Origin of the sequence: Gordonia paraffinivorans (assembly GCF_900683595.1) — a bacterium.
Taxonomy (GTDB): Bacteria; Actinomycetota; Actinomycetes; order Mycobacteriales; family Mycobacteriaceae; genus Gordonia; species Gordonia paraffinivorans.
Genome location: NZ_CAACYD010000005.1, coordinates 172106 through 633478, shown reverse-complemented (window position 1 = coordinate 633478; position 461373 = coordinate 172106). Strand labels below are relative to the sequence as shown.

The following is a 461373-nucleotide window of genomic DNA, read 5'->3' as shown; positions in this document are numbered from 1 at the left end:
TCACCGCGGTGAAGCTGATCCGCGAGAGCGACGACCCGGTGGCGCACGAGGAGCAACGGGAGAGCCGGCTCGAACGCGTCGTGCGGCGGTACCTGCGCACCCACGACGCCTACGACGGCGACAAGCTCCTCACCCGCGTGAACGGACGCCGCCTGGCCACCCCGATGCTCATGGTCCTCATCGTCATCGGCTTCACCGACGTGCTGTTCGCCCTCGACTCGATCCCCGCGATCTACGGACTGACCTCCGAGCCGTACCTGGTGTTCACCGCGAACGCGTTCGCCCTGATGGGTCTGCGCCAGCTGTACTTCCTGCTCGGCGGGCTCCTCGACCGGCTGGTCTACCTCTCGGTCGGGCTGTCGATCATCCTCGCGTTCATCGGCACCAAGTTGGTGCTCCACGCGCTGCACGAGAACACGCTGCCGTTCGTCAACGGCGGCGAGCACGTGAGCGTGCCGGAGATCTCCACGCCCGCGTCACTCGCGGTGATCGTCGGCGTCCTGGCGGTCACCACGGTCGCGAGTCTGGTCCGGAGCCGGCGACGTGCGTCCGAGCCCGCGGCTCACTCCGGAAACGGTCCGAAGACCTGAGTCCATTCGTCGATCTTCACCGCGTCGACCGCCTCGTGCGCCTGGAAGGGGTCGTTGGCGAGCAGCGCCTCGGCCGCGCCGAGATCGGCGGCCTTGACGATGATCAGCGCGCCCGATCCGTCCGGGTACGGCCCGGCGATCAGGACGTTGCCCGCCTTGTTCTCCTCGCCGAGCCAACGTCGGTGCTCGGGACGGTGCTCGTCGCGCAGCGCCGCCTTGGCCGGGCGGTAGGTGTACTGGACGGCGAAGAAGGGCATCGGGTCACTCCTGCGGATCGAGGTGGGCCAACATGCGCGTGTTGCCGAGCGTGTTGGGTTTGACGTAACTGAGGTCCAGGAACTCCGCGACACCGGTGTCGTAGGAGCGGCACATCTCCTCGTACACCTCTCGGGTGACCGGGGTCCCCTGGATCTCGCGGAAGCCGTGCCGGGCGAAGAAGCTGGTCTCGAAGGTCAGCACGAAGACCCGGGCGAGCTCCAGTTCGCGGGCCATGTCCATGAGGCGCCCGACGATCTTGTGTCCGATGCCGCGACCGGCGAACGCCGGGTCGACCGCGACCGTGCGCACCTCGCCGAGATCGGCCCACAGCACGTGCAGGGCGCCGCAGCCCACCACCAGCCCGTCGAGTTCGGCGACCCAGAACTCTTGCACCGACTCGTAGAGGGTGACGAGGTTCTTCTCCAGGAGGATCTTGCCGGCGTACTTGTCGATCAGCTCCTTGATCCGCGGGACGTCGGAGGTTCGTGCGCGTCGGACGACGACCTCGGGGCGGTTTGCCGCACCGGGGGTCGTGGTCGATTCGGGCGCAACGGGTTCCGGAACCCGGTCGGGTTCGTCGGACTCCGACGAGACGTTGGACATGGGAACTCACCTTAGTCCTGTGGCCGCTCCGCGTCCCACGCGTGTCGGCCCGGTTGTCCTCGCAGGCGGTACGGGCCGATACCCTGTGATCGTGCGTATGAGAATTCCCGTGTACCGCGGAGCCCGTCCGCGCCCGGGGGTGTGCTCATGACCGATCGCATCCGACGCGCCGTCGACGAGAACATCCGGCGACCCGTCGACGAGAAGGGCATCGCGAACGTCGGGCGCGAACCCGATCACATCACCGACCCGGTCGACCCGGTGCCGGTGGTGAACATCGCCAACGCGCTCACCGTTTTCCGCATCATCCTGGTGCCGGTGTTCCTGGTCGCGCTGTTCATCGACGACGGCGAGTCCACACTGTGGCGTTCGATCGCGACCGCGGTGTTCGCCCTCGCCGCGCTCACCGACCGCTACGACGGCCATCTGGCCCGCGAGCGCGGACTCATCACCGACTTCGGGAAGATGGCCGACCCGATCGCCGACAAGGCCCTGATCGGCGGTGCGCTCGTCGGGCTGTCGGTCCTCGGCATCCTGCCGTGGTGGGTCACCGCGGTCATCATCGCGCGCGAACTGTGGGTGACCGCGCTGCGCTTCTGGGTGCTGCGGCACAAGGTGATCCCCGCCAGCCGGGGCGGCAAGCTCAAGACGCTGCTGCAGTCGCTGGCCATCGGCATGTACCTGTTGCCGTTCGGCTCGGGCTGGCAGATCGCCGCGGGCGTGGTGATGGGCCTGGCGCTCGTCGTCACCGTCTACACCGGGCTGGACTACACCTGGCAGGCGATCCGCGTTCGCGCGGACGCGGGGGCGAAGCGAGCGGGTGCCGAGCAAGACGGCGCCGACGGGACCGCGGGAAAAGCGTCCGGCGACGCCGGATCCGCCGTGAGCGAACACGGCACCACATCGCCGCGACGGGCCGTCCGGGGAACCGGCGCGGGTCGCTGAGTTCGACTACTGTCGCAACCAACCGCGGTACGGGAACGATCCGACCGCGCGAGGCGTTTGCTGTGGAGATGTCAGCGAACGTTTCGCCGCCCAGGGAGAGGAGACTCGATGGCGATGCTCTTACGTGAGGCGCTCGGTGAGAGCCTGCGTCGGGTCCGCACGCAGCAGGGCCGGACCCTGCGCGAGGTCTCGACCGGTGCTCGCGTCAGCCTCGGATACCTCTCCGAGGTCGAGCGCGGTCAGAAGGAGGCGTCGAGCGAGCTGCTCGCCGCCATCTGCGACGCGCTCGACGTCGAGATCGCGGATCTGCTCCTCGACGTCGGCAACGCGATGCGTCCGGAAGAGACCATGCGTCCTGCCGAGCCCGTCGCCGCGGAGGCCGCCGATGCGGCTCTGAGCGCCACCAAGGTCGTCATCCCGGCTCCGTCGGGTCATCGCGAGACGGCCGCACTCGCCGCCGCCTGAACGACTTGCGGCGCGTGAGTGGTCCAGCAGGGAACCCGTAACCGATAGATTGGTCGCAGAGTTCTCTCGTAAACCGGTGTTGTTTTCTCGCATACCCCTGAATGGAGTGACGTAGAGCATGGCGAACCCGTTCGTGAAGTTGTGGAACTACCTCAAGGCCCTCGGCAACGCGAAGATCGACGAACACGCCGATCCCAAGATCCAGATCCAGCAGGCGATCGAGGAGGCCCAGCGCCAGCACCAGGCGCTGTCGCAGCAGGCCGCGTCGGTGATCGGCAACCAGCGCCAGCTCGAGATGAAGCTCAACCGGCAGCTCGAGGAGGTCGAGCGGCTGCAGGCCAACACCCGCCAGGCCCTCACCCTCGCCGACCAGGCGACCGCCGCCGGTGACACCCAGAAGGCCACGGAGTACACCAACGCCGCGGAGGCCTTCGCCGCCCAGCTGGTGACCGCCGAGCAGAGCGTCGAGGACCTCAAGACCCTCCACGACCAGTCCCTCCAGGCCGCCGAACAGGCCAAGAAGGCGGTCGAGCGCAACGCCATGATCCTCCAGCAGAAGCTCGCCGAGCGCTCCAAGCTGCTCAGCCAGCTCGAGCAGGCCAAGATGCAGGAGCAGGTCAGCGCGTCGCTGAACCAGATGAGCGAGCTGGCCGTGCCGGGCAACACCCCCAGCCTGGACCAGGTCCGCGAGAAGATCGAACGCCGCTACGCCAACGCCCTCGGCTCGGCCGAGCTGGCCAAGAACTCCGTCCAGGGCCGCATGGCCGAGGTGGAGCAGGCCAGCGTCCAGATGGCCGGCCATTCGCGTCTCGAGCAGATCCGCGCCAGCATGCGCGGCGAGCTGCCGTCGTCTGCCGGTGCCGCCACGCCGCCGCTGCAGAAGGGCGAGCCCGCCACCCAGACCCCGCCGGCCACCGAGCCGCCTGCGCAGAACTGATACGTGCATGTAGCACTCGTCGCGGGTTCGGACGCCGGGCACGCGTTCCCGGCGTTCGCCCTCGCCGAGCGATTCGCTGCCGCCGGTCACCGGGCGACCGTCTACACCGGTCTGAACTGGGCTCACGCAGCTCGTCGCCGCGGGATCGACATCGCCGAGCTCCCGGGCCTGGCGGCCGTCGACACCGACGACGACGCCGACGCGGGCGCCAAACTCAGCGTCCGGGCGGCGCGCATGGCGCAGCAGCTGGCACCGGTCCTGTCCGCCACCGGCGTCGACCTCGTCGTCTCTGACGTCCTCACCGTGTGCGGGGGATGGGCCGCGCAGATGTGCGGCCTGCCGTGGCTCGAGTTGTCGCCGCATCCGCTCTACCTGCCGTCGCGCGGGTTGCCCCCGATCGGCTCGGGCCTCGCGCCCGGCATCGGCCTGCGCGGCCGCCTGCGCGACGCGGCGATGCGGGCCGCCACCGCCTCCTCCATCCGCCGGGGCGAGCGCCAGCGTGCCGCCGCGCGGACGACGGTCGGCCTGCCCGCCGCCGACCCCGGGCCCGACGCCCGCCTGGTCGCCACCCTTCCGGGTCTCGAGGTGCCTCGACCCGACTGGCCTGCCGACACCCACCTCGTCGGGCCGCTGACGTGGGAGCCGACCGACGATCTGTTCACCCGGCCCGCCGGGGACGGCCCGCTCGTCGTCCTCGCCCCGTCGACCGCTCGGACCGGGGAAGCGGAGATGGTCGCGGTGGCGCTCGAGGCGCTCTCCGAGCCGGTTCTCGGCCGGTCCGTGCGCGTCGTGGTGTCCGGGCTGCAGCGGCCGTCCGCCGACGATCTCGCACGCTTCGGCGACGCCGAACGGGTGGTGGCGGGCCTCGGGCGCCAGGACGAGATCCTCGCCGACGCCGCCGTCCTGATCTGCGGCTCCGGGCACGGGATTCTCGCCAAGGCGATGACCGCCGGCGTCCCGGTGGTCGCGGTTCCTGGGGGCGGCGACCAGTGGGAGCTCGCGAACCGCGTGCACCGCGCAGGCGCCGGCCGGTATGTGCGTCCGCTCACCGTCGATGGGGTCGCCGCCGCCGTCCGCGCGGTCCTCGACGACCCGGGTTTCGCGCGGTCGGCGCGCGCCGTCGGCGCCAGCGGAGCCGACACCGTCGACCCGATGACCGTGGCCCGGAGGGTGTGGACCGACCGCGTTAGGGTGGGGCGGTGCGCCTGACCGAGTTCAACGAGCTGATGACCACCGAATTCGGTGTGACCAGGGCGGATTCGATCCTCGTCGACCACGTGCTCACCGAGTTCGCCGGCCGCACCGGCGCCCAGGCGATCGAGGACGGCGTCGATCCGCGCGACGTCTGGGTGGCGATCTGCCGCGACTTCGACGTGCCTCGCGAGCGCTGGTGACACGCCGCGTGTCACGCTTGCGATCGAACAGGTGTTCGTTCATGCTGAAGACCAGACGGAACCGCGCGGGCGCCCGCTGCGTCTGAAGGTTCGCCCGGCTCGCGTCCGGCAGATGTCCGGGACGCGTCCCGGCGAGGGGTCCGTTGATTGTCGGACCCTCCCGATACCTTGCAGACATGAACGCCCGGACCACACCGACCACCCGCCGGAAAACCGGCTCACAACCGAGGAGAACTCCCATGGCAGCTGCGCCCCAAGACCGTGAGAAGGCCCTCGATCTGGCCCTCGCGCAGATCGACAAGAGCTTCGGCAAGGGGTCGGTGATGCGGCTCGGCGAGGAGACCCGCCAGCCGATCGAGATCATCCCGACCGGGTCCATCGCCCTCGACGTCGCCCTCGGCATCGGTGGTCTGCCCCGCGGCCGCGTCGTGGAGATCTACGGTCCGGAGTCCTCGGGTAAGACCACCGTCGCCCTCCACGCCGTCGCCAACGCGCAGGCCCAGGGCGGGATCGCGGCGTTCATCGATGCCGAGCACGCGCTCGATCCGGACTACGCCGCCAAGCTCGGCGTCGACACCGACGCCCTCCTCGTGTCCCAGCCCGACACCGGTGAGCAGGCCCTCGAGATCGCCGACATGCTGATCCGCTCGGGCGCGCTCGACATCCTGGTGGTCGACTCGGTGGCCGCGCTCGTGCCCAAGGCCGAGATCGAGGGTGAGATGGGCGACAGCCACGTGGGTCTGCAGGCCCGCCTGATGAGCCAGGCGCTGCGCAAGATGACCTCGGCGCTGAACCAGTCGAAGACCACCGCGATCTTCATCAACCAGCTGCGCGAGAAGATCGGCGTGATGTTCGGTTCCCCCGAGACCACCACGGGCGGCAAGGCCCTCAAGTTCTACTCGTCGGTGCGTCTGGACGTCCGCCGGATCGAGACCCTCAAGGACGGCACCGAGGCGGTCGGCAACCGCACCCGCGTCAAGGTCGTCAAGAACAAGGTCGCCCCGCCCTTCAAGCAGGCCGAGTTCGACATCCTCTACGGTCACGGAATCTCCAAGGAGGGCTCGCTGATCGACATGGGTGTCGCCGAGGGCTTCATCCGCAAGTCCGGCTCGTGGTTCACCTACGAGGGCGATCAGCTGGGCCAGGGCAAGGAGAACGCCCGCAAGTTCCTGATCGAGAACACCGACATCCGCGACGAGATCGAGAAGAAGATCAAGGAGAAGCTGGGCATCGGGCCGACCGTCGACGCCGACGACATCGCCCCGGCGCCGGTCGAGTTCTAAGGCGGACATTGAACGACACACCGGACCCCGAGCAGACGCAGAGGCGTCGGGAGGCAGCTCCCGACCGCAAGGGACCCAGCGCATGGGATTCCGCGCTACGATTGCTCGGGGTCCGAGCGCGTTCCCGGCAGGAAATGCGTGAACGTCTGACGCGCAAGGGATTCGACGCGGACACCGTCGACGAGGTGATGGCCCGTCTCGACCGGCATCAGCTCCTCGACGACTCCGACTTCGCCGCCGAGTGGGTCCGCTCGCGCCACCAGAATTCCGGCAAGGGGCGAGTGGCGCTCAAACACGAGCTGCGCAACAAGGGAATCGCGGAGTCGATCATCACCGAGGCGCTCGGCGACATCGACCCCGACGACGAACGCGAGATCGCCGCGCAGCTCGTCGCGCGCAAGCTCACCCCAACGGTCGTCGAACGGATAGCCGCCGACCGCGCCGAGCGGGACAAGACGATGCGACGCCTCGTCGGGTTCCTCGTCAGGCGCGGTTACCCGCAGTCGATGGCCTTCGACGTGGTGGCCGAGGCGCTCAGGGGCCTGTAAGGGGCCTGAGCGCCCCGGCCCGCGTCACACGGGTTCCCGTCAGAGAAGGTTCTCGGAGGCGGCGAGTTCGGCCTTCTCCGGATCGGCCGGCGGGGCCGACGAGCGGCTTCCCTGGCGCAGCCGTCGCTCGACGACGGTCGCCAGCTTCGACAGCCCGAAGTTGATCAGGATCATGATCGCCGCCACCACGATGAGCGCCGGGATGTAGTTGCCGTACCGCGATGCCGACAGCAGGCCGCTTCGAACGACCTCCGAGTAGCCGATGATGTAGCCCAGCGCGGAGTCCTTCAGCGCCACCACCATCTGCGAGATCAGGGCCGGCATCATCGCCGTGATCGCCTGCGGCAGGAGCACGAGACGCATCATCTGCGACTTGCGCAGGCCCAGCGACAGCGACGCCTCGGTCTGGCCCTTCGGCAGCGAGTTGATGCCGGACCGCAGGATCTCGGCCATCACCGAGCCGTTGTAGAGCGTCAGTCCCGTGACGACGGCGGCGAACGCCAGCATCGAGGACGGGAAGATGCCGTAGATGGCGAACAGGAACCAGGTGAACACCATCAGGATCAGCACCGGGATGGCGCGGAACACCTCGACGAAGAAGCTGGCGACCGCTCGAACCCACAGGTGTTCCGACAGTCGTCCGATGCCGAGGATCGCACCGAGCAGCAGTGACAGCACGATGGACACCGCGGCCGCGGCGAGGGTCCGCCACAGGCCGGGCAGGATGTAGCCCGTCCAGGTCGACCAGGTGACGAACGGACTCCACTTCTCGGCGGTGAACTGCTCGTTGGAGGCGAGCACCGCGATCACATAGACCAGGGCCGCGACGAGCAGTCCGATGAAGACGACCGCCGTGATGCGGTTGCGCGCTCGTGCGCGGGGTCCCGGGGCGTCGTAGAGAACGGTTGATTCGGCGCTCATCGCTTCACCGCCAGTCGCTTGGCGAGGTAGCCGAACACGGCCCCCTCGGTGAGGGTGATGATCATGAAGCCCACGGCGATCACGCCGAAGATCACGAACAATTGGTCGGAGAAGGTCTCGATCTCGGTCTTCATCAGCGCCGCGGCCTCCGCGACACCGATCACCGAGGCGATCGTGGTGTTCTTGGTCAGGGCGATCAGCACGCTGCCCAGCGGCCCGATCACCGACCGGATCGCCTGCGGGAGCACGATGATCCCGAACACCTGCGTGAACGACATGCCCAACGACCGGGCCGCCTCGGCCTGGCCCAGCGGCACGGTGTTGAAACCGGACCGCAGCGTCTCGCACACGAAGGTGGACGTGTAGAGCACGAACGCCAGGACCGCCAGCCAGAAGTTGTTCGACTTGATCGTCGGGGCGAAGGTCAGGCCCAGGTTCTGGTAGAGGCCGATCGCGCAGAACAGCACGACCAGCGTCAGCGGCGTGTTACGGACGACGTTGACGTAGACGGTGGCGAAGCCGCGCATCACCGGGACGGGTGAGACCCGCATGGCGGCCAGGATCGTGCCCCAGATCAGGGAGCCGATCGCGGAGTAGAAGGTCAGCTGGATGGTGACCCAGAAGGCCGGCCACAGCTGCGGCCCCATGCTGTCCCACAGAGAGACGTCGTTCATCCGTTCTCTCCTCTCACTTCAGCCCGGCCGGGCACGGCGTCGACGTCGAATCGAGGAACTCGAGGTCGCCGGGGTCGGGCAGGTACGGGAACTTCGAATCGGGCTCGTCGGCGCGCGCGATGATCTCGTCGACGTAGGTGTCGCCGAGGTTGTCGCGCAGCGCCTTGTTCCAGGCGGACTCGCCGCCGTCGACCGGGGTGAGCATCTCGTCGAGTGCCTTGTTGATCGCCTCGACCGACGCCTCGTCCCCGAGTGCCACGCCGACGCCGTAGCGCTCGGTCGAGAACGGGCTGCCCGCCGTCTTCAGGGCGTCCTTCACGCAGGCGTTCTTCAGGTAGGTCATCGTGACGAGCTTGAACTCGCCCTTCCAGAAGTTCGAGTAGCCGGCGAGGATCGCCTCGTCGGTGGTGAGGGCGTCGACCTTGCCGCGGCGCAGCGCCTCCACGCATGCCGAGTAGGAGTCGTACTCCTGCAGCTGGACGGTGGGCAGCTGGGCCTTGACGTTCTGCGCCGACGTCGACCCGGTGACCGAGCAGAGCTTCTTGCCGTTGTCGAGATCCTCGAGCTGTGTGATCGAGTTGTCGTCGGCGCGGACCATCAGGCCCTGGTAGGTCTGCAGGTACGGGCCGCCGAAGGAGACCTTCTTCGCCCGGGCGGAGGTGATCGAGTAGGTGGCGGCGATCAGGTCGACCTCGCCGTTGTCGATCATTGCCTCACGGCGTGCCGAGGGCGTCTCGCGCCAGGTGACCTTCGGGTGGTCGACGCCGAGCTGGTCGGCAATGTGGTTGACCACGTAGCGCGCGACCGTCGCGTCGAAGCCGGTGACGTTGCCGTTCGGCTCGTACAGGCCGAGACCGGGCTGGTCGAACTTGACGCCGAGGATGACGTTCCCGTCGCGGACCGAGTCCAGCAGGTTGCGCGGATCGGTGCTGCCGCAGCCGGTCAGCAGACCTGCGAACAGCGCGCCGACGGCCAGGATCACGAGCGCGGTGCGTGTGCTCCTCATGTGCATCAGTGCCCCAGGATCTTGCTGAGGAAGTCGCGGGCGCGGTCGGACTCCGGGGAGGTGAAGAAGGTGTCGGGATCGGAGTCCTCGACGATCGCGCCGTCGGCCATGAAGATCACCCGGTCGGCGGCCTTGCGGGCGAAGCCCATCTCGTGGGTGACGACGAGCATCGTCATGCCCTCTTTGGCGAGGGACACCATGACGTCGAGGACCTCGTTGACCATCTCCGGGTCGAGGGCTGACGTCGGCTCGTCGAACAGCATGATCTTCGGGTCCATCGCCAGTGAGCGCGCGATGGCGACGCGCTGCTGCTGTCCGCCCGACAGCTGGGCGGGGTACTTGTCCTTCTGGCTGGCGATGCCGACTCGCTCGAGGAGTTCGAGCGCGCGCTTGTTCGCCTCGTCCTTCGACTTCTTGCGCACCTTGGTCGGGGCGAGGGTGACGTTCTCCAGGATCGTCTTGTGGGAGAACAGGTTGAACGACTGGAACACCATGCCCACGTCGGCGCGCAGTCGGGCGAGGTCCTTGCCTTCCGAGGGGAGCAGCTCACCCTGGATGCGGATCTCGCCGGCATCGATGGGTTCGAGACGGTTGATGGTGCGACAGAGGGTCGACTTGCCCGACCCGGACGGCCCGAGGACGACCACGACCTGTCCGGCCGGGACCTCGAGGTCGATGTCTTTGAGAACGTGCAGCGAGCCGAAGTGCTTCTGCACCCCGCGCATCGAGATCATCGGCTGGGACCCGGGGTCCGCGGACTTGCTCGGCGAAACGGTCATTCTGGCACCCTAACGAAAAAATGTGTCCCCGCCTGGTGTGGGTCACTCCGGTGAGTCGCCGGACGGTGTGACAGACTGGGCGCGCGAGGCGATTTGCGTCGGCCCCGTACCCTGGTAGGAGTGAGTATCGAGTTGTCGGACAGGCCTGACGAGGCCGCATCGACCCCACACCCCCGCAGCTACCAGGTCCGGACCTACGGCTGCCAGATGAACGTCCACGACTCCGAGCGCATCGCCGGCCTGCTCGAGGACGCGGGGTACGTGCGGGCCGACGACGATGCCGACGCCGATCTCGTGGTGTTCAACACCTGCGCGATCCGCGAGAACGCCGACAACAAGCTCTACGGAAACCTGTCGCATCTCGCGCCGGTCAAGTCGCGCCGTCCCGGCATGCAGATCGCGGTCGGCGGCTGCCTCGCGCAGAAGGACAAGGACGCCGTCATCGCCAAGGCGCCGTGGGTCGACGTGGTGTTCGGCACGCACAACATCGGCTCGCTGCCGGCCCTCCTCGAACGCGCCCGCCACAACGAGGAGGCGCAGGTCGAGATCCTCGACTCGCTCGAGCGCTTCCCGTCGACGCTGCCCGCCAAGCGGGAGTCGGCCTACTCGGGGTGGGTGTCGGTGTCGGTGGGCTGCAACAACACCTGCACGTTCTGCATCGTCCCGTCGTTGCGCGGCAAGGAGGTCGACCGCCGTCCCGGCGACGTGCTGGCCGAGGTGCAGGCGCTCGTCGACCAGGGCGTGCTCGAGGTGACGCTGCTCGGCCAGAACGTCAACGCCTACGGCATGTCCTTCGCCGACCCGGACCAGCCCCGCAACCGCGGCGCGTTCGCCGAGCTCCTGCGGGCCTGCGGCGACATCGAGGGTCTCGAGCGCGTCCGGTTCACCTCGCCGCATCCGGCGGAGTTCACCGACGATGTCATCGAGGCCATGGCCGAGACCCCGAACGTGTGCCCCCAGCTGCACATGCCGCTGCAATCGGGCTCCGACCGCATCCTGCGCGCCATGCGACGCAGCTACCGCCAGACCAAGTTCCTCGGCATCCTCGACAAGGTCCGCGCGGCGATGCCGCACGCGGCGATCACCACCGACATCATCGTCGGGTTCCCGGGGGAGACCGAGGAGGACTTCCAGGCGACCCTCGACGTCGTCGAGCGCGCGCGCTTCTCCTCGGCGTTCACCTTCCAGTACTCGCCGCGCCCCGGCACCCCGGCCGCCACGATGCCCGATCAGGTCCCGCCGGACGTCGTCGGCGAGCGGTACCAGCGGCTCATCGCGCTGCAGGAGCGGATCTGCCTGTCGGAGAACCAGGCCCTGGTCGGCAACGAGGTGGAACTTCTCGTCGTCGCCGACGAGGGACGCAAGTCCGCGAAGACCCGGCGCATGACCGGCCGTGCCCGCGACGGCCGGCTCGTGCACTTCACACCCGGTGACGCCGGGTCGGCGATCCGGCCCGGCGACATCGTGCACACCGTGCTGACCGACGCCGCGCCGCACCATCTGATCGCCGATGCCGGGATCCGTTCGCACCGTCGTACGCGTGCCGGCGACTCCTTCGAGCAGAGCCGCACCCCGACGACCCCGCCGGTCGGCGTGGGCCTCGGCCTGCCGGGCATCGGTGCGCCGCCGCCCGTCCCGGCGGCGGACGCCGGTTGCGGCACCTGCGGCTGAGCAGACCGACGAGGTCGGACGAGACCCGACCGGCGACGTGACCTCACGACTCACAACACGAATCGAGGCGATGACATGTCCGAGACCCCGGACCGCAACCCGGGCGACCGCAGCGACGAGGCGTTCAAGGCGTACGAGCGTGACCTGAGGAAGGCCGAGCGGAAGGTCGCCGGCGAGATCGACCCGGGCGCACGCGCGCTCGTCGTCGCGGTCGCGGTGCTGGTGGCGATGGTGTCGCTCGTTCTCCCGCACACCGGATCGGTGTCCGGCCTCGACGTGCTGGCCTACACCGAGTCGGCCGAGGCCGAGCGCGTCACCATCGTCTCGCGCATCTTCGTCTGGCTGGTGGCGCTGTTCGGCATCGTGGCGTCGATGCTCGCGCTGGTGACCCGGCGCTGGGTGCTGGCGTGGGTCGCCTTGTGCGGCTGCGCTATCGCCTGCGTCGCCGGGATGCTCGCCTGGTGGTCGCGCAACACCCCGGGTATCGGCGGCGTCGAGCCGCCGTCGGGCGTCGGCATCGGCCTGATCCTGGGCTGGGTCGCGGTGTTCGTGCTCACCTTCCACTGGTCGCGCGTGGTGTGGGCACGGTCGTCGTACCAGCTCGCGATGGAGGCCGAGCGCCGTCGGCAGGCCGCCGAGCAGGAGGCCTACGCGACGGCGCTCTACAAGAAGAACCCCGACGCCGACGCGTAGTCCTCAGCGGTCGGAGATGGCGCTCTGCGCCGCCTCCGCCCACTCGCGCCACTGCGCGGCCTGCTCACGCAGCTTCGCGGCGTCGCGGTCCTTGCCGCGTTCGGCCGCCTTGCGGGCCTGCTCCTCGAGCTGATCGGCGCGTTCGGCGAACTGGGCCGCGCGTGCCTGCGCCTCCGGATCGGTGCGCTGCCACTGCGCCTCCTCGGCGTCGCGGATGCGCTTCTCGAGCGCCCGCGCGCGATTCTCGAGGGCGTGCATCTGGTCCCGCGGGACCTTCCCGATCTCGTCCCAGCGATCGCGGAACGCGCGGAACTCGCGCCGGGCGGCGTCGAGGTCGGACTCGGGGTCGATCGCTTTCTCCGCGGCCTCGAGCAGCTCGATCTTGGCCTTGGCGTTCGCCTGGTACTCGGCGTCGCGCTCGGACGTGGCGGCGTTGCGCGCGCTGAAGAAGACATCCTGGGCGGCCTTGAACCGCTGCCAGAGCGCCTCGTCGGTGTCGCGCGGCGCACGGCCGGCGGCCTTCCACTCCTGCAGCAGCTCGCGGAACCTCGCCGAGGTGGGGCCCCAGTCCGTCGAACTCGACAGCTCCTCGGCCTGCTTGATGAGCGCCTCCTTGCGCTCCTTGGCCCCGGCGCGCTCCCGGTCGAGCTCGGCGAAGTGGGCGCCGCGACGGCGGTTGAACGCGTCGCGCGCCTTCGCGTAGCGCTTCCACAGGGCGTCGTCGGTCTTGCGGTCGACGCCCTTGATCGACTTCCACTCGTCGAGGATCTCCCGCAGCCGGTCGCCGGCGTGCTTCCAGTTGGTCGCCTCGGCGCCGATCTTCTCGGCCTCGGCCGCGAGCTCCTCCTTGCGGGCGATCGCGGCGGCGCGGGCCTTCTCGCGTTCGGCCTTGATCGACTCGGCGACCTCGTCGGCGCTGCCGACGATCGCCTCGAGACGCCGCTGGAGGGCGGCGACGTCGCCGATGACGTGGGCGTTGGGGAGGTCGGCGAGCAGGTGCTTGGCGGCGGCCTGCGCCTTGCGGGGATCGCCGGACCGCGCGGTCAGCCGCTCCTCGAGGACCTCGACCTCGGTCGCGAGATCCTCGAAGCGCCGTGCGAAGTGGGCGAGACCCTCCTCGACGGTGCCGGCCTGCCACGACCCGATCTCGCGCTCGCCGTCAGCGGTCTTCAGCCAGACGACGCCCGACTCGTCGATGCGGCCCCAGCGGTGGGGGTCGCCGGCGCTGATGTGGTTGATGACGGGCTCGTGGGCGCCCGGCCGCGGGCCGGGCTTGGGACGAGGCCCGGGCTTGGGACGGGACCCGGGGGTCGTCGGCGTGCCGGTGCCGGCGGGGTCGGTGCCCTGGGTTGCCGGGGACGGGTCGATCGGGTTGGTCATGTGCGTGTCCTGCCGCTCAAGGTGCCGCGCGTCACGGCTGCCGGTCGCTGGGGTCGATTCTCGCGGGGCATCGTATCGTCCCCGCGATAGCCGACAGTACGGATCCATTCAAGCAGTTCAGGCCCGTGCATGTGGCGTGCGCGCCGACTCGGCGGGTCCGCGCCGACCGCCGTCGACTAGCGTCGTGGTGTGCTTGCGGTCGTCGTGTTCGTGCCGAGTGCTCCGTTGCTGGTACCCGAGTTGGCCGGTCCGGCCGCGTTCGACACCGAACCGGTGCGGGCCGCGGTCGACGACGTCGTCGGCGACGGGCGCGCCGCCGGGGCCGATCGCTGGATTCTGGTCGGCGCCTCGGACGACCCGGCGACCGGCGTCGTGCAGGAGTCCGGATCTGGTGGGTTCGGGCGTTTCGGCGTCGACGTGCGCGTCCGCCTCCACGACGGCACCGGTCCGCGCATGAGCCTGTCCGCTCTGATCGGGGCGTGGCTGCGCGAGCGCGGCGGACTGGACCCGATGGAACCGCTCATCGTCGGCCGCGACACCGCGCCCGGGGACTGCGCGACGCTCGGAGCGGGTCTCGGGCAGGGACTGCGCGACTGTGCCGACCGGGTCGGGCTGCTCGTGGTGGGCGACGGTTCGTTCGCGCTGACGCCGAAGTCGCCCGGCGGGGAACGCCGCGAGTCCGCGGTCGCACTCAACGACGCGATCGTGGCGGCGGTCGGCGACGCCGACACCCGGACGCTGGCCGCACTCGATCCGCAGGCGTGCGCCGCCGAGGGCGTCGCCGGGCGGGTGGCCTGGCAGGTCGCCGCCGCCGCGGTGGAGCAGGCGGGCCGGCTCGTGGTGGCGAAGACCCGGTACGCCGACGCGCCGTTCGGCGTCGGCTACATCGCCGCCACCTGGACCCTCGACGACCGCTCATGAGGCCGATCGCGGTCGTGGGCCCGACGGCCTGCGGGAAATCCGACCTCGCCCTCGACCTCGCCGAACGCCTCGGCGGGGAGATCGTCAACATCGACGCGATGCAGCAGTACCGCGGCATGGACATCGGCACGGCCAAGGTCCCGGAGACCGAGCGGCGCGGCATCCCGCACCACCAGATCGACGTCCTCGACGTCACCGAGGTGGCCACGGTCGCCCGCTACCAGCAGGCCGCCACCGCCGATGTCGAGCGGCTGCTGGCCGCCGGCCGGGTCCCCGTCATCGTCGGCGGGTCGATGATGTACATCCAGGGCCTGCTCGACAACTGGCAGTTCCCGGCCACCGATCCGCTGGTGCGCGCCCGCTACGAGGAGATGCTCGCCGAGCGTGGAGTGGCGGCGATGCACGAGCTGCTGAAGGAGGTCGACCCGGCCGCGGCGTCGACGATCCTGCCGACCGACGGCCGGCGTATCGTGCGGGCGCTCGAGGTCGTCGAACTGACCGGGCGGCCGTTCGCCGCGTCGCAGCCGCAGATCGGCGAACCCCGGTGGGGGACGGTGATCCTCGCGCTGGACCGGGACACGGCCGAACTCGACGAGCGGATCCGGCTGCGGACGCGGCTGATGTTCTCCACCGGCCTCGTCGACGAGGTGGAGGCGCTGTGCGAGAAGGGGTTGCGCGACGGGCGCACCGCCTCGCAGGCGATCGGTTACAAGCAGGTGCTCGCCGCGCTCGACGGGGAGTACGACCTCGACCAGGCCGAGGAGCTCACCTTCATCGGGACCCGCCGCTATGTGCGCCGGCAGCGGTCGTGGTTCCGGCGCGACCACCGCGCGATCTGGCTCGACGCCGGCGCGCCGGGGCTGCTCGACCGCGCCCTCGAAGCGGCCGACCCCGAGAAGCGAGACACCGAGAAGTAACCTGGACGGCGTGACTTCGGATTCGACAGGCCTGCGGTTCGTCAAGGGGCACGGCACCCAGAACGACTTCGTCGTGCTCGAGGACCCGGCGGCCGAGCTGGACCTCGACCCGGGCCTCGTCGCCGCGCTCTGCGACCGTCAGCGGGGGATCGGTGCCGACGGCCTGCTCCGGGTGGCCCGGTCGGGCGCGCTCGTCGAGCGCGGCGTCCTGCCCGCTCTGCCCGAGGGCGTGGCCGCCGACGACTGGTTCATGGACTACCGCAATGCGGACGGGTCGATCGCCGAGATGTGCGGCAACGGCGTCCGCGTGTTCGCCCACCATGTCCGCGCGGCCGGCCTCGTCGACGCCGACACCTTCACCGTCGGCTCGCGCGCCGGCGCACGGCCGGTGATCATCCACTCCTTCGACGCCACACGCGCGGAGGTCACCGTCGAGATGGGCCGCGCGCGCCTCGAGGGCACCTCGGTCGTGCGCATCGGCGCCGACGCCTACACCGGCGCCAAGGTCGACGTCGGCAACCCGCACCTGGCCTGCGTCGTGGAGGGACTCACCGCGGAGGGACTCGCCGCGGTCGATTTCTCTGCGGGCGTAACCATCGATGCCGGCGACTTCCCGAACGGCGCCAACGTGGAGCTGCTCACCCCGCCGTCCGAGGACGCCGACGGCGGCCTGTACGCCCGGATGCGGGTCTTCGAACGCGGCGTCGGGGAGACCCGCAGCTGCGGAACGGGCCTGGTCGCGGCCACCCGGGCGGCGCTCGACGCACGCGGGCAGGCCACCGGCGCACTCCGCATCGGGATTCCCGGCGGCGAGGTCACCGTCACGATCCGGGAGGACGGGGCGACCCTGCGCGGACCGTCGATGCTCGTCGCCGACGGCGTCCTGCGGCCCAGCTGGGACCGCTGAGCACGATATTCAGGTGCCCGCCGACCCCGCGGCGTGAGACCATGGATCACGTATGACCGAATCATCTGCACAGATCCTCTCCGCCGAAGACCTCGACGAGCGTCCGGACGACGCCCCGACCGTCGGCGAACTCCAACTCTCCGAGCGCGCCTCGCTGCAACGCGTCGCCGGACTCTCCACCGAACTCACCGACGTCACTGAGGTCGAGTACCGGCAGCTGCGCCTCGAGAAGGTGGTGCTCGTCGGTGTCTGGACCGAGGGCACGGCCGCCGCGGCCAAGGCGAACATGGCCGAACTCGCGGCCCTCGCCGAGACCGCCGGCTCCCAGGTACTCGACGCGGTGATCCAGCGTCGGTCCAAACCCGACCCGGCCACCTACATCGGCTCCGGCAAGGCCGACGAGCTGAGCGAGATCGTGCTCTCCAGCGGTGCCGACACCGTCGTCTGCGACGGCGAGCTGACCCCGGCGCAGCTGACGGCGCTGGAGAAGGTCGTGAAGGTGAAGGTCATCGACCGCACCGCGCTGATCCTCGACATCTTCGCCCAGCACGCCTCCTCGCGAGAGGGCAAGGCGCAGGTCTCGCTCGCGCAGATGGAGTACATGCTCCCGCGCCTGCGCGGCTGGGGCGAGTCGATGTCCCGGCAGGCCGGCGGTCGCGCCGGCAGCAACGGCGGCGTGGGGCTGCGTGGTCCCGGTGAGACCAAGATCGAGACCGACCGTCGCCGCATCCGCGAGCGGATGGCCAAGCTGCGACGCGAGATCCGCGACATGAAGAAGGCCCGCACCACCAAGCGGGCGGCGCGCAACCGGTCGTCGATCCCGTCGATCACGGTGGCCGGTTACACCAACGCCGGCAAGTCGAGCCTCGTCAACGCGATGACCGGGGCCGGCGTGCTCGTCCAGGACGCGCTGTTCGCGACCCTCGATCCCACCACGCGCCGCGCCACGCTCGACGACGGCCGCGCGGTGGTCTTCACCGACACCGTCGGATTCGTGCGGCACCTGCCGACCCAGCTCGTCGAGGCGTTTCGGTCCACGCTGGAGGAGGTAGTCGACGCCGACCTGCTGCTGCACGTGGTCGACGGTTCCGATCCGTTCCCGATGGACCAGATCTCCGCGGTGCGTCAGGTGATCAACGAGATCGTCGCCGAGGAGGGCGTCGACGCGCCGCCGGAACTGTTGGTGATCAACAAGATCGACGCGATCGACGGCAATCGGCTCACCGAGCTGCGCGGCGCGGTGGGCGCAGACGCGGTGTTCGTGTCGGCCCGCACCGGGGAGGGACTGCCCGAGCTGTTCGACCGCATCCGCGAATTCGTCGGACGCAGCGACGTGGAACTAACGATCTGCGTGCCGTTCTCGCGCGGGGACCTTGTCTCCCGCGTGCACTCCGAGGGTGAGGTGCTGGACTCCGAGCACACCGAGACCGGAACCACGATGACGGTCCGGGTCCCCGCGTCGCTGGCGGGTGAGCTGGCCCCGTTGCGGGTCTAGCCTCCGTCCTCAGTCCGCGTCGAGATCGGTCTCGATGAGCTCGACGACCTTGTCGAGCGCGGCCTGATCGTCGGCGGTCACCACGACCCTGGTGCCCTTCTCGGCGCCGAGGGTCATGATCATCAGCGCAGAGCCCGCATCGACCGGCTCGGAGCCCTCGAGGGCGAGGGTCACGGTGCTACCGGTGCCGGTGACGGCCTCGGCGATGATCGTGGCCGGACGCGCGTGCAGACCGATCGCGGACGCGACGGTGGCGATGGTGCTGGGCATGGTGCCTCCTGTATGGGGTCGTTCTGTGCGGGGTCTTTGTGTGGGTCGTTGTACGGCCGTGTCGTCGGGGTTCTGTGGGGGCTGTTCGTGGCGGATCGTTCGGTGCGGATCGTTCGGTGCGGATCGTTCGGTGCGGATCGTCCGGCGCGGATCGTCCGGCGCGGACCGGGCGCGCGGGTCGACCTTCAGACTGCCAGGGCCTGCACGTCGGCCCGGGTGAGCTCACGGGTCCGGCCGAACTGCTTCGCCGCGATCACCACGATCGCGCTGAGCAGGGTTCCGGCGGCCAGGGCGACGAGGAACAGCACCCAGTTGTTCATGGCGAAGAAGACGAAGATGCCGCCGTGCGGGGCGCGCAACTCCACACCGAAGGCCATGATGAGCGCACCGGAGAGCGCGCCACCGGCCATCATCGACGGGATGACCCGGAACGGGTCGACCGCGGCGAACGGGATGGCGCCCTCGGAGATGAACGACGCGCCGAGGAGCCAGGCGGCCTTGCCGTTCTCGCGCTCGGGCTCGGTGAACAGGCCCGGTCGCAGCACCGTGGCCAGTGCCAGTGCGAGCGGCGGGACCATACCGGCGCACATGACCGCGGCCATGATCTGGAGCTGCGCGGGACCTGCGGTCGCGGCGTCGGCGATACCGGCGATGGCGAACAGGTAGGCGGTCTTGTTGACCGGCCCGCCCAGGTCGAAGCACATCATCAGGCCGAGCACGATGCCCAACACGATCGCCGACCCACCGGACATCGACTCCAGCCCGGAGTTCATCTGCTCGGTCAGCCACGCAAGCGGCTTGCCGAGCACCATGTAGAGCAGACCGCCGACGACGATGCTGCCGAACAGCGGGATCACCACAACCGGCATCAGCCCTCGCGACCATTGCGGTACCGGCAATCGCGAGATCCACAGGCACACCGCGCCGGCGATGAGACCGCCGATCAGCGCGCCGATGAAGCTCGCGCCGACCGCCAGGGACACGATGCCCGCGACGAAACCCGGAGCGATACCGGGCCGGTCGGCGATGGCGAACGAGATGTACCCGGCGAGGACCGGGACCGCCAGACCCATCACCCCCGAGCCGATCGCGAAGCTCACCGCGCCGAGGTACTGCAGGAGACCGCCGGACGGCAGATCCCAGAGGCTGTTGTTGAGCGCGATGTAGGCCGCGTCGTCGAGTGAACCACCGGCGTCGAGCGTGGTGTTGGCGATCTCGTAGCCGGCCAGCAGGAAGCCGAGGGCGATCAGCAGACCTCCGGCCGCGACGAACGGGATCATGTAGCTGACACCGGTCATCAGCGCCTGCCGGGTTCGGGCCGCGAGACCCGTGCCCGTGCCGCCGGCCGTGGCGGGCGCATCCACCCCCGACACTTCACCGCACCCCTCGACGACGCGTGCCGCGTTCGGATTCCTTGCCGCTGCAACGGCTTCCGCGATCATGGCGTCGGGCTCGTTGATCGCCCGCTTCACGCCGGAGGAGATGACCGGCTTGCCGTGGAAGCGGCCGCGATCCTTCACCCCGATGTCGGTGGCGAAGATGATCGCGTCCGCGGCGTCGATCTGCGCCGGGTCGAACGGCGTGGTCGCCGACGATCCCTGCGTCTCGACAGCGAGTTCGACGCCCGCGCGCTCGGCCGCGTACTTGAGCGCGTCGGCCGCCATGTAGGTGTGCGCGATCCCGGTGGGACATGCGGTGATCGCGAGGAGGCGCGGCCTGGTGGCCTCCTCGGGCGCCGCGGCGGACACCGTCGGCGTGGGAGACTCCTCCGGAGCCCTCGCGGGGGTCTTCTCCGGGGTCTTCTGCAGGGCCTCGTCGGGCGCCTTGTCCGGGGTGGTCTTCTTCGACGCGCCGGGATCGGTCGCCTCGGTCACCAGCTCGATGACCCGTTCGGCCGTCTCCGCCTCCCGCAGTGCTGCGACGAACTCCGGCCGCACCAGCGCACGGGCCAGCGAACTCAGCAGCTTCATGTGCTCGGCGGCGCCGCCCTCGGGTGCCGCGATGAGGAAGACGAGATCGGCGGGGCCGTCGGGGGCGCCGAAGTCGACCTTCCGGGACAGCCTCGCCATCGCGAGACCCGCCGCTGTCACCGACGCGGTGCGCGCATGCGGGATCGCGATGCCGCCGGGAAGCCCGGTGGCGGACTTGGCCTCCCGCTCGAGCGCCGCGCGGGCCAGGTCGGCAGGGTCGGTCGTCCGCCCGGCCGCGCCGAGCGCATCGCTGAGGGCGGTGATGACGGCGGCGGGATCGGCGCCGGCGTCGACGTCGAGACTCACCGTCTGCGCGGTGATGATTCGCTCGGTCATGACATGTCCTTCGCGGGGGATGGGGTGGGGCTGCAGAACTCGGTCACGGTGACCCCGGCCGGGTTCAGCTGGTCGGGCGTCGGGGATGCGGTGCCGGCGAGTGCGGCGGCCGCCGACCCGTAGGCGACGGCGTGACGCAGGCAGTCGGGCGCCGGCGCTCCGGATGATTGTGCGATGAGGTATCCGGCGAGCGAGGAGTCCCCGGCACCGACCGTGCTGCGCGGCGTGACCGGCGGCGGGGTGGCGATCCAGGTGCCGGCCCGGGTGACCAGTACGGCGCCACGGGCGCCGAGGGTGGCCAGGACGTTCCCGCCGATCTGCTCGACCAGTGTCGACGCGGCATCCACCACGGGCCCGAGATCATTGCGCGACAACGCCGCTCGGAACACGGCCGGATCGGTGCCGGTGAGCTCGGCGAGTTCGTCCTCGTTCGGCTTGATCAGGTCGAGTCGGCCGGCGGCCGCGGCGCGCAACGGTTCGCCGGAGGTGTCGACGGCGACGCGGCACCCTGCGGTCATCAGCGCGTCGGCGATGCGGCGATACCAGTCGTGCGGCACGCCCGGTGGCAGTGAACCGCAGAGGGTGACCCAGGCCGCGCCCTCGGCGTGGGTTCGGATCAGCGTGGTGAGCTCGTCGAGCTGTTCCGGCGTGAGCGGTACACCGGGGGCGTTCACCTTGGTGGTCGTGCCGTCGGACTCGGCGATGGTGACGTTCGAACGCACCTCGTCGTCGACGGAAACTGCGTCGTATGGGAGCCCGAGGTCGTCGAGGGCGGCGAGCAGCGGGTCGCCGGGACGCGCGGGGAGTAGCGCACAGGTCGCCAGCCCCGCCGTCGCGACGGTGCGGGACACATTGACTCCCTTGCCGCCCGGCTGCGCCCGGACGACTCCCGCGCGCTGGACCTCGCCGCGACGCAGGGGCCCGCCGAGCTCGAGAGTGCGGTCGAGGCTCGGATTGGCGGTGACGGTCAGGATCACGCGATCACGACCTCGATGCCGCGTGCGGACAGCGCGGCCGAGAACTGCGGGTCGATCCCGGAATCTGTGACGAGGACGTCGATGTCGTCGACGGTCGCGAACCCGGAGAGCTCCTCGCGGCCCATCTTCGAGCTGTCGGCGAGCACGATGACCCGCTGTGCCGCGGCGACCATCGCGGACTTCACCGCCGCCTCGTCGGGGTCCGGAGTGGATAGTCCGTGCGCTTCGGTGAGGCCGTTGGTGCCGACGAACGCGGTGGTGATCCGCATCCGGGACAGTGCGGCCACGGTCTGCGCGCCCACGGTCGCCTGGGTCAGGCCGCGCACGCGGCCCCCGAGTGCGTGCAGGCCGTCGACGTGGCGGGCGGCGAGCAGGCCGGCGATGGGCAGGCTGTTGGTGATGAGGGTCAGTGTGCGATCGCGGGGCAGTGCCTCGGCCGCGCGATAGGTCGTGGTGCCGGCGTCGAACAGGACCGATCCGCCGTCGGGTGGGAGAAAGGACATCGCGGCACGACCGATCGCGGCCTTCTCCTCGGTCTGGGCGGTCTCCCGCTCGGCGACGCCGAGTTCTGCGACGACACGCATCACCTCGGGGCGGACGGCCCCGCCGTGCACGCGCTGCACGTGTCCCGCCTTCTCGAGAACCGCGAGGTCGCGACGAACGGTCTCGCTGGTCACATCGAACTTCGCGGCGAGCTCGGCCACCGATGCCCGGCCCGCGACGCGAACCTCGTCGGCGATGGCCTGTTGTCTCTCCTCGGCGTACACGCTGCTCCGATCTGATGTGGGGTCGTGTTGGTTTCGGTGTTGATGTGATTCTGTTTACGCTTGTTTGTGTTGACAAGTCAAGGCGTTTTTGTAAGCGTGGTCACATGACGCAGACACTGACAGGCACCCCGGTCGTCGGTGGCGTGGCCTACGGCCCCGCGCTCTGGCCGGGGGTGCGGCCCGATTACTCCGCCGAGGCGCTCGGTTCGACCAGCGAGGTGCCGGAGGATCGTCGAGCGGACGAGGTCGAACGGTTCGCCCGCGCCGCAGCTGTCGTGGCCGCACGCCTGCGTGACCGGGCGTCACAGAACACCGGCGCGGCCGCCGAGGTGCTCGCCGCGACGGCAGCGCTCGCAGAGGACCGCGGCTGGGTCGGTGCGGCGACGAAGCTCGTCGAGAAGGGGGTGAGCGCACCGGCGGCGGCCGCGGCCGCAACCGAACAGTTCGCCGCGGTGTTCAGCAGGATGGGCGGCCTGATGGCCGAACGCGTCACCGACCTCAACGACGTCCGCGACCGCGTCGTCGCCGAACTTCTCGGCCTGCCGGAGCCCGGCGTCCCGACGCCGGACGTCCCGTCGGTGCTGCTCGCCGATGATCTCGCGCCCGCCGACACCGCGGGTCTCGACCCCGCCACGACCATCGCGCTGGTGACCCGTCTCGGCGGCCCCACCAGTCACACCGCGATCATCGCGCGCCAGCTCGGGATCCCGTGTGTCGTCGCCGTGCCCGGACTCGGCGCGATCGACGTGGGCACACCGGTTCTCGTCGACGGGACCGCGGGAGAGGTCGTCGTCGCCCCCGACGCCGCGGAGGCGCAGGAGAGGGTCACGGCACATCGACGTCGCGCCGCGCGGATCGCGGGCTGGACCGGACCCGGCCGCACCGCCGACGGCGTCGAGGTCGCCGTCCTGGCCAACGTCGCAGACGGCGCGTCGGCCCGCGCCGCGACGGCGCATCCCGTCGAAGGGGTGGGCCTGTTCCGCACCGAACTAGCCTTTCTCGGACGCGCCGACGAGCCGTCGGTCGACGACCAGGCCGCCATCTACCGCGAGGTCTTCGACGCGTTCGCCGGCCGGAAGGTGGTCGTGCGCACCCTCGACGCAGGCTCGGACAAGCCGCTGCGGTTCGTCGACCACCCGGACGAGGCCAACCCGGCCCTCGGTGTGCGCGGTGATCGGATCGCGTTGGCGCACCCGGAGGTCCGTGAACGCCAGCTCGACGCGATAGCACAGGCGGCGCGGGAGACCGGGAGCCGGCCGTGGGTGATGGCGCCGATGATCGCCTCGCCGGCCGAGGCCGCGGCCTTCGCGGCGCGGGTACGCGCGCGCGACCTCGTCGCCGGGGTCATGGTCGAGGTGCCCGCCGCGGCGATCCTCGCGCCCGCGATCCTCGCCGAGGTCGACTTCGTGTCGATCGGCACCAATGACCTCACGCAGTACACGATGGCCGCCGACCGGATGTCGGCCGACCTCTCCGCCCTCACCGACCCGTGGCAACCCGCGGTACTGCACCTCGTCGCGGCGGTCGCGAAAGCCGGTCGCGCCCTGGGTAAACCGGTGGGCGTCTGCGGCGAGGCGGCGGCCGACCCGGCTCTGGCGTGCGTCCTGGTGGGTCTCGGCGTCACCTCGCTGTCGAGTGCCCCGGCCGCGTCCGCGGCCGTCGGCGCCGCACTCGGCGAGGTCACTCTCACCGCATGTGAGAACGCGGCGGCCGCTGCGCTGGCCACCACCGATCCGGCTGCGGCCCGCGCGGCGGCCGCCGCGGTGCTCGGAAGTGAACCCGAGGGTGTCAGATCCGCCGGATGACGGTGACGACCTTGCCCAGGATGACGGCGTCGTCACCGGGGATCGGGTCGAACAACTCGTTGTGCGGCATCAGCCACACATGACCCTTCTGGCGCTTGAACGTCTTGACCGTGGCCTCGCCGTCGATCATCGCGGCCACGATGTCGCCGTTGTCGGCCACGTTCTGCTGACGGACCACGACCCAGTCGCCGTCGCAGATCGCCGCGTCGATCATCGACTCGCCGACGACCTTGAGCAGGAACAGCGATCCCTCGCCGACGAGTTCGCGGGGGAGCGGGAAGACGTCCTCGACGGCCTCCTCGGCGAGGATCGGGCCGCCGGCGGCGATCCGGCCGAGGACCGGGACGAAGGTCGGCTCGGGGAGCGGCTCGCCGTTGGGGGAGGTCGGGGTCGGAGGCTCGTTCGGGGCTATGTTGACCGCGCGCGGACGGTTGGCGTCGCGCTTGAGGAGTCCCTTGCGCTCGAGCGTGCGCAACTGGTGGGCCACCGAGGAGGTGGAGGTGAGGCCGACCGCGTCGCCGATCTCCCGGATGCTCGGCGGGTAGCCGCGCTCGCGCACCGACTTGCGGATCACCTCGAGGACGCCACGCTGACGCGGCGTGAGGGAGGCCTCCGCAGCCGCGATGTCCTCGGGGCTGACGGGCTCGTCGGCGCCCCGCGGTGGAGTGCGCTTACCGCCGTCATCGCTCATGGTCGGGTTCCTCTCGATTCCGAACGTGCTGGTAGATGGCTTCGACTGGGGACGAGCCTAACCGAGGATCCCGCCGGCATCAAACATTTGTTCGACGTGTCGCGAGACATTGTCGGAGCCGCGTGGTAGAAATCGAACATCAGTTCATCGAACAGGTGATCGACTGTCGAACGGTTCGAACACCCGGTTCGACCGACCACACCGGAGGGCCCCATGCGCACCGCGACTCTCGCCGACCCGATCCGCGTCGACACCCTGCGCCCCGATGTCGTGCGCGCCGGTACCGGCCGCACCCGCCTCGTCCCCGGCGACGCCGATCCCGTCGTTCCCGGTCGTCGCGCCGTCCCGCGCCGGCGCCCGGCGGACAACCGGGCCGCCGACAACCGACCCGCACCGGAGTCGGTGATCTACGGTCCCCGGATCGCCGCGACGCGGTGTGCGTCGCCGGTGGGCACGCGAGGGCGCGGTCTCGTCCCGGCGCGCGTGGATGCCGACGATCGCGCGCTGCGCGTCGCGCCGTCGGCGGCGATCCGCCGTCGTCGCCGGACCGCGGTCGCGATCCTCGCCGGGGTCGGCCTGGCACTCGCGGTGTGGGTGCTGTCGGTCGTCGGCCAGAACTACGCGGCGTCGGTCGCGCCCTCGGCGGTCGGCACCGAGGTGGTCCACGTGCGCTCGGGTGACTCGCTCACCGGCATCGCCGCCCGGGTGGCGCCCGACCTGCCGCGTGAGGCGGTCGTCGAGGACATCATCCGACTGAACGACCTGCCGTCGAGCGGTCTTCGCGTCGGTCAGCCACTCCTGACGCCGAGGTACCGATAGGCCCGACGGTATCCTCGATGTCACAGGGACCGGCCGAGACACGGCCCGACGCGGCGAACGTCGGCGCGGAGAGGTCCCGCGACCCGCGTGAGGATACGATGCGCTGCCCCTTCTGCAAGAACGACGACACCAAGGTCATCGACTCGCGTGTCGCTGACGAGGGACAGGCCATCAGGCGTCGTCGTTCCTGTGTCGCATGCGGCCGCCGGTTCTCCACGGTGGAGAGCGCGGTTCTGGCCGTCGTCAAGCGCAACGGCGTCACCGAGCCGTTCAGCCGCGAGAAGGTGATGCGCGGTGTGCGGCGTGCCTGCCAGGGACGCGATGTCGCCGAGGACGCGCTGGCGCAGCTCGCCCAGCAGGTCGAGGACACGGTCCGGGCCAGCGGTTCGGCCGAGATCCCCAGCAACGAGGTCGGTCTCGCGATCCTGAAGCCGCTGCGCGACCTCGACGAGGTGGCCTACCTCCGGTTCGCGTCCGTGTACCGGTCATTCGACTCGATCGACGACTTCCAGCGCGAGATCGACGATCTCCGGTCGGCCAGGGAGTCAGCCGAGTCGGTCAAGAGTTCGTAGGACCCGCTTCTCCGACACCGGATAGGCGGTGCCGAGCCGCTCGGCGAACAGACTCACGCGGAGTTCCTCCACCAGCCACTGCGCTTCCTCGTTGACGTGGTCCCGGCGATGCTCGGGAACCTGCGTCAGGCGCTGTGCCCAGCGCTCGGTCACCCGATCCACCACGGCCACTCCGGCCTGATCCCGTGCCGCCGAGGCGGGCAGGGCCTGCAGTCGGGCCTGTGCCGCCTCGAGGTAGCGGGGGACGTGTTGCAGATGCCTACGCGGGGTGGCGCCGACGAATCCGTCGAAGACGAGGTTGTCGAGCTGCTCGGCGACGTCGTCGGCGGCCAGCGAGCCGGCGTGGCGGTCGACCGCCGCGCGCACCGGTGCGACCCGGCGGAGAACCTCGACGGCGAGATCGAAGTAGGCGGGCGCGGCCTCGGCGACTCGCGGACGCACCTTCTCGGCCAACGCCCGGAACGCCTCCGGCGACCGGATTCCGGCGAGAGCCGACGGATCGAGCGCCTCGACGGTGTCGCGGATCGAACGCCGCGTGCAATCGGCGAGCAGCGAGTCGAGATCGGGGTACGGACTCTGGCTCAGCGCGAGCCGGTCGGTGGAACCCAGCGATCCGGCGATCCGTCGCTGCAGCGGCGGTATCGCGAGATCGAGAAGAGCCACGATGCCCCTGCGCAGCAACCGGTCCCGGACCTGCTCGGACGCGGCGTCGACGACGACCACACCGCGCGTGCGGCCGGCGTCGTCGGTGACCGCGTCGATGGTCGGATACCTGGTGAGCTGCTGCCCGGCGACCTTCACGGTCTTCTCCGGCGGGAGGGTGCCGATGCCGTCGGCGGTCCACTCCCGGTACAGGGTGTTCTTGACCGTCTTCGGCGCGGCGGTCTTCGTGGTGCGCTGCAACTCGGAGAGCTCGTCCGAGCGCGCGAGCACGTTGCCCTTGGCGTCGACGACGGCGAAGTGCATCCGCAGGTGGGTGGGGATGCGGCCGGTGTCGAAATCCGCCGGGGTGACGGTCATCCCGGTGATCGCCGACAGTTCGCGCGCCAGCCCGGTGACCAGGGGCTCGCTGCGCGGCTTGAGCCGGGAGAGTGCGAGGTCGGCGAACTGCTGCGCCGGCGACATCGATTTGCGCAGACGTTTGGGCAGCGATTTCACCAGTGCAGTGGCGAGTTCGGAGCGCATGCCGGGCACCGACCAGTCGAAACCGACCGGCCGGACATGCGGCAGCAGTGCCTGCGGGATCACCACGGTGACGCCGTCGTCGGGTGCTCCGGGCTCGAAGCGATAGCGCAACTCCAGGCGGGTGTCGCCCTGTTGCCAGGCGCCCGGGTAGTCGGTGGGCGCCACCGAGGTGGTCGACGCCACGTCCTCGGGCTTGAGGTCGAGCAGCGCGGGGTTCTTTCGACGTGCCTTCTTCCACCAGGTGTCGAAGTGGCGGGCCGAGGTGACCTCGGCGCCGATGCGCTTGTCGTAGAACTCGTAGAGTTGGTCCTCGGTGATCACCAGACCGCGCGTCCGCGTGCGGTTCTCGACGTCGGACGCGGCCTCGAGCAGCGCGCGGTTGCGTTCGAAGAACGGATGATTCGTCTTCCAGTCGCCCTCGACGAGGGCATGCCGGATGAACAGCTCGCGCGAGACCACCGGGTCGACCGGCCCGTAGTCGACGCGACGGCGAGCCACCAGGGTGACCCCGTAGAGCGTCACCCGCTCGTAGGCCATCGCGGCCCCGCGCTTGGCCGACCAGTGCGGCTCGCTGTAGGAACGCTTGACCAGATCACCGGCCAGTTTCTCGGCCCAGAGCGGATCGATGCCGGCGACCGTGTGCGCGAACAGGCGTGAGGTCTCGAGGATCTCGGCGGCCATGATGAACGCCGGCGGCTTCTTCGCCAGCGGCGACGCTGGGAAGATCATCAGGGTGGTGTTGCGGGGGCCGGTGTACTCGCGGCCCTCGGTGTTGCGCGCGGCGATGTTCGACAGCAGGCCCGACAGGATCGCCTGGTGGACGGAGTCGGCGTCGACCTCGCCGGGTTCGGCCCCGGGCGGGCTCACCTGCCAGTCGAGGTCCTTGACGATGTCGGTGAGCTGCCGGTGCAGGTCCTGCCACTCGCGGATCCGCAGGTAGTGCAGGAACTCGCGCTCGCACATCTTGCGGAACTGGTTGTTGGAAAGCTCTTTCCGCTTCTCGGTGAGATGTCGCCAGAGTTCGATGTAGCCCAGGAAATCCGATCCGGGGACGTCGAAGCGCCGGTGCAGGGCGTCGGCGGCCTCCCGGTGCTCGGCGGGGCGCTCGCGAGGGTCGGGCAGGCTCATCGCCGACGCGATGACCAGGAGGTGGTCGAGGCACCCTAGATCGTGGCCCGCGATGAGCATGCGGGCGATGCGCGGGTCCACCGGTATGCGCGACATCGTGCGGCCGATCGCGGTCAGGCGCGGGGGAGTGCCGTCGCGTCCCGGCTTGATCGCCCCGAGCTCGGTGAGGACCGCCATGCCGTCGCGGATGGCGCGTTCGTCGGGGGCCTGGACGAACGGGAAGTCGGCGATCTCACCGAGCTTGAGCGAGGTCATCTGCAGGATGACGGCGGCGAGGTTGGTGCGCAGGATCTCCGGGTCGGTGAACGCCGGACGCGATTCGAAGTCGTTCTCGCTGTAGAGCCGGATGCACACGCCCGGTGCGACTCGGCCGCACCGACCGGCGCGCTGGCGGGCACTGGCCTGCGAGATCGGTTCGATGGGAAGGCGATTGACCTTCGTGCGCATCGAGTAACGGCTGATGCGGGCGGTGCCGGTGTCGATCACGTAGCGGATGCCCGGCACGGTCACCGAGGTCTCGGCGACGTTGGTGGCCAGCACGATCCGGCGTCCGTCGGAGGGGGTGAACACCTTCTGCTGGTCGGCGATCGACAGGCGTGCATAGAGCGGCACGATCTCGGCGCCGCCGCGGCGTCCTCCGAGCGTTCGCCGCTTGAGTGCGTCGGCGGTCTCGCGGATGTCGCGCTCGGTGGGCAGGAAGATCAGGATGTCGCCGCGCTCGTGCGCCCACAGCTCGTCGATGGCGGCGTCGATGCCCTGGATCTGGTCGAGATCGGCATGCTCTCCGCCGCCGTCCTCGTCGCCGGTGTCGGGCCGTTCGGACAGGCTCAGCGGGCGGTAGCGGATCTCGACCGGATAGGTGCGACCGGACACCTCGATGACCGGCACCGGGTTCTCCGGCGTGCTGAAATGCCGTGCGAACCGGGCGGGTTCGATGGTCGCCGAGGTGATGATCACCTTCAGGTCGGGGCGCTGGGGGAGCAGCCGCCGCAGATACCCCAGGATGAAGTCGATGTTCAGGCTGCGCTCGTGCGCCTCGTCGATGATGAGGGTGTCGTAGCGGCGCAGCATCGGGTCGGTGGCGATCTCGCGCAGCAGGATGCCGTCGGTCATCACTCGCACGAGGGTGTCGGCGCCGGACCGGTCGGTGAACCGCACCGAGTAACCGACGGCGTCGCCGAGTTCGGTGCCCGTCTCGTCGGCGATGCGCTTGGCCACCGAACTGGCCGCGATGCGGCGGGGCTGGGTGTGTCCGATGGTCCCGAGGATGCCGCGACCGAGTTCGAGACAGATCTTCGGCAGCTGCGTGGTCTTGCCCGAGCCGGTCTCGCCCGCCACCACGACGACCTGGTGGTCGCGAATGGCCTCGGCGATCTCCTCGCGTGCCGCGGAGACGGGCAGTTCGTCGGGGAAGGTCAGCTCGGGAACCGTCGCCTTACGGCGCTCGATACGCTGCTGCGCCTTCGCCACGTCGGCGACGAGCCGCGCCCACTTCTCCGGTTCGGGGTCTCGGCCGAGTTGATCGACGCGGCGTCGCAGTCGGTGCGCGTCGGCGATCCCCACCTCTCGCAGCGACCGCAGGACCTCGGAGCGGGACGGCGAGGTGGCTGGGGAATGAACCGGCATGATGCTCCCAGGATATGGGGCGGTCGGCCGCGCTCCCACCTCGCCCGGCATCATGATGGGCATGTCTGAATCTTCGGGAGCGCTCTGGCACGGTTTCGCCGACATGGGTGCCGTGACCGCCAACGGCCCCTTCGTCGTGACCAGGGGCGAGGGAACCCGCATCTACGACCGGGACGGCAAGGAGTACCTCGACGCGACCGCCGGCCTGTGGTTCACCAACATCGGCCACGGCCGCACCGAGATCGCCGAGGCGGTCTCGCGTCAGCTGACCTCGATCGCGCACTACTCGAACTTCGGCGACATCGCGAGCGACGTCACGCTTCGGCTCGCCGAGGAGCTGGCGCAGATCGCGCCGGTGCCGGGGTCGAAGATCTTCTTCACCTCCGGCGGCAGCGACTCGATCGACACCGCGGTCAAGCTCGCGCGCCGCTACTGGGTCGAGCAGGGCAAGCCGGAAAAGCGCGTCGTCGTCAGCCGCACGAAGGCCTACCACGGCATGCATGCGGCGGGCACCTCGCTGGCCGGCATCCCGCTCAACCACGACGGCTACGGCGAGCTGATGCACGACGTGCAGAACGTCGACTGGGACGACGCCAAGAGCCTGCTGGGTCTCGTTGAGCGCGTGGGCGCGGAGAACATCGCCGCCTTCTTCTGCGAGCCGATCATCGGCGCCGGCGGCATCTACCTGCCGCCCGAGGGCTACCTCGCGGAGGTGCGCGCGATCTGCCGCGACCACGACATCCTCTTCGTCGCCGACGAGGTCGTCACCGGCTTCGGTCGTATCGGCGGCGACTCGTGGTTCGCCTCGGCGCGCTTCGACCTGCAGCCGGACATGATCACCACAGCCAAGGGCCTGACGAGCGGCTACGTCCCGATGGGCGCGGTCTTCGCCGCACCGCGGGTCGCCGAACCGTTCTTCGCCGGCGGCGTGTGGTTCCGCCACGGCTACACCTACGGCGGTCACGCCGCCGCGGCGGCGGCCGCCCTGGCCAACCTCGACATCATCCGGCGAGAGGGGCTGCTCGCCGAGGCGACGCGCCTGGAGGGCGACCTCGCGGCGGCGCTGTCCCCGCTGGCCGAGCTCGACTCGGTGTCCGAGGTGCGGACCGGCCTGGGCGCGGTGACCGCGGTCCAGCTCGCCGACCCGTCGACCGCGCCCGCCGCGGTGCTGAAGCTGCGCGAGCACGGCGTGAGCACCCGCGCCGCCGGTCAGGGCGCGCTCCAGATCTCCCCGGCGTTCGTCATGACCACCGCGGAGGTGGGCGAGCTGGCCGACCGGATCCGGACCGCCCTGAGCTGAGTCTCCGGGCCGGGTTCTCCCGGCCGAACACCGGTCACAATGCAACGAGGCCCGGCTGCCTTTGGCAGCCGGGCCTCGTTGTCACCGGAGAAGCCGTGTGACGCTTTCGATCAGGCGTTCGCGAGGACCTCGGTGGTGGCGAGGGCCTGGGCGACGCCGGCGACGATCGAGGCGACCTTGAGGGCCTCGAGGATGGCCTCACGCTCGACGCCGGCCTCACGCAGGGTGTTCTCGTGAGCGGCGACGCAGTGGCCGCACCCGTTGATCGACGAGACGGCGAACGACCACAGCTCGAAGAGGGCCTTGTCCACGCCCGGGTTGCCGATGATGTTCATCCGCAGGCCGGGACGCAGGTCGTCGTACTTGCCGTCGAGGAAGCCGCGACCACGGTAGAACACGTTGTTCATGCCCATGATCGACGCAGCACCGAGGGCGGCGTTGTAGGCCTCGGCCGACAGGGTGTCGGCGGCCTCGTCGGCGATCTCGCTGAGCACCTTGGCGTTCTTGGTGGCAGCAGCGGTCGACAGCAGGGTGCCCCACAGCTGCTCCTCGTTCAGCACGGTGGTGCGGCTGATCGAGCCGAGGTTGAGCTTGAGGTCCTTCGCGTACTCGGGAAGGGCTTCCTTCAGGTTGTCGATGCTCATCGGCTCTCCTCTCAGACGCCGGCCGACATGAGCTCGCCGGCGTTGATGGTCGGGTCGCCCTTCTTCCAGTTGCAGGCGCAGAGCTCATCGGACTGCAGGGCGTCGAGGACGCGCAGGACCTCGTCGACGTTGCGGCCCACCGAGCCGGCGGTGACCGACACGAACTGGATCTCGTTGTTCGGGTCGACGATGAAGGTGGCGCGATCGGCGACACCGTCGGCGTTGAGAACGCCGCAGGCGGTGGCGAGCTCGCGCTTGATGTCGCTCAGCATCGGGAAGGGGAGGGTCTTCAGGTCCTCGTGCTGTGCACGCCACTGGAAGTGGACGAACTCGTTGTCGACCGAGGCGCCGAGGACGACGGCGTCGCGGTCCTCGAACTCGTCGTTCAGCTTGCCGAAGGCCGCGATCTCGGTCGGGCAGACGAAGGTGAAGTCCTTCGGCCAGAAGAAGACGACCCGCCACTTGCCCGGGTGGTCGTCGGAGGTGACGGTGGTGAAGTAGTCGTCGGGCTGCTGGGCGTTGACCTTGCTGAGGTCGCCGCCGATGACGGCGGTGAGGTTGTAGGCGGGGAACTGGTCACCGATGGTGAGCAGGGCCATGTGTCGCTCCTTCAGCTGGATTGGTGTACCTGAGTTGCACGCGAAGTTCTTTCGCGGCGTACGAGTACTATCGTGCCCGATTTTCGGAAAAAACGAAAGGTGATTAGTAGCACTATACTGATAGCCATGCCCGATAGAACCTATCAGCCGACGATCGCCGGACTCCGCGCCTTCGTGGCCCTCGCGCAACGTCGGCACTTCGGTGCCGCGGCCACCGACCTCGGCGTCAGCCAGCCGTCGCTCTCGCAGGCGATCTCGGCGCTCGAGACCGGGCTCGGCGTCGCCCTGGTGGAACGCACGACCCGTCGCGTGCACCTCACCCCGGACGGCACGGAACTCCTGCCGAAGGCGATCGCGGCGGTGGAGGCGGTCGACCAGTTCACCGCCGCCGCAGCCGGGACCGGGGACCCCCTGAGCGGTTCGATCCGCTTCGGCGTCATCCCCACCGTCGCGCCGTATGTGCTGCCCGCAGTTCTCCGCGGGCTCGCCGACGAGCTGCCGGACCTGCGTCCGCGCGTCGTCGAGGAACAGACCGCACGTCTCGTCGAGCAACTTCGCGGGGGGACCCTCGACGTCGCCCTGCTCGCACTCCCGCTGGATGTGCCGGGGATCGTCGAAGTGCCGCTCTACCAAGAGGATTTCGTGCTCGCGCTGCCCGCCGGGCACACCCTGGCGGGCAAGAAGCGGCTCGATCCCAGCGCGCTGGCGGACCTGCCGCTGCTGCTCCTCGACGAGGGGCACTGTCTACGCGACCAGGCGCTCGAGGTCTGTGCGCTCGCCGGCGTCCGGCCCGACCTCGGGCAGACCCGGGCCGCCTCGCTGACCACCGCCGTGCACTGCGTCGTCGGGGGACTGGGCGTGACGCTGATCCCGCAGACCGCGGTTGCCTCGGAGACGGCGTCGGGCGACCTCGCGATCGCGACGTTCGCCCCGCCCCGGCCCGGACGCCGGATCGGCTTGGTGTTCCGCAACTCCGCGCGGCACGACGAGGCCTACCGGAAGCTGGCGCAGATCATCGGCCGGTTGGTGTCGGCCACCGGTGCGGTGCGGCCGATCTGAGGCCGGCCCACGCGTCGCCGGCCGGTCGGAGTCGACCCGTGGGACTCACTCCGACGCGGCCTCGGCCTGGGAGAGTGCCTCCCACTCGTCGACCAGACTCGAGTCGACCTCGCGCACCATGGTGCCGAGATCGGCGACGATCTGCTCGATCTCCGGGGTCACCGCACTGGTGGGGACTCCTTGGCGGAGAACGCGATAGCAGTCCGACAGGTACCGCAGTACCACTCCCTCGCTGCGGGCGAGGCCGTAGGCGGAGATGAGCTCGGTGAAGGTCATCGCCTTCTCCAGCATCTCGCGCAGCACCGACTTCGGCGACGGCGGGAACGACGACACCCACGGGTGTCCGCGCCGGTAGATGTCGAAGGCGGCGAAGATCTCGTCGCGCAGCGGCTGCGGCCAGGTGATCTCCTCCAGCCGCGCCATGCGTTCCTCGTACTCGATTCCGTCGGCCTTCATCTCCGCGATCGCGGCGTCGCGGGCGGCCTTGCGCTGCGCGATGAGCAGCGGTCGCGGGTCCTCCAGGGTCGACTCCAGGACGGACACGACATCCAGTGCGTACGTGGACGATTCGGGGTCGAGGATCTCGAAGGTGGCCAGTGCGAACGCCGAGAGCGGATTGGTGAGGGCGAAGTTCTCCGGCATGTCGACGCTCAGTGCGATGTGCCGGCCGGTCTCGTCGGGCTCGTCGAGCTGCATGACGATCCCCGCGTCGCGCAGGCCCCGGTACAGCTCGATGGTGTGCTTGATGTGGCGCAGCTGGCGATCGCGCGGCTCGTGGTTGTCCTCGAGCAGATGGCGGACGGCCGCGAAGCAGTCGCCGGGTCGCGAGAGCACCTCGAGCAGCATCGCGGTGGTCATCTGGAAGTGGGAGCGCAGCGGTTCGTCGGGGGCGTCGACGAGCTGGGTGAAGGTCTTCTCGCCCCAGGAGACGAAGCCCTCGGGTGGCTTGCGGCGCACGATCTTCCGCAGCTTCTTGGGGTCGTCGCCGGCCTTCGCGACCGCACGCGCGTTCTCCACGTCGTGCTCGGGTGCCTGGGCGACGACGTAGCCGACGGTGTCGAAGCCGGCGCGGCCCGCGCGTCCGGCGATCTGATGGAACTCGCGCGCCCGGAGGCGGCGCACCCGGCGCCCGTCGTATTTGCTGAGCGCTGCGAAGAGCACGGTGCGGATGGGCACGTTGATCCCGACGCCGAGCGTGTCGGTGCCCGCGATCACCTTGAGCAGGCCCTGCTGGGCCAGCCGCTCCACGAGGCGGCGGTAGCGGGGGAGCATGCCGGCGTGGTGGACGCCGATCCCCGAACGCAGCAGCTTGCTCAGGGTGTTGCCGAAGCCGGTGGAGAAGCGGAAGTCGCCGATGGCCTCGGCGATCGCGGCCTTCTCCTCCTTGCTGCAGATCTTCACGCTGAGCAGGGCCTGGGCGCGTTCGACGGCCGCCGCCTGGGTGAAGTGCACGACGTACACCGGTGCGCGCCCGCGCTCCACGAGATCGGCGATCGTCTCGTGGATCGGGGTCATCGCATAGTCGTACTCGAGCGGCACCGGGCGCTGGGCGCCGGTGACCTCGACGGTCTGGCGGCCGGTCCGCCGGGTGAGGTCGTCGACGAAGAACGACACGTCGCCCAGCGTCGCCGACATCAACAGGAACTGGGTGCGCGGCAACTCGATCAGCGGCACCTGCCACGCCCAGCCGCGGTCCGGGTCGCCGTAGTAGTGGAACTCGTCGGCGACCAGGGTGCCGATGTCGCTGTCGGGCCCGTCGGAGAGGGCGAGGTTGGCGACGATCTCGGCGGTCGCGCACACGATCGGGGCGTCGGGGTTCACCGAGGCGTCACCGGTCAGCAGGCCGACCTGGTCGGCGCCGAACATCCCGCACAGCTCGAAGAACTTCTCGCTGACGAGCGCCTTGATCGGCGCGGTGTAGAACGCCCGCTCGCCGCGGCATCGCGCGAAGTAGAGCGCGCCGGCGGCCACGAGCGACTTCCCCGAACCGGTCGGGGTCGCCAGGATCACGTGGCTGCCGGCGAGCAGCTCGAGCAGGGATTCCTCCTGATGCTCGTACAGGTCGATGCCGCGTTGCGTCCACCATTCGGTGTACCGCTCGAGCGCCAGGTCTTCGTCGTCGACGGGGACCAGCCCGGCCGACTCGGCGGTGGTCAGATCGACGATTGCGGACCCTCGTCTCCGGGTTCGTCGCCGCCGGGGCCGTTCTCGCCGAAGCGGCCTTCGGTGGGTCCGCCCAGGCTGCCGTCGATCGAGCCGCCGTTCCCGGCGTGCTCGGCCAGGAACCGCTCGAGCTCGGCGCCGAGCTCCTCGCCGCTGGGCAGGGACTCCTCGGCAGCGAGCAGCGAGGCGCGCTCCTCGGCCGCCTGGTGGTAGGCGTCGTACTGGGTCTCGAGCGCGGCGACGACCTGTTCGATCTCCGCGTTGCCCTGGACCTCCTGGTCGACCTGTGCCCGGACCTTGTCGGCGGCGCTCTCCAGCGCGGCCAGCGAGAACTCGAGACCGGTCAGCTCCGACACCGCGCCCAGCAGACGGGCGGACGCGGCGGGATAGTTGGTCTGGGCGAGGTAGTGCGGGACGTGGACCGACAGGCCCGACGCCCGGTAGCCCGCCTGGCCCATCCGCAGCTCCAGCAGCATCGACGCGCTGGCCGGCAGTTTCATCGCCGAACCCCACCGCGGCAGGTCGCCGAGCGAATCGGGGTCGGTGCCGTGCGCGGTGATCGACGGCGGCCGCGTGTGCGGCACCGCCATCGGGATCGCGTTGAGGCCGATCACGTCGGTCACGCCGAAGCGCTCGGCCAGCCTGCGGACGGCGTCGACGAACTGTTCCCAGCGCAGGTCGGGCTCGGCGCCGGCGAGCAGCAGGAAGCCGCGACCGGTGGTGTCGCGGATCGCATGGAGCGTCAGCTTCGGCATGTCCACGTCGGTGAACGTCTCGCCGCTGAAGGTGATGGTCGGGCGGCGCGAGCGGTAGTCCATCAGCTCGTCGGACGAGAACGTCGCCACCAGCTCCGACTCGAGGCTCTCCCGCAGATGGGCCGCCGAGAGCGCGACCGCATGACCGGCGTCGGCGAAGCCCTCCAGGGCATGGATCAGCACCGGGCCGGTGCCGTCGGCTCGGCTCACCTGCGGAGCGGGAAAGGCGAGCTCGTACAGCGCGTCGTTGCGCGCCGGATTCTCGTCCACGTCGTCCCTCCTTACACGTGTGGCGGCGTCCACGGTGGACGCCGGAGTCGTCGACGTCCGTGGCGGACGTCATCGAGATCATCGGCCCCCATTGTCTCCTACCGCCATTGTCTCGTACGGCGAGGACATGCGGGCACGGGTGGGCCGTTCGAGGGGATCAACACCCGGAGGCGGCCGGTGATTCCCGGGACGGGTGAGGCGTGCGTGGTGTGTCACCCCGGGCGCGGGACGGCCGCGGTGGCACAGTAGTGCGTTGTGACCCCGGCTACCGCTCACCGTCCCACGTCCACGGCACGTCGTGTGCCCGCGCTGCTGCTGGCCGCCTGCGCCATTCTCGCCGGCGGGGTGCTGTCGGCGTGCTCGGTCAGCGGCGACGCACAGCCGTCGAACGCCGACCTGTCGTCCCGCTCGGTGTCGGCGTCGGACTTCCCGTCCGGCTCGGCCGACCGCATCCCGCCGCCGGCGGTCGGGAACGCGCTCGCCGACGTCACCGGCGCCGCGGTGCCCGGGCAGGCGAAGGACACGAGCTTCGACCCGGCCGACTGCGCGCCCGAGCCGGTCTCGGCCGACGGCGCGGTGGCCTTCCTCGGCTACGGCACGGTGGATCGCTCGACACTCACGACGGTCGTCGCGCACGTCACCGCGCCGCTGGCCGAGGTGGTGGATAGGGCCAGGCGCTGCCCGGAGTTCACCCGCACCACCTTCGGTGCGTCGTCGACGGTGACCACCGAGGTCCTGCCGGCGCCCCCGGCACCCGACGGCGTCGCGACCGCGACGCTCAGGAGGACGATCGTCACCGGCGGCGAGGCCGCGCCGGTGACGACCAGCACGCTGACGCTGCTCGGCGAGCGCGACGACGTCCGCGTCTACGCCGAATACCGTTGGCCCGGAGACTCTCCCGTCGCGCCGGAGGATTCCGCGGCGCTCGACGAGCTGTTCACCAAGGCCCTGGCCGCCGCCTTCGGCTGAGTGCTGGCCGCCGCCTTCGGCTGAGTACAGGCTGTGGATGACCGGAGCCGGGTTGTCCACAGTCGCCGCCGGGGCGGGTCGAGGGCGTCGGCACGCGCCGATGCTGTCGGGCATGTCCTCACTCACCCCGAATTCGTCCTCGCCGCGCGGCCCCCTCGACCCGACGACGCTCCTCACCGCCGTGCCCGCCCTGATCGGTTTCCTGCCCGAGCGGTCGATCATCGTGATCGCGTTCGGCGCGGGTCGCGCGTTGTCGGCGACGATGCGTCACGACCTGTTCCTCGACGGGGCGGGCGCACCCCGACCCGAACTGTCCGGTCTGCTCGCCGATCTCGGGACCATCACCGACTCCTACGGCGTGGAGGAGGTGGCGGTGATCGTCGCCGACGACCGTCACCGGATCGACGGCCCCGAGTACCGGCGGGTCGTCGAACTCGCCGACCGGCATTTCTCCGCGATCGGCGGCGTCGCCGCGGGCTTCGCGCTCGCGGAGTTCCGCGCCGGCGCGCCGTGGACGACGATCTGGTGCCCCGACGACCAGACGTGGGCGGTCGACATGAGCGGAGGACGCAGTGGTCTGCTCGGGGACCCGCACACCTCGCCGACGGCGGTCGCCACGGCGGTGCGAGCCGGGCGGCGCATCCTGGCGCGCCGGTCGGAGATCCGGGCGATGCTCGACCCGCTTCCGGGGGAGTGCAGCCGGGAACGGCCGGACCGCGACTGCCCCGGCTGCGCAGCCGAGGGCGTCCCGAGATCGGGTGCGGCCACGGCGGCCTCACCCGCGGACCTGCTGGAGTGTGCGATCGGGTCGGTCGTCAGGGCGACGGAGCCCCTGGATTGTCGGAGTCTGCCCGTGCTCGACCGCGCCGTGAGCGATGTCCGCGTCCGGGATGCGCTGCTCGGCCTGGCGGTCACCGACCTGCGGGATCGGGCCGAGACGCGGTGGCGCGAACTCACCCGGCGCCTGACCGGCCGCGGCCGGGCGGCCGCCGCGACGCTGCTCGCGCACCTGCACTACGTCGCGGGGGAGGGTGCCTACGCAGGGACGGCCCTCGACGTCGCGCTCGAGGCCGACCCCGGGTACGAGCTGGCGCGGATGCTCGACGAGTGCCTGCGATCGGGACTGCGCCCGGCGAAGGTGGCGCAGCTGGCCGACGTGGGGTACGACGCAGCCGCCCGCGTGGGTGTACGGCTGCCGCCGATCACCAGGCAGGCAGCGGGGTGATCGGCGGAGGTCTCGACTAGACCTTCTCGACGACCTTTTCCACGAACACCGAGTGCGCCATGTCCGGGGAGAGCTCCAGGCCCTCGTGGCCCGGGGTGTTGATGGTGATCGTGCCGGCCTGGTTGGTCACGGTGACACGGGCGTTCGGCACCACGCCGGCCTCGCGCAGCTGCGCGATGAGCGACGGGTCGGACTGCACGTGCTCCGACAGGCGCCGGATGATCACGGCCACGGTGTCGCCCGGCGGGAGCTCGGCGACGCGGGTGGCGCCGTCGTCGGTCGGGGAGAGTTCCACGCCCAGCAGATCCAGGCCCGGGATCGGGTTCCCGTACGGCGACGTCGTCGGGTAGTCGAGGACGGCGAGCAGTCGGCGCTCGACGTTCTCGCTCATCACGTGCTCCCAGCGGCAGGCCTCCTCGTGGACCTGATCCCAGGGCATGCCGATGACGTCGACCAGCAGGCGCTCGGCCAGGCGATGCTTGCGCATGACCGCGATCGCCAGCGAACGGCCCCGTTCGGTGAGTTCGAGGTGACGGTCGCCGGCCACCCGGAGGAGTCCGTCGCGTTCCATCCGGGCGACGGTCTGGGACACGGTGGGACCGCTCTGGTCCAGGCGCTCGGCGATACGTGCCCGCAGCGGCACGATGCCTTCCTCTTCGAGGTCGTAGATCGTCCGCAGGTACATCTCGGTGGTGTCAACCAGATCGTTCACTGTGCCCAATCCCTTTCGTCTCCGCCCAGATTACCCTGCGCACCCCGGGTGACCTCGGACGCTGAGTGCCGGCGACGCGTGCCTCACCCCTGACCGTACCGGGGTGTGCGGCATGTGACACCGATGCCCCGGCTGCGAGGTGAACCACTAGCCTGAAGGCGTGAGCGATATTTCCACTGCCGTCATCTGGAGCGAGGACTTCCTCTCCTATCGATGGGCCCACACCCATCCCATGAACCCGGTGCGGCTGGCCCTGACGATGACCCTCGCCCAGAGCCTGGGAGTCCTCGACGGCATCGAGACGGTGCCGCCGAAGAGCATCGACGACGACGCCCTCACCGTCGTGCACACCCGCGACTACATCGACGCCGTCCGCGCGGTCGGCTCGGGAACGGCATCGCTGTCCGGGCCGCTCCTCGAACGGCTCTTCGGGCTCGGCGACGCCGACAACCCGGTCTTCGCCGGGATGCACGAGGCCGCGCGACTGCTCGTCGGCGGCACATTGGCCGCTGCGCAGGCCGTCGCCACGGGAGCGGCCACCCGCGCGGTCAACATCGGCGGCGGCATGCACCACGCGATGAAGGCCCGCGCCGCGGGGTTCTGCATCTACAACGACTGCGCCATCGCCATCCGGTACCTGCTCGACCAGGGTTTCGACCGCATCGCCTACATCGACGTCGACGCCCACCACGGTGACGGGGTGCAGGTGGAGTTCGCCGCCGACCCGCGCGTGATGACCGTCTCGCTGCACCAGCACCCGGCGACCCTGTGGCCGGGCACCGGCTGGCCGACGGAGATCGGCGACGGCGACGCGCAGGGCACCGCGGTCAACCTCGCGCTCATGCCCAACACCGAGGACCGCCTGTGGCTGCGTGCGTTCCACGCCGTCGTCCCGTCGTTGATCGCGGACTTCAAGCCCCAGATCATCGTCAGCCAGTGCGGCGCCGACAGTCATCGCGCCGACCCGCTCACCGACCTCTCGCTCACCGTGGAGGGCCAGCGCGCGGCGATGATCGCGATGCGTGATCTTGCCGACAAATACTGCGAGGGACGGTGGATCGCCGTCGGCGGCGGTGGCTACGGCGTCGTCAACGTCGTGCCGCGCAGCTGGACGCACCTGCTCGGCGTCGCGCTCGGCCGGGAGATCGACGTCACCACCGAGATCGACGAATCCTGGTGTGCCACAGCAGAACAGATCGCCACCCAGGTCCACACGGACTATGCGCGCCCGCCCGAGCGGGTCATGGGCGACGGCGGCGACGTCGACTTCCAGCCGTGGGACGGAGACGCCGGGCAGGAGCCGCCGGAGGGGGTGAGCGCGACCTCACAGCGACAGACCGATCGTGCGATCCTGTCGACGCGCCGTGCGGTGTACCCTCTGCACGGTCTCGACCCGGAGGATCCACGTGACTGACAAGGACGCCCCGACCCCGCCGAAGTCCGATTCCGCGTCCACCGCGCAGGCGACGGCCGACAAGCCCGAACCGCGCGAGGCGTGGGACTATCCGCGACATTGGATCGCGGACGTGCTGGCCGCCGACGGCGGCGTGGTCCACCTGCGTCCGATCGTCCCCGACGACGCCGAACGGCTCGTCGAGTTCCACTCCAAGCTCTCCGAACGCACCCGCTACATGCGGTATTTCGGTCCGACGCCGACCCTGCCGCCGCGCGAGGTGGCCCGGATGACCACCGTCGACCACAAGCAGCGCGTGGCGATCGTCGCGATGCTGGGCGGCGAGATGATCGGCATGGGCATCTACGAGGGACTCGCCTCCGAGGGCAAGCCCGAGTCCGCCGAGGTCGCCTTCGTCATCGCCGACGAACACCAGGGACGCGGGCTCGGCCCCATCCTGCTCGAGCACCTCGCCGGCGCCGCCGCCGAGAACGGCTTCACCCGCTTCGAGGCCGAAGTCCTCAGCGAGAACCCGAACATGGTGGCGGTCTTCCGCGACGCGGGCTACCAGCTGTCGCGCAGCTTCGACGGCTCCACCGTGCACGTGGAGTTCACCATCGATCCCACCGAGGCCCTGCTGTCGGTGCGCAACGCACGCGAGCGCGCGTCCGAGGCCCGCAGCGTCGCCAACCTGCTGCGCCCGGCCTCGGTGGCCGTCATCGGCGCGTCGACCGACCCGAAGAAGGTCGGAAACGCGTTGCTGGCCAACATCATCGCCGGCGGGTTCACCGGTCCGGTGTTCCCGGTCAACGGCCCCGCCCGCGTCGAGGAGGAGGGAGAGGACCCGAGGCGCTGCGGTCACGGATCGGTCGCGTCGGTGTCCCCGCGACAGCGTCGGGTGCGGCCGCGCCCGCCGTCGGTGCGCGGCATCCGCGCCTACGAGACCGTGCGCGACATCCCCGACCCCGTCGACCTCGCGGTGGTCGCGGTGCCCGCGTCCCAAGTCGACGACGTGCTCGACGACTGTCTGGTCAAGGGCGTGCGCACCCTCGTCGTGGTCTCGTCGGGCTTCGGCGACTCCGGCGAGCAGGAGGGTCTGGAGAACGAGCGGCGCCTCGTCGCCCAGGTGCGCGAGCACGGCATGCGCCTGGTGGGACCGAACGCGCTCGGCGTGGCCAACAACGACCCGGAGATCGCGCTGAACGCCACCCTGGCCCCGCACATCCCGGCCGCCGGGCGCGTCGGCTTCTTCTGCCAGTCCGGCGCCCTGGGCATCGCGATCCTCGACACCGCCGCACGGCGCCAGATCGGCCTGTCGACCTTCGTCTCTGCCGGCAACCGCGCCGACGTCTCCGGCAACGACGTGCTGCAGTACTGGGACAGCGACGCGTCCACCGACGTGATCCTGCTCTACCTCGAGAGCTTCGGTAACCCGCGCAAGTTCTCCCGCATCTCGCGGCGCGTCTCCCGGTCCAAGCCGATCATCGCGGTCAAGTCGGGCAAGGGTGCGATGAGCCCGGTGCGCAAGGCGCGCGCCGCCGCCAACTTCGACGACGAGATCGCGCGCATGATGCTCGAGCAGGCCGGCGTCATCCAGGTCGAGACGATCCCCGAACTCTTCGACTGCGCAGCGCTATTCGCCTATCAGCCGTTGCCGCGCGGTCCGCGCGTCCGCATCATCGGCAACTCCTCGGTGCTCGGCAGCCTGGCCGCCGACACCGCCCGCAGCGGGGGACTCGAGGTCGTCGACACCGTAGACCTCGGTGCGGGCGCCACCGAGGAGCAGTTCGAGGACGCGGTCTCGGCGGCGATGCGCGACCCCGGCGTGGACTCGATCGTGGTCGTGTTCGTCCCGCCGGTGGCGGTCGACGCCGACTGGCACGCGCGGGCGCTGGTGGCCGCGGCGAACATCCCCGACGCCGACGGCGCCAAGCCCATCGTGACGACCTTCCTCGCCGTCGACGGCATCCCGCCCGGCCTCACCAAGCCCGGGCCGAACGGCCTGCCCGAGCGCGGGTCGATCCCGTCGTACGCCAGCCCCGAGCGCGCGGCGACCTCGCTGGCGCGGGCCTGGCAGTACGCGAAGTGGCGTATGCGCCCGGAGTCGGAGATCCACCGGCCCGAGGGCACCGACCCCGAGGCCGCGCGCATGTTCGTGCGCGAGGCCATGGCCGCGCCCGACGGGCACGTGGACGGGGCCCGCACCGCGGAACGGCAGCTGTCCGCGGTGGACTCGGCGAAACTGTTGCGCTGGTACGGGATCGGCGTGGTCCCGTTCCGCGAGGTCACCACGATGCACGAGGCGTCGGCGGCGGCCCGCGAACTCGGGTTCCCCGTGGCGGTGAAGGCGACGTCGTCCAAGTGGCGGGGCCGCCTCGACCGCGAGGGCGCCCGTCTCGACCTCCCGGACGCCACCGCCGTCGTCAACGCGTTCGCCGAGCTGCGCGAACTGACCGGCGACGAGGTGCTGCACGTGCAGAAGATGGCGCCGAAGGGCGTCGGCACGGTCATCCGGGTCCGCGACGACCAGTCGTTCGGCTCGGTCATCTCGTTCGGGTTGTCCGGACGCACCTTCGAACTCCTCGGCGACCACGGCTACCGGGCGATCCCGCTCGCCGAGCTCGACGCCCGAGAGCTGATCGACGAGCCGCGGTCGTCGCCGCTGCTGGCGGGATACCGGGGAGAGGAGCCGGCCGACAAGGAGGCGCTCGTCGACCTGCTGCTGCGGATCTCGACGCTCGTCGACGACATCCCCGAGGTGCGCGAGGTGCTGTGCGATCCGATCCTCGCGTCGGTCGACGGGGCGTCGGTGCTGAACGCGCAGGTACGCGTCGGCCCGGTGCCCGACAGGCGGGACACCGGGCCGAGACGGCTCAACTAGGCGGGGAGAACCCCGGCGGGGTGAGGGTCAGCTGGCGTAGGCGCGGAGACGTTCGGCACGCTCGCCGGCGCGCAGCTTGCCCATCACCTCGCGCTCGATCTGGCGGACGCGCTCGCGCGACAGGCCGAACATGCGGCCGATCTGGTCGAGGGTGCGCGGCTGCCCGTCGTCGAGGCCGTAGCGCATCCGGATGACCTGCTGCTCGCGCTCGTCGAGGGTCGCGAGGACCGCCCGGATGTCGGAGTGCAGGAGACCGGCGATGACCGCGTTCTCGGCGGAGGTGGCCTCGGCGTCCTCGATGAAGTCGCCGAGCGGGGCCTCCTCGTCGTTGCCGACCGGCATGTCCAGGCTCACCGGGTCGCGGCTGTGGTCGAGGAGGTCGGCGATCTTCTCCGCCGGGATGCCCGACTCGTTGGCCAGTTCCTCGTCGGTGGCCTCGCGGCCGAGCTGCTGGTGCAGCTCGCGCTTGATCCGGGCCAGCTTGTTGACCTGCTCGACGAGGTGGACGGGCAGGCGGATGGTGCGGCTCTGGTCGGCCATGCCGCGGGTGATGGCCTGACGAATCCACCAGGTGGCGTAGGTCGAGAACTTGAAGCCCTTGGCGTAGTCGAACTTCTCCATCGCGCGGATCAGACCCAGGTTGCCCTCCTGGATGAGGTCGAGCAGGGGCATACCGCGACCCGTGTAGCGCTTGGCCAGCGAGACCACGAGGCGGAGGTTCGCCTCGAGAAGATGCGCTCGTGCGGCCTCACCCTCACGGACGATGATCTGCAGGTCGCGCTTCTTGGCGGCGGACAGGCGCTTCTTGGTCGCGAGGAGGTGCTTGGCGTAGAGACCGGCCTCGATCTGCTTGGCGAGCTCCACCTCCTGCTCGGCGTTGAGGAGTGCGGTACGGCCGATCCCGTTCAGGTAGACGCGGACGAGATCCGCGGCAGGAGACTGGGCATCGAGATCCTGCTCCGTCATCGCCGGCCGGGTGCCGGCCTCGGACGGCTCGGCGAAGGTGGTGGTGGTCGGGGTCGAACGTGCAACTGTCGAGCGTGACATGCGGCCTCCTGACTTGAGTGCGTTCAATGGGTTCAACGTCCGCTTGCGGGCGATAGTTCCCGGAAGTGGTTCGTCGCAAACCCGACGGAGGCTGGGTCATCCCGCGGATGACCTGCGAAGACGGATCGTCGTCCGATCCGCGGTGCTGAGAAGTTGCTGAGATGTTCTCCCCGCGGGAACGCGGAGGGTACCGCGTCCGGTCGCGGAGGACCGGTCGATCGCGGAGTCGCTCCCGGACGTCAGTTGTCGTCCGGCCGGGGATCGACGACCTGTCCCTCGATGACGCGTCCGGCCGCGCGCGGGTCCTCGGCGGTCCGGTCCGGGCCGCCCTCGTCGAGGCGGCCGGACCGCGAGAGCGACTGCGGGCCGAGCACGTCGTGGGGCAGGTCGTACATGTAGTGCGGGGACTCGCCGCGCTTGCGGGGCGGGCGGTCGTTGGCGATGAGCACGGCCATCCAGGGCAGCGGGATCGACACCGCGACGATCGCCAGCGCCAGCAGCCCCGAGCCGGTCGCGCTGTAGACGATGCCGGCGATCACCAGCGCGGGCACGCGGACGGACATCATGATGAGGTACTTGTGCACACGGGCGCGACGCTGAGCCTCCAGCGAGTCCTCGGCGGCGGTGATCAGGAAGGTCTCGGGGGAGAGGTCGGGGCGATCGGTCCGTCCCCACTGCCCCCCGGGGTCTTCGGTGTCGTGCGGTCGACGGCCGTTCGCGTCCATGGAATCCCCTTGTTCGAACACCGTCTCCACTGTCCCACTTTCGTTCGGCGAATGCACTCCCGGTTCCCGGTGACGCACAATAGAGCAATGGCAACTGAAACCATCGAACGCCCCGATCTCGACGAGCTGACCGACACCGAGACCGACGAGCGGCCCGACGCCGACTCCACCGACTCCGGCGACGACGACCGCCCCAAGTTCTTCCACTACGTCAAGAAGGACAAGATCGCCGAGAGCGCCGTGATGGGCACCCACGTGGTCGCGCTGTGCGGTGAGACCTTCCCGGTCACCCGGGCCGCGAAGCCGGGCTCGCCGGTGTGCCCGAAGTGCAAGAAGATCTACAGCAAGCTCCGCAAGTAACGGCTCACGTCGTCGGGGCCGGTCAGTCGCCGGTGGAATCAGTCCTGCCGGCGGCGTCGCCGGTTTCGTCGCCGCCGCGCGACGGGCGACGGATCGGTCCCGACGAGAGGCGGTCGGGGATTGTCTTGAGCTGATCGGTGATGTCGGAGGTCTGCGAGTTCACCCAGTGACGGACCCGGGTGGTCGGGGAAGCCTTGGCGGGCCAGAACTGCTGCACCGCGGCGTTGAACTCGGCGCCGGCGACGATCCCGAAGCCGAGCGAGAACGCGAACAGCAGGAACGCGATCGGCGTCGCGAGCGCGCCGTAGGAGACGCCCGCCTCGGTGATCTTCGTCAGGTAGATGCGCAGCACGTAGCTCGCCACCCAGAAGAACACGCCGGCCACGATGGCGCCCCCGATGAGCCGATGCCAGGGCAGGGGATCGGGCAGTGCCATGTGGTACAGGGTGGTGAGCACGAGCAGCAGCAGGATCGCGACGGTCGGGAAGTAGCCGTAGTTGATCAGCGTGGTGAGGAACGAGCCCCACGATTCCGGCACGATCTTGCGGAGATAGTTGGGTCCGAGCGCGACCAGTGGGAGCAGGAACACCGCCACGAACAGGAACCCGATGTAGAGGAACAGCGCGAAGAACCGCTGCCACACCGGATGCCGGACCTCGTGCTGGTCGTGGGCCTTCGCGATCGAGGCTATGAAGCACGACATCGCCGACGACCCGGCCCACAGCGACAGGATGAAGCCGACCGACATCAAGCCGATGCGTCCGCGCCCGAGGACGCTGTCGACGGTCGGCGTGATGAGGTCGTCGACGACGGTCTCGGTGAACGTGCGCTCGGCGAAGTCGATGATGCGGTCGTAGACGACGTCGACGGTGTCCGGCCCGAACCAGCCCGACACATAGCCCACCGAACCCAGCAGACCCAGCAGCAGCGGCGGCAGCGACAGCGCCTGCCAGAACGCGGCCTGCGCCGCCCAGCCGATGATGCCGTCGTCGAACGACTTGACCATCGTGCGCCAGATGACGCGGTGGATGTTCGGCAGGATCGGGAGCCCGCGCTCATCGGCGTCGGCCGTCCGTTCCGAGGTCTCCTGCTCCGGTGCCGCCGGGATGGGGTCGGCGGTGCCGCCGCCGGTCGCATACGGCCCTGCGGGGCCGGCCTGCGCCGCGTCGAGGTCGAGGTCGGCGGACAACGGCGCCGGCCGGCGGGCACGGCCCGGGGTCGGGCGGGTGCCGATCGGCTCGGTCACCGCGTTCGACGCCGTCCCGTTCGACACCGTCCCGTTCGACGCCGCCGGATTCGGGCGCCGAACCCCGGTGGCGGCCGGTTGCGGGCGCGCTCGACCCGCCGACGACACCCCGTCGTCGGTCAGCGGGACCGGAGTTCTCTTGCGCGTTGTGATGAGTTCAATATCCCCGATCCGGGCTCCGGCCGGGTATCCGGGTCACCGGGCGAGTCGTTCAGATCACGTACGCCTGCCACCCGTGGCGCGTGCTCCGGGCGGGTGTCGCGATGCGGGCGCCGGCGCGCTCCGGCGGTAAGATCGGCTCGTCCCCTCACGACCGCGGGTTCCGCATGCGAGGGGACGTCTCATGCCCGGCAGGGAACCGAACGCCGTCAGGAGCAGCACACACGTGACGTCAGCCGAACCCTCCACCAGCACTCCCACAGGTTCCGGACCCGCCAAGCCCAACCTCCCGTCGCTGCGCGCGTGGCAGCGTCGCGCGCTGACCAAGTACCTGACGCGCAAGCCGAAGGACTTCCTCGCGGTCGCGACGCCCGGCGCCGGCAAGACCACCTTCGGGCTGCGGGTGGCCCGTGAACTGCTCGACGACCGCACCGTCGACCAGATCACCGTCGTCGCGCCCACCGAGCACCTCAAACACCAGTGGGCCGAGGCCGCCGCCCGCGTCGGCATCGCGCTGGACTCCAACTTCTCCAACTCGACCGGTTCGACGAGCTCCGACTTCCAGGGCGTGTGCCTCACCTACGCGCAGGTCGCCGCCCACCCGGCGAAGCACCGCGTCCGCACCGAGAACCGGCGCACGCTGGTCATCCTCGACGAGATCCACCACGGCGGCGACGCCAAGAGCTGGGGCGAGGCGATCCGCGAGGCCTTCGACGACGCCGAGCGCCGGCTGCTGCTCACCGGTACGCCGTTCCGCTCCGACGACTCGCCGATCCCGTTCGTCACCTACGAACCCGAGCCCGGCGGACTGATGCGGTCCAAGGCCGATCACACCTACGGCTACGCCGACGCGCTCAAGGACGGCGTCGTGCGTCCGGTGGTCTTCCTGGCGTACTCCGGCGAGGCCAGCTGGCGGACCAGCGCCGGCGAGGAGTACACCGCGCGACTCGGCGAGCCGTTGTCGGCCGAGCAGACCGCCCGTGCCTGGCGCACCGCACTGGACCCGCACGGCGACTGGATCCCCGCTGTGCTCACCGCCGCCCACACCCGCCTCGGACAGCTGCGGGCCAGCGGCATGCCCGATGCCGGCGGGCTGGTCATCGCCACCGACCAGTCGACGGCGCGCGACTACGCCGAACTCCTCGAGGCCATCACCGGCAAGAAGCCGACACTCGTGCTGTCCGACGACCCGAAGTCGTCGTCGCGCATCGCCGAGTTCTCCGAGGGCACCGACGAGTGGATGATCGCGGTCCGCATGGTGTCCGAGGGCGTCGACGTCCCGCGGCTGGCCGTGGGCGTGTACGCGACCAGCTCGTCGACCCCGCTGTTCTTCGCCCAGGCCATCGGCCGGTTCGTGCGGTCGCGGCGCCCGGGCGAGACCGCGAGCGTGTTCCTGCCCTCGGTGCCGGTGCTGCTCGACCTCGCCAGCCAGATGGAGGCCGAGCGTGACCACGTCCTGGGCAAGCCGCACCGGGAGAGCAACGGCCTCGACGACCAGCTGCTCGTCGACGCGAACAAGCAGAAGGACGAGCCGGGGGAGGACGAACCCGCCTTCCAGTCGCTGCACGCCGACGCCGAACTCGACCAGGTGATCTTCGACGGTGCGTCCTTCGGCACCACGACCTTTGCCGGCAGCGACGAAGAGTCGGAGTACCTGGGTCTGCCGGGTCTGCTCGACGCCGACCAGGTTCGAGCGCTGCTGCAGAAGCGGCAGGCCGAGCAGGTCGCGGCGCGCGCGACGAAGAAGGCCGCGCCGGAAGCGCAGGAGCAGCCCGTCCGTCGGCCCGAGACCACCGGGGAGAACCTCCACGCGTTGCGCAAGGAGCTCAACACCCTTGTGGCCATGCACCATCACCGCACGGGCAAGCCACATGGCATGGTCCACAACGAACTGCGCAGCCGCTGCGGCGGCCCGCCGACCGCGATGGCCACCGCCGAGCAGCTCAAGGAGCGGATCGCGGCCCTGCGCGAGTGGCGCTGACGGCGACACCGCACGATCGGCGCTCACGAGCGCACCCGACACACGAGAGAACCCGGCCGGAGAGTCTCCGGCCGGGTTCTCGTCGGTCTACGTCTGTGGCTCGCCCGTCGGGCCATGACGAGTGTCAGACCAGTTCACCCTCGGACTCGATGACGGTGGCGCTGAGCTCCACCAGGCGGGCCTCGTGCTCGTTGAAGTGATGGCGGCAGAAGAGGAGTTCGCCGCCCTTGGGCATGACGGCACGGACCTTGGCGGCCGCGCCGCAGCGATCACACCGATCGGCAGCGGTCAGCGGCATGAAGATCGGGGCTGTGGTGGTGGCGATGTCAGTCATTGTTCCTCCGTCCCGGTCGGGCGCCGGTGGCCGGTCGCCGTCCCTTCGAGCCGACACATCCGGGCGATGCGTCAACCTCACTCTGTCAGACGTTCGGCACGTTCGTATTGTTCCGGCAGGTGCCCTCGGTGTGTCGTCACTCACCGTTTACAACCCGCAACACACCGAAAACGTCTGTGATGGAAGTGATGCGGCCCGGATCACATTCCCGGGACGCACCATCCGGATACCCCTCCGGGCGGGTTCCAAACCACCGAACCGCCGTCTTTTCCGGGGGGGGTGGCCTTGACAACGGGTCCGGGGCACCGGCTCAATCGCGTGCGTGCCGACCGATCATCCTGTTCTCACGCATCTGATCACCGCCGACGCCTGGGAGGCGAGCCGGGGCTCGACGCACCTGCGGCCACCGTCCCTCGCCGAGGCCGGATTCGTCCACCTCTCGACGCCGCAACAGGTCCACCTGCCGGCGAACCGGCTCTTCGCCGGGCGGCGGGACCTGCTGCTGCTGGTCCTCGACCCGGCCCGCCTCGACGCCGAGATCCGATGGGAGCCGGGGGTTCCGACCGACCCGGCGTCGATGCTCTTCCCACATCTGTACGGCCCGCTGCCGCTCGACGCCGTCGTCGAGGTGCGTGAGTACCTGCCCGGCCCCGACAACGCATTCGCCCCCGTCGCCGGGTGACGGCGACGGGGGCGAGCGCGAATCCGGGGTGACCCCGACAGGAGGTCAGTCGAGGTAGTCGCGGAGCACCTGCGACCGCGACGGGTGGCGCAGCTTCGACATCGTCTTGGACTCGATCTGACGGATGCGCTCACGCGTCACGCCGTAGACCTGGCCGATCTCGTCGAGGGTGCGCGGCTGTCCGTCGGTCAGGCCGAAGCGGAGACGGACGACACCGGCCTCGCGCTCGGAGAGCGTCTCGAGCACCGACTGCAGCTGATCCTGGAGCAGGGTGAAGCTCACCGCGTCGACCGCGACGACCGCCTCGGAGTCCTCGATGAAGTCGCCGAGCTGGCTGTCGCCCTCGTCGCCGATGGTCTGGTCGAGCGAGATGGGCTCCCGGGCGTACTGCTGGATCTCCAGCACCTTCTCCGGGGTGATGTCCATCTCCTTGGCGAGCTCTTCCGGGGTCGGCTCGCGGCCGAGGTCCTGGAGGAGTTCGCGCTGGATCCGGCCGAGTTTGTTGATGACCTCCACCATGTGCACCGGGATGCGGATGGTGCGGGCCTGGTCGGCCATGGCGCGGGTGATCGCCTGGCGAATCCACCACGTGGCGTACGTGGAGAACTTGTAACCCTTTGTGTAGTCGAACTTCTCGACCGCGCGGATCAGACCGAGGTTGCCCTCCTGGATCAGGTCCAGGAACGCCATGCCGCGGCCGGTGTAGCGCTTGGCCAGCGAGACCACGAGTCGGAGGTTCGCCTCCAGGAGGTGGTTCTTGGCGCGGTTGCCGTCGCGGGAGATCCAGTTCAGGTCACGCTTCTGCGCGGTGCTGATCTTCTCGCCGGACTCCATGATTCGGCGCAGGCGCTCGGTGGCGTACAGCCCCGCCTCGATGCGCTTGGCGAGCTCGACCTCCTCCTCGGCGTTGAGGAGCGCGACCTTGCCGATCTGCTTGAGGTAGGCGCGGACGCTGTCGGCCGAAGCGGTGAGCTCGGCGTCCTTGCGGGCCTGGCGGAGGGCTTCGGACTCTTCCTCGTCCCACACGAAGTCGCCCGACTTCGCGTCGGCCTTCGCGGCCTTGCCCTTGCCCTTGTCGTCGGCCTCGTCGGACTCCTCGTCCTCTTCCTCGGAGTCGTCGGCCTCGTCGGTCTCGTCGTCGTCGACCTCGATGTCGTCGATCTCCACGTCCTCGAGATCGGTGTCGGGCACGTCGATGTCGTCGATCGAGTCGACCTCGTCGGCCTCGACGTTCGGGTCTTCACCCTTGGCCGCGGTGGCCTTCTTGGCCGCCTTTTTCGCCGTCGTCTTCTTGGTCGCCTTCTTCGCTGCGGCCTTCTTCGCGGGCGCCTTACGGGCAGCGGTCTTCTTCGCGGCCTTCTTGGCGGTCCGCTTGACCGGGGTGGAGGCGGTGGTCGACTCGGTCGATTCGGCCTCGGCGTCCCCCTGTTGGGTCTTGGTGGCTGCCACGTACAACCTTTCGAAACTGTCTTCGGTGGTGTCTTCTGTCGGTGTCATGCGCCGGCGCCTGCCAGGCGTCGGAGGTCGGTCGGCGTCGTCGCTGTGACACGTGACGCGGCAGCAGGGGCTGCCGTGGACAAGGGCTTGGTTTCTCGGCTCAGCTGACCGTGACGACCATTGTAACGACATCGTCCGGTCGGGTGTGACAAAGCCCTGGTCAATCCGCGGGCTGGCCCTCGTTCCGGGGACGCCGGGCGAGCGTGCCGGCGCCCGGCTAGATCTTCAGGCCGCGGGTGACGGCCATCGCCGCGCCGACGATACCCGCGGTGTTGCGCAGGGTGGCCGGCACGACCGGGGTTTCATTGGTCAGCAGGGGAATCCACTTGTCGGCTTTGCGGCTGATCCCGCCGCCGGCGATGAACAGCTTCGGCCAGAACAGCGCCTCGTAGGCCTTGAGCACGTCGGACACCTTCTCGGCCCACTTCTCGTAGGACCAGCCCTTCTCCTCCTTCACCCGCGAGGACGCCTGGTGCTCGGCCTCCTTCTTGCCGACCTGCATGTGGCCGAGTTCGGTGTTGGGCACCAGTGTTCCGTCGATGAGGATCGCCGAGCCGATGCCGGTGCCGAAGGTCAGCAACATCACCACGCCGTCGACGCCCTTGCCCGCGCCGTAGGCGTCCTCGGCCATCCCGGCCGCGTCGGCGTCGTTGAGGACCGCGACCTGCCGGCCGCCGAGATGCCGGCTGAACAGCTCGTCGACGTCGGTGCCGATCCAGGCCTTGTCGATGTTCGCCGCGGTCCGCATCACGCCGTCGGTGACCACGCCGGGCAGGGTGATCCCGACCGGGCCGTCCCACCCGAAGTGGGCGACGACCTCGGCGACGCCGCCGGCGACCGCCTCCGGGGTCGCCGGCTGCGGGGTCAGCACCTTGAACCGCTCGCCGACGAGCGCGCCGGTGTCCAGATCGACGATGCCGCCCTTGATCCCCGAACCCCCGACGTCGACCCCGAAACCCAGGTTGGTGGGAGCGGGCGAGCCTGCGGCGGTGGGCGTGTCGGTCATGGTGTGATTTCCCCTTCCGGGACGGTAATGATCGTCACTCAGGCTATCGGCGCGACCGGCAGCCCGCGCGTCATCGGCGTGTCCGATTCGCTCTGGATACGGCACCCCGGGTCGCCGGTGGAGCGGGCGGCGATCGCATGTGCTGACATTGTCTACGTGGAGCAGACGATTCCGGTGGACGAACTGGCCGCCATCGCGGTGGACGTGGCGCAGGAGGCGGCCGCCCACGTACGACGCCGCCGTCCCGAGTTGTTCGGCCCTGGGTTGTCCGGCACGGCGCCTTCCGCAGACGCCCCGCCCGCGTCGACCGAGCCGACGGAAGCGGCCGCTTCGACCGAGTCGGCCGAAGCGGTCGTGTCGACCCAGTCGGCGGAAGCGGTCGTGTCGACCAAGTCGACGGAAACCGACCCGGTCACCGTCGCCGACACCGAGACCGAACGCCTCGTCCGCGAGCGGCTGCGCCGGGCCCGCCCGGACGACGACATCCTGGGAGAGGAGGACGGCGGCACCCGCGCCGTCCCGTCCGGTGTGCGGTGGGTGGTCGACCCGATCGACGGCACCGTCAACTTCATGTACGGCATCCCCGCCTACGCGGTGTCCGTCGCCGCCCAGGTCGGCGGCCGGTCCGTCGCCGGCGCGGTGGTGGACGTGGCCCGCGGCATCGTCTACGGCGCCACCCGCGGCGGCGGGGCGTGGATGTCCGACGGGACCGGCGCCCGCACCGAGCTGCGCTGCAACCCGGTGGAGCGCACCGAACTCGCGCTCGTCGCAACGGGGTTCGGCTATGCCGCCGGACGACGACGCGCGCAGGGACGCATCGTCGCCGAGTTGCTGCCCCGCGTGCGTGACATCCGGCGGGTCGGCGCCGCCGCCCTCGACCTGTGCATGGTCGCGTCGGGCGCGGTGGACGCCCACTACGAGCACGGACTGAGCCCGTGGGACTGGGCGGCCGGCGGACTCATCGCCGCCGAGGCCGGGGCCGTGGTGATCACCCCGCCGCCGGATTCCCGCGCCGACGAGGGGCATGTGACGGTCGCGGTCGCGCCCGGCATCGCCGACGAGTTCCTCGCACTGCTCGACGAGTTGGGCGCGCGCGAACCCATCGCCTGACGTTCGGACTGCGGCCGTCGGGCGAGTGCTGCCGGCGACCTCGGTCGCGCGGCCGCTAGCAGGGAGCGGAGTGGACGGCCTTCACCAACGCCGGATCGGCTCCCGTGTCCGGGTTGGTGGGATCCGCCGAGCGCAACGCCTCGAGGGCGGCCTGTGCGTCCTGGGAGAGTTCGCCGCTCGAGTGGTGGACTCCGAGGGCGACGTCGACCACGGTGCCGCGACGGTCGTCCTCGACGAGCTCCGCGCACGGGAACGCCAGCCACGCGGCCGCGGCGGCGGCCCGACCGGACGGTCCGAATCGGATCTGGCCGACGCAGTTGAGGTCCTGGTTCTGGTAGATCGTGTCGTCGGCGTACGGCGTGTCGGGCGCGGGGGTGAAGCCATGTGCCGCGAGATCCTCCGACACCGACCGGGCGGCGCCGCGTTCGCCGGATGCGTTGAGGACGCGCACCTGGAAGGACGGCAGCGGCGCCGGGGCGACGTCGAGCATCTCGTCTCGCGGCACCCGCGTCAGGGTGGGCGGGGCGGGCTGCGGTGTGCCCGCGTCCGCGGTCTCGGTCACCGACGGCGGGCTGGGCTGGTTGCACGCGGTGGGCACCGACGCGTCGCCGTCGGAGGTGAGGACGACCGACCAGACGATCACACCGAGGACCAGCAGGACGGCGACGGTGATCGCGGCCGGCGCGTACCTGCGGCGCTTGTAGGGGCGGCCCTGTTCGTCGGTCGGGTAGCCGGTCGTGATTTTCGAGACCACCTGGACTGACTCCTCACTGGCGCTGCGAACCGGGCTGATGCCGGGGCGGACGGACCGGCCGGGCCGTTCCCCGCACGATCCGCCGATCACTCTAGAGGTTCCGTTCGCGGGAGGCGGGCATGCCTCGCCGGTCGACGCGCGCCGGGCCGCGAGCACTCGGTCCCACCAGCGTGGGACGACCGTTTTCGGACCTATTCGTGTCGGCGTATTGACGATGGCGGGGGCGTGGTCTATTCTTCGGGCGCCCGCGCTTCCAGCATTGGGGTGCAGCCGATATCTAACCGTGACGGAAGTCACACAATACGCCGGTCCGCCGGGAACGAATTCCGCCCGATCGGACGTTGTCAGTGACCCACCGGCAAGACAATCCCGGCGGAGTCGTGCGCAACCCTGGGTCACGGCCACAAGCCGCGGCCGAGAGCGCCCCCTCACACTCTCAGACAAGAAGGCACACAATGGCTACTGATTACGACGCGCCACGACGCACGGAGACCGAGGACCTCAGCGAAGACTCTCTCGAGGAGCTGAAGGCCCGCCGCAGCGAGGCGCAGGCCGCGGCGGTCGACGTCGACGAGTCCGACACCGCCGAATCCTTCGAGCTCCCCGGCGCCGACCTCTCCGGCGAGGAACTGTCGGTGCGGGTCATCCCGAAGCAGGACGACGAGTTCACCTGCAGCAGCTGTTTTCTCGTCTACCACCGCAGCCGGCTGGCCGAGGAGAACGGCAACCAGCTGATCTGCGTCGACTGCGCCTGATCGACCGGACCGACGACGAGGGGCCTGCGCCATGCGGCGCGGCCCCTTTTTGTCGTCTTCGGGTCTGGTCGTCCTCGGGTCGTCTGTCGGCAGGGGAGCGGGAGCGCCGCTTCACATGCCAGATCTCGGTCGGGACCGGAGCCGGCTAGGTGTACTGACCCGACAGGTTGGGTACGCGGTCGGCGGGTGAGTTGCCTCGGAGTGCGGTGTGGCCGCGTTCGTGATTGTAGATGCGAAGGAACTCGGGGAAGGCCGCGACGCGTTCGGTTTCACTGAGGTAGGGACGGGCGTAGGCCCATTCCTCCTGCAGGGTCCGGTTGAATCGTTCGACCTTGCCGTTGGTTTGCGGCCGGTACGGTCTGGTCCGCTTGTGCTTGATCTTGTTGTCGTGCAACAAGTCCCGAAATATGCGGGACCGGTAACACGACCCGTTGTCGGTCATCACTCGCGCGGTGGTGACACCGATCGAGGCGAAGTGCGCCAACGCCCGAGTCATGAACGCGGTCGCGGTTTCCTTCTTCTCATCAGCGAGGATCTCGGAGTAGGCGTAGCGGGAGTGGTCGTCGACGGCGTGATGCAGATACGCGTACCCCAGGTTGGGGCGGCCAGCAACTTTGCGGGTTCGTCCAGGCTCGCGGTGGGCACTGGAGTTGCGGGTGCCCTGGGCGCGGCCGTGTACGCGATGTCCACCGCCGTCGGGGATTCTGCCGAGCTTTTTGATGTCGACGTGGATCAAGTCTCCGGGCGCTTGGTGTTCGTACCGGCGAATCTCGCGTCTGCGGGCACGTACCGGCGCCCCGGTTGCCGGGTCGATCCACGACAGTCGTAGGCAGCCGTAGCGGGTGAGGATGCGGTGCACCGTGGAGACGTTCAACCCCAGGTGGTATCCGATCCGGGCTGGCCCCCAGCGGCGGGAGACGCGTAACCCGACGACCCGGCGTTCCCGGCGCCGGCTGGTGCGATGCGGACACGATCGGGGCCGGCTGGACCGATCACCCATTCCGGCCGGCCCGTGGTCGCGGTAGCGATCCGCCCATCGCTTGGCCGTGGTGACTGACACGTTGAACCGGTCAGCTGCGCGGCGCAGTGGCCACCGGTCGTCCACAACACACCGAGCCAGACGCAACCGGCCAGTCGGGGACAGCGGTGAATTACGGTGGGACATGAAGACCTCCGGGTTGAGGAGCGGTTCTTAGACAGCTCCACACCTCACTCGGAGGTCTTCCCTATGTCACGTCGACTCGCCGAACTCTGTACCTAACGTTCCGGGTCAGTACAGCTAGGCCCGCGGTTCCGGCCGGTCGGCGGCGGCGTCGGACAGGCCGAGCGCCTCGAGGACCTTCTCCGGGTGGCGCGTGGACACCAGCCAGTACGGCGTGGGGTCGTCCGGGTCGTCGAGGACGAGCAACACCATGGTCTTCACCCAGAAGCGGTGCACGAGATAGGCGGCCGGGTCCAGCTGGCGCCCGAGGGCCGCCGACTTCGCGCTCGGCGGGACGGTCGCCCCGCGGGCGATGACCGAGCGGGGGAGCCGGGCGCGGTGCGCGTGCAGCTCGCCGTCGGCGGTCACCCGGATGCGGGTGCGGCTCATGGAGATCAGGAGCATGACCGCGATCAACGCGGTGGCGACGTAGCCAATGATGCTCCACTTGCTGCCGTGCGCCGACAGCTGGATCTCGTAGCCGACGACCCCGGTCACGACCACTGCGGCCAACCACCACCACCAGGGGACGACCAGTCGTTCGTCGTAGAGGTCGGCGCCGCCGTTGCTGTCTGGATGAGGTGCGCTCACTCGCGTCAGCGTAGTCTGCGTGCGTGACCTCAGATCTCCCCCCTCTGCCGCCCATCGCGGTACGACGCCTCGACCCCGATCTGCCGTTGCCGACCCGCGCCCATCCCGGGGACGCGGGAGTCGATCTGTGTTCGGCGATCGACCTCGAACTCCCCGCCGGCCGCCGGCAGCTCGTCGGCACCGGCATCGCGATCGCGCTGCCGCACGGCACCGTCGGGCTCATCCATCCGCGCTCCGGGCTTGCGGCCCGCGCCGGCCTGTCGATCGTCAACACGCCGGGAACCATCGACGCCGGATACCGCGGCGAGATCAAGGTGTGCCTGATCAACCTCGACCCCGAGCAGTCGATCACCATCTCCCGCGGGGATCGGATCGCGCAGCTGATCGTGCAGCGCGTCGAGCTCCCGGAGTTCGTGGAGGTCGACGAACTCGACGAGACGAGCCGCGGCGAGGGCGGCTACGGCTCGAGCGGCGGACACGCCATCCTGGGTTGAGATCGCATGACGGAGGTCGCCGGGCACACGTCGATTAATGTTCATGACGTGATGCCGGCGACGAGGAGTAGGCGATGACGAACAACACCTCCGACGGGCTGCGGGTCGGCGAGGCTCGCGGTCCCTACGACATCGATGCTCTGGAGACCGATCCCCGGGAGCTGGAGAACTCGCATCTCGACCTGGGGTCGGTCCTCGTCCCGGTCGTCGAGGGCGGCCAGGTCACCGTCGAGATGTCGGAGGACCACCAGCCCCAGAACGTCTATCTCGTCACCCCGATCGGTCGGATCTCGGTGAGCGCCTTCGCCGCCCCCAAGACCCCGGGACTGTGGCGGGAGGTGGTGCGCGAGCTCGCCGAGTCGCTGCGCGACAGCGGGGCCGCCACCAGCGTCGAGGACGGTCACTGGGGACGCGAGGTGGTCGCCGAGGCCGACGGCGCGACCCATCGTTTCATCGGCGTCGACGGTCCGCGCTGGCTCGTTCGGTGCGTGGGCAGCGGGCCCACCGAGGCCGCGGACGACCTCGCCCGCCTCAGCCGGGCCGTGCTCGCCGAGACCGTGGTGCGTCGCGGCTCCGAGCCCTACCCGCCGCGCGACCCGCTGCCGATCGTCCTGCCGCCGGTGCTCGCCGATCAGGTCGCCGCAGCCCGGCAACAGATGTTCGGCGACCAGGAGGGACAGCCCGCCGAGGCCACGGGACAGGTGCCGCAGGCACCCGAGACCGGCGGCGCGCCCGCCCAGGCGGCGGGCGCCACCGTGCTCGGCGACGATGCCTCAGGTGCCGTCGGTGACACCGGAGCGCCTGCGGCCGCCGACCCCGCCGCCGACGAGGAGCCGCCGCTGCCGCCGTCGTCGGGTTCGGCGATGCAGCGGTTCTTCCGCCGTCGGTGACCCGTCCGGGTGCGGACCCCGGCGAGTGTCAACCGGCGAGCGGCTATGAGCCCCTGAGACCCCGGTAGGCCGCCGCGCAACTGTCGCCCAGCAGGGCGGGCTCGCGGCCCCAGCCCTCGAGGGTCACCTCGACGAGCGCCGCTCGCGGTGCCGCGTCACGCCATGCACGCGCCACGGCGAGCGGATGGATCGGGTCGTCGTCGGCCGCCACGATCGCCAGGGGCACCTCGAGGGTCGCGATCCGCCCGAGAGTGGGTGCCGTGTACGACGCCGCTTCGCGGAGCTGGCCGACGAGCGCGGGGTACAGGCGTCGCCACGACCGCGACAACTCCGCGGCGAGCCAGTCGGGGCTGCCGGCCGCCATCGCCGCGATCGTCGCCTCGAGCCCATCGGCCTCGAGGGCGTCGGCGGTGGCGCGTGCGCTTGCCGCCGCGAGCGCGGCGTCGGCAGCGCCGCTCCAGGCCGGCAGTGCGGCGAACACCCCGGCGCATCCTGCGCCGCCTGCCCGCAGCGCCCAGTCCACGGCGATCGCCGCGCCGATCGACACCCCGCCGACCAGAATCCGGCCGTGCTCGGCGGCGGCGCGTTCCAGCCCCGCCACGTGACCTGCGATCAGCGACGCCGTCGGTTCGAGGGCGATGAGGTCGACCCCCAGCGAGCGTGCGGCCGGTCCGAACGCCCGGGTGACGTGATCGGCGTCGGAACCGGTTCCGGGAATCGCCACGAGTGCCGCGGGCTCGGGCGGCCTTCCGGTCGGGGCGTCGGTGATCGGCACGCGACGATCATGCCCTAGGGTGTCCTCCGGACCGGGCCGGAGGTGTCCTCCGGACGGGGTCAGAGGGGCTCCGCCCGTCGGGGGCCGGGGCCCGGCCGTCGACATTGTCACCGGCCGACACCGGGTCTACGCTGGCGGGAGTCACCGATCATGTGTTCGGTGGCGCCGGCACCGCCCGCGTGGGTCACGGTGCCGACCGAAACACCTGGGAGGTTGGGATGCCCACAGCCGGCTATCTCAAGCGACTGACCCGTCGGCTGACCGAGGACCTCGGGGACGTCGACGCCGAGCGCATCGCCGAGGAATCCAAGGCGACCGGCGCCCAACGCGCGTCGGATTGCGCGCGCGGCGACGAGGTCACCATGCACGGTGAGCTCCGCGCGGTCGAGACCTGCTCCCGCGCCGCGAAGGCGGGGGTGAAGGCGGAGTTCTTCGACGGGACCGACGTCGTGCTGCTGAAGTGGCTGGGCCGTAACCGGATCGCCGGACTCGAACCCGGCCGCAAGCTGACCGTGCGGGGCCGCGTCGCCGTCCAGGACGGCCACAAGGTGATCTTCAACCCGTACTACGAATTGCAGGGCACCGACGAGTGACCTTCGATCCCGGGACCGACGAGTCCCAGCAACGCCCCCTCCACGACGAGAACGGGCCTGTGACGAGCGGACCCGATCCCGCGCCGGACACCGAGCCGGAGGTGCCGGCGCCCACGGTTCTCGAACAGATGGGCGGCGTCTCCGGGCTGATCTACTCCACCATCCCGGTGGTGGTGTTCGTGCCCGTCAACTCCTTCTTCGGCCTGCGGGCCGCCATCATCGCCGCGCTGGTGGTCGGCGTCGGGATCTTCGCGGTGCGGCTGCTGCGCCGCGAGCGCCTCACCCCGGCGCTGTCGGGTCTGCTGGGCGTCGCGATCTGCGTGTTCATCGCCCACCGCGTCGGTGACGCGAAGGGGTACTTCCTGTTCGGGATCTGGACCACCCTCGCGTACGCGATCCTGTTCGCCGGGTCCGTCCTCGTCCGGTGGCCGCTGATAGGCGTGGCCTGGCACCTCGTCAACGGCGAGGGGACAGCATGGCGCCGCCATCGGCCGACCTTGCGCGCCTACGACATCGCGACCGCGCTGTGGGCGCTGGTCTTCCTCGCGCGCTATCTCACCCAGTCCGAGTTGTACGACGCCGGCGCGACCGGGTGGCTCGCGGTCACCCGCATCGCGATGGGGTGGCCGCTGACGGCGCTCGTCGTGCTCGCGACGATCCTGCTCGTCCGCCGCGCCGTCCGCGAGGAACACTCCGTCGAGGCCTGAGCGGCGCTCGACCGGGTTCAGCGCGCGATCTTCATCGCCTCGTAGAGCGCGCCCTCGGCCTCCTCGGGCGCGATGAAGATCAGTTCGTCGTCGCCCTCGATCGGGTCGTCGGACTGCGGCACGATGACCCGTCCGCCCCGCAGGATCGTCACCAGCGCGACGTCGTGGGGGAGTTCGAGCCTGCGCACCGGCTTGCCGGCCAGCGGGGTGTTCGACGGGAGCGTGAGCTCCACCAGGTTGGCCTGGCCCTGACGGAACGTCATCAGGCGGACCAGGTCTCCGACCGACACTGCCTCCTCCACCAGCGAGGCGAGCAGCCGCGGCGTGGACACCGCGACGTCGACTCCCCAGTCCTCCCCGAACAACCATTCGTTGCGGGGGTCGTTGACCCGGGCCACCACGCGGTTCACGGCGAACTCGGTCTTGGCCAGCAGGCTGACGACGAGGTTGGCCTTGTCGTCGCCGGTGGCGGCGATCATCACGTCGAAGGTCTGCAGCTGCGCCTCCTCCAGACGCGACAGCTCGCAGGCGTCGGCGAGGATCCACGACGCGCCCGGCACCGAGTCAGGGTCGATGTGGTCGGCCTTGCGCTCGAACAGCGTGACCTCGTGGGCGTTGGTCAGCAACTCACGGGCGATCGAACGCCCGACCGCGCCGGCCCCGGCGATGGCGACCTTCACGACTCCTCCTGCCAGAACGGTTTCGCGGCGACCTCGCGCGCGTACTTCAGGTTGTCGAGCAGGACGGCGCCGTAGACGACGTCGTCCTGCTGCAGGACGGTCTTGGCGTCGGGGAGGATCGGCCGCCCGACCCGGTTGAGGAACGCCACCCTGGCGCCGGTCAGCTCCTGGAACCGGGTGACCGTCACGCCGATCCACGACTCGTCGACGTCGATCTGCGCGATCGCGAGCCCGCCGGAGGGATCGCGCCACTCCGTCGTGGCGGTCTCGCCGAGGGCGGTCACGAAACGCTCGGTGGTCCAGGGCACGGTGGCGACGGTGGGGATGCCGAGACGCTCGTAGACCTCGGCGCGCTTGGCGTCGTAGATGCGGGCGACCACACGCTCGACGTCGAAGGTCTCGCGCGCGACACGGGCGGAGATGATGTTGGAGTTGTCACCGGAACTCACCGCGGCGAAGGCGTCGGCATGCTCGATGCCGGCCTTGACGAGGATGTCCCGGTCGAATCCGACGCCGACGATGGTGCGTCCGGCGAACCCGGAGCCCAGCCGGGCGAAGGCGGAGGGGTCGCGGTCGATGATCGCGACGTCGTGTCCGCGCTTCTGCATCGCCATGGCGAGCGACGAGCCGACGCGCCCGCAACCCATGATGACTACCTGCACGACATTCCTCTCGTGACGCGGCTCGGGTGCCGCGAGTCGAACCTACCCGCCGTGAGGCGGAGGCTCTAGGGTTGCCTGGTGTCCACCCTCACCAAGGTGTCGAAGCGACTGCTGCTCGGCAGACCGTTCCGCAGCGACAAGCTGGGCCACACGCTTCTCCCCAAACGGATAGCCCTACCCGTCTTCGCGTCCGACGCGATCAGCTCGGTGGCCTACGCGCCGCAGGAGATCTTCCTCGTCCTGTCGGTGGCGGGCCTGTCGGCGCTGGCGTTCACCCCGTGGGTGGCCGTCGCGGTCGCGGTGGTGCTCGCGGTCGTGGTCGCCGCCTACCGCCAGAACGTGCACGCCTACCCGTCGGGTGGCGGCGACTACGAGGTCGTCACCCTGAACCTGGGGCCGAACGCGGGCCTCACCGTCGGCAGCGCCCTGCTCGTCGACTACGTGCTGACCGTGGCCGTCTCGGTGACCGCAGCCGCGGAGAACATCGGGTCGGCGGTCGGCTTCGTCGACGACCACAAGGTCTGGTTCTGCGTCGGCGCGATCGTCGTCCTCGCGGCGATCAACCTGCGCGGCATCAAGGAGTCCGGGGCGCTGCTCGCACTGCCGACCTACGCGTTCATCATCGGCGTGTTCGCCATGCTCGTCTGGGGCTTCACCGAGATCTTCGTCCTGGGGGAGGAGGTCCGTTCGGAGACAGCCGATTTCGGGATCCGAGCCGACGACGGTGACCTGACCGGCCTGGCCCTGGTGTTCATCGTCGCCCGATCGTTCTCCTCCGGGTGCGTGGCGCTGACGGGCGTGGAGACGATCAGCAACGGCGTCCCGGCGTTCCGGAAACCGAAGTCGCGCAACGCGGCGACGACACTGGTGATGGTCGGAGCGCTGTCGATCACCCTGCTGCTGGGCATCGTGGTCCTCGCGCAGGAGATCGGCGCGAAGTACGTGATGGACCCGGCCGCCGACCTCGTCGGCGCACCGGACGGTTACCAGCAGAAGTCGATGATCGCCCAGATCGCGCGGGCGGTGTTCGACTCCTTCCCCGCGGGCTTCTACCTCGTCGTGGTGGTCACCGCCCTGATCCTGATGCTGGCGGCCAACACCGCCTTCAACGGGTTCCCGGTCCTCGGTTCGGTTCTCGCGCAGGATCGCTACCTGCCGCGGCAGCTGCACACGCGCGGCGACCGCCTGGCGTTCAGCAACGGGATCCTGTTCCTGTCGGTGGCCGCGATCGTCTTCGTGGTGGCCTTCGACGCGCAGGTGACCACTCTGATCCAGCTCTACATCGTCGGGGTGTTCGTGTCCTTCACGCTCGGCCAGCTGGGCATGGTGCGTCACTGGTCCCGGCTGTTGCGCACCGAATCCGATCCGAGCGCCCGCCGTCGGATGATCCAGTCGCGGATCGTGAACTCGATCGCCTTCCTGCTGACCGGGACCGTGCTGGTCGTCGTGCTGGCCACCAAGCTCACCTCCGGCGCCTGGATCGCGGTGCTGGCGATGGTGGCGCTGTTCGCGCTGATGAAGCTGATCCACCGCCATTACGCCAGCGTCCAGCACGAGCTGGAGCTGGCCGAGGCCGAGGACGAGGGCGTGTTGCCGAGCCGGACCCACTCCATCGTGCTGGTGTCGAGCCTGCACATGGCCTCCAAACGCGCCCTGCGGTACGCGCGGGCGACCAGGCCCGACGTGCTGGAGGCGATCACGGTCAACGTCGACGACCGCGACACCCGAAAGCTGGTCAGCGAGTGGGAGGCCAGCGACATCACGGTTCCGCTCAAGGTCATCGCCTCGCCGTACCGGGAGATCACCCGCCCGGTCATCGACTACGTGCGGCGCGTGCGGCGCGAACACCCGCGCGACGTCGTCACCGTGTTCATCCCGGAGTACGTCGTCGGTCACTGGTGGGAGCAGATCCTGCACAACCAGTCCGCCCTGCGGCTCAAGGGGCGCCTGTTGTTCGAGCCGGGCGTGATGGTGACGTCGGTGCCGTGGCAGCTCAGCTCGTCCGACCGGCGCAAGGACACCAAGCGGTACATGGCGCCGGGCGTGACGCGCCGTGCGCTCGGGGAGACGGAGGAGCGCCGATGAGCGCGGACACGACTGCACGAAGGATCGAGGTCGCCGTCGACCGGCCGGCGAACGGCGGGGAGGCGGTCGGTCGGGCCGACGGCCGGGTGGTGTTCGTGCGCGGCGCGATCCCCGGCGAGCGGGTCGTCGCCGAGGTCACCGACGACCGCCACGACTCGTACTGGCGGGCCGACGCGGTCGAGATCCTCGAACCGTCGCCGCACCGCGTGCCGACGCCGTGTCCGGCCGCGGCCGCCGGTGCCGGCTGCTGCGACCTCGGGCACATCGACCCCGACCACGGGCGGAACCTGAAACAGGCCGTCCTGCTCGACGTGCTGGCCCGCGTCGGCCATCTCGACGAGGCCTCGGTCTCCCACACCGAGCTCGCCGGTCGCGGGGTGGGCCGGTTGCCCGGCCCCGACACCGGCTGGCGGGTGCGGACCCGCCTCGCCGTCGACGGGACCGGTCGCGCCGGACAGCGTGCGTTCCGCGGCGCCGGGGTCGTCCACGAGGCGTGCGTGCAACCCGCGCCGGGAATGGTCGACAACCTCGCCGCCCGCCGCTTCACCCCGCACGCCGAGCTCGCGGTGGTCCTCGACGCCGACGGCGTCCGCCACATCACCGAACTCGCCCCGGTCACCGAGGTGCGCCGGGGCGACCCGCGGCGTCGCGCCCAGAAGAACCGGCAGCGGCGCACCGGACGCCGCGCGCAGACGGTCGTCGAGGGCGCCGCCGCCGCCGTGCGCCGTGTCGGCGGACGCGAGTGGCAGATCCCCGTCACGGGTTTCTGGCAGGCCCACCGCGCCGCCCCGCAGACCTACGCCGACACCGTCGTCGGGTTCGCGCGGGAACACCTCGACGCCGCGCCGCGGATCGCGTGGGACCTCTACGGCGGCGCGGGGGTGTTCGCCGGAGCCCTGCTCGACGCCGACGGGTTCGGCGGGCTGGAACAGGTGCACGTCGTCGACTCCGATGCCGGGGCGCTCGCCGCGGCCGACCAGACCTTCGCCGGCGATCCGGTGACCACCCATCGCGGCGAGGTGGCCGCCTGCCTGGCCGCCCTCGAGGCCACGCCCGACATCGTCGTCCTGGACCCGCCGCGGACCGGTGCGGGGGAGAAGGTGATCGGCGCGATCGCCGCGGCGCAACCGGCCGTCGTGGTCCACGTCGGGTGCGACGCAGCGCGATTCGCGCGTGATCTCGGTCTCTTCGCGCGGGCCGGCTACCGGATCGCCGGGATACGGGCCTTCGACGCGTTTCCGCTGACACACCACGTGGAGGCGGTCGCGTGCCTGGTCCGGGGTCGATGACCGCCCCGGCCGGGGTGCGGTCGGGGCGGCGGAGGGCCATCCGCGACGCGGGACGGGTCCGAATGCTTCCGTAGACTGACGGGTTATGAACCGGGGGATCGACCCCGCCGGTTTCGGACCGGGATTCCACCCGGGTGCGTCACGCGATGGAGGAAACGATGGGTGTGCTCGACCGGATCAACTCGCCGGCCGATCTCCGGTCCCTGTCGGAGACGGAGATGAAGACCCTGGCCGCCGAGATCCGGGCCTTCCTGATCGAGAAGGTGGCGGCGACCGGCGGGCACCTCGGGCCGAACCTCGGCGTCGTCGAGCTCACGCTGGGCATCCACCGCGTCTTCGACTCGCCGCACGACCCGATCATCTTCGACACCGGGCACCAGTGCTACGTCCACAAGATCGTCACCGGACGCAAGGACGGCTTCGACCACCTGCGCCAGCGCGGCGGCCTCACCGGGTACCAGGAGCGGGCCGAGTCCGAGCACGACTGGGTGGAGTCCTCCCACGCGTCGGCGGCGCTGTCCTACGCCGACGGTCTGGCGAAGTCCTTCGAGCTGACCGGCCAGGGCGACCGCACCGTGGTCGCGGTGGTCGGCGACGGCGCCCTCACCGGCGGCATGTGCTGGGAGGCGATCAACAACATCGCCGCCGCCAACCGCCCGATCGTCATCGTCGTCAACGACAACGGCCGCTCCTACGCCCCGACCATCGGCGGACTCGCGCGTCACCTCTCCGGTCTGCGCCTGCAGCCCGGATACGAGCGGTTCCTCGACGAGAGCCGCCGCGTGGTCAAGCAGGTCCCGGTGGTCGGCGAGCCCGCCTACGCAGTCCTGCACGGCATGAAGAGCGGCCTCAAGGACCTGCTGAGCCCGCAGGCGATGTTCACCGATCTCGGCCTGAAGTACGTCGGCCCGGTCGACGGGCACGACATCGGTGCGGTCGAGACGGCGCTGCGCAACGCCCACGACTACGGCGGCCCGGTCATCGTGCACACCGTCACCAGAAAGGGGATGGGGTACGCGCACGCCGAGAACCACGAGGCCGACCAGATGCATGCCACCGGCATCATCGACCCGGTGACCGGCCGGCCGACCAGCGTGGCGCCGCAGGATTGGACCTCGATCTTCTCCGCGGCACTGCTCGAGGCGGGCGCGAACCGTCCCGACGTCGTCGCCATCACCGCGGCCATGCCCGGCCCGACGGGTCTCACCCCGTTCTGCGAGCGCTACCCCGACCGCTTCTTCGACGTCGGCATCGCCGAGCAGCACGCCATGACGTCGGCCGCCGGCCTCGCCCTCGGCGGCCTGCACCCGGTCGTCGCGATCTACTCGACCTTCCTCAACCGCGCCTTCGACCAGTTGCTGATGGACGTCGCGCTGCTCGAGCAGCCGGTCACCGTGGTGCTCGACCGCTCCGGCATCACCGGCCCCGACGGCCCCAGCCACCACGGCATGTGGGACCTGTCGCTGATGTCCATGGTCCCGGGGCTGCGCGTCGCCGCGCCCCGTGACGCGGTGCGCCTGCGTGAGGAGTTCGACGAGGCGCTCGCCGTCGACGACGGTCCCACCGCGTTGCGTTTCTCCAAGGGCGCGGTGCCCGAGGACATCCGGGCCGTCGAACGGCTCGACGACGGGGTGGACGTGCTGCATCGCGCCGACCGCCAGGCCGGTCCGGCCGGCGGCGACGTGCTCATCGTCGCGGTCGGCGCGTTCTGCGCGCTGGCCGTCGACACCGCCGAACGCCTGGCGCAGCAGGGGATCGACGCGACCGTCGTCGACCCCCGCTGGGTCCTGCCCGTCCCGGCCTCGGTGGTCGAGGTGGCCCGCAACCATCGTCTCGTCGTCACGCTCGAGGACGGCTGCGTCAACGGCGGCGTCGGTTCGGCGGTCGCCGGGGCGCTGTCGGCGGCCGAGGTGACCGTCCCGGTCCAGATCAAGGGCATCCCGCAGGAGTTCATCCCGCACGCCTCGCGCGGCGAGATCCTCTCGGACCTCGGGCTCACCGCCCAGGACGTCGCCCGCTCGATCACCGCGACGGTCGCGGGCATGCACGCCACGCCCGGCATGGGGGCCGAGGACGCATCCGACCGGAGCGCGGTCGAGACGCCCGCCGAGGCGCCGGGTCAGGACTGACGGTTCTCCGGCCGCAGCGCGGACCGGGATGCGGCGGCCCGGACCGACGGGCCCGGGCCTGCTCCGTGCGGAAGTCAGTGCAGCGCGGCCAGATTCGAGATCGACCGGTGCACGTCGGACTCGAGGACCTTGGCGACGAGTCGGCCGACCGGCCCGTTGAGCAGACCTCCGGAGATGTCGGCCGACAGGTCGAAGCGCGATCCGTCGGCGATGTCGTCGACCTTCATCGCCAGGTCGATGTGCACGCCGCCGCGACCCTTTCCGGACAGCGCGATGAGCCTCGGCTCGTCGTAGTCGGTGATGGTCCAGTGGATGACGTTGCGGAATCCCTTGACCTTGATCAGCGACGAGATCGTCGTCCCCTCGCCGAGCGTCTCGGGCACGGGGGACTTCCAGCCGCCGAAGATCGTCATCCACTCGTCGAAGCGCGACAGGTCGCTGGCGAGGGCCCACGCCTCGGCGGGCTCGAGGTCGGAGTCGATGCCGACGGAGACTGTGGCCACGGGGTTTCTCCCTGTTCTCTCGGGTGATCGGGGTTCTGTCGCGTCTCGTACCCAGAACCCCGCCCGGTTACTCGGAAGAGTCCGTCGCCCCGTACGTCCCGTCGGTCGTCCCGGCGCCCTCCGGAGCCCCGTCCAGTGCCTCTGCCAGGGCTTCCGCGGTGAGCGAGCGCTGCCATGAGCGGGCACCCGCGGCCGCGAGGTGCGCGTCGACCGCCTCGACGGTGACCGGCCCGGAGATGCCGTCCCAGGCCAGCTGCCGGACGAGGTCGGGCGCCAGGAGGTTCTCCACCGGCAGGTTGTTCTCCTCGGCGATCTCCTTCAGTGCCGGGCGGATCCGCTGCATCCGCGCGGCGGCCTCGGGGTTGCGCTGCTCCCACCGGTTCACCGGGGGCAGGCCGGATCCACCGGTCTTCTTGGAGGGCAGCTCGCTCTCGGGGAGCTCGCGGGCACGCTTGAGCGCGTTGAGCCAGACCCCGGCCTGACGCCGTTGCCGCGGGCCGCCGAACACCGAGAGCCGGGTCAGCTCGGCACTCGTCTTCGGGTCGGCGGTCGCGGCGTTGACGATCGCGGCATCGGGCAGCACCCGGCCCGGGGCGATGTCGCGTCGCTCGGCCAATTGCTCACGGGCGGTCCACAACTCACGTACCGCGGCGAGCGCGCGCGCCGACTTCACCGTGTGGATGTTCGAGGTCTTGCGCCAGCGGTCGGTCCGCGGCGGGGCCGGCGGGCGCGACAGGATGTAGGCGAACTCCTCGCGGGCCCAACGATCCTTGCCGGCCTCGACGAGCGCGGCGTCCATCGCGTCGCGCAGCTCGACCAGTACCTCGACGTCGAGGGCGGCGTAGTTGAGCCAGTCGTCGGGAAGCGGGCGGCGCGACCAGTCGGCGGCCCCGTGCCCCTTCACCAGGCCGAGGCCGAGGAACTGGGCGACCATCGCCGCGAGGTTGACCTTGCTGAGCCCGAGGAGGCGTCCGGCGAGTTCGGTGTCGTAGAGCTCGACGCAGACGAAACCGAGTTCGCGGAGGCAGGGGAGATCCTGGTCGGCGGCGTGCAGGACCCATTCGGGGCCGCGCAGCGCCTCGATGACCGGCGCCAGCGCGTCGGGGTCGGCGATCGGGTCGAGCAAGAAGCTGCCCGCTCCGCGGCGCTTGATCTGGATGAGATAGGCACGCTGCGAATACCGGTACCCGGACGCCCGCTCGGTGTCGACGGCGATGGGGCCCTCGCCGGCGGCGAGCGCGTCTGCGGCGTCGGCGAACTCCTCGGCCGTCGACAACACCGGCGGCACCCCGTCGGCCGGGGTGAGCAGCGGTTCGACCTCCGGGTCGTCGGGCGTCGGCTCCCCGGAGGTGTTCACCGCGCTCACGTGGTGGTGCCCAGCTGGGTCACGCCTGCCGGCGGGAGTCCGGCGGCGGAGGCCAGCACGTCGCAGAACGCCTCGAGGTGGCCGTCGAGGCCCTGGGAGGACAGCGCGGTCCAGCTGGCGCGCACCTCGAGCTGGTGGGCGCGCGGCGGCCCGGCGATGTCGCCGTAACGGACGGAGGTGGTCGAGGTGACGGTGCCGCCGAGGGCGGTGACCACGACTCGGCTCGACGATTCCTCCGGCGTGGCGCTCTCGCCGACCGGGACGCCGAGCGCGTCCGACAGCCAGCTCCACGCGACCTCGGGCAGCAGCGGGTCCATGGCCAGCGCGGCCTCGACCTCGGCCTGCAGGTAGGCGACGAGGCGGATCGTGCCGTTCCAGGCGTCCTGCCCGGCGGGGTCGTAGAGCAGGATGAGGCGGCCGAAGGCCGAACCCTGGGAATCGGTGGGGACGATGTCGGCGTCGTCGGGCGGGCGTACCTCGGCGCCCACGGCGTAGCTGTACGGTGCGAGGCGCTGCGGCGGGCGGATGGGTCCGACCTCGATCTCACGGCGGACCCGGGCAGCGTGGAGCGACTCCACCGCAGCGCGGAAATCAGCAGGCTCGTCCGGAGCTCCCGAAGAAGTCACCGTTCGACCGTAGGTGTGTATCGCCTGGCTGCGGCGGAGGCGCGCCGATCCGAGGCCCCAGTGGTGGGGACGCAGGAGTGGAATCGGACGATTCGGGCCGGAGTCGGACGGGTCGGGGCGGCCCTCACCGCCGAACATGGCAGAGTGATCGGTGATGTCGAACGCAATTGGTACCCGAGTTCATCGGTCGCACCTGCCGCTCGTCGCGGCCGCCACGGGTGGGACCCCGTCACGCCGACCGGTGTGGTTCATGCGGCAGGCCGGTCGGTCGTTGCCGGAGTACCGCGCCATCCGCGCGAACCACGGCATGCTTGAGTCGTGCTTCGATCCGGAGCTCGTCTGCGAGATCACCATGCAGCCGGTCCGCCGCCATGACGTCGACGCGGCGATCCTGTTCTCCGACATCGTCGTCCCGCTCAAGGCCGCGGGCATCGACCTCGACATCGTCGCGGGCACCGGCCCGGTGATCGCCGAACCGGTCCGCACCCCCGCCGACGTCGACCGCATCCCGCGCCTGGAGCCGGCCGCGGTGGGCGCCATCGCCCACGGCGTGCGCCTGCTGCTCGAACAGCTCGACGACGCGGCGCTGATCGGTTTCGCCGGAGCGCCGTTCACCCTCGCGTCGTACCTCATCGAGGGCGGTCCGAGCCGCAACTACGAGCGCACCAAGGCGATGATGCACGGCGACCCGCAGACGTGGTCGAAACTGATGGGCCGCCTGGCCGACATCACCATCGCGTTCCTGCAGGTGCAGCTCGACGCCGGCGTCGACGCCATCCAGCTGTTCGACTCCTGGGCGGGCATGCTGTCGGCCGCCGACTACGAGACCTACGTCGCCCCGCACAGCACCCGCGTGCTGGCCGAGATCGCCCACTACGGCGTCCCCCGAATCCACTTCGGCGTCGGCACGGGCGAGTTGCTCGCTCCGATGGCCCACGCGGGCGCCGACGTCATCGGCGTCGACTGGCGCGTCCCGCTCGACGAGGCGGCCCGCCGGGTCGGCCCCGGCAAGGCCGTGCAGGGCAACCTCGACCCGACCCTGCTCTTCGCGGGCCCGGAGGTCGTCGAGCGCGAGGTCCGCCGCGTCGTCGCCGACGGCGAGCGCGCGATCGCGGCCGGCGCCGTCGGCCACATCTTCAACCTCGGCCACGGCGTCCTGCCCGCCACCGACCCCGACGTGCTCACCCGCGTCGTCGAACTGGTCCACAGCATCTGATGTCCGGCGGGGTGCGCATCGCGGTCGTCGGCGCAGGCGTCTCCGGCCTCACGGCCGCCTACCGTCTGCGACAGCACCTGGGCGCCGCTGCGCGCATCGACGTCCTGGAGGCCTCCGACCGGATCGGCGGCATCCTACACACCGCCACCGTCGGTGGACTGTCGGTCGACGTGGGTGCCGAGGCGTTCATCGTCCGTCGGCCCGAGGCGCTCGGTCTGGTGACCGAGTTGGGGTTGGCCGATCGGGTGGTGTCGCCCACCGGACGCCGCCCCGCGGTGTGGTCGGGCGACCGCCTGCATCCGCTGCCCGCACCCGCGCTGATGGGCATCCCCGCCGCGCCCGAGGCCGTCGCCGGCCTCGTCGAGCCCGCCGACCTCGATCTGGTCCGCACCGAGCCCCAGCGTGCCCTGACCTGGGACACCTCGGCCGAGCCGACCGTCGGCGAGCTGGTCGCCGACCGTTTCGGCGAGTCGGTGGTCGCCCGCAGCGTCGACCCGATGCTCGGCGGCGTGTACTCCAGCCTGGCCGGCGACATCGGCCTGCGCGAGGCGCTGCCCGCACTCGCGGCGAGGCTCGACGCCGGCGCGACGAGTCTCACCGAGGCGGTCAACGCGCTCATCACCGCAGCCACGGGCTCCGGCCCGGTCTTCTGCACGCTCGTCGGCGGCTACCGCGTGCTGCTCGACGCGCTCGTCGCGGCCGCCGGGGTCGAACCCGAGATCGGTTGCGCCGTCACCGGACTCGAGCGCGCCGCGACCGGCTGGCGCCTCTCGACCGGGGACGGGGGAGAGCGCGATTACGACGGCGTGATCCTCGCGATCCCGGCCTGGGACGCGGCGCGGACGCTCGGTGCCGCCGAGCCCGATCTGGCCGGCCGCCTCGCCGCGGTGCAGGGCGCCTCGTCGGTGGTGGTCTCGATCGCACTCGAACCCGGCACACGGCTTCCCGAACACTCCGGCGTGCTCGTGGCGACGGGGGAGGGCCTGCGCGCCAAGGCCTTCACGCTCAGCTCGCAGAAGTGGGGACATCTCTCGCACGACGACGCGCCGGTCTCGGTGCGCGCGTCGTTCGGCCGGTTCGGCGCGCCGGTGCCGGATGCGGACACCCAACCCGGCGTCGACGACAGGTTGCGCACCGAGGCGCTCGCCGACCTCGACCGGGTCTGCGGTGCAGCCGGCGTGGAACCGTTGTCCTCGCGGGTCGTCGACACCTACGTCCAGCGGTGGACCGACGGCCTGCCCGTCTACCGATCGGGGCATCTGGCCGCGATGGAGGCGGCGCTCGGCGCCTGCCCGCGCCGCCTCGCCCTGGCCGGGTCGTCGTACAGCGGCGTCGGTGTCCCGGCGTGCATCGCGCAGGCCGGACGTGCCGTGTCGGCGCTGCTCGCCGACCTCGCGTGAGCCCGACCTGACTGCATCGGCCGGCGGGTGCGGTGGCACGATGTGAGCATGGCCCGCTTGGATTATGCAGAACTCAACTCCACGATCCGCTACGTCATGTTCTCGGTGTTCGCCGTGCGCCCCGGCGAACTCGGTGACGACCGTGACCAGGTGAAATCGGATGCCGCCGACTTCTTCAAGTCCCTCGAGGACTCCGGCGTGGTGGTTCGCGGCGTCTACGACGTCTCGGGCCTGCGCGCCGACGCCGACTTCATGATCTGGTGGCACGCGGCCGAGGTCGAGGCGATCCAGGCCGCCTACCAGCGCTTCCGTCGCGAGACGCTGCTCGGTCGTGCCGCCGACGCGGTCTGGTCCAACGTTGCGCTGCACCGGCCGGCGGAGTTCAACAAGAGCCACATCCCGGCCTTCCTCGCCGGCGAGGAGCCCGGCAACTACGTCTGCGTGTACCCGTTCGTCCGGTCCTACGACTGGTACCTGCTGCCCGACGAGGAGCGTCGCAAGATGCTCGCCGACCACGGCATGGCCGCCCGCGAGTACAAGGACGTCCGTGCCAACACCGTGGCGTCGTTCGCGCTCGGCGACTACGAGTGGCTGCTGGCCTTCGAGGCGCCGGAGCTGCATCGCATCGTCGACCTCATGCGCGACCTGCGGGCCACCGAGGCGCGTCGCCACGTTCGCGAGGAGACCCCGTTCTTCACCGGCCCCCGCGTCGAGGTGTCGGCGCTGATCGACGCGCTGCCCTGATCGGTCCGGGTGGCCCGGGTCTCCGATCCGTCACATATGCGGCGGTCGTCGAGTCGCTTGCCGATTCCGTTCTCGCTCACCCGAAACGGGTGAGCGAGAACGGATTTCGTGAGCGTTGCTCATGTCGGTGCCGATCGGTGCGCTGCTTCGGTGCGTGTTTCCCGTTGTGGCACAGTTGCCTTGGTCAATCGTTCGTATTGTCCGACATGACTGACTCTGTTAATTGTAGAGGCCACCGGCGCGGTCTCGGGTGAGACGCTCGCGCCGTTCCCACAACGCGGAGGCCCTCAGATGACCCGTATCGCCCCGGCCGGCCGAATCGGCGCGGCGCTCCTGTTCTCGGCAGCACTCGTCGGAGGTGTCGGCGTCGCCGATGCCAAGCCCTGTCTCATGCAACTCCCGAACGGGCAGTGGGCGCCCTGTGCGCCTCCGGTGATCTCGACGATGCCGGGTGAGTACGGCGACGCCGGGTCCGGGGCGGTCGAGAGTGAGTCGCCGGAGCTCTCGATGGTGAGCGTCGCGCCGTCCGGAGGTGGCGGCGGCGGGGATGCGTCAGGAGGAGGCGACGCCGACGACGGTCCGATCGGCGAGCACGAGGTGAGCATCTCGCAGCCCGATGACGACCCCAAGGATTCGGGCAGCCCCGGCAGCGTGGACACCCCGCCGAAGGACGAGAAGGACCCGGACAGGCTCAAGGAAGAGCAGGCGCAGAAGGAGCGCGAAGAGCGCGAAAAGGCCGAGAAGGAAAAGGCCGAACAGGCCGAGAAAGAGAAGGCCGAGAAGGAAAAGGCCGATCGAGAGAAGCAGGAACAGGCCGACAAGGAGAAGGAACAGAACCAGCCGTAGGTCCGGCGGCCGGCTCGAAGGCCTCCGAGCGAGTGGCGTTCCCGCACGGGATGCGCTCGCCCGGAGGCCTTCTCGCGTCTACTCGGCCGGTTCGAGTCGAAGACTGATCGAGTTGATGCAGTAGCGCAGGTCGGTGGGAGTGCCGTAGCCCTCGCCGGCGAACACGTGGCCGAGGTGGCTCTTGCAGTTGGCGCACAGCACCTCGACGCGCTTCATGCCCAGCGAGTTGTCCTCGCGCTCGATGACCCGGTCGCCGGCCAGCGGGGAGAAGAACGACGGCCAGCCGCAGTGCGAGTCGAACTTCGTCTCGCTGCGGAACAGTTCGGCGTCGCAGGCCCGACAGCGGTACACGCCGACGGTCTTGGTGTCGGTGTACTCGCCGGTGAACGGCGCCTCGGTGCCCGCCTGGCGCAGTACCCGGTACTCCGCGGGGGTGAGGCGCTTGCGCCACTCTTCCTCGGAGAGGTTCGCGAGGTTCTCGGGCGTGGTGGTGTCGGTGTCGGGCTTGCTGTCGGTCATGAGACCACGGTAGCGCGGAGCGCGGTGGCTGCTCGGCAGGTGCCGGACGACGCTGCGGCCGACCGCCCGGTGGCGCGCGGCGGTGGCCCTACTTCGACAGCGACAGCGAGGCGTCGTCGGTGTTCCGGGGCTCGGCCGCCGGACGGGCGGTCGTCGGGGCCGGCCGCAACTGCCCGTCGGCGACGCCGTCGGCGCGCATGTCCAACCACCGGAACAGCAGCGAGCAGAAGACCGCGATCATCAGCAGCGACCAGCCGTAGGTCACCTTGTTGTACTCGACCATCCAACCGAACGAGGTCCAGCGTTCGGAGTAGAAGCTGTCGAAGGTCATGCAGCCGTAGACGCCGAGCCAGGCCGGCCAGTTGCGCATCGCCGATCCCGGCAGCAGCACGGTCATGAGAAGCGGGAACAGCAGCATCGAGTAGTAGCCCTGGCCCAGCGACCCGACGAGGAAGGTCGTGCACAGGAGCACGCCCGACGACGTCGTCATCCACAGCAGCTCGTTGGTGGTGCGGTAGTAGCGGTAGAGGAACCACAGCGAGAACGCGGCCATCGCGACGAAGGCGATGCGCAGCAGCAGGATGAGCCACGGGTCGACGCCGAAGTAGGCGCCGTTGCCGGCGATCGAGCTGTTGTAGTAGTCGCGAGCCTCACCGAGGTAGGGGACGGTCCGGGCGATGAAGTCCTCGGCGTCGACCGACAGCGGCCACGCGACCGCGGTCAGCACCAGTGGGACGATGATCGCGAACGCGAAGACCCGCCACTGCCGGTTGAGCAGGGGGAGCAGCATCAGCGGCGCGAGCACGGGCTTCACCGCCAGCGTGAGTCCCATCGGCACGCCGGCCCACCAGTCGTGGCGCGACCGCATCAGCATCAGGAACGCGAGCATGCCCAGCAGCACGAACGAGTTGAAGTTCGTGAAGATGAGCGTGTGGGAGACCGACTCGGTGAAGAAGAACACGAACAGCACCGTCGGCATCACCCACGAGTTCAGCCGGTATCCGAACATCCGGGTGAGCAGGTACGCGCAGATCAGCAGTGCCACGACGCTGACCGCGATGAACGCCCACCGGGCACGTTCGTAGTCGATGACCGCCACCGGCGACATCAGCAGTGTCCCCGAGGGCGGGTACAGGTAATGCGGGTCGACGGTGTCGTAGTTCTCGCCGTAGACGGGCAGGTTGTTGAGGAAGTTGTAGGCCGCGGCGTACACCGGCTTGAAGTCGTCGGTGCGGTCGCCGTTCACACCCAGGAACACCGAACGGTGCACGACCATCAGCAGACTGACCGGCCACAGGATCATCGGGATGATCCGCTGCGCACTCATCTGGGGATAGAGGTACCTGTCGAGATTGGCCACCCGCGCACCGTACTACGAGTCGCCTCACGCGCTGGGTAGAACCCCGGGGCGTCGGCGTGCTGCGCGCCGGTTTCCGGCCTCGTGCGACGGCCCGCGGGATCAGGCGGGGCAGCCCCGCTGCGTCGGACCGCCCAGCGGCGCCTTCGCGACGTACTCGGCGACCACGCCGGCGGCGCAGTCGCTGCGGGCGAGGACCGAGTAGCCGAGCCCGTCCCAGCTGACCGTGACCGGCTCCGCGGAGGCGTTCAGGAAGACCGGAGCCAGTGCGTTCGCGCCCAGGCCGCCGTTGATCGGGTCGCGGGTGCCGTTGAGGACCAGCGGGTCGGCGGGCAGCGAGGACGGCGCCCGCACGGCGGTGCCCGCCGCCCAGCCGTTGCACCGCACCAGCGACAGCGCGGAGTCCGATCCGGTCAGCGAACTCTGCTTGGACCAGGCGTCGACCAGACCCGGTACCTCGTTCTGGCCGACCGGCCCGGTGACGTCGTTGCAGCGCGACACGATCGCGCCGTCGGGAAGGCGCAGCGCGTCGGCTCGTTCGGCCAGCCGCACCAGGGCGGCGGTGTTCCCGGAGTCGGCGGCGGAGATGGCGCGGGCGAGGTCGAGGAGCGCGTCGGGACGGTCGGGGGCCAGGGCCAGGGTGGTGGTGATGGCGTTGAGCGCCGAGGTGTCGGAGAGCCCGTCCAGGCGACCGGCCCGGGCCTTGGTCAGCACGCTGTTCATCACGCCGACGCCGTTGGTGCCGAGCGGGCAGCCGTCGAGCGTCGAGCACCGCTGTGCGAAGCCCTGCAGCGCGGTCTGCACGCCCTGGGCGCGGAGCTGGGCGCGGTCGCGGGCGTTGGCCCCGAACGGCGTGGGGGTGTCGAGGATGATGCGCCCGGCGCGGCCGCCGTAGAGCGATGCGTAGGCCAGCACGACGTCGGAGCCCTCGCCGACGCCGATGAGGCCGAGGTGTTCGACGCCCCACCTGCTGCGCAGGGTCTCCAGATCCGACGCGGCGAACCCCGCGGAGAAGTTGAGCTGGTACGGCGTCAGCGTCTCGGTGCATCCGTCCGACGCCGACGAGGCGGCCGACGCCAGCCGGGAGATGCGTGCCTGGGTGGACGCGCCGCGCGGGGTGAGGCCGTTGCTCGCGATCGTCGCGCGCTCCTCGCGCGTCATGCAGTCGACGTCGCCGGACAGCGGGATGCCGCGGTGGTCGACGGCGACCACCGGATGGGTGTCCAGGATCGCCCGGCCCCGGCCCGACGCCAGCACCATCAGGGTGCGCGAGGACGGCATGTCCGAACCGGAGGTCAGCACGAGCGGCGCCGCGTCGGCGGGCGTCTCGGCGGTCCGCGCGCGGGTCACGGCGATGGTCAGCGCCTCGCCGTCCGGCTTGTCGCGGTCGATCGGGGAGCGGTATTCGGCGCACTCGATCGTCACGTCCGCCGGACGCCCGACGGCGTAGCGCTGGGCCGTGGTGCCCGCGCATTCGGTCCACTCGAGATCGGTGGCGGGTGCGGTCAGGGTCGGCGCGGGGTCCGGCGCCGACGAGGACGGCACCGAACCGGCGCCCTTGCCGCCGCCGGGGACGAGGTCGGGGCCGGGGTCGGGGCCCACCGCGCACGACGACACGACCATCGCGACGATCGCACCCATCAGTGCCCCGGGCAATGACGCCTTGACGGCGCGCGCTCTACGCATGACCGCGAGGGTATCTGCTCAGTGGATCGACGAGCGGTCGTGGCGCACCCAGCGGGTGAAGACGAAGCCGTCGTCGTCGGTCATGATCGCCGCCGGGGTCATCCCTCTCGACGCTAGGCCGGCACCGTCGGCCCGCGTGTCCGCCACGATGCGACCGGCGTCGCCTCCGGCGAGGATCGGGCTGGTGGTCAGGCACAGCTCGTCCAGCAGGTCGGCGGCGACGACGGCTCCGAGCAGGTGGGGGCCGCCCTCGCACAGCACGCGTGGCCATTCCCGGCGTCCGCACTCGGCGATGATCTCCTCGGTGTCGACCGTGTCGTCTCCGCAGTCGACGAGGGTCGCCCCGGCGTCGAGCAGCGCCGCACGCCGATCCGCAGGCGCCGCTGCACAGGTCAGCACGACGGTGTTCTCGTGGGTGAGTGGTGCGTAGTCGGGCGGGATCGACAACGAGCGCGACACCAGGGCCAGCGCCGGGGCGGGTGACTGACCGTTGCCGGCGCGGAGCTCGGCGAACACGGCGTCGGGCTCGGGCAGGCGGTAGCCCTCGGTGATCGCGGTCCCGGCCCCCACCAGGATGACGTCGGCGAGTCCGCGCAGCGTCCGGAACACCGCCTTGTCGCCGGGGCCGCCGAGCCCGCCCGAGCGGCCCTCGACCGTGACCGCGCCGTCGATCGAGGCCACCATGTTGGCGCGCACGTAGGGCGTCCGGGCGCCCGGCCCCTCAGCCGCCCGAGGCGGGTAGGGGTACTGCCGCGAGAGCTGCCGCAGCGTCTCCGATTCGCCCTCGTCGGGTGTGACCTGGGTCGCTTTGTGCAGGTGGAACATGGGTCCATCATTCCCCGGGTGGTTAGGCTCCACTCATGGCGGCTCGACTTTGCGATCGCAATCCTGCGACCTCGGCGGATGCACTCATCGATGAGATGGTTCCCCCGTCCACCTTCGATGACGTGAGCTTCGACTCCTACATCCCGGACCCGAACGAGCCGACCCAGGCCGCGGCGGTGGCCAAGGCGCGCGAATTCGTGGAGAGGGCCTCGAAGGCGCGTTCGGGCAAGCGGAAGGGCCTGTTCGGCCGCAAGACACCGACGCAGGGCGTCGGCCTTTACCTCGACGGCGGGTTCGGCGTCGGCAAGACCCATCTGCTCGCCTCGATCTACCACTCGATGCCCGAGCCCAAGTCGTTCGCGACGTTCGTCGAGGTCACCCACGTGGTGGGTGCGCTGGGCTTCACCAACGCCGTCGAGCGGCTGTCCAAGCACACCGTGCTGTGCATCGACGAGTTCGAGCTCGACGACCGGGGCGACACCATGCTGGTCTCGCGCCTGCTCACCGAGCTCACCGCCGCCGGCGTGAACGTCGCCGCCACGTCGAACACGCTGCCCGGCCAGCTGGGCGAGGGACGCTTCGCGGCCCAGGACTTCCTGCGCGAGATCCGCAAGCTGTCGTCGGTGTTCGAGACGATCCGCGTCGACGGCCCCGACTATCGTCACCGCGACCTGCCGCCGGCCCCGGACCCGCGCGCCGACGCCGAGCTGGTCGAGATCGCCGAGAACACCGAGGGCGCGACGCTCGACGACTTCGAAGCGCTGTGCGAGCACCTCAGCAGGCTGCACCCGTCGAAGTACAAGGATCTCGTCGACGGCGTCTCGCTGGTGTGCATCACCGGTGTGCACCCGGCCGAGGACCAGTCGGTGGCGCTGCGCCTCGTGGTGCTCGCCGACCGTCTCTACGACGCGAACATCCCGGTCACGGTGTCGGGCGCCAAGCTCGACGAGATCTTCACCGAGGAGATGCTCGCGGGCGGCTACCGCAAGAAGTACCTGCGCGCCACCTCGCGCCTGCTCGCACTCTCCCGTTTCGCCGAGACGGCGGTCTGAGGGCAGTCCGGACCGATTCGGGACAGGCGCACCGGCGCATCCGCCTCAGAGCGGCAGCGTGTACACGTAGTCGTGTTCGACGCTGTCGCCGAGCGTGAACGTCTTCACCCCGGCGCGGGTGAATCCCATCTTGACGTAGAAGCGCTGGGCCCGGACATTGAGCTGGTTGACGCCCAGCCACGCCAGGACGCTGTCGCGCTCGCGCGCGCGGTCGACGGCGGCGCGCATCAACACGTGCGACGGGGTGTCGCCGGGACGCGAATGATGCTCGGGCGCAACGTACATCTTGGAGATCTCGCTCACCGGCCGCTGCGTCACCACTGCGGCGACATCGGGATGCGTCGGTTCAGCGTGCAGCACGAGGGCGTAGCCGATGATCGGACCGTCCGTCCCCTCGCGCGCGACGAGGACGTCCGCATCGGGATCGGCGATGTGGGCGCGAAAGTTCTTCTCTCCCAGGTTCGCCGCGATGAACGCGGCGATGTCGCCGGGATCGGAGTGCGGCGGGCAGGCGAGCGGGAAGGTCGCGCCGGCCACCTCGGCGACCGGCGCGGCCAGATCCGGGTCGGTGACGGTCTCCACCATCACCGGCGGGTGCGTCGTCGTCACTCCGGTGCGTCCCCCGTGGTGAGCGGCCGGGCGGGATCGGCGGTCCAGGCGTTCATCGAGCCGTCGTAGATCGCGACGTCGTCGCGTCCGAGGGCCCGGAGTGCGAAAGCCGCTGCGGTGGCGGCGATCCCGCCGCCGCAATAGGTGACCGGGCGGACCGAGGCGTCGAGCGCGCCGGCCGCGGCGAACAGTTCCCGGAGCTCGTCGAGGGACCGCAGCTGCCCGTTCTCGTCGACGAGTTCGGGGAACGGGACGTTGACGCTGCTCGGGATGTGGCCCGCAGCGTAGGACTCGCGGTCGAGCGCGTTGATCAACAGCACCGAGTCGTCGCGGGTCGCCGCGACGACGTCGTCGGTCGACACGACGCGCTCCGGACGCCGGTGGGGTGTGAAGGTCGTTGCGGGATAGGTGGACTCACCGGTCTCCGTGGGCAGCCCGGCGCGGGTCCAGGCTGCGTACCCGCCGTCGAGCACGAGGACGTCGTCGAAGCCCTCGAGGCCGAACTGCCACCACAGGCGCGTCGCCCAGATCCCGTTGACGGTGTCGTACACGACCACCGTCGAATCATTGCCGATGCCGGCCGCGCCGACGGTCCCGGCGAACTTCTCCGATGTGGCGGCGGCGAACGGCGCCTCGCCCTCCGGATCGGTGAGCCCGGTGATCTGGTCGATGAACACCGCACCCGGGATGTGGCCCTGGCGGTAGGTCTCGAGGCCGGACTCGACGTGGGCGCCGTCGGCGTCGAAGCTCAGGTGGACCGTGGCATCGACGATCCTGAGGTTCGGCTCGTCGAGACGACCGGCGAGGTCGGAGGCGGAGATCAGCGGGATGGAGGTCATGCCTTCACGGTAGTCAGCGGCTCGGTGTGGAAGTCGGACAGGTCCAGGCGGCGGGTCCGGGACCAGTAGTCGACGATCCGCCAAGGGAGCACCGCGACCACCCGGCCGTCGTCGTTTCGATACCAGTTGGTCATCGCCGGATGCGTCCAGACCATCCGCGCGTGCTGGGCGTCGACGGCCTCGTTGTACGCGTCGGTGACGTCCCGGCGCACCTCCAGTGCGCCCAGACGGTGGTCGATCATCTGCCGGATCGCGTCGCAGACATAGCGGACCTGGTATTCGAGGATGCTGATGAAGCTGCCGCCGTGGCCGAGTGCGGTGTTGGGGCCGGTGAGGATGAACAGGTTGGGGAAGTCCGGGGCGGTGATCCCGAGGTAGGCGTAGGCGTCGTGGTCGCCCCAGGCCTCGACCGTCGTCTTCCCGCTGCGTCCCACGATGTCCATCGGGTAGAGGTAGCGGTCGCTGTGGAACCCCGTGGCGAAGACGATGATGTCGAGTTCGTGTGCGGTGCCGTCGGAGTCGATGAGGCCGGTGGGCGTGACCTCCCGGACCCCGCGCGGGACCAGCGAGACGTTCGGGCGGCGCAACATGCGAAACCACCCGTTGTCCAACAGCATCCGCTTCCCGAAGGGCGGGTAGTCGGGGGTCGACAGTTCGATGAGGTCCTCGCGGTCGCCGAGCTCCGAGCGCATGTAGCGCAGGTAGAACTCCCGGTGGCCGTGGTTGACGGCGTTGATCGACGCGGTGGGCTCGGGCCAGTCGGGATCGATCTGCAGGGTCGGGTGCACCTTGTCGTTGAAGATCCACGACAGCCGCGCGCGGTACCACTCGCGGTAGCCGGGCACGTTGTTCATCAGCCAGTGCACCCGGTCGCCGACGGGGGCGAAGTAGTCGTCGTTGGGGGCGATCCACTGGGGCGAGCGCTGGAAGACCGTCAGCGAGCCGACCTCGTCGGCGATGGCCGGCCCGATCTGCATGGCGCTGGCCCCCGACCCGACGATGGCCACGCGCTTGCCGGTGAGCGCCCCGGGTTCGTCGAGGTGCTCCGGCCACGCGGCCGAGTGGAAGAGCGGACCGGTGAACGTGTCCATGCCGGGCAGGTCGGGGAGCTTGGGGCGGTTGAGGATTCCGACGGCGCTGATGAGGATGCGGGAGGTCAGGGTGTGCTCACGGCCGTCGCGGTCGCGGACGTGCACATTCCAGTGCTGGGTCGCGGGATCGTAGGCGGCCGAGACCACCTCGGTCCCGAAGCGGATGCGGTCGCGCACCCGGTGGTGGTCGGCGAAGGCCTGTAGGTAGCCCTGGACCTCGTCGCGCTTGCCGAAGTGCGTCGACCAGTCATGGTCGAAGGACGAGATCGAGTAGAGATAGCTGGGGGTGTCGACTCCGGCGCCGGGGTAGTGGTTCTCATACCAGGAGCCCCCGACCTCGTCGTTCTTCTCCAGCACGGTGTGCTCGATCCCCGCCTCGGCGAGCTGGGTGGAGATGAGCATGCCGGCGACGCCTGCACCGATGACCAGCGCGGTGATGGCGGTCGAGAGCTCGTCCGGAACGCGCTGCAGGTGCTTCTCGCGCAGGTCGCCGCGGACGATCTCGGCCATCATCGGACCGAACTCGGCGGGAACGTCCTCACCGGCGGTGAAGTTCATCAGCGTCGCGACGAGCTCGTCGTCGACGGGCCGACGCGGGGGAGCGCCCCGGTCGTACCAGTCCTCGAGCGCGTCGACGACCGCGCGCCGGATCTCGTCCTGGACGTCGGCCGGCAGTCCGCCGGTGGCGTTGTCGTCCATCCCGCGGCTCCGGGTGGGTCGGTAGCGGTCGATCAGCCAGCGTCGGTCGCCGGTCATCTCCACCAGCACGGCCAGCAGCGTCGGGATATTGCCGGCGGCCACCGCGGTCGCGATCTCGTCGGTGCTGGGTCGGTTGGCCGTGTCCAGGGGAACGGAACTCATGGTTGGAACTAACCACTGTTAGTCCGCTGGCGTCAAGGCCTGGATTACCTCGCGAAGATCGGTTGACTCCCGAGTGCCCGTATGTAAGTGTGGCCTGAGTCATACTAACAACGGTTAGTGATCTTGGAGGAGAGATGGAACTCAGCGAGGCAATGCGCACGACGGGCACGTGCCGCTACTTCAGCGACAAGCCGGTCGAGGACGAGGTCTTCTACCGAGCTTTCGACGATGCGCGCTTCGGCCCGCAGGGCGGCAACCGCCAGCCCGTCCGATGGGTCGTGGTGCGCGACGACACGAAAAAGAAGCAACTCGCCGACCTCTACCTGCCGTACTGGGAGGCCTACTACGGCGCCGTCGTCGAGGGGTCGAAGAAGGTTGGGGCGATCCCGAAGACGGTCGAGAGCGCGAACTACTTCGCCCACCACCTCGCCGAGGTGCCGGCACTCGTCGTCGTCTGTGCCGAGATGGAGGGACTCCATCCCACCGACCACGAGCTCGGCCGGCTCAGCGTCGTGGGCGGGGCGTCGATCTACCCGAGCGTGCAGAACCTGACCCTCGCTCTCCGCCAGCAGGGCGTGGCCACCGCGCTCACGACGCTGCTGTGCGCCTCGGAGAACGAGGTCAGACAGTTGCTGGGGATCCCGGACGAGTACATCACTGCGGCCCACATCGCGGTCGGGTACCCGCGGGACGGCTTCCCGCGCAAGCTCAGCCGCAGCCCGGTGGAGGAGATCGCCTTCCTCGACAGTTTCGACAACCGGATGTTCGCATGAGCGCCTCCGCCGTGACCGGGGGCCGGGCCCTCACCGGCATCCAGACCTCACCGCTGGGACGCGCGACCATCGGTGACCAGCTGCGCCGCCTGTCCCGCTCGCAGGGCTCCAAGCCCGCGATCATCGCCTACGACGCCGATGGCGGTCGGGTGCCGACGACGTACGCGGAGCTCGATTCGATGGCGAACCGCGTCGCCCACGTCCTGCTCGACCTCGGGGTCGGGCGCGGGGACCGCGTGGCGGTGATGAGCCGCAACCGGGTCGAGACCGTCGCGACCTACTACGGCGCGCTCAAGGTCGGCGCCGCCTACTCCGGCGTGAGTCCGATGTTCCGGGAGCGCGAGATCGCCCAGCAGCTCGGCCATCTCGAGCCCGCCGTGCTCGTCGTCGAGCGCGATCTCGCGCCGCTCGCGGGTCCTGTCGCCGACGGGTTGGGGATCTCGGTGCTGGTGGTCGGGGAGCCGGGGACCGGTGCGTGGAACTCGTTCGACACTCTCGTCGGGCGCGCCGACGACGCCGAACCCGACTGCGAGGTCGACGAACACGACTTGGCGATGGTCGTCTACACCAGCGGGACCGAGGCCACGCCCAAAGGTGTGCAGATCGCTCATCGCAACTACCTGATCTCCACCGCCCCCGCCTACACGTGGGGCCTGCGCTGCCAGAACGACGACGTGTGGCTCTATGTGATGCCGTTTCACACGATCGCCGGCATCGGGTCGCTGACCTCGCTGACGCTCCTCGGCGCGACGCTGGTGCTGCCCGCCGCCGTCGACCCGGCGACGTCGCTGCGCATGATCCGCGACGAGAAGATCACGGTCCTCGCCCAGACCCCCACCTTCTTCATCGCGCTGGCCAACCATCCTGATTTCGGCCCGGACACCGTCGGCACGGTCCGCCGCTGCCTCACCTACGGCGGCCAGGTGTCGCCGCATGCGGTCGACGCCTGGGCGGCCGCCACCCCGGAATCGGTGTGGGGCACCTACTGGGGCCAGTCCGAGCTCACCCAGCTCGGCTCGGTCGGTTGGTTCAAACGACTCGAGGACGTCCCCGACCAGGACCCCACCTGGATCGGAAAGCCGGTCGGCCACCTCGAGGTGAAGGTCGTCGATGCCAACGGCGACGAGGCCGAGGAAGGTGAACTGCTCTGCCGCACACCGTCGGTGATGCTCGGCTACTTCAAGGACCCGGAGCGCACGGCGCAGGTCCTCGAGGGCGGCTGGGTGCACACCGGCGACATCGTGCGCATCGACGCCGACGGCAACATGTTCTTCCGCGACCGTCGCAAGGACATGATCAAGACCGGCGGGTTCAACGTGGCGTCGCAGGAGGTCGAGCGTGTGCTGCAGGCCCACCCCGACGTCGAGCGCGCCGCGGTCGTGGGCCTGCCGGACCCGTACTGGTCGGAGGTCGTCACGGGTTTCGTCGTGCTGCGCGACGGCGCGACGGCGACCGCCGAGGGACTCCGCGATCATTGCCGTGATGAACTTGCCTCGTACAAGGTGCCCAAGTCGGTCCACATCGTCGACGAACTGCCGACCGACGCCCAGGGCAAACTGCTCAAACGCGAGCTGAGGAGAGCCTATGGAACCGGTCAGGGCTGACGAGGTGACCGAGCCCGGGGTCGGGAAACCGACTGCGACGCATGAGCGTCCACGGACGCGTCGGGACGAGATCGTCGAGGCCGCCGCGCGATATTTCGCCGAGCATGGCTACGCCAACGCCGGCATGCGCGACATCGCCGAGGCTGTCGGCATGCGGGGCGCGAGTCTCTACAACCACTTCCACTCGAAGGAGGAGATCCTCTACGCAATCGCCCTGCGTATGACGCAGGACCCGCAGGAGGATCTGCTGCTGCTCGACGGGGACGGCGGTCCGGCGCAGCGCCTCACGGCCCTCGTCGAGGCGCATGTCCGACGCCTGGCCCGTCACCGGGTCGAACACCTCGTGGCCCTGCGCGAACTCAACGCGCTCACGCCCGAGCATCGCCGCGTGGTCACCGACTACCGCAAGTACTACCAGCGGCGTATCCGCGACGTCATCGAGGCGGGCACGCGTCTCGGGGTCTTCACCACCCGCGATCCGTACCGGTCCGCGGTCGCCGTGCTGGACCTGATGAACGGCATCAGTTGGTGGCTGCGCGACGACCACGACGTCGACCAGTTGGTGGCCGACTACGTCGATTTCACGATCCGGGGTGTCCTGCACCACGATCCCGGCTCATGAGCGGTCCACTGACCGGCGTGCGGGTCGTGGAGATGCCCGGGCTCGGACCCACGCCGCACGCGGCGATGCTGCTGGCAGATCTCGGCGCCGACGTCACGCGCATCCGGCGCCCCGGCGCGGAGCCGTCCGGCCCGGACGGGATCGCCGGTGCCGATGCGGCGCTGTACCGGTCGCGTCGCAGCGTCGAGGCCGACCTGAAGGACCCCGAGGACGTGTCCCGGGTCCGTGAACTCATCACCCGGGCCGACATCGTCATCGAGGGCTTCCGGCCCGGGGTCATGGAGCGCCTCGGTCTCGGACCCGAGATCTGCGACGTTGCACCGCGACTCATCTACGCGCGGATGACCGGATGGGGCCAAGAGGGGGATCGGGCGCGGACCGCCGGGCACGACATCAACTATCTGGCGGTCACCGGCGTCCTCGAGGCGATGGGGCCGATCGGCTCGCCGCCGGTGCCGCCGCTGTCCCTCGTGGGCGACTTCGGCGGGGGATCGATGCTGCTCGTGGTCGGGGTGCTCGCGGCGTTACACGACCGAGAGCGCACCGGGCGAGGTCAGGTCGTCGACGCGGCCATGGTCGACGGGGTCGGTCTGCTCGCGCAACTGCAGTGGTCGTGGAAGGCCGCCGGGCGCTGGGTGTCTCGCGAGCGAGGCAACCTGCTCGACGGCACGGCGCCCTTCTACCGCACCTATCGCTGTGCGGATGGTCGGTTCGTCGCCGTCGGGGCGCTCGAGGAGACGTTCTGGCGCAACCTGATCGGGGTGTTGGGCCTCGCCGACCTGCCCGACCGCTGGGATCGAGCGCACTGGCCGGTCATCGGCGAGGCGCTCTCGGCGCGGTTTGCCGGCCGGACGCGCGACGACTGGGTCACCGCGTTCGACGGTGTCGACGCCTGTCTCACACCGGTTCTCGACCTCGACGAGGCGGTCGCCGATCACGACGCCGTCAGACGAGGAAGCCACGTCGAGGTCGACGGAATGGTCCAGGCGGCGCCGGCTCCCCGCTTCTCCAGGACGCCGCTGCCCGTTCCGGCGCCGGCGTCCGCCGTCGACCTCACGGAGGTCCTTTCCGAGTGGTCGGCCGGGAGCGTCGACGCCGTCTCGTAGTCGATACCGGGCAGAACCTCGGCGAGACCGGCGTGTGGGGCCGACTCAGCCGAGATCGCGTCGGGTCAGCCCGACGAATCCGGCCGCGAGGGCGATGACGGCGCACAGCGTGACCACGATGATGCCGCCCGGTGTCACGGCGTCGAGGGGTGCCTGCGGCAGATGCCGGAACGGTGAGGCGAGGAGCATCCGGTCCGGGAGCCGGAAGGACTCGCCGAGGACCTCGGTGACGACACAGTACGCGACGTACGTCCACGCGAGTGCGGCGGCGAGGCGGGGGAGCAGGCCCATCCCCGCGACCGCGACCCCGACCATCAGCCAGATCCCCGGCAGGTACACCGTCGACGCGGCCACCAGCCGCGGGATCTGGCCGGGGTCGTCGGATGCGAGAGCGTGGGCGAGCCCTTCGCCGGCTGCGCCGATCAGCATCACGACGGTGGCGCCGCCGACGGCCATCGCGACGTGACCGGCGAACCAGGCGAGCCGGTCCGTCCTCGCCGCGACGACGAGTTCGACGCGGTCGGAGGTCTCCTCGCGCCGCGCCCGCAGGGCACCGTTCACCCCGTGCGCCGCCGCCAGCAGCGCGGTGATCATGAGGGTCAGCGCGAGATAGGAGTTGACCGCGTCGGCGGCACCACCGGGCAGGAACGCGGCGAAGACGCACCCGACGCCGGCGAGGGCGACGCCGGTCAACACCGAGCCGCCGACGGGGAGCCCGGTGGCGATCGCGGTGACCGCCACCGCCACGGCCACGGCGAGATTCGCGACGCCGGCGAGTGCCAGTGCGGTCGCGACCGGGGCGGCACGCCCGACGCGGGCAGATCGGATGAGTTCGGTTCGGCCGGTCTCCTCGTCGGTGCGGGTGAGTCGGCCCACCAGCAACATCGACATGAGCGCCACGACGACAGCGGCGTACCCGAAGACCTGGAAGACGATCTCGCCGCCGATGTTCTCGAGCAGTTCGACGGGGCCGGCGAATGCCAGTACCGCGGGGTTGGCGCCGATCGTCTCCCTCAGCGCGGCGAGTTCTTCCGGTGTGTCGTAGAAGCTCTGGCTGGCGACGGACTGGACCCCGATGAGCGCCGCGGTGCCACCGACCCAGCAGACCAGTGCCACGAGCTCACGTCTGAGGTGGAACCGGAGGAGGGTTCGGAATCCGATGACGTCGACCGACCTGATCCCGGACATCCGCCGGCCTCAGATCTCGTAGTGCCGGAGGAAGATGTCTTCGAGCGTCGGCGGCGTACTGGTTAGGTCGCGGACGCCGAGGCGGGCGAGTTCACCGACCACCGCGTCGAGCGCGGCCGAGTCGACCGAACACCGGACGCGGTTGCCGTCGGTGACCAGATCGTGCACGCCGTCGATCGTGCCGAGAGATGAGGCGTCGCCGTCCGATTCGGCGACGATCTCCAGCCGACCCAGATGGCGTAGCTCCGACAATGATCCGCTGTCGACGGTCCGGCCCGCTCGGATGAGGGTCACCCGGTCGCACAGTGCCTCGACCTGCGCGAGGATGTGGCTCGACAGCAGGAACGTGCGGCCGCGTCGGCGTTCCTCGTCGATGCAGCGCTGGAACTCGGCCTCCTTCAACGGATCCAGACCCGATGTCGGCTCGTCGAGGAGGAGGAGTTCGGCATCGGAGGCCAGCGTCGCGATCAGCGCGACCTTCTGCCGGTTGCCCTTCGAGTACGCCCGTGACTTCTTCCTGGGATCGAGTTCGAAGCGCTCGATCAGTTCGTCCCGGCGGCGCCGATCCGGCTTGCCACGAAGACTGCACATGAGGTCGATGACCTCGCCGCCGGTGACCCCGGGCCAGAGGTTCACCTCGCCCGGGACATAGGCGATCCGGCCGTGCAGGGTGATGTTGTCGCGCCAGGGATCATGCCCCAGGACGCGGACCACGCCCGAATCGGCGCGCATCAGCCCGAGCAGGACACGGATCGCGGTGGTCTTGCCCGAGCCGTTCGGCCCGAGGAATCCGTGAACCTCGCCCTCCTCGACGACCAGGTCCAGCTCGTCGAGCGCCCGGAACCGGCCGAAGGTCTTGACCAGCCCGGAGATCGAGATCGCCGTCATGGACCCAGCCTAGGACGCACGAATGCCCCGGTCGCGAGGGCGAAAGTCACTCCTCGCGACCGGGGCACCGCGCGGGGTCGGTGGTCGCTAGCCGAAGAGGCCGCCGAGCGAGCCGCCGCCGACGTCGCCGCCGTTGTCGCCGCTGCCGTTGTCGCCGCCGTCTTCTGCTGCGCAGCCGGTGACCGTCATGTGGTGCCACTGGCGGTCACCGATCCACTCGGGACCGCCGTCGCCGAGGTTCCCGGCCGGGCCGAGGACCATGCGGTAGCTGATCTTGTGGGTCGCCGCGTCCGGGTTCGGCAGCGGCGGGTTGTAGTTGTCGGTGAGGTTCTTCAGATCCTTGACGTAGGTCGCCGTCTTACCGGGCGTGCGGTCCTTCACCATCCAGATGTTCCCAGGCTCGTTCTGGCCCATCGTCGGGATGTCGTCGGGCCATGCCGGGGAGTCGGCGATGGTGTTCCCTGCGATCCGGCCGTAGGGGAAGGGAGCTGCCGACGTGGTACGCAGCTCACTCTGGGTGTCGTCGATGATGTAGTCGACGGTGTAGCTGGTGATGTTGGTCTCGTTGTACAGCGTGAACTTGACCTTGCAGTCTCCCAGGTCCTCGGCCCAGAACTGGACCGGTCCGGTGCGCTGTCCCTCATCGGCGGCTTGAGCGACGCCGGGCGCCACCGAGAGCCCCATGCCGGCGGCGGCGAGAGCCGCGAGACCGGCCATGACTGTTTTCTTGTTCCCCATGTATCACTCCGTTGGTTTCTCCCCGACCCCGCAGGCGACGCTAGGTAACGGTCAATTGACCAATTTGTGATCCGCGCTACATGGCATCGAGTTGTCGTTACTGACACGTACTTTTCGCGTATCAAACGATCGACTTGAACAACTGTTCCACTGCACATCGCCTCTACCTGCGGTTTTGCGGCAGAGATGCCGTTCTTCGCGTTGGGAGCAAAGGCGGCAAAACAGACACCCTGCTCGCTCTTGGTTGTTATGGAGATGATTCTTCGGCGTGGCTCGCGCGGTGTCCGGGGGTGTCGGGTTCCAAGGCGCGCCGGCCCTGGAGGCGTTGGCTCAAAGAGGTGGACCGATCGGTCGCGGACACGAAAAAGCCCCGGCCGTCGGCCGGGGCTTTTTCGTTGATGTGGTGCGCGATACAAGGATTGAACTTGTGACCTCTTCCGTGTCAGGGAAGCGCTCTCCCACTGAGCTAATCGCGCGGGTCTCCTTGGAAGTGACCGCGTCTCGCGGGTCTCACCGAGCGGATGACGGGATTCGAACCCGCGACCCTCACCTTGGCAAGGTGATGCGCTACCAGCTGCGCTACATCCGCATGTCTGCGAGCGATCTTGTGGACCGTCTGCTCGCAGTGCGAAGAGAAACATACGCGACGGGTCCCGGTTTTCACAATTCCGCTGGTGGGACGGTCGTAGCGGACTGGGTGAGCTGACCGCCGCCGGCTTTCGCGCACGATGCTTTCGTGGCGCTCGGGGGGTGTGGGGTGTACGGAACCGGGAGTGTCCGTTCTCGGGGCCGGCCCTGTCGGCGCGAGTGCTGGGTGAGGGGCCCTCGAAGGCGGGGCGAAGACAAGGGCGGGGCGCAGACAAGGTCGGGCGAACAGACAAGGCCGGGGTCGTAGACGCAGTAAAGCCCCGAGGACACAGTAAAGCCCCGAGCCGAAGACCCGGGGCTGACTGATCGAACAGTGGTGCGCGATACTGGGATTGAACCAGTGACCTCTTCCGTGTCAGGGAAGCGCTCTCCCACTGAGCTAATCGCGCGAGACCTTGTGAAATTATGGTGTGGAGGTGGCGACGGGAATCGAACCCGTGTACACGGCTTTGCAGGCCGTTGCCTCACCACTCGGCCACACCACCAGATGCGAGTCGACTCGCGCCGAGCGGATGACGGGATTCGAACCCGCGACCCTCACCTTGGCAAGGTGATGCGCTACCAGCTGCGCTACATCCGCATGCCCACGAGCGATCTTGTGGATCGTGCTGCTCGCGGTGCGAAGAGAAACTTACGCGATGCCTTCCGAACTTTACAAATCGGCAGGTCAGGCGGGGTGCAGTGACGCAAATTCCCAGGTTGTGATTCCTCAGAGGGTCCGAAACGGGCGGCTGTGACGTGGCGCACGTGGGCGATTTGGGAACTCGGGGCAAGGCGTGTAACCTTCTGGCTCGTGCACGACGCGCCCACCGCGAGGCGGCGCGACGAACACGGTCCCGTGGCTCAGTGGAAGAGCGTCCCGTTCACACCGGGGAGGTCGCTGGTTCGATCCCAGCCGGGACCACCATCACAAGCATGAAACCCCGTCGGTGACGCCGGCGGGGTTTTTGCATGTGGCGGTCTCTTACGCGGACGACCCCGTTCCCCTCGCGTAGCCTGAGCGTCAACCGATCAGATGACCGATTCCGGGGTGGGGACATGGCGACATCTCCGACGGACACCTCACGAGCGGGCGATACGAGGCCGTCGCGCTCCCGGTGGCATCGCGTTCGTGTGCACGCGCGTCATCGCCGATACATCGTGCGGTCGAGCCCCCGGTGGTATCCCGTCTATCGCGTCGCGGTCGCCGTCGTCGGCACGGTCGTCCTCGCCTGCGGCATCGTCGCCATCCCATATCCGGGTCCCGGGTGGCTGATCGTCTTCCTCGGACTCGGCATCCTCGCCTCCGAGTTCGCCTGGGCGCACGGGCTGCTCACCTTCGTGCGGCGACAGTACGACCGGTGGATGGACTGGATCTCCCGGCAGCACTGGTCGGTGCAGTCGATCTTCTGGATAGGGACGTGCGCGGTGGTCCTGGTGACGCTGTGGTTGCTGAACGCGATCTACACGGTTGCCGGCTGGGTCGACCTCGACCATCTCGGGTGGCTCGCGAGTCCGATCTTCTCCTGATCCGGAGGGGTTCCGTCGGTCGTCGGGCCGCGCGGATACCATCGGAGACGCAACCGTCCGATCCGGACGCGCTCTCGCGTGTCCGAACCCCACTCAAGGAGCGCCCCCGTGCCCGACGACGTCCAGGTGACCAGCCCAGCCACGATCCGTGTGCCGGCTGGGACGACCGCGGGCACCGCAATGCGAGAGCACGACCTGCCCAACAAGGGTCCCGAGGCGATCGTCGTCGTGCGCGACCCCGAGGGCAACCTGCGTGACCTGTCGTGGGCTCCCACCGAGGACACCGACGTCGAGCCGGTCGCGGCGAACACCGAGGACGGCCGCAGCGTCATCCGGCACTCGTGCGCCCACGTCCTCGCGCAGGCGGTGCAGGATCTGTTCCCCGAAGCCAAGCTCGGCATCGGCCCGCCCATCAAGGACGGCTTCTACTACGACTTCCAGGTCGCCGAACCCTTCACGCCCGAGGACCTCAAGGCCCTCGAGAAGAAGATGAAGCAGATCATCAAGTCGGGGCAGCGCTTCTCACGCCGTGTCTACGAGTCCAAGGACGAGGCGCGCGCCGAACTGGCGGGCGAGCCGTTCAAGCTCGAGCTGATCGACGACAAGGGCGCCGCCGACGACGCGGAGGTCATGGAGGTCGGCGGCGCGGAGCTGTCGGTCTACGACAACCTCAACCCGCGTACCGGCGAGCGCATCTGGTGCGACCTGTGCCGCGGCCCGCACGTGCCGACGACCAAGTACATCGCGGCGTTCAAGCTGACCCGGTCGTCGGCCGCCTACTGGCGCGGTGATCAGGACAACGCCGACCTGCAGCGTGTCTACGGCACCGCGTGGGAGTCCTCGGAGGCCCTCGACACCTATCTCGAGATGCTCGCGGAGGCGGAAAAGCGCGACCATCGCAAGCTCGGGTCCGAGCTCGACCTGTTCAGCTTCCCGGACGAGCTCGGTTCGGGCCTGCCGGTGTTCCATCCCAAGGGCGGGATCATCCGCAAGGAGATGGAGGACTACTCGCGGGCGCGGCACGTGGCGGCGGGCTACGAGTTCGTGAACACCCCGCACATCACCAAGGGCCACCTGTACGAGGTGTCGGGACACCTCGACTGGTACCGCGACGGCATGTTCCCGCCCATGCACGTCGACGCCGAGTACGACGAGAACGGCGAGGTGCGCAAGCCCGGGCAGGACTACTACCTGAAGCCGATGAACTGCCCGATGCACAACCTGATCTTCCGGTCGCGCGGCCGGTCGTACCGGGAGCTGCCGCTGCGCATGTTCGAGTTCGGCTCGGTGTACCGGTACGAGAAGTCCGGCGTGGTCCACGGCCTCACCCGCGTGCGCGGCATGACCCAGGACGACGCGCACATATACTGCACCCGGGAGCAGATGCGGGACGAGCTGACCTCGATCCTGAACTTCGTGCTCGGCCTGCTCAAGGATTACGGCCTCGACGACTTCTACCTCGAGCTGTCGACGAAGGACCCCAAGAAGTTCGTCGGTTCCGACGAGGTCTGGGAAGAGGCGACCGCCACCCTCGCCGAGGTCGCGCAGGCCTCCGGTCTCGACCTCGTGCCCGATCCGGGCGGCGCCGCGTTCTACGGCCCCAAGATCTCGGTGCAGGCCAAGGATGCGCTCGGCCGCACCTGGCAGATGTCGACGATTCAGCTCGACTTCAACCTGCCGGAACGCTTCGAGCTCGAGTACACCGCGCCGGACGGCACCAAGCAGCGTCCGGTGATGATCCACCGCGCGCTGTTCGGGTCGATCGAGCGGTTCTTCGGCGTCCTCACCGAGCACTACGCCGGTGCCTTCCCGGCCTGGCTGTCGCCGGTCCAGGTGGTGGGCATCCCGGTCGCCGAGGCCTTCGCCGATCATCTGCAGGGCGTCGTCGACGCGTTGCGGGCCGCGGGCATCCGCGCCGAGGTCGACCACTCCGACGACCGCATGCAGAAGAAGATCCGCAACCACACCACCGGCAAGGTGCCGTTCATGCTCCTCGCCGGTGAGCGCGACGTCGAGGCGCACGCGGTGAGCTTCCGGTTCCGCGACGGCACCCAGGTCAACGGGGTGCCGGTCGGTCAGGCGATCGCGGCGATCACCGAGTGGGTCGGCAGCCGCCGCAACGAGTCGCCGACCGCCGAGCTCATCGAGTCGCGGCTGTCCGCGGGGGTCGTCGATGGCTGAGTCGTCGGGCGAGATCCGCGACCAGGGCGTGGGTGTGGGTGATCGGCTCGAGCGGCTGTGGAGCCCACACCGCATGACCTACATCGCCGACACCAAGCCGGCCGATAAGAGCGGTCACCCGTTCCTCGACATCCCCCGGATGTCCGACGAGGACGGTCTGATCGTGGCGCGCGGGGAGCACGTGTACGCGGTGCTCAACCTGTACCCGTACAACCCGGGCCACACGATGATCGTGCCCTATCGCCAGGTCGCCGACCTCGAGGATCTCACCCCCGAGGAGGCCTCCGAGCTGATTGCGTTCACGCAGAAGATGATCCGCACCATCAAGGCGGTGTCGAACCCGAACGCCTTCAACGTGGGTCTCAACCTCGGCTACGCCGCGGGCGGTTCGCTCTCGGAGCATCTGCACCAGCACATCGTCCCGCGCTGGATGGGCGACGCGAACTTCATCACCATCGTCGGCGAGACCAAGGTGATGCCGCAGCTGTTGCGCGACACGCGCGCGTTGCTCGCCGAGGCGTGGCAGCGCCTCGATGACTGACGGGGAAGGAGCTCACCCATGCTGAGCATTCTGGGACGGGCGTCGGTCTCCAAGGTCACGCTGCCGATGGGACGCGCCCTGATCCGGACCGGGCTCACCCCCGACATCATGACCGTCATCGGGACGCTGGCGACCGTCGCGGCCGCGCTGACGCTGTTCCCGATGGGGTACCTGTTCTGGGGCACCCTGGTCATCTGGCTGTTCGTCATGTTCGACATGCTCGACGGCGCCATGGCCCGGGCCCGTGGCGGCGGCACGCGGTTCGGGGCCGTGCTGGACGCCACGTGCGACCGCATCGCCGACGGCGCGATCTTCGCCGGCCTGGTGTGGTGGTGCACGGTGACCGAGCCGCACCACATCCTGCTGGTCGCGACCCTGATCTGCCTGGTGACCTCGCAGGTCATCTCGTACGCGAAGGCGCGGGCGGAGGCCAGTGGACTGTATGGCGACGGCGGACTCATCGAACGACCCGACCGGTTGATCATCGTGCTGGTCGGCACCGGATTCACCGGCCTCGGCGTCTGGTGGGCCGTCCATGTCGCCATGTGGCTGTTGGCGGTCGGCAGCGTGATCACCGTCGGCCAGCGGATGTGGTCGATCTCGCGCTCGCCCGGCGCCCGCGACCTGATCCCGCTCAAGACCGAGCCCGAACCCGACACCGACACGCCCGACGCCGGATGATCGACCTGTCCGCTCTCACCGCAGATCTGGGCTACCGCGCCGGATGGGCGGCGGTACGCCACGCGCCCGAACGCGTGGCGCGGACGGTCTTCGACCGCGCCGGCGAGTTCGCCGGCCGTCGCGACGGCGGTCCGGAGCAGCTGCGGCGCAACCTGTCCCGCGTGCTGGGCGTCGAGCCCGCCGAGGTTCCCGACGACCTGGTCGCAGACGCGATGCGGTCCTATGCGCGCTACTGGTGCGAGGCGTTCCGCCTGCCCGCGCAGGATCGGGCCACCGCGTCGTCGAGGGTCCATGTGCCGGACGAGGACCGGGCACGTCTGGACGCCGGCCTCGCCAAGGGCAAGGGGGTGATCCTGGCGTTGCCGCACACCGGCAACTGGGACATGGCCGGGGTGTGGCTGGTGCACCACTACGGCCGGTTCGCGACCGTCGCCGAACGACTCAGGCCGGAGTCGCTGTTCAACCAGTTCGTCGCCTACCGGGAGACGCTCGGCTTCGAGATCTTCCCGCTCAGCGGTGGCGAGCAGCCGCCGTTCGCCGCTCTCGCCGAGCGCCTGCGCGCGGGCGGGATCGTGTGCCTGCTGGGCGAGCGCGACATCAACCGACACGGTGTGCCGGTCGAGTTCTTCGGCGAACGCACCCGCATGCCGGCCGGCTCGGCTCGACTCGCGATCGAGACCGGGGCAGCATTGTTCGCGGTCCACCACTGGTTCGACGAGGCACCGTATTCGGCGATGTGCTGCGGCGAGGAGATCGACACCTCCGGCGGCGTCGAGGAGACCACGCAGAAACTCGCCGACGCGTTCGCGGAGAACATCGCCGCCCACCCGGCCGACTGGCACATGCTGCAGCCGCTGTGGGAGGCGGACTGGACCGACCGGCAGAAGGCACGGATGAACGACACCGGGGGAGCGGCATGAGGATCGGCATGATCTGCCCGTATTCGTTCGACGTCCCGGGCGGCGTGCAGGCGCACGTCACCGAACTCGCCGACGTCTTCATCGACCGTGGTCACGAGGTCAGCGTCCTGGCGCCGGCGTCGCGCGGCACGGCGCTGCCGGAGTACGTCGTGCGCGCCGGACCGGCGCTGGCCATCCCGTACAACGGCTCGGTCTCGCGCGTGAACTTCAGCCCGAAGGGTTATCTGCGACTTCGGCGCTGGATCGCCGAGAACGGCTTCGACGTGCTGCACGTCCACGAGCCCAACTCTCCGTCGATCTCCATGCTCTCGCTGATGGTGGCATCCGGGCCGATCGTCACCACCTTCCACACCTCGACGTCGAAGTCCTTGTGGCTCAGCGCTTTCCAGGGGATCCTGCGTCCCTACCACGAACGCATCGCGGGCAAGATCGCGGTGAGCGAGCTAGCCCGTCGCTGGCAGATGGAGTCGCTGGGGTCGGATGCGGTGGAGATCCCCAACGGGATCAACGTGGCGAGCTTCGCCAATGCCAAACCGCTCGAGGGCTATCCGCACCCGGGCAAGACCGTGCTGTTCCTGGGCCGGTTCGACGAGCCGCGCAAGGGCATCGACATCCTCATGCGCGCACTGCCGTCGGTCGTCGAGCGATTCCCCGACATCCGGGTCCTCGTCGTCGGCGGAGGCAACCAGGCGGCACTGCGCCGGCGCGCCGGGACCCTGGCCGATCATCTGGTGTTCCTCGGGCAGGTCGACGACGCGACCAAGGCGCGCGCGCTCGCCTCGGCCGACGTCTATTGCGCACCCAACCTGGGCGGCGAGAGCTTCGGCATCGTCCTCGTCGAGGCCATGGCGGCCGGTGCCGCGGTCATCGCCAGCTCGCTCAACGCCTTCCGGCGTGTGCTCGACGACGGCCGGGCCGGCCGGCTGGTGGAGACCGGATCCCCCGAACAGCTCGCCCGGGGGATCATCGAGCTCCTCTCCGACGACGAGGCGCGCGAGCAGCTCGTCGCCCGCGGACGCATCCGGGCCGACAAGTACGACTGGTCCCGGGTCGCCGACCAGATCCTGCGCGTCTACGACACGGTGACCGTCGGCGCCGGCCCGGTGGTGGTGTCGGACTGATGGCCGCCTGGATCGTCCTGGCGGTCGTCGCCGTCCTCGCGCTCGCCGGCTGGGCGTATCACACCGCCAACCGCCTCGACCGGCTCAACGTCCGCGTCGACCTCGCCCGCAAGTCCCTGGAGTCGAGCCTCGACCGCCGGGCCGTCGTGGTGCGAGCCATCGCCGCCGAGATGGACGCGGCGGCGACCACCGACGACGAGAAGGCGGCCGCGCGCGACCTGGCGGCGCTCGCCGATCGCGCCGAGCGCGCCGCGCCGGAGACCCGGGAGGACGCGGAGAACGCGCTGTCGGTGGGGTTGGCGCGCACCGGCGCGCACCAGCGGTCGCAGGCGCTGGTCGTCGAGCTCGCCGACGCGGAGACGCGGGTGATGATGGCGCGCCGCTTCTACAACGACGCGGTGCGCGACACCCGTGCGCTCGGGGAACGCCGCCTGGTCCGATGGCTGCGGTTGGGCGGCCGCGCGCCGCTGCCGACGTATTTCGAGATCATCGAACGAGTCACACCCGAACGGCAGAAGTGACGCGGTCGGGGTGATCCCTGCCACCGGGGAGAAACCGGTGCTCACCTAGACTGATCGCACAACCGTCGCGGAACCTGCGTCACCGCCCGCGGCGCGGTGAGATCGACCTGACATCTGACACCAGATCGCGATGAGAGCGGTCGTGGACACGAGGAGAAATCAGTGAGTCAAGACGGCGCGACCGTTCCCGAGGTCGGCCAGGGCACCGCCCGTGTCAAGCGGGGCATGGCCGAGATGCTCAAGGGCGGCGTGATCATGGACGTGGTCACCCCCGAGCAGGCGAAGATCGCCGAGGATGCCGGCGCGGTGGCCGTGATGGCTCTCGAGCGGGTGCCCGCCGACATCCGCGCCCAGGGCGGCGTCTCGCGGATGAGCGACCCGGACATGATCGACGGCATCATCAACGCCGTCTCGATCCCGGTGATGGCCAAGGCCCGCATCGGCCACTTCGTCGAGGCGCAGATCCTGCAGAGCCTCGGCGTCGACTACATCGACGAGTCGGAGGTGCTGACCCCGGCCGACTACGCCAATCACATCGACAAGTGGGCGTTCACCGTGCCGTTCGTCTGCGGTGCGACCAACCTGGGCGAGGCGCTGCGTCGCATCACCGAGGGCGCGGCGATGATCCGTTCGAAGGGCGAGGCCGGCACCGGTGACGTGTCCAACGCGACCACGCACATGCGCAAGATCCGCGACGAGATCCGTCGGCTGACCTCGCTTCCGAAGGACGAGCTGTACGTCGCGGCGAAGGAGCTGCAGGCGCCCTACGAGCTCGTCGCCGAGGTCGCCGAGGCGGGCAAGCTCCCGGTCACGCTGTTCACCGCCGGCGGCATCGCCACCCCGGCCGACGCCGCGATGATGATGCAGCTCGGCGCCGAGGGCGTGTTCGTCGGATCGGGCATCTTCAAGTCCGGCAACCCCGCCCAGCGCGCAGCCGCCATCGTGCAGGCCACCACCTTCTACGACGACCCGGACGTGCTGGCCAAGGTGTCGCGCGGCCTCGGCGAGGCGATGGTCGGCATCAACGTCGACGAGATCCCGCAGCCGCACCGACTGGCCGAGCGCGGCTGGTGATCTTTCCGTCGGAGACGCCCCCGGCCGACACGCCTGCGACCGAACCCTCGGCAGGACTCGCGATCCGGGGGCTCTTCGACGGTAGTATCTGCTGATCATGGATGCGGCGACCATCGTTCGAGACGCCTCGGTCTCGGGCACACACATCGTGGGTGAACTGCGGCTCGAGTGGTCGGCGGCCTGCAATGTCGGACGGGTGCGCGAGACCAACGAGGACGCGGCGCTCGTCCTGCCGGGCATCTATCTCATCGCCGACGGCATGGGCGGACACGACAGCGGCGAACTGGCCAGCGAGGCGGCGCTGCTCACCCTCTCGCAGGCGACGAGCGCGGGCGAGCTGGACGCGACGAAGCTGCAGCTCGACGACCTCCTCGTCGCCGCGCAACGACGGATCGGCGAGATCGACACCGAGACCGACCGTCGTGCGGGTACCACGACCACCGGCGCCGTCCTCGTCATGCACGACGACAACCCGCACTGGCTGGTGCTCAACATCGGCGACTCGCGGACCTATCGGTTCCAGAACGGCACCCTGCAGCAGCTCACCACCGATCACTCGCAGGTCCAGGAGTTCATCGACGCCGGATTCCTGACGACCGAGCAGGCGCGCACCGACCCTCGGCGCAACGTGATCACCCGCGCGCTCGGCGCCGGGATGATCGATCCGGTTCCCGACTTCTTCAACACCCCGGCCTTCCCCGGCGACGTGTTGCTGCTGTGCACCGACGGACTCACCGGCGAACTGCCCGACGAGGAGATCGGCGACATCCTCGCGAGCTCCTCGTCGTCGGAGGAAGCGGCCGAACGCCTCGTCGACGCCGCGCTCGCCCTGGGCGCCCACGACAACGTCACCGTCATCGTGGTGGCCGTGCACGAGTCGGTGCCGACGCTGACGATGCCTGCCGTCGACGCTTCCGCGGAGACGTCGACCGACGCCGCGGACGCCGCCGGCGAGAACCCGGGCGCGGAGAGCGCCGGTTGATCGGACGGACCCGATGAATCCTGGTCAGGACAGCCCGGTGTCGCCTGCTGCGCCGGTTCCCGGCACCGGGGCCGCCGCTTCCGGGACCGACGACTCCGCGACATACGTCGAATACTGCGGGGAGCGGACCGAACTCGATCCCGGGCGTCGTTTCTTCATCGGCCGGGAAGCCGACCTGTCGATCGACGACAACCCGTACCTGCATCGCCGGTTCCTGGTGGTGCACAACGAGAACGGGCTGTGGTGGCTGACCAACCTGGGCACCCACCTGTCGGCGAGCGTCTCGGCCGGCGACGTCGGTTTCACAGCGACGCTCGGACCGGGTGCGCGCATGCCGCTGGTCTTCGGCGAGACGACGATCGTGTTCACCGCCGGACCGACCACCTATGAGCTGAGCGTCTTCGCCCGGGCGCCGCAGGTGAAGTCGGTGACTCGGCCGGAGTTCTCCGGCGGCCACACCACGCAGGGCGTGCCGACCCTGACCGAGAGCCAGAAGCTGCTCATCGTCGTGCTCGCCGAGGAGATCCTGCGTCGCGAGGGGACCGGGGCCAGTGCGATCCCGTCCTCGGCGCAGGCCGCCCGGCGGCTGGGCTGGTCGCTGACGAAGTTCAACCGCAAGCTCGACAACGTCTGCGACAAGCTCGATCAGCTCGGTGTGAGCGGGATGCGCGGCGGGGGAGGCAAGCTCGCGTCCAACCGCCGCACGAAGCTCGTCGAGTACGCGATCGCCTCGCGCATCGTCACGCGTGCGGACCTGCCGCTGATCGACGCCGAGGCGGCGCGCAACGCCGCCGGCTGATCCGGCTCGGCCCTCCGCCCGGTAGTGGTGGTCCCCTAGGGGGGCGCATCCGGGTCGCACTCACACGTGCAAGGCTGTGACCTGCGAAAACGGCATGGGGAGTTCTCCCCATCGACGCCGGGCGCGCACGCCCATAATCTTCAACTCATCGCCGGAACGTCCCGGCCAGAAACCATCCGGTTCGAATGAGTGAAGAGGACACACCATGACTGCGATCGCCCACCCGGCCCAGCACCTGCGTGACGCTCGTCGAGACGCCGAGGCGCTCAAGCGCCGCCAGGAGGCCCTCGCGCGCCTCGCGGCCCGCCGGATGCCGCTGCCGGGCCGGCACATCCCGCATCAGGCCGCCCAGCCGGGGCTCGGCCATCGCGCCGGTCATCCGCACCTGCACCGCGTGCCCGCCGCGCCGGCCCGTCCCGCCGTCTCCGACGACGGCTCGCAGGCCGCGAGCGGCCGCGCGAAGCCGAACCTCACCGCTCGCGAGATCGAGGTGCTGCGCACCTGGATGCTCGTCGACTCCAAGCCCGCGGTCGCCCAGGAGCTCTACATCTCGCTGGGCACCGTGAACACCCATCTCACCCGCATCCGCGCCAAGTACGCCGAGATCGGCCGTCCCGCACCGACCAAGGCGTCGCTCGTCGCCCGTGCCATCCAGGACGGCATCATGTCGCTCGACGAGCTCTGACCCGGATTCGCCCCTCACCACGGCGATCGCCGTCACGTGGGCGATACTGGTCGGCGTGGCAGCCATCGAGGACATACTCCAGGTCGAGCAGATCGAGACCGACATCTACCGGGGTGGCGCGTTCCCGAGTCACCTCCAGCGCACCTTCGGCGGCCAGGTCGCCGGCCAGTCGCTGATGTCGGCGACCCGGACCGTGGACCCCGAGTTCCACGTCCACTCGCTGCACGGGTACTTCCTGCGCCCCGGCGACCCGGACATCCCGGCGGTCTTCCTCGTCGACCGCATCCGCGACGGGCGGTCCTTCGTCACCCGCCGGGTCACCGGCATCCAGCGGGGCGAGGCCATCTTCACGATGTCGGCCTCGTTCCACGTCCGCACCGACACCGGCATCGAACACCAGGACCGCATGCCGCCGGTCCCCGAACCCACCGAGCTGAACGACCGGCTCGACGAGATGGGCGAGGAGGAGCGTGCGGTGTTCAAGGAGTGGAGCAACTTCGACCTGCGCGTGGTGCCGCGCGAGAAGATGGTGACGTCGCCGTATTTCGCTGCACAGCAACGGGTTTGGTTCCGATACCGGCACCGGCTGCCGGACGACACGGTGTTCCACGTCGGCACCCTCGCCTACATGAGCGACATGACGCTGCTCGGCTCGTCGCGGGTTCCGCACCCCGATTCCAACCCGCAGGTCGCCTCGCTCGACCATGCCATGTGGTTCATGCGCCCGTTCCGGGCCGACGACTGGCTGCTCTACGACCAGACCTCGCCGTCTGCCGCCGGCGGCCGTGCGCTCACCCAGGGCCGGATCTTCGACCGCTCCGGCCGCATGGTGGCCGCGGTGACGCAGGAGGGCCTCGCCCGCACCGGACGAGAGATGCCCGCAGACCAGCACGCGCGGACCGACCGGTGAGCGCGGCGACACGACCCCGGATCGGGGTTCTCGCACTTCAGGGCGACGTCCGCGAGCATGTCCACGCCCTGCATGCGGCCGGGGCCGAGGCGGTGCCGGTCCGCAGGCAGGCGGAGCTGGACGAGGTGGACGCGATCGTCATCCCCGGCGGCGAGTCGACGACGATGAGCAAGCTGCTCGGCATCTTCGACCTCCACGACCCGCTCGTCGCGCGTCTGCGCGACGGGATGCCGGCCTACGGCTCGTGTGCCGGGATGATCATGCTGGCCTCGACCATCCTCGACACCCGCCCCGACGCACGGCATCTCGACGCCCTCGACATCACGGTGCGCCGCAACGCATTCGGCCGTCAGGTGGAGAGCTTCGAGACAGACCTCGACTTCGCCGGGATCACCGACCGGCCCGGCGCGCAGCGCATGCGCGCGGTGTTCATCCGGGCGCCCTGGGTCGAATCGGTCTCGCCGGATGTGGAGGTCCTCGCGCGTGTGCCCGAGGGACCTGCGCAGGGACGGATCGTCGCGGTGCGGCAGAATAAGGTGCTCGCCACGTCCTTCCACCCGGAGGTGACGGGGGACCGCCGAGTACACGAATATTTCGTGGAGATGGTGCGTCGGTAAGATCGTGCCGAACCAGCGATAGAGCAGACGCCCGCGGCATCGAGCCGCGTACCTGCGCCGGAAAGGATGCGACGGACACATGAGCGGCCACTCCAAATGGGCCACCACCAAGCACAAGAAGGCGGTGATCGACGCCAAGCGCGGCAAGATGTTCGCCAAGCTGATCAAGAACATCGAGGTGGCGGCACGTACCGGCGGCGGAGACCCGGCCGGCAACCCGACGCTCTTCGACGCCATCCAGAAGGCGAAGAAGTCCTCGGTTCCCAACGACAACATCGAACGCGCGCGCAAGCGCGGTGCCGGTGAGGAAGCCGGCGGCGCCGACTGGCAGACCATCATGTACGAGGGCTACGGCCCCAATGGCGTGGCGATCCTCATCGAGTGCCTCACCGACAACCGCAACCGCGCCGCCGGCGAGGTCCGCACCGCGATGTCCCGCAACGGCGGCAGCATGGCCGACCCGGGCTCGGTGTCGTACCTGTTCGCCCGCAAGGGCGTCGTCACCCTGGAGAAGAACGGGCAGACCGAGGACGACATCCTCATGGCCGTGCTCGACGCCGGGGCCGAGGAGGTCACCGATCTCGGTGAGTCCTTCGAGATCGTCAGCGAGCCCGGAGACCTGGTCGCGGTGCGCACCGCGCTGCAGGAGGCGGGCATCGACTACGACTCCGCCGAGGCCAGCTTCCGCCCGTCGGTCGAGGTCGCGGTCGACGCCGACGGCGCGCGCAAGGTGTTCAAACTGATCGACGCCCTCGAGGACTGCGACGACGTGCAGAACGTCTACAGCAACGTCGACGTCAGCGACGAGGTCCTCGCCGAGCTCGAGAACGACTGAGCGTTGCCCGGGGCGTGTTGATCCCCGGGGTTGTCGGACCCTCCCGATAGAATCTCGAACAACTGTTCGCAAGAGGTTCGCTCGGGAGGGTTTTGTGCGCGTCATGGGCGTCGATCCGGGGCTCACCCGGTGCGGTATCGCGCTGGTGGAGTCCGGACGCGGGAGATCGGTGACCGCGCTCGACGTCGACGTGGTGCGCACCCCCAGCGACATGGAGCTCGCCGAGCGGCTGATGAGGGTCTACACCCAGGCGTGTCACTGGCTCGACGTGCATCAGCCGGACGCGGTCGCCATCGAACGGGTCTTCGCCCAGAACCAGGTCTCCACGGCGATGGGCACCGCCCAGGCCGGCGGGGTCATCGCGCTCGCCGCCGGGCAGCGCGACGTGCCGGTCCGGTTCCACACGCCGTCGGAGGTCAAGGCCGCCGTCACCGGCAGCGGTCGCGCCGACAAGGCCCAGGTGACCATGATGGTCACCCGCATCCTCGGGATGCAGACCAAGCCCAAGCCGGCCGACGCCGCCGACGCGCTGGCGATCGCGATCTGTCACTGCTGGCGCGGGCCGATGATGGAGCGGATGGCGGAGGCGCAGAAGAAGGCCGAGGCGGCCGCCGCCCGACACCGGCAGCGGATCGCCGAGGCACGAGAGGGGAGTCGCGCATGATCGCGTCAGTCCGTGGCCCGGTCGTGGAGATCGCACTCGATCACGCCGTGATCGATTGTGCGGGAGTCGGATACCGCGTCCTCGCGACCCCGGCGACGCTGTCGCGGCTGCGCCGGGGAGAAGAGGCGACGCTGTTGACCTCGATGATCGTCCGCGAGGATTCGATGACCCTGTACGGGTTCACAGAGCCCGACGCACGTGCGCTGTTCGCTCTGTTGCAGACGGTCACCGGCGTCGGACCGCGACTCGCGATGGCGACCCTCGCCGTCCTGGAGCCCGATGCGCTGCGCCGTGCGCTCGCCGAGTCCGACACCAAGGCGCTCACCTCGGTGCCCGGGATCGGCAAGCGCGTCGCCGAGCGCCTGTGCGTCGAGCTGCGCGACAAGGTGGACCGCCCGGCCGGGGAACCCGCGGCGGGCGGTGCGGTGGCCGGCGGGGGAGTGCGCGACCAGGTGGCCGAGGCCCTCGTCGGTCTGGGTTTCACCGCCGCACATGCCGAGAAGGCGGTCGCCGCCGTCCTGGCCGACACCCCCGACGCCGACGCGTCCACCGCGCTGCGGCGCTCGTTGACGCTGCTCGGTAAGGCCTCGTGATGACCGACGACCCGGACCGCGCCACCGATTTCGCCGAACGGGAGGTCTCGGCGACGCCGGTCCGCTCCGACGGCGACCTCGACGCCGGGTTGCGGCCCCGGTCGCTGGCGGACTTCATCGGCCAGCCGCGCGTCTGCGAACAGCTCGAACTCGTGCTGCACGGCGCCCGCAAGCGCGGCGGCACCCCCGACCACATCCTGCTGTCGGGACCACCCGGACTCGGCAAGACCTCGCTCGCGATGATCATCGCGTCGGAGATGGGCGCGGCGATCCGCGTCACGTCAGGTCCGGCACTCGAACGCGCCGGCGACCTCGCCGCGATGCTGTCGAACCTCGTCGAGGGCGATGTCCTGTTCATCGACGAGATCCACCGCATCGCCCGGCCGGCCGAGGAGATGCTGTACCTGGCGATGGAGGATTTCCGTGTGGACGTCGTCGTCGGCAAGGGGCCCGGGGCCACCTCGATCCCGCTCGACGTCGCGCCGTTCACCCTGGTCGGGGCCACCACCCGCTCCGGATCGCTGACCGGCCCCCTGCGCGACCGGTTCGGCTTCACCGCGCACATGGAGTTCTACGAGCCCGGCGAACTCGTGCGAGTGCTCAAGCGCTCGGCCGGCATCCTCGGCATCGCGCTGCGGCCCGACGCCGCGGAGGAGATCGCCCGACGCTCCCGCGGGACGCCGCGCATCGCCAACCGGCTCCTGCGGCGCGTCCGCGACTACGCCGAGGTCCGCGGCGACGGCACGGTCACCGTCGACATCGCCCGCGCCGCGCTCAAGGTCTACGACGTCGACGAACTCGGCTTCGACCGACTCGACCGCGCCGTCCTCGACGCCCTCATCCGGGGATTCGGCGGGGGACCGGTCGGGGTCTCCACCCTGGCCGTCGCGGTCGGTGAGGAGCCCGCGACCGTCGAGGAGGTGTGCGAGCCGTTCCTCGTGCGCGCCGGCATGATCGCCCGAACGCCGCGCGGACGCGTCGCCACGGCGGCCGCCTGGCACCACCTCGGGCTCACCCCGCCGGCCGGTGCGATGAACGCGAGCTTCGGCGCCCGCCCCCGGGAGATCCCGACGGGCTCGCTGTTCGACGACCTCTGACCCCGACTGTCCGATCCCGGACGCCGCCGGGGAACCCCGGCACCCCGACCCGGGCGTGAGGTAGCACACCACCTGCAGGGATGACGCGGGCGCCGGACGTGGCACACTGTGTGGAGCACGGCTGAGCCACGAAGATCCCTCACGTCCACTGACGCGGGGTGATGGCTCGCGGTACACCCACGAAATACAAAGGACTGACTCTCACCCATGGACGCTCTGCTCTTCCCCCTCCTGCTGGCACTGCTCGCCGGCTTCATGTTCTTGTCGATGCGGAAGCAGAAGAAGCGTGTCGCCGAAATGCAGGAGATGCAGAGCTCGGTGTCCACGGGTACCCGTATCCAGCTGACCTCCGGCCTGTTCGGCACCGTCATCGACGCCACCTCCTCGGACTACGTCGACGTCGAGATCGCCACCGGCGTGGTGACCCGCTGGAACCGCCTCGCGATCATGCGCATCGTGCCGACCGACGAGGCCGCGGCCACCTACCCGGGGCACACCGCCCCCGAGGACGAGTTCGAGGGCTACTCGGACGACTCGGTGAGCCTGGACAAGCCGTCCTCCGACGAGGGTCGCGACACCGACAAGTGATCATCCGGGCGCCGCGTCGTCGTGACGCGGTGCCCGACACGACCTCCGACGCGATTGTCTGCTCTGAGGTGGCCCGTGTGCGCTCGCGCGCGTACGGGCCGCCCGCGTCGGTCGGGGGTCTTGCGGCCGGATCCACCTCGGCCGGTTGACGTTCCCAGAAGGAGACCAGAACAGCTGTGACAACTCCTCGCTCGACCGGGAAGGCGGCCAGTCCCGCCCGGAAACGGTCGCGACCGAGTCGTGAGACCCCGCCGTGGCGCCCGCTGGTGGCGTTCCTCGCGCTGCTCGCCGTCGTCTACGGACTCGTGTACTTCACCGGCCCCAAGACCCTGGAGCCCAAGCTCGGCATCGACCTGCAGGGCGGCACCCGGGTCACCCTGACCGCCCGCACCGAGGACGGCAAGGAGCCCACCCGCTCCCAGCTCGACCAGGCGAAGCAGATCATCGAGCAACGTGTCAACGGTCTCGGTGTCGCGGGATCCGAGGTGGTCGTCACCGGCAACAACCTGGTCATCACGGTCCCCGGTCAGGACGGCGCGCAGGCCAAGTCGCTCGGCCAGACCGCACGCCTGTACGTGCGCCCGGTCATCGGGGCGGTGCCGGCGACCCCGCAGCCGCCGAAGCCGGAGGAGCCCGAGGACGACAAGAGCACCGACGGCACGCCCACCGAAGAGGCGGCGGCCGCGATCGCCGAGCAGCGCAAGCTGCGCCAGGCCCCCGGCGACGCCTCCCAGCAGCAGTTGGAGGCGCTGCAGCAGTACATGTCGAAGATCGACTGCTCGCCGACCGCCAACGACCCGCTCCTTGGCAACGACAAGCCCGACGAGTACCTGGTGGCCTGCTCCACCGACGGCAAGGAGGTCTACCTCCTCGGCCCGCAGATCATCGACGGCCGCGACATCAAGGACGCCGCCGCCGGCACCGACCCGCAGACCGGCGAATGGGTCGTCACCCTCGAGTTCAAGGGCAAGGCCGCGAGCTTCTGGCCGAAGTACACCGCGCAGGAAGCGCCCAACCGGACGCAGACCGCGTTCACGCTGGACTCGCGCGTCGTCTCCGCGCCCGCCATCAACGAGCCGATCCCGGGCGGCCAGACCCGCATCAGCGGCAGCAGCGCCGACCCGTTCACCGAGGCGTCGTCGAACGAGCTGGCCAACGTCCTGAAATACGGTTCGCTGCCGTTGTCGTTCAACGCCTCCGACGCCGAGACGGTGTCGGCGACCCTCGGCCTGTCGTCGTTGCGAGCGGGCCTGATCGCAGGCGCGATCGGCCTGATCGCGGTGTTCCTCTACGCCCTGGCCTACTACCGCATGCTCGGCATCCTGACGATCCTGTCGCTGGTGCTGTCCGGCGCGATGGTCTACGGCATCATCGTGCTGCTCGGGCGCTGGATCGGGTTCACCCTCGACCTCGCCGGCATCGCCGGTCTGATCATCGGTATCGGCATGACCGCCGACTCGTTCGTCGTCTACTTCGAGCGCATCAAGGACGAGATACGCGAGGGACGCAGTTTCCGGTCGGCGGTGCCCCGCGGTTGGGCGAGCGCCCGTCGGACCATCTGGTCGGGTAACGCCGTCAGCTTCATCGCCGCGGCGGTGATCTACATCCTTGCCATCGGCGAGGTGCGCGGCTTCGCGTTCACCCTGGGTCTCACCACGATCCTCGACGTCATGGTCGTGTTCCTGGTGACGCACCCGCTGGTGGTGCTCGCCAGCCGGTCGTCGTTCATGTCCAAGCCGAGTGTCAACGGTCTCGGCGCGGTCGCCGAGGTGGCGCGCGAACGCAAGGTCGCGGCCCGCCGGCAGGCGGCGGCCAAGGCCGGCGCGACGGCGGCCGGCGCGACGTCGTCGAACCCGGACACCGACACCAGCGAGAAGGGGTCTGCGCGATGACCACACCGGACAACCAGAACCCGGACACCGCCGACACCGCGGTCCTCGACGACGCCACGCCGTCGCAAGGAACCGACGCCGACTTCGTCGCCGACACCAAGCGGTCGTTCTTCTCCCGGCTCTACACGGGTACGGGTGCCTTCGAGATCGTCGGCAAGCGGAAGATGTGGTACATCGTCACCGGCGTGCTCCTGCTGATCTGCGTCGCGTCGATCGCGATCCGCGGGTTCACCTTCGGTATCGACTTCGAGGGCGGCACCCAGATGTCGGTGCCCGTGGTCTCCTCGGAGATCACCGCCGATTCGGTGGAGACCGTAGTGACCGACGCGCTCGGCAAGGAGCCGGAATCGGTCCAGACCGCCGGCGCCGGCAGCAGCGCCACCGTCCAGGTGCGCACCGAGACCCTCGACCTCCAGCAGGCCGAGGCGGTGACCCGGGCGCTCGCCGCCGAATTCGGCCCGGAACTCTCCGCCGCCGAGGTCAGCATCTCCGACGTGAGCTCCACCTGGGGCCGCGAGATCACCGAGAAGATGGTGATCGCGCTGGTCGTGTTCCTGGTGATCGTCTTCGTCTACATCGCGGTGCGCTTCGACCGCGAGATGTCGGTGGCGGCCCTGGTGTCGCTGTTCTTCGACATCGTCGCGACCGCCGGCGTCTACTCGCTCGTCGGCTGGGAGGTCACCCCGGCGACGGTCATCGGCCTGCTCACCATCCTCGGTTTCTCGATCTACGACACGGTCGTCGTCTTCGACAAGGTCGCCGAGAACACCCGCTCGGTCCTGCAGACCACGCGCCGGACCTACGCCGAACAGGCCAACCTGGCCATCAACCAGACCCTCATGCGCTCGATCAACACCACCGTCATCTCGGTGCTGCCGATCATCGCCCTGATGGTCGTGGCGGTGTGGCTGCTCGGTGTCGGCACGCTCAAGGACCTCGGTCTGATCCAGCTCGTCGGCGTCGTGGTCGGCACCTACTCGTCGGTGTTCCTCGCCGCGCCGTTGCTGGTGACGCTCAAAGAGCGTCGCGAGGACGTCAAGCGGCACACCACCCGGGTCCTCAACCGTCGCGCCGGCATCGAGACGTCGGAGCGGGATCGTCCGGTGCGGCATCGTCGCCCGGCGCGCGCCGCGGTGGCCGACACGGACGACACGGAAGCGAAGGTCCCGACGGGCAAACGCCGGCGGAACCGCTAGTCTCACGACGTGTTCGTGAGGCAGCGGGGTGTCATCAGGGTCCTGAGCCTGTTCGTCGGGGTCGTCGCGGGTGCCGGTGTGCTCACCGCCTGCGGCGACGGCGGGCCGCCGACCATCGACTACGTCGTCGACGCGCGGATCTCGGGCTACAACGCCAACACGGTGGACGGCAACGCCGACGGCGTGCTCATGGCGACCACCCGGTTGCTGCCCGGATTCAGCCTGCTCGGGCCGCAGGGCCAGGTGATCCCGGACCGCGACGTCGGCACCGTCACCCAGGTGCCCGACCGGGTGCCGACGCTGCGGTACGAGTTCACACCGGAGGCGAAGTTCTCCGACGGCGTCGCGCTCGACTGTGACGACCTGTTGCTTGCCTGGGCCGCGATGAGCGGCCGGTTCCCGGGATTCACCCCGGCGACGACCGCCGGTTACCGCGACATCGAGGCCGTCGAGTGCGCGCCCGGCGACAAGACCGCGACGGTGCGATTCGCGTCCGGCCGCTTCTACCAGGACTGGCTGTCGCTGTTCGGCGCCGGGACGCTGCTGCCCGCCCATGTCGTCGCCCGCGAGGCCGGGCTCGCCGACGTCGTCGACTCGATCCGCGGCATGGACCGTGCCGCGATCGCCCGCATCGCCACCGCCTGGAACACCGGCTTCGCCCTGACCTTCGGCCCGGTGGACCACGATCGTTTCCCCTCGTCCGGGCCCTACCGGATCGATCGCTACTCGCGATCGGGTGGGCTGGTGCTGGTGCCCAACGATCAGTGGTGGGGTGATCGTCCGGCCACCTCCCGGATCGTGATCTGGGGTCGCGGCACCGACGCCACCCGCCGCCTGCCGGACGGGAAGTTCGACGTCGTCGACGTGACCGCCGGGATCGTCGACGGCGAGATCGCCGGCTCGTCCGGCGCCGACGGTCCGTCGTCGCCGTCCCGGGCGGTCGGGGTCGAGCAGATCGTGCTCGCCGCTCGCGGCGTCTTCGGAGACGCCCGGATACGTCAGGCCTTCGCCTCGTGCGTGCCCCGGCCGGATCTCACCCGCGACTTCTCCAACGGCGCCCAGATGTGGAACCTGCGCGTGCTGGTCCCGGCCGACAACCTCGCCGATCCGATGAACGGCGAGTTCGGGCGCAATTACCGCAAGCCGAATCCCGAACGTGCGCGGACGCTGCTGCGCGAGGCGACGGGGCAGGGTGGCGAGGGTGCGTTGCGCCCGCGGACGGTCCGACTCGGGTACCTCGCGCCGACCGAGCGCTGGAAGCAGATGACCGCGGCGATCGCGGAGTCGTGCCGCGACGCGGGCTTCGTGGTCGAGGACGTCGCCAACCCGGACATGGAGGCCGACGCTCTCGGCAAGCACGTCGACGCGATGATCATCGCCGGCGGGGCGTCGTTCGCGGCCGCCGGTGCTGCCGATCCCACCCGTGACGCCTACGCGCTGCGCAGCGGCGATCCGCTCGACCTGTCGGGCATCCGCGACCCGCAGATCAGCCGTGGGGTCGACCAGTACGCGGTGACCGCATCCGAACCCGAACGGCTCCGGTTGGCCCGCTCCATCGAGAACGCCGCGTGGTCGGCGATGCCGTCGATACCCCTGTTCGCATCTCCCCGGGTGCGGCAGTGGAAGGATCGGATCGGTGGCGTCGTGCCGGGTCTGGCGCGCAGCGGCACCGGGTGGAACATCGATCGTTGGACGATCAAGGAATGACAGGTCGTTGGACGATCAGGGAATGACGGGTCGTCGGACGACCGTGGAGCGAGGGAGTAGACGATGGCCGAGGTGACAGGCGACCGCACCGCCGAGGCGGTGGTACGGGCGCAGGAGGCGATCGCCCGGCACGCGCGTCTCGTCGACGATTTCCCCAGTCCCGGAATCGCTTTCAAGGACCTGACTCCCGTCCTCGCCGATGCGGAGGGGTTGTCGGCGATCGTCACCGCACTGACGCACGGCTGCACCGACATCGACCTCGTGGCCGGCATCGACGCGCGCGGCTTCCTGCTCGGCGGGGCCGTGGCGCGCGAACTCGGGGTGGGGGTGCTCGCGGTGCGCAAGGGCGGCAAGCTGCCGCCGCCGGTGCACTCCATCACCTACGACCTCGAGTACGGCACGGCGACGCTGGAGATCCCGGCCGACGACGGTCTCGGCCTCTCCGGGATGCGGGTTCTGCTCGTCGACGACGTGCTGGCCACCGGCGGCACCGCGGTCGCCGCGGCCGACCTGCTGAACCGGACCGGCGCCAGCGTGGTGGGTGTCGCGGTGATCATGGAGCTCTCCGGCCTCCGCGGACGCGAGACCATCGCCCGCGGCCTCGGTGCCGGTGTCCCGGTGCACTCGGTCGCACTCGACGCCTGACCCGGTGCAACCCGTCGAGCTGTGACGGGTGAGGAACTAGACTCGAATCGACCCACCCGTGGGCCGCTGAAACGTCCACTGTCGAGAGGGGGACCGGTCATGGCCGATGAATCCGGAACCGCCCAGCGCGCGTCGACTCCTGCCGGTGAGTCGGCGGTGACTCCCGCTCGCGGCGTGAACGGCCAGGAATCGTCCTCGTCGTCGCCCGTCTCGGCGTCCACTTCGGCGTCCCGGCGCGTCCGGGCCCGGCTCGCCCGTCGCATGACCGCGACGCGCAGCCAGGTGCGCCCGGTGCTCGAGCCACTGGTCACGCTCCACCGCGAGATCTACCCGAAGGCCGACGTCGCCACGCTGCAGCGCGCCTACGACGTCGCCGAGGAGCGGCACGCCGGGCAGAAGCGCAAGTCCGGGGATCCGTACATCACCCATCCGCTGGCGGTGGCGACGATCCTGGCCGACCTCGGCATGGACACCACGACCCTGGTCGCGGCGCTGCTGCACGACACGGTCGAGGACACCGGTTACTCGCTGGAGGAGCTCGAGAAGGACTTCGGCCCGGAGGTGGCGCACCTCGTCGACGGCGTGACCAAGCTGGACAAGGTCGCGCTGGGCAGCGCTGCCGAGGCCGAGACCATCCGCAAGATGATCATCGCGATGGCGCGCGATCCGCGGGTGCTCGTCATCAAGGTCGCCGACCGTCTGCACAACATGCGCACGATGCGGTTCCTGCCGCCGGAGAAGCAGGCGCGCAAGGCCCGTGAGACGCTGGAAGTCATTGCGCCGCTTGCGCATCGGCTGGGTATGGCGACGGTCAAGTGGGAGCTCGAGGATCTGTCGTTCGCGATCCTGCACCCCAAGCGGTACGAGGAGATCGTGCGGCTGGTGGCCGACCGCGCGCCGTCGCGCGACACCTATCTGGCGCGGGTGCGGGCCGACATCAACAACGCGTTGTCGGCGGCGCGGATCAACGCGACGGTCGAGGGGCGGCCCAAGCACTACTGGTCGATCTACCAGAAGATGATCGTCAAGGGCCGTGACTTCGACGACATCCACGATCTGGTCGGCGTCCGCATCCTGTGCGAGGAGGACCGCGACTGCTACGCCGCGGTCGGCGTCGTCCACTCCCTGTGGCAGCCGATGGCCGGCCGGTTCAAGGACTACATCGCCCAGCCGCGCTACGGCGTCTACCAGTCGCTGCACACCACGGTCATCGGGCCGGAGGGCAAGCCGCTCGAGGTGCAGATCCGCACCCACGAGATGCACCGGACCGCCGAGTTCGGCATCGCCGCGCACTGGCGCTACAAGGAGAGTGGCTACCGCAACAAGTCGGGCAGGAAGACCGACACCGCCGAGATCGACGACATGGCCTGGATGCGCCAGTTGCTCGACTGGCAGCGTGAGGCCGCCGACCCGGGCGAGTTCCTGGAGTCGCTGCGCTACGACCTCGCGGTCCGCGAGATCTTCGTGTTCACCCCGAAGGGCGACGTCGTCACGCTGCCCGCGGGGTCGACGCCGGTCGACTTCGCCTATGCCGTGCACACCGAGGTCGGTCATCGCTGCATCGGCGCCCGTGTCAACGGCCGGCTCGTCGCACTCGAACGCAAGCTGGAGAACGGCGAGGTGGTGGAGGTCTTCACCTCCAAGGCGCCGACCGCCGGGCCGAGCAAGGACTGGCAGAACTTCGTCGTGTCCCCGCGCGCGAAGGCCAAAATCCGGCAGTGGTTCGCCAAGGAGCGCCGCGAAGAGGCCCTCGAGGCGGGCAAGGAGGCGATCGCCAAGGAGGTCCGTCGCGGCGGGCTCCCGCTGCAGCGTCTGCTGTCCGCCGAGTCGATGGCGGCCATCGCCAAGGAGCTCCGCTACAACGATGTCACCGCGCTGTACACCGCGGTGGGGGAGAACCACGTCTCCGCGCGGCACGTCGTCAACCGTCTCGTCGCGTCGCTGGGCGGCATCGAGGACGCCGAGGAGGCGCTCGCCGAGCGGTCCACGCCGTCGACGATGCCGAGCCGTCCGCGTCAGGGCGGCGACGTCGGCGTGGTCGTCGAGGGCGCCGACAACGTGGTCATCAAGCTGGCCAAGTGCTGCACCCCGGTGCCCGGCGACGACATCATGGGCTTCGTCACCCGCGGCGGCGGTATCAGCGTCCACCGCACCGACTGCACCAACGCCGAGTCGTTGCGCCAGCAGTCCGAGCGGATCGTGCCGGTGTCGTGGGCGCCGTCGCCGGAGTCGGTGTTCCTCGTCGCGATCCAGGTGGAGGCCCTCGACCGGCACCGCCTGCTGTCCGACGTGACGAAGGTGCTCGCCGACGAGCGCGTGAACATCCTGTCCGCGTCGGTGACCACCAGCCGCGACCGGGTGGCCATCAGCAAGTTCACCTTCGAGATGGGCGACCCGAAGCATCTCGGTCACGTGCTCAACGTGGTCCGCAACGTCGAGGGCGTGTACGACGTCTATCGCGTGACGTCGGCGGCCTGAGCAAGCGCGCCCGGGTCCTCGGGAAGGCGCGCGTCTGACGATTCCGCGGCGGAGCGTGGTGGTTTCGCGCATTCGGTAGCGCGTTCGTTCCGCCGATCGGTTGAATCGGCGGGATTCCTGTGACGTCTTGCCCCGGAGGGCCGTCTCGCGGACCTGGATTGTCAGGCGGCTCTTCTACGGTGTCCGTGCGAAATCGATCAGGTGCGATTTCGACGACGAGATACCAGGAGTTGAATCGATGACCCAGCCGCCGCCCCGCCTTGACCTCGCGGGAATGGCAGCTTGTCGCAAAGAACCCCGATGCGCACATCGGGGAGCTGTATGCCATCTACGGGCGTGTGGCCCAGGCCGACACTGCGACGGGGTCGTATCAGATGCGCGTGTACACCGATGGTCAACAGGTCGAGACGTACGACTTCGACATCAACACCATCGTGCGGGCAGGAGAGGCATCGTTCTCCGATGTCGTGGAGGACGACCTGGTTGCTCTCTGGGTGAAGGTCACCGGGTCGGAGACGTACGAGACCACCATGGGTGGTGAAGTCACGGCCCCGGCGGTCGAGGCCAACATCATCGAGGTGTACGGAAGCAGCGGTTAGCTGTTTCTGTTCCGTGCCGAAAGCAGAGATCCCGCTGCTGAAAGCAGAGATCCCGTTGCCCGTTGTCCGTCAACCGGAACAAAGAGCAACGGGATCTGTTGCGTCGGTTCGACCTTCGCTCAGTCGACGGTCGCGGTCTCGATCGTCACGTCGACCTTGGGCTTGCCGTCGCCGGGCTGGCTGCCGGCCGGCCCGGGGTTGATGCCGCCGTCGTAGATCTTGTCCAGCACCGGCAGGCCGGCCTCGTCGACGTGGCCGACGATGGAGTAGTCCGGTCCCAGTTCGCTGTCCTGGATGACGATGAACAGCTGGCTCGACCCGGTGTTCGGGTTCTGGCCGCCCTGGCTGCTGTTGGCGATGGCCACGGTGCCGCGCGGGTAGATCACCGGTTGCGACCCGGTCATCGGGTCGGGCTGGCCCACCTTCTTCAGGTCGGTCGGCGGCTCGTCGGGGCTGGTCCAGCCCGGGCCGCTCATGCCGGTGCCGGTCGGGTCGCCGCATTGCAGGATCTTCAGCTTGTCGGCAGTGGTCATGCGGTGGCAGGTGGTGCCGTCGTAGAACTTGTTCTCGATCAGCGAGGTGACCGCGGCGACGTTGCACGGCGCCGAGTCGCGCTCGAGCGTGACCGGCAGGACGCCCTGCGTGGTGGTGAAGGTCGCCTGCTCGGTGCCCTCCTTGAGGACGCGCTCATCGGGCTTGGGGGACTGTCGCTCGTCCTTGGCGGCGGCCTTCAGCTCGTCGAGTTCCTTCTGGTACTGCGGGCGCTGATCGGCCGGGACGGTGTCGGGCACCTTGTCGGGGAGCTGTTCGAACCGGCTCGGAGAATCCTCGAAGGCGCAGGTCGTCCAGCGGGCGGCCTCGCGGTCGTCGGCGACCTTCTTCCAGACGATCGCGGTCACGCCCGCCACGACCGCGACCACGACGGCGGTCGACACCGACGCGATGACGATCTTGCGCTTCCGCCGCGCGAGGCGCTCGGCCTCGAGGCGTTCTTCGAGCTTCCGCTTGGCCGCCTCGCGGCGCTCCTCATTGGTGGTCACGCGGGTGGATCCTCCTGAATCCCGGCACACAGTGCCGTCTGGCTGCGCGGCACCCCCCGGTGCCGACATCTGCGCGGATGACACTTACTCGAGAGGCAAGTCTGCCAGTTGTACCTGAGACGATGCTGCAGCGGGTGGTGGGGGCGGCGTGTGGTGTCCGACGACCGGCGCGGGCCGCCCGGTGCACCGCCTGTCGGGGGTCGTCGGTCACTAGGCCACAATGGAGGGGACCCGCGACCCACAGGAGAGCCATGCTGATCACCGGATTCCCCGCCGGCATGTTCCAGACGAACTGCTATGTGGTGGCCGGCGGGCCCGGCTCCGACGCGGTGGTCATCGACCCCGGCCAGGACGCCGCGCCCACGGTGCGCGAGCTGCTGGCCGAGCACGATCTCACGCCCGTCGCCGTCCTGCTGACCCACGGCCACCTCGACCACACCTGGAACGCGACCCGGCTGTGCGACGAGTATTCCATCCCGGCCTACATCCACGCCGCCGATCGCCCCATGCTGGCCGACCCGACCGTCGGCATCGGCCGCGCGCTGGGCGCGATGATCGGCGACGAGAAGTTCCGGGAGCCGGAGAAGGTCGTCGAGTTCTCCGACGGCGAGCCCGTCGAATTGGCCGGTCTGCGCTTCTCGGTGGACCTCGCGCCGGGGCACACCCAGGGGTCGGTGCTGCTCGGCATCGAGGTGACCGTGCCGGGCGAGGCCGGGCAGGCGCCGCAGACGGTGCCGGTGTGCTTCTCGGGCGACGTGCTCTTCGCCGGGTCCATCGGCCGGACCGACCTGCCCGGCGGCAACCATCAGCAGCTGCTCGACTCCATCGCGTCGAAGCTGCTGCCGCTGCCGGACGAGACCGTCGTGTTGCCCGGACACGGGCCGCAGACCACCATCGCGCAGGAGCGCGCGACCAACCCGTTCCTGGTCGACCTGCGGGCGCCGGGGACCGACACCACCATCGCGACTGACCGACCGAAGGGACGACACGGACTGTGAGCGGCGCATTTCAGGCCCCCCGGGGCATTCCCGACTACTTCCCGCCGAACTCGGCGGATTTCCGGAAGGTGCGGGACACGCTCACCGACGCCGCCCGTCGTGCCGGCTACGGACACATCGAGCTGCCGATCTTCGAGGACACGGCGCTCTTCGCCCGCGGCGTCGGCGAGTCGACCGACGTCGTCAGCAAGGAGATGTACACCTTCGCCGACCGCGGCGACCGCTCGGTGACGCTGCGTCCGGAGGGAACCGCCGGCGTGGTGCGCGCGGTCATCCAGCATGGCCTCGACCGCGGCCAGCTGCCGGTGAAGGTCTGCTATGCCGGCCCGTTCTTCCGGTACGAGAAGCCGCAGACCGGCCGTTACCGCCAGCTGCAGCAGGTGGGTGTCGAGGCGATCGGCGTCGACGACCCCGCGCTCGACGCGGAGGTCGTGGCCGTCGCCGACGAGGGCTACAAGCGCCTCGGCCTGTCGGGCTACCGCCTCGAGATCACCTCTCTCGGCGACGACAAGAGCCGTCCCCGCTACCGGGAGGCGTTGCAGGAGTTCCTGTTCAAGCTCGACCTCGACGAGCCGACCCGCAAGCGCGCGGAGATCAACCCGCTGCGCGTGCTCGACGACAAGCGCCCGGAGATCCGCGAGGCGACCGCCGACGCGCCGCTGCTCCTCGACTACCTGTCCGACGAGGCCAAAGAGCACTTCGACCAGGTGCTGGCCCACCTCGACCGGCTCGGCGTCGCCTACGAGATCAACCCGCGCCTGGTCCGCGGCCTCGACTACTACACCAAGACCACCTTCGAGTTCGTCCACGACGGCCTCGGTGCCCAGTCGGGCATCGGCGGCGGCGGTCGCTACGACGGCCTCATGCGCCAGCTCGGCGCCAAGCAGGACCTGTCCGGCATCGGCTTCGGCATCGGCGTCGACCGCACGATGCTCGCCCTGGAGGCCGAGGGCGTCGCGGACACCCAGGCCGCCCGCGTCCAGGTCTTCGGCGTGCCGCTCGGCTCCGATGCCAAGGCCGAGCTCGTCTCGGTCGCCGGTGCGCTGCGCGCCGCCGGTGTCAGCGTCGACCTCGCCTACGGCGACCGCGGCCTCAAGGGCGCGATGAAGGCGGCCGACCGCTCGGGTGCGCGTCTGGCACTGGTGCTCGGCGAGAACGAGCTCGCGCAGCGTCAGGTCGAGGTCAAGGACCTCGGCAACGGCGAGCAGCACACGGTCGCACTCGACGACGTGGTGGCCGAGGTCGCGCGCCTGCTGAACTGATCGACCGGAAAGCGCCCCCGGAAGGCGCCCGCCAGCGGTCCGCCGGCGACATGACGTCGTCCGCGCGCCGCCGGCGGGTTCTTCTCGGGGGCGCTTCTGGGTTGGCCGGCTCGGCTCAGTTGGTCATCTCGGCGGCGAGCACATCCAGCGTGACCCCGCCCAATGCCAGTGCGCGCGTGTGGAAGTCCTTGAGCGTCCACTCCGGGTGGGCGCGCAGCGCGGCGTGGCGCGTGTCCTCCCACACCCGCTGGCCCAGCGCATACGACGGGGCCTGACCGGGCCAACCGAGGTAGCGGTCGAGTTCGAACCGAAGGACCGCGTGGTCCATGGCGACCGACGCGGTGAGGAACTCCCAGGCCTTGTCGGCGTCCCAGATGCCGCCGCCGAGCGACTCCGGGGCGGGCAGCCGGCAGTGCACGCCGATGTCGACGACCACGCGCGCCGCACGAAGGCGCTGGGAGTCGAGCATGCCCATCCGCTCGCCGGGGTCGTCGAGCCAGCCGAGCTCGTCCATGAGCCGCTCGGCGTAGAGCGCCCAGCCCTCGCCGTGCCCGGAGGTGAACGACGCCAGCTTGCGCCAGGCGTTGAGGTCGGGATCGACGATGGCCGAACCGAGCTGCAGGTGATGGCCGGGGACGCCCTCGTGGTAGACGGTCGTCTTCTCCTGCCAGGTGTGGAACACGGTCTGGTCGTCGGGGACCGCCCACCACATGCGGCCCGGCCGGGACAGGTCGGCGCTGGGTTGCGTGTAGTAGATGATCCCGGTCGAGGACGGCGCGAGCCGGCATTCCAGGCGCGACAGCCGTTCCGGGATGTCGAAGTGCCGCCCGGCGAGCCCGGCGACCGCGGCGTCGGAGGTCTCCTGCATCCACGCGACGAACTCGTGCCGGTCGAAGATCTGGTACTGCGGTTGGCGATCGAGCCACCTGAGGGTCTCGTCGACGCCGCGTCCCGGCAGCAGCTGCTCGGCGATCTCGTGTTGCTCGGCGACGATCTGCTCGAGCCGGGTCATCGCCCAGGCGTAGGCGTCCTCCGGGTCGGCGTCGGCGCCCAGATAGGCCGGGAGGTGCAGCAGGTACCGGTCGCGGCCGACCGCATCGTCGTCGGCGGCGCCCGGCAGCACCTCGTTCTGCAGATAGTTGGCGAAGGTGCCGAACGCGGTGTGGATCGCGTCGAGCGCGGTGTGCAGGGTGCCCGCCAGGGCCGGGTCGGCCTCGATCGGCCCGGTGTTCGCGGCGATGGCGTCGGCGGCGGCCTCGGCCTGGCGCGCCACGGCCACGACCTGGCGCCGGGCCGGCGGGGGACCGTGACGCAGTCGGTGGGCGAGCCCGTCGACCGCGCGGGTCAGCGCCCCGGGGATCGCGGTCAGGCGGGCGAGGAAGACCTCGCGCTGCTCCCGGGTGTCGGTCGGCATGAGGTCGAAGACGTCCCGGATCGCCTGCAGCGGCGAGGCGATGACGTTGCACACCCCGATGTGCTCGCCGGCGTCGGCGAGCGCGAGCTCACGACGCAGCGTCGACGACATCGTCGCGACCGTCACGCGGTCGATGTCGTCGGCGACGGGTGCCTCGGCGAGGGCGGCCAGGGTCTCGGCCGCCACCGCCGCGCGTTCGGCGCAGGCCTGCGCCGAGTAGTCGGTCAGTGCGTCGTCGTGGTCGCCGTGTCCGATCTCGGTGGCGAACACCGGATCGAGCTCGCACAGCCGGTCGAGGTGGGCCTCGGCGATCGCATCCACCCGGGTGGGTTCGCGGGTGTGATCGGCGGATGTGCGTGCGGAGGTGGGGGTCATGGGGTCACGTCGCCGTCGGGGTCTCAGGTGGCCGTGTCGGTCACAGATCGTTGGTGGCGAAGGTGTCGCACTTCTTCGGGTCGCCGGACTGGTAACCGATGGAGAACCACTTCGCGCGCTGTGTCGCCGAGCCGTGGGTCCAGCTCTCCGGGTTCGACCGCGAGCCCTGGATGGTGTCGTCGCCGATCGCCTGCGCGGTCTGGATGACCGACGAGATCTGCTGCTGGGTGATCGGCTGCAGGAGCGCGTCGGGGCCGTCGTCGGCCTTGTTGGCCCACACACCGGCGAGGCAGTCGGCCTGCAGTTCGACACGCACCGATCCCGAGGTGGGACCCTGCGAGCCGAGTCGCTGGCCCCTGGCCAGCGCGCCGGTCAGGTTCTGCACGGCGTGCCCGTACTCGTGGGCGACGACGTACTCCTGGGCGAGGGGGCCGTCGCTGCCGCCCATGCGTCGCAGCTGGGTGAAGAACGACGGGTCGAAGTAGGCGGTGTGGTCGGCGGGGCAGTAGAACGGGCCGGTCGCCGAGCTTGCCGCGCCGCACGCGGTGTTGACCGAGTCGGCGAAGATCACCGTCTTCGGCGCCTCGTATCCGGGCATCAGGTCCGACCACACCTGGTCGAGGCTGACCGTGGTCGCCTTGATCCGGCAGATGGTGTTCTCGTTGGCCATCTCCCAGGTGCAGGCGTCGAGCTGCTGCTGGATCTCCGACGCCGCCGAGGAGGTGCCCTGCTGGGGTGCCGCTTGCGAGCCGAGGAGGTCGCCGGGGTTCACGCCGAACAACAGGGCGACGATGGTGATGAGCAGACCGGCGCCACCGCCGAGGGCTATGCGCCCGCCGCCCCCGCCGCCCCCGCCACCACCGCCGGAGACGTTGCCGGTGTCGATCGATCCGCTGCCTTGGAATGTCACGCGGTCATTCTGGCACGCGGCCTGCCCCGGACAGGCACATCTTCGGGTGGCCGGGTGACGGGCGGGTCGGCCGATACGGCACGATGGGTATCTGGCCTGCGTTTCCGCACGGCCGTCGTCAAGCCGTTCGTTGGGAAGGACTCTCAGTGCTCCGCACGCATTCCGCAGGTTCGCTGCGTCGCGCCGACGCGTCGCAGACCGTCACCGTCGCCGGTTGGGTCGCGCGCCGACGCGACCACGGCGGTGTGGTGTTCATCGACCTGCGCGACTCCACCGGCCTGGTCCAGGTGGTCTTCCGCGACGAGTCGGTCGCCGCGGCCGCACACCGCCTGCGTGCCGAGTACTGCGTCGCGGTCACCGGTGTCGTCGAGGTGCGTCCCGAGGGCAGCGAGAACCCGAACCTCGCCTCCGGCGAGATCGAGATCAACGCCGTCGAGCTCGAGGTGCTCAACGAGTCGGCGCCGCTGCCGTTCCAGCTCGACGAGTCGCCCGGCGAGGAGGCGCGTCTGCGCCACCGCTACCTCGACCTGCGCCGCGAGCGCCCGGCCGCGGCGCTGCGCCTGCGCTCGAAGGCCAACGCCGCCGCGCGTGGCGTGCTCGCCGCCCACGACTTCGTCGAGATCGAGACCCCGACGCTGACCCGGTCGACCCCCGAGGGCGCCCGCGACTTCCTGGTGCCCGCCCGCCTGCAGCCGGGCACCTTCTACGCCCTGCCGCAGAGCCCGCAGCTGTTCAAGCAGCTGCTCATGGTCGCCGGCATGGAGCGCTACTACCAGATCGCGCGCTGCTACCGCGACGAGGACTTCCGCGCCGACCGTCAGCCGGAATTCACCCAGCTCGACATCGAGATGAGCTTCGTCGATCAGGACGACGTCATCGCGCTCGCCGAGGAGATCCTGGTCGCGCTGTGGAAGCTGATCGGCGTGGAGATCTCCACCCCGATCCCGCGCATGACCTACGCCGACGCGATGCGCCTCTACGGCACCGACAAGCCGGACCTCCGCTTCGGCCTCGAGCTCGTCGAGTGCACCGAGTACTTCGCGAACACGCCGTTCCGCGTCTTCCAGGCGCCATATGTCGGTGCGGTCGTCATGCCCGGCGGCGCCTCGCAGCCGCGTCGTCAGCTCGACGCCTGGCAGGAGTGGGCCAAGCAGCGCGGCGCCCGCGGACTGGCCTACGTGCTCGTCGGCGAGGACGGCACCCTGTCCGGTCCCGTCGCCAAGAACCTGTCCGAGGAGGAGCGCGCAGGTCTCGCCGCGCACGTCGGCGCCAACCCCGGTGACTGCGTCTTCTTCGCTGCCGGCGAGGTCAAGTCGTCGCGTGCCCTGCTCGGCGCCGCCCGCGGCGAGATCGCCTCGCGCCTCGGCCTCATCCCCGGCGCCGGGAGCGAAGCGAGCGGGCCGTCCACCTCTGCCGACGACTGGGCGTTCGTGTGGGTCGTGGACGCCCCGATGTTCGAGCCGGCCGCCGAGGCGACCGCCTCCGGCGACGTCGCGCTCGGCCACTCGGCCTGGACCGCCGTGCACCATGCGTTCACCTCGCCCAAGCCCGAGTCGCTCGACGCGCTCGAGTCCGATCCCGGTGCGGCGCTGGCCTACGCCTACGACATCGTCTGCAACGGCAACGAGATCGGCGGCGGCTCGATCCGTATCCATCGCCGCGACGTGCAGGAGCGCGTCTTCGAGATCATGGGCATCAGCCACGACGAGGCGCAGGAGAAGTTCGGCTTCCTCCTCGACGCCTTCGCCTACGGCGCCCCGCCGCACGGCGGCATCGCCTTCGGCTGGGACCGCATCACCGCGCTGCTCGCCGGCGAGTCCTCGATCCGCGAGGTCATCGCGTTCCCGAAGTCCGGCGGCGGCGTCGACCCGCTGACCGATGCGCCCGCGCCGATCACCCCGGAGCAGCGCAAGGAGTCGGGAATCGACGCCAAGCCGGTTCCGCGCGGCGGCGCCGACAAGGCCGAGGCGAAAGAGCAGGGCGAGGCCGCCGAGAACGCGGCCGAGTAACCCTCACCGATCGACGACGAGCGGTGGCCGGACGTGAGTTCGGCCACCGCTTCCTTTCGTGCCGAGGTGATCGGCGCGCAGTCATCGTCCACCTGTGATGAGATTCGCTACATGGCAGCGCGAGCGGGAATCCCGGAGGTGGGTCGATGACGATCAAGGTGGCCCTCGAACACCGGACGAGCTATTCCTTCGATCGCCCGACGAAGATCTACCCGCACGTCGTCCGGCTCCGGCCGGCCCCGCACTCGCGCACCCCGATCGAGGCCTACTCGCTGCACGTCGAACCGGGGGGGAGCACTTCCTCAACTGGCAGCAGGACGCGTTCAGCAGCTACCTGGCCCGCCTGGTGTTCCCGGAACCGTCGACGTCGCTGTCGATCACCGTCGGCCTCATCGCCGACCTCACGGCGATCAACCCCTTCGACTTCTTCGTCGAGGACTGGGCCGAGCACTACGGCTTCGAGTACCCCGACGACCTGCGCCGCGACCTCGAGGTCTACCTCCGGCCGGTCGGGGTCACCGAGGGTGAATTCGCCGGTGCGCCGGTGCATCCCGAGGTCGCAGAGTTTGCCGCGAGGCACAAGCCGATCCGCAGGACGCGCGTCATCGACTTCCTGGTGGCGATCAACCAGGCGGTCTGCGACGCCGTCGGGTACACGGTCCGTCTCGAGGCCGGGGTGCAGACGCCGGAGCACACGCTCGAGTCGGCGATGGGATCGTGCCGCGACTCCGCGTGGCTGCTCGTCGCGCTCCTGCGCGAACTCGGCCTCGCCGCGCGGTTCGTCTCCGGCTACCTGGTCCAGCTGACCTCCGACGTGAAGCCGATCGACGGCCCGTCGGGTCCCGACGCCGACTTCACCGACCTGCACGCCTGGGCCGAGGTCTACCTCCCCGGCGCGGGCTGGGTCGGCCTCGATCCGACGTCGGGCCTGTTCGCCGGCGAGGGACACATCCCGCTCGCGGCGACCCCGCACCCCAGCGGCGCCGCCCCGATCACCGGCGCGACCGGCCCGTGTCACGCCACCCTGGACTTCTCCAACACCGTCACACGCTTCCACGAGGACCCGCGCGTCACGCTGCCGTACACCCCGGAACAGTGGGACCGCGTCAACGCGCTCGGCGCGATGGTCGACGAGCGGATGAGGCGCAACGACGTGCGCCTCACCATGGGCGGCGAACCCACCTTCGTGTCCGTCGACGACCAGACCGCCCCCGAGTGGACCACCGCCGCCGACGGCCCGCACAAGCGCCTGCTCGCCTCGCGGCTCGCCGAACGGCTCAAGGACGACTACGCGCCGCAGGGCCTCGTCCAGCGCAGCCAGGGCAAGTGGTATCCGGGAGAGCCGTTGCCGCGCTGGCAGATCGAGATCGTGTGGCGCAAGGACGGCGAACCCGTCTGGCGCGATCCGTCGCTGCTCGCCGACCCGTGGCCGACACAGGAGGCGGCCGCCGCCGCGATCGAGACCGAGACCTACGGCTCCGATCCCGCGACACTGGACGCCGCGCCCGCCCGGAAACTGCTGTCCGCCTTCGCCGAGACCCTCGGACTCCCGGGCGAGCAGGTGATGCCGGCCTACGAGGACCCGCTGGTCCGGATGCGCGAACTCGCGGGACTGCCGCCCGGCGACCCGGGCTCCGACCCCACTGCCCGCCGCCCGGAAGCTGGCCCAGGCGGAGTTCGACGTCGACCTCGAGGCCCTCGAGGAGGGCGACGAGGAGGAGCTGGCACCGGAGTCCGACTCGGTGGAACGCCGACGGAAACTGCTCGCCCGGCTCGACGCCGCGGTCACCGACCCGTGCGCCTACGTGCTGCCGCTCAACCGCTCAGAGGACGGCACCGCCTGGCAGTCCGCGGTGTGGACGCTGCGCCGCGGCCGCATCGTCCTGACCCCCGGCACCTCGCCGGCCGGTCTGCGCCTACCCCTGAACTCGTTGTCGTGGGGTCCGGCGCCGACGCTGTACGAGGCCGATCCGTCGGCCTCCTACGGCGCCCCTGCCCGCCGACCCGGCCGAGGCGCTCGGCCTCACGGTGAAGGCCGTCGACCCGGCGCAGTTCCTGCCGCGCACCGCGCTGGTCGCGGAGGTCCGCAACGGGGTGACCCACGTGTTCCTGCCGCCGACGTCGACCGGCGAGGAGTTCCTCGCCCTCGTCGGGCTGGTGGAGAGGGCCGCGGCCGTCTCGTCGACCCCGGTCGTGGTCGAAGGCTATGGCCCGCCGTCGGATCCGCGCCTCGCCTCGCTGTCGGTGACCCCCGACCCCGGCGTCATCGAGGTCAACGTCCAGCCCACGGCGAGCTTCGCCGAGCAGTCCGAGCTCCTCGAGTCGCTCTACGAGCACGCCCGGCACGTGCGGCTGGGCACCGAGACCTTCGACCTCGACGGCAGCCACGGCGGCAACCACATCACGCTCGGCGGCACCACGCCCGCGGACTCGCCCCTGCTGCGCCGGCCCGACCTGCTGGTGTCGATGCTCACCTACTGGCAGCGGCACCCGTCGCTGTCCTACCTGTTCTCGGGCAAGTTCATCGGCACCACTTCGCAGGCCCCGCGCGTCGACGAGGGGCGCGAGTCGGCGCTCTACGAGCTCGAGATCGCCTTCGCCGAGATCGACCGTCTCGCCGCCGCGGCCGTCGACCCGCGCGGCACCGGCCCGAAGGGCGCCCACAGCGCCGACGAACCCGAGGCGAATGCGCCGAATCCCTGGGTCACCGACCGCGCCCTGCGGCACCTGCTGACCGACATCACCGGCAACACCCACCGGGCCGAGTTCTGCATCGACAAGCTCTACAGCCCGGACTCGGTGCGGGGCCGACTGGGCCTGCTCGAGCTGCGCGCCTTCGAGATGCCGCCGCACCACCGGATGGCGATGGTGCAGTCGCTGCTCGTGCGCTGTCTGGTGTCGTGGTTCTGGGAGAAGCCCTATCGGGCCCGGCTCATCCGCCACGGCGCCGACCTGCACGGCAAGCATCTGTTGCCCCACTACGTGATCCAGAACATCGCCCTGGTCGCCGAGGAGCTGCGCGAGGCGGGTTACCCGTTCGAGACCGCCTGGCTCGACCCGTTCACCGAATTCCGCTTCCCGCGCCTGGGCACCGTGCAGATCCGCGACCAGGAGATCGAGTTGCGCGGCGCGATCGAGCCGTGGAACACGCTGGGGGAGGAGTCGACCGCGACCGGCACGGCGCGTTACGTCGACTCGTCCGTCGAGCGCGTCCAGGTCCGTGTCCTCGGGGGCGAGGACGATCGATACCTTCTGACCTGCAACGGCTTCCCGGTTCCGCTGCGATCCACCGGGCGCACCGGTGAGCGCGTCGCCGGCATCCGATTCCGGGCGTGGCAGCCGCCGAGCGCGCTGCACCCGAGCATCAGCATCGACACGCCGCTGACGTTCGACCTCGTCGACACCGTCAACGGCCGGTCCGTGGGCGGCGCGACCTACCACGTCGTGCACCCGGGCGGCCGGGCCTACGACCGCCCGCCGGTGAACGCGGTGGAGGCCGAATCGCGGCGCAACGGCCGGTTCGAGGCGTCCGGCCACACCAGCGGCACCGTCGACGTCGGTCTCCTCCGAGAACGCCAGGCGCGCCAGGCGATCGACTTCGGGATCCCCGGGATCCTCGACCTGCGGCGGGCACGTACAGTTCTCCGGTGACCTCTTCGCCGGGCAACGCGTCCGCGGTGTTCGAAGCATCCGCGGTGTTCGATCGTTACCGCGACGAGGGCTACGCGCTCTTCGACCTCGCCGCCTTCGACGGCGCCGACCTGACCGGCACCGATCTCGCGGGCGGCTCCCACTTCGACGAACTGCTCGACCCCTCGGGCAAGGTCCGTCCTGCGTGGGAAGAGCTGGTCCGCAGCTACGAGCAGCGCGGCGAGACCCGCCTGCGGGAGGTCGCCGATCGGCTGGCGGCGGCGGTCCGCGACGACGGCGTCGTCTACAACGAGTTCGACGGACAGAACACGCGCACCCGCGACTGGGCCGTCGATGCCGTGCCCCTCATCGTCGACGGGGTCGAGTGGGCGGAGCTGGAGAAGGCGATCACGCAGCGGTCGATGCTGCTTGACCTGCTGCTGCGCGACCTCTACCGCGACCAGAAGACGATCGCCTCCGGGCTCGTCCCGCCCGAGATGGTGTTCGGGCACCCCGGTTACATCCGCAAGGCGGCCCGCCTCGAGGTCGCCGGACCCCACGCGCTGTTCCTGCACGCGGTCGACGTCTCGCGCACCTCCGACGGCAGCTTCGTCGTGTTCCGCGACCGCACGCAGGCGCCGTCGGGCATCGGCTACTCGATCGTCGGGCGCCGCCTGATGTCGAAGACCTTCCCGCAGCTGTTCCAGGCGTGCGCGCCGCGTCCGATGACCGGTTTCGCCGGGACGATGCGGCTGGCGCTGGCCGAGTACGCCCCGCCCGGCGTCGACGACCCGACCGTCGCGGTCTACAGCCCGGGCAGCATCTCCGAGACCGCCTTCGACCAGGCGTACCTGGCGTCGGTGCTCGGTTTCCCGCTCGTCGAGGGCGCCGACCTCACCGTCCGCGACGGCGCGGTGTACATGCGGTCGCTCGGGCGCTACAAGCGCGTCGACGTGCTGTTGCGTCGCGTCGACGCCGCGTTCAGCGACCCGCTGGACCTGCGCACCGACTCCCAGCTCGGCGTCGCCGGCCTGGTCGAGGCCATCTCGCGCGGCAACGTCACCGTGGTGAACACCCTGGGCTCCGGCGTGCTCGAGAACCCGGCCCTGCACACGGTGCTCGAACGGCTCGCGCCGGTGCTGCTCGACGAGGAGCTCGCCCTCGGTTCGGTCGCCACGTACTGGGCGGGAGACGAGAAGGAGCGCGGCCTGATCCGCGGCCGGCTCGGCGCGCTGGTGGTCACCAACACCCGCACCGACGAGGAGTTCATCGGCCCGCTGCTCGACCGCCGCGCCCGCGAGGAACTGTCGGCCCGGATCGCGGCGGAGACCTGGCAGTGGGTCGGGCGCGAACTCGACGCCTACTCGGTCGCCCCGTCCATGACGTCCGGCCTGCGCGACACGCCCGGTGCCGCGCTGCGTGCCGCACCGGTGGCCGTCCGCGCCTTCAGCGTGGCCCAGGGCCCGACCTACTCGGTGATGCCCGGCGGCCTCGGCGCGGTCCTCGCCGACGGCGTGGAGGGCGCGGCCCACCGCGTCGTCGCGGCGAAGGACGTCTGGGTCACCAGCAGCGTCCTCGGAGGGCACGTGTCCCGGCGTTCGGAGACCCGCACCGAGCCGGCCCCCGAGGTCGTGCCCGTCACCGCCGGGCGTCCCGTCCCGCTCGGGTATTCGGAGGTCGCGGCCGCGGCGAGCCCGCGTGTCCTGGCAGACCTGTTCTGGCTGGGGCGCTACGCCGAGCGCACCGAGCAGGTCACCCGCCTGGCCAAGGTCGCACGTCAGCGCTACCAGGACTTCCAGTACCGGCCGTGGATGAGCGGCACCGCGGCGGTGCCGCTGTTGCTGCACGCTGTCGCGACGATCACCGCCACCGACCGGTACCTGCAGACCTCCGCCCTCCTGGGACCGGATTCCGCGGGCGACGCCGGACGGCAGGCGTCGCCCGAGCAGGTCAACGAGGCGATCGCCAAGATCGCCGACCTGACCGTCGCCCGCACCGTCCCGGGGACCGTCGCCCACGCGGTCGACCGACTCGTCGGCGCGGCCCGCGCGGTGCGCGACCTGATGTCGACCAGCACCTGGATGGTCCTCGCGCCGGTGGAGCGGGTCGTCGCGCACACCTCGCGTCTGGTGGCGCGCTCGCGGGCCGAATCCGAGGCGTCCGGGAACGCCGACGCCGCGCTCGACCTCGGCCCGGACCTGGCCCGTGCGCACGAGGAGATCCTGCACGGGGTCCTCGCGCTGACCGGGCTGCAGGAGGAGTCGATGGTCCACGACGCGGGCTGGATGTTCATGGACCTCGGCCGGCGTGTGGAACGCGCGATCACCCTCGCCGACTTCACCGGCGCCATGTTCGCGGTGTCGCGCGACGACGACGTCGAACAGGCCCTGCTCGAGTCGTTCCTCACGGCCAACGAGTCGGCGGTCACCTACCGTCGGCGCAACCGCGGCCTCTACCGGTTCGAGAACGTGGCCGAACTCCTGCTGTTCGACCCGACCAACCCTCGCTCGATGATCTTCCAGCTGGAGAAGATGCACGAAGACCTCACGTCCGTTCCCGAGCCGCTGCGGTCGACCGGCGCCGAGCGGATGGTCCAGGAGATGATCGGCGACCTGCGCCGCAGCACGCCGACCGATGTCGCCGGCACCGACGACGCCGGACGCCGGACCGAGCTCGAGGAGCTCACCGTCGGCCTGCGCAACCGGTCGCGCGACCTGTCGGACCTGTTGATGCGCACCCGCTTCGCGGTGCCGCGGCAGGCCCGGCCGATCTGGGCGGGAGGCGAGTCGTGACCTCGCGCGTCTACCGGGTCATGCACCGCACCCGCTACACGTACAACGACGACGTCTCCTCGTCGTACGGTCGCTGCTACCTGACCCCGCGAGAACTGCCCGGTCAGCGGGTGCACTCGGCGGTCGTCGAGATCGAACCGGAGCCCGACGACCGCTCGACCGGCGTGGACGTCTACGGCAACCGGGACAGCTACTTCCACGTCCGGACCGCGCACCGGGAGCTCACGGTGACCGCGCACTCGGTCGTCGAGGTCGACCCCGTCGACCAGGGGCTGGTGCTCGGCCCGGCGGCCCGGACGCCGTGGGAGTCGGCGCGGCCGGCGGCGGTGGGCACCCGCGAGGCCCGCTTGGCGGCCGAGTTCGTGCTCGACCTCGACCCGCCGGAGATCACGCCCGCGGTGCGCGAGTACGCAGCGCAGGTGTTCACGCCGGGTCGCCCGCTCGTCGAGGCGGTCACCGACCTGACCACCCGGATCTACACCGACTTCACCTATCGCTCGGGCGCCACCGCGATCTCCACGCGGGTCGACACCGTGATGCGGCGGCGCGAGGGCGTCTGTCAGGACTTCGCCCGCGTCGCGATCGCGTGCCTGCGCTCGCTGGGGCTCGCCGCCCGGTACGAGTCGGGGTACCTGGCCACCGACCCGCCCCCGGGGCAGGAGAAGGTCTTCGGCGCCGACGCCAGTCACGCGTGGGCGGCGGTCTGGCTGCCCGACGACCGCTGGCTGGCCTTCGACCCGACCAACGACAAGCTCGTCGACGAGCGGCACGTCACGCTGGCCTGGGGCCGCGACTACGACGACGTGCCCCCGCTGCGCGGGGTGATCTACACCGACTCGACGAAGAGCCAGATCGACGTCTCCGTCGACGTCAGCCCGATCGAGGATCCCGCCGACGGGCTCGGCGACCGCGCCGACTCACCCGAATCCGGCGCCGCGCGTTGACCGCCCGGCCGGTCCTGCCGCGGACCGCGGCGCCCCGGGCGGTGGCGGTCTGCGCGGTCGCGTCCGGGGCGGTTGCGCCCAGACCGCACCCAACCCGGCACGATTTGTCGGCCGTACCCGGAAATCCCTGCGAACCAGCGGTTTCGCAGCTGCGCCCCGGTCCTGCACGATCCGCAACGTCGTACAGGAGGATGAACAGTGGTGTTGCGGTCACGTTGCAACGGGTACCGTGGGATGCGACATGACGGTCATTACTGAAAGCCGCATCATCAGCGTGGTGCGGGCGGCGGAGTCCCTGCTCTCACAGCGAGCAGGCTCATCGGTCGTTCTCGACGATCCCGAGGATCTCGGCGGAAGCGGCCGGACGACGGTGGTGCGGGTGAGGGTCGCGCAGAATCCCCTCAGCCTGGACCGGTCGCTGGTCATCAAGGCCCTCCCCGAGCACGAGGATCCCAAGGCGTTCCACCGCGAGATCGCGTCGTACAAGTACGCCACCGCGCTGCCCAACGAGTCGCGGCCGGGTCCGCAGCTCATCGCTTCCGACCCCGACCTCCGCATCATGGTCCTGTCCGACCTCGGACACGGCCGGTCGATGCCGGAGATCCTCGACACCGGGGACCCGGTGGAGACCTCCCGCGCGGTCAGCGCGTGGGGGCAGGCGTTGGGTCGCATGCACGCCGCGACCGTCGGCGGCGAGGTCGATTTCCTGGCACTGGTCCGGCGCGGACCGTCCGGCACCGAGGGCCGCGACATCCTGCGTGACGAGGCACGCCGCTCGGTCGAATCCCTCCCCGGGCACGCCGCCGCGCTCGGCGTCGAGGTGCCGCCGCGGGTCGTCGAGGCCCTCGAGACCGCCGCGACCCTCTTCGACGAGGGGGAGCACCGGGCGTTCAGCCCGTCGGACGTCGGTCCCGAGAACATCATGCTCAACGACGAGGGCGTGCAGTTCATGGACTACGAGTGGGGCGGCTTCCGCGACGCCACCCTCGACATCGCCTACGCGGTGGTCACCATGACCGCCCAACTCCCGCCGCGTCTGGCCTCGCACGCCACCGACCTCGAGGTGTCGATGGTCGACGCGTGGCGCTCGGAGGTCAACCCCATCTGGCCGACGCTTGCGCACGAGCGGGAGATGCAGCGCAAGGTGCTCGTCGCCCGTCTGCTGTGGGTCTGGCTGTCCACGGCGTGGATGCTGCCCGGCGGCGCCGACCTGATCGACCCGGACCCGTCCGAGGTCGATGCGAGCGTCGAGATGGCCCCCTTCGATCCCGGGCTGGAGAACTCGGCCGGGGCCCCGGAGCCCGGCACGACCGGCTTCACCCACGACTGGGCCCTGCACACCAACGACCCGCGCGTGCTGGTCGGCCGCTGGACGGATCTCGCGGCCGCCGCGAGCCGGGCCGGCGAGGACGAGGTCTCCGCGTTCGCCTCGGCGACCGGCGCCGCCCTGCAACGCATCTGGCTGGCCTGACGCGCCCGTGGAAGGACTGTTCGACCCGCCGGAGACGCCCGGGCCCGCCACGGGTGCCGAGGGCCTGATCGCGCCGCCGCCGACGGCGCCGCTCGCGGTCCGCATGCGCCCGCAGACACTCGACGAGATCGTCGGGCAGCAGCACCTCCTCGGCGAGGGGTCGCCGCTGCGCCGCCTGATCAACGGGCAGGGTGCGGCGTCGGTGCTGCTCTACGGCCCGCCCGGCACCGGCAAGACCACCATGGCATCGCTCATCGCGCGGGCGACCGGCGGCCGCTTCGAGGCGCTGTCGGCCCTGTCGGCCGGCGTGAAGGAGGTCCGCGCCGTCATCGACGTGGCCCGTCGCCGTCTGATCGGCGACGGCAAGGGCCCGGGACAGCAGACCGTATTGTTCATCGACGAGGTCCATCGCTTCTCCAAGACCCAGCAGGACGCGCTGCTCGACGCGGTGGAGAACCGCATCGTGCTGCTGGTGGCCGCGACGACGGAGAACCCGTCGTTCTCGGTGGTCGCCCCTCTGCTGTCGCGGTCGCTGGTGCTGCAGCTGCGCTCGCTCACCGATGACGACATCCGCGAGGTGCTCAAGCGGGCCGTCGCCGATCCGCGCGGACTCGACGGGCGGGTGCAGGTGACCGAGGCCGCCTACGACCATCTGGTGGCGGTCGCCGGCGGCGACGCGCGCCGGGCGCTCACCGCGCTGGAGGCCAGCGCCGACTCGACCGAGATCGTCGACCTCGCCGACGTCGAGACCGCCATCGACCGGGCCGCGGTGCGCTACGACCGCGACGGCGACCAGCACTACGACGTCACCAGCGCGTTCATCAAGTCGATCCGCGGCAGCGACGTCGACGCCGCGGTCCACTACCTCGCGCGCATGATCGCGGCGGGGGAGGATCCGCGGTTCATCGCGCGGCGGCTGATGATCCATGCAAGCGAGGACATTGGCATGGCCGATCCGACCGCCCTGCAGACCGCGGTCGCCGCCGCGCACGTGGTCAACATGGTCGGGATGCCCGAGGCCAGGCTCGCGCTGACGCAGGCCACGATCCACCTGGCCACCGCGCCGAAGTCGGCCGGGGTGGTCAAGGCGATCGGCGCCGCGCTCGCCGACGTCGAGGCGGGCAAGGCGCGGGCGGTGCCGCCGCATCTGCGCGACAGCCACTACGCGGGGGCCAAGAAGCTCGGCAACGGCGTGGCCTACCGCTACCCGCACGACCATCCCGACGGCGTCGTCGCCCAGCAGTACCCGCCGGACGAGCTCGTCGGCGTCGACTACTACGAGCCCACCGATCACGGCCTCGAGCGCGAGATCGGGTCGCGGGTGGCGCGCCTGCGATCCATCGTGCGCGGCGCCGTGACCCGGCGCCGGAGTCGCTGAACCGCGCCGCCGGCCACGCCGGGGACGTCCCGGCACGGTTCCGGTGAGGCGCCGACGGTACTCTGGGTTGTCGCGTACAACCAACGGCGAGGACGAAACCAACAGTGCAAACGCATGAAATCCGGAAGCGTTTTCTGGACCACTTCATCAAGGCCGGCCACACCGAGGTGCCCAGCGCCTCGCTGCTGCTCGACGATCCCAACCTGCTCTTCGTCAACGCCGGCATGGTGCCGTTCAAGCCGTACTTCCTCGGCGAGCAGACGCCGCCGTTCACCCGCGCGACCAGCGTCCAGAAGTGCGTGCGCACCCTCGACATCGACGAGGTCGGCATCACCACCCGCCACAACACCTTCTTCCAGATGGCGGGCAACTTCTCGTTCGGCGACTACTTCAAGCGCGAGGCCATCAACTTCGCCTGGACCCTGCTGACCAACAGCCTCGAGGACGGCGGCTACGGCATCGATCCCGAGAAGCTGTGGCCGACGGTCTATCTCGACGACGACGAGGCCGAGGCGATCTGGCGGGACGAGATCGGCGTGCCGGCCGAGCGCATCCAGCGCCGCGGCATGAAGGACAACTACTGGTCGATGGGCGTGCCCGGCCCGTGCGGCCCGTGCTCGGAGATCTTCTACGACCGCGGCCCCGAGTACGGCGTCGAGGGCGGCCCGGAGGCCGACGAGGACCGCTACATCGAGATCTGGAATCTCGTGTTCATGCAGAACGTCCGCGGACCGGGCGGCGCGAAGGACGGCTACGAGATCCTCGGCCCGCTGCCGAAGAAGAACATCGACACCGGCATGGGCGTCGAACGTGTCGCCTGCATCCTGCAGGGCGTCGACAACGTCTACGAGACCGACCTGCTCAAGCCGATCATCGACCTGGCCGCCGAACTGACCGGCCGCCGTTACGGCGCCGGCTCGCACGCCGACGACGTCCGTTTCCGCGTCATCGCCGACCACGCCCGCACCTCGGCGATGCTCATCGGCGACGGCGTGCTGCCCGGCAACGACGGCCGCGGCTACGTCCTGCGCCGGTTGCTGCGCCGGGTCGTGCGGTCCATGCGACTGCTCGGCGCCGGGAGCGAAGCGAGCGGGCCGGATCGGATCGGCGCCGGCGACAACCAGCCGACCATGGGCGCGATCATCGGCAAGGTCATCGACCTGATGGCGCCGTCCTACCCCGAGCTCGACGCCGAGCGCGCGCACATCGTCGACGTCGCGGTCGGGGAGGAGAGCTCCTTCGCCAAGACCCTCGCGGCCGGTTCCAAGTTGTTCGCCGACGCCGCCGCGGCCACCAAGAAGTCGTCGCGCAAGACCATCTCGGGCAGCGACGCCTTCACGCTGCACGACACCTACGGCTTCCCGATCGACCTGACCCTCGAGATGGCCGCCGAGGCCGGGCTCGAGGTCGACCAGGAGGGCTTCAGCGCCCTCATGGCCGAGCAGAAGCAGCGGGCCAAGGCCGACGCCAATGCGCGCAAGACCGGCCACGCCGACCTGAGCGTCTACCGCGAGTTCCTCGATCGCGGTCCCACCGAGTTCACCGGCTTCGAGGAGCTCGTGTCCGAGGCCAAGGTGCTCGGACTCGTCGCCGACGGCAACCGAATCCCCGCCGCAGCGGCCGGCCAGGAGCTCACCGTGGTCCTCGACCGCACCCCGCTCTACGCCGAATCGGGCGGCCAGATGGCCGACGTGGGCACCATCACCACCAGTTCCGGTGTGCGCCTTGCCGTCACCGACGTGCAGAAGGTCGGCAAGTCGGTCTGGCTGCACAAGGTCCGCGTCGAGGAAGGCGAGATCGAGGAGGGCGACGAGGTCCTCGCCGCCGTCGACACCGCCTGGCGTCACGGCGCCACCCAGGGCCACTCGGGCACCCACATGGTGCACGCCGCCCTGCGCGAGGTGCTCGGCCCGAACGCCACGCAGGCCGGCTCGCTGAATCGGCCCGGTTACCTGCGCTTCGACTTCCACGCCAACGGCCCGCTGACCGAGTCGCAGCGTCGCGAGATCGAGGAGATCTCCAACGCCGCGGTCGAGGCGAACTACCAGGTCAACACCTTCGAGACCGGGCTGGCCGAGGCCAAGGCGATGGGTGCGCTGGCGCTGTTCGGCGAAAACTACGGCGACGTCGTGCGCGTCGTCGAGATCGGCGGCCCCTTCTCGATGGAGCTGTGTGGCGGCACGCACGTCGCGTCGTCGGCGCAGATCGGTCCGATCACGGTCATCGGCGAGTCGTCGGTCGGCTCGGGCGTCCGCCGCGTCGAGGCCTACGTGGGCATGGACTCGTTCCGCTTCCTGTCCAAGGAGCGGGCGCTGCTCGCCGCCCTGTCGTCGTCGCTGAAGGTGCCCTCCGAGGAGGTGCCCGGCCGCGTCGAGCAGCTCGTCACCAAGCTCCGCGAGGCCGAGAAGGAACTGGCCCGGGTGCGCGCCGAGCAGGCGCAGGCCGCGGTGTCGGGTCTGCTCGACAACGCCACGACGGTCGGCTCGACGCTGGTCGTCGAGGGACGCGTGCCGGGTCTGGACGCCAACGGATTGCGCTCGATCGCGACCGACCTGCGCGGCAAGATCGCCGACCGGCAGGCCGTCATCGCGCTGTTCTCGCCCAGCGGCGAGGGCGCGGATGCCAAGGTGCCCTTCGTGATCGCCACCACCGCCGGCGCCCGCGACGCCGGCATCAAGGCCGGCGACCTGGTCAAGGAGGTCGCCCCGATCGTCGGCGGACGCGGCGGCGGCAAGCCCGACCTGGCGCAGGGCGCCGGCACCGATCCGGGCGGCATCGACGCCGCGCTGCGACGCATCCGCGAGTTCGTCGGCTGATGCCCCCGGAGGCCCACGGGCACGACCAGCGTCCGCGCCTGCCGCGCGGCCGTCGGCTCGGCATCGACGTCGGCAGCGTGCGGATCGGGGTCGCGGTGTGCGATCCCGATGGAATCCTCGCCACCCCGGTGGAGACGGTGCGCCGAACCCCTTCGGGGACGGCCGATCTCGAGCGGATCGCCGAACTCGTCGACGAGTACGAGGCGATCGGCGTGGTCGTCGGCCTGCCGAAGACCCTCAAGAACACCGCCGGCGTCGCCGCCGAGACCGCCCGCGGGTTCGGGGAGCGGTTGGCCGAACGCATCGCTCCCGTCGAGGTGCACTGGCAGGACGAGCGTTTCACCACCGTGACCGCACAACAGGCGCTGCACGCCAGCGGACGGTCGGTGAAGTCCTCGCGCGGCGTCATCGACCAGGCGGCGGCGGTCGCTATTCTTCAGGGATGGCTGGATGCGCGACGGTGAGTCCGACGACCCCTCGACCGAGTCTGGAGGAGAGCCTGCGGTGACCGACGAACGGCGTCGCACACGACATCGCGACCAGGGACGCCGTGCCGAGGGCATGGACCCCGAGCGTCTGCGGTACTTCACCCAACCCGCCGAGGGGACCCCGCACACTCGGCACCGCCGGCGGCGTTCGGCGCAGGCGCCGGGGACGACCGGCCCGATTCCCGGTCTCACGCCGGCGACCCCGCCCGGACAGCGCGCGACCCCGGTTCGCATCCCTCCGGGCGGCCAGATCCCGCAGCAGCCGCGGACGCGGCCGGTCCCGCCGGCGGCTGACGGGCAGACCGAGGCGCGGACGACTCCCCGGGCGTCGCGCCCGGCCGAGCCGCAGCCGCCGCAGCCGGCCGAGCCGCATGCATCGCGCCCGGCGGAGCGGCAGTCACCGCCCCGGCGTCCGGTGCCGCCGCGCGAGGACCGTCCGGTCGCCGAGGCGGAGACCGACACCGACTTCATCGTCGAACGGAGACCGGCACCCGCCCCGGATCGGCGTGTCGACGATCCGCGCGACGCCGACGACTTCCGGGACGTCGAGGTGCCCGAGCCGAGTTCGGCGCAACCCCGGCGCCTGCGCGCGGCCCGCACGGACACCGAGGTGCGGGCCCTCCACGATCCCGGCGAGGACGACGGCTGGTGGCCCGGCGTCGACGACGTCGAGGAGCCGGCCGCCCCGCGTCGCCCGCGGCGTCGCAGCCGCGAGAAGCAGAAGCAGCGGCGCGCCGTGGTCGCCGTGGCGGTCGTCTTCATGCTCGCCCTCGTCGGCGGCATCGGCTACTTCGGCCTGAAGACGCTGGGCGTGTTCGACTCCCGCAAGGACTACACCAACGCCGCCGGGACCTCCGATGTGATCGTCGACATCCCGGACAACTCCACCCTCGCCGACTTCGGTCGAATCCTCGTCGACGCCGACGTGGTCGGCAGTGTCCGGGCGTTCGTGGATGCGGCCGACGGCCGGCCGATCTCGGGCGGCATCTACAAGCTGCGCACCCAGATCCCGGCGTCGACCGCGGTGGAGATGCTCACCGACGAGAGCGCGACGCATCGCGTCGGCCGGGTGGTGGTGCCGCCGGGCCTGCAGCTCGACTCCAAGACCGGCATCGACGGCAAGGTGACGCCGGGCATCTTCCAGCGCATCCAGGACGCGACCACGGTCGACGTCAACGGGCGGTCGGAGGGGGTCACCGTCACCCAGCTCGAGGAGGCCGCGGCGAACTCGACGCCCGAGGAGCTCGGGGTGCCGTCGTGGGCGAAGGAGGCCGTCGAGTCGATGACCGGCGACCACCGCCGCATCGAGGGCCTCATCGCCCCCGCCACGTGGGAGCGGGTCGAGCCGCAGGACTCGCCCGTGCAGATCCTGCACGACATGATCGCCAAGAGCGCCACGATGTTCGAGAGCTGGGGACTGCTCGACAAGAACAACTCCGGACTCCAGCCGTACGAGACCCTCGTCGCCGCGTCGATCGTCGAGCGCGAGGTCCGCCACGAGGAAGACGCGCCGAAGGTGGCACGGGTCATCCGCAACCGCCTCGATCGCGACCAGAAGCTGGAGATGGACTCCACGCAGAACTACACCGCCGACGTGACCAACATCGATGTGCACGGCGACGCCTACAAGGCCGACACCGAGTGGAACACCTACCGGTACAAGGGACTTCCGCCCACGCCGATCGCGTCGGTGGGGATGCCGGCACTCGAGGCCATGCTCGACCCGGCACCCGGACGCTGGCTGTACTTCGTGACCGTCGACACCGCGGGCACCACCCGGTTCGCCGACACCTTCGAGGAGCACAAGCGCAACCGGGAAGAGGCCTGCGACAACAAGCTCGTGTCCACGGGGTGCCAGTGAGCGTCTCACCCCACGGCGGCGGACGCCGCGCGGCGGTCCTCGGTTCCCCGATCGCCCACTCGAAGTCGCCGGCCGTGCATCTGGCGGCCTACCGCGCCCTCGGGCTCGACGACTGGTCCTACGACCGGATCGAGTGCACGGCAGATCAGTTGCCGCAGATCGTGTCCGACGCCGATCCGGCCTTCATCGGCTTCTCGGTGACGATGCCGAACAAGGTGGCGGCCCTGCGGTTCGCGACGGATCGGACCGAGCGGGCCGAGCTGGTCGGCTCGGCCAACACCCTGGTCCGGATCGATGACGGCTGGCACGCCGACTGCACCGACATCGACGGGATGACCGGCGCCCTCGCCGAACTCGGCGTCGACGCCGATCTCGCCGGGGGAGCGGCGCCCGAGGCGGTCGTCGTCGGCGCCGGCGGGACCGCGCGGCCGACCATCATGGCGCTGGCCGGGGCGGGCATCGAGAAGATCGCGATCGTCGCCCGCGACGAGGGCCGCGCCGCCGACACGCTCGACCTCTGCGACCGCCTCGGCGTCGCCCGCGAGTTCGTCGGTTTCGAGGCCGGTTCGGACATCGAACGGCGCGCACGCGAGGCTGCGGTCGTGGTGTCGACCGTTCCCGCGCCCGCCGCCGCAGCCGTGGCGCCTGCGCTGGCGCATGCGGGCAAGGTCGTCGACGTGATCTACGACCCCTGGCCCACCCCGCTCGCCGAGGTCGTGACCGCGGCCGGCGGGACGGTGATCGGCGGCCTGGTCATGCTCCTGCACCAGGCCTTCCGGCAGGTCGAACTGTTCACCGGGCTCCCGGCACCGCGGGAGGCGATGCGCAAGGTGCTCATCCCCAACGGCTGACGTCGCGATCCGGCTGTGGACGCACTCACCGCGATCGGGTGGTGAGCGCGTGATGCTCGGCGGATGTCCGAGCTCGCGATCCTTTCCTGGCTGGTCGTCGTCTCCGTCGGAGACCTGCGCACGCGCCGGATACCGAACGCTCTCGTCTGGCCGCCGATCGTCGCGGTCACGGCGATGGGGGCGGCCGAACCGCCGGTGCTCCTCGCCGCCTGCGCCGCGTCCGCGCCCTACCTGCACGCCTTCCGCGCGGGCACGTGTGGCGGCGGCGACGTCAAACTCGCGTACGTGTGCGGGGGACTGGCGACGCGCTGGGACGCCGCACTGGTCATGGTCGCCGCAGCGGCCCTGCTGGCGCTGGTGGCGGCACTGGCCGCGCGTCGGTCCCGACGCGGCCAACCGCACGCCCCGGCACTCGCGCTGGCGCTGATCGCGGTGTCCGATCCGTTGGGGTGAGGCCCGGCGAGACGCACTGTCGGGCCGGGATGGGGCGCATGGAACAATTGAGAACCGTGCTGCGCTGGATAACTGCCGGAGAATCCCACGGACCCGCCCTGGTCGCCATCGTCGAGGGCATGATCGCCGGGGTCGAGGTGACCTCGACCGACATCGGCGAACAGCTCGCCCGCCGCCGCCTCGGCTACGGCCGGGGCGCCCGCATGAAGTTCGAGGCCGACAAGGTGACCGTGATCGGCGGCATCCGGCACGGTCGCACCATGGGCGGCCCGGTCGCGATCGAGATCGGCAACACCGAGTGGCCCAAGTGGGAGACCGTCATGGCGGCCGACCCGGTCGATCCCGCCGAACTCGAGGGCAGCGCGCGCAACGCGCCCCTGACCCGACCGCGCCCGGGACACGCCGACTACTCCGGCATGCTCAAGTACGGCTTCGACGACGCCCGTCCGGTCCTCGAACGCGCCAGCGCGCGCGAGACCGCGGCCCGCGTCGCCGCCGGCACCGTCGCCCGAAACTTCCTGCGCCAGGTCCTCGGCATCGAGGTGCTCTCGCACGTGATCTCCATCGGCGCCAGCGACCCGTACGTCGGCCCCGCCCCGCGCTATTCCGATCTCGAGGCCATCGACGCCAGCCCGGTCCGCGCCTTCGACGCCGACGCCGAGAAGTCGATGATCGCTGAGATCGAGGCCGCCAAGAAGGACGGCGACACCCTCGGCGGCGTCGTGGAGATCGTCGCGACCGGCGTGCCCGTCGGCCTCGGTTCGCACGTCAGCGGCGAGACCCGCCTCGACGCGCGTCTGGCCGGTGCGCTCATGGGCATCCAGGCCATCAAGGGCGTCGAGGTCGGCGACGGCTTCACCACCGCGCGTCGCCGAGGCAGTGAGGCCCACGACGAGATGGTCCCCGGACCCGACGGCGTCCTGCGCTCCACCAACCGCGCCGGTGGTCTCGAGGGCGGCATGACCAACGGCGAGGACCTGCGCGTCCGCATCGCGATGAAGCCGATCTCGACGGTGCCGCGCGCCCTGTCGACCGTCGACATGACGACAGGGGAGACGGCCAGCGCCATCCACCAGCGTTCGGACGTGTGCGCCGTGCCCGCGGCCGGCGTGGTCGCCGAGGCGATGGTCGCGCTCGTCGTCGCGCAGGCCGCGCTGGAGAAGTTCGGCGGCGACTCGGTCGCCGAGACCGCCGCGAACGTCGCCGCCTACCGGACGGCCATCAGCGCGCGTCCGCCGCGCCCATGACCGGTTCGCCGACCCCCACCCGGCCGACCGCCGGCAAGCGGCCGGCCGCCGTCCTGATCGGCTTCATGGGTGCCGGCAAGTCGACCGTCGGGCGGCTGCTCGCCGACCGCCTGGACGTCGACTTCGTGGACACCGACGTCGAACTCGTCCGGCGCACCGGCCGGTCGATCCCGGAGATCTTCGAAACCGACGGCGTGGACGGGTTCCGGACGATCGAGGAGAACGTCGTGACCGACGTCCTCGAACACCACGGCGGAGTCGTCTCGCTCGGCGGCGGCGCGGTGACCACCCCGGGCGTGCGCGACGCGTTGTCGGGCCACCGCGTGGTCTACCTGCGCGTCAGCCCCGACCGCGGCTTCGAACGCGTCTCGGGCACCGACCGGCCGCTGCTGGCCACGGCCGACCCGGCCGCCCGGTACGCCGAGCTGCTCGCCGAACGCACCGACATCTACTCGTCGGTGTGCACCCTGGAGGTCGACGCGGACGCCGAGCCCGAGGCCATCGCCGACGCGATCGTCTCCGAACTCGCGCGCGAACTCGACGTGACCACCCCAGAGGCGTGAGGACCCCGACAACAACGTGAGGACCACAACATGACCGACACCGAACCCGTCGCGATCCGCGTCAACGCGGGTGCGCCGTACGACGTGACGATCGGACGCGGGCTGCTCGGCGAGGTCGCCGAGGCCGCGACCGGCGCCGACCGGATCGCGATCCTGTACCAGCCGCCGCTGGCCAAGACCGCAGAGCAGATCCGGGAGTTCCTCGCCGACAAGGGATTCGACGCCCACCGCATCGAGATCCCCGACGCCGAGGCGGGCAAGGACCTGTCGGTCGCCGCCTTCTGCTGGGAGGTCTTCGGCCGGATCGGCCTCAAGCGCAACGACAAGGTGATCAGCCTCGGCGGCGGTGCCGCCACCGACCTCGCCGGCTTCGTGGCGGCGACCTGGATGCGCGGCATCGGCGTCATCCACATCCCGACCACGCTGCTGGCGATGGTCGACGCCGCGGTCGGCGGCAAGACCGGCATCAACACCGAGGCGGGCAAGAACCTCGTCGGCTCCTTCCACGAGCCCGACGCGGTGCTCATCGACATCGGGACGCTGGAGACGGTGCCGCGCAACGAGATCGTGGCCGGGCTCGCCGAGGTCATCAAGACCGGTTTCATCGCCGATCCGACGATCCTCGACATCATCGAGGCCGATCCGCAGGCGGCGCTCGACCCGACCAGCCCGGTCCTGCCGGACCTGATCCGACGGTCGGTCCAGGTCAAGGCCGACGTGGTGTCGGCCGACCTGAAGGAGTCCTCGCTGCGCGAGATCCTGAACTACGGCCACACCCTCGGCCACGCCATCGAGCGCCGTGAGCGCTACCGGTGGCGTCACGGCGCCGCGGTGTCGGTGGGCCTGGTGTTCGCCGCGGAGCTCGCGCGGCTGGCGGGTCGTCTCGACGACGCCACCGCCGACCGGCACAAGTCGATCCTGGAACTGGTGGGCCTGCCCACGACATATGACCCCGATGCCTTCGGCGACCTCCTCGAGGGCATGGCCGGCGACAAGAAGAACCGCTCCGGCGTGCTTCGCTTCGTCGTCCTCGACGGCCTGGCCAAGCCGGGACGTCTCGAGGGCCCGGACCCCGGCCTGATGGCCGCCGCCTACTCCGCGGTCGCGGGCGAGCCGCCGAAGAGCGGCTCGGTCCTGCTGTAGCAGACCTCGGCAGACGACAGAACCCCCACGGCCTCGCGGCGGTGGGGGTTCTGTCGTCTCGGTCGTGGGGGGCGGGTCCTACTGGGCGGCCTCGGCGTGATGATCGGTGTGGACCGACCAGTCGTCCTCGGGGGCGTTCTTGTTCTGCTCGCGGCGGATCAGCCAGCGACCGATCGCGGCACCGACGAACGCCGGCACGAACACCAGCAGGGCGGTGAACGACGCGCCCGCGATGAGCTCGACGAAGAAGCTCGCCTGCCCGATCCCGGCGAGCACCGTGGAGCCGAGGATCCAGCAGATCAGCCCGGAGACCACACCGGCGAGCAGGCCGGCCTTGAGCCAGCGGACCGTCAGGTCCTCGTAGTCGTCGGGATCGGGGTTGGCCCGGGCATCCCGGATACCGTCATAACCACCCCAGACCAGCGCGATCAGCACGACCACCGCGATCGCGATGGTGCGCCACACCGTCGAGTGGAGCGGGGCCTCGACCACCGCCACACCGAGCAGGATGCGGGCCAGGACGTGAACAGCGGTGAATGTGACACCGCGCACCAACCACGAAGACATGCGCGCCATATTACTGATGCGTCACGGATCGGTGGAGGGAACGTCGATTCGGCGCCCGGCGAGTCGGCGCCGTAGCGTTGTCATCGTGCCGATCATCCATGACACGGCCGGCCGACGCGACCGGCTGCGAAACCTTCTGCGCGAGCGGTCCGACGCCGGTGGCCCGGTGTCGGCGTTCATCGTCTCCGACCTGGTCAACGTCCGATACCTGACGGGCTTCACCGGCTCCAACGCCGCGGTCCTCATCGACGCCGAGGACCCCGTCGGCGACCGGATCGCCACCGACGGGCGGTACCTCACCCAGGTCGCCGCCCAGGTCCCCGACCTCGAGGCGGTCATCGAGCGCGCCTGCGTCCCGGCGCTGCTGGAGCGGGCCCGCACGGCCGGTGCCGGCCGCGTGGGCTTCGAGGCCGACGCCGTGACCGTCGCCTCGCTCCGGGCGCTGGAGAAGTCGGTCGACGGCGCGCCGGTCGAACTCGTCGGGCTCACCGGCGTCGTGCAGGGGTTGCGCGAGGTGAAGGACGCCGGTGAGGTCGCGCTCATCCGGGCGGCCTGTGCGATCGGCGACGCCGCCCTCGCCCAGATCATCGCCGACGGCGTGCTGCGCGCGGGCACGACCGAGCGGGAGGCGGCGCGCGCGCTCGAGTTCGCCATGTACCGCCTCGGGGCCGACGGCATCGCGTTCGAGACCATCGTGGCCGCCGGTGCGCACTCGGCCATCCCGCACCACCGGCCCACCGGAGCGGTCCTGGCCGACGGCGACCTGGTCAAGATCGACTTCGGCGCGGTGGTCGGGGGATACCACTCCGACATGACGCGCACCTTCGTGCTGGGCCGCGCGGCGGACTGGCAGCGCGAGATCTACGAGCTCGTGGCCCGCGCGCAGGCGGCCGGCCGGGCGGCGCTGCGGCCCGGCGCGGACCTGCGTGCGGTCGACGCCGCCGCCCGCGACGTGATCGACGCGGCCGGGCACGGCGAGCACTACGTCCACGGACTCGGACACGGCGTGGGACTGCAGATCCACGAAGCGCCCGGAATCGGCAAACTCGCGGCGGGTACACTGCCTTGCGGTGCTGCGGTCACCGTGGAGCCCGGTGTCTACCTACCCGGATGGGGTGGGGTCAGAATCGAGGACACCCTGGTCGTCAGCGATGGCGAACCCGAACTGTTGACCACCACCGACAAGACATTCACCGTCCTCTGAACTGCAAGGGAAGAAACACCACATGGCGACCACCGCCGATTTCAAGAACGGCCTCGTGCTGCGCCTGGACGACCAGCTCTGGCAGATCCAGGAATTCCAGCACGTCAAGCCCGGCAAGGGTCCTGCGTTCGTCCGCACCAAGATCAAGAACGTGCTGAGCGGCAAGATCGTGGACAAGACCTTCAACGCCGGTGTCAAGGTCGAGACCGCGACCGTCGACCGTCGCGACATGACCTACCTGTACAACGACGGCACCGACTACGTGTTCATGGACAGCCAGGACTACGAGCAGTTCTCGCTGCCGCCCGAGGTCGTCGGCGACGGCGCGCGCTTCCTGCTCGAGAACATGACCGTCCAGGTCTCGCTGAACGACGGCACCCCGCTGTTCGTCGAGCTGCCCGTCACCGTCGAGCTGGTCGTCGCCCACACCGACCCGGGCCTGCAGGGCGACCGTTCGACCGGCGGCACCAAGCCCGCCACCCTCGAGACCGGTGCCGAGATCCAGGTGCCGCTGTTCATCAACACCGGCGACACGCTGAAGGTCGACTCGCGCGACGGCAGCTACCTCGGCCGCGTCAACAGCTGACCTGTGAAACAACCCGGCACCCGACACAAGGCGCGGCGGCGCGCGGTGGACCTGCTCTTCGAGGCCGAGGCCAAGAAGGTCAGCCCCGCGCAGCTGGTCGCCGAGCGCCGTGAGTACGTCCGCACCGACGAGAGCGTCGGCACGATCCACGACTACACCGCCACGGTGATCGAGGGTCTCGCCGGCGATCAGGCCCAGATCGATGCGGTCATCTCCTCCCACCTGCGGGAGTGGACCCTGGAACGTCTGCCCGCGGTCGACCGCGCCATCATGCGACTGGCCACGTGGGAGCTGTTCAACTCGCTCGACGTCGACCCGATCGTCGTCGTCGACGAGGCGGTCGAGCTCGCCAAGGAGCTGTCCACCGACGATTCGCCGGCCTTCGTCAACGGCGTGCTGGCCAAGATCGCCGAGCTCGCCCCGCAGGTCCGGGCCGCGGCATCGGCCGAGCCCCGGCCCTCGGACGACACCGAGTAGTCGGAGAACAACCCATGCGTCGGTCCCGGTCGGATTCACGGCCGGGACCGATCGTTCTCTGCCCCGGAACGCACCGGGGCGACGCGACGCGTCGAGACTGTGGCGCAGGTCGCGATAATTCGTCTGCCTCGCGGCGCGGTGTAGAGTGACGCGAGACAGACATCCTTTAACGATCCGTCCAGTGAGGCGGAGAAGGAGGTCGGCTTTGGCCAGCCCCGCCCCCAGGGTGCTGCTCGATTCCGCCGACGTGTCGCGCACGATCGCACGTGTCGCGCACCAGGTGATCGAGAAGACAGCCTTGGACTCACCCGACGCGCCACGCGTCGTCCTCATCGGAATCCCCACTCGCGGAACGTCTCTCGCCGAGCGGCTGGGTTCCAAGATCAGCGAGTTCTCCGGCGTCGACGTCCCCGTCGGGTACCTCGACATCACCCTCTACCGCGACGACCTGCGCGCCAAGCCGCACCGGCCCCTGGAACGGACCATGGTCCCGGCCGGGGGAGTCGACGGCGCGATCGTCATCCTCGTCGACGACGTCCTCTACTCCGGACGCACCGTGCGCGCGGCGCTCGACGCCCTGCGCGACCTGGGCCGCCCGGCCGCGGTCCAGCTCGCGGTCCTCGTCGACCGCGGCCACCGCGAGCTCCCGCTGCGCGCCGACTACGTCGGCAAGAACATCCCGACCGCCCGCGACGAGCAGGTCTCGGTCCACCTCACCGAGCACGACGGCGTCGACGAGGTCGTCCTCTACTCCGCGCCCAAAGCTGTTGCGGCCGAGGGTGATCAGTGATGCGGCACCTCCTCTCGACCCAGGATCTCTCCCTCGACGACGCGACCGCCCTGCTCGATGACGCGGAACGGTTCGAGCAGGCCCTCACCGGCCGTGAGGTCCGCAAGCTGCCGACGCTCCGCGGGCGCACCGTGATGACGGTGTTCTACGAGAACTCCACCCGCACCCGCGTGTCCTTCGAGGTCGCCGGCAAGTGGATGAGCGCCGACGTCATCAACGTCAGCGCCTCGAGCTCCTCGGTGAACAAGGGCGAGTCGCTGCGCGACACCGTCAAGACGCTGCATGCGGCCGGCGCCGACGCGCTGATCGTCCGCCACCCGGCGTCGGGCGCGCCCGCGCAGATCGCCGACTGGACCACCGACGCCGAGGGCAACGGCCCGGCGGTGATCAACGCCGGCGACGGCACCCACGAGCACCCGACCCAGGCCCTGCTCGACGCACTGACGCTGCGTCAGCGGCTCGGCTCGCTCGAGGGGCGCCGCATCGCGATCGTCGGCGACGTCGTGCACTCGCGCGTCGCCCGCTCCAACGCGTACCTGCTCTCGACGCTCGGGGCCGAGGTCGTGCTCGTCGCGCCGCCGACCCTGCTGCCCGCCGGGGTGGAGCAGTGGCCGGTCACGGTCTCCGGCGACCTCGACGCCGAACTGGCCGCGGTCGACGCGGTGATGATGCTGCGCGTGCAGGCCGAGCGGATGAACGGCGGGTTCTTCCCGAGCGCCCGCGAGTACTCGGTCCGGTTCGGGCTCAACGACCGCCGCCTCGCGCTGCTCGCCGATCACGCCGTCGTCCTGCACCCGGGTCCGATGCTGCGCGGCATGGAGATCGGCTACTCCGTCGCCGACTCGCCGAAGGCGACCGTCCTCGAACAGGTCCGCAACGGCGTGCACATCCGCATGGCCGTCCTCTTCCGCCTGCTCGTCGGGTCCGACTCGGCGGGAGGCCACCTGTGATCACCACCAGCACGTCAGGAGTATTCCAGTGACCGCCGCGGCAACCGGCTCCGTCCTGATCAGCGATGTCCGCCCCTACGGCGAGGGCGACCCGGTCGACCTGCTCGTCGTCGACGGGACCATCACCGAGATCGGCGCCGGACTCACCGCCCCCGACGGGGCTGAGCGCATCGACGGCAAGGGCGGGGTGCTCCTGCCGGGCTTCGTCGACCTGCACACCCACCTGCGCGAACCCGGCCGCGAGGACACCGAGACCATCCGCACCGGCTCGGAGGCGGCCGCGCTCGGCGGCTACACCGCGGTGTTCGCGATGGCCAACACCAACCCGGTCGCCGACAACTCGACCGTCACCGACAACGTGTGGCGCACCGGCCGCGAGATCGGCATCGTCGACGTCCACCCGGTGGGCGCGGTCACCGTCGGGCTCGAGGGCAAGCAACTCGCCGAGATGGGCATGATGAACGCCGGCGCGGCCGGGGTGCGCATGTTCAGCGACGACGGCAAATGCGTCCACGACCCGCTGCTGATGCGCCGCGCGCTCGAGTACGCGAAGGGACTCGGGGTGCTCATCGCGCAGCACGCCGAGGAGCCCCGGCTGACCGTGGGCGCCGTCGCCAACGAGGGCCCCACCGCGTCCCGGCTCGGCCTGCCCGGCTGGCCGCGCGCCGCCGAGGAGTCGATCGTCATCCGCGACGCCCTGCTCGCCCGCGACGCCGGTGCGCGCGTCCACATCTGCCACGCCTCGACCGAGGGCACCGTCGAGCTGTTGCGCTGGGCCAAGGAACAGGGGATCTCGATCACCGCCGAGGTGACCCCGCACCACCTGCTCCTCGACGACTCGCGTCTCGAGACCTACGACCCGGTCAACAAGGTGAACCCGCCCCTGCGCGAGGTCCGCGACACCCAGGCCCTGCGCCGGGCGCTCGCCGAGGGCGTCGTCGACTGCGTCGCCACCGACCACGCCCCGCACGCCTCCCAGGAGAAGTGCTGCGAGTTCGCCCAGGCCAAGCCGGGCATGCTCGGGCTGCAGACCGCCCTGCCCATCGTCGTCGAGACGCTGGTCAAGCCGGGTCTGCTCGACTGGCGCGGGGTGGCGCGGGTGATGAGCGAACGGCCCGCGCAGATCGTCGAGCTGACCGATCAGGGCCGTCCGATCGCGGTCGGCGAACCGGGCAACCTCGCCGTCGTCGACCCGGACGCCTCCTGGGTGGTGCACGGCGACGAGCTGGCCAGCCTCTCGCGGAACACCCCCTACGAGGACATGACGATGCCGGCCGCGGTCACCGCGACCGTGCTGCGCGGCGTCGTCACGACACGCGAGGGCCAGGTGACCAGATGAGCAGCGCGCCCCGGCGCGGGGTGGTCTCGGGCGTCCTCGTCGTACTCGTGGTCGCCTCGGTGATCGCCACCGTGCTCGGTTACGGCAAGGTCGTCTTCAACGCCTGGTTCATCGGCGTCTGCCTGCTCATCCTCTTCGGACTGCTCGCGATGTTCTACCTGCTCATCCGGGGCCCGAAGACCAAGGCGGCGGCGCAGGCCGAGCTCATCGGCGAGCTGCCGGCGGTCCCGGCCGACCCGGGCGAGGAGCTGCGCGGACCGGACACGGGTCTCTACGTGGGCAGCACGGTCGCGCCGAGCTGGCAGGACCGCGTCGTGGTCGGCGACATATCCGACCGCGCGAACGCGACCATCACCGAGTTCGCGAGCGGTGTCCTGATCGCCCGCCAGGGTGCGAGCGACATCTGGATTCCGCGCGAGTCGATCACCGAGGTGCGCACCGCACGCGGACTCGCAGGCAAGGTCATGAGCGCCGACGGACTGCTGGTGATCCGGTGGGTCCTGCCGACCGGCACCGCGATCGACAGCGGGCTGCGCGCCGATGACAAAACGATCTATCCCGGCTGGGTGGACGCCTTTGCCGGGCAGCATGACAGTGGACAGGGGACACAGGAATGAACACAGCGGTCTTGGTGCTGGAGAACGGCCAGGTGTTCACCGGCCGGAGCTTCGGCGCGACAGGCGAGACCCTCGGCGAAGCGGTGTTCTGCACCGCGATGACCGGCTACCAGGAGACCCTGACCGACCCGAGTTACCACCGGCAGATCGTCGTGGCCACCGCGCCGCAGATCGGCAACACCGGCTGGAACACCGAGGACGGCGAGAGCACCGGAAGCGCGGGCAGCACCGGGGTCGACGGCGACTCCGGGAAGATCTGGGTGGCGGGTTACGCGGTGCGCAACCCCACCCGACGCGTCTCCAACTGGCGTGCGACGACGTCGCTGGAGGACGAGCTCGTCCGCCAGGGCATCGTCGGCATCGCCGGGATCGACACCCGAACCGTCGTCCGCATCCTGCGCGACCACGGGTCGATGAAGGCCGGCATCTTCTCCGGCGACGCGCTCGCCGACACCGACGAGCTGCTGTCGCGGGTGCGTAACCAGCCGGACATGAAGGGGGCGCGCCTGGCCACCGAGGTCACCACCGACACCGGTTACGTCGTCGACCCGATCGGCGATCACCGGTTCACCGTCGCGGCCATCGACCTGGGCATCAAGACGAACACCCCGCGCATGTTCGCCGAGCGCGGCGTGCGCACCCACGTGCTGCCGGCGACGGTCGCCCTCGACGCCATCACCGACCTCAGGCCCGACGGGGTGTTCCTGTCCAACGGCCCGGGCGACCCGGCCACCGCCGACGACGTCGTGGAGCTCACCCGGGCGGTGCTCGGCGAGAACCTGCCGCTGTTCGGCATCTGCTTCGGCAACCAGATCCTGGGCCGGGCCCTCGGCCGCGGCACCTACAAGATGAAGTTCGGGCACCGGGGCATCAACATCCCGGTCGTCGACCATGCCACCGGCAAGGTCTCGATCACCGCGCAGAACCACGGCTTCGCGCTCGAGGGCGAGGCGGGGGAGGAGTTCGACTCCGACTTCGGCCGCGCACGGGTCAGCCACGTCTGCGCCAACGACGGCACCGTGGAGGGCGTCGAGCTGCTCTCCGGGCGCGCGTTCTCCGTCCAGTACCACCCGGAGGCGGCGGCCGGACCCCACGACGCCGCGTACCTGTTCGACAAATTCGTCACCCTGCTCGAGGGTGACCGTGCGCAAGGAGCCAAGGCCTGATGCCGCGCCGCCAAGACATCAATCACGTACTGGTCATCGGTTCCGGACCGATCGTCATCGGCCAGGCCTGCGAGTTCGACTACTCCGGCACCCAGGCCTGCCGGGTCCTCAAGTCCGAGGGCCTGCGCGTGTCGCTGGTGAACTCCAACCCGGCCACGATCATGACCGACCCGGAGTTCGCCGACGCCACCTACATCGAGCCGATCACCCCGGAGTTCATCGAGAAGGTCATCGAGACCGAGCGTGACGCCGGCCATCCGATCGACGCGGTGCTCGCGACCCTCGGCGGCCAGACCGCGCTCAACGCCGCGGTCGCGCTGCACGACCGCGGCTCGCTGGAGAAGTACGGCATCGAGCTGATCGGCGCCGACTTCGACGCCATCCAGCGCGGCGAGGACCGCCAGATGTTCAAGGACATCGTCGAGAAGGTCGGCGGCGAGAGCGCCCGCTCCCGCGTCTGCCACACCATGGACGAGGTCCGCGAGACCGTCGCCGAGCTCGGCTTCCCGGTGGTCGTGCGCCCGTCGTTCACCATGGGCGGCCTCGGCTCGGGCATGGCCTACGACGACGCCGACCTCGAGCGGATCGCCGGCGGCGGCCTGGCCGCGTCGCCGACCGCCAACGTCCTCATCGAGGAGTCGATCCTCGGTTGGAAGGAATACGAGCTCGAGCTCATGCGCGACAACCGCGACAACGTCGTGGTGGTCTGCTCGATCGAGAACGTCGACCCGGTCGGCGTCCACACCGGCGACTCGGTGACCGTCGCCCCGGCGATGACCCTCACCGACCGCGAGTACCAGCGCATGCGCGACCTGTCGATCGCGATCCTGCGCGAGGTCGGCGTCGACACCGGCGGCTGCAACATCCAGTTCGCGCAGGACCCGAGGGACGGCCGCCTCGTCGTCATCGAGATGAACCCGCGTGTGTCGCGCTCCTCGGCGCTGGCGTCGAAGGCCACCGGCTTCCCGATCGCGAAGATCGCCGCGAAGCTGGCCATCGGCTACAGCCTCGACGAGATCGTCAACGACATCACCAAGGAGACCCCGGCCTGTTTCGAGCCGACGCTCGACTACGTCGTGGTCAAGGCCCCGCGGTTCGCGTTCGAGAAGTTCCCCGGCGCCGACGACACCCTCACCACCACGATGAAGTCGGTCGGCGAGGCGATGAGCCTGGGCCGCAGCTTCGCCGAGGCCCTCGGCAAGGTCATGCGCTCGCTGGAGACCAAGGCCGCCGGCTTCTGGACCGAGCCCAACCGGCCCGACCCGAAGACCCTCGACCTGGCCGCGCTCCTCGAGGAGATCAAGACGCCCAAGGACGGGCGCCTGTACAAGCTGATGCTGGCCTTCGAGGCGGGCGCGACGATCGAGCAGGTCTACGAGGCCACCGCGATCGACCCGTGGTTCCTCGCCGAGATCGCCGGCATCGGTGAGCTGGGCGCGAAGATCCGCGACGCCGAGGTCCTCGACGAGGCGCTGCTGCGCGAGGCGAAGTCCACCGGTTTCTCCGACCGCCAGATCGCCGCGCTGCGTTCGGACTTCGCCGACGAGGCGGCGGTGCGCGCCCATCGGCTGTCGCTGGGCGTGCGCCCGGTGTACAAGACCGTCGACACCTGTGCGGCCGAGTTCGAGGCGAAGACGCCGTACCACTACTCGACCTACGAGATCGATCCGGCAGCGACCAGCGAGATCGCCCCGCAGCCCGACCGTCCGAAGGTGCTGATCCTGGGTTCGGGCCCCAACCGCATCGGTCAGGGCATCGAGTTCGACTACTCGTGCGTCCACGCCGCGCTCACGTTGAGCGAGGCCGGCTACGAGACCGTGATGGTCAACTGCAACCCGGAGACGGTCTCCACCGACTACGACACCGCCGATCGCCTGTACTTCGAGCCGCTGACCTTCGAGGACGTCCTCGAGGTCTATCACGCCGAATCGCAGTCGGGCGCCGTCGCCGGCGTCATCGTGCAGCTCGGCGGTCAGACCCCGCTCGGCCTGGCCCATCGCCTGGAAGAGGCCGGCGTCCCGATCGTCGGCACCAGCCCGGCGGCGATCGACCTGGCCGAGGACCGCGGCGAGTTCGGCAAGGTGCTCAACGCGGCGGGCCTGCCCGCGCCGGCGTTCGGCACCGCCACCAGCTTCGAGGAGGCCCGCGACACCGCGGCCCGCATCGGTTACCCGGTGCTGGTGCGCCCGTCGTACGTGCTCGGCGGCCGCGGCATGGAGATCGTCTACGACGAGAAGTCCCTCGAGGACTACATCTCCCGCGCGACCGAGCTGACCCCCGACCACCCGGTGCTGGTCGACCGATTCCTGGAGGATGCGGTGGAGATCGACGTCGACGCCCTGTGCGACGGCGACGAGGTCTTCATCGGCGGCGTCATGGAGCACATCGAGGAGGCCGGCATCCACTCCGGCGACTCCGCCTGTGCGCTGCCGCCGGTCACCCTCGGCCGTGCCGACCTGGAGATGGTGCGCCGTTCCACCGAGGCGCTCGCCAAGGGCATCGGGGTGAAGGGCCTGCTCAACGTCCAGTACGCGCTCAAGGACGACATCCTCTACGTCCTCGAGGCCAACCCGCGTGCGAGCCGGACCGTGCCGTTCGTGTCCAAGTCCACCGCGGTGCCGCTGGCCAAGGCGTGTGCCCGGGTGATGCTCGGCTCGTCGATCGCCGACCTGCGCGCGCAGGGCATCCTGCCGAAGACCGGCGACGGCGGCGAGGCGCCGTCGACCGCGCCGATCTCGGTCAAGGAGGCGGTGCTGCCGTTCAACCGGTTCCGCCGCCACGACGGCAGCGGCGTCGACAACCTGCTGAGCCCGGAGATGAAGTCGACCGGCGAGGTCATGGGCATCGACTCCGATTTCGGTCGTGCCTTCGCCAAGTCGCAGACCGCGGCCTACGGGTCGCTGCCGACGAGCGGTTCGATCTTCGTGTCGGTGGCCAACAAGGACAAGCGCGCGCTGATCTTCCCGGTCAAGCACCTCGCCGACCTCGGTTTCACCATCCTGGCCACCGATGGCACCGCGGACGTGCTGCGCCGCAACGGCATCCGGTGTGAGACGGTGCTCAAGCACTTCGAGGCCGCCGAGGGGGAGCGCACCATCGTCGACATCATCCGCGCCGGCGAGGTCGCGATGGTGATCAACACCCCGTACGGCAACTCCGGCCCGCGCGTGGACGGCTACGAGATCCGGTCGGCCGCGGTGTCGGTCAACATCCCGTGCATCACCACCGTGCAGGGCGCGAGCGCCGCGGTGCAGGGCATCGAGGCCGCCATCAGCGGCGACATCCGGGTGCGGTCGATCCAGGGACGCCACGCGGACCTGGCCGGCCTGTCGTGAGCGGGTCCGGGTCGTTCGGCGCCCGCTACCGGCGGGTGACCGCCGAACGCGGGCGCCTGTGCGCCGGCATCGACCCGCATGCGAGCCTCCTGGCCGACTGGGGGCTGCCCGCCACGGTGGAGGGCCTGTCGCGTTTCGCCGACATCTGCGTGGAGGCGCTGGCCCCGGTCGCTGCGGTGATCAAGCCGCAGGTGGCGTTCTTCGAGCCGTACGGCGCCGCGGGCTTCGCGGTGCTCGAGCGCGTCATCGCCGGGTGCCGCGAGGCCGGTGCGGTGGTCATCGCCGACGCCAAGCGCGGCGACATCGGTTCGACGATGGCCGCCTACGCGCAGGCGTGGCTGTCCGACACGTCGCCGCTGTGCGCCGACTCGGTGACCGCCTCGCCCTACCTCGGGTACGAGTCGCTGCGTCCGGCCCTCGACCTCGCCCGTGAGGGCGGGCGGGGCGTGTTCGTGCTCGCCCGGACGTCCAACCCGGAGGGCAGCGACGTCCAGCAGGCGCGAGCGGGGGAGCGGTCGGTGGCCCAGTCCATCGTCGACGCCGCGGCCGCGGAGAACGCCGACGGCACCGCGACCGTCGGGCTCGTGGTGGGCGCGACGCGAGAACACGGGCTGGATCTGGCCGCCCTGAACGGACCGATCCTGGCGCCCGGGCTGGGCGCCCAGGGCGCGACCGCCGACGACCTCCGCACGGTGTTCGCCGGCGCCGACCCGGCATGGGTGCTGCCCGCGAGCTCACGCGGAGTGCTGCGCGCCGGGCCCGACGTCGCCGCGCTGCGCGAGGCGTTCGCGCGTACCCGCGACGAGGTCGAGGCCGCGCTGGGGCGCTCGGACGTCTGATCGGTCTGATCGGTATGACGTTGTGCCCGGAACCCGGGCACAACGTCATACGGAAGACCCGCTGCATGAAAGTGTCACTGTCGACGATCGACGCAGACGCGAGGGGTCCCGGCGAGTGACCGATTCTCAGGGGCCGACGTGTACGCGTCGGAGGACCGGCCGCCAGGCAATCCCGACCTTCTCGCGCGCCGCGATCTCGCCGTGCTCATCCAGACGCTCCGCCGGCCACTCCATCGGCTCACCCGCACCGGATCGACCTCCATCCGCCCCCAACAGTGCTCGTGGTCCGAAGCCCCGTAAGGGGAGCCGGGGACCACGGCCGGGCCGTCTGCGGTGTCCGCAGGGACTTTCCGGACCGCGACACGCGGAACGCCGCATGAGAATCCCAACAAATCTGCGCACATCACTCGAGTCACACCCGTCTCAGGGTGTGAAACCACTCGCGATTCGATCGTTCGCCTCGCTACCGACCACTCGCCGTCGTGGCGCGGTCCTGACCTGCGGATTCTCGGAAAAACAGGTAGTCAGGGCGGTGTAAGCGAGCGCGTCGTCGGATTCCGGCGCAGAGGTGGGCCGAACCCCACTACAACACGACGAAACACCGCGAAACCGGGGGGTCGCGCTCGCAAATGCCTGATCACGTGGGTACGGTCGCATTCGCCGCCAACAATCGGCGGTGCCGGACGGGTGCCCCACCCGGCCGCATCGTTGCGAAGACGACGCAGCATCGCCAGCGTGGCACAAGACGTCGGCCGCCTCACCGCGGACGATGAGAGTCCCAATCAAGAACGAAAGACGGAGGAACCCGTGGCCCTTCCCCAGTTGACTGACGAGCAGCGCGCCGCTGCGTTGGAGAAGGCAGCTGCCGCTCGTCGTGTCCGCGCGGAGCTCAAGGAGCGCCTCAAGCGCGGTGGCACCGATCTCCAGCAGGTGCTCAAGGATGCCGAGAACGACGAGATCCTGGGCAAGATGAAGGTCTCGGCCCTGCTCGAGGCCCTGCCCAAGGTCGGCAAGGTCAAGGCGCAGGAGATCATGACCGAACTGGAGATCGCCCCGACCCGCCGCCTGCGCGGTCTCGGCGACCGTCAGCGCAAGGCCCTGCTCGAGAAGTTCAGCAACTGAACGTGAGCACTGCACGTACGAGGGGCCGACTGATCGTTTTGGTCGGCCCCTCGGCCGTCGGCAAGTCCACCGTCGTCGCGAAGGTGTGCGATGCGATCCCGGACCTGTTCTTCAGCGTCTCGGCGACCACCCGCGACCCGCGTCCCGGTGAGGTCGACGGCCGCGATTACCACTTCGTCAGCCGCGAGGACTTCGACAAGATGATCGCCGGCGACGAGCTGCTCGAATGGGCCGACATCCACGGCGGCCTGCAACGGTCCGGGACCCCGCTGAAGCCGGTCCTCGACGCGCTGGACGCCGGCAGGCCGGTCCTCGTGGAGGTCGATCTGGTCGGCGCGCGCAACGTCGTGAAGCGCCTGCCCGAGGCCACCACCGTCTTCCTCGCGCCGCCCAGCTGGGACGAACTGGTCGCGCGCTTGCGCGGCCGGGGCACCGAGACGCCGGAAGCGATCGAGCGCCGCCTGGCCACCGCCGAGGTCGAGATGGCCGCGCGTGACGAGTTCGACCACGTCATCGTGAACAGCGAAGTCGACCGGGCGGTCTCCGAGTTGGTATCCTTGCTGGTCGGACCTGAGCAGCCCACCGCGCCCGCGACCTGACCGGCCCCTCACGGCATCAGATGATCGATGCCTTCGACATCCAGACCTCTACGCAGGAGTTCGTGTGACCGCACCGACCAACTTCGACTACACCGAGATCGCCGACGCGCCGGCCTATGACACGCCGCTGGGCATCACCAACCCGCCGATCGACGAGCTGCTCGAGCGCGCGTCGTCGAAGTACGCGCTGGTCATCTTCGCCGCCAAGCGCGCACGGCAGATCAACGACTACTACAACCAGCTCGGCGACGGCATCCTCGAGTACGTCGGTCCGCTGGTCGAGCCGGGCCTGCACGAGAAGCCGCTGTCGATCGCACTGCGCGAGATCCACGCCGACCTGCTCGAGCACACCGAGGGCGAGTAGTCACGGCGGGATGACCAAGCCGACCAAGACACGGCGCCGGATTCTCATCGGCGTCGGCGGAGGCATCGCGGCGTACAAGGTGTGCTCGGTGATCCGCCACTTCACCGAGGCTGGGCACGAGGTCCGCGTCGTCCCCACACCTGCCGCGCTCGAGTTCGTCGGCAAGGCGACCTTCGAGGCGCTCAGCGGTCATCCGGTGACCACCTCCGTCTTCGACGACGTCGACGAGGTCGCCCACGTCCGCCTGGGCCAGGGTGCCGACCTCGTCGTCATCGCACCGGCCACCGCGGACCTGATGGCGCGTGCTGCTCAGGGGCGCGCCGACGACCTGCTGACCGCATCGCTGCTCACGGTGCGATGTCCGGTGCTGTTCGTGCCCGCCATGCACACCGAGATGTGGGAGCACCCGGCCACGCAGGCCAACGTCGCGACCCTCCGCTCGCACGGTGCAACCGTGATGACCCCGGCGTCGGGGCGCCTCACCGGCACCGACTCCGGCCGTGGCCGACTGCCCGACCCGCAGGAGATCGCCCTCATCGGCGAACTGCTCCTCGACCGCCCCGACTCGCTGCCGTACGACCTGGCCGGCGTCCGCGTGCTGATCAGCGCCGGCGGCACGCGCGAACCCCTCGATCCGGTCCGTTACCTGGGCAATCACTCGTCGGGCAAGCAGGGCTTCGCCCTCGCCCGGGCCGCCGCGCAGCGGGGTGCGAGCGTCACCGTCGTCGCCGGCTCGACCGCCGACCCGGGTGATCCGGCGGGGGTGGAGATCGTCCGCATCGCCACCGCGCGCGAGCTCGCCGAGGAGATGACGACGCGCGCCGCCCACGCCGACGTGGTGATCATGGCCGCCGCGGTCGCCGACTTCCGGCCGGTGAGCGTCGCCGACGCCAAGATCAAGAAGGGCGACGCCGGACCGGCCCCGATCGAACTGACCACCAACCCCGACATCCTGCGCGGGCTCGTCGAGGCCCGTGACGAGGGCCGGATCCCCGGGGAGACCGTCATCGTCGGGTTCGCCGCCGAGACCGGCGACGAGACCGGCGGGGTTCTCGACCACGGGCGGGCGAAGCTCAAGCGCAAGGGTTGCGACCTGCTGGTCGTCAACGCCGTCGGCGAGGGCAAGGCCTTCGGAACCGAGGACAACACCGGATGGCTGCTGTCGGCCGAGGGTGCCGAGACCGCGCTGCCCTACGGATCGAAAACACTCATGTCGAGCCGAATACTTGACGAAGTGCGCCGACTGGTGCCTGATAGTCGGGGAGCCTGAGCAGCACGCCGTGACCGACCACGCGTGTAGTTTGGTGTGAACTCCAACGGCCATCGACGGCCTGCTTACCTGCAAAACGGCGCCGGACACCTTCCGCGCGCGAGATCTCGAGAGGATCTGATGACCACCTCGTCACGCCTGTTCACGAGCGAATCCGTCACCGAGGGACATCCCGACAAGATCTGTGACGCGATCAGCGACTCGATCCTCGATGCCATCCTCACCGAAGACCCGAAGGCGCGCGTGGCGGTGGAGACCCTGGTGACCACGGGTCAGGTCCATGTCGCCGGCGAGGTCACCACCTCGGCCTACGCCGACATCCCCGGCATCGTGCGGTCGAAGATCCTCGAGATCGGCTACGACTCGTCCACCAAGGGCTTCGACGGCGCGTCGTGCGGCGTCAACGTGGCCATCGGCGCGCAGTCGCCGGACATCGCCGGCGGCGTGTTCAACTCCCACGAGAGCCGCAGCGGCATCTCCGAGGACGAGATCGACCAGCAGGGCGCCGGCGACCAGGGCCTGATGTTCGGCTACGCCACCAACGAGACCCCCGAGCTCATGCCGGTGCCGATCGCGATCGCGCACCGCCTGTCGCGCAAGCTGACCGAGGTCCGCAAGAACGCCACGCTGCCGTACCTGCGTCCCGACGGCAAGACCCAGGTCACCATCGAGTACGACGGCGACAAGCCCGTCCGCCTCGACACCGTCGTGCTGTCTACCCAGCACGCCGCCGACGTCGACCTCGAGAACCTGCTCGCGCCCGACATCAAGAAGTACGTCGTCGACGCGGTGCTCGCCGAGATCGACCTGCCCGGGCTCGACACCTCCGACTACCGCCTGCTGGTCAACCCGACCGGCAAGTTCGTCCTCGGCGGTCCGATGGGCGACGCCGGCCTGACCGGCCGCAAGATCATCGTCGACACCTACGGCGGCATGGCCCGCCACGGTGGCGGTGCCTTCTCGGGCAAGGACCCGTCGAAGGTCGACCGCAGCGCCGCCTATGCGATGCGCTGGGTCGCCAAGAACGCCGTCGCCGCAGGCCTCGCCGACCGCATCGAGGTCCAGGTGGCCTACGCGATCGGCAAGGCCGCCCCGGTGGGTCTGTTCGTCGAGACGTTCGGCACCGAGAAGGTCGACACCGCCGTCATCGAGCGGGTCATCACCGAGCACTTCGACCTGCGTCCGCTCGCGATCATCCGCGATCTGGACCTGCTGCGTCCGATCTACGCCCCGACCGCCGCGTACGGCCACTTCGGCCGCACCGACGTCGACCTGCCGTGGGAGCGGACCGACCGCGCGGACAAGCTGCGCGCGGCCGCCGGTCTCTGAGACCCCGAAGGGCGGTAGGCCCTGCCACCGAAAGGCGCACGGGTACCGGCTGATTCGCTGCCGGTTGCCCGTGTGCTGCCCATCCTCGGACTCGCACACCTGGACCGTCCGTTCGACTACCTGATCGACTCCGATCAGGACGAGATCGCGGTTCCGGGCGTGCGGGTCCGTGTTCGGTTCTCGGGACGTCTCGTCGACGGCTTCCTCCTCGAGCGCATCGCCAAGAGCGACCACCCGGGCAAGCTGGGGTGGCTCGATCGCGTCATCTCCGCCGAGCCGGTCCTCACGCCCGAACTGGCCACACTGTGCCGGGCGGTCGCCGACCGGTACGCCGGCACCATGGGCGACGTCGTGCGCCTGGCCATCCCGCCCCGTCACGCGCGGACGGAGAAGGAGGAGACGAAGGAGCCGACGACCGTCGTCGAAGCCCCGGACCTGGCCGAGTGGCGTCGCTATCCGCTGGCGGAGTCGTTCGTGGAGGCGCTCGCCGGCGGTCATCCGCGCGCCGCCTGGCAGGCGCTGCCGGGGGAGGACTGGCCGCAACGGCTCGCCGAGCTCGCCGCCGCCACCCTCGCCGGCGGGCGCGGGTGCATCATCGTCGTCCCCGACCAGCGCGACCTCGACCGGCTCTGGGCGGCGTGCGAGCCGCTCATCGGCGACCGGGGCGTCGTGCTGGCCGCCGGTCTCGGTCCGACCGCCCGCTACCGTCGCTGGCTGGCGGTGCGCAGAGGCGCCGCGCAACTCGTGATCGGCACGCGGAGTGCGGTGTTCGCTCCCGTCCACGATCTCGGGCTGATCGTCGTGTGGGACGACGGGGACGACAGCATGCCCGACCCGCGGGCGCCGTATCCGCACCCGCGTGAGGTCGCGGTGCTGCGGGCGCACCTCGAGCAGTGCGGCCTGCTCCTGGGTGGCTTCGCCCGGACCGCGGAGGCGCAGGCGCTCGTCGCGTCCGGTTGGGCGCATGACCTGCTCGCCGAGCGCGCGACCGTCCGCGAACGCAGTCCGCGCGTGCAGGCGATCTCCGACGACGACCGCCAGATCGCCCGGGACCCGATGGCGCGGTCTGCGCGCATCCCCGAGGTCGCCTTCGATGCCGCGCGCTCCGCGTTCGCCGCCGACCTCCCGGTCGTGTTCAGTGTTCCGCGCCGTGGCTACGTCCCGTCGCTGGCCTGCACCCGATGCCGCGAGCACGCGCGCTGCCGCGCCTGCCACGGACCGCTGCAGATGGACGGCGACGGGCGGCTCTCGTGCCGGTGGTGCGGACGTCCGGAACGGAACTTCCGCTGTCCGGAGTGCGGCAACACCCGGGTGCGCGCCACGGTGACGGGTGCGCGACGGACCGCGGAGGAGCTGGGCCGGGCGTTCGCCGGGGTGCCGGTGCTGACCAGCGGCGGCGACATGATCCTCGACGAGATCGAGCCGGGCGCACGGCTCGTCGTGTCCACCCCGGGGGTCGAACCCGTGGCGCCCGGCGGCTACGGCGCGGCGATCGTCCTCGACACCTGGGCGCAACTCGACCGCGCCGACCTGCGCGCCGAGGAACACGCCGTCCGACGCTGGATGGCGCTCGCCGGGATGGTGCGCCCCCACGGCGACGGCGGCCGCGTGGTGATCGTCGCCGACTCCACTCTCGCGCCCGTCCAGGCGTTGATCCGTTGGGACCCCGTGGGTTTCGCGTCCATGCAGCTCGACGAGCGGGTGGAGCTCGGGTTCCCGCCCGCGGTGACGATGGCGTCGATCGACGGCCCCACCCAGGTCATCACCGACTTCGTCGAGAACCTCGAACTGCCCGAGGGCACCGATATCCTCGGCCCCGTCCCGCTGCCCCCGGGGGTTCGTCCGCCGGCGGGCAGCGCCGAGTGGGAGGCGGCCTCCGCCGACGACGAAATGGACCGCATCCTGGTGCGACTGCCGCGCAAGCACGGCCGACTCCTCGCGAAGGCGCTCGCGGCCGGGCAGGCGCGCCGCAACACTCATCGTCTGACCGGGCCGATCCGGGTCCAGGTGGATCCGCCTACGATCGGATGAATGCGCATCGTTTTCGCCGGTACGCCCGAGGTCGCCGTGCCGTCGCTGCAGGCCCTGCTCGACTCGCCGTCGCATGAGGTCGTCGGCGTCATCACCCGCCCCGACACGGTCGCCGGGCGCGGCCGCAAGGTCGTTCGGTCGCCGATCGGCATGCTCGCCGACGAGCACGGCCTCGAGGTGATCACCCCGCGGCGGCTGTCCGAGCCGGAGGTCGCCGAGACGCTGCGCCGCTGGGCGCCCGACGCCGGTGCCGTGGTCGCCTACGGCGGCCTCGTCCCGGAGGACCTGCTCGACCTGCCCACCCACGGGTGGATCAACCTGCACTTCTCGGTGCTGCCCGCGTGGCGCGGGGCGGCGCCGGTGCAGGCGGCGATCGCCGCCGGCGACGAGGTGACCGGCGCGAGCACCTTCCGCCTGGAGAAGGGTCTCGACACCGGCCCGGTCTACGGGGTGCTCACCGAGACGATCCGACCCACCGACACCGCCGGCGATCTGCTCACGCGGTTGGCCGAGGCGGGGTCCGGACTCTTGGTGAACACGCTCGACGGCATCGAGGCCGGCCGCCTGATCCCCGAACCGCAGCCGAATGCCGGGGTCAGCCATGCACCCAAGGTCGAGGTGGAGGACGCGCGCATCCGCTGGGATCTGCCCGCGCACATCATCGACCGCGTCGTCCGCGCCTACACTCCGGCTCCCGGCGCGTGGACCGTGCTGGAGGAGGCGAGGATCAAGGTCGGGCCCGTGCGGCCGGTCGCGGCCGACGACGCGTCGCTGCCCGAGTCGGCCCGCGGGGAAGCCTTGGCGCCGGGCGTGATCGCGGTGACCAAGAAGGCGGTCTTCGTCGGGACCGGTTCGACGCCGGTGAGACTCGGCACGGTGCAACCGCCCGGCAAGAAGGCGATGCCCGCGGCCGACTGGGCGCGCGGCGCGCGCCTCGAAGACGGCACGGTGCTGGGGTGAACGCCGATCGGCGGCCGGGCCGGGACAGGGCGCCGCAGGGACGTTCGGACCGGAACCGCGGGAAGCCGCAGAACACCGCCAAGTTTCGGCAGAAGGAGGTCGACCCGGCCCGCGTCGCCGCCCGCGACGTCCTTCGCGCCGTCCGGGAGCGCGACGCCTACGCGAACCTCGTCCTGCCGAAGATGTTGCGGGAGCGCGGGATCACCGGCCGCGACGCCGCCTTCGCCACCGAACTCGCCTACGGCGCGTCGCGCGCTCAGGGGCTGCTCGACGCGGTGATCTCCTCGGCCGCCGGGCGTCCGGTCCCCGAGATCGACGGGACGCTGCTCGACGTGCTGCGCCTGGGCACTTATCAGCTGCTGCGCACGCGTGTGAGCCCGCATGCCGCGGTGTCGACCTCGGTGGACCTGGTGCGCGCCGAGAACGGTATGGGCCCTGCCGGTTTCGTGAACGCGGTGTTGCGCAAGGTGTCGCAGAAGACCGAGGAGATGTGGGTCGACGAGCTCGCGCCGTCGCCGGCCGAGGACCTCGTCGGGTATCTCGCGTTCCAGTACGCGCACCCGCGCTGGATCGCCGAGGTGTTCCGCGACGCGCTGGGTGGTTCGGCCGGCCAGTTGCAGGCCCTGCTCGCCGCCGACGACGAGCGGCCGCCGGTGCATCTCGTCGCGCGGCCCGGCATGATGACCGCCGAGGAACTCGCGCTGACCAGCGGGGGAGAGGTCGGCCGGTTCTCCCCGTACTGCGTGTACCTGGCCGGCGGCGACCCGTCGGACGTCGACGCCATCCGCGAGGGCTACGCCGGGGTCCAGGACGAGGGCAGTCAGCTGATCGCGCGAGCGGTCACCGTCGCCGACGTCGGCGAGGATTCCGGCCGCTGGCTCGACATGTGCGCCGGGCCCGGGGGCAAGGCCGCCCTGATCGGCTCGCTCGCCGACATCGACGGCGCGCACCTCGACGCGATCGAGGTGTCCGACCACCGCGCCGAGCTGATCCGCAAGGCCGTCCGCGACCTGCCGGTCACCATCCACGTCGCCGACGCGCGGTCGAGCGGGCTGGCGCCGGGCTTCGACCGCATCCTGCTCGACGCCCCGTGCTCGGGACTCGGGTCGCTGCGTCGCCGACCCGAATCCCGTTGGCGCCGAAGCCCGCGCGATGTCGACGAGCTGGTGGTCCTGCAGAAGGAACTGCTGTCCGAGGCCTTGCGTCTGGTGAAACCCGGTGGCGTCGTGGTGTATTCGACGTGCTCGCCGCATCCTGCCGAGACCACCGCGGTCGTCGCCGATGTTCTCGCGGAGGTCGAGGGTGCGCGTCAGCTCGACGCGCGGCCGCTGGTAACGGTGGGCGAGCTCGAGGGTGAGCTGCTCGGCGACGGCCCGCACGTGCAGCTCTGGCCGCACATCCACGGCACCGACGCGATGTTCCTGGCGGCGCTGACGCGGGACTGACCTCGCCCGCACTTCCCGTCCACGAGTGAGTCGTCGGACGTCCTGTCTTCCAGAATTCGGTTCGGTGATGCGACCTCGATCGAGGTCGCATCACCGAAGTGAGGTCTGCCAGAGGGTGGATGATCCGGTCCGGCGAGCCTTCCGGGTAACGTCCGACCGGTGACGACCACCGTGATCCGCCCCGCCACGCCGGCCGACGTCGACGGTGCGGCGACGACCCTCGGCCTCGCCTTCGCCGACTATCCGTTCACCCGGCACACCGTCGACGCGCGGGACCATCTCGATCGGGTCCGGTCCCTGCAACGCCTCTACCTCTCCGAGGTCGGACTGCCATGCGGAAAGGTCTGGGTGTCAAACGATCTCACGGCGGTCGCGGTGTGGATCGCCCCGTCGTCGACGGGTCTCGAGGAGGCCTTCGGCGCCATCGCGGGTCGCGTCGTCGACCTGTACGGCGACCGCGCCGAGATCGCGGCGCGTGCCGACGAGGCGACCGCGCCGCTGCGTCCGGCCGAATCCGTCTGGCATCTGGCCACCGTCGGCGTCGCGCCCTCCGCGCAGGGCCGCGGACTCGGGCGGGCGGTGCTCGAACCGGGCCTGCGGGCCGCGGAGGCGGAGGGGATGCCGGCGTACCTGGAGACGTCGTCGCACTCGAACGTCGCGTTCTACGAACGACTCGGCTTCGAGGTCATCGGAGAGGTCGCGCTGCCCGACGGCGGGCCGACGGTCTGGGGGATGCTGCGCTCGAAGGCGTAGAGCGAATCGGCCTATGGCGCGCATTTCTTCTACAAATCGCGGTCGCCCTAGACTTGTCGACCATGTGCACCGCCGCCAACGCGCCCATGATCGCCCCGTCCATCCTGTCCGCGGATTTCGCGAATCTCGCCGACGAGGCGGCAGCGGTGGCCGAGCCCGGCGCCACCCGCGCCGACTGGCTGCACGTCGACGTCATGGACAACCACTTCGTGCCGAACCTGACCCTCGGACTCCCGATCGTCGAGAGCCTGCTCAAGGCCACCGACATCCCGCTCGACTGCCATCTGATGATCGAGAACCCCGACCGCTGGGCGCCGCCCTACGCCGAGGCCGGCGCGCACAACGTCACCTTCCACGCGGAGGCCACCGACAACCCGGTCGGCGTCGCCCGCGACATCCGGGCCGCCGGCGCCAAGGCCGGCCTGTCGATCAAGCCCGGCACCCCGCTCGAGCCGTACCTGGAGATCCTCCGCGACTTCGACACCCTGCTCGTGATGAGCGTCGAACCCGGCTTCGGCGGGCAGAAGTTCATCCCCGACGTCCTGTCCAAGGTGCGCGCGATCCGCAAGTACATCGCCGCCGAGGACCTGAAGCTGCTCGTCGAGATCGACGGCGGCATCAACGCCGACACCATCGAGCAGGCCGCGGAGGCCGGTGTCGACTGCTTCGTCGCGGGCTCGGCCGTCTACGGCGCCGACGACCCGGGCCAGGCGGTGGCCGCCCTGCGCCGGCAGGCCGTCGAGGCCCGCGCCAAGGCCGGCATCTGATCGGCCGCATGGAGATCGCCGCCGCCATGGACCGCGCCGTCGAGGCGTCGCGGTCGTCGATGGGTGTCAGCTCCCCGAACCCGCCCGTCGGCGCGGTGATCCTGGCCGCCGACGGCAGCGTCGCCGGGGTCGGCGCGACCCGGCCGCCGGGCGGGCCGCACGCCGAGGTCGTGGCGCTGAGCGAGGCGGGGGAGGCCGCGCGCGGCGGCACCGCGGTCGTCACCCTGGAGCCCTGCAACCACACCGGACGCACCGGGCCGTGCGCGCAGGCGCTCATCGAGGCCGGGATCGCCGAGGTGCACTACGCGGTGAGCGACCCGAACCCGGTCGCCGCGGGCGGCGCCGAGACCCTGCGCGCCGCCGGCATCCGGGTCACCGGGGGAGTCTCGGTCGAGACGGTGGAGAACGGCCCGCTGCGCCCGTGGCTCACCCGGCAACGCCTCGGCCGCCCCTGGGTCACCGCGAAAATCGCCGCCGGCGTCGACGGCCGCATAGCCGCGCCCGACGGAACCAGCCAGTGGATCACCGGTCCCGCCGCACGCGAACACGCGCACCTGCAGCGCTCGCGGCTCGACGCCATCGTCATCGGCACCGGCACCGCCCTCGCCGACAACCCGAGCCTGACCGCCCGCACCCCCGACGGCGGCCTGTACCCGCACCAGCCGGCGCGCGTGGTCCTCGGCCACCGGGACCTGCCGGCCGACGCCAACCTCCGCGACGACACGGGCGGGCCGCTCGTCCGGGTCGACTCGCACGACCCCGCCGACGTCCTCTCCGCGCTGCCCGACGCGCTGTGGGTGCTCGTCGAGGGCGGACCGCACGTCCTCGGGGCGTTCTTCGCCGCCGACCTCGTCGACGAGGTCCACGCCTACGTCGCGCCGATGGTCCTCGGCGCCGGTCAGAGCTCGATCGAGATCCCCGGCGTGACCACGCTGGCCGACGCCAGACGCTTCACGACCTCGTCGGTCACCACCGTCGGCGATGATGTGTTGATCACACTCACGTGGAATCCGACGTCATCACACGTCCGCTGAACAGGGCGGCTTCGCCGACACGCACCACCTCCGGCGTTTTACTCAGCGGAATTGCAATGCGACGCCCTTGATCGGGCGTGCTAGCGTCGATATCACCAGTTCTCGGGGCGGGGTGAGATTCCCCACCGGCGGTGATGAGGGTGCGGTGGATCCGCAGTCTCCAGCCCGCGAGCGCCTGCGCCAGCAGGGTCAGCAGATTCGGTGAGATTCCGGAGCCGACGGTCATAGTCCGGATGAGAGAGAACAGGCGACACAGTGCCGCCCTGTCTGCTCCGAGCGAGCAGGAGGAGTGCGTGTTCACCGGAATCGTGGAGGAGCTCGGCGAGATCGCCGCCCGCGAGGATCTCTCTGACGCCGCCCGCTTCACCGTGCGGGGCCCCATCGTCACTGCCGATGCGCACCACGGCGACTCCATCGCGGTCAACGGCGTCTGTCTGACCGTCGTCGACCTCCGGCCCGGTGAGTTCACCGTGGACGTGATGGGCGAGACCCTCCGCCGCAGCTCGCTGTCCGACCTCTCTCCCGGCAGCAGGGTCAACCTCGAACGTGCGATGCCCGCCAACGGCCGCTTCGGCGGCCACATCGTGCAGGGACACGTCGACGGCACCGGCCGCGTCCTGTCGGTGAGCCCCTCGGAGAACTGGACGGTCGTACGGATCGGCGTGCCCGCGAAGCTCACCCGTTACCTCGTCGAGAAGGGATCGATCACCGTCGACGGCGTCTCCCTGACGGTCTCCGCCGTCGGCGGGGAGGGCGACGACTCGTGGTTCGAGATCTCGCTGATCCCCACGACCCTCAACGAGACCAACCTCGGTGAGACCCAACCGGGCACCGTGGTCAACCTCGAGGTCGACGTCATCGCCAAGTACGTTGAACGCCTGCACCTCGGACAGTCAACTGATGTTGCGGGGGCGAAATGAGCACAACGAGTGAGGTTCTGATGAGCGAGTCGCCGCGTGACGGTGAAGACACCACCGGTGAGGGCGTCAAGTTCGACACCATCGAGCGCGCCATCGCCGACATCGCGGCCGGCAAGCCGGTCGTGGTCGTCGACGACGAGGACCGCGAGAACGAGGGCGACCTGATCTTCGCGGCCGAGAAGGCCACCCCGGAGCTGGTCGCGTTCATGGTCCGCTACACGTCGGGCTACCTGTGCGTGCCGCTCGACGGCGACGCCTGCGACCGGCTCGGCCTGCCGCCGATGTACTCGGTCAACCAGGACAAGCACGGCACCGCCTACACGGTGACCGTCGACGCCCGCGAGGGCATCGGGACCGGCATCAGCGCCGCCGACCGCGCCACCACGATGCGGATGCTCGCCGATCCGGAGGCGACCGCAGACGACTTCACCCGGCCCGGCCACGTGGTGCCGCTGCGCGCCAAGGAGGGCGGCGTGCTGCGCCGTCCCGGCCACACCGAGGCCGCGGTCGACCTCGCCCGCCTCGCCGACCTCCAGCCGGCCGGCGTCATCTGCGAGATCGTCAGCCAGAAGGACGTGGGCTCGATGGCCCGCACCGACGAGCTGCGCGTCTTCGCCGACGAGCACGACCTCGCCCTGATCTCGATCGCCGACCTCATCGCCTGGCGCCGGCGCCACGAGAAGCACGTCGTCCGGGTGGCCGACGCCCGCATCCCCACCCGCCACGGCGCGTTCCGCGCGGTCGGGTACACCAGCATCTACGACGACGTCGAGCACGTCGCGCTGGTCCTCGGCGACATCACCGAGAACGACGGTCACGACGTCCTCGTCCGCGTGCACTCCGAATGCCTCACCGGCGACGTCTTCGGCTCGCTGCGGTGCGACTGCGGTCCCCAGCTCGACGCCGCGATGGAGATGGTGGCGCAGGAGGGGCGCGGCATCGTGCTCTACATGCGCGGCCACGAGGGACGCGGCATCGGCCTGTTGCACAAGCTGCAGGCCTACCAGCTGCAGGACGCCGGCGCCGACACCGTCGACGCCAACCTCGAACTCGGCCTGCCCGCAGACTCCCGCGACTACGGCCTCGGCGCGCAGATCCTCGTCGACCTCGGCGTGAAGTCGATGCGCCTGCTCACCAACAACCCGGCCAAGCGGGTCGGCCTCGACGGCTACGGCCTGCAGATCGTCGACCGGGTGCCGATGCCCGTGCGCGCCAACGCCGAGAACCTCCGCTACCTTCGGACCAAGCGCGATCGCATGGGTCACGACCTCGAGGGCCTCGACGATCCGCTCGACAGCGACGACGCATCTGAAGGAGCCCCCGCATGAGCGGCCACGGAGAACCGACCCTCGAACTCACCGACGCCTCCAAGCTGCGTCTGGCGATCGTCTCCTCCCAGTGGCACGAGAAGATCTGCGGCGCACTGCTCGACGGCGCGCTGCGGGCGGCGAAGGACAACGGCGTCACCGAGCCGACCGTCGTGCAGGTGGCCGGCGCCGTCGAGTTGCCGGTCATCGCGCAGGCGCTGGCCCGCACCCATGACGCGGTCGTCGCGCTCGGCGTCGTGATCAAGGGCGAGACACCGCATTTCGACTACGTCTGCGACGCCGTGACCGCCGGTCTGACGCGGGTCTCGCTCGACGAGTCGACCCCGGTCGGCAACGGCGTGCTCACCGTCCTCACCGAGGAGCAGGCCATCGCCCGCGCCGGCCTGCCCGGCTCGAGCGAGGACAAGGGGGCCCAGGCGTGCGTCGCGGCGCTGGCGTCCGCGCTCACGCTGCGCGCGCTGCAGCGCGGCGAGTCCCTGCCGTCGGTGGGCGGAGGAGCCTCCGAGTGAGTTCCTCCCCGGAGTGGGACCTGGTCTACCGGCCGCGAAAGCTGCCGCGGTATGCGATCGCGGCGGCCGTGGTCGTCCTCGCGATCCACATCACCTTCGGCCTGCTGCTGACGGTCGAGGACGTCGGCGTCCGTAACCTCGGCGGCTCCGACCAGGCCGCTATCATCGGCATCGGCGTCCTGTTCGCCGCCGCGATCCTCCTGCTGACCCGACCGCGGTTGCGCGTCGGGCCGCAGGGCGTGGAGGTGCGTAACCTCGTTCCGACCCGCATGTTCGGCTGGGACGAGATCCTGGGGCTGACGTATCCGGAGTCGGGGTTCGGCGCGTGGCTGCTGTTCCCGTCCGACGAACACATCACCGTGCTGGCGGTCCAGGCCGGCGACGGGCAGCGCGCCGTCGAGGCGATGGCCCGATTCCGCGAGCTCGAGGAGCGCTACCGCGGGTCCGTCCGACCCGCCAACTAGCCTGGACGACGTGGCCGACCCGACTACCTACCGTCCTGCGCCCGGAACCATCCCGACCGATCCCGGGGTGTACAAGTTCCGCGACGAGCACGGCCGAGTCATCTACGTGGGCAAGGCCAAGAACCTCCGCTCGCGCCTGACGTCGTACTTCGCCGACCTCGCCTCGCTGCACCCGCGCACCCGCCAGATGGTGACGACCGCGGCGTCGGTGGAGTGGACCGTCGTCGGCACCGAGGTCGAGGCGCTGCAGCTCGAGTACAACTGGATCAAGGAGTTCGACCCGCGGTTCAACGTCCGCTACCGCGACGACAAGACGTACCCGATGCTCGCGGTGACCCTCAACGAGGAGTATCCGCGGCTGTTCGTCTACCGCGGCCCGCGCCGCAAGGGCGTCCGCTACTTCGGCCCGTACTCGCACGCCTGGGCGATCCGCGAGACGGTCGACCTGCTCACCCGGGTGTTCCCGGCGCGGACCTGCTCGGCCGGCGTGTTCAAGCGCCACCGACAGATCGACCGGCCGTGCCTGCTCGGCTACATCGACAAGTGCGCCGCGCCCTGCATCGGCCGGGTGAGCGCCGCCGAGCACCGCGAGATCGTCGAGGACTTCTGCGACTTCCTCGCCGGCCGCACCGACCAGATGATCCGCCGGATGGAACGCGACATGACCGCGGCCGCCGAGGAGCTCGACTTCGAGCGGGCCGCGCGCCTGCGCGACGACATCGGCGCGATGCGCCGTGCGATGGAGAAGCAGGCCGTGGTTCTCGGCGACGGGACCACCGCCGACGTCGTCGCCCTCGCCGGCGACGAGCTCGAGGTGTCGGTGCAGGTCTTCCACGTGCGCGACGGACGCGTCCGCGGCCAGCGCGGCTGGGTCGTCGAGCGCAGCGACAACGGCACCGACGCCGACGTCGTCGGCGACTTCGTCACCCAGTTCTACGGCACCCAGGTCGATTTCGACGCCACCGTCGACGTCGGTGAGCACCGCGCCCACGGCGAGTCGGTCCCGCGGGAGGTGCTCGTCCCCGAACTGCCCGAGAACGCGGCCGAGCTCGAGGAGTTCCTCAGCCGGCTGCGGGGGAGTCGCGTGCGCCTGCGGGTCCCGCAGCGCGGCGACAAGAAGGCGCTGTTCGACACGGTCGCCCGCAACGCCGCCGAGGCGCTCGCCCAGCACAAGCTCAAGCGCGCCGGCGACCTCACCACACGCTCGGCGGCGCTGACCGAGCTGCAGGAGGCGCTCATGCTCGACCAGGCGCCCCTGCGCATCGAGTGCGTCGACATCTCGCACGTGCAGGGCACCGACGTGGTGGCGTCGCTGGTCGTCTTCGAGGACGGGCTGCCCCGCAAGTCCGACTACCGCCACTATTCGATCCGGCAGGCCGCCGGCGACGGTCACTCCGACGACGTGGCGTCGATCGCCGAGGTGACCCGGCGTCGGTTCCTGCGGCACAAGGCCGACCGCGACGCCCCGCCGCCGGTCTCCGGCGAGGTCGGCGCCGAGCCCGAGACCCCTTCGCAGCCGCGGAAGTTCGCGTACCCGCCGAACCTGTTCGTGGTCGACGGCGGTGCGCCGCAGGTCCACGCGGCCGCGGCGGTCCTCGACGAACTCGGGGTCACCGACGTCGCGGTGATCGGCCTGGCCAAGCGCCTCGAGGAGGTGTGGGTGCCGGGGGAGGACGACCCGATGATCCTGCCGCGCAGCAGCCAGGCGCTGTTCCTGCTGCAGCGCGTGCGCGACGAGGCCCACCGGTTCGCCATCACCTTCCACCGGAGCAAGCGAAGCAAGCGGATGACCGAGTCGGTGCTCGACGGCATCCCCGGTCTCGGCAAGACACGCCGCACCGCGCTGGTGACCCACTTCGGGTCGGTCGCGCGGCTGCGTGAGGCATCCTTGGAGGAGATCGCCCGGGTCCCCGGGATCGGGTTGACCACCGCGCGTGCGGTGCAGACCGCGCTGGGTGGAGGCTCCGCGCCGGCGACGCCGGAGGAGGCCACACCGGCCGAGGCGGTGTCGGGGGCGGAAACGCCGGAGAAGACGGAGGTGTCGGTGGTGAGCGGTGACGCGGGACGGGGTGTCGATGACTGACGAGATGGCGACGGCCGACGCGACGACGCCCGACGAACCCGACTTCACCGTCCTCTTCGTCGCCGGCATGTCCGGCGCGGGCCGTTCCACCGCGGCGAACGTCCTCGAGGACGACGGCTGGTACGTCGCCGACAACGTGCCGCCGTCGCTGATCAAGACGATGGTCGGCATGGTCCGCGAGAGCGACCCGTCGATCAGGCGCCTCGCGATGGTGTTGCGCGCCTCCGACCCGAACCTCGCCCACGAGCTCGAGAACCTGCGCGACGACCTCGAGGCGTCCGGCATCCGCACGAAACTGCTGTACCTCGACGCGAGCGAGGAGGCGCTGGTGCGCCGCTTCGAGCAGGTGCGCCGCCGACATCCGTTGCAGGGCAAGGAAACCCTCGTCGAGGGCATCGCTCGTGAACGAACGATCCTGGCGCCGATCAAGAACGTCGCCGATCTCGTCGTGGAGACCTCCGCGCTGACCGCCGCCAAGCTGCGGTCGGTGGTCGAGGGCGTCTCGCCCGGCGACACCGAACCGCGGCTGAGCATCGCGGTGCAGTCCTTCGGCTTCAAGTACGGACTGCCGATCGACTCCGATCTCGTCGCCGACGTGCGATTCCTGCCCAATCCCCACTGGATCGACGAGCTGCGCGACCACAACGGCCGGGAGGCGCCGGTGCGCGACTACGTCCTCGGCCAGCCCGACGCCGCGGAGTTCCTCGACCTCTACACCGGCCTCGTCTCGATCGTGGGTCGCGGCTACCTCCGGGAAGGCAAGCGCTACATGACGATCAGCGTCGGCTGCACCGGCGGCAAGCACCGCAGCGTGGCGATCTCCGAGGAACTCGCCCGACGCCTCCGCACGGCCGTCGACGACGACGGGTCGGCGACCTACGACGTGCGCGTCCTGCACCGCGATCTGGGGCGCGAATGAGCACCGGGAACGCCGGCGCCGGCGGGACCGATCCCAGGATCGTCGCGCTGGGCGGCGGACACGGTCTGTACGCGACCCTGACCGCGATGCGCTACCTGAGTTCCGACATCACCGCGGTCGTCACGGTCGCCGACGACGGCGGGTCGTCGGGCCGACTCCGTGCCGAACTCGGGCTGATCCCGCCCGGCGACCTGCGGATGGCGCTGGCGGCCCTGATGTGCGCGCCCAAGGCGCTCGAGGACTTCCAGACCGCCGGCGACCCGGAGACCCGGCGCCGGCACGAACTGTGGGCCGAGGTGCTGCAGCACCGCTTCGGCGGGCGCGGCGCCCTCGCCGGTCACCCGATCGGCAACCTCATGCTCGCCGGACTCACCGAGGTCCTCGGCGACACCGTCGCCGCCCTGGACGAGCTCCGATCGATGTTCGGCATCAAGGGATACGTCCTGCCGATGTCGACGGTGCCCCTCGACATCGAGGCCGACGTGTCCGGCCTGGAGGCCGATCCCCGCATCAGCCGGGAGATCCGCGGTCAGGTCGCGGTCGCGACCACGCCGGGCAAGGTGCGCCGCGTGCGGTTGATCCCCGAGGACCCGCCGGCCTGCGAGAGTGCCGTGGAGGCAATCGATTCCGCCGACCTGGTGATGCTCGGGCCGGGCTCCTGGTTCTCCAGCGTGATCCCGCACGTGCTGGTCCCCGACCAGCTCAAGGCGCTGCAGCGCACCTCCGCGCGCAAGATCCTCGTCGTCAATCTGGCCCCGGAGCCGGGGGAGACGCCGGGCTTCAGCGTGGAGCGTCACCTGCACGTCCTGCACGCCCACGCCGACACCTTCCGCGTGGACCACGTGCTGGTCGACGAGGCGTCGGTCCCGGCGGGACGCGAGCGCGATCACCTCGAGCGCGCGGCCGGTCTCTTCGGCGCCGAACTCGTCGTCGGCGACGTGGCGGTGCCCGGCCGCCAGGTCCACGACCCCGCAAAAGTCGCGGCCGTGGTGAACGAACTGTGCGAAGGTGAACCGAACCGTTACTCTGACCGGGCGGACGCCTGAATCAGGCGATGTGTGAGGCACTTTTCTTCAGGGGACGTGTGGTCAGGTGATGGGAGGACAGGGACCGGTGGCGATGACGGCGGCGGTGAAGGACGAACTCAGTCGCCTGTCGGTGACCCAGGTGAGTTGCCGTAAGGCCGAGGTGTCGGCGCTGCTGCGTTTCGCCGGTGGGCTCCACATCGTCGGCGGCCGTGTCGTCGTCGAGGCCGAGGTCGACATGGGCAACGTCGCCCGGCGCCTGCGCCGCGAGATCCACGACCTGTTCGGCTACGCCTCCGACGTCCACGTGCTGCGCGGCGGCGGCCTGCGGAAGTCCGCCCGCTACATCGTGCGCGTCACCAAGGACGGCGAGGGCCTGGCCCGCCAGACCGGTCTGCTCGACCTGCGCGGCCGCCCGGTCCGCGGACTGCCCGCCCAGGTGGTCGGCGGCAGCGTCGCCGACGCCGAGGCCGCCTGGCGCGGCGCCTTTCTCGCGCACGGCTCGCTGACCGAGCCGGGCCGGTCGTCGGCGCTGGAGGTCAGCTGCCCGGGTCCGGAGGCCGCGCTCGCCCTCGTGGGCGCCGCCCGGCGGCTCGGGGTCACCGCCAAGGCGCGCGAGGTGCGCGGCGCCGACCGCGTGGTCATCCGCGACGGCGAGGCCATCGGCGCGCTGCTGACCCGCATGGGCGCCCACGACACCCGGCTGGTGTGGGAGGAGCGCCGGATGCGGCGCGAGGTCCGCGCCACCGCCAACCGGCTGGCGAACTTCGACGACGCGAACCTGCGCCGGTCCGCCCGGGCCGCGGTCGCGGCCGCGGCTCGCGTCGAGCGCGCCCTGGAGATCCTCGGCGACGACGTCCCCGAGCACCTCGTCGCCGCCGGCCAGCTGCGCATCACGCACCGCCAGGCGTCCTTGGAGGAGCTCGGCCAGCTCGCCGACCCGCCGATGACCAAGGACGCCGTCGCCGGCCGCATCCGCCGGCTGCTGTCGATGGCGGACAAGAAGGCGCGCGCCGAGGGCATCCCGGACACCGAGTCCGCGGTCACCTCCGAGCTGCTCGACGAGGCGTGATCGACACGATGCGGGGGACAGGTGGACCTGCAGTGTGCTCCGCCCGACCCCGCCTACTAGGCTGAAACCGACGTGTGCGGACCCGGCCACCTCGGGTGTGCCGACCCCACCGCCCACGGCGCGGCCAGACGGGGCTCGACCCACAGGCCTGACCATGAATACCGCTAAGGAGCACAACTGTGACTGTTCGGGTAGGCGTCAACGGATTCGGCCGAATCGGCCGCAACTTCTTCCGTGCCGTCGAAGCGCAAAAGGCTTTGGGCACCACTGACATCGAGATCGTCGCGGTCAACGACCTGACCGACAACGCGACCCTCGCGCACCTGCTGAAGTTCGACTCGATCCTCGGCCGTCTGCCCCAGGACGTCAGCCTCGAGGGCGACGACACCATCGTGGTCGGCGACAAGAAGATCAAGGCGCTCGAGGTCAAGGAAGGCCCCGCCGCGATCCCGTGGGGCGACCTGGGCGTCGACGTCGTCGTCGAGTCGACCGGCATCTTCACCGCCCGCGCCAAGGCCCAGGGTCACCTGGACGCCGGCGCCAAGAAGGTCATCATCTCGGCCCCGGCCACCGATGAGGACATCACCATCGTCATGGGCGTCAACGACGACAAGTACGACGGCAGCCAGAACATCATCTCGAACGCCTCGTGCACCACGAACTGCCTCGGCCCGCTGGCCAAGGTCCTCAACGACGAGTTCGGCATCGTCAAGGGCCTGATGACCACGGTCCACGCCTACACCCAGGACCAGAACCTGCAGGACGGCCCGCACAAGGACCTGCGTCGCGCCCGCGCCGCCGCGACCAACATCGTCCCGACCTCGACCGGTGCCGCCAAGGCCATCGGCCTGGTCCTGCCGGAGCTGAAGGGCAAGCTCGACGGCTACGCCCTGCGTGTGCCGATCCCCACCGGCTCGGTCACCGACCTCACCGCGCAGCTGGCCAAGACCGCCACCGCCGAGGAGATCAACGCCGCGCTCAAGGCCGCCGCCGAGGGTCCGCTCAAGGGCATCCTGAAGTACTACGACGCCCCGATCGTCTCCTCCGACATCGTCACCGACCCGCACAGCTCGCTGTTCGACGCCGGCCTGACCAAGGTCATCGACGATCAGGCGAAGGTCGTGTCCTGGTACGACAACGAGTGGGGCTACTCCAACCGCCTCGTCGACCTCATCGGTCTCGTCGGCAAGTCGCTCTGACCCGCAGCCCCTCGTCGTAGAAACGGAAAGAGGAGTCAACGCCTCATGGGTGTACCCACTCTGAAGAACCTTCTGGAAGAAGGGGTTTCGGGTCGGGGAGTGCTGGTCCGGTCGGATTTCAACGTCCCGCTCGACGGGTCGACGATCACCGACCCGGGCCGTATCCTCGCCTCCCTGCCCACGCTGAACGCGCTCATCGACGCCGGCGCGAAGGTGATCATCACCGCGCATCTCGGCCGTCCGAAGGGTGAGCCCGATCCGAAGTTCTCGCTCGCGCCGGTCGCGGCGCGCCTGAGCGAGGAGCTCGGCCGCAACGTGCAGCTCGCCGGCGACGTCGTCGGCACCGACGCGCTTGCACGGGCGGAGGGCCTCACCGAGGGCGACGTCCTGCTCCTGGAGAACATCCGCTTCGACCCGCGGGAGACCTCCAAGGACGACGCCGAGCGCGAGAAGCTCGCCAAGGCACTCGTCGAGCTCGTCGGCGAGGACGGCGCCTTCGTGTCGGACGGCTTCGGAGTGGTGCACCGCAAGCAGGCGTCGGTCTATGACGTCGCCAAGCTCCTCCCGCACTACGCGGGAGAGCTGGTGGCGGCCGAGGTCGAGGTCCTGTCGAAGCTCACCGAGGATCCGGCCCGCCCGTACGCGGTCGTCCTCGGCGGCTCGAAGGTCTCCGACAAGCTCGGCGTCATCGAGGCGTTGGCTCCCAAGGTCGACACGCTGGTGATCGGCGGCGGCATGGCGTTCACCTTCCTGGCGGCCCAGGGCCACTCGGTCGGCTCGTCGCTGCTGCAGGAAGACCAGATCGAGGTCTGCAAGGACCTGCTGGAGCGTTTCGGCGACGTCATCCACCTGCCCGTCGACGTGGTCGCCGCCGACAAGTTCGCCGCCGACGCCGAGTCGCAGACCGTCGCGGCCGACGCCATCCCGGACGGCTGGATGGGTCTCGACATCGGACCGGAGTCGGTCAAGCGGTTCGCCGCGGTGCTCTCGGGCGCCAAGACCATCTTCTGGAACGGCCCGTCGGGCGTGTTCGAGTTCGAGAAGTTCTCGGCCGGCACCCGCGGGGTCGCCGAGGCCATCGCTGGCGCGACCGGCAACGGGGCGTTCACGGTGGTCGGCGGCGGCGACTCGGCCGCCGCGGTGCGGACCCTGGGCCTGCCCGACAGCGACTTCTCGCACATCTCCACCGGCGGCGGCGCCTCCCTCGAGTACCTCGAGGGCAAGGAACTCCCCGGTCTCAAGGTTCTGGAGAGCTGAACCATGGCACAGCGCAAGCCGCTCATCGCGGGCAACTGGAAGATGAACCTCAACCACCTCGAGGCCATCGCCCTGGTTCAGAAGATCGCGTTCGCCCTGCCGGCGAAGTACTTCGACAAGGTCGACGTGACGGTCATCCCGCCGTTCACCGACATCCGCAGCGTGCAGACCGTCGTCGACGGCGACAAGCTGCTGCTCACCTACGGTGCGCAGGACCTGTCGCAGCACGACTCGGGTGCCTACACCGGCGAGATCAGCGGAGCCTTCCTCGCGAAGCTCGGCTGCACCTTCGTCATCGTGGGTCACTCGGAGCGTCGCACCATGCACGGTGAGACCGACGAGATCGTGCTCGCCAAGACCAAGGCCGCGCTGCGGCACGAGCTCACCCCGATCGTCTGCATCGGCGAGGGCCTCGAGGTCCGGGAGGCCGGCGAGCACGTCGCGTACAACGTGGCGCAGCTCAAGGGCTCCCTGGCGGGCCTGTCGGCGGCCGAGATCGCCAAGACCGTCATCGCCTACGAGCCGGTCTGGGCCATCGGCACCGGTCGCGTCGCCAGCTCGGCCGACGCGCAGGAGGTGTGCAAGGCCATCCGCGAGACCCTCGCGGAGATCGCCGACGCCGAGACGGCGGCGAGCGTGCGCATCCTCTACGGCGGCTCGGTGAACTCGAAGAACGTCGGCGAGCTCGTCGCCCAGCCCGACATCGACGGTGCTCTGGTCGGCGGCGCGTCGCTGAAGTCCGACGAGTTCGCGACGCTGTCGGCGATCGCCGCGGGTGGCCCCTTGCCCTGACGGGCCACACCCACGCGTAGACTGTGGCAGGTTGGTGTCCGATCATGGCCTCGTGCCGGTTCGGCGCCGCCTGCCACAGCTGTATTTCCAGGGGCTTTGAGGAAGGGCGTTACCTGTGCAAACCGCACTCGACATCGGACTGATCGTCACGAGCGTTCTGGTCATCGTGCTCGTCCTGCTGCACCGCGGCAAGGGCGGCGGTCTGTCGTCGCTGTTCGGTGGTGGCGTCCAGTCGAGCCTGTCCGGTTCGAGCGTCGTCGAGCGCAACCTCGACCGCCTGACCATCTTCGTCGGCCTGATCTGGGTGATCTTCATCATCGGCATCGGCATCGACATCAAGCTCTCCTGACCAGCGGCATCTGAGCTCTTCCGACCGGGGCGGCACGTGAGACGTGTCGCCCTGTTGTCGTCCCGGGATGCCGATGTCCCGAATCCTCGGAATACTGGTCGGCATGAGTGAATCCGTCCCTTCCCGGGGAGCCCCGGCCTGGCGTCCCTCCATCTCGATCGTCGACCACATCGTCGTCGACGACGAGGGTCGGGCACTCACCGAACCGTTGCGCGAGGACATCCGCCTGCTCGGCGGCATCCTCGGCGAGGTCGTGCGCGAGCATTCCGGCGACGACGTCTTCGAGCTGGTCGAGTCCGCGCGCAAGGCCGCTTTCGCGGTGCGGCGCAACGAGATCGACCGTGACGAGCTCGCCGCCAAGTTCGTCGACCTCGACGTCGACGTCGCAATCCCGATCATCCGGGCGTTCAGCCATTTCGCGCTGCTGGCGAATCTCGCCGAGGACATCCACCGCGAACGCCGTCGCGCCATCCACGTGCGTGCCGGCGATCCGCCGCAGAAGTCGAGCCTCGCGGCGACCTACCGGCAGCTGGCGGAGGCCGGGCTCGACGACGCCGAGGTCGGCAGGGCGCTGGCCGACGCCGCCGTCGTCCCGGTGATCACCGCCCACCCCACCGAGACCCGGCGCCGCACCGTCTTCGAGGCGCAGAACCGCATCACCGAGCTGATGCGGTTCCGCGAGCGCACCGAGCTCACGCCGGACGAGGAGGCGAAGGTCGCCGAGTCGATCCGGCGCCAGATCATCACGCTGTGGCAGACCGCGCTCATCCGCCTCGAGCGGCTCACGATCCAGGACGAGATCCGTTCCGGGCTGCGGTACTACGACGCGTCCTTCTTCGAGGTCGTGCCCGAGATCAACACCTCCGTGCGCAAGGCCCTGCGCTCGGCCTACCCGCGGGCGGGGCTCGCCGAGGAGCCGATGATCCGGATGGGGTCGTGGATCGGCGGCGACCGCGACGGCAACCCGTACGTCACCCCGGATGTCGTGACCCTGGCGACCACGCTCGCCGCGCAGACCGCGGTGCGTCACCACCTCGACGAGCTGGAGAACCTCGCCCAGGAGCTCAGCATGTCGGCGCGGCTCATCACCGCCGTCGAGCCGCTGCTCGAGCTGGCCGGCGCCGGCCCCGAGGACGCCGGCGCCGACGAGCCGTTCCGACTGGCGCTGCGGCACATCCGGGCGCGCCTGGTTGCCACTGCGGACGAGATGTTCGACGAGGGCTTCCTGTCGTCGAACGACCTGCTCCTCATCGACGGCGAAGAGCCCTACGCCGGTGCCGGCGAGCTGCTCGCCGACCTCGACGTCGTCGACGCGGCCCTGCGGGCCAACAACGACGGGCTCATCGCCGACGACCGGCTCCTCGCGTTGCGAGAGGCCGTGCGCACCTTCGGTTTCCATCTGTCGGGTCTGGACATGCGCCAGAACTCCGACATGCACGAGGAGGTCGTCGCCGAGCTTCTCGCCTGGGCGGGCGTCCACCCCGACTACGCGTCGCTCGACGAGCCGGACCGGGTGGAGATCCTCACTGCGGAACTGCAGGCGCGGCGACCGCTGACCCGGCCCGACGCCGAACTCAGCGAACTGGCCACCAAGGAGCTCGGCATCGTGCGGGCCGCGGCACGGGCGGTGGCGACCTTCGGCCCCGAGGCCGTGCCGAACTACATCATCTCCATGTGCACCTCGGTGAGCGACATGCTGGAGGCGCTGATCCTGCTGAAGGAGGCGGGCCTCTACGATCCGGGGCCCGCGGGGGAGAACTCGCCGCGGTGCACGGTGCGGGTGGTGCCGCTGTTCGAGACGATCGAGGACCTGCAGCAGGGCGCGGCCACGATGGCCGCCGTCCTCGACGTGCCGTTCTACCGCGCGCTGGTCGAGTCGCAGAACGGCATGCAGGAGATCATGCTCGGCTACTCCGACTCCAACAAGGACGGCGGCTACATGGCCGCCAACTGGGCGCTCTACCGAGCCGAGCTCGATCTCGTCGAGATGGCCGAGAAGGCGGGAATCCGGTTGCGGCTGTTCCACGGTCGAGGCGGCACCGTCGGCCGCGGCGGCGGCCCGAGCTACGACGCGATCCTCGCGCAGCCGCCGGGCGCGGTGCAGGGGTCGCTGCGGATCACCGAGCAGGGCGAGATCATCGCGGCCAAGTACGCCGAACCCGTCGTCGCGCGCCGCAACCTGGAGACGCTGCTCGCCGCGACCATCGAGTCGTCGCTGCTCGACGTCGAGGGTCTCGGCGACGAGTCGGAGTCGACCTACGAGGTCATGGACGACATCGCCGCCAAGGCCCGGGCCGCCTACAGCCGCCTGGTCCACCAGACGCCGGGATTCGTCGAGTACTTCACCACGTCGACGCCGCTGTCGGAGATCGGCGCCCTCAACATCGGGTCGCGGCCGGCCTCGCGCAAACAGACCGAGAAGATCTCCGACCTCCGCGCGATCCCGTGGGTGCTGTCGTGGACGCAGTCCCGCGTCATGCTCCCGGGCTGGTACGGCACCGGTTCGGCATTCGAGGAGTGGGTGGGCGACGACGAGTCGCGCCTGGAGACCCTGCGCCGCTACTACGAGAGGTGGCCGTTCTTCCGCAGCGTGATGTCGAACATGGCGCAGGTCCTGGCGAAGTCGGACATGAGCCTGGCGCACCGCTACGCCCAGCTCGTCCCCGACGAGGAGCTGCGCGACAAGGTGTTCGGGATGATCGTCGACGAGCACGAGCGGACGATCGAGATGTACGCCAAGATCACCGGCACCGACGATCTGCTGCACGACAACGCGGCGCTCAAGCGATCCGTCTACAACCGGTTCCCGTACCTCGAACCGCTGAACCTGCTGCAGGTCGAGTTGCTGCGTCGCTTCCGCGCGGGGGAGGACACCCCGCTCGTCCGTCGCGGCATCCAGCTGACGATGAACGGCCTGGCGACGGCGCTGCGCAACTCGGGCTAGCGTTCAGACGCCGCAGCGTCGATGCGCGGCGATGCCCTCGAGACCGGGGGACACGTCGTCGTGCAGGCGGATCGAGTGGTCGTAGAACTCGTCGTCCAGCGGCAGGTAGTCGATCGGTTCCTCGCCGTCGATGCGGGCGAGCCGGTCCGCCAGGCATCGCTCGAGACGATTCGCCCTCGTCGCGTCGACCGAGTCGGCCTCGGCGACCAGGTGCGGCCGCAACGGCTGCATGCCCGTGTACCAGAGGGTTCCGTGCAGCAGCGGCCACAGCACGTCGTCGATGCTGCCGCTGATCCCGCGGGGAGTGAGGCTGCCCGCACGGTCGCCGGCGGTGACGACGACGAGCGCGCGGCGGCCTTCGAGTCCGCCGCGCCCGTACTTGAGCATCCGCCCCGTCTCGGGATCCGGCACGTGGTAGGCGAACCCGCTCTCGAAGACCCGGTCCACCCAGCCCTTGAGGATCGCCGGCATCCCGTACCACCACAGCGGGAACTGCAGGACCACGAGGTCGGCGGCGAGGAGTTTCCGCTGTTCGGCGCGGACCTCCTCGACGCGTTCGGGGGCGTCGGCGTCCCCGGCGCGCAGGAGCGGATCCCATCGCATCCGATAGAGGTCGGATTCGGCGACGTCCCAACCGTTCTCGCGCAGGGCCGCGACCCCCGCGTCGCGGAGTCGGCCGCTCAGCGAGCCGGCGTCGGGGTGGGCGAGGACCCAGAGTGTGTTGCCGCGCATGTGGCGTGCAACGCACGAGGGTGCGGACTTAGTCCTGGGGGGTCGGGGTCCGATGCGGCTCAGCCGTAGTGGCAGACGTAGCTGACGGGCTCGGTGACCTCGATGTCGAACGACGAGTCGCCGGGCACCGAGAACGAGTCGCCGGCGCCGTAGGAGACCCAGTCCTCGCTGCCTGCGAGTCGGACCCGGCACGCGCCGGTGTGCAGTTCCATGACCTCGGGCGCCGCGGTGCCGAAGGCGAGGGTGGCGGGCAGGATCACGCCGGCCGACTTGCGGGTGCCGTCGGCGAGATGGAACGTGTGGCTCACGCACTTGCCGTCGAAGTAGACGTTGGCGCGCGGGTCGAGGGTCACGTTCGCGTAGGTCGAGGTCTCGGTCACGAGGACGAAGCCTACCGTCTCAGTCGAGCTTGCTCGCGGCGGCGTCGTCGAGGAACCAGAGCGTCTCCTCGGTGCCGTGTGCGCCCGCGCACGGCCAGTCCGCGGGGTCGGCGCCGGCGTGCGCCGCGGCGACGGCCTCGGCCTTGTCGGCACCGGCCACCAGGAACCACACCGACCGCGCACGGTTGACCACCGGCAGGGTCAGCGTGATCCGACGCGGCGGAGGCTTCGGCGAATCCTCGACGGCGACAACGGACTTCTCGGTTTCGAGGGTGGCCGGACGGTGCGGGAACAGTGAGTTGATGTGTCCCTCGCCGCCCATGCCGAGCAGATGCAGGTCGAAGTGGGGCGCCACGCCGTCGGACGAGCGCCCGGCCAGGATGGCGGCGTAGTCGGCCGCGGCGGCGTCGATGTCGTCGCCGAACGGGCCGTCGGACGGAGCCATCGGGAACACCCGGCCCGGGTCCACCGGCACCTTGTCCAGCAGCGCCTCGCGGGCCTGGCCGGAGTTGCGCTCGGGATCGTCGGCGGGCACGAAACGGTCGTCGCCCCAATAGATGTCGACCCTCGACCAGTCGATCGAGCCGCTGTCGGCGGCCAGCGTCGACAGGATGCCGATGCCGTTGCTGCCACCGGTCAGCACGACGCTGGCCACCCCGCGCTCGGCCTGGGCGCGGGTGACGAGGTCGACGAACCGCGCGGCCGCGGTGGTGAGGAGTTCCTGCTTGGAGTCGAAGACGAGTGTCTCGGTGGTCACGGGGTTCACTCCTTGTCGGCGGTTGCCGGATCGTCTTGCTGCGCTGCGTCGGCGATGGCCGCACGAAGGTCCGCGCGGATGTTCGCCTCCTGCTCCGGGGAGATCCGCTCCACCTCGGCAACCCCCGCGAGTGCCTTGGCGTACACCTCGTCGACGTCGAGCCGGCGCAACTCCTCGGCGATGCAGACCGGCAGGGACCGCGGGGTCATCGCGATCCGGCCGTCCGGCTTGCCGGGTGCGGTCAGGACCGCGTTGTTGTTCTCGTCGACGGCGAGCACGGTGTCACCGTCGGTGCGGACCAGGCGGACCTCGAAGCTGCCGGTGAACCGCCGCGTCGGCACGCCGAGTGCGGAACGCAACCACCCGGCGAGCAGGTCGATGGCCGGACTGCGGTCGGGGCCGGTCACGTCGACGGCGACGACCTCCGTGTACGGCGGACGGTCGAGCGCCGACGCCAGGATGGCCCGCCACGGGGTGAGCTGGGTCCACGCGAGGTCGGTGTCGCCGGGGGAGTACCCGGCGAGCCGGCGCTTGAGCACGGTGTTGAGGGCCGGGTCGCGGTTGGCGTCGGTGATGCGCCGGCGCCCGAGCTGGCCGAGCGGATCGGCCGCCGGGGACCGGGGGCCGATACTCGGCCACCAGGTCACCACCGGCGTGTCCGGCAGCAGGAACGGTATGACCACCGAATGAGCGTTGTCGGCGAGCTCGCCCGCCAGCGCCAGCACGATGATCTCCGACGCGCCCGCGTCGCCGCCGATGCGGATCTCGGCGTCCATCCGCGAACGGGCATGGCGCACACCGCGCGAGATGACGATGACGCGGCTGGGATGCTCGCGGCTGGCGGCGATGGCCGCCTCGATGGCGCCCTCGGTGGGCTCGTCGTGCTCGGCGCAGACGACCAGTGTGAGCACCCGGCCGCTGTTGACCGCACCCTCGGTGTCGCGGAGCTTCACCAGCTGCTTGGCGACCTCGCGGCTCGTCGTGTTGGGCAGGCTGACGATCATGGACGTCTCCACTGTCGGCCGTGACGCGCGAGCATCTCGTCGGCGGAGGCCGGACCCCAGGTGCCCGCCTCGTAGGGCTCGGGCCGGCCGCTCTTCGCCCAGTGCTCTAGGACGGGATCGAGGATCTTCCAGGACAACTCGACTTCCTCGTTGACCGGGAACAGCGACGGTTCGCCGAGGAGCACGTCGAGGATCAGACGCTCGTAGGCCTCCGGGGAGGCCTCGGTGAAGGCGGTGCCGTAGCTGAAGTCCATGTTGACGTCACGGACCTCCATGCTCGACGCGGGCACCTTGGAGCCGAACCGCAGCGTGATGCCCTCGTCGGGCTGCACGCGGATCACCAGCACGTTCTGGCTGAGTTCCTCGGTCATCGTCTGGTCGAAGGGCAGGTGCGGCGCGCGCTTGAACACCAGCGCGATCTCCGTCACCCGGCGCCCGAGGCGCTTGCCGGTGCGCAGGTAGAACGGCACACCCGCCCAGCGCCGGGAGTCGACCTCCAGCGCGATCGCGGCGAAGGTCTCGGTCGTGGAGTCCTTCGCGAAGCCCTTCTCGTCCTTGAGGCCAGGGACCTTCTCGCTGCCCTGCCATCCGGCCGTGTACTGGCCGCGTGCCGTGTTCTCCGACAGCGGCTCGATGTTGCGGGTCGCGGACAGCACCTTGATCTTCTCGGCCTGCAGTTGCTTGGGCTCGAAGGAGATCGGCTCCTCCATGGCCACCAGCGCCATCAGCTGCAACAGGTGGTTCTGGATGACGTCGCGCGCCGCGCCGATCCCGTCGTAGTAGCCGGCACGGCCGCCGAGGCCGATGTCCTCGGCCATGGTGATCTGGACGTGGTCGACGTAGTGGGAACTCCACAGCGGATCGAACAGCTGGTTGGCGAAGCGCAGCGCCAGGATGTTCTGGACCGTCTCCTTGCCGAGGTAGTGGTCGATGCGGAACACCGACGACTCCGGGAACACCGAGTTGACGATCGCGTTGAGCTCGCGGGCCGACTCCAGGTCGTGGCCGAAGGGCTTCTCGATGACCACGCGACGCCAGCTGTCGCCCTCCGGCGCAGCCAGGCCGCTGCGTTCGAGCTGCTCGCACACCGTCGGGAAGGCCTTCGGCGGGATCGACAGGTAGAAGGCGTGATTGCCGTCGGTCCCGCGCTCGGCGTCGAGCGACTTCAGCGTCGACTTCAGCCGGTCGAAGGCGGCGTCGTCGTCGAACTCGCCCTGCACGAAGCGGAAGCCCTCGGCCAGGCGCTCCCAGACCTCCTCGCGGAAACCCGTCCGGGAGTGCTCGCGGACGGCGTCGTGCACGATGGCGCCGAAGTCCTCGTCGCTCCAGTCCCGCCGGGCGAACCCGACGAGGGCGAAGGAGGGCGGGAGGAGACCGCGGTTGGCGAGGTCGTAGACCGCGGGCATCAGCTTCTTGCGGGCGAGGTCGCCGGTGACGCCGAAGATCACCAGGCTGGACGGCCCCGCGATCCGCGGGAGTCTCTTGTCCTGTGGGTGACGGAGGGGATTGACCCACCGAGCCTCGTCGGCCACGGCGTGCTCAGCCCTTGTTCGCGGCGGCCAACTGCTCGGCCGTCGCGGTGAGCAGCTCGTTCCAGGCGTCCTCGAACTTGCGCACGCCCTCGTCCTCGAGGACGACGAACACGTCGGCCGGGTCGACGCCGACCGCCGAGATCTTCTCGAAGATCTCGCGCGACTCGGCCTCCTTGCCGATGATCGAGCCCGTGTCGACCCAACCGTGGTCGGCGAAGGCGTCCATCGTCTTGCCCGGCATGGTGTTGACCGTGTTCGGCGCGACGAGCTCGCTGACGTACAGGGTGTCGGGGTATTCCGGGTTCTTCACGCCGGTCGACGCCCACAGCGGACGCTGGGCGCGCGCACCCTGGGCCTGCAGGTCGGGGAAGCGGGTCTCGACCTCGAAGACCTCCTGGTAGGCCGCGTAGGCCAGGCGCGCGTTGGCCAGTGCCGCCTTGCCCCGCAGCTCGAGGGCCTCGGGGGTGCCGATGGCCTCGAGGCGCTTGTCGATCTCGGTGTCGACGCGCGAGACGAAGAACGAGGCGACCGAGTGGATGGTCGACAGGTCGTGGCCGGCCTCCGCGGCGGCGTCGAGGCCGTCGAGGTAGGCGTCCATGACCTCCTTGTAGCGCTCCACCGAGAAGATCAGCGTCACGTTGACGCTGATGCCCTCCGCGATCACCTTGGTGATCGCCGGCAGTCCGGCCTTGGTGGCCGGGATCTTGATGAGCAGGTTCGGGCGGTCGACGATCTTCCACAGCTCGACGGCCTGGGCGACGGTGCCCTCGGTGTCGTGGGCGAGGCGCGGATCGACCTCGATGGACACCCGGCCGTCGACCCCGTCGGACTCCTCGTAGACGCCGGCGAACACGTCGCAGGCGTTGCGGACGTCGTCGGTGGTCACCGTGCGGATGGTGGCGTCCACGTCGGCCCCGCGCGCGGCCAGCTCGTTCACCTGCGCGTCGTACGCGGTGCCCTTGGACAGCGCGGCCTGGAAGATGGCCGGGTTGGTGGTCACGCCGACCACCGACTTGGTGTTGATCAACTCGGCGAGATCACCGGAGGTGATGAGGTCGCGCGAGAGGTCGTCCAGCCACACCGAGACACCGGCGGCGGACAGTTCGGCGAGCTTGTCGTTCTGGGTCACGATTCTCTCCTGATTGTGTGGTGTGTGTCCGGCCTGCCGGTGGCGGCTGGGACCGCTCAGCCGGCGATGACGCGCTCGGCGGCCGCGGCGACGGCCTCTGAGGTGATCCCGAACTTGGTGTAGAGGACCTTGTAGTCGGCCGACGCGCCGAAGTGCTCGATGCTGACGATCTCGCCGCCGGCGCCGACGATGCGGTACCACGGCATCGCGATGCCGGCCTCGACGGCGACGCGCGGAACCGACGGCGGCAGCACGTGGTCGCGGTAGCCCTGCGGCTGCTCGTCGAACCACTCGACGCACGGCATCGACACGACGCGGGCGCGGATACCCTTGGCCGCCAGCGCCTGCTGCGCCTCGACGGCCAGTGACACCTCGGAACCGGTGCCGATGAGGACCACCTGCGGGTCGTCGGAGTCGCTCAGGACGTAACCGCCGTTGGCGACGCCCTCGGCCGAGGTGCCCTCGAGAACGGGCACGTTCTGCCGGGTCAGGGCGAGGCCGACCGGGTGGTTGCGGCGGGTCAGCAGGTGCGCCCACGCGTAGGCGGTCTCGTTGGCGTCGGCCGGCCGCACGACGTCGAGGTGGGGGATCGCGCGCAGGGCGGCGAGGTGCTCGATCGGCTGGTGGGTCGGACCGTCCTCACCGAGGCCGATGGAGTCGTGGGTCCAGACGTAGATCGGGTCGATCTCCATCAGCGCGGCCAGGCGCACCGCCGGACGCATGTAGTCGGAGAACTGCAGGAAGGTGCCGCCGTAGGCGCGGGTCGGGCCGTGCAGGGCGATGCCCGACAGGATCGAGCCCATCGCGTGCTCGCGGACGCCGAAGTGCAGTGTGCGGCCGTAGGGGTTCGCCGACCACTTCTTGGTGCTGATCGACGTCGGCCCGAACGAGGGCTCGCCGTCCATGGTGGTGTTGTTCGAACCCGCGAGGTCGGCCGAACCGCCCCACAGTTCGGGCAGCACCGGCGCGAGGGCGGTGAGGACCTTGCCCGACGCCGAACGGGTCGCGACGTCCTTGTCGCCCGGCTCCCACGTCGGCAGGACGTCGGTCCAGCCCTCGGGCAGCTCGTGGGCCTGCAGGCGGTCGAAGAGCTTCTTGTTCTCGGGGTTCTTGCTCGCCCACTCGTCGAACGACGCGGTCCAGGCCTTGCGCAGCTCGGCGCCGCGGTCGACGAGCTTGCGGGTGTGGGCGATGACCTCGTCGGCCACCTCGAAGGTCTTCTCCGGGTCGAAGCCGAGGACCTTCTTGGTCGCGGCGACCTCGTCCTCGCCGAGCGCGGCGCCGTGGATGCCGCCGGTGTTCATCTTGTTCGGCGCCGGGTAGCCGATGATCGTGCGCAGGCAGATGATCGACGGCCGGTCGACGACCTCCTGGGCGGCCTTGATCGCGGCCTCGATGGCGACGACGTCCTCGCCGCCCTCGACGGTCTGCACGTGCCAGCCGTAGGCCTCGTAGCGCTTGGCGACGTCCTCGCTCAGCGCGATGTCGGTGTCGTCCTCGATCGAGATCTGGTTCTGGTCGTAGAAGACGATCAGGTTGCCCAGCTGCTGGGTCCCGGCGAGCGAGCTGGCCTCGGAGGTCACGCCCTCCTCGATGTCGCCGTCGGAGGCGACCACGTAGATGTAGTGGTCGAAGGGGCTCTCGCCGAGCGGGGCGTCGGGGTCGAACAGGCCGCGCTCGCGGCGGGCGGCCATCGCCATGCCCACGGCCGAGGCGAGACCCTGGCCGAGGGGGCCGGTGGTGATCTCCACGCCCTTGGTGTGACGGAACTCGGGGTGGCCGGGGGTCAGCGAGTCCCAGGTGCGCAGCGCCTCGATGTCGGACAGTTCGAGACCGAAGCCGCCGAGGTAGAGCTGGATGTAGAGGGTGAGGCTGGAGTGCCCGCACGACAGGACGAAGCGGTCGCGGCCGACCCAGTCGGTGTCGGTGGGGTCGTGGCGCATCACCCGCTGGAACAGCGTGTAGGCGAGCGGGGCCAGGCTCATCGCGGTGCCCGGGTGGCCGCTGCCGCACTTCTGCACCGCGTCGGCGGCCAGCACGCGAGCCGTGTCGACGGCCCGGGTGTCGAGGTCGGTCCAGTCGTCCGGGTGGCGGGCGGTGGTCAGTGCGCGGATCTCGTCTGTGTCGGCCACGATGGTGATGGTCTCCTGTGCCTGGCTGGTCGGGACGTCGGCTCGCGCCCGTCAACCGACGAGGTTGCAGGCACGTCTCGGTCCAGAGTAATCGGCTACGGAGACCTGTTGCGCGCCGACCGAAAGTTACCGGCGAGTCGCGACCCGGGTGACGGCGATCTCGCCCGTCACGCCTCGATTCACGGTTCGCGGAGGCGAACGTCTACCATGCTCTGTAGTAGCCCGCGGAGATTCTGGGCGGGCGGACGAGGAGTGTTCGTGAGGATAGGGGAGCGTGTGAGCGGAGACAGTCCCGCCGCATCCCACTCGACCGACACCGCATCGCAGCAGGTTACGACCGAGCCGGTCGCACCGGCCGATCTGTCGTGGGCAGGACGAGTGCGCGCGACGGTGCTCGCGTACATCGCGCTGACCAAGCCGCGGGTCATCGAGCTGCTGCTGGTCGCGACCATCCCGGTGATGTTGCAGGCCGATCGGGGTCACGTCGACATCGCCGTCATCGCCTTCACACTGATCGGCGGATGGCTGGGTGCGGGTAGTGCGAACACCTTGAACATGGTGGTCGACGCCGACATCGACAAGAAGATGAAGCGCACGGCCCGCCGGCCGCTGGCCCGCCGGGCCGTCGCCACGCGGAACGCGCTGATCTTCGGCCTCGTCCTGTGGGCGGCGTCGTTCGCGGTGCTGTTCTTCGCGGCCAACCTGCTCTCTGCGCTGCTCGTCTCGGCGACGATCGTCTTCTACGTCGGCGTCTACACGATGATCCTCAAGCGCCGCACCTGGCAGAACGTGGTGTGGGGCGGCGCCGCCGGCTGCATGCCGACGCTCGTGGGCTGGGCCGCGGTCACCGGCTCGCTGAGCTGGCAGCCCATCGTGCTGTTCCTGGTCATCTTCTTCTGGACGCCGCCGCACACCTGGGCGCTGGCAATGCGCTACAAGGAGGACTACGCGGCGGCTGGCGTGCCGATGCTCCCGGTCATCGCCACCGAGGAACGCGTGACCCGTCAGATGCTGGTCTACACCTGGCTGACCGTGCTGTGCACGCTCGTCCTCATCCCGGCCACCAGTTGGATCTACACCGTCATCGCGGTGGTCGCCGGCGCATGGTTCGTCGAGCGCGTCACCAAGCTGTACCGCGACACCCGCCGCGGCGTGGAGGTCAAGCCGCTGAAGGTGTTCCTGCAGTCGAACGAATACCTCGCGATCGTCTTCTGCGGCCTCGCCATCGACGCGGTTGTCGGCATGCAGACGATCTCGTCCTACTTCTGATCCGTCGCCCGGCCTGACCCCTCATCCGGGGATCAGGGCAGCAGCACCGTCGCCCCGGTCGTCCTGCGTGCCTCGAGATCGGCGTGCGCCTGTGCGGCGTCGGCCAGGCGGTAACGCTGTCCGATCCGGACGTCCACGTCGCCGTCGGCGATCGCCTCGAAGTACTCCCCGGCCCGCCAGGACAGTTCCTCCCGCGTCGCGGTGAAGTGGCCGAGCGTCGGCCGCGTCACGCTGAGCGAGCCGGCCGGATTGAGCCGCTGCAGGTCGAACGGGGGCACGGGTCCGCTCGACGCCCCGAACAGCACGATGAGCCCGCGGATCGCGGTGGCGGCGAGGGACTGCTCGAAGGTGTCGGCGCCCACCCCGTCGTAGACCACCGGCACGCCCGTGCCATCGGTGAGATCGCGGACCCGCGCGGCCAGGTCGTCGCCGTACCGCAGCACGTGGTCGGCACCCGCGCGGCGGGACAGGTCGGCCTTCTCCTCGGAGGAGACGGTGGTGATGACGCGCAGGCCCTTCCGCTTGGCCAGCTGGGTCAGGATCAGCCCGACGCCGCCGGCGCCGGCGTGGATCAGCACCGTCTCGCCGGTCCGCGGATGCGAGCTGCCGTCGAGCAGATAGTGGGCGGTGAGTCCGCGCAGCAGCGACGCCCCGGCAATCGCGTCGTCGACGCCGTCGGGCACCACGACAGCCTTGTCGGCGGGGACGGCGACCAGTTCGGCGTACGACCCCGGCGCGGCCACCCACGCCACGCGCTGACCCACCTCGAGTCCGGTGACCTCCGGTCCGACGGCGACGATCTCGCCCGCGCCCTCGGTGCCGGGGACGTAGGGAGGGGTCGAGGGATACAACCCGCGTCGAAGGTAGGTGTCGATGAAGTTCACGCCCACCGCGGTGGTGCGGACGATCACCTCGTCGGTCGCCGGGATCGGGTCGTCGACCGAGCCGTACACGAGGACGTCGGGGCCGCCGTGTCTGGTCACCTGAATCGCGCGCACGACACCCGTTGTACACGGCGAACATCACTGCGCGGCATGTATCCCGGTGACGGGCTCGAGCCGTGCGCACCGGTAAGCTGAGCGGCATGACTGACAGTGCCGCCACCGACACCACAGCAACGCAGACGGTCCAGGCCCCTGCCGACGTCGTCGCGTCGGTGAAGAAGTTCGTCGCCCGCGAGGGTGGCAACGCGAAGGTCGTCCTCCAGGCGATCGGCGCGGCCGGTGTCCGCATCACCCTGGTGGGTGCCTCCGGTGGTGTCCTCGGCGACCGGGTCGTCCCCGACCTCGCCACCGCGCAGGCGGTTGTGGACGCCGTCGACGGCCTCGAGATCGCCGAGTGGGACCGGGATCTGACGTCGGAGGCCAACGTCCGCCCGTCGCACTGGCGCAAGATGGCCGGCTGGGTGGCCCGGCAGAAGCGTTTCCCCAAGCCGCGCAACCGCGCGATCCTCTAGATCGGATGACGACGAGAACGGCCCCCGCCGGATGGCGGATGCTAGCGATCCCCGCAACACCCTGGATTTCAAGAAGTTGCGGGGATCGTGCATTCTGCGGAGTTGAAGGACGAGTTCTTCACGGTGTTGGACCGTGTGGACGGGAACGTGTGCGAGGCTGCTCGCATCGTCGGGATGAGCCGGGACACTGCGTACGGGTGGGTGCGTAAGGCGGGGATGCGTGGTCGCGGCAAGACCGGTACCGGCGGGCACCCGGGTCGCGCCCGATACGACCAACTCCGTGCGAAGGGAGTGAGCCGCCGCGAGGCGGCTGCCCAGATCGGTGTGAACGTCCGCACTGCCCGGGATTGGGATAGGGGAATCCGTAAAGTCGGGAACGCGCGCCTACATCCTGATGGCCGGCGGATCGACTACACCACAGGTGTGACCACCTACCGCGACGCCACTGGCGAACCATCCCTGGCCCAGTTGGAAGCGGTACTGCATCCACGGTTCCTGACCTTGGCCGATCGGGAACAGATTGCTGATCTGCGCCGTGAGGGTCACTCGCTTCGGGAGATCGGCCGGCGGTTAAGGCGGTCGGCCTCGACGATCAAACGCGAGATCGACGCCTATGCGGTCGAGGACGTCTACCGTGCTCACCGAGCGCACCGTGCATGGACCCATTCGCGGTCGCGTCCTAAAGAGTCCAAGCTCGCCCAGCCCGGCCCGCTGCGCGACTACGTCGCCGGCAAGTTGCAGGACCAGTGGTCCCCGGAGCAGGTGTGCCACGCTCTCATGACCGAGTTCCCCGACGATCAGGGCATGCGAGTGAGCACCGAAACCATCTACCAGGCGATCTACGTCCAGGCTCGAGGAGGGCTGCGCCGCGAGGTCGCGACGGCGTTGCGGACCGGGCGGACCCGACGCAAACCTCATCGCAAGGCCGAACAGCGCACCAAGCGGTTCATTGACGACATGGTGATGATCTCCGACCGTCCAGCCGAGGTCGAGGACCGGGCCGTGCCAGGACATTGGGAAGGCGATCTGATCGTCGGCACTCGCAGCGAGTCCGCGATCGTGACCCTGGTTGAACGTTCCACCCGCTACGTCATGCTCGGACACCTCCCGGGCGGGCACACCGCTGAGGAAGTCCGTGACGTGCTGGTACCGCTGATCGGATCACTACCCCAACACCTGCGCGGTTCGCTGACCTGGGACCAGGGATGCGAGATGGCAGCCCACAACCAGTTCACTGTTGCCACCGGAGTACCGGTCTATTTCTGCGACCCGCACTCACCCTGGCAACGCGGATCAAACGAGAACACCAACGGCTTACTGCGCCAATACTTTCCGAAGGGAACCGACTTGAGCGTCTACGGACCCCAGGACCTCGAACTCGTCGCCCAGAAACTCAACCGTCGCCCACGCAAAACGCTCGACTGGAAAGCTCCAGCCGAGCGTCTGCGTGATCTACTGATAGCCGTCTAACCATCAGGTGTTGCGAGGACCCCTTGAATCCGCCGGATGACGGCGGGGGCCGTTCTCGTCTGCGCGGATGTCAGGCGTCGACGCGGCTGCGGTCGGTCTCGGTGGCCACCAGGACCTGCCAGGTGGCGCCGATCAGGAGCAGCGCGCTGCCGAACATGTGCGCGATGACCAGGGCGATGGGCAGGCCGGTGAAGAACTGCACGAATCCGATGAGCCCCTGGAGGAGGATCAGCAGGGCGAAGACGATCGCCGACCGCTGCTGCGGGCGCGCGAACACGCGGGCGTACACCAGGGCGGCGATCCCGAGGCCGACCAGGACGAACACGGCGTCGGCGTGCAGCTGGGTGGCGTTGTCGGGATCGAGGCCGTTGCGCGGGACGTCGGCGTCGCCGGCGTGCGGGCCGGAACCGGTGACCACGGTGCCCAGGTAGATCGTCACCCACGTGACCAGGTAGATCAGCCACGCCAGGTAGACGCCGAGGCGCCGGATCGCGGCGGCGGGGATCTCCGCCTCGGCGGCCGGCTCCGACGGCGTGGGGTAGGGGCGCATCCGGTAGACGAGCACCGTGGCGGCCGACACCAGGATCATCGACAGCAGGAAGTGCAGGGCGACGACCCAGGGGTTCAGGTCGGTGAGGACCGTGATGCCGCCGATGACGCCCTGCAGCGGGATGCCCAGGGCGATCAGGGTGACCAGCCACTTGTCGCTGCGGGTCGAGTTCGCGTAGCGCAGCACCGCGACCCACGCGGCGATGGCGATCACGATCAGCACCCAGGTCAGCAGCCGGTTGCCGAACTCGATGGCGCCGTGGATGCCGAGCTCGCCGTGCGGGACGAAGGACTCGTCGGTGCATCGTGGCCACGTCGGGCAGCCGAGGCCCGAGGCGGTCACCCGCACCGCGCCGCCGGTGGCGACGATGCCGACGTTGGAGATCAGCAGCGCGATCGCCCAGCGATGGACGAAGCGGGCGGTGGGCCGGCCGAAGCCGGGTATGCGCTGCCAGAAGCCGGGCGCCTCGCCGCCGTCGTGTGCGCCGGGATCCGCGCCGCCCGGTCGGGCCGAGGTCTGCGACGTCGTCATCGGAATCGGAACCACCTCACCGCCAAGGTGCCGGCCACTGCGGCCCACACCAGCAACACGCCCACCCCGAAGGCGTCGAACGAACCACGTGCGGCCATCTCCAGGGCCTCACTGAGCGCACCCGAGGGGATGCACCGCGCAAAGGTGTGCACGGCGCCGGGCACGTCGGAGTCGACGACCACGAGGCTGCCGACACCGATGAACGCGAACCAGAGCAGGTTCGCGAGGGCCAGGACCACCTCGGCCTTGAGCGTGCCGCCCAGCAGCAGGCCCAGGGTCGCAAAACAGGCGGTCCCGACGAGGAGCACGACCACGCCGAGGAGCAGGCCGAGCGCGTCGGGCCGCCACCCGAAGGCGGCGCCGATCCCGCCGATGATCACCGACTGCAGGGCGACCACGATGAGCACCGCGACCGATTTGCCCACGATGATGCCCCACCGCGGGATCGGCGTGGCACCCAACCGTTTCAGCGCCCCGTAGCGACGGTCGAAACCGACGGCGATCGCCTGGCCGGTGAAGGCCGTGGACATGACCGCGATGGTCAGGATGGCCGGGACGAAGAGCGTCGCCCGCTCGGCCGGCCCGTCGCCGAAGCTCGTGTTGATCGGCAGCAGGCACAACCCGACGAGCAGGGTGATCGGGATGAACATCGTCAACAGCAACTGCTCGCCGTTGCGGAGCAGCAGCTTGAGTTCGAGCGTCGACTGCGCGGCGATCATCGCGGCCAGCGAAGCCGGACGCGGCGCGGGCCGGAACATCCCGCCGGGGAATGTCGCGGCGGCGTCCGGGGAGTTGGTCGTCACAGGGGAGTTCACGGTCGTAGGGCCCGTCCGGTCAGTTCGAGGAAGACGTCTTCGAGGCTGCGCGTCTCGACCCGGAGGTCGGTGGCGAGGACGTTGATGCGCGCGCACCAGGCCGTCACGGTCGCGAGGACCTGCGGGGTGATCGACCCGATGACCAGGTAGTTGCCCGGGGTGGGTTCGGTGCAGTGGTAGCCCTCGGGCAGCGCGAGCGTCAGGGTCGTGAGGTCGAGGCCGCGCGGCGCGGTGAACCGCAACTCGTTCTCGGCGCCGGTGCTGGTCAGGTCGGCGGGGGTGCCGGAGGCGACCACGCGACCGTGATCGATGATCACGACCTGGTCGGCGAGTTCCTCGGCCTCGTCCATCAGATGTGTGGTGAGCAGGACCGTGACCCCGTCGGCGCGCAGGCGGTCGATGAGCTCCCACACCACGAGTCGCGCGTGGGCGTCCAGGCCGGCGGTGGGCTCGTCGAGGAAGACCAGCTCGGGGCGCCCGACGACCGCGCAGGCGAGCGCCAGACGCTGCTGCTGGCCGCCGGACAGGCGCCGATAGGGGGTGCGCCGGACCTCGTCGAGACCGAGCGCGCCGAGCAGGAAGTCGGGGTCTATCGGGTCGGCCGAGTACGCGGCCACCAGGCGGAGCATCTCCTCGGCACGGGCACCCGGGTAGGCGCCGCCACCCTGCAGCATCACGCCGATGCGCCGGCGGAGCGCGTCGTTGTCGGTGACGGGATCGAGGCCGAGGACCCGGACGGTGCCGGCGTCCGGGGCGGTGAAGCCCTCGCAGATCTCGACCGTCGTCGTCTTGCCCGCACCGTTGGGCCCGAGCAGGGCGAGGATCTCGCCGCGGGCGATGGTGAGGTCGAGGTGATCGACGGCGGTTCGGTCGCCGAAGGTCTTGACCAGGCCGCGCACCTCGAGTGCGGGGACGTTCGGCCGACGATCGTTCATCCGATCGTCATCGCTGATCTGCCGGGAGGACGTGCCGTGCACACAGGTCAGACTATGCGGTCGGACCCCGCGGACGGAAAACGCCGCCCGCTCCGGGGTGGGGTGCGGGTCACGGCGTCGGCGTCTTTTCCGCCGGCTCGGCATCCGTCTCGTCGTCGCTGGTCCCGGCCTCGTCGGCCCCCGTCCTGCGACGACGCCACAGGCGTGGGGACCGTTCCTCGAAGAACAGCGCCGTCAGCGCTGCGACCATGATCACACCGGCGAGCACGCCCTGGGCGAGGACGATCCCGCTCGTGTTGGAGCTCGTCGGCATGACGACGATCGCGATGATCGCCGAGGCGGCGATCGTGGAGATGCGGAACCAGGCGCCGGTCGCCCACGCGGCCAGTGGGATGACCGCCCACAGCAGATACCAGGCCTGGACGAACGGGAAGAGCAGCACGACCGTGGCCATCGACACCCCCAGGGCGCCGAGCGGGTGCAGACGCCCGCCGAGGGTGGCCAGCATCCAGCGGATGATGAAGAGTCCGGCGATCACCTGGCCCAGCGGGCGGATCACGTCGAGTATCGCCTGGGTGTGCTCGCCGAGTCCGAGTCCGACGCCGATGCGGCCGGTCGTCACGCCCAGCAGCGTCGGGATCGACATCCACGACCGCACGATCGCGCCGGTCGACAGGGTTCCCGTCCAGCCGAAGCCGAGTCCGGTGGCCAGCGAGATCCCGATCATCACCACCGCGAGGATCACGACATAGAACCCGCCGGAGAGGGCGAGCGCATAGACCGACGCCTTCGACCGCGCCCACCATTCCCGCATCGGGGCGTGCCGCAGGGCGGGCAGGGTCGCGCCCCAGCGCATGGCCAGCGCGATGCCGACGAACCCGAGCGCGAGCATCGAGGTCACCTTGATCATCGCCGACGCGGCGAGGACGGCGCCGCCGGCGATGAGGATCCAGCCGGCACGGGTGGGCACGAGGGTGCCGGGTTTTCGGAGCAGGTCGGGTCCGTAGATCGCCCGGAAGCTGAGTTCGAGGCCGACCAGCATCATGCCGAGCATCAAGGCCTCGTTGTGGATGCCGCCGGCCAGGTGCAGGATCACCAGCGGGTTCATCGCACCGAGCCACAGCGCCGCCACCGAGGACACACCGCACCGGCGGGCCAGCCGCGGCAGCGCCCAGACGATCAGCGCGATGCCGACGAGTGCGAGGCAACGGTGCAGGAAGATCGCGGCGGTGATGTTCGCGCCGGTCACCTTGGTGATGCCCTCGCCCATCCACAGGAAGAGCGGGCCGTAGGGCGCGGGGGTGTCGCGCCAGAGATTCGGCACCGACCTCGTGAGGATGTGGTCGACGCCGAGTCCGCGGACCGGGCTCACCGAGTACGGGTCCATGCCGCGGTAGGCGATCGCGCTCTGCGCGAGGTAGGAGTAGACGTCCTTGCTGAGCAGCGGGGGAGCCAGGATGATCGGCGTGATCCACAGCATGAGGGTCCGGTCGGCCTGGCGGCGGCTCATCCGGCGTTCGGGGCTGCGGCCGCGCAGCACCTCGACGCTGAAGCGTCCCACCGCGAACCGCCCGATGAGCAGCCATGCCACGACGAGGATGATCGAGCCGCCGATCGACAACGCCAGCGCGGTGCCGAACATCCGCGACGGGAGCGAGAGCACCCGCATCCCGGCGACCGGGTTCTGCAGCACCGGCACGGCGCCGGTGCCGAGCGCGCCGATGAGGATCAGGACCGACCCCGTGGCGCCGAAGAGCTTGATCCGCCGCAGTCGGCGGTTCTCGGTCTCGTCGAGCGGGCCGACCTCGCGTTCGTCGTCGTGGAGTCGGGCGACGGCCTTGCCGTAGTCGCCGCGCTGCTCGGTGGCGTCGGCGGAGGGCGTCCCCGCTGGACGCTGCTTGCGCAGGCCGAGGTAGTCGAGCACGGCGAGCAGGAGGGTCACGACGCGTCCGAAGAGGTCCGGCAGTCGCCGGCCGGCTGTGGTTTCGGGCACACGACGACTGTAATCGCCGAAACCCAATACCTCGCGAACCACCCTTTATCCGGACTTTCGCCGACCACCTGCGTGACAACGGCGCCCTCTGCTAAGGGCACCCTTGCTGGCAGCAGGGAATCAATTACGTCACACTCGTGTTGTGAAAACCATGCGGAACGATGTTGAGCTGCCCCCGGGCAGCGGCAACGCCGTGCCCTCCGCTGGTGCGGCGACCCCACGCCAGTCCGTCGTCGGTGCCGAGACGCACCCCGACGGTCAGACGCGTGAGGCCGTGCTGACCCTGCTCGTCGAGGACGGCCCGCTGACCGCGGGCGACATCGGCGAGCGCCTCGGCATCTCCGCCGCGGGCGTGCGCCGTCACCTCGACGCCCTGACCGCGGCCGGGGACATCGAGGTCGCGCCGACCGGCTTCGGCCAGCGCGGCCGCGGTCGTCCCGCCAAGTGGTTCCAGCTCACCCCGGCGGGCCGCGGCAAGATGCGGCACGCCTACGATGACCTCGCCGGAGCCGCGATGCGCAAGCTGCGTGACCTCGGCGGACACGATGCGGTGGCCGACTTCGCCCGCGAACGCGTGGAGCGGATCGTCGCCGAGGTACAGCCTGCCGACGGCCCCGACGACGTGGCCGACACGGTCGACGAGATCGCCGACGCGCTCACGAGCGCGGGGTATTCCGCCAACACCCGACAGGTCGGCAACGGGATGCAGATCTGCCAGCACCACTGCCCGGTGGCGCACGTCGCCACCGAGTTCCCGGAACTGTGTGAGGCCGAGACCGCGGTCTTCACGGAACTGCTCGGCACGCACGTGCAGCGCCTGGCGACCATCGCCAACGGCGACTGTGCCTGCACCACCCACGTGCCGATACACCCGCCCCCGGTCGGCAGACCGGGCGAGAGGAAACCGAGCGTGAAGAGAACGACCCGACAGCCCCGCACACCGCAGTCCCAGACCACCCCGACCCGAAAGGCCACGCGATGACCGTCACCGATCCGGCCGCCGCCAAGGCGACCGCCGCTGCTCCGCTCACGCAGGAGGAGACGATTGCCTCGCTGGGCAACTACGGCTACGGCTGGGCCGACCGCGACGTCGCCGGCGCCGCCGCGCAGCGCGGGCTGTCCGAGGCCGTCGTCGCCGACATCTCGGCGAAGAAGAACGAGCCCGAGTGGATGCTCGAGCAGCGCCTGAAGGCCCTCAAGATCTTCGACAAGAAGCCGATGCCCCACTGGGGCGCCGCCCTCGAGGACATCGACTTCGACAACATCAAGTACTTCGTGCGCTCCACGGAGAAGCAGGCCACGTCGTGGGACGAGCTGCCCGAGGACATCAAGAACACCTACGACAAGCTCGGCATCCCCGAGGCGGAGAAGCAGCGTCTCGTCGCCGGCGTCGCCGCGCAGTACGAGTCCGAGGTCGTCTACCACCAGATCCGCGAGGATCTCGAGCAGCAGGGCGTGATCTTCCTCGACACCGACACCGGTCTCAAGGAGCACCCGGAGATCTTCCAGGAGTACTTCGGCTCGGTGATCCCCGCCGGCGACAACAAGTTCTCCGCGCTCAACACCGCGGTGTGGTCGGGCGGATCGTTCATCTACGTGCCGCCGGGCGTGCACGTCGACATCCCGCTGCAGGCCTACTTCCGCATCAACACCGAGAACATGGGCCAGTTCGAGCGGACGCTGATCATCGTCGACGAGGGTGCCTACGTGCACTACGTCGAGGGCTGCACCGCGCCGATCTACAAGACCGACTCGCTGCACTCGGCGGTCGTCGAGATCATCGTGAAGAAGGGTGGCCGCTGCCGCTACACGACCATCCAGAACTGGTCGAACAACGTCTACAACCTGGTCACCAAGCGCGCCAAGGCCGAGGCGGGCGCCACCATGGAGTGGGTCGACGGCAACATCGGCTCCAAGGTCACGATGAAGTACCCGGCGGTCTGGCTGACCGGTGAGCACGCCAAGGGCGAGGTCCTCTCCGTCGCGTTCGCCGGCCCCGGACAGCACCAGGACACCGGATCCAAGATGGTCCACCTGGCCCCCAACACCTCGAGCAACATCGTCTCCAAGTCGGTGGCCCGCGGCGGTGGCCGCGCCTCCTACCGCGGCCTGGTCAAGGTCAACAACGGCGCACACGGCAGCCGCTCGACGGTGAAGTGCGACGCGTTGCTGGTCGACACGATCTCCCGCAGCGACACCTATCCCTACGTCGACATCCGCGAGGACGACGTGACGATGGGGCACGAGGCGACCGTCTCGAAGGTCAGCGACGACCAGCTCTTCTACCTGATGAGCCGCGGACTGACCGAGGACGAGGCGATGGCCATGGTGGTCCGCGGGTTCGTCGAGCCCATCGCCAAGGAACTCCCGATGGAATACGCGCTCGAGCTCAACCGCCTGATCGAGCTGCAGATGGAAGGAGCCGTCGGCTGATGGCCGATCCGACACTCCCGGTCACCACGCCGGGTTCGCAGACCCCTGCCGTCAACAAGGGTGAGCTGTTCACCTCGTTCGACGTCAACGCCTTCGAGGTGCCCAGCCCGCGCGAGGAGGCCTGGCGGTTCACCCCGTTCCGCCGCCTGCGCGGCCTGCACGACGGCTCCGCCCAGCGGACCGGCGAGGCGACCGTCGAGGTGACCGTCGCCGGGAACGCAGTGAGCGGGACGAATGACACCGTCGCCGGGAACGCAGTGAGCGGGACGAATGACACCGTCGCCGGGAACGCAGTGAGCGGGACGAATGACACCGTCGCCGGGAACGCAGTGAGCGGGACAGGTGTAGACGGCGTCACCGTCGACACCGTCGGCCGCGACGACGAGCGTCTCGGCCAGGGCGGCGTCCCCTTCGACCGCATCGCGGCGCAGGCCTATTCGTCCTTCACCCGGGCCACGGTCGTGACCGTGGGCCGCGAGGTCGAACTCGCCGACCCGGTCACCGTCACGGTCACCGGCCCCGGCGAGGGCGAGACCGCGTTCGGCCACATCCAGATCCGGCTCGAGCCGTTCGCCCGCGCCGTCGTGGTCCTCGACCAGAAGGGCGGCGGGACCTACGCGGAGAACGTCGAGTTCGTCGTCGGCGACAGCGCCGCGCTGACCGTCGTCAACGTCCACGACTGGGACGACGACGCCGTGCACGTCGCCGCGCATCACGTCCGCGTCGGGCGCGACTCGACGGTCCGCCACTTCGCGATCAGCCTCGGCGGCAACCTCGTCCGCCTGTCGCCGATCGTCCACTACGACGCCCCGGGTGGCGACGTGGAGATGTGGGGCCTGTACTTCGCCGACGCCGGCCAGCATCTCGAGCAGCGCCTGCTCGTCGACCACAGCAAGCCCAACTGCCGCTCCAACGTGGTGTACAAGGGTGCGCTGCAGGGCGATCCGAGCGGAGACCGCACCCGCGAGGCCCACACCGTGTGGATCGGCGACGTGCTCATCCGCGCCGAGGCCGAGGGCACCGACACCTTCGAGCTCAACCGCAACCTGGTGCTCACCGACAACGCGCGCGCCGACTCGGTGCCGAACCTGGAGATCGAGACCGGCGAGATCGTCGGCGCCGGACACGCCAGTGCCACCGGACGTTTCGACGACGAGCAGCTGTTCTACCTGCAGGCCCGTGGCATCCCGGAGGACCAGGCGCGCCGCCTGGTGATCCGCGGCTTCTTCGGCGAGGTGATCGCCAAGATCACGGTGCCGGAACTGCGCGAGCGCCTGTCCGCCGCGATCGAGCGCGAACTCGAGATCGCCGGCGCCTGAACGGCCGTCGCGCCCACCACGAACTCCCACAGCCTGTCGAGAAAGAACACATCAATGACCACTCTGGAAATCCGTGACCTGCACGTCGACGTCGCGCAGACCGACTCCGACGCCGAGCCCATCCACATCCTCAAGGGCGTGAACCTGACCGTGAAGTCCGGTGAGACGCACGCGATCATGGGGCCCAACGGCTCCGGCAAGTCGACCCTGTCCTACGCCATCGCGGGCCACCCCAAATACCAGGTGACCTCCGGCTCGATCACCCTCGACGGCGAGGACGTGCTCGAGATGAGCGTCGACGAGCGCGCCCGCGCCGGCCTGTTCCTCGCGATGCAGTACCCGGTCGAGGTGCCCGGCGTCTCGATGTCGAACTTCCTGCGCAGCGCCGCCACCGCGGTCCGCGGCGAGGCCCCGAAGCTCCGCCACTGGGTCAAGGAGGTCAAGGAGGCCATGACCGAGCTCGAGATCGACCCGTCGTTCTCCGAGCGCAGCGTCAACGAGGGCTTCTCCGGCGGCGAGAAGAAGCGGCACGAGATCCTGCAGCTCGACCTGCTCAAGCCGAAGATCGCCATCCTCGACGAGACCGACTCCGGCCTCGACGTCGACGCCCTGCGCGTCGTGAGCGAGGGCGTGAACCGCTACAAGGAGCGCGAGAACGGCGGCATCCTGCTGATCACGCACTACACGCGCATCCTGCGCTACATCAAGCCCGACCACGTCCACGTCTTCGTCAACGGCCAGGTCGTCCAGTCCGGCGGACCCGAGCTCGCCGACGAACTCGAGGAGAACGGCTACGAGCGTTTCCTCACGGCGAAGGCCGGCTGACACACGACACCAGGAGGGGCACGTACGTGACACTCTCGACCGAGCCGACGACCGCGGGGACCCGCGGCGCGGCGCTCGACGTCGCCGCGGTGCGCGCGGATTTCCCGATCTTGCAGCGCACTGTCCGTGACGAGAAGCCGTTGGTCTACCTGGATTCCGGCGCCACCTCGCAGCGTCCGGTCCAGGTCCTCGACGCCGAGCGGTACTTCCTGACGCACCACAACGCCGCGGTGCACCGGGGAGCCCACCAGCTCGCCGAAGAGGCGACCGACGCCTACGAGGACGCCCGCGAGGTCATCGCGGGCTTCGTCGGGGCGACGCCGGACCAGCTCGTCTTCACCAAGAACGCGACCGAGTCGCTGAACGTGGTCACCTACACCCTCGGCGACCCGCGTTCGGCGTCGGTCCTCGGCGGCTCGGCGCTCGGCCCGGGGGACACCGTCGTCGTCACCGAACTCGAGCACCACGCGAATCTCGTTCCGTGGCAGGAGCTCTGCCGCCGGACCGGGGCGACGCTCAAGTGGTACGGGGTCACCGACGACGGCCGCATCGACCTCGACTCGCTGACCCTTGACGAGTCGGTCAAGGTCGTCTCGTTCACCCATCAGTCCAACGTCACCGGCGCGGTCGCCGACGTCGACGAACTCGTCCGCCGCGCCCGTGCGGTCGGCGGGCTCGTCGTGCTCGACGCCTGCCAGTCGGTGCCCCACATGTCGGTCGACTTCGGCGCCCTGGACGTGGATTTCGCCGCGTTCTCCGGGCACAAGATGTTCGGCCCCAGCGGCGTGGGTGCGCTGTACGGCAAGTCGGGGCTCCTCGACGCGCTGCCGCCGTTCATCACCGGCGGGTCGATGATCGAGACGGTGACCATGGAGGTCTCCACCTACGCTCCGCCGCCACAGCGCTTCGAGGCCGGCGTGCCGATGACCTCCCAGGTCGTCGGGCTCGGCGCTGCGGTGCGCTACCTGCAGACCCTCGGGATGGATGCGGTTGCCGCACACGAGCACTCGCTCGTCGAACGGGCGCTGGAACGCCTCGGTGCGATCGACGGCCTGCGCATCGTCGGCCCGACGACCACCGAGAACCGCGGGGGAGCGGTGTCGTTCGTCGTGGACGGCATCCACGCACACGACCTGGGCCAGATCCTCGACGACGAGGGTGTCGCCATCCGCGTCGGCCACCACTGCGCGTGGCCGCTGCACCGTCGCTTCGGGGTCGCCGCGACCGCGCGTGCGTCCTTCGCCGCCTACAACACACTCGACGAGGTCGACGCCCTCGCCGCGGCGATCGTGAAGGCGCAGAACTTCTTCGGGGTGAACTGAGCATGCGGATGGAGCAGATGTACCAGGAGGTCATCCTGGACCACTACAAGCATCCGCACGGCCGGGGCCTCCGCGAGCCGTACGGCGCCGAGGTACACCACGTGAACCCGACGTGCGGTGACGAGGTCACCCTCCGCGTCGCGGTGTCGGCGGACGGTTCGACGATCGACGACGTGTCCTACGACGGGCAGGGGTGTTCCATCTCGCAGGCGTCGACGTCGGTGCTGCACGACCTGATCGTCGGCAAGCCCGTCGAGGAATCGCTGGCCATCGTCGAGTCGTTCAACGCGATGATGACCTCGCGCGGCAAGGATCCCGGCGACGAGGACGTCATCGGCGACGGCATCGCGTTCAGCGGTGTCAGCAAGTACCCGGCACGGGTCAAATGCGCGCTCCTCGGCTGGATGGCGTTCAAGGACGCGCTCTCGCAGACCGTCGGCACCCTGATCAACCAGACAGAAGCGGAGACAGCATGAGTGACGAGACCACCACGGCGACACCGTCAGAACCGCAGACCTCGCTGCCGACCGTCGAGGACGTCGAGGAGGCGATGCGCGACGTCGTCGACCCGGAACTCGGCATCAACGTCGTCGACCTCGGCCTGGTCTACGGCATCGAGGTGACCGACGACGCGGTTGCCAAGATCGACATGACCCTCACCTCGGCGGCCTGCCCGCTGACCGACGTCATCGAGGATCAGTCCCGGGGCGCCCTGGTCAACAGCGGCCTGTGCACCGACCTGGAGATCAACTGGGTCTGGCTGCCGCCGTGGGGCCCGGACAAGATCACCGACGACGGCCGCGAGCAGCTTCGCGCGCTCGGTTTCACCGTCTAGTCCGTACTTCGGCACGTCACCGGCATGACGTCATGGTTCGAATCGCGGGTCGAGCGGATGATCCGCGAGGCCACCGAGCGCGGGGAGTTCGACGGCCTGCCCGGCCTCGGCAAGCCGATCGACCTGTCCGACGCCGACGACCCGGACTGGTGGGTCAAGCGCAAGATCCGCGACGAGAACCTGGATTCCGCAGCGCTGCTCCCGGCGCCGCTGCGCCTGCGCCGGGAGGCCCAGGAGTTCCCGGAGTCGCTTCGGGACGTCTCCGACGAGGCATCGGTGCGCGAAATTCTCACCGACTTCAATCGTCGTGTGCGCGAAGCACTCCTGGCGTCACGGCAGATGGCCACGCCCCACGGCGTCGTCGCCCACACCGTCGACGTGGAGGAGATGGTGCGGCGCTGGCGCGAGTTGCGTGACGCGCACTAGAGATGCAGTGGCGGGGTGCCGCTGACGTCCCCGGCCCACTCCGGCGTGGACATCGCGCCGCGGGCCACGGTCACGCGTGTCCGCATGTCCACGGCGCGGATGACGCGGGTCATCGCCGCCATCACCCCGGTCAGGTCGTCGCGCCGGCTGAGGTAGCTGCGCTGGGCCTCGACCGGCATCGCGAAGAACGCCTCGAAGAAGGCGATTGTCTGCGTCGGACTCAACCGCAGCAGCGCGCTGAGGCCGCGCAGGCGCAGGTTGTGGACCGCGCGGACCCCGGCCGGCCACATCTCGGCGATGGGGTCCCGTCCGGCCGCGAGCGCCCCGACCACCCGATCGACGGACATCAGCGAGTTGGCGACGCTGTAGCCGGTGGTCGGGTTCTTGAAGCCTCCGGCGGCGCCGAAGCAGAACGTGGACTCCCGCCACGGCTGCGGTGAGGATCCGGTCAGCGGGAAGTTCACGTACTCGACGCGGCGGATGTCCGACGGCAGCCCGCCCAGACGTGTCGCGAGCCGTCGCTTCAGCTCGTCGAGGTCGAGGGCCGGCATGCCCGCCAGGCACGTCTCCTCCAGCAGGTATTCGTTGTGGCCGAGCGGCACGACGTACAGGAACGACGGCAGCCGGCGCCGGTCGACGATCCCGCCCCGCCAGTCCATGAGCATGGCCTCGTGTCCCTCGAGAACCGGTGCGGCGGTGGCGGCGTCGACGACGATGCCGTAGGCGGTCTGCCGCGGTGCGGGATGGGGGAGAGCGCCGCGACAGTCGACCACGACGTCGCCGTCGAGAACCCGGCCGGATTTCAGATGCACACGCGCACCGTCGATCCCGACCACGCGGTCGGCCACGACCTCCGCCCCGTCGAGCGTCAGGCTCCGCTGCAGGCCGGGCGTGTCGAGGACGGTGTAGCCGCGGTCGACCTCCTCGAGTGCGGTGCCGGCGACACCGACCCGGTCGAGGCGTGCGGCGAACGCCGAGTCGGCGAGCCACCCGGGCAACTCGTCGGTCCAGCAGGCGAAGGTCGACTTCCACACCCGCTCGGGGTTGAGGTCCACCACGGTGACGGGTGCCGCGGCAGCCAGCAGCCGATGTGCGAGTGCGCGACCTGCCGGGCCCGCACCGAGAACGATCACGCCGCCGGTCATGGATTCGATACTGTCACGAACCCACGACCGGCGAGATCGGCCGCGGTCAGGGGGCCGCGCATCCGGGGCGGACCGTCAGGAGCCCCCGGTGGCGAGCATGCCGCCGTCGACGGCGAGGGTCTCGCCGGTGATCCACGACGACTCGTCGCTGACGAGGAAGGCGACCGCGCGCGCGACGTCCTCGGGTTCGCCGATCCGCTTCATCGGGTACGCGGCCGCGGCGCGCGCCTCGTTCTCGCCCTCGATGAGCCCCGAGGCGAACTTGGTGCGCACGATCGCGGGCGCGACCGCGTTCACACGGATCTTCGGCCCGAGCTCCCAGGCGAGTTCGGCCGTCAGGCGGATGAGCGCGGCCTTCGACGTGCCGTAGGCGGCGATCACCCCGGTGGACCGGATGCCGGCCACCGACGAGACGTTGACCACCGCGCCGCCGGAGTCCTTCATGCCGGCCTTGTACGCCTCCTGGACGAACCCGAGGGCGGCGACGACGTTGGTGTCGAAGGTCTTCAGGTAGGCGCCGAGATCGGCGCCCATGAGCGGGCCGGCGATCGGGGCGATGCCGGTGTTGTTGACGAGGATGTCGATTCCGCCGCCCTGCTCGACGGCCTTCGCGACCGCCTCGGCGCGGTGGTCGGCATCGCCGGTGTTGCCCGCGACGGGTGTCACCGTCGCTCCGGGCACGGCCTGCCGGATGCGGTCGGCGGCCTGGCCCAGCGGATCGGGTTTGCGGCTCGTGATGACCACGGAGGCGCCGCGGCGGGCGAGCTCGGTGGCGATGGCCTCGCCGATGCCCCGACTGGCCCCGGTGACCAGTGCCGAGCGTCCGGTGAGGTCCGATGTCTGCGGAAACGTTGTGGATTGCGTCACGTCCCACACCGTATCGGTCCACCGTGTCGGCGCGGGGCAACTCCGCCCGCGGCGTCCGGAGGGTCTCGTGGGGAAAACCGATCGACACGCACCGGTAGACTGGCATGTCGTGATTACCGCGACCGACCTGGAGGTTCGAGCGGGTGCTCGGACCCTGCTGTCGGCACCCGGAGACGCCCTCCGCATCCAACCCGGCGACCGCATCGGCCTCGTGGGGCGCAACGGCGCCGGCAAGACCACGACCCTGCGCATCCTCGCGGGGGAGACCGAGCCGTACGCCGGCACCGTCCGCCGCTCCGGACCGATCGGGTACCTCCCACAGGATCCGAAGGAGGGCGACCTCGACGTCCTCGCCAAGGATCGCGTGCTCTCGGCGCGCGGCCTCGACGAGATCCTGCGCGACATGGAGAAGCAGCAGGCGTTGATGGCCGAGACGGCCGACGAGAAGAAGCGCGACCGCGCCGTCGCCAAGTACGGGCGGCTCGAGGAGCGGTTCGCCGCGCTCGGCGGTTACGTCGCCGAGTCCGAGGCGGCCCGCATCTGCAACAGCCTCGGTCTCCCGGACCGGGTGCTCGGACAGCCGCTGCGAACGCTCTCCGGTGGCCAACGGCGCCGCATCGAACTGGCGCGCATCCTCTTCTCCGCCTCCGACGGCTCGGGCAAGTCCGACACGACGCTGCTGCTCGACGAGCCGACCAACCACCTCGACGCCGACTCGATCACCTGGCTGCGCTCGTTCCTGCAGAATCACGAGGGTGGCCTCGTCGTGATCAGCCACGACGTCGACCTGCTGGCCGACGTGGTCAACCGGGTGTGGTTCCTCGACGCGGTGCGCGGCGAGGCCGACATCTACAACATGAACTGGAAGCGGTACCTCGACGCGCGCGCCACCGACGAGCAGCGCCGGCGCCGCGAGCGCGCCAACGCCGAGAAGAAGGCGTCCGCCCTGCGCGCGCAGGCCGCCAAGCTCGGCGCCAAGGCGACCAAGGCGACCGCGGCCCAGCAGATGCTCAAGCGCGCCGAGCGGATGATCGAGTCCCTCGACGAGGAGCGGGTGGCCGACCGCACCGCGCGCATCCGGTTCCCCGAACCGGCGGCGTGCGGCAAGACGCCCCTCATGGCGACGAACCTCTCCAAGAGCTACGGCTCGCTGGAGATCTTCACCGGTGTCGACCTCGCCATCGACAAAGGCAGTCGCGTCGTGGTGCTCGGACTCAACGGCGCGGGCAAGACGACCCTGCTGAAAATGCTCGCGGGCGTGGAGAAACCGGACACCGGCCGGCTCGAACCCGGCTACGGCCTCAAGATCGGGTACTTCGCGCAGGAGCACGACACCCTCGACGACCAGGCGACGGTGTGGGAGAACATCCGCCACGCCGCACCCGACGCGGGCGAACAGGAACTGCGAGGGCTGCTCGGCGCCTTCATGTTCAGCGGCCCGCAACTCGAGCAGCCGGCGGGCACGTTGTCCGGCGGTGAGAAGACGCGCCTCACGCTGGCGGGTCTGGTGTCGTCGGCGGCCAACGTGCTGCTGCTCGACGAGCCGACCAACAACCTCGACCCGGTCTCGCGTGAGCAGGTGCTCGACGCCCTGCGCAGCTACACCGGCGCCGTCGTGCTGGTCACCCACGACCCGGGAGCCGCCGCGGCCCTGGATCCGCAACGCGTGATCCTGCTGCCCGACGGCACCGAGGACCACTGGAGCGACGAGTACCAGGAGCTCATCGAGCTGGCCTGATACCCGTCGCCGTCGTGGTAGGGGTCAGCTCGCCGCGGGCCAGTACTTCTTGCGCAGCTCGCCCTTGACGAGCTTGCCGGTGGGGGTGCGCGGCAGCTCGTCGACGAAGTCCACCGACCGCGGCGCCTTGTACGCGGCGATGTTGTCCTTGGTGAAGGAGATCAGCTCCTCGGCGAGCTCGTCGGACGCGGTGTATCCCTCCGCGAGCTGCACGCACGCCTTGGCGACCTCACCGAGGTCGGGGTCGGGCACGCCGATCACCGCCACGTCGAAGACCGCCGGGTGGTTGATGAGGACGTTCTCGGCCTCCTGCGGGTAGATGTTGACGCCGCCGGAGATGATCATGAACGCCTTGCGGTCGGTCAGGTAGAGGTAGCCCTCCTCGTCGACGTAGCCGACATCGCCTGTGGTGGACCAGTTCTCGTGCTCGGGATGCTGCGCGGCACGGGTCTTCTCGGGGTCGTTGTGGTACTGGAACGCGACGTCCTCGCGCTCGAAGTACACCTGGCCGACCTCGCCGACCGGCAGCTCCTTGCCGTCCTCGTCGCAGATGTGGATGACGCCGAGCAGCGGCCGCCCGACCGAACCCGGATGCTCGAGGGCCTCCTGCGGGCCGATGAACGTCGCGCCCGCGGCCTCGGTGGAGGCGTAGTACTCGTGGATGACCGGGCCCCACCACTCGATCATCGCCTTCTTCACCTCGGCCGGGCACGGGGCCGCGGCGTGGATGGCGATCTTCATGCTGCTGACGTCGTACTTGCTGCGCACCTCGTCGGGCAGCTTGAGCATGCGGATGAACATGGTCGGCACCCATTGGCTATGGGTGACCTTGTACTTCTCGATGGCCGCGAGGGCCTCTTCGGGCTCGAAGCGGTCCATCATGATCACGGTGCCGCCGACCGAGTTCGTCACGCCGCAATACCGAAGCGGCGCAGCGTGGTACAGCGGGGCAGGGGACAGGTAGACGGTGTTCTCGTCGAAGCCGTACATGGGCGCGAAGATCGCGGTGTAGGTATCGGGGACCTGGTCGACCTGGCCCTCGGGCATCGGCGTCTTGATGCCCTTGGGGCGACCCGTGGTGCCCGACGAATACAGCATGTCGGTGCCGCGCGGCTGGTCGGTGCGCGGTTCGGCCGAGGCATTGGCGAGGACCTTGTCGTAGGAGTCGAAGCCCGCGATGTCGCCGCCCCAGGCGATGCGGCGACCGGGGCGGTTCAGTGCGTCGATCTCGCCCGAGGCGGAGACCGCGTCGGCGACGGAGGCACCCGCGAACAGCACCTGCGCGTTGCAGTCCTCCAGGATGTAGTTGGTCTCGCCCGCGGTCAGGTGGTGGTTGACCGCGGTGACGTACAGGCCGCTGCGCAGCGCCGCCCAGTACACCTCGAAGACGTGCAGGTCGTTGGCGCTGACCACCGCGATGTTGTCGCCGCGCTCGAGGCCGAGCGATTCCAGGTAGTTCGCGAGCCGGGTTGAGTTCTCGTCGAGCTGACGGTAGGTCAGCTGTTCTCCGGTGGCGGCATGGATGACGGCGGGCTTGTCCGGAGTGGACTTCGCGAAGACTCCAGGGAACAAGGGGCACTCCTTCGACGGCGGAAACGGAACACTCACCCCGAACGTGCATATCTAACGCTCGTTCGGGGTGGTCTGAGTCACAGTACCTCAGATTGCGCGACCGTCGTCACGCTCCGATCGGTGTGGCACGCGCTTGGCGGCCCCGCGACCGCGGTCGGTGTGTGCCCGGGCCTCGGTGCGTGGCAGGAAAGGGGTCCATCGTCCGTTCCGCCACGGCGGTGATCGTCAGCGCTGGGCTGACCAGGCCCACCGCGCCGGCGGGAACGAGGCGTTCACCACGTAGAGGTTGTCGAGACCGTGCACTGCCCCGTGCATGGTCTCGGACATTCCCGGCGGCGTCGGGCCGAATCGGCACCGACGAGTTCGTTCCGGCCGATCGCCGAGCGGCGGTTCGAGCAGGAAGAACGCGTGCGGGAGCGGGGGATGCCCGCACGCCTGCTGAGTGCCGAATGCGTCGATGCGCTCTTGGAACTCGGGGTCGTGTTCGACCTTCACTACGACCGGACGGCGCGTTTCGACCTCGACAGGTCCATGTGGCGGGTGCCGACTGACCGCGCCGAGGCGATCAGTCCTTCGCCCGCACCGACTCCTCGACGAGGTCGAGGACCGCGTGCAGGTCGTCGGTGGGCTGGCCCGTCGCGAGCCGGGTGATCAGCCCGTCGAGGACGAGATCCAGATACTTCAGGAGGACGTCGGTCGGGACGTCGTCCCGCAGGCGCCCGGCCTGCCGACCCTTCTCGAGCCGGCGCAGGGTCGCCTTCTCGAGCTCGGCCGAGCGGGCCAGCCACTCGGCCCGGAAGTTCGAGTCGGTCCGCAGCTTGCGGGCGATCTCCAACCGGGTCCCGAGCCAGTCGTACTCCTCGGGGTGTTCGAGCATGTCGCGCATGACCTGGACGAGACCCTCTTCGGCGGCCACGTCGGCCATCCGTTCGGCGTCCTCGTGCGCGAGAGCGAGGAACAGGGCCTCTTTGTCCTTGTAGTGGTGGAAGATCGCACCACGGGACAGCCCCGTGTACTCCTCGATCCGTCTGACCGTCGCCCCGTCGTAGCCGAACTCGGCGAAGCAATGCCGCGCGCCGTCGAGAATCTCCCGACGACGCGCGGCAAGGCGGTCATCACTGACCTTGGGCACGTCGCGTGCTCCTTGTCAGTTCTTGATCATGTTTCGCAGCACGTACTGCAGGATGCCTCCGTTGCGGTAGTAGTCGGCCTCGCCGGGCGTGTCGATGCGGACCTTCGCATCGAACTCGACCTTCGAGCCGTCCTCCTTGGTGGCGGTGACGTGCACGGTCTCGGGGGTACGGCCCTCGTTGAGCTCCTCGATGCCGACGATGTCGAACACCTCGGTGCCGTCGATGCCGAGCGACTTGTGCGACTCGCCCTCCGGGAACTGGAGCGGGATGACGCCCATGCCGATCAGGTTCGAGCGGTGGATGCGCTCGAAGCTCTCGGCGATGACGGCCTTCACGCCCAGCAGGCGGGTGCCCTTGGCGGCCCAGTCACGCGACGAGCCGGTGCCGTACTCCTTGCCGCCGAGCACGACCAGCGGGATGTTCTGGGCGGCGTAGTTCTGCGCGGCGTCGTAGATGAACGACTGCGGGCCGCCCTCCTGGGTGAAGTCGCGGGTGTAGCCGCCCGAGACCCCGTCCAGCAGCTGGTTCTGCAGGCGGATGTTGCCGAAGGTCGAGCGGACCATGACCTCGTGGTTGCCGCGGCGGGCACCCAGCGAGTTGTAGTCCTTGCGCGCCACACCGTTGGCATCGAGGTACTGCGCGGCGGGGGTGCCGGGCTTGATGGTCGACGCGGGGGAGATGTGGTCGGTGGTCACCGAGTCGCCGAGCTTGGCGAGCACGCGTGCGCCCTTGACGTCGGAGACGGGCTCCGGGTCCAGCGGCATGCCCTCGAAGTACGGAGGCTTGCGCACGTAGGTGGACTTCTCGTCCCACTCGAAGGTCTTGCCCGACGGGGTCGGCAGGTTCTGCCAGCGCTCGTCGCCCTTGAAGACGTCGGCGTAGTCGGCGGCGTACTGCTCCGGCGAGATCGACGCGGCGATGGTGGACTCGATCTCCTCGTTGGACGGCCAGATGTCCTTCAGGAAGACGTCGTTGCCCTCGGAGTCCTTGCCCAGCGGGTCGGTCTCGAAGTCGAAGTCCATCGTGCCGGCGAGCGCGTAGGCGATGACCAGCGGCGGCGACGCCAGGTAGTTCATCTTGACGTCGGGGTTGATGCGACCCTCGAAGTTGCGGTTGCCCGACAGCACCGCGGTGGCGGTGAGGTCGTTGTCGTTGATCGCCTTCGAGATCTCCTCGGGCAGCGGGCCCGAGTTGCCGATGCAGGTGGTGCAGCCGTAGCCGACCAGGTAGAAGCCGAGCTTCTCCAGATACGGCCACAGGCCGGCCTTGTCGTAGTAGCTGGTGACGACCTGCGAGCCCGGGGCCATCGAGGTCTTGACCCACGGCTTGGAGGTCAGGCCCTTCTCGACGGCCTTCTTGGCGAGCAGGCCGGCGCCGATCATGACCGACGGGTTCGAGGTGTTGGTGCAGCTGGTGATCGACGCGATGGTCACGATGCCGTGGTCGAGGATCATCGAGCCGCGCTCCTCGGAGTCCACGCGGACCGGCTTGGAGGGGCGGCCCTCGGAGCCGTTGGCGGCCGACGGCACGACGGCGTCGTCCTCGGCGAAGGACAGCGCGGCCGGGTCGGAGGCCGGGAAGGACTCCTCGACGGCCTCGTCGAGCTGGGTGTGCGGAGTCGATTCGCCGGTCTCCACGTAGTTGTGGATGTCCTTGCGGAAGGCGTTCTTGGCATCCCACAGCTCGATGCGGTCCTGCGGGCGCTTCGGGCCGGCGATCGACGGGACGACGGTGCTCAGGTCGAGCTCGAGGTACTCCGAGTAGGCGGGCTCCGCGGCGTCCTTCTCCAGCCACATGCCCTGTTCCTTGGCGTAGGCCTCGACCAGGGCCAGGGTCTCCTCGCTGCGGCCGGTGAGGCGCAGGTAGTTGATGGTCTCGTCGTCGATCGGGAAGATCGCGCAGGTGGAGCCGAACTCGGGGCTCATGTTGCCGATGGTGGCGCGGTTGGCCAGCGAGACCTCGGCGACGCCGTTGCCGTAGAACTCGACGAACTTGCCGACCACACCGTGCTTGCGCAGCATGTCGGTGATGGTGAGCACGACGTCGGTGGCGGTGACGCCCGGCTTGGTGGAGCCGGTCAGCTTGAAGCCGACCACGCGCGGGATGAGCATCGAGATCGGCTGGCCGAGCATCGCGGCCTCGGCCTCGATGCCGCCGACGCCCCAGCCCAGGACGCCGAGGCCGTTCTCCATCGTGGTGTGCGAGTCGGTGCCGACACAGGTGTCGGGGTAGGCGACGCCGTCACGGACCATCACCGAGCGGGCGAGGTGCTCGATGTTGACCTGGTGGACGATGCCGGTGCCCGGCGGGACGACGCGGAAGTCGTCGAAGGCGCCCTGGCCCCAGCGGAGGAACTTGTAGCGCTCCTCGTTGCGCTGGTACTCGATCTCGACGTTGCGCTCGAACGCCTGGGCGTTGCCGAAGGCCTCGATGATGACCGAGTGGTCGATGACCATCTCGGCGGGAGCGAGCGGGTTCACCTTGTCGGGGTCGCCGCCGAGTTCCTTGACGGCCTCACGCATGGTGGCGAGGTCGACGACGCAGGGGACGCCGGTGAAGTCCTGCATGATCACGCGGGCCGGCGTGAACTGGATCTCGACGCTCGGCTGGGCGTTCGGGTCCCAGTTGGCGAGGGCCTCGATGTGCTCCTTGGTGACGTTGGCGCCATCCTCGGTGCGCAGGAGGTTCTCGGTCAGCACCTTGAGGGCGTAGGGGAGCTTCTCGGCACCCTTCACGGCACTCAGGCGGTAGATCTCGTAGCTCTTGTCGCCGACGTCCAGCGTTCCGCGGGCGCCGAAGGAATTGATACTCACGTCTTATTCCACTCTCCTCGTGTACCGACGGGCTGCGTCGGCGATGCTCGATGATCAAACTGCCTTGCCGGACAGCCCGGTCTCCGCCGGGCGGACGCTCCGGGGAGACGTCGATTGCCCGTACCGCGCTGTACCTGCACCGGAGGGCTGCACCGGTGCCATCGGATGTCCGCGAGACGACCCGCGACAACATCGCCCAGTCTAACAGTACGTCCGTACTGTCCCAGGCCGGGGCTGTGTGGGACACGCCGTCGGTGTCTTCGGCGGCACGCGAATACCCGTACCCCACCATTGTGTCGTACCGTGCAGGTCGAGATCTGGAGTCTGGGCGAACAGGGGTGTGACGATGGGGCCGGAGTCGACAGTGGTGCTCGCCGCTCCCGCGGGGGTGCTGGCCGCTCCCACGGAGAACAAGGAGCTCACCGGACTCGTCGGGGTCGACATGGAGCAGCTCTCGCGCGACATCGCCGACGACGGGGTGGCGGGCGCCGCGCCCGAGCAGGTCCCGGCCATGCTCGAGGTCGTCGAATACGCCAAGTCCAAGGGGCACGACGTCAGTTTCGTCGTCATCGACCAGCAGCAGCCGCGGTTCACCCTCTATCGCGACATCGCCAACCAGTTGCAGGAGCAGGTGGGCGGCACCGTCATCGTGCTCGGTCCCAACTCGGTCGGGTCGTCGTCGCCGGAGTTCTCGCGGGTGATCCAGGAGCAGGCGACACAGGACCTCACCCTCACCGACCCGCCGGGTGCCGCGCGGCAGATGGTCGACGTGATGACCGACGACCACATCGACTGGACCCTCGTCGGCCTGGGGCTGATCCTCGTGGTCGTCGTCGGCGCCGTGATCGCCCGTCTGCGCACCCGTCGCGCGCGTGCCGCGGTGGCCGCCGGCCCGCTCGGTCCCGTGGTCGACGACCCCGCACCGTCTTCCGCCGCCGACGCCCACGCGCCGGCATCCGCCGACGACGAGCAGGCGAAGGCCGCGGACTCGTCGGCCTCCTGATCCGCGCGATCTGACGCCCCACCTCGGGGCCTTTTCCCGGAGTCGGCACGGCACCGCTCGGCCGCGTCGACCCGACTCGGCCGGTCTCTGCCGAACTGTTGCCAATTCGAGACCTGGGCCACGCTGGTGAACTTTCTCCAGTTCACGGCATCGTCGCAGGTAATCACGTCTTTGTAATTCAACGCGTTCGGTTTTCTTGTGTGGTTCGTGTGACGTACGGTTCTGTTGTCGCGCATGTGACTCGTGTCTTGTCCAGTGGCATGTGCGGCAGTTGTGCACTGTGTTGTCGGGGTGGTTGCAGTGACCAGCACGACCGGCCTGCCCCCGGGCCGGGCCCCCGAGAGAACCGCGAGGAGTTACAGGTGAGGCGAGGAAGAACAGGTGCGTTCTGGCCGACGCGCATCACGGCGGTCATGACAGCCGTTCTCATCTGTGCGGTCGGCGCCGGCCAGGCGATCGCTGCGCCCGGCCGGGCCCCCGAGTCGCCCGTGTCAGGCCTGATCAACGAGATCGCCGCGGTCAACCAGGAGCTCGCCGATCTCGACCAGGCGCTGGCCGTCCGCCAGGAGAACGTCAACCGCGCGATCGTCGACTTCCAGAACTCTCTGGCACAGCGCAAGCTGGCCACGGTCGCCGCACGCGGGGCGCGCGCCGAACTCGACAGCGCCGCCCGTGCCGTCGCCGAGGCGCAGAAGGGCTTCGACGACTTCGCCCGGCTGGCCTACCAGCAGGGCGCCGAGCAGGTCTCGCTGTCGAACTACGCGACCGCGCCCGATCCGCAGGCGGTCCTCGACCGGATGAAGCTCATCGACCAGGTCGGCAAGAAGCAGCAGGAGACCATCCGCAAGCTGCAGGTCGCCCGCAACCAGAAGGCCAACCGCCTCGCCGCCGTCGAGGCCACGCGCCGGCAGGCCGAGATGGCCGCGAAGAGCGCCGAGCAGCGCAAGAGCGACGCCCTGGCCGCGGTGAACGAGGCGCGCACCGCGATCGCCGACCAGCGCAAGCGCAAGGCCACCCTGATCTCCAAGCGCGATGACGTGCAGAAGAAGCTCGACGCGATCCGCGGCCACGTCCCGAAGAAGACCGTCGAGGGTCCGTCGACGCGTGAGCTGCTGACCGGGCTCTTCCCGGCGAAGCCGCAGCTTCCCGAACTGCCCGCGACCCCGGTCTCCGACAACGAGCTGCTCAACATCGCGGCCCGCGCGGCCGCGGAGATCGCGGTCGACCTCGGTTCGGCCGCGCTCGGCATGGGCCTGGACATGGGGTCGCAGATCCTCAAGGGGATCATCGGCGAGCAGCGCCTCCCGCAGTCCGAGCTCCTCAACGAGCTCGGCCTCGGCGGTGTCGACCTGACCGGCAGCAGCGGCAACGACAGCCTCAGCTCGCGTCTCGGCTCGGGCAGCCTCGGTTCGCTCTTCGGCTCCGGCGGTGGTGGCGGCGGCTCCGGCGGCATGGTCCGGCCCGGTCTCCGCGGCCCGCAGGCGGTCGAGATCGTCGTCAACCGCGCCCTGTCGCAGCTGGGCGTGACCTACGCCTGGGGCGGCGGTGACGTCAACGGCCCGACGCAGGGCATCCGCGACGGCGGCGTCGCCGACAGCTACGGCGACTACCGGAAGGTCGGCTTCGACTGCTCGGGCCTGATGATCTACGCCTTCGCCGGCGTAGGCATCGAGCTGCCGCACTACACGGGCTACCAGTACACCTCGGGTCCGCACTACCCGCTGTCGCAGATGAAGCGCGGCGACATGATCTTCTACGGCCCGAACGCGAGCCAGCACGTGGCGCTCTACCTCGGTGACAACAAGATGGTGGAGGCGCCGCAGTCCGGCGACGTGGTGAAGGTGTCGCCGCTGCGGACCAACGGCGCGATGCCCAACGTGGTCCGGCTTCTCTGAGGGTCGTCCGGACGACACCGCCGACGGTCTTCTTGGCACCTTTTCAGCTCGCGCGACTAGGCTGGCACAGACACGCGGGGGCGTCTCTCGCGATCCCGCCGGTGAGCAGCAGAGTTCAGACGAACAGGAGCACGGGTTGACCGAATCGCACTCCCTCGACAAGGCGGCCGCCGATCGGGCCGCGCCAGGCGCCGATCCGTCGGTCCTGAGCGACTCCGACGTCAAGCTGCTCGAGCGGGCCATCTACGAGGTCAAGCGTGTCATCGTCGGTCAGGATCAGCTCGTCGAGCGCATCCTGGTGGGTCTGCTCGCACGCGGGCACATCCTGTTGGAAGGCGTCCCCGGCGTCGCCAAGACGCTCGCGGTCGAGACCTTCGCGAAGGTCGTCGGCGGTTCCTTCTCGCGCGTGCAGTTCACGCCGGACCTGGTGCCCACCGACCTCATCGGCACGCGCATCTACCGCCAGGGCCGTGAGGAGTTCGACACCGAACTCGGTCCGGTGGTCGCCAACTTCCTGCTCGCCGACGAGATCAACCGCGCGCCGGCCAAGGTGCAGTCGGCGCTTCTGGAGGTCATGGCCGAGCGGCACGTGTCGATCGGCGGCAAGACCTACCCGATGCCCGACCCGTTCCTGGTGATGGCGACCCAGAACCCGATCGAGAACGAGGGCGTCTACCCGCTGCCGGAGGCGCAGCGCGACCGCTTCCTGTTCAAGGTGCTCGTCGACTACCCCTCCGTCGAGGAGGAGCGCGAGATCGTCTACCGCATGGGCAACGTCCCGCCGACCGCCTCGCAGGTCCTCGACCCGGCGGCGATGCTGAGGCTGCAGAAGACCGCGGCGAACGTCTTCGTCCACCACGCCCTCGTCGACTACGTCGTCCGGGTCATCAACGCAACCCGTCGTCCGGCCGAACTCGGCCTCCACGACGTCGCGTCGTGGCTGTCCTACGGCGCGTCGCCGCGCGCCACCCTCGGCATCGTGGCGGCCTCGCGCGCCCTCGCGCTCGTCCGCGGCCGCGACTACGTGATCCCGCAGGACGTCGTCGAGATCATGCCGGACGTCCTGCGCCACCGCCTGGTGCTGTCCTACGACGCGCTGGCCGACGAGGTCGACGCCGACACGGTCATCACCCGCGTCCTGCAGACCGTCGGGTTGCCGCAGGTCGGCGCGCAGCCGGTCGCCGGGCCCTACGGCTCGCCCCAGGGCCAGGCGCCCCAGAACCAGGCACCCCAGAACCAGGCACCCCAGCAGCCGCCCCAGAACCAGGCGGCCCCGCAGGGCGCCAACGGCTATGGCGCGCAGCAGGCTTCGCAGAACGCCGGCCCGGTGAGCCCGAATTCGCCACGGTATGGCGGCTAATCGCGACCTGCCGAGCCTCGGTGCCGGGCTGCTCGAGGAGCCCCAGCTCACCGCGGCTCTGAAGATGCTGGAGCTCTCCGTCCGGCGAAAGCTCGACGGCGTGCTGCAGGGCGAGCACCTCGGCCTGATCCCGGGACCGGGGTCGGAGCCGGGGGAGGCGCGCGCCTACCAGCCCGGCGACGACGTCCGCCGCATGGAGTGGTCGGTGACCGCCCGCACCACCCAGCCGCACGTCCGCCAGATGATCGCCGATCGCGAGTTGGAGACGTGGCTGGTCGTGGACGCGTCGGCGAGCCTGGACTTCGGCACCGCGGAGTGCACCAAGCGCGACCTCGCGGTCGCGGCCGCCGCGGCGATCGTGCACCTGACCACCGGCGGCGGAAACCGCCACGGCGCACTGGTCGTCACCGGCGACGACGTCGTCCGGGTGCCTGCCCGGGCCGGCCGGGCCCACGCCCAGAACCTGCTGAAGGCCATCGCGACGACTCGGCGCAGCGCGCCCGGCGTGCGCGGCGACCTCAAGGCGGGCATCGAGGCCCTGCGCCGCCCGCAGCGCCGGCGCGGACTCGCCGTGATCATCAGCGACTTCCTCGGCCCGATCGACTGGGAGCGCTCCCTGCGCGCGATCGGCGCCCATCACGAGCTGCTCGCCATCGAGGTCCTCGACCCGCGCGATCTCGAACTGCCCGCCATCGGCGAGGTCACCCTCGCCGACGCGGAGTCGGGGGAGATCCGCGACGTGACCGTCACCGAGGACCTCCGACGCGACTTCGCGGCCGCCGCCCGGGCGCACCAGCAGAAGGTGCACCGGACGATCCGCAGCTGCGGCGGACCGACGCTCACGCTGCGCACCGACCGCGAATGGATCGCCGACATGGTGAAGTTCGTCGCCCAGCGGCGTCGGGGTCTGGCAGCGGGGGTGGGGTAGCCGATGCTGTCGAGTCCCTGGTGGCTGCTGCTGCTCCCGGTCGTGGCCCTGCTGGTCGCGGCGTACGTCTACATGCTGCGCAAGCGCAGGCAGCGTGCGCTGACGTTCGCCAATCTCGACCTGCTCAAGTCGGTCGCGCCGCCGGAGCGCAACAGGTTGCGGCATCTGCCGGTCGCACTGCTGGTCGTCGCGCTCGTCCTGCTGACGGTGGCGCTGGCCGGCCCGCAGGCCGACCGCAAGGTCCCGCGGAACAAGGCGACGGTCATCCTCGTCATGGACGTGTCGCGGTCGATGAACGCCACCGACGTCGCGCCGTCCCGCATCCGCGCGGCGCAGGAGGCGGCCAAGAAGTTCGCCGACGAGCTGACCGACGGCATCAACCTCGGCCTCATCTCGTTTGCCGGCACCGCGGCGAGCCTGGTCTCGCCCACGCCGGACCACAACGCCACGAAGGTCGCCGTGGACAAGCTGCGCCTCGACGACAAGACCGCGACCGGTGAGGGCATCTTCGCCGCGCTGCAGCAGATCAACACGCTCAACGCGGTGCTCGGGGGTGGGGACGCGGCCCCGCCGGCCCGCATCGTCCTGCTGTCCGACGGCAAGGAGACCGTGCCGGACAATCCCGACGACCCGCGCGGTGCCTTCACCGCCGCGCGCAAGGCGAAGGAGGAGGGGATCCCGGTCTCCACCATCTCCTTCGGCACGCGCACCGGCACCGTCGAACTCGAGGGCGACCGGGTGCCGGTCCCCGTCGACGACGACTCGCTCCGCAAGATCGCGAACCTGTCGGGTGGCGACTTCTTCACCGCGTCGAGCCTCGACGAGCTCAACAAGGTGTACGAGAAACTCCAGAACGAGATCGGTTACGAGACGCGTCGAGGCGACAATTCGAGACCGTGGCTGATCGCCGGCACGCTGTTGGCGCTGGTGTCGGCGTTCACCGCCCTCGCCGTCAACCGACGGTTGCCCTGATCTGCCGACCACCGCGCCGTCGGCCCTGAGAGAACGGATAGGTTAGACACCCATGACGGCAGCTAGCAACGAAGCGCAGAACCCCTCCCGGTCGGTCCTGGTGACCGGCGGCAACCGCGGCATCGGTCTGGCCGTGGCCCGGCGGCTGGCCGCCGACGGCCACAAGGTCGCGGTCACCCACCGCGGCTCGGGGGCTCCCGAGGAACTCTTCGGAGTCCGGTGCGACGTCACCGACTCCGAGTCGGTCGACGCGGCCTTCGCCGAGGTCGAGGCCCACCAGGGGCCGGTCGAGGTCCTCGTCGCCAACGCGGGCATCACCGACAACATGCTGCTGATGCGCCTGTCGGAGGAGTCCTTCGAGAAGGTCATCGACGCGAACCTGACCGGCGCCTTCCGCTGTGCCAAGCGCGCCACCAAGGGCATGCAGCGCGCCAAGTGGGGCCGGATGATCTTCCTCGGCTCGGTCGTGGCGATGTCCGGTGTCCCCGGCCAGGTCAACTACGCCGCCTCCAAGGCCGGCCTGATCGGCATGGCCCGGTCGATCGCCCGCGAGATCGGTTCGCGCAACATCACCGCCAACGTCGTCGCGCCCGGCTTCATCGACACCGACATGACCGCCGGCATGGAGGACCGCTACATCGAGATGGCCAAGCAGGCCATCCCGCTCGGCCGCACCGGCAAGCCGGAGGACGTGGCCGCGGTCATCAGCTTCCTCGCCTCCGACCAGGCCGAGTACATCACCGGCGCGGTCATCCCGGTCGACGGCGGCATGGGCATGGGTCACTGACCCCGCCCGGCACCCGAGACCGACCCCACCCATCATCGTCGAGCAGGAGCACACTTTCGTGAGCGGAATCCTGGACGGGAAGACCGTCCTCATCACGGGCATCATCACCGATGCGTCGATCGCCTTCCACGCCGCCGCCATGGCGCAGGAGCAGGGCGCGACGGTGATTATCACCGGCATCCCCGAGCGCCTGCGGCTGATCGACCGGATCGCCAAGCGCCTGCCGAAGGAGGTGCCGCCGGCCATCGGACTCGACGTCACCAGTGAAGAGGACCTCGCCGCGCTCGCCGACAAGGTGCGCGAGCTCGCCCCGCAGGGCATCGACGGCGTCCTGCACTCGATCGCGTTCGCCCCGCGCACCCTCATGGGTCCCGAGGCCAAGCCGTTCCTCGAGGGTCCCGGCCCCGACGCGGCGAAGGCCTTCGAGATCTCCGCCTGGAGCTACGCCTCGCTGGCCCGCGCCGTGCTGCCCGTCATGAACGAGGGCGGCTCGATCGTCGGCATGGACTTCGATCCGCGCACCGCGATGCCGTACTACAACTGGATGGGCGTGGCCAAAGCCGCGCTGGAGTCGGTCAACCGCTACGTGGCCCGGGAAGTGGGCTACGCCAAGAAGATCCGCTCCAACCTCGTCGCCGCCGGTCCGATCAAGACCCTTGCCGCCAAGGCCATCGCCGGCACCGCCACCGACGACGCCAAGCAGCTCAACATGCTCAACGAGTACTGGGACGGCGCCTCGCCCATCGGCTGGGACGTCGACGACCCGACCGTGGTCGCGAAGTCGGTGTGCGCGCTGCTCAGCGACTGGCTGCCCGGCACCACCGGCTCGATCGTCTACGTCGACGGCGGCGCGAGCCACAACACCTGGTTCCCGGAGGGCATGACCTCCGGGTCGTGATCGGCGTGAGCAGCCCGTTCGACTCCGTCCTGTTCCTGTCCTTCGGCGGTCCCGACGGTCCCGACGACGTGATCCCGTTCCTGGAGAACGTCACCCGGGGTCGCGGTATCCCGCGGGAACGCCTCGAGGCGGTGGCCGAGCACTACTTCCACTTCGGCGGGGTCTCGCCCATCAACCGGCTGAACCTGGACATGATCGAGGCGTTGCGGGCGGAGTTGGCCCGGCGCGGACTGGATCTGCCGGTGTACTTCGGCAACCGCAACTGGCATCCGATGGCCGAGGACGCCCTCGCCGAGATGTACCGGGCCGGGCACCGCCGGATTCTCGTCTTCCCGACCTCGGCATGGGGCGGCTACTCGGGGTGTCGGCAGTACCACGAGGACATCGACCGGGCCCTCGCGGCGCTCGCCGAGCGCGAGCCTGCGAGCACCACCCCGGAGGGCGGCGTCCTGCTGCGCAAACTCCCGCAGTACTGGTCGCATCCGTCGTTCGTGGCCGCGGGTGCCGATTCGGTGCGGCGCGCCCTGGAGTCGCTCGCCGATTCCGAGGAGCCTGTGCGTCTGGTGTTCACCGCGCACTCCGTGCCGAGTTCCGCCGACGCGGCCTCCGGGCCGGCCGCCGAGGGCGGGGGACTGTACTCGCGTCAGGTCATGGCCGCGTCGAAGGCCGTCGCCGACGCCCTGGGCATCCGCGACTTCGATCAGGTGTGGCAGTCCCGTTCGGGGCCGCCGCAGATCCCGTGGCTCGAACCCGACATCTGCGATCACCTCGAAGACCTTGCCGCACAGGGAATTCGGCGTGTCGTCGTGTACCCGGTCGGGTTCATCTCCGATCACCTCGAGGTGGTCTGGGATCTCGACAACGAGGCGGCCGAGGTCGCGCAGCGGCTCGGGATGGACTACGTCCGCGCCGACACGGTGGGGACCGATCCGCGGTTCATCGAGATGATCGGCGAGCTCGTGCAGGCCTACGCCGACGGCGGCGGGGACCTCGGCGCAATGGGATGCGGCGACAACGGGCGCGTATGCCGCGACCGGTGCTGCGTCCCGGTGAAGCGCCCGGCGCGGCCCCGCCGGTAAGCGCCGCCGGGATTCCCAGCCCCCGCACAATCGCGAGTTCGGGTCGGGTTCGCAGGTTCCGACCTGCGGTTCTTTCCCTGAAGTCGCGATTTCCTGTGCGGTCGCAGCGCCATTTCCATGGAATCACTCTTGGACGAATGACCCAGTGGGCGAATCCTTCTCCGGGGAGAAGAAAACTCGCGCGTATATATAACGAGTGTATAACGACATATGGAGACCTGGTTTCACATCCGAGAACGAAATGTGATGCGCGTCTCGCACGGTCCTTACTGGGCTGGCAAGTAGCGAGAGAGGAACTCCCATGGCAGAAGGTCCAATCCGTCTGGAGATCGACATCCTCGGCCCGATTCTCGACACGCTCTTCTCCGGCTCGAGTGGCGGCAGTGACGACGGCGATCCGGTGTAGTCCCCACTACACACGCGATTTCCCGGGTGGGCCGTTTTCCCGATGCGGCCCACCCGGGAGCAGGTGATGACAGAGGTTGGAATCCTGACCCGGGCCGATCTCAGCTCGGTCGTCGAACTCCTCTCGGCGAGTGTCGACGAAATCCCGCTGTATTCTTGGGTGCTCGGTGAGCACCTTTCGGATCGCGAATTGCGTGCCTGGCTGGCAGAGATCCTGGTGCGGCCGTATCTGAATGCGGGTTACGTTCTGGGTGCCCGCGAGAGCGGCCGCCTCGTCGGCGCACTGGTGTGGCAGCCGCACGACGCCGATCTCACACCCGACGGCACGCCGCTGCTGACGCCCGACGACTTCGTCCGCGTCGCACGCATTCCCGGCGTCCGGGAACGACTAGCTGCCTGGCTGACGAGTCCGCAACTGCCCGTTCCGGTGCCGGATGCCGTCAACCTCCGCATCGCCGTCGTCGCGCCCGAGGCGCGCGGCGGTGACACCCTCGTCGAACTGGTTCGCCGGGTGGAGCGCTTCTGCGCGGAGACCTGCCGCCCGTACTACGCCTGGACAGGTTCCCCGCGGTTACGCGAATGGTTCTGCTCGGTATGGAACGCAACTGATTTCGCGACCGTTGACTTCCACGGGATCGCCCTGTACGGCATCGAGTCCGAACGTCCGCCGAGACCGGCGCGGGTGGAACTCCGTCAGTCCCGCAGCAGCTCTCCGATCGTGTGATTCACCGCGGCGGCACGCGCCGCACGGGTGAGCGACTGCAGCCTGCGCAGTGCGGAGTCGCCTGAATCCCATTGTCCCGCCGTGTCTCCGACCTCGACGCCGCGAGCGACGGCGAGGTCGACGATGGCCTCGACCTGTGCCGCGGTGTCGATCAGCCGGGTGGAGCGGGCGTCGAGGGAGTGGGGCGGCAGGTCGACCCGGTGGCGGGCGGTGCGCGCCGCGAGGTCCTTCCGCAGGTCGGCCAGATCCACCGACCGCCGGTTCCCGAGGCCGCCGATGATCGTCGTCGCCTCCGCGACCGCCTGCCGCAGTTCGTATTCCAGGTCGCCGGCCGACGGGCCCGCGGTCAGCAGGTGGCCCAGGTCGAGACGCGTGTCGTAACGCAAAACCGACCACCGGCAGAGCACGTACGGCGGGTCGGTGTCGAAGGTGTCGAGCTCGGGGACCAGTGCCAGGGTGCCCGCGGTATCGCCCTCGTCCACCAGCAGCACCTCGCTGGCGAGCAGTGCCTTGGAGGTCGCCGGATGCGGCGGGAGACCCTGCGGGTCACCGGTCGACGGCAGGCGCACCGCGAGGCCGCGGGCGGGACGCAGGATCGACAGCAGTTCCAGCACGCCGTTGCCGGAATCGGTTGTGTCACCGGCTTCCTCGTGAAGCACGGTGTGACGGTCGGCGGACTCGGCGAGTGCGGCGATCACGTCGTCGGGGGAGCAGCGTCCGGTGAGCCGGGCGGCCCCCCATGCGCCGAGCGCGCAGGTGGGCCATGCGGCGGTGTGCGTCAGGGTCCTGCTGCTTCTCATCAAGTGGAGGATACGCCGCACTCATGACCGCCTCCGGGCGTGGCAACCAGACTGCGGGCGCGAGGGCGAATACGGTGTTGGTCGTCAACGCGTGGGACTCAAGTGGCAGAAGTGAATGTCCCGCAGGTGAAGTCTCCAGTGGTGAACGAGGTGATGGTCGGAATGGATGACCGGTACGGGCGCGACGTGCTCTCCCAGCCCAGGCGGGCCAAGCCGCGTCCTCCGGAGGTCGCCGCGGAACGCGACCTGGTCGTCGAGGACGCCGCCACCGGATTCTGCGGCGCGGTCGTGGGCCTGGAGAAGAGCTATTCCGGGGACATGGTGCGCCTGGAGGACCGTCACGGGCGTACGCGCGTGTTCCTCATGCATCCCGGGGCCTTCCTCATCGACGGCCGTCCGGTGACCCTGGTCCGTCCTCGCGTCCGCGGGCCGCAGCGGCCGGCGATGACGGCGTCGGGTTCGCGCGCGGCTCCCAAGACGCGGGCGCGGACCGCACGGGCGAGCCGCATCTTCGTCGAGGGCGTGCACGACGCGACCCTGCTTGAGCGGGTGTGGGGTGACGACCTGCGCGCCGAAGGCGTCGTGGTCGAGAGCCTCGACGGCCTCGACAACCTCGCCGACGCCCTCGCCGAGTTCCAGCCGGCGCCGCATCGCCGGGCCGGGGTCCTCGTCGACCATCTGGTGGCCGGGTCCAAGGAGGCCAACCTGACCGCCGAGGTCGGGGAGCACGTCCTCGTCTGCGGCCACCCCTACATCGACGTGTGGGAGGCGGTGAAGCCCGCGTCGGTGAAGATCGACGCGTGGCCGCGGATCCCGCGCGGCACGGATTGGAAGACGGGCGTGTGCGAGGCACTGGGCTGGGGCGATCCGCGCGACGGTTGGCGCCGGGTCCTCGGCGGTGTCAGCAGCTTCCGCGATCTCGAGGTCCCGCTTCTGCGCTCGGTCGAGGAACTCATCGACTTCGTGACCGCCGCCGACGAGCGGAGCTGACCGGCCCGGGAGCCTCGGCCGTCTCTGGCAGACTGGGGACATGAGTGCCCTGCTGTGGCTGGCCGCCGCGATCGTCCTGATGGTCGCGGAGTTGTTCGGTGGCGAACTGGTGCTGCTCATGCTGGCCGGCGGAGCCCTCGCCGCGGCGGGGGCCGATTTCGTGTTCGAGCCGCCGATCTGGGTGGACGGCCTCGTGTTCGCCGCGGTGTCGTTGCTGCTGCTGGTGGCGGTCCGTCCGGTGGCCAAGCGGCACATGCTCAACCGCCCGCCGGTGCCGATGAACACCGAGGCGCTCGAAGGGCAGCACGCCGTCGTCACCGAGAAGGTCGACGGCTCCGACGGCCGGGTGAAGATCGGCGGCGACATCTGGTCGGCCCGTGCGATGGACCCGGCGCAGGTGATCGAACCCGGAACCGAGGTGACCGTCGTGGAGATCGACGGCGCCACCGCGGTCGTGTGGCGGCCGTGATGATCCTGCAGCTGTCGAATCGCCCGGTGTCGTATCGCCCGGTGTCGAATCGCCCGATGTCGAACCCCGGACACCGGACCCCCAACCGCCGGCCCGACGACCCGGCGACCCGCGGCGCGCCCTGAGCGCGGCGACCACCCGACCTGCTCGACCCGCACGCGAGAAAGGTGATCGATGAACAGCTTGGAGACCTTCGGCCTGGTGGTCGTGATACTCCTGATCCTCTTCGTGGCGATGGTGCTCGCGAAATCCATCGCGCTGATCCCGCAGGCGGAGGCGGCGGTCATCGAACGCCTCGGCCGCTACACCCGGACGGTCTCCGGCCAGCTGACGCTGCTGCTGCCGTTCATCGACCGCATCCGCGCCCGGGTCGACATCCGTGAGCGCGTGGTGTCCTTCCCGCCGCAGCCGGTCATCACCGAGGACAACCTGACGCTGTCCATCGACACCGTCGTCTACTTCTAGGTGACCAACCCGCGGGCCGCGGTCTACGAGATCGACGACTACGTCGAGGGCGTCGAGCAGCTCACGGTCACCACGCTCCGCAACGTCGTCGGCGGCATGACCCTCGAGCAGACCCTCACCTCCCGCGACTCGATCAACGCGCAGCTGCGCGGCGTGCTCGACGAGGCGACCGGACGCTGGGGTCTGCGCGTGGCACGGGTGGAGCTGAAGTCGATCATGCCGCCGCCGTCGATCCAGGAGTCGATGGAGAAGCAGATGAAGGCCGACCGCGAGAAGCGGGCGACCATCCTCGCCGCGGAGGGCCAGCGCGAGTCGGCCATCAAGACCGCCGAGGGCAACAAGCAGTCGCAGATCCTGGCCGCCGAGGGCGCCAAGCAGGCGGCGATCCTCGCCGCCGAGGCCGAACGCCAGTCGCGCATCCTGCGGGCCCAGGGCGACCGCGCGGCCGCCTACCTGCAGGCACAGGGCGAGGCCAAGGCCATCGAGAAGACCTTCGCGGCGATCAAGTCCGCCAAGCCGACCCCGGAACTGCTCGCCTACCAGTACCTGCAGCAGCTGCCCGAGATGGCCAAGGGGGAGGGCAGCAAGGTGTGGGTGGTGCCGAGCGACTTCGGTTCGGCACTGCAGTCCTTCGCGAAGTCCTTCGGCGTCCAGGGCGACGACGGGGTGTTCCGCTACCAGCCGTCGGAGTCCGAGCCGTCGGCCGTCGACGAGACCGAGACCGAGGACTGGTTCTCGCTCGCACCGGACCCGGAGGTCGCGCAGGCCGTCGCCGAGGCGGAGGCGGTCGCGCGCACGCCGGTCGCCCCCGAGCTCGCCACGTCGCCCGCTCCGGACCAGGCCACGCTCGACGCCGGTCGCCATTCGGCCGAGCCCGGTCCGTCCACCCCTGCGGGGTCCTACGCACAACAGCCGTACGGCCAGGGCGCCGACACCCCGCAGTCGTATGATCCCGGTTCGCCCACGCAGGACCCGTACCCCGGCGGGGACCGCTAGTTCGTGAGGAGGTGCTCGATGCCGGCCATGCCGATCGCCCAGAGCACCGAGACGAAGGTGCCCATGATGAACTGCTCCGACGCCTGCGGCGCGCGTAGCTCCGGATAGCGGGCGAGGCCCTTTACCGCGAGGATGATCGCGAGGCCCTCGGGCCAACCCGCCATCAGGGTCGAGACCACCGCGAGGCGTTCCAGATACCCGATGACGCGACCACCGCGCAGGGGGCCGACCTCGGTGGTCGACTCGGGGTCCTCGTCGGCGCTGTCGTCGGCCGCCGGTGCCGGGCGTACGCCGCCCAGCGCGAGCACCGCCCGCACGATCGGTCCGCCGCCGGTCACCGCGGCCGCCGCCGCGATCACCGGTGCCGCATGTGCCCAGAATCCCGTGGCGGGGCCGGCCGCCGTCGCGACGATCGCCGTTGCCGAGGCGAGGCCGGCAAGCACCACGAGTCCGACGGCCCGCAGCAGCGACGCAACCGTCGAGGGGAGCAGCCCGAACAGATGGCGGTCGCGGGTCGCGCGATCGGCGGCGAGCCAGACCGCCGGAGCGAGTGCCGTCAGCACGAAGAGCGTCAGCGCGGCAGCGGTCATCGTGTGGCTCCTCCGGTCGCGGCCCGGTCGGCCTCGGCGAGTGTGTCCGCGAGCAGGTCGAGGGAGTCGGCCTCGAGGTCCCAGCCCGCCGTGCGGAGGCGTTGGCTCATCGCCTGCGGCGAGATCCCGAGTTCGGCGGCCGCCTCGACCTGGGTGAAGCCGCGCCGCATGAGCGCGACCGCCTCGGCCCCGGCGTCGCTGCGGCCGGCGATCACGTCGGCGATCAGCCGTCCGGCGGTCTGCGCATGTCGACACCACCGGGGGTCGGGGCCGCGGACGCACAACGGGATCCGCCCGCGTTTGGCCGCCTCGACGGCATCGCGGGCATGGATGAACGCGGCACCGCGACCGGCCCGCGTGGACTCGGGGAGTGGCACTTCCACGTCGCCGGTGCCGATCCCGACGCTCCAGTGCCCGTCGGCGGCCAGGCCGACGGCGAGTTGCGCACACACTGCCGGGTCGTCGAGGACGGCCTGGATCTCGTCACCCGCGGTCCGCTCGAAGGGTCGTACCGTGTCGATGCCGGCCAGTGTGGACAGCAGGTCCTCGACCCGGTCGACGTCCTTGCGGCTGCCGCGCTGGTCCACCGTCATGACGAACATCACTCAAGGCTAGATACTTGAATTGGCAAGATCAAGCTCCAGGACTGGATTGATCAAGAGTTCGGCCTTGATCCGGGCGAAACAGGCCTCAGGACTTGTCGTTCGCAGCGTCGTCCGCGGATGCCGTGGCGGGCGTGGAGACCGGGAGCCGCGCGTCGAGGACGAGTCCGCCGATGCCGATCGCGAAGAGGGCGCCGCTCACCACCAGCTGGAGCGGATGGGTGTCGCCGGTGAGCGAGTCGCCCAGCATGACCACCGCGGCGGTGCCCGGCGCCATGCCCAGGACGCTCGCCACCGTGTAGGGGAGTGCGCGCACCGAGGACAGTGCAGAGCAGTAGTTCGCCACCGAGAACGGGCACGCGGCGATGAGCCGCAACGACCCGACCGCGAGCCAGCCGCGCCGCTGCAGCCGATAGTCGACGGTGCGCACCACCGGCTTCTTCAGGAACGGCTGGACACGATCGCGTCCGAGCGCGCGGACCAGGCCGAACGCCGCGACCGCCGCGATCGTCGACGCGATCATCGCCCCGACGAAACCGACCAGCGGACCGAAGAAGATCCCCGACATCACCGTGAAGGTCGACCGGGGGATCGGGAAGATCGTGACCACGGCGTAGGCGGCGAAGAACGCCCACACGAATGCCGGTCCCAGGTCGTCGCCCCACGCCCGGACGCTGGCGATCGAGGGGAGCGGCATCAGATACGAGCCGACGAGCACCGCCACGACGACCGCCATGGCGATCAGGGCGCGGCGCACCACCCGCTTGTCGAAGCGGACGCGACGACCGGACGCCGGGGCGGGCGACCCCGGTTCGGTCGTCCTCTCCTCGACGGGGGCTGGCTCGGGCACCCAGTCAATCTACTCTGCGACCCGCGGCCGGCCGGGCGGCCTCGATCGACGCTCACACGATCCGTTCCCGCTCACGCGAACGGTGTGAGCGGGAACGGATTCGGTGAGCGAGGGGGCCGCGCCGCTCACACCGGCTCCGGAGGGGTGGCGTAGGTCACGCAGACTGCGTTGTCGGGCCGAGCGAGCGATCGGCTAAGGTCGTGTACGCGCTCGCACAGAGCACTCACGGAGGTGTGCTTCCCCACATGCCACAGCAAACTGACCAGTCCCGTTCCGGGTCGGATCTCGACAGGACCGACATCGACCAGGCCTACCAGGCATGGTCGAAGGCCGCCGCGGCCGTCCTGGCCAAGGCGCGACGCGTCGAGGTCGACGAGCTCCCCGGCACCCCGGAGGCCCTGCTCTCGACCACGACCGAGGACGGGCTCACCATCCGGCCGCTGTACACGCGTCGCGACGAGACCGACGAGCCCGGCCTGCCCGGCCGGTTCCCGTTCGTCCGCGGCGCCGACCCCAAGCGTGACGTCACCGCCGGATGGCGCGTCACCGAGCGGTTCGGCGACGACGCGACCGGCGCGGCCGACGTCAACGAACTCGTCCTCGAGGCGATGGCCAACGGCGCCAGCGGACTCTGGCTGTCGGTCGGCAAACCGGGCGGAGCGCTCGGCGTCGCCGATCTGGCCACAATGCTGCGCGGCGTCTACCTCGACCTCGTGCCCGTCACGCTCGACGCCGGCGCGGAGGGCATCGCCGCCGCCCGTGAGCTGCTCGCCCTGAAGGAGAAGGCCCAGGCCGCTCCCGTCGCGGCCGAGCCGACCGCGGCCACCACCCTCTCGTTCGGTCTCTCGCCGCTGACCGCCGCGTTCTCCGGCCGTCCCACGGTCGACGCCGACGAGGCGACCGCCCTCGCCGCGTCGGGCCTGCCCGCCGGCGTGCGCGCGTTCCGCGTCGACGGCAGCGATTTCGCGACCGCGGGCGCCGACAACGCGCTCGAACTCGGTCTGGTCGCCGCGGCCGCCGTCGCGCACCTGCGCGATCTCGGCGCCGCCGGCCTGACCGTCGAGGCCGCGCTCGGCCAGATCGTCTTCGGCGTCTCCGCCGACGACGACCAGTTCGCGACCATCGCCAAGTTCCGCGCGCTGCGCAAGATCTGGGCCCGCATCGCGCAGGTCCTCGGCGCGCCGGACGCCGGTGCCGCGATCACCCACGCCGTCACCGACCTGTCGATGTACACCCAGCGCGACCCGTGGGTGAACATGCTGCGCAGCACGATCGCCGCCTTCGGCGCCGGTGTCGGCGGTGCGGACCAGCTCACGGTCCTGCCGTACGACGTCGCGATCCCCGCCGACAAGCGCACCTCGAGCCCGTCGTTCTCGCGGCGCATCGCGCGCAACACCCAGCTGCTGCTCCTCGAGGAGTCCAACATCGGCCGCGTCCTCGACCCGGCCGGCGGCTCGTGGTTCGTCGAGTCGCTCACCGACGACCTCGCCGACCACGCGTGGTCGGTGTTCACCGAGGTCGAGGCCGCCGGCGGCTACCGTGCCGCACTCGCGAGCGGTTGGATCGCCGAGAAGGTCGACGCTGCGCTGGCCCACCGCGACGAGGAGGTCGCGCACCGTCGCTTCGCGGTCACCGGTGTCAACGAGTTCCCGAACATCGACGAGCGCGCGCTGGCCGAGGGCCCGGGTGCCACCGCGGCGGGGGTCACCGACATCGAGACCGGGACGCCGAAGCTGGCCCGCGTCGGCCGCGCCTTCGAGGCGCTGCGCGACCGTTCCGACGTCGTGCTCGCCGAGACCGGCGCCCGCCCGTCGGTGCTGCTGATCCCGCTGGGAAGCATCGCCGAGCACAACGGGCGCACCACCTTCGTGACCAACTTCCTGGGCGCCGGCGGCATCACCGCCGTCAATCCGGGTCCGCTCACCGCGGACCGGATCGCCGAGGCCGTGGCCGGGGCGAAGACCCCGATCGCCGTCATCTGCGGCACCAAGGCGCGCTATGCCGAGGACGGCCCGGCCGCTCTCGCCGCCGCTCGCGCCGCCGGGTTGTCGACGGTCCTGCTGGCCGGCCCGGAGAAGGAATGGCCCGAATCAGATGATCGTCCCGACGGTTCGCTGCGCATCGGCATCGATGCCGTGAGCACCCTCGGTGGACTCCTCGACCAGCTGACCTCGACGGGAGCGACGGCATGACGCAGACCGAACCCACACAGGCGATCCCGAGCTTCGCCGGGGTCGTTCTCACCCCCGAGGTGGCCCCCGAGCCCACCGGCCCGGGCGTGAAGGTCGCCGAGGAACTGGCCGCCGCACACGGCTACACGGTCGACCAGGTCACCTGGAACACCCCCGAGCAGATCGACGTCGTGCCGGTCTACACCCGGGCCGACCGCAACTCGGTGCTCGACGACCCGGAGCACCCGTACCCGCTCGACTCGGTGCCGGGCCAGGCGCCGTTCATCCGCGGCCCGTACCCGACGATGTACGTCAACCAGCCGTGGACGATCCGCCAGTACGCGGGCTTCTCCACCGCGGCCGAGTCGAACGCCTTCTACCGTCGCAACCTGGCCGCCGGCCAGAAGGGCCTGTCGGTCGCCTTCGACCTCGCGACCCACCGCGGCTACGACTCCGACCACCCGCGCGTGGCCGGTGACGTCGGCATGGCCGGTGTGGCGATCGACTCGATCCTCGACATGCGCCAGCTCTTCAACGGCATCGACCTGGGCAACGTCTCGGTGTCGATGACGATGAACGGCGCGGTGCTGCCGATCCTGGCGCTCTACGTCGTCGCGGCCGAGGAGCAGGGTGTCCCGCCGGAGAAGCTGGCGGGGACCATCCAGAACGACATCCTCAAAGAGTTCATGGTCCGCAACACCTACATCTATCCGCCGAAGCCGTCGATGCGGATCATCTCGAACATCTTCGAGTACACCAGCCAGAAGATGCCGAAGTTCAACTCGATCTCGATCTCCGGCTATCACATCCAGGAGGCGGGCGCGACCGCCGACCTGGAGCTGGCGTACACCCTCGCCGACGGCGTCGAGTACATCCGCGCCGGCCTCGACGCCGGTCTGGACATCGACAAGTTCGCGCCGCGCCTGTCGTTCTTCTGGGGCATCGGCATGAACTTCTTCATGGAGGTCGCCAAGCTCCGCGCCGCGCGCCTGCTGTGGAGCGAGCTCGTCGCCGAGTTCGGGCCGAAGAACCCGAAGTCGCTGTCGCTGCGCACCCACTCGCAGACCTCGGGCTGGTCGCTGACCGCGCAGGACGTGTTCAACAACGTCGCCCGCACCTGCGTCGAGGCGATGGCCGCGACCCAGGGCCACACGCAGTCGCTGCACACCAACGCCCTCGACGAGGCGATCGCGCTGCCGACCGACTTCTCGGCCCGCATCGCGCGCAACACCCAGCTGCTGCTGCAGCAGGAGTCGGGCACCACGCGGCCGATCGACCCGTGGGCGGGCTCGAACTACGTCGAGTGGCTCACCCATCAGCTCGCGCAGAAGGCGCGCAAGCACATCCGCGAGGTCGAAGAGGCCGGCGGCATGACGCAGGCCATCAACGAGGGCCTGCCGAAGCTGCGCATCGAGGAGGCCGCGGCCCGCACCCAGGCCCGCATCGACTCCGGCCAGCAGCCGCTGATCGGCGTGAACAAGTACCAGGTCGCCGACGACGAGGAGATCGAGGTCCTCAAGGTCGACAACTCGAAGGTGCGCGCCGAGCAGCTGGAGAAGCTGAAGACCCTTCGCGCTCAGCGTGACTCGGCCGCAGTGGAGCGTGCGCTCGCCGACCTGACCCGCGCCGCGGCGTCGAGCGAGGGCGGCATGGAGAACAACCTGATGGCCCTGGCCATCGAGGCCGCTCGCCACCAGGCGACGGTCGGCGAGATCTCCGAGGCGCTCGAGAAGGTCTACGGCCGCCATCAGGCGGAGATCAAGACCATCAGCGGCGTCTACCGGAACGAGGCGGGTGAGGTGAGCAACATCGACGCGGCCATGGAGGCGGTGCGCAAGTTCGCCGACGCCGAGGGCCGCCAGCCGCGCGTGCTGGTCGCGAAGATGGGCCAGGACGGCCACGACCGCGGCCAGAAGGTGATCGCGACCGCCTTCGCCGACCTCGGCTTCGACGTCGACGTGGGCCCGCTGTTCGCCACGCCGGAGGAGGTGGCCCAGCAGGCCGCCGACAACGACGTGCACGTGGTGGGCGTGTCGTCGCTGGCAGCCGGTCACCTGACCCTGGTCCCCGCCCTGAAGAAGGCGCTCGAGGAGGTCGGCCGCGACGACATCATGATCGTCGTCGGCGGCGTCATCCCGCCGGGCGACTTCGACGAGCTGTATGCCGCCGGCGCGTCGGCGATCTTCCCGCCCGGGTCGGTCATCGCCGACTCGGCCGTGGAGCTCATCGGCAAGCTGTCCGACCAGCTCGGGCTGGATCTCGACCTGTCCGACGCCGGTACGTCCGCGAACTGATGGCCGACCGACCTCGGCGTCAGGTCGACGTCGATGCCATGGCCGAGGCCGTGCTGGCCGATCGCCGCGCCGACCTGGCGCGGGCGATCACGCTGGTGGAGTCGAAACGTGCCGACCACCGGGCCGCCGCGCAGGAGCTGCTCCTGAAGCTGACCCCGCACGCGGGCAACTCGTTCCGCGTCGGGATCACCGGCGTGCCCGGTGTCGGCAAGTCGACGACGATCGAGGCGCTCGGCATGCACCTCATCGAACTCGGCCACAAGGTCGCGGTGCTGGCCGTCGACCCGAGTTCTACGCGGACGAAGGGGTCGATCCTCGGCGACAAGACCCGGATGGGGCGACTGTCGTCGCACCCCCGTGCCTACGTCCGCCCGTCCCCGACCTCGGGCACGCTCGGCGGTGTCGCGAAGGCGACCCGCGAGTCGATCGTGCTCGTCGAGGCGGCCGGCTTCGACGTCGTGCTGGTGGAGACGGTCGGCGTCGGCCAGTCCGAGGTGACTGTCGCCAACATGGTCGACACGTTCACCTTCCTGACGCTGGCCCGCACCGGTGACTCGCTGCAGGGCATCAAGAAGGGCGTCCTCGAGCTCGCCGACGTCATCGTGGTCAACAAGGCCGACGGCAAGCACGTCAACGAGGCGAAGGCCGCCGCCCGGGAGCTGCGCAACGCGCTGCACCTGATGTACCCGCACGACGCGCTGTGGACGCCGCCGGTGCTGACGATGTCGGCGATGGAGAACACCGGCGTCGACGAGTTCTGGAAGGCCGTCCTCCAGCACAACAAGACGCTGCGGGAGGCCGGCGAGTTCGACGCCCGGCGCAACCGGCAGCAGATCGACTGGACGTGGTCGATGGTGCACGACATCGTGCTTTCGCGCCTGCACGAGTCGCCGACGGTGGCCGAGATCCGCGACGACGTCGAGCAGCGGGTGCGCGAGGGCACGCTGACGCCGGCGCTGGCCGCCCAGCGGATCGTCGACGCCTTCGACCGGCGCTGAGAGCATCCGGTTCCGGGCTCCGGCGGGGCGGCTCGCCCTGCGTCAGGCCAGCAGCGGTGCCAGCGTCTCGCCGAGAAGTGAGACCCGGCCCGGCACATGGCCGTTGGCGGCCGCGTTGACGGTGAAGCCGTCGACTCCCGCGGCCAGGATCTCGGCGTAGCGCGCGGCGACCTCGTCGGGGTCGCCGATGATCATCTGCCCGCGACGCACCTCGGCCGCCGGCGTGCGCCGCACGTACTCCTCGAACTCGGCGACCGCTTCGTCGTGGGTGGGCGCCATGCACACGTAGGTCTGCACGGTCACGGTGATCTCCGAGCGATCCCGTCCGAGCCGCTCGCAGTGCTCGTCGAGGGCGGCGAGCTTGCGGGGGATGTCGGCCGGCGGGCACAGCAGATTCGACTCGTCGGCGTACTGCGCGACCATCCGCAGCGTCTTGCGTTCGCCGCCGCCGCCGATCATCACCGGGATCGTCGACAGCGGCGCGGGCACGTTGAGGGCCTCGCGCACCCGGTACCGCTTTCCGTCGAGGGTCGGCCGATCGCCGGCCAGCATGCCGCGGATGATCTGCAGCGCCTCTTCGAGTTTCTCGAACCGGTCGGTGAAGGTGCCGAACTCGAACCCGAGCGAATCGTGTTCGAGCTCATACCATCCTGCGCCGATCCCGAGCTGCGCGCGACCGCCGGACACGATGTCGAGGGCGGTGACGGTCTTCGCGAGCAACGCCGGGTTCCGGTACGTGTTACCGGTGACCAGGGACGACAGCCGCACCGTGGAAGTGTGCTGGGCCAGCGCCGACAGCAGCGTGTAGCACTCGATCATCGGATCGTCGGGTTCCCCGAGCATCGGCAGCTGATAGAAGTGGTCCATCACGAAGACGGTGTCGAAACCGGAGGCCTCGGCCTCCTTCGCCTGCGCGACGATCGTCGCGAACAACTGCTCGTCGGGAACGTCGGGGTAGGTGAAGTTGGCGATCTGGTAGCCGAGTCGGGTCACGCGTCGACCCTAGTCCCGCAACGTCTGTCGTGTGCGGTTCAGCGATGCGCGAGTGATCGCGCGAATGTCCCGATCCGCTCGGTCAGCTCGTCGAAGACGGCGTCGACGTCGGCGCCCGTGGCGATGCGCGCGTTGGGTCCCGCGGGCATCCACCGCTCGTCGGCGACCGTCATGCCGCGCGTGAGCGTGCCGGTCAGTTCCACCCCCACATGCGCCGGGATCGTCTCCACCAGACCGGGATCGAGGGCGACCATCGCCGCGAACGGATCGTGCAGGTGGGCGAAGTAACCGTGCTCGTGGTCGTGGTGGAACTCGAAGTAGAACCGCAGGGCGTCGGTCAGGTGCCGGACGATCTCGTTGTCGGCCACCGACCTCGTCCCGCGTTCGTCGTCGGCGTCCGGGCATTCCAGCGGCGTGCTCCCCGCCGCCGCGGCGAGGCGGACGAGGTGGTCGGGCGTCATGACGACCTGCTCGGTCAGGTCGAGGGAGCACACGATCGGCGCCGGGGCGCCGGCGGTCCCGAAGGCCGCGAACACCTCCGCGGCGGCCTCCGGGTCGACCGCGACGTTCCACTCCGACACCGCCGTGGTGTTGCCGTGGGCGTGGAACGCGCCGCCCATGATCACCAGCCGCCGAAGCCGCGACGGCAGCGTCGGATCCCGGCGGATCGCGATCGCGAGGTTGGTGAGCGGGCCCGTCGCCAGGCCGACGAGTTCGCCGTCGTGTGCGTGGGCGGCCTCGATCCACGCGTCGGCGGCGTCGACGGGGCTGGGGGTGATGGTCGGGGTCGGCAGCTCGGCGTGGCCGACGCCGAGCGGGCCGTGGGTGTCCTCGGTGGTCATCAGATCGGCGACCAGGGGAGCGGGCGAGCCGACGTGGACCGCGATGTCGGGCCGGCCGCACAGTTCGAGCCACGCCAGGTTGTTGGCCGTCACGACGTCCACGGGCACGTTGCCCGCGGTCGACGCGATCCCGACGATCTCGACGTCGGGGCGCGCCAACAGATACAGCAGCGCGACCGAGTCGTCGATGCCGGTGTCGCAGTCGAAGAACAGTCGCTGGGTCATGCACCCGATTGTGCCGTTTGGCCCGCTACGCGCCGCATCCGGACGGGTTCGGCCCTACGATTCCCCAAGACATATGCCGTCGCTCGACGGCTGCCACCACTGCGCGGAGGAACCGTGATCGCACAACGTCTTTCACCGAGGCGTCTTTCGTCGGATCGTCGATCGTCGGGCCATGGCCCGTTGGGCGGGGGGCCGGCACGTCGCTTCTCGTCGGCGCTCGCGCCCAGGCGCGCGGCGGTCGCGGTCGGCGCGTGCGCGGCACTGTTGCTCGCGGCGTGCGGCAGTGGCGAGGACACCTCGACCGGTGCGGTGCCCTCGATCCCCACCCCGGTGGTCACGCCGGTCGTCGGCGAGGTCATGTTCGCACCGACGCCGTTCCCCGGGTCGGACGGCAAGGACCACCTGGTCTACGAGATCTCGCTCACCAACTTCATGCCGACCCCGGTGACCATCGCGGGCGTGACGGTCTTCGGCAGCGATCACGACCCGGACGACGGGCACGACCACGACGCCGACGACGAGGGTGCCGGCGCGTCGGTGACCATGCTGGAGCTCGACGAGGCCGGTGTGGACGCCCGGCTCAAGCCCACCGGCGCGCCGTCGGCGCCGAGTCCCGGGGCGCCCGAAGGGTTCTCCGCGGTCCTCGCTCCCGGCCAGAACGGTGTCTTGTTCCTGCACGTCACCTTCGACGGGAAGGCCCCGAAGAGTCTGAGCCACGAGATCGACGTCCGCGCCGACGAGGCGCCGCCGGAGCGGCGGCGGACCACCGAGCGGATCGCCGCGGTCGAGGTCGACGACGACGAGGTGCCGGTGCTGGGCCCGCCGCTGAACGGCGAGCACTACATCGCCGCCGACGCCTGCTGCGACGCGGTCCGCCACACCCGTGCCGTGCTGCCGCTCGACGGCTCGCCCGTCATCGCACAGCGCTATGCGGTCGACTGGGAGCAGGCCGGTCCCGACGGGAAGATCTTCGTCGGCGACCCGAAGGACCCGGCGAGCTACCGCATCTACGGAGACGACGTCCTCGCCGTCGCGGACGGGACCGTCGTCGCGAGCCGCAACGACCTGCCCGAGCAGGTGCCCGGGGAGTACCCGGCGAACCTGCCGATCGCCGACGCCGACGGCAACAACCTCGTCCTCGACATCGGGGACGGCTTCTACGTCAACTACGCCCACATGCAGCCCGGATCGGTGCGCTTCAAGCCGGGCGACAAGGTCAGGCGCGGCGAGGTCATCGGCAAGGTCGGCAACACCGGCAACTCCGTCGCCCCGCATCTGCACGTCCACGTCATGAACGGCCCGTCGTTCCTCACCTCGCAGGGCGTGCCCAGCGTCACCGACGTGTTCGAGATCACCGGCCGCGTCGCCGACACCGCCGCCTTCGACGCCTCGGAGGGCACCGGGGTCCCGCTGAAGATGGCGCCCGGTGTGGCGGTTTCCACACAAGAGGACCGGATGATCCTCGACCAGAGCGTCGTCACCTTCCGCGTCGGCTGACGGCGCCCGCGCGGCGGCGGGCGCCTCGACAGGAGCGGATGCGTCCGTACGGTCGGGTAGATGACCCCTCCGACCCCTGACCTGTCACCACATGACCTGTCGATGCCGGACGTGACCACCCGCGCGTTCGAGTGGACCGAGACGAACCGCGAATGGCTCGTCGAGAACCCGATCCGCATCGTCGCCTACGTCCTCGCGGCGCTCGTCGCGCGGTACGCGATCCACCGCGCCGTCGACCGCGCCACCCGTCCGCGAGCCAAGGACGGCGAGAAGCCGCGCAGCGCGGCCCTGATCCGCTCTCTGCGGCCCAGAAACGCCCCGACGGAACGTAGTGCCCAGATCGCCGCCAGGCGCGCCCAGCGGGCCGCCACGATCGGTTCGGTGCTCAAGTCCACGGTGTCGATCGTGTTGCTCGTTTGGGTCGTGCTGTCGGTGCTGAGCGTCCTCGGCGTCAACATCGCCCCGTTCATCGCCTCCGCCGGCATCGTGGGCCTCGCGATCGGCTTCGGCGCGCAGAACCTCGTGCGCGACTTCGTGACCGGGGTCTTCATGCTCCTCGAGGACCAGTACGGCGTCGGCGACATCGTGGACCTGGGGGAGGCCGTCGGCGAGGTCGAGACGGTGGGACTGCGCGTCACCACGCTGCGCGACGTCGACGGCACGCTCTGGTACGTCCGCAACGGCGAGATCGCCCGCGTCGGCAACATGAGCCAGGAGTACGCGGTCGCCCGCGTCGACGTGCCCGTGGCGCCGGGCGCCGACATCGACGAGGCGCAGCGCGTCGCCGACGAGGCGGCCCGGCAGGCCCTCGCCGACGACGACACCGATGTGCTGGGCCCGGTCGAGATGCTGGGCGTGCAGGAGGTGGCGTCCGACCAGATCGTGCTGCGCGTGACGGTCAAGACCAAGCCCAACGGCCAGTGGGCCGTTCAGCGGCGTCTGCGACGGGCCATCCTGCGGGCGTTCGTGGACAACTCCGTCGACCTGCCGTACGTCCGTGCGATGGCGATGGAGGCGAACTGAGGCCTGAAGGGCTGATCCCGGACACCCGAGAACTCCCGGAAACGAGAGAACCCCGGCCCTGGGGCCGGGGTTCTTCTCTGTGGTGTCCGAGGGGGGACTTGAACCCCCACGTCCGTTAATAGGACACTAGCACCTCAAGCTAGCGCGTCTGCCATTCCGCCACTCGGACTTGTGCTCTGCTCCCTCGATCCGGCGGGATTTCTCCCTGCCCTCTCGCGGCAGCGGGATAACAGTAACCGAGGTTGCCCGTGTTCCCCAAATCCCGTAGGAGTGAGGGGTGTCTTCACAGCGTGCGACCGAGGAAGTCGTCGAGCTCGTCAGCCAGTTGATCAGGTTCGACACCACCAACACGGGCGAGCCCGAAACCACGAAAGGCGAGGCAGAGTGCGCCAAATGGGTGGCGCAGCAACTCGAGGATGTGGGATACACCACACAGTACGTCGAATCGGGCCGTGAAGGCCGCGGGAACGTCTTCGCGCGGCTGCCCGGACCCCCGGATTCCGACCGCGGCGCGCTGCTGATCCACGCGCATCTCGACGTGGTCCCCGCCGAACCGTCGGACTGGAGCGTCCACCCGTTCTCCGGTGCGGTGAAGGACGGATACATCTGGGGCCGTGGGGCGGTCGACATGAAGGACATGGCCGGCATGGCCCTCGCGCTGGCCCGGCAGTTCAAGCGCGACGGCACGGTCCCGCCGCGCGAGCTGGTCTTCGCCTTCCTCGCCGACGAGGAGGCCGGCGGTGCGTGGGGCTCGCACTGGCTCGTGGAGAACCGGCCGGATCTGTTCGAGGGCGTCACCGAGGCCGTCGGGGAGGTCGGCGGCTTCTCGTTGACCGTGGACCGCCCGGACGGCACCCAGAAGCGCCTGTACCTCGTCGAGACGGCCGAGAAGGGCCTCGGGTGGATGCGACTCGTCGCCGACGCCCAGGCCGGCCACGGCTCGTTCCTGCACTCCGACAACGCCGTCACCGAGGTCGCCGAGGCGGTCGCGCGCATCGGCCGCCACACCTTCCCGCTCGTGATGACCGACTCGGTGAGTCAGTTCCTGGCCGAGGTGAGCGCGGAGACCGGCCTCGACTTCGACCCGACCTCGCCCGACCTCGAGACCGCGCTGTTCAAGCTCGGCAACCTCGCCCGCATCATCGGCGCGACGCTGCGCGACACGGCCAACCCGACGATGCTCAAGGCCGGCTACAAGGCCAACGTGATCCCGCAGAAGGCCGAGGCGGTCGTGGACTGCCGCGTCCTGCCCGGACGCCAGCAGGCGTTCGAACGCGAGATCGACGAGCTGATCGGGCCGAATGTGACCCGCGAGTGGATCACCCACCTCGACTCGTACGAAACCCGCTTCGACGGGCACCTCGTCGACGCGATGAACAACGCGATCCTCGCCCACGACGAGAACGGCAAGACCGTGCCGTACATGTTGTCGGCGGGCACCGACGCCAAGGCCTTCGCCAAGCTCGGCATCCGGTGCTTCGGTTTCGCGCCGCTGCAGCTGCCGCCGGACCTGGACTTCGCCGCCCTGTTCCACGGCGTCGACGAGCGCGTCCCGGTGGACGCGGTCCTGTTCGGCACGAAGGTGTTCGAGCACTTCCTCCTGCACAGCTGAGCGCTCACCTAGAGTGGGCAGCAGCATGTCCGATGTGTGAAACGTGAGAAAGGTGAACCGATGCCGTCGTCCTTCGACCCGTATTCCCCGCTTCCGAGCCTGCCGAGTTTCACGCTGAGGTCGGAGAACCTCACCGACGGCGCGACACTGGCCAACGGCCAGGTCAGCGGGATCATGGGAGCCGGCGGCGAAGATCTCTCGCCGCAGCTGACCTGGTCCGGATTCCCCTCGGAGACCAAGTCTTTCGCGGTCACCTGCTACGACCCCGACGCCCCGACCGCATCGGGTTTCTGGCACTGGGCGGTCGCCGACATCCCGGCCACGGTCACGAGCCTGCCCGAGGGCGCGGGTGACGAGACGGGCTCGGGCCTGCCCGAGGGAGCTATCACGCTCACCAACGACGCGTCGCTGCGCCGCTACATCGGCGCCGCGCCGCCGCCCGGGCACGGCCCGCACCGCTACTTCTTCGTCGTCCACGCCGTCGACGTGGAGTCGCTGAACCTGCCCGAGAACGCCACCCCGGCCTACCTCGGCTTCAACCTGTTCTCGCACGCGATCGCCCGCGCGACGATCATCGGCACCTACGAGCAGCCCGGCGAGAACGTCTGACCGAGGCCTCTCGAACGCCGACGGCCCGACCGGATCATCCGGTCGGGCCGTCGGCGTATCGCCGGTTGTACGGTCAGGACCCCGAGCGCGCCGCCGAGCCCACGGCGTCGGCGATCGAGGAGAACCCGCCGGCGCGAACCCGCTCGGCCAGCCCGGCGTTGAGTTGGTACAGCCACAGTGGGCCGCCGTAGATGAACCCCGTGTAGACCTGCAGCAGGTCGGCGCCGGCGCAGATCCGCTCCCACGCCTGGTCCACGGTCTCGATGCCGCCGACGCTGACGATGGCGATCCGGCCCCCCACGCGGCCGTAGAGCCGCCTGAGGACCGCGAGGGACCGGTCGGCCACGGGAGCGCCGGAGAGTCCGCCCGCGCCGATCGCCTCCACCTGCTCGGCCGGGGTGCGCAGACCTTCGCGCCCGATCGTGGTGTTGGTCGCGACGATCCCGGCGAGCCCGAGCTCGACGGCCAGGTCGGCGACCGCGTCGATGTCGGCGTCGGCGAGGTCGGGGGCGATCTTCACCAGGACGGGGACGTGGACCTCGTCCTGGACGGCCTGCAGGATCGGGCGCAGCGAGTCGACGGCCTGGAGGTCACGCAACCCAGGCGTGTTGGGCGAGCTGACGTTGACGACCACGAAGTCGGCGAGCGGACCGAGCAGGCGCGCCGACAGGCGGTAGTCGTCGATGGCGTTCTCGAGGGGCACGACCTTCGTCTTGCCGATGTTGGCGCCGATCGGGATCGACACGGGGCCGCGGCGCACCTCGGCGAGGTGCCGCGCCGCGACCGGGGCACCCGGGTTGTTGAAGCCCATGCGGTTGATCAGCGCGCGGTCGGCGGGGAGCCGGAACAGGCGCGGCTGCGGGTTGCCGGGCTGTGCCTGCCCGGTGATGGTGCCGACCTCGGCGAACCCGAAACCGATCTGCCCCCACGTGTTGACCGCGCCGGCGGTCTTGTCGAAGCCGGCCGCCAGGCCGATGGGCACCGGGAAGTCGACCCCGAACACGCGACTGCGCAGGACCGGGTCGTGGTGGGCGAGCAGCTTCGCGACCGGGTGGGCCAGGATCGAGACCCGGCCGACGACACGGAGTGCCGCGAAGACGATGTGGTGGATGCGTTCCGGGTCGACCAGGAACAACACCTTGAGCAGCAGGGGATAGAGCCACCGGTTCAGCGTGATCAGCGCTTTGGTGGCGACGGGGGTGTTCAGCATGCCTGGGCACTCCGGGGGTCTCGGCCGTCGTCGGTGTCGAGGGGTCGTGCGACGCGCGGCGGGCGGCGGCGCTTGAGCAGGACCTTGCGGGTCCCGTCGGAGTACAGGCGCACCCGGGACAGTTCCCAGCCGCCGAACTCCGCCTCGATCGCCAGTCGCATCGACGCGGTCACGCGCGTGACGTCGGGAGGAAGGCGCAGCAGGATGCACTCGAAGTCCTCCGACGTGACCTCCCAACCCTTCGGATAGCGCGAGCCGAGTCGCGCGAAGGTGCGTGAATGCCGCGGCGGGAGGTGGTTCTTCGATCGTCGTTCAGAGGTCATCGTCACCGGCCCGGCTCGACAGGGGCGACGCCGAGGGGCGTGTCGGATTGCGGGACGACCTGCAGGAGACCGTCGCGCGCGGAGAGGACGTAGACCGTGCCCTTGTCGTCGACCGTGATGCGGTCGGGCTGGACGACGGACGCGAACCGCTGCTTCTCGGAGGGTTCGCCGTCGGCCAGGTCATACGCCACCACCTCGTTGTTGCCCGTCGTCGACACCCAGAGCAGGTTGCGGGTGTCGTCGTAGTCTACGGCGTACGGGCCGTCGGCGACCGGGTAGCGGAACCGCATGACCAGCGGCGAACCGTAGAAGCCGAGGATCTCGCCGTCGCGGGTGTTGGCGACGAGGATGCGCCCGTGGCGATCGACGGTGGAATTGGTGGCGCCGTTGCCGGCGCGCAGCGCGGGCCCGAGGTCGCCGTCGGCGGGGTCGATCGGGGTCACCGACGACTGGGCGCGGTCGAGGACGACGACCTGGTCGTCGAGTCCCTCGGCCGACGCCGGCGCCGCGGTGAGCGCGTCGACACGGACGAAGTCGCGCTTGTCGTGCTTCTCGGCGAGGTCCTCGTCGAAGATGAGGACGCGGCCGTCTTCGGTGCCGACGACGATCTGCCCGCCCGCCGCGCGCACGACGGCCGTCGGCGAGTCGGCGTCGAGGTTCGCGGTGCGCGTCGCGCCCGACGCGTCGACGACGACGAGGTTGCCGGGGCCGACGCCGAGATAGCCGCCGTCGCGGTCGGCCGCCAGCGCCGTCAGGCCGGGCACCGCGATCGGGGTCGGCGGGGCGGTGATCGACGCGGCGTCGTAGCGCAGCACCTGGTTGCCGTCGGGGGAGAGGACGGCCACCGTCGACCCGGACGAGGCGAGAGCGCGGGCGCCGGCCGGGGCCGGGACCGTGGAGCCGGCCGGGTTCGACGCCGCCGGTGCCTCGGAGGGGGTCGCGGGGGCGACTGTCGGGACGTCCGGGGTGCCGTTGTCGTCGGACCCGCAGGCCGTGATGATCGCCACACCCGCGGCGAACGCGGCCGCCGCGGCGACGGGGCGCCGCAACCGTGCGAGGCCTCTCGGGGGCTGGTGACGGGGGCGCGATCGTCTGGGCGAGTGCATGAATCCATCTTGCGCGACCGGCCGACCGGCCCCGGCGGCCGGGTCGACCGGGTGGGCGCCGCCGCGGGTACCAGTAGCATCGGGCGCCGTGACCGACACCATGACCTGGACCCAGTCGATCGTCCTCGGGGCGCTGCAGGGTCTCACCGAGTTCCTGCCGATCTCGTCGTCCGGGCACCTGCGCATCGCCTCGGAGCTCATGTTCGGCGAGGACGCCGGGGCCTCGTTCACCGCGGTCACCCAGCTCGGCACCGAGGCGGCCGTGCTGTTGTTCTTCGCGCGTGACATCGTCCGCATCATCGCGGCGTGGTTCCGGGGTCTGTTCGACGCGGACGAACGCGACCTCGACTACCGGATCGGCTGGTATGTGATCTTCGCGACCATCCCGATCGGTCTCATCGGATACCTGTTCAAGGACGAGATCCGCACCAGCGGACGCAACCTGTGGCTGGTGGCGGTCATGCTGATCGTGTTCGCGGGCGTGTTCTGGCTGGCCGAGCGGTACGGCAAGAAGCAGCGTCCGCTGGAGAAGCTGACGCTGCGCGACGGCCTCACGATGGGCGCCGCCCAGTGTCTCGCCCTCATCCCCGGTGTCTCGCGGTCGGGAGCGACGGCCAGCGCCGGCCTGTTCCTGGGCCTCGAGCGCGAGGCCGCGTTCCGGTTCTCGTTCCTGCTGGCCATCCCCGCGGTGACCGCCTCGGGCCTGTTCAGCCTGCCCGATGCGTTCAGCCCGAGCGGCTCGGGCATGGAGGCCACCGGTCCGCAGTTGCTCGTGGCGACGCTCGTGGCGTTCGTCGTCGGCTACGCGGCGATCGCCTGGTTGCTGAAGTTCGTCGGCTCCCACTCGATGAACTGGTTCGGCGGCTACCGGGTGATCCTCGGCGTGACGCTGATCATCCTGTTGTCGACGGGCGTCATCCCGGCCACCTGATCCCGCAGATCCAGCTCCGCGCGGGTTCGTCGTGTGCGGCGTGTCCGGTCTCATGCCTATGGTTGTGGAATGACCGTGATCCTTCTCCGGCACGGCCGTTCGACGGCGAACACCTCAGGCCTGCTCGCCGGTCGCAGCCCCGGAGTCCACCTCGACGACCGGGGCCGCGCACAGGCGGACGACCTGGTGACCCGACTCGCCGACTACCTCGGCGAGATCCGGGCCGTGGCCCGCTCGCCGCTCGACCGGTGCGCGGAGACCGTGGCGCCGCTGCTGAGCGCCCTGGGCACCAACGGCGACCGTCCGCCGGAGATCGTCGTCGACGAGCTCATCGAGGTCGACTACGGCGGCTGGACCGGCCGCCCCATCAAGGAGCTGCTGGGCGAGCCGCTGTGGAAGGTGGTGCAGCAGCAGCCGTCGGCCGCGGTCTTCCCCGACGGCGAGGGACTCGCCGACGTCCAGGCCCGCGCGGTGCGCGCCGTGCGCGAGCTCGACCGCATCTACGGCGGGCCCGACGGGTCGGGGGTGTGGGTGGCCTGTTCCCACGGCGACGTCATCAAGTCGGTGATCGCCGACGCGATGGGCAGCCACCTCGACTCGTTCCAGCGGATCGTGGTCGAGCCGGCGTCGATCAGCGTGATCCGCTACGGCTCGGCGCGGCCGTACGTGCACACCGTGAACCACACCGCGAAGGTCCCGGTGCCCCGGCCGCCCCGCGAGGCTGCGGCCGCCGACGACGCGGTCGTGGGCGGTGAGACCGGCGCCGACGCCGACGCGTCTGCGACGGTCCCGGCGACGTCGCGATAATGAACACAACAGTCGAGGAGGTGTGATGTCCCGAGCGATCCACGTGTTCCGGAGTCCGGACCGGTTCATCGCCGGCACCATCGGGCAACCCGGTGACCGCACGTTCTACCTCCAGGCCGTGCACGAGTCCCGCGTCGTCAGCGTGATGCTGGAGAAGCAGCAGGTCCAGATTCTGGCCGACCGGATCGGCGCACTGCTCGACGAGATCCACCGCCGGTTCGGCACCCCGGTGCCGCCGCCGACCGACCGCGTCGGCGATCTGAGCCCGCTGGTGATGCCGGTCGACGCCGAGTTCCGCGTGGGCACCATGGGATTGGGTTGGGACGCCGAGTCCGAGGCCGTCGTCGTCGAGCTGCTCGCCATCACCGAGGGCGAGTTCGACGAGAGCGTCGTCCTCGACGACACCGACGAGGGCCCCGACGCGGTGCGGGTCTTCCTGAGCACCGCGGCGGCGCGCGAGTTCGCCGCGCGCTCGGCGAAGGTCATCTCGGCCGGTCGACAGCCCTGTCCGCTGTGCAACGAGCCGCTCGACCCGAACGGGCATCTGTGCGTGCGCACCAACGGCTACAAGCGGGACGCCGAGCTCAGCAAGTCGCTCGACTTCATCGACCCGGCGGTCTTCAACAGCCTTGCCGCGCAGGGCGACCCGAGCTTCTCCGTCGAGGACGACGACGAGCCGGACGATCCCGACGACCCGGACGAGACCGGTCCCGAACGGCCATGACGCCCGAACCCGCGTCGGAGCCCGCTGCATCGGAGCCCGTTGCGTCAGAAGCCGTTGCGTCGGAATCGCTTTCGGAGTCGGCGTCGGAGGTGGCGGTCCTCGACGTGCTGCGCGAGGGCGAACTGACCATCCTCGGGCGCATCCCGTCGGCGAGCAACGCCACGCTCGTGTGCGACGCCGCGCTCGACGACACCGAATTGCGGTGTGTCTACAAGCCGGTCCGCGGCGAGGTCCCGCTCTGGGATTTCCCCGACGGCACGCTGGCCGGGCGAGAGGTGGCGTCGTACCTCGTCTCCGAGGCGCTCGGCTGGGGCGCGATACCCGCCACGGTGCATCGTGACGGCCCGGTGGGTCCGGGCATGGTGCAGCGCTGGATCGAGACCCCGGACAATTCCGAACACCCGCGCGCCGACGGCGGATCGCCGCGGGTGGACCTGGTCGACCTGTGTCCCGCCGACTCCGTGCCCACCGGGTTCTTCGCGGTGCTCGAGGCCTACGACCACACCGGCGAGCCGGTGGTCCTCGTGCACGCCGACGACCCGCGGCTGCAACGTCTCGCGGTGCTCGACGTGGTGCTCAACAACGCCGACCGCAAGGGCGGCCACGTGCTCGAGGGGCTCGACGGCGGGGTCTACGGCATCGACCACGGGATCTGCCTGCACTCCGAGGAAAAACTGCGAACGGTCCTGTGGGGCTGGGCGGGAGAGCAGGTGCCGGCCCATCTCGTTGCCGACGTGGCGACGCTGGTCGAGCAGCTCCAGACCGCGGGTTCGGAGTTGCGCGAGGAACTGCGGGAGCTGATCACCGCGGACGAGATCGAGGCACTGACGCTGCGGGCGATGGTGATCGCGGAGAACGCGACGATGCCGTTCCCGCCCGGACGTCGTCCCATCCCGTGGCCCCCGTTCTGAGGCCTGCCGCGGTGTCCCGGCTCTGATCGCGTCGTCCCGGACGGCCCCGCGACCGCGGCGGCCCGTGCACCGGACGGCCCGTGAACACCGTCCGCGCGGCGGGCAATACAGTGGACGCCATGCAGTCGTGGCCCGATGTGGAACTTCCGGTGGTACCCGGCGGTGGACCCGCCCTCCGTCTCTACGACACCGCCGACCGAGCCGTCCGCCCCGTGGCGCCGGGGGAGACCGCCACCATGTACGTCTGCGGGATCACCCCGTACGACGCGACCCACCTGGGTCATGCCGCCACCTATGTGACCTTCGACCAGATCAACCGCGTGCTGCGCGACCAGGGCCACGACGTTCACTACGTCCAGAACGTCACCGACGTCGACGATCCGCTGTTCGAGCGCGCCGACCGCGACGGAGTGGACTGGCGCGACCTGGGCGCACGCGAGACCCAGCTCTTCCGTGACGACATGACCGCGCTGCGTGTCCTGCCGCCGCGCGACTACGTCGGCGCCGTCGAGTCCATCGGCGAGGTCATCGAGGTCGTGGAGAAGCTGCTGGCCTCGGGCGCGGCCTACGTCGTCGACGACGCGGAGTACCCGGACGTCTACTTCCGGACCGACGCGACCGAGCAGTTCGGCTACGAGTCCGGCTACGACCGCGAGACCATGGCGCGCTTCTTCGCCGAGCGCGGCGGCGACCCCGACCGCCCGGGCAAGCGCGATCCGCTCGACGCGCTGCTGTGGCGCGCGAAGCGGGAGGGCGAGCCGTCGTGGGATTCGCCGTTCGGTCCGGGCCGGCCCGGCTGGCACATCGAGTGCTCGGCGATCGCGCTGAACCGCCTCGGCATCGAGTTCGACATCCAGGGCGGCGGCAACGACCTGATCTTCCCGCACCACGAGTTCTCCGCGGCCCACGGTGAGGCGCTGACCGATTCGCGTCGCTTCGCCCGCCACTACGTGCACACCGGCATGGTCGGCCTCGACGGCGAGAAGATGTCCAAGAGCCGCGGCAACCTGGTCTTCGTCTCGCACCTGCGCCGCGACGGCGTCGACCCGGCCGCGATCCGGCTGGCGTTGCTGGCCGACCACTACCGTGGCGACCGCATGTGGACGCAGGGTGTCCTCGACACGGCCGTCGAGCGCCTCGCCCGCTGGCGCAGCGCCTTCGCCGCGGCAACCGGCCCGGACGCGACCGAGGTCATCGCACGCGTGCGCCAGCACCTCGCCGACGACCTCGACACCCCCAAGGCGCTGGCCGCCGTGGACGGGTGGTGCGAGGACGTGCGCATCGGCATCGGCTCCTCGGCCACCGCGCCGGGCGAGCTGGCCGCCGCGGTCGACGCGCTGCTCGGCATCCCGCGGACTCCGCAGGCCGGCTGATCGGCCGAGATCGGTTGCGGCAGGAGTCGACCGGGCGTGCGTGCCGGCGACACCGCACGACGGTCGCCGGCCGCACTGGGTAGAGTGCTCTCGTGGCGCGTGTGCAAGAGATCCGACCCGACACGGACTCCGGGGTGTTCACCGTGGTCACCCGGACGTCCACGTATCTGCTCGACTTCGACGAGATGACGCTGTTGCGTGCACCGGGTGTCGGTGGCACCGAGAGCGAGGAATGGACCGTGAGCCGGCTGCGCCGCGACTCCGAGGACATCCCGCTGCTGGGGGTCAAGTCCTGCCGTCTCGGCGAATCCGCCCAGTTCTGGGTGCGCGCGGCCGACGACCCGGATGTGCGCACGTGGCGCATCACCACGCCCGTTGTCTCGATAGAGAAGATCGGCTGAGTCTCGATAGAGAAGATCGGCTGAGTCTCGATAGAGAAGATCGGCCGGGTGTCGTCAGAAGATCGCCTGGTCTCGGCGGAGACCGTCCGGCTCAGCCGCGGATCCGGTCCCGCAGCGCGTTCAGGGCGTCGAGGTAGAGCGACGGCTGCTGCCGGTGGATGTCGTGTCCCGACGGGATGTTGTCGACCAGCAGGCAGTCGGGCATGAGCGTGTGGGCGCGGTTGGCGTCGTCGGAGGTCATCGCACCCAGCAGGACGCCGTCCTGGTCGTGGGTCGTCGTGTGCAGCAGGGTTGCCGGGACGCGGACCCGGCGGAGGGTCTCGGCCTGGTCGAATCCGGCGAGCCAGCTGCCGTCGTAGAACATCTCGCCGTAGCGCAGGTCGTAGTCGCCCGTCCCGTCCTGCAGGCAGGCCGTGAGCGCGATCGCGCGGTTGAGGGTGGGCGGCAGCCACCACAGCTTCGGGACGACGCGGGGATCGCGGTCGAGGCGGCGCTCGACCGGTCCGCGGACCAGCGACTGCCACGCCCGGTCGCCGAACATCGTCCGCAGGTAGCTGTGCTGCAACCAGTACCGGGTCCAGCTGTCCGCGCCCGCCGAGGCGCCGGCCTTGAGATAACGGTGGATGTTGCGGAACGTGTCCAGCCAGGCGTAGGTCGAGCGTGCTCGCTCGGGTTCGGTCCCGAAGAAGGGCGCGTCCTCGATCAGCACGGCGCGCACGCGGTCGGCGAAGTCGGCGGCCAGGCGCACGGCCAGGAGCCCGCCGTAGGAGTGACCCGCGACGACGACGGGAGCGCCGACGACGTTCTCGACGAACCAGGCCAGCGCCTCGGTCTGCGGCAGGGCGGGGTACCGCGACGGGTCCTTCTCCGAACCGCCGTGCCCGAACGCGTCGACGGCGAACACGTGCCAGTCACGGGTGAGGGTGCCGAGGACGGATGCGTAGTCCGCCCACGACACCTGCTGGCCGTGGATGAGCAGCAGGGGAGCACCGCGCGCGGGTCCCTCGCCATAGGTGATGACCGCTCCGTCGGGTGTCGTGACCGCCCGCGCGCGCATCCCGCTGGACGCGAGTCGGGCCGCCTCCCGGGTGTCGTAGGTGAGATTGCGCGCGGCGTACGCCGCGGTTCCGGCGCCCAGAGTGGCGATGCCCGCCGCGATCCCGGCGCCGACGCGGGTGGCCGTCGACCGGTTGCCGCTCACCCTCCGAACGGCCCCTGTTGTCCGCGGCGCTTGAGATAGCGCTCGAACTCGGCGGCGAGTGCGTCGCCGTCGATCTTGGCCATGACCTCGTCCGGATCGAGTTCGGCGTCGCCGCGCTCCTCGAGGCCGCGCACGTACTCGGCGATCTCCTCGTCGTCCTCGGTCATCTCGGTGACCGCGCGCTCCCACTCCTCGGCCTGTTCGGGCAGCGTCCCGAGCGGCACCTCGATGTCGAGGACCTCCTCGACGCGCGTCAACAGGGCGACGGTCGCCTTGGGGTTGGGCGGCGTGGACACGTAGTGCGGGACCGCGGCCCAGAAGGACACCGCCGGCACGCCGGCCTGGACGAAGAGGTCCTGGAGGACGCCGGTGATGCCGGTGGGTCCCTCGTAGCGGCTCTCGGCCAGGTTGTACCGCTCGGCGGTCTCGCTGCTGTACGCCGATCCGGTGACCGGCACCGGGCGCGTGTGCGGGGTGTCGGCGAGGAGCGCGCCGAGCATGACGGTCATCTCGACCTCGAGCCGGTGGGCGAGTTCGACGATCTCGGCGCAGAATGCGCGCCAGCGCATGTTCGGCTCGATGCCCCGGACCAGCACGATGTCGCGGTCGGCGCCGCGCGGGCTGCACCAGGAGATGGAGGTCGTGGGCCACTCGATTCGCCTGGTCACGCCGTCGATGAGCTTGATGGTGGGACGGTTGACCTGGAAGTCGTAGTATTCATCGGAGTCGATGTCGACGAGCGGACGGGCGTCCCATTCGAGTGCGAGATGCTCGACCGCGCTGCTGGCGGCGTCTCCGGCGTCATTCCATCCCTCGAAGGCTGCGAGCAGAATGGGTCTGCGCAGCCGGGGGAGGTCGGACATCTGCTCAGCGTTCACCGAACCAGCCTACGACCGAACACGCAGAGAGGGCGAACTACGCTGTCAACCATGTCCTTCGAAAACCCCGGCCACCGACCGAGCGACTTCGACACGACCTTCATGTCGTCGATGTCGCGGCGAGTGCTGATCGGCGACGGGGCGATGGGCACGATGCTGCAGGCCGCGGATCTGACCCTCGACGACTTCCTCGGCCTCGAGGGCTGCAACGAGATCCTCAACGACACCCGCCCGGACGTGCTCGAGGCCATCCATCGCGCCTACTTCGAGGCAGGTGCGGACGCGGTGGAGACCAACACCTTCGGCTGCAACCTGTCCAACCTCGGCGACTACGACATCGCCGACCGCATCCGCGAGCTGGCCTACAAGGGCACCGCGATCGCCCGCGGCGTCGCCGACGAGATGGGGCCGTCGGCCGACGGGACCGACCGCTACGTGCTCGGTTCGATCGGCCCGGGCACCAAGCTGCCCAGCCTCGGTCACACCACCTTCGCGGTGATCCGCGACGCCTACATCGAATGCGTCATCGGCATGCTCGAGGGCGGCGCCGACGCGGTGCTCATCGAGACGTGCCAGGACCTGCTGCAGGTGAAGGCGGCGGTCGTCGCGGCGCGCCGGGCCATGGACCGGGTCGGCCGACGCATCCCGATCATCACCCACGTGACCGTGGAGACCACCGGCACGATGCTGCTCGGTTCGGAGATCGGTGCCGCACTGGCCGCCATCGAGCCGCTCGGCGTCGACGTGATCGGCCTGAACTGCGCGACCGGTCCCGCCGAGATGAGCGAGCACCTGCGCTACCTGTCCAAGCACGCGCGGCTCCCGGTCTCGGTCATGCCGAACGCCGGCCTGCCCGTGCTCGGCCCGAACGGCGCCGAGTACCCGCTGACGCCGGAGGAGCTGGCCGAGGCCCTCGCCGGGTTCGTCGGCGAGTTCGGCCTGCAGTTCGTCGGCGGCTGCTGCGGCACCACCCCCGAGCACATCCGCCAGGTCGCCGAGGCGGTCGCCGGGGTCACGCCCGCGACCCGCCGGCCCGAGCACGTCTCGGAGACCTCCTCGCTCTACACCGCGGTCCCGTTCGACCAGGACGCCAGCTTCCTGGTGATCGGCGAGCGGACCAACACGAACGGGTCCAAGGCCTTCCGCGAGGCGATGATCGCCGGCGACTACCAGAAGTGCCTGGACATCGCCAAGGACCAGACGCGCGACGGCGCGCACATGCTCGACCTCAACGTCGACTACGTGGGTCGCGACGGCGCCGCCGACATGACCGCCCTGGCGAGCCGCTTCGCGACGTCGTCGACGCTGCCGATCATGCTCGACTCGACCGAGCCCGACGTCATCCGCGCCGGGCTGGAGACGCTGGGCGGACGCTGCGCGGTCAACTCGGTGAACTACGAGGACGGCGACGGCCCGGACTCGCGGTTCCACAAGATCATGGAGCTCGTCGTCGAGCACGGCGCCGCGGTCGTGGCGCTCACGATCGACGAGGAGGGGCAGGCGCGCACCGCGGACTGGAAGGTCCGGGTCGCCGAGCGCCTCATCGCCGACATCACCGGCAACTGGGGCCTCGCCGAAGAGGACATCATCATCGACGCCCTGACCTTCCCGATCTCCACGGGTCAGGAGGAGGTCCGGCGCGACGGCATCGAGACCATCGAGGCGATCCGTCGCCTCAAGGAGGCGCATCCCGACGTCCACTTCACGCTGGGCATCTCGAACATCTCGTTCGGCCTGAACCCGGCCGCGCGGCAGGTGCTCAACTCGGTGTTCCTGCACGAGTGCGTCCAGGCCGGTCTCGACACCGCGATCGTGCACGCCTCGAAGATCCTGCCGATGGCGCGCATCCCCGAGGAGCACCGCCAGGTCGCGCTCGATCTCGTCTACGACCGTCGCCGCGAGGGCTACGACCCGCTGCAGAAGCTCATGCAGCTGTTCGAGGGCGTGTCGGCGGCGTCGGCGCGTGAGTCGCGTGCGCAGGAGCTGGCCAAGCTGCCGCTGTTCGAGCGTCTGGAACGGCGCATCGTCGACGGCGAGCGCGACGGCCTGACCGACGACCTCGACGAGGCGATGAAGCAGGTCCCGCCGCTGGCGATCATCAACGACACCCTGTTGTCGGGCATGAAGACCGTCGGCGAGCTGTTCGGCTCGGGCCAGATGCAGCTGCCCTTCGTGCTGCAGTCCGCCGAGGTGATGAAGGCCGCGGTGGCCCACCTCGAACCGCACATGGAGTCGACCGGCGAGGACGGCAAGGGTCGCATCGTGCTCGCGACCGTCAAGGGCGACGTTCACGACATCGGCAAGAACCTCGTCGACATCATCCTGTCGAACAACGGCTACGAGGTCGTCAACATCGGCATCAAGCAGCCGATCTCGACGATCCTCGAGGTCGCCGCGGACAAGCGGGCCGACGTCATCGGCATGTCGGGTCTGCTCGTGAAGTCGACCGTGGTGATGAAGGAGAACCTCGAGGAGATCAATTCCCGGGGCCTCGCCGACGAGTACCCGGTGCTGCTCGGCGGCGCCGCGCTGACTCGCACCTACGTCGAGAACGACCTGTCCGACGTCTACGAGGGCGACGTGCACTACGCGCGTGACGCGTTCGAGGGTCTGCGCCTGATGGACGAGATCATGGCCCGCAAGCGCGGCGAAGGTCCCGATCCGGACAGCGAGGAGGCCAAGGCGGCCGCCGCCAAGGCCGCCGAGCGCAAGGCGCGTCACGAGCGCTCCAAGCGGATCGCCGAGAAGCGCAAGGCCGCCGAGACGCCGGTCGAGGTGCCCGAGCGGTCGGATGTGGCCGCCGACAACGAGATCCCGACTCCGCCGTTCTGGGGGACCCGGATCGTCAAGGGCATCCCGGTCCACGACTATCTGCAGTTCCTCGACGAGCGTGCGCTGTTCCTCGGCCAGTGGGGCCTGCGCGGCGCCCGCGGCGGCGAGGGCCCGTCGTACGAGGAGCTCGTCGAGACCGAGGGCCGTCCGCGGCTGCGGTACTGGATCGACCGGCTCGCGACCGAGAACATCCTGCAGCACGCCGCAGTGGTGTACGGGTACTTCCCGGCGGTGAGCGAGGGCGACACGGTCCACGTGCTCGCCGAGCCGGATCCGGATGCCGAGGTGCGCCACAGCTTCTCGTTCCCGCGCCAGCAGCGCTCGCGCTTCCTGTGCATCGCCGACTTCATCCGGTCGCGCGAGGCGGCGAAGGAGGCCGGCAAGGTAGACGTCATGCCGTTCCAGCTGGTGACGATGGGGCAGCCGATCGCCGACTTCGCCAACAAGCTGTTCGCCGAGAACGCCTACCGCGACTACCTCGAGGTGCACGGCATCGGCGTGCAGCTGACCGAGGCGCTCGCCGAGTACTGGCATCAGCGGGTGCGCAGCGAGTTGCGGTTCGACGACCGCAGTGTGGCCGCCGAGGATCCGGAGCACCCGCAGGGCTTCTTCGACCTCGAATACCGCGGTGCGCGTTTCTCGTTCGGCTACGGCGCCTGCCCGAACCTGGAGGACCGCGCCAAGATGGTCGCGCTGCTCGAACCCGAGCGCATCGGCGTCGAGCTGTCGGAGGAGCTGCAGCTGCATCCCGAGCAGTCCACCGACGCGTTCGTGCTGCACCATCCCGAGGCCAAGTACTTCAACACGTAGCCGGCGTCGAGAAGGGGCGATCGTGAGCACAGTGATCGAGCGGTCGCGGGGGCCGGTACGGATCATCGGGATCGACCGGGCCGAGCGGCGCAACGCCGTCGACCGTCGTACCGCACAGGCCCTCGCCGACGCGTTCCGGAGATTCGACGCCGACGAGTCCGCGTCGGTGGCCGTCCTCTACGGCGAAGGCGGGACCTTCTGTGCCGGAGCGGATCTCAAGGCCATCGCCGACGGTGACCCGAACCGGGTGGAGTTCGACGGCGACGGCCCGATGGGGCCGACGCGGATGAACCTGTCCAAGCCGGTGATCGCGGCGGTCTCCGGCCACGCGGTGGCCGGGGGCCTCGAGCTGGCGTTGTGGGCCGACCTCCGGGTGGCCGACGAGGACGCCGTCTTCGGGGTGTTCTGCCGCCGCTGGGGAGTGCCGCTGATCGACGGCGGCACGGTGCGCCTGCCGCGGCTGATCGGGGAGAGCCGTGCGATGGACCTGATCCTCACCGGGCGTGCGGTCACCGCCGACGAGGCGCTGCAGATCGGCCTGGCCAACCGTGTGGTCCCGTCGGGCACGGCGCTCGACGCCGCCGTCGAACTCGCCGAGCAGATCGCGGCCTTCCCGCAGACGTGCCTGCGCGAGGACCGGGCGTCGGTGCGCGAGCAGCACGGCATGGACGCCGATTCGGCGATGGTCAACGAGCTCCACCACGGCATGGTGTCGCTGGCCGCGGACACCGCCGCCGGCGCCTCCCGTTTCGCCGGTGGGGAGGGGCGCCACGGGCAGGGCGTCGGCCGCTGACTCCCGGCCGCACTCGGCTCGCCCGCGACCTCGCTGCCGGCCACGGGCCCGGATTGTTGTAGATCTACAATCGTTGAATGCCTACAACCAACTCGCGGAGGGGCGTCGCCGATCCCACGGCGACCGACCCCACGGCGACCACGGTGTGGTTCGCGATGAACGGCCTCGTGCGTGATCGGGCCCGGGAGTCGCGGGCGCGGATCACCGAGGTCATCGACATCCCCTTCAGCCGGTTCCGCGCGCTGCGACGGGTCGCCGAGCGGCCGATGACGCAGCGTGAGCTCGCCGAGGGCATGGGGGTCGACAAGTCGGCGATGAGCGGGATCGTCGACGACCTGGTCGAGCGCGGGCTGGTCACCCGCGAGCCCGAGCCGTCGGATCGCCGCTGCCGGCTCGTCACCATCACCGACGCCGGACGTCGGGTGGTCACCGAGGTCATCGACAATCCGGCCGTGGCCCCGTCCATGTTCGACGCCCTCGACGGAGCCGAGCTGCGGCAGCTCGCCGGCCTCCTCGACAAGCTCCGCCGGGCGGCGGAGTCGTGAGCCGCGTGTCCGCACTGCGCGCGCGTTCGGCCGGCGGCACCCTGACCCGCCGCGACCGCCTCGTCATCCTCGCGACGTGCTGCCTCAGCCTGTTCATCGTCGGTCTCGACGTCTCCGCGCTCAACGTCGCGATCCCGTCCATCGGCCGCGACCTCGACGCGACCGAGTCGCAACTGCAGTGGGTGATCGACTCGTACGCGCTGGTGATCGCGAGCCTGCTGATCTTCGGCGGGACGCTCGGAGACCGCTTCGGGCGCAAGCGGATCTTCCAGCTCGGCCTGCTGGTCTTCGGGGTGGCGTCGGTCCTGTGTTCGCTCGCGCCGACCGCGGAGTTCCTCATCGGCGCCCGCATGGTGCAGGCGATCGGCGGGTCGATGCTCAACCCGGTCGCGCTCGCCATCGTCACCAACGTCTTCGTCGACCCGCGGGAACGTGCGCAGGCGATCGGGGTGTGGGGCACGGCATTCGGCCTGAGCATGGCGTTCGGGCCGGTCGTGGGCGGAGCGCTCGTGTCCGGGATCGGGTGGGAGGCGATCTTCTGGCTCAACGTGCCCGTCTGCCTCCTCGCGATCGCGCTGACCGCCCGGTGCGTCCCCGAGTCGCGCGCCGAGCACGCACGACGCGCCGACCCCGTCGGGCAGGCGCTGATCCTGGCCTTCCTCGCCACGCTCACCTTCGCCATCATCGAGGGCCGGCCGCTCGGCTGGACCTCTCCGACGGTCCTCGGCTGCTTCCTGATCTCGGCCGTGTCCCTGGTCGCGCTGGTGTGGTTCGAGAACCGGCGCGACGAGCCGCTGCTCGACCCGCGGTTCTTCGGCAGCGCACCGTTCTCGAGCGCCGTCGCCTGTGCCGTGATCGCCTTCGCCGCGACCGGCGGCTTCCTGTTCCTCAACACCCTGTACCTGCAGGAGGTGCGTGGCCTGTCGCCGATGAACGCGGGCCTGATGACCCTTCCGATGGCCGCCGCGTCGGTGGTCTGCGCACCGATCGCGGGTCGCCTCGTGGGCGACCGCGGCACCCGCTTGCCGATGATGATCGGCTCGTTCGCCACCATCGCCGGCTCGGCCATGCTGATCGGTCTGGGCGAGGACACCTCGTATGTCTACGTCGGCGCGTCGTACCTGGTGTTCGGACTCGGCTTCGGCTTCCTCAACGCGCCGATCACCAACGGCGCGGTGTCCGGCATGCCCCGCACCCAGGCGGGGCTGGCGTCGGCGATGGCCTCGACCGGGCGACAGGTCGGCACCGCACTCGGTGTGGCCGTGTTCGGCGCGCTCGCGTTCGCCGGGATCGACGGCTCGATCGCCGACGGTCTGTCCGCCGCGGCGCGGCCGGTGTGGATCGCGATGGCCGCCTGCGGGTTCGCCCTCGCCGTGATCGTCTACGTCTCCACGGGCGAGTGGGGCCGTGCCACCGCGGAACGGACCCGCCGGCGGATCGAATCGACGAGTGGCACCTGGAGGGCCTGAGCGTCAGCCGGATTCGGGTGCGTCCTCACGCATCTCACCGGTGACCACCGCGCCGGGCCCCGACGTCCACCACTCGGCGATCCGCCGGGCCACCACCTCGGGGGCGCGACTCCATCCGAGATGCGTCGCGTCACCGCCCGCCGGGCAGCACGACTCGTCGTAGGTCCAGCGGGTGACGACGTCGCGGGAGAACGCCGCCTCGTACGCGGCCGCCGCTTGGTCGGTGACCAGTTCGTCGTCGCCGAGGCGGACCATCAGCGCCCGAACCCGGATCGAGCCGTCGAGATCGAAGGGCGGGCGACCGGTCAGCACCATCCGGGCCCACTGGCGCATCAGGGTCCGCGGCGTCGGCCCGGCGAAGCCCTGCCGCGGCCAGTGACCGACGACGGCGGTCACCGGGCGGACCGAGGCCGCGAGTGCGGCGAAGGGCACGGCGCGGCGGCCGTAGTGGCGGAACCACGGCACCGACGCCCCGATCGCGACGATGCCGTCCGGTCGATGGTCGGAGCGTTGCGCCGCCAGCGCGGCCAGCTGAGCGCCCAGGCTGTGGCCGATCACCAGGACCGGGCCGCCCGTGCGGGCCCGTGCCGCCGCGATCGCCTCGGCGAGGTCGTCCGCCTCGTCCTCGTAGGACCAGTCGACGGCACGTGCGGGTCGGGGAGAGCCGCCCTCCACGCCGCGGCGCGCCACCACCCCCACCTCGAACCCGGACTGCGCCGATGCCCCGGACTGCCGATGCCGCGGACGCCAATGCCCCGGCCCCCAATGCTTCCGACAACCGCCGGTACACCCGGGCGGGAACGCCCATCGCCGGGGAGATCAGCGCCGTGCCCTGCCGCTCGTGAATCCCGTGTGTCATGGGCCCAGCGTGACGCCTCGGTGCGCGGCGCGCGATTACCCGCCGGGTAGTGGTTTGAAGACGCGCCGATGAGGTAATCGTCGGGTCATGTCCGATGTGAGTGACTTCTCCCACACCTGCGAGCAGATCGCGAAGGCAGTCCTCGACCGGGGCGAGCACATCGCTGTGGCCGAGTCGCTGACCGGCGGCAACCTCGCCAGCGAGCTGAGCAAGGCCCCGCAGGCCGGCACCTGGTTCTGCGGCGGTGTCGTCGCCTATCACTCCGACGTGAAGTACGGCCTGCTCGAGGTGCCGGAGGGGCCCGTCGTCAGCGAGACGGCGGCTCGTGCCATGGCGGCCACCACGGCACGGCTCTTCGACGCCGAGATCGTCGTCGCGGTGACCGGCGAGGCCGGCCCCGAGCCCGACGAGGCCGCGCCCGGCACGGTGTGGTTCGGTCTCGACCACCGCGGCCGGGTCAGCGCCACCCGCAAGGAGTTCGACGGCGAACCCGAAGAAGTCCTCGCACAGACCATCGGGTTCGCCCTCGAGCTCATCGAGGGTTGCCTACGGTGAGTTCATGACCGTCGAGGTGGGGACGATGCTGCGGCAGTGGCGTTCTCGGCGGTCGGTGAGTCAGCTCGACCTCGCCCACGCGGTGGGGGTGTCGCCCCGTCACCTCAGCTTCGTCGAGACCGGGCGGTCGCGACCCGGCCCCGCGCTGTTGGACGCTCTCGCCGAGCATCTGGACATCCCGCTGCGGGAACGCAATTCGCTCTTCGTGGCGGCCGGGTACGCGCCGCGGTACGACGAGCGGCCGCTCGACGCCGAGACGATGTCGCGCGTGCGCGCCGAGATCGTGCGACTGCTCGACGCCCACGAACCCAATGTCGGGGTCGCGCTGGACCGGACCTGGAACGTCGTGCTGGCCAACGACGCCGCCGTCCGGTTCCTCGGCCTGCTTCCCGAGCGATTCCAGACCGCCCCGGTCAATCTGTTCCGGGCGTCGCTGCATCCCGACGGTTTCGCCCGCATGACGCACAACTTCGACGAGTGGGGCGGCCACCTCGTCGACCTGCTGCGCCGCATGACGCGGATCACGGGCGACGAACGACTGGTGGAACTCGAGCGCGAGGTGTCGTCGTACGAGACGGTCGTCGGCCTCGACGAGCGACGCGCGGCAGGGGAGACCGTGTACGAGCCGGACCGCCTGCTGGTGCCGTTCGAGGTGGTCCTCGGCGAGCAGAAGCTCTCCTTCTTCAGCACCCTCACCACGTTCGGGTCGCCGCGTGACGTCACCCTCGAGGAGCTGACCGTCGAGCTGTTCTATCCGGCCGATGAGCCGACCGGACAGTGGGTTGGGATGATGCAGGGGTGACCGACTCCCTCTTCGTCCCCTCCCGACTCCCCGCCGCCGTCCTCTGGGACATGGACGGCACCCTGCTCGACTCCGAGCCGCTGTGGGAGATCGCGATGAGCGAGCTGGCCGAACGGCACGGGATCGCCATGACGCCGCAGCTGCGCGAGTCGACCCTCGGCAACTCCCTGCCCGACGCCCTGGCGAAGGTCCACGTCGCGGCCGGCATCCCGCCGGCCGATCGCGACCCCGCCGCCGACGGCCGGTGGACGCTGGACCGGGTGGGCGAGCTGTTCGCGCAGGGGCTCCCGTGGCGCCCCGGCGCGGTGGAGGCGCTCGACCTGATCGCCGGCGCGGGCATCCCGATGGTCCTGGTGACCAACACCGTGCGCGAGGCCGCCGACGTCGCCCTGGAGACCATCGGCCTGCACCGGTTCGCGGCGACCGTCTGCGGCGACGAGGTCCCCGTCGGCAAGCCGGCGCCCGATCCCTATCTGCGCGCCGCCGAGCTCCTCGGCGTGGCGAGCGCCGACTGCCTGGCGGTCGAGGACTCACCGACCGGAACCCAGGCCGCGACCGCCGCCGGCTGCCCCACCCTCGTCGTGCCGTCGGCGGCCCGCGTCGAACCGGGTCCGCTGCGGGTGTTCCGGAGCTCACTCGTCGGCCTCGGCCTCGACGACATCACCGAGGCATGGACCGGCGGGCTCGCGCATATCGCGACATGCAAAAATGGTGACTCGTGAAAACATTCGAGGAGCTGTTCGCCGAACTGCGCGAGAAGGCCGAGACCCGTCCCGAGGGATCGGGAACCGTCGCCGCGCTCGATTCCGGCGTGCACACTCTCGGCAAGAAGATCATCGAGGAAGCCGGTGAGGTCTGGCTTGCCGCGGAGCACGAGTCCGACGACTCGCTCGGCGAGGAGATCTCCCAGCTCATCTACTGGTTGCAGGTCATGATGATCAAGCGGGGTCTCGAGCTGGAGGACGTGTACCGACATCTGTGACCGGAGGACCCGGCCAGACACGTCTCCCTGCCCAGCCTGAGTGCAAACCCACGAAAAGGACATCGAAATGTTGCGAGTTGCCGTGCCCAACAAGGGTGCGCTCTCCGAATCCGCGTCGGCCATCCTCCTCGAGGCCGGCTACCGCAAGCGGACCGATTCCAAGGACCTGACCGTCCTCGACATCAACAACGACGTCGAGTTCTTCTTCCTCCGGCCCAAGGACATCGCGATCTACGTCGCGTCAGGTCGCCTCGACCTCGGCATCACCGGCCGCGATCTCGCCCTCGACTCCGGCGCGGCCGTCGACGAGCAGCTCGCCATGGGCTTCGGCTCCTCGACCTTCCGCTACGCGGCCCCCGCCGACCAGACCTGGACCGTCGAGGACCTCGCGGGCAAGCGCATCGCCACCTCGTACCCCAACCTGGTGCGCAGCGACCTCGGCGCCCGCGGCATCGAGGCCGAGATCATCCGCCTCGACGGCGCCGTCGAGATCTCGATCCAGCTCGGGGTCGCCGACGCCATCGCCGACGTGGTCGGCTCCGGCCGGACGCTGCGCCAGCACGGGCTCGCCGCTTTCGGCGAGTCGCTGTGCAACTCCGAGGCCGTGCTCATCTCGCGTCGCGACGCCGAGCTCAGCAAGGCCGAGAAGCAGTTCATCGCCCGCGTCCAGGGTGTGGTCTTCGGCCAGCAGTACGTGATGATCGACTACGACTGCCCGCGGGCGATCCTCGAGCAGGCCTCGGCGATCACGCCGGGACTCGAGTCGCCGACCGTGGCCCCGATGGCCGACCCCGACTGGGTGGCCGTCCGTGCGATGGTCCCGCGCAAGAACCACCAGAACCTCATGGACGAGCTGGCGGAGTTGGGCGCCAAGGCGATCCTGGCGACCGACATCCGGTCCTGCCGCTTCTGACGCATCGACGAGAAGAGGGGCCCGTCACCGGCCGGTGACGGGCCCCTCTTCTCGTCGATGCCCGAGGTCAGCCGACGGCGTTGAGCATGACCGTCTGCGCCGACCGGCCGATGTGGCCGGAGGTGTCGAAGAGCTCGCCGAAGGTCGCGCCGAAGCCGTCCGGCCCGGCGACCATGTGGGCGTCGATGCCGACCCACGGCCCGCTCGGCACGCGGGTGAGGTGCACGGTGGTGTCGGTGTTCATCCACGACCACTTGTTTGGCCGCAGGCGGGTGCCCAGCCCGTTGGCGACGTCGATGACGGTGAAGATCGACTCGAGGTCGCTGGTCTTCTCGCCGTCCACCAGCGGGATCACCGGTCTCAGCCACACCGCCGGGGTCTCGCCGTAGCGTCCCTCGGTGCGCGCCGACTCGACGGTGCCGATGAACCCGAGTGTGCCCCAGTCGACCGCCTCGCCGCTGTCGTCGGGGAACCCGATGTGTCGCTCGAGCTCGTCCGGACGCGCGGCCAGGGGAGCGGGGGCGTTGGCGATCTCGGCGGTGTCCGCCGCGCGGATGCGCCAGCCGACCGACCGTGCGGCGGTGCGGAACGAGCCGTCGGGCTGCTGCACGTCGAGCTCGGTCTCGACCATGCTGATCTGTCGCCCCGGGCGGGTGACCCGCGCGTGGATTCGGTTGACGCCCAATCCGATCGGACCGAGGATCTCGGTCGTCACGCGGGTGAAGTGCTGGGCCGGATCCGGGTCGCACCGCAGCAGCGAGCGCATCATCAGCGCCGACGGCGGTCCGCCGTGCTGCATGGTGGGCGACCAGACGCTCAGCGTGGCCGGGGTCGGCCGGAAGAACTCATGGGTCACCGTCGGGTCCGCGTCGGGACCGGTGCCGGACGACGCCGGCGCCTCGACGGGTTCGTAGTACGCCTTCTCCACGCCGCCAGCCTATGACAAACGACATAGTCGCTGCGTCCGGGGGTGGCGGGTCACCCCGCGTCGAAACCGGGCGGCGGGCCCGGGTACGGCGGGATCTCGCCGCCGAACTCCGGGCAGCGCGCCTTGTGCTCGCAGAATCGGCAGAGCCCGGTCTTCTTCGGCCGGAAGTCGCCCGACGCGACGGCCGTCCGGATCGCCTGCCAGATCGCCCGAAGCGTGCGCTCGAACCGCAACAGCTCCTCGTGGTCGGGGTGGTAGATCAGCTGCTGGCCGTCGGCGAGGTACATCAGCTGCAGCCGGGCCGGCACCACGCCGCGGGTCCGCAGGATCGCCAGGGCGTAGAACTTCATCTGGAACAGCGCCTTGGACTCGAAGGCCACGCCGGGGGAGCGTCCGGTCTTGTAGTCGACGACCCGGATCTCGCCGGTCGGCGCGATGTCGATGCGGTCGATGAAGCCGCGCATGAGCATGTCGTCGGCCTCGATCTCGACGTGCTCCTCGACCGCGGCGGCGTCGAACGCGGTCGGGTTCTCCATCGTGTAGTAGGTCGCGATCAGCTTGTGGGCCCCGGCGAGGAACGCCTCCTGGCCACCCTCGCCGATGATGCGCGCGAGCTTGGGGTCCTCCTCGCACAGCGCCGCCCAGGCGCCCTCCACCAGCAACTCCGCGGACTCCTGCGTGCGCAGCTCGGCGGGCATGTCGAAGAGATTCTCCAGCGCCGCGTGCACGACGGTGCCGCGCGTCTGGGCCGGGGTCGGCGTCTCGGGGAAGCGGTCGATGGCGCGGTAGCGGTAGAGCAGCGGGCACTGCTTGAAGTCGGCGGCCCGCGAGGGCGACAGCGCCAGCGGGCGCCCGACGATGCCGCGCCCGCCGGACGGGGGAGCCGTCGACGCCGGGTCGGACGACGGGGATGCGGCCGTGTCGGGGGTGTCGGTGCCGGTCATCGTGCTCACGTCTCGCAGATTAGGCCTCGCCACCGACACCGCGTGGCTCCGACGCGCGATCGGCGGGCACCCGGCGGTCGGGTATCGTCCTGACCGCCCATTCCGGCAAGTTCCACGAGAGGAAGCACCTGTGCCCACCACCGGACCGTTCGTCGTCGGCGATCGAGTGCAGCTGACCGATGCGAAAGGTCGCAAGTTCACGGTGCACCTCGAGGAGGGCAAGCTCTTCCACACCCACCGCGGCGCCATCGCCCACGACGACCTCATCGGCGCCCCCGAGGGCAGCATCGTCTCGGCCACCAGCGGCACCCAGTACCTCGCGCTGCGTCCGCTCCTCGTCGACTACGTGCTGTCGATGCCGCGCGGCGCGCAGGTGATCTACCCCAAGGACGCCGCCCAGATCGTGATGGAGGGCGACATCTTCCCAGGCGCCCGCGTGCTCGAGGCCGGCGCCGGTTCCGGTGCGCTCACGTGCTCGCTGCTGCGCGCGGTCAGCTCCGAGGGCGAGGTCGTCTCCTACGAGATCCGCGACGACCACGCCGAGCACGCGGTCCGCAACGTCGAGACCTTCTTCGGCGGCCGGCCGGAGAACTGGCACCTCACCGTCGACGACCTGGTCAACATCGACACCGACGAGCGTTTCGACCGCGTCGTCCTCGACATGCTCGCCCCGTGGGACACGCTGGACGTGGTGCGCACGGTGTTGAGGCCAGGAGGGGTCTTGACCGTCTACGTCGCGACCGTCACCCAGCTCTCGCGCGTCGTCGAGGCGCTGCGCGAGCAGGAGTGCTGGACCGAGCCGCGTGCCTGGGAGACCCTTCTGCGCGAGTGGTCGGCCGTGGGACTGGCCGTGCGGCCCGAGCACAAAATGCAAGGCCACACCGCATTTCTCATCACGGCCCGCCGCCTCGCCGACGGCACCACGACGCTGCGCCCGCAGCGTCGGCCCACCCGCGGCTGAGTCGCGGCCGGGTCGCCGGGCGGCCGACCGCCGCGAAGGTCGCGATCACATTGCGAACACGCAGATTTAACACACCGTCAACACCGCCGATCGCGGGGTGGAGGGCGATTCTCGGTCGGCCCCGGTAGCGTAGTGATACGGCGCGAGCATTCCGATCGAGGGATCGGGTGATTGCCGGGGAGAGGAGTCAGCAATGACCGAATCTGACCGTCACGACGCCACCGGGGACCCCGCGGTCCCCGAGAGCGCGACCACACCCGACGAGGGATTCACCCCTGCCTACACGCCGCCTCTCGCGCGGAGTGGTTCCGAACGCCCGTCGTTCGGACGCCAGGCGGACCCCAGGGAACTCCAGGAGCGCGTCGAGGCCCTGACGGCCCGCAACGCGAAGCTCCTCGACACCCTCAAGGAGGCGCGGCAGCAACTCGTCGCCCTGCGCGAAGAGGTGGACCGCCTGGGCCAGCCGCCGAGCGGATACGGCGTGCTTCTCGAGACCTACGACGACGGGACCGTCGACGTGTTCACCTCGGGTCGCAAGATGCGGCTCACCTGCTCGCCGAACATCGAGACCGAGAACCTCCGCAAGGGCCAGACGCTGCGTCTCAACGAGGCCCTGACCATCGTCGAGGCCTGCGACTTCGACACGGTCGGCGAGATCAGCACCCTGCGTGAGGTCCTCGGCGACGGCAAGCGCGCCCTGGTCGTCGGCCACGCCGACGAGGAGCGCGTCGTCTGGCTGGCCGAGCCGCTGCTCGGCGAGGTCGACGGCGAGGACGGCAACCGCCGCAAGCTGCGCCCGGGCGACTCGCTGCTCATCGACACCAAGGCCGGCTTCGCCTTCGAGCGGGTCCCCAAGGCCGAGGTCGAGGACCTCGTGCTCGAGGAGGTCCCCGACGTCGGCTACGAGGACATCGGCGGTCTCGGCCGCCAGATCGAGCAGATCCGCGACGCCGTCGAGCTGCCGTTCCTGCACAAGGACCTGTTCCGCGACTACCAGCTGCGGCCGCCGAAGGGCGTGCTGCTCTACGGTCCGCCCGGCTGTGGCAAGACGCTCATCGCCAAGGCCGTCGCGAACTCGCTCGCGAAGAAGATCGCGCTGGCCCGCGGCGACGACGCCAAGGAGGCGAAGTCCTACTTCCTCAACATCAAGGGCCCCGAGCTGCTGAACAAGTTCGTCGGCGAGACCGAGCGTCACATCCGGCTGATCTTCCAGCGCGCCCGCGAGAAGGCCTCCGAGGGCACGCCGGTCATCGTGTTCTTCGACGAGATGGACTCGATCTTCCGCACCCGCGGTTCGGGCGTCTCCTCCGACGTCGAGACCACGGTCGTCCCGCAGCTGCTCAGCGAGATCGACGGCGTCGAGGGCCTCGAGAACGTCATCGTGATCGGTGCGTCGAACCGCGAGGACATGATCGACCCCGCGATCCTGCGTCCGGGCCGCCTGGACGTGAAGATCAAGATCGAGCGCCCCGACGCCGAGAGCGCGATCGACATCTTCTCCAAGTACCTGACCGAGGACCTGCCGATCCACGCCGACGATCTCGACGAGTTCGGCGGCGACCGCGCGGCCTGCGTGAAGGCGATGATCGAGAAGGTCGTCGAGCGGATGTACGCCGAGAGCGAGGACAACCGCTTCCTCGAGGTCACCTACGCCAACGGCGACAAGGAGATCATGTACTTCAAGGACTTCAACTCGGGCGCGATGATCCAGAACGTCGTCGACCGGGCCAAGAAGTACGCGATCAAGTCGCAGCTGGAGACGGGTACCCCGGGTCTGCGGGTGCAGCACCTGTTCGACTCGATCCTCGACGAGTTCGCCGAGAACGAGGACCTGCCCAACACCACGAATCCGGACGACTGGGCCCGGATCTCGGGCAAGAAGGGCGAGCGGATCGTCTACATCCGGACCCTCGTCACCGGCAAGAGCGCGGGCGCGAGCCGCGCGATCGACACCGAGACCAACACGGGTCAGTACCTGTAGCGGTAGCGCACCTCGTCTCCCACCAGACGGCCGACTCCTCCGGGGGTCGGCCGTCTGGTGTACATACGCCGATTCCAGGGGCTCCTCGGTTTAAGGTTGGCGGCGATGAACAGTTCTCCGATGGCGCGTGGACGGGTGGTCGTCGACGGCGGGCCGCCCCATCCGCTGGGCGAGTCCCCGCGTCTGACCCTCGGCCGCGAGCCCGACAACGACATCGTCGTCAACCACCCGCTGGTGTCGCGACGCCATCTCGCGATCGAGTGGCGCGGGTCGGCCTGGTATCTCGTCGACCTCGGCAGCACCAACGGCTTCTTCGCCAGGGGACAGCGGGTGCCGGAGTTCGCGGTCTCCGGTCCGACCCGGGTGCGTCTCGGCGACGCCACCACCGGTCCCGTCCTCGACGTCGCGTTCGACCCCGCCGGCCACCGGCCTCCCGGTTCCGTGCCGCGCACGCCCGCCCCGCCCGGCGCGTTCCCGTCGGGTCCCCGGTCGGCCGGGTTCGGCGGGCCGGGCAGCGCGCCGCTGTCCGGGCGCATGCCCGCCGCCATGTCCCCGGGTGGCCCGCCGCGTCCGGCGGCGCCCGCGCCGATGCCCCCGGAGCTGCGCAGCGCGCCGCATCTGCAGTCGTTGCAGCAGAACGTCTCCGCGGTCTATCGACTCCCGGGGGCGCCGACGCCACCCGAGCGGGAGTCGATCTCGCTGCACGGCGTCCAGCGCATCGGACGCACCCCCGACAACGACATCGTCGTCAGCGACGTCCTCGCCTCGCGCCACCACGCCCGCGTGTCGACGCGCGGCGGGATGCTCGTCATCGAGGACCTCGGCTCGGTCAACGGCACCTTCGTCAACGGCCACCGGGTCGCGAGCGCGCCGCTGAACGAGGGCGACGTGGTGACCATCGGCAACAGCGACTTCGTGGTGTCCGCCGGGACCCTCATCCGCGGGCAGGAGCGCGCGGCGGTCGCCGACGGCCTCCACGTGCACGGCGTCAGCCTGGTCGTCGACGGCGGCAAGCGGCTCCTCGCCGACGTCGATTTCAGCGCCGGCCCGGGCACGCTCACCGCGGTGATCGGTCCCTCGGGTGCCGGCAAGTCGACGGTGTCGAAGATCGTGGCCGGACTGAACTCGCCGACGTCGGGCCTGGTGACCTTCGAAAGCCGCAATGTCCACGCCGAATACGAGGCGCTGCGCACCCGCATCGGCATGGTCCCGCAGAAGGACGTCCTCCATCACAAGCTCACGCTGCGACAGGCCTTGCGCTACGCAGCCGAGCTGCGCCTCCCACCGGACCTGTCCACGGCCGATCGCGACCGCGTCATCGACGGCGTGCTCGGCGAGCTGCAGCTCACCGAACACGTCGACACCCGCGTGGAGAAGCTGTCCGGCGGTCAGCAGAAACGCGCCTCGGTGGCGATGGAGCTGCTCACCGGGCCGTCGCTGCTGATCCTCGACGAGCCGACGTCGGGCCTCGACCCGGCGCTCGACCGCCAGGTCATGGCGACCCTGCGTCGCCTCGCCGACGCCGGCCGCGTCGTGCTCGTGGTGACGCACTCGCTGACCTACCTGTCGATGTGTGATCAGGTGCTGCTCCTCGCGCCCGGCGGCAAGACCTCGTTCTGCGGCCCGCCGTCGCAGGTCGAGCAGGAGATGGGCACGTCGGACTGGGCGGAGATATTCGCCTACGTCGCCGATCAGCCCGACGCCGCGCATACGCGGTACCTCCAGCGGCATCGGAGAAGCCAGGCACCGCCACCGGCCCAGCGGCCGCCCGGTCCGCCGATCCCGGTGCCGCACACGAGTTTCCCCCGCCAGGCGTCGACGATCGCGCGCCGGCAGGTCCGGCTCGTCTTCGCCGACGTCGGCTACCTCGTCTTCCTGGTGCTGCTGCCGGTGGTCCTCGGCCTCCTGACGCTGGTGATCCCGGGATCGAGCGGCTTCGCCCGTCTCGAGGTCATCCCCAACGCGCCGCCGCCGAAGGACGGCGCCGAGGCGATCCAGATACTGGTGGTCCTCGTCGTCGGCGCGGCGTTCATGGGAGCGGCGCTGACGGTGCGCGACCTGGTGGGCGAGCGCGACATCTTCGAACGCGAGAGAGCCGTCGGGCTGCGGCCCGGGGCCTACCTCTTCGCCAAGGTCGTGGTGTTCTTCGTCGCCGCGGTGCTGCAGACGGTCATCATGGTCGGCATCACCTTCGCCGGCCGGGGGCTGCCCGAGTACGGCGGGCCGGTGCTGCCGCCGCCGTTGGCGCTGCTGGTCGCGGTCGGTGTGCTCGCCTGCGTGAGCACCCTGGTGGGCCTGGCCATCTCGTCGGCGGTGAAGTCCAACGAGCAGGTGATGCCGCCGCTGGTCATCGTGGTGATGGTGCAACTGGTGTTCTGTGGCGGCCTCTTCAAGCTCGACGGCGCGGTGCTGCAGCAGCTGTCGTGGATCTTCCCGTCGTTCTGGGGCTACGTGGCGGCCGCCGGTGCGGTCGACCTCCACGACATCAACCCGGCCGCGCCGCAGCGCATCTCGCTGTGGGACACCTCGGTCGCGCACTCCGCGCTCGCCTACGCGGTGCTGGCCGTGATCAGCGTGCTGCTGCTGGCGTTCACCTACTCGAGGCTGCGGCTCAAGAAGCGCTAACCGGCCACCGGGTACCGCACCAGGCCCAGCTCCGCGTCGTGCGAGAGCTGGTCGTGGCGGGGGAGCACCCGCACCGTGTAGCCGAGGTGCCCCGACGCCGGCGGCGTCACGGTCACCGCGAACACCGTCCGGCCCGACGCGTCGCGCTCGGTCGGGGACATGTCGGTGATCGCGGGTTCGACGATCTCGCCCTCGTCGTCGACACGGCCGAGGACGAGCTGCACCCGCACCGTCTCCGGGTCGAGCCCGCCGAGGCCGACGTGTGCCGCGACCCGGAGTTCGCCGTCGAGGCTCTCGTCCTCGACGCCGGCGATCAGCACCGAACCCCACGAGGTCTCCAGCGCGCGGCGATAGGCCGCCAGATCGCGCGCACCCGAGTGGTCGTCGGCGCATGCGGCCTCGAACGCCGCGGCCGCCGGGCAGTACAGCTCGGTCGTGTAGTCGCGGACCATCCGGGACGCGAGCACCTTCGGGCCGAGCCGGGTGAGGGTGTGGCGCATCATCTCGACCCAGCGGGTGGGCACGCCGCGGTGGTCGCGGTCGTAGAACAGCGGGATGACGGTCTCCTCGAGCAGCGTGTAGAGCGCCTCGGCCTCGAGATCGTCGCGGCGGTTCTCGTCGGCCACGCCCTCGGCGGACGGGATGGCCCAGCCGTTCTCGCCGTCGGCCATCTCGTCCCACCAGCCGTCGAGGATCGACAGGTTGAGTCCGCCGTTGAGCGCGGACTTCATGCCCGACGTCCCACACGCCTCCATCGGTCGCACCGGGTTGTTGAGCCAGACGTCGCACCCGGCGTAGATGTGGCGGGCCATCGAGATGTCGTAGTCCGGCAGGAAGACGATGCGGTCGCGCAACGCGGGGTCCTCGGTGAACCGCACCATCTGCTGGATGAGCGACTTGCCGCCGTTGTCGGCCGGATGGGCCTTGCCGGCGATCACCAGCTGCACCGGCCGGTCGGGGTCGGTGAGGATGCGGCGCATGCGGTCGGGGTCGCGCAGCATCAGGGTGAGTCGTTTGTAGGTGGCGGCGCGGCGGGCGAACCCGATCGTCAGCACCTTCGGGTCGAACAGGTCGGCGGTCCAGGCGAGTTCGGCCTCGGTGAAACCGCGGTCGCGTCCGCTGGCGTGCGCTCGCCGGCGCACCTCGTCGACGAGGTCGGCGCGCAGCCGCTCGTGGGTGGACCAGATCGTCTCGTCCGGCAGCGCCGCGTACGCCTCGGGCGCGGAATCCTCGTCGCTCGAGGCGAAGTCACGCCACCGCTGCGCCACCCAGGTCGGGCCGTGGACGCCGTTGGTGACCGCCCCGATCGGGACGTCCGCGGCGTCGAATCCCGGCCACAGGTCGGCGAACATCTCGCGACTGACCTCGCCGTGCAGCCGCGAGACGCCGTTGCTGCGCTGGCCGAGCCGGAAACCCATGTGCGCCATGTTGAACACCGCAGGGTCCGCCTCGTCGCCCAGTTCGACCACCGTCGCGGCGGGAAGACCCGGCAACAGACGCGAGATCCCGGACTCGTCGGCGTCGAGGTAGCGGGTGACGAGCTCGGTGGGGAAGCGGTCGATGCCGGCGGGGACGGGGGTGTGGGTGGTGAAGATGTTGGACGCCCGTACCACCGCCTCGGCGGTGTCGAAATCGAGTCCGCCGGCGACGAGTTCGCGGATGCGCTCGGTGCCGAGGAAGCCGGCGTGTCCCTCGTTCATGTGGAAGACCGTCGGCTCGGGACGGCCGGTGATGCGCACGTACTCGCGCAGCGCCCGCATCCCGCCGATGCCGAGCAGAATCTCCTGCAGGATCCGGTGTTCCTGGTCGCCGCCGTAGAGGCGGTCGGTCACCCCGCGCAGCGCGTCGTCGGTGTTGGCCGCGATGTCGGAGTCGAGCAGCAGCAACGGGATCCGGCCGACCTCGACGACCCAGATCTGCGCGGTCAGCGTCCGGCCCTCGGGCATCGAGATCTCCACGAGCACCGGCGCGCCGTCCTCGGTGAGCAACGTCATCGGGAGGTCGGCGGGATCGTTCACCGGGTAGCGCTCCACCTGCCACCCGTCGCGGTCGAGGCCCTGCCGGAAGTATCCGGAGCGGTAGAACAGGCCGACGCCGATCAGCGGCAGGCCCAGGTCCGACGCCGCCTTGAGGTGGTCGCCGGCCAGGATGCCGAGGCCGCCGGAGTAGATGGGCAGGACCTCGGACACGCCGAACTCCATCGAGAAGTACGCGATGCCGGCCGGGACCGGGTGGGTCTGTGCGAAGCCGCCGAACCACTGGCCGGCGGCGAGGTACTGCCGGAGTTCGTCGTGGATCTGTTCGACCCTCGCGCAGAAGCGCTCGTCGGCGGCCAGGTGCGCCAACCGCGCCGGGTCGACGTCGGCGAGCACCCGGAGCGGGTCGCCGGTTCGCGCCCAGAGATCCGGGTCCACGGTGGCGAACAGCTCCTGCGTGGGTGCATGCCACGCCCAGCGCAGGTTCTGCGAGAGGGGGCCGAGGGCGGCGAGTTCGGCAGGCAGCGGTACCCGAACGGTGAACCGGCGGAATGCTCTCACGGCGATGACGGTACTGCCACCGGGCCCCACCTGCGAACGGGACGATGCGAGGCCCTCCGGGCCACCCTCTACCCTCGAAGCATGCAGCGAATCATCGGTACCGAGGTCGAGTACGGAATCTCCGCTCCCGGCGACCCGACCGCGAATCCGATCATGACCTCCACCCAGGCCGTTCTCGCCTACGCGGCGGCGGCCGGGGTGCCGCGGGCCAAGCGCACGCGCTGGGACTACGAGGTGGAATCCCCGCTGCGCGATGCGCGCGGCTTCGACCTCGGCCGGGGGTCCGGCCCGGCCCCGATCATCGACGCCGACGAGATCGGCGCGGCCAACATGATCCTCACCAACGGCGCCCGGCTCTACGTCGACCACGCCCATCCCGAGTACTCCGCGCCCGAGGTCACCGACCCCATGGACGCGGTCATCTGGGACAAGGCGGGCGAACGCGTCATGGAGGCCGCCGCACGCCACGTGGCGAGCGTTCCCGGTGCCCCCAAGCTGCAGCTGTACAAGAACAACATCGACGGCAAGGGCGCCTCCTACGGCACCCACGAGAACTACCTGATGGCCCGCGAGACGCCGTTCACCGCGGTCATCGCGGGACTCACCACGTTCTTCGCCTCGCGCCAGGTCATCGTCGGATCCGGTCGCGTCGGCATCGGGCAGTCCGGCGACGAGGCCGGTTTCCAGCTGTCTCAGCGTGCCGACTACATCGAGGTCGAGGTGGGCCTGGAGACCACCCTCAAGCGCGGCATCATCAACACCCGCGACGAGCCGCACGCCGACCCCGAGCGCTATCGCCGCCTGCACGTGATCATCGGCGACGCGAACCTCGCCGAGACCTCGACCTATCTCAAGGTCGGGACCACCGCCCTCGTCCTCGACCTGATCGAGGCCGGCGTCGACTTCTCCGACATCGAACTCGCGCGCCCGGTCCAGGCGGTCCACACCATCAGCCACGATCCGACCCTGACCGCCACCGTCGCCCTCACCGACGGCCGCGAGCTGACCGGCCTGGCGCTGCAGCGCGAGTACCTCGAACGCTGCATGAAGTTCCACGAGCAGGAGCACTCCGACGACGCGCGGGCCAAGCACGTCCTCGAGACCTGGGCCGACGTCCTCGACCGCCTCGAGCGCGACCCGATGGAGTGCGCCGACATCCTGGACTGGCCGGCCAAGCTCCGCATCCTCGAGGGCTTCCGCCAGCGCGAGGGGCTGTCGTGGTCGGCGCCGCGCCTGCAGCTCATCGACCTGCAATACTCCGACGTCCGGCTGGACAAGGGCCTGTACAACCGGCTCGTCGCGCGCGGCTCCATGAAGCGCCTCGTCGACGAGAACGACGTGCTGCGCGCCGTCCACGAGCCGCCGGAGAACACGCGCGCCTACTTCCGCGGCGAGTGCCTGCGCCGGTTCGGCGCGGATGTGGCCGCGGCGAGCTGGGATTCGGTCATCTTCGACCTCGGCGGCGACTCCCTGGTGCGCATCCCGACCCTGGAACCGCTGCGCGGCACCAAGGCGCACGTCGGCAAGCTGCTCGAGCAGGTGGACTCGGCCGCCGAGCTCGTCGACCAGCTCACCACCTAGGACCGGGAGCGTTCGGGAAACCGGAGACCTCACGAGGCCCGCTGCGCGTCGGACACGGCGCCGGGTTGTGCTTCGTTCCGCCCCAGTTGTCGCTCCCACAGGTAGTGTGGGAGCACACGATTCCGAGGCCGAATCACCACGGGTCGCTTCCGGTGATCACCGGTCGGATCCGACGGATCGAACAGATCCTGGGTGGCTCGGTCACGGGCAGCCCGACACGGGGCGATCGGTTGAAGGAGGCAGCAGATGGCGCAGGAACAGACCAAGCGTGGTGGTGGCGGCGACGACGAGGGCGTGGGCCCCGATTCCGGTGCCGGACAGGAACGTCGCGAGAAGCTTGCCGAGGACACCGACGACCTGCTCGACGAGATCGATGACGTTCTCGAGGAGAACGCGGAGGACTTCGTGCGTGCGTACGTGCAGAAGGGCGGCCAGTGAGCGACGGTTTCGGTTCACTGCCCCCACTCTCACAGTTCCGTACCGGTTCCGCTCTGGGCGCCGACATCTCGTCGTTCACCGAGTTCCTCCGGCGCCATGCCCCGGAGCAGCTGCCCCAGGCGCAGGTTGACCGCGTGGGCACCTTCGCCGGGGGCGTCGACGGTGCGGGCGACATCCCGCACGGCACGACCATCGTCGCCGTGTCCTACCCGGGCGGCGTGGTGATCGCCGGTGACCGGCGCGCCACGATGGGCAACCTGATCGCCACCCGCGACGTCAAGAAGGTCTACATCACCGACGACTACTCGGCGGCCGGCATCGCCGGCACCGCGGGTATCGCGATCGAGATGGTGCGCCTGTTCGCCGTGGAGCTCGAACACTACGAGAAGATCGAGGGCGTCCCGCTGACCCTCGACGGCAAGGTGAGCCGCCTGGCCAGCATGGTCCGCGGCAACCTCGGCGCGGCGATGCAGGGCCTCGCGGCGATCCCGCTGCTCGTCGGGTACGACACCGACCACGACGACCCGCGCGAACCGGGCCGGATCTTCACCTTCGACGTGGCCGGCGACCGGCACGAGGAGTTCGGCGGCTATACCGCCATCGGCTCCGGTTCGGTCTTCGCCAAGTCGTCGCTGAAGAAGCTCTACCGTCCGGACCTGACCGCCGACGAGGCGCTGTCGATCGCGGTCGAGTCGCTCTACGACGCCGCCGACGACGACTCGGCCACCGGCGGTCCGGACCTGGTGCGCCGGATCTTCCCGATGGCCGCCGTCGTCGACGCCGAGGGCGCCCGGGAGGTGGACGCGGACGAGATCGAGAACGTGGCGCGGACCGTCGTCGAACGCCGCGCCTCCCAGCACGAGGGGGGTGCGCGATGACGTTCCCGTACTACGCCAGCGCCGAGCAGATCATGCGCGATCGCTCGGAGCTCGCACGCAAGGGGATCGCCCGCGGCCGGTCCGTGGTCATCCTGACCTACGCCGACGGTGTGCTGTTCGTGGCGGAGAACCCGTCCAACACGCTCCGCAAGACCAGCGAGATCTACGACCGGATCGGTTTCGCCGCGGTCGGCAAGTACAACGAGTTCGAGAGTCTGCGCAAGGCGGGCATCCAGCTCGCCGACATGCGCGGTTACAGCTACGACCGGCGCGATGTCTCCGGCCTGTCGCTGGCGAACACCTACGCCAACGCGCTCGGCAGCGTCTTCACCGAGCAGGCCAAGCCGTTCGAGGTGGAGTTGTGCGTGGCCGAGGTCGCCCGCCCGGGCAAGCCGAAACCGTCTCAGCTGTATCGGATCTCCTACGACGGGTCGATCACCGACGAGACGCGGTTCCTGGTCATGGGCGGCAACACCGAGCCCATCGCCGCCGCGCTCAGGGAGACCTACCGGCCCGACATGGAACTCGGCGAGGCGATCGGCGTTGCGGTCAAGGCCCTGGCCACGCCGACCGACGCCGGGAACGGCACGGCCGGCACGCCCCGGCAACTCACCGCCGGCGACCTCGAGGTCGCGATCCTCGACCGCAACCGTCCGCGGCGGGCGTTCAAGCGTCTGACCACCGCGGCGGTCGAGCAGTACCTGCCGGCTCCGACCGCCTCCGCCGAGGAGTCGACTGGCGACACCCCAACCGGGGAAACGACATCCGACGACTCCGGAGACGGATCGAATCAGTGACGCGACGGCTCGCGGCGGCCGGGTTCTCATGCCCGGTCGTCCGCGGGTCCCGCGGGTAGGGTTGGTCAAGTGCAGCGACGAATCATGGGCATCGAGACCGAATTCGGTGTCACGTGCACGTTCCACGGTCATCGTCGGCTCAGCCCCGACGAGGTGGCCCGGTACCTGTTCCGGCGCGTCGTGTCGTGGGGACGCTCCTCCAACGTCTTCCTGCAGAACGGTGCCCGGCTCTACCTCGATGTGGGCTCGCATCCGGAGTACGCGACGGCCGAGTGCGACGGCCTGATCCAGCTCATCAATCACGACCGCGCCGGTGAGCTGGTCCTCGAGGACCTGCTCGTCGACGCCGAACAGCGCCTGGCCGACGAGGGCATCGGCGGCGACATCTACCTGTTCAAGAACAACACCGATTCCGCCGGCAACTCCTACGGCTGCCACGAGAACTACCTCGTCGTGCGGGCGGGGGAGTTCTCCCGCATCTCCGACGTGCTCCTGCCGTTCCTGGTCACCCGCCAGCTCATCTGCGGCGCGGGCAAGGTCCTGCAGACCCCGAAGGCGGCCACGTTCTGCCTGTCGCAGCGCGCCGAGCACATCTGGGAGGGCGTCTCCTCGGCGACCACCCGTTCGCGCCCGATCATCAACACCCGCGACGAACCCCACGCCGACGCCGAGAAGTACCGGCGTCTGCACGTCATCGTCGGCGATTCCAACATGTCGGAGATGACCACGCTGCTCAAGGTCGGTTCGGCGGCGCTGGTGCTGGAGATGATCGAGGCCGGCGTGGCGTTCCGAGACTTCGCCCTCGACAACCCGATCCGCGCGATCCGCGAGGTCAGTCACGACCCGACCGGCCGCCGCCAGGTCCGGCTCGCCGGCGGCCGCACGGCCAGCGCCCTCGACATCCAGCGCGAGTACCACGCCCGCGCCGTCGAGCACATGGCCAACCGGCGTCCCGATCCCGAGATGGACATGGTCGTCGACCTGTGGGGCCGCATGCTCGACGCGGTCGAGACCGACGACTTCTCCAAGGTCGACACCGAGATCGACTGGGTCATCAAGCGCAAGCTGTTCCAGCGCTACCAGGACCGGTACTCGATGGAGCTCTCCGACCCGAAGATCGCCCAGCTCGACCTCGCCTACCACGACATCAAGCGCGGGCGCGGCGTGTTCGACGTGCTGATGCGCAAGGGGCTCGTCGCGCGTGCGACCACCGACGAGGCGATCAAGCAGGCGGTCACCGAGCCGCCGCAGACCACGCGCGCCAAGCTGCGCGGCGACTTCATCGCCGCCGCGCAGAAGGCCGGACGCGACTTCACCGTCGACTGGGTCCATCTCAAGCTCAACGACCAGGCCCAGCGCACCGTGCTGTGCAAGGACCCGTTCCGCAGCGTCGACGAGCGCGTCGACCGACTGATCGCGTCGATGTGACGCGGCGGGGCCGGCAGGTCTGTGCCGGCGCCGCGTGCCTTCGCCCACCGACCGCACGTACGTTCTAACCTGACCCTGTGGCCACTCCCAAAGTCGAGCGACTGCTCAACCTCGTGATCTGCCTGTTGTGGACGCGGCAGTACGTCACCGCCGAGTACATCCGCAAGAACGTCGCGGGCTACTCCGACGAAGGCCAGTCCGACGAGGCGTTCAACCGGATGTTCGAGCGCGACAAGAACGAACTGCGCGACCTCGGCATCCCGCTGGTGACCGGGCGTTCCCCGATGTCTGGCGGTGCCGAGGGCTACCGCATCGACCGCGACACCTACGAACTGCCCGACATCTCCCTGGACTCCGAGGAGGCCGCGGCGATCGCGATGGCCGCGGCGCTGTGGGACACCCCGGAGGTGTCGACCCTGTCGCAGTCGGCGATCCTCAAGCTCCGCGCCGCCGGCCTCGACGTACGCAGCGAGGACGACCTCGGCATCACCGCGGGCGGCTCGACCCGGTCGATGGGCTCGGAGCAGGTCATCGCCGGGTTGCTCAACGCCGTCCAGGACCGGCGTGCGGTCGAGTTCACGCACCGCTCCTCGGCGACCGCGACCCCGGCGACCCGTCGCCTGGAGCCCTGGGGCGTGGTGTCCCATCGCGGACGCTGGTACGTCGTTGGCCACGATCTCGACCGTCAGGCGACCCGCACCTTCCGGCTGTCGAGGATCTCCTCGGTCAAGGCGGTCGGTCGCGCCGGCGCGGTGACGGTGCCCGAGGGCACCGACCTGCAGAAGATCGTGTCCGCCGCCGTCGACTCCGCCGCGGGCACCGACGGCCGCACCGCGCGGATCTGGGTGGCCGCCGGGCGCGCCGCCGGCCTGCGACGTGCGGCGGCGGCCTCCGAGCCGGGGGAGCTGGACGGGGAGGCGGGTGACGTGCTGACCGTCGAGATCCACTCGCTGTCGGCGGTGGCGCGGATGGTGCTCGGCGCCGGCGCCGATGCGGTCGTCCTGGACCCGCCCGAACTGCGCGACCTCGTGGTCGCCGCACTCGACCGGCTGGCGGGGGTGAGCGCCTGATGGCCGCAGCACAGCCGTCGCGGCTCACCCGGTTGCTGGCGATGGTCCCGTACTTCCAGGCCCGCAACGGCATCTCGATCGAGCAGGCCGCTCGCGAACTCGGCGTCACCCCGACCCAGCTCACCAAGGACCTCGAGCTGCTGTTCGTCTGCGGGCTGCCCGGCTACTACCCCGACGACCTGATCGAACTCGAGTTCAGCGAGGGGTTCGTGAACGTCGGCTTCACCGCTGGTATGGACCGTCCGCTCCGGTTGACGACGATCGAGGCGAGCACCCTGCTCGTCGCGCTCCGTGCCCTGGTCGAGACCCCCGGCGTCGTGGACGTCGCGGCCGCCCGGCGGGCGATCGCCAAGATCGAGGAGGCGGTCGGGGCGACCGCGGTCCCGGGTCTGCCCGGTCCCGACGACTCGGAGCCGGCGGGGGACAACCCCACCTACACGACCGTCCGGGAGGCGGTCCGCAAGGGTCGCGCCCTGCGGCTGCGGTACTACTCGGCCAGCCGCGACAGCGTCTCCGAGCGGGTCGTCGACCCCATCCGCCTGCAGGTGATGGACCAGCACACCTACCTCGAGGCGTGGTGCCGGATGGCCGAGGGGGTGCGGCTGTTCCGGTTCGACCGCATCGACACCGCGGAGGCCCTCGACGAGTCGAGCCGCCCGCCGGCCGAAGCCGAGGCGTCGCCGCAGTCGGTGCTGTTGCCCGAGAACCCGGACCTGCCCGCCGTCGAACTCGAGATCGACCCGGATCACCTGTGGATTCTCGACTACTACCCGGTCGAGCCGATCACCCGGATCGAGGACCGCGAGCCCGACCAGCCGGTGCGCGTCCGGATGGTCTACGGCTCGCCCGACTGGCTGACCCGCTTCGTGCTCGGGTTCGGCGGATCGGTGCGGGTGGTCGACGAACCGGCGATCGCCGAGGCCGTCGCCGTGGCCGCCGCCCGCGCACGTGACCGATATCGCCGGTCGGCGCCTGACACGGTCTGAGCTGGACTCGGGTAGCATCAGTTTCATCTGGCTTCGACCTGAAGGGTTTACTCATGGGCTTCATGTCACCGTGGCATTGGGCGATCGTCGTCGTGGTGCTGGTGCTTCTGTTCGGCGCGAAGAAGCTGCCGGACATGGCTCGAGGCCTCGGGCAGTCGCTGCGCATCTTCAAGAGCGAGGTCAAGGAGATGCAGAAGGACGACCAGCCGTCGGCCTCCGCGGCTCCCGCCGAGCCCCAGCGCGAACTCCCGTCCGCTGACGGCGAGCAGCCGGGCACCTCGTCGAACGCCGACGCCAAGAAATCGGCATAGGGGCGCGTCGGAGAGTTCGGGTGCGCATCCCCTTCGACCCTCGATACCGCAAGCGCAAACTCAACCCCGACGGCACGATGTCGTTGGTGGAGCATCTCTATGAGTTGCGCACGCGACTGGTCATCTCGATGTTGGCCATCATCGCGACCACCATCCTGGGTTTCGTCTGGTACAGCTACGGCTTCCTCGGCGTGCCGTCGCTCGGCGACATGCTCCGCGGCCCGTACTGCGACCTGCCGCCCTCGGCACGGGCGAGCCTGACCGCCGACGACTCGTGCCGTCTGCTGGCGACCGGTCCGTTCGACCAGTTCATGCTGCGACTCAAGGTCGCGCTGACCGCCGGCATCGTGATGGCGTGCCCGGTCTGGATGTACCAGACGTGGCAGTTCATCACCCCGGGCCTGCACGACAACGAACGCCGCTACGGCCTCGCATTCGTGTCGATCGCGACGACCCTGTTCGTCGCCGGTGCCGTTCTCGCCTACGTGGTCGTCGCCAAGGCCTTCGACTTCCTGTTGACGGTCGGCAACGAGGTGCAGGTCACGGCGCTGGCCGGCGACCAGTACTTCGGCTTCATGATCAACGTGCTGGTGATCTTCGGTGTGAGCTTCGAGCTCCCGTTGCTGATCATCGCGCTGAACATCGTCCGCGTGCTGCCCTACGAGCGGCTCAAGAAGTGGCGGCGCGGCCTGATCTTCGCCATGTTCGTGTTCGCGGCGATCGTGACGCCCGGCCAGGATCCGTTCACCATGCTCGCGCTCGCGCTGGCGCTGACCGTCCTGCTGGAGTTCGCGATCCAGTTCGCCCGCATCCATGACAAGCGGCTGGCCAAGAAGGCCCCGGCGTGGGAGGGACTCTCCGACGACGAGGCGAGCCCGCTGCCGCCGATGCGCCCGGTCCCGCCGCCGTCGCCGGTCGCGACCTCGGCCTCCGGGGCCCCCAACGCCACCAGGACCTCCACGCGGGACCGTGACACGTTCGACGACGTCCTGTGACGCACCTCGACGCGTTCACGTCGCTGCTCGACTTCGGACTCGACGACTTCCAGCGCCGTGCCTGTGAGGCCCTCGAAGCCGGGCACGGCGTTCTCGTCTGCGCCCCCACCGGTGCGGGCAAGACGATCGTCGGCGAGTTCGCCGTGCATCTCGCCCTGGCCGGCGGCACCAAGTGCTTCTACACGACGCCGATCAAGGCACTGAGCAACCAGAAGTACGCGGACCTGGTCGCCGTCCACGGCCACGAGTCGGTCGGCCTGCTCACCGGCGACTCGTCGATCAACCCCGACGCCCCGGTCGTCGTCATGACGACCGAGGTCGTGCGCAACATGATCTACGCCGAGTCCCGTGCCCTCGACGGCCTGTCGCACGTCGTCATGGACGAGGTCCACTTCCTCGCCGACCGCTTCCGAGGGGCGGTCTGGGAGGAGGTCATCCTGCACCTCGAACCGTCGGTGCGGGTGGTGAGCCTGTCGGCGACGGTCAGCAACGCCGAGGAGTTCGGCGACTGGATCCAGACCGTGCGCGGAGACACCTCGGTCATTGTCGACGAGCACCGGCCGGTGCCGTTGTCGCAGCACATGCTGGTCGGCAACCGGTTGTTCGACCTGTTCGACCCCGCCGACCGCGCCCCCGAGAGGCGCACAGGGGCCCGGCCGCGGGTCAATCCCGACCTCAAGCGCCAGATCCGGCACCGCATCCTCCTCGCCGAGGACGACCGCGAGGCCCGGGGCCGCGGCCGCCGCAGCGGCGCGCCCCGGCACCGGGGTGGCCGGGGCGCGGTCCTGTCTCGGCCGCACATGGTCGGCGTGCTCGACCGCGAGGGCCTGCTGCCGGCCATCGACTTCATCTTCTCGCGCGCCGGCTGCGACGCGGCGCTGTCGCAGTGCCTGCGCTCGGGGCTGTCCCTGCTCGCGCCGGAGGAGGCGGCCGCCGTCGACGAGGTGGTCGACCGGCACCTGTCGGACCTGTCGCCGGGCGACGCCGACGTCCTCGGCGTCGACGAATGGCGCGAGGGACTGCGCCGAGGCCTCGCCGCGCACCACGCGGGTCTGTTGCCGATGTTCCGGCACGCTGTCGAGGAACTGTTCGTCAAGGGTCTGGTCAAGATGGTGTTCGCGACCGAGACCCTCGCGCTCGGCATCAACATGCCGGCGCGGTCGGTGGTGCTCGAGCGTCTCGTCAAGTACAACGGCGAGTCGCACGTCGACCTGACGCCGGGGGAGTACACGCAGCTGACCGGCCGGGCGGGTCGCCGCGGCATCGACGTCGAGGGACACGCCGTCGTGGTGTGGACCCCCGAGGTGGTGCCCGAGGAGGTCGCCGGTCTCGCCGGCGCCCGCACCTTCCCGCTTCGAAGCTCCTTCTCGCCCGAATACAACATGGCCGTCAACCTGCTGGACCGGCTCGGACTCGACGGCGCGCGTGAACTCCTGCACCGGTCGTTCGCGCAGTTCCAGGCCGACCGGTCGGTGGTGGGGCAGGCCCGCAAGCTGCACGAGTCGCAGCGGGCGCTGCGCCGGCTCGACGCCGAACTCGCCCGCGCCGCGGAGGCGAGGGGACTCGAACCCGGCGGCGGCGAGGACGCCGAACCCTACGAGGGCTTCCTCGGGTACATCACCCTGCGCGAGGACATCCGGCGCCGCGAGCGAGACCTGAAGTACCGCAAGCGTATCCATACCGAGGACGCGATCGTCGCCGACCTCGCCGCACTCAAGCGCGGCCACGTCATCGCGGTGCCGGTCGGCCGGCACCGCGGTCTGGCGGTGGTCGTCGAACCGGCGACGCAGGCCGCCGACCCCAAGCCGCTCGTCGTCACCGAGGACGCATGGTGTGGCCGGGTCGCCTTGCGCGACTTCGTGAATCCGCCCGAGGTCCTGGGCAACATGCGCCTGCCGAAGAACGCCGATCGCCGGACCGGGCGCGGACGCCGCGACCTCGCCTCCGCACTGCGGTCCACCGGCATCGAGATGCCGCGCGGACGGTCGAAGAAGCGGTCGGATGCGGCCGACGACCCCGAGCTGCGTGCTCTCCGGCGCACGTTGCGCGAGCACCCGGCCCATCAACTCGACAACGGCGACGAACTGTTCCGTCTGGCCGAGCGGCGCAACCGGCTCCTGCGCGACATCGTCAACGCCGAGCGCGCCATCGGCGAACGCACGTCGACGCTGGGTATCACCTTCGACCACATCGTCGGCGTGCTGACCGAGCTCGGATATCTCGAGAAGGTCCGCGACGCCTCGGAGTCGACCGGCCACACGATGCGCGTCACCGACGCCGGGCGGGTGCTCTCCCGCATCTACAGCGAGAGCGACCTCGTGGTCACCGAGTGCATCCGCGCCGGTGTGTGGGAGGAACTGTCGCCGTCGGATCTCGCCGCCGTCGTCGCCGCCCTCGTCTTCGAGAGCCGTCGCGACAGCTACGGCGGCATCGACACGATGCCCGGCAGCCGGTCGTTGCGCGTGGCGTTGGGGGCGACCGTCGACATCTGGAACCGCGTCACCGCCGTCGAGGCCCGCCATCGGGTGACCCCCACGCGCGAACCCGACACCGGGTTCTCGCTCGCCGTCGCCACCTGGGCCTCCGGACGCTCCTTGACAGAGGCCCTCGTCCTGGCCGGCGAGCGGGGACAGTTGCTGTCGCCGGGCGACTTCGTGCGCTGGAACCGCCAGGTCATCGACCTGCTCGAGCAGATCCGGCTGTGCGTCGGCACCGACACGCGTCTCGGCGGGACCGCTCGTGCGGCGGTGAAGGCGATCCGGCGCGGTGTGGTCGCGGCCGAGCTGGGCTGAGAACCAGGCGCGAGCAAGGTTGTCGCTGGTCAACGGAGCCGACCGGCCCCGTCGTCCGCCGGCCGGACGACGTGCCCGCGCGTCCCGTGGATCGTTTCCTGATACTCGCCATCAGCTGAGGTAACGTTCATCGCGCATTCGGTGTCGGGGTGGGATCGCTCCCGGCGCTGCCGCGTGACGTCACAGTTCGCCGACACCCACAGAGGGGTCAGGCCGAGTGGGAGGGACTCATGACCGACCCGTACAACCCGAATCCGTCCCAACCCGACCCGGGCCGGCCGGGATCTTCGGACAAGACCGAGATCATCAACTCGCCGGGTACACAACAGGGCGCAGGCGCGCCGCAGGCCGACCCGACCACCGTCAACCAGAACCCGGCGTTCGGTCAGCCACCGCAGAACCCGTACCAGCAGAATCCGTACGGCCAACCGCCGCAGGGCGGATTCCCGCAGAACCAGCCCGACCCGGGCCCGCCCCAGCCCGGCCAGGCCCAGCCGACCCAGGTGGCGTTCCCGGCCTCGCAGCCCGGCGGGCAGTACGGTCCGCCCGATCAGCAGGGCTTCGGCCAGCAGGCACCCGGACAGCCGAACTACGGCGCTCCCGGCTTCGGCGGCCCGTCGCAGCCGTACGGCCAGCCGGGTCAGCCCGGTCAGTTCGCCCAGCCGGGTCAGCCGGGTCAGTTCGGCCAGCCGGGTCAGTTCGGCCAGCCGGGCCAGGCCCCGGGCACTCAGGGCCCCTACGGCCAGCAGTTCGGTGGATCGGATCAGTTCGCCGGGATGGCCACTCCGCCGAAGTCGAACAAGAAGCTGCGCACCGCGCTGTTCGCCGGCGGCGGTGTGCTCGTCCTCGTCGCGGCGATCCTGCTGATCACCGCCTTCGCAGGCCGGGTTGGGCGCCGAAGAACCTCGACCAGCAGGCCGCGCAGCAGGGCGTCCAGAAGATCCTCACCGAGGACTACCAGGCCTCGGAGGTGAGCGACGTCAAGTGCCCGTCGGGTCAGCGCGTGAAGAAGGGCGAGTCGTTCACCTGCTCGGTCAAGGTCGGCGGCCAGGACCAGAAGGTCACCGTCACCTTCATCGACGACGACGGCAAGTACGAGGTCTCGCGCCCGAGCTGATCGGTCAGCTCCAGCCCAGCGCCTTCGACAGCCGGCCCACCGAGGCACCGATGCCCAGCTCCTCGACGAGCGCATCGAGTGCCTCGGGGTCGGCGGGTTCCGACGGCAGGGTGTCGGGTCCGCTGTCGATCGTGTCGGCGTCGGTGCGCACACACACCACGGTCCGCGCCTTCTCCAGGTAATCGGCGGACGCCAGCAACGCCTTGCGCGCCCGCGTCGGCAGGCTCGACGCCGGGTCGTTCGCCGCAGCCTCGAGGGCGTCGAGGCTGCCGTACTCGCTGATGAGTTTCGCCGCGGTCTTCTCGCCGATGCCGGCCACACCGGGCAGGCCGTCGGACGGATCGCCGCGCAGCATCGACATCTCCGCATAGCCCATGCCCGCCCGCTCGACCGGCACGCCGTACTTCTCGGCGACCTCGACAGGTCCCATCATCTCGGCCTTGGCGAGGCCGCGGCCCACGTAGAGGACGCGCACCGGAACCGGGTCGTCGGCGACCACCTGCAGCAGGTCGCGGTCGCCGCTGACGACGATCACCGGGTCCTTCGCCTCGTCGTAGGCCAACGTCCCGATCACGTCGTCGGCCTCGCATCCCACCGCCCCGGACGTGGCGATACCCGCTGCGGCGAGGACGTCCATGATCATGTCGACCTGCGGGGTGAGCGTGTCCGGCACCTCCTCGACGTCGATCGTGGAGGCGCCGGTGGGATCCGTGGCGCCGTCCTCGACGGCGACGCGATGCGCCTTGTACGACGGGATGAGCTCGGTGCGGAAGTCGGGACGCCAGTCGAGGTCCAGACACACCACGAGACGGGTCGGGTGTTCGCGGGTCACGAGATTGGCGATCGTGTCGATGAATCCCCGGACCGCGTTGACCGGCCGCCCGTCGGGGCTGGTCATCTTCTCGGGCAGGGCGTAGAACGACCGGAACCACAGGCTCGCACCGTCGAGCAGCATCAACGAATCCGTCACCCTCACACTCTCGCATTGACGGCTCCGCCGCGTCACCACGACCCGCGCACCCGGCGGTAGTCTTCGACCATGGCAGCGTCTCAGAGCACCACGCCCACCGCCGATCCGGCCGATGCCGCGGCACCGCTCTTCGCCCCGGAGGTCTATCGCGACCGGATGCGCCGTGCCGCGGAGCTGACCGCCGAGGCGGGCCTCGACGCGCTGGTGGTGTCGCCCGGACCGGATCTGCGCTATCTCGTGGGCTCCCGTGCCGACACCTTCGAGCGTCTCACCGCTCTCGTCGTCCCGGCGGCGGGCACCCCGAGGCTGGTGATCGCCCGACTGGAGGTGCCGTCGTTGTCCGCCTCTGCCGTCGGCGAACTCGACATCGAGGTCGCCGACTGGGTCGACGGCGACGATCCATACTCACTCGCGCTGTCGGGGATCGGTGCGGGGGCCGCGATCGCGGTCTCGGATTCGATGCCCGCCCTGCATGTGATCCCGTTCGCCCACAAGACTGGCGCCACACCACAACTGGCCACCGCCGTGCTGCGCGAACTCCGCATGGTCAAGGACGGCGCCGAGATCGAGGCGCTCCGTCGCGCCGGCTCCGCCATCGACCGGGTGCACGCCCGTATGGGGGAATGGCTGGTCCCCGGCCGCACCGAACGCGAGGTCGCCGACGACATCCGCGCCGCGATCCTCGCCGAGGGCCACAGCGAGGCGGCGTTCATCATCGTCGGCTCCGGACCCAACGGCGCCGATCCGCACCACGAGTTCTCCGATCGCGTCATCGAACGCTCCGACATCGTCGTCATCGACATCGGGGGACCGGTGGAACCGGGCTACAACTCCGACTCGACCCGCACCTACTGCTTCGAGCAACCGCCGACCGAGATCGCCGACGCCTACGCTGTGCTGCACGACGCGCAACGCGCCGCGGTGGCGGCGGTCCGGCCCGGTGTCACGGCCGAATCGGTTGACGCCGCCGCACGCGATCTGCTCCGCGCACATGGCCTGGCGGACAAGTTCATCCACCGCACCGGCCACGGAATCGGTCTGTCGGTCCACGAGGAGCCCTACATCGTCGAGGGCAACGACATCGTCCTGCGCCCGGGGATGGCCTTCAGCGTCGAACCGGGCGTGTACTTCTCCGGTCGCTGGGGAGCGCGCATCGAGGACATCGTCGTCGTCACCGAAGACGGTTGCGAGTCGCTCAACAACCGGCCGCACGAGCTCGTGCAGCTCTGACGCCGCGCCCTCAGCCGAAGAACACCGCCGAGCCCATGACGCGCTTCACCTCGATCTCGATGGCGACGCGGCGCGGATTCGGCTGCGGCTGCCGGTACCGGCGCGCGTAGCGCTCCTCGGCGTCGCGGACCCGTTCGGGCTCACGGGTCACCCGGGCCGGCCCCTCGAGTGTCAGCCACCGCGGGCCGTCGATGTTGGTGACCGACGCGTATCCGCCGCGGTCGACGTTGCGGACCTTCTGGCTGCCCTCGACGGTGATCACGCGGGCGAGACCGGCCTCGGGATCCCAGGTGAACCCGACCGCGACGACGTGCGGCGTGCCGTCGGCGCGCAGCGTCGCGAGCGTCCCGAGGTGGCGTTCGGTGAGGAATTCCGTGGCGGCGGGCCCGATGTCGGCGGCTGTGCGTGGCATGGCAGCAACGCTAGCGCGACACGGCGGTGGGGACCGCGCCGGGCTGATGCATACTGCTGACCATGGCGTCTCACCGGTCCCCAGGCTCCCTCGTGCTCTTCGGCGGACGCAGCGAGATCGGCGTGGCGACGGCCGAGAGACTCGCCGAGGGCCGCACCGTCGTGCTCGCCGCGCGCCGGCCCGACGACCTCGCCGACGAGACCGCGAGGCTCCTCGCCGCCGGGGCCACCGAGGTGCACACCGTCGCCTTCGATGCCGACGACACCGATGGCCACCCCGCCCTGATCGCCTCGCTCGTGCAGCGGTTCGGGCCGATCGGCATCGCGATCGTCGCCTTCGGCATCCTCGGCAACCAGGAACGCGCGGAGAACGACGTGGCTCACGCCCTGCAGATCGCCCACACCGACTACTACGCCCACGTCAGCGTGCTGATCCCGCTCGCCAAGGCCCTCCGCGAGCAGGGGCCGGGCGGGCAGGGTTCGGGCACGATGATCGTCTTCTCCTCGGTCGCCGGCATCCGAGTGCGTCGCGCCAACTACGTCTACGGATCCACCAAGGCCGGTCTCGACGGCTTCGCCAGCGGCATGGCGGACTCCCTGCACGGCACCGGCGTCCGGCTCCTGCTGGTGCGCCCGGGTTTCGTGATCGGCTCGATGACCCGTGAACTCATGGAGTCCGGCGTGAAGCCCGCCCCGATGTCCAGGACCCCCGAGCAGGTCGCCGACGCGGTGGCCCGCGCCTACCGCAAGGGTCGCGGCGAGGTCTGGGTCCCGTGGATGCTGCGGCCGGTCTTCTTCGGGATGCGGCTGCTGCCACGCGCGATCTGGCGGAGACTTCCCCGGTGACCCCTCGTCCGGATGCCCGGCCGAGGTTCGTGGTCGTCGGGATCGGCGCCGACGGCTGGCGTGGGCTCGGTGACACCGCACGCGACGAACTCCGGAACGCGCGCGTGATCTACGGCGCCGCACGGCAGCTGGCCCTGCTGGACGAGGTCGCCGCCGAGCTGGCCGGAGAGCTAGTGTGCTGGCGATCCCCGATGTCGGAACACCTCGCCGAGGTCCTGGCCTCCGTGCCGGACCCCGCGGGTGTCACGGACACCGTGCACATCCTCGCCAGCGGCGATCCGATGTTCCACGGGGTCGGTGCGAGCATCGTGGCCCGCGTCGGCGCCGACCGGGTGCGTGTGTATCCGGCCGTGTCGAGCGTGAGCCTGGCATGCGCCCGCCTCGGCTGGGATCTTTCGACCACGCGGATCGTCAGTGCCGTCACCGCCGACCCGGAGATCGTCCTCACCGAGGCCACCGACGGCGCCCGCGTCCTGGTCCTCAGCCGTGACCGGACCACCCCGGCGGCAGTCGCGACGATCCTGTCCGACAACGGATTCGGGGACTCGACGCTGACCGTTCTGGAGCAACTCGGCGGACCCGCCGAACGCGTGTACTCCGGCACCGCCGGCACGTGGCCCCATCCGGACGGCGATCCGCTCAACATCGTCGCGGTCGACTGCATCGGCCCGCGGGTCTCCCGCGTGCCGGGACGCCCCGACGACTCCTACGAGCACGACGGGCAGATCACCAAGTCGACGATCCGCGCACTGACCGTTTCGGCACTGGAACCCGCCGGGCCGCAACTGCTCTGGGACATCGGGGCGGGTTCGGGGAGCGTGTCGATCGAGTGGCTCCGCACCGACGGGCGGGGCCGGGCTGTCGCCTTCGAGCGTGACCGGGTCCGCGCCGAGCGACTCTCGGCGAACGCCCGCCGCCACGGCGTCGCGCACCGACTCGACGTCCGCGGTCCGGCACCCGAGTCGCTCGCCGGCGCGCTTGCCGACGCGGGGGCTCCCGATGCCGTCTTCATCGGCGGCGGACTCGACGACGGCCTGCTCACCACCGCGTGGGAGGCATTGCGCGCCGGCGGTCGCATCGTCGTCAACGCCGTCACCGTGGAGAACCAGGCGATCCTCATCCGCAGGCGTGAGGAACTCGGGGGCTCGCTTCGCCGTTTCGTCGTGGAAGCCCTGTCCCCGCTGGGCACCATGAGCACCTGGCGGCCCGCCCTGCCGATCATCCAGTGGGCGGCCACGAAGCCGACCGGCACGCCCCCGCGCACGCCCACCCCGGAGGAGGATGTCTCGTGACCGTCTACTTCATCGGCGCGGGACCAGGGGCACCCGACCTGATCACCCTGCGCGGCGCTCGCCTGCTCGGCGAGTGCCGGACCTGCCTGTACGCGGGATCGCTGGTACCGGGCGAGCTGCTCGACCTGTGTCCCGACGGAGCGACACTCGTCGACACCGCACGCATGCCGCTGACCGACATCATCGACCACGTCGTCGCCGCCCACGACCGCGGCGACAACATCGCGCGACTGCACTCCGGCGACCTGTCCATCTACTCGGCGCTGGCCGAACAACAACGGGAACTCCGCGCACGCGGGATCCCGTACGAGATCGTTCCCGGCGTCCCGGCGTTCGCGGCCGCCGCCGCGGCACTCGACACCGAGCTCACCGTGCCCGGCGTCGGGCAGAGCCTGCTCATCACGCGCGTGTCGACGCTGTCGACCGACATGCCGCCGGGGGAGGACCTCGCCGAACTCGCCGCCACCGGCGTCACCCTCGCACTGCACCTCGCCGCGCACCGGGCCGAGCAGATCGTCGAGGACCTGACGCCGTACTACGGGGCCGACTGCCCGACGGCGACCGTCGCCTTCGCGAGCCGTCCCAACCAGCAGGTCGTCCGCTCCCCGTTGCACCGGCTCCCCGAGGCACTCGACGCCGCGGAGATCCGCAAGACCGCGGTGATCTTCGTCGGCAGGGTCCTCGACGCCGCGGCCGATCCCGAGGTCACCGACAGTTACCTGTACTCGCACGCTCGGATGACCAAGCTCCGCAAGGACCCCCACCCGTGAGCGACCATCCCGAAGGTCGGCTCGGGCCGACCGCCGAGCAGCAGCCCGAGATCCTCGTCCTCGGCGGCACCGGGGAGGCCCGCACCCTCGCCGCGATGCTGGACGAGGCCGGAGCCGCGTTCGTCAGCTCCCTCGCCGGGCGCGTCGCCAACCCGCGCCTGCCCGTCGGGCCGGTGCGCATCGGAGGATTCGGCGGCGCGGACGGTCTGCGGGAGTGGTTGATCGCCAACCGGATCCGAGCCGTCGTCGACGCCACGCATCCGTTCGCCGCGACCATGACCCGCAACGCCGCCCGGGCCGCGGCCGACGCCGGTGTGCCCCTGCTGCGCCTGCGTCGCGATCCGTGGATTCCCTCGGAGGGCGATCATTGGGTCCGGGTGCCCGACCTTTCCGCCGCCGCACGAGAGGTCCGCCGCCGCGGGCGCCGGGTCTTCCTCACCACCGGACGTCAGGACGTGGGCGCCTTCGCCGACATCGACACCGCATGGTTCCTCATCCGCGTCGTCGACCCGCCGACGTCGGAACTCCCACCGCACCACGAGATCCTGCGGTCACGCGGGCCGTACCACCACGACGCCGAACTCGAACTGCTCCGCAGTCGGCAGATCGATCTTCTGGTCACCAAGAACAGCGGGGGACCGCTCACGAGGGCCAAGCTCGACGCAGCGGCCGAACTGGGCATCGAGGTCGTCGTCGTCGACCGGCCGGCCGAACCCGACCTCCCGACCGTCTCAGATGCCGCCGAGGCCCGCGCCTGGCTCCGGCGGCTGCTCGGCTGATCCCACGGCCGACGACCCCGCGCCATCGGGCGCAGGCTCCTCGCCGCCGACCTCATAGCGTCGCGGCGTGTAGACGAGCCGGCCCGCTGCGCGCGGCACCGACCTGGTCGTCGACGAACCGATGACGATGAGAGTGCGCATGTCGACCACCTCCGGATCGAACTCGCCAACCGTCGTGGTCGTCACCGATTCCTCCGGGCCGCCCACGTCACGGCCGAGCACCACCACGCGGTCCGGCGAGACAGTCTGCAGCAGAGTGTGTTTCAAGGCGCCGACCTGCCAGGTCCGGCTCGCCGACCCCGGGTTGTAGATCGCGATGACCAGGTCCGCGGCCAGCGCGGCCCTGATGCGTCGTTCGATCACCGACCACGGCTTGAGCCGATCCGACAGCGAGATCACCGCGAAGTCGTGTCCCAGCGGGGCGCCGACCGCCGCGGCGACCGCGTTCGCGGCCGTCACGCCCGGCACCACGCGAACCGCAACGTCGTGCCACCGGGGTTCGGACGCCACCTCGGCGACCGCCGCGGCCATCGCGAACACACCGGGGTCGCCCGACGAGACGACCGCGACCCGGGCGCCGCGCCGGGCGAGATCCAATGCGAACTCGGCTCGTTCGGACTCGACCCGGTTGTCGCTGGGATGCACCCGCTGACCCGGTCGGGGCGTGACCCGCTTCAGATAGGTGGTGTAGCCGACGAGGTCGGTCGCCCGCGCCAACTCGGTGCGCACCTCCGGCGTGGTCCAGCTGTCGTGGCCCGGGCCGAGGCCGACGACCACCACTTCACCGGGCACCGGTTCTGCTTCGAAACGCGGATTGTTCCGTCGTCCCGGCACGACGATGATCGAGAAGTACGGCACCTCTGCCGGATTCACCTCAGCGGCGGGCATCACCTTTTCGACCGTCGTCGACGCCCGCTCGACGTAGAACGCCTCGTCGAGGCGGCCGGCCCGGCGCAGGGCCTCCCGCACCCGTTCGAACGTGCGGCCGAGCTTCATCACCACGATGGCGTCGGCCGAACGGAACCGGAACAGCAGTTCTTCGGTGGACGCGGTGCCCGGCACCACCGTCAGCGTCTCGTCGCCCTCGACGAGTGGCACGCCCGTCGCGGCCGAGGCCGCGCTCACCGACGTGACGCCCGGCACGATCTCCGCCTCGAAGTGCGGGGCGAGTCGCTTGTGCATGTGCATGTACGAGCTGTAGAAGAGCGGGTCCCCCTCGGCGAGGAGCACCACATCGCGTCCGGCGCGCAGGTGTCCGGCCAGCCGCTCGGCGCTCTCGGCGTAGAAATCGTCGAGTGCGCCCTGATATCCGCCGGGATGATCGGTGGTCTCCGTGGTGACCGGGTACATGAGCCGTTCCTCGGTCTGCCCGTCGTGCAGGTAGGGTTCGGCCACCGACCGGGCGATGCTGTTGCCGTGGCGCGCACAGTGATACGCGATCACGTCGGCCGTGCTGATGGCGCGCGCCGCCTTCACGGTCATCAGCTCGCTGTCGCCGGGACCGAGCCCGACACCCCAGAGCTTGCCCTGCTTCACGCCGTCTGCGACTCCCGACACGCTCACTCCTTCGGTGTGGCCAGCGCGTTGACGGCCGACCCGCCGCGTCGGCCGAGGACCGTGATGAACTCCAGGTCGGTACGGGCGGCCAGCGCCGCGCACGACTCCGCGGCGCCGACGAACCCGACCGGTGCGCCGACGATCGCCGCGGGCCTCGGCGCGCCCTCGTCGATCATGTCGAGCAGTGCGAACAGCGCGGTCGGTGCGTTGCCGACGGCGACCACCGACCCCTCCAGTCGCGGAAGCCAGAACTGCAGTGCCGCAGCCGTTCTCGTCGTTCCCATCCGCTCGGCGAGCTCCGGGAGGCCGGGCTCGGACAAGTGGCAGAGCACCTCGTTGTCGGCCGGCAGGCGCTTGCGGGTGATCCCCGACGCGACCATCGACGCATCGCACAGGATCGGTGCGCCCGCCTCCAGCGCGCTCCGGGCGGCGGCCACCACGCCGGGCGTCGCGACCACGTCGCGGGTCAGGTCGGTCTGGCCGCACGCATGGATCATCCGCACCACCACGGTGGCGACATCGGGTGCGAACGCGGACAGGTCCGCTTCGGCCCGGATGGTGGCAAAGGACTGTCGATAGATCGCAGCGCCGTCGCGCAGGTACTCGCTCATGGTGCGGTCGAGCCTAGCGGCGCCGCCGCTCGTATCCGCCGTCGGGCGTGGCCTGCACCAGCAGATGTGCGGTGCCGGGCGAGCCGCACCGGCGTTCGCATCCCACCCAGTGCTCGCGGTCGGCGACCGGCGATCCGGCCCGCACGTGGGCCAATAGGTCGTCACGTACCCGGGTGTGTGCGGACCCGCAGCCGGGCGCGCCGACGCAGCAGCTCAGGCGGGCCCACGGGGACGAGGCGTCGAAGATGAGCCCCATCGGGGCCAGAACCCGCACGACTGTCTCGGCGACGCCCTCGGAGAGGTCGCAGATCAGGATCTCGCGGTCGGGGGTGAACACGATCGGCTTGTCGACGGCGGCGAGGAACTCGGCCAGGCGGGCGGGAAGCCGGCCCAGTTCGACGACGCATCCCAGCAGCACCGAGCCGTCGTCCTGGTCGAACCAGCCGACGACGGGCGCGGCGTCCTCGACGTCGTCACCCGGCCGTTCACCGACGACCGGGTCGTGCCGGTCTGCGAGTTCGCGGTGCAGGCGGGCACGGTCCTCGTCGCCGAGGTCCCGGACACGCCACGCGCCGGGCGCGATCTCCTGGAGGCCGGTGGCGACCGAGATCAGCGAGGCGACGATGCCCTCCGTTCCAGAGACCGAGCCGATCGGGGCGCCGTCCACGACGATGTCGGCGACCAGGGGCTCGCCCGGCTGCAGCACCGCGCACGCGTCCGGACGGCGGCGGACGATGTCGCCACGGCCGTCGTCGACGCCGAACAGGAAGCGCCCGGAGACGGCCTCGGCGTCAGGGTGCGAACGCAGCGCGTCGTCGAGCGCCTTCAGGAGCGGACCGGCGTCGGCGGCGCCGCCGATGCGTCCGGTCAGCGGACTGACCTCGATGTTGCGGGCCTTGTCGTGGGCCGAGTCCGGCGCGAGCCCGGCCGACACGACCGCCTCGGCCACGGCCTCGACGTCGGCGATCCCTCGGAGCTGGATGTTTCCGCGCGCCGTCAGTTCCAGGAACCCGTCGGCGTGAGTGGCCGACGCCTGGGCGAGTACGCCGAGCTGATCGGCGCGGATCCGGCCGCCAGGCAGGCGGATCCGGGCGAGAGCGCCGTCCCGGGCCTCGTGGGTGGTGAACACCCCGGGGCAGCGGTCGGCCGATGTCCGGACCTTGGTCATCCCACCAGGGTACGACCGGCGTCGCGGGCCGGGCGGGGAGCAGTGGACCCACGTCAGCGCGCCGACGGCGGCACCCGTAGGCTGTCAGGCACACCGCGAGGCGGCTGAAGCCGGTGAGAATCCGGCGCGGTCGCGCCACTGTGAGGGTGACGGGCATCCCCGACACCCGAGTCAGACCAGCCTCCTCGCACGAGACCCACCGCCACCGGGCGCGCAACCCGGCGAGGAGACCCGATGATCCTGCTTCTCTCGACCTCCGACACCGATCTGCTGACCGCGGCCGCCGCCGACGATGCCGTCCCCGGGGTCAGCTTCCGAGGTGCCAATCCCTCGCGGCTGCTCGTCGACGACATCGACGGCCTCACCGCCGGAGCCGACCTGATCGTGGTCCGCATCCTGGGCGGGGTCCGGGCGTGGGAGGACGGACTCGCAACGGTGGAGGCGACCGGAAAACCCCTGGTCGTGCTCTCCGGCGAACAGCAACCCGATCCGGACCTGATGGCCCACTCGACCGTCCCCGCCGGTGTCGCGGCCCAGGCCCACGACTATCTCGCCGCCGGTGGCGTCGACAACCTGGTCAACCTGCACCACTTCCTGTCCGACACGGTGCTGTTCACCGGCCACGGCTTCGAGCCGCCACAGCAGACCCCTACCTGGGGAATCCTCGATCGCGCCGCGCGAGAGGTGCCGGTCGACGCGCCGACCGTCGCGGTGCTCTATTACCGGGCGCAGCACCTGGCCGGCAACACGCGCTACGTCGAGGCGCTCTGCCGGGCCGTCGAAGACCGCGGCGCCCGGGCGCTCCCGGTGTTCTGCGCCTCCTTGCGCACCGCTCCCGACGAACTCATCGACCTGCTCGGCACCGCCGACGCGCTCGTGGTCACCGTGCTCGCCGCCGGCGGCGCCACCCCGGCGACCGCCTCGGCCGGCGGCGACGACGAGGCGTGGAACGTCGAGCGGCTCGCAGCCCTCGACATCCCGATCCTGCAGGGCCTGTGCCTCACCGGTTCCCGCGCCGCATGGGAGGAGAGCGACGACGGGCTGTCGCCGCTCGACGTCGCGACCCAGGTGGCGGTCCCCGAGTTCGACGGCCGGATCATCACGGTCCCGTTCTCGTTCAAGGAGTTCGACGACAACGGCCTGCCCTGGTACCAGCCCGACCCCGAACGCTGTGCCCGCGTCGCCGGTCTCGCCGTCGCCCATGCCCGTCTGCGCCGGATTCCCGCCGCGGACAAGCGCATCGCGATCATGCTGTCGGCCTATCCGACCAAACATTCCCGAATCGGCAACGCGGTCGGCCTCGACACGCCCCGCAGCCTGGTGCGCCTGCTGGTCGCGCTGCGCGACGCCGGCTACGACCTCGGACCGGAAACCGGACCCGACGCGATCCCGGGTCTCGCGCAGGAGGATTCGGATGCGCTGATCCACGCCATCATCGCCGCCGGCGGCCAGGACCCGGACTGGCTCACCGAGGAGACCCTCGCGTCGAATCCGATCCGCATGCCCGCCGCCGACTATCGCGCCTGGTTCGACACGCTCCCGGCAGGACTGCGCGACGCAGTCACCGAGCACTGGGGCGAGGCGCCCGGAGAACTGTTCGTCGACCGCAGCCGGAATCCGGACGGCGACATCGTCATCGCCGCCCTGACCTTCGGCAACATCGCGATCATGGTGCAGCCGCCCCGCGGCTTCGGTGAGAACCCGGTCGCGATCTACCACGATCCGGACCTTCCGCCGTCGCACCACTACCTGGCGTCCTACCGGTGGATCGCCGCCAGGCGCAACGGTGTCGAGGGCACCGGGGTCGGTGGATCGGGGTTCGGGGCCGACGCGGTCGTGCACGTCGGCAAGCACGGCAACCTCGAATGGCTGCCGGGAAAGAACCTCGGCATGTCTGCGGCGTGCGGAACAGACGCCGCCCTCGGCGACCTGCCGCTGATCTACCCGTTCCTCGTCAACGACCCGGGGGAGGGGACACAGGCCAAACGCCGGGCCCACGCCGTTCTCGTCGACCACCTGATCCCGCCGATGGCCCGTGCGGAGTCCTACGGCGACATCGCACGACTCGAGCAACTCCTCGACGAGCACGCCAACATCTCCGCCCTCGACCCGGCGAAGCTCCCGGCGATCCGTCAGCAGATCTGGACACTGCTCACCGCGGCCAAGATGGACCGCGACCTCGGTCTCACCGAGCGTCCCGACGAAGAGGTCTTCGACGACATGCTCCTGCACGTCGACGGCTGGCTCTGCGAGATCAAGGACGTCCAGATCCGCGACGGTCTCCACGTGCTCGGCGATCCACCGCGCGACGATTCCGAGGTGGACCTGGTGCTCGCGATGCTGCGCGCACGCCAACTGTGGGGCGGGACCACCGCGCTCCCGGGCCTGCGAGAGGCGCTGGGCCTGGCCGAGGACGGCAGTGCCGACCGCGGCGCCGTCGACACCGTCGAGGCGCGCGCCCGGGAACTCGTCGCCGCGTGCGCGAAGGCGGACTGGTCGGAGGCGGCCGTCGCCGAGGTCGCCGCCGGACTGCCCGAACCGGTGGGCGAGGTGCTGCGCTTCGCCGCCACCGAGGTCGTGCCGCGCCTGCGGCAGACGACGATCGAGATACCCCGCATCCTGCACGCGCTCGACGGCGGTTTCATCCCGGCCGGCCCGAGCGGTTCGCCGCTGCGCGGCCTGATCAACGTGCTGCCCACCGGTCGCAACTTCTACTCGGTCGACCCGAAGGCCGTGCCGTCGCGACTCGCATGGGAGACCGGCCGCGCCATGGCCGACTCCTTGCTCGAGCGTTACCTCTCCGATCACGGCGCCTATCCGTCGTCGGTCGGCCTGTCGGTGTGGGGGACCAGTGCCATGCGCACGGCCGGCGACGACATCGCCGAGGTGCTCGCCCTGCTCGGCGTGACGCCGGTGTGGGACGAGATGTCGCGCCGGGTCGTCGACCTCGAACTCGTCGACCTCGCCGAACTCGGGCGTCCGCGGATCGACGTCACGGTGCGCATCTCGGGCTTCTTCCGGGATGCCTTCCCCCACGTGGTGACCATGCTCGACGACGCGGTCGCGCTGGCGGCATCCGCAGACGAACCCGATGACGCGAACTTCGTCGCCGCGCACGTGCGGGAGGCGCTGGCCGAGCACGGCGATCGCCGTCGCGCCGTGACGCGCGTCTTCGGGTCCAAGCCCGGCACCTACGGGGCGGGAATCCTGCAACTCATCGACTCCCGCGAATGGCGCAGCGACGATGACCTCGCCCGCGTCTACACCGAGTGGGGCGGCTACGCCTACGGTCGCGACCTCGACGGCGTGCCGGCGGTCGACGACATGCGCGCGGCCTACAAGCGGATTGCGGTCGCCGCGAAGAACACCGACACCCGCGAGCACGACATCGCCGACTCCGACGACTACTTCCAGTACCACGGCGGCATGGTCGCGACCGTGCGCGCGCTGACCGGCAGATCCCCCGAGGCCTACATCGGCGACAGCACCCGGCCCGACGCCGTGCGCACCCGCACGCTCTCGGAGGAGACCGCCCGGGTGTTCCGGGCCCGCGTGGTCAATCCGCGGTGGATCTCGGCGATGCAGCGTCACGGCTACAAGGGCGCGTTCGAGATGGCCGCGACCGTCGACTACCTCTTCGGCTACGACGCCACCACCGATGTGGTCGCCGACTGGATGTACGAGAAGCTCACCGAGTCCTACGTCCTCGACGAGACCAATCGCGAGTTCATGCAGCAGTCCAACCCCTGGGCGCTGCACGGGATCGCCGAGCGCCTGCTCGAAGCCGTCGAACGCGACATGTGGCACGAGCCACCGGCGGATCTCCTGGACCGATTGCGCAGCGTCTACCTGGACACCGAGGGCGACATCGAGGCTCGGGGAGAATAGGCGGGGGACCGACGGGAGAAAATCCGGCCCGTCGTTCGTTGCATGACCAAGCAGCACCCGACAGACAGGTGAGAGAACACCATGGCATTGCGCTGGTTCGCCGTTTACGCACTCCTGGAGATCGCCGCGTTCGTGGCGATGGCGATGACGCTCGGATTCCCCTGGGCGGTGCTCATCACCATCGGAGCCGGCGTCCTCGGCTTCCTGACGCTGCGCCGGCAGGGCCGCAAGGTCTTCGGCGAGCTGCGCCGCGCCGCCGACAACCAGGTCGATCCGCGCGAACCCCTCGCCGACACCGCCGTGGTCGCCGCCTCGACGCTGCTGCTGGTCATCCCTGGCGTGGTCTCCACCGCCGTCGGCATGCTGATGCTCTTCCCGCCGACCCGCAAGCTCCTGCGCCCGCTGGTGGCGGTGCTCGCGGCGCGGCGTGCCGCGACGCTCATGGACCGCGCGGGGCTGTATGCGACCGGCACGTACCGGCGCACGAGCGTCACCGTCGACGGGAGCGTGGTCGACGGCGCGGTCGTCGACGCCGCGGGTTCCGGCACCCAGGGCCCCGGCGCCGGACCGGCACCGCTGATCACCCCGCAACTCCCGCCCACCCGCTGACCCCGGGGTCACCCGCGGCAAGGCACACTTGACGATCGTGGCAACCCAACTGCTCCTCGGCGGAATCGTCTACTCGGCGGCCGTTCCCGACGCGACCGCGATGGCCGTCACCGACGGCATGGTGGTGTGGGTCGGAACCGACGACGTCGGCCGCGCCCTGCACCCCGACGCGGAGGTCATCGACCTGAACGGGCTGTTCGTGACGCCCGGCTTCGTCGACTCCCACGTGCACCTGACCTCCACCGGTCTCGCGCTCGACGGCCTCACGCTCAACGAGGCGACGAGCCGCACCCACTGCCTGCAGCTCGTCGCGGAGGCCGTCGCCGCCGACGCCGCGGCCGGCCACGACGAGGGCGAGCTGCTGTGGGGGCTGGGCTGGGACGACTCGACGTGGGAGGGTGCCGGTCCCGAGGACGGCCGTTTCCCCACGACCAGCGAGCTCGACGCCGTCGTCGGCGCCCGACCCGTCTATCTGGCGCGGGTCGATGAGCACTCCGCTGTCGCGTCCACCGCACTGCGACGCCTCGTGCCCGAACTCGCCGACGCCGCCGGGTACCACCCCGAGGAACCCCTCGTGGCCGAGGCCCACCACCTCGTCCGCGGTGCAGCACGGCAGTTGGTGACCGCCGCGCAGCGCGAACGCGCCCAACGCCGGGCCCTCGACGTCGCCGCTGCGCACGGCGTCGTCGCGGTCCACGAGAACGGCGGACCCGACATCAGCGGTCTCGAGGACTTTCTCGCCATCGCCGAGCTCGACCACCCCGTCGAGATCCGCCGCTACTGGGGCCAGCCCGTCACCGACGAGGAGCACGCCGCCGAACTGCTCTCGATCACCCGCGCCGACGCCCTCGGCGGCGACCTGTTCATCGACGGCGCGATCGGATCCCACACCGCGTGGCTCACCGAGCCCTACACCGACGATCCCCACACCAGCGGCATCAGCTATCTCGACGCCGACACGATCCGCGCCCACCTCCGCGCCTGCACCCTGGCCGGCATCCAGGCCGGTTTCCACGTCATCGGCGACGCCGCGACCGGCGCCGTGGTCGAGGCGCTGACAGACCTGGCCGACGAGCTCGGGACCCCGGCCATCGCCCGCTGCGCCCACCGTCTCGAGCACGCCGAGATGGTGACTGCCGCGCAGGCCGAGGTCCTGTCGCGCTGCGGCGTCATCGCCAGCATGCAGCCGCTGTTCGACGCCGAGTGGGGCGGACCGGGCGACCTGTACGAGACCCGACTGGGTCCCGACCGCGCAGCCACCCTCAACGACTTCGCGATGCTCGCCAAGACCGGTGTGGCCCTGTCGTTCTCGTCGGATGCGCCGGTCACCCCGATCGACCCGTGGGCCACCATCCGGGCCGCGGTCCACCACCACCGGAAGACCAACGCGATCTCGCCGCGCGGCGCCTTCGCCGCCACCACCCGCGGCGGCTGGCGGGCCGGCGGGGTCAACGACGGACTCACCGGAACCCTGACCCCGGGCGCCCCCGCGAGCTACGCGCTCTGGGAGGCCGACGAGTTCGTCGTGGCCGGTTCACACGAGAAGGTGCAGCGCTGGTCCACCGACCCGCGGTCGCGCGTCCCCGCGCTCCCGGACGTGTCACCGGGCGCCGCACTGCCTCGTTGTGTGCGCACGGTGCACCGCGGGCGGGTCCTCTACGACCGGGACGCCACGTGAACGGAGCCCCTCCGTCGGATGTGACGGGTACCCCGCAGACCTCGGAACCCGGCGGTGCCGAGGTCGCCGGTTCCGGGCCCGGCGGCCGTCGTCGCCGGTTCCGGATCGGGCGCGACTCGCTCACCGTCGACTGGGCCTGGCGGACTCTGGTGTCGGTCGCGTCGGGTGTCGCCATGTGGGCCGCCTTTCCGCCCCGCAATCTCTGGTTCCTCGCCGTTCTCTCCCTCGGCATGCTGTTCGCGGCCCTCTACGTGGGCAGGCCGCGAGTGCGCACCGGCGCGTGGCTCGGCTTCGTCTTCGGTCTGTCCTTCTTCCTGCCGCTGCTGCCGTGGGTGGGGGAGTACGTCGGTCCGCTGCCGTGGATCGCGCTGTCGGCGGCGCTCGCCGTATACCTCGCACTGTTCGGCGCGATCGCGACCCTGACGACGCGACTCCCGCTGCCGCCGGTGTGGTTCACGCTGTCCTGGGTACTGGTCGAAGCACTCCGCTCGTCCTTCCCGTTCGGCGGTTTCCCATGGGGGAGAGTCGCTTTCAGTCAGGTCGACGGCCCGCTGCTGCCGCTGGCGTCGGTGGTGGGAGCCCCCGGTCTGTCGGCCGGGGTCGCGTTGTTCGGCGCCTCGGTCGCGTGGGTGCTGATGATCCTGGCCTCTGCGCTGAGACGCTCGGCGGCCAAGGCGCGCCCCGTCGCCGCCGACCAGCCGACCGGCCTCGTCCGTGCCGGCACCCTGGCCGTGGCGATCGCGTTGCTCGCACCGGTCGCGGCGATCGCGTTGACCCCGTCCACGATCGACCGCACCATCTCGGGATCGAAGGTGCGCATCGCGGCGGTGCAGGGCAACGTGCCGCGACTCGGCCTGGACTTCAACGCCCAGCGCCGCGCCGTGCTCGACAACCACGTGCGGACCACTCTGCAATACGGTCAGGCGATCGACGACGGTCTCGCGCCGCACCCCGACTTCGTGATGTGGCCGGAGAACGCCTCGGACATCTCTCCGGTCGACAACGCCGACGCCGCGGAATCGATCACCGCCGCGTCGGAGGCGGTCGACGCACCCATCCTCGTCGGAACCCTGCTGCGCAATCCCGACGGCCGACCCACCAACTCGGTCCTGGTGTGGGACGGCGCGCGGGGCCCGGTCGACCGCTACGACAAGCACATCGTCCAGCCCTTCGGCGAATACCTGCCGTGGCGGCCGTTCTTCCGCCTGTTCTCCTCCTACGCCGACCTCGCCGGCAACTTCCGGCCCGGCAGCGGGCCTGCGGTGGTCACCGTGCCGGGCTACTCCGCCGAGGTCATCGTCGGTGTCGCCACCTGTTGGGAGGTCGCCTTCGACCGGGCGGCCCGGCAGTCGGTCCGCGACGGCGCGCAGATGCTGTTCGTGCCCACCAACAACGCGACCTTCGGCCGCACCGAGATGACCTACCAGCAGCTGGCGATGTCGCAGGTGCGTGCCGTCGAACACGGACGTGCCGTGGTCGTCGCCGCCACGAGCGGTGTGAGCGCCATCATCGCCGCCGATGGCTCGATCTCGGAACAATCGGGCATCTTCACCCCGGACGTGCTGACCAGCACGCTTCCCCTCCACGACGACCAGACCCTCGCCACCCGTCTCGGGGTGTGGCCGGAGGCACTGGCCATCGTCGTCGCCGTGGGTGGTCTTTTGTTTGCGTTGGGATCGCGTACTAGGTTCACACTGATGTCCCGCAGGGACGCCGCTCGGGCGTCCGACGACACTAAGGAGCTCGATGGCATCGGGGATTGACGCCACGACAGGGCCGCGCCCGTCGGGTGACTCGCCGACTCCCGTGGTCGGCAACGACGGAACGGGTGCGCTGGTCGTCGTTCCGACCTTCAACGAGCGCGACAACCTGCCCGTGATCGTCGAGCGCCTCCAGAAAGCCCTTCCCGGTGCGCACCTGCTGGTCGTCGACGACTCCAGCCCGGACGGCACCGGCGAGGTGGCCGACGAGTTGGCCCGCGCAGACGCCGAGGCCGGCCGGCTCCACGTTCTGCACCGCAAGGAGAAGGACGGGCTCGGCAAGGCCTACCTCGCGGGCTTCGCCTGGGGGCTGGCACGCGATTACCCGGTCATCGTCGAGATGGACGCCGACGGCAGCCACGCCCCCGAGCAGCTCCATCGCCTGTTCGAGGCGATCAACGCCGGCGCCGACCTGGCCATCGGTTCGCGCTACGTGCCGGGCGGCGAGCTCGTCAACTGGCCCAAGCACCGCGAGTTCCTGTCGCGCGGCGCCAACACCTACGCCCGGCTAGCGCTCGGCGCCAAGATCAACGACATCACCGCCGGCTTCCGCGCGTACCGTCGCGGCGTCCTGGAGAAGATCGGGCTCGACTCGGTCGAATCGGCCGGCTACTGCTTCCAGATCGACCTGGCCTGGCGCACGGTCCGCGCCGGCTTCGACGTCCGGGAGGTGCCGATCACGTTCACCGAGCGCGAGATCGGCGTCTCCAAGATGAGCGGCGGGGTCATGTCCGAGGCGTTCACGATGGTGGCCCGCTGGGGTATCCAGAGCCGCCTCGAACGGCTGGGTGTGCTCAGGAACAAGTAGGCCCGAGGGCACTTCGTTCCCGGAGACATCCCGAGACCTCGGATTCGCGAGATCAGAAGCGTGGGCCCGGCAGGTTCGTCCTGCCGGGCCCACGCTTCTGTGTTCGGTTAGGGGTTCGCGCTCAGTGCGACGCGCCCTTGCGGCGCTGCCGAAGGAGTTCGAGACGCTCGTTGAGGAGAACCTCGAGCTCTTCCTCGGTACGACGCTCGAGCAGCATGTCCCAGTGGGTGCGCGGCGGCTTGGTCTTCTTCTCCTCGGGCGCTGCGCCCTCGAGCAGCTTGCCTTCCATACCGTTCTTGCACGGCCAGGTCGCGGGGACCTCGGCGTCGTCGGCGAACGGGATGTCGAAGATCTCACCATTGTCGGTGCGGTACTGGACGATGCGACGCGGCGCGAGATCGTGGTCGCGATCGGTCTCGTAGCTCACCGCACCGAGGCGGCTACCCCGAAGTACTCGATCTGCCATGAAGGGTTCCTCTCAGACTTCCTCAGATTCTCAGTTTGCCGGATCTCTCAGCGTGTTCGCGTGGTGTTCACCATCGAACCCAACAACTGAGTCGTCAACAGAAACATTCTACGCGCATCCGACCTCCTGGACGTCATTGCCGGTCAACCGCGCTGTCGCCCGTAACCCGGGCTCCGGCGGCGGTCTTCAGCTCCGGCGGCCACCCGACGTGCCGTACCGCGGTCCGATCCCGGAAAAGGGGTACGGTCTTTCGTTGTGGAACAGCCGTCCCGTCACCGGCGCCGCCCGTACGCATGTGCGTGGTGCGGCTCGATGATGGTCGATTCCGAGCTCGGACGGCGTCGCAAGTACTGCAAACGGTCCTGCAGGCAGCGCGCCTATGAACAGAGAACGCAACTCGAGGGCACCAGCATTCCCGCCGACGCGGTCATCCTCACGCCCGCGGAGGCCGCCGACTTCGGCGATCGCATGTTCGCGTTGCGCTGCGCCGCCGAGGACCTCGGCACGGCCGTCGCCGAACGCGCCGACCACGAGGTCCTCGCCGAACTGACCGACGCCCTGCTCGAACTCGCGAAGGAAGCCGAGAGGCTCCGGTGATCGCCCGCATCTTCGGCCTCTCCTTCGTGGTCACGATCATCACGTTGGTGGTGGCGTACCTCTACATGGGCTGGACGGGCCTGGCGCTGTGCGCGATCCTCGGCATCCTCGAGGTCTCGCTGTCCTTCGACAACGCCGTCATCAACGCGACCATCCTCGAGCGGATGACCGCGTTCTGGCAACGCATGTTCCTGACCGTCGGCGTCCTCATCGCGGTGTTCGGCATGCGCCTGCTGTTCCCGTTGCTCATCGTGTGGATCACCGGCGGCCTCGACCCTGCCGAGGCACTGCGGCTCGCCACCAATCCGCCGCCGGACGGTCAGAGTCACTTCGCCGACGGCCGACCCAGCTACGAGACCATCCTGACCGAGGCCCATCCCCAGATCGCGGCCTTCGGGGGCATGTTCCTGCTGATGCTGTTCCTGAACTTCGTGCTCACCGACCGTGAGCCCAAATGGCTCACGTGGCTCGAGCACCCGCTCGCCAAGATCGGCAAGCTCGAACAGCTGCCCGTCGTGCTCGCCGCGCTGTCCCTCGTGCTGGCGGCCGAGTACCTGGCCGCGGACGGCATCCGGTCGACCGTGCTGATCGCCGGAATCCTGGGCATCGTCACCTACATCACCGTGGACGGACTGAGTTCGCTGTTCATGTCCGACGGGCCCGACGACCAGCCAGCTCAAGACGGAGCGGCGGAAGACGGGGCAGGGGAGTCCGCCGTCGGACGCCGCGGACCGACGCCGGTCACCAAGGCGGCGGGCAAGGCCGGCTTCTTCCTCTTCCTCTATCTCGAGGTCCTCGACGCGTCGTTCTCCTTCGACGGCGTCATCGGCGCCTTCGCCATCACCTCGGACCCGATCATCATCGCCCTGGGCCTCGGTTTCATCGGCGCGATGTTCGTCCGATCCATCACGATCTACCTCGTCCGCAAGGGCACGCTGTCGGAGTACCGCTACCTCGAACACGGTGCGCACTGGGCGATCGGTGCCCTGGCGGTCATCCTGCTCCTCGGCGTCGAGTACGAGATCGACGAGATCGTCACCGGACTCGTCGGGGTCGCTTTCATCGGCGCCTCCCTGGCCAGCAGCATCCGCGCGAATCGGCGTGACGCCCAGCGCAAGTCGCCCTCGTCGGTGAACGCCTGACGGATTTCGTCTCGACCTTTCGCCGGGCTGTTCATGACGGTTCCATGAACCTTTCGGACACGTTTGAATCACTCTGCGCGACCTCCTGTCATCCGGCGGGTGTCCGGTGTACAAAGGACGACGTTGGTGACGTGCGTCACGTTGGTGCGTGGGTGGAGGGGCCCCGAACCACTGCGCGTCCCCGGGTCCAGCACGAACACGAGCCGGTGGTGAGGATGAACGACAAGCAGCTGCAGATGATCCAGTTCGAGAAGAACTGGTACCCGCTCGGCGGGGGGTCGGCCAAGCAGATCACCGAAGAGTTCGGGGTGTCCGACCGTGACTTCTTCGCCGAACTCGACCGCCTTGTCGACACCGATCCGCCGGAAACCCTCAGCGACTCCGAACTGCGTCGTATGCGCCAGGTGATCAAACGTCGCCTCTGGATGGCCCGCTGATCCACGCCATCGCCGTCGGCGGGGATAATCGGGTGGTGCCCTTCTCCGACGACGAACTCGAAGCGTTCTATCGCGAGATCGAGGCACGCACGGCATACCGCGAGCTGATGGAGAACCGTCGAGCGGAGCGTTCCGCCCGCCGTGCCGAACTACCTGACTGCCCGACACCCGACAAACTCCCGTTCACCTCGCCGGCCGCGGCGATGGACGGCATCGAACGGATCAGGGCGCGGACCTTTGGGACCGTGAGTCTGCGCTACTACGAGTGCGCGTGCGGCCGATGGCACATCACCAGTTCGGCGCAGCTGACCCACCGGCCGATAGCGCCCGTCCGTCGGCGGAAGGGTAAGAAGAAGCGGTGATCCCGCCGATCTCGTCATCCCGTCCCGTGCCGACCGTGCTCGTCGAACTCGCCTGCCCGAACACCGCCGACACCGCGCGAGCACACGCCGCGCTCCTGGGCCTTCCGGACGGTTCGTCGTCGGGAGGAGACTCGTTCTCCGTGGTCGTCGGCAATACGGAGCTGCGCCTACGCGAATCCGCCGGCGCCGACACCGAGGGCGATGCGGCGTTCGACGCCGAGCATCGTGTGTACTTCACCGTCGACGATCTGGCCGCGGCCCGGCGGCTCCTGATCCGACGGGGCTTCCCGGTGTCCGACGGCCAATCCGATCCCGGTCCGGTGGGGGAGACGACGCCACTCGGGATCGCCGAGGCCTCGGGCTCCGAGCCGATCCCGGTCGGCGACATCACCGGGATGGACCATCTCGTCTTCGCCGGCGACGACCGTGACCGCGCCGTCGCGCTGTTCGGCGGCGTCTTCGGGCTGGACTTCCGGCTCGACCAGCCGATCGGCGACGCTGCTCGTCAGCTCTTCTTCCGCGCCGACGACCTCATCGTCGAGGTGGTCACCGGTATCCGTGCGGCGGACACCCCTGCCCCTTCGGCAGCCGCATCGCTCTGGGGTGTCGCGTGGCGGGCGCCCGACATCGAGGTCACCCACGCGCGGTTATCGGACGCAGGACTCGATGTCAGTGAGATCCGCGCCGGACGCAAGAAGGGCACCCGCATCTTCACCGTTCGCGAGCGTGCGCTCGGAACCCGAACCGTCGTCATCGGACCGGCCTGAACCCTCGTACGTCGCGGGGTGCGTCGCCGGTCCACAAGCTGAGTCTGTCCTTTCGACGTCTGCTGCGCTAATCTGACTACGAATGTTGTCGAAAGCGGCTTCGGTCGAGATAGGGGTGTCATGACCGCGGTACACGACGAGTCCGTCGCCACTACGTCGGCCGAGGCCGACGAGAGGGCTGCGGATCGGCTGATCAACCATCGCGACACCGACATCGAGTTGATCCCGCCGGACTCGCTGACCGCCCAACTCGTGGGGCTTTATACGTTCTTGCCGATCAACGGCGCTGCGTTCGTGATGCAGGTGATGCATCCGGTCATCGGCGACGTCGTCGACAAGTTCTCGGTCTTCCGCAAGGACCCGGTCGGACGCGCAATCCGCTCGGCCGACTCCGTCCTGCGCTGGACCTACGGCGGCCAGGAGGCCATCGAAGAGGGCAAGCGTCTGCGCAGACTTCACCAGCCGCTCCAGATGCGAAATGCCGAGGGCAAGCACATCAGCGCTCTCAACCCCGAGGCCTATGCATGGGTCATCGCGACCGCATTCCCGACGATGACCACGGCGGCACCCTTGATGCTGGGCCGCGAGTTCTCCGAGGAGGAACGCAAGGAGCTGCTCCGCGACAACCGGCGCATCGCGAAGATCCTCCAGGTCCCCATGAAGGGGTATCCGGAGACACTCGAGGAGTTCGACGAGTACTTCGACGACTTCATCGAGAACAAGCTGGTGCGTCACCCGGTCGCCGTCGAACTGATCGAACAGATGCGCACGGCGCCGCCGGTCCCGAAGACGGTGCCCAAGCCCCTGCGACCGGCGCTGCGGAAGGTCGCCGCGACCGCATCGGTGCCTTTCCAGAACTTCAATTACCTCACCACCGTCGGGGTCATGGACCCACGCGTGCGCGAGATCCTCGGCCTCGGTTGGACCGACGAGGAACAGCGCCACCTGGAGAAGATCCACGCCCGGCTACGGGTCGCCTACCGGACCCTGCCCGAGCGACTCACCTATTTCCCGCTCGCGTACCACGCCCGCCGACACAACGACGCCATCCAGGCGATGAAGCGACGCGAGAAGAAGAGCGCTGCGTACAAGTACGCCTCTCGATGATCGACCAGCCGGGTCGAGGCGACGGTGTTGGGGGCGCATCGACTCGGTACCTCCACGGATTCCGTTCGCGCTCAACCGACATGGATCGGTGAGCGCGAACGGAATCCGTGTCTGTGGACCCGCATCGTTGTTCACTGTTGAGTTCTCAAAGAGCACGTGCGGTCTGCCGGAGCAGCCCGCGGAACCTGGGTTCTGGGAGTGCGGGTCCGCCGGCCCGCGCGAGGTGGTGGATCAGACGAGGGACTCGTGGTCACGGTTCCCTCGACGCCCTGATGGGGTTGGGCTTTCCAGTCCGCGCCCGATTCGAGTGCCGGCCCTGACGGCGGGTCCGGGTCAGGCTGCGAGTGCGTCGAGTGTCATGGTGCGTCGGTTGTGGGCGGGTAGCGGGCGTTGGTGTGGGTCGATGTCGGTGGGTGGGATGAGCCACGGGTGGCGGTCGTGGCCGAGGGTGATGTTCCAGCCGTGGTGGTGGACTCGGGTGTGGCACCGTTGGCAGAGTAGGCAGCCGTTGTCGAGGTTGGTTTCGCCGTCGTGTTCGGTCCAGTGTTCGATGTGGTGGACTTTGAACCGTCCTGGGTCGGATGGAGACCTGGTTTAGGCCACCTCCGCTTCGGAGGCGACGGTCTCACGGTAGCGCGTCTCGTACTCGACCGGCGGGCAGTAGCCGATTGCCGAGTGCAACCGTTCGGTGTTGTACCAATGCACCCATGCGGCGGTTTCGCGTTCGACCTCGGCTCGTCCGGTCCAGGAGCGCTGGCGGTCGATGAGTTCGCTCTTGTACAACCCGATCGTCGATTCCATCAACGCATTGTCCAGGGCATCGCCAACTGAGCCGATCGAGCCGGCCAGGCCGGAGTCGCGTAGCGCCTCGGTGAAGGCGAACGAGGTGTATTGACTTCCCGCATCGCTGTGATGAATCAAACCTGTTGCAGTAAAGGAGAAGTCGGTCCTTCTTCGGGTGAACAGGGCCTGCTCGAGAGCGCTGGTCACCAGCGGTGTCGTCTTGCTCGTCATCACCCGCCAACCCAGGATCCGTCGCGAGTACACATCGACCAGAAACGCTGTGTAGACGAATCCCGACAGCGTCCAGCAGTAGGTGAAATCCGCCACCCACCACTGGTCCGGACGCGACGGCAGCGACCACTGCCGATCCACTAAATCAGGATGGCGCGGCGCGCGATCATCACGCTGGGTTGTGCTTGTGCGGTGCTTGCCGCGCACGACTCCGGTGATGCCGCAGATCTCCATCAGCCGGCCTACCTGATCGCGGCCCATCACCCGGCCCTCACGGCGCATCGTGTGCCACAGTTTACGAACGCCGTACACGCCGCGATTACGCTGAAACGCCTGGTAGACGGTATGAGCGTCGTACGCCTCGGCCATTTGTGTTGCCGAGACCGGACCCGCGTGTTTGCGGGCGTAGTAGGTGGATGGGGCGATCTGCACGCCGTGCTCGGTCAGCACTCGGCAGATCGGGGCGACCCCAAACCGGCCCTTGTGAGCGTCGATGTAGTCGACGATCACCGCAGTCGGCGGTCGACCTCCGCCGCTGCGAAAAACGCCGACGCGGTCTTCAAAATCTCGTTTGCCCTGCGTAATTCGGCGTTCTCCTTGCGAAGCGCAGCCAGTTCGGCGTCCTGTTCGCTCACCGTCGTCGTTCCCCGTGTGGTGACAATCGGCTTATCCTTCTCGATCCAGTTGCGCAACGTTGCCTGGTTGATGTCGAGCAGCGCGCCTACATGCTCGCGGGCGGCGAGTTTCGCGCCGCTGTGCTCGGCGAGGTGGTCGTGATACATCCTCACAGCCCGCTCGCGGGTCTCTGGATCGAACTTCCTTGGTGCAGCCATACCGGCATTCTCCTGGTGAGATCACGGTCTCCACCAGACCCAGGACGGTTCACTTGGCAATGCGAGGGTGGTGCGCCGCATGCGATGCAGGTGTGGTCGCGGATAGTGACCGCTTTGCGGATGTGGGGTGGGAACAGTCGGCGTTCGCGTCCCATCTGTAGGGGCACGGTATCGCCGTCGATGATGATTTCGGTGATGGTGCCGTCGCAGGAAAGGCGTCGGGCGGTGGCGTGGGTGATTGCTCCGGTCCAGGGCATGGTGGCGGGGTCGCCCCCGTCGGCGGGGATGAGCAGGGAGATCTGGGTGCGGGGTGCGCCGATGGTGTCGGTGGCTGCGCCGAGTGCTGCGTGATCTAGCAGCAATTCCAGTGCGTCGACGCGGCGTTGGTCGGCTGTGCGTCGGTCGGGTGAGCCGTCGGGTTCGGGTCGGGGGATGGCGCGTTCGTCGATCATGGCGATCAGCTTTTCGCCGACGACCTGGGTGATGTTGGCGCGCAAGTCGATGCGTCGGTCATCGGTGATCGCGTGTGACAGGGTGTCGAGGTTCTTGTCGTCGCAGGCGGGGATGGCGCCTGCGGTGTCGGTGAGGGTGGTGGCGATGGTGTGTGCGCGGGTGCGGATCTCGGCCGGGGTGGCGCCGGACAGCGCTTGGGTGAGTAGGTCGGTTTCGTACTCGCGGCGGGTGGTGTCGGAGAGCGGGGTGGGGCAGCGTCGCGCGATGGTGGTGATGCCGCGGGTGATGGCGTCGACGGTTTCCGCGGGGAGTCGGGCGTCGGCGGCGTGGCCGGTGGTGGAGCAGAGGGTGTCGAGGTGGGTGGCGTTGTGTGCGAATCGTGTGGCGGCCGCGGGTGGGCAGCCGAGGGTGATGAGCATTCTGGTGGGTGTGGTGCCGGCCCTGTCGGCGGTGGGGGTGAGTGTGGCTGTGTGGGTGGTGATCTGGTGGTCTGCGATGTTGCGGATCTTGAGCCAGGTGGTGAGGGCGGTGTGGGTGGCTTGACCGGTGGGGTCGTCGGCCGGTGGCCGCTTCTGGATGAGGAGGTCGAGGATCTCCTCGAGAGGAATGGTGGACATGACTGCTGCTTTCACGCTGACGGGACGTGGGGTGCGGCGTTCAAGGGAGCGGCGTCGTCGGCTGCACAGTCATCAACAATTCGTTTACATCCGTTGTACATGAGGGGTCTGACAAGAAACTCCGGCAACCCTCCCGGACTGCGAGCCCGAGCGGGAACCCCACCGGCGACACCCGGCCGGAGCGTGCGAGAAGTCTTCTGGCACCGCGGAATCGATCATCGCCGGACCATCGAAAGCCGGTTCGCGATCCCGGGAAGCCGCCCGGCCGTCAAGGCCTCAGGGCACCACGCGCCGCCCACGCCTCAGCCACCCAACACCCCGACCACGTACTCTCCGATGGCCAACGAGGAGGTGATCCCCGGGGACTCGATCCCGAACAGGTGCACGAGTCCGGGAACCCCGTGCTCGTCCGGGCCGAGGATGGCGAAGTCCGCGGTGGCCTCACCCGGACCCCCGACCTTCGGTCGGACGCCGGCGTAGGCAGGGGTCAGCGCGCCGTCGGGGAGACCCGGCCAGTACCGCCGGATCGACTCCTCGAACGAATCCCGCCGGGTCTCGTCGACCGAGTAGTCCGGTTCGTCAGCGTCCAGCCACTCCACGTCCGGACCGAACCGGGCGGCGCCGTCGAGGTCCATCGTGAAATGCACACCGAGGCCGCCGTCGACCGGGACGGGATAGACGAGATGAGCGAAAGGCGCACGCGCACCGGACAATCCGAAGTAGTTTCCCTTGGCCAGATGACGCCGGGGGACAGGGCCGTCGTAACCGTCGAGCGACCGCGCGACATCCCACGCGCCGAGCCCGGCACAGTTCACGACGACCTTCGCCGACGCCGAACTCCCATCGGCCAGCTCCACCGTCGCTCCGCTGCCGTCGATCCGTCCGCCGACCACCTTGCTGCGCAACGCCACAGCGCCTCCACGGTCCTCGACGTCGCGTCGCAAGGCACGGACCACACCGGCGACGTCGACGATCCCGGTCGACGGCGACAGCAGCGCACCCACCCCACGCACTTCGGGCTCCAGCTCGTGCAGTTCGGTGGCGCCGACCCGACGCAGGTCGTCGACCCCGTTCGCCAGCCCGTGCCGCAGCAGTATCTCGAGTCGTCCGAGTTGGGCCTCGTCGGTCGCCACGATCAGCTTTCCCGGCCGGCGCCGGGCAACCCCGCGCTCGTCGCAATACCGCGTCAGCATCTCGCGGCCTCGTACACACAACCGCGCCTTCAGGCTGCCCTCGGGATAGTAGATCCCGGCGTGGATGACCTCTGAACTCCGCGAAGTCGTCTGCGCGCCAACGGTATCCGCGGCCTCCAGCACCACCGTTTCGCGGCCGGTCTCGGCCAGTGCCCGCGCGACCGCCAGCCCGACGATCCCGCCGCCCACCACCAGACACTCGACTCGTTCCACCATGTCCTCCCGGTTTGCACAGCGAACCTACCGGACGCGGCCTCCGGCCTCGGGCACACTTGGTTGATGAGGCACTCAGACGTACTCGCGATCGTGCAGGCCGGCGGGCGTGGTTCCCGTATGGAGGTCCTGACCGATCGGCGTGCCAAACCGGCGTTGCCGTTCGCGGGGAACTACCAATTGATCGACTTCCCGCTGTCGAACCTGCACCACTCCCACATCGACGACGTCTGGCTGTGCGTGCAGTACCAGGCGGAGAGCCTCACCCGACTCGTCGCGGGCGGGCGGCCCTGGGACCTGGACCGGACTCGCGGCGGCCTCCGGATCGTCATGCCCGAGCAGACCGATGCAGCCGAGACCGAGGACGGTTTCGCCACCGGCAACGCCGACCTTCTCTACCGCATCCGCGACCGCATCGCCGAGCGGTCTCCGGCCGAGGTCATCGTGATGAGCGCAGACCATGTCTACGACTTCGACTTCCGCGACGCCCTCGACACCCACCGAGGCCACGGCGCGGAGTGCACCGTCGTCACCACCACGTGTTCGCTCGACGAGGCGTCGCAACACGCCACGGTCACCGTCCGCCGGGACGGCACCGTCCGAGAGTTCCGGTACAAGCCCGACCGCGCGAAGATCCGCACCATCGCGACCGAGATCTTCATCTACGACCCGGAGGTCCTCGTCGAGGGTCTCGAGACCCTCAAGCGCGCCACCACCCGGGACTCGGCGGCCGACGACACCGGCCTCGGCGACTTCGGCGAGCACCTGCTGCCGTGGTTCGTCGACCGCGGGAAGACCGTCGCCCACGCGATGTCCGGGTATTGGATCGACGCCGGGCGCCCCGAGACCTATCTGCAGGCGCACCGTGACCTGATCGGTGGAAGAATCGACGTCTTCCGCTCGGACCGGCCGATCCTCACCAACCAGCCCCAGCGGTCCGCGGCCCGCGTCGACGCCGGATCCGTCGTGGAGGACAGTCTCCTGAGCAGTGGGTCCCGCGTGCGGGGCACCGTCCGGCGCAGCGTGCTCGGCCCCGGGGTCATAGTGGAGAAGGGCGCGACGGTCGTCGACAGCATCGTCTTCGCCGACTCGGTCATCGGCGCCGGCGCGACGGTCGCCTGGTCGATCGTCGACGAACGTGTCCGGGTCGGACCGAACGCAACTGTCGGCGGGCACCCCCGGATTCGCCCGGTCCCGACAGAGAAGATCACCCTCGTCGGCATGGACACGCAGATTCTTCGCGGGGCCCGGGTCGCGATGGGAGCGCGCGTCGGGTCCAACCGCCGAGTCCGCTGACACGGCCGCATGGGAGACGACCTGGGCTGATAGCCTCGCGCGCGTGATCGAGACCGCGCGCACCTGGCGAGACCACGACCCGGACCCGGCCGCCCGTGCCGAACTGACCCGGCTGATCGACGCCGCCGACGGAGGGGACGCCGCCGCAGTCGCCGAACTGGGGTCCCGATTCCGCGGACCCCTGACCTTCGGCACCGCCGGCCTGCGCGGTGAGGTCGGGGCGGGGGAGAGCCGCATGAACGTCGCGACCGTCGTCCGCGCGACCCACGGCCTGGGTCGCTACCTCGTCGACACCGTCGGTCCGGACGCCCGCGTCGTCGTCGGGTGCGACGCCCGGCGCGGCTCCGACGCCTTCCTCGACGCCACTGCCGAAGTCCTTGCCGCGCAGGGGCTCACCGTGCTCACACTCCCGCGTCGGCTGCCCACCCCGCTCACCGCATACGCCACGCGTGCGCTCGACTGCGACGCCGGGGTGATGATCACGGCCTCGCACAACCCGCCCGCGGACAACGGCTACAAGGTCTATCTCGGCGGGCGCGCGACCGACGACGCGGGGCGCGGTGTCCAGATCATCTCGCCCGCCGACGTCGAGATCGCCGCCCGCATCGACGCCGCACCACCGGCCGACGAGGTCCCACGGATCACGGCCGGCATCACCGAGCTCGACGACGAGATCGTCGACGCCTACATCCGCCGCACCGCGGGGCTCCGACGCTCCACCGCACCCAGTCCGGTGCGCGTCGTGCTCACCGCTCTCCACGGGGTCGGAGGGCAGACCGCGCTCGCCGTCCTCGACCGCGCGGGCGTCTCCGACGTCCATGTCGTCGACGACCAGTTCACGCCCGACCCGGACTTCCCGACCGTCGCCTTCCCCAACCCGGAGGAGCCAGGTGCTCTCGACCTCGCCCTCGACCTCGCGCGCTCCGTCGACGCGCACGTCGTGATCGCCCTCGACCCCGACGCGGATCGCTGCTCGGTGGCGACACCCACCCGCGACGGCGGCTGGCGACAGTTGTCCGGCGACGAGCTCGGCTGGCTGCTGGGGGAGCAGGCCGCCTCCGACCCCGACCGTGCCGGGCACACGCTGGCCTGCTCGATCGTGTCGAGCCGGCTGCTCGGCAAGATCGCCGCCCACCACGGACTGGACTTCGCGGCGACGCTCACCGGCTTCAAGTGGATCGCGCGCACCTCCGACCTCCGGTTCGGGTACGAGGAGGCGATCGGCTACTGCACCGATCCGGAAACGGTCCGCGACAAGGACGGCATCTCCGCGATGGTCCGCGTCGTCGACCTCGTCGAGGACCTGGCCCGACGCGGCCGGACCCTGGAGGACCAGCTCGACGGCCTCGCCCGACGCCATGGCCTGCACGCCACCGCGCCGCTCACGATCCGCGTCGACGACGTCGCCGAGATCGCCCCGATGATGTCCCGGCTCCGCGACTCGCACGTCGCCTCGCTCGCCGGCTCCGACGTCGTGGAGTTCCGCGACCTCGCCGACGGCTCCGCAGGCCTCCCGCCGACCGACGGCATCCTCCTGCGGACTGCTGCCGACGACCGGGTCGTCATCCGGCCGTCGGGCACCGAACCGAAGCTGAAGTGCTACCTCGAGGTGGTCCTCGGCTGCCCGGACGGCACGATCCCGCGGGATGCGGCCGCCGCTCGCCTCGCCGCGTTGAAGGGCGACGTCGCCACGCTTCTGCGCAGCTGAAGCCGCGTCCCGGATCCGGGGACCGGGCCTACCATCGAGGCCATGCCCCGATCCGACGACGCCCAGCGTCTTCGCGACCTCACGCTGCTACGCAGGGTCCGCGACCGGATCGACCGCGAGTACGCGCAACCCCTCGACGTCGAGGCGCTCGCGCGCGGCGTGAACATGTCGGCCGGACACCTGAGCCGAAAGTTCAAACAGGCCTACGGCGAATCCCCGTACTCGTATCTGATGACCCGCCGTATCGAACGCGCGATGACCCTTCTCCGCCGGGGCGACCTCAGCGTCACCGAGGTCTGCTTCGAGGTCGGTTGCCAATCACTGGGCACCTTCAGCACGCGCTTCACCGAGCTCGTCGGGGTTTCCCCGACCGTCTACCGGGAGCGTTTCGCCGACGAGGCCGACGGCATCCCGTCGTGCATGGCCAAGAACGTCACCAGACCGATCAGGAATCGAGAAGCGCGGCGCGGCTGACGCTGCCTAGCCTGAATCCCATGAACATCACCATCCAGTACGCATTCCTCCCGCACACCGATGCCGAAGCGGCACTCGGCTTCTACCGCGATCTCCTCGGTTTCGAGGTCCGCAAGGACGTCGGGTACGAGGGCATGCGGTGGCTCACCGTCGGACCGCCGAACCAGCCCGGCACCTCGGTCGTCCTGTATCCGCCCGGCGCCGAACCCGGTATCACCGACGCCGAGCGCCAGACGATCCTCGAACTCATCGCCAAGGGTGCTTACGGCGCACTGACTCTCGCCACCGAGGACCTCGACGGCCTGTTCGAGAAGCTGCAGGCAGAGGGCGCCGACGTGGTGCAGGAGCCGATGGATCAGCCCTACGGCGTGCGCGACGCCGCCGTGCGGGATCCCTCCGGCAACCTCATCCGCATCGACCAGGCGAGCTGACCCGTGTGCGGGCCGGGCCGGCTCCCGCCGCCGGAGGCCTTCGCCGAAAGCCCCGGCGACCCCGACCGCGAACGTGGTTGGATCGACGGGGACCCACAGACGCAGACCGCCTACGACCTGCGAGCCGGTGCCGAGGCGCCTGCCGAAATCTGTACGAATCGTGAAGATCGCTGCGCCCCAACGGTCGTGGCCTGATGGAGAGACGATGAGCCAAGCCACCAGTTCCGCCTCCCGCTCGACGAAGCCCGGCACCGATGACCCCGGTGTGCATCAGGCCGACACGCATGACCGGATCCGGGTCCACGGTGCCCGCGAGAACAACCTCAAGGACGTCGACGTCGAACTGCCCAAACGCCGTCTGACCGTTTTCACCGGTGTGTCGGGTTCGGGCAAATCGTCCCTGGTGTTCTCCACGATCGCCGCCGAGTCGCAGCGACTGATCAACGAGACCTACAGCACCTTCGTCCAGGGCTTCATGCCGGCGATGGCCCGGCCCGACGTCGACGTGCTCGAGGGACTCACGACGGCGATCATCGTCGACCAGGAACGCATGGGCGCCAACGTGCGCTCCACGGTCGGCACCGCCACCGACGCCAACGCCATGCTGCGAATCCTGTTCAGCCGCTTGGGCAAGCCGCACATCGGTCCGGCGCAGGCGTTCTCGTTCAACGTCGCGTCGGTCAGCGGCGCCGGCGCGGTCACCGTCACCAAGAGCGGCCGGCAGGTCAAGGAGCGGCGCAGCTTCTCGATCACCGGCGGCATGTGTCTGCGCTGCGAGGGGCGCGGCGAGGTCTCCGACTTCGACCTCACCGCCCTCTACGACGAGACGAAGTCGCTCAACGAGGGCGCCCTCACCATCCCCGGCTACTCTATGGACGGCTGGTACGGGCGGATCTACCGGGGCTGTGGCTTCTTCGACCCCGACAAGCCGATCGCGAAATTCACCAAGAAACAGCTCGACGACCTCCTCTACAAGGAGCCGACGAAGATCAAGGTCGACGGCATCAACGTCACCTACGAGGGCCTCATCCCGAAGATCCAGAAGTCGATGCTGAGCAAGGACCGTGAGGCCATGCAGCCGCACATCCGGGCGTTCGTCGACCGCGCCATCACCTTCCAGACCTGCCCGGAGTGTGAGGGAACACGCCTGACCGCCGAGGCGAGGTCGTCGAAGATCAAGGGCATCTCGATCGCCGACGCCTGCGCCATGCAGATCAGCGACCTCGCCGAGTGGGTGTCCGAACTCGACGAGCCGTCGGTCGCACCCCTGCTGAAGAGCCTGCGCGAGCACCTGCAGTCCTTCGTCGACATCGGCCTCGGCTATCTCTCCCTGGATCGTCCGGCCGGCACCCTCTCCGGCGGTGAAGCCCAGCGCACCAAGCTGATCCGTCATCTCGGGTCGTCGCTGACCGACGTCACCTACGTCTTCGACGAGCCGTCGATCGGCCTGCACCCGCACGACATCCAACGCATGAACGACCTGCTGCTGGCCCTGCGCGACAAGGGCAACACGGTGTTGGTCGTCGAACACAAGCCCGAGGTCATCGCGATCGCCGACCACGTCGTCGACCTCGGCCCGGGTGCGGGCACCGACGGAGGCGAGATCGTCTTCGAGGGTTCCGTCGAGGATCTGCGCAAGGCCGACACCCTCACCGGACGTCACCTCGACGACCGCGCCCAACTCAAGCCGGAGGTCCGCACGCCCACCGGCACGATCGAGGTGCGCGGCGCCGACAAGCACAATCTGCAAAACGTCGACGTCGACATCCCGCTCGGGGTCCTCGTCGTCCTGACCGGTGTCGCCGGATCCGGCAAGAGCTCGCTGGTCGACTCCTCGGTCGCCAACCGCGAGGGCGTGGTCTCGATCGACCAGACCGCGATCAAGGGTTCCCGACGCTCCAACCCGGCGACCTACACCGGCCTGCTCGAACCCATCCGCAAGGCGTTCGCCAAGGCCAACGGGGTGAAACCGGCCTTGTTCAGCGCGAATTCGGACGGCGCATGTCCCAACTGCAACGGTGCCGGCGTGGTCTACACCGACCTCGCGATGATGGCGGGAGTTGCCGCGCCGTGTGAGGTGTGCGAGGGCAAGCGATTCCAGCCGGAGGTGCTCGAGTACACCTTCGGCGGCCGCAACATCAGCGAGGTGCTCGAGATGTCCGTCGCGCAGGCCGAGGGGTTCTTCGGTTCCGGCGATGCGAAACTGCCTGCCGCGCACAAGATCCTGAAGCGACTCGTCGACGTCGGGCTCGGCTACATCAAGGTCGGACAGCCGCTGACCACACTCTCCGGCGGCGAACGCCAGCGCCTCAAGCTCGCCGTGCACATGGGGGAGAAGGGCGACGTCTACATCCTCGACGAGCCGACCACCGGCCTGCACCTCGCCGACGTCGAGCAGCTGCTCGGACTCCTCGACCGTCTGGTCGACTCCGGTAAGTCGGTCATCGTGATCGAGCATCACCAGGCCGTGATGGCGCACGCCGACTGGATCATCGACCTCGGCCCCGGCGCCGGCCACGACGGCGGACGGATCGTGTTCGAGGGCACGCCCGCCGACATCGTCGCCGACCGGTCGACGCTCACCGGCAAGCACCTCGCCGAATACGTGGGCGCCTGACCCCAACGCCATGGCTCCGGCTCCGCGCTCACCTGCGGTGTGGGGTCATGGCGTTGGTTCCGCGCATCTCACAGCCCGCTCGGGGCCGTGTGAGATCACCGTTACCCGCCCCTTGCGGCGCCACAGCCTCGACGCAACGCGGCGGCGTCAGTGTCTGTGCATGGACAAACAACTGTTGGAAGAAAGCCTCGCCCTCGTCGATCTCCCCGATGCCGGTCTCACGGTCAGGTTCTACGACATCCTCTTCGAGCGTTACCCCGCGGTGCAGCCGATGTTCCAGCGCGACACTCGCGTGCAGGCCGAGATGCTGCGGACCGCGGTCGTCTCGGTCCTCGACCACCTCGAGGACGCCGAGTGGCTCACCACCAATCTGCACGCGCTCGGAAAGCGCCATGCCGAACTCGGCGTCACCCGGCCCATGTACTCGGCGGTCGCCGAATGCATGATCGCCGTCATGAGCGAGATCGGTGGCGACCGATGGACCGACGCGATGACCGAGGCGTGGCAGGAGGCGCTCGGAGCAGTCGCCGGCATCATGCTCGACGGCTATCCGGAGGAGGCGGCCGAATCCGGCGCCGCCTGAGACCGCAGATCGTCTGACAGCCCAGGCCTGCAGCGGGGTCACCGCCGCCCCCGCTGAGGTCCCGACCGTCCGCGATACGATCCCGCTCGGAAGAGAGAGGGCTCGTGACAGTTGTGGACATTCCCCGGCAGGGGATCGATCGTTTCCTTCACTCGACATGGGCACGAGGACTGGCGCTGGTCGTCTTCCTCGCGAGCGCTGCGGCGGCGATCTTCCTGTTGCCCAACCAGCCGCCGGTGCCGTACCGCATCGACTTCGACGTCTATCGGCTGGGCGGGCAGGTCCTGCTCGACGGCGGCGACCTCTACGGCCCCCTGCCGCAGCTCGCCGAGGGTGCGTATCTGCCCTTCACCTATCCGCCGCTCGCCGCGGCCCTGTTCACGATCTTCACCGTCGTCCCGCTCGGAGTCGGCCAGGCGGTCTTCGCGGCGATCTCCATCGCGTGCCTGCTGCTGGTCTGCCGCATCGTCCTCGGGCACCTGTCCGTCCGGCCGAACGTCGACCTCTGGTGGCTGGCCGTCGCCGCGACCACGGTCGGGCTCTGGCTCGAACCGGTCCGCGACACCCTCAACTTCGGGCAGATCAACCTCGTCCTCATGACGCTGGTGATCGTCGACGCCCTGGTCGGTCGCGGGAAGTGGTGGAGCGGGCTGCTGGTCGGCCTGGCCATCTCGATCAAGCTGACCCCGGCGGTCTTCCTGCTGCTGTTCTTTCTGCGTCGCGACTGGCGCACCCTCGTCGTCAGCGCGGTCTCCGCCGTCGCCTACGCCGGTATCGGCTACCTCGTCGCGCCCGACGACTCGGTCACCTACTGGACCTCGACGCTCTTCGACACCGACCGCATCGGCAGCCCGCATTTCGCCAACAACCAGTCGCTCAAGGGCGAGCTCGGCCGCCTCGGCACCGAGTCCACGGTCGCCTGGTTCGTCGCGTCGCTGATCGTCGGTCTTGTCATCGCCTGGGCGGCGTGGCGGCTGATCTCGGCATCCGAGGCCCCCGCAACCCTGGCCCCCGCGGCCAAGCCCCCCGCAACCCTGGCCCCCGCGACCGAGGCCGCTGAGGCCGGCACCACCGCGCGGCCCGACGGTCCGACCGACGTCGCGTCCGTTCTCACCGTCGCCTTCGCGGCCCTGTTCTGCTCACCGGTCGCCTGGGACCACAGCTGGGTCTGGATCGTGCCCCTGCTCCTGACGCTGGCCGCCTTCGCGGTCCGCCCGGGCGCGTCTGCGATCTGGTGGTGGCTCATCGGCACCGGTCTCGTCGTGTTCGCAGTGTCCCCGCATCAGCGCATCCCGCAGCGCTACGACGCGGAGCTGAGCTGGGTCTGGTGGCAGCACCTGGTCGGGTCGTCGTACCTGATCTGGGGCCTGGCCGTGATCATCGCCCTCGGGGTTTGCGCGCCACGGCCGGCCGCGACGAAGCCCGTCCCGGACAGCTGGGTCGGTTGACCCGCTCAGATCTTCACCGACACGCCTCTTGAAACAAGCCGGAAAATCCGTTCCAATGGTGCATGGTGATGTAACGCACATCGGATCAACGGGGAGTGTCAGATGGTCAGTCGGAAGAAGCAGATCCAGGGCGTGCTCGGCAAGGTGAGCAGCATGTATCCCAGCAAGCCGCGCCCGCTGGCCGAGCCGCCGGCAGGTTCCGGACTCAAGCCGGTCATGGGCGACCCGGGCCTCCCGTTCCTGGGCAACACGCTCGAGGCGCTCGCGGACCCGCTGAAGTTGGCAATGGAACGCTTCGAGCGGTACGGCTCGGTCTCGTGGTCAGGCGCACTCGGCATGAACATGGTGACGCTGGTCGGCCCCGACGCCATCGAGACGGTCTGGATGAACCGCAAGAAGGCCTTCTCCAGCGAGCTCGGCTGGGAGCCGATGATCGGCCCGTTCTTCCGCCGTGGCGTCATGCTCATGGACTTCGACGAGCACATGCAGCACCGTCGCATCCTTCAGCAGGCCTTCAGCAACAAGCGTCTGGTCGGCTACCTCGACATCATGACGCCGCACATCGAGAAGACCCTCGCCAACTGGCAGGTGGGCAAGGGCTTCCACATGTACTCCAACACCAAGGACCTGACGCTGTCGCTGGCGACCGAGGTCTTCATGGGCGCCCACGTGTCCGAGGCCGAGGCGCACCGCCTCGAGCGCGCCTTCGAGGCCGCGGTACGCGGCGGCCAGGCGCTCATCCGCCAGGACGTCGGCAACTGGACCTGGGCGCAGGGCCTGCGCGGGCGCGAGGCCCTGCAGGAGTACTTCCGCTCGGAGATCCCGCTGCGCCGCGGCAACGACGCCGACGACCTGTTCAGCGTTCTCTGCAACACCGAGAGCGAAGAGGGCGAGTCGTTCTCCGACGAGGACATCGTCAACCACATGATCTTCGCGATGATGGCCGCCCACGACACGTCGACCATCGCGCTGTCGATGTTGACCTACTACCTCGGCAAGAACCCCGAGTGGCAGGAACGGCTGCGTCAGGAGTCGCTGGCCCTCGGCAAGCCGACCCTCGACTACGAGGACATCGACAAGCTGACGAGCATGGACCTCGCGTTCAAGGAGGCGCTGCGCCTCAACGCCCCGGTCGGCATGCTGTTCCGGATGGCGATCGAGGACACCGACATCTGCGGGCACTACATCCCGAAGGGCACGCTCATCGCCATCCACCCGTGGGCGACGATGCTGCGCGAGGAGTGGTGGCCCAATCCCACCAAATTCGATCCCGAGCGCTTCTCGCCGGAGCGCCGCGAGGACAAGGTCCACCGCTTCGCGTGGGCCCCGTTCGGCGGTGGCGCACACAAGTGCATCGGCCTGTACTTCGGTGGCATGGAGGTGAAGTCGATCCTGCACCAGATGCTGCAGCGCTTCGAGTGGACCGTCCCCGCGGACTACACGCCGGAGCTCACCTACGGCACCGGCCCGACCCCGGCCGACGGCCTGCCGATCGACATCCGCCACCGCGCGCTGTAGCGGTCGAGATGCGAGAACGCCCGGAGGTCGTCATGACCTCCGGGCGTTGTCGTGCAATCCGGTTAATCGATCAAGCGCCGAAAGCGGCTCTGTCACAATCGCACACGGCCGCAATCGATCACGCGGCCGACAGAATTCCGATCTCGAAGATCAGGGTGTCACCTGGCTCGATCCCGGCCGCGGGCTGGCCCTGCGGGTAACCGTCCTGCGGCGTCATCGCGACGGCCACCTGCGAGCCGACCTTCTGGCCGGCGATGGCCTTGCTGAAGCCCTGGATCACACCGTCGAGCGAGAAGGTCGCCGGGGAGCCGCCCTCGCGGTAGTTGCCGTCGAACCTCTCTCCGGTGCGGCCGTTGACGCCGAGGTAGCAGACCGTGACGGTCGCCGTCGGCGCGACGACCTCGCCGTCTCCCTCGGCCAGGGTCTTCACCTCGGTCTCGTCGACCTTGAACGGCGCCTCGACGGTGATCTTCGGGGCCTCGTTCTCGGTCGCCGCGACCACCTCGAGCTCCCCGGTCGCGCCCTTGAGCGTCCACTGCGGGGAGGCGTCGGCCTTGGTCGGCTCGGCCGGGCAGCTCTCGACGCCCGAAGCGGCGGTGGTGTCGGCGGCAGTCGAATCGGAATCAGAGTCGGAGCTACAGCCGGCCACCGTGAGGACGAGGGCCGCGCCGAGCGCGAGCATCACATTCTTCATGTTCACCCCGCCGACGCTACCCGAGCAGGGGTGTCTCACCGAGCGCTGTCGGCGACAATCCGTGCCGCACGCCGCAGATCCGCCCGGATCGCCCGCGCCGCCGGCCACCGGTTCACCAGCAGCACCGGCACCCCGATCGTCGGGACCGTGAGGATCGCCTGCGCCCGCACATCGGTGCCGCCGTCCCGGTCGTCGAACTCGAGCGTCAGCACCGCGTCGACCGACCGCCACGTCCCGATCTCGCGCCACAGGCGCGGAGGCTCGCACGCGGTCACCTCGAGCCGGGGCGCCACCCCGGGGACCACGGTGACGTCGGTCCAGCTCGTCCCGACGTCACCGGGCCTGTCTCCGAGTTCGGCCACGTCGTCGACGCGCCGCAGGCTCGATTGCCATTGCGCCCGGTTGCGCGGGTCGGTGAGGTAGTCGAACACCGTCGGCGCCGGGGCGTCGAACCGTACGACGTCGTCGACGATCGTGATCCGGCCGGCCATCAGCGGATCAGCTCGGCCAGCCGGTTGATCTCCTCGATGGAGCGCGGTGAGACCAACATCGTGGTGACGCCGCACGACTCCCAGACCTTGATCTGCTCGCGCACGAAGTCGAGGTCGCCGACGATCGCCGAGTCCTTCACGACCTCGTCCGGGATGATCTGCGCCGCTTCCTCTTTGCGGCCCGACCGGAAGAGCCTGGTGACCTCGTCGACGACGTCGGAGTAGCCCATCCGGCGGTACACGTCGGCGTGGAAGTTGGTGTCCTCGGAGCCCATCCCGCCCATGTAGAGGGCCAGGAACGGCTTGATCGCCGCGAATGTCGACGCGCGGTCGTCGGTGATGACGATCTGCGCGGTGGCGATGATCTCGAAGTCCTCGCGGCTGCGCCGTGCGCCCGGACGCGCGAATCCCTCGTCGAGCCACTCGTTGTAGGTGTCGGCCATCCGCGGGGTGTAGAACAGCGGCAGCCAGCCGTCGGCGATCTCGGCGGCCAGCGCCACGTTCTTGGGTCCCTCGGCGCCGAGCATGATCGGGATGTCCGACCGCAGTGGATGCGTGATCGGCTTGAGCGGCTTGCCGAGTCCGGTCGTGCCCTCGCCGGTGTACGGCAGCGGGTAGTGCGGGCCGGAGCTCGTCACCGGCGCCTCGCGGGCGAACACCTGACGCATGATGTTGATGTATTCGCGGGTGCGGCCAAGCGGTTTCGCGAATTTCTGCCCGTACCACCCCTCGACGACCTGCGGTCCCGACACACCCAGGCCGACGATGTGCCGGCCGCCGGACAGGTGGTCGAGCGTCAGCGCCGCCATCGCACACGCGGTGGGCGTCCGCGCCGACAGCTGCAGCACCGACGTCCCGAGGCGGACCCGGTTCGTCGACGACCCGAGCCAGGCGAGGGGAGTGTAGGCATCCGATCCCCACGCCTCGGCGGTGAAGATCGAGTCGAAGCCCGCCTCCTCGGCCGCGGCGACCAGATCGGCGTGACCGGCCGGCGGCTGCGCGGCCCAATATCCCAGCTGCAGTCCGAGTTTCACCGGCCGGCCTCCTTGGCGGCTTCCTCGGCGGCGGCCTCGGCCGCGATCTGGTCGAACTGCGCGCCCATGGCCGCAGCGAGGGCCTGCGCCCCCGACAGCGGGCGGACCATCACCATGAAGTCGTCGATCTTGCCCTCCTCGTCGACGTGGATGAAGTCGCAGCCGGTGACGCGCTTGCCGTCCACGGTGGCCTCGAAGATGAGTGCCGAGTCCCGGCCGCCGTCGTCGTTGATCTCCCGGACGTAGCGGAAGTCGGTGAAGACGCGCATCACGCCCCGCAGGATGGCCGAGGTGATCGCCTTGCCCGGGTACGGCTTGAACGCGACCGGGCTGGTGAAGACGACGTTGTCGGCGAGGAGATCCCTCATCGCGTCGGCGTCGCGGGCCTCGACGGCCTCTCGGAACTGCTTCATGCATCGACCTCCTCGTCCGCGGCGCGATCGCCGCGCTTCACGTCCTTGCGCGTCCGACGCTATCCGATGGCCGACGCCGCGCGGGCGCCATCAACACGACCAGCGCCACCGCCAGCACACCGATCCCGATCCAGCCGACGACGGTGATCGGTTCGGCCAGCACCACGACCGCCAGCATCGTCGCGACCGCCGGTTCGATGAGCGTGATCGTGGTGGCGGTGGAGCTGTCCACGAACTTGAGCCCGCGACTGAAGAACACGTAACCCAGGAACTGGGGGACGAGCACGAGATACGCCAGGACCAGCAGCGTGTCCGGATGATCGGCGATCGACGGGATCGAGAACGCCGCGACCGGGAGCAGCAGGGCGCCGCCGAGTCCCATGACGCCGCCCGCGGCCGCGCCGCGCGGAACCCCGTCGTTCATGAGGCGGCGCATCGCATACGAGAAGCCCGCATACGTCAGACCCGCGAGCAGGCCCAGGACGACGCCCCACGCCGACGCGTGATCGCCCGGCAGGTCGTCGGCGTGCGAGGACTCGCTGCGCGAGAGCGCGAGCGCCACCGTTCCGGCGATCCCGAGCAGGCACGCCACCGCCCACCGGGTCGACAACGCCCGGCCTTCGACGACCCGCTCGACGGCTGCGGAGAACAACGGCGCCGACGCCAGCGACACCACGGTGCCGAGCGCCACGCCGCCGATCCGCATCGACCCGAAGAAGCACAGCGGGTAGACGAACACGCAGACGCCGCCCGCCAGGAGGGTCGGCCACCGCGCGAGCAGCGACCGCCACGCCGCCCGGATCTCCCCGGTGTTGGCCAGCGCCTGGAGCAGTCCGCCGCCGCCCATCGCGACCGCCCCGACCGTGACCGCGCTGAGCGCGGGTGCGAGAGCCGCCGCGGTGCCCGACGTGCCCCACAGGCACGCGGTGACCATCACCAGGATCATCCCGAGGCGCTCCGATGCGCCTGCGCGCGTGCTCATCTCGAACCGACGACGGGACCGTCTTCCGCGGTGGGCGCATCGCGGGGCATGGGGTGACGCGCGTAGAACTCCAGGTGCCGACGCGCCGCGTCCTCCCACGTCAGCGACGACGCCAGGGCCCGCCCGGCCTCGGCGCGTCCGCAATCCGGCGTCAGCGCCGCCTCCAGCGCGTCCGCCAGCTCGGGCACGGTCGACGCGTAGGTGACGGTGTCGGCGAACACCTCCCGCAGGATCGGCAACTCTCGCACGACGACCGGCCTTCCCGCCGCGAGCGCTTCCATGGCTGCCAGGCCGAAACCCTCCTTGACCGACGGGAACGCGAACACCCGGCATGCGGCGACCAGCGACGGCAGGTCGTCGTCGGGCACGTTGCCGAGCACGATCGGCTCGACGTCGAGTTCGGCCCGGCGACGGTCGAACTCGGCGCGGTAGTCGCGATAGTCGAACAACGTCTCTCCGCCGGCGAAGACGAGCGTCAGCTCGGGATGCCGCTTGCGCAGCAGCGCATACGCATCGAGCAGGTCGATGCTGCCCTTGCGAGGCTCGATCCCGCCGACGGCCAGCACATAGTCGCCGAGCCGGTCCGACCAGCGTCGTCGCGCCTCGACGGCTGCGGGGTCATCCGACGCGGCGGCGGCGAACCGTTGGTAGGCAACGCCGTTGGGAATGACGGTCGGGGACAGGCGCCACCCCTCCTCGACCTCCTGCGCCACGGCTCGCGAGACGCAGATCCGCGCGTACGGAGTGACGACGGCCTTCGCGTGGCATTCGACGAGGACCGGTGTCGTGAACTGATCGAGGTGGTGGATCGTGCGGATGCAGGTGCCGACGGCGTTGGCGCTGATGCAGTCCTGTGCGTGGACGATGTCGTAGGCGTCCGGCTCGAAGGCCTCGCGCAGGGTGTCGATGGAGCGGACGATGCGCTCGGTGATCGACTCGCCGTCGCGGTCGGCGAACGGGACCAGTCGCAGCGTCACCGCCGGGTCGACATCCCGGAAGAATCCCGCGTCGCCGCCGCGCGCCAGCGACCACACCGTCACGTCGACACCGAGGGCGGCCATCGCCTCGGCGAGGTCGAGGGTGTGCACCACGCCGCCGCGCGGCTTGGTCGAGTAGGTCAGCAGCGCGACCCGCGGCGTGGGGGAGTTCACCCGCGTCATGATAGGTCCGGCACCCCGGACTCCGCCTGCGGTGAGAGCGCGGGAGACGACGAGGCAGACGACGCCGGTGTGGGCGCGCACAGGGCGCGGTAGGTGTCCGGCCGCAGCTCGTCGAGGTGGTTCAGCACGCGTCGGGCGCGGGCGATCTCGCCGTCGACGTCGACGGTCGCCGTCGCGAGCCCGCCCTTCGACCGGGTCGTGGAGAGGATGTCCCCGCCGGGCCCGACGACCTTCGCCTGGCCGAGGAACCGCAGTGAGCCCATCACCCCGGTCTGGTTCGACGACACGACGAAGACCTGGTTCTCCGCGGCCCGGGCGCAGTCGTAGAGGTCGAACAGCCGGGCCTGCCGGTCCGCGGGCAGACGGGCCGCCCGGTCGGTGACACTTGCCGGCCACGCCGACAACGCGGCGATGATCCGCGCACCGTCGAGTGCGAGCGTGCGCGCCGACTCGGGGAACGTCTTGTCGTAGTCGATGAGCATCCCGATCCGCCCGACCGGGGTGTCGAAGGCGCCGAACGCATCTCCCGCCGCATACGCGAGGGACTCGCCCGCAGGCTGATGCACCTTGCGGTGGGTGCCGAGGATGCCGTCGCCGGACACGCACACCGCGGTGTTGTACCGCCGGTCGCCGTCGGCCTCGGTGTAGCCGATGCACACGGTCATCGACCCGGCCGCGGCGATGATCGCCGCCAGCTCGGGCCCGTCGGGACTCAGCGCGGGCGGCAGCTCGGCGGGGTTCGGGCACCGCAGGTCCCCGAGATAGCCGCCGATGGTCGCGTCCGGGCAGACCAGCAGGTCGACGCCGTCGCGGCGTGCGGCCTCGACGATCCCGACCGCCTTGGCGACGCCGCGTTCGACGTCGCGGCCGAAGTGCCCGGCGAGCGCACCGAGCGTGACGATGCCGCTCATGACCGTCGGGACGTGCTCACGCCGCAGCACGAACGGCGGGTCACGCGACCCCCAGCCCGGTGACGGTCGAGTCCACCGCGACGCTCACCTCGCCGTCGGGCCAGCGCAGCCGCACGCCCGGTTCGGCGGTGAGGCGTCCGCAGTCGGCGATCGTCAGCGTCTCCGGCGCCGCGACGCCGGCGCCTCGTCCGGGACGGTCGGCGCTGAGCATCGCGTATCCGGGGAAGCAGGTGAGCCAGGCGCCCATCGACGCGTCGCGGGGACGGGGGAGGGCGGTCACGTCGAGTTCGGCGCCCGTGCCCGACGCCTCGGCGAGCATGCCGAGCGTGCCGGCGATGCCGGCCATGCTGACGTCCTTCGCGGCCGCCGGCGCGACCCGTGCGAGATGACCGGCCATGGCGCACAATTCGTCGCTCGACCGCGAGCTCGTCGAATCCCACTGGCGGTCGTGGTAGCCGGGTCGCCATGATCCGCCGAGGTCGGCGTGCAGGGTGACCGTGTCCCCGACGGCGCCGCCGCCGGCGCGCAGGGGAGCAGGCGTGGTCCCCAGCGCGGTCACCGACAGGGCCGACGGCACCCCGACCTGCGTGTGCCCGCCGAGAACCGGTGTGCGCCAGGCCCGCGCGGCGGCGGAGATCCCGCGGATGATCCTCGTCAGGTGCGAGGTGGTGGGTGCTCCCACCGCGTCGAGCAACCCGATCGGACGGGCGCCCATCGCCGAGAGATCGTTGACGTTGACGAGCACCGAACACCATCCGGCCCATTCGGGATCCCGTTCGATCATCGACGGGATGATCGCGTCGCACGCGGCGATGACGTCGGTTCCGGGCAGCGGCACACCGTCGTCACCGCGGAAGCCCGACGCGCCGAGGCCGCCGTCCTGATCGGCGAAGGGTGCGAGCGCCTCCGCAAGAACCGCTTTGGTGCCGTCGACGGTCCGCTGGATGCGGTCGATCGGCCACCGCATCTCGCGATGCGCCCGGCCGGCGATCACCCCGCCCGCTCCGACGTCGACCCAGCCGAGGCGCCGGAACATCGGCGCGTACCGATCCTGCACCGTGGCGTCGAACCGCACCGCGCCCTGCTGTTCGACGAGGGCGCACGCGGCGCGGACGAGCGCGGGCCCGATCCCGGCGGCGTGGCGGTGGTCGGCGACGACGAGCCTGCTGCCGAACCACCAGCCGATGTCCTCGGTCGAGGAATTCCAGCGCACCGGCGCCACCCGCACCCCACCGACGATGGTCCCGTCGTGCAGCGTGGCGACGAGCACCACGGCGGCCGGGTCGTGGTCGGTGTCGTCGAGGTCGGAGTGGGGGAACAGCTGTTGTCGTTCGACGAACTCCAGGTGCCGCAGCCGCCGGTATGCCGCGTGTTCGGCGGACGTCTCGGCGACGGTGATCAGGAAGTCGGGGCGGGGGTCGGCGTGGCGGCGACCCGCGAGGATCGACAGCTCGCCGCGCAGGCCGAGTGCTCTGTCCATCTCACCCACCCACCGTCGGCAGGATGCTGCACGCCCCGCAGGCGGCGCACCCGGCGCGCTGATCGGCCCCCGACATGCCGATCAGGTGCAGGTACGACGCGACCTCGCGGCTGACCTTCTCGAGGACCGCCGGGTCCGGCCCCGACGCCTTGTCGACGTCGACGGCGAGCGTGCCGGCGTGCGGGCGGAACGGCACGACAAACGGGTAGACGCCCATGTCGGCGAGCTCCTTCGCCCCGGCGATCAGCTCGTCGGGGTTCTCACCGAGACCGACGAGCAGGTATGTCGACACCTGGTTGCGCCCGAAGACGCGCACCGCCTCCTCCCACGCGGCCCGGTACTCCGACAGCGGAACGGTCGACTTGCCGGGCATCCACCGCCGGCGCACGTCGTCGTCGAGCGATTCGACGTGGATGCCGATCGCATCGGCCCCGGCGTCGCGGAGTTCGGTGATGACGGCGTGCTCGGCAGGCGGTTCGCACTGCACCTGGATCGGGAGGCCGGGGACGGCCGCCTTGACCGCGCGGACGCATCGCGCGAGGTGGCGGGCTCCGCGGTCGCGGCCGTTGGTGGTGCCGGTGGTCATGACCATCTGCGTCACGCCGTCGAGGTCCACCGCGGCGCGCGCCACCTCGGCCAGCTGGTCGGGCTTCTTCACCGCGATCGTCGAGCCCGACCTCAGCGACTCCTCGATCGAGCAGAACCGACACCGCTGCGACTCGTCGTACCGGATGCACGTCTGCACGACGGTGGTCGCGAGGACGTCGCGTCCGTGCAGCCGGGCGATCTTCTCGTAGCCGATGCCGTCGGCGGTCTGCAGGTCGTAGAACCGCGGCCGGCCGATCGCCTCGACGTCGATCCCGACGTCCGCGCCGTCGTAGAGCACGCGGTTGCCGTCGAAGACATAGGGGCTCTGCGGGTTCCGCGGGATCGCGGCGTGCAGCCCGTCGATCATCAGGTGGCCGTCGTCGCTGGGTCCGGCCCCGCCCGTGCGTTGCACGGGCGGTTCTCCCCGGATACCGAGCAGGGCCAGATCGACTCTCGTGGAAACAGTCATGGGTGCTCCTCGTGGAGGTGGTCTCAGGTCTTCCGGGCCGGACTACTGGGCGGCGGCCAGCCTCGGCCGGCTCTCGCCGAGGCTCGCGACGATGTGCTCGGCCACGTACCGCGCGTCGCGGTCGATGCCGAGGAACCGCCCCGATCCCCAGGTGTGCATCCACGGCAGGCCGATGAAGCTCAATCCCGGGACCTCGGTGATCCCCCGGGTCTGCATGGGTCGGCCGGCGCCGTCGAACGCACTCGCCTCGATCCACCGGTAGTCGGGGCGGTATCCGATGGCCCAGATGATCGACGTGATCCCCGCGGCCGCGAGATCGAGCTCGGCGGGGTCCTCGGGCGGTGTCCACACCGGTTCGTAACGCGACGGCGGCGGGGCGTCGATGCCCCTGGCGTCGATGTAGCGGTCGATGTCGCCGCAGATCGAGTTGTAGACGGCATCGGCCTTGTCGAGCGATTCGGTGAGCGTCGGCGCGAACCGCAGCGTGGAGTCCTTGCCGTCGGTGAGCATCCCGTACAGCTTCATGCCGTCGAGCGCGAACGCCCGCAGGTCGATGTCGCGGCCGCCGTCGCGCCCGGTGACGTAGTGGTTGGTCTTCTCCTGCGCGGCTCGTCCGCCCGGGTACTCCTGGGTCGGTGTGTCGTAGAGGCCCATGTCCGCCAGCCACGTCATGCAGTCGCGCCCGCGGTAGGTGCGGGCCACGCGCGGGGCGTTCCCGACCGCCAGGTGCACCTGTCGTCCCGCGAGGTGCAGGTCCTCGGCGATCTGGGTGCCGGACTGGCCGGTTCCGACGACCAGGACCGCGCCGTCGGGCAGTTGCTCCGGGTTGAAATACTGCTCGGAGTGGATCTGGTGGACGCCCGGATCGAGTACCGGCGCGAACGGCGGGATCACCGGCAGCGGGTACCCGCCGGTCGCGATGACCGCCTGGTCGCAGGTAACGGTGTCGGCCCCGTCGGGTCCGTCCAGCGTCAGCTCGAAGCGGTTCCCGTCGATCCGGCACAGGCGGGTGACGGTCGTGTGCTCGACCAGCGGCGCGTCGAAGGTCTCCAGCCATCCCCGGAGCCACGCGACGACCTCGTCGCGGGTCATGAACCCGTCCGGGTCCGGTCCGGCGTAGGTGTAGCCGGGGAGTCGGCAATGCCAGTTCGGGGTGACGAGAGTGAAGTTGTCCCAACGCTTGTCGGCCCACGCGTGGACGGCGGTCCCGGCCTCGACGACGAGGTGCTCGATGCCGGACCGGCCGAGGTACCAGCTCACCGACAGCCCGGCCTGACCACCGCCGATCACGACGACCGGCACATGTGTGCTCATGACGCCTCCTGTGCCTGTCGCGCGGTCTCGCGGCTCGGTTCCGTCAGCGGCGGGTACATGGTCACCACCACGACCTCCGCCGACGCCGGATGCCGTCGTGAGTCGTTGACGATCGCCTCGGACGACGCGGCCGCCGAGGTGCAGGCGAAGCCGAACGTGGCCTTCACCCGCTCGCCGGCCTCCCGGAGTCCGGCACAGGCGCGGGTCGTGAAGTCGTCGACCCGATACGTGCCCGGGGCCAGGTGGTCGTGGAGCACGAGGCTGGGGGAGTAGTACTGGCGGAGGATCCCGTCGGGCCAGCGCACCTGCAGTGTCATCTCAGGCATGGGCCAACTCCATCCAGGCGACATCGGCGCCCTGTGGTTCGGTGATCGGTCCGTACACCTCGGGCCGGCGGTCCCGCAGGTGGAACATCCCGGCCCGCATCGTGGTGAACGCCGACGCGACGTCGATCTCGGCGACGGCCATGCCGCTGCCGAGAAGCGTTGTGGCGAGGATGTTTCCGCCCGGGTCGACGATTTTCGCGTTACCCACGTACCGCAGCGAGCCGAACGTCCCCGACTGGTTCGACGCCACCCAGAACACCTGGTTCTCCAGGGCGCGGGCGGTGTCGAAGAGGTTGAACCGGTAGGTCCACCGGTCCTCCTGCAGGTTCTCGGCGGTCGCGGTGCGGGCCGCCGGCCATGCCGAGAGGCTCGCGATGATCTCCGCGCCCTCGAGCGCCATGATCCGGGCGGCCTCGGGAAAGGCCTTGTCGTAACAGATCTGGAGCCCGACGCGTCCGACCGGCGTGTCGAACACGTCGTATCCGGTGCCCGACGAGTACGACATGTTCTCGCCGAGCGGTTGGTGCACCTTGCGGTAGCTGCCGTAGACGCGGTCGCCGTCGAGGACTGCGGCCGCGTTGTAGCGGGTCTCACCGTCCTCGCCGAGCTCGCAGAACCCGATCGCCACCACCAGATCCCCGACGATGGACTGCACCCGGGCGAGCTCGGGTCCGTCGAGGGTGATGGCCGGCGGCAGCGACCGGGCACTGGTCTTGCGGGTGTCGCCGTGGTTGCCGAGCGACGAGAGGTAGCCGCCGATCGCCGCCTCCGGGAAGACCAGGAAGTCGACGCCGCTCGCACGCGCCTCGGCGACATACTGCTCGATCGTCACGTAGTTCTGTTCCAGGTCGCGGGTGAAATTCGCCGCGACGGATCCGATGATGGTCATGGGCGTTCCCCAGGGTCGGTGATCATTGTCGAATCGTGGTGTCGCTCAGACCATGTACGTCGAGTTGATGATCGCTCCCTTGCGGGCGTAATGGATGATCGCGTCCTGCACGTCGAGCGGGTGCGCGGGGATGACGCCCTCGATCAGGTCCTCCTCGCGACCGCCGTGCAGGGCCAGGCCGAATCGACAGCAGAACACCGTGCCGCCCTCGGCGATGAAGGTCTCGAGCGCGTTGTTGATGTTCTGCTCACCGGGGAAGCCGGAGTCGCCGGTCGTCGGAAATCCGCGTGTGGCAAGGCAATTGATCGCGCCGGGACCGTAGAAGTACATGGCCGACTCGAAGCCCTTGCGCAGTGCGCGGGTGGCCTGCAGGACCGCCACGAACGACACCGACGACTCGTGCGCGATGCCGTGCACCAGCGTGAAGTAGCTCTCGCCGTTCTCGGCCTGGTAGTCGGGGAAGATCTTGGTGCCGCCGTAGATGTTCGAGCCCTTCGGCAGCGAAGGGTGCGGGATCTCCGCCAGCGAGGCCTCGATGTTCGCGGTGATGGTTTCGTCGAAAGAGGGCACGGGAACTCCTGAAGACATGACGACGCCGCAACACGTGGGCGGCGTGAGGGAGAAAGGCCGATCGGGCGGCGCTGCCCGGGAGAGAAGGTGGATCGTAAGACGTCGATCTCGATGAGTAGCTGTCTGCGCTACAGGGACCAGTTCACCGCTCGTCGATTACCGGGTGGTTACCGCCGGACTAAATCGACACGGGATCCGCGAAACATGGCCGTCGGGCACATCAGCAGGAATGCCCGCGCAGGGACCCGACCGGTCGCGCGCAAAATAAATGTCCGACGAACCGGTCGGGTCGGGGGTCTGACCGGTCCATCGGACATAAGTCAGCATATCCTCTGTCCGGCCTCAGGTCGAGTGCGGGATCCCGCAAATTTGTGACCTGTTCGGTGCGGAATCCGGCGAACCGGCGCTCGAGTGTCGCGAATCGGACAGTTCCGCGCGCTGTCGGGTGCCCTTACCCATCCAGGCTCGTTCACGCGTCCGTTGCGACTGCTTCCCCGCGCCCATCCGAACCCACGATCGAAAGCGCAGCCATGCTGACCGCCATCATCTACGGACTCGCGACCGCCGTGCCGATCGCGATCGGCGCCGCCGTGGGGCTGCGCTGGGACCTCCCCGCACGTCTCCTCGCGACGCTGATGGCATTCGGTGCGGGCACCATGATCGCCGCGGTCTCCTCCGAGCTCTTCCAGCCGGCCTTCGCCCAGGCGGGGATCGGCCTCGCGGGGCCGGCGCTGTTCCTCGGGACGGCCGTCTACGTGCTCGCCGACCATCTCGTCGAGACCCGGCTCTCCTCCAGTGCGATCGGCCCGGCGCTCATGCTCGGGGTCTTCCTCGACGGCGTGCCCGAGAACACGGCCCTCGGTGTGTCGCTGAGCGCGGGCGGTTCGATCGTCCTCGTGGTGGCGATCGCGGTCGGCAACGTCCCGGAAGCGGTCAGCGGGGCGTCTCTGATGCGCCGGGAGCACGACGCCTCGATCCGCTCGGCCCTGATCCTCTGGATGACGACCGCCGCGATCCTCGCCGGCGTCACCGTCGGCGGGTCCGCGGTCTCCGGGTTCACCTCGCCGACCGCCACCAGCGTCGTCCAGGCCTTCGCCGGCGGCGCGACGCTCGGCGTGCTCGCCAACGGCCTGATGCCGGAGGCCTACCGCGAGGGCGGCTGGTGGGTCGGACTGGCGACGGCTGGTGGCTTCCTGCTCGCGTTCGTCCTGGCCTGATAGATACGAGGCCTCGGAGATCGTCCTGCGAGTGTCAGTGTGTCTGAATCGCGGCCGGGTCGGTGGTGACGTGCTCCTGGGCGAGCTCGTGCAGCGCGCGGAACACCCGCTTCGACGCCTCTGCCCAGGGCATGAGGATCGGGAAGACATGGAACATGCCGCGCTCCTCGATCGTGTGGGTCGGGACCCCGGCTTCCTTGAGCCGTGCCGCGAACTCCCGGATGCCGTCGCGGAACATCTCGTCCTGCCCCCAGCAGATGAAGGTGGGCGGAACCCACTCCGGATCCGGATCGGCGTTGGTCAGTGACACCCGCTCGTCGTTCGGCTGGATGCCGTGGAGGTAGGGGGTGACCGGGATGTTCCACGGCAGCACGTCGAGCTTGGCGTTCTCGGTGACCGACGGATGGTCGAGGTCGAGGTCGATCTCGGGGGAGAACAGGGCGAGTGCGGCCGGCTTCGGCATGCCCTCCGAATGCAGGTAGGAGACCAGCGACGCCGCGAGCCCGCCGCCGCCCGAGTCGCCGGCGACGATGATGTGATCCGGCGTCACCCCGCGCCCGATGAGGTCCTTGTACACCTCCGCGGCGTCGAGAACGCCTGCGGGATAGGGGAATTCGGGGGCCATCCGGTAGTCGGGGATGAACACCTCGAAGCCGGTGATCTTCACCAGCGACGACGCGAACGACGCGTACATCATCGGGGTCGTTCCGACGTACCCGCCGCCGTGCAGGTAAAGGATCGTCGCGCCGATCGCCTGCTTGTCGTCGTCGTCCTCCACATAGGCGTCGGTCGACGCCTTGGCGCGGCACCACAGGCCGGGGATTCCGCCGACGGTGTCGTCGGTGAGTTCCACTCCGTCGGTGAACTCGACGAAGGGCGGCATCACGACGCGGCAGATCTGATCGAGGATCTTCTCCATCGACCGGAACTCCTCGATGGGCAGTCCCGCCGAGTAGCCCATGAACGACCGGATGGACTGGCGCGTGACCGCCTGGCCGATGTTGTCGAGCAGGCCGGACGGGCCGGACCACGGTTTCGTGAACGGAACCCGGGCGAGTCCGTTCAGCATGTTCTGGGCCAGGCCGATGACAGTCAACGCCGTCAGCGGAGCGGACGCGGTCTGGACCTCGGGACGATCAGCCATCACCATTGGCTCAGAATAGACGCGAGTCGCTTCGCCAGCGCACGCCAACCGTCCTTGAGCCTGGACGGGATCGGAGCGCATATGCCTTGTTCTGTTACTACCATGCGACGAATGGAACAGCCTCGTAGTCTGCTTCGCGAGCTCCGGGACCGTGTCGCGGAGACTCTGAAGACGTCGATACGCGAGCGTGCCGCCGACAGCCCAGACTCTGGGCGGCGGCAAACGAAGAAGCCGAAATCAAGGAGAGCGACTGCCAACACCGATCATGTACCCGGGACGGACCTGTCGGTTGAGGAGGCCAGCGCGGCGGGTGGGGACGCGGTAGATAGTGCGGACGCCACGCAATCGGCGACTGTTACTTCGCCCGGAGACGCCACGCCGGTGTGGTTTGATCGGGAGCTGGAACAGTACGACATTGCGGCAGAAGAGCTTGCCAAGCAGGAGAAGGAACTCCTGGAAAAGCTGGCTGAGTGCCGAGACGGCGGTGACCTCCTCGCCGATTATCGGCGGTACGAGCAGCGACTCCGCCAAGTGAAAGAGCGGCAGCGTGGACTCATCATCGGCCGCGAACAGTACATCGTTGACCGTGACAAACTCGCCGCTTGGGGCCCGACCGACGATTGGGTGGTGGCAGGTTCGATCGTGACGGTCCGATACCTAGACGGGCATCGCGACACCTTCGTGCTCACAGAGCGCCACACCGACACCGAGTACGAAACCATCTCGTACGACTCTCCGATGGGGCAGGCCGTGAGGCGTCGTCGAGCCGGTGACAAGGTTCACCTGCCCGCCGGAGCTTCGTTGGTCGTCGAGAGCGTAGAACCCGGCTTTCGAATGCCACCGCTTGCAGAGGGCCAGAGGCACCCGAGTGGTCGCCCTCCTCGCCAGACAGGAGGAGCCCGGCAGGTGCCGACTGCGGCCAATGCGGCGGAAGCGCTGTCACTTCAGCGCTGTAAGGACAAGGCATACCGAGACGATTTGTACCGGCGTCGATACGAGCCACAAGTGAGGTCCATCAATGAGTACGTCGACAGACTGCGAACTGAACGCAAGACACTGATTCCGTATGTGGCGCCGACCTACGGCGGAGTGAAGGCGAGACTCTTGACGCTCATGCAGGACCCAGGCCCGAAGACAGACCTTGGCAAGACTGATGGGTCCGGCATGATCTGCCTCGAGAATGCGGACCTGACTGCTGCTCGTCAGAAGTTCTTCCTCAAGGAGGCCGGTATCGCTGTATCGGACATAGTTTCGTGGAATGCGTACCCGTGGCCAAAGCCTCATCCGCAGACGACCGATACTGACCGCCGTGCTGCATTGGCGCTGCGGGATTTCCTCGCGCTGACTCCCGACATCGAAGTCGTGATCCTCAATGGTGTCGTGGCGAAGCGAATCTGGGGGCTGTTGGCGGGGGAGATCGCCCCGCGGTCGGTTGCCGGCATCAGATCGATCCCGACTTTTCACACGAGTGAACGGGCGATCAACCCTGACCAGAAGTCTGCGGAGTACATCGACCGCGTTCACAAGGACTTGAGTGCCAAGTACGCAACGGCTGCGAGGCTCCTATACGGCTACAGCGAGTAGGGCGGCTACTGTCCGGGCGCGGACACCTGAGCGGCGACTGCCACTCTGCTCGCTGCCCAGACTGATGCCCGGTTTGCGGGACGTGGCACACTACCTCGGGTCCTGTAGTCCCCGAGATCCACGTGAGGCGGCGATGGAGAGTTCTGCCTTCCCGGCTCAGCACGAGGTCGGGCGCGCTGCCGCGCCGTCGGAATCTGCGCAGGTCACGCTGCACGACGCCCTCGAGGCGAACCGTTCGCTGCAGAAGTCGGCGGCCGTCCGGCTGTTCGCGGCGTCGAACTCGGCTCTCTACGTCACCTTGATGGAACGCCACCTGGACTACGGCGCCAAGATGAGCGAACCCGAGCTGACGATGCGCCTCGATCGCGACCTCGCCCAGCTCGAACTCTCCGACGACCAGCCCACCGGCCTCGAACTGGTCAAGCTGTGGGCGCGGCAGGGCTGGCTGCACCGCGTCACCGACACCAGCGACCCCAACGCACCCAACATCTGCCACCTCACCAGTGAGGCCCGCTCGGTCCTGGACTTCATGCGCCGCCAGCGCCGCGAGGACTCGGTGGCCACCGGCGGCTCGATCACCGGCATCGCCTCGGAGCTGCGTCGCGTCGCCGGGCAGGTCACCAACGATCCCGAGCAGATCCGCTCGGAGATCGAGGCCCAGATGGAGGAGCTCGACGCCGAGCTCGCCGACCTCGAGGCCGGCCGCCGCCCGCCGCCGGACCTGCGGGTCGCCGAGGACTCCGCCCGCGCCATCGCCTATCAGATGGAGCAGATCATCTCCGACATCGGCCAGTACGGGGCGATGCTCGACCGCATCACCACCGCGCTGCTCGACGACCCGGGTGACTCCGATCTCGCCTACCGCGACCGCCAGCGCCAGCTGTTCGACGACTACGAGGCGCTGCTGCAGTCGTCGCAGTCGGCGTCGTACCAGGCGTTCGTGCAGATGATCCAGGATCCGGAGCGGCGTGCTCGCCTGCAGGCCGACATCGACACCATCATCGAGAACTTCCCGGGCATAGACGCCGGACTGCGGTCGGTGATGGACAACTTCTTCAGCATTGTTTCCGAGCAGATGGCCGAGGTCGGCCGCACCCGGCAACGGTGTGCGCGTCGTATCCGGCGCTTCGTCGCGTCGGGCACGCTCGAGCAGAGCCGCGGCCTGGCCCGGCAGCTCAACGACGCGCTGGCCACCGCCAACGAGCTGCTCAAGTCGTCGCTCGCCGACCGCCGCCTCGGCTACGAGCTGCCGCTGGCCGCCCCGACCGTCAACTCGATCGGCCGCCTGACCTTCGAGATCCGCGAGCACGTGCCGCCCGCCCCGGCACTGCCCGCGGCCCACGACGCCGCGGACTTCTCCGCGTTCGCGTCGCTGACCGGGCAGGTCGACACCGTCGAGCTCACCGAGACCGTCAACAGCGCCGTCGCCGACGGTCCCGTCCCGCTCACCGAGGTGATCGAGGGACTCGACGAGCCGTACCTCGCGCACGTCATCGTGCTGTGGTCGTGGGCGCAGAAACAGGCGAAACCGGGGGAGAAGATACCGATGACCACCGTGCGATTCCGGTCCCTCGTCGGGGAGGACCACGTCATCGACGTCCCCGACCTGACGTTCATCGAACCGATTCCGACTGCGGAGGTCGACGCCGAATGACCACCACCGACGAGACCGTCAACGAGGGTCCCGAGACCGCCGATGCCGAAATCCCGGAGACGGAGGCCCGGGAAACCGACGCCTTGTCGTCGGAGTACGCCGGCTTCGACGACCTGCCGACCGTCGCGGCGACCGCCGCGCAGTCGCACGCCACGAGCGCACCGCGCTTCGACGGCGACGTCAGCGAGCTGCCCGACCGCGCCTGCTGGGCGTTGCAGAACCTGCTGACCCGCCGCTACATCTCCGGCGACCGGCAGCCGCAGCTGTGGTCGTGGGTGGCCGAGTACCAGGACGCGCTGCGTGTGCGCCTCTCTGAGCTGGACCTGCGCCTGCGCATCGTCGACGAGCTGCAGGTCGCGTTCGTCGAGCAGGCCGGCTACGAGTCCCGGTGGGGTCGGCGCATACTCAAGCGCGAGACCATCCACACCTACGACGCCATCCTGGCGCTGCACCTGGCGAAGTACATCCGCGCCGCGCGCGACGAGCCGGTGCTGATCACCCGCGAGGAGATCCACGAGCTCTTCGCCGGCGTCACCAACACCATCGACCGCGACCTCGCCCTGTTCGACAAGCGCATCGAGCGCGCGATCGACAAGATGGAGGAACTGGAGTTCCTGCGCAAGCAGCGCGACGACGCCGACACCTACGTGATCAGCCCGGTGATCTCGGCGGTCATGACCGCCTCCGTCATCACCGATCTGCAACAGCAGTTCGAGCAGTTCATCGGCTCCGGCGACACGGGGGAGGAGCCGCCGGAGGGCGCCGCCGATCCCGGCGAGTCGGATGCCGACGATGCCCGTGATCACGACGGCCGGGACTTTGACGACGCGGACGCCTACGGAGACGAAGGAGACGACTGGTGAGCGGGCAGGTCGACCAGTACCACCTGTCCCGGTTGCAGCTGATCAACTGGGGCGTGTTCGACGGGTATCACTCGATCCCGTTCAGCGCCAACGGATCTCTGATCACCGGCTCGTCGGGTAGCGGTAAGTCGTCATTGCTGGACGCGATCTCGCTGGCGTTCCTGCCCGACCACCGCCGCAACTTCAACGCCTCGAGCGACGCCACCGCCGCCGGGTCGTCGAGCGGCAAGCGCACCGTCGGCAAGTACGTGCGCGGCGCCTGGGGCGAGAAGCGCGACGGCGCGGGTGCGCACCGCGAGATCATGTACCTGCGCGGCACCGGTCCCGCGTGGGCGGCGATCGCCGTCACCTACACGTCCACCTCGGGCACGTCGATCACCGGCCTGGTCCTCAAGTGGCTGGCCGCCGGGAAGATGACCGACGCCCACAGTGCGTACTTCATCTACGACGGCGACGCCGACATCCGCGAGGTCTGCAATGAGTGGGCCGCGTCGAACCACAACTCGGCCAAGTTCCGCGAACGCGGCTGGAAGGGCGGGCCCGGCGAGGGCAAGTACCTGTCGACGCTGTACTCGCTGATCGGCATCCGCGCTTCCGAGGCCGCGCAGCAGCTGCTGGGAAAGGCCAAGTCGCTCAAGAGCGTCGGCGGTCTCGCGCAGTTCGTGCGGGAGTTCATGCTCGACGCCCCGACGTCCATCGTGGGCATCTCCGACGCGCTCGAGCAGATCGACCCGCTCGTGGAGGCCCGCGAGTTGCTCGACATCGCCCGCCGCAAGCGCACCATCCTCGGCAACATCGAGGAGATCCACGAGCGGTACGCGGGGGAGTCGGCCACGTTCAGCGTGCTCGACACGATCGATTCCGCCACCGTTCGCGCGTACGTGAACAACCTGCGGATCCGCAACGCCGAGCCGGAGATCGCCGACCTCGACGACCAGATCGCCCGCCTCGACGGCGATCTCGCGGCGCTGACCACCCAGCACGACCAGCTGCGCCAGGACCACAGCCTGCTGCTGGCCCGCATCGCGACGTCGACCGGCGACCTCGCCCCGCTGCGTGAGCAGCTCGGCGGCGCACAGAAACTCAGCACCGAGGTCACCGCGCGACGCAACGCCTACGAGGACAAGATCTCCGCGCTCGGCTTCTCGCCCCCGACCAACGCCGAGGGCTTCTGGTCGTTGCGCGAGGAACTCCTCGAAGAGGCCACCAAACTCGACAACCAGCTCGAGGCCGGTCGCGCCCACTACGCCGAGGCGCTCGCGCGCGAGGTCGCCGCACGCACCCGCCGCGACACCGCGCAAGAAGAGCTGAGTCGAGTCGAGGCCGCCGGTTCCGCGCTGCCGCGCACCGAGCACGAGATGCGCCGCATGATCGCGCACGCGCTGCAGATCGACGAGTCGGAGCTGAAGTACGTCGCCGAGCTCGTCGAGCTCGACCCCGACGAAGAACGCTGGCGCCTGGCCGTCGAGAAGGTTCTGCGCAACGCCGGACTCCGACTCCTCGTGCCGGACAAGCACTTCCGCGCCGCCCTGCGCTTCGTCAACTCGCACGACATGCGCGGGCGGATCCAGCTGCACCAAGCCGAGACCCGGCCCATGCCCGACATCGAGACGGGCACCCTGGCGTCCAAGCTGCGTCCCGTCGACCCGAAGCATCCGTGCGTCGCCGAGGCGATGACGATCCTCGCACGCCTGGGCAACCACATGTGCGTCGACAGCCCCAACGAGTTCGGTCAGCACGCGAAGGCCGTCACCGACCAGGGCCTGCGCAAGGACTCGGCCAAGCTCGCCGTCAAGGACGACCGCCAGCAGCTGCGTCGGTCGCAGTACATCTTCGTGGGCGACGTCAAGTCCAAGATCTCCGCCCTCCGCGACGAACTGGCCTACGAGGAACGGGCTTTCGAGGACGCACGCGAGGACTGCGCCGAGCTCGACCGCGAACGCTCCGCCAAGGAGAAGCGCCGCGACGCCTACCGCCGGGTGTGCGAGCAGTTCACGCAGTGGAACGAGATCGACGTCGACTCGGTGGACGATCGCGTCGATCAGCTCACCGACCAGTACGACCTCCTCATGGAGGAGAACCCCGACGTCGAGGCGCTGCAGCGCAAGGCCGAGGACCTGTGGGAGCAGGTGCGGCACGCGATCTCGCAGGCTGCCCTGGTGCGGGACAAGATCGCCAAGCACGACGAGCGCCGCACCCAGCTGCTCGATCTGCTCGACCGGCTCAAGCCCGAGGCGATCTCCGCGCAGGCGGAGAAGACCCTCGACGGCTTCGTCGAGGACCTGTCGGCGACGCTCGACGTGCTGCACCCGGAGCCGTACCGCCAGGAGATCATGAAGGCGTGCGCCCGCGAGCGTGACCGGATGCGCTCGGACGCACGGCGTTCGCGGGATGAGCTGGCTCGCATTCTGGACACCTACGACAAGGAGTTCCCGGACGCCATCCCCAACGACAGCGACGACTTCGACGAGCGCATCCACGACTACGTCGCGGTGTGCCGTCGTATCGACGAGCGCGAGCTGCCGGCCGCCTACGAGCGGATGCGCCGCCTGATCACCGAGCAGGCGCCGGGCGCGATCCTGGGCCTGCACATGGCCGCCGACGCCGAGGAACGCCGCATCGTCGAGCAGATCGAGCGTGTCAACACCGGCCTCGGTGCGGTGGCGTTCAACCGCGGCACCCGCTTGCGGTTGGTGCCGGGCCGCAAGAAGCTCGCCGCGGTGGACGAGCTGACCGAGAAGGCGCGTCAGATCTCCAACCGGGCGACCGCCGTCAGCTTTGGCGACGAGCAGGCCATCCTGGAGCAGTACTCCGACATCCTGCTGCTGCGTGAGCGTCTGGCCGGCAACACCCCGGAGGACCGTCAGTGGACGCGGGACGCGCTCGACGTGCGTAACCGGTTCGACTTCTACTGCGAGGAGCTCGACGCCGAGTCCGGCGAGATCATCCGCACCTACTCCAACGCCGGCGACAACTCCGGCGGTGAGCAGGAGAAGTTGATGGCGTTCTGCCTCGCCGGTGCGTTGAGCTTCAACCTGGCCAGCCCGAACGGCAAGGACAACCGGCCGATCTTCGCCCAGCTGATGCTCGACGAGGCGTTCTCCAAGTCCGACCCGCAGTTCGCCCAGCAAGCGCTGAGTGCGTTCCGCAAGTTCGGGTTCCAGCTGATCATCGTCGCCACCGTGCAGAACACCAGCACGATCCAGCCGTACGTCGACAACGTGGTGATGGTGTCGAAGACCGAGGCCGGACCGGACAACCGGCCGACCGCATCGGCGCTGTCGACGACGATCAAGGCGTTTTCGGAGTTGCGGCGGTCGGGGAGTCAGTTGTCGGTGTAGCGAACGACACCTGCGGTTACGTCACCGAGGTGGGGAATCGTCTGTGAGGAAAGCGTCGTGGCTAGTACGGCCGTTGATCAGTCCTCATCGCACTGCTCGCGTATGCGGCCGTCCTCGCACCGAACGTTGAGTTGGCTCGCAGTACAAGCAGACCATCTCCGGAGTCCGCTTGAAGTCCTCGACGCGCGCCAACGGACGGCCACACTGGCATCGTTCGGCGCCCTGGTCACTGCCCTGCGCGTATGCAGTGGACCTTCGGCGGATCGCCATTCGCGCTGCCTCCGCAAGACCAGGGTGTCGGGTGCGTAGCCAGGTCCCGGGGCCGTCAGACAGAATCGCACCCGTTGCTGACCAGACGATGGAGCCGACGATGGCCATCGACTCGTGGACCGGTCTCGTCGGTCGTAGATAGACGTCCGATTGCAGCAAGTGCAACAGCGGCATCGGGAGGTCCCCATTTGGCTCCGGGCTGAACCAGATCGTCACCGGGACTCGCTTGGCTGCGTCGCGCAACGGACCCACCAACGACATCATCGCGGTGGGGGCGACTGAAGGGGTACGGATTTCGATGGGGCCATCCGAGGCCGCGATGTCCGACCCGAGCTTGTCGAGATCTGGGTGGACCGACGTCGGCGAGTCAGTGTCGCTCACGACGTCAAGCCAACTGACTCGCTCGGCGTTCTCGAGGAACTCCCGCATGAACGTGTACACCGCATCTACGGTGCCTCGTTGCCTATGCACACGTCCGAAGTCGGCGAGCAGGACCAGCTGTTCTCGGGCACGGCTGGCGGCGACATTCATCAGTCGGGCGCCGGTGCCGCCCGAGCTTCCGTTGGCGAACCAGTCGTGAAGCCTGAAGTTGCTGCCTGCGGCATCTACGCAGTCGTACACGACCAGGTCGGCTTCGCCGCCCTGGAACTTGTGAACCGTCGACGCCTCGCCGCGGTTGAGGTCTGCGGTGAACGGTCGCAGCAGCGCTGCCTGGCAGTTGAACGGCGTGATGAACGCGGCATCCACGTCCGTGCTCGCCGCGGCAATCGAAGCAGCGATCTGTGCGTGCATGAGATTGAAGCGCGACACCAACCCTCCGCGTCGTCCCATCCATGCGCGCAGGTCGGAGGTGTCGATGGCCACTAGTTCGGCGGAACCGAAGGGCATCGGGGGCCGACGCCGTCGAGTCACCGAATCTGCTGTCCTGAGTGGGCTTTCCGGGTAGAAGCCGGCGCTCACCGCATCGGAGATCTTGGCTCGCATACGATGCTGGGTCGTCAGTGCGACGAGATCGAGAGGCGGCGTACCTCGACGAACGTTCGCGGCCACTCCAGCCGCTTCGAAAGGACTGTCATGCAGCCACTTGTGGGAGGCTGGCGTATCGGACACTGCGACCGGACTGAGTTGTCGAAAATCCCCAGCCACCACTGTGTGGCCGTTACCGAGTCCCGCCACGAGCATCGCGAGCGTGGCGGTCATCATGCTCGCTTCATCGATCACGACCGTATCGAAGCGTTGATCCTGTAGCCCCTCGAGGACGCTCTGATGAGCCGTCGCAGCCACCAGTGATGCGTCTCTGACCACCTGACGCCGGACATCTCGGAGGGACGAATCCAGTTGATTCGTCATCTCTTTCACTTCGGCTAGGCGCCGTTGGAGCCGGATCCGATCGTTCGACGACGGGGTTGTGCCTCGTGCCTTCGTGATTTGCTCGAGCTTCTTCGTGAGTTGCGATGCCTCCTCGCGAAGTGCCACCGCGCGCCGTGCGATCTCCTGCCCACGAGCGGCCGCAATTTCTTCGACAAGGACAGGGATGTGGCGGTTGGCGAGTCTCTCGTCGACAGGCTGTCCCACACGCACGATGCGACCGGTTTCGAGTCGACCGAGTTTGTTCAACGCGCCGACCAGTGCCACGTCGACGGCTGTGTTCGTCGGACCGCACAGCAAGACGCGTCTTCCGGCGGCCAGGAGATCACGGATGAGGACCGACAGGGTGGTTGTCTTGCCCGTGCCCGGCGGTCCCCACAGCCAGGTCAGTTTAGGCGTCATACCATGTCGCACAGCAAGATTCTGCTGAGGGTTCAGGCTGTCGTCCGCCGGATGAGGGGCGAGCCTCGGTGATGCCCCATTTGGTTTGGGTGTCACGACGGCGAGGGCGGCGGTGGTGTTGAAGCGCTGGGCGTTGTCCAGGAGCTCGGATAGCCGGGATCGTTGCTTTCCGACGATCCACGTCAGGTCGACCCGCAGCTTTGCCGACGGAGAGTATGGCATGTCGGCCGGCACCGACAATGTCAGCTCGGTGCCAAATCGTGACACCACCTCGACCTCGAACGCTCGGTTCTCGTGCTGGGCGCCGAGGACCAGGGTTGCGGTGCTGCCCTCGCGGATGTCCAGATCGTCCTGTAGCTGATACACGACGAGATCGCGAGTGTCGGTGGCCGAGTGCCGGCGTCCACCGTCGAGGTGGACTTCCTGTTTTGCCACCTCGCGAACTGCCTGGGAGTATTCGTCGCCCAGTCCTTGAATCGCTTGCTTCGCGATCGTCCGCCATTGCGGATCGACGGGATACACACGCTCTGGTGCGTGTGCAGCGGCGTCCGAGAGCCCAGCTCGTTCACGCAGTTTGGCGATCTCGGATCGGGCACTGAAGGTCAGTGGTTTGCCGATCTTGACGCGAACGCGTTGGGTCGACTCGTTACGCGGTGCTGCGGTGCCGATGGGAACCCAGGTTTGGGTGGCCTCATCGAACTCCGCGACAGGTCGCTCGGTGTTGATGAGAAAGAGGTCACCGATGGTGACGCCACGTAGACCCCGAAGATCGAGCTCTTCGAGAACAACATCTTGACTGATCGGACCCTGACTGAGGAGCTTCTGGAATTCCACCAGAATGGCCTTCGACCGACCCTGCACCACCGTGGTACCACCGCTCCCTACTCTTTACACCTAAACCCGTTAGCGATATAAACATCTTTTCTGGGTTATGGGGAGGTGCGAGTCAAGTATTGGTCCGAACGGACGAATTATGAAAGTACTCCGGGGTTGATTAGTTGGTCTTTCAAAATCTGCCTGACCTCGTTGCTCTTGTCACGAAACGACCTCCGGCAGCAGCTGGCTGGGCTCGCCGACCCAGATGACGACCAGTTGATCCCGAGCACGCGTGGCCGCGACGTACAACAGCGATCGTTCGCGTTGTAGAGCGTCCTCGCGGTCGCCCTCGGGAAGCGACTCGATGACGTAGTCCCGGGGGAGACTACGCGCACTGACTCCGACGAGGATGACCTTCGCGAACTCCATGCCCTTGGATCGGTGCATCGTCATCACCTGGGCCGTGTGCGGCTTCCCGCGTGAGTCGCGGTCGACGAAGGTGGTGGGTACCTCCCGCTCGCCCAGCGCGCGGACGAGGTCCTGCCCTTCCTTCTTGGTGGGGACCAGAACCCCGATCGACTCGGGATCGACCCCTTCGGCGAGCCACGCCTTCACATAGTCGCGCACGAGCTCGTACTGTTCGGTCATCGAGTCCGCATGTCGGGCTTCGGGTATAGGGCCCCGACGTGCTGACCGGTAGTTCTCCGTGGTCTCGGAGTCACCGCTGAGATCAGCGAACTCAGCGCCGGAGAGAATGCCCAGGGCGTACCTCAGGTTCTGTTCGGTGGTGCGGTAGTTGAGCGTCAGACGGCTCGACCGACGACCCAAGATGTTGATGCCGTAGTTCTTGAGGACGATCTTCTGCCCGTAGATCCGCTGATGACTGTCCTCGGCGATAAACAGGTCGTTGGGACCCGGTGCGACGAGCGCACGCAGCAGCTGGAACCTGGTGGGGCTCAGGTCCTGTGCCTCATCGACCAGAACATGGTCGGCCACCGGGCCGCGCTCGGCCAGTACGCGTGCGGCGATCGCGGCGCGCTCTTCGTAGTCGGTCGTGGCAGCTGCGGCTGACGCCGCACGATACGCGGAGACGATCTCCCATACCTGCTTGCGGCGCTGACGATTCAACGCGACGCCTCGTCCCGGGCGACGTACGCGCAGGTACTCCTGCTCGGTGGTGATGAGAGCCGGCAGGATGACAGTTGCGTACTCGGCCTCGAGAAACGATGTGGTGCGCAGCTGGGCGGGTAGATCCCCACCGGCGGTGTCGGCGGCGTAACGCCATTCGTCGTCACGGGTGCGTTCGAGGATCTGGGACGTACGTGGTCCGAGAACTTCCACCACCGGTCCGGGTTGTCCCTCGGTGCCGCCGAGATCGTCTGCACGGGAGAGGACTTGGTAGGCGATCGAATCGATGCCGGCGACGAACACGCCGGGATCACCGAGGTTCGAAGCCAGCGGGATGGTCGGGTCGAGGAGCTGAAGCTGCGTCTTCAGGTTCTCGGCCAGGGTGCGGTTGTATGTGGTCAGCACGATGCGCGCGGTCGGGTTCTTCCGGTGCAGGAAGCGTGTTCGGTGGAGGAGCACGACGGTCTTTCCGGTTCCGGCGCCTCCGGTGATGCGTGCCGATTCGTTGAAGTCGCGCGTCGTCAGTGACCGCTGCTCGGGATGGAGGAAGATGCGCCACGCCGTGAAATTGGGATTCTCGATGGCCGCCTTGAGCTCGGCGTCGTCCTCGATGAACGCGAACTCCATCTGTGCGGCAGGATGACGAAGCGCGGCCAGCATCCGATCGTCGTCGGTCTCGCCCTCGGGCTCCTCGGTACCGATCCGGTACTTCTCGCGGACATCGGCGAGGGACTCGCCGGTGAAGATGTCGAGGAGGGCGTTGGCCTGCCAGGCGGCGGGCGCCGCCGAGGTGTACTCGAGGAGTTCGTCGGGGTCGGTGATGTCGAGAGCACCTTCGGCGAAGTCCTCTGCAATGCCCAGTTCCGTGAGGTCGTCGACGACGAACTCGCGTTGGCGGAGCGACTTGTGCGCTGGAGCCGACGTTGCTGCCGGCGGGGTGGAGGGGGCCAGAGGCACGGGCTTCTTCGGCTTGATCTCGGCTTCGTCGGCCGCGATCAGCTCGGCGATGTTGTTCCGCGGGTTGATCTTCAGAGTCGACTTCTTGGCGATCTCGATCGCTTCGTCATGGGGGTAGGTGCCCATGAACACATACGAAGCGTCCTGGTTGCTGCCCTGCAGCTTGAAGAGCACGGCGCGGTTGCTGATGTCCACACGGCCTGTCCGCGCGCGATCATCGATGGAATTGACGATCGGCTCGATGTGGAGACCAGATGTTTGATCACTCTTCGAGAGCTTCGCCAGGAACGCGTAGGTCGGCTTCTGAAGGCTGCCATCGAGTTTCTCGAGGCCGGGACCGAGAATGATCTGGGGCACTAGACGCCTTTCTGTTCAAAGGTCTCACGGATGATGTCGAGGTCGGGACCACACAGTGTCCAGCCGGTGCGCTCGAGTTCTTCTCGCTCGTCATCGTCCACGAAGAAGTCCACCGCAACCTTCTTCTGTGGCCAGGAGATTTCGAGCGGTATGCCTCCGGACGCCTCTTCGCCGATCTCGGGCACCGGCAGACCGGACTCGGCGAGCAGTGCCACCAGCTTTCGAGCGGACTCGTCCACGTTCTCGTACGCCTCGCGCCAGGGACCGGAAAGTGCGGGCTCGGTGTCGTCGGTAGTGGAGTTGGCGCGTTCATCGACCCTGTCGCGTGCCACGTCGTCATCGACCTGCATCGAGGCAGAGGCCAGGTGCGCCCGGGTTGTCACATCAGCCGGCAACGTCCGGAAGTTGAGGAGGTTGCCCCAGAGGAGCCACTCCTTCCACGCATCGTTGATGTCAGCGGACACGGACGAGTCCGAGTCGTCCAACACGACGGCGATCTCCACCGGTGTGGGAACCTTAGCGCCGGGCGCGAGTCGCACGGCGATGGCCAGGTGCGGGGATGTCCACACGAACGTGTCGCCTGCCGGGTCCGCGGTCACCTTGTCATCGAGCGCTCGCAAGGCGAGCTCGCGTGTGGAGGCACCCGACGAGCGTGTTCCGGTAGGTCCGACGCTGAGGATTCCCAGCATCGGAACCCAGTGGGCGAGCTGGGCTCGGGAGTCCTTGGACGGGTTCTGCATCCACGCGATGAGGAGATCGAGAGCGTTCGTGAAAGCGAGATCGATCGCACTCTTGGACAGCTGGTCACCTGCGGCGCCGAGGACGGCCGAGCGCTTCGCCGAGTCGAAGGCCCGCGCTTGGACGATTTCGCCTTCGACGTCGGAGTGGGTCACCGAGACGACCTGGTAGCCGGCGTCCCTGAGGTTCCGCCGCTTTTCGGCGTCGTCGGCCAGACGATTGTGTCTGTGGGTGGCGTGGTACCGGAAACCATCGGTGAAGATGGCCGTCACCGGAACTCCGCTACGTGACGACGTCAGAAGGAAGTCCGGCTTGCTGCCGAGCACATTCTCCTGAGGCCGAAGTGACCACTGGTTGTTCGAGCCCAGCGAGATGTCCCACGTGACCCCGCGGTCACTGGGCTTCTCGGAGATGGTTGCGCCGAGCTTGACGAGCCGGTCGCGGAACTCGACGCGGAACCGCTTTTCGAGGTCGGACTCGCTGTCGTCGACGTCGGGTTCGAACTGCGTGATGTGCCATGGCATCTCAGCGGGCATCACGAGCTCTTCGTCGGGTGAGTGCTCTCGTCCGGTCAGCAGCGTTTCGAGATGATGTTGGGCCGCTGATCGCGAGGTGTAGCGAATCTGATGAAGGGGCGCAAAGGGGAGTAGGCATCGTTCGCAGGCCAGCTTTCCCTCCGTCCGGCACCGGCATGAGCTGACGACGCTCCATGCTCGATGGAGGAGATCCCATACTGTCGACGGGCTGGTGAAGTCGGCGAGGTAGCCGGTTCCACCGGGCACGACGTCGTGGAGCAGCAGTGCGGGATAACCACTCTTACCGGGCGACGGATCAACAATTGTCGTGACCTGCAGGTGGTCCGGTGAGCCGCCGATGCGTTCCCGCAGTCCTAGGAGGATTGCCGCAGCGAGAGACGGGACTGCGAAAGAGTCGCCAAGGGTGACCGTGGGCGGAAGACGCAGGACCAGTCCTTCGGTGGACATGCTGCGGCTGAGGGCGATGGACCGCGTGTCTTCTTCGAGAGCGGTTCTCAGGGAACACCATGGCCGATGCTCCGACGGACGGTTCGCACGTGTGGCCTGATCCAACTTTCCGCATTCGGAGCACACCCGGAACAGGCTCACTGCAGCGTCCTCACCGCCCAGGCGTCGGTTCGGCGCACCGTTCGATCCACTGCCGAGGTTGATCCATCGGATGTTCATACTGCGCAGATGTTTTGCGCCGAACCCGAGGCCTTCGACGTACCACTTACGGGTGACCTGCTCTGGGTCGACGTCTGCCGCGGTGATCACCGTGTAGGAGCGCCGATTGCGCTCATCGCGGGTGTCATCGATGACGGCTTCTTCTCTGCGGATGACAGCGGACACATTGCGCAGTTCGACGACCGCGAGCCGTTGGCCCGTGTCGGCGATGGCAGGTGAGTGGCAGCGTGGGCACAGGGTGGATCGGGACTCGCCGGCGGACGCGGTGAGGTCCTCGATATACCCACATCGTGCGCAGCATGCCCATTGGTGGATCTCTTCGCCGTCGATGCCTAGGTCGACGGCGTCGATGTCGATTGCGAAACCGTTGGCGTAGAACGTTGATCCAGGGGCGAAGTCGCGTAGTGCTTGCGCGGCACCGCGCTTGATCTCGAACGCGGAGTGTTCGAAGTCGTCGGTCTCTGGGTCACGCCAATTGACGGACACCGACAGCGTCGCGGTGTCGTCGAGGAGCGTGTAGTTCGGGAACAACCCGAAGGTCTCGAGTGCGCTGATCCAATGCCTCGAGCGACACTCGCTGAGTTGTTTCCGAATAAGACGCAGTGTTGCCTCGGCCGTGCGGAGTTCGGCCTCATCCTCAGACGTCGCGGCCGGCGACTCCACCTTCTCCCGAAGGCCCGGCAGAATCTCCTCGACAGCGGACCGCCGGTGGTGGAGCGTTTCGATACGCCGGTTCCACTCTCGGGAAGCTCGGTGGCATCGGGTCGCCAGCTCGCTGGTGCCGGGACCGTTGACCGGTCGCGGAAAGCGACGCAGACGTTCGATAACGTCGTCGTCCAGGGGAGGGAAGGCAGCGAGGAACTCGTCGACGAGATCCTCGCATCGGTTCTCGGCTTCCGAAATCAGGGCTCCGAGATATGTTCCCGGCGCCGTCGACCGCAGGACATCCGGAGTTGTGCGGGGATGTGGCGCGTCTGGGCGACGGGCGAGAATGTCGGCCACCGACGCGACGAACTGGCGTATGAGGATTTCCTCGGCGTCCAGATATGTTGCCGGCGGTCGGACTTGGCCGTTGATGGTGTCGGTCGGGCGGGTGAATCGGGGCAGTTGGTCACCGCGACCGGAGACGTAGGCCAGTGCCAGCGCGTTTCCGGTGAGGCGTCCCGCACGTCCTACCCGCTGCAGGTAGGAGGCGACGGTTCGGGGTAACGAGGACAACATGACGGCAGACAGGTCACCGATGTCGATACCCATTTCGAGAGTCGGGGTGGCGACCAGGACATTGGGTGCGTTCGGCGGAGGCACCTCCTGCTTGAACTGTGTCTCGTACTCGAGCCGGACCTCGTCGGGGAGGAGGCTGGTGTGCTCTCGTGCCACGACGCGACGGATGTCTGTCGCCGCGTACATCTGTCGGTAGAAGTTGTCATCGATGTGGTGGTCACGCAGCGTACCCTCGCAATGGATCACCATGCATGGCCCCCCACGGAGTTGGTCGATGGTGGTGGGGTAGGCGTGGACCGTGTCCCGACAGATCGAGCAGATCAGTGAGACGGCTCCGCCGGCGAGTTCGGCGTCGGCGATGGGGCGGGCGATGACGGACGAGGGCGGAAGGTGGAAGGTTTGGGCGCCCGACTTCGACACGACCTGACCGAGGACGTCGTGACGATGAAGCCGTGTGAACAAGAGACGTGCAAGTACCGCCCCCTCAGACGCGGTGACGCCCAGTGCTTTGGCAGACCACTGCGCGTACCAACCGCGTGGTGACGCGATGGGTTCGAGGTCGGTGTCGGGTGCCTTTCCGAGGATCGGATAGCCCGGGGCGGAGCTGCCACGGCCGAAGCCCGGCATCCCCTCGCCGCGTTTGCGGCCACCGGTGATCCACCAGCGGTTCCCGTCTTCTTGACGGAACTTGTCGAACCAGGTGTGACCAATGGCGCCCCGGCGGCGCATGTGGACAAGCACTCCGCGTACCCATCGGGTGAGTGTGTCGTCGTCGATCTCGTCGATGGTTGTCTGGACATCGGGTGCTTCCACGGCTTCGCGGGCCACGGCGCGAAGCGCAGTCTCGGTGACGTCGACAAAGGTCAAGACCGAGCCGGTGCGCTCGAGGGTGCGACCGACACCTGACCGCAGGCCGAACTCGAGTTCGATGTCCAACAACAGCCGGTTCAGAACCGCACGGCGTAGACGGACCGGGATGCGCTTGGCCGACGGTGTTTTCCAGAACTTCTCGAAGTCGGACCGCTCCGCGAGCTCGGGCGGAAGGATCCGATACCGAGCGCCAGGATCGTCGCCGGCGAGCTCGATGATCCGGTGGGCCAGCGTCTCGAGGTCGGTCTCTCCGTGGCCGAGCGCCTGACGTAGGAGAGTACGCAAAGTCAGAGCGTGTGAACGGGACTGAACGAATCCGGCACGGTGGGCCGCATCCTGCACACTGTCGGTGAAGACGAGTGCACGCTTCTCTCGCGGGTCGAGGCTCGGGGTACCGAACAGCGTCGACAGCGATACCGACAGCATCGTCGCGATCGCGGAACCGAGAAACCGAATACCGTCGTCTTGGCGGCACGACGGGCACGCCTGCTTGGCGGACGCATCTCCCGCATTGGTGGAGCTGTCGACGAGAACGGGAATGGCGCCTCCCTCCGCGATGACTCCGTCGCTTGGCCGTTGATGGATGATCCGGCGCTCGCGGACGACCAGCCATGCCAGCGAGGTGCCATCTGACATGTCGGGAGCGGAGGACTCTCCGTGCTCAGCTGCAAACGCTTCTTGAGGTGCGTGGATCAGTGCGCGAAAGCGGTCATCCCTTGCCAGCGCACGGCGGCGGATGGTCGAGTCGTCCGCGTCGAGCTCCGTTCCGGTTGGTGCGAGCACGACTCCCCATCCGGACCGGTTGCAGTGGCGGCAGTAGATGGCGGGAAGGAACGGGGCATCGGCGATGTCTTCATCCGGGCTCTCGACGATCACACCATCGTCGCTCCAGGCGAAGTGCGGGGTATCGACAGCGGCGCGATCGATGCGGGTGAGTTCCCGAATCCACAGGTGGACATCGACAGAGGGGGCAGCGATCTTGTAGACAGCGCGAACGTGGCTCAACACGGTGAACAGGCCGGTCACGATCGACACACGCCGCGGGTGCGATATGCCTTCGAGGTCCTCCAGGGGGGAGTCGGCAAGATCAGATCCACAGAGTTCGTCGAATGTGACTGCTGCGCGCGTCAATTCGATGAGCTGTTGGAACAGGGGATGACACTTGACGAGGTCGAGTACCAGTGGATCGCCGCCTTCGACTGCGCGCCGCACGGTTTCTCGATCGCCCTCATACAGGGCGGATAGTAGAACTCTAGTGGTGCCTACCGGGTCCGCTGGGTCGAGTTGGTCCACAACGGCAGACAGTGCGTCGCCTGGCTTTGTCCTCGGCGAAAACCCGGCGTCGGCAACGGAATCGGGAGCGGTGCCGATCCATTCCGCCAGGCTGAGCCGCGATTCAGTGACGACGCAGTCGGTTGTGAACTCGTCTCCGAACACTGTGTGGGCGAAGTCAAGCATCGTCGACGGGTCGTTTCCATCGCCGAGGGTTGCCGAGGTCGCCACGGGTGTGATCTTCCCTAGTGGGCGCGATCGGTCCTTATCAGTGACCTCGGGATCATCTGTTGCCCAATGGCTCTTGAGGGTCTGACCGAGACGACGGAGCAGCATCGCCACGTCGGTTCCTTGGGCGCCGTCGTACGTGTGAAACTCATCGAGTACGAGGTATTGGAGACTGGTGGCACTCTGCTTCCAAAGGTCCGCGTCAGCAGGTCGCAGCAGAAGCTGGTCCAACATCTTGTAGTTGGTCAGCAGTATGTCAGGTGCCGACGACCGGATGATGTCGCGGTCCGTGATGAGGCCTTCGCTCGTCACAGTGGTGCGTTTGGCGCCGCCCTCGCCCGTGTAGAGGGCGGCGGTGATACCACCGAATTCGGCGTTGTCGGTGAGGATCTTGGCCAGACGCCCCGCCTGATCGTTGGCGAGCGCGTTCATTGGATACAGGATCAGGGCCTTGGTACCGGAGATCCCGTTACGTTTGGCGCGTTGAACGTGGTCGAGGATCGGGTACAGGAAGGATTCGGTCTTACCCGATCCGGTACCGGTGGTTACCAGAGTGGGGAGTGGCCGCCTTTTCGCCTCGGACAGGTTGTAGCTCGACAGTCTCGCGAAGGCCGCTGCTTGATGTCCGTACGGGGTGTGTCCCGCATACCATTCGAGATTGTCTCGCCAGCCGTCGTCAGCGGGGCGGAATGGTAAGCGCAGCCGGACGTAAGGGCCTCGGAACATGCCGGTCTCGCGGTCCTGGAGGAACTCGTCGAGTGCCTGGCGAGCGTCGGGATCCGCAAGCGCAAAGGTGGTGCCGAGGTAATCGAGCAGGCTCGACTTGATGGTTTCGGCCTGAGCAAGCGGCAGAAGTTCGACCACGCTCAGCGGCCTCCCTTGATGCCCAGACGACGCTCGAACTCTGCGTAGGCTTCGCGCATGTCGGCCTCGCGGTCGAGGAACCGGAATGGCAATTCATATGTGTAGGTGTTGCCGGCCGCATTGGTGGCGGTGCGTTCCTCGTCGGTGAGGTCGTCACCCTTCTTACGCCACAACACGAGCACCTCCTGCGGCACCAGTCGTCCGTTGGCGTCATATAGGTACTTGTTGCGGTCGTAACCGTAGAGCACCGGGAACTGCGTGCGGTATATAGTGCAGAGCTCATCCGCGGTCAAGCCGAGACCGAGCGCGACGAGCGCATCTATCTCGACGAGGGCCTGGCGACGGTCGGCAGCGATGCGGAGGGGGGTGTCTTCTGACCACGTGGACTGAACGACGCCAAGCTTACAGCTCTTGGTTTCCCAGCCGCCCTTTGTCCACGAATCGTCTTCGAAAGCACTGTCATAGCACTCTGACCAAAGCGTGTCGTAATTACTTATGAGGCAGCTGAGCCGGAGTATTCGCAGCAAGAGTAGTTGGTGAATTCTCGTATGCTTTACCCACGGTAGACGGCCGAACACACTCTGATAAATGCCGCTCTTTGGTGCTGCACGGACGGTGAAGTCGGCGATCAATGACGAAGATATTGCGGCGATTAGTGCAAGTCTTGTTCCATTATCGGTAGGAAGGGCGACACTGAAGACTCCATTAATGTGCGCTGCACCTGGCGGGAGTAGTGCGGAGATCAGCGTTCTCTCGCCTGTGTTCGCTGCCATCGCGCGCCATGCGACGCGGTAGTAATCTCGGGCAGATGCGCGTTTGACCTTACCGTCTTCGTCGAGGACCTCCCACGTCGTGTAATCACCGTCATACCGTTCTCGATCCCCGGCCGGCTTGTAGGTCGTCACTGGTACCGCGTCGGGTGCGAGAGCCTCGAGGTCCACTTCAGACCAGTCAAGGTTGTTCTTCATTGTCGCGTTGGGTGACTTGTAGAACGGTGTCGCCACGTGAATGTGGGGGCCCTGAAGGATGACGTCGTTCCACGATGGAGGTAATCCCCACGAAACATCGAAGTAGCCGCGGGTCCGGTCGTTCTTTTCATGCCAGCCAGACGAGAACATCGGATTGAGATCGCCCAACCGAGACTTGTTAGAAAGTGCGCTGAGGACCCTTTCGACCGACCGGTTGGTGGTGTACACCATCCGTGCCCGCAGAGGGCTCGTTCCCGGACGTTCGAGGAGGTCTCGCCATGTCGTCAGGACATCGGTGTCGACGGTGATGATGCGACTGGAATGAGGGCTCAGATCCCACTTTCCGTCAGCGTCTTTGAGTCCGGGTTCGGGACCCTCGCCGCCATGAGCGAGCGAGCGGATCACCGTATCTGGGTGATAGAGAGACGAAGCGTTGAGGAAGCGGGGACTTTGTCGAGCTTTATAGACGTGAACACCGAACGTTACAAGGTGGTGGATCTCATAAAGCGACAGTTCATTGATGAACTGCCAATGCCTGCGTAGTCGTGCGTAGGTGGCTTCTCGAAGAAGGCCGGCTTTCTCGTCCGTGAAGTGGCTCTCGGGATGGACCAGTGCGACGGTCCCAGCGAGAGACATATGCCTCCAGGTCTGCTCCATGAAACATCGGTAGAGGTCAGGCTGGAGGCCTCCGAGGTGTGGGTAATTCTTGGTGTCTCCGAGATAACCTGCCATTGCGACGACGTCGGCGGTCTCGGTGACAACCAGGTCGTAGATGTCGGGAAGTGTGAGTGTTGCCAGACGTTTCGCTCGGACTTCGGCCTGCGTCGGTTTGACCGCCAACTGAAACCAAGGGTCACCCTCAGCCAGAAGGGCATCGACATCCGTCCGAGGACGAACCCACGGGGGGTTCCCAACCTGCAAGCCGAAACCGCCTCCGGCGAAGACAGGGGCGAAGTCGAGCTCCCAGTGGAAGAATCCCTGTCGGTTCGCAACACGCTCGGCAACCGCCAACCAGGGATGCTGCTCGAGTACGGCATCGAGTTTCCTCGCTTGCGCAAGCAGAAGATCGGCTTCTTCTGCATCCTCGAGCTGAGCCCAGGTCGCGGTGGTAAAGACGTCGATCTGACCGCCGCGAGCTTCCTTGACCGGTGTACCGAGAAGCTCCGTCAGTGTGTCGAGCCACTCTTGCAGACTTGGTGGTTCGGCGATCTGACCATTCACGCTTCGTGCTCGCTCCGTGAGCGGCCAGAACCACAGGGCACACCAGGCATCCATGACACGCCGCAACCGTCGGTAGGCGCCGTTCTCGTCCGCCAGCGATGCCTCGATCTGTTCTCGGCTCACTGCGCCGCCGGTAACGTCGAGCTCCCGGCCCCACAGCGGAATTTCGCGACGGATTTCCGACTCGGCAATCTGAAGCCGACGTAGCGCGAAGCCCCACAGTGTTTCGACACGCTGTGCCAGCGCCTGCAGTTGTTTGATCTGTGCGGTGGAGAGCTTCTTGCCGAGGCTCTTTCGCCACTGCTTGAGGTCCTTGACAACATCAGGCGCGAGTTCTTTGCCCTCCTTGACGTCAGCCGTGGAACCCCAACCACTGCTGGGTAACAGGAAGTGGTGGACGGCACCGAAGTGATTGTCCAAGGATTCCGACAGCGGAACATCGACAAGGGCGGCGTCGAGCCAGCCCGTCTCCTTCAGGCGACGGGCCGGCACCACGGCGCGGCGGGCACCGATCAGGGAGTTACCACGGCGCAGGTGTAAACCGAACCACGGCGCCGCCAGGCCCGGTCCCATGGTGTCCAGCCACAAGGTGATCTCAGCGAACTCGACTGCCGTGGCGTTCAAGTCCACCCCGTACACCTGGTGGAGCGCGATATACGCCTTGACCCGCTGCAATTCGGTCGGGTAGTCCTCCGGCGGAATCCGTTCGCCGAGCTCCTTCTGACGGCGAGTCAGATACTGCTCGGCGAGCTGGCGCACTGCCTCGATGGCGAACGCCCCCGAACCGAGTGCGGGCTCGCAGACCGTGAGGTTGAGAATCTCCTCGGCTGTAGTTGTCTTTCCGTCCTGGTCGAGCAGCTCCTCGAGCGCCTGGCCGACGGTGAAGCGGGTGAGCACTTCAGGGGTGTAGTACGAGGCCGACTGTTGGCGCTCTCGACCGGCGAGGCGGAATACGAAGGTGCCGGGCGTATGTCGCACCGGGACAAGCTCACCGGTGTGTTCGTCACGAACCTTGACGAAGTCCGAATCGGAGATGCCCTCGATTCGACTTTCGGGGACAACCCACGAGCCCTTCTCCGGGTTGCCGTTCTTCGCCACTTCGTACAGCGTGTCGTGGGCGAAGAAGCCTGTGTAGCTCATCAGGCCCTCGTACACGGCGCCGAGCTGGTTGATACCGAGTTCTGCGTACGAGATAAATCCGCGGTCCTTGCCGCGGGTCTCCTTGCTCATCAGCAGATGGCGCAGGACCTTTTGCAGTGCAAGATTGCTGAGCTTCACCTCATCGATCAGGGAGGTCGCCTTCGGCAGGAACAGGTCCGCCTTCAGCGCTCGGAACGTCAACCCTTCGGCCCGGGCCTCGTCGTCGTCCTCGACACCGCCATCATGGCCGCGGTCGACCATCTCGAAGAGTGTGCTGAGTGAGTCGTAGAAGTGTGTCCCGTTCTGCGCACGTGGCGTGACCAACTCAACCGGAAGGAGTTCGCGAAGGCGATCGAGGCTGTAGCCGCGTTCGTAGTTGGGATCTCCGACCGGGAGCACCGACAACTCGGGTGTCGCCTCGGCGTAGAGGAGAAACAGGATGCGGTAAAGGAACCGCAACGATTGGCCGGCGAGCGGTTGCGCCATGTCGTCGGGGAGTGGCTCCAGACCCTGCTCTCGCCGGCGTGCGACGACGTCGTTGGCGATGATTTCGATCGATAACCGCACGCCTTCACGCAGGTCCTTGGAGACGCCGACGGTGTGCTTGACCGATTCCTCGATGACGCCCGACCACCAGATGTCGCCCTCGGCGTCGGGAGCAAGGGACTCGGCCTCGATGCACGTGAGTGCGCGGTCGATCTCGCCACCGCGCTTGTCGTCGTTGCGTTCACCGACCAACTGCAGATCGACTGCGAGGTAGCGGCCTTCGAGCCAGCGTTCGCGTTCGGTCACCAGGGCAGTGCTTCCGGCAAGCACCAACGCAAAACGCGGTCCGTCCTCGGACACGAACAGGTGGGACAGCAGTCCGGCCACCGAGGCGATGGAATCGGCTGCGTCGGGGTGGAACTCACGAAGGAGCGACTTCTCGTCCTTGGCGAGCAAGTCCTCGATTTCCAGCCCGCCCCGAGCTTCCACGAGGACCAGCGGGGCGGTTCCACCGAGGTCGCGGGTGCGGAACGCCAACGCAGGACCCGGTTCGGTGTCGCTGCCGCCGATCCGCTCGATCTCCCAACGCAGCGCATTGTCGTAGCCGAGGACGGTGCGCAGTGTCTGATAGAGCCCGTCGAGGCTCTCCTCGTCGGCGTTCTCGGACAGGGCGATGAACTCGGTGGCGAGCTTGCCCCGCACCTCCGTGAATCGCGTGCGGGCGGTCGGGTGGCCCTCCGCCTTCGCGGCATCCCACTGCTTGCGCCGTTCGAGGACCTTTGCCTGGAACGACTGCGACTTGGCGTCGGTGGTGAAGTAGTGCTCGCTGATGAAGTCTTCACCGATCACCAGCGCGTCGGATGTGAACGCCATCGTCAGTTCTCCTGCGTGAGTTCGAGATCAGTGGGGACAGAGAGGATCAGAGGACGCGCGAGCCGTCGCTCCGGGTTCATCGCTTGGGCGAGTTCTTGCTCCTCCGAGATGCGGGCGGTGCGCTCGCGGAGTTGTCCGCGCTGAGTCAGTTGGCCGGCCTCCGCTTTCCACTCTTCGGAACGCCGAATCCAGTCGTCGATCCGTCGTTGGGTTTCAAAGCGTATTGCCTCGGCTTGCTGCTCGGCCGCGCCGTCGGCGGCCGTGACCGCGGCGGCCACCAGCGGTTGCAGGTTCGCTGCGCCGGCGAGGTCGCCCCGACTCTCCCGTGCGATCTGCAAGTGTTCTACCGCAGCGCGGGCATTCGGGTGCGGTGTCACGAGTGAGCCGTCGGGGTCCGCGGGGTCGGGGAAGTCAACCGTGTAGTACGACGCCGCCACGACCTGTCCGCGCTTGTTTGTCTGAGTCACCTGGACAAGTACCGATGCAAAGGCGACATCGCCGCGCACCGCGAAGATCTGGTTGCGCCCGAGTTCGGCGAGCGCGCGGTCGGCGGCCCAGTCGATGATCGGGTGCAGCGGAGCGAGATAGTGCGCCTCCGGCCACGTGGAGGTCGACGTGCCGCTCTTCGCCTGCCGAAGCTCTTCCTGGCCGCGAAGTCGGGTGTAGGCGAGTTTGTACTCCTCGGTGACCCGTCGCGACCGCAGATAGTCCTGAGGCAAGACTTCGAGCCGTTGCTTCAGGTCCCGAGGCGGTTTGAGGCTCGCAATGGATTGCCTCTGGTGGACCTTCCACGCGACGCCGTCGTTCGGATCGAGCTGTGGTGTCGGGAACGACTCGTACAGAGCAGCTTCGAGGAATTCGAACTCGGAGTCGTAGACGCCGGTCGCGGACTCCTCGGATTCCTCGATGTCTATTGGTTCGGCAACCTCAGGAGCTTCATCTGGCGTCGTCGCCAGTTGAGCAAAGAAGGCGTCCAGTCCGCCACCGGCCTCGACCTCCTCGACGGTCTTGACCACCGCGTCGAGGTCCTTCTGCCCGGCCAATACCTGCCGGATCGATTCCTCCTCGGCCTTCACGTCGTAGGTACCCATCAGAGATGCGGAGTCGCCCAGCGCGGTGTGGGCCTCGTGCTCGCGCTCGACGAGTCGGCTGAGCACCCGGATGTCGCCGGCGAAGCGCCCGGTGGACGGGTTGAGAAGAAGCGTCGTTATCTGGGGGCGATGCTTCTGCCCATAGCGGTCGATGCGGCCGTTGCGCTGCTCGATGCGGATCAGACTCCAGGGGATGTCGTAGTGGACAAGGTGATGGCACTGGGTATGCAGGTTCACGCCCTCGGAAGCGACGTCACCGGTCACCAGGATGCGGATCGGGGAGGACTCGAGCTTGAAGGACTCGACGATCGCTTGCTGCTCGGCGTCGCTGAGACCGCCGTGCAGCACGGTCACCTGGCCGAGCTGGTCACCTGTTGTGGTGGTCAGCTTCAGGTCTTTCGACAGTGCTTTCGCAAGAGCATTCAGAGTGGCCACACGTTCGGCGAAGACCACCACGCGCCGTGTACCGGTACGTGATACCCCGATGTCGTCGAGGTGTTCACGAAGCGCCTTGTACTTCGCGGACTTGGCGATCGGAACCGCGTCGGCCAACTCGCCCAGCCGCTCGAGGGCCTGACGCTCGCGTGCGGTGGACGGGTCGGTCTCGTCGAGTCGACGACGGCGTTCTTTGACGGACTCTGCCAGGGCTTCGGGCGAAGAGAGGAACGCCTTGGCGAGAACCCACGGGAACAGGGACGCGTTCTTGCCCGAGTAGGGGGAGTGCCCGTTCTCCGGCCAGAGCCACACGTCCTCGAGTTCGCGGGCGATTGAATCCTCACCCGGCGAGGCCGGCACGAGGACGTTGCGCGGCTGCTCACGCTCAGCCCAGTCCGAACCCACCGCACCCGCGACATCGGGGTGGTGGCGGTGCCGCCGGATCACCAGCTTCTTGACCTCGTCGAGATTCAGCTCGTCGGTAGGGGAGACCGCGCTCGGGTCGAGAAGCCGTATCAGCTGGGCAAACGATTCGGCGCGCCCGTTGTGTGGGGTCGCCGACGCAAGGATGAGCGCGTCTGTGCGTGAAGCCAGCAAGCTGGCGAGACGAGCCTTCTGAGCGCTGACGTTGGTGACGTTGTGCGACTCATCGATCACCACGGCATCCCAGCGCTGCTTTCGCAGACTGGCGATGTACCGGTCACTCTTGAGCGTGTCGATCGAGATGATGACCCGCTTATAGTAGGTGAACGGGTTCCGGTTGCCCGGCAGCACCTGACGGATTCGCTGGATGCCCGCCGAGTCCAGGCGCACGAACGGGAGCGCGAACCGCGTCCACAATTCCATCTGCATCTGCTCGAGGACGTGCTTGGGCGTGACGATCAGGATGCGGTCGCCGCGGCCTCGGCGCACCAGTTCGGACAGGATCATGCCGATTTCGATCGTCTTGCCGAGTCCCACCGCGTCCGCGAGCAGGATCCGTGGCCGCAGCTTGTCCGGATCCAGGGCCTTGGAGACGGCCTTCAGTTGGTAATCAAGTGGGTCCACGAGGCCGCGGTGGGCGGTGGTGAGACCCGGGTCAGCGATTGCCACGGGCGTCTTGCGGAGCATCGCCTCAAGCCACAGCCGAGCCCGACGGAACTGGACTGAGTCATCACCGACAACAGTCACCGCCGTGGGATCGACCTCGACGATAGTGTCGAGTGCGGTGGAGAAGACCGCCTCAGTGTCTCGCACGAGGTCCGAGAGGCCCGTGACATGCACGAAGTGACCGTCAGACGCCGTCTCCACAGCGGTGACAAGCCATTCCTCGTCACGCACGAGGACGATCGATCCAGGAGCGACGTTCAGTTCATTACCTTCGGGTCCGACCTCTGGTCGAGTGATGGTGGACCCTGACCCCTCGGCCGGTGTTTTCACAGACTCGTGCTCTCCGTCGATCTCGCTGTTTTGCTGGTTTGTGCCCCAAGATGGTCCCACCGGTGAACCGGGTACCGGTGGCGGTGGCGGTTCAGGGCGTGTCGGCGGTCTGTTGGTGGCGGTTGTTTGGGATGCTCGTCCGAAGTATTGCGATGCTGGGTCTCTCCATACGCGACGAATTCCTCCCATACGATCTCACGAAGCCTCTTGGCATTGCGGAGGCGACGCAGGTAGTCCATCTGCGCCCGTCTTCCACGAATGACACCTTCGTCGTGGTGTGCGACCTGGATGGCCTCGAGTACGCGCAGTCGAGGTTCCCGGTCGTGTCCGAGCCACTCCTCGCGCAGGATGGGCCAGGCTTCGCGAATGAAATCGATCCGGGGGCGCGCGCCATAGACCTGCCGCAGAGCGTCGGCCGGGGCCAAGCTGGGATCGCCGACCTCGAGTAGCCGGCTGCACATTGCATCCAGGAGCTCCGGAGGAAGGTTCGCCCAATCGAACTTGTAGCGCGGCATACCACCTCGTCTATCGGCCCTGTGGGGGGCGGTCAACACAACGTTGGGACGAGCGCTCGGATTCGAGCCGGTACGATGATAGTGGTACAAATCGGACGTCGGCAGAAATTCCTCTGAACGAACCACGGTGTAACTAGTGCTGTAGTGCATGGATGGTCTGCAGACGATGTGCATCATGGTTCTGAACACCTCGGAGCACGCAGATCGATTGAACTACAGCGCATTCAGCGGACCGATCCACTGCACATCATTGAGATGGCGAGCAGTCGGGCTGGTGGGTGGCTCAGCATGCTGTCGCAGTCCGCACATGCGTCGTAACGGGGCGTAGTCACCGCCACCTGGTGCCGACTCATGTTGGCGATGGGGACTTTGCACGCAGGGTGTCCTCCGATCGATCGAATTATTCCATGGTGGCGGGAAGTACCAGCTCATACACCCTGTCGATCGACACTTACGCGCGCTAACTGTCAGTGGTAATCGCTAATGTGACTTCCGACTACGGGCGTGCCGCGACACCGCGGCCTAAGAAACGGGTTGAGTGGTGACGAGTCGAGAGAACGATGCCGATCTGAAGGATCGCGTTGGTCGGTTGATGCAGTTCCTCCGGGAGATGGTGAAGGCCCGGACCCGACCGGTGCTGAGGGTCGAGGACCACGAAGACTATCACTGGCTCTTTCCGGGAAGTGCACCTTTTCAGATCGATCGCGCCGCCACGGCCGGCGACGTGGTGGTTCGTGCGCCACGCGTGCATCTCGAAGACCCGCCGGAGTTTCCCAGGGAACTGTTGCAGTGGGTCGACAACCCTGCTGCTGCTCACCGGAGCGACACCCCTGGGCCCCAGTTCCGTGAGCCGACCGGAGACAGCACGACATCGGCAACCGAGGTCGCCAAGGCCCGCGCGAAGTACCAGCGCTGGTACGAACGTTGGACCGCATGGGCTCAGACCGACCGCCAGCGCCGCCCTCACTTCGAGCTCTACCAGGCGCTGACCGACATGATGCACGAGCTCGCTGCGCGGCCCGAGTCGGTCGAGCTCGTCGTCGCATCCGGCCTGCTGTCCCTGCCGCCGAGAATGGCCGACGGAGACCGCATCAACACGCACTTGGTGACGCAGGCGGCGACGATTGAGCGAGATGAGACCTCCGGCGACCTGCTTGTGAAGTTCGTCGACCTCTCGTCGCCGCGGCTGGAAGACAGCGAACTCCTGACCGGCATCGACATCTTCGACCAGTCGGGAAGCCGCACTCTCTATGCTCAGCTGAAGGAGTCGACCTCGCCGCTCGACGAGTCGATCCAGGTCTTCCTCAAGACCTGGGCGAGTCGTGCCCTCGGCCTGGAGATCCCGGTCACCGACGCACTCGAGCCGCCGTCGAATGTCACCGACGTGGCCCTTGCGCTCGCGCCCGCTCTGGTCCTGCGCAAGCGCGGCGCGTTCGCGCTGGTCGAGTACTACAACCAGATGATCCACCAGGCCGAGGAACCGTCGGCCAAGACTCCGCTCGGCCTGGCCCAGCTGGTGACCGCCATCGAGGCGGACGAACGTGTGCGGTGGCTGGAGTCCACCGGGGCCACCGCGCCGCGCGAGCTCGCCGAGGATCCGCTCTTCCCGCTGCCCGCGAACGCCGAGCAGTCGAAGATCATCGAGCGGCTGGGTGGCGACAGCGGCGTCGTCGTCGAGGGTCCGCCCGGTACCGGTAAGACCCACACGATCGCCAACCTGATGTCTGCGCTGCTGGCCCGCGGCCAGCGCGTCCTCGTCACCAGCGAGAAGTCCCAGGCGTTGCAGGTCCTGCGCGACAAGCTGCCACCTGACATGCAGGAACTCTGCGTGTCCATCACGGACCTGTCGCGCGGCGGTTCGCAGGAGCTCAACCAGAGCGTCGCGACGATCGCCGAGCGCAAGACCTCCTTCATCCCGGAGGCGGCTGACCGCACGATCGCCGACCTCACCGACAAGCGCGAGCAGGCCCGGGCACGCCGCGCGAAGACGCTCGAAGCCATTGTCGCGCTGCGCGAGGCGGAGACCTACAAGCATCCCGAGGTCGCACCGGGGTACCGCGGCACCTTGGCCTCCATCGTGCGACGGCTGGAGGAGCGGCGCGAGAAGTGCGCCTGGCTTCCCGGTCCGCTGTACGACGCCGAGCCGCCGCTCGCGCCCAGCGAGTTCCGGGAACTCACTCGACTGCTCGCACTGCAGACCGCCGAACACCGGTCACGCGCCGCGCAGACCCTGCCGCCGCTGGACAACCTGCTGCCGGCCGCAGATCGGATGACGTCCCTCTTCGAGGCCGTCCAGCGACCGCCGCTTGAGCTCCCGGCTCAGACACGCGGTCTCGTCGCCATCATCGAGGACGTCGACTCGTCCACCGCGGAGCAGGTTCTCGCCGACTGCGATGCGCTGAGGGAAGCCGCCGAGGCGGTCCGTGCCCTGCCGGTGGTCTATCAGCAGCTCGCCGACCGCGTCCTGGCCGGCGAGCTCGATCATCTGTGGGCCCGCGTCCAGGATCTCGACGCCCACGTCCAGGAGGCGACCGCCTACGACCAGGCGGTGGGCAGCGCGGTCATCGACGCACCCGCCGTCTCCCGTCGCGTGCTCGACGTGGTGCAGGCGTGGCTCGCTCGACTACAGGACGGCGCCGAGTGGCGGGGACGCTTCCGGCGGTGCGCCGAGCAGAAGGCGTACGACGAGCTCGAACTGGGGCTCACCGTCGACGGCGAACCGGTCCGTCGCGCCGAGGAACTCGAGATCGCGGTAGCGCACCTCAAAGCGCTCGACGCGGTCGGGACCGCCCGTCGCATCCTTGCCGACCTCGGCGTCGAACTCGCGGCCGACGCGTCACGCACCGCGCAGGTCAACGACCTGGTCACCGTGCGCCGGCACATCGCGTCGATCGAAAAGCTGCAGGCGCGGTGCCGGGCGCTGACCGACACGCTCCACCGGAGCACCAACCGGCAGTTGACGATCAGCAGCGTGCACGAGGCCGAGACTCTCTCGCAGGCGGCATCGGCCATCACGCTCGAACTCCAGCGCCGCGCGGCACGCCAAGAACTCGACGCGATCACCACCAGCCTGGGCTCGGCGTTCGGGTCGGTCCCGGCACCGGAGGCGACCGAACTCACCGAAAGCGTCCGAGCCGCGTCCGCCGACAGGTTCGGCCACGCCGTGACCGCGTACCTGGCCGCGCAACAACAACAGCGCGAGTACCAGGCGTGTGAGGCCCTCGCGCAGCGCGTCCGGGCAGCCGCGCCGAACCTGCTGGACTCGCTCGAGCAACAGCTGTCCGACCCGGAGCTCGGCACCCGCCTCGACAACATCGCCGACGCCTGGCACTGGCGACGCGCCTACGACTGGGTCGAGAAGCAGCGGACGCCCGGGCGAGAGGCGAAACTGAGCGCCGAGCTCGACGCTGCCACCGCCGACATCAGCTCTCTGACAGCAAAATTGGCCGCTGAGAAGGCATGGAAGAGCTGCCTGGAGCGGATGAGTGCCGGCGAGGTCACCGCGCTGCAGGCGTACCGCGACCACATCCGCGCCATCGGCAAGGGCACCGGCAAGCACGCTGAGCGATTCCGGCAGGCCGCCCGGATGGCGATGCAGGAGGCGCAGAGCGCCGTGCCGGCCTGGGTCATGCCCACCCAACAGGTGCTCGCGTCGATCCCGCCGCAGCAGGGCGTCTTCGACGTCGTCATCGTCGACGAGGCCAGCCAGGTCGACATCACCCACCTCTACCTTCTGTGGCTCGCGCCGCGGGTGATCGTCGTCGGCGACGACAAGCAGTGCACCCCCAGTGAGATCGCTCTCGGCAGCCTCGAGGACGTCTTCGCCCGTCTCGACAGCTACCTCGGCGACCTGCCCGAACACGTCCGCAACACCTTCACCCCGCGGTCGAGTCTGTTCTCGCTGCTGCGGTCACGCTTCGGTCAGGTGGTCCGTCTCCGGGAGCACTTCCGCTCGATGCCGGAGATCATCGACTGGTCGAGCAGGCAGTTCTATCAGGACGCGCCGCTGGTGCCGGTCCGGCAGTTCGGCGCCGACCGCCTGCCGCCGTTGAGGACCACCTACGTCGACGGAGCCACCGTCACGGTCACGAGCTCGTCGCTCGTCAACGCGGCCGAGGCAGCGGCAATTGCAGACCAGGTCCGTGCATGTCTCGACGACTCGCAGTACGACGGCAAGACGATGGGCGTCGTCGTCCTACAGGGACAGAAGCAGGTCGACGAGATCCGGGACGCGCTGCGCGGGAAGATCTCCGACGACGAATGGGAAGAGCGTCGCTTCCGTGTGGGAACGCCTCCGGACTTCCAGGGCGACGAACGCGACGTCATCTTCCTGTCGTTGGTGGTTGCGCCCAATCATCGGTTCACATCGCTCACCCGCACCGAGTTCGAACAGCGGTTCAACGTGGGCGCGTCCCGCGCCAAGGACCAGATGTGGTTGTTCCACTCGGTCACGCTGGACGAGTTGCGAGCCGGGGACCTGCGTAAGTCGTTGCTGGAGCACATGACCGCCCGACCCGCCACAGCGACGGAACCGGTGCCGGAGAACGTCTCCGACGACGTGCGCGATCCGCGGTTCGAGAGTCTCTTCGAACAGCGAGTGTTCAACGAGATCGTCGCCCGTGGGTACCACGTGAATCCGCAGGTCCCGGTCAACAATCGGCACATCGACCTCATGGTCACCGGAAGTGCGTCGCGGCTGGCGGTCGAGTGCGACGGGGACGCTTTCGAATCAACCCCCGAACAGTTGCGCGACGACCTCGAGCGCGAGAACGAGCTACGGAGGTGCGGCTGGACGTTCTGGCGAGTCCGCGAATCCGAATTCTACGCAGATCGCACTCAGGCGATGGCGTCGCTGTGGACCGAGCTCGACCGGTTGGGCATCAAACCGGGGGAGCGCATCCCGGACGATGAGCCTCCCGTCACGACGGTTGTCCCGACACCTACCCCTGACAACGAGAAAGACGAGGGGCAAGCGGAGACAGCACCGACCGTCGACACCGGTCCGGTTGAGAGACAGCAGATCTCGCCAACGGTTCCTGAGCCGCCGGTTGTGCCCCCGGTCGTTACTCCGGGTCCCATTGACCATGGACGGAGCGAGAAGAAGGACCTCACTCTTCACCCCGTCGTGGGCATCAACGCGCGTGACGATCTGCTGCGGCGTTCCGCCGCCGAACCTGCGCCGGTCGATCCCCAACCACCTGTCGCACCTCGCGACCACGACGCGCTGGGCAAGGTCCTGGTCGCCGCGGCGTGGGCGAGTGTTCCGCTCACGATGGAACGGGCGTGCCACATCTCGAAGCTCGACGAACGCGAGACACGTGAGGTGTTGAACGGGCTGGTCGCCGACGGCCAGCTCGATGAGGTCACCAAGGCCGGCGTCGTCCAATGGGTTCGTTCGCGAGGAGCGAGCCGGTGAAACCGCTGCGCGAATGGCAAAAGGAAGCGCTCGACAAATGGCGCGCACTGGGGCGGCGAGGCGTCATCGAGGCGGTGACCGGCTCGGGTAAGACCGAGGTCGGGATCGCCGCCACGCTCGAGGCGGTTGCCGACGGCCAGAAGGTACTGGTCGTCGTCCCGTCGCGAGACCTGTTGCGCCAGTGGTACGAACGACTTCTCGCCGCGAGCACCACGCTTCGAGTCGGTCGGCGCGGCGACGGGATTCAGGACTCCTTCCGGCACTTCGACGTGCTCGTGTCGACCGTGCAGTCCGCCGTGATGCCGGCAGCCGAACGTCCTCCCGCCGGGGCACTCATCGTCGCCGACGAGGTCCACCGCTACGCGGCGGAATCCTTCGCCAAGGTCCTCTCGGAGTCGTTCGACGCCCGACTCGGACTGACCGCCACCCTCGAACGGTCCGACGACGGCATCGAGCAGGTGCTCAAACCGTTCTTCGAGAACGTCATCGAGGGCTGCACGTACCAGCGCGGGTACGCCGACGGCATCCTCGCACCGGTCAATCTGGCGCTGGTGCCGGTGCCGTTCTCTCCCAAGGAGCGGGCACGCTACGAGAATCTCGACGAGGTCGCACGTGCCGAGCGCAGCAACCTGATCACCAAGTACGGCTGTCGCGCTGAGCCGTTCGGCTCGTTCCTGCAGGACGTTCAGCTCCTGGCCAAAGACGAGTTCGGGGGTGATTCGTCGGTCTGGTCCGCGCGCAAGTACCTGAAGGCGTTCTCGGAGCGACGCGATCTTCTCGCCACGATCTCGGGCAAAGAAGAAGCGCTCGCCGACATCGCGCCGGGACTGGAACGATCGAATAGGTCGCTTGTGTTCGCCGAGACGAAAGCGGCTGCCGCGCGAGCCGCTGAGGTCTTGTTGCAGGCCGGCGTCGCCGCCGCTCCGTACACGAGCGATCTGAACCGAAACGACCGCATCGCTTTGCTGCAGACGTTCAAGGACGGCAGACTCACCACGCTTGCTGCGCCGCGCGTGCTCGATGAAGGGGTCGACGTTCCCGAGGCGGATGTGGGAATCGTTCTCGCGGCGAGCCGGACCCGACGACAGATGATCCAACGGATGGGACGGGTCATCCGGCCGAAGGCAGATGGTCGGGCCGCGGTCTTCATCATCTTCTACGCCGAGGGTAGTTCGGAGGACCCTGAGAAGGGCGCCCACGGGACGTTCCTCGACGAGCTGGCCGACATCGCCCAGACCGTCGAAAAGGTCGAGGTCCACAGTGTTCCCGCCCTCCTGGAGGCGTGGTTGCCGCCGACGGACGGAGCTGGTCGGACGATGACCGAGATCGAGCGAGGAATGGCTGTCAACGCGGCCAACCAGGTGGCGAAGCATGCGGCCGCGGTGCAGAGGGTGAGTGCCCACATTCGCGGCGTCGTCGCGGACACGATGCGGTTGAGTCGGCCCGGGGCACTCGACGACGTGCTCGCGGCACTCGTCGACCTGGACCCCGACGAAGCGGAGATCTTGATCTACCGCTTCGGCCTCAACGGCGAGGAACCGCTCGACCACGACAGCATTGCGGCCCGACTCGGCAAGACCTCGGACGAGGTCATCCAGATCGGCGACAACGCACTCGAGAAGCTCCACCTGCCGCACGTGGGGGAGCCAGTCCGGCGCGCCGTCCAGAACAAGGTCGACAACGACGATCGTGCGAACCAGCACGACGCACGACTCGAACAGCGACAGAACGACGCTGACGAGCTCCGTCACGGAAGCGACATCGGAGAGCACACCACCACGCCGAAGACTCCGAAGATCCAACAGTCTCCGGTGACTTGGCCCAAACCCGGACCCGTCGAGCTGATGCGGCAACAGCGCGTCGGTCCGAGGAAGATTTCGCTTCCCACCAAGGGGTCCGGGACGGGATCCCAGCACGTTCAGTACTCGAACCCGGCCAACAAGGTCGCAATTCACATGGAGTGCGACGGAGGCTTCATCCCGAGCGCGGTCATCGACATCGGGGACTGGAGCGTGATCCTCGATGAACCGGTTGCCGGACGTCGGCGCTTCGAGGATCCGAGCGAGGCCGCCGTGGCGCTACTCCAGTTCTACGGGTTCGCCGATGACGAGGAGGTCGACGGGTGGACGCTGTGGAAGATCAAGGACACCGGGCACCCGATCGACAAGCTGAGAAGGTCGTCGGTGGGTAGCGCGAACGCCTGAGTGCCTGGGCGACGAGCATCGTCCCGGTCTTGGCCCACCCGGGTTTGGTAAGTATGGGCCGACACAGATGAGGGCCTGTGCGTAGTTCGGGATCATTGCAAAGTGCGGACTCGTCTCGATGGCGGGATGGTTGTGGTCACCGTCGCTCCTGCAGGATGCGGTCGGCGCGTTTCCCGAGGAGCTTGATCGCGGGGTAACTGGTGACCTGGTCGAGTGTGAGGAAGCGCTCTGGGTGCGTGATTCGCCGGATGACCTCGGTGGAGGGTTGGGGTACATCAGGCGCGATCTGCTGTGAGTAAGTGGAGGTCACGTTTTCGAAGGTCAGTCCGCTGTCCTCAATTGCCCACGCCTCACTGACGAACCAGTTGGCGATGAAGACACGGGTGTGGGGGATGAGGGTCCAGACCGTCGCCCGGTCCAACACCGTCCGCGCGTTCGGGCGGCTTGCTCCGAGCCATTGCAAGTTGCCGGCGTCATCGGTCACTTCCCAGAAGCGCCAAGTGGGAGATGCCATGTCGTGAGCCTAGTGCCTCGCTACCTGAGGTTGCCCCTGTCGGATCGACGCGGATCGCACGTCGAGACGGTTCGCATCCCAGGAGCGGCGTGGATGGGCAGACCAAGGTGACGGCCTGCTCATCTCCGTCCGAGTGGCGGCGAGAGGTCGATGCGCATTTCGTCCAAACGGTCGGGGTCGGTGTCCAGGCCACGCCGGCGGAGTAGTTCCAGCATGTCCTCCTGCCGCGGTTGGCCGAACGTCAGGCGGTAGAGGGCAAGGTCGCTCTTCAGCCGCTCCAGTCGGGCGATGTCGACACTGAGTGGGTACGGGGAAAGGTGTCTCTCGATGGTTGCCGGCCCCGGATAAACCCAGTGCGGTGCGAACTCGCCGTATCTGTCCTGTTCATCCCTACCCAGTTCGTAAGCGGCACGCCATGGGTGGTCGGCCCTGAGCATCTCGGATCCGTGCCGATAGGCGAGGTTACGGCGAATGGCGTGCCCGCTGAATCGATTCACGCGCCCCTCGCGCTGTTCGAAGTCGACGGGGTTGGCCGGGGTGTTCCAGTGCGTGATGGCCGAGCACCACCAGTGGAAGTCGATTCCCTCCTGTCCGACACTTGTACTCGCCAACACAAACGGCCAGAACGGGCTGTTGAACGATCTTCGGATATCGGGCTGACGAACGTTCTCATCGGTACCTGTGTACTGAACTACTCTGGCTCTGTGAGCAGCGAGCCAAGCGAGGAAAGTTCCAGAGGGTCGTATCGTCCGCCGGCGAGTTCTTCCACGGTCCGTGCTCGCATGAGTCGCCAGAAGTCGAAGAATACTGCCCCTGAGATTGCCGTACGACGGTGCCTTCATGAGCGTGGGTTTCGCTACCGCATCGACGTCAAACTCGAACCGGACCTGCGAACTCGGGCGGACCTCGCTTGGAAGGGGTTGAAGCTGGCGGTATTCATCGATGGGTGCTTCTGGCACGGTTGTCCCCAACATGCGACGAGGCCGGCCGCGAACCGCGAATGGTGGGCGAAGAAGCTGGACACCAATATTGCCCGCGACAGACGTACGGATGATGCGCTTCGATCACGAGGCTGGGTCGTCCGCAGATTCTGGGAGCATCAAACGCCTGAAGAGATCGCTGACAAGATCGTCGAGACCATCGATGAGCTCCGAGCCAGAGACCTCCGTGGGTCTGTCGTCAGACCGGACGACTAGAGGAACGTCCGGAAATCGCTCGCCGGGCTGTCGGTGTCACCGTGTCGGCCCGGCATGGTGACATCGTTGTCGGCCACGCAACATTCAATCGAGCAGACGAACGAGTTCGCGTGCTTCTGAACGAGGCTCCGCTGTGATCACACCATGCTGCGACAAATTCCATGACAGCCGAACAGCCTCATCCAGCTCAGAGGTGTCAACGGACCAGTTCAGCGCGGAGGCGAGAATGTGCACGGCGAGCCGAGGCGGTATCGCGTTGCCGATCTGCTGGCCGATGTCGTTACCCGACCAGGGGTAGTCCGGGGGGAAGGTCTGGAGGCGACCTGCCTCGTGGTGGGTGAAGCGACCGATATCCTGCTCGCCTCTCTTGAGCCGGTTGCGCATGACCTTTCCGGTGACGGTCGCAGAAGGCTCGTCCGACCGACGCTCACCGCGCTTGCGGGGGTTACCCCCACTGCCATAGTTCGAGACGACCACGAAGTCGCCGTCACGGTCCAGAGCGTCTCCCATCGAGACCCACGGGAGACGATCCAGGGTCCCCTGACGCGGGGCACCCTTGCGGTAGGCCTGATGAGTCGGTCGTGGAAGGGCCACGTCCTCGTCGTCCAAACGGGCAATGAGCACGGCACGTCGACGAGTCTGCGGCACACCGAACTCCTCGGTACGGAGGATTCCGTGTGCAACGCCGTAGCCGTAGCGCTCGAGGACTGCCCGGTATGCATCCCAGACGGGCAGCACCTGAGGGACCTGCTCGAGGGCGATGGCCGTAAACGGGGAGTCGTCGTTGATGGCCTGAAGAACCCACCTCAGAGGTTCAAGGACCAAGCCAGTGCGTTCGTCGTCGAAGACGGCCAGACTTTCCTCGGCGTCGCGTCCCGCAGCCATCTTCTCGACTGCGGCAGTGACCTCGTCCAGCGCTCTGCGGCCGGTTCCGGACCCCGCAACGGTGAACGTTTGGCAGGGCGGCCCGCCGGTGAGGACGTTGGCCTGCGGAAACCGGGCGGGGCGGTACTGCCGGACATCTCCTTGTTCGGTCCTCAGGCCTGCGGCACGCCTCGTCGCACAGGCGTGGGGGTCCACCTCGATACCGATGCTAGAGATCCCGAGCCACGCGGCACCGACGTCAAGGCCTCCGGGCCCGGCGAACAGATCGACGATGTAAGGCTGTGAGTCGTCTGAGTCGGGGACCGCTGCCATGGAGGTGATCGTAGCCGGCAGCACCGTCAGGGTAGCGTCTGGGCAGCGAGCGTGTCGCGACGGCGAGCTTGATGTTGGTGGGGGCGAATTCCTCGGCACCCCTCGGTTCCGGCGCGCATCCCGAGTGCGCGAGGCCTGGGTGCTGTCTCGATCGGTCAAACCGCGGGGGGTTTCAGTCGGCCGCGGTACTGTGTTGGACACAGGTCGAATTCGCTGTCTGTGACGGCTCCGTCATGCTCGACCAGAATCCCGGTCTTCCGATCCAGATCGATCGAGTGGTAAATCCAGATGGAATATCCTGCCGCGTGTGCAAGCGAGTACTCGATCTCGCCTGAGCTGATGAAGAAGCGAGGTTCGTGGGAGCGTGTTCCTTTTACTTCGATGTAGTGAACACTCCCGTCTGTAAGCCTGATCTCGATGTCGAATCCAGGGTTGTTGTGAGGCATTCTGCAGATCTCGGCTGTGGGCCATCTGTTGGCTGCCTCTGCGAGCGCCAGTGCCATTGCGATTTTGTCGACTTCCTGGGCGTCTGACGCAGTTGCGTACGCCGCCACTGGTTCACTGGTCTTCAGTCCCTCATTACAAATTGAATCAAAAGCCTTTTGGTCGATCCGACGAACTCCGAGTTGGAAGTAGAGCCCCACGTGCTCGATTTCGTTGGCCTCTGGCTCTCGATAACGATCCCCGGACTTGAACGGCACTGGTGGATCGAACGGATGGTAGTCCGCAATTGAGCATTGATAGCGATCTCCAGACGGAAATACCTCAGCAACAATTCCGCAGCCGAAGTATTCCTGGTTTCCCCGCCCCGCCTTTCGTCGGCGGCCTCTGTAATACAAGAACTGCTCGCCTGATCGGATGAGCCTCAAATAACGAGAGGGGAACTCATACGTTTCGCCGATCACATCGGCGTACAGGTGGCCTGAGAGAGTTACTTCGTTCGGGTGAAGACACGCGGCATCGCTTCCTCTTCTCTGTGATCCAGTCGGCTGATGGATCCGCTGCCATCGTTTATGCGGATCGTAGTCGGCGGTTTCGACCGTTTCTGATGTTGGTATCGATCGAGTCCATTGCGGTCATTGACGATCGGTTCACTGTTCCCGAGCGTCGGTCAGACGTACCTCATGAAGGACGGCTCTGACCCGATCATCCAGTTGGGCGTCGTCGAGGACCGAGAAATCGATGAACGACATCAATCGACGAAGCCGGGGAGTCGCCTCGCGTAGGACCTTCCTTCGGTTGCCAACGCTGGGCTCCTGCGCTATGACACGCGCGATGGAACGTGCCAAAGGTGTGACGCCGGCGATCGAGCGACGCTCGGTGATCTGGTTGAGATCACTCTCGGACAGGCTGCGGAGGAGGGAGTAATCCAGTGTGCCGCCTGGCGTCTCGACTGCGAACGTCCTCGCCTGCCACCAGAGTCGAGAGAACATGTGCCGTGTGAGGTCCGTGGCCACCCATCGTTCGATGTTGTCGCCGGGAAACCGCCATCTCGTCACATCAGGCAGAACGACGACCGAAAGGAAGTTCCAGATTCCACGAACACCGGCCTCCACGGCGTTGATCCCCATTGAGGAGTGGATGGCCTCGGCGGCGGCTCGGTCAAAACTCACCAGGTCCGATGGGCCGGCGGCCTCCGGGAAGCCGTACTCGACGGCGATGGCGCGCACCGCTTCGGCGAGGTCGGACACCCTTGATTCGCTGACACGGCTACCACCGGTCGCCGCATAGGTGACCTGCGGGTGCCGACTTCGGGAATGTGCTGAGAGCTCCGCGATCTCGAGCGGAAGTCGTCGATACTCGGTGACTGCGATTCCCATCGAGAGTCGAGGCCACAGATCAGTCACTGGATCCTCCGTCCGAATCCGATTGCGCGGGAACCGCCGACGACCGCAGTCCGAAGGTCCATCGAGGCGACGGTCTGGTTGTCCGCAGCCCAGATGTCGGGATCGGGCAGGACCCGCCTGGTCAGTGCTCGCGCCGATGCGCCGAATGACTGCCCATCGGTTTGGGCGAGCTCGTCCCACCGGGCGAGGGCCCACCGGACGATCTCGAGAACGAGGTTCTCCTCCATCTGGTCGACGAGGAATTGCTGTTCGTCGGTGAGCTTGCGTTCTTTCTGCACCGCCTCGACGAGTCTCGTGTCCTTCTCGTTCAGTAGGAGGAGCAGGGCACCCATCGCCGGTGCGTCTGGTGACGGTGGCAGGATCGCATGCCAACTCGCGTTCGGATTCAGGCCGAATGCCTCGAAGTCCACGACCTCGGTCGGGAACATCGTCGACGCTCCGGCGAGTTGCACCCTGTGTTCGTCTTCCCACAGGATGCTGCCTGCGTGGTGCGCCTCGCCGGGAGCGTGGATGAGTCTGTCCCGCAGCAGGACCAGACGACGAGTCACCCCGATCAACGCGCCGGCGTCATCGGGATGAACCGTGAGTTCTGCGTCCACGGCGCCATCTTGTAATGGAATCACCGTGTTGCGTCCGGCGAGGTAGGTATCGAGTGCGCGGTACCCGAGGACCAACGCTATCGGAGACCCATCGGTCAACCCTGTCTGCTCGCGTACCTCCGTGGCATCGATGGTCACGCTGCATCGCAGTTGGAGAATGGTCCGATAGTCCCAGTTGTCGACGGCCTCACCGAGTGGTTCCCATTCGTCCTCGACCCTCCGAAGCCAGGGCGAGGGGGCGATCAGCGCGTCTGACGGGACGAAGTACGGTTTGACGTCGGTCTTCATCGGGCGTCGTCCACATTCAGTGCCAGGCGGATGACCGCGTCTTCGGGTGGGCGCACCGCGACGTCCCAATCACGGGGATCGGCCGGGTCGAGGCTGATCGTTTCCCCTCTCCGGAGCTCGCCCCTGGTCCTACATGACCAATAGAGGACCTCTGGCTGCGCGAGATCGGTCTCTCGTTCGATGCCCGAGTCGATGACAACTGCAGGTGCTGCCTCAACCACGGTGGTGACCGGCCAGGCAGGGAAGGACACGCCGGCCACGATGACCGGCTCGCCGTCGATGACCGTCAGGCGTGGCGCCTCCACGATCCTCGGTCTCGAGCGAGAGCCGGAGGACCGGCGTTTGCCTCTCTTGCGCTCTTGCCCGTTCTCGGGACCCGGCCCGTCTCCGTCCGGGGCGGCGGCAAGCAACCCGGACAGACGGTTCGCCAGTGGGGCAAGCGCGGCCTCCGAGGCCGTCGTAACGCCCCGATCAGGTTGGGCTGGACTGAGATTGGCACGAATGAACGAGTTCGCGAGTCGGACGACGCCGAGGGCGGTGCCATGTAGTCCACTGGTCACCCAGTCGTCGTGGGTGGGTGGCTCCGCGTCGGAGAAGTACTGGTCGGCTTCGGCGCTCGACCGAAACACGGCACCGTACTGGATACCTTCCTCGGGATGGGCGTTGCCGGCGACGTAGTCCACGATCAGGTTGGCTTGACGCATTCGAGCACAGTGTCGAGCAGGGCCTTCGAAGGGTGCCGCGACGGCCAGGAGTTCGTCCGACTTGATCGGGGCCATCGTCTCGACCTTGGCAAACCTGCCGATCTCTACGGGCGGCGTCTTCCGGCTGGGCACCACGTATTCGCCCTCGACATCCAGCTTTCGAAATGCCTCGACGAACGGCCTGAGTTCGATGGAGCGCTCCGGGTCCGGGACCGGCACCGAGAAACCCTCGAATTTCACTGAACACCTGAGTCGACCGGGGGAGGGCGTGATCATCCGCGGCCACAGGTTCCAGGCGATGGTCGACGCGAGGAAACGTGCGGCCTGTTCGGGGCTCCGCTGGGTGTCGTCGGTGCCACCGTTGTTCCCCAGGTCGATGTCGATCACCGTGACCGTCGTCCCGGTTTCCCCTTCCCTGAACCGGGGAAGACCGAGTGACTCGGCGACGCGGGTCGCAGCGTCGTCAACGAGGGCCTGCGCGATTCCATCCTCGTCGACTCCAAGCCAGTGGCGCCCAGTGAATCTCGTCTTGTCGGCCTCGTAGGCATCGCCCATCGCCGCGCCGATGAGTCGACGTTGGAGACGGCCCCGGAACATGCACTGGCTGTCCACGACGATCACATGGCATCGGCTGACGTTGTAGAAGATGCCCTTGCCGAACCCGTAGGAACCACCGCCGAGGGTTACGTCCTTCCGTTCACCGACATTCCGCACGAACTTCACGAAGTCGGCCCGTTCACCGGGGAGCGGCGGCTCATCGGCCCTCAGAGGGCCTCCGAGGCCGGTTGTCCCGCGGTCGGTGATCGTGAGGATTCGAATCCCACGATCCATGGCCTGTTCAAGGCCGAGCCGAGAACCGGCCGGCTCGGGCAACAGGAAGTCTCGCCAGTTCTGCAGGCTTCGGCCAGACAACTTGCTGATCTTGACCGCGAATTCGACGTCATGCCCGGGCAGGGCTGCGTCACAACTGTTCTGGGCGGCCTCGCGGACGAGGACGGTCAGCGGATCGAGGCGGGGTTTGCCGAGCTGCCGCCGAATACCCTCCGATGCGGTGGAACCCTCGGCCGCGACGGGTTGCGACCACCATGTGGCTGTCGTGAGAAGTTCAGTCATCGTCTGAGACCCCCGCCAGCTCATCGAACTCGGCCTGCTCGACCTCGACGTCGGCGTCGGTGAGGTCGACCGCGACGTACGTCTGTCGCACCTGCGATGACTCGTCCGGGTGGCCGGGGAACACCAATGCCAGGCCTATCACGTCGTCGACAGCGTCCAGAGCTCTGCGAGAGGCCTTGTTGGCGGCATCGGGCTCAGAGTGCGGGTCGATCGGATACAGAAGGATCAGACCCTTGTTCCGGGCATCGGGGTCGAGATCACGGGCCTTCGCGAGTTCGATCTCACCTTTCTTCCGCGCAACCGAAGGAGCCATGAAGTCGACTGCCCGATGGTCTTTCGACATGAGCGTCTTGATGTCGGCTCGTTCGACACCTTCGTCCCTCAGCTTCGAACGGACGATCCGCCCGAAGTCCATCGACCCGAGCCGTACGGTTCCGTGCGTATCCGTCGTGGCTGCCATGATCGCGAGATTCCAGAACTCGAGGTGTCCCGACCGCCTCTGTCGGTTCACATACTTCTCGATCAGCTCGTGGTCCAGGTCGGGCGAGTCCGGGTGAACCCGGTAGTCCGCGAGGAACCGGAGTACGTCGTCGGCAGAAACGTCGCGGAAGATGACGGCGCCGTTCTCCAGCGCTGCGTCGGGTTCGATTCCCGCCGATCGCACACGGGCGACGAACCCATCTGCCGCTTCCACATTGTGGCGGAGCCATTCGCCGTCTTTGGGACGGAAGTACCGGGTCTGGACGCGCCGTCCTCCATAGGACGCATAGGTCGGGAGCGCCGCACCCATCTTGGCCGTGATACGCAGGGTCGGATGGGTTCTGATGCGGACTCCGAACTCCGTGGGCGTGAGGTTTTCGGACTCGTACCGTTCGATGTCCAGACGGATTTCGTGTTCCACAGTCGCCAGATGACGGAACCAGTGTCGGAGTTCGTCGGTCATCCAGATCCGTGGCAGGTCCTCATAACCTGGGCGAAACCCGAACCATCGAGCCATCTGTAGCAGGGTGTCGTATGCCTTGGCGGCCCGCACGAAGTAGCTGACGGTGAGGCCTTCCAGCGTGAGTCCTCGACTCAGTGTGTTGCCGCCGACTGCGATCGCGACCTGTCCGGGCGTCGAATAGTCGAGGCGGTCCTCGCTGCGGAAGTTGTCGATCACCACGCCAACCCGATCGAGGACGGCAGGGAGGTGGTCCATGACCTGCGCGAAATCGACTGGAGTGAGACCGAACTGACTAGCTGTTGCGGGGCGAGACGTTGTTGACGGCTCGCGCCGGGGTTGACCTTCGAGTTGGTTGAAGGTGGACGATGTTCTGGTGGCTGACCCAGAGTTGATGTCTATAGGCGCGTTCGCCAAGGTCGCCGGGCTGACTGCGAGCGCGTTGCGGTTCTATGACGATGCCGGCTTGCTTCGTCCCGAGCAGGTCGACCCGCTGACGGGATACCGGTTCTACAGCCAGTCGCAGTTGGTGCCTGCCTCGCAGTTGCGTCAGTTGCGCGAGATCGGGATGCCGCTGCCCACGATTAGCCGGTTCTTCTCCGCCAGCGCCGCGGAGGCTGTGCGGCTCATCGACGACCAGGTGGCCAAGGTCTCCGCAGAGGCCAGTGGGATTCAGCAGGCCGCTGCGACCCTCAAGGCGTCCCTCAGCGAGGGCGCTTGCATCACCCTGTGTGTTCTGCCGGGTCCGGTCCTCGCGGCGGCTGTCGATCAGGTCCTGGCCACCACAACTCACGACCCCGAGATCCCGGTTCTGGCCGGGGTGCGCCTGGAAGCAGATCCCGACGCCATCGCGCTGACCGCGACCGATCGTTACCGCCTCGCCACGCGGACGCTGGTGCCCAGCCAGCCGTCGGCCGCTTCGTGGGCAGGGACCCTGGCCGGAGACGACCTCCAGGCCGCCACATCGCGGCTCCGGCGAAGCCCCACCGTGACGCTGGAAGCGGGCGAACGAACCCTGAACCTCCGCACGGCCGACGGCACCGCGACCCCCTGCCGCCTACTGACCGAGGTCTTCCCTGATTACAAGCTTCTGATCGGGTCACTGCCCGCGGTGACGCATCGCGTCACGATCGAGACGCAGCAGATCCTCAAAGCGCTAGAACGAGCGCCGGAGAAGATCGGTCTGCGGGTCGCGGACGGCCAGCCGAGTCTCCTGGTGCCCGACGCCGTTGTGGCTCTCAACGGGACCGCGACGGGTTCCGATCTAACGCTCTGGTTCGAGCTGACCACGTTGTATCCCGCGTTGAGCCACGCACTCGGCAGCGACTTGATGCTCGACCTCCGCGGACCCGACCAGCCAGCGACCGTCCGGTCAGCCGACGAAGGCGACCTGACCACGCTCGTCATGCCCTGCCGAACCGGTCCCTCCTGACGGACGACCCACACGCCCTCAACGACGGCTCGAAGCCCTCCTCCGCCCACCGAAGATGACAAGGACTGACACAATCCCATGACCGAAACTGCCACCACGCCCGATCCCACGCTTGAGGCGATCGGCAAAGCCGTGGTCCTCGGACGCGAGGGTGACATCGAGTCCGCTCGGAGCGACCTGCTCGCCATCTGGCAACAGATCGGGGTCGCGGGCGACCCGTTCCACCGCTGCACACTCGCTCACTACCTGGCCGACCTCTGCCAAGACCCCGCAGAGGCGCTCATCTGGGACGTCCGCGCCCTGGACGCCGCCGACAGCCTCACCGATGAACGCGCCCAGCAACACCACGGAAGCCTCCACGTCGCCGGGTTCCGCCCCAGCCTCTACCTCAACATCGCCGACAACCTCCGCCGCCTGGGCGCGTACGAAGCCGCCGCCGAGCACATCAGCAACGCCGAGCAGCACACCTCTGCACTGCCCGACGATGCCTACGGCAACACCATCCGCACGGCCATCCACGAGGTTCACCAGGCCATCAACAACCGCGACACCGCACGCCGAGCGTCCGCGCCCGGCTCCGCCCAGTGACGCACAAGAATGCACCTCTGACGGTCGAAGGGCGCCGTCGGCTCATCGAGCGATGCCGCACCAGACCCATCGCCCACGTCGCGGCTGAGATGGGCATCTCCCGTGCCTGCGCGAGCAAGTGGGTCAACAGGTGGCGGCGGCACGGTGAGCTCGGCCTGCTCGACCGATCCTCGACACCCCAACACAGCCCCACCGCGACCCCGGCGGCGGTAGTTGCCCAGATCGAGACTTGGCGGCGCGAGAACAAGTGGTCAGGGCAGCGGATCACTCACGAGCTGGCCGATCAGGGCATCCGGCTCAACCGCCGTACCGTCACACGACACCTTGGACACCTCGGACTCAACCATCGACGGTTCCTCGACCCCAACGGTGATTCCAACCGCCAACCGGGCAAGATCACCGCCCGCTGGCCCGGCCACATGATCCACCTCGACGTCAAGAAGGTCGGCCGAATCCCCGACGGTGGCGGGTGGCGGATTCACGGCCGTGATAGCCAGCAGAAGCGCGCCGTTGACCGGGCCAAGACCGCAGGCGCCAGAGCGGGCTACACCTACCTGCACTCGGCGATCGACGGATTCTCCCGGCTCGCCTACACCGAACCGCTCACCGACGAGAAGGGACAGACGGCCGCAGCCTTCCTCGCCCGAGCCAAGGTCTGGTTCGCCTCACACGGCATCAGCCACATCCACCGCATCGTCACGGACAACGGCGCCTGCTACCGATCAGGCGACTTCGCACGAGTGGTCGGCCAAGCCACGCGCCACCAGAAGACCAGGCCCTACACCCCACGACACAACGGCAAGGTCGAGCGCTACCAGCGCATCCTGGCCGAAGAACTCCTCTACGCCCGAGAGTTCACCAGCGAAGACGCCCGATCAGCGGCCATCGCCGTGTGGAACATCCACTACAACTACCACCGACCCCACAGCACCGCTGGAGGTCGACCGCCAGCGACGCGACTCCAGGCAGGCGTCACCAACGTCCTGCCCTCCTACAACTAGCGGGCACCTCGTGGCTCTCTGTATTCCACAAGTCGCGCAGGCGTTCGAGTGTTTTCCCGTCCTGTGCCTCTACGCGCTTCCGGAGCCGGTCGACATGGAGACGAAGCGGTTCCTTGAATGCAAGGTGGACGTCGGTCTTGACCGACGTGTGCACGAGCATCGTCGAATGGCCGTCATCACCTCGGGCGCGGCGGGCCGCGGTGGCGAGGACGAACCATTCGATCGCGTTGTCGAGGCTCTTGGGGATCGTCGGGATGAAGTCCGCAGCGGCGGCCTTGCCCACCGGCCGAACCGCATCGACGTCGTCGTCGGGGATGATCCTCACCATGTTGGAGCCGTCGAGCTCGGCGCCGTTCGCCTCGTCGCCTTCCACCGCGTCACGGCCGAAGACCCGCTCGGTCCCGAAGTAGCCTTCGGGCCGTGGCAGATTGAGGATGAAGTCCTTGGGGTAGAGGTCGTCTCCCTTGGGGTCGATCAGCACATTCGCGAAGGGCGTGGCGGTGTAGCCGATGTACGTGGTCTTCGGCAGTTTCCCGATGATGCTGCGGATGAGCGGATTGATCGAGGCGGTCTCGACGCTGGCCTGATCCGCCTCGTCGTCGATGATGAGTGTGGGGACATCAGCGAGTGCGCGTTGTTTGACCGCAGGCTGCAACCACCGGTCGAGACGACGTAGGACCGTGGCGTTCTTCTTTACGATCGCCAGCGCGACCCCGCTCTCGCCGAGGTGGAGGAGCGCCGTCGCGGGGATGGCCGGCGCGCGGAAGTCGTCGTCGGCGTTCGTCAGCTGCTTCCACTTCTTCGGGGTCAGTTCGCAGAGTTGCTCGTCGAGTCGATCCTGCGTCTGTTTCCTGAGCCCATTGTGGATGCCGGAGAAGACGATGATGAACCTGTACCCGACATCCGCGGCCTTGGCGATGACCGCGGTGAAATTGGTGGTCTTTCCCGACTGTACGTACCCGACGACGAGCCCCTTCGCATCCCAACTCGGGGCGCTCGGCGGTGGCGTGTAGGCGATGACCTTGCTCGACGAGCGATCGAGGGACTCGACGCGGTCGTCGGGCCACCCGAGGTCTGCACGTATGTGCCGCTCGAGTGCCGGCCAGTAGGTGTCTGTCTCTTCATTCGGTCCCGGATACCACGGATCGCGCGGTCCGTGGATCACCACCGGACGATCGTCGAAGATCCGCTCCAATCGCGCCCGGTACTCGGCTTCGTACTCGGCGAGCTCCTGCGCGCTCAGCCGGGGGCGGAACTTCTTCAATGCCTGGTCAAGGGATGTTTTCCTCGCCCATGCGGCGAATACTTCGAAGAACTCGTCCACCACCGTGCAGATACCTCCATCGTCATCTGGTGCACGACGGTATAGCACCACGACGACATCCGGTGGCTGTCAGTCGATCGACCGACAGCCGCGGAGAAGGACTGACTGAGTCGGAACACTTTCATGTTCACCGACACCGACGGGCAGGAGTCCGATCGGATCAAATTCAGGGACTGCGTTGTGCGGCGACGGCGTGTTCGCGACAGGTCTCGCTCATTTGTCGGTAATTCCTGGTAGGTATCGACCGACCGGGAGTCACCCGGAGAGCGCATAACGTCGCCGACAGCGAGTCACCGAGGGGGATGCAATGGTTGCGAGAAAGTGGAGCGACCCAGATCGCGCGTTGGAGAGCCTCGTCAACGAATTCCATGACCGCTGCCTCAAGGTCTATCGCGAGGACCCGAACCGTGTCGAGGAGGATGCCGGGAAGGAACGAGGCATCGCCGAGGGCGGTTATGGCCGCAAACAGATCCAGGAGCTCATCCAGAACTCGACCGATGCGCTGCAGGGGAGCCCCGGGCGTATTCAGGTGACGTTGACTCCAGAGGCGCTCTACGTCGCGAACGAGGGCAAACCGTTCGAGGCTTCAGGTGTCCGTGCCCTGCTCTACACGCACCTGTCCAACAAGACCGGTAACGAGATCGGCCGTTTCGGTCTGGGATTCAAGTCGATCAGTGGAATCTCCGACGACCCGCAAATCTTCAGTCAGAGTGTCTCTTTCGAGTTCAATCGAACCAAGGCTGCTGAAGAACTCACGAGCGAGCTCGGCGTGAATTTCGGGGCGGAGCAGGTGCCGGCGCTACGTCTCGCATGGGTGATTGATCCTGTCAGTGAATCGAGGACGGACCCCGTACTGTCGGAGATGCTGGCCTGGGCTGTGACGGTGGTGAAGGTGCCGTTGAAGCCGGGTGCGGCGGAGCTTCTGTCCGAGGAGATCAAGGGCTTCGACGAATCGTTCATCTTGTTCGCGCCCCATGTCCGCCAGTTGGACCTCCGTGACGACGTAGCAGGTGATGACCGCCACTTCGCTGCGTCGAAGAAGGGTAACCGCGTCACCCTCACGACGGTGGACGGGGACCGCGAGTGGTTGGTTGTATCGCACGAACATCGGCCGTCAACCGAGGCGTTGGAGTCGGCCGGGCACTCGGCCAGTCGCGAGGTCGTGACCGTCAGTTGGGCCGTACCAGTGACCGGCAGGCCCGGCGTGGGGCAGTTGAGTGCCTTCTTTCCGGTGAAGTCCGATACGACCCTGAGCGGGCGCATCAATGCACCGTGGAAGCTGTCCGATGACCGGATAAATGTCATCGAATGTACGTTCAATGCCGAAATCCTCACCGAGGTCGTACCCCGGCTCGTCGTGAACGCACGCCGAGACCTTGCCGTAGAGGGTTCGTATGGCCGATACATCGACATACTTCCCGCTCGCGGCAGGGAGATAAGGAGTTGGGCGGACTCGGTCCTCAACGAGCCTGTCTACGACGCACTGCGTGAGGCCCGTTGTCTTCCGGACCTCGACGGTCAGCTCAGGTCACCCAACTCTCTTCGACGAATCCCCGAAGATGCCATGGAGCATGCGGCGTCGTGGTTGACGGCGGCAGGCCAGCGCGACAGCTGGATTCACCCGGATTGCACCTCGAGTCCGGAGCGGCGCTCCAAAGTGGACCGCTTGTTGCAGAACAATCCCAAACCTGTGGGCCGAATCCTCGATTGGCTCCAGTCCGTGGTGGAGGATGTGACACCAGACCACTCCGCGGTGGCGATCGAGTTGGCAGACAAATTGGTCTCCGGTTCCAGCCGTGGCGCGAACACCGAACTCGATGTACGTGACGCCCGGATCGTATTGCTGGAAAACGGGCTGTTGCAGCAGCCGGTACGTGGCCGCTGCTTCATCCGAACGAATTCGGAGCAGGAAGGGTCTGTCTTCGTCCACGGTGAAGTGTCCGGGCGCAAGTCAACCCGACTCGCACTCGAGCATCTGGGCATCACGACGTTCGATGACGGTGGCGAGATGTTGCAGCTACTCCACGAGCTCGCCAAGACCGGTTCGGTGGACTGGGATGCGCTCTGGACTGCAATGCGTGGTTGTGGTGTCTCTCAGGTCGGAGACGCATTCGACAAGATCTTCAACGGCAAGGCCCACATGATCGTCCGAGTTCGTGACGGCCGGCAGCAGTGGGTGCCGCCCGAGGGGCACTATCTGCCGGGTGAGTGTCTCCGTCCCTTGAAGGAGGATGGCGCGTTCCTGGTCGACGCGGACTACCATGCGGCCGATCGTGAGATCCTCGCGTTGCTGGGCATCCGTGGCCGACCGACGCGATCCGCGGCCTACGCTTCCGAGAAGTGGGTCGGCAGGTACCGTGCGACTCTGGTCGAAGAAGTCGGCGAACACATGGGTCTCGGCATCCGTTCACGCGACAACATCGCGATCCACGGGATGGAGACCGTTCTCGGTCCATTGCAGTCTCTGCCAGAGTTCTCCGCGACCAACAGGGCAGCGCTCACCGCCGCGGTGATCAACGACATCCACGATTCGCGGGTGAAGGTCGAACATCCCAACGTGCCGAAACCAGCACGGTATGTGGCGCCGGAACTCTGGTGGGTACGGCAACACGGGATGCTCCAGACGAGCTTCGGACCGATGGAGGTCAGACACGTGTTCGTCGCCGGGCTGGAGGAAGAGTACCCAGGGTTGCTGCCGACGCCGACCGGAGTGGTTCTCAGCGCCGAGCTGGAAAAGGCACTGCGGCTCAAACGACGCATCGAGGACCTGACGCCCGCCGAGTTCGAGGCACTTGTCGACCTCCACGTCGAACGCAACAACCTGGATCAGGTCGGCCGAGCCTACGGCTGGTGGTGTCTCACCCATCAAGACAACCCACCGGCCAAGATGTGGGTCCGACACGCCGGAACCTGGACCCAGTACGAACCCAGCTGTGTCGCCGTCGTGACGAGTATCGAGACCCACGCTGAGCTGGAGAGTTTCGGAATTCCTTGTGCGGTGGTTGAGACCGTGGAGGACGTGTTCAACCTTCGGGAGTTCTGGGGCTGTATCGAAGGCAAGCAACTACCGGTGACCTACACGTACGAGACCAGCGCCGAGCCGGAGTCGCTACTCGACGTCTTCGATGTCCTGGACAACTTGGACCTGGACGACGACCCCGAAGACCTCACCCTCCAACGGTGCTTGTCGATCAGCAAGGTGGCTGCCGTCCCAGGACAACCCGAGGTACGAGTTGAATGTCACAGTGGCAGAGAAGGAAACACGATCCTCGTCACCGGGGGCACCGACCGGGACATCCTGAAGCAGGTCCTCGGAGCGCTTCTGTTCGACGACTCGGATGAACAGGTCGACGTCCTGCTCGAAGACATGCGCAGAAGACGTGACTCCAAGCTCGTACGTGACATCAAGAACGCTCCTGACGATGCGGAACGCCTGCTGCGTTTCGCCGGCGAGGACCGATTACGAACGCTGATCCCGAAAGACGCGCTGGACTACCTCGCCCACACGGTCGACGGTGGTGCGCCCCATGGTGTCGACTTGGCACGTCTCTGCATCACGATGCACGGCGTGAGAGCACTCGAGCGTGTCTGCAAGGTCGAGCCTCACGGGCTTCCTCTCACGCCGCCTTCGAAGTGGCACGGTTCGTTCAATACTCGCCAGTGGGTTGCGCGTCTGGGATTCGGAGAGGAATGGGCCGGACAGAAGGCACGCAGGCGCAACAAGCCGACCGAATACGTCGACGGGCCGGCTCTACTGAACGAGCTCCATGACTACCAACGGATCGTGTCCGAGCGTCTGTCCGCGATGCTCCGGGGTGAAGGTCCCTCGCGTGGTCTGATCTCTCTCCCGACGGGTGCGGGAAAGACCCGCGTGGCCGTCCAGACCATCATCGAGGCAATTCGCAGGGGCGACCTGGACGAACTGGCCGGCGATACGCGGTTCTCTGGCCCGATCTTGTGGCTGGCAGACGGTGAGGAGCTCTGCGAGCAGGCAATCGACGCATGGTCCTATCTCTGGCGGGCTGTTGGGAGACAGGACACTCAACTGGTGCTGAGCCGATTCTGGTCGAACTACGAGACGGAAGAAGAAGGAGGTGGGGTCCAGGTGGTGGTCGCCACCTGGCAGAAGGTTCTGAGCCGTGCCGTCGACAAGCCGGATTTCGAGTGGCTGGCCGATACTCCACTCGTCATCATCGACGAAGCGCACGGTGCCACTCACAAGTCCTACACGCGAATTCTCGAGTGGACCGGACGCACCAGGAGTGAGCGAGGCAAACTCCTTCTTGGTCTGACCGCCACGCCGTTCAGGGGCAAGCGCGATAGTGAGGAGACCGCGAGGCTACTGCGCCGCTTCGACGAGAATCGGTTGGATGAGGGGGTTTTCGGCGCCGAGCACCCTCAGGTCCGATTGCAGCGCGATCGAGTGCTCGCTAGGGCCAGCCTGGAGATCCTCAACGGCGTCTCGATGGATCTCACCGAAGAGGAGATCGCTTGGTTCCGGGAGAAGTACTGGCTGCCCACCGATGCAGCCAAGCGACTCGGTCGCAGGGAGGACCGTACCCGGATGATCCTGGACTCGATCCTGAGCAAACCCGCAGACTGGCCGATCGTGGTGTTCGCTGCATCGGTGGAGAACGCGCAGACGCTGGCGACTTTGTTGACCCTGAACGGCCGTCCGGCTGCAGCGATAGATCAGGACACCAGTCCTGAGGACCGCAGACTGGCGATAGAGAGGTTCAAGAATGGCGAGCTGAGTGTGTTGACGAACTACGCTGTGCTGTCACAAGGCTTCGACGCGCCCCGCACCCGTGCCGTCTACATCACACGACCGACCAGCAGCGAGGTCCGGTACCAACAGATGGTCGGTCGCGGACTGCGCGGTCCACGCAACGGTGGTAGCGAAGAGGTACTCATCGTCAACGTCTTGGATAACCTGGTCGAGTTCGGCGACAGCATCGTGTACGAGAGTCTCAAGGAGATCATCGCGGAAGGCGCGGAGTCTGATGCTTCCGCAACTTGACGAATCGCAACGCCGCGTAATCGAGGCCGAGACATCGGAACGACGGTTCGTTGTCGCCGGGCCGGGCACTGGGAAGACGACGACCAGCGTCGCGCTCATCCAGGAAATCGCTTCTCGGGAAGAGGGTTCGGACGTAGCAGTACTCTACGTCTCGTTCTCCAGGGCTGCGATGCGCGCTGCCTTCGCGGCCTTCGGTGATGCAATCGGTGAGCTGCCCATCGAAGTCATGGCGATGACGCTTGACTCTCTTGCTTGGCAGCTACTCGACGAGCCCCTCCCGGATCATCACGAGCCCGACTTCGATGACGTGGTGCGCAAAGCGACAGAGAAGATCCAGAAGGACTACGAGGGAGAATTCGACGATGTCGTCCACCTGATCGTCGATGAGGCACAGGATCTTTCGTTACCACGCCGCCTCCTTCTGGAAGCTGTGATCGACAAGCTTCCCTCGCGTGCTGGAGTCACGATCTTTGGCGATCCGCTTCAATCGATCTTCGATTTTCACGATGGTGGAACCGTGCCGACCAACGCGTGGGGTGACCTGGTCGCGAGTATGCGGGAGAAGGGGTTCACCACTACATATACCTTGGACGTCGACCACCGAGCACGGCGTCGCGGACCGAAGAAAGTGGCTGCGGTCTCGAGTACGCTGAGAACGCTGGACGCTCAGGAGGCGCGTACTGACGAGCTGGCTGACCTTCTGACCGAGTTCTCGAGGATGACCGCTGAGGAGTTCGCAGTCCGTGCGCGACAGTGGAAGGGGCACACGGGTGTTCTCGTTCGTACAAATGCCGAGGTCGCGTACGTCTTTGACACTCTGGTAGGTCACGGCCTGGTTTGCCGATGGCGTGAGCCTGGTCGAGCAAGTCCGGCCGTCGCACCCTGGGTTGCGAGTCTGTGGCGGAGTACCGGGGGAGCGAATGTTTCGCGGGACGATTTCGCGCGCTTCGCAGCCGACCGCGATGATGTCGACGTCGGTTGGTTCCGTCTGCTCCTGGACGAAGCGGAGCAGCGTGGTCGTGTCGACTGGCGCGGCCTGGTCCGCGCCCTTCGTGGGGCCGTTGACCCGCTCAGGCCGTGGTTCGACACCTCGCCGGCTGCAGTGACGGTTTCGACCATCCATCAGGCCAAGGGACTCGAGTGGGACAACGTGGCGGTGGTGGCCGCGGACGATCTGCTGAGTGCGGTGGGTTCACGCTACCCCGAGCCAGAAGTGCTGTTCGTGGCGCTGTCGCGTGCCCGGGAGCGGGTGGTGTTGCTCGATTGGAAGCAGCCGTACACACGGAGCGAGCGTGCTCTGATCTATCAGCCCCACCCCATGACAGGGCGTCCTCGGGCCATCCGATTCACGCCGGATGCGCTGCGGATCGACCGACACATCGGTGGGGCTCCGGGGCAGCGTGCACTCGAGACTGCGAATCGAAACTCATCGGTCGAGTTCGAGCTTCTCGCTTCAGGACAAGCTCCCTGGCCGACCTATCGTTGCCTCTTGGATGGGGAGCCTGTGGGCGTCACTTCCTCGGGCTTCGGCCAGTCCTTTGCCCGAGTGTTGCGTAGCTCCGGCTCACCGTGGCCGAGCCTGGGACCGGTGCCGATGGATGGGGTGGAGACGCGATGGTCCACTTCTTCGGGCGTCGAGTTGTGGCTTCAGCCGAGGCTCTTCGGTATCGCCGAGATCACATATGAGAAAGGTTAGGCTTTGAAATCCGGTCTGAATCCCTGGTACGAGGCCCGCGATGCCCTCGCCGTCGACTTGGAAGAGGAGCTCATGGGGCCCAGGGAGCCCCTTGAGCTTGACGAACCTCCGTTGAATCGAATCATCGTCGGTGTTCTGCACCCGCGCCGTGGTGTCGAGGAGCAGGAGTTCGTCACCGGTCTCGAAGAGGAGCAACGTATGGACAGTGGCGCCGATGTCGCGCTGTCCGAGACCGAAGAACCGGACTCCGCGGTCGCACTCTCGCGCGCTGTGAAACCCACCTCCATCGGCTTGACGTTCGCTGTTGCGGTGAAAGAGACTCCTGCCGTACGGGTTCGCGGTGCGGCCAGACGGTACATCTCGAAAGATCCGAAGTGGGTGCCCGTCGACGTGACCTCGCCAGATGACCTGAAGATCGATGTCCGCGCCGTTGGGCGAGGCACGTTCGACTTCCCCGGTGAGAAGCTGCGTCTAATGTGGGTCGTTCGGAGACCAGTCGACGGGTTGTCCAGGATCACGGTCTCGCTGGTCAACACGGCAGCGGCTCCATCTGGTGAGCGTATGGACGCCCACTGCTGGTTCAGGCCGTCGATCGAGGTTGCCGTCGACAGTGGTCTCTTTGTGGATCGTCGGCGGACGCGGCCCGCACCTAGCGGCGACCGCGACATCCGTTCAAATGATTTCCTCTATCGTAACGAGCCGGCACTGGCGGTCGGGCACGGCTGCGCCGTCGAGTGGGATGGCCCGTTCGGCGTCACCGAGCTCAGCACGACCTTTATGCCGAGTCACGACGTTCGTCTCGCTCGTCCTTCCGGAGGTGACGAGAACGACGAGTTCGGAACCTACGAACTCGATATGGAGCGACTCGCCTCCGACACCGACACATCTCAATTGCGTGCGATGGCGGATGCTTACCGGGGGTGGATCGACACCCGTGAGCGTGAGGCACTCTCGATGACAGCGCACTACCGCGAGACTGCTCTGGAGCACATCGAGTATGCGCGTTCATGTGAACGGCGGATCCGAGCGGGCATCGACCTCCTCGAGAGCAAGGACGACCCCGATGTTGCGCGGGCGTTTCGCCTGATGAATGAAGCGATGGTGGAACAACGGAAGGCGCAAGACCGCGCACGCGGTGTACCACCGTCCGCGCAGAGGTGGCGGCCGTTCCAGATGGCCTTCATTCTGATGAATCTCCCCGCTCTGGCGTCGGAAGCGCATGAGGACCGAGACGTAGTCGACCTGCTGTGGTTTCCTACGGGCGGTGGCAAGACCGAGGCTTACCTGGGATGCATCGGTTTCGTCATTCTTCTGCGCAGGTTGCGTCGCGCCGACGACGGTGGCGTGTCGGCGATCATGCGTTACACGCTTCGCCTACTGACCCGGCAACAGTTCGAACGCGCGGCCGGGCTCATCTGCGCACTCGAACTCATCCGGCGGCGCGAGCTTCCGGCCGCCACGCCGATCTCACTCGGATTATGGGTGGGAGACAAGGCATCTCCGAACAAGGTGACGGACGCGAAAACGATCCTGAACAAGATGGCCGCCGGAGAACAGCCCGAGGGTTCGACACCGGTCCAGCTTCTCCGCTGCCCATGGTGTGCGGCGCCGATGGGACATCGAAACTACGAAATCGTCAGTGACGACGAGATGCGTATATCTTGTGGCGAGAGTCGATGTGAGTTCTCGGACGGTCTGCCTCTGTATGTGACCGATGACGATGTCTATCGGGTCAAACCCTCGCTGCTGATCGGGACAGTCGACAAGTTCGCGCTCATGGCGTGGCGGGAAGAGGTGGGGCTCCTCCTGTCCGTCGATGGCCCCCACTCGCGTCCAGACCTCATCGTCCAGGACGAGCTGCATCTCATTTCAGGGCCGCTCGGCACGATGGTCGGTCTGTACGAGTCCGCTCTCGACCTGGCGTGCACGGGGCAAGGTCGGCCCAAGGTCCTCGCATCCACTGCGACGATTCGCAGAGCGGAGCAGCAGGTCCAGAACGTGTTCAACCGGAGGTCCGTACAGTTCCCCCCACCCGGTCTTGACCCGGCGGACAACTACTTTGCGGTCGACGCAACGCCCGGCGAGAAGGGGACGCGGCGCTACGTTGGCATCATGGCGCCAGGGATCAGTCAGGCAACGTTGCTGGTCCGCATCTATTCCGCACTGCTGCAGTCTGCACGAGAGCTCGACTGCTCGGACGAGGTCCGCGATCAGTACTGGACGCTCCTCGGATACTTCAACAGTCTCCGGGTCCTTGGTTCGACCTATCTGCAAGTGCTGGACGACGTCCCGAACCGTATCGCGGTCCTTGCGAAACGGCGAGGCACGTCGATGCGGGAGATCTCGCAAGAGCCGATCGAGCTGACCTCGCGGGTGGATCAGACGCGCATTCCGGAAGCGATGAGTGCACTGGAAACGAGGTACCCATCGCGTCAGAGCCCGGATGTCGTACTGGCCACGAACATGATCTCGGTAGGCTTGGACATAGACCGATTGGGTTTGATGGTCGTTGCCGGTCAACCACAGAGCACTTCCGAATACATCCAGTCGACGAGCCGCGTCGGCCGCCGGAACCCGGGACTGGTCGTCGTAGCATTCAACGGTCAGAGATCCAGGGACATATCGCATTACGAGTCGTTCATCCCGTTTCATCGCGCGCTGTACCGCGAGGTGGAGGCAACGACCGCGACTCCGTTCGCAGCGCGGGCGCGTGACCGAGGTGCGCACGGAACGCTGGTCGCAGCAGTCCGAATGCTGATTCCCGGGTTGAGGGCGGACAGGTCGGCTCCCATGGTGTCGCAATTCCGTGAGGACATCGAAGCGGTCATCGCCGCTCTCGTCGCTCGGGCAGCCGAGGTTTCCACCGACGACGAAGCGCGATCGCTGCGTGCGCAACTAGAGGATCTGGTCAACAGGTGGCAGGATGCAGTCGCCGGTTCGCTCGTGGAGAGGTACGGAAGCCTTCGGCCCCCCAAGGCCCGGCCGGTGGAAGGTGATCATCCGCTTCTCACCACTGTCGGGGGCGCTCATTCCGACGCATCGAGCTTCCCGGTACGGACACCTCCGTGGCCGACGCTGTCGAGCATGCGCGACGTAGACGCCGAGACCAACCTCTATGTGAAGTATCTGAAAGAGAGTGATGTCTAGATGGCCCTCCGTGCCAAGATTCGTAAAGCTCCGCCCATCAAGGCTTCGGTGCGGCGCTCGCAACTGATCACCACGTACGGTGTCGGCTCCGTCTTACCGGTGGAATCGGAGAGCTTCATGATCGCCGGACTCGAGCACTGGAACACGAGTAACTGCGAGCCGATCGAAGAACCTCGACTGCGCGCGCTTCTGGGCGTCCACGAGTTGCTGGCTCCACCAGGTGGGGAGAGCGGCGGCATGGTCCCGATGGTGCGCTTCCCGGAATGGGTGTCGTGCCCGAAATGCAACCGGCTGGACAACTTCTGGCGGTTGGCGGACAAGGTCGACAACAAGTACGTCAACAAGTGCCGGCACTGCATTTCGGTACGGCTCGTTCCGTCCAGGTTCGTCGCGTGCTGCGTTTCCGGTCACATCCAAGACTTTCCGTTCCGCTACTGGACACATCGCGGACGAGACGTGGACGACGACTCGGACCATTCGCTCCGAATGATCGCCGACCCGGCCGATTCCAGTCTTGCCGGTATCGCTATTGTGTGCTCGTGTGGTGTCTCTCGATCCCTCGAGGGCGCACTCGGTAGTGGGGCGCTGACGACAGGTTGTGGCGGGAGGTCTCCATGGTTGGACACCGACCACGAACCTTGCGGGCAGAAGTTGGTCGGGCTGCAGCGAGGTGCTTCCAACGTCTGGTTTGCCGATGTGAAGTCGGCCCTCACCGTGGACCGTAGCCTCACCGCAGCGGAAGAGATCCTCGAACGCATAAAGCCTGAACTAGAGGGTTTGGAGGACGAGGACGTCGCGGTGCTTCTCAGGATCAAGGCAAAGCAGCACAAGGTCGATCCCGACGCCCTCGTCGACGCGTTCAGAAAAGGCACGACCGAGGCCGAGGATTATCAGCACGCCCAGGCGAGGCTTCGCGAGGAAGAGTACGAAGCACTCGGCCGTGAGGACGAGAAGGAAACCTTCGTCTGTGTCCCGGAAGCAGTCAGAGAGACATCTGGGACCGGACGGATGCTGGACCTGGTGTCGAAGGTCCCTCGCCTCCGCGAGGTCCGTGCGCTAACCGGTTTCGCGCGGGTGAGTGCAGTTGCGGAGACCAAGACCTCGCCGGGAAAGCTCACACGGAATCGCGCAACCTGGATGCCCGCGATCGAAGTATTGGGCGAGGGCATCTTTGTCCGTTTCCGCGAATCCGCAGTGGTGGCGTGGGAGTCTTCGGAGTTTGCGCAGCAACGTGCCGAGCGGATCTCGTCGGCCATGCAGGACGCAGCACCCGCAAGCGTGGGGGTCCTTGAACCCGTCCGACCGCGTCTCCTGCTACTCCACTCTTTGTCTCACGCATTGATGCGAGAGTTGGCTCTGGACACCGGCTATCCGGCGTCGTCCATCAGGGAGCGGATCTACGCCGCGCCGGGTCAGGCCGGAATCCTGCTCTACACCGCATCAGCGGACGCGGCCGGTAGCCTGGGGGGTCTTTGTGCACAGGGCACGGTCGCGAACATCGTGAAGCTGGTCGAGGATGCAACCGAATCTGCTCAGTGGTGCTCGGCGGACCCAGTATGTCTCGAGTCGGGTCCGTCCGGCGCCGGCGCTGCGAACCTGGCTGCATGCCACTCATGCATGCTCGCACCGGAAGTGTCGTGCGAACTGCAGAACCGCTACCTTGACAGGGCGTGCCTCGTCGGGAACTCGGAATCCTCCGACTTCGGCTTCCTCACCCAGTTCGATGGTCTTTAGCTCTGAGTCAACGCGAAAGCGGTTGGGCCGATCCTCCCCATCCATGGGGTCGCTCGGAAGATCTCCATTGGCGTTGCGCTACACCTCGACTCGAGTTGGGCGATGAGCCATGGCGAAATCGTCGTTCGTGCCATGACGGTGAGATAATCGAGTTGAAAGAACGCCATGAATCCCAGGTGGATCGGGTTTGTAGACTGCGCCCCAGAACCGTGGCGAGAAGGGCGTGAGGAACGAACTGGTGACAGGTTCGGTTTAGGCCGCGAGTGTGAGCGGCTCGGCTAGCTTGGCTTCGAACTCGATGGGCGTCAAGCCGCCGAGGGTGTCCTGGGCGCGCTGGCGGTGATACTTCCGCTCGATCCAAACGACGATGGCGAGTCGCAGCTCCTGCCGGGTCGCCCACCGCTGCTGGTTGAGGACGTTCGTTTGCAGCAGTGACCAGAACGACTCCATGGCCGCGTTGTCCCCCGCAGCGCCGACTCTTCCCATCGATCCGACCATGTCGTGGCGGCGCAACTCGCGGGCCATCGCGCGGCTGCGGAACTGGCTGCCCCTGTCGGCGTGCAGGATGCAGCCGGCGACCTCACCGCGGCGCGCGACAGCATTTCGGACGGCGTCTACGGCGAGTTTCGCGGTCATCCGATCTGAGATCGAGTACCCGACGATTCGGTTGGAGAACACGTCCTTGATCGCGCAGCAGTAGAGCTTGCCTTCGCTCGTCCAGTGCTCCGTGATGTCCGTGAGCCAGAGCCGGTTCGGTGCATCGGCGCGGAACACGCGCTGGACGTGGTCGTCGAACACGGGCGGCCCGGCCTTCTTCCCCTTCCCGCGTCGCCGGCGTTGCGCGGACGAGAGAATCCCCGCCTGCGAGCACAGCTTCCACGCCGTCCGCCGGCTCATCCGCCACCCCGCTCGGCGGGCCTCGTCGGCGAGGTATCGGTAGCCGAACGTCGGGTCCTCGTGGTGCGCATCATGCAGCGCGTTGATCCGATATGCGCGGAGCACGTCCGCGTCCCGGACGGGGTCGTTGCGCCACCGGTAGTAGGGCTGGCGGGCGAGCTTGAGAACCCGGCACGACACCGTCACGGGGATCCCCGCGTCGGCGAGCTCAGATACGAGCGGGTACGTCATTTTGGGGAGCCACCAAGCCGCAGGTTCGCCTGCGACAGATACGCCGCCGCACGGCGGAGGACCTCGTTCTCCTGCTCGAGCAACCGGATCCGCTTCTTCAACTCCCGCGCCTCGGCGGCGTCCGCGGCGGTCTGGCCGGGACGGTTACCGTCTTCGACGTCGGCTTGACGGAGCCAGTTCTGCAACGTCGCTTCGCTGATACCGAAGTCGGCGGCGATCTGTTTGATGGTGACGCCGCTCTCGCGGCTGCGAGCAACCGCAACGACGTCCTCGCGGAACTCTCTGGGATAGGGGCCGGGCATGATGACATCCTCCCCGTCAGCGCCTCCCGGCACTAACGATCAGTTGTCACCAGTTCGTTCCTCACGCCCTAGTGGCCATCATCGCAGTCCACGCGGTCATCAGAGAAGGCAGCTCATTGTCTCGAGCAACCGACCGAGCGGAGTGAGGCAAGCACCAGATTGTGGGCTCACATAGCCGACTTTCAAACTGGAATTTCCGAGATGGTGTTGCGCAGGAAAGCTATTGCGGTGTCGCAGATTTTAGAGGTTGTTGGTTTCGGCACCCCAAAGCGAATGACAGACGTTACAACAACAGCGCTACCGGACTGGACTATAGCCGCGCACTCTGCGGACATACCAGAGCCCACCAGTACGCGTCGTCCGCCGAGCCAGGTGTCTGGATACCAATCCGTAGCGGCTGAGTTCAGGCTCTTGTATCCAGATAGGGTCTGCTCAGTCCCGTTGATGTTCCCAACGAACTGTGACAAGGTCGACCTGCCGTCGGAAAGGAACTTCCAACTACATCCCCTGGCGGTCTGGAAATCTGAAGCCGCTACATCTGCCACAGAACTGACGTCAAGTCTCAGTTGTCGAAGTGTAGCTTCAGAGACCTGAGTGCATGGCTCGTAGTCGGTCCCATCGTTGTTCCGGCTCCAGCGATTCGGAAACTCCGTCGGAAAAGGGAGCTGCCTTCCAGCAGCGTCGGTTTGCCTGATCTCGGGTTCCGCACTTTCGCTAGTTGCGGCGGGTACCGCGTTTGGCGATCCGGAGGTTGTGCAGGCAACTAAGCCAGTCCCCACTACTGGGAGTGCACATAGTGCGGCCGCGACGGAAACGGCGTTCCTATAGCTCAATGTCTCGTGCGCTCGCTGTATCGGCTGCTTCAAATGACTCACCCGCTCGTCTGCTCAGACGGGCCAGTTCGCTGGCGGAATCCGAGAGCGAACTCAGGCTGTTCGCGAGTGAGGCAACCGCTGAGGTCGCCCGTTCGTACACTGCGATTCCCTCGGCACAGTCACCAAAATGGTTTGCCCATCGGGTACTTGTGAGCCTGACTACTGCGGAAGCCAACTCTTCAGACACCTCCGCAACCACCGTCGCCCGCTTCTCCCATGCGGCACGCTCCGAGCGAACGGTGTACTGCTCGCCGTGCGGACTCACCGGCATCTTCGGAGCAGGTCTGGGCAACAGAGAGTCGTCCGAGAACGGAATCGTCACAGGTCCCCCTCACGCCATGCGCGCCCCGATGGCGCCCCCACCACGCCGAACAGACTAGCGCGGCAGCAGACGATCGCCAGTCCAGCGCGATTACTGTGCATCACCGGCGACGAATCCCCAGTACAGAACATGGGGCGGCAGAGGGGTGCGGGGCCGCCGAGCCAAGACTCGCGACCCCGCACCCAGCGAGCTACCGCCGGCGACCCCTCTTCCGGTTGTTCCAGTGGTAGGAGTCCCGGGTCGCCTTCGACGCATATCCGGCACCCTCGATCCGGGCGCGCATGTTCAGTTGCTCGATGTCCCGAAGCTCCTGCTCGATCGCCATGAACTCCTCGGGCGCGGCGAGCGTCGCCGCCTCCCGCAGCTGCGCCGCCGACTTCCGCAGCAGTGCGTCACCCACATCCAGGTCGCCGGCTTCGAAGGCCTTCGACGCCTCGAGCTTTGCGGCCTGTCCCTCCTGGTACAACTTCTCCGACTCCACCTTCGGGTTCGGCACACGACCGGAGGCCTGATCGCCGGGCACCACGTTCACCGAGATCGGCAGCGTCATGGTGTGCTCGACGAGCGTCGCGGTCTCTGCGTACCGCAGCTCGAGCGTCGCGATCTGTGCCAATCCCAGCGCGGCCAAGCCGTCGACCTTCATCCGCAGCAGCAGCTTGCGCTGTTCCTCCGCGTAGAAGTCGCCGAGCTCGATCATCACCTCGCCGTTGCCGACCTGGTTGACGGGCAGATCGTTGTACAGGGCCAGCGATGTCACCTCCGGGACGCACCGAACGATCAGCGTCGCAGCCTGCACCGACTTCGAGAGGAGCCCCTCGACCTCGCCGGCGATCGCTGCACCCGCGGCATCGGGGTCGTCGGCGAACACGTGATTACCGTTCCCCGAACGCGCCATCGCCGACAGCAGCGTCTCGTCGTACCCGCGTCCGTAGCCGAGGGTCGACGTCGTGATGCCGTCCGATGCAGCCTTGGCAGTCACGGCGGCGAACCGGTCGATATCGGTGAGCCCGCGGTTGACGTGCCCGTCGCTGATGACGAGGACGGTGCCGCCGCGGATACCGGCTGCGGCCGCGGCGCGTCGTAGATCCTGGAGTCCACGCAGGTAGCCCGACGAGAGGTCGGTGCATCCGCCCGACTCGATCGACCGAATTGCCTGCACCGCACGGGTTTTTTCGGACAGGGGGGCGGCCGGCACGACGACCTGCGCGGTGTCGTCGAACGTCACCACACCGAACACATCGGCAGGGTTGAGCTGGGCCACGACACCGGCGAGCGCCTTCTTGGCGCCCTCCAGCGGAGCGCCGTCCATCGAACCGCTGCGGTCGAGCACGATCTGCAGGGCAGCGGGGGAGCGGTTGGTCTCGGGTGCCGCCGGCGCCGTCAGCTCGAGCAGCACGGTCACCTCGTCGGCGGACTCGTGGGCCACCATGTCCACGTCAAGAGCAGTGGAGAGTTTCATCGTCATTCCTTCCCCCGCCTCGACATCGGACCGAGACGGTGACTTTGCGCGAATCTGAGTTTACTACTTTGCGCAAACTTTCGCATAGTCTGTTTTCGTGACCAGTCGCTCGAAGAGCCTCGCCGACTACCCGCGCCCGAACGTTGCCGTCGACATCGCCGTCCTGACCGTCGCCGAAGGTGCGCTGAATGTCGTGATCCAGCGCGACGCCGAAGGGCGGGCCTCGCTGCCGGGACGGTTCATCCGGGAGAGGCACACCGTCGAACAGACGGTGCGCGAGGTCCTCGAACTCAAACTGGGGCTTTCACCCGATCACGTCCGACCGCACCTGCTGGCGGTTTTCAGTGATCCAGACCGAGATCCCCGTGGGTGGACGATCTCGATCGCGCACGCGGTGGCCCTGCCGAATGTCGGGTTGTCCGGCGTCATCGGCGAACTCGCACCCGTGACACCGACCGGACGGCTGGCGTCGGGGGAGGAGCTCCTCTACGACCACGCCGAGATCATTGCAGCAGCCACCGACACTCTTCGGGAACGTTACGAGGATCAGGCGGATCCCGACGACCTGCTGCGCCCCCCGTATACGCTGTCCGAACTGCGGCAGCTCCACGAGGCGGTCCTCGGGCGGCCACTCATGCGGGACTCGTTCAACCGAAGGGTGAAACCGCTTCTAGAACCGCAGCTCGACGCCGACGGGAAACCTGCGACCAGGATCGGTGGCGGTCGGCCGGCGCGGCTGTACGCCAAGGCCGCGCCGACGGCGACGTTCGGGTGGAGGCTGCCGAGCCCGCGATCGGAGCAGGACCCCGGGTCCTAGAGGCACCGGATCCATGGGGGTTATGGGGGATGACACAGCGTGGAAGACGTTCCGGTAGGAGCCGCGCGGGCCGGCGATCGGCTCGCGCGAGGAGTCCGTCGTCGGTGATCACGCGACCTCTGGCCGTCCTGGTGGGCGTGCTCGCGATCCTCGCGTGCGCCACTGCCAGACCTCGTCGGATTCCGACGAGAACAAGCCCACGGTGGAGATCCGCTCGAAGTGGCGTGGCGGACGGTCAACGAGCATCTCCAGGTGATCTTCCCGGAATGAGATCTGGCGCAACCTTGTTCAGAGAATCCGTCATGGGGTCGACGTGTTGTACGGGTGTTCGACCGGAAGCAACTCGCTCGTTGACGGCCCGCCGTGGAGCGTGCGCAACGAGAACGACGTCGACCACCTCAGTGACCCGATCCTGCGAGCGCAGGTCGACCGCGGTTTCGACACCCTCGTCGAGCGTGGCTTCGAGCCGGTCGACGTCGGACCAAGAAGGCGCCCGAGGAACGCAGCGTCCGCAATGACGCGGCATTCGGTGTGGTGCTGATGGTGTCGTGGCGCGGCAGCGACATGTGGACCGTCCACTCCTCGTCGCCATGCATCACTTCCCCGGGAATGAGGAGTATTCGCAGACCAGGTGATCAACAGAACACGCCGCCAGGCCCCGGGGTGGAGGGCCTGACGGCGTGATCGTTCGACCGTTGTCGGTCTCAGGGGTGAGTGCTGGTCACGGGTGGACGCCGCGCTGGTTCAGCCACACCTGGGGGTTGATCTTGTTGCCGTTGGCATCCCAGACCTCGTAGTGCAGGTGAGGTCCGGTGGATTCACCGCGATTGCCGACGGTCGCGATCTTCTGGCCGGCGGTCACGCGCTGTCCGGCGTGCACGAAGCTCTGGTCGACGTGTCCGAAGACGCCGGTGGTGCCGTCGTCCTGCTTGACGCGGACCCACTGGCCGAAGCCGGAAGCGGGGCCGGACTCGAGCACGACACCGTCGGTCACGGCATAAATGGGCGTGCCGATGCTGTTGGCGATGTCGACGCCGTTGTGGTTGGAGCCCCAGCGCGGGCCGTAGCCCGACGTCACGGTGCCGCTGACAGGCTTCACGGCCTTGCGTGCACCCGGGGCGCCGGGGTTGTCGAACACCGACGGCGGCAGGATGTCGCGGGCGAACTTGTCCAGTTCGGGCGGAAGGTTGACGCCGGCCGGGATCTTCACGTCCGCCGGCAGGGCGTCGGCCGGGATCACCGGCGCAGGCGCGGGCTGGGCCGATGCCTGTGCTGCACTACCGACCGTCAGGCCAGCGGCGCCGACGAAGGCCGCGAGCGCGACAGCTCGGACTGCCTTCCGGGTGCGCTTCTGGGATGAGTGATGGGTGTTCAGGTAAGTCAAGGGCACAACATTTCTGTATCGGTAACGATTAGGTATCGGATCGGACACGGCCAGGCTAAACACGCGGACCTGAGCGGAGCCTGAGAAACGGGCCTGATCGTGTCTCGACTCACTCGATCGAGCGCAAAGGGCGAGGTCGGGGTGTGCGTGCTCACGTCCGAGACAACGCAAAGCGGACATCGACTGGTCGGGGCGGAACGATGACTGCGCGCGTCGGAGCCGGCAACCACCGCCGACATCGGCAGGGCAATCACCGACGTTCGAGGCTCTCTGCTCCCGCGTCGCCGGCAAGGCCCTCGTAACGGCCGTGACCCTCTGCGGCCACAAGTGCACCGGAAAGTACTCCGCAAGGCGGCCGAGTTGCGGATACGGGACCGGCCGCTCTGGAGCGATTCCCGGGTACTTGGGCGAGACTGCTGTGAAGCGCTCCGCGACGGTGCTCGTGCTGGTCACCGCCATCAGCGGCTGCGAGAGGTGCGCTGATGCCCGGGCTCCGGTCGCTGCACTCTTGAACCGGCGCATACTCCCCGCCGTGCCATCGCCAGATGGAGGTGTACGAGGCTGGAAGCGGTACGCCAACCGACGGTTTCGGCGACCGTCCGTCCGGTCTCTCACAGGACCACGACGTATACGGAGTTCGGATACCGCACACGACCGACGATGGGACCCCGCGGGACGTGGACCCGACCCGATCGCTCGCTGTTGCGATCGAGACCTTCTTCGACGTGTACCGAGACGTCGTCGGCAACCTGCGGCTTCCGGACGGATTTCGGCAGGCCATACGACAATCCCAACGCACATCGTCAGATCGTCACGGCCGCAGGCTCAGTGCGCGTCGAGCACGAAGCCGGCCTAGATCTCGAGATGACACCGGTGCGTTTCGACGTCGCAACGGGCCCCAACACCGCATCGGTGGCAACGGCGCTCACGTGCCCGTCTGACGCCGCCTCCCGATCTTGCGCATCGCACCGATCAGTTCGAGGCCGACACTGGGCGTGAGATCTCCGGCGCGGCTGATGACTCCGCGCCACCGCGGCAGCACGCGGAAGACCTGGCGGCTGTCCATGAGCTCCATGCCGGCGCGAACCACGGCTTCTTCGTCGAGTGGCTTGGGGCCGGCGAAGAGCATCGCGGCGCCGGGATCCGTCGCGCGGGAAGTGACCATCTGTGTGTTGACCACGTCCGGGCACAACGCCCGCGCCCGGATCGGCAGTCCCGCGTGCCGCAGGTCGCCCTCCAGCGAGGTCGTGTACGAGAGCACCGCGGCCTTGGTCGCCGCGTACAGCGACAGGCCGGGCACCGGGGCGAGGGTCGAGAGGGACGCGATGTTGAGGACGACGCCACCGCCCGTGGTGCGCATCTGCGACACGGCGGCGGCCGAACCCGCCATGACACCTCGCACATTGACGTCAAGGATGGTCGCGATCTGTTCGTCGGAATACTCCCAGGCGTCTCCCGCGAAGAGCACGCCGGCGTTGTTCACCCAGACACTCAACCGGCCGAGAGCAGCAGCCTCCTCGGCTACCCGGCGATGTGACGCGATGTCCCGCACATCCTGCTGCAGACCGACTGCGCCGCCGCCGATCTCGACGGCCGCGCGTTCAGCGGCGTCACCGTCGACGTCGGTGACGATCACACGGTGACCCTCCTGGGCAAGACGACGGGCGAAAGCGAGGCCGATGCCGCGACCGGCGCCGGTGACTACTGCTGTGGTGGGCATGCCCGGACTCTACTGCGCTCGTCTCGAGCCTCGACAGGGCCATACGGCGCGCCCTCGGGGGCGGGGCCGGCCGCCGCTCGGCCCGACTCCGGGTCTCGGCGGTCTTCGACTCCCTATGGTGGATCCATGGACACCGACGCCGCCCACATCGGAGCGATCAAGCAACTCAAGTACCGCTACTGGCGCGCCTGCGATGCCAAGGACGTCAAGGGGTTCCGCGACTGTTTCGTCGCGCGCGGCGCCCGCATCGACTACGGCCCGCTGGGGACGTTCGACGACGCCGAACCGATGGCGAAGATCTTCGAGCGGGTCGCACTGCACAAGGTCGACGGCGAATACGTGGTCTTCGACATGCACCACGGCCATCATCCGGACATCACCCTCGTCTCCGAGACCGTGGCGACGGGCCGCTGGACGCTCGAGTTCCGCCAACTGAACCTTCTCGACCGCACCGAGACACTCATGACAGGGGAGTACGAGGACGAGTACATCGTCGAGTCCGGCAAGTGGAAGATCGCCGCGAGCACGTTGACCGTCCGCTGGACGCTGCGCCGCCCGCTCGGCGACGCCGAGGTGAAGCCCGGGACCTTCGCCGGCTGATCCGATGTCCGAACCCGAACACACCCCCGACGGCCACCATGTCGTGATCAACGGCCGCAAGTGGCGCGCGACGGACCCGCTCATCCCCGACGAGCGCCGGTCGGAGCTGCAGTCGATCCTGATGGCCTGGCGCCGGGAGGTGAAGCGCACCAAGGGGGCACGCGCGGCGCGCGACGGCGTCCAGGCCGCGAAGGTCGCGCTGGGGGAGCGCGGCATCCCGTGGTGGGAGCAGACGGAGGAGGAGCGTCGAGCCCGTTGGGAGACCCCGGTCCCTCGACCGGGTGCCGGGTGAGCCTCAGCGCACCGTGATCGACTCGGCCGCGAATCGTCCTGCGCGTTCGAAGATCTCGCCGATCTTCAGGTCCGGGTCGATTCGCCAGTACCGCATGGTCGACAGATAGATCGCGGCCACCATCTGCGCCAGGAACTCCACGGGATGGTCGGTGCGCAGGTCGCCCTGTTCCAGTCCGGGCTCGATGAGTCGCCGCACCTGTGTCGTGAAGAGATGGCTGTTCTCGCCGAGGCTCTCCGACGCGGCGTACATCCGCTCGAGTTCGCCGGTCACCACCCGCATGTAGTCCGGGTCGGCCGCGGAGGTCTGGGCGAAGTCGGTGAACACGCCGACGACCCGGTCATACGTACTCAGTCGTTCGTCCAGCATCGCGTCGACCACCTCGCCGAACAGCTCCATCAGTTCGGCGTACAGCGCGTCGATGAGCGCGTCCTTGCTCGGGAAATAGTTGAAGAACGTCGCGCGCGACACCTCGGCACGTTCGGCGATCTCCTCGACCGTCGCCTCGGACCCTCGGGTTGCCAGCAGCTCTCGTGCGGCAGACAGCAGCCGGTCCCGCGTCTGCTGTTTGTTCTTCTCTCGCCGACCCACGGTCATGGGGCAATTCTGGCATTTCGACCCCGATTTCTGGATCGTCGTCTAACTTTTGCCTCGGAGTCCGAATGTGACGCACACCACGTAGGCCTGGCGGGGGCGGGCCCATCGTCGAAGGGATCGCAGTTGAAATCACCAGTTGCTCTCAAGCGCGTACTGCGCGCGACCACCGTCATGGGTTGTGCCGGCGTTCTCGCCCTCGGCGGGCTGACCGCCTGCGCCGACGACAGCTCCGACAGCTCGAGCGGCGGCGAGACCAGCGCCCTGCCGAGCAACGCCCCGACCGGCGACCCGATCAAGCTCGGCCTGATCGTCCCGGAGGGCGGAGCGGTCACGACGCCGACGGTGCGCGAGGGCGCGGAGGCCGCCGTCGAGTACCTCAACAACAACGGTGGCGGCATCGGCGGCCACAAGATCGATCTGGTCGTCTGCAAGCAGCAGGAAGAGCCCGCCTCGGCGACCAAGTGCGCCAACCAGATGGTCGAGGAAAAGGTCGCCGCCGTCGTGTCGCCGATGGGCGCGCAGGGCGCCGTCATGGTGCCGATCGTCACCGGCGCCGGAATCCCTTACGTCGCACAGGCTCCGGTCTCGCAGGCGGAGATGGCCACCCCCAAGGCGTACATGCTGTCCGGCGGCATCGTCGCCGTGCTCGCCGGCCAGGCCGCCACCGCGGCGAAGGACGGACTCAAGAAGGTCACCGTCATGCTCGGCGACTCCGGTGACGCCGCGGCGTCGGTGAAGGCACTCGGCGAGCCGATGTTCCAGCGCGCCGGCGTGGCCCTCAACGTCGTGACCGTGCCGGTCAATTCCCCCGACCTCACCCCGCAGATCACCGCCGGCCTCGCCGACAACCCGGACGCGGTTGCCATCCTCGGCGACCAGCGCCAGTGCATCTCGATGCTCAAGACGCTGCAGACGGTCAAACCGGACGCGCAGAAGTACCTGATCGCGGGCTGCCTCGACAAGAACGTCCTCGAGGCCACCGGCAAGGAGGCGGTCGACGGAGCGAAGGCCTTCACCACGGTGAACCTCGACTCCGACGACCCGAGCACCACGCTGTACCGCAGCGTCATAGCGCAGTACGCGCCCGACACCGATCCGGGCGGCCTGGCCTACCTGGGTTACCAGGCCGTCGCCGCGCTCGGCGAGCTGTCCGGACTCGACGGCACCGTCGACGCCGCAGCGTTCGACAAGGCGCTGTCCGAGGCCAAGGACCTCCCGCTGCCCGCGGCACCGGGAATCACCTTCACCTGCAACGGAACCGCCTTCCCGCCGCTGACCTCGCTGTGCAGCAAGGCCGTTCTCGTGAGTGACGTCAACGCCGACGCCCGCCTCGAGAACACCACCGTCGTCAACAACAACTGACAATCCGAGGAGATCGGGGGTCGCGGACATCGCGGCCCCCGATCGAGGAGTTTCCTTGACCGACCATCTCGCGTTCCTGCTCCTCGGCCTCGGCAACGGGGCCGTCTTCGCCGCACTCGGTCTCGCCCTGGTGATGACCTTCAAGAGCTCGGGTGTGGTCAACTTCGCCACCGGCGCCGTCGCGCTCTACGCCGCCTACACCTACGCCTTCCTCCGCAAGGGCGAGCTCCTCAACCCGATCCCGGGATTCCCGACGACCGTCGACCTCGGCTCCGACGTGGGAGTCGCGGCCGCGGTGATCATCTCGGTCGTGGTGGCCGCCATCCTCGGCGTCATCCTCTACGTCATCGTCTTCCGGCCCATGCGGACCGCGCCGGCACTCGCCAAGGCGGTCGCCGCCATCGGCGTCATGCTGGTCATCCAGGCACTCATCGCACTGCGCGTGGGGGAGAACACCCCGAGCGTCGGACCGATCTTCAAGATCACGACGTTCAGGATCGGCACCAGCACGGTCCCCACCGACCGGCTGCTGCTCGCCGCGGTCATCGTGGGCATGGCCATCTGCGCGGCACTCGTGTTGCGCTACACCAGGTTCGGAGTCGCGACCGAAGCGGCTGCGGAGTCGGAGAAGGGCGCGCTCGTCACCGGCATCTCACCCGACCGGGTCGCGATCGCCAACTGGGCGCTGTCCTCGGCCACCGCGGGCCTCGGCGGCGTGCTCATCGCGCCGATCGTCCCACTCAATCCCGTCGCCTACACGATGTTCATCGTGCCCGCGCTGGCATCGGCGCTGGTCGGCAACTTCACCGCGATCTCGGTCACCGTCGCGGCCGGTCTCGTCATCGGCATGCTGCAGTCGGAGGCGACCAAACTCCAGACCTCCTGGGACTGGATGCCCGACGCCGGTGTGGCCGAGGCGGTTCCGCTGATCCTCATCATCGGGTTCCTGCTCATCCGCGGCCAGCCGCTGCCCGGCCGCGGGGCGGTGGTGCGGCAGGACCTCGGTCGATCACCCCGTCCGGAACGCCTGCTGGTCCCCGGACTCGTCGGTGTCGCCGTCGCGGTCGTCGCCCTGTTCACAACCTCCGGAAGCCTCCGGCTGGCCGTGATCGCGTCGATGATCTACGCGATCATCGCGCTGTCCCAGGTCGTCGTCACCGGATATGCCGGGCAGGTGTCCCTGGCCCAGCTCACCCTCGCCGGTGTCGGCGCCTACTCGCTGAGCCGCTTCAGCGAGAACCTCGACCTGCCGTTCCCGATCGCGCCGCTGCTGGCCGCGTGCGCCGCCACCGTCATCGGCGTCGTCGTCGGCCTGCCCGCCCTGCGGGTGCGCGGCCTGCCCCTCATGGTGGCGACCCTGGCGCTCGCGGTGTTCTGCGAGGCCTTCTGGTTCCGCAACCCGTCCTTCAACGGCGGCCTGCAGGGTGCGCCGGTGGCGGCCCCGTCCCTGTTCGGCCTCGACCTCGGAATCGGTGCCGGCGAGGGCTATCCGCGACTGGCCTTCGGCATCATGTGCCTCGTCGTCCTGACGGTCGTCGCCTACGCGGTCGCGATGCTGCGCCGCAGCGGACTCGGCGCGTCGATGCTGGCGGTGCGCGCCAACGAACGCTCGGCGGCCGCCGCCGGGATCAACGTGGGCGTCACCAAGCTCGTCGCCTTCGCCATCGCGTCGTTCCTGGCCGGTCTCGGCGGCGCGTTGCTCGCCTACCAGCAGACGCTCGCCACCGCGGGAACCTATGCGGTGTTCGCGGCGATCGGACTCTTCGCGGTCACCTACGTCGCGGGCGTGACGTCGATCTCGGGTGCGATCGTCGCCGGCATCATCGCACCTGGCGGCCTCATGTACTTCCTCGTCGACAAGTACCTGTCGTTCGGCGACTACTACATGCTCGTCAGCGGCATCCTGCTGGTCGTCACCGTGGTCACCAACCCCGACGGCCTGGTCGGTTATCTGCACACCCTGCGGTTGCCGGGACGACGAACCGCGCCGTCGCCGGCGGCGCCGACGCACGAACCCGCACCACCGACGTCTCTCGAGAAGGCCGATGCCGCAGAGGGTCCGGTGATCCTCTCGGTCCGCAACGTGACCGTTCGCTACGGCGCCGTCACCGCGGTCCACGATGTCGGCTTCGACGTCCGGGAAGGCGAGATCGTCGGTCTCATCGGCCCCAACGGCGCAGGCAAGACCACGCTCATCGACGCCATCAGCGGGTTCGCCCGGGCCGAGGGCACCGTCGATCTCGACGGCACGACGCTCGACGGCCTGGCGCCGCACCGCCGCAGCCGCGCGGGGCTCGGGCGCACCTTCCAGGACATCGAGCTCTACGGCGAGTTGTCGGTGGCCGAGAACCTCGCCATCGCCGCCCGTCGCGCACCCGGCGAGACGGGCGAGAACGTGCACAACGTGCTGCGCATGCTGGAGATCGAACACCTGCGGGACACGCCCGCCGCCGATCTCTCACAGGGACAGCGCCAGTTGGTCGCGGTGGCCCGCGTGCTGGCCGGGCAACCCCGGGTCGCGCTGCTCGACGAACCGGCGGCGGGCCTCGACAGCACCGAGAGCCGGTGGCTCGGCGATCGGCTGAGAGCCGCACGCGCACACGGCGTCTCGATGGTCCTCGTCGACCACGACATGGACCTCGTCCTCAGCCTGTGCGATCGGGTCATCGTGCTCGACCTCGGCGCCGTCATCGCCGACGGCACGCCCGAGGAGGTCCGCACGTCACCGGCAGTGGTCGGCGCCTACCTCGGGACGCCGACCTCGGCAAAGGTCGGACCGCAGGAACCGTCGGACCCATCCGGGGTGCTGGAGGAGATGTCGTGACCGTGCTCGAATGCCGTTCCGTGGACGCCGGGTACAGCCGCGGCGCCCCCTGCGTCCACGGACTCGACCTGACCGTCGACCCGGGAGAGATCCTCGCCCTGCTGGGACCGAACGGCGCAGGCAAGACGACGCTGCTCACCACCCTGGCCGGACTGCTGCCGAGACTCGGCGGCGACGTGACACTCGCCGGTCAGTCCCTCAAGTCCGGTGACGCCCGGGCGGCCGTCCGGGCGGGGTTGGTCCTCGTGCCCGACGACCGTGCGCTCTTCCGTCGCCTCACCACCAAGCAGCACCTGCACCTGGCCACCCGCCTTCGCGGCAGGGCGCGCACCGAGGCGGTCGACGGGGTGCTCGACCTCTTCCCGTCGCTGACCAAGCGCCTCTCGGTGGCCGCCGGCGACCTGTCGGGCGGAGAACAGCAGATGCTCGCCATCGCGCGTGCGCTGCTGCAGAACCCCAAGGTGCTCCTCATCGACGAACTGAGCATGGGGCTGGCCCCGATCGTCGTCGAGTCGATCCTGCCGGTCCTGCGTGATGTCGCCGATGCGCAGCGTACGGCTGTGGTGCTGGTCGAACAGCATGTGCGGCTCGCACTCGACACGGCGGACCGGGCCGTCGTCCTGGCCCACGGCGAGGTGGTGCTGGAGGACTCCGCGGCGTCCCTGGCGACGGACCTTGGACGCGTCGAGGCTGCCTACCTCGGCACGGCCCGCGTCTGAGCCGTCGGTTCTACGAAGGGGTCGGGCCGGGCCGGTAGATCGCGTCGGTGATGCGGTTGGCGATGTCGGCGTGGGTCAGAAACCGTGCCGGCGACAGCAACTCGGCACACACCGCACCGACCATGAACTCGACCGCGGCTGCCGGATTGGGCGCGAGATACCCGGCGACGGGCGAATCCTCGATGAACGCCAGCGCCCGATCGGTCACGATGTCGATCAGCGTCGGGTGGCCCTCGCGCCGGATGACCCACGGCACCATCGACGCCGCGTCGTATCGGAGCGCGGCCTGCACCAGATCGTTGTTCGCGGAAGTTGCAGAGGTAGTTGTTCCAGGTGGCCCATCCCCCGCTGGGGTCGTGGGCGACGATGTCGACCACCGTCTCGTGGCCGTCCTCGTAGGCATTGGCGACATGGAACGTGAACAGCGACTCGTACTCGAGCCGGATCGGTCGCCCGCCGTCACGAGGCAGGAGGACGATCGTGGTGCCGAGTTCCGGCCGGTACGAGAGCGCTTCGCCGAATGGGCGCAGCCCCAGGGCGACCGGGATGGGTCGGTGGACGAGAACGCCGGGCCCGCCTTCGGCGGCCGGCTCACGCGACTGCGCATCAACCGTCGGACGACCGGCGTCCGGCGCGAACTGCTCAACGACCGCGGATGCGAGTTCCCGCAACTGGATCCGGAGATCTACCGGGAAATGTTGCGTCGACTGGACTGCGCCGGACCGGAAGTGGTCAACATCGACGACTTCGCCGAGAACCTGCCGCCCGCAGCAGCACTGGGGATGACGACGATCGAGTTCACCGGTCCGCGCGAGCTACGGGAGACGCTTGCCGGGCTCGGGGTCGAGGTCAGTCCATGACGTCGCGCACGCGGGTGTTCTCGTGCCCGGCGAGCAACGCCTGATTCGAGTTCTTCATGTGCCGCTGCCAGTGCGCGGCCGCCCCGGGACCGTCGCCGGCGCGCACCAGGTCGACGAGCTTCTGATACGGGCGGATCAGCTTGTTGTACTGCGCCCGCGTCATCGGGCCCTCGTTGATCGTGCTGGCGATGTGACGCTCGGCGATCTCGTGCAGCATGCCGGCGATCATCGCCATCGCGGAGTTCCCGGACAGCTCGATCATGCGGCGGTGGAACACGACCGACGCCTGAGCGAGCGTGTCGTTCTCGTAGGCCTCCTCGAGATCGACGTCGATGATCTTCTGGAGCTCGTCGAAGGCCTCGGTGTTGCCGGTCTCGGCGAGCATCTCGGCCGCGGCCGGCTCGATCACCTCACGCGCCTGCATGACCTCTTTCAGCGATGTCCCCGACAACTCGAGCAGGAGACCGGCGGGACGCGCGACGATCTCGGGGCCGGGGATCAGAATTCTCGCCCCGGTGCGTGATCCGCGACGGACCTCGACCAGTCGCTCGGACTCCAGGACGCGCACCGCTTCACGCAGGGTGGGGCGGCTGACCTGGAAATGGGTCATCAGCTCGGCCTCGTGCGGGAGGAAGTCGCCTTCCTTGAGCTGGCCGTCGACGATCATGCGGCGGAGCGTCCGGGCGACGAGCTCGGCGGTCTTGGGGGAGCGGATGGCACCCGATGACGATGTCGTCGTGGGCACCATCATGGGAGCCAGGTTGACAGGCTTTGTCATGGGCACCTTCCTCGGTCATCATCGTCAGCGGCATCGTCGCGAGGCCGTCCGGCCATCTGATATACGCAGTTGTCACGCTGAGTAATACAAGTCGAGTCTACCGAACCGGTGCGAACGTGTCGGACGCAAACCCGATCGCGGTCTAGGCGAAACGCGAATGGAATGCGTGGTACATCCACGAGCACCTGCCGACGATCCAGATCGCCATGGGCGCCGCCGCGATGATGGGGACGCTGCACCCCGACATGGCATGGATGGCCTACGAACACACCCGGGCCATCGAACGCGTGAACGGCGTGCCCACCGGGCGTTTCGACGAGAAGGCGATGCAGTCCCGGTCAGGTCACACGCTCTCGTTCTTCTTCGGTGTGGCCATGGCGTCGACCCCGGTCGCCGAGCGCGTCACCCGCACGGTACGGGCGATGCACGACCGCGTCGAAGGCGTTCGCCCGGACGGACACCCGTACAAGGCCAGCGATCCCGATCTGCTGACGTGGGACTACTGCACGCAGGCCTGAGCCATCGCGGCCGCGCACAAACGGTTTCACCCGAATCCGTTGAGCGACGAGCGCATGGAGGAGTTCTTCCATGACTACGCGCGGATGGGGCGCGAGCTCGGCGGCGCGAACGTCCCGACCACCAAGAAGGGCGTCGACGACTACCTCGCCGACTCACTGCCGTACCTGGGCGTGACCATGCCGACCGTCGAACTGCTGAATCCGACGGCCCCGTGGCGGTACCCGGTCTGGCAGCGTCCGGTGATGACGCTGGTCGACTGGGCGATCCAGGACCTGCACCCGCAATGGGCGCAGAAGCTGATGAACACCAGGCAGTATCCGAAGCCGGTCGCAGCGGCCCGTCGCCGCATGGTCAAGGGCCTGCTGAACGGCTTCCGGGATGGGAAGATCAAGGAGGTCTACGAGGCCTACGAACGCGTGGGGGCGACTCCCCAGAGTTGACCCGGCCCGTCAGGAGATCCTCGTCGCCGGACCCGCGGACATCTTCCGCGGGTCCGCGTCGTCCGGCGACCTCTGCCGACGCCGGTGGACGAGTTTCGTATCGTCGGGTGTCGGTACCACGGAAGGGGGCGGACCATGAGAATCGCGTTGACCTCGGTCTTCGTCGACGACCAGCGCAAGGCGCTCGACTTCTACACGAACGTCCTCGGCTTCGAGAAACGCCATGACATCCCGCTGGGGGAGCAGGCGTGGTGGCTGACCGTCGTGTCCCCGGAATCGCCGGACGGTCCCGAACTGCTCCTCGAACCGGCCGGACATCCAGCGGCGAAGGCTTACCGGGATGCCCTCGTCGCCGACGGAATCCCGTTGGCGCAGTTCGCAGTCGACGATGTCTATGCCGAGTGCGAGCGGCTGCGCGGCCGCGGCGTCGAGTTCACCCAGGAGCCGACCGACGTCGGAGCCGCGGTGATCGCGGTGTTCGACGACACGTGCGGGAACCTCATCCAGATCGCGGCGGAGAAGACGACGGCCGGCTGAGGACGGTTCAAAGCCTCATGCGGTTTACTGGAACGGTGAAGTCGTTCGTGTCTGCCCGGGTGCGCACCGTGGTCTGCAACGCCGCGGTCTGTGGTGTCGCCGTCGCGGCAGCCGTGTCGGTCTCGACGGTCGCGACAGGCGCCGCCGCCGGCGCCCCGACGGAGCCGGCCCCCGCGACCTCCGGCCTCGATCCCGCCCTGGCCGTGTCCTACACCCTCGCGTCGAACGAGGCCCGGGCGCAGGGTGTTCCGTTGTGGATCACCTCGGGGAAGCGGTCCGACGCGCAGCAGCGACAACTCTGGCGTGATGCCATCGCCGCCTACGGCAGTCCGGAGGCCGCCAGACGCTGGGTCCTGCCCGCAGAAGAGTCCCCGCACGTCCGTGGCGACGCCGTCGACGTCGGCCCGCGCGAGGGCGCGTCCTGGCTGGAGGCGAACGGCAACCGCTGGGGGCTGTGCCGCACCTTCATGAACGAGTGGTGGCACTTCGAGCTCGCCACGACCCCCGGAACCCCGTGCCCGCCGATGTGGCCGGATGCAGCGGTCCGAGCCGACCGCCTCGCCCGTCACTGAGACCCGCAGTCGCGTTCGCCGACCGGATCTGAGACATCCGGTTTCCGAATTGCCCTGAATTCACGGTGGCCTCCAGGCTCGTCTGCGTAGGGTGTGATCCAGACAACATCGAAGTCGATCACGCACGTCTGACACGGGAGCCGCTGATGACCGCCAGCACCGAAGCCGCCACCGATCTGACCGCCGAGCCGTACCGCTCGCGCCGTAATCACTGGAACAACCAGGTTCACCGCCACGCGTTCATGACGCCGGACAAGGTGGCCATCACCTACCGGGATCAGCACACCACCTGGAAGCAGCTCGACGACCGGGCGCGCGCCTTCGGCGCCGCACTGCACCGGCTGGGTGTCCAGTTCGGTGACCGCGTCCTGATGGCGCTGCTCAACCGCACCGAATACATCGAGGCAGTCCTCGGAGCGACGCAGATCGGGGCGATCCCCGTCCCAGTGAACATCCGCATGAGCCCGGCGGAGGTCGCCTACCTGGTCTCCGACAGCGGGGCCAAGGTGATCGTCACCGAGAAACTGCTCGCGCCGCTCGCCGACGCGGTGGCCGCGTCCACCGGCGCGCTGGAGACGTTGATCGTCGTCGACGGCAGCGACAACCCGAACCACCTGGAGTACGAGAGCCTGCTGGCACCGGGCGACGCGGACCTGCCGCTGGTCGATGTCCCGGAGGACACCGTCGCGGCCATCATGTACACCTCGGGCACCACCGGAAAGCCCAAGGGCGCCATGCTGACCCATCTGAACTTCCAGGCGCAGGCGGTCACCACCATGGCCACCACCGCCGCCGCGGACTCCGACGACGTCTCCTCGGTGGTCCCGCCGATCTTCCACATCGCGGGACTCGCGGCGTTCGCACCTGTCTTCTATCGCGGAATCCGGGCGGTCATCCACCCGCTCGGGGCGTTCGACCCGGACGAGATGCTCGACACGCTCGAACGGGAGGGCACCACATCGGTGTTCATGGTCCCCGCGCAATGGCAGGCGGTCTGCGCCGCCCAGAAGGCACGCCCCCGCAAGCTCCGTCTCCGCAACATCAGCTGGGGCGCGGCGCCGGCGTCGGACACGGTGCTCAACGCGATGAGCGAAGCCTTCCCCGAGGCGGCCAACATGACCGCATTCGGACAGACGGAGATGTCACCGGTGACGTGCATCCTCGAGGGCAAGGACGCCCTGCGAAAGCAGGGATCGATCGGCAAGGTCGTGCCGGCGGTGACCGCGCGCATCGTCGATCCGCTGATGAACGACGTCAAACCCGGCGAGGTGGGGGAGATCGTCTACCGTGGCCCCAACCTGATGAAGGGCTACTGGAACAAGCCCGAGGAGACCGCAGAGGCGTTCCGCGGCGGCTGGTTCCACTCCGGCGACCTGGTCCGGCAGGACGAGGAGGGCTTCCTCTACGTCGTCGACCGCGCCAAGGACATGATCATCTCCGGCGGCGAGAACATCTACTGCGCCGAAGTCGAGAACGTCCTGTACGGCCATCCCAAGATCGCCGAGGCGGCGATCATCGGCCGCGCCCACGAGAAGTGGGGCGAGGTGCCGGTCGCCGTCGTGGTGCTGGCCGAAGGCGTCGAAGACCTGAGACTCGAGGAGCTCGAGCCGTACCTCAACGAGAACCTCGCGCGGTTCAAGCATCCGAAGGACCTGGTCATCATCGACGAACTTCCCCGCAACGCCGGCGGCAAGGTCGTCAAACCCAAGTTGCGCGAGCGCTTCGGCAGCAAGGACGCGGGCCTGCACTGACGCGCCTGATCGTCAGCCGGTCGCGATCTCCGTATGGGAGGTCGCGACCGGCCTCGTTGTGAGCCCGCCCGGCGGCAAGGAGTCGCACGACCTCGATCGAACCCGCCGGTGCACAGCGACTTTCGACGTTCCACCTCGATGCGACGTTGTGGATGAGCCCTGATATTCGCTCCGCTCCGCTACACCGACCTTCAGAACGCATCACCCCGGCCGAACTCGCGCTGTATGCAGCGCTACTCGACCACGCCTACCCGAACTGAAGCGCCGGCCGAGTCCGAAATCGCACTTGGCATTGCAGCGGCCTGACGGCCGCTACTTCTTGGGTTTCTTGGCGGCCGCGAGCTGACGTCCCTGGCGTCGATAGCGCCAGATGAAGTAGCCGACGAGGGCGAACACGATGACGCCGACGATCACACCCCACAACGAGGCCGCCCGGAATCCTGGGGCCTCGACGTCGAAGATGCGTTCGCCCGCGTGCGCACCGTTGCCGCCGCCGGCGACGACGGCCAGCGTCAGGAGGTTCGGAATCGCGGCGAGAACGCCCAGCACGGCAAAGGCAATCGTCGGGATGTTCCTCAGCCGACTGCGGTTCAGGAACGAGAGGGTGAAGAAGAGCAGCGGCAGGAACGTGCAGACGAAACCGATGACCAGGCCGGTCCACACCCCGCTCGCCATGGAGCCGTTGACGCGCCGCCCGATCTGTCCGGCCCACCACCGCGGCAGGAAGGCCTCCAGGATGAAGTAGGTGACCACCAGCAACGCGGCGATGACGAGGCCGATGACGACCTTCTTGACGAGAGCGTTCGCGCGCTCGCCGGCCGTCGGCTTGGGTGGGGTGTCGGTGACAGCGCCCCCGGCAGGCGTCGACCCCGGAAGGGTCGACGACGGCTGCGCCGGATCGGTGTGCGGCATCGGAGGCGTGGGCCCGCCCGGTTCCGACTGGGGTGCCGAGAACTGCTCGTTGCTCATGCGCCCGAGTGTAGGCGCCATTCGCGACCCTTCAGCTGTGTCGCCGGTTTCCGGGCGTCACGCCGGAGTGTCGCCCGGATCCGTCACAGCACCTGCTCGATGGCCCCGGTCAGTTTCTCGGGCTTGGTCGCGGGAGCGAACCGCCCGACGACCTGGCCGTCGCGGTCCACCAGGAACTTGGTGAAGTTCCATTTGATCCGGCCGCCGAGGATCCCCGACTTCTGGGCGCGCAGCCACTCGAACAGCGGGTGGGCATTCGAGCCGTTCACCTCGACCTTGGCGAACATCGGAAAGGTGACGTCGTAGGTGAGGGAGCAGAAGTTCTTGATCTCCTCCGCGTCGCCGGGTTCCTGGTGGGCGAACTGGTCGCACGGGAAGCCCAGGACATGGAGACCGCGGACGGAGTACTTGCGGTGCAGCGCCTCGAGACCCTCATATTGCGGGGTGAAGCCGCACTTCGACGCGGTGTTCACGATGAGGAGGGGATCGCCGCGGAAATCCGAGAGTGAGACCGGATTGCCGTCGATGTCGGTGGCGGTGAAATCGAACGCGGAAGTCATGACGGCAACGCTACGTCAGTCCCCGAAGCGCTCCCGGCGGATTCGGTTCTGCTGGTGGCCGGCCTCGACCATCCAGGCCGCACACGCCTCCACGAACCCGTTGGGACCGCAGATGTACACGGTGGGCTCCGACGACGGAGGGAGTGTCAGTCTGGCGAGTTCGGCCGCATCGAGCCGGCCCGCCGGCCGTGGCGAGCCCGCGGGCGCGACACGGCTGTGCACCACGTGCACGTCCATCCGGCGATGCTCGGTGAGAAGCCTCAGCTCGTCGCGGTAGTACACGTCGTCGGGCGTGCGAACCGAGTACACCAGGGAGAACGGCGTCTGCGGGGCCTCGACCTCGCGCGCGCGGATCATCGACATCAGCGGCGCCACACCCGATCCGCCGCCGATCAGCTGGACCGGACGGTCATCTCCGGACGCCCAGGTGAACCACCATCCGTGCGGTCCGCTGATCTCCAGCGGATCCCCGACCTCCACCACATCGCACAGGTAGGGCGACACCTCGCCGTCGTCAACGCGCTCGACGGTGACCTCGATGCTCCTTGGCTCCCGCGTGTCCGACACCGAATAGGTCCGGGCCGTCGAATAGCCGTCCTCCGCGGTGAGCCTGATGTCGATGTGCTGCCCCGGCAGAACGTGGAGGTCGGTGTCCAGCCGGAGCCGGAGGGTGCGAGCGGACGGGGTGATGTCGGCGACCGCGGTCACCGTCGTGAGCAGCCAGTCGGTCACGAGTACCGCTGCTCGCGCCAGGGATCGCCGTACATGTGGTACCCGCGTTCCTCCCAGAATCCCGGGGTGTCCTCGGTCATGAAGCGAAGGCGCCGCACCCATTTCGCGCTCTTCCAGAAGTACAGATGGGGCACGAGGAGCCGTGCCGGCCCGCCGTGTTCGGGGGCGAGCGGCTCCCCGTCGTAGGTGTCGGCGATCCATCCGCGCCCACCGACGAGATCGGCGAGCGGGACGTTGGTGGTGTAGCCGCCGTGACAGTGCGCCATCACGTACGGCGCCGGCTCGAAGGGCAGCACCGACAACAGGGTGTCGAACGAGACCCCGCGCCACCGCGTGCCGAACTTGGACCACCGGGTCACGCAGTGGATGTCGGTGGTCACGTCGTCGTGGGGCAGTGCCCGGAACTCCGCCCAGGACAACGTCTTCGCGCGATGGTCCGCGGACTGGACCGCCAGCGACCACTTCTCGAGCGGGATCGACGGCGTCGGCTCCGCCGAGAGGACCGGGAAGTCCAGGGTCGTGTACTGCCCGGGCGGCAGCCGCCTGGACTCGCGGTCACGACGGCCCACGAACCCTCTGTTGACGATCGCCATGTGGACCGAGTGTACGGGCGTCGGGAGATCTGGCACCGCAGTCCGCCGCCCCGGATACCTGGAGGCGGCCTCGGCCTGCGGAAACGCGGTGACCACCTCCTGCCTGTGGCGGGAACCGGGGGACTGGTGTGGGTCGGGCTGGTCGCGGTCGCGGTGCCCGCCGTCGAGGTCACCGGTTTCCGACGCCGCGACATCCCCTGACACGACGAACGCGTTGCGCTTGCGCCCGGTTGGCGAGCTCGAGCGCAATGCGATCGGTCGGGTGACTCAGTTCTGGCCGAGTGCTGCGGCGAGGCGACGCCACTGCTCGCGCGGGAAGCCCTTGAAGTCCGCCTGCAGGACCTGCACGCACACGTGATCGGCACCGGCCGAACGGTGTTCGTCGATGCGCGAGAGGATCGCCTGCTCGTCGCCCCAGGCGATGAGGGCGTCGAAGAGGCGGTCGCTCACCGAGCTCAGGTCGTCGTCGGTGAATCCGAGGCGCCGGAGGTTGTTGGCGTAGTTGGGCATCGCGAGATAACCCGTCAGCCACTTGACGCCGATCGCCCTCGCCTCCTCACGGTCGGAGGCGAAGATCGCGGTCTGCTCGGGAGCGAGGAGCGGTCCGGCGCCGAGGGTCTCGCGCGCGGTCGCCGTGTGGTCCGGCGTCACCAGGTACGGGTGGGCGCCCCTGGTGCGGTCGGCCGCGAGCTGCAGCATCTTGGGTCCCAGCGCCGCCAGCACCCGGCTGTCGGCCGGCACGGGTGTGGGTGCGGCGTCGAGACCGTCGAGGAATGCGCGCGTGGTCGCCAGCGGCTTCTTGTATGTGCCCGGGCCCTTCTGGTCGATCAGCGGCGCATGGCTGATGCCGAGGCCGAGAAGGAACCGGGGTCCGTACTCGCCGGTGAACTCCGCGTGCGCCGCGGCGACGTCGGCCGGTTCGTGCATCCACATGTTGAGGATGCCGGTGGCGACGATCGCCTGCTTGGTGGCGCCGAGCAGGTTGCGCACGGAATCGAGCACCGGACCGCCGACGTCGGGGATCCAGAGTGCGGTGAAACCGAGCTCGTCGAGCTCTGCGGCGGCCTCCGCGGCCTCCCCGGCGTCTCCGTAACGTAGTGGCGAACTCCAGATTCCTACCCCGTCGAGATTCATGTCACCGACCTTACCGACCGGACGGCGCTCAGTTCGACGCCGAGTCCGGGGGCGGGGGAGGGCTCGACGGCCGGGGCGGCGCCGTCTGCGCGAGGCGTTGGTCCATCGCGGCAGTGACTTTGCGGTAGATGTTGATCGCGACGATCCCGACGACGATCAGCACGATCCCCGCCGTCGTGTTCAACGAGTCGGTGACCAGTCCCGCGATGCCGATCGCGAGGACGTACATCGGCACCCAATCGAACACGTGCAGAACGGAAGTCGGCTTGTCGTCGTCGGACAGCCAGCCCCCGCGCACCGCCGCGCGGTAGGAGGCGTAGTCCGGGTAGAACTCGGTGAACGAGATCGCGAAGATCAGGCCGCCGATCTGGATGATCCAGCCGGTCCAGAAGTTGTTCGCATCGTCGAGCACGGCATCGCCGTAGGCCCCCGACACCGCGCCGACGCCGAAGCCGATGACCCAGGCCCACGTGATGACGTAATTGATCCGCAGGAACAGGGGACTGTCCCAGAACTCCTCGGGGGTGTCCTCCTTGGCGTACTGCAGGGTGAACGGCTGGCGGATGAGGATGGAGCCGAGGGCGAATGCGACGAGGGCTATGTTGGTCATCTCGCCGCCCCACTTCTCCAGCCACTCGATGACGCCTTGCGACGCGAAGAGGGCGAGCAGCGCCATGACGCCGAAGTAGACGACGTCGAAGACCTCGAGGAGTTTGATGCTCGTGCCGCGCTTGTGCGTGCCGATAACCAGCAGGAGCGACAGCGCGAAAGCCGATGCGGCGGCTTCCTCGAAGCGCCCGGGCCCGGTGAGCAGAGCCATGAGGATCCACGGCGACATGCCCGCGAAGGGGGAGTTCAGGAACTGGCTCAACGCGTGACGCGCTTTCGAGCCCCGCGTGGTGTCCGCGTTCGACGAACCGGCCGAGTTGTCGCGCTCAGTGGTCATATCTCGAATTGTGAGGTCGGGACGTGCATCGGTGCAGTGAACCGAGTGATTTGTGCCGATTGTTCCCCCGAATGTGCGACGCAGCGGCGGAATCGGGCCGACGGATGTGGTGTTTGCGTCGAAATTCGGCCGCGAAGGCGTTTCGTCGCCGTCACCCGCGTCGCGTGAGGGAACATGGACACCCGACGCACGGGGCGGGGGAGGGATGGAATCGGTGCCGGATTCGACACGCGGGGGCGACGGGCGTGAGGTCGTCGAGAGAGACGTCACGTCCGTGCCTCCTGCCGGAGACGCGGCGGTGGCCGAGCGGTACCGTCTGCTCCTCGATCTGAGTCCCGATGCCATGGCCGTCCATCAGGACGGGAAGATCGTCTACGTCAACTCCGCGGCGCTCGACTTCGCGCGCGTCAGTTCCCCACACGAGTTGTTGGGCCATCCCATCACCGATTTCGTCCACCCCGACGAGATCCCCCGGATGATCGAGCGCCTCGTCGGCATCGGCGACGAGACCGGTGCGACGACATCGCCCGAGGAGATGACGATGCTCGACGCCGCCGGCGTGCCCAGGCCGATGGAGGTCACGTCGGTGCGGACCCTGTGGCTCGACGAACCCGCCTATCTGGTGATCCTGCGCGACGTCATCTCGCGCAAGGCCATCAGATCCGCCGCCGCCGAGCCGGCGCCGGCACCATTGCTCGACCGGCTGAGGACTCTCCTCGGCGACCTGATCCAACCCGTGCTCGTGGTCGGCGAGGACGGCGGGATCGAGCTCGCGAACCCGGCCGCCGAGACGATGTTCGGGCCGCGGTGTGCGCCCGGCGAATCGATCGCCGATCTGCCGTTGCGGTTCGTCGACGGGGACTCCCCGGTCACCCAGTGCCTGGAGAGCCGCTCCGCGGTCACCGATGCGACGGCCGAGATCACCACGCAGGCCGGCCGGCGATGGCTGTCGTGCAGTTGCCGTCTCATCGAGGATGCCGACGCCCACCCGATTGCGGTGGTGTCCTTCGTCGACGTCACCGAGCGGTACCGGGAGCGAACACGCCTGGCCTGGGATGCGGTCCACGATCCGCTCACGCAGCTGTACAACCGGGCGGGCATCCTCGATCGCCTCGACGCGCAGATCGCCGAGCTCAGCGCCGACGGCGACCCGGCGTGCGTGACGATCTATTACATCGACCTCGACAGCTTCCAACTCGTCAACGACTCCCTCGGCCATGCGGTGGGCGACGAGGTGCTGCACACCGTCGCCCGGCGACTGGCCGCGGTGACACCCGAGTCGGGTGCGGTGGGAAGGATCGGCGGTGACGAATTCGTGCTGGTGGCCAAACATTCGACGGAGGATTCCGCATCCGACATCGACCGGCAGATCGACGCCGTGCGTACCGCGATCGATCAGCCTGTGCCGGTGAGCATCCGGGCGCAACCGCTGACGATCCGCGCCAGCATCGGGGTCGCGACCCTCGACAAGGGCGACACCGCCACCCCGACCGATCTGCTGCGCGACGCCGACATCGCTCTCGGCGAGGCACGCAAGGCGTCGCGGGTTCCGTACGTGCACTTCCGCGTTCAGCACCGGGAGCAACTACAGCGCAGACAGCGGATCGAGGAAGAGTTGCGTCGGGCCCTCGACTCGGACACCGGGCAACTCGAGATCCATTACCAACCCATCGTGTCGACGGCTTCCGGCGCCCTCGTCGCCCTCGAGGCCCTCCTGCGGTGGAACCACCCGGAGCTCGGCCCGATCTCGCCGACCGAGTTCATCCCTCTCGCAGAACGATCCACGCTGATCGACGCGCTGGGCGCCCACGTGCTGGAGACGGCATCGGCGGAGGTCGGCGCGATCGCCGAGCTGCGCCCGGTCATGCTGAGCGTCAACGTCTCCCGTCGAGAGCTCGACCACGGCGACTTCCTCGACCGCCTCCGCCGGGTGGTCACGCGCGGACCGCGACCCGCCGAGTCGTTGTGCCTGGAGATCACCGAGAGCGCGATCGCACCGATCGACCGGGATCTGCTCGACCTGCTCGCAGGCATCCGCGCGCTGGGCGTCCGGATCTCACTCGACGACTTCGGCACGGGCGCTTCCACACTCAGCGAGCTGTACCGGATGCCGGTGGAGATCATGAAGACCGCGAAGGGCTTCGTCGACGCTCTCCGGGAGGGACCCAATGCCCGCAGGATCCTGTCCGGGATCGTCGGCGTGGCGCACTCGGTCGGCGTCCGCGTCGTCGCCGAGGGCATCGAAACCGCCGAGCAGGCGGGGATCATCGCCGAGGTGGGATGCGACTACGGGCAGGGCTTCCACTACGGCCGCCCGCTCCCGTTGGGCGAGATCATGGCCGACGGACCGCTCATCGCCACCGGGCCTCTCGTCTCCGAACAGACCTGACCTGCAGGTACACCCGATCGAGATCGAGGTGTTCCCATACCTCGCCCGCCCGCCGTCACCCCGCGAGTACAATTGGGCGCGACAGCCGTCGGCGTCGACGGAAGCAACCGGACAGCGAGGTCACGGACATGCCCCACGTTCCCTGCTGCGACCACACGGCGATCGGGGTCATGCGATGACCGACGCCCAGGAGCGCGAGGTCGCCGAACAGCACACCGCGAAGGTCATCGGCGTCACGGTCGCCGCCGCGGTGGGCGGCTTCCTGTTCGGCTTCGACAGCTCGGTGGTCAACGGCGCGGTCGACTCCATCGAGAACAGCTTCGGGCTCGGCAAACTCATGACGGGCTTCGCCGTCGCGATCGCCCTTCTCGGTTGCGCGCTCGGCGCCTGGTTCGCCGGTCGGCTCGCCGACGTCTGGGGCCGCAAGCGCGTGATGCTGCTCGGTTCGGCCCTGTTCATCATCTCCTCGATCGGCACCGGCTTCACCCAGACGATCCCGGACCTGCTGCTGTGGCGCGTCCTCGGCGGCATCGGCATCGGCATCGCCTCGGTGATCGCACCGGCCTACATCTCCGAGATCGCCCCGGCCCGGTATCGCGGAGCGCTCGCGTCGATGCAGCAGCTCGCGATCACGACGGGCATCTTCGCCGCCCTCCTGTCCGATGCGATCCTCGCCGACTCCGCGGGCAGCGCGTCGGCGGACCTCTGGTGGGGTCTCGAGGCCTGGCGGTGGATGTTCCTCGTCGGTGTCGTGCCGGCACTGGTCTACGGCCTTCTCGCGCTGATGATCCCGGAGTCGCCCCGATACCTGGTGGGCCGCAACCGCGACGAGGAGGCGGCGCGCATCCTGCAGACGGTCACCGGCGAGGCCAACCCGCTCGACCGTGTCAAAGAGATCAAGCTGACCGTCAAACGCGAGGCCAAGACGTCGATCAAGGACATCACCGGCCCCTCGTTCGGCCTTCACCCGCTGGTGTGGGTGGGCATCTGGATCGCGGTCTTCCAACAGTTCGTCGGCATCAACGCGATCTTCTACTACTCGACGACGCTGTGGCAGTCCGTCGGCTTCTCCGAGAGCGACTCGTTCCGGACGTCGGTCATCACCGCCGTCATCAACGTCGGCATGACGTTCGTGGCGATCCTGTTCGTGGACCGCGTCGGACGTCGCAAGCTGCTGCTGGCCGGTTCCGTCGGGATGTTCATCGGACTGCTGATGGCCTGCATCGCGTTCACCCAGCAGATCGGCGAGGGAGACGACGTCACGTTGCCCGAATCGTGGGGCGTGGTCGCACTCATCGGCGCCAACCTGTTCGTCGTGGCGTTCGCCGCGACGTGGGGCCCGGTGATGTGGGTGATGCTCGGCGAGATGTTCCCGAACAGGATTCGCGGTGTCGCCCTCGGCGTCTGCACCGCGGCCAACTGGATCGCCAACTTCACCATCTCGATGCTGTTCCCGCAGATGACCGAACTGGTGGGACTCGGGATCATCTACGGCTTCTTCGCCTTCTGCGCCGCCGCGTCGTTCGTGTACGTGTGGAAGAAGGTCGAGGAGACCAAGGGCCTCGAACTCGAGGAGATGGACTCGGTCGCCGAGAGCCGGCTGTCGCGGGCGACGGTGGCCCGCGAGCCGCGGTGACCGTCTCGGAGCCGGCGATGTTCGATCCCCGAGACCTCGACGTGCCGGTGGTCGCCGCGCCGATGGCGGGCGGCCCCACCACGCCGGCACTGGTGTCCGCAGCGAGCGGGGCCGGGGGCCTGGGTCAGCTCGCCGCCGGCTATCTGACCCCGGAGAAGCTGGCCTCCGACATCGCGGCGGTCCGCGCCGCCGGAACCGAGCTGTTCGGCGTCAACATCTTCGTCCCCGAAACCGATCCGGTGGATCGGGCGGCGGTGGCACGCTACCGCGAGCGGCTTCTGGGGTACGCGGCCGCACTCGACGTCAACCTGCCCGCCGTCGACGAACTCGGTGACGACGACGATCACTTCGATGCCAAGATCGCGCTCATGTGCGACGAGCGGATCCCGGTGGTGTCGTTCGCCTTCGGATGTCCGCCCGCGCCCGCCGTCGCCGAGCTGCACCGCCACGGATGCAGTGTCGGGGTCACCGTGACCGGCGTCGACGACGCGGTGCTCGCCGCGGAGGCCGGCGCGGACTGGCTCTGCGTGCAGGGGCCCGATGCGGGCGGGCACCGCTCGGTGTTCGACCGGCGCGCGATCCCGCCGTCGCAACCGCTCGACGATCTCCTCCGCGCGGTTCGCGGCCGACTCGACCTGCCGCTGGTCGCCGCGGGAGGCATCTCGACGCGAGACCGCGCCGACCACGTGCGGGCGTCGGGTGCGACGGCCGTCCAGGTGGGCACGGTCCTGCTGCGCACCCACGAGGCCGGCACCAAACCGGCCCATGCCGATGCGCTCGCCGATCCCGCACGCACCGAGACGGTCGTGACGCTCGCGTTCAGCGGCCGCCCCGCACATCGACAACGGACTCTGGGCATCCGACGGCGGATACGAGTTCGTCCTGACGCTGGGCGCCGGCTCGCTGCTCCTCGCGGTCGTGGGCGCCGGCCTCATCAGCGTCGACGCGGTCCTGGGCCGGACGATCGGCTGGCCGGCAGCGGATACGGCCGCGAACCGGACGACCGTCGACGCCTGATCCACCCCGAGAACATGGACCCGCGGCGGGAAGCTGCGGGGCCATGTCGCGTTCGGGTAGATTCTCGCCACCACCCGTCGTCATCCCACACCGCGCGAAGGAAGTCCGGATGCCCTGGATCCTGCTGATCGGCGCCATCGCGTCCGAGGTCGCGGCGACGCTCTCACTGAAGGGATCGCAGTCGCATCCGGCGCTCTACGCCGTGGTGGTCCTCGGGTACGTCGTCGCCTTCGTCCTCCTGTCCGCAGTCCTGCGGCAGGGGATGAAGGTCGGTGTCGCCTACGGGGTCTGGGCCGCGGCCGGGGTGGCGCTCACCGCCGTCCTGTCATCGGTGATCTTCGGCGAGGCCTTCACGCCGCTGATGGGCATCGGCATCGTGTGCATCATGGTCGGCGTGCTGCTGGTCGAGTCCGGATCGAGCACACACGCTGCCGTCGACATCGACGAGACGACGTGACGATGGGTTACCTGTTCCTCGCCCTCGCGATCGTGTCCGAGGTCAGCGCGACGCTCGCCCTTCGGGTGGCGACGAATGGCCGCAGCAGCTTCTACGCCCTGGTCGCCGTCGGATATGCCATGGCCTTCGCGGCGCTGACGATCGGACTCCGGTTGGGCCTGCCGCTCGGCGTCGCTTACGGGATCTGGGCCGCCACCGGGGTCGCTGCGACCGCGGTCGCAGCGCACTACCTGTTCGACGAGCGACTGACGCGGCGGATGATCGCCGGGATCGCGGTCATCGCGATCGGCGTGCTACTCGTCGAGCTCGGCGCCGTGCACTGATACCCGGCCGCCGAAATCCGACAAGTCGGTCGATCGACCAGCTCACGCGCCGCCCTATACCATGCCGAGCGAGACATGTCTCGGTTATCCGTGATTTTGATCATCGAGGCGGGGCCCTATCCTGAGCGGGTGCCCCCCACAGTTCGCAGTTCCGCCTCGTCGGGACGAATCCGTAGTGCCGCGTACGCGTCGAAGGTGATGTCGGCCGCCGACGCAGTGAAGTTCATCCAGTCCAACGACACCGTCGCGATCAGCGGTTTCGCGAGCGCTGGTACGCCGAAGGTGATCATCCCCGCCCTCGCCGACCGCATCCGTCAGGTACGGGGCACGGGCGCCAACTTCACCATCAACCTGCTCACGGGAGCGTCGGTATCTCCGGACACCGAGCGTGCGCTCGCCGAGATCGACGGCATCGGCCTGCGGATGCCATATCAGTCCGAGGCGACCGCCCGGAAGAAGATCAACGAAGGCCGCATGGACTACGTGGACATCCATCTGTCGCACGTCGCCCAGCAGGTGTGGACGGGTTACTACGGAACGGTCGACGTCGCCGTCGTCGAGGTGTCGGGGGTCACCGAGATGGGGGAGCTGGTCCCGTCCGCGTCGATCGGCAACAACAAGACCTGGCTCGACGTCGCCAAGAAGGTCATCCTCGAGGTCAACTCATGGGTGCCCGAGGGCGTCGAGGGCATGCACGACGTCTACTACGGGACCGCGCTGCCGCCGAACCGCAAGCCGATCCCGCTGACCCGGGTGCAGGACCGCATCGGTCAGCCGACGTTCCGCGTCGACCCGGACAAGGTCGTCGCCGTCGTCGAGACCAACCATCGCGACCAGGCCAGCGCGTTGACCCCGCCCGACGAGGTCAGCGAGGCGATCGCCGGTCACGTCCTCGACTTCTTCGACTACGAGGTCCGCAACGGCCGGCTGCCCGCGGACACCCTGCTTCCGCTGCAGGCCGGCATCGGCAACGTCGCCAACGCCGTCCTCGGCGGCCTCGACCGCGGCTCGTACAAGGGTCTGACCTGCTACTCCGAGGTCATCCAGGACAGCATGCTGCGGCTGATCAAGGACGGGACCGTCGCGCACGCGTCGTCGACCGCACTGGCGCTGAGCGAGGCCGGCATCGAGGAACTCAACGCCAACATCGACTTCTACCGCAACCACATCACGTTGCGCCCGCAGGAGATCAGCAACCACCCCGAGGTGGTCCGGCGGCTCGGCGTGATCGCGATGAACGGCATGCTCGAGGCCGACATCTACGGCAACGTGAACTCGACGCACGTGATGGGCACCAAGATCATGAACGGCATCGGCGGCTCGGGCGACTTCGCCCGCAACGGCTACGTGTCGATGTTCCTGAGCCCGTCGACGGCCAAGGGCGGCGCGATCTCGTCGATCGTCCCGATGACGCCGCACGTCGACCACACCGAGCACGACTCTCAGGTCCTGGTCACCGAGCACGGGCTGGCAGACCTCCGCGGCCTGTCACCGCGGCGCCGCGCCCGGCTGATCATCGACAAGTGCGCCCATCCGGAGTACCGGCCGATGCTGCACGACTACTTCACCCGCGCGGAATCGCTGCCCGGGGCCGGACACACCCCGCACATCCTCGGCGAGGCGTTCAGCTTCCACCAGCGGTTCTGCGAGACGGGTTCGATGCGGCTCTGACGCGGTCAGCCCTAGTCCGATGCGTTCTCGGCGGCCCGGTCGGGAGAGCCCTGCGAGTCTGAACCACCGGAGGCCTGGTCCGGGTTCTCCCGGGGATTGTCGAAGGTGACGTCGATCTCCTGGAAGCCCTTGTTCCGCTGCGCGCGTGCCTGCGCCGAATAGGCGCGCTCGTCACCCTTGGTGAGGATGACGTTGTCGGTGAACGGCGTCAGCAGCGACCGGGGGTAGAGGTGGTCGACGCGCACCACGTTGGCCTCGAGGCAGAACATCAGCACGATCGACGTGACGTAGAGAAATGCGAGCAGGCCGAGCACGATCGCGAACACGCCGTTGGTCGCGCTCGCGTTCGCGATGACCCGCTCGACGTAGACCGCGCCGAACGTCTGGATAGCCTGCCAGCACAGAGCAGCGGCGAAGGCTCCCGGGAACACGTCGCGGATCGACAGGTCGCGCGCTGGTCCGAACTGGAAGGCGATGGTGAACACCCCGGTGTTCAGGATCACCGAGCCGAGGATCGCGAACCAGCGGTTGGCGACACCCAGGTCGAGGCCGGCGGCGAAGCCGTTGACCACCGTCAGCCCGACGATCGCGAGGCCGACGGTCGACAACAGCACCATGCCGCGCAGCCTGACGAGGATCGGATCGGGCCGTTCGTTGCGGGGAACCGCCCAGATGACGTTCATCGCGTTCTGCACCGCGACCGCGACGCCCAGCCCGCCGTAGAGCGCGATCAGTCCGCCGATGATCAGCGTCGGGACACCGCCCCCGAGTTTCTCCGGCTCGCCGAGCTCCGCGCCGATGACCGGGATCTGGCTCATCGCCGAGTCGAGGATCCGCTCCTGCAGCGCCGGATTGTCGGCGAGCACGATGCCCAGGATCGTCGAGAACAGCAACAGCAGCGGGAACAGCGAGATGAACGCGTAATAGGTGCACATCGCGGCCAGGTACGCGCCCTGGTCGTCGAAGAACTTGTAGATCACCGCGAGCGGGTAGCCGGTCGCCGGGTGGCGACGTTGGAAGTCGTCGATACGTCCCGACAGCGACACCGCTCACCTTCTGCTCGTCTCCCGCCCACCCCGACCGGCGTGCGAGCGCGGCGGGGCGGCACCCACCGGTGCGGCGGGTGTGCTGACCTTAACCCGTGCTTCGATGCGTCGGCCGCAGGGCCGGCGACGTGTCAGCGGAACGGGTTCGCCGCCGGCACCCCGACGGCGCGGAGCGGCCGGCCGAGCTGCCAATACGCGAGTCCGGCCAGACCGCGCGGGAAGAAGCGGGTGGTCGTGGACACCTCGAGGCGCCCGGGGCCGAGAGTGCGCAGTCGATGGTCGACGAAGCCGACACCGAACGCGTCGTCGTGGGCCCGGAACCGGACCAGGTCCGGCTCGTTCTCGACCACCGGCACACCCTGGCCGCGAAGGCTTTTCCACACGCCGTCGACCGTGCCGGCCTCGATCGTGGTCGAGGTCTCCTCGAACACCGTCTCACCCGCCCACTCGGGGTCGGACGGGATCGGCTCGGCTGCCGGCCGATGTGCGGTCACGTCGCTCCAGCTCGCGCGGGCCGCACCGGATTCGATCCGCTGCAGCGTCGCGCGGATCGCCTCGCGATACGGCGTCGGCCCGCCCGGCGGCGGCGGGATGATCTCGTCGACGTCGCGGTTGCGGCAGACCGCGTCGCACTCGAGCGATTCGATCAGTGGGCGGGCGACGTTGCCGCGGATCGGGGTCACCAGACGAACCCACCGGCTCGCGACCGACGGGGTCAGGAAGGGGAGTACCACCATGACCCGGCGCCGCAGACCCGCCTCCTCGGCGTAGATCTGCATCATGTCGCCGTACTCGAGCATGTCCGGGCCGCCGATGTCCCACGTCCGCGACCCCGGTACGTCGGCGGTCGCCGCCTCGACCAGGTAATGCAGTGCGTCCGCTACGGCGATGGGCTGGATCTCGTTGCTCACCCACCTCGGAGTGGTCATCGCGGGCAGACGGTCGGTGAGGTGGCGGATCAGCTCGAACGAGGCCGACCCCGAGCCGATCAGGGTGCCGGCCTGCAGCGCGACCGTCTCGACCGGTGAATCGATCAGGATGTCGCCGACCTCGGCCCGCGACGCGAGGTGTTCGGAGAGCTCGGTGCCCTCCGGATGCAGCCCGCCGAGATACACGATGCGGGACACGCCGCAACGCGTGGCGGCGTCGACGACGTTCTCGGCAGAGTGCCGCTCCTCGGCGGCGAAATCGCCTGCGGTGCTCATCGAGTGGACCAGGTGGTACACCACGTCGACGCCCTCGAAGGCGGCGACGAGCGAATCCCGGTCCGACAGATCACCTCTCACGACCTCGGCGTTCGCATCGTCGGTCCACGGCGCCGCGGAGAGCTTCGACGGGGTGCGGGCCAGGGCGCGTACGCGGTGGCCGCGGTCGAGCAATCGGGGCACCAAGCGGCCGCCGACATAACCGGTGGCGCCGGTGACCAGGCAGGTTCGGGTGTCGTCCACAGAACTCCTCACGTCATGGGGTGGATACCTCAGACGCCGGGAGCGTGAAACATCGCTCGTCGCTCGTCGCTTGCATCGCCACCGGATCGTTGCCTGCGGGACACGACCGGGTGACGACGGGACAGGGGGTCAGTCGCTGTTCGCCTGCAGCGGCGAATTGACGAACCAGAGGCTCTCCTCGAGCAGGCGCCTGCTCCTCCAGCCGGTCTCGGTCCGCACCATCGAATGGTGGTAGTTGCCGCCGCAGGTGCTCAACTCCGTCATCCCGGCGAACTGCATCGGGTTGTAGAACATCGCACGCACCTCGGCCCGGTCGCCGTCGAAGCGGTACTCGATGTTGGTGATGAAATGCTGACTGACGGTGACGAACGCGAAACTCTCCTCGAGCCACGCCGCGATCTCGTCGCGGCCACCCGCCTTGCCGAACGGGGCGGAGGAGTAGTCCACCACCGCGTCCTCGGTGAACACCGAGCGCCACAGATCCCAGTCCTTCGTGTCGACCGCACGGGAGTAGCGGTAGAGCACATCGGCGATCTCGAACCTGTCCGCGATCTCCTGAACGTCCATCATCCTCCGATCCGAGGCGTCAACCGACGAGGCGACTATAGGCACCCTGCGGGGTCGTGCGGGCTGGTTCGCGAGTGACCGGCTCGCGCGGTCGTCCGCGCGAGCCGGCGGGTTCACCGCCCGAGAGCGGCTGCCTTCTCGTTCAGCCAGGACAACGCCCGGAGTTCTCCGACCATCCCGATGCCGTGCCCGAAGAAGGTGCCGGGCAGGAACAGCGGGAGGTGCTGGGTCTCCACCGTGACGTCGGCTCCCTTCGCCCGCCAGGAGCGGACCATGCGGTCGGTGCCGAGCGGGTCGACGACGTCGTCGCCCCGGTTCTGCGACACCAGGACGGGCATCTTCGGTGCGACGCGACCCAACCGCTGCTCGTCGACCGCAGTCCGGAACGGTTCCTTGTCCAGGTAGGCGCGGATGGGACGACCGTCCTTCGTGTAGAAGGTGGTCGGCACGAACGGCAGCATGCGCATCACGTCGAAGACGCAGTAGGAGTTGACATCTCGCAGCACGCTGCGACCGAGCTGGTTGAACACCGAGAGGAACGCGTCACGGTGCTGCGGGTAGGCGGCGATGAACCCGTTGACGACCCATCCGACGCCGCCGCCGAGCAGGCTGCCGTCACCGAGCCTGGCCAGATCGGCGAGATCGGGTGCCGGGGCTCCGGCGAATGCGGCGAAGACCGGCAGCTCCGGCGCGTAGGACGCGGCCAGCTCGGCCGCGGACCCGGCGGCGAAACCGCCCTCGGAGTAGCCCCAGAAGGCGACCGGCGCCGTCGCGCTGACCCCGAACCTCGGGTTCCGGGCGACGCGGGCCATGTCGATCATCGAGGTGCCCAGGGAGCGGCGGTTCAGGTACGGGTGATCGCCCGGTGTCCCGAGGCCCTCGTAGTCGGTCATCGCGACCGCATACCCGTTGGCGAGGAGGACCCCGATCGCCATCTCCTCATACGCCTGCCCGTACCGCAGGAGCCGCGACGGGGCGCACTGGTCACCGGCGCCGATGGTGCCGGATCCGACCACGACGAGCGGGCGGTCGCCCTTGCCCTTCCACGGCTGCCGCGGGACCAGGACGCTGCCGGTGACCGGGGTCGGGCGATTGCGCGCGCCGGTGCTGGTGTACATCACCGTCGTCGTCCGGGCGTCGATGTTCGCGCCCGTGTAGGGGATGACGGCGGCGTAGGACGGCGCCGAACGGATCAGCGAGCCGGGCCGGGTGTCGAACTTCTGCGGCGGCTTGTAGAAGGCGTCCCACGGATCCGCCGACCCCGGCCCGGTTCCGAGGACGCTCGCCGCGACCGCGACGAGCAAGACTGCGAGCAGAGTTGACCAGCGCTTATGGCGAATTTCATGTCGGTCTCGCAACGAAAGGCCGATTTCACGGCGCGATGAACTACCCCCGTTGTACATGCGTCCATATAGAACGATCGATCGGTCGTTTGTCAGCGGATTCGGAAAAAAACCCAGCTCGCCGCCGTCGTTCGACGCGAGGGATGTGAGCCCGCGGGTCAGAAGACGTGCTCTATCGGCGCCTCGCGCCCCGCACCGCTGCGCGTCCCGCGAGACCCGCGACCACGGTGGCGGCGACCCACGGGCCACCGACCAGGATCGGGTCGATCCAGGCGTGATTGTTGTCGGCCCGCTTTGCGCCCACTCGGGACGACCACCCGTGGTGGGTGAGTTCCGCTTTCACCCCGGTCTCGGTGATCGGGTTGTCGGGCCGTCCCTCGGCGAAGGACCGCACATGGGCCTCGGTCGCGGCCACCCGGTCGGCGGCGAGCAGGATCAACCAGTGCGCGGCGCGCGCCTCGCTGAACCGGTACGCCCTGCGGCGCACGATCCCGGACAACCCGCCCATCGGAGTCGACGTCCCGAACACCGGCGGCAGGAAGGCGTGTTCGTTCGAGCGTTCCCGGCCTTCGCGACCCGGCTGCTCCTCCGGCACCTGCCAGTGGACTCCCGGCGCCGGACCGACCGGGAGCTCCTTCGGCACGGCGGGCCGATCCGCGGGATCGGCGTCGACACCCCAGCCCGGGATGCGCTCGACGAGAGCCGAGGTGTCCGGGTCGTTCGGACGGTCTGCAGGGTATGCGGGCATCGAATCCTCCTAGCCCTCGGCGACGATGATGGGTTTGACACACCCGTCGAGCTTGGACGAGAAGATGTGGTAGCCCTCGGCGATGTGTTCGAGCGGGATTCGGTGCGTCACGATGTCATTCGGCTTGAGATAGCCGTTGCGGATGTGGTCGAACAGGCGCGGCCACTGCCGCTTGACCGGGCACTGGTTCATGTTGATCGTGAGCCCCTTGTTCAGCGCGTCGCCGAACTTGACGGCGCTGAAGATCGGGCCGTACGCACCCATCACGGAGACGGTTCCGCCTTTCCGGACCGAATCGATCGCCCAGTTGAGGGCGACCGGCGACCCGCCCTGGAGCTTCAACTTGGCCGCGGTGACGTGTTGGAGGAAGTTCCCGTCGGCCTCGGCGCCCACGGCGTCGATGACCCGGTCGGCGCCGATGTTGTCGGTGATGTTCTTCAGGTGGACGACGATGTCGTCGTACTCGGCGAAGTTGTAGGTCTCCGCGAAGGCGAACGACCGCGCCTTCTCCAACCGGTATTCCAGATGGTCGATGACGATGACGCGTCCCGCGCCCATGAACCACGCCGATCGTACTGCGTACAGTCCGACCGGTCCTGCGCCGAAGACGATGACCGTCTCGCCTGGCCGGATGTCGGCCAACTGCGCACCGAAGTATCCCGTCGCGAGCGCATCGGTGAGCAGTAGCGCATCCTCGGGATCCATCCACTCCGGTATGACGCTCGGTCCGACGTCGGCGAACGGAACCCGGACGAACTCCGCCTGCCCGCCGTCGTAGCCACCGCAGGTGTGCGAGTATCCGTAGATCCCGCCCACTGCCGTCGCGTTCGGATTCACGTTGTGGCAGTTGGAATACAGCCCTCTCGCACAGAAGTAGCAGGTGCCGCAGTACACGTTGAAGGGGACCATCACCCGGTCGCCGACCCGGAGGTTCCGCACCGACCCGCCGACCTTCTCGACGACGCCGATGAACTCGTGACCGAAGGTCATGCCGGGCCGGGTGTCCGGCATCATCCCGTGGTAGAGATGCAGGTCCGAACCGCAGATCGCCGCGTGCGTGACACGCACGATGGCGTCGTTGGGATGCTCGATGCGAGACACCGGTTTCTCCTCGACGCGCACTTTGTACGGTCCGCGGTACACCATTGCACGCATCGTGTCGGAGGTCCTCGGCGTCATGGGCGGCGGTTACCCGCACCTGGTCCTCACAAACCTGCATGCGATCCGGTCACATCGGCACCTCCTGACCGATCGCCACGGCCGGTGACGGTGTAGAAATGGACGCGGTCATGTGGAGGACCGCGAAAGGAACGAGCAATGTCAGTCGTGTCGTATGTGATCGCCGGATCCGAGGCCACCGGTGGCGCCGGGATCCAGGCTGACCTGCGCACCTTCGCCCAGCTCGGTACCTACGGGGTCGGGACCATCACCTGCATCGTCTCGTTCGACCCGAAGGCGGGATGGGGGCACCGCTTCGTCCCGGTCGACGCCGGCGTCATCGCCGACCAGATCGAGGCGGCCACCGTCGCGCATGAACCCGAGGTCGTGAAGATCGGCATGCTCGGAACGCCCGCGACCATCTCGACGGTCGCCGAGGCGTTGTCCTCCCGGACGTGGCGCCACGTCGTCGTCGACCCCGTCCTGATCTGCAAGGGCCAGGAGCCCGGTGCCGCACTCGACACCGACAACGCGCTCCGCGCCGAGATCCTCCCGCTGGCCACCGTGGTGACCCCGAACCTGTTCGAGGCGGCGACCCTGGCCGGGATGGATGAGCTGACCAGCGTCGACGACCTCGCCGAGGCCGCGCGGCGCATCGCCGACCTCGGCCCGAGGTACGTGGTCGTCAAGGGCGGCGTCGGCCTCCCCGGCGACGAGGCGATCGACGTCTTCTTCGACGGCACCGACGTCACCATCCTGCGAGCGCCCAAGGTCGGCGACGAACGCGTGTCCGGTGCGGGCTGTGTGTTCGCGGCCGCGACCACCGCGGAGCTCACCAAGGGCGCCGAGGTCGTCGACGCGGTCCGCAAGGCCAAGGAGTACACGCACGCCGGCATCGTCGGACGCCTGTCCTCGACCGCGCCGTTCGACGCCGTCTGGCACGGACAGAAGTAGGCCGGCGACCCGGTCTCCCCGGGCTACGGCATGCTGTAGGCAGCACCACCGCCGTCCAGCCGGGAGGAAAAGGTGACCGCACCAACCCCAGACGCCGTCGACGTCCTGATCATCGGGGCGGGGATCTCCGGGATCGGAGCCGCGCGCTATCTGCGGACCGAGCACCCGACCAAGACGTTCGCCATCCTCGAGGCACGTGCCGCCGCCGGCGGCACCTGGGATCTGTTCCGCTACCCGGGCATCAGGTCCGACTCCGACCTGCACACGTTCGGCTACGAGTTCAAGCCGTGGACGGACAAGCAGGCGATCGCCGACGCCCCGCGGATCCTCGACTACCTGAACGAGACCATCGAGGAGAACGGACTCGCCGACCACATCCGGTACCAGCACCGGGTGGTCTCGGCGGCGTGGTCGTCCGACGAGGCGCGCTGGACCGTCGACATCGAACGCACCGACACCGGCGAGCCGGTCCGGATCAGCGCGCGGTGGATCTTCTGCGGTTCGGGCTACTACGACTACGACGAGGGGTACAGCCCCGATTTCCCCGGGCGAGATCGCTTCCGCGGGACGATCGTGCATCCCCAGCACTGGCCCGAGGATCTCGACTACAAGGACAAGCGTGTCGTCGTCATCGGCAGCGGCGCGACGGCGGTCACCCTCCTGCCCGCGATGGCCGACGACGCCGCGCACATCACCATGCTGCAGCGCACGCCGACCTATATCATCCCGCTGCCGCGCGAGGACGCGATCGCGAACACGCTCAAGAAGGTGCTCGGCAACGAGCGCGGGTACGCGCTGACCAGACAGAAGAACATCCTGCAGCAACGGGTGCTGTACGAGTTGTGCCAGCGTTTCCCGGGCCCTGCGCGACGAGTGATCCGCAAGATCAACGAATCGCAACTGCCCGAGGGCTTTCCGGTGGACACCCACTTCAACCCGCCCTACAACCCGTGGGACCAGCGCCTGTGCGTGGTGCCCGATGCCGACCTGTACCGCGCCATCCGCGCGGGCAAGGCGTCGGTCGTCACCGACCGGATCGAGACGTTCACCGAGACCGGTATCCGACTGGAGAGCGGAACCGAGCTCGAGGCCGACATCATCGTCACCGCAACAGGCCTCAACATCAAGATCATCGGCGGCATCGAACTGACCGTCGACGGGAGGCCGGTGTCGTTGCCGGACACCGTGGTGTACCGCGGGATGATGCTGTCCGGCGTCCCCAACTTCGCGCTGGCGATCGGATACACCAACGCCTCGTGGACGCTGAAGATCGGCCTCATCTGCGAGTACTTCTGCAAGTTGCTGCGCCACCTGGATGCTCATGGTTACGACGCGGTGTGGGCGGAGGCCGACCCGGCCATGCCGACACGGCCCCTGCTCGACTTCGGCGCCGGCTACGTCCAGCGCGCGCTCGATCGGCTCCCGAAGCAGGGACCGAAGGCGCCGTGGCTGATGTCGATGAGCTACTACACCGACCGTCGCCTGCTCCGCGGAGACGTCGCGGACGAGAACCTGCATTTCGCCCGGGCTCGGCAGCCCGAGATGGCCGACTGAGCCCCACTTGACGTCAGCCGCCGGGTGGCGACGCCTCGCGGCGGCCGAGTCTCTCGACGATGAGACCGACGCCGATGCCGTGGAGGACGACACTGCCGAGCACGGTCACCGTCATCGCGTACAGGGCGACGTTCGCGAACATGCCGTCGAGATCGTTGAACGCGAGCAAACCGAACACGATCGAGGCCGTACCCCGGGGGCCGAACACCCCGAGGAGCATTCGATCCCGCCGGCCGATGTCCGAACGCACGAGCGCCAGGTACACGGGCACGATCCGCAGCACCGTGAGTGCGGCGACGGCGAGCACGACGATCTCCCAGATGAACCCGAGCTCGAAGACCAGCACACACGTGCATCCGAAGACGAACCACATGGTGAGTGAGGCAAGTGCCCCGACGTCGTCGACGAGGCTGAGCTGCGCCTCGTCCGGCGTGTTCGTGCGTGCCGCCTTGTAGGCGATCCCGCAGACGAACGCCGCGACGAATCCGTTTCCGTCCAGCTCGACCGAACAGCCGTAGGCGAGGATCGGGATCAACAGCAGACTGATGCGGACCGACTGGGCGGTGGCGAGTCCCCGGCGTTCGGAGAAGTTCGTCAGCCTCGCCGCGAAGAACCCGATGAGGCTTCCGACCAGGACCGCCCACAATGCCGCGGGCACCGCGTCCTCGAGCGCGGCAGCGGGGGAGGCGGCCTTCGCGTGGTCGCCTGCGAGTGCGAGGGCGAAGACGAAGAACGGCGCCACGATGCCGTCGTTGTAGCCGCTCTCGACCGCCAGGAGATGTCGCACCCGCTCCGGGACGCGGCGGTCCCGGACCAGCGAGGAGGTGGGCGTCAGGTCCATGGGTATGACCACGCACGCGATGAGCAGCGCGAGTCCCACCGACATCGACGGCACCAGCGCCAGCCCGAGCAGCATGCAGGCAGCCACCGACAGCGGCATCGCGATGAACAACAGCCGCAACGACGTTCCGCGCTCACCGGCGAAGAATCCGCCGCGCACCTCGATGGCGTCGACGAAGAGCAGGATGGCGAGGATGAGCTCGACGACCGGTTCGGCGATGTCGGTGTCGAGTGCCGTACCGATCGGATTGCTCGTCGCCAGACCGATGACGACCCCGGTGATCACCATCGGCACCGCGCCGGAGACGCGAAAGCGCGCCAGTGTCCCTGCGACGAAAGACCATCCGATGATCACCACGATGCCGATCAGTACGGACGCCATCGACGAATCCTAACCCGGCAAACCGGCCACTTCAGCGGTTGCGCGCAAGGCCGGATGCGTAGGGTTCTCGAGCATGAGCTTCGAAGAGGTGTTCAACGGGGTCGCGATAGCGTTCGAGGCGCTCGGCGCGTTCGCGATGATCGTCGGGTTCGTGATCGCGATCGTGCTCGGAGCCCGTGTCCTGTCCCGGAAAGAGGGCGGCAACGAGGCTTATCAAGTGCTGCGCACGACGATCGGCTCGGGAATCCTGCTCGGCCTCGAGATCCTGGTCGCCGCCGATCTGATCCGCACGATCACGTCGAAGCCGTCCGTCGAGGAGGCCCTGATCCTCGGCATCATCGTCGTGATCCGGACAGTGCTGTCGATGTCGATCCAGATCGAGATCGAGGGCACCCTGCCGTGGCGGCGGGCGCTGCTCACCAGTGGGGGCCAGATGTTGGGCGAGGCGGTCGCCCGTGACGTCGCCGCATCGCGGGCGTCGAAGGGCGAGGACCAGGCGGAGCCGCGACCCTGACGGCGTGACGGGCGGGCCACCACTGTTGCCTATGCAGACCGGCATAGCGTAGCGTTCGACGCGTTATATCGGTCGTCATAGTCGCGTGAGGATGTCCAGCCATGCCCACACTCGCCGAAGTCGTCTCGGGCTTCGACCCGCACGCCGAGTTCGTCGTCCCCGGTGAATGGACGCAGGGCCGCACCGCGTACGGCGGGCTCACCGCGGCGCTCGCGGTCGTCGCCGCACAGCACACCGCCGGCGATCCGCTGCCGCCCCTGAAGTCGGCTCATTTCCTGCTCAGCGCGCCGGTGGTCGACACGGCGACCTTCACCGCACGCCGCCTCCGCGAGGGCAGGTCGGCCTCGAGCGTGGCGGTGGAGACCGTCAGCGGGGGACAGGTGGCCGCGCACGCCTCGCTGATCTTCGCCCGACCGCGTCCCAGCGCGATCGAGCATGACCACATCGGCGCCCCGACCGTGCCGGCCCCCGACGAGTGCCCGCCGTTCGCCGACGCCGACGCGCCGCTGCGTCCGGCATTCGTGGACAACGTCGAGATGGTCCGGGCCGGGGGAACCGTCCCGCTGGCGAACGACGGCCCACCGCGTTTCCTGGCGTGGGTGCGGCATCGCGGCGCCGAAGGCGTCGACCCCACGATCGCGCTGGTCGCGCTCGCCGACGCGATGCCGCCGGCGACCACCGCGGCCTTCACCGAGTGGGCGCCGGTCAGCACGATGAACTGGACCATCCACGTCTGCACCGACGAATTGCCCAAGCCGACCGACTGGATGCTCCTCGAGTCGTCGAGCACGTTCACCCGCGACGGGTACTCACACCAGGCGATGACCCTGTGGGACAGCGACCTCCGTCCTATCCTGCAAGGTTCTCAGACGGTGGCCCTGTTCGCCTGACCGCGGCGGGCCGTCAACCGCGGGACTCGCGGAGGGCGCGGCCCTGCTCGACGAACTCCTGGTCTTTCTTCGCGTTCTTGTCGGACACCTTCGTGTCCCGGGGCGGTAGCTGGAGGTGTTCTTCCGCGGCCATTCCCGCCTGGAGTTGCCGCCCCCGCTCGAGTTCGGCGTCGAACTCGGCTCCGAACAGCAGGGCGAGGTTGGTCAGCCACAACCACAGCAGGAACACGATGACCCCGGCCAGCGCGCCGTACGTCTTGTTGTAGCTGCCGAAGTTGGAGACGTACAGCGCGAAGGCCGCCGACGCGAGAATCCAGGTCAGGATCGCGAGAACCGCACCCGCACTGATCCACCGGAACCTCGGCTGCTTCACATTCGGCGTCGCCCAGTACAGGACGGCGACGATCACGACGACGAACACCAGCACGACCGGCCAGCGCGCGATGTTCCACACCGTGAGCGCCGTGGACCCCAGGCCGATGGTGTCGCCGATGGACTGCGCGATCGGACCGCTGACGGCGAGCATGAGGGCCACGGCCGCGGCGAGGATCAGGGCCACCAGGGTGACGAGAAGCATCGCGGGCCGCAGCTTCCAGGTCGGTCGGCCCTCGTCGACCTCGTACATGCGGTTCATCGCACGCCCGAAGGCTCCGACGTACCCCGACGCCGACCACAGCGCGCCGGCGAGACCGAGGACCAGGGCGAGACCGGCGCTGGGCGCGTCCACCAACTGTTCGACCGGACCGCGGAGCGTGTCCACCGCCGACGACGGCCCGAGTTCGTCGATCATCTGCATCACCGCGTCGACCGTCTTCTCGCCCTGGCCGAAGACGCCGAGCAGCGACACGAGCGCGAGGAGTGCGGGGAAGAGCGAGAGCACCGAGTAGTAGGTGAGCGCCGCGGCGAGGTCGGTGCACTGATCACGGCCGAACTCCCGCGCCGTCTTCTTGAGCACGAACATCAGCGACGGTTTGGTCAGGTCCGTCGGCGACTCGGGCTTGCGGGGATCGTCGGGATCGGCGAGCTCGGGGGCGTCGCGGACGTCGACGTCACCGGCCTTCGGATCATCGGGCTGTCGATGCTCTGGCATGCCCCGGTGTAGCCGCCCGGCCGGGTGGCCAAACACGGCCGCCCCGGGGCTCGCTCATGGACGGCCGCGCGCCGGCGGCCGTCTGCAGCCCGCGGCTCCGCAGCCGCAGCACGCCGCGGTACGGCTCAGGCCGCGTGGTAGACGTCGTCGACGACGTGCTGGAGGTCGCCCTGGATGATCCGGGTCAGGGATGCGGGCGTCTCGTCGCGGAAGCGGGAGAGGTCGATCGGCTCGCCGAACTCCACGACGGGGCGTCCGCGGTCGTCGTCGGGGTAGGCGATACCCGCGGACACCAGGGAGATGTCCAGACCGGCTCGCAGGGCGCGATGGGCGATGTGGCCGATCCCCGTGCCGAGCTTCTGCAACCGGGTGACATCGCCGTCGTTACAGGTCCCCTCCGGGAAGACGGCGATGCTGTCGCCGCGCTTCATCCGGTCGACGCAGACGCCGAACATCTGACCGGCGGCGGCCGCCGCGGCACGGACGCCGTGATCCTTGGGTCGGAACACCGGTATGCCGCCGAGCGTGTCGATCTTGCGCCGCTGCTCGGGGTCCTCGAACAGTTCGTCCTTCGCCAGCACGCGCATGTGGCCGATCCGCCGCCGGATCGGGGAGCGGAAGCCGGCGGCCGCGAGCACGAGCGGATCCCGCTCGGAGACATGGTTTGCCGCGATGAGCAGGGGGTTGCCGCTGCGTGCCGCGCGCACCAGGCGATCGCGGGATGCGAACTGCACCACCGGGCGGATCCTGGCCGCGAGCATGCCGTACATCAGCTTCGCCCGAAAGCGATCCTGCTGATGCTCTCGGTAGTGCTCGTACACCGCGTCGGACCGGGCCAGATCTACGTCCATCTAAGTTACGGTACCGTAGGTTAGGGTTCGAGACCATTCATTCCGGCACGACGACGGCGCGTCCGCGCAGTTCATTGGCCGCAAGCCGCCGGTACGCCTCGAGCCCGTCGTCGAGCGAGAACCGTTCGACGGCAACCTTCAGCACCCCATCCCGAGCGAGGTCGAGCACCTCGATGAGCTCCTCGCGCGCACCCCAGTAGGGTGCGCGGACCGACACCTCGAACGGCTGCGTGAAGAACCCGACCTTCGCGGCTGCGACACCGTCGCCGATGCCGACGATGACCACGTCGCCCATCGTGCCGACCATCCCCATCGCGGCGTCGAGGGTGGGCTGCAGGCCGACGAAGTCGAAAACGGCTGTCGCACCCTCGTTTCCGGTGATCTTTCGAACGTTGGTCACCGCGTCGGCGTCACTGCGCACCACTTCGTGCGCACCGTTCTCCCGGGCGAAGTCGAGCTTCTCGTCGGTGACGTCGAGAGCGATGATGCGCGCAGGGGTCAGATGGCGGAGCAACTGGATGCCGACGTGCCCCAGACCGCCCACGCCGATGACCACCGCGGTGGTGCCGCCGACGAGCTTGGGCAACGTGGGCTTGATCGCGTGATACGGCGTGAGGCCCGCGTCGGTGAGCGGCACGGCCGACACCGGGTCGAGGTCGCCGAGGGGAACGAGGTGGCGCGGGTCGTCGACGAGCATGTACTCGGCCATCGCCCCCGGGTTCCCCAGTCCGGGCGGCGCGATGCCCAGTTCCGCGGCGCGACTGCAGTAGTTCTCCAGGCCTCGTGAACAGAAGTGGCACGTCCCGCATCCCCACGGGCCGTACACCGCTACCGACGTGCCCTCCGACAATCCGGTGACGCCGCTCCCGACGGCTGCGACGACGCCGGCACCCTCGTGGCCGAGGGTCATGGGAAGGGGATAGGGAAATCCCTCCGCCGGGAGATTGAGGACGAAATCATCCGAGTGGCAGGCGCCTGCGGCGGTGACCTCGAGCAGCACCTGCCCCGGACCGGGTTCGGGCTTGTCCACCTCCCGCAACTCCGGCGGGCTCTGCGGCTTGACGATCTGGATGGCTTTCATGCGCATACCTTTCGATCAGGCGGACCGGGTCCACCTCCTCTATCTACTCGCGTACCGGTCCGACCGAGGACCGCTCGGCAGAACTGGGCATGATCTGGCGGTTGGCGTACGGGATCGGCGAATCTTCTCGGGCTGTCCGGCTCACCATCGACGCGACGAGTTCTTCGCCGCGCATCTCACGCATTGCCGTGCGGCGGGCAGGACCTCGAGGCGTTCCGCGCCGATCTCCTCGCCACAGGTCTCGCAGCGTCCGTAGGCGCCGCGACCGAGACGCTCGAGCGCGGCGTCGATCTCCTCGAGACGCACGCGCGACCGTTCGAGCTGTGCCACCAGCTGGCCGCGCTCGACGGCGAGCGTCGTGCCCTCCGGATCGTGTTCGTCGTCGGAGGCCGAGTCGGCGGTGGCCTCGATGACCGACGCCAGGCGGGCCGACATCGACTCGATGAGTTCCGATGTCCGCGCGCGCTCGGCGATCAGCGAGGCCTCGGTGTCGTCGGGATCGGTCATCGTGGAAGGCGCCGTACGAGATGGGGTCGCGCGGTCACGCGTGCACGTTTCGCAGGCCGACCGCTCCGCGCAGGCCCGAGCAGTTGACGCAGCCCACACATCCGACGCAGTTCCGGCAGCGGAAGCATCCGATGCAGCCGGCGCATCGGATGCAGAATGCGCTCGCCACCGTTCCCGCACTACCGAGAACCGCGAAGCTCAGCAAGGTGCCGAAACTCGACGCCACGAGGGCGCTGCCGGCTGTGACGGCCGATCCCATGACACCCGCACTCGCCGCGGTCCCGGCCGACGAGCTGACCCCTGCGCTGAGCGTCGTCGCCGCCGACGCGGCCACCGCGGCGCTCCGGACGGTTGCCGCCGATCTGGCGACCGCCACGCTCGAGGTCGTCGCGACCGAACCGACCACCGAGGAGGAAGTCGCCGTGGAGGTATGGACGGTCTTCGCACGGTCTCGAGTGAGCAGTCGCATGGGGACCATCATCTCTCAGCCGACCCTGGCCGCACGGACTTTCGACCTCAGGTGCCGCAGAACGTCTGGAAGGAAGACGCGAACTCCTCGGGGGCCGGGGTCGTGTACCGGACCCACTCGACCCTGCGGTCGAACGGATGGGTGACGACATCCAGGAGCTCGTCGAACGGGCCCATGTCCCCGTCGGTGGCAGCGCGCAGCGCCTCGTCGACCCGGTGATTGCGCGGGATGTAGAGCGGATTGACGCGGTCCATCGCGTCGGCGGTCGACGCGTCGTCACGGCCGTGCTCGGCGAGAGCGGCCCGCCATCGCGCGATCCACGGGGCCGACCGCTCGCGGGGCAGAATCGCATCGAGCGGGCCCGGGCGACCACGCAGGTCCTCGGCGAGCGCCCGGAAGGTGCCGGTCCAGTCCGCCCGGTGTTCGCCCATCAGGGCGAGGAGATCGTCGATCAGGTCGTGCTCGACGAAGGTGTCGGCGAGGCCCACCTTCGCCGACAGTCCCGCGTTCAGATGCTGCTTGTAGCGCGCATCGAACGACGACAGGACGGCCGTCGCCACGGCGACCGCCTCGTCCGGCGTGGGCGCGACGAGTTGCAGGAGCGTCTCGGCGAAGCGGGCGAGATTCCACTTCAGCACGCCGGGCTGGTTACCGAAGGCGTAACGACCGCCCGAGTCGATGGAGCTGAACACCGCCGCGGGGTCGAACGCGTCGATGAACGCACACGGTCCGTAATCGATGGTCTCGCCGGAGATCGTGGTGTTGTCGGTGTTCATCACGCCGTGCACGAAGCCGACCAGCATCCACCGGGCGACGAGGGCGGCCTGCCGTTCCACGACCTCCTCGAGGAACTTGACGTACCTGTTGCCGCCGCCGGAGACCGGGAGCTCGAGGAGATCGGGATAGTGCCTCGCGATCGCGTAGTCGGCGAGCGGCTGGAGCAGTTCGCCGACGCGGACCGCGAGCTCGAAGGTCCCGACCCTCAGGTGGCTCGACGCCACTCGGGCGAGAACCGCTCCCGGCTCGGGGCCGGACCGATGCACGTCTCGACCGGTGGCGACCACCGAGAGCGACCGCGTCGTGGGTATGCCGAGCGCATGCATCGCCTCGCTGACCAGGTACTCGCGCAGCATCGGTCCCACGACCGCGAAGCCGTCGCCGCCGCGGGAGAACGGTGTCGGGCCGGAGCCCTTCAGCTGTAGATCGACCCGGTTCCCGGCCGGATCGCGCAGTTCTCCGATGAGCAGGGCGCGCCCGTCTCCGAGAAGCTGCGCGTAGTTGCCGAACTGATGACCCGAGTACGCGGTCGCCACCGGCGTGGCGTCGGCGGGAGCAGCCGAACCGACCAGGATCGCGATGCCGTCGTCGGACCGCAGGGACTCGACGTCGAGCCCGAGTGCGACTGCCAGAGGTTCGTTGAGCACCAGCAGTCTCGGGTCAGGGGCCTCGACCCCCTGCCAGGCGACGGTCAGCCGGCTCAGCTCGTCGGCGAAGGTGCTCTCGAAGCCGGCCAGTGCCGTGCTGGTTCGGGCGGGGGAGGAGTCGTGTGCGGCCACACTTCGAGCGTAACCACAGCATCCGCGTCGGGAGCGGTCGCAACCATCCGCCCACGGCCCCGCGAATCGCACGCATGTGCGAATATGGAACCCGTGAACGCTCAGAGGAAAGCCGGACTCACCTCCGACGACCTGCACTCACTGTCGGCGGGGCTCGACGCCGGCAAGCGGGTCACCGTCTACCTTCGCGACCCGATCCCGGCGCTCGGCATCGACGCCGGGACCTCGGCTCGTGTGATCTCCGTCGACGGAACCACGGTCACGGTGCGTCCGAAAGGTGTCGACGACCAGCTGCCGTTCGAGGCCGACGAACTCCTGCTCCACCGACCGTCGGCGTCCACGTCCACCCGCTCCCGCGCGTCGAAGGCCACCACCGCTGCGCCGGCACCGTCCGCGAGTCCGCGTGCGACGCCGAAAGCCGTTGCCTCCGAGCCGCCGACGAAGCCGGCGCCCACCGATCGACCCGCGACGACTGCCCCGGACCGTTCTCCGGCCGCGGCCACCACGAGCACGAAACCCAAACCCGCACCGGCGAAGTCGACCAGGCGCGGCAAATCGACTCAGGCGCCGGTCAGCGTGACCGTTACCTCGGCAGGCGAGAGCACATGGACGGTGACGGTGTCGCACGGCAGCAAGAAGGGCAAGGCCACCGAGGTGACCGCTGATCGAGTAGCCCGTGCCATGCGGGAACTCGGTGACGAGACGGCGATCGCGGCCGTCGACGACGTGATCGAGAGCGCCCGAGTCGCCGCCCAGCAGAAGATCGACGAGTTGACCCGCGAACTCGAACGCGCGAAGGCCGCGCTGGCTCATCTCGACGCAGGGACGGGCGAGAACTGAAGCCCTCGACGGGTGGGCTGCCCCGGGATCCGGGCGGCCCTCAGGTCACCGGTAGGTCGACGATCTCTCCTGGACATCCGTCGTTCAGTGCCTGCCGCACCATCGCGATGATCCTGGGATTGCGCGGTTCGTCCATATGCGGCCCTCCGTCGATCCCGTCACGCACACAGACCCCGCCGTCGAGGTGGCGGTTGCGTTGTCCGCCGGCTGCAGGCGGGTCGTCGATCGTCCTCAGCGTGGTGTAGGCGACGCTTCCCGGCGTGTCGTCACCTCGGTTCAGCGCACGCAGGAACGGACTCGTCGGGCACATGTCGTCACCCGTTCCCGGCGGGAGAAGGCATGCCGGGCGCCAGCCGTACTGGCCGGTGCCCATCGACACATAGTGTTCGACATGGGCTGTGCCACCGAGGAATTTCAGATAGTGACGGGCCGCAAGACCGCCCATGCTGTGACCGACCAGGTCGACCTTGTGCCCCGGCTGCCCGGAGCGCGCCTGTGCGACGACGCGGGCGATCGCAGCGGCATTCTCCACGTTGACGTCACCGGGCAGATCGACGACGTGGACGGGACGGCCGTCGGCCGCGAGCGCACGCCTCATCGGCTCGAAGGTGGCCTTCTGCGGCGGCAACAGCCCGCCCGCGGTCCAGCCGTGGATGAGTATCACCGGATTTCGCGTCGGTGCCGCGACAGCGGTGGCCGCGACGATCGCGACCGATGCGATCGCCGCGATGGTCACGAGAGCGAGGCACAGGCGTCGGACGGGCTGCGTCATTTGACCTCCACGAGGTTGGCGTCGCGTCCTCCGGTGGTCTGCTCCCAGACTCACACACTGTCGAGCCGATCGACCCGTACACCGCGGTGACATTCGAGCGCGAAACCCGCAGGAGTGTCGTCGGTACGCTCGGAGGTGTCCGATTCGTGACGGGGCGGAGGCTTTCGCCGGCCGGAGCGTCGGGAACCGAAGGAGCAAAGCCATGGATGCACTGATCTTGCTGGCGGTTGTCGTCATCGTCGTCGGCGTGGTGTTCGTCGTGCAGCAGCGGTCGACGGCCAATACCGCACGAACTCTCGACGACGCCAAGGCCGATGCACGGCAGGCGATCGAGCGTCTCGGCGGGCAGGTGTACATGCTGGTCGGCGACAACCCTGCATCGAAGCAGGCACTGGCCGACGCGTCCGAGCGATTCACCGCCGCGTCATCGCAGATCGAGCAGGCCAACTCGCCCGCGCAGGCACGTCTCGCCAAGCAGACAGCACTCGAGGGCCTGTACTACGTCCGGGCCGCACGGACCGCGATGAATCTGGATCCCGGCCCACCGATCCCGGAACTCGAGGGCCAGCGCAGCGCCGGTGCCGTCACCGAGCATCGGAAGGTCGAGTTCGAGGGACGACAGGTCGAGGCGTCGCCCGAGCCGTCCGACAAGACCCCGAACTACTTCCCGGGCGGTCGGGTCGCGGGGCGCCCGGTTCCTGCCGGCTGGTACTCCGAACCGTGGTGGCGACCGGCACTCGTCGCCGGAGCCTGGGGCATGGGCTCGATGCTGCTGTTCTCGTCGCTGTTCTCCGGCATGGCCGGAGTGCCGTACGACGCGCAGGCCTTCGAGAACGGCGTCGGCGACGGCTCCGAGGGCGGTTTCGGCGGCGGGGGAGACGAATTCGGTGGCGGCGATGCCGGCGGCGACGGCGACTTCGGCGGTGACGCAGGTTTCGACGGCGGCGGCTTCGGCGGCGATGGGGGAGGCACGGACTTCGGCGGCTTCGACTTCTGAGTCGCGTTCGAGTCCCCTCCGCCCGAGGATTCGTTCGGCGGCGCCGTTCCATCGACCCGCGCCGCAACGGGGAGTCCGGCGGGGAACAACGAGAGCCCGAGAGCGCCTCTGATTCACGCTGGACGCGAATCACACTGCCGGATACGCACATTCGCTTCATCAGCCTGTGGAGAAGCTCCCCGAGTGTCCGACAGCACGAGGTAGTATCGAACATATATTCGATCGGCGGACTGTGGGGTGGTCGTCATGACCGAGACAACATCGGTCGACGCTCCTTGCGATGCTGTGGCGATCGTCGACGAGATCCACCGGCTCTGCGCCGCGCTGCAGCGGGCTGAGCTTTCGACGTTGACCGATGCGCAGGTGGAGTATGTGGCCGCCGAAACCGAGCGCGCGAGAAACCGTTTGGCGTTCGCCGGTGATCAGCAGGTGGTGGAGGTCGCCGCCCGCGATCTGCCGCGTAAGACCGGCCGGCGCAACATCCTGGCCTACATGCACGATGTGCTGCGGATGACCCGGCCGGGCCGGCGTCGGACCCGCGTGCAGGCCATCGCGACGTTCATCGACCTCACCGGCCAACCCCTCGAACCCGAAAACCCGACACTGGCTGCAGCATTCGCCGACGGACGCGTCGGCCCCGATCACGTCCACGCGGTGATGGACGTGCTCGATCAGATCCCCACCGCAATAGCCCATGACGTGACGGCTGCTGCCGAACGGACGATGGCCGAGTACGCGACCTGGATGACACCACCGGAGATCGAGCGTGCCGGCGCCCGCCTGCTGGCACACCTCGACCCCGACGGGGTCTTGACCGACCTCGAGGACCGCAGACGACGCCGCAAGCTCTGGATCAACCGGCAACGCGCTGATGGCACATCGAAACTCACCGCCACCCTCACCCCAGAACTGCGCGCACGCCTGGCGACGTTCTTGGATGTGTGGGCGCGCCCCGGGATGAACAACCCCAACGACCCCGACTCACCGACCGGGGCGATCCAGGACGCCGACCCCGAGCGGCTGGAAGCCGCTGCGCAACGGGATCTGCGTACCCCGGCACAGATACAGCACGACGCCCTCAATGCACTGCTGCAAGCGGTGTTCGACGACGGGTTGCTCGGCAAAACTCATCGGGGGTTGCCCATCCAGTTGATCGTCAAAGCCGACCTGGCAGATCTGCAGCGTGCGGCCGGGCTGGCGGCCACCGCTGATGGCACCCTCATCGACATCGAGGGCCTGATCTCCATGGCCGGCCGGGTGGAGCCGTGGCTGGCGATTTTCGTCGATGCCACCGCCGCACCGCTGTATCTCGGACGCGGCAAGCGTCTGGCGTCGATGGAACAACGCCTGGCGTCCTTCGCCCGTCCCGGCGGCGACACCTGCTCCGCGCCCGGTTGCGATGTGCCCGCAACGCGTGTGGAGATGCACCACGCCCATACCGACTGGGGTGACGGTGGTGGCACCGACATCGACAACCTCGCCCCAGCCTGCACCCGCCATCACCACATGATCGGCAACCGCCCCGGCGACTACACCACCCGCATGATCGGCAGCGGACCCGACGCCGGGCGCTGCACCTGGCAACTCAACACCGCACCCGGCACACCACCCCGACGCCCACGGATCAACCGAAAACCCGACATCGGCCACCGATTCCGACACATCCTCACCGAGACCCGCAACAACATCCACCCCACACCTGACAAGCCCGACCAGCGCAGGGCACCCGACCAACACGGACAACCCGAACCCGGGCCGCCCGACGATCCGCCACACCCACCACGGTTCCACTACACCGACCTGCACAACGCCACACCGGCCGAACTCGCGCTCTACGCAGCGCTACTCGACCACGCCTACCCGAACTGAGGCGCCGTCGGCGGTATCGCCGACCCAGCCGGGGATGTGCTCGCGATCGAGACACACGCCATGACACGGAACCGGGCACCGACGGTGAGGCCACAACCCGCAGACGCACAGATGGTTCAGCCGCCTGGGCGCCTCGATGCTGGCTGTCCGCGCCAACGAGCGGTCCGCGGCCGCAGCCGGCATCAACGTGTCGCGGACCAAGCTGGTGCCCTTCGCCATCGCCGCGTTCATCGCGGGGATCGGCGGTTCGTTGATGGCCTACCAGCAGACCGTCGTCGTACCGACGTCATACGTCGCGATCGCCGGCATCGGCATGTTCGCGGTGTCCTATCTCGCCGGGATCACGTGTGTGTCCGGTGGTGTCCTCGCCGGCATCATGGGTGCCGGCGGAATCCTCTTCGTGTTCCTCGATCGCGGGGTAGACCTCGGCGAGTACTACCACGTCATCACCGGGGTCCTCTTGGTGATCACCATCATCGCCAACCCCGAGGGCATCATCTCCGAGGTCCACAGGGCGATCAACTGGTTGCGCGGCAAGGTCACCGGCCGCTCACAGGACGAGACCCCACCCGAACTCCTCAGCGCCACCGATGCCCTCTCTCCGCCACCCGAATCCGCTCGCGAAGTGGGAGAGGTGCTGCTGTCGTCGACGGGTATCGGCGTGCACTACGGCGGGGTGACGGCCGTCGACAACGTGTCCTTCGATGTCCGGGACGGCGAGATCATCGGTCTCATCGGCCCCAACGGGGCAGGCAAGACGACCTTCATCGACGCCATCAGCGGATTCGCCGACGCGGCAGGCAGCGTCGTGCTCGACGGGGAGCGTCTCGACGGCCGACGACCCCACGAGCGGAGCCGCCGGGGCCTCGGCCGGACGTTCCAGGGCATCGAACTGTACGACGACCGTCGGTCCGCGAGAACGTGACCGTCGGCACGACGGCCGCGCGGCACCGCGGAAGGCCGACGGAGTCGGGGGACGACGACCTCGAGAGACTCTTCGACGTCCTGCACCTGACCCCGGTGGTCGATCGGCCGGTCAAGGAACTCTCACAGGGCCGGCGACAACTCGTGTCGGTTGCCCGGGCGCTCGCCGGGCGCCCCCGCGTGGTCCTGCTCGACGAGCCCGCAGCCGGTCTGGACAGCGCCGAGAGCGTGTGGCTCGGACACCGCCTTCGGGCCATCCGGGACGCCGGCCTGACCATCGTCATGGTCGATCACGACATGGAACTCGTCCTCGAGGTGTGCGACCGCATCGTCGTCCTGGACCTCGGCCGCGTCATCGCGATCGGGACGCCGGACGAGATCCGCAACGACCCCGTCGTCACCAGCGCCTATCTCGGCGTCGCCCACGCCAGACAGGAGCTCAAGGCATGAGCACCGTCCTCAGCTGCACCGCGCTTGATACCGGTTACGTCGGCCGTCCCTGCGTGCGCGGATTCGACCTCGAGCTCCAGGCCGGCGAGGTGCTGGCGCTTCTCGGCCCCAACGGCGCAGGCAAGACGACGACGCTGATGACCCTGGTGGGGTTGCTGCCGAGCCTCGGCGGTGAGGTATGCATCGACGGACACCCGGTCAAGCCCGGTCACGCGCGTAGCGCGGTCAAGGCCGGCCTGGTCCTGGTTCCCGACGACCGGTCGCTGTTCACCACGCTCACGGTCGAGGAGAACCTGCGGCTGTCGGTGAGAGCTCGACGGGGATGGCGCACTGAACGCGACACGGTCCTCGAGACATTCCCGCAGCTCGCCGACCGCCTGAAAGTCCCTGCCGGAGCCCTGTCCGGCGGCGAGCAGCAGATGTTGGCGATCGGGCGAGCCCTGGTCCAGCACCCCAAGGTGCTGCTGATCGACGAACTCAGCATGGGCCTGGCCCCGGTGATCGTGGAACGTCTACTGCCGGTCGTACGCGAGGTCGCCGACAGGACCGGCGCCGCGGTCGTACTCGTCGAACAGCACGTTCAGTTGGCTCTCGAGGTCGCCGACACCGCGATCGTCGTACGGCACGGTCAGCAGGTGCTGAAGGGCAGGGCCGCCGATCTCGCCGCGGCTCCGGAGCTCGTCGAGAACGCATACCTGGGGGAGGCGTTCGCCTCCTCGTGAGTCCCTCGTCCATGCCCGGTCAGGCAGTGGCCGTCTCGGGCACACCGGCGTTTCCGGGTCATGAGTGATGTCGCCCGCGACATCACCTCGGCGCGGCGCCATCGATCGAGGTCGCCGACGCGGATCGAGGTCGCAAGCGCAGGGAACTCACAGATCGGCGGCCGAACCGAACCTCGACGAGCGAAGCGACTACGTGCTCGCCAAGGAGGCCTTCTCCTTGGCGGCGTCGAGCAGATCCGCAACCGGCACCGAGAGGTCCGCCAGCTGCTCGGGATCGACCGGCAGCCCCTGTGACAGTACGCGTTTGGCGAACATGAACTCCTGTGGACGGTTGACGCAATCAGTCGCGATCAGTTCCCCGTCACGCAGGTAGAAGCATGCGAACTCACGGTCCGAGGTCGGGTCCCCGCGGAGGACGACCCGGTCGTACCCGGTGTTGAGCCCGGCGATCTGAAGCTTGAGGTCGTACTGATCGGACCAGAACCAGGGCAGCGCGGAGATCGTCGCCGGCTTCCCGCACATGGTGGCCGCTGCCACCTTCGCCTGCTCTCCGGCGCTGGGAACCGACTCCAGCCGGACCTTGCCGTACCGCGTGTCGTGATAGGTGACGCAGTCGCCGGCCGCGGTGATGTCCGGGTCGTTCGTCCGCCCCTGGGCATCGACGACGATGCCGTCGTCGACGTCGAGTCCGGCATCGATCGCCGGCGCGACGTTGGGCCGGACGCCGATGCCGACGACCACCAGATCGGCGGGAATCGTCTCTCCGTCGCCGAGGCGAACGGCGCGCACTCGCTCGGTTCCGTCACCGCTCGCGTCACCGTCGAAGGCCACAACCGCGGCGTCGGTGCGAACCCGGACGCCCTCGGCCTCGTGGATGCGGCGATAGAAGTCGGAGACCTGCGGGGCGGTGACACGCTTGAGGACCCGGTCGGCCGCCTCCACGACGGTGACGTCGAGGCCGAGCTTGCGCAGGGACGCCGCCGTCTCGAGTCCGATGTAGCCACCACCGACGATGACGGCCCGGCTGCTGCCGGGGACGTCGGCGCGGATCGCCTCGACGTCCTCCGCGGTGCGGAGGTAGTGCACACCGCTCAGCTCCGCACCCGGGATCGACAGCCGCACCGGGGACGCACCGAGGCACAGCGCGAGTCGGTCGTAGGCGACGGCCTCGCCGTCGTCGAGGACGACCCGCTTGGCGTCGCGGTCGATGCGCTCGGCCCGCGCGCGACGGAACTCGATCCCCTTGGCGGCATAGAACTCCGGGCCGCGGATCAACAGGTCGTCGATCCCGACGGCGTCGGCCAGGTAGGTCTTCGACATCGGGGGCCGGTGATAGGGGAGGTGGGGCTCGTCGCCGATGAGGACGATCTCGCCTGTCCAACCCGACGACCTGAGCGCGGCGCTGAGCTGGGCGCCCGCGTGGCTCGCGCCCAGCACGACAGCACGTCCCGAGGTCATGAGGTCTTCTTCGCCGTGAGTTCGACCATCAGCTTGCTGTAGCCGCGCACGAAGTTCGACTGCACGTACTCGGGCTCCTCGAGCACCTTGATGTCGTCGAAGCGCTCGAGCAGTTCCTCCCACAGGATCCGCAGCTGCAGCTCGGCGAGCCGGTTGCCCATGCAGCGGTGCACCCCGTAGCCGAAAGCCATGTGGTTGCGGGCATTCGGGCGGTCGATGATGAGCTCGTCGGCGCGCTCGAACTTGCTCTCGTCCCGATTGCCCGAGGCGTACCACATCACGAGCTTGTCGCCCTTGCGGATGAACTGGCCGTTGAGGATCGTGTCCTTGGTGGCGACGCGTCGCATGTAGGCGAGCGGGGTCTGCCAGCGGATGATCTCCGACACCATGTTGGGGATCAGGCTCGGATCGGCCTTGAGCTTCTCGAACTCGCCGGGGAACTTGTTGAGCGCATAGACGCCGCCCGACATCGAGTTGCGGGTGGTGTCGTTGCCGCCCACGATCAGCAGCGTCAGGTTGCCGATGAACTCCATCGGCCGCTTCACGAGGTCCTTGGTGTCCTCGTTGGACTGCAACATGCTGATGAGGTCGAACCCCGGTTCCTCGCCGGCGGCCCGACGCGCCGCCTTGTCGTGCCACAGCTCGCTGAACGCGCGGACCATCTCCAGCGCCGCCTGGTAGACGACGTCGGGATCGCTGGCACCGCCGGTCGCCTCCTCGCTGCCGGCCGCCAGGTCGGACCAGCGGACGAGGTTGCGCCGTTGCTCGTACGGGAAGTCGAGGATCGTGGCGAGGGTCCGGGCGGTGATCTCCACCGACACCCGGTCGACCCAGTTGAAGGGCTGCCCGACGGGGAGGTTGTCGAGGACCTCGCACACGCGTTCGCGGATCAGCCCCTCCATCTCCTTGAGGTTCTTCGGCGCGACGACGCCCTGCACCGCGCGGCGCTGCACGTCGTGGCGCGGCGGGTCCATCGCGATGAACATCTCGACGTCGAGACCCGGCGGGGGAGTGCCGATGACGATGAAGGGTTCGGCCGAGAACGTCTCGTGATCCTTGTCGACGGTCAGGATGTCCTCGTACCGGGTCACCGACCAGAACGGACCGAACCGGCTGTTCGGCTGGTAGTGGACGGGCGCCTCCTCGCGAAGGCGCGCGAAGTACGGAGCCCACTGACCCTGGCGGTACATGAACGGGTTGCTCATGTCGATCGCGTCGAGGGAGACCTCGTCGACCGGTGGGATCGGCTTCTCCACAAAGGGTTCCGGTCGCGACTCACCCACGAGACGGCCACGCGCCTTGTGGAAGAGCTGGAGCGCCTGAACCTGGCGGTCCACCGGGATGTTCGCCTGCACCGTTTCGACGACGCGGTCGAGGATCTGCATCAGTGATTCTCCGTTCGGCTCAGAACTGGAATTCGGGAAGGTTGACGATGAGTCCGTCGTGCTCGGCGCCGAGTGCAATCTGACACGACAGGCGCGAGGTCTCCTGGCAATCGGGATTCATCTCGAGCATCTGCTCCTCGGCGGGGGTGCGGCTGCCGGTCGCGGCGATCCATTGCTGGTCGACGGTGACGTGGCAGGTGCCGCACGCGGCATCGCCGCCGCAGTCGCCGTCGATTCCGGAGACCCCGTTGTCGATCGCGACCTGCATGAGGTTCTGTCCCTCGACGAACGGGACCTCGTGCTTCTCTCCGTCGAAGCTGATGAAGGTGACGGTGGCCATGTGGTTCCTCCTCGAAGCCTGCCCGGTGTGATGGTCACCACTAGGTGTTGGCAGTGTCAACATGAGAGTGAAGCAGAATGTTGTCCTTGTCAACATTCGTTGGTCAGAAAGTTCGCGAGAGCGTGTTCACCCTGGTCGGGACAGCAGACCCGACTCGGTAGAGTGACCGGCATGGCTTCGCCGCGCACCACCTACCATCACGGCAACCTTCGCAGCGCCCTCATCGACGAGGCCTGGGAGCTCGCCCGTACGAGCGCTCCCGAGAAGGTGACGGTCCGGGAGGTCGCGCGCCGCGCCGGCGTGTCACACAACGCCGCATACCGGCACTTCGCCGATCGCCAGGAATTGATGTCATCGATCGCGGATCGGGCGCTGGCAACGCTGGCCGAGATGATGCGCGACCGGATCGCGACGGTGTCCACCGACCAGGACCCGGCGTCCATCGCGCGCGACCGGTTTCGGGAGACCGCGCGTGCCTACGCCTCGTTCGCCATCGACGAGCCGCATCTGTTCCAGGTGGCGTTTCACGCCGAGTTCTCCCGCCCCGGAGTCAGTCCCGACGTGTCCGAGCGACGAGGTGGCCCCTACGCCATCCTGCACAGCGTCCTCGACGAGATGGTCGAGGTGGGGGAGATCCCCCCGGAACGCCGATCGGATGCGGAGATGGTCTGCTGGGCCTCGGTCCACGGCTTCGCCGAACTGTGCATCAAGGGACCGCTGGGGCTTCTGCCGGAAGACGAGCGCGACAACATCTTCGAGCGATTGCTCGTGACACTCCTCCACGGCCTGAAGGCGCCGATCGCCTGAAAGCCAAAGACCCGCCCCGTGTCGCCGGAGGGGTGGGGGAACAGACTGGCGACTCGGGGCGGGCGGTCTGGGAGACGAACGGCCTGTCAGTCGGTTTCGATCTTGACCTCGGTGCCCTCGTCCTTCGCCTCGGCCACGGGCACGGTCACGGTCAGGATGCCGTCGCGGTAGCCGGCCTTGACCTCGTTCTCGACGAATCCCTGCGGCAGGGTCACCGACCGGGTGAACTCGCCGTAGGAGAACTCGGAGTAGCCCTCGCGGCTCTCACGCTGCTCACGCTTGGCGTTGATGGTCAGCGTGCCGTTGCGGATGGTCACGTTGACGTCCTTGTCCGGGTCGATGCCGGGAAGTTCGGCGCGCACGACATATTTGCCGTCCTCGACCTGCTCCTCGACCTTGATCAGATGCCCGTTCGAGCGGAGCAGATCCGCCGCGGGAAAGCTGTTGAAGAATTCAGCGATGTTGGGGAACAGCGAACGAGTCGCCAACTGCGTTGTGGCCATGATCCAACCTCCCTTGTCGTCTGAAATCAGCCATCTACCTCTAGTTCTACGCAGCTCGTGACGAGTTTCGAGGGTCTTAGGACTCAAGGTCCCGAGCCCGTCGCCCCTACCAACGCGCAGGTGAGACGGTGTATTCCTGGAAGCCTGGCCTGTTGATGTCCCCACGCTCGGTGAACACCCCTGTGCGACAGACGCTTCCGCACGACGAAGCCGCCCGCCCGGGACGGACTCGGCCCCGGACGGCCCGGGCGGAGGATCATCACCGTCGAGTACGAACGCCCGCGGGACGGCTCCGCCGAGGCCACGTGCGCGATCTCGGGCCGTCAGTCCGAGAGTGATTGTGACGCTTCCCGATACAAGCGGTCGACGTCCTCGGGGCGGGGCGGCTCGGTACCCGGCGTCAGCATCGCCGCGGCACCGGCGGCATTGCCGTAGCGCACCGCGTCGACGATCGACCAGCCGCGCGCCAGCGCGACGACGGTCGCCGCCACCATGCTGTCGCCGGAGCCGACACCGGTGCCGGCGACATCCACCGGAACACCTGGGACGTCATGATCCTCGTCGGCGGTGACGACCAACGCGCCGTCGGCACCGAGCGAGACGATGACCACCTGACCGATGTTGCGTCGGATCAGCTCTCGGGCCGCCGCGACCTGCGACGGGCGGTCGGGGAGCGGTTCGTCGACGAACTCACGCAACTCCCGGACGCTCGGCTTGATCAGGTAGGCGCCGGTCACCCAGTGCAGGGCAGCGCCACTGGTGTCCACGACGAGCCGGCAGCGGCGGTCCCGGGCGATCCTCGAGACGGCGCCGAAGAATCCCGGCGAGCAGCCGGGCGGCAGGCTCCCGCTGACCACCAGGTCCGACGCGGACGTCGCCGCGGCGTCGACGGCCCGGAGCGCACGCAACTCGTCGTCGGCGTGCAGTTGTGGCCCGGGCATCACGAACCGGTAGCACTCGCCGCTCGCTTCCTCGACGACATTGAACGATTCCCTCGTCGGCTCGTCGACCCGGACGACGCGGAAGTCGACCCCGTCGGTTGCCAGAAGTGACTCGATGTGTCGCCCGGTGTGTCCACCACTGACGATGACCGCCGTCGACGACGCCCCCAGCCGCGCGGCGGTCCGCGCCACGTTGATCCCGCCGCCGCCGGGGTCGTATCGGGGCGTGCTGCATCGCATCTTCGAGCCGGGCATCAGTCGAGGAACCGTCGAGTGGATGTCCAGCGCGGGGTTCATGGTGACGGTGAGGATGTGCGGCATCGAGTCGGGCCTTTCGGCATGATGTCGTGTGGACGCTGAACAGACGGTGGTCTGTCTCGAATGTGCTCCTACGCCATCGTCGTGAAAAGGGTCTTTGGGCCCCGTGCGACATCCGGGGCGCGCGCAGATCCAGGACGCACGAGACCTGCGCCTCGTATCGTGGGCGACGCCCGAACACCAGGGCGGGACGGTCTCCGCCTGGCCGGGAAAGCGACACCTCGGGGCGCATCATCAGGTGCGGAACAAGGAGACACGCAGTGGAGACATTCGAGGTTCCTGTGCGCCGCCCGGGAGAAGGGTCTACAGGTGCTGCGCGACGGCCGATGGCACGACGTCACCCCCCGCTGACAGTGGACGAGCACATCGCCGCCAGGCTCGCGGGATCCCGGGCCGGGCTGCTGAACGCGGCCGCGCGACGAGAGGCGAGCGGGTTCTCTCCGCCGACGGCTGACGACCTCCCCGCTGCGACGGAACCTCGGCGGCGAGTGGCCGCAACCAACGTGCATGCGAACATCGAGTGCAGGTCAACCGACGGTATGCGCCACCGCTGCAGCAGGGAGTCCACGGCTCGGAACCGTCCGACTGCGAGAACGGATGCCGCAAGGCGCCATCGCAGCGAACCGCACCCGCACCGCCGCAGTCGAGGCACACCGATTCGCGGTGTCGACGATGCGCGCCGTCTTCGAGGTCATCGACCGGCGCCGCGGCTCGGCGCAACTCGGTGGCGCGGCTGCTCCGGATGTGATCGATCAGGTCGACGCGGTCGTGCGCCATGACGCGTTCGGGATCGTCGGCTCGGGCACGGCACCGACGACACAGCAGTCGGGCTGCACGCGAATCCAGCGCGTGCACGCACAGCTGTGCGACGTGAGCGCGGCCGAGATCTTCGGCACCTGCCTGATCGGCGGACGGATCCGGGTCTTCGCCGGCCGCGTCGAACGCAAGCCGGTCCGAGTCCGTGCCCCGGGTCCGCGAACACCCGCCGTCGGTGGGCGCGGCGCGCTCGAACGCGCCGAATACCGCTGGCAGTTGGTCTCTCTCGAGTTCTGCTGAGCCAGCGTCGAATCCGGTCCCATTCGACTGGGCGCGGTCTGACCGCACAGACGTCTGGGTGAGACGAGACGCCTCATCTCTTCCGCTCGCCGTCGATCACCTCGGCGAAGTACGCGTCGAGACGCTCGAACAAGGCCAGGAAGGCCTCGAGGTGACCATCTGGCGAGTCTGCGTAGACCGCCGCGGTCATCTCGCTGTGCATCGCGTTCACGCCGGCTGCGACGCGCGCGCCGACCTCGGTCACCCGGACGACGCGGGACTTGGCGTTTCCCGGGGGATGCTCGACGCTCACCAGTCCGTGGGCACGCATCTTGTTGAGGGCCTGCGATAGTGGGGGTACCGCAGAACGTCGCCTCGGCGATCATGGTGATTCTCGTCGTCGCCGTCTTCGTCACGGCGCTCGCCCTACCCTGGCTTCCGCTGCCCGACCAGCGCAACCGAACCAAGTCCGAACGTCTCGGCGCCATGATCATCGTGTGGGTCTTCATCGCCCTCGCACCGAGGTTCATCTGGGAACTGCCCTGGCTGTTCTTCTACGACCAGATCAAACAAGGCGTTCTCGAAGGGTCGGTCTGGACGTACATGTGGTCGCCCTATCTGCTGGGCGGTGACGCCCGTTATCTGAACGGAGACCCGCTCGTCGTGACGCTCGAGTGGATCGCGCTCTTCCTGGGAGTGTTCGAGCTCTACGCGTTGGTGCAGTACTTCAGGAACGGCAAGCGATTCACGAGCACGCAGCTCTCGCTGATCATGGGCGGCCTGATCGTCGAAGTCACCCTTCCGGCAGTGTATTTCGGCACCGAGATCGCCAACAATCTGGACAACGTCTCCAGTCCCGCCGACCTGCTGATCAAATTCGTCCTCCTGAACCTCTTGTGGTGCACGATGCCGCTGCTCACATATTTCTGGGGTGTGCGACGTCTGGCGACCCAGAATCTCGCGGTCAGGTTCTAGTCGGCGTTCGCGAGCCACCGCTACGAGTCGACCGTGCGACGACGCCCGGACACGGTTGGTTCAATGAGGCATGACGATGTCCGGGCGCCTGGGCCGCACCCTGCGAGTGCTCATCTGGGTGATGCCAATCGCCCTGTTGGTGATCTTCGTCCTGGGCCGCGAGTTCCTCGGCGGTAGCGCGGGCTGGGCTTCGGTTCTCGCCTTCGCGTTCTCGCCCGCGGTCCTCGTCGCGCTGTACCTCCCGGTGGTCGTCGCGACGTTCGATCGACGTGCGCGCGACGCAGGGAGTCTGAGACGGGCGTTCACGTGGACGACCATCGGCTGGTGGTACGCATGCGCAGTCGGCGTGATCGTCTCCATCCCGGACGGCGGAGATTCGGGTGACCGGCTCTCGCCGCTGATGACGTGGACGGGGATCTCGGACTCGGCGTCGGAGGTGATCGCGGTCTGCATGCTCGGCGCCCTCGCGGTGGCGCTCGCCGCGAGTCTGGTGGCGGCGACCGCCGGAGTCGTCGCGAGCCGACGGATCGGTCAGGGCCCGACGGCACGATCCGAGCAACCCTGACCGTCGTCGGCCCACCACCGGAGACAGCCCCACCTGTTCCCACGGGCGGGGTGCACGGTGCGTCGGATGCCCGACGCGGAGAGCAAGGGACAAACGACCGTGTCGCAACCGGTCGAGCATGAACGAGGATGGAGACGGATCAGGCAAACGGGAGGTGAGCGTGCAATCGTACCCGGCCGGCCACGATCTGTCGGAGCATGCACAGGCCATCGAGGTCCGTGAGACACACAGCGGCATCGTCGTGCTGTGTGGTGATCGGGCGTTGAAGGCGAAGAAGCCGGTGGTGACCGACTTCCTCGATTTCGGGTCCGTGGAGAAGCGGGAGGAGGCGTGCCGTCGCGAAGTCAGTCTGAACCGGCGACTGGCACCACAGGCGTATC

At 68.9% G+C, this 461373-nt stretch carries 394 protein-coding genes, 7 tRNA genes, 7 pseudogenes, 1 riboswitch and 1 other annotated feature (2 of these 410 only partly in view); of the genes and pseudogenes, 251 read left to right on the top strand and 157 right to left on the bottom strand.

Annotation, left to right across the window (positions count from 1 at the left end; genetic code table 11):
• On the top strand, positions 1-590 hold the 3' portion of the coding sequence (locus E1P53_RS05040; RefSeq protein ID WP_131733633.1) for a TerC family protein. 424 nt of this gene lie to the left of the window's left edge; 590 of the gene's 1014 nt are visible here — the last part of the coding sequence; its start codon lies beyond the left edge, outside the window; it ends in the stop codon at positions 588-590.
• Here E1P53_RS05040 and E1P53_RS05035 read toward each other — a convergent pair.
• Positions 563-847, bottom strand: a complete 285-nt coding sequence (locus tag E1P53_RS05035) for a YciI family protein (protein WP_006899204.1) — start codon at positions 845-847, stop codon at positions 563-565. The two genes, E1P53_RS05040 and E1P53_RS05035, sit on opposite strands and share 28 nt — an antisense overlap.
• A 4-nt stretch (positions 848-851) precedes the next feature.
• Positions 852-1451 carry an amino-acid N-acetyltransferase gene (locus E1P53_RS05030; RefSeq protein WP_006899203.1) on the bottom strand — a complete coding sequence of 200 codons (600 nt, stop codon included), beginning with the start codon at positions 1449-1451 and terminating at the stop codon, positions 852-854.
• Between the two features lie 147 nt (positions 1452-1598).
• On the opposite strand from E1P53_RS05030, the gene pgsA (E1P53_RS05025) reads away from it, so the two are divergent.
• From pgsA (E1P53_RS05025) to E1P53_RS04995, 7 genes are all read left to right on the top strand, one after another.
• Entirely contained in the window at positions 1599-2396 is a 798-nt protein-coding gene (gene pgsA, locus E1P53_RS05025) for a CDP-diacylglycerol--glycerol-3-phosphate 3-phosphatidyltransferase (protein WP_109237854.1), read from the top strand.
• A 108-nt stretch (positions 2397-2504) separates the two neighbouring features.
• Entirely contained in the window at positions 2505-2861 is a 357-nt protein-coding gene (locus E1P53_RS05020) for a helix-turn-helix domain-containing protein (protein ID WP_006899201.1), read from the top strand.
• Between the two features lie 118 nt (positions 2862-2979).
• Complete coding sequence (pspA, locus tag E1P53_RS05015; protein ID WP_131733632.1) at positions 2980-3798, top strand: phage shock protein PspA; 819 nt, start codon at positions 2980-2982, stop codon at positions 3796-3798.
• A gap of 3 nt (positions 3799-3801) precedes the next feature.
• Positions 3802-5007, top strand: a complete 1206-nt coding sequence (locus tag E1P53_RS05010) for a glycosyltransferase (protein ID WP_131733631.1) — start codon at positions 3802-3804, stop codon at positions 5005-5007.
• A complete protein-coding gene (locus E1P53_RS05005; RefSeq protein ID WP_006899197.1) occupies positions 4998-5192 on the top strand; it encodes a DUF3046 domain-containing protein in 195 nt (64 codons plus the stop codon). Before E1P53_RS05010 ends, E1P53_RS05005 begins: the two co-directional genes overlap by 10 nt.
• Before the next feature lie 239 nt (positions 5193-5431).
• Positions 5432-6475 (top strand): recombinase RecA, encoded by a 1044-nt coding sequence (gene recA, locus E1P53_RS05000; RefSeq protein WP_006899196.1) that lies wholly within the window; start codon positions 5432-5434, stop codon positions 6473-6475.
• Between the two features lie 8 nt (positions 6476-6483).
• Positions 6484-7023, top strand: a complete 540-nt coding sequence (locus E1P53_RS04995; RefSeq protein WP_131733630.1) for a regulatory protein RecX — start codon at positions 6484-6486, stop codon at positions 7021-7023.
• A gap of 39 nt (positions 7024-7062) precedes the next feature.
• Here the strand turns inward: E1P53_RS04995 and E1P53_RS04990 are convergent, their stop codons facing one another.
• The 4 genes from E1P53_RS04990 to E1P53_RS04975 are packed head-to-tail and all read right to left on the bottom strand — an operon-like array spanning position 7063 to position 10358.
• Positions 7063-7944, bottom strand: coding sequence for an amino acid ABC transporter permease (locus E1P53_RS04990; protein WP_131733629.1), 882 nt, complete (start codon positions 7942-7944; stop codon positions 7063-7065).
• A complete protein-coding gene (locus E1P53_RS04985) occupies positions 7941-8618 on the bottom strand; it encodes an amino acid ABC transporter permease (RefSeq protein WP_006899192.1) in 678 nt (225 codons plus the stop codon). Before E1P53_RS04985 ends, E1P53_RS04990 begins: the two co-directional genes overlap by 4 nt.
• A gap of 13 nt (positions 8619-8631) precedes the next feature.
• Positions 8632-9624, bottom strand: coding sequence for a glutamate ABC transporter substrate-binding protein (locus E1P53_RS04980; protein ID WP_131733628.1), 993 nt, complete (start codon positions 9622-9624; stop codon positions 8632-8634).
• A gap of 5 nt (positions 9625-9629) precedes the next feature.
• Entirely contained in the window at positions 9630-10358 is a 729-nt protein-coding gene (locus E1P53_RS04975) for an amino acid ABC transporter ATP-binding protein (RefSeq protein WP_165484400.1), read from the bottom strand.
• 177 nt (positions 10359-10535) lie between these two features.
• Between E1P53_RS04975 and miaB the strand changes: the two genes are divergently transcribed.
• Entirely contained in the window at positions 10536-12074 is a 1539-nt protein-coding gene (miaB, locus tag E1P53_RS04970; protein WP_006899189.1) for a tRNA (N6-isopentenyl adenosine(37)-C2)-methylthiotransferase MiaB, read from the top strand.
• 75 nt (positions 12075-12149) lie between these two features.
• Entirely contained in the window at positions 12150-12767 is a 618-nt protein-coding gene (locus tag E1P53_RS04965; RefSeq protein ID WP_109237780.1) for an Rv2732c family membrane protein, read from the top strand.
• A 3-nt stretch (positions 12768-12770) separates the two neighbouring features.
• Here E1P53_RS04965 and E1P53_RS04960 read toward each other — a convergent pair whose 3' ends face one another.
• Entirely contained in the window at positions 12771-14147 is a 1377-nt protein-coding gene (locus E1P53_RS04960; RefSeq protein WP_131733627.1) for a DUF349 domain-containing protein, read from the bottom strand.
• 189 nt (positions 14148-14336) lie between these two features.
• On the opposite strand from E1P53_RS04960, the gene E1P53_RS04955 reads away from it, so the two are divergent.
• From E1P53_RS04955 to hflX, 4 genes are read left to right on the top strand one after another with little or no spacing between them, the layout of a single operon-like run.
• A complete protein-coding gene (locus E1P53_RS04955) occupies positions 14337-15068 on the top strand; it encodes a class III extradiol ring-cleavage dioxygenase family protein (protein WP_131733626.1) in 732 nt (243 codons plus the stop codon).
• Positions 15065-15985: a tRNA (adenosine(37)-N6)-dimethylallyltransferase MiaA gene (gene miaA, locus E1P53_RS04950; protein ID WP_131733625.1), complete on the top strand. Its 921-nt coding sequence runs from the start codon at positions 15065-15067 to the stop codon at positions 15983-15985. Before E1P53_RS04955 ends, miaA begins: the two co-directional genes overlap by 4 nt.
• Before the next feature lie 10 nt (positions 15986-15995).
• Positions 15996-16892 (top strand): diaminopimelate epimerase, encoded by an 897-nt coding sequence (gene dapF, locus E1P53_RS04945; protein ID WP_131733624.1) that lies wholly within the window; start codon positions 15996-15998, stop codon positions 16890-16892.
• Positions 16893-16944: 52 nt separating this feature from the next.
• Positions 16945-18387: a GTPase HflX gene (hflX, locus tag E1P53_RS04940; RefSeq protein ID WP_131733623.1), complete on the top strand. Its 1443-nt coding sequence runs from the start codon at positions 16945-16947 to the stop codon at positions 18385-18387.
• A 9-nt stretch (positions 18388-18396) separates the two neighbouring features.
• On the opposite strand, the gene E1P53_RS04935 is transcribed toward hflX, so the two are convergent.
• The 4 genes from E1P53_RS04935 to E1P53_RS04920 form a co-directional block, all read right to left on the bottom strand.
• On the bottom strand, positions 18397-18657 hold the full coding sequence (locus E1P53_RS04935) for an HPr family phosphocarrier protein (protein WP_109237786.1): 261 nt from the start codon (positions 18655-18657) through the stop codon (positions 18397-18399).
• A gap of 185 nt (positions 18658-18842) precedes the next feature.
• On the bottom strand, positions 18843-20963 hold the full coding sequence (locus tag E1P53_RS04930; RefSeq protein WP_131733622.1) for a PTS fructose transporter subunit IIABC: 2121 nt from the start codon (positions 20961-20963) through the stop codon (positions 18843-18845).
• A complete protein-coding gene (pfkB, locus tag E1P53_RS04925; protein WP_131733621.1) occupies positions 20960-21940 on the bottom strand; it encodes a 1-phosphofructokinase in 981 nt (326 codons plus the stop codon). Before pfkB ends, E1P53_RS04930 begins: the two co-directional genes overlap by 4 nt.
• Positions 21937-22707: a DeoR/GlpR family DNA-binding transcription regulator gene (locus E1P53_RS04920; protein WP_131733620.1), complete on the bottom strand. Its 771-nt coding sequence runs from the start codon at positions 22705-22707 to the stop codon at positions 21937-21939. The genes pfkB and E1P53_RS04920 overlap by 4 nt, the downstream gene beginning before the upstream one ends.
• Before the next feature lie 104 nt (positions 22708-22811).
• On the opposite strand from E1P53_RS04920, the gene E1P53_RS04915 reads away from it, so the two are divergent.
• The gene (locus E1P53_RS04915; RefSeq protein WP_131733619.1) at positions 22812-24512 is read left to right on the top strand and encodes a putative PEP-binding protein; all 1701 of its coding nucleotides are present in this window, start codon (positions 22812-22814) and stop codon (positions 24510-24512) included.
• Here E1P53_RS04915 and lexA read toward each other — a convergent pair.
• Positions 24496-25203 (bottom strand): transcriptional repressor LexA, encoded by a 708-nt coding sequence (gene lexA, locus E1P53_RS04910; protein ID WP_131733618.1) that lies wholly within the window; start codon positions 25201-25203, stop codon positions 24496-24498. The two genes, E1P53_RS04915 and lexA, sit on opposite strands and share 17 nt — an antisense overlap.
• A gap of 213 nt (positions 25204-25416) precedes the next feature.
• On the opposite strand from lexA, the gene E1P53_RS04905 reads away from it, so the two are divergent.
• Together E1P53_RS04905 and nrdR are read left to right on the top strand one after the other, a co-directional pair.
• Positions 25417-26022 (top strand): LysM peptidoglycan-binding domain-containing protein, encoded by a 606-nt coding sequence (locus E1P53_RS04905; RefSeq protein ID WP_131733617.1) that lies wholly within the window; start codon positions 25417-25419, stop codon positions 26020-26022.
• Between the two features lie 98 nt (positions 26023-26120).
• Positions 26121-26594 carry a transcriptional regulator NrdR gene (nrdR, locus tag E1P53_RS04900; RefSeq protein WP_040526372.1) on the top strand — a complete coding sequence of 158 codons (474 nt, stop codon included), beginning with the start codon at positions 26121-26123 and terminating at the stop codon, positions 26592-26594.
• Here nrdR and hrpA read toward each other — a convergent pair.
• Positions 26568-30533, bottom strand: coding sequence for an ATP-dependent RNA helicase HrpA (gene hrpA / locus E1P53_RS04895; RefSeq protein WP_131733616.1), 3966 nt, complete (start codon positions 30531-30533; stop codon positions 26568-26570). The genes nrdR and hrpA overlap by 27 nt on opposite strands.
• A gap of 61 nt (positions 30534-30594) precedes the next feature.
• On the opposite strand from hrpA, the gene E1P53_RS04890 reads away from it, so the two are divergent.
• The gene (locus E1P53_RS04890; protein ID WP_051997160.1) at positions 30595-31833 is read left to right on the top strand and encodes an aminotransferase family protein; all 1239 of its coding nucleotides are present in this window, start codon (positions 30595-30597) and stop codon (positions 31831-31833) included.
• 110 nt (positions 31834-31943) lie between these two features.
• On the opposite strand, the gene E1P53_RS04885 is transcribed toward E1P53_RS04890, so the two are convergent.
• Together E1P53_RS04885 and E1P53_RS04880 are read right to left on the bottom strand one after the other, a co-directional pair.
• Positions 31944-32477 (bottom strand): alkyl hydroperoxide reductase, encoded by a 534-nt coding sequence (locus E1P53_RS04885; protein ID WP_006899177.1) that lies wholly within the window; start codon positions 32475-32477, stop codon positions 31944-31946.
• Between the two features lie 11 nt (positions 32478-32488).
• Positions 32489-33076, bottom strand: coding sequence for a peroxiredoxin (locus E1P53_RS04880; protein ID WP_006899176.1), 588 nt, complete (start codon positions 33074-33076; stop codon positions 32489-32491).
• Between the two features lie 126 nt (positions 33077-33202).
• Between E1P53_RS04880 and E1P53_RS04875 the strand changes: the two genes are divergently transcribed.
• On the top strand, positions 33203-34135 hold the full coding sequence (locus E1P53_RS04875; protein WP_109237795.1) for a hydrogen peroxide-inducible genes activator: 933 nt from the start codon (positions 33203-33205) through the stop codon (positions 34133-34135).
• 45 nt (positions 34136-34180) lie between these two features.
• Here E1P53_RS04875 and E1P53_RS04870 read toward each other — a convergent pair whose 3' ends face one another.
• Entirely contained in the window at positions 34181-36145 is a 1965-nt protein-coding gene (locus E1P53_RS04870) for a DEAD/DEAH box helicase (RefSeq protein ID WP_244941113.1), read from the bottom strand.
• Positions 36146-36288: 143 nt separating this feature from the next.
• The gene (locus E1P53_RS04865; RefSeq protein WP_131733615.1) at positions 36289-37323 is read right to left on the bottom strand and encodes a PAC2 family protein; all 1035 of its coding nucleotides are present in this window, start codon (positions 37321-37323) and stop codon (positions 36289-36291) included.
• A gap of 255 nt (positions 37324-37578) precedes the next feature.
• Here E1P53_RS04865 and E1P53_RS04860 point away from each other — a divergent pair, with 255 nt between their 5' ends.
• Complete coding sequence (locus E1P53_RS04860; RefSeq protein ID WP_230825130.1) at positions 37579-38292, top strand: hypothetical protein; 714 nt, start codon at positions 37579-37581, stop codon at positions 38290-38292.
• Positions 38293-38404: 112 nt separating this feature from the next.
• Positions 38405-39517 carry a DUF4192 domain-containing protein gene (locus E1P53_RS04855; protein ID WP_244941112.1) on the top strand — a complete coding sequence of 371 codons (1113 nt, stop codon included), beginning with the start codon at positions 38405-38407 and terminating at the stop codon, positions 39515-39517.
• 16 nt (positions 39518-39533) lie between these two features.
• On the opposite strand, the gene E1P53_RS04850 is transcribed toward E1P53_RS04855, so the two are convergent.
• The gene (locus tag E1P53_RS04850; RefSeq protein ID WP_109237799.1) at positions 39534-40229 is read right to left on the bottom strand and encodes an iron-dependent transcriptional repressor DtxR; all 696 of its coding nucleotides are present in this window, start codon (positions 40227-40229) and stop codon (positions 39534-39536) included.
• Positions 40230-40398: 169 nt separating this feature from the next.
• Between E1P53_RS04850 and E1P53_RS04845 the strand changes: the two genes are divergently transcribed.
• On the top strand, positions 40399-41643 hold the full coding sequence (locus E1P53_RS04845; RefSeq protein ID WP_131733832.1) for an acetoin utilization protein AcuC: 1245 nt from the start codon (positions 40399-40401) through the stop codon (positions 41641-41643).
• Entirely contained in the window at positions 41636-44503 is a 2868-nt protein-coding gene (locus E1P53_RS04840; RefSeq protein WP_131733614.1) for a bifunctional acetate--CoA ligase family protein/GNAT family N-acetyltransferase, read from the top strand. The genes E1P53_RS04845 and E1P53_RS04840 overlap by 8 nt, the downstream gene beginning before the upstream one ends.
• 27 nt (positions 44504-44530) lie before the next feature.
• Here E1P53_RS04840 and E1P53_RS04835 read toward each other — a convergent pair whose 3' ends face one another.
• Complete coding sequence (locus E1P53_RS04835) at positions 44531-45550, bottom strand: sigma-70 family RNA polymerase sigma factor (protein ID WP_109237801.1); 1020 nt, start codon at positions 45548-45550, stop codon at positions 44531-44533.
• Positions 45551-45789: 239 nt separating this feature from the next.
• Positions 45790-46275, bottom strand: coding sequence for a DUF3099 domain-containing protein (locus E1P53_RS04830; protein ID WP_131733613.1), 486 nt, complete (start codon positions 46273-46275; stop codon positions 45790-45792).
• An 87-nt stretch (positions 46276-46362) separates the two neighbouring features.
• Between E1P53_RS04830 and E1P53_RS04825 the strand changes: the two genes are divergently transcribed.
• Positions 46363-46635: a DUF3039 domain-containing protein gene (locus E1P53_RS04825; RefSeq protein WP_006899165.1), complete on the top strand. Its 273-nt coding sequence runs from the start codon at positions 46363-46365 to the stop codon at positions 46633-46635.
• 22 nt (positions 46636-46657) lie between these two features.
• Here E1P53_RS04825 and E1P53_RS04820 read toward each other — a convergent pair whose 3' ends face one another.
• Positions 46658-47908, bottom strand: coding sequence for a YihY/virulence factor BrkB family protein (locus E1P53_RS04820; protein ID WP_006899164.1), 1251 nt, complete (start codon positions 47906-47908; stop codon positions 46658-46660).
• 358 nt (positions 47909-48266) lie between these two features.
• Here E1P53_RS04820 and E1P53_RS04815 point away from each other — a divergent pair, with 358 nt between their 5' ends.
• Complete coding sequence (locus E1P53_RS04815; RefSeq protein WP_131733612.1) at positions 48267-50021, top strand: DEAD/DEAH box helicase; 1755 nt, start codon at positions 48267-48269, stop codon at positions 50019-50021.
• Positions 50022-50145: 124 nt separating this feature from the next.
• Here E1P53_RS04815 and E1P53_RS04810 read toward each other — a convergent pair whose 3' ends face one another.
• Positions 50146-50355 carry a DUF7455 domain-containing protein gene (locus E1P53_RS04810; RefSeq protein ID WP_006899162.1) on the bottom strand — a complete coding sequence of 70 codons (210 nt, stop codon included), beginning with the start codon at positions 50353-50355 and terminating at the stop codon, positions 50146-50148.
• Between the two features lie 322 nt (positions 50356-50677).
• Here E1P53_RS04810 and E1P53_RS04805 point away from each other — a divergent pair, with 322 nt between their 5' ends.
• Positions 50678-51037 (top strand): DUF952 domain-containing protein, encoded by a 360-nt coding sequence (locus E1P53_RS04805; protein ID WP_006899161.1) that lies wholly within the window; start codon positions 50678-50680, stop codon positions 51035-51037.
• 45 nt (positions 51038-51082) lie between these two features.
• Here the strand turns inward: E1P53_RS04805 and E1P53_RS04800 are convergent, their stop codons facing one another.
• Together E1P53_RS04800 and ppgK are read right to left on the bottom strand one after the other, a co-directional pair.
• Positions 51083-52534: an RNA polymerase sigma factor gene (locus E1P53_RS04800; protein ID WP_131733611.1), complete on the bottom strand. Its 1452-nt coding sequence runs from the start codon at positions 52532-52534 to the stop codon at positions 51083-51085.
• Between the two features lie 217 nt (positions 52535-52751).
• The gene (gene ppgK / locus E1P53_RS04795) at positions 52752-53540 is read right to left on the bottom strand and encodes a polyphosphate--glucose phosphotransferase (RefSeq protein WP_006899159.1); all 789 of its coding nucleotides are present in this window, start codon (positions 53538-53540) and stop codon (positions 52752-52754) included.
• A gap of 147 nt (positions 53541-53687) precedes the next feature.
• Here ppgK and E1P53_RS04790 point away from each other — a divergent pair, with 147 nt between their 5' ends.
• A complete protein-coding gene (locus tag E1P53_RS04790) occupies positions 53688-54650 on the top strand; it encodes an inositol monophosphatase family protein (protein ID WP_131733831.1) in 963 nt (320 codons plus the stop codon).
• A gap of 55 nt (positions 54651-54705) precedes the next feature.
• Here E1P53_RS04790 and cei read toward each other — a convergent pair whose 3' ends face one another.
• Positions 54706-55404, bottom strand: a complete 699-nt coding sequence (cei, locus tag E1P53_RS04785) for an envelope integrity protein Cei (RefSeq protein ID WP_006899157.1) — start codon at positions 55402-55404, stop codon at positions 54706-54708.
• Between the two features lie 455 nt (positions 55405-55859).
• Between cei and E1P53_RS04780 the strand changes: the two genes are divergently transcribed.
• Positions 55860-56159, top strand: a complete 300-nt coding sequence (locus E1P53_RS04780; protein WP_006899156.1) for a DUF4193 domain-containing protein — start codon at positions 55860-55862, stop codon at positions 56157-56159.
• Positions 56160-56304: 145 nt separating this feature from the next.
• Here the strand turns inward: E1P53_RS04780 and E1P53_RS04775 are convergent, their stop codons facing one another.
• Positions 56305-57324: an IS481 family transposase gene (locus E1P53_RS04775; protein WP_131733610.1), complete on the bottom strand. Its 1020-nt coding sequence runs from the start codon at positions 57322-57324 to the stop codon at positions 56305-56307.
• Between the two features lie 114 nt (positions 57325-57438).
• On the bottom strand, positions 57439-57951 hold the full coding sequence (locus E1P53_RS04770; protein WP_131733609.1) for a DUF3093 domain-containing protein: 513 nt from the start codon (positions 57949-57951) through the stop codon (positions 57439-57441).
• Between the two features lie 23 nt (positions 57952-57974).
• Between E1P53_RS04770 and dut the strand changes: the two genes are divergently transcribed.
• The gene (gene dut / locus E1P53_RS04765; protein WP_006899154.1) at positions 57975-58445 is read left to right on the top strand and encodes a dUTP diphosphatase; all 471 of its coding nucleotides are present in this window, start codon (positions 57975-57977) and stop codon (positions 58443-58445) included.
• A gap of 74 nt (positions 58446-58519) precedes the next feature.
• Positions 58520-59335, top strand: a complete 816-nt coding sequence (locus E1P53_RS04760; protein WP_006899153.1) for a DUF3710 domain-containing protein — start codon at positions 58520-58522, stop codon at positions 59333-59335.
• A 43-nt stretch (positions 59336-59378) separates the two neighbouring features.
• Here the strand turns inward: E1P53_RS04760 and E1P53_RS04755 are convergent, their stop codons facing one another.
• Positions 59379-60110, bottom strand: coding sequence for an alpha/beta fold hydrolase (locus E1P53_RS04755; protein ID WP_006899152.1), 732 nt, complete (start codon positions 60108-60110; stop codon positions 59379-59381).
• A gap of 218 nt (positions 60111-60328) precedes the next feature.
• On the opposite strand from E1P53_RS04755, the gene E1P53_RS04750 reads away from it, so the two are divergent.
• Complete coding sequence (locus E1P53_RS04750) at positions 60329-60703, top strand: OB-fold nucleic acid binding domain-containing protein (RefSeq protein WP_006899151.1); 375 nt, start codon at positions 60329-60331, stop codon at positions 60701-60703.
• Positions 60704-60831: 128 nt separating this feature from the next.
• Positions 60832-61410, top strand: a complete 579-nt coding sequence (locus E1P53_RS04745; protein ID WP_371830990.1) for a DUF3159 domain-containing protein — start codon at positions 60832-60834, stop codon at positions 61408-61410.
• 17 nt (positions 61411-61427) lie between these two features.
• On the opposite strand, the gene E1P53_RS04740 is transcribed toward E1P53_RS04745, so the two are convergent.
• Both E1P53_RS04740 and E1P53_RS04735 read right to left on the bottom strand, forming a co-directional pair.
• Entirely contained in the window at positions 61428-62090 is a 663-nt protein-coding gene (locus E1P53_RS04740) for a potassium channel family protein (RefSeq protein ID WP_006899148.1), read from the bottom strand.
• Entirely contained in the window at positions 62087-62752 is a 666-nt protein-coding gene (locus E1P53_RS04735) for a potassium channel family protein (RefSeq protein WP_131733607.1), read from the bottom strand. The genes E1P53_RS04740 and E1P53_RS04735 overlap by 4 nt, the downstream gene beginning before the upstream one ends.
• 78 nt (positions 62753-62830) lie before the next feature.
• Here E1P53_RS04735 and E1P53_RS04730 point away from each other — a divergent pair, with 78 nt between their 5' ends.
• From E1P53_RS04730 to dxs, 3 genes are all read left to right on the top strand, one after another.
• Positions 62831-64837 (top strand): APC family permease, encoded by a 2007-nt coding sequence (locus tag E1P53_RS04730; RefSeq protein WP_131733606.1) that lies wholly within the window; start codon positions 62831-62833, stop codon positions 64835-64837.
• Positions 64834-66126: a class I SAM-dependent RNA methyltransferase gene (locus E1P53_RS04725; RefSeq protein WP_131733605.1), complete on the top strand. Its 1293-nt coding sequence runs from the start codon at positions 64834-64836 to the stop codon at positions 66124-66126. Before E1P53_RS04730 ends, E1P53_RS04725 begins: the two co-directional genes overlap by 4 nt.
• Before the next feature lie 158 nt (positions 66127-66284).
• A complete protein-coding gene (gene dxs, locus E1P53_RS04720; RefSeq protein ID WP_131733604.1) occupies positions 66285-68255 on the top strand; it encodes a 1-deoxy-D-xylulose-5-phosphate synthase in 1971 nt (656 codons plus the stop codon).
• Between the two features lie 74 nt (positions 68256-68329).
• Here dxs and E1P53_RS04715 read toward each other — a convergent pair whose 3' ends face one another.
• From E1P53_RS04715 to E1P53_RS04705, 3 genes are all read right to left on the bottom strand, one after another.
• Complete coding sequence (locus E1P53_RS04715) at positions 68330-68758, bottom strand: type II toxin-antitoxin system Rv0910 family toxin (protein ID WP_006899143.1); 429 nt, start codon at positions 68756-68758, stop codon at positions 68330-68332.
• Positions 68759-68825: 67 nt separating this feature from the next.
• Positions 68826-70115 (bottom strand): HRDC domain-containing protein, encoded by a 1290-nt coding sequence (locus E1P53_RS04710; RefSeq protein WP_131733603.1) that lies wholly within the window; start codon positions 70113-70115, stop codon positions 68826-68828.
• Between the two features lie 5 nt (positions 70116-70120).
• Positions 70121-70750, bottom strand: coding sequence for a DUF3000 domain-containing protein (locus E1P53_RS04705; RefSeq protein WP_131733602.1), 630 nt, complete (start codon positions 70748-70750; stop codon positions 70121-70123).
• A 154-nt stretch (positions 70751-70904) separates the two neighbouring features.
• On the opposite strand from E1P53_RS04705, the gene hemE reads away from it, so the two are divergent.
• The 4 genes from hemE (at position 70905) to E1P53_RS04685 (ending at position 74956) form a co-directional block, all read left to right on the top strand.
• The gene (hemE, locus tag E1P53_RS04700) at positions 70905-71966 is read left to right on the top strand and encodes a uroporphyrinogen decarboxylase (protein WP_131733601.1); all 1062 of its coding nucleotides are present in this window, start codon (positions 70905-70907) and stop codon (positions 71964-71966) included.
• A complete protein-coding gene (gene hemG / locus E1P53_RS04695; RefSeq protein WP_131733600.1) occupies positions 71966-73366 on the top strand; it encodes a protoporphyrinogen oxidase in 1401 nt (466 codons plus the stop codon). Before hemE ends, hemG begins: the two co-directional genes overlap by 1 nt.
• Positions 73367-73414: 48 nt before the next feature.
• On the top strand, positions 73415-74110 hold the full coding sequence (hemQ, locus tag E1P53_RS04690) for a hydrogen peroxide-dependent heme synthase (protein WP_006899138.1): 696 nt from the start codon (positions 73415-73417) through the stop codon (positions 74108-74110).
• Positions 74111-74401: 291 nt separating this feature from the next.
• Positions 74402-74956 (top strand): hypothetical protein, encoded by a 555-nt coding sequence (locus E1P53_RS04685; protein WP_131733599.1) that lies wholly within the window; start codon positions 74402-74404, stop codon positions 74954-74956.
• Between the two features lie 78 nt (positions 74957-75034).
• On the opposite strand, the gene msrB is transcribed toward E1P53_RS04685, so the two are convergent.
• The 4 genes from msrB to E1P53_RS04665 all read right to left on the bottom strand — a co-directional run bounded on the left by msrB (position 75035) and on the right by E1P53_RS04665 (position 79343).
• Positions 75035-75475, bottom strand: a complete 441-nt coding sequence (gene msrB, locus E1P53_RS04680) for a peptide-methionine (R)-S-oxide reductase MsrB (protein WP_131733598.1) — start codon at positions 75473-75475, stop codon at positions 75035-75037.
• An 88-nt stretch (positions 75476-75563) separates the two neighbouring features.
• Positions 75564-76835 (bottom strand): glycosyltransferase family 87 protein, encoded by a 1272-nt coding sequence (locus E1P53_RS04675; RefSeq protein ID WP_006899135.1) that lies wholly within the window; start codon positions 76833-76835, stop codon positions 75564-75566.
• A 99-nt stretch (positions 76836-76934) separates the two neighbouring features.
• A complete protein-coding gene (locus E1P53_RS04670) occupies positions 76935-78518 on the bottom strand; it encodes an alpha/beta hydrolase (RefSeq protein WP_131733597.1) in 1584 nt (527 codons plus the stop codon).
• Between the two features lie 18 nt (positions 78519-78536).
• Complete coding sequence (locus E1P53_RS04665; RefSeq protein WP_131733596.1) at positions 78537-79343, bottom strand: dihydrofolate reductase family protein; 807 nt, start codon at positions 79341-79343, stop codon at positions 78537-78539.
• Positions 79344-79378: 35 nt separating this feature from the next.
• Here E1P53_RS04665 and zapE point away from each other — a divergent pair, with 35 nt between their 5' ends.
• On the top strand, positions 79379-80395 hold the full coding sequence (zapE, locus tag E1P53_RS04660; protein ID WP_131733595.1) for a cell division protein ZapE: 1017 nt from the start codon (positions 79379-79381) through the stop codon (positions 80393-80395).
• Positions 80396-80440: 45 nt separating this feature from the next.
• Here the strand turns inward: zapE and E1P53_RS04655 are convergent, their stop codons facing one another.
• From E1P53_RS04655 to E1P53_RS04645, 3 genes are read right to left on the bottom strand one after another with little or no spacing between them, the layout of a single operon-like run.
• Positions 80441-81004: a GNAT family N-acetyltransferase gene (locus E1P53_RS04655; protein WP_230823466.1), complete on the bottom strand. Its 564-nt coding sequence runs from the start codon at positions 81002-81004 to the stop codon at positions 80441-80443.
• Positions 81001-81843: a sulfurtransferase gene (locus E1P53_RS04650; protein WP_131733594.1), complete on the bottom strand. Its 843-nt coding sequence runs from the start codon at positions 81841-81843 to the stop codon at positions 81001-81003. The genes E1P53_RS04655 and E1P53_RS04650 overlap by 4 nt, the downstream gene beginning before the upstream one ends.
• A complete protein-coding gene (locus E1P53_RS04645) occupies positions 81840-83795 on the bottom strand; it encodes a flavin-containing monooxygenase (protein WP_131733593.1) in 1956 nt (651 codons plus the stop codon). The genes E1P53_RS04650 and E1P53_RS04645 overlap by 4 nt, the downstream gene beginning before the upstream one ends.
• A 134-nt stretch (positions 83796-83929) precedes the next feature.
• Here E1P53_RS04645 and E1P53_RS04640 point away from each other — a divergent pair, with 134 nt between their 5' ends.
• From E1P53_RS04640 to E1P53_RS04625, 4 genes are read left to right on the top strand one after another with little or no spacing between them, the layout of a single operon-like run.
• Positions 83930-84568: a nitroreductase family protein gene (locus E1P53_RS04640; protein WP_006899128.1), complete on the top strand. Its 639-nt coding sequence runs from the start codon at positions 83930-83932 to the stop codon at positions 84566-84568.
• The gene (locus tag E1P53_RS04635; RefSeq protein ID WP_131733592.1) at positions 84565-86172 is read left to right on the top strand and encodes a class I adenylate-forming enzyme family protein; all 1608 of its coding nucleotides are present in this window, start codon (positions 84565-84567) and stop codon (positions 86170-86172) included. Before E1P53_RS04640 ends, E1P53_RS04635 begins: the two co-directional genes overlap by 4 nt.
• Positions 86153-86794, top strand: coding sequence for a TetR/AcrR family transcriptional regulator (locus E1P53_RS04630; protein ID WP_006899126.1), 642 nt, complete (start codon positions 86153-86155; stop codon positions 86792-86794). The genes E1P53_RS04635 and E1P53_RS04630 overlap by 20 nt, the downstream gene beginning before the upstream one ends.
• Positions 86791-87900 carry a CaiB/BaiF CoA transferase family protein gene (locus E1P53_RS04625; protein WP_006899125.1) on the top strand — a complete coding sequence of 370 codons (1110 nt, stop codon included), beginning with the start codon at positions 86791-86793 and terminating at the stop codon, positions 87898-87900. Before E1P53_RS04630 ends, E1P53_RS04625 begins: the two co-directional genes overlap by 4 nt.
• A gap of 45 nt (positions 87901-87945) precedes the next feature.
• Here the strand turns inward: E1P53_RS04625 and E1P53_RS04620 are convergent, their stop codons facing one another.
• The 8 genes from E1P53_RS04620 to E1P53_RS04585 all read right to left on the bottom strand — a co-directional run bounded on the left by E1P53_RS04620 (position 87946) and on the right by E1P53_RS04585 (position 91942).
• On the bottom strand, positions 87946-89088 hold the full coding sequence (locus E1P53_RS04620; protein WP_131733591.1) for an efflux permease Rv1217c-related protein: 1143 nt from the start codon (positions 89086-89088) through the stop codon (positions 87946-87948).
• A 9-nt stretch (positions 89089-89097) separates the two neighbouring features.
• On the bottom strand, positions 89098-89976 hold the full coding sequence (locus tag E1P53_RS04615; protein ID WP_131733590.1) for an ABC transporter ATP-binding protein: 879 nt from the start codon (positions 89974-89976) through the stop codon (positions 89098-89100).
• A gap of 87 nt (positions 89977-90063) precedes the next feature.
• Positions 90064-90714 carry a hypothetical protein gene (locus E1P53_RS04610; RefSeq protein ID WP_131733589.1) on the bottom strand — a complete coding sequence of 217 codons (651 nt, stop codon included), beginning with the start codon at positions 90712-90714 and terminating at the stop codon, positions 90064-90066.
• A 401-nt stretch (positions 90715-91115) separates the two neighbouring features.
• Positions 91116-91190, bottom strand: a tRNA-Val gene (locus E1P53_RS04605).
• 40 nt (positions 91191-91230) lie between these two features.
• Positions 91231-91303 (bottom strand) — tRNA-Gly (locus E1P53_RS04600).
• A gap of 373 nt (positions 91304-91676) precedes the next feature.
• Positions 91677-91751, bottom strand: a tRNA-Val gene (locus E1P53_RS04595).
• 22 nt (positions 91752-91773) lie between these two features.
• Positions 91774-91847: transfer RNA gene (locus E1P53_RS04590), tRNA-Cys, on the bottom strand.
• Positions 91848-91869: 22 nt separating this feature from the next.
• Positions 91870-91942, bottom strand: a tRNA-Gly gene (locus tag E1P53_RS04585).
• A gap of 252 nt (positions 91943-92194) precedes the next feature.
• Here E1P53_RS04585 and E1P53_RS04580 point away from each other — a divergent pair.
• The 25 genes and pseudogenes from E1P53_RS04580 (at position 92195) to E1P53_RS04460 (ending at position 116197) form a co-directional block, all read left to right on the top strand.
• Positions 92195-92269: transfer RNA gene (locus tag E1P53_RS04580), tRNA-Val, on the top strand.
• 131 nt (positions 92270-92400) lie between these two features.
• Positions 92401-92871 (top strand): TIGR02611 family protein, encoded by a 471-nt coding sequence (locus tag E1P53_RS04575; protein WP_131733588.1) that lies wholly within the window; start codon positions 92401-92403, stop codon positions 92869-92871.
• A gap of 108 nt (positions 92872-92979) precedes the next feature.
• A complete protein-coding gene (gene thrS, locus E1P53_RS04570) occupies positions 92980-95052 on the top strand; it encodes a threonine--tRNA ligase (protein ID WP_109238462.1) in 2073 nt (690 codons plus the stop codon).
• Positions 95045-95593: an ATP adenylyltransferase gene (locus E1P53_RS04565; RefSeq protein ID WP_131733587.1), complete on the top strand. Its 549-nt coding sequence runs from the start codon at positions 95045-95047 to the stop codon at positions 95591-95593. Before thrS ends, E1P53_RS04565 begins: the two co-directional genes overlap by 8 nt.
• An 18-nt stretch (positions 95594-95611) precedes the next feature.
• Positions 95612-96274, top strand: coding sequence for a phosphatidylinositol phosphate synthase (gene pgsA, locus E1P53_RS04560; RefSeq protein ID WP_109238461.1), 663 nt, complete (start codon positions 95612-95614; stop codon positions 96272-96274).
• Entirely contained in the window at positions 96271-97194 is a 924-nt protein-coding gene (locus tag E1P53_RS04555; protein WP_109238460.1) for a phosphatidylinositol mannoside acyltransferase, read from the top strand. The genes pgsA (E1P53_RS04560) and E1P53_RS04555 overlap by 4 nt, the downstream gene beginning before the upstream one ends.
• Positions 97191-98315, top strand: a complete 1125-nt coding sequence (locus E1P53_RS04550) for a glycosyltransferase family 4 protein (protein ID WP_040526337.1) — start codon at positions 97191-97193, stop codon at positions 98313-98315. The genes E1P53_RS04555 and E1P53_RS04550 overlap by 4 nt, the downstream gene beginning before the upstream one ends.
• Positions 98316-98617: 302 nt before the next feature.
• Positions 98618-98710: pseudogene (locus tag E1P53_RS21110) on the top strand (NUDIX hydrolase); the annotation flags it as partial.
• A gap of 288 nt (positions 98711-98998) precedes the next feature.
• The gene (gene pdxS / locus E1P53_RS04540; RefSeq protein ID WP_109238458.1) at positions 98999-99910 is read left to right on the top strand and encodes a pyridoxal 5'-phosphate synthase lyase subunit PdxS; all 912 of its coding nucleotides are present in this window, start codon (positions 98999-99001) and stop codon (positions 99908-99910) included.
• 97 nt (positions 99911-100007) lie between these two features.
• A complete protein-coding gene (locus E1P53_RS04535; RefSeq protein WP_131733586.1) occupies positions 100008-100892 on the top strand; it encodes a PP2C family protein-serine/threonine phosphatase in 885 nt (294 codons plus the stop codon).
• A gap of 13 nt (positions 100893-100905) precedes the next feature.
• Positions 100906-101691, top strand: coding sequence for an FHA domain-containing protein (locus E1P53_RS04530; RefSeq protein WP_131733585.1), 786 nt, complete (start codon positions 100906-100908; stop codon positions 101689-101691).
• A gap of 205 nt (positions 101692-101896) precedes the next feature.
• Positions 101897-102376, top strand: coding sequence for a helix-turn-helix transcriptional regulator (locus E1P53_RS04525; protein WP_006899111.1), 480 nt, complete (start codon positions 101897-101899; stop codon positions 102374-102376).
• 55 nt (positions 102377-102431) lie between these two features.
• Positions 102432-103286, top strand: coding sequence for an acyl-CoA thioesterase (locus tag E1P53_RS04520; RefSeq protein WP_131733584.1), 855 nt, complete (start codon positions 102432-102434; stop codon positions 103284-103286).
• Complete coding sequence (pdxT, locus tag E1P53_RS04515; protein ID WP_131733583.1) at positions 103283-103903, top strand: pyridoxal 5'-phosphate synthase glutaminase subunit PdxT; 621 nt, start codon at positions 103283-103285, stop codon at positions 103901-103903. The genes E1P53_RS04520 and pdxT overlap by 4 nt, the downstream gene beginning before the upstream one ends.
• 79 nt (positions 103904-103982) lie before the next feature.
• On the top strand, positions 103983-104738 hold the full coding sequence (locus E1P53_RS04510; protein ID WP_006899108.1) for a YebC/PmpR family DNA-binding transcriptional regulator: 756 nt from the start codon (positions 103983-103985) through the stop codon (positions 104736-104738).
• Positions 104739-104832: 94 nt separating this feature from the next.
• A complete protein-coding gene (ruvC, locus tag E1P53_RS04505) occupies positions 104833-105402 on the top strand; it encodes a crossover junction endodeoxyribonuclease RuvC (RefSeq protein WP_006899107.1) in 570 nt (189 codons plus the stop codon).
• On the top strand, positions 105399-105995 hold the full coding sequence (gene ruvA / locus E1P53_RS04500) for a Holliday junction branch migration protein RuvA (protein ID WP_109238454.1): 597 nt from the start codon (positions 105399-105401) through the stop codon (positions 105993-105995). Before ruvC ends, ruvA begins: the two co-directional genes overlap by 4 nt.
• A complete protein-coding gene (ruvB, locus tag E1P53_RS04495) occupies positions 105995-107092 on the top strand; it encodes a Holliday junction branch migration DNA helicase RuvB (RefSeq protein ID WP_109238453.1) in 1098 nt (365 codons plus the stop codon). Before ruvA ends, ruvB begins: the two co-directional genes overlap by 1 nt.
• 207 nt (positions 107093-107299) lie before the next feature.
• Positions 107300-107680: a preprotein translocase subunit YajC gene (gene yajC / locus E1P53_RS04490; RefSeq protein ID WP_006899104.1), complete on the top strand. Its 381-nt coding sequence runs from the start codon at positions 107300-107302 to the stop codon at positions 107678-107680.
• A 176-nt stretch (positions 107681-107856) separates the two neighbouring features.
• Positions 107857-109572, top strand: a complete 1716-nt coding sequence (gene secD / locus E1P53_RS04485; protein WP_131733582.1) for a protein translocase subunit SecD — start codon at positions 107857-107859, stop codon at positions 109570-109572.
• Complete coding sequence (secF, locus tag E1P53_RS04480) at positions 109569-110768, top strand: protein translocase subunit SecF (protein ID WP_131733581.1); 1200 nt, start codon at positions 109569-109571, stop codon at positions 110766-110768. The genes secD and secF overlap by 4 nt, the downstream gene beginning before the upstream one ends.
• A 9-nt stretch (positions 110769-110777) precedes the next feature.
• Positions 110778-112475, top strand: coding sequence for an ABC transporter substrate-binding protein (locus tag E1P53_RS04475; RefSeq protein ID WP_131733580.1), 1698 nt, complete (start codon positions 110778-110780; stop codon positions 112473-112475).
• A 63-nt stretch (positions 112476-112538) separates the two neighbouring features.
• The gene (locus tag E1P53_RS04470) at positions 112539-113120 is read left to right on the top strand and encodes an adenine phosphoribosyltransferase (protein ID WP_006899100.1); all 582 of its coding nucleotides are present in this window, start codon (positions 112539-112541) and stop codon (positions 113118-113120) included.
• Between the two features lie 99 nt (positions 113121-113219).
• Positions 113220-115598 carry a RelA/SpoT family protein gene (locus tag E1P53_RS04465; RefSeq protein WP_131733579.1) on the top strand — a complete coding sequence of 793 codons (2379 nt, stop codon included), beginning with the start codon at positions 113220-113222 and terminating at the stop codon, positions 115596-115598.
• Positions 115599-115972: 374 nt separating this feature from the next.
• Positions 115973-116197, top strand: a complete 225-nt coding sequence (locus E1P53_RS04460; protein WP_244941111.1) for a hypothetical protein — start codon at positions 115973-115975, stop codon at positions 116195-116197.
• A 119-nt stretch (positions 116198-116316) separates the two neighbouring features.
• Here the strand turns inward: E1P53_RS04460 and E1P53_RS04455 are convergent, their stop codons facing one another.
• Positions 116317-117237, bottom strand: a complete 921-nt coding sequence (locus E1P53_RS04455) for a peptidylprolyl isomerase (protein ID WP_006899097.1) — start codon at positions 117235-117237, stop codon at positions 116317-116319.
• A 251-nt stretch (positions 117238-117488) separates the two neighbouring features.
• On the opposite strand from E1P53_RS04455, the gene E1P53_RS04450 reads away from it, so the two are divergent.
• Both E1P53_RS04450 and hisS read left to right on the top strand, forming a co-directional pair.
• Positions 117489-118235, top strand: coding sequence for an MBL fold metallo-hydrolase (locus E1P53_RS04450; protein WP_006899096.1), 747 nt, complete (start codon positions 117489-117491; stop codon positions 118233-118235).
• On the top strand, positions 118232-119497 hold the full coding sequence (hisS, locus tag E1P53_RS04445) for a histidine--tRNA ligase (protein ID WP_109238445.1): 1266 nt from the start codon (positions 118232-118234) through the stop codon (positions 119495-119497). The genes E1P53_RS04450 and hisS overlap by 4 nt, the downstream gene beginning before the upstream one ends.
• Positions 119498-119612: 115 nt before the next feature.
• On the opposite strand, the gene E1P53_RS04440 is transcribed toward hisS, so the two are convergent.
• Both E1P53_RS04440 and ypfJ read right to left on the bottom strand, forming a co-directional pair.
• Entirely contained in the window at positions 119613-121286 is a 1674-nt protein-coding gene (locus E1P53_RS04440; RefSeq protein WP_109238444.1) for a DUF885 domain-containing protein, read from the bottom strand.
• A 40-nt stretch (positions 121287-121326) separates the two neighbouring features.
• Complete coding sequence (gene ypfJ, locus E1P53_RS04435) at positions 121327-122196, bottom strand: KPN_02809 family neutral zinc metallopeptidase (RefSeq protein ID WP_131733578.1); 870 nt, start codon at positions 122194-122196, stop codon at positions 121327-121329.
• 146 nt (positions 122197-122342) lie between these two features.
• Here ypfJ and aspS point away from each other — a divergent pair, with 146 nt between their 5' ends.
• The 14 genes and pseudogenes from aspS (at position 122343) to aroB (ending at position 143842) form a co-directional block, all read left to right on the top strand.
• On the top strand, positions 122343-124205 hold the full coding sequence (aspS, locus tag E1P53_RS04430) for an aspartate--tRNA ligase (protein WP_006899091.1): 1863 nt from the start codon (positions 122343-122345) through the stop codon (positions 124203-124205).
• A 146-nt stretch (positions 124206-124351) separates the two neighbouring features.
• Positions 124352-127856: pseudogene (locus tag E1P53_RS04425) on the top strand (transglutaminase family protein).
• Positions 127853-130627 (top strand): circularly permuted type 2 ATP-grasp protein, encoded by a 2775-nt coding sequence (locus E1P53_RS04420; protein WP_131733577.1) that lies wholly within the window; start codon positions 127853-127855, stop codon positions 130625-130627. The pseudogene E1P53_RS04425 and the gene E1P53_RS04420 overlap by 4 nt, the downstream one beginning before the upstream one ends.
• Entirely contained in the window at positions 130624-131571 is a 948-nt protein-coding gene (locus E1P53_RS04415) for a transglutaminase family protein (protein ID WP_131733576.1), read from the top strand. The genes E1P53_RS04420 and E1P53_RS04415 overlap by 4 nt, the downstream gene beginning before the upstream one ends.
• 241 nt (positions 131572-131812) lie before the next feature.
• A complete protein-coding gene (locus E1P53_RS04410) occupies positions 131813-133042 on the top strand; it encodes a hypothetical protein (protein WP_006899085.1) in 1230 nt (409 codons plus the stop codon).
• Between the two features lie 7 nt (positions 133043-133049).
• On the top strand, positions 133050-134420 hold the full coding sequence (locus tag E1P53_RS04405) for a replication-associated recombination protein A (RefSeq protein ID WP_006899084.1): 1371 nt from the start codon (positions 133050-133052) through the stop codon (positions 134418-134420).
• Positions 134421-134524: 104 nt separating this feature from the next.
• Positions 134525-137236 carry an alanine--tRNA ligase gene (gene alaS, locus E1P53_RS04400; protein ID WP_131733575.1) on the top strand — a complete coding sequence of 904 codons (2712 nt, stop codon included), beginning with the start codon at positions 134525-134527 and terminating at the stop codon, positions 137234-137236.
• The gene (ruvX, locus tag E1P53_RS04395) at positions 137236-137700 is read left to right on the top strand and encodes a Holliday junction resolvase RuvX (protein ID WP_006899082.1); all 465 of its coding nucleotides are present in this window, start codon (positions 137236-137238) and stop codon (positions 137698-137700) included. The genes alaS and ruvX overlap by 1 nt, the downstream gene beginning before the upstream one ends.
• Positions 137687-139585, top strand: coding sequence for an endolytic transglycosylase MltG (mltG, locus tag E1P53_RS04390; protein ID WP_131733574.1), 1899 nt, complete (start codon positions 137687-137689; stop codon positions 139583-139585). The genes ruvX and mltG overlap by 14 nt, the downstream gene beginning before the upstream one ends.
• Entirely contained in the window at positions 139582-140436 is an 855-nt protein-coding gene (locus E1P53_RS04385) for a shikimate dehydrogenase (RefSeq protein WP_006902214.1), read from the top strand. Before mltG ends, E1P53_RS04385 begins: the two co-directional genes overlap by 4 nt.
• A 63-nt stretch (positions 140437-140499) precedes the next feature.
• On the top strand, positions 140500-140889 hold the full coding sequence (locus E1P53_RS04380) for a prepilin peptidase (RefSeq protein ID WP_006902215.1): 390 nt from the start codon (positions 140500-140502) through the stop codon (positions 140887-140889).
• A gap of 38 nt (positions 140890-140927) precedes the next feature.
• Positions 140928-142136, top strand: a complete 1209-nt coding sequence (gene aroC / locus E1P53_RS04375; protein WP_040527491.1) for a chorismate synthase — start codon at positions 140928-140930, stop codon at positions 142134-142136.
• Positions 142133-142699: a shikimate kinase gene (locus E1P53_RS04370; RefSeq protein WP_131733573.1), complete on the top strand. Its 567-nt coding sequence runs from the start codon at positions 142133-142135 to the stop codon at positions 142697-142699. Before aroC ends, E1P53_RS04370 begins: the two co-directional genes overlap by 4 nt.
• Before the next feature lie 30 nt (positions 142700-142729).
• Positions 142730-143842 carry a 3-dehydroquinate synthase gene (gene aroB, locus E1P53_RS04365; protein ID WP_006902218.1) on the top strand — a complete coding sequence of 371 codons (1113 nt, stop codon included), beginning with the start codon at positions 142730-142732 and terminating at the stop codon, positions 143840-143842.
• Positions 143843-143920: 78 nt separating this feature from the next.
• On the opposite strand, the gene E1P53_RS04360 is transcribed toward aroB, so the two are convergent.
• Positions 143921-144409 carry a B-4DMT family transporter gene (locus tag E1P53_RS04360; protein ID WP_040527495.1) on the bottom strand — a complete coding sequence of 163 codons (489 nt, stop codon included), beginning with the start codon at positions 144407-144409 and terminating at the stop codon, positions 143921-143923.
• Between the two features lie 85 nt (positions 144410-144494).
• Between E1P53_RS04360 and E1P53_RS04355 the strand changes: the two genes are divergently transcribed.
• The 34 genes from E1P53_RS04355 (at position 144495) to ppc (ending at position 182247) form a co-directional block, all read left to right on the top strand.
• Positions 144495-145613: a M24 family metallopeptidase gene (locus tag E1P53_RS04355; RefSeq protein ID WP_131733572.1), complete on the top strand. Its 1119-nt coding sequence runs from the start codon at positions 144495-144497 to the stop codon at positions 145611-145613.
• Between the two features lie 22 nt (positions 145614-145635).
• Complete coding sequence (gene efp, locus E1P53_RS04350; protein ID WP_131733571.1) at positions 145636-146199, top strand: elongation factor P; 564 nt, start codon at positions 145636-145638, stop codon at positions 146197-146199.
• Between the two features lie 3 nt (positions 146200-146202).
• Positions 146203-146676 carry a transcription antitermination factor NusB gene (gene nusB / locus E1P53_RS04345; protein ID WP_006902223.1) on the top strand — a complete coding sequence of 158 codons (474 nt, stop codon included), beginning with the start codon at positions 146203-146205 and terminating at the stop codon, positions 146674-146676.
• Positions 146677-146881: 205 nt separating this feature from the next.
• A complete protein-coding gene (gene pyrR, locus E1P53_RS04340) occupies positions 146882-147466 on the top strand; it encodes a bifunctional pyr operon transcriptional regulator/uracil phosphoribosyltransferase PyrR (RefSeq protein ID WP_006902224.1) in 585 nt (194 codons plus the stop codon).
• Entirely contained in the window at positions 147466-148416 is a 951-nt protein-coding gene (locus tag E1P53_RS04335; RefSeq protein WP_109238429.1) for an aspartate carbamoyltransferase catalytic subunit, read from the top strand. Before pyrR ends, E1P53_RS04335 begins: the two co-directional genes overlap by 1 nt.
• A gap of 28 nt (positions 148417-148444) precedes the next feature.
• Entirely contained in the window at positions 148445-149755 is a 1311-nt protein-coding gene (locus E1P53_RS04330; RefSeq protein ID WP_131733570.1) for a dihydroorotase, read from the top strand.
• Positions 149752-150372: a PH-like domain-containing protein gene (locus E1P53_RS04325; protein WP_131733569.1), complete on the top strand. Its 621-nt coding sequence runs from the start codon at positions 149752-149754 to the stop codon at positions 150370-150372. The genes E1P53_RS04330 and E1P53_RS04325 overlap by 4 nt, the downstream gene beginning before the upstream one ends.
• Positions 150369-151538, top strand: coding sequence for a glutamine-hydrolyzing carbamoyl-phosphate synthase small subunit (gene carA, locus E1P53_RS04320; protein WP_109238428.1), 1170 nt, complete (start codon positions 150369-150371; stop codon positions 151536-151538). The genes E1P53_RS04325 and carA overlap by 4 nt, the downstream gene beginning before the upstream one ends.
• A complete protein-coding gene (carB, locus tag E1P53_RS04315) occupies positions 151538-154873 on the top strand; it encodes a carbamoyl-phosphate synthase large subunit (protein ID WP_131733568.1) in 3336 nt (1111 codons plus the stop codon). The genes carA and carB overlap by 1 nt, the downstream gene beginning before the upstream one ends.
• On the top strand, positions 154870-155712 hold the full coding sequence (gene pyrF, locus E1P53_RS04310) for an orotidine-5'-phosphate decarboxylase (protein WP_131733567.1): 843 nt from the start codon (positions 154870-154872) through the stop codon (positions 155710-155712). The genes carB and pyrF overlap by 4 nt, the downstream gene beginning before the upstream one ends.
• 807 nt (positions 155713-156519) lie before the next feature.
• Entirely contained in the window at positions 156520-156834 is a 315-nt protein-coding gene (gene mihF / locus E1P53_RS04305) for an integration host factor, actinobacterial type (RefSeq protein WP_006902231.1), read from the top strand.
• Positions 156831-157433 carry a guanylate kinase gene (gmk, locus tag E1P53_RS04300; RefSeq protein ID WP_181954813.1) on the top strand — a complete coding sequence of 201 codons (603 nt, stop codon included), beginning with the start codon at positions 156831-156833 and terminating at the stop codon, positions 157431-157433. Before mihF ends, gmk begins: the two co-directional genes overlap by 4 nt.
• A 64-nt stretch (positions 157434-157497) precedes the next feature.
• The gene (rpoZ, locus tag E1P53_RS04295) at positions 157498-157797 is read left to right on the top strand and encodes a DNA-directed RNA polymerase subunit omega (RefSeq protein WP_006902234.1); all 300 of its coding nucleotides are present in this window, start codon (positions 157498-157500) and stop codon (positions 157795-157797) included.
• Positions 157798-157807: 10 nt separating this feature from the next.
• Positions 157808-159067 carry a bifunctional phosphopantothenoylcysteine decarboxylase/phosphopantothenate--cysteine ligase CoaBC gene (gene coaBC / locus E1P53_RS04290; RefSeq protein WP_131733565.1) on the top strand — a complete coding sequence of 420 codons (1260 nt, stop codon included), beginning with the start codon at positions 157808-157810 and terminating at the stop codon, positions 159065-159067.
• A gap of 120 nt (positions 159068-159187) precedes the next feature.
• Positions 159188-160396, top strand: a complete 1209-nt coding sequence (gene metK / locus E1P53_RS04285; RefSeq protein WP_006902236.1) for a methionine adenosyltransferase — start codon at positions 159188-159190, stop codon at positions 160394-160396.
• A gap of 72 nt (positions 160397-160468) precedes the next feature.
• Positions 160469-162427 carry a primosomal protein N' gene (locus tag E1P53_RS04280; protein ID WP_131733564.1) on the top strand — a complete coding sequence of 653 codons (1959 nt, stop codon included), beginning with the start codon at positions 160469-160471 and terminating at the stop codon, positions 162425-162427.
• On the top strand, positions 162428-163387 hold the full coding sequence (gene fmt, locus E1P53_RS04275; protein ID WP_131733563.1) for a methionyl-tRNA formyltransferase: 960 nt from the start codon (positions 162428-162430) through the stop codon (positions 163385-163387).
• The gene (locus E1P53_RS04270) at positions 163384-164832 is read left to right on the top strand and encodes an RsmB/NOP family class I SAM-dependent RNA methyltransferase (RefSeq protein ID WP_131733562.1); all 1449 of its coding nucleotides are present in this window, start codon (positions 163384-163386) and stop codon (positions 164830-164832) included. The genes fmt and E1P53_RS04270 overlap by 4 nt, the downstream gene beginning before the upstream one ends.
• A gap of 159 nt (positions 164833-164991) precedes the next feature.
• A complete protein-coding gene (locus E1P53_RS04265) occupies positions 164992-165585 on the top strand; it encodes a GNAT family N-acetyltransferase (protein ID WP_131733561.1) in 594 nt (197 codons plus the stop codon).
• A 62-nt stretch (positions 165586-165647) separates the two neighbouring features.
• Positions 165648-166352 carry a ribulose-phosphate 3-epimerase gene (rpe, locus tag E1P53_RS04260; RefSeq protein ID WP_006902241.1) on the top strand — a complete coding sequence of 235 codons (705 nt, stop codon included), beginning with the start codon at positions 165648-165650 and terminating at the stop codon, positions 166350-166352.
• A gap of 8 nt (positions 166353-166360) precedes the next feature.
• Positions 166361-167386, top strand: a complete 1026-nt coding sequence (gene ribD / locus E1P53_RS04255) for a bifunctional diaminohydroxyphosphoribosylaminopyrimidine deaminase/5-amino-6-(5-phosphoribosylamino)uracil reductase RibD (protein WP_131733560.1) — start codon at positions 166361-166363, stop codon at positions 167384-167386.
• Between the two features lie 94 nt (positions 167387-167480).
• Positions 167481-167635: riboswitch (FMN riboswitch) on the top strand.
• 44 nt (positions 167636-167679) lie between these two features.
• A complete protein-coding gene (locus tag E1P53_RS04250; protein ID WP_006902244.1) occupies positions 167680-168306 on the top strand; it encodes a riboflavin synthase in 627 nt (208 codons plus the stop codon).
• A gap of 20 nt (positions 168307-168326) precedes the next feature.
• On the top strand, positions 168327-169634 hold the full coding sequence (locus E1P53_RS04245; RefSeq protein ID WP_109238418.1) for a bifunctional 3,4-dihydroxy-2-butanone-4-phosphate synthase/GTP cyclohydrolase II: 1308 nt from the start codon (positions 168327-168329) through the stop codon (positions 169632-169634).
• Complete coding sequence (gene ribH, locus E1P53_RS04240; protein WP_109238417.1) at positions 169631-170143, top strand: 6,7-dimethyl-8-ribityllumazine synthase; 513 nt, start codon at positions 169631-169633, stop codon at positions 170141-170143. Before E1P53_RS04245 ends, ribH begins: the two co-directional genes overlap by 4 nt.
• Positions 170140-170607, top strand: coding sequence for a PH domain-containing protein (locus tag E1P53_RS04235; RefSeq protein WP_006902247.1), 468 nt, complete (start codon positions 170140-170142; stop codon positions 170605-170607). Before ribH ends, E1P53_RS04235 begins: the two co-directional genes overlap by 4 nt.
• Positions 170608-170617: 10 nt before the next feature.
• Positions 170618-172690 carry an excinuclease ABC subunit UvrC gene (gene uvrC / locus E1P53_RS04230; protein WP_131733559.1) on the top strand — a complete coding sequence of 691 codons (2073 nt, stop codon included), beginning with the start codon at positions 170618-170620 and terminating at the stop codon, positions 172688-172690.
• A complete protein-coding gene (rapZ, locus tag E1P53_RS04225; RefSeq protein WP_040527499.1) occupies positions 172683-173609 on the top strand; it encodes an RNase adapter RapZ in 927 nt (308 codons plus the stop codon). Before uvrC ends, rapZ begins: the two co-directional genes overlap by 8 nt.
• Entirely contained in the window at positions 173606-174655 is a 1050-nt protein-coding gene (locus E1P53_RS04220; RefSeq protein ID WP_131733558.1) for a gluconeogenesis factor YvcK family protein, read from the top strand. The genes rapZ and E1P53_RS04220 overlap by 4 nt, the downstream gene beginning before the upstream one ends.
• Before the next feature lie 67 nt (positions 174656-174722).
• Positions 174723-175706, top strand: a complete 984-nt coding sequence (gene whiA / locus E1P53_RS04215; protein WP_006902251.1) for a DNA-binding protein WhiA — start codon at positions 174723-174725, stop codon at positions 175704-175706.
• 179 nt (positions 175707-175885) lie between these two features.
• A complete protein-coding gene (gene gap / locus E1P53_RS04210) occupies positions 175886-176905 on the top strand; it encodes a type I glyceraldehyde-3-phosphate dehydrogenase (protein WP_109238414.1) in 1020 nt (339 codons plus the stop codon).
• A 45-nt stretch (positions 176906-176950) separates the two neighbouring features.
• The gene (locus E1P53_RS04205) at positions 176951-178162 is read left to right on the top strand and encodes a phosphoglycerate kinase (RefSeq protein WP_109238413.1); all 1212 of its coding nucleotides are present in this window, start codon (positions 176951-176953) and stop codon (positions 178160-178162) included.
• 3 nt (positions 178163-178165) lie between these two features.
• Entirely contained in the window at positions 178166-178954 is a 789-nt protein-coding gene (gene tpiA, locus E1P53_RS04200; RefSeq protein ID WP_006902254.1) for a triose-phosphate isomerase, read from the top strand.
• Positions 178955-179069: 115 nt separating this feature from the next.
• Positions 179070-179303 carry a preprotein translocase subunit SecG gene (gene secG, locus E1P53_RS04195; RefSeq protein WP_006902255.1) on the top strand — a complete coding sequence of 78 codons (234 nt, stop codon included), beginning with the start codon at positions 179070-179072 and terminating at the stop codon, positions 179301-179303.
• Between the two features lie 103 nt (positions 179304-179406).
• A complete protein-coding gene (gene ppc, locus E1P53_RS04190) occupies positions 179407-182247 on the top strand; it encodes a phosphoenolpyruvate carboxylase (RefSeq protein ID WP_131733557.1) in 2841 nt (946 codons plus the stop codon).
• Between the two features lie 3 nt (positions 182248-182250).
• Here the strand turns inward: ppc and E1P53_RS04185 are convergent, their stop codons facing one another.
• Genes E1P53_RS04185 through tkt form a run of 7 tightly spaced genes read right to left on the bottom strand, consistent with a single transcriptional unit; the run spans position 182251 to position 189913 of the window.
• The gene (locus tag E1P53_RS04185) at positions 182251-182979 is read right to left on the bottom strand and encodes an NAD(P)H-dependent oxidoreductase (RefSeq protein WP_131733556.1); all 729 of its coding nucleotides are present in this window, start codon (positions 182977-182979) and stop codon (positions 182251-182253) included.
• Between the two features lie 59 nt (positions 182980-183038).
• Positions 183039-183359 carry a pyrimidine/purine nucleoside phosphorylase gene (gene ppnP / locus E1P53_RS04180; RefSeq protein ID WP_006902260.1) on the bottom strand — a complete coding sequence of 107 codons (321 nt, stop codon included), beginning with the start codon at positions 183357-183359 and terminating at the stop codon, positions 183039-183041.
• 19 nt (positions 183360-183378) lie between these two features.
• Positions 183379-184116 (bottom strand): 6-phosphogluconolactonase, encoded by a 738-nt coding sequence (pgl, locus tag E1P53_RS04175; protein WP_131733555.1) that lies wholly within the window; start codon positions 184114-184116, stop codon positions 183379-183381.
• Positions 184117-184121: 5 nt separating this feature from the next.
• Entirely contained in the window at positions 184122-185120 is a 999-nt protein-coding gene (locus E1P53_RS04170) for a glucose-6-phosphate dehydrogenase assembly protein OpcA (RefSeq protein WP_109238464.1), read from the bottom strand.
• Complete coding sequence (gene zwf / locus E1P53_RS04165) at positions 185117-186652, bottom strand: glucose-6-phosphate dehydrogenase (protein ID WP_131733554.1); 1536 nt, start codon at positions 186650-186652, stop codon at positions 185117-185119. The genes E1P53_RS04170 and zwf overlap by 4 nt, the downstream gene beginning before the upstream one ends.
• Before the next feature lie 7 nt (positions 186653-186659).
• Positions 186660-187781 carry a transaldolase gene (gene tal / locus E1P53_RS04160; RefSeq protein ID WP_131733553.1) on the bottom strand — a complete coding sequence of 374 codons (1122 nt, stop codon included), beginning with the start codon at positions 187779-187781 and terminating at the stop codon, positions 186660-186662.
• Positions 187782-187837: 56 nt separating this feature from the next.
• Positions 187838-189913, bottom strand: a complete 2076-nt coding sequence (gene tkt / locus E1P53_RS04155) for a transketolase (protein WP_131733552.1) — start codon at positions 189911-189913, stop codon at positions 187838-187840.
• Positions 189914-190189: 276 nt separating this feature from the next.
• Between tkt and E1P53_RS04150 the strand changes: the two genes are divergently transcribed.
• A complete protein-coding gene (locus E1P53_RS04150; RefSeq protein WP_006902266.1) occupies positions 190190-191182 on the top strand; it encodes a heme o synthase in 993 nt (330 codons plus the stop codon).
• Between the two features lie 32 nt (positions 191183-191214).
• Here E1P53_RS04150 and E1P53_RS04145 read toward each other — a convergent pair whose 3' ends face one another.
• A complete protein-coding gene (locus E1P53_RS04145) occupies positions 191215-192180 on the bottom strand; it encodes a quinone oxidoreductase family protein (RefSeq protein ID WP_131733551.1) in 966 nt (321 codons plus the stop codon).
• A gap of 86 nt (positions 192181-192266) precedes the next feature.
• Between E1P53_RS04145 and E1P53_RS04140 the strand changes: the two genes are divergently transcribed.
• Both E1P53_RS04140 and E1P53_RS04135 read left to right on the top strand, forming a co-directional pair.
• Complete coding sequence (locus tag E1P53_RS04140) at positions 192267-192638, top strand: hypothetical protein (protein WP_131733550.1); 372 nt, start codon at positions 192267-192269, stop codon at positions 192636-192638.
• A gap of 291 nt (positions 192639-192929) precedes the next feature.
• Positions 192930-194108, top strand: a complete 1179-nt coding sequence (locus E1P53_RS04135; RefSeq protein ID WP_131733316.1) for an IS30 family transposase — start codon at positions 192930-192932, stop codon at positions 194106-194108.
• A gap of 70 nt (positions 194109-194178) precedes the next feature.
• Here the strand turns inward: E1P53_RS04135 and E1P53_RS04130 are convergent, their stop codons facing one another.
• The 4 genes from E1P53_RS04130 to mptB all read right to left on the bottom strand — a co-directional run bounded on the left by E1P53_RS04130 (position 194179) and on the right by mptB (position 198905).
• A complete protein-coding gene (locus E1P53_RS04130; protein ID WP_006899510.1) occupies positions 194179-195189 on the bottom strand; it encodes a COX15/CtaA family protein in 1011 nt (336 codons plus the stop codon).
• Positions 195186-195947 carry an ABC transporter permease gene (locus E1P53_RS04125; protein ID WP_174320698.1) on the bottom strand — a complete coding sequence of 254 codons (762 nt, stop codon included), beginning with the start codon at positions 195945-195947 and terminating at the stop codon, positions 195186-195188. The genes E1P53_RS04130 and E1P53_RS04125 overlap by 4 nt, the downstream gene beginning before the upstream one ends.
• 53 nt (positions 195948-196000) lie before the next feature.
• Entirely contained in the window at positions 196001-196939 is a 939-nt protein-coding gene (locus tag E1P53_RS04120; protein ID WP_131733549.1) for an ABC transporter ATP-binding protein, read from the bottom strand.
• Positions 196940-197048: 109 nt separating this feature from the next.
• Complete coding sequence (mptB, locus tag E1P53_RS04115) at positions 197049-198905, bottom strand: polyprenol phosphomannose-dependent alpha 1,6 mannosyltransferase MptB (RefSeq protein WP_131733829.1); 1857 nt, start codon at positions 198903-198905, stop codon at positions 197049-197051.
• 178 nt (positions 198906-199083) lie between these two features.
• Here mptB and E1P53_RS04110 point away from each other — a divergent pair, with 178 nt between their 5' ends.
• From E1P53_RS04110 to E1P53_RS04075, 8 genes are read left to right on the top strand one after another with little or no spacing between them, the layout of a single operon-like run.
• Positions 199084-199914 carry a helix-turn-helix transcriptional regulator gene (locus E1P53_RS04110; RefSeq protein WP_181954802.1) on the top strand — a complete coding sequence of 277 codons (831 nt, stop codon included), beginning with the start codon at positions 199084-199086 and terminating at the stop codon, positions 199912-199914.
• Entirely contained in the window at positions 199911-201365 is a 1455-nt protein-coding gene (sufB, locus tag E1P53_RS04105; protein ID WP_006899505.1) for a Fe-S cluster assembly protein SufB, read from the top strand. The genes E1P53_RS04110 and sufB overlap by 4 nt, the downstream gene beginning before the upstream one ends.
• Positions 201365-202684: a Fe-S cluster assembly protein SufD gene (gene sufD / locus E1P53_RS04100; protein WP_131733547.1), complete on the top strand. Its 1320-nt coding sequence runs from the start codon at positions 201365-201367 to the stop codon at positions 202682-202684. The genes sufB and sufD overlap by 1 nt, the downstream gene beginning before the upstream one ends.
• Before the next feature lie 54 nt (positions 202685-202738).
• The gene (gene sufC, locus E1P53_RS04095) at positions 202739-203509 is read left to right on the top strand and encodes a Fe-S cluster assembly ATPase SufC (RefSeq protein WP_006899503.1); all 771 of its coding nucleotides are present in this window, start codon (positions 202739-202741) and stop codon (positions 203507-203509) included.
• Between the two features lie 26 nt (positions 203510-203535).
• The gene (locus E1P53_RS04090; RefSeq protein WP_131733546.1) at positions 203536-204831 is read left to right on the top strand and encodes a SufS family cysteine desulfurase; all 1296 of its coding nucleotides are present in this window, start codon (positions 203536-203538) and stop codon (positions 204829-204831) included.
• A gap of 2 nt (positions 204832-204833) precedes the next feature.
• On the top strand, positions 204834-205307 hold the full coding sequence (gene sufU, locus E1P53_RS04085) for a Fe-S cluster assembly sulfur transfer protein SufU (protein WP_131733545.1): 474 nt from the start codon (positions 204834-204836) through the stop codon (positions 205305-205307).
• Positions 205304-205666, top strand: coding sequence for a metal-sulfur cluster assembly factor (locus E1P53_RS04080; protein WP_006899500.1), 363 nt, complete (start codon positions 205304-205306; stop codon positions 205664-205666). Before sufU ends, E1P53_RS04080 begins: the two co-directional genes overlap by 4 nt.
• A gap of 24 nt (positions 205667-205690) precedes the next feature.
• Entirely contained in the window at positions 205691-206092 is a 402-nt protein-coding gene (locus E1P53_RS04075) for a DnaJ family domain-containing protein (RefSeq protein ID WP_006899499.1), read from the top strand.
• Here E1P53_RS04075 and E1P53_RS04070 read toward each other — a convergent pair.
• Together E1P53_RS04070 and E1P53_RS04065 are read right to left on the bottom strand one after the other, a co-directional pair.
• A complete protein-coding gene (locus E1P53_RS04070) occupies positions 206089-207237 on the bottom strand; it encodes a lycopene cyclase family protein (protein ID WP_006899498.1) in 1149 nt (382 codons plus the stop codon). The genes E1P53_RS04075 and E1P53_RS04070 overlap by 4 nt on opposite strands.
• 75 nt (positions 207238-207312) lie before the next feature.
• Positions 207313-208113, bottom strand: coding sequence for an SDR family oxidoreductase (locus tag E1P53_RS04065; RefSeq protein WP_131733544.1), 801 nt, complete (start codon positions 208111-208113; stop codon positions 207313-207315).
• A gap of 100 nt (positions 208114-208213) precedes the next feature.
• On the opposite strand from E1P53_RS04065, the gene E1P53_RS04060 reads away from it, so the two are divergent.
• Positions 208214-209842, top strand: coding sequence for an ABC-F family ATP-binding cassette domain-containing protein (locus E1P53_RS04060; RefSeq protein ID WP_109236935.1), 1629 nt, complete (start codon positions 208214-208216; stop codon positions 209840-209842).
• A 24-nt stretch (positions 209843-209866) separates the two neighbouring features.
• Here E1P53_RS04060 and E1P53_RS04055 read toward each other — a convergent pair whose 3' ends face one another.
• The 3 genes from E1P53_RS04055 to acnA form a co-directional block, all read right to left on the bottom strand.
• Positions 209867-211414 (bottom strand): AMP-binding protein, encoded by a 1548-nt coding sequence (locus tag E1P53_RS04055; protein WP_131733543.1) that lies wholly within the window; start codon positions 211412-211414, stop codon positions 209867-209869.
• A 565-nt stretch (positions 211415-211979) separates the two neighbouring features.
• A complete protein-coding gene (locus tag E1P53_RS04050; RefSeq protein ID WP_006899493.1) occupies positions 211980-212546 on the bottom strand; it encodes a TetR/AcrR family transcriptional regulator in 567 nt (188 codons plus the stop codon).
• A gap of 15 nt (positions 212547-212561) precedes the next feature.
• Positions 212562-215360 carry an aconitate hydratase AcnA gene (gene acnA, locus E1P53_RS04045; protein ID WP_131733542.1) on the bottom strand — a complete coding sequence of 933 codons (2799 nt, stop codon included), beginning with the start codon at positions 215358-215360 and terminating at the stop codon, positions 212562-212564.
• Positions 215361-215706: 346 nt separating this feature from the next.
• Between acnA and E1P53_RS04040 the strand changes: the two genes are divergently transcribed.
• The 9 genes from E1P53_RS04040 to E1P53_RS04000 all read left to right on the top strand — a co-directional run bounded on the left by E1P53_RS04040 (position 215707) and on the right by E1P53_RS04000 (position 225411).
• A complete protein-coding gene (locus tag E1P53_RS04040; RefSeq protein ID WP_006899490.1) occupies positions 215707-216363 on the top strand; it encodes an Rv1476 family membrane protein in 657 nt (218 codons plus the stop codon).
• 362 nt (positions 216364-216725) lie between these two features.
• Positions 216726-218258: an NlpC/P60 family protein gene (locus E1P53_RS20680; RefSeq protein WP_040526490.1), complete on the top strand. Its 1533-nt coding sequence runs from the start codon at positions 216726-216728 to the stop codon at positions 218256-218258.
• Between the two features lie 136 nt (positions 218259-218394).
• Entirely contained in the window at positions 218395-219618 is a 1224-nt protein-coding gene (locus E1P53_RS04030; protein WP_131733541.1) for an AAA family ATPase, read from the top strand.
• On the top strand, positions 219608-220546 hold the full coding sequence (locus tag E1P53_RS04025; RefSeq protein ID WP_006899487.1) for a DUF58 domain-containing protein: 939 nt from the start codon (positions 219608-219610) through the stop codon (positions 220544-220546). The genes E1P53_RS04030 and E1P53_RS04025 overlap by 11 nt, the downstream gene beginning before the upstream one ends.
• A gap of 3 nt (positions 220547-220549) precedes the next feature.
• A complete protein-coding gene (locus tag E1P53_RS04020) occupies positions 220550-221518 on the top strand; it encodes a VWA domain-containing protein (protein WP_131733540.1) in 969 nt (322 codons plus the stop codon).
• Positions 221519-221570: 52 nt separating this feature from the next.
• The gene (gene fabG1 / locus E1P53_RS04015; RefSeq protein WP_131733539.1) at positions 221571-222305 is read left to right on the top strand and encodes a 3-oxoacyl-ACP reductase FabG1; all 735 of its coding nucleotides are present in this window, start codon (positions 221571-221573) and stop codon (positions 222303-222305) included.
• Between the two features lie 58 nt (positions 222306-222363).
• Complete coding sequence (gene inhA, locus E1P53_RS04010; RefSeq protein WP_006899484.1) at positions 222364-223203, top strand: NADH-dependent enoyl-ACP reductase InhA; 840 nt, start codon at positions 222364-222366, stop codon at positions 223201-223203.
• A 5-nt stretch (positions 223204-223208) separates the two neighbouring features.
• Entirely contained in the window at positions 223209-224282 is a 1074-nt protein-coding gene (locus E1P53_RS04005; protein ID WP_131733538.1) for a ferrochelatase, read from the top strand.
• Positions 224283-224754: 472 nt separating this feature from the next.
• Entirely contained in the window at positions 224755-225411 is a 657-nt protein-coding gene (locus tag E1P53_RS04000) for a hypothetical protein (RefSeq protein WP_165484395.1), read from the top strand.
• Here the strand turns inward: E1P53_RS04000 and E1P53_RS03995 are convergent.
• Positions 225381-226211, bottom strand: coding sequence for an Rv1486c family protein (locus E1P53_RS03995; RefSeq protein ID WP_131733536.1), 831 nt, complete (start codon positions 226209-226211; stop codon positions 225381-225383). The genes E1P53_RS04000 and E1P53_RS03995 overlap by 31 nt on opposite strands.
• Before the next feature lie 162 nt (positions 226212-226373).
• Between E1P53_RS03995 and E1P53_RS03990 the strand changes: the two genes are divergently transcribed.
• The 3 genes and pseudogenes from E1P53_RS03990 to E1P53_RS03980 all read left to right on the top strand — a co-directional run bounded on the left by E1P53_RS03990 (position 226374) and on the right by E1P53_RS03980 (position 229131).
• Positions 226374-227201, top strand: a complete 828-nt coding sequence (locus E1P53_RS03990) for a DUF3097 domain-containing protein (protein ID WP_040526495.1) — start codon at positions 226374-226376, stop codon at positions 227199-227201.
• A gap of 40 nt (positions 227202-227241) precedes the next feature.
• A complete protein-coding gene (locus E1P53_RS03985; protein WP_131733535.1) occupies positions 227242-227670 on the top strand; it encodes an NfeD family protein in 429 nt (142 codons plus the stop codon).
• 174 nt (positions 227671-227844) lie between these two features.
• Positions 227845-229131, top strand: a pseudogene (locus E1P53_RS03980) (SPFH domain-containing protein).
• Here the strand turns inward: E1P53_RS03980 and E1P53_RS03975 are convergent.
• From E1P53_RS03975 to E1P53_RS03965, 3 genes are all read right to left on the bottom strand, one after another.
• The gene (locus E1P53_RS03975; RefSeq protein WP_131733534.1) at positions 229128-229721 is read right to left on the bottom strand and encodes a hypothetical protein; all 594 of its coding nucleotides are present in this window, start codon (positions 229719-229721) and stop codon (positions 229128-229130) included. The pseudogene E1P53_RS03980 and the gene E1P53_RS03975 overlap by 4 nt on opposite strands.
• Positions 229718-230323, bottom strand: coding sequence for a hypothetical protein (locus E1P53_RS03970; RefSeq protein WP_131733533.1), 606 nt, complete (start codon positions 230321-230323; stop codon positions 229718-229720). The genes E1P53_RS03975 and E1P53_RS03970 overlap by 4 nt, the downstream gene beginning before the upstream one ends.
• A gap of 88 nt (positions 230324-230411) precedes the next feature.
• The gene (locus tag E1P53_RS03965; protein ID WP_109236946.1) at positions 230412-231173 is read right to left on the bottom strand and encodes a TVP38/TMEM64 family protein; all 762 of its coding nucleotides are present in this window, start codon (positions 231171-231173) and stop codon (positions 230412-230414) included.
• 245 nt (positions 231174-231418) lie between these two features.
• Here E1P53_RS03965 and E1P53_RS03960 point away from each other — a divergent pair, with 245 nt between their 5' ends.
• The 3 genes from E1P53_RS03960 to meaB are packed head-to-tail and all read left to right on the top strand — an operon-like array spanning position 231419 to position 236636.
• Positions 231419-233365 carry a methylmalonyl-CoA mutase family protein gene (locus E1P53_RS03960; protein WP_131733532.1) on the top strand — a complete coding sequence of 649 codons (1947 nt, stop codon included), beginning with the start codon at positions 231419-231421 and terminating at the stop codon, positions 233363-233365.
• Positions 233362-235638 (top strand): methylmalonyl-CoA mutase, encoded by a 2277-nt coding sequence (gene scpA / locus E1P53_RS03955; protein WP_131733531.1) that lies wholly within the window; start codon positions 233362-233364, stop codon positions 235636-235638. The genes E1P53_RS03960 and scpA overlap by 4 nt, the downstream gene beginning before the upstream one ends.
• Entirely contained in the window at positions 235638-236636 is a 999-nt protein-coding gene (gene meaB / locus E1P53_RS03950; protein WP_109236949.1) for a methylmalonyl Co-A mutase-associated GTPase MeaB, read from the top strand. The genes scpA and meaB overlap by 1 nt, the downstream gene beginning before the upstream one ends.
• 42 nt (positions 236637-236678) lie before the next feature.
• Here the strand turns inward: meaB and E1P53_RS03945 are convergent, their stop codons facing one another.
• Both E1P53_RS03945 and E1P53_RS03940 read right to left on the bottom strand, forming a co-directional pair.
• Positions 236679-237629: a TIGR03560 family F420-dependent LLM class oxidoreductase gene (locus E1P53_RS03945; RefSeq protein ID WP_109236950.1), complete on the bottom strand. Its 951-nt coding sequence runs from the start codon at positions 237627-237629 to the stop codon at positions 236679-236681.
• 38 nt (positions 237630-237667) lie between these two features.
• Positions 237668-238696, bottom strand: coding sequence for a nucleoside hydrolase (locus E1P53_RS03940; protein ID WP_131733530.1), 1029 nt, complete (start codon positions 238694-238696; stop codon positions 237668-237670).
• 180 nt (positions 238697-238876) lie between these two features.
• On the opposite strand from E1P53_RS03940, the gene E1P53_RS03935 reads away from it, so the two are divergent.
• Positions 238877-240193 carry a M23 family metallopeptidase gene (locus E1P53_RS03935; protein ID WP_131733529.1) on the top strand — a complete coding sequence of 439 codons (1317 nt, stop codon included), beginning with the start codon at positions 238877-238879 and terminating at the stop codon, positions 240191-240193.
• Between the two features lie 102 nt (positions 240194-240295).
• Complete coding sequence (locus E1P53_RS03930) at positions 240296-241216, top strand: mechanosensitive ion channel family protein (protein ID WP_131733828.1); 921 nt, start codon at positions 240296-240298, stop codon at positions 241214-241216.
• An 80-nt stretch (positions 241217-241296) separates the two neighbouring features.
• Here E1P53_RS03930 and E1P53_RS03925 read toward each other — a convergent pair.
• Positions 241297-241385, bottom strand: a tRNA-Leu gene (locus E1P53_RS03925).
• Between the two features lie 108 nt (positions 241386-241493).
• Here E1P53_RS03925 and E1P53_RS03920 point away from each other — a divergent pair.
• Both E1P53_RS03920 and E1P53_RS03915 read left to right on the top strand, forming a co-directional pair.
• The gene (locus E1P53_RS03920) at positions 241494-242828 is read left to right on the top strand and encodes a M20/M25/M40 family metallo-hydrolase (RefSeq protein ID WP_006899467.1); all 1335 of its coding nucleotides are present in this window, start codon (positions 241494-241496) and stop codon (positions 242826-242828) included.
• A gap of 60 nt (positions 242829-242888) precedes the next feature.
• Positions 242889-243437, top strand: a complete 549-nt coding sequence (locus E1P53_RS03915; protein WP_006899466.1) for a YbhB/YbcL family Raf kinase inhibitor-like protein — start codon at positions 242889-242891, stop codon at positions 243435-243437.
• 73 nt (positions 243438-243510) lie between these two features.
• Here the strand turns inward: E1P53_RS03915 and E1P53_RS03910 are convergent, their stop codons facing one another.
• Genes E1P53_RS03910 through E1P53_RS03900 form a run of 3 tightly spaced genes read right to left on the bottom strand, consistent with a single transcriptional unit; the run spans position 243511 to position 246019 of the window.
• Positions 243511-244647, bottom strand: coding sequence for a quinone-dependent dihydroorotate dehydrogenase (locus E1P53_RS03910; RefSeq protein ID WP_131733528.1), 1137 nt, complete (start codon positions 244645-244647; stop codon positions 243511-243513).
• On the bottom strand, positions 244641-244970 hold the full coding sequence (locus tag E1P53_RS03905; protein WP_131733527.1) for a DUF5703 family protein: 330 nt from the start codon (positions 244968-244970) through the stop codon (positions 244641-244643). The genes E1P53_RS03910 and E1P53_RS03905 overlap by 7 nt, the downstream gene beginning before the upstream one ends.
• Positions 244971-244972: 2 nt before the next feature.
• On the bottom strand, positions 244973-246019 hold the full coding sequence (locus E1P53_RS03900) for a PQQ-binding-like beta-propeller repeat protein (RefSeq protein WP_131733526.1): 1047 nt from the start codon (positions 246017-246019) through the stop codon (positions 244973-244975).
• Positions 246020-246164: 145 nt separating this feature from the next.
• Here E1P53_RS03900 and E1P53_RS03895 point away from each other — a divergent pair, with 145 nt between their 5' ends.
• The 6 genes from E1P53_RS03895 (at position 246165) to E1P53_RS03870 (ending at position 251223) form a co-directional block, all read left to right on the top strand.
• The gene (locus E1P53_RS03895; protein WP_006899462.1) at positions 246165-247007 is read left to right on the top strand and encodes an undecaprenyl-diphosphate phosphatase; all 843 of its coding nucleotides are present in this window, start codon (positions 246165-246167) and stop codon (positions 247005-247007) included.
• Between the two features lie 69 nt (positions 247008-247076).
• Complete coding sequence (locus tag E1P53_RS03890; protein WP_131733525.1) at positions 247077-247814, top strand: Rv2135c family putative phosphatase; 738 nt, start codon at positions 247077-247079, stop codon at positions 247812-247814.
• 25 nt (positions 247815-247839) lie between these two features.
• Positions 247840-248538: an Rv2134c family protein gene (locus E1P53_RS03885; protein WP_006899460.1), complete on the top strand. Its 699-nt coding sequence runs from the start codon at positions 247840-247842 to the stop codon at positions 248536-248538.
• Positions 248535-249449: an Rv2133c family protein gene (locus E1P53_RS03880; RefSeq protein WP_131733524.1), complete on the top strand. Its 915-nt coding sequence runs from the start codon at positions 248535-248537 to the stop codon at positions 249447-249449. Before E1P53_RS03885 ends, E1P53_RS03880 begins: the two co-directional genes overlap by 4 nt.
• A 119-nt stretch (positions 249450-249568) precedes the next feature.
• Positions 249569-250822, top strand: coding sequence for a cysteine--1-D-myo-inosityl 2-amino-2-deoxy-alpha-D-glucopyranoside ligase (gene mshC / locus E1P53_RS03875; RefSeq protein WP_040526473.1), 1254 nt, complete (start codon positions 249569-249571; stop codon positions 250820-250822).
• A gap of 92 nt (positions 250823-250914) precedes the next feature.
• The gene (locus E1P53_RS03870; RefSeq protein ID WP_006899457.1) at positions 250915-251223 is read left to right on the top strand and encodes a hypothetical protein; all 309 of its coding nucleotides are present in this window, start codon (positions 250915-250917) and stop codon (positions 251221-251223) included.
• Positions 251224-251314: 91 nt separating this feature from the next.
• On the opposite strand, the gene E1P53_RS03865 is transcribed toward E1P53_RS03870, so the two are convergent.
• Positions 251315-252424 (bottom strand): alpha/beta fold hydrolase, encoded by a 1110-nt coding sequence (locus tag E1P53_RS03865; protein WP_131733523.1) that lies wholly within the window; start codon positions 252422-252424, stop codon positions 251315-251317.
• The gene (locus tag E1P53_RS03860) at positions 252421-253302 is read right to left on the bottom strand and encodes a PAC2 family protein (protein ID WP_109236958.1); all 882 of its coding nucleotides are present in this window, start codon (positions 253300-253302) and stop codon (positions 252421-252423) included. The genes E1P53_RS03865 and E1P53_RS03860 overlap by 4 nt, the downstream gene beginning before the upstream one ends.
• A 51-nt stretch (positions 253303-253353) precedes the next feature.
• Between E1P53_RS03860 and metH the strand changes: the two genes are divergently transcribed.
• The 4 genes from metH to E1P53_RS03840 all read left to right on the top strand — a co-directional run bounded on the left by metH (position 253354) and on the right by E1P53_RS03840 (position 259751).
• Positions 253354-256944: a methionine synthase gene (gene metH / locus E1P53_RS03855; RefSeq protein WP_181954801.1), complete on the top strand. Its 3591-nt coding sequence runs from the start codon at positions 253354-253356 to the stop codon at positions 256942-256944.
• A 22-nt stretch (positions 256945-256966) separates the two neighbouring features.
• Complete coding sequence (locus E1P53_RS03850; protein ID WP_006899453.1) at positions 256967-257737, top strand: crotonase/enoyl-CoA hydratase family protein; 771 nt, start codon at positions 256967-256969, stop codon at positions 257735-257737.
• Positions 257738-257814: 77 nt separating this feature from the next.
• Positions 257815-258282 carry a MarR family winged helix-turn-helix transcriptional regulator gene (locus E1P53_RS03845; protein ID WP_181954800.1) on the top strand — a complete coding sequence of 156 codons (468 nt, stop codon included), beginning with the start codon at positions 257815-257817 and terminating at the stop codon, positions 258280-258282.
• Positions 258279-259751 carry an MFS transporter gene (locus E1P53_RS03840; RefSeq protein ID WP_131733522.1) on the top strand — a complete coding sequence of 491 codons (1473 nt, stop codon included), beginning with the start codon at positions 258279-258281 and terminating at the stop codon, positions 259749-259751. The genes E1P53_RS03845 and E1P53_RS03840 overlap by 4 nt, the downstream gene beginning before the upstream one ends.
• 3 nt (positions 259752-259754) lie before the next feature.
• On the opposite strand, the gene E1P53_RS03835 is transcribed toward E1P53_RS03840, so the two are convergent.
• A complete protein-coding gene (locus tag E1P53_RS03835; protein WP_244941110.1) occupies positions 259755-260441 on the bottom strand; it encodes an alpha/beta fold hydrolase in 687 nt (228 codons plus the stop codon).
• Between the two features lie 256 nt (positions 260442-260697).
• On the opposite strand from E1P53_RS03835, the gene E1P53_RS03830 reads away from it, so the two are divergent.
• From E1P53_RS03830 to hisG, 5 genes are all read left to right on the top strand, one after another.
• Positions 260698-261165, top strand: coding sequence for a CinA family protein (locus tag E1P53_RS03830; RefSeq protein ID WP_131733521.1), 468 nt, complete (start codon positions 260698-260700; stop codon positions 261163-261165).
• Positions 261166-261169: 4 nt separating this feature from the next.
• Complete coding sequence (locus E1P53_RS03825) at positions 261170-261967, top strand: helix-turn-helix domain-containing protein (RefSeq protein WP_131733520.1); 798 nt, start codon at positions 261170-261172, stop codon at positions 261965-261967.
• A 50-nt stretch (positions 261968-262017) separates the two neighbouring features.
• Complete coding sequence (locus E1P53_RS03820; protein WP_109236996.1) at positions 262018-262689, top strand: HAD family hydrolase; 672 nt, start codon at positions 262018-262020, stop codon at positions 262687-262689.
• On the top strand, positions 262686-262949 hold the full coding sequence (locus E1P53_RS03815; RefSeq protein ID WP_006899446.1) for a phosphoribosyl-ATP diphosphatase: 264 nt from the start codon (positions 262686-262688) through the stop codon (positions 262947-262949). Before E1P53_RS03820 ends, E1P53_RS03815 begins: the two co-directional genes overlap by 4 nt.
• Before the next feature lie 67 nt (positions 262950-263016).
• Positions 263017-263862, top strand: a complete 846-nt coding sequence (gene hisG / locus E1P53_RS03810) for an ATP phosphoribosyltransferase (protein WP_006899445.1) — start codon at positions 263017-263019, stop codon at positions 263860-263862.
• A gap of 67 nt (positions 263863-263929) precedes the next feature.
• Here hisG and E1P53_RS03805 read toward each other — a convergent pair whose 3' ends face one another.
• Positions 263930-264790 (bottom strand): thioesterase family protein, encoded by an 861-nt coding sequence (locus E1P53_RS03805; protein WP_131733519.1) that lies wholly within the window; start codon positions 264788-264790, stop codon positions 263930-263932.
• A 50-nt stretch (positions 264791-264840) separates the two neighbouring features.
• On the bottom strand, positions 264841-265734 hold the full coding sequence (locus E1P53_RS03800; protein ID WP_131733825.1) for a RecB family exonuclease: 894 nt from the start codon (positions 265732-265734) through the stop codon (positions 264841-264843).
• Between the two features lie 130 nt (positions 265735-265864).
• On the opposite strand from E1P53_RS03800, the gene E1P53_RS03795 reads away from it, so the two are divergent.
• From E1P53_RS03795 to E1P53_RS03785, 3 genes are all read left to right on the top strand, one after another.
• Complete coding sequence (locus E1P53_RS03795) at positions 265865-266695, top strand: tRNA (adenine-N1)-methyltransferase (RefSeq protein ID WP_131733518.1); 831 nt, start codon at positions 265865-265867, stop codon at positions 266693-266695.
• Positions 266696-266888: 193 nt separating this feature from the next.
• Positions 266889-268676 carry a proteasome ATPase gene (gene arc, locus E1P53_RS03790; protein WP_006899441.1) on the top strand — a complete coding sequence of 596 codons (1788 nt, stop codon included), beginning with the start codon at positions 266889-266891 and terminating at the stop codon, positions 268674-268676.
• Between the two features lie 120 nt (positions 268677-268796).
• Positions 268797-271301 (top strand): FHA domain-containing protein, encoded by a 2505-nt coding sequence (locus tag E1P53_RS03785; RefSeq protein WP_131733824.1) that lies wholly within the window; start codon positions 268797-268799, stop codon positions 271299-271301.
• Here E1P53_RS03785 and glgP read toward each other — a convergent pair.
• Positions 271298-273838 carry an alpha-glucan family phosphorylase gene (gene glgP / locus E1P53_RS03780; RefSeq protein WP_181954799.1) on the bottom strand — a complete coding sequence of 847 codons (2541 nt, stop codon included), beginning with the start codon at positions 273836-273838 and terminating at the stop codon, positions 271298-271300. The two genes, E1P53_RS03785 and glgP, sit on opposite strands and share 4 nt — an antisense overlap.
• An 81-nt stretch (positions 273839-273919) precedes the next feature.
• Here glgP and dop point away from each other — a divergent pair, with 81 nt between their 5' ends.
• The 11 genes and pseudogenes from dop (at position 273920) to E1P53_RS03725 (ending at position 286231) form a co-directional block, all read left to right on the top strand.
• Positions 273920-275419 (top strand): depupylase/deamidase Dop, encoded by a 1500-nt coding sequence (dop, locus tag E1P53_RS03775; RefSeq protein WP_109236966.1) that lies wholly within the window; start codon positions 273920-273922, stop codon positions 275417-275419.
• Between the two features lie 246 nt (positions 275420-275665).
• On the top strand, positions 275666-275857 hold the full coding sequence (locus E1P53_RS03770; protein ID WP_004019064.1) for a ubiquitin-like protein Pup: 192 nt from the start codon (positions 275666-275668) through the stop codon (positions 275855-275857).
• Positions 275854-276735: a proteasome subunit beta gene (gene prcB / locus E1P53_RS03765; RefSeq protein ID WP_006899437.1), complete on the top strand. Its 882-nt coding sequence runs from the start codon at positions 275854-275856 to the stop codon at positions 276733-276735. Before E1P53_RS03770 ends, prcB begins: the two co-directional genes overlap by 4 nt.
• On the top strand, positions 276732-277532 hold the full coding sequence (gene prcA, locus E1P53_RS03760; RefSeq protein WP_131733516.1) for a proteasome subunit alpha: 801 nt from the start codon (positions 276732-276734) through the stop codon (positions 277530-277532). Before prcB ends, prcA begins: the two co-directional genes overlap by 4 nt.
• A 69-nt stretch (positions 277533-277601) precedes the next feature.
• Positions 277602-278960, top strand: coding sequence for a Pup--protein ligase (gene pafA, locus E1P53_RS03755; RefSeq protein ID WP_040526447.1), 1359 nt, complete (start codon positions 277602-277604; stop codon positions 278958-278960).
• 77 nt (positions 278961-279037) lie between these two features.
• Positions 279038-280030 (top strand): helix-turn-helix transcriptional regulator, encoded by a 993-nt coding sequence (locus tag E1P53_RS03750; RefSeq protein WP_006899434.1) that lies wholly within the window; start codon positions 279038-279040, stop codon positions 280028-280030.
• Positions 280030-281016, top strand: coding sequence for a helix-turn-helix transcriptional regulator (locus E1P53_RS03745; RefSeq protein ID WP_109236968.1), 987 nt, complete (start codon positions 280030-280032; stop codon positions 281014-281016). Before E1P53_RS03750 ends, E1P53_RS03745 begins: the two co-directional genes overlap by 1 nt.
• Positions 281017-281069: 53 nt before the next feature.
• Complete coding sequence (gene tatA, locus E1P53_RS03740) at positions 281070-281327, top strand: Sec-independent protein translocase subunit TatA (protein ID WP_006899432.1); 258 nt, start codon at positions 281070-281072, stop codon at positions 281325-281327.
• 20 nt (positions 281328-281347) lie between these two features.
• The gene (tatC, locus tag E1P53_RS03735; RefSeq protein WP_006899431.1) at positions 281348-282322 is read left to right on the top strand and encodes a twin-arginine translocase subunit TatC; all 975 of its coding nucleotides are present in this window, start codon (positions 281348-281350) and stop codon (positions 282320-282322) included.
• Entirely contained in the window at positions 282319-285114 is a 2796-nt protein-coding gene (locus E1P53_RS03730) for a DEAD/DEAH box helicase (protein WP_131733515.1), read from the top strand. The genes tatC and E1P53_RS03730 overlap by 4 nt, the downstream gene beginning before the upstream one ends.
• Before the next feature lie 230 nt (positions 285115-285344).
• Positions 285345-286231, top strand: a pseudogene (locus tag E1P53_RS03725) (DUF4333 domain-containing protein).
• A gap of 4 nt (positions 286232-286235) precedes the next feature.
• Here the strand turns inward: E1P53_RS03725 and E1P53_RS03720 are convergent.
• Positions 286236-287186 (bottom strand): 5'-3' exonuclease, encoded by a 951-nt coding sequence (locus E1P53_RS03720; RefSeq protein WP_006899428.1) that lies wholly within the window; start codon positions 287184-287186, stop codon positions 286236-286238.
• Positions 287187-287270: 84 nt separating this feature from the next.
• Between E1P53_RS03720 and E1P53_RS03715 the strand changes: the two genes are divergently transcribed.
• Complete coding sequence (locus E1P53_RS03715; RefSeq protein WP_006899427.1) at positions 287271-288431, top strand: M24 family metallopeptidase; 1161 nt, start codon at positions 287271-287273, stop codon at positions 288429-288431.
• A 10-nt stretch (positions 288432-288441) separates the two neighbouring features.
• Here E1P53_RS03715 and E1P53_RS03710 read toward each other — a convergent pair whose 3' ends face one another.
• Entirely contained in the window at positions 288442-288843 is a 402-nt protein-coding gene (locus E1P53_RS03710; protein ID WP_006899426.1) for a PPOX class F420-dependent oxidoreductase, read from the bottom strand.
• Positions 288844-288905: 62 nt separating this feature from the next.
• Here E1P53_RS03710 and dprE2 point away from each other — a divergent pair, with 62 nt between their 5' ends.
• From dprE2 to E1P53_RS03690, 4 genes are all read left to right on the top strand, one after another.
• The gene (dprE2, locus tag E1P53_RS03705; RefSeq protein WP_131733514.1) at positions 288906-289688 is read left to right on the top strand and encodes a decaprenylphospho-beta-D-erythro-pentofuranosid-2-ulose 2-reductase; all 783 of its coding nucleotides are present in this window, start codon (positions 288906-288908) and stop codon (positions 289686-289688) included.
• Positions 289685-290980 carry a precorrin-6y C5,15-methyltransferase (decarboxylating) subunit CbiE gene (gene cbiE, locus E1P53_RS03700; protein WP_230823531.1) on the top strand — a complete coding sequence of 432 codons (1296 nt, stop codon included), beginning with the start codon at positions 289685-289687 and terminating at the stop codon, positions 290978-290980. Before dprE2 ends, cbiE begins: the two co-directional genes overlap by 4 nt.
• Positions 290977-291750: a precorrin-4 C(11)-methyltransferase gene (cobM, locus tag E1P53_RS03695; protein WP_131733513.1), complete on the top strand. Its 774-nt coding sequence runs from the start codon at positions 290977-290979 to the stop codon at positions 291748-291750. The genes cbiE and cobM overlap by 4 nt, the downstream gene beginning before the upstream one ends.
• A gap of 95 nt (positions 291751-291845) precedes the next feature.
• Positions 291846-292529 carry a cobalt-precorrin-6A reductase gene (locus E1P53_RS03690; protein ID WP_051997169.1) on the top strand — a complete coding sequence of 228 codons (684 nt, stop codon included), beginning with the start codon at positions 291846-291848 and terminating at the stop codon, positions 292527-292529.
• On the opposite strand, the gene E1P53_RS03685 is transcribed toward E1P53_RS03690, so the two are convergent.
• The 3 genes from E1P53_RS03685 to E1P53_RS03675 are packed head-to-tail and all read right to left on the bottom strand — an operon-like array spanning position 292482 to position 295865.
• Positions 292482-294086: a precorrin-2 C(20)-methyltransferase gene (locus E1P53_RS03685; RefSeq protein ID WP_006899421.1), complete on the bottom strand. Its 1605-nt coding sequence runs from the start codon at positions 294084-294086 to the stop codon at positions 292482-292484. The genes E1P53_RS03690 and E1P53_RS03685 overlap by 48 nt on opposite strands.
• A gap of 2 nt (positions 294087-294088) precedes the next feature.
• Complete coding sequence (locus tag E1P53_RS03680) at positions 294089-294697, bottom strand: precorrin-8X methylmutase (protein ID WP_131733512.1); 609 nt, start codon at positions 294695-294697, stop codon at positions 294089-294091.
• 13 nt (positions 294698-294710) lie between these two features.
• Entirely contained in the window at positions 294711-295865 is a 1155-nt protein-coding gene (locus E1P53_RS03675) for a ferredoxin-like domain-containing protein (protein ID WP_131733511.1), read from the bottom strand.
• A gap of 234 nt (positions 295866-296099) precedes the next feature.
• Between E1P53_RS03675 and cobN the strand changes: the two genes are divergently transcribed.
• The 5 genes from cobN to E1P53_RS03650 all read left to right on the top strand — a co-directional run bounded on the left by cobN (position 296100) and on the right by E1P53_RS03650 (position 304608).
• Positions 296100-299753, top strand: a complete 3654-nt coding sequence (gene cobN, locus E1P53_RS03670; RefSeq protein WP_131733510.1) for a cobaltochelatase subunit CobN — start codon at positions 296100-296102, stop codon at positions 299751-299753.
• A gap of 81 nt (positions 299754-299834) precedes the next feature.
• Positions 299835-300362, top strand: a complete 528-nt coding sequence (locus E1P53_RS03665) for an FxsA family protein (protein WP_006899417.1) — start codon at positions 299835-299837, stop codon at positions 300360-300362.
• A gap of 37 nt (positions 300363-300399) precedes the next feature.
• A complete protein-coding gene (locus E1P53_RS03660; RefSeq protein ID WP_040526444.1) occupies positions 300400-302040 on the top strand; it encodes an amidohydrolase in 1641 nt (546 codons plus the stop codon).
• A 173-nt stretch (positions 302041-302213) separates the two neighbouring features.
• Positions 302214-303803: an apolipoprotein N-acyltransferase gene (lnt, locus tag E1P53_RS03655; RefSeq protein ID WP_085950499.1), complete on the top strand. Its 1590-nt coding sequence runs from the start codon at positions 302214-302216 to the stop codon at positions 303801-303803.
• A complete protein-coding gene (locus tag E1P53_RS03650) occupies positions 303787-304608 on the top strand; it encodes a polyprenol monophosphomannose synthase (protein WP_006899414.1) in 822 nt (273 codons plus the stop codon). Before lnt ends, E1P53_RS03650 begins: the two co-directional genes overlap by 17 nt.
• A gap of 121 nt (positions 304609-304729) precedes the next feature.
• On the opposite strand, the gene E1P53_RS03645 is transcribed toward E1P53_RS03650, so the two are convergent.
• Positions 304730-305074: an RNA polymerase-binding protein RbpA gene (locus tag E1P53_RS03645; RefSeq protein WP_006899413.1), complete on the bottom strand. Its 345-nt coding sequence runs from the start codon at positions 305072-305074 to the stop codon at positions 304730-304732.
• Between the two features lie 312 nt (positions 305075-305386).
• On the opposite strand from E1P53_RS03645, the gene E1P53_RS03640 reads away from it, so the two are divergent.
• The 6 genes from E1P53_RS03640 to E1P53_RS03615 all read left to right on the top strand — a co-directional run bounded on the left by E1P53_RS03640 (position 305387) and on the right by E1P53_RS03615 (position 309486).
• Entirely contained in the window at positions 305387-305671 is a 285-nt protein-coding gene (locus E1P53_RS03640) for a hypothetical protein (protein WP_083900193.1), read from the top strand.
• Positions 305668-306813: a DUF475 domain-containing protein gene (locus E1P53_RS03635; protein ID WP_131733509.1), complete on the top strand. Its 1146-nt coding sequence runs from the start codon at positions 305668-305670 to the stop codon at positions 306811-306813. The genes E1P53_RS03640 and E1P53_RS03635 overlap by 4 nt, the downstream gene beginning before the upstream one ends.
• 215 nt (positions 306814-307028) lie before the next feature.
• Positions 307029-307250 carry a DUF3263 domain-containing protein gene (locus E1P53_RS03630; protein ID WP_109236985.1) on the top strand — a complete coding sequence of 74 codons (222 nt, stop codon included), beginning with the start codon at positions 307029-307031 and terminating at the stop codon, positions 307248-307250.
• 35 nt (positions 307251-307285) lie between these two features.
• Positions 307286-307612 (top strand): hypothetical protein, encoded by a 327-nt coding sequence (locus E1P53_RS03625; RefSeq protein ID WP_131733508.1) that lies wholly within the window; start codon positions 307286-307288, stop codon positions 307610-307612.
• Entirely contained in the window at positions 307609-308379 is a 771-nt protein-coding gene (locus E1P53_RS03620; RefSeq protein ID WP_131733507.1) for a VOC family protein, read from the top strand. Before E1P53_RS03625 ends, E1P53_RS03620 begins: the two co-directional genes overlap by 4 nt.
• Before the next feature lie 120 nt (positions 308380-308499).
• Positions 308500-309486, top strand: coding sequence for an oxygenase MpaB family protein (locus E1P53_RS03615; RefSeq protein WP_006899407.1), 987 nt, complete (start codon positions 308500-308502; stop codon positions 309484-309486).
• Positions 309487-309819: 333 nt separating this feature from the next.
• Here E1P53_RS03615 and E1P53_RS03610 read toward each other — a convergent pair.
• The 4 genes and pseudogenes from E1P53_RS03610 to E1P53_RS03595 form a co-directional block, all read right to left on the bottom strand.
• Positions 309820-310062: pseudogene (locus E1P53_RS03610) on the bottom strand (HNH endonuclease); the annotation flags it as partial.
• 18 nt (positions 310063-310080) lie between these two features.
• Positions 310081-311333 (bottom strand): IS3 family transposase gene (locus E1P53_RS03605; RefSeq protein WP_131733353.1). Its coding sequence is split into 2 segments (ribosomal slippage): positions 310081-311039 and positions 311039-311333, totalling 1254 coding nucleotides; the frame shifts between segments, so codons are not numbered across the junction.
• Positions 310918-311049 (bottom strand) — a sequence feature (AL1L pseudoknot). (Overlaps the previous gene by 132 nt.)
• Positions 311285-312403: a DUF222 domain-containing protein gene (locus E1P53_RS03600; protein WP_244941109.1), complete on the bottom strand. Its 1119-nt coding sequence runs from the start codon at positions 312401-312403 to the stop codon at positions 311285-311287. The genes E1P53_RS03605 and E1P53_RS03600 overlap by 49 nt, the downstream gene beginning before the upstream one ends.
• Positions 312404-312705: 302 nt before the next feature.
• Positions 312706-313809: an NAD(P)/FAD-dependent oxidoreductase gene (locus E1P53_RS03595; protein ID WP_181954812.1), complete on the bottom strand. Its 1104-nt coding sequence runs from the start codon at positions 313807-313809 to the stop codon at positions 312706-312708.
• Between the two features lie 66 nt (positions 313810-313875).
• Here E1P53_RS03595 and E1P53_RS03590 point away from each other — a divergent pair, with 66 nt between their 5' ends.
• From E1P53_RS03590 to E1P53_RS03555, 8 genes are all read left to right on the top strand, one after another.
• Positions 313876-315105, top strand: a complete 1230-nt coding sequence (locus E1P53_RS03590; RefSeq protein ID WP_131733505.1) for a glucose-1-phosphate adenylyltransferase family protein — start codon at positions 313876-313878, stop codon at positions 315103-315105.
• 43 nt (positions 315106-315148) lie between these two features.
• Positions 315149-316813: a phospho-sugar mutase gene (locus E1P53_RS03585; RefSeq protein ID WP_131733504.1), complete on the top strand. Its 1665-nt coding sequence runs from the start codon at positions 315149-315151 to the stop codon at positions 316811-316813.
• 42 nt (positions 316814-316855) lie between these two features.
• Positions 316856-317287 carry a helix-turn-helix transcriptional regulator gene (locus tag E1P53_RS03580; protein ID WP_131733503.1) on the top strand — a complete coding sequence of 144 codons (432 nt, stop codon included), beginning with the start codon at positions 316856-316858 and terminating at the stop codon, positions 317285-317287.
• Between the two features lie 20 nt (positions 317288-317307).
• On the top strand, positions 317308-317718 hold the full coding sequence (locus tag E1P53_RS03575) for a VOC family protein (RefSeq protein ID WP_109237006.1): 411 nt from the start codon (positions 317308-317310) through the stop codon (positions 317716-317718).
• A gap of 205 nt (positions 317719-317923) precedes the next feature.
• Entirely contained in the window at positions 317924-320335 is a 2412-nt protein-coding gene (locus E1P53_RS03570) for an ATP-binding cassette domain-containing protein (RefSeq protein ID WP_181954798.1), read from the top strand.
• A gap of 160 nt (positions 320336-320495) precedes the next feature.
• Entirely contained in the window at positions 320496-320918 is a 423-nt protein-coding gene (locus E1P53_RS03565; protein ID WP_131733502.1) for a globin domain-containing protein, read from the top strand.
• A gap of 104 nt (positions 320919-321022) precedes the next feature.
• On the top strand, positions 321023-322366 hold the full coding sequence (locus E1P53_RS03560) for a glycosyltransferase 87 family protein (RefSeq protein WP_131733501.1): 1344 nt from the start codon (positions 321023-321025) through the stop codon (positions 322364-322366).
• 102 nt (positions 322367-322468) lie between these two features.
• Entirely contained in the window at positions 322469-323884 is a 1416-nt protein-coding gene (locus E1P53_RS03555) for a cytochrome P450 (protein WP_165484394.1), read from the top strand.
• 118 nt (positions 323885-324002) lie between these two features.
• Here the strand turns inward: E1P53_RS03555 and E1P53_RS03550 are convergent, their stop codons facing one another.
• Genes E1P53_RS03550 through E1P53_RS03490 form a run of 13 tightly spaced genes read right to left on the bottom strand, consistent with a single transcriptional unit; the run spans position 324003 to position 335205 of the window.
• The gene (locus tag E1P53_RS03550) at positions 324003-324578 is read right to left on the bottom strand and encodes an FKBP-type peptidyl-prolyl cis-trans isomerase (protein WP_131733820.1); all 576 of its coding nucleotides are present in this window, start codon (positions 324576-324578) and stop codon (positions 324003-324005) included.
• 35 nt (positions 324579-324613) lie between these two features.
• Positions 324614-325069: an SRPBCC family protein gene (locus E1P53_RS03545; RefSeq protein WP_131733500.1), complete on the bottom strand. Its 456-nt coding sequence runs from the start codon at positions 325067-325069 to the stop codon at positions 324614-324616.
• Positions 325069-326103: an LLM class F420-dependent oxidoreductase gene (locus tag E1P53_RS03540; protein WP_131733819.1), complete on the bottom strand. Its 1035-nt coding sequence runs from the start codon at positions 326101-326103 to the stop codon at positions 325069-325071. Before E1P53_RS03540 ends, E1P53_RS03545 begins: the two co-directional genes overlap by 1 nt.
• Positions 326100-326516, bottom strand: a complete 417-nt coding sequence (locus tag E1P53_RS03535; RefSeq protein WP_109237012.1) for a nuclear transport factor 2 family protein — start codon at positions 326514-326516, stop codon at positions 326100-326102. Before E1P53_RS03535 ends, E1P53_RS03540 begins: the two co-directional genes overlap by 4 nt.
• A gap of 37 nt (positions 326517-326553) precedes the next feature.
• On the bottom strand, positions 326554-327498 hold the full coding sequence (locus tag E1P53_RS03530; RefSeq protein ID WP_040526440.1) for a DMT family transporter: 945 nt from the start codon (positions 327496-327498) through the stop codon (positions 326554-326556).
• Positions 327495-328658, bottom strand: a complete 1164-nt coding sequence (locus tag E1P53_RS03525; RefSeq protein ID WP_131733499.1) for an MSMEG_0565 family glycosyltransferase — start codon at positions 328656-328658, stop codon at positions 327495-327497. Before E1P53_RS03525 ends, E1P53_RS03530 begins: the two co-directional genes overlap by 4 nt.
• A complete protein-coding gene (locus E1P53_RS03520; protein ID WP_131733498.1) occupies positions 328655-329569 on the bottom strand; it encodes a carbon-nitrogen hydrolase family protein in 915 nt (304 codons plus the stop codon). Before E1P53_RS03520 ends, E1P53_RS03525 begins: the two co-directional genes overlap by 4 nt.
• A 40-nt stretch (positions 329570-329609) precedes the next feature.
• Positions 329610-331049, bottom strand: a complete 1440-nt coding sequence (locus E1P53_RS03515) for an MSMEG_0567/sll0787 family protein (RefSeq protein ID WP_131733497.1) — start codon at positions 331047-331049, stop codon at positions 329610-329612.
• Position 331050: 1 nt separating this feature from the next.
• Complete coding sequence (locus E1P53_RS03510; RefSeq protein WP_131733496.1) at positions 331051-332106, bottom strand: MSMEG_0568 family radical SAM protein; 1056 nt, start codon at positions 332104-332106, stop codon at positions 331051-331053.
• Positions 332107-332148: 42 nt separating this feature from the next.
• Positions 332149-333420, bottom strand: coding sequence for an MSMEG_0569 family flavin-dependent oxidoreductase (locus E1P53_RS03505; protein ID WP_131733495.1), 1272 nt, complete (start codon positions 333418-333420; stop codon positions 332149-332151).
• Positions 333417-333746, bottom strand: a complete 330-nt coding sequence (locus tag E1P53_RS03500) for an MSMEG_0570 family nitrogen starvation response protein (protein ID WP_131733494.1) — start codon at positions 333744-333746, stop codon at positions 333417-333419. Before E1P53_RS03500 ends, E1P53_RS03505 begins: the two co-directional genes overlap by 4 nt.
• The gene (locus E1P53_RS03495; RefSeq protein WP_109237018.1) at positions 333739-334635 is read right to left on the bottom strand and encodes a carbon-nitrogen hydrolase family protein; all 897 of its coding nucleotides are present in this window, start codon (positions 334633-334635) and stop codon (positions 333739-333741) included. Before E1P53_RS03495 ends, E1P53_RS03500 begins: the two co-directional genes overlap by 8 nt.
• Before the next feature lie 45 nt (positions 334636-334680).
• Entirely contained in the window at positions 334681-335205 is a 525-nt protein-coding gene (locus tag E1P53_RS03490; RefSeq protein WP_006899382.1) for an MSMEG_0572/Sll0783 family nitrogen starvation response protein, read from the bottom strand.
• Positions 335206-335735: 530 nt separating this feature from the next.
• On the opposite strand from E1P53_RS03490, the gene E1P53_RS03485 reads away from it, so the two are divergent.
• Positions 335736-336422 carry a ZIP family metal transporter gene (locus E1P53_RS03485; protein WP_006899381.1) on the top strand — a complete coding sequence of 229 codons (687 nt, stop codon included), beginning with the start codon at positions 335736-335738 and terminating at the stop codon, positions 336420-336422.
• Positions 336423-336456: 34 nt separating this feature from the next.
• Here the strand turns inward: E1P53_RS03485 and E1P53_RS03480 are convergent, their stop codons facing one another.
• The gene (locus E1P53_RS03480; RefSeq protein ID WP_131733493.1) at positions 336457-337572 is read right to left on the bottom strand and encodes an alpha/beta hydrolase; all 1116 of its coding nucleotides are present in this window, start codon (positions 337570-337572) and stop codon (positions 336457-336459) included.
• A gap of 105 nt (positions 337573-337677) precedes the next feature.
• Between E1P53_RS03480 and E1P53_RS03475 the strand changes: the two genes are divergently transcribed.
• From E1P53_RS03475 to E1P53_RS03460, 4 genes are all read left to right on the top strand, one after another.
• Positions 337678-339150, top strand: coding sequence for a GreA/GreB family elongation factor (locus E1P53_RS03475; RefSeq protein ID WP_131733492.1), 1473 nt, complete (start codon positions 337678-337680; stop codon positions 339148-339150).
• A 133-nt stretch (positions 339151-339283) separates the two neighbouring features.
• Positions 339284-340804, top strand: a complete 1521-nt coding sequence (locus E1P53_RS03470; RefSeq protein WP_131733491.1) for a DUF3375 domain-containing protein — start codon at positions 339284-339286, stop codon at positions 340802-340804.
• Positions 340801-341667 carry a DUF4194 domain-containing protein gene (locus E1P53_RS03465; protein ID WP_131733490.1) on the top strand — a complete coding sequence of 289 codons (867 nt, stop codon included), beginning with the start codon at positions 340801-340803 and terminating at the stop codon, positions 341665-341667. Before E1P53_RS03470 ends, E1P53_RS03465 begins: the two co-directional genes overlap by 4 nt.
• Positions 341664-345008: an ATP-binding protein gene (locus E1P53_RS03460; protein WP_131733489.1), complete on the top strand. Its 3345-nt coding sequence runs from the start codon at positions 341664-341666 to the stop codon at positions 345006-345008. Before E1P53_RS03465 ends, E1P53_RS03460 begins: the two co-directional genes overlap by 4 nt.
• 84 nt (positions 345009-345092) lie before the next feature.
• Here E1P53_RS03460 and E1P53_RS03455 read toward each other — a convergent pair whose 3' ends face one another.
• From E1P53_RS03455 to E1P53_RS03435, 5 genes are all read right to left on the bottom strand, one after another.
• Positions 345093-347882 (bottom strand): DEAD/DEAH box helicase, encoded by a 2790-nt coding sequence (locus tag E1P53_RS03455; RefSeq protein WP_244941108.1) that lies wholly within the window; start codon positions 347880-347882, stop codon positions 345093-345095.
• Positions 347883-348083: 201 nt separating this feature from the next.
• Entirely contained in the window at positions 348084-350144 is a 2061-nt protein-coding gene (locus E1P53_RS03450) for a 3'-5' exonuclease (protein WP_244941107.1), read from the bottom strand.
• Positions 350145-350305: 161 nt separating this feature from the next.
• Positions 350306-356701 (bottom strand): DEAD/DEAH box helicase family protein, encoded by a 6396-nt coding sequence (locus tag E1P53_RS03445; protein ID WP_131733486.1) that lies wholly within the window; start codon positions 356699-356701, stop codon positions 350306-350308.
• 2 nt (positions 356702-356703) lie between these two features.
• A complete protein-coding gene (locus tag E1P53_RS03440) occupies positions 356704-361389 on the bottom strand; it encodes an Eco57I restriction-modification methylase domain-containing protein (protein ID WP_131733485.1) in 4686 nt (1561 codons plus the stop codon).
• Between the two features lie 2 nt (positions 361390-361391).
• Positions 361392-364334 (bottom strand): helicase-related protein, encoded by a 2943-nt coding sequence (locus tag E1P53_RS03435; RefSeq protein ID WP_244941106.1) that lies wholly within the window; start codon positions 364332-364334, stop codon positions 361392-361394.
• A 62-nt stretch (positions 364335-364396) separates the two neighbouring features.
• On the opposite strand from E1P53_RS03435, the gene E1P53_RS20675 reads away from it, so the two are divergent.
• The 3 genes from E1P53_RS20675 to E1P53_RS03425 all read left to right on the top strand — a co-directional run bounded on the left by E1P53_RS20675 (position 364397) and on the right by E1P53_RS03425 (position 372469).
• Positions 364397-364783, top strand: a complete 387-nt coding sequence (locus tag E1P53_RS20675) for a hypothetical protein (protein ID WP_244941105.1) — start codon at positions 364397-364399, stop codon at positions 364781-364783.
• Between the two features lie 658 nt (positions 364784-365441).
• The gene (locus E1P53_RS03430) at positions 365442-370265 is read left to right on the top strand and encodes a PDDEXK-like endonuclease domain-containing protein (protein ID WP_131733818.1); all 4824 of its coding nucleotides are present in this window, start codon (positions 365442-365444) and stop codon (positions 370263-370265) included.
• Positions 370262-372469 carry a DEAD/DEAH box helicase gene (locus E1P53_RS03425; protein ID WP_244941104.1) on the top strand — a complete coding sequence of 736 codons (2208 nt, stop codon included), beginning with the start codon at positions 370262-370264 and terminating at the stop codon, positions 372467-372469. Before E1P53_RS03430 ends, E1P53_RS03425 begins: the two co-directional genes overlap by 4 nt.
• Before the next feature lie 136 nt (positions 372470-372605).
• Here E1P53_RS03425 and E1P53_RS03420 read toward each other — a convergent pair whose 3' ends face one another.
• Both E1P53_RS03420 and E1P53_RS20980 read right to left on the bottom strand, forming a co-directional pair.
• Complete coding sequence (locus E1P53_RS03420) at positions 372606-372983, bottom strand: hypothetical protein (RefSeq protein WP_131733482.1); 378 nt, start codon at positions 372981-372983, stop codon at positions 372606-372608.
• A 119-nt stretch (positions 372984-373102) separates the two neighbouring features.
• On the bottom strand, positions 373103-373825 hold the full coding sequence (locus tag E1P53_RS20980) for a helicase-related protein (protein WP_131733481.1): 723 nt from the start codon (positions 373823-373825) through the stop codon (positions 373103-373105).
• Here E1P53_RS20980 and E1P53_RS03410 point away from each other — a divergent pair.
• On the top strand, positions 373766-374179 hold the full coding sequence (locus E1P53_RS03410) for a very short patch repair endonuclease (RefSeq protein ID WP_131733480.1): 414 nt from the start codon (positions 373766-373768) through the stop codon (positions 374177-374179). The two genes, E1P53_RS20980 and E1P53_RS03410, sit on opposite strands and share 60 nt — an antisense overlap.
• An 84-nt stretch (positions 374180-374263) precedes the next feature.
• On the opposite strand, the gene E1P53_RS03405 is transcribed toward E1P53_RS03410, so the two are convergent.
• The 6 genes from E1P53_RS03405 to E1P53_RS03380 form a co-directional block, all read right to left on the bottom strand.
• Complete coding sequence (locus E1P53_RS03405) at positions 374264-375376, bottom strand: DNA cytosine methyltransferase (protein ID WP_131733479.1); 1113 nt, start codon at positions 375374-375376, stop codon at positions 374264-374266.
• A 155-nt stretch (positions 375377-375531) separates the two neighbouring features.
• A complete protein-coding gene (locus E1P53_RS03400; protein WP_131733478.1) occupies positions 375532-376077 on the bottom strand; it encodes a protein NO VEIN domain-containing protein in 546 nt (181 codons plus the stop codon).
• Positions 376078-376467: 390 nt separating this feature from the next.
• Positions 376468-377223, bottom strand: a complete 756-nt coding sequence (locus E1P53_RS03395; protein WP_131733477.1) for a DUF6339 family protein — start codon at positions 377221-377223, stop codon at positions 376468-376470.
• Positions 377220-378110 carry a hypothetical protein gene (locus tag E1P53_RS03390; RefSeq protein ID WP_131733476.1) on the bottom strand — a complete coding sequence of 297 codons (891 nt, stop codon included), beginning with the start codon at positions 378108-378110 and terminating at the stop codon, positions 377220-377222. The genes E1P53_RS03395 and E1P53_RS03390 overlap by 4 nt, the downstream gene beginning before the upstream one ends.
• Positions 378107-379927: a hypothetical protein gene (locus E1P53_RS03385; RefSeq protein ID WP_131733475.1), complete on the bottom strand. Its 1821-nt coding sequence runs from the start codon at positions 379925-379927 to the stop codon at positions 378107-378109. Before E1P53_RS03385 ends, E1P53_RS03390 begins: the two co-directional genes overlap by 4 nt.
• A complete protein-coding gene (locus tag E1P53_RS03380; RefSeq protein WP_131733474.1) occupies positions 379920-381284 on the bottom strand; it encodes a Z1 domain-containing protein in 1365 nt (454 codons plus the stop codon). The genes E1P53_RS03385 and E1P53_RS03380 overlap by 8 nt, the downstream gene beginning before the upstream one ends.
• Here E1P53_RS03380 and E1P53_RS03375 point away from each other — a divergent pair.
• From E1P53_RS03375 to E1P53_RS03365, 3 genes are all read left to right on the top strand, one after another.
• On the top strand, positions 381244-382299 hold the full coding sequence (locus E1P53_RS03375; protein ID WP_131733473.1) for a DNA polymerase III subunit beta family protein: 1056 nt from the start codon (positions 381244-381246) through the stop codon (positions 382297-382299). The two genes, E1P53_RS03380 and E1P53_RS03375, sit on opposite strands and share 41 nt — an antisense overlap.
• Positions 382300-382377: 78 nt before the next feature.
• On the top strand, positions 382378-382887 hold the full coding sequence (locus tag E1P53_RS03370) for a hypothetical protein (RefSeq protein ID WP_131733472.1): 510 nt from the start codon (positions 382378-382380) through the stop codon (positions 382885-382887).
• Positions 382884-383888, top strand: coding sequence for an IS481 family transposase (locus tag E1P53_RS03365; RefSeq protein ID WP_131733471.1), 1005 nt, complete (start codon positions 382884-382886; stop codon positions 383886-383888). Before E1P53_RS03370 ends, E1P53_RS03365 begins: the two co-directional genes overlap by 4 nt.
• On the opposite strand, the gene E1P53_RS03360 is transcribed toward E1P53_RS03365, so the two are convergent.
• Positions 383860-385212: a Z1 domain-containing protein gene (locus E1P53_RS03360; protein ID WP_131733470.1), complete on the bottom strand. Its 1353-nt coding sequence runs from the start codon at positions 385210-385212 to the stop codon at positions 383860-383862. The two genes, E1P53_RS03365 and E1P53_RS03360, sit on opposite strands and share 29 nt — an antisense overlap.
• 307 nt (positions 385213-385519) lie before the next feature.
• Between E1P53_RS03360 and E1P53_RS03355 the strand changes: the two genes are divergently transcribed.
• Genes E1P53_RS03355 through drmB form a run of 4 tightly spaced genes read left to right on the top strand, consistent with a single transcriptional unit; the run spans position 385520 to position 396809 of the window.
• A complete protein-coding gene (locus E1P53_RS03355; protein WP_244941103.1) occupies positions 385520-390232 on the top strand; it encodes a DEAD/DEAH box helicase in 4713 nt (1570 codons plus the stop codon).
• Positions 390216-391928, top strand: a complete 1713-nt coding sequence (locus tag E1P53_RS03350; RefSeq protein WP_131733469.1) for a UvrD-helicase domain-containing protein — start codon at positions 390216-390218, stop codon at positions 391926-391928. Before E1P53_RS03355 ends, E1P53_RS03350 begins: the two co-directional genes overlap by 17 nt.
• Before the next feature lie 3 nt (positions 391929-391931).
• Entirely contained in the window at positions 391932-395075 is a 3144-nt protein-coding gene (locus E1P53_RS03345; RefSeq protein ID WP_131733468.1) for a helicase-related protein, read from the top strand.
• Positions 395076-396809, top strand: coding sequence for an MrfA Zn-binding domain-containing protein (gene drmB, locus E1P53_RS03340; protein ID WP_131733467.1), 1734 nt, complete (start codon positions 395076-395078; stop codon positions 396807-396809).
• Positions 396810-397061: 252 nt separating this feature from the next.
• On the opposite strand, the pseudogene E1P53_RS03335 reads toward drmB, so the two are convergent.
• The 3 genes and pseudogenes from E1P53_RS03335 to E1P53_RS03320 form a co-directional block, all read right to left on the bottom strand.
• A pseudogene (locus tag E1P53_RS03335) lies at positions 397062-398239 on the bottom strand (IS3 family transposase).
• Positions 398240-398421: 182 nt separating this feature from the next.
• Positions 398422-399018 carry a DUF3558 family protein gene (locus E1P53_RS03330; protein WP_131733466.1) on the bottom strand — a complete coding sequence of 199 codons (597 nt, stop codon included), beginning with the start codon at positions 399016-399018 and terminating at the stop codon, positions 398422-398424.
• Positions 399019-399626: 608 nt separating this feature from the next.
• The gene (locus tag E1P53_RS03320) at positions 399627-400895 is read right to left on the bottom strand and encodes a vWA domain-containing protein (RefSeq protein ID WP_131733464.1); all 1269 of its coding nucleotides are present in this window, start codon (positions 400893-400895) and stop codon (positions 399627-399629) included.
• A 97-nt stretch (positions 400896-400992) separates the two neighbouring features.
• Here E1P53_RS03320 and E1P53_RS03315 point away from each other — a divergent pair, with 97 nt between their 5' ends.
• Positions 400993-401712, top strand: coding sequence for an NUDIX hydrolase (locus E1P53_RS03315; RefSeq protein WP_006901726.1), 720 nt, complete (start codon positions 400993-400995; stop codon positions 401710-401712).
• Positions 401713-402433: 721 nt separating this feature from the next.
• Here the strand turns inward: E1P53_RS03315 and E1P53_RS03310 are convergent.
• Positions 402434-403096, bottom strand: a complete 663-nt coding sequence (locus tag E1P53_RS03310; protein WP_109237073.1) for a M23 family metallopeptidase — start codon at positions 403094-403096, stop codon at positions 402434-402436.
• Positions 403097-404021: 925 nt separating this feature from the next.
• A complete protein-coding gene (locus tag E1P53_RS03305; protein ID WP_131733463.1) occupies positions 404022-404816 on the bottom strand; it encodes an SDR family NAD(P)-dependent oxidoreductase in 795 nt (264 codons plus the stop codon).
• Positions 404817-404942: 126 nt separating this feature from the next.
• On the opposite strand from E1P53_RS03305, the gene E1P53_RS03300 reads away from it, so the two are divergent.
• Both E1P53_RS03300 and E1P53_RS03295 read left to right on the top strand, forming a co-directional pair.
• Positions 404943-405416, top strand: coding sequence for a nuclear transport factor 2 family protein (locus E1P53_RS03300; RefSeq protein WP_006901731.1), 474 nt, complete (start codon positions 404943-404945; stop codon positions 405414-405416).
• Positions 405417-405420: 4 nt separating this feature from the next.
• The gene (locus tag E1P53_RS03295; RefSeq protein ID WP_131733462.1) at positions 405421-405708 is read left to right on the top strand and encodes a hypothetical protein; all 288 of its coding nucleotides are present in this window, start codon (positions 405421-405423) and stop codon (positions 405706-405708) included.
• Between the two features lie 3 nt (positions 405709-405711).
• Here E1P53_RS03295 and E1P53_RS03290 read toward each other — a convergent pair whose 3' ends face one another.
• Positions 405712-406305, bottom strand: coding sequence for a TetR/AcrR family transcriptional regulator (locus E1P53_RS03290; protein WP_131733461.1), 594 nt, complete (start codon positions 406303-406305; stop codon positions 405712-405714).
• 123 nt (positions 406306-406428) lie between these two features.
• Here E1P53_RS03290 and E1P53_RS03285 point away from each other — a divergent pair, with 123 nt between their 5' ends.
• From E1P53_RS03285 to E1P53_RS03275, 3 genes are read left to right on the top strand one after another with little or no spacing between them, the layout of a single operon-like run.
• Entirely contained in the window at positions 406429-407667 is a 1239-nt protein-coding gene (locus E1P53_RS03285; protein WP_131733460.1) for an ABC transporter substrate-binding protein, read from the top strand.
• Positions 407668-407722: 55 nt separating this feature from the next.
• The gene (locus tag E1P53_RS03280; protein WP_131733459.1) at positions 407723-410491 is read left to right on the top strand and encodes a branched-chain amino acid ABC transporter permease/ATP-binding protein; all 2769 of its coding nucleotides are present in this window, start codon (positions 407723-407725) and stop codon (positions 410489-410491) included.
• A complete protein-coding gene (locus E1P53_RS03275; protein ID WP_006901736.1) occupies positions 410488-411210 on the top strand; it encodes an ABC transporter ATP-binding protein in 723 nt (240 codons plus the stop codon). Before E1P53_RS03280 ends, E1P53_RS03275 begins: the two co-directional genes overlap by 4 nt.
• On the opposite strand, the gene E1P53_RS03270 is transcribed toward E1P53_RS03275, so the two are convergent.
• Positions 411186-411740, bottom strand: a complete 555-nt coding sequence (locus E1P53_RS03270; protein WP_244941127.1) for a carotenoid oxygenase family protein — start codon at positions 411738-411740, stop codon at positions 411186-411188. The genes E1P53_RS03275 and E1P53_RS03270 overlap by 25 nt on opposite strands.
• Between E1P53_RS03270 and E1P53_RS20670 the strand changes: the two genes are divergently transcribed.
• Positions 411621-412070, top strand: coding sequence for an HAD family hydrolase (locus E1P53_RS20670; protein ID WP_244941132.1), 450 nt, complete (start codon positions 411621-411623; stop codon positions 412068-412070). The genes E1P53_RS03270 and E1P53_RS20670 overlap by 120 nt on opposite strands.
• Here E1P53_RS20670 and E1P53_RS03260 read toward each other — a convergent pair.
• A complete protein-coding gene (locus E1P53_RS03260) occupies positions 412060-412848 on the bottom strand; it encodes a FadR/GntR family transcriptional regulator (protein ID WP_131733458.1) in 789 nt (262 codons plus the stop codon). The two genes, E1P53_RS20670 and E1P53_RS03260, sit on opposite strands and share 11 nt — an antisense overlap.
• A gap of 173 nt (positions 412849-413021) precedes the next feature.
• Here E1P53_RS03260 and E1P53_RS03255 point away from each other — a divergent pair.
• The 4 genes and pseudogenes from E1P53_RS03255 to fadD5 all read left to right on the top strand — a co-directional run bounded on the left by E1P53_RS03255 (position 413022) and on the right by fadD5 (position 416667).
• A pseudogene (locus E1P53_RS03255) lies at positions 413022-413807 on the top strand (oxygenase MpaB family protein).
• A 135-nt stretch (positions 413808-413942) separates the two neighbouring features.
• A complete protein-coding gene (locus E1P53_RS03250; RefSeq protein ID WP_131733457.1) occupies positions 413943-414344 on the top strand; it encodes a VOC family protein in 402 nt (133 codons plus the stop codon).
• 35 nt (positions 414345-414379) lie between these two features.
• Entirely contained in the window at positions 414380-414916 is a 537-nt protein-coding gene (locus E1P53_RS03245) for a M15 family metallopeptidase (protein WP_371830987.1), read from the top strand.
• 146 nt (positions 414917-415062) lie between these two features.
• Positions 415063-416667 (top strand): fatty-acid--CoA ligase FadD5, encoded by a 1605-nt coding sequence (gene fadD5, locus E1P53_RS03240; protein ID WP_131733455.1) that lies wholly within the window; start codon positions 415063-415065, stop codon positions 416665-416667.
• Between the two features lie 312 nt (positions 416668-416979).
• On the opposite strand, the gene E1P53_RS03235 is transcribed toward fadD5, so the two are convergent.
• The 6 genes from E1P53_RS03235 to E1P53_RS03210 all read right to left on the bottom strand — a co-directional run bounded on the left by E1P53_RS03235 (position 416980) and on the right by E1P53_RS03210 (position 421601).
• On the bottom strand, positions 416980-417636 hold the full coding sequence (locus E1P53_RS03235; RefSeq protein WP_006901742.1) for a hypothetical protein: 657 nt from the start codon (positions 417634-417636) through the stop codon (positions 416980-416982).
• Between the two features lie 83 nt (positions 417637-417719).
• The gene (locus E1P53_RS03230) at positions 417720-418196 is read right to left on the bottom strand and encodes a glutathione peroxidase (RefSeq protein ID WP_006901743.1); all 477 of its coding nucleotides are present in this window, start codon (positions 418194-418196) and stop codon (positions 417720-417722) included.
• A gap of 15 nt (positions 418197-418211) precedes the next feature.
• Positions 418212-418928 carry a ferredoxin reductase gene (locus E1P53_RS03225; protein WP_131733454.1) on the bottom strand — a complete coding sequence of 239 codons (717 nt, stop codon included), beginning with the start codon at positions 418926-418928 and terminating at the stop codon, positions 418212-418214.
• A complete protein-coding gene (locus tag E1P53_RS03220) occupies positions 418925-419521 on the bottom strand; it encodes a sulfite oxidase-like oxidoreductase (protein ID WP_131733453.1) in 597 nt (198 codons plus the stop codon). Before E1P53_RS03220 ends, E1P53_RS03225 begins: the two co-directional genes overlap by 4 nt.
• A gap of 267 nt (positions 419522-419788) precedes the next feature.
• Positions 419789-420655: an LLM class F420-dependent oxidoreductase gene (locus E1P53_RS03215; RefSeq protein ID WP_006901746.1), complete on the bottom strand. Its 867-nt coding sequence runs from the start codon at positions 420653-420655 to the stop codon at positions 419789-419791.
• Between the two features lie 28 nt (positions 420656-420683).
• Entirely contained in the window at positions 420684-421601 is a 918-nt protein-coding gene (locus E1P53_RS03210; RefSeq protein ID WP_244941102.1) for a hypothetical protein, read from the bottom strand.
• Positions 421602-421875: 274 nt separating this feature from the next.
• On the opposite strand from E1P53_RS03210, the gene E1P53_RS03205 reads away from it, so the two are divergent.
• The 6 genes from E1P53_RS03205 to scpC all read left to right on the top strand — a co-directional run bounded on the left by E1P53_RS03205 (position 421876) and on the right by scpC (position 429094).
• A complete protein-coding gene (locus tag E1P53_RS03205) occupies positions 421876-423990 on the top strand; it encodes a putative bifunctional diguanylate cyclase/phosphodiesterase (RefSeq protein ID WP_342353773.1) in 2115 nt (704 codons plus the stop codon).
• Between the two features lie 175 nt (positions 423991-424165).
• Complete coding sequence (locus E1P53_RS03200) at positions 424166-425626, top strand: sugar porter family MFS transporter (RefSeq protein ID WP_006901749.1); 1461 nt, start codon at positions 424166-424168, stop codon at positions 425624-425626.
• Positions 425627-425643: 17 nt separating this feature from the next.
• A complete protein-coding gene (locus E1P53_RS03195) occupies positions 425644-426771 on the top strand; it encodes a nitronate monooxygenase (protein ID WP_244941101.1) in 1128 nt (375 codons plus the stop codon).
• A complete protein-coding gene (locus E1P53_RS03185; RefSeq protein ID WP_006901755.1) occupies positions 426753-427100 on the top strand; it encodes a DMT family transporter in 348 nt (115 codons plus the stop codon). Before E1P53_RS03195 ends, E1P53_RS03185 begins: the two co-directional genes overlap by 19 nt.
• Before the next feature lie 2 nt (positions 427101-427102).
• The gene (locus E1P53_RS03180) at positions 427103-427423 is read left to right on the top strand and encodes a DMT family transporter (RefSeq protein WP_131733814.1); all 321 of its coding nucleotides are present in this window, start codon (positions 427103-427105) and stop codon (positions 427421-427423) included.
• Between the two features lie 129 nt (positions 427424-427552).
• Positions 427553-429094 carry a succinyl-CoA:acetate CoA-transferase ScpC gene (gene scpC, locus E1P53_RS03175; protein WP_181954797.1) on the top strand — a complete coding sequence of 514 codons (1542 nt, stop codon included), beginning with the start codon at positions 427553-427555 and terminating at the stop codon, positions 429092-429094.
• Between the two features lie 11 nt (positions 429095-429105).
• Here the strand turns inward: scpC and E1P53_RS03170 are convergent, their stop codons facing one another.
• From E1P53_RS03170 to E1P53_RS03145, 6 genes are all read right to left on the bottom strand, one after another.
• Positions 429106-430140, bottom strand: coding sequence for a YihY/virulence factor BrkB family protein (locus E1P53_RS03170; RefSeq protein ID WP_131733450.1), 1035 nt, complete (start codon positions 430138-430140; stop codon positions 429106-429108).
• A gap of 131 nt (positions 430141-430271) precedes the next feature.
• Complete coding sequence (locus E1P53_RS03165; protein WP_131733449.1) at positions 430272-431588, bottom strand: NAD(P)H-binding protein; 1317 nt, start codon at positions 431586-431588, stop codon at positions 430272-430274.
• 129 nt (positions 431589-431717) lie between these two features.
• Complete coding sequence (locus E1P53_RS03160; protein WP_131733813.1) at positions 431718-432155, bottom strand: nuclear transport factor 2 family protein; 438 nt, start codon at positions 432153-432155, stop codon at positions 431718-431720.
• A gap of 113 nt (positions 432156-432268) precedes the next feature.
• Positions 432269-433459, bottom strand: coding sequence for a lipase family protein (locus E1P53_RS03155; protein WP_230823597.1), 1191 nt, complete (start codon positions 433457-433459; stop codon positions 432269-432271).
• Between the two features lie 211 nt (positions 433460-433670).
• Positions 433671-434246, bottom strand: coding sequence for a hypothetical protein (locus tag E1P53_RS03150; protein WP_006901762.1), 576 nt, complete (start codon positions 434244-434246; stop codon positions 433671-433673).
• A gap of 9 nt (positions 434247-434255) precedes the next feature.
• Entirely contained in the window at positions 434256-435401 is a 1146-nt protein-coding gene (locus tag E1P53_RS03145) for a zinc-dependent alcohol dehydrogenase (protein WP_131733447.1), read from the bottom strand.
• Positions 435402-435563: 162 nt separating this feature from the next.
• Between E1P53_RS03145 and E1P53_RS03140 the strand changes: the two genes are divergently transcribed.
• Together E1P53_RS03140 and E1P53_RS03135 are read left to right on the top strand one after the other, a co-directional pair.
• Positions 435564-436358, top strand: a complete 795-nt coding sequence (locus E1P53_RS03140) for a hydroxymethylpyrimidine/phosphomethylpyrimidine kinase (RefSeq protein ID WP_006901764.1) — start codon at positions 435564-435566, stop codon at positions 436356-436358.
• A 72-nt stretch (positions 436359-436430) separates the two neighbouring features.
• Positions 436431-437912, top strand: a complete 1482-nt coding sequence (locus E1P53_RS03135) for a flavin-containing monooxygenase (protein ID WP_131733446.1) — start codon at positions 436431-436433, stop codon at positions 437910-437912.
• Between the two features lie 13 nt (positions 437913-437925).
• Here E1P53_RS03135 and E1P53_RS03130 read toward each other — a convergent pair whose 3' ends face one another.
• The gene (locus tag E1P53_RS03130) at positions 437926-439134 is read right to left on the bottom strand and encodes a cation:proton antiporter (protein WP_131733445.1); all 1209 of its coding nucleotides are present in this window, start codon (positions 439132-439134) and stop codon (positions 437926-437928) included.
• Between the two features lie 73 nt (positions 439135-439207).
• On the opposite strand from E1P53_RS03130, the gene E1P53_RS03125 reads away from it, so the two are divergent.
• Both E1P53_RS03125 and E1P53_RS03120 read left to right on the top strand, forming a co-directional pair.
• Positions 439208-439648: a DUF1622 domain-containing protein gene (locus tag E1P53_RS03125; RefSeq protein WP_109237063.1), complete on the top strand. Its 441-nt coding sequence runs from the start codon at positions 439208-439210 to the stop codon at positions 439646-439648.
• A gap of 101 nt (positions 439649-439749) precedes the next feature.
• Complete coding sequence (locus tag E1P53_RS03120; protein ID WP_131733444.1) at positions 439750-440538, top strand: thioesterase family protein; 789 nt, start codon at positions 439750-439752, stop codon at positions 440536-440538.
• Positions 440539-440551: 13 nt separating this feature from the next.
• Here E1P53_RS03120 and E1P53_RS03115 read toward each other — a convergent pair whose 3' ends face one another.
• The 6 genes from E1P53_RS03115 to E1P53_RS03090 form a co-directional block, all read right to left on the bottom strand.
• A complete protein-coding gene (locus E1P53_RS03115) occupies positions 440552-441628 on the bottom strand; it encodes a YihY/virulence factor BrkB family protein (protein ID WP_131733443.1) in 1077 nt (358 codons plus the stop codon).
• Between the two features lie 125 nt (positions 441629-441753).
• Positions 441754-442479 carry a lysophospholipid acyltransferase family protein gene (locus E1P53_RS03110; RefSeq protein WP_109237066.1) on the bottom strand — a complete coding sequence of 242 codons (726 nt, stop codon included), beginning with the start codon at positions 442477-442479 and terminating at the stop codon, positions 441754-441756.
• 37 nt (positions 442480-442516) lie between these two features.
• On the bottom strand, positions 442517-443560 hold the full coding sequence (locus E1P53_RS03105) for an NAD(P)-dependent alcohol dehydrogenase (protein WP_006901771.1): 1044 nt from the start codon (positions 443558-443560) through the stop codon (positions 442517-442519).
• Between the two features lie 141 nt (positions 443561-443701).
• Positions 443702-444067, bottom strand: coding sequence for a TraR/DksA family transcriptional regulator (locus E1P53_RS03100; protein ID WP_131733442.1), 366 nt, complete (start codon positions 444065-444067; stop codon positions 443702-443704).
• Between the two features lie 34 nt (positions 444068-444101).
• Positions 444102-444536, bottom strand: a complete 435-nt coding sequence (locus E1P53_RS03095) for a hypothetical protein (protein WP_342353772.1) — start codon at positions 444534-444536, stop codon at positions 444102-444104.
• A gap of 47 nt (positions 444537-444583) precedes the next feature.
• Complete coding sequence (locus E1P53_RS03090) at positions 444584-446092, bottom strand: protein adenylyltransferase SelO (protein ID WP_131733441.1); 1509 nt, start codon at positions 446090-446092, stop codon at positions 444584-444586.
• An 84-nt stretch (positions 446093-446176) separates the two neighbouring features.
• Here E1P53_RS03090 and E1P53_RS03085 point away from each other — a divergent pair, with 84 nt between their 5' ends.
• Positions 446177-446932: a DUF6319 family protein gene (locus E1P53_RS03085; protein WP_006901774.1), complete on the top strand. Its 756-nt coding sequence runs from the start codon at positions 446177-446179 to the stop codon at positions 446930-446932.
• 40 nt (positions 446933-446972) lie between these two features.
• On the opposite strand, the gene E1P53_RS03080 is transcribed toward E1P53_RS03085, so the two are convergent.
• Positions 446973-447704: a lipase family alpha/beta hydrolase gene (locus E1P53_RS03080; RefSeq protein WP_165484392.1), complete on the bottom strand. Its 732-nt coding sequence runs from the start codon at positions 447702-447704 to the stop codon at positions 446973-446975.
• A gap of 202 nt (positions 447705-447906) precedes the next feature.
• On the opposite strand from E1P53_RS03080, the gene E1P53_RS03075 reads away from it, so the two are divergent.
• The 5 genes from E1P53_RS03075 to E1P53_RS03060 all read left to right on the top strand — a co-directional run bounded on the left by E1P53_RS03075 (position 447907) and on the right by E1P53_RS03060 (position 452666).
• Complete coding sequence (locus E1P53_RS03075; protein WP_131733439.1) at positions 447907-448701, top strand: DUF1542 domain-containing protein; 795 nt, start codon at positions 447907-447909, stop codon at positions 448699-448701.
• Positions 448702-448947: 246 nt separating this feature from the next.
• A complete protein-coding gene (locus E1P53_RS03070; protein WP_131733364.1) occupies positions 448948-450570 on the top strand; it encodes an HNH endonuclease signature motif containing protein in 1623 nt (540 codons plus the stop codon).
• A 136-nt stretch (positions 450571-450706) separates the two neighbouring features.
• The gene (locus tag E1P53_RS21180; protein WP_312029425.1) at positions 450707-451495 is read left to right on the top strand and encodes an ATP-binding cassette domain-containing protein; all 789 of its coding nucleotides are present in this window, start codon (positions 450707-450709) and stop codon (positions 451493-451495) included.
• Positions 451492-451944, top strand: coding sequence for an ABC transporter ATP-binding protein C-terminal domain-containing protein (locus tag E1P53_RS21175; RefSeq protein WP_342353771.1), 453 nt, complete (start codon positions 451492-451494; stop codon positions 451942-451944). Before E1P53_RS21180 ends, E1P53_RS21175 begins: the two co-directional genes overlap by 4 nt.
• A complete protein-coding gene (locus E1P53_RS03060) occupies positions 451941-452666 on the top strand; it encodes an ABC transporter ATP-binding protein (protein ID WP_131733438.1) in 726 nt (241 codons plus the stop codon). The genes E1P53_RS21175 and E1P53_RS03060 overlap by 4 nt, the downstream gene beginning before the upstream one ends.
• Before the next feature lie 189 nt (positions 452667-452855).
• On the opposite strand, the gene E1P53_RS03055 is transcribed toward E1P53_RS03060, so the two are convergent.
• Genes E1P53_RS03055 through E1P53_RS03045 form a run of 3 tightly spaced genes read right to left on the bottom strand, consistent with a single transcriptional unit; the run spans position 452856 to position 455849 of the window.
• Positions 452856-454124, bottom strand: coding sequence for an NAD(P)/FAD-dependent oxidoreductase (locus tag E1P53_RS03055; RefSeq protein WP_131733437.1), 1269 nt, complete (start codon positions 454122-454124; stop codon positions 452856-452858).
• Entirely contained in the window at positions 454121-455509 is a 1389-nt protein-coding gene (locus tag E1P53_RS03050; RefSeq protein WP_006901781.1) for a cytochrome P450, read from the bottom strand. The genes E1P53_RS03055 and E1P53_RS03050 overlap by 4 nt, the downstream gene beginning before the upstream one ends.
• A 19-nt stretch (positions 455510-455528) precedes the next feature.
• Positions 455529-455849, bottom strand: a complete 321-nt coding sequence (locus E1P53_RS03045) for a 2Fe-2S iron-sulfur cluster-binding protein (RefSeq protein WP_006901782.1) — start codon at positions 455847-455849, stop codon at positions 455529-455531.
• A 171-nt stretch (positions 455850-456020) separates the two neighbouring features.
• Here E1P53_RS03045 and E1P53_RS03040 point away from each other — a divergent pair, with 171 nt between their 5' ends.
• On the top strand, positions 456021-456656 hold the full coding sequence (locus E1P53_RS03040) for a TetR/AcrR family transcriptional regulator (protein WP_131733436.1): 636 nt from the start codon (positions 456021-456023) through the stop codon (positions 456654-456656).
• Positions 456657-456742: 86 nt separating this feature from the next.
• Here the strand turns inward: E1P53_RS03040 and E1P53_RS03035 are convergent, their stop codons facing one another.
• Positions 456743-457159 (bottom strand): Hsp20/alpha crystallin family protein, encoded by a 417-nt coding sequence (locus E1P53_RS03035; RefSeq protein ID WP_006901784.1) that lies wholly within the window; start codon positions 457157-457159, stop codon positions 456743-456745.
• 323 nt (positions 457160-457482) lie between these two features.
• Positions 457483-458421, bottom strand: a complete 939-nt coding sequence (locus E1P53_RS03030) for a 1-phosphofructokinase family hexose kinase (protein WP_006901785.1) — start codon at positions 458419-458421, stop codon at positions 457483-457485.
• A gap of 594 nt (positions 458422-459015) precedes the next feature.
• Here E1P53_RS03030 and E1P53_RS03020 point away from each other — a divergent pair.
• The gene (locus E1P53_RS03020) at positions 459016-459474 is read left to right on the top strand and encodes an Rv3235 family protein (RefSeq protein WP_165484391.1); all 459 of its coding nucleotides are present in this window, start codon (positions 459016-459018) and stop codon (positions 459472-459474) included.
• Between the two features lie 73 nt (positions 459475-459547).
• On the opposite strand, the gene E1P53_RS03015 is transcribed toward E1P53_RS03020, so the two are convergent.
• Complete coding sequence (locus E1P53_RS03015) at positions 459548-459784, bottom strand: winged helix DNA-binding protein (protein ID WP_131733434.1); 237 nt, start codon at positions 459782-459784, stop codon at positions 459548-459550.
• Positions 459785-459837: 53 nt separating this feature from the next.
• On the opposite strand from E1P53_RS03015, the gene E1P53_RS03010 reads away from it, so the two are divergent.
• The 3 genes from E1P53_RS03010 to E1P53_RS20660 all read left to right on the top strand — a co-directional run.
• On the top strand, positions 459838-460428 hold the full coding sequence (locus E1P53_RS03010; RefSeq protein WP_230823712.1) for a hypothetical protein: 591 nt from the start codon (positions 459838-459840) through the stop codon (positions 460426-460428).
• Between the two features lie 70 nt (positions 460429-460498).
• Positions 460499-460993: a hypothetical protein gene (locus tag E1P53_RS03005; protein WP_131733432.1), complete on the top strand. Its 495-nt coding sequence runs from the start codon at positions 460499-460501 to the stop codon at positions 460991-460993.
• Positions 460994-461147: 154 nt separating this feature from the next.
• A protein-coding gene (locus tag E1P53_RS20660; protein ID WP_244941100.1) for a hypothetical protein crosses the window boundary here: on the top strand, positions 461148-461373 show its 5' portion. Its footprint extends 494 nt past the window's final position; the window shows 226 of its 720 coding nt (coding positions 1-226); it begins with the start codon at positions 461148-461150; its stop codon lies off the right edge, out of view.

What these genes read in the sequence shown, in the direction of transcription:
- E1P53_RS04510 (WP_006899108.1), top strand. Translation starts at nt 103,983, where the DNA reads ATGAGCGGCCACTCCAAATGGGCCACCACCAAGCACAAGAAGGCGGTG.
- E1P53_RS03930 (WP_131733828.1), top strand. Translation starts at nt 240,296, where the DNA reads ATGCCGGACGTGACCACCCGCGCGTTCGAGTGGACCGAGACGAACCGC.
- E1P53_RS03745 (WP_109236968.1), top strand. Translation starts at nt 280,030, where the DNA reads ATGGCCGCAGCACAGCCGTCGCGGCTCACCCGGTTGCTGGCGATGGTC.
- E1P53_RS03180 (WP_131733814.1), top strand. Translation starts at nt 427,103, where the DNA reads ATGGGTTACCTGTTCCTCGCCCTCGCGATCGTGTCCGAGGTCAGCGCG.
- E1P53_RS03130 (WP_131733445.1), bottom strand. Translation starts at nt 439,134, where the DNA reads ATGGCGTCCGTACTGATCGGCATCGTGGTGATCATCGGATGGTCTTTC.
- E1P53_RS03390 (WP_131733476.1), bottom strand. Translation starts at nt 378,110, where the DNA reads ATGAAGACCGACGTCAAACCGTACTTCGTCCCGTCAGACGCGCTGATC.
- E1P53_RS04905 (WP_131733617.1), top strand. Translation starts at nt 25,417, where the DNA reads ATGCGCACCGCGACTCTCGCCGACCCGATCCGCGTCGACACCCTGCGC.
- ppgK (WP_006899159.1), bottom strand. Translation starts at nt 53,540, where the DNA reads ATGACCGACACGCCCACCGCCGCAGGCTCGCCCGCTCCCACCAACCTG.
- E1P53_RS03690 (WP_051997169.1), top strand. Translation starts at nt 291,846, where the DNA reads ATGCTGGACGAGGCCGGAGCCGCGTTCGTCAGCTCCCTCGCCGGGCGC.
- metH (WP_181954801.1), top strand. Translation starts at nt 253,354, where the DNA reads ATGTCCTTCGAAAACCCCGGCCACCGACCGAGCGACTTCGACACGACC.
- E1P53_RS04530 (WP_131733585.1), top strand. Translation starts at nt 100,906, where the DNA reads ATGAATCCTGGTCAGGACAGCCCGGTGTCGCCTGCTGCGCCGGTTCCC.
- E1P53_RS03555 (WP_165484394.1), top strand. Translation starts at nt 322,469, where the DNA reads ATGGTCAGTCGGAAGAAGCAGATCCAGGGCGTGCTCGGCAAGGTGAGC.
- E1P53_RS04020 (WP_131733540.1), top strand. Translation starts at nt 220,550, where the DNA reads ATGCTGTCGAGTCCCTGGTGGCTGCTGCTGCTCCCGGTCGTGGCCCTG.
- E1P53_RS03890 (WP_131733525.1), top strand. Translation starts at nt 247,077, where the DNA reads ATGACCGTGATCCTTCTCCGGCACGGCCGTTCGACGGCGAACACCTCA.
- E1P53_RS21180 (WP_312029425.1), top strand. Translation starts at nt 450,707, where the DNA reads ATGCTGGCTGTCCGCGCCAACGAGCGGTCCGCGGCCGCAGCCGGCATC.
- E1P53_RS03030 (WP_006901785.1), bottom strand. Translation starts at nt 458,421, where the DNA reads ATGCCGCACATCCTCACCGTCACCATGAACCCCGCGCTGGACATCCAC.
- drmB (WP_131733467.1), top strand. Translation starts at nt 395,076, where the DNA reads ATGGCCCTCCGTGCCAAGATTCGTAAAGCTCCGCCCATCAAGGCTTCG.
- E1P53_RS03035 (WP_006901784.1), bottom strand. Translation starts at nt 457,159, where the DNA reads ATGGCCACAACGCAGTTGGCGACTCGTTCGCTGTTCCCCAACATCGCT.
- mshC (WP_040526473.1), top strand. Translation starts at nt 249,569, where the DNA reads ATGCAGTCGTGGCCCGATGTGGAACTTCCGGTGGTACCCGGCGGTGGA.
- E1P53_RS03535 (WP_109237012.1), bottom strand. Translation starts at nt 326,516, where the DNA reads ATGAAGCAGTTCCGAGAGGCCGTCGAGGCCCGCGACGCCGACGCGATG.
- arc (WP_006899441.1), top strand. Translation starts at nt 266,889, where the DNA reads ATGACCGAATCTGACCGTCACGACGCCACCGGGGACCCCGCGGTCCCC.
- E1P53_RS03250 (WP_131733457.1), top strand. Translation starts at nt 413,943, where the DNA reads ATGAGAATCGCGTTGACCTCGGTCTTCGTCGACGACCAGCGCAAGGCG.
- pspA (WP_131733632.1), top strand. Translation starts at nt 2,980, where the DNA reads ATGGCGAACCCGTTCGTGAAGTTGTGGAACTACCTCAAGGCCCTCGGC.
- E1P53_RS03565 (WP_131733502.1), top strand. Translation starts at nt 320,496, where the DNA reads ATGGACAAACAACTGTTGGAAGAAAGCCTCGCCCTCGTCGATCTCCCC.
- recA (WP_006899196.1), top strand. Translation starts at nt 5,432, where the DNA reads ATGGCAGCTGCGCCCCAAGACCGTGAGAAGGCCCTCGATCTGGCCCTC.
- hemE (WP_131733601.1), top strand. Translation starts at nt 70,905, where the DNA reads ATGTCGAACGCAATTGGTACCCGAGTTCATCGGTCGCACCTGCCGCTC.
- E1P53_RS03830 (WP_131733521.1), top strand. Translation starts at nt 260,698, where the DNA reads ATGTCCGATGTGAGTGACTTCTCCCACACCTGCGAGCAGATCGCGAAG.
- E1P53_RS03715 (WP_006899427.1), top strand. Translation starts at nt 287,271, where the DNA reads ATGGCAGCGTCTCAGAGCACCACGCCCACCGCCGATCCGGCCGATGCC.
- E1P53_RS03260 (WP_131733458.1), bottom strand. Translation starts at nt 412,848, where the DNA reads ATGACAAAGCCTGTCAACCTGGCTCCCATGATGGTGCCCACGACGACA.
- E1P53_RS04360 (WP_040527495.1), bottom strand. Translation starts at nt 144,409, where the DNA reads ATGTCTTCGTGGTTGGTGCGCGGTGTCACATTCACCGCTGTTCACGTC.
- E1P53_RS04800 (WP_131733611.1), bottom strand. Translation starts at nt 52,534, where the DNA reads ATGACACCGACAGAAGACACCACCGAAGACAGTTTCGAAAGGTTGTAC.
- E1P53_RS04780 (WP_006899156.1), top strand. Translation starts at nt 55,860, where the DNA reads ATGGCTACTGATTACGACGCGCCACGACGCACGGAGACCGAGGACCTC.
- E1P53_RS04685 (WP_131733599.1), top strand. Translation starts at nt 74,402, where the DNA reads ATGACCCGTATCGCCCCGGCCGGCCGAATCGGCGCGGCGCTCCTGTTC.
- E1P53_RS03370 (WP_131733472.1), top strand. Translation starts at nt 382,378, where the DNA reads ATGACCGAAACTGCCACCACGCCCGATCCCACGCTTGAGGCGATCGGC.
- E1P53_RS04775 (WP_131733610.1), bottom strand. Translation starts at nt 57,324, where the DNA reads ATGTCCCACCGTAATTCACCGCTGTCCCCGACTGGCCGGTTGCGTCTG.
- scpA (WP_131733531.1), top strand. Translation starts at nt 233,362, where the DNA reads ATGACGCAGACCGAACCCACACAGGCGATCCCGAGCTTCGCCGGGGTC.
- E1P53_RS04890 (WP_051997160.1), top strand. Translation starts at nt 30,595, where the DNA reads ATGTCTGAATCTTCGGGAGCGCTCTGGCACGGTTTCGCCGACATGGGT.
- E1P53_RS04110 (WP_181954802.1), top strand. Translation starts at nt 199,084, where the DNA reads ATGCGGAACGATGTTGAGCTGCCCCCGGGCAGCGGCAACGCCGTGCCC.
- E1P53_RS04665 (WP_131733596.1), bottom strand. Translation starts at nt 79,343, where the DNA reads ATGTTCCACCTGCACAAAGCGACCCAGGTCACACCCGACGAGGGCGAA.
- E1P53_RS03600 (WP_244941109.1), bottom strand. Translation starts at nt 312,403, where the DNA reads ATGTCCACCATTCCTCTCGAGGAGATCCTCGACCTCCTCATCCAGAAG.
- E1P53_RS03200 (WP_006901749.1), top strand. Translation starts at nt 424,166, where the DNA reads ATGACCGACGCCCAGGAGCGCGAGGTCGCCGAACAGCACACCGCGAAG.
- msrB (WP_131733598.1), bottom strand. Translation starts at nt 75,475, where the DNA reads ATGACCGACAGCAAGCCCGACACCGACACCACCACGCCCGAGAACCTC.
- dxs (WP_131733604.1), top strand. Translation starts at nt 66,285, where the DNA reads ATGGGTGTGCTCGACCGGATCAACTCGCCGGCCGATCTCCGGTCCCTG.
- E1P53_RS03005 (WP_131733432.1), top strand. Translation starts at nt 460,499, where the DNA reads ATGACGATGTCCGGGCGCCTGGGCCGCACCCTGCGAGTGCTCATCTGG.
- meaB (WP_109236949.1), top strand. Translation starts at nt 235,638, where the DNA reads ATGGCCGACCGACCTCGGCGTCAGGTCGACGTCGATGCCATGGCCGAG.
- E1P53_RS03995 (WP_131733536.1), bottom strand. Translation starts at nt 226,211, where the DNA reads ATGAGAAGCAGCAGGACCCTGACGCACACCGCCGCATGGCCCACCTGC.
- E1P53_RS03050 (WP_006901781.1), bottom strand. Translation starts at nt 455,509, where the DNA reads ATGCAGATCCTCGACCGCGTCGTCGAAACGGTGCAGGCGAACATCCCG.
- E1P53_RS04745 (WP_371830990.1), top strand. Translation starts at nt 60,832, where the DNA reads ATGGGCGGCGTCTCCGGGCTGATCTACTCCACCATCCCGGTGGTGGTG.
- E1P53_RS03770 (WP_004019064.1), top strand. Translation starts at nt 275,666, where the DNA reads ATGGCGCAGGAACAGACCAAGCGTGGTGGTGGCGGCGACGACGAGGGC.
- hflX (WP_131733623.1), top strand. Translation starts at nt 16,945, where the DNA reads ATGACCGAATCATCTGCACAGATCCTCTCCGCCGAAGACCTCGACGAG.
- fabG1 (WP_131733539.1), top strand. Translation starts at nt 221,571, where the DNA reads ATGACGGCAGCTAGCAACGAAGCGCAGAACCCCTCCCGGTCGGTCCTG.
- E1P53_RS03160 (WP_131733813.1), bottom strand. Translation starts at nt 432,155, where the DNA reads ATGGACGTTCAGGAGATCGCGGACAGGTTCGAGATCGCCGATGTGCTC.
- E1P53_RS03020 (WP_165484391.1), top strand. Translation starts at nt 459,016, where the DNA reads ATGCCGCAAGGCGCCATCGCAGCGAACCGCACCCGCACCGCCGCAGTC.
- E1P53_RS04935 (WP_109237786.1), bottom strand. Translation starts at nt 18,657, where the DNA reads ATGCCCAGCACCATCGCCACCGTCGCGTCCGCGATCGGTCTGCACGCG.
- aroC (WP_040527491.1), top strand. Translation starts at nt 140,928, where the DNA reads ATGGAACAATTGAGAACCGTGCTGCGCTGGATAACTGCCGGAGAATCC.
- carB (WP_131733568.1), top strand. Translation starts at nt 151,538, where the DNA reads ATGCCGCGCCGCCAAGACATCAATCACGTACTGGTCATCGGTTCCGGA.
- pgsA (WP_109237854.1), top strand. Translation starts at nt 1,599, where the DNA reads ATGACCGATCGCATCCGACGCGCCGTCGACGAGAACATCCGGCGACCC.
- E1P53_RS03640 (WP_083900193.1), top strand. Translation starts at nt 305,387, where the DNA reads ATGATGGTCGATTCCGAGCTCGGACGGCGTCGCAAGTACTGCAAACGG.
- cobN (WP_131733510.1), top strand. Translation starts at nt 296,100, where the DNA reads ATGATCCTGCTTCTCTCGACCTCCGACACCGATCTGCTGACCGCGGCC.
- E1P53_RS03295 (WP_131733462.1), top strand. Translation starts at nt 405,421, where the DNA reads ATGTCCGAACCCGAACACACCCCCGACGGCCACCATGTCGTGATCAAC.
- E1P53_RS04980 (WP_131733628.1), bottom strand. Translation starts at nt 9,624, where the DNA reads ATGAGGAGCACACGCACCGCGCTCGTGATCCTGGCCGTCGGCGCGCTG.
- E1P53_RS04460 (WP_244941111.1), top strand. Translation starts at nt 115,973, where the DNA reads ATGCGCGTGTACACCGATGGTCAACAGGTCGAGACGTACGACTTCGAC.
- E1P53_RS03045 (WP_006901782.1), bottom strand. Translation starts at nt 455,849, where the DNA reads ATGGCCACCGTCACCTTCATCAGCTTCGACGGAGAGAAGCACGAGGTC.
- E1P53_RS03580 (WP_131733503.1), top strand. Translation starts at nt 316,856, where the DNA reads ATGCCCCGATCCGACGACGCCCAGCGTCTTCGCGACCTCACGCTGCTA.
- E1P53_RS04930 (WP_131733622.1), bottom strand. Translation starts at nt 20,963, where the DNA reads ATGACCGAGCGAATCATCACCGCGCAGACGGTGAGTCTCGACGTCGAC.
- sufD (WP_131733547.1), top strand. Translation starts at nt 201,365, where the DNA reads ATGGCCGATCCGACACTCCCGGTCACCACGCCGGGTTCGCAGACCCCT.
- E1P53_RS04835 (WP_109237801.1), bottom strand. Translation starts at nt 45,550, where the DNA reads ATGTCACGCTCGACAGTTGCACGTTCGACCCCGACCACCACCACCTTC.
- E1P53_RS04040 (WP_006899490.1), top strand. Translation starts at nt 215,707, where the DNA reads ATGGGGCCGGAGTCGACAGTGGTGCTCGCCGCTCCCGCGGGGGTGCTG.
- tpiA (WP_006902254.1), top strand. Translation starts at nt 178,166, where the DNA reads ATGGCACAGCGCAAGCCGCTCATCGCGGGCAACTGGAAGATGAACCTC.
- E1P53_RS03550 (WP_131733820.1), bottom strand. Translation starts at nt 324,578, where the DNA reads ATGAAGAATGTGATGCTCGCGCTCGGCGCGGCCCTCGTCCTCACGGTG.
- E1P53_RS03195 (WP_244941101.1), top strand. Translation starts at nt 425,644, where the DNA reads ATGTTCGATCCCCGAGACCTCGACGTGCCGGTGGTCGCCGCGCCGATG.
- yajC (WP_006899104.1), top strand. Translation starts at nt 107,300, where the DNA reads ATGGACGCTCTGCTCTTCCCCCTCCTGCTGGCACTGCTCGCCGGCTTC.
- E1P53_RS03410 (WP_131733480.1), top strand. Translation starts at nt 373,766, where the DNA reads ATGAGTCGCCAGAAGTCGAAGAATACTGCCCCTGAGATTGCCGTACGA.
- E1P53_RS04555 (WP_109238460.1), top strand. Translation starts at nt 96,271, where the DNA reads ATGATCGACCTGTCCGCTCTCACCGCAGATCTGGGCTACCGCGCCGGA.
- E1P53_RS04575 (WP_131733588.1), top strand. Translation starts at nt 92,401, where the DNA reads ATGGCGACATCTCCGACGGACACCTCACGAGCGGGCGATACGAGGCCG.
- E1P53_RS04440 (WP_109238444.1), bottom strand. Translation starts at nt 121,286, where the DNA reads ATGACCCCCACCTCCGCACGCACATCCGCCGATCACACCCGCGAACCC.
- E1P53_RS03885 (WP_006899460.1), top strand. Translation starts at nt 247,840, where the DNA reads ATGTCCCGAGCGATCCACGTGTTCCGGAGTCCGGACCGGTTCATCGCC.
- E1P53_RS03440 (WP_131733485.1), bottom strand. Translation starts at nt 361,389, where the DNA reads ATGGCGTTCACATCCGACGCGCTGGTGATCGGTGAAGACTTCATCAGC.
- E1P53_RS03145 (WP_131733447.1), bottom strand. Translation starts at nt 435,401, where the DNA reads ATGCGTGCAATGGTGTACCGCGGACCGTACAAAGTGCGCGTCGAGGAG.
- E1P53_RS03475 (WP_131733492.1), top strand. Translation starts at nt 337,678, where the DNA reads ATGGAACAGCCTCGTAGTCTGCTTCGCGAGCTCCGGGACCGTGTCGCG.
- E1P53_RS03115 (WP_131733443.1), bottom strand. Translation starts at nt 441,628, where the DNA reads ATGCCAGAGCATCGACAGCCCGATGATCCGAAGGCCGGTGACGTCGAC.
- E1P53_RS04535 (WP_131733586.1), top strand. Translation starts at nt 100,008, where the DNA reads ATGGATGCGGCGACCATCGTTCGAGACGCCTCGGTCTCGGGCACACAC.
- E1P53_RS05030 (WP_006899203.1), bottom strand. Translation starts at nt 1,451, where the DNA reads ATGTCCAACGTCTCGTCGGAGTCCGACGAACCCGACCGGGTTCCGGAA.
- E1P53_RS04130 (WP_006899510.1), bottom strand. Translation starts at nt 195,189, where the DNA reads ATGACGACGTCGCAGACCTCGGCCCGACCGGGCGGCGCGGATCCCGGC.
- hisG (WP_006899445.1), top strand. Translation starts at nt 263,017, where the DNA reads ATGTTGCGAGTTGCCGTGCCCAACAAGGGTGCGCTCTCCGAATCCGCG.
- E1P53_RS04080 (WP_006899500.1), top strand. Translation starts at nt 205,304, where the DNA reads ATGAGTGACGAGACCACCACGGCGACACCGTCAGAACCGCAGACCTCG.
- E1P53_RS04565 (WP_131733587.1), top strand. Translation starts at nt 95,045, where the DNA reads ATGGCTGAGTCGTCGGGCGAGATCCGCGACCAGGGCGTGGGTGTGGGT.
- E1P53_RS03645 (WP_006899413.1), bottom strand. Translation starts at nt 305,074, where the DNA reads ATGGCAGATCGAGTACTTCGGGGTAGCCGCCTCGGTGCGGTGAGCTAC.
- E1P53_RS04985 (WP_006899192.1), bottom strand. Translation starts at nt 8,618, where the DNA reads ATGAACGACGTCTCTCTGTGGGACAGCATGGGGCCGCAGCTGTGGCCG.
- E1P53_RS03465 (WP_131733490.1), top strand. Translation starts at nt 340,801, where the DNA reads ATGACCACCACCGACGAGACCGTCAACGAGGGTCCCGAGACCGCCGAT.
- E1P53_RS20980 (WP_131733481.1), bottom strand. Translation starts at nt 373,825, where the DNA reads ATGAAGGCACCGTCGTACGGCAATCTCAGGGGCAGTATTCTTCGACTT.
- E1P53_RS04550 (WP_040526337.1), top strand. Translation starts at nt 97,191, where the DNA reads ATGAGGATCGGCATGATCTGCCCGTATTCGTTCGACGTCCCGGGCGGC.
- nrdR (WP_040526372.1), top strand. Translation starts at nt 26,121, where the DNA reads ATGCGCTGCCCCTTCTGCAAGAACGACGACACCAAGGTCATCGACTCG.
- E1P53_RS03910 (WP_131733528.1), bottom strand. Translation starts at nt 244,647, where the DNA reads ATGCTGAACACCCCCGTCGCCACCAAAGCGCTGATCACGCTGAACCGG.
- E1P53_RS03650 (WP_006899414.1), top strand. Translation starts at nt 303,787, where the DNA reads ATGGCATCGGGGATTGACGCCACGACAGGGCCGCGCCCGTCGGGTGAC.
- E1P53_RS03615 (WP_006899407.1), top strand. Translation starts at nt 308,500, where the DNA reads ATGACCGCGGTACACGACGAGTCCGTCGCCACTACGTCGGCCGAGGCC.
- E1P53_RS03915 (WP_006899466.1), top strand. Translation starts at nt 242,889, where the DNA reads ATGCCGTCGTCCTTCGACCCGTATTCCCCGCTTCCGAGCCTGCCGAGT.
- E1P53_RS03210 (WP_244941102.1), bottom strand. Translation starts at nt 421,601, where the DNA reads ATGACCACTGAGCGCGACAACTCGGCCGGTTCGTCGAACGCGGACACC.
- hemQ (WP_006899138.1), top strand. Translation starts at nt 73,415, where the DNA reads ATGGCCCGCTTGGATTATGCAGAACTCAACTCCACGATCCGCTACGTC.
- E1P53_RS03110 (WP_109237066.1), bottom strand. Translation starts at nt 442,479, where the DNA reads ATGGACGTAGATCTGGCCCGGTCCGACGCGGTGTACGAGCACTACCGA.
- E1P53_RS03085 (WP_006901774.1), top strand. Translation starts at nt 446,177, where the DNA reads ATGGAACCCGTGAACGCTCAGAGGAAAGCCGGACTCACCTCCGACGAC.
- hemG (WP_131733600.1), top strand. Translation starts at nt 71,966, where the DNA reads ATGTCCGGCGGGGTGCGCATCGCGGTCGTCGGCGCAGGCGTCTCCGGC.
- E1P53_RS03530 (WP_040526440.1), bottom strand. Translation starts at nt 327,498, where the DNA reads ATGAGCACGCGCGCAGGCGCATCGGAGCGCCTCGGGATGATCCTGGTG.
- E1P53_RS03940 (WP_131733530.1), bottom strand. Translation starts at nt 238,696, where the DNA reads ATGACCCAGCGACTGTTCTTCGACTGCGACACCGGCATCGACGACTCG.
- E1P53_RS04750 (WP_006899151.1), top strand. Translation starts at nt 60,329, where the DNA reads ATGCCCACAGCCGGCTATCTCAAGCGACTGACCCGTCGGCTGACCGAG.
- E1P53_RS03080 (WP_165484392.1), bottom strand. Translation starts at nt 447,704, where the DNA reads ATGACGCAGCCCGTCCGACGCCTGTGCCTCGCTCTCGTGACCATCGCG.
- E1P53_RS04220 (WP_131733558.1), top strand. Translation starts at nt 173,606, where the DNA reads ATGAGCACCGGGAACGCCGGCGCCGGCGGGACCGATCCCAGGATCGTC.
- efp (WP_131733571.1), top strand. Translation starts at nt 145,636, where the DNA reads ATGGCGACCACCGCCGATTTCAAGAACGGCCTCGTGCTGCGCCTGGAC.
- E1P53_RS03100 (WP_131733442.1), bottom strand. Translation starts at nt 444,067, where the DNA reads ATGACCGATCCCGACGACACCGAGGCCTCGCTGATCGCCGAGCGCGCG.
- E1P53_RS03495 (WP_109237018.1), bottom strand. Translation starts at nt 334,635, where the DNA reads ATGACCATCATCGGATCCGTCGCGGCGAATTTCACCCGCGACCTGGAA.
- E1P53_RS03120 (WP_131733444.1), top strand. Translation starts at nt 439,750, where the DNA reads ATGCCCACACTCGCCGAAGTCGTCTCGGGCTTCGACCCGCACGCCGAG.
- sufC (WP_006899503.1), top strand. Translation starts at nt 202,739, where the DNA reads ATGACCACTCTGGAAATCCGTGACCTGCACGTCGACGTCGCGCAGACC.
- E1P53_RS03055 (WP_131733437.1), bottom strand. Translation starts at nt 454,124, where the DNA reads ATGACCTCGGGACGTGCTGTCGTGCTGGGCGCGAGCCACGCGGGCGCC.
- E1P53_RS03230 (WP_006901743.1), bottom strand. Translation starts at nt 418,196, where the DNA reads ATGACTTCCGCGTTCGATTTCACCGCCACCGACATCGACGGCAATCCG.
- E1P53_RS04625 (WP_006899125.1), top strand. Translation starts at nt 86,791, where the DNA reads ATGAGCGGTCCACTGACCGGCGTGCGGGTCGTGGAGATGCCCGGGCTC.
- E1P53_RS04990 (WP_131733629.1), bottom strand. Translation starts at nt 7,944, where the DNA reads ATGAGCGCCGAATCAACCGTTCTCTACGACGCCCCGGGACCCCGCGCA.
- metK (WP_006902236.1), top strand. Translation starts at nt 159,188, where the DNA reads ATGACCACCTCGTCACGCCTGTTCACGAGCGAATCCGTCACCGAGGGA.
- E1P53_RS04325 (WP_131733569.1), top strand. Translation starts at nt 149,752, where the DNA reads ATGAGCAGCGCGCCCCGGCGCGGGGTGGTCTCGGGCGTCCTCGTCGTA.
- tatA (WP_006899432.1), top strand. Translation starts at nt 281,070, where the DNA reads ATGGGCTTCATGTCACCGTGGCATTGGGCGATCGTCGTCGTGGTGCTG.
- mltG (WP_131733574.1), top strand. Translation starts at nt 137,687, where the DNA reads ATGCGCGACGGTGAGTCCGACGACCCCTCGACCGAGTCTGGAGGAGAG.
- dop (WP_109236966.1), top strand. Translation starts at nt 273,920, where the DNA reads ATGCAGCGAATCATCGGTACCGAGGTCGAGTACGGAATCTCCGCTCCC.
- E1P53_RS03520 (WP_131733498.1), bottom strand. Translation starts at nt 329,569, where the DNA reads ATGAGCGGCATCGTCACGCTCGGTGCGCTCGCCGGGCACTTCGGCCGC.
- E1P53_RS03305 (WP_131733463.1), bottom strand. Translation starts at nt 404,816, where the DNA reads ATGCCCACCACAGCAGTAGTCACCGGCGCCGGTCGCGGCATCGGCCTC.
- E1P53_RS03630 (WP_109236985.1), top strand. Translation starts at nt 307,029, where the DNA reads ATGAACGACAAGCAGCTGCAGATGATCCAGTTCGAGAAGAACTGGTAC.
- E1P53_RS05020 (WP_006899201.1), top strand. Translation starts at nt 2,505, where the DNA reads ATGGCGATGCTCTTACGTGAGGCGCTCGGTGAGAGCCTGCGTCGGGTC.
- sufB (WP_006899505.1), top strand. Translation starts at nt 199,911, where the DNA reads ATGACCGTCACCGATCCGGCCGCCGCCAAGGCGACCGCCGCTGCTCCG.
- E1P53_RS03070 (WP_131733364.1), top strand. Translation starts at nt 448,948, where the DNA reads ATGACCGAGACAACATCGGTCGACGCTCCTTGCGATGCTGTGGCGATC.
- E1P53_RS04410 (WP_006899085.1), top strand. Translation starts at nt 131,813, where the DNA reads ATGACGGTCATTACTGAAAGCCGCATCATCAGCGTGGTGCGGGCGGCG.
- E1P53_RS03570 (WP_181954798.1), top strand. Translation starts at nt 317,924, where the DNA reads ATGAGCCAAGCCACCAGTTCCGCCTCCCGCTCGACGAAGCCCGGCACC.
- E1P53_RS03800 (WP_131733825.1), bottom strand. Translation starts at nt 265,734, where the DNA reads ATGACCGGCACCGACACCCCCGACACGGCCGCATCCCCGTCGTCCGAC.
- ppc (WP_131733557.1), top strand. Translation starts at nt 179,407, where the DNA reads ATGAGTGAATCCGTCCCTTCCCGGGGAGCCCCGGCCTGGCGTCCCTCC.
- E1P53_RS04025 (WP_006899487.1), top strand. Translation starts at nt 219,608, where the DNA reads ATGGCGGCTAATCGCGACCTGCCGAGCCTCGGTGCCGGGCTGCTCGAG.
- carA (WP_109238428.1), top strand. Translation starts at nt 150,369, where the DNA reads ATGAACACAGCGGTCTTGGTGCTGGAGAACGGCCAGGTGTTCACCGGC.
- E1P53_RS03320 (WP_131733464.1), bottom strand. Translation starts at nt 400,895, where the DNA reads ATGAAACTCTCCACTGCTCTTGACGTGGACATGGTGGCCCACGAGTCC.
- E1P53_RS04380 (WP_006902215.1), top strand. Translation starts at nt 140,500, where the DNA reads ATGTCCGAGCTCGCGATCCTTTCCTGGCTGGTCGTCGTCTCCGTCGGA.
- ruvB (WP_109238453.1), top strand. Translation starts at nt 105,995, where the DNA reads ATGACCGACGACCCGGACCGCGCCACCGATTTCGCCGAACGGGAGGTC.
- E1P53_RS04525 (WP_006899111.1), top strand. Translation starts at nt 101,897, where the DNA reads ATGACTGCGATCGCCCACCCGGCCCAGCACCTGCGTGACGCTCGTCGA.
- E1P53_RS04670 (WP_131733597.1), bottom strand. Translation starts at nt 78,518, where the DNA reads ATGCGTAGAGCGCGCGCCGTCAAGGCGTCATTGCCCGGGGCACTGATG.
- E1P53_RS03515 (WP_131733497.1), bottom strand. Translation starts at nt 331,049, where the DNA reads ATGGACAGAGCACTCGGCCTGCGCGGCGAGCTGTCGATCCTCGCGGGT.
- E1P53_RS04975 (WP_165484400.1), bottom strand. Translation starts at nt 10,358, where the DNA reads ATGATCTCGATGCGCGGGGTGCAGAAGCACTTCGGCTCGCTGCACGTT.
- E1P53_RS03505 (WP_131733495.1), bottom strand. Translation starts at nt 333,420, where the DNA reads ATGAGCACACATGTGCCGGTCGTCGTGATCGGCGGTGGTCAGGCCGGG.
- E1P53_RS03545 (WP_131733500.1), bottom strand. Translation starts at nt 325,069, where the DNA reads ATGGCCGGCCGGATCACGATCGTCGACGACGTCGTACGGTTCGACGCC.
- E1P53_RS03575 (WP_109237006.1), top strand. Translation starts at nt 317,308, where the DNA reads ATGAACATCACCATCCAGTACGCATTCCTCCCGCACACCGATGCCGAA.
- E1P53_RS04830 (WP_131733613.1), bottom strand. Translation starts at nt 46,275, where the DNA reads ATGGACGCGAACGGCCGTCGACCGCACGACACCGAAGACCCCGGGGGG.
- E1P53_RS04725 (WP_131733605.1), top strand. Translation starts at nt 64,834, where the DNA reads ATGAGCGCGGACACGACTGCACGAAGGATCGAGGTCGCCGTCGACCGG.
- E1P53_RS03060 (WP_131733438.1), top strand. Translation starts at nt 451,941, where the DNA reads ATGAGCACCGTCCTCAGCTGCACCGCGCTTGATACCGGTTACGTCGGC.
- lexA (WP_131733618.1), bottom strand. Translation starts at nt 25,203, where the DNA reads ATGAGCGATGACGGCGGTAAGCGCACTCCACCGCGGGGCGCCGACGAG.
- E1P53_RS03970 (WP_131733533.1), bottom strand. Translation starts at nt 230,323, where the DNA reads ATGTTCGTCATGACGGTGGACCAGCGCGGCAGCCGCAAGGACGTCGAC.
- E1P53_RS03680 (WP_131733512.1), bottom strand. Translation starts at nt 294,697, where the DNA reads ATGAGCGAGTACCTGCGCGACGGCGCTGCGATCTATCGACAGTCCTTT.
- E1P53_RS04075 (WP_006899499.1), top strand. Translation starts at nt 205,691, where the DNA reads ATGACGTCATGGTTCGAATCGCGGGTCGAGCGGATGATCCGCGAGGCC.
- coaBC (WP_131733565.1), top strand. Translation starts at nt 157,808, where the DNA reads ATGACCAAGCCGACCAAGACACGGCGCCGGATTCTCATCGGCGTCGGC.
- E1P53_RS04070 (WP_006899498.1), bottom strand. Translation starts at nt 207,237, where the DNA reads ATGACCGGCGGCGTGATCGTTCTCGGTGCGGGCCCGGCAGGTCGCGCA.
- zapE (WP_131733595.1), top strand. Translation starts at nt 79,379, where the DNA reads ATGGCGGCTCGACTTTGCGATCGCAATCCTGCGACCTCGGCGGATGCA.
- E1P53_RS04470 (WP_006899100.1), top strand. Translation starts at nt 112,539, where the DNA reads ATGGCCGAGGTGACAGGCGACCGCACCGCCGAGGCGGTGGTACGGGCG.
- E1P53_RS04810 (WP_006899162.1), bottom strand. Translation starts at nt 50,355, where the DNA reads ATGACTGACATCGCCACCACCACAGCCCCGATCTTCATGCCGCTGACC.
- E1P53_RS03975 (WP_131733534.1), bottom strand. Translation starts at nt 229,721, where the DNA reads ATGACCGCTGCCGCGCTGACGCTCTTCGTGCTGACGGCACTCGCTCCG.
- E1P53_RS03215 (WP_006901746.1), bottom strand. Translation starts at nt 420,655, where the DNA reads ATGAATCTCGACGGGGTAGGAATCTGGAGTTCGCCACTACGTTACGGA.
- E1P53_RS04465 (WP_131733579.1), top strand. Translation starts at nt 113,220, where the DNA reads ATGGCCGATGAATCCGGAACCGCCCAGCGCGCGTCGACTCCTGCCGGT.
- lnt (WP_085950499.1), top strand. Translation starts at nt 302,214, where the DNA reads ATGTGGGCCGCCTTTCCGCCCCGCAATCTCTGGTTCCTCGCCGTTCTC.
- prcA (WP_131733516.1), top strand. Translation starts at nt 276,732, where the DNA reads ATGACGTTCCCGTACTACGCCAGCGCCGAGCAGATCATGCGCGATCGC.
- E1P53_RS03040 (WP_131733436.1), top strand. Translation starts at nt 456,021, where the DNA reads ATGGCTTCGCCGCGCACCACCTACCATCACGGCAACCTTCGCAGCGCC.
- E1P53_RS04760 (WP_006899153.1), top strand. Translation starts at nt 58,520, where the DNA reads ATGACGAACAACACCTCCGACGGGCTGCGGGTCGGCGAGGCTCGCGGT.
- ruvX (WP_006899082.1), top strand. Translation starts at nt 137,236, where the DNA reads ATGCCCCCGGAGGCCCACGGGCACGACCAGCGTCCGCGCCTGCCGCGC.
- E1P53_RS04335 (WP_109238429.1), top strand. Translation starts at nt 147,466, where the DNA reads ATGCGGCACCTCCTCTCGACCCAGGATCTCTCCCTCGACGACGCGACC.
- dprE2 (WP_131733514.1), top strand. Translation starts at nt 288,906, where the DNA reads ATGGCGTCTCACCGGTCCCCAGGCTCCCTCGTGCTCTTCGGCGGACGC.
- E1P53_RS03960 (WP_131733532.1), top strand. Translation starts at nt 231,419, where the DNA reads ATGCCACAGCAAACTGACCAGTCCCGTTCCGGGTCGGATCTCGACAGG.
- rpe (WP_006902241.1), top strand. Translation starts at nt 165,648, where the DNA reads ATGTGCACCGCCGCCAACGCGCCCATGATCGCCCCGTCCATCCTGTCC.
- E1P53_RS04855 (WP_244941112.1), top strand. Translation starts at nt 38,405, where the DNA reads ATGTCCTCACTCACCCCGAATTCGTCCTCGCCGCGCGGCCCCCTCGAC.
- E1P53_RS03470 (WP_131733491.1), top strand. Translation starts at nt 339,284, where the DNA reads ATGGAGAGTTCTGCCTTCCCGGCTCAGCACGAGGTCGGGCGCGCTGCC.
- E1P53_RS03220 (WP_131733453.1), bottom strand. Translation starts at nt 419,521, where the DNA reads ATGGCGATCGTCAACAGAGGGTTCGTGGGCCGTCGTGACCGCGAGTCC.
- E1P53_RS03015 (WP_131733434.1), bottom strand. Translation starts at nt 459,784, where the DNA reads ATGCGTGCCCACGGACTGGTGAGCGTCGAGCATCCCCCGGGAAACGCC.
- E1P53_RS04640 (WP_006899128.1), top strand. Translation starts at nt 83,930, where the DNA reads ATGGAACTCAGCGAGGCAATGCGCACGACGGGCACGTGCCGCTACTTC.
- ruvA (WP_109238454.1), top strand. Translation starts at nt 105,399, where the DNA reads ATGATCGCGTCAGTCCGTGGCCCGGTCGTGGAGATCGCACTCGATCAC.
- E1P53_RS03140 (WP_006901764.1), top strand. Translation starts at nt 435,564, where the DNA reads ATGTCAGTCGTGTCGTATGTGATCGCCGGATCCGAGGCCACCGGTGGC.
- E1P53_RS03985 (WP_131733535.1), top strand. Translation starts at nt 227,242, where the DNA reads ATGAGTGCCCTGCTGTGGCTGGCCGCCGCGATCGTCCTGATGGTCGCG.
- E1P53_RS04245 (WP_109238418.1), top strand. Translation starts at nt 168,327, where the DNA reads ATGAGCGAGTCGCCGCGTGACGGTGAAGACACCACCGGTGAGGGCGTC.
- E1P53_RS04185 (WP_131733556.1), bottom strand. Translation starts at nt 182,979, where the DNA reads ATGCGCGGCAACACACTCTGGGTCCTCGCCCACCCCGACGCCGGCTCG.
- ribD (WP_131733560.1), top strand. Translation starts at nt 166,361, where the DNA reads ATGGAGATCGCCGCCGCCATGGACCGCGCCGTCGAGGCGTCGCGGTCG.
- E1P53_RS04645 (WP_131733593.1), bottom strand. Translation starts at nt 83,795, where the DNA reads ATGAGTTCCGTTCCCCTGGACACGGCCAACCGACCCAGCACCGACGAG.
- E1P53_RS04170 (WP_109238464.1), bottom strand. Translation starts at nt 185,120, where the DNA reads ATGATCGTCAGCCTGCCCAACACGACGAGCCGCGAGGTCGCCAAGCAG.
- E1P53_RS03880 (WP_131733524.1), top strand. Translation starts at nt 248,535, where the DNA reads ATGACGCCCGAACCCGCGTCGGAGCCCGCTGCATCGGAGCCCGTTGCG.
- E1P53_RS04825 (WP_006899165.1), top strand. Translation starts at nt 46,363, where the DNA reads ATGGCAACTGAAACCATCGAACGCCCCGATCTCGACGAGCTGACCGAC.
- E1P53_RS03500 (WP_131733494.1), bottom strand. Translation starts at nt 333,746, where the DNA reads ATGCCTGAGATGACACTGCAGGTGCGCTGGCCCGACGGGATCCTCCGC.
- E1P53_RS04880 (WP_006899176.1), bottom strand. Translation starts at nt 33,076, where the DNA reads ATGGCCCTGCTCACCATCGGTGACCAGTTCCCCGCCTACAACCTCACC.
- E1P53_RS03185 (WP_006901755.1), top strand. Translation starts at nt 426,753, where the DNA reads ATGCCCTGGATCCTGCTGATCGGCGCCATCGCGTCCGAGGTCGCGGCG.
- E1P53_RS03485 (WP_006899381.1), top strand. Translation starts at nt 335,736, where the DNA reads ATGCTGACCGCCATCATCTACGGACTCGCGACCGCCGTGCCGATCGCG.
- E1P53_RS05035 (WP_006899204.1), bottom strand. Translation starts at nt 847, where the DNA reads ATGCCCTTCTTCGCCGTCCAGTACACCTACCGCCCGGCCAAGGCGGCG.
- secF (WP_131733581.1), top strand. Translation starts at nt 109,569, where the DNA reads ATGACCACACCGGACAACCAGAACCCGGACACCGCCGACACCGCGGTC.
- E1P53_RS03525 (WP_131733499.1), bottom strand. Translation starts at nt 328,658, where the DNA reads ATGACGCGGGTGAACTCCCCCACGCCGCGGGTCGCGCTGCTGACCTAC.
- E1P53_RS03665 (WP_006899417.1), top strand. Translation starts at nt 299,835, where the DNA reads ATGGCATTGCGCTGGTTCGCCGTTTACGCACTCCTGGAGATCGCCGCG.
- fmt (WP_131733563.1), top strand. Translation starts at nt 162,428, where the DNA reads ATGCGCATCGTTTTCGCCGGTACGCCCGAGGTCGCCGTGCCGTCGCTG.
- E1P53_RS03675 (WP_131733511.1), bottom strand. Translation starts at nt 295,865, where the DNA reads ATGACCAAGGTCCGGACATCGGCCGACCGCTGCCCCGGGGTGTTCACC.
- E1P53_RS03820 (WP_109236996.1), top strand. Translation starts at nt 262,018, where the DNA reads ATGGACGGCACCCTGCTCGACTCCGAGCCGCTGTGGGAGATCGCGATG.
- E1P53_RS03150 (WP_006901762.1), bottom strand. Translation starts at nt 434,246, where the DNA reads ATGCCCGCATACCCTGCAGACCGTCCGAACGACCCGGACACCTCGGCT.
- E1P53_RS04125 (WP_174320698.1), bottom strand. Translation starts at nt 195,947, where the DNA reads ATGTTCCGGCCCGCGCCGCGTCCGGCTTCGCTGGCCGCGATGATCGCC.
- E1P53_RS03405 (WP_131733479.1), bottom strand. Translation starts at nt 375,376, where the DNA reads ATGGCAGCGGTCCCCGACTCAGACGACTCACAGCCTTACATCGTCGAT.
- E1P53_RS04915 (WP_131733619.1), top strand. Translation starts at nt 22,812, where the DNA reads ATGACGCAGACACTGACAGGCACCCCGGTCGTCGGTGGCGTGGCCTAC.
- E1P53_RS04450 (WP_006899096.1), top strand. Translation starts at nt 117,489, where the DNA reads ATGCTGATCACCGGATTCCCCGCCGGCATGTTCCAGACGAACTGCTAT.
- E1P53_RS03105 (WP_006901771.1), bottom strand. Translation starts at nt 443,560, where the DNA reads ATGAAAGCCATCCAGATCGTCAAGCCGCAGAGCCCGCCGGAGTTGCGG.
- pgsA (WP_109238461.1), top strand. Translation starts at nt 95,612, where the DNA reads ATGCTGAGCATTCTGGGACGGGCGTCGGTCTCCAAGGTCACGCTGCCG.
- E1P53_RS03905 (WP_131733527.1), bottom strand. Translation starts at nt 244,970, where the DNA reads ATGACCTCTGAACGACGATCGAAGAACCACCTCCCGCCGCGGCATTCA.
- E1P53_RS03480 (WP_131733493.1), bottom strand. Translation starts at nt 337,572, where the DNA reads ATGGTGATGGCTGATCGTCCCGAGGTCCAGACCGCGTCCGCTCCGCTG.
- E1P53_RS04610 (WP_131733589.1), bottom strand. Translation starts at nt 90,714, where the DNA reads ATGGGGAACAAGAAAACAGTCATGGCCGGTCTCGCGGCTCTCGCCGCC.
- E1P53_RS03420 (WP_131733482.1), bottom strand. Translation starts at nt 372,983, where the DNA reads ATGGCATCTCCCACTTGGCGCTTCTGGGAAGTGACCGATGACGCCGGC.
- aroB (WP_006902218.1), top strand. Translation starts at nt 142,730, where the DNA reads ATGACCGACACCGAACCCGTCGCGATCCGCGTCAACGCGGGTGCGCCG.
- E1P53_RS04965 (WP_109237780.1), top strand. Translation starts at nt 12,150, where the DNA reads ATGTCCGAGACCCCGGACCGCAACCCGGGCGACCGCAGCGACGAGGCG.
- E1P53_RS03990 (WP_040526495.1), top strand. Translation starts at nt 226,374, where the DNA reads ATGGATGACCGGTACGGGCGCGACGTGCTCTCCCAGCCCAGGCGGGCC.
- E1P53_RS04370 (WP_131733573.1), top strand. Translation starts at nt 142,133, where the DNA reads ATGACCGGTTCGCCGACCCCCACCCGGCCGACCGCCGGCAAGCGGCCG.
- E1P53_RS04875 (WP_109237795.1), top strand. Translation starts at nt 33,203, where the DNA reads ATGCCCGATAGAACCTATCAGCCGACGATCGCCGGACTCCGCGCCTTC.
- E1P53_RS03235 (WP_006901742.1), bottom strand. Translation starts at nt 417,636, where the DNA reads ATGAGCAACGAGCAGTTCTCGGCACCCCAGTCGGAACCGGGCGGGCCC.
- E1P53_RS04615 (WP_131733590.1), bottom strand. Translation starts at nt 89,976, where the DNA reads ATGACGGCGATCTCGATCTCCGGGCTGGTCAAGACCTTCGGCCGGTTC.
- E1P53_RS04635 (WP_131733592.1), top strand. Translation starts at nt 84,565, where the DNA reads ATGAGCGCCTCCGCCGTGACCGGGGGCCGGGCCCTCACCGGCATCCAG.
- E1P53_RS04140 (WP_131733550.1), top strand. Translation starts at nt 192,267, where the DNA reads ATGACTGACAGTGCCGCCACCGACACCACAGCAACGCAGACGGTCCAG.
- E1P53_RS04000 (WP_165484395.1), top strand. Translation starts at nt 224,755, where the DNA reads ATGACAGAGGTTGGAATCCTGACCCGGGCCGATCTCAGCTCGGTCGTC.
- E1P53_RS04630 (WP_006899126.1), top strand. Translation starts at nt 86,153, where the DNA reads ATGGAACCGGTCAGGGCTGACGAGGTGACCGAGCCCGGGGTCGGGAAA.
- E1P53_RS03720 (WP_006899428.1), bottom strand. Translation starts at nt 287,186, where the DNA reads ATGCTGCTCGACGGTGCGAGCCTGTGGTTCCGGTCGTTCTACGCCCTG.
- E1P53_RS03095 (WP_342353772.1), bottom strand. Translation starts at nt 444,536, where the DNA reads ATGCGACTGCTCACTCGAGACCGTGCGAAGACCGTCCATACCTCCACG.
- E1P53_RS03825 (WP_131733520.1), top strand. Translation starts at nt 261,170, where the DNA reads ATGACCGTCGAGGTGGGGACGATGCTGCGGCAGTGGCGTTCTCGGCGG.
- E1P53_RS04960 (WP_131733627.1), bottom strand. Translation starts at nt 14,147, where the DNA reads ATGACCAACCCGATCGACCCGTCCCCGGCAACCCAGGGCACCGACCCC.
- rapZ (WP_040527499.1), top strand. Translation starts at nt 172,683, where the DNA reads ATGACTGACGAGATGGCGACGGCCGACGCGACGACGCCCGACGAACCC.
- E1P53_RS04205 (WP_109238413.1), top strand. Translation starts at nt 176,951, where the DNA reads ATGGGTGTACCCACTCTGAAGAACCTTCTGGAAGAAGGGGTTTCGGGT.
- sufU (WP_131733545.1), top strand. Translation starts at nt 204,834, where the DNA reads ATGCGGATGGAGCAGATGTACCAGGAGGTCATCCTGGACCACTACAAG.
- miaA (WP_131733625.1), top strand. Translation starts at nt 15,065, where the DNA reads ATGAGGCCGATCGCGGTCGTGGGCCCGACGGCCTGCGGGAAATCCGAC.
- E1P53_RS03430 (WP_131733818.1), top strand. Translation starts at nt 365,442, where the DNA reads ATGCAGTTCCTCCGGGAGATGGTGAAGGCCCGGACCCGACCGGTGCTG.
- E1P53_RS03510 (WP_131733496.1), bottom strand. Translation starts at nt 332,106, where the DNA reads ATGACTGTTTCCACGAGAGTCGATCTGGCCCTGCTCGGTATCCGGGGA.
- E1P53_RS03590 (WP_131733505.1), top strand. Translation starts at nt 313,876, where the DNA reads ATGAGGCACTCAGACGTACTCGCGATCGTGCAGGCCGGCGGGCGTGGT.
- E1P53_RS04120 (WP_131733549.1), bottom strand. Translation starts at nt 196,939, where the DNA reads ATGAACGATCGTCGGCCGAACGTCCCCGCACTCGAGGTGCGCGGCCTG.
- E1P53_RS03710 (WP_006899426.1), bottom strand. Translation starts at nt 288,843, where the DNA reads ATGCCACGCACAGCCGCCGACATCGGGCCCGCCGCCACGGAATTCCTC.
- E1P53_RS20670 (WP_244941132.1), top strand. Translation starts at nt 411,621, where the DNA reads ATGGAACGTGAACAGCGACTCGTACTCGAGCCGGATCGGTCGCCCGCC.
- E1P53_RS03385 (WP_131733475.1), bottom strand. Translation starts at nt 379,927, where the DNA reads ATGACTGAACTTCTCACGACAGCCACATGGTGGTCGCAACCCGTCGCG.
- E1P53_RS04650 (WP_131733594.1), bottom strand. Translation starts at nt 81,843, where the DNA reads ATGACCTCCATCCCGCTGATCTCCGCCTCCGACCTCGCCGGTCGTCTC.
- fadD5 (WP_131733455.1), top strand. Translation starts at nt 415,063, where the DNA reads ATGACCGCCAGCACCGAAGCCGCCACCGATCTGACCGCCGAGCCGTAC.
- ribH (WP_109238417.1), top strand. Translation starts at nt 169,631, where the DNA reads ATGAGCGGCCACGGAGAACCGACCCTCGAACTCACCGACGCCTCCAAG.
- E1P53_RS03845 (WP_181954800.1), top strand. Translation starts at nt 257,815, where the DNA reads ATGCCTACAACCAACTCGCGGAGGGGCGTCGCCGATCCCACGGCGACC.
- E1P53_RS03125 (WP_109237063.1), top strand. Translation starts at nt 439,208, where the DNA reads ATGAGCTTCGAAGAGGTGTTCAACGGGGTCGCGATAGCGTTCGAGGCG.
- E1P53_RS04885 (WP_006899177.1), bottom strand. Translation starts at nt 32,477, where the DNA reads ATGAGCATCGACAACCTGAAGGAAGCCCTTCCCGAGTACGCGAAGGAC.
- E1P53_RS03300 (WP_006901731.1), top strand. Translation starts at nt 404,943, where the DNA reads ATGGACACCGACGCCGCCCACATCGGAGCGATCAAGCAACTCAAGTAC.
- E1P53_RS04620 (WP_131733591.1), bottom strand. Translation starts at nt 89,088, where the DNA reads ATGTCCGGGATCAGGTCGGTCGACGTCATCGGATTCCGAACCCTCCTC.
- E1P53_RS03075 (WP_131733439.1), top strand. Translation starts at nt 447,907, where the DNA reads ATGGATGCACTGATCTTGCTGGCGGTTGTCGTCATCGTCGTCGGCGTG.
- E1P53_RS03355 (WP_244941103.1), top strand. Translation starts at nt 385,520, where the DNA reads ATGGTTGCGAGAAAGTGGAGCGACCCAGATCGCGCGTTGGAGAGCCTC.
- E1P53_RS03010 (WP_230823712.1), top strand. Translation starts at nt 459,838, where the DNA reads ATGGTGATTCTCGTCGTCGCCGTCTTCGTCACGGCGCTCGCCCTACCC.
- E1P53_RS03290 (WP_131733461.1), bottom strand. Translation starts at nt 406,305, where the DNA reads ATGACCGTGGGTCGGCGAGAGAAGAACAAACAGCAGACGCGGGACCGG.
- E1P53_RS03785 (WP_131733824.1), top strand. Translation starts at nt 268,797, where the DNA reads ATGGCGCGTGGACGGGTGGTCGTCGACGGCGGGCCGCCCCATCCGCTG.
- E1P53_RS03350 (WP_131733469.1), top strand. Translation starts at nt 390,216, where the DNA reads ATGCTTCCGCAACTTGACGAATCGCAACGCCGCGTAATCGAGGCCGAG.
- hrpA (WP_131733616.1), bottom strand. Translation starts at nt 30,533, where the DNA reads ATGCCGGTTCATTCCCCAGCCACCTCGCCGTCCCGCTCCGAGGTCCTG.